Below are 461,373 nucleotides of genomic sequence, written 5' to 3' on the forward strand. Positions count from 1 at the left end.
AGGCCCAGAGCACGGCGTTGACGCTGACCAGCAAGGAGCTGAACAGCTGCTCGCGTTCGCTCAAGCGGGCGACCTCGCCTTGGGCGTGCATCAACGCCATCAGGGTTTGCGCGGCCTCGGGCCACTGCGGGAAGGATGAGTCTTTTTGATTGTTGTTGACCATCGGCACAGATCTCAAAGGACGTGCCGCAATTCGACAACGGCCACAGTACAGCCCGCCGGGATGGCGAAGTGTCTTTGAGATAGGCGATTTTTGGCGAAGTTCCGAAGGGTGCACCCGGGAGCCGGGTGCACCGATCAACGGTCTCAGACCGCTGCAGGACGCAACGAGTAGGTTTTCAACTGATCAGCAAATTCGCGCAGGGACTGGATGCCGCTGGCTTCTGCCTCGTGAATCCACTCTTTGATGGCCGCGAGCATGTCGTGGCCATTTGCGCTGGTCTTGACCCAGATCTGCTGCAGGGCCAGGCGTTTTTCGTAAATTACCTTCAGTGCCTGGCTGTGCTCGAGCATGGTCTGGATGCGCAAGTGATGACGATCTTCCAGCAGGCTGGTTTCCCGCGACAGCAGACGCTTGGCGCGGTGGAACTGGTGACGCACCGAATGATCGACCTTGGCCAACTCTTGCTTGACCAGCGGGCCGATTACCAGCTTGCGGTACTGGGCCATGATCTGGAAGCGGTTGTTGAGGATGGCCATCGCGGTGTCCATGTCCAGATTGCCCTTGCCTTCGACACGGTGGGCAATTGGCGCGACACGCTGGACCTTGGCCAGACGCAGGAAACAGAAGACTTTGATCCATGCCCAGCCGAGGTCGAACTCCCACTTTTTCACCGACAGCTTGGCCGAATTAGGGTAGGTGTGATGGTTGTTGTGCAGTTCTTCGCCGCCGATCAGGATGCCCCAAGGCACCAGATTGGTCGCCGCATCGCGGCATTCGAAGTTGCGATAGCCGACGGCATGGCCCAGGCCATTGATCACGCCAGCGGCCCACACCGGGATCCACATCATCTGGATCGCCCAGATGGTGATACCGATGGTGCCGAACAGCAGGAGGTCGATGACGCCCATGATCGCCACGCCCAGCAGCGGGTAGCGGCTGTAGACGTTGCGTTCGATCCAGTCTTCGGGGCAGTTCTTGCCGTAGATGCGCAGGGTTTCCGGGTTCTGCGCTTCGGCACGATACAGCTCGGCGCCGGTGCGCAGCACGGTGGAAAGGCCTTTGATGACCGGACTGTGCGGGTCATCTTCGGTTTCGCACTTGGCGTGATGCTTACGGTGGATGGCGGTCCACTCGCGGGTGTTCTGCGCCGTGGTCAGCCACAGCCAGAAACGGAAAAAGTGCTTCAGGCCGGCATTCAGCTCCAGCGAGCGATGGGCCGAGTAGCGGTGCAGATAGACCGTGACGGCGACAATCGTCACGTGGGTCATCAGCAGGGTGACTGCGACCAGAGACCAGGCCGACAAGCCAAGAAAACCTTCGTACCACATAGGCTATAGGGCCCTCGATAAAGATAAAAACAGCCGTTGCATTATCACCAAGCACACAGATAAAACCAGTCGCCCTTTCAGATAAGAGTCGCTGGATGTTTCTTGACCTATAATTCCAACCTTTTTGTAGGGACATGGACAGCCGAATGCGTGCCACTTACCGCGATGCTTTGCGTGCAGCGCTGCTCTATCTCGTACTTGCGGTTGTCTGGCTGCAGGGAACTGATCATTTATTAAACAATTTCTTCGATAACTCCGTCGATCTTGCCCGATGGCAACTGATCAACGGTTACGTGTTTGCGGCGCTCAGCGCCGGGCTGATCTTTCTGGCGCGGGCGCGCTTGTGCGAGTTTCTCGGAATCGGTGCGCGGTTGCGCGAGCGCCACGCTGATCGCGAACGCCTGCGTCAAGCGGCGGCCGTTTTCGATTGCACCCGCGAAGGGGTGTTGGTCACCAACCACCAAGGGCTGATCGTGCACGTCAATCGGGCGTTTATCGAGATCACCGGTTATCAGCGTGAAGAAGTCCTCGGGCAGCAGCCGAGCCTGTTCAAGTCCGGTCACCATCCGCCGGGGTTCTACCAAGCGATGTTCGCCACCCTGGAGTCGCAGGGCGAGTGGAGTGGCGAGATCTGGAATCGGCGTAAGAGCGGCGAGATTTATCCACAGTGGCAAACCATCCGGGTCATTCACGATGATCAGGGCCGGCTCAGCCATTACGTTGCGGTGTTTTCCGATATCAGCGCCATCAAGGATTCCGAGCATGAACTCAAACACTTGGCGCACCACGATCCGCTGACCGATCTGCCCAATCGCCTGCTGTTCAGCGACCGCGCCGAACAGGCGCTGGCTTCGGCGCAGATCCACAAGCGCGGCTGCGCGTTACTGATGCTCGATCTCGATCATTTCAAAATGATCAACGACAGCCTTGGCCATAACGTCGGCGATCGCTTGCTCAAGGCAGTCGCGGCGCGCCTGCAAGAACTGTTTGGCCCCGGTATTACCCTGGCACGCCTGGGTGGCGACGAGTTCGCGGTGTTGGCAGAGAGTTGTCCACAGCCGGTGCAGGCAGCGGCGCTGGCGCAACGGATTCTCGATGCGCTGAAGGAGCCGTTCAGCATTGATGGCAATCAGTTGTTCATCAACGCCAGCCTCGGCATCAGCCTGTTCCCCAGCGACGCGCTAAGCGCCGAGCAACTGTTGCGCAATGCCGATGCGGCGCTGTTCAAGGCCAAGAGCAGCGGCCGCAACGGTTATGCCTTGTATACCGAAGAACTCACCGCCCACGCCCAGCAACGTGTGGAGATCGCATTCGAGTTGCGCCGGGCGCTGGAGCAGCAGGAACTGCGGGTTTATTACCAACCGGTGCATGACTTGAAAACCAGTCGCTTGATTGGCGTTGAAGCGTTGGTGCGCTGGCAGCATCCGCAACGCGGTCTGGTCTCGCCTGCGGAGTTCATTCCGATTGCCGAACGCACCGGTTTGATCGCTGAAATCGACGCCTGGGTCATGCAGCAGGCGTGTCGGCAAATGTGCCAATGGCGGCAGGCCGGAGTGGTGTTGTCGTTTGTCGCAGTGAATGTCTCGTCGCGCCTGTTTGCCCGGCGCGAGTTGTACCAGCAGGTGGCGCAGGTGCTGCACGACACCGGACTGGATCCGGCATATCTGGAGCTGGAAGTCACTGAAAGTGCAGTGATGGATGATCCGGAAGTGGCGCTGGAGCAGATGCACCGTTTGCGCGAATTGGGTATTCGCCTGGCCATCGATGATTTCGGCACGGGTTACTCGTCACTGCTGCGGCTCAAGCGCTTGCCGGTGCAGAAGCTGAAGATCGATCAGGGTTTCGTTGCCGGGTTGCCGTGGGATGAGGATGACGTGGCGATTGTCCGGGTGATCATCGCGCTGGCCCGAAGCATGGGCATGCAGGTGCATGCCGAGGGCATCGAGCAGGTTGAGCAGGCGGCGTTTCTGCTTGAGCAGGAATGTGATCTGGGGCAGGGCTACTGGTTTGGGCGACCGGCTCCGGCGCAGGAGATTGATTGGGCGAGAACTCCGGTGGTTAGCTAAGACAGGGGCAAACTTGTTCCTGCGCTCAGCAAAGGGGCGCTCTGCGTCGGCCCAAAATCGCGGCGCAGAGCGCCGCCGGCTGCATTCCTTTGCTGCGCGTGGGAACGATCAGTTTTTCAGTTATATAAACATTCTTAAATAGTCTTTTTAAGAATATCCGCGCCTCTCTTATATTGCTCCCACGCCGAACGCAGTGCCGCCCACTGCCAGGCAAATCCCATTCAAAGGAGCAGCACCATGAGCGCATCCCTTCGCAGCGTTGACGGTCAGGACGAAACCACCATCTTGCGTGAAATCCAGAGCGCTCTGCGCGATCTGCGTTTCGGCGCGGTGGAGATCACTGTGCACAACGCCCAGGTCGTGCAGATCGAACGCAAAGAGAAATTCCGTTTGCAGCAACCGGGCAAACAACCGGGCTAAAAGATCGCAGCCTGCGGCAGCTCCTGCAGGGGGCTGTGCGTAGGAGCTGCCGCAGGCTGCGATCTTTGAACCGACAACACGATTCCCGAAATACATAAGAAAAAGCCACCACCCAGAATTCCAGGAGCTTTCACCATGTCGTCGATTCGCCGTTACGCTTTGGCCGCGCTGGCCAGTGCCGTGTTTGCCGGTTCCGCCGTTGCCAAGGATTACGAGCTGCTCAACGTGTCGTATGACCCGACGCGCGAGCTGTATCAGGACTACAACGCTGAATTCATCAAGTTCTGGCAGAAAGATCACGCCGGCGACACCGTGAAAATCCAGCAATCCCACGGCGGTTCGGGCAAGCAGGGCCGTGCGGTGATCGACGGTCTGCGGGCTGACGTCGTGACTCTGGCGCTGGCTGGCGACATCGACGAAATCGCCAAACTCGGCAAGACCCTGCCCGCCGACTGGCAGAAGCGGCTGCCGGAAGCGAGCACGCCGTACACCTCGACCATCGTCTTTCTGGTGCGCAAGGGCAACCCGAAAGGCATCAAGGACTGGGGCGATCTGGTCAAGAACGATGTTTCGGTGATCACCCCGAACCCGAAAACCTCCGGCGGCGCACGCTGGAACTTCCTCGCCGCATGGGCCTACGGCCTGAAAGCCAACGGCGGTGACGAAGCCAAAGCCAAAGAATATGTACAGACCCTGTTCAAGCACGTGCCGATTCTCGACACCGGTGCACGCGGTTCGACCATTACCTTCGTCAACAACGGTCAGGGTGACGTGTTGCTGGCCTGGGAAAACGAAGCGTTCCTGGCACTGAAAGAAGATGGCGGCGCCGACAAGTTCGACATCGTCGTGCCTTCGCTGTCGATCCTCGCCGAGCCGCCGGTTGCCGTGGTCGACAAGAACGCCGAGAAAAAAGGCAACGAGCAGATCGCCGAAGCCTACCTGAAGCACCTGTACAGCCCGGCCGGTCAGGAAATTGCCGCGAAGAACTTCTACCGTCCGCGTGATAAGGACGTGGCTGCCAAGTACGCTCAGCAGTTCCCGAAACTGGAACTGGTGACCATTGACAAAGACTTCGGCGGCTGGAAAACCGCGCAGCCGAAATTCTTCAACGACGGTGGCGTGTTCGACCAGATTTATCAGGCGCAGTAATCTGACTTCAGCCACACATCAAGCCTGAAGCCAGGCGCAGAAAATGTGGGAGCGAGCTTGCTCGCGAAAGCGCAGTGTCAGACGACGTGGAGTTGGCTGATACTCCTTCTTCGCGAGCAAGCTCGCTCCCACATGGGTGCGTTCAGCGGATCGCTTTTTAACCAAGGACTTTTATGTCGCGTCGTATCTCCCCCGTCATACCCGGCTTCGGGCTGACGCTGGGCTACACCTTGGTGTACCTCAGTCTGATTGTGCTTATCCCGCTGGCGGCGATGTTCGTCCACGCCGCGCAACTCACCTGGGATCAGTTCTGGACGATCATCTCCGCACCGCGCGTGCTGGCCGCCCTGAAGCTGAGCTTCGGCACCGCGCTGTGTGCCGCGATCATCAACGGCATCATTGGCACGCTGCTCGCTTGGGTGCTGGTGCGCTACACCTTCCCGGGGCGCAAGGTGATCGACGCGATGATCGATCTGCCGTTCGCCCTGCCGACAGCGGTGGCCGGTATCGCGCTGACCGCGCTGTATGCGCCGGCCGGTCTGGTCGGGCAATTCGCCGCTGACCTCGGTTTCAAGATTGCCTATACCCCGCTGGGTATCACGTTGGCGCTGACCTTCGTCACTCTGCCGTTTGTGGTGCGTACCGTGCAGCCGGTGCTGGCCGACATTCCCCGTGAAGTCGAGGAAGCCGCCGCGTGCCTAGGTGCTAAACCCTTGCAGGTGTTCCGCCACATCCTCGTTCCCGCATTGTTGCCCGCTTGGCTGACTGGTTTTGCCCTGGCCTTCGCCCGTGGCGTCGGTGAGTACGGTTCGGTGATTTTCATCGCCGGCAACATGCCGATGAAAACGGAGATCCTGCCGCTGCTGATCATGGTCAAGCTCGACCAATACGATTACACCGGCGCCACCGCCATCGGCGTGTTGATGCTGGTGGTTTCCTTCGTTCTGTTGCTGCTGATCAACTTGCTGCAGCGGCGCATCGAAACCCCATAAGGAGGCGCGAACCATGTCCCAATCGTCTATTGCGGCCGCCTCTTCGGCCAATGCGGCACGCCGTGGCAGTGCCACTTCGCGCAGGGTCCTGATCGGCCTCGGCTGGCTGGTTTTTTTCCTGTTTCTGCTGCTGCCGTTGTTTATCGTCGTATCGCAGGGTTTGAAGAATGGCCTCGGTGCATTTTTCACCGCGATCTTTGAACCGGATGCCCTGTCGGCATTGAAACTCACCGTGTTCGCCGTGCTGATTTCGGTGCCGTTGAACCTGGTGTTCGGGGTCAGCGCCGCGTGGTGCGTGAGCAAATACTCATTCCGTGGCAAGAGCATGCTGGTGACGCTGATCGACCTGCCGTTCTCGGTGTCGCCGGTGATCGCCGGTCTGGTCTACGTGTTGATGTTCGGCGCACAGGGCCTGTTCGGCCCGTGGTTGCAGGATCACGACATTCAGATCGTCTTCGCCCTGCCGGGCATTGTGCTGGCGACGATCTTCGTCACCGTGCCGTTCGTGGCCCGTGAGCTGATTCCGTTGATGCAGGAACAAGGCACGCAGGAAGAGGAGGCCGCGCGCCTGCTCGGCGCCAACGGCTGGCAGATGTTCTGGCATGTCACCGTGCCGAACATCAAGTGGGGCCTGATCTATGGCGTGGTGCTGTGTACCGCGCGGGCCATGGGTGAATTCGGTGCGGTGTCGGTGGTCTCCGGGCACATTCGCGGGGTGACCAACACCTTGCCGCTGCACGTCGAGATCCTCTACAACGAATACAACCACGTGGCCGCGTTCGCCGTGGCGAGCCTGTTGCTGATCCTGGCGCTCTTCATCCTGCTGGCCAAGCAGTGGAGCGAAAACCGTATCAACCGCCTGCGCGCCAGCGCCGCGGAGGAATAATTCATGTCGATCGAAGTGCGTAACGTCAGCAAGAATTTCAATGCGTTCAAGGCGCTGGACAACATCAGCCTGGATATCCACAGCGGCGAACTGGTCGCGCTGCTCGGCCCCTCGGGCTGCGGCAAGACCACGCTGCTGCGGATCATCGCCGGTCTGGAAACCCCGGATAACGGCAATATCGTTTTCCACGGTGAAGACGTCTCCGGCCACGACGTGCGTGATCGCAACGTCGGCTTCGTGTTCCAGCACTACGCGTTGTTCCGGCACATGACCGTGTTCGACAACGTCGCGTTCGGCCTGCGCATGAAACCGAAAAACCAGCGTCCGAACGAAAGCCAGATCGCGGTCAAGGTGCATGAGCTGCTGAACATGGTGCAGCTGGACTGGCTGTCGGATCGTTATCCGGAGCAGTTGTCCGGTGGTCAGCGTCAGCGGATTGCTCTGGCACGCGCCTTGGCGGTCGAGCCGAAAGTGCTGCTGCTGGATGAGCCGTTCGGCGCCCTCGATGCCAAGGTGCGTAAAGAGCTGCGCCGCTGGTTGGCTCGGTTGCACGAAGATATCAACCTGACCTCGGTGTTCGTGACCCACGACCAGGAAGAAGCGATGGAAGTCGCCGACCGCATCGTGGTGATGAACAAGGGTGTGATCGAGCAGATCGGCTCACCGGGCGACGTCTACGAAAACCCGGCCAGCGATTTCGTTTATCACTTCCTCGGCGATTCGAACCGCTTGCTGCTGAGCGACGACAACCACGTGCTGTTCCGCCCGCATGAGGTGTCTTTGTCCAAGCATGAGCTGGAAGATCACCATGCGGCTGAGGTGCGTGATATTCGACCGTTGGGCGCGACTACGCGAGTGACGTTGAAGGTCGAAGGGCAGACGGATCTGATCGAGGCCGAAGTGGTGAAAGACCACGACAGCCTGATCGGCTTGGCCAAGGGTGAAACCCTGTTCTTCAAGCCGAAGGTCTGGCAGAAAGTCGCCAGCCTCTAAGGTCAAAAGCTTCGCGAGCAGGCTCGCTCCCACAGGGATTTTGGTTGTTCACAAATTTTGTGTTCAACACCCACCCACTGTGGGAGCGAGCCTGCTCGCGAAAGCGGTCTAAACAGCCGCACGATTCGGATTAACTCGTACCATCCCCGCCCGCGCCTCGATCTGCTCTTTCAATTCATGCCGCATCCCGAGCATGAACGCCAACTCGGCCACGACAAACAACGGCCCGACAATCAGCCCCGAGACATCATCGACAAACGCCGGTTTGCGCCCTTCATAGTGATGCCCGACAAACTGGATCACCCAGCCGACCACAAACATCGCCAGACCACTGCTCAGCCAGACCAGGGTGCTCTGCTGCGCCAGCACATGCCCGGCCCAGACTGACAGCCCCATCAGCAGCGTCATCAGCACCCCGAACTTCACCTCCAGACGCAGATAAAACCACGCCGAGGCCAGCGCCACGACAACGGCTGGAGATATCCACAAGCCGCCCAGCGACCATTCTGGCCGCGACAACAAAACCGCCACCGCCACCACGATCAGCGGAATGCCGATAAAGTGGCTGGCGATGTTGCGCGGGTCACGGTGGTAGGCGGCGTATTGACTGAGATGGTCGACGAGGCTTTTCATTGTTGTTCCTCCGGTAGGGTTGATCGCATCATCCCTCGGGATCAGGGTTCGCTCTGTCAGGCAGGCGACAGTCCAGGAGTGTTTATGCAAATACGTTCACGGTTGATGAGCGGCCAATGGTTCAGTCATCTGCCGGCGTCCTTTCAGGATAGTCTGCTGGCGGCTGTGCGAGAGCGACGGCTAACGGCGGGGCAGCGCTTGTTCCAGCGCGGCGATGCGCCGTGCGGCTTGTACGCGGTGCTCGATGGCGTCGTGCGTATAGGCGCGGTGAGCGAGCAGGGCAAAGAGGCGTTGTTGAGTCTGGTCGAGGCGCCGCACTGGTTCGGCGAAATCTGCCTGTTCGATGGCCAGCCGCGCACTCATGACGCCTATGCAGTCGGGCCGTGCACCTTGCTCAATATCCCTCAGGCGACGTTGCTCAAACTGCTCGACGAACACCCGGTGTACTGGCGGCACCTGGCGCTGCTGATGAGCCATAAACTGCGCCTGACCTTTATCAATCTCGAACAACTGAGCCTGCTGCCAGCCCCGGCACGCTTGGCCCATCGCTTGCTGATGATTGCCGAAGGCTACGGCGAACTCGATGCGCCACGCCGCGTTCTGCAACTGCCGCAGGAGCAGTTGGCATCGATGCTGTCGCTGTCGCGGCAGACCACCAACCAGATCCTCAAGGATTTGCAGGGGCAGGGGATTATCGGACTTGGGTATGGAGAGATCGAAATCCTTGATGCCATGCGATTGCGCGCTCTCGCCACGATCTAGGATCTAACACCGAACCATGTAGGAGTGAGCCTGCTCGCGATAGCGGTCTGTCAGTCACAGATTGATCAACTGACAGATTGCTATCGCGAGCAGGCTCACTCCTACAGGGGCATTTGTGTAGGGCTCAGGAACCGCGATAGGTCGAGAAACCGTACGGGCTGAGCAGCAGCGGGATGTGGTAATGCTGATCGGTCTGCTTCACTTCGAAGATCACCGGAATCTCCGGGAAGAACGTGTCGTGCTTGACCTTCTTGAAGTACTCGCCGGTCTTGAACACCACGCGGTATTCACCCGCTTCAAAAGGCTGTTTGGCCGGGAACAATTCGGCAATTCGCCCCTGTTCATTGGTCGTGCCTTGAGCCAGTGGCTGCCAGTTCTGGCCGACGTGTTTCTCCAGCGTCACGTTGATACCTGGCGAAGGCAGGCCGTTTTCCAGATTGAGCACGTGCACGCTCAGGGGATTGCCGGCAGCCAGAGCCAGACTGGAAAAAGCGCTCAGGCCGAGCGCGGCGAAGGTCATGCGCAAAGTGCTCATGGATGCATCTCCTTATTGGGAACGGGTAGTGGCCAGACCGGTTTTCCCGGCAGCCTTGATCGCACAGTTTTCGTCTTGCTCGCCGCCGCCGGAACCGGCTACACCCATCGCGCCGACCAACTCATTAGCAGCGAACAAAGGGATGCCGCCGCCGAGCAACAGCAACTCGTCGAGGGTGTTGAGGTTGGCGGTTTCCGGGTTGCTGCGAGCGCGTTCGGCGAACAACCGGGTCGCGGTCTTGGTCGACAGCGCGGTGTAAGCCTTGCGCTGGCTGGCAACAGTGTTGTGCGGGCCTACGCCATCGCCGCGCAGGGTCACTAGAAGATTGCCGCCCCGATCGAGCACCGACACCGTGCCGGTGCAGTTGGCCATTGCCGTGTCGGCGAGCAGCCGTGCAGTTTTCAGGTCGAGATCAGCGTGACGCGGCAGCTCAAGACTGGCGGCAGCGACGCCACTGAGGCCGATCATCAGGCTGGCTACAAAGTATTTGACAGTCATGGACAGGCTCCAAAAACGAAGGTCGCCACCTTAATCGCCGGTCTTCGTCAGAACCTCGTCAGTCTGATTACAAGTTTGTAATGGGCAACGCCACCGAAGGCGCCTAGCCTGTACGCCTGATTAATCGAGGTGTGCCATGCGTTTGCTGGTCGTAGAAGATGAAGCCAAAACCGCGAATTTCCTCGCCAAAGGCCTGGGCGAGTCGGGTTTTGCCGTAGACGTGGCGCTCAATGGCCTCGATGGGCGCTATTTTATCGAGCAACAGGCATATGACCTGATCATCCTCGACGTGATGCTCCCCGGCCTCAATGGCTGGCAGCTGCTGCAACTGATCCGTCAGCGCGGCGCCACACCGGTGTTGTTCCTGACCGCCAAGGACGCCATTGAAGATCGCGTGCGCGGCCTCGAGCTGGGCGCCGATGATTACCTGCTCAAACCCTTCGCCTTCGCCGAACTGCTCGCGCGGGTGCGCACGTTGTTGCGGCGCGGGCCGATGCGCGAAGCCGAGTCGTACACCATCGCCGATCTGGAAATCGATGTCCTGCGCCGCCGCGTCAGCCGTGGTGGCCAGCGCATTGCCCTGACCAACAAGGAATTCGCTCTGCTGCAATTGCTCGCCAGTCGCCAGGGCGAAGTGCTGTCGCGCACGCTGATTGCCTCGCAGGTGTGGAACCTGAATTTTGATAGCGACACCAACATGGTCGAAGTCGCGGTGCGGCGTTTGCGTGCGAAAGTCGATGACCCGTACATGCCGAAACTGATTCACACCGTGCGCGGCGTCGGTTATCAGTTGGAAGCTCCTGACGATGCGCTCTAGGTCGATCGCCTGGCGTTTGGCGCTGGCGTTCGCGATGGTTTGCGCTTTGGTGTTGAGTGCGATTGGCGTGTTTCTCTATCGTTCGCTGGCCTCGGAAATCGCCTACCGCGACGACCTCGCGTTACTCGGTCGACTGGAGCAAGTGCGCGCCTTGCTCGCCGACAGCGACAGCCTGGGGGCTTTGCAGGCTCGACCACGTTTGTATCAGAACATGCTCGGTAATCTCGACAGCCTGTTGCTGGTGCGCCGCGCCGATGGTTCCAGTGTGATCGCCATCAATCCACGTCAACGCGATCTGCCAACCCTCAACGCGATCCCGCGCGAGCAAGCGCCGCAGCGCGGTGATGTGTTGACGTGGCAAGCGCCGGACGGTGCCGAACTCGCGTTGTTGTCCGGCGAAGCGCAAGGGCCGAACGGCGAGCCGCTGACGGTCATCGCCGGCAAGGTACTGAGCGAGCGCGAGCAGATGCTCGCCAGTTACCGTTTGCGCTTGTATCTGGCGGTCGGCCTCGGTGCGTTGCTCGCTTTTGCCTTGGGCTTGGTATTGCTACGCCGTGGCCTGCGACCGTTGCGGCAGTTGAGCGAAGCGGTACGCGGTATCGATCTGCGCAGCCTCGATCAACGCTTGCCCGCCACCGGCACGCCCGCCGAACTGCTTGAGCCGGTGCAGGCGCTCAACGGCATGCTGGCGCGGCTGGACGACAGCGTGCAGCGCCTCTCGCAGTTTTCCGCCGATCTCGCCCACGAGATACGTACGCCGCTGCACACCTTGTTGGCGAGCAACGGTCAGGCGCTGAATCATCCACGCAGCACCGAGGAGTATCAGGAAGTTCTCGCCTCGAACATGGAAGAGTTCGAACGGCTCAAGCGCATGGCGGAAAACCTGATGTTCCTTGCCCGCGCCGAGCAGGCCGAGAGGGCGCTAAATCTGCAAATCCTGGATTTGCACGGCGTTGGCGGTGAACTGTGTGATTACTTTGAAGCTTTGGCCGATGACCGCGACCTGCGGCTGGACAATCAACTGCATGGCGAATTGCTCGCCGATCAGCAGTTGCTGCAACGGGCGCTGGGCAATTTGCTGGCGAATGCCGTGCGCCACGCTGATTCCGGAACCGTGATCAGCCTGCGCCGCCGCGACGAATCGGGCTGGTGCTGGTTACAAGTGCACAACCATGGCCCGGCCATTGCGTCGGAGCATCTGGGCAAACTGTTCGACCGTTTCTACCGCGTCGATCCTTCGCGCGCGGAGCCGGGGGATTCGGGTGGGCTGGGGTTGGCGATCGTGCAGTCGATCATGCAGTTGCATGGTGGGCAGGTGCGGGTGAACAGTGATGTTGGCGGCACCATTTTTGAGCTGGGCTTTGCGTTGAATTAAAGGGCGCTATCGCGAGCAGGCTCACTCCTACAATTGGAATGCGTTCCCCTTGTAGGAGTGAGCCTGCTCGCGATGGCGCCAGATCAGACAAACTGATTCTGGATCAGCGCAACCCATCACGAAACTGCCCCGGCGTCAGCCCCGTCCAGCGTTTGAACGCGCGGCTGAAACTGCTGGTGTCGGCGAACCCGAGCAAATAACTCACCTCACTCAGCGAACACTGCGGATCGCGCAGGTGCAGCAGCGCCAGATTCTCGCGGCTCTCGTTGAGCAACGTATCAAAGCGACAACCTTCATCCGCCAGATGCCTTTGCAAACTGCGCAAACTCAGGTGCAACGCCTGAGCAATGCGTTCTGCACTCGGCTCACCTTCCGGCAATTGTTCTTCAATCGCATCGCGCACCTTGCGCTCCCAAGTCAGCGGTTGAAGCTGGGCCATCGTGCGTTTGAGCACCGCTTCATTGTGTTCAGCGAGTTCCGGATTGGCGTCGTCGAGGTGGCTGTCGAAGTCGGCGAGGGCGAATTCCAGACGATCCTCGACACAACCGAAATGCACCGGAGCGCGGAAGACTTTGTGCCACTGGTGCGCATCGCTCGGCTCCGGGCGGCGCAGATAAACCGCCAGCGGTGCGTAATCACGGCCGAGACGATTGCGGCAGGTGCGCACGTAGATCGCGGTGAACGCGTCGATGGCTTCGAAGGCTGGTGCGGGATTGCCTGATGGAATTTTCAGACGAAATTGATAGCGGTCGTCGCCACGACTCAGCTCCAGTTCCAGCGCATCGCTGACCACGGGGTGATAGCGCACGATGCGCTCGAACACCTCGCGCAAACTGCCGCTGGCGACCAGCGCATAACCGAGGGCATGGAACGTGGTCGGGCTGACGAAGCGCGACACGCGCAGACCAATCGCCGGGTCGCCACTGACCTGCACGGCAATTTCCCACAGGCGCGTGGTGCCGGACAGTGGATAGCGCGCGTTGGGGTCGTCCATCAAGCTCGGATCGAGCCCGGCCTGTTGACACAGGGCAATGCTGTCCAGTCCCAGCGCATCGAGTTGCTTGCGCAAGGCACGGGTCCAGCTGGCGAGGGAGGTCGGTTCCTTCATGCTGATTGGCGCTTCCGGTCAACAGGTTGGCGTTCTCGGCTACCGCAATTGAAGCGTTGGCGAGGCACGATGCGAACATCATAAACCCGAGGATGGAAGCATGGACGGTACTTCTGCAAGTCCCCAGCGACACAATGCGGCCCAGCGATCAGCGCATATTCGTGAAGTGGTGCTGGCCAAAGGCGTCGAATTGCGCGAGCGCTACCCGATTCTCCAGCATCAGGATGCGCTGGGCGCGGGGATTCTGGCCTTTGCCCTGATCGGGATGATCGGCTCGGCGACGCTGTACATCACCGGCCATATGGCGTGGTGGGTTTGTCTGGTGCTCAACGCGTTTTTTGCTTCGTTGACCCATGAGCTTGAGCACGACCTGATCCACAGCATGTATTTCCGCAAGCAGCGCGTGCCGCACAACCTGATGATGGGCCTGGTGTGGCTGGCGCGGCCGAGCACGATCAACCCGTGGATCCGTCGGCATCTGCACCTCAATCACCATAAGGTCTCCGGCACTGAAACCGATATGGAAGAGCGCGCGATCACCAACGGCGAGCCGTGGGGTTTTGCACGTTTGCTGATGGTTGGCGACAACGTCATGTCGGCGTTCATCCGCATGCTGCGAGCCAAGACCTGGGCGCACAAGTTCAGCATCATCAAGCGCACGCTGAAGGTCTACGCGCCGCTGGCGCTGGTGCATTGGGGGGCGTGGTATGTGTTTCTCGGCTTTCATGCGGCCAATGGCATTGCTTACCTGCTGGGCGCGCCGATCGACTGGTCAGCAACCACGTTGTCGGTGATGCAGGTGATCGATATCGCCGCCGTGGTGATCATCGGCCCGAACGTGTTGCGCACCTTTTGCCTGCACTTCATCAGTTCGAACATGCATTACTACGGCGATGTCGAGCTGGGCAATGTGCTGCAGCAATGTCAGGTGCTGAACCCTTGGTGGCTGTGGCCCTTGCAGGCGTTCTGCTTCAACTTTGGCAGCAGTCACGGAATTCATCATTTTGTGGTGAAGGAGCCGTTTTATATTCGCCAAATGACGGTGCCGGTGGCGCATAAGGTGATGCGTGAGATGGGTGTGCGGTTCAATGATTTCGGCACGTTTGGGCGGGCGAACCGGTTTGTTCGTCGGGATGAAGTCGCGGTGTCTGGGGAGGCGGTGGAGGCCTGACGAGTTGCCCTCACCCTAGCCCTCTCCCGGAGGGAGAGGGGACCGACCCGGGGATATTGAGGAGTTACACCGAAGTGAAAGAGCTTTGTCGAATCCATAATCGACCCGATTTTTCAGGTCGATGTTTGACGAAAGACACCTCGGTCGGCCCCCTCTCCCTCCGGGAGAGGGCTGGGGTGAGGGTGTTTTTGATCTTGCCCTCAGTCCGGCTGAAACGGCGACTCACTGAGAATCACCCCAGTCTCCTCGACATACTGCTGCCAATGCCCGATCAACGCGCTGAGCTTCTCCGGCCGGCTCACCGCCAGATCATGAATCTCCCCCGGATCACTGCTCAAATCATACAGCTGCCAGGTCGCCGGCCCGACCGGCCCGGGGATCCACACCGCTTTCCACGACCCCTGGCGAATCGCCCGACGCCCGAACAATTCCCACCCTGTCACCGTGTGCTCGTCATGCACCTGCGCAGTCTCACCCGACAAGAACCCCAGCCACGATTTGCCACGTAGCGGCGCCACCGGTTTGCCGTGCCAGAGCTTGCCCGGATGGCGCACACCCGCCAGATCGAGAATCGTCGGTGTGACGTCCATCACCGTGCCGAAACCATGGCTGATCTGCCCTTTGATCGCCAATTGCGGATAGTGCAACAGCGCCGGCACCCGGATCCCGCCTTCAGTGGTAAACGCCTTGAACAACCGTGATGGTGCGGTCGCCACCTGTGCCCAGTTCGGCCCGTACCAGACATAGGAGTTAGCCCGGCCAATGTTGTCGAGGCTGTTGTCGTAATGCTGGCTGAGGTACGTCACCAGTTCCGGGCCGAATTTCGGAAATGCTTCAAGCAGCGCGCCTTCGGCACCGTTGTCGGACATGAACAGGATGAACGTGTTGTCGAGCTGCCCCTGCTGGCGCAGATAATCGACAACCCGACCGATGTTCCAGTCCATGCGCTCGACCATCGCTGCGTAGACCTCCATGGCCCGCGCGGAAATCTGCTTTTGCTCCTCGCTCAACGCGTCCCACTGCTGGGTCAACTGAATCAGTGGATGCGGCTCGACGTCTGGTTCGATCAGGCCGAGGGCTTTGAGTTTTTCCAGGCGTTCCAGGCGCAGCACTTCAGGGCCGGCGTCATAGCGCCCACGGTATTTCTCGACGATGTCGGCGGGCGCCTGCAACGGCCAGTGCGGTGCGGAGAACGGCAGGTAAGCGAAGAACGGCCGGGTCTGGTCACGTTCCTTGAGGTACTGCAGCAACTTGTCGCCGAAGGCATCGGAGGAATAGAAATCCTTCGGCAACTCATCGAGAAACGTATCGTCTTCAATGTACAGCGCCGGCGTGGATTTCAGCAGGCCTGGCGTTTGCTCATCGTAGGTCGGTTCGAAACCGTAATGGTTCGCCGCGCCGGGCAGCAGCGAAAACGAGCGCTCGAAACCTCGTGCATGGGGCGCCAGTTCAGCCTTCAAACCCAAGTGCCATTTGCCACTCATCAAGGTTTGATAACCGGCCTCGCGTAACAGCTCGGGCAGTGCGACGACGCGGTCATTGAGATAACCCTCGTAACCCGGTTTACCGATCAGTTCCGGCGTCAGCGTTTCGGCCATGGTGCCGATCCCTGCGATGTGGTGGTCGGTGCCGGTCAGCAGCATCGAGCGGGTCGGCGAGCAGGTCGGTGCGGTATGAAAATCGGTCAGGCGCAGGCCATTGTTGGCCAGGGCATCAAGGTGCGGCGTGGCGATTTCGCCGCCGAAGGCACCGATGTCGGAAAAGCCGAGATCGTCGGCCAGAATCACCAGAAAATTGGGACGTTGCGGCATCGCAAAACTCCTGTTCAGCAGGCAATGAACGTCAGCGGCAGATCGCGGATCTGCACCGGCACGCTCGCTTGGTAATGGTCGTCACTGGTCAGCTCGTGCAGCAGCTCTTCACGCAACTGATGGAAGTCGAAACTGCTGCGCTGGCGCGGATGGGGCAGGGCGATGTCGACCACCTGCTTGATCCGTCCCGGGCGCGGCTCCATCACCACCACGCGGTCGGCGAGGAAGATCGCTTCTTCGACGTCATGGGTGACGAGGATCGTGGTGATTTTTGCGCGCTCGCGGATCGCCAGCAGCTCGTCCTGCATCTGCTGGCGAGTCAGCGCATCGAGCGCGCCGAAGGGCTCGTCGAGCAGCAGAATGCGCGGACTGGCAACGAGCCCGCGAGCAATCGCCACGCGCTGCGCCATGCCGCCGGAGAGTTGGTGCGGATAGGCGCGAGTGAAGTCGCGCAGGCCGACCAGATCGATGAAATCGTTGATCCGCTGTTGCTTCTGCGCAGCGCTCAGCGGCTCGTTGACCAGGCCCAGGCCGATGTTGTCGGCGACGGTCAGCCACGGAAACAGACGGTGTTCCTGAAAGACGATGCCGCGCTCGCCGCCGATGCCGCTGACGGCTTTGCCATCCACGGTAATCTGCCCGCGAAACTGCGTATCAAGGCCCACCAACAACCGCAGCAACGTCGATTTACCACAGCCGCTGGAACCGACAATCGCGACAAACTCGCCCTCGGCAATGTCCAGGTTGAATTCGCGAATCGCCTCCAGTTCGAAACCGTCGACGTCGAAGGATTTGCCTACGTGATTGAAGCTGACAATCGGTGCGTTCATGCGTGTCTCCAGCGGGTCGCGCGAATTTCCAGGCGTTGGCCAATGAGGTTGAGCAGGGCGCCGGTGATGCCGACGAAAAGCATGCCGGCCATGATCAGGTCCATGCGCAGCAGCTGTTGCGCGCCGATCATCTGGCTGCCGATGCCGCCGTTCGACGGCATGAAGTATTCGGCGCCGATGGTGCCGAGCCAGGCGTAGATCAGGCTCAGTCTGAGCCCGGCGAAAATCCCCGGCGCGGCGCCCGGCAGTACCAGTCGACGCAGACGCTGGCCGAGGCTCAGGCGCAGCACTTGTGCGGCTTCGTTGAGTTGCGGTGAGAGATTGGCGACGCTGCGTTGCGTGGCGATAAACAGCGGGAAGAAGGCGGCGAGGGCGACGAATACCCACTTGGCCAATTCGCCGAGACCGAACCATGCGGTGAGCAGCGGCACCCAGGCGAAAATGGCGATCTGGCGGATGGCCGCGAGGGTCGGGCCGAGCAGGCGTTCGCTGATGTTCGACAGGCCCAGCAGCAGGCCCAACGAAAATCCGAGTCCGCCGCCGAGCAGCAGGCCACCCAGCGTGCGGCCGAGACTGAGGGCCATGCCGCTGATCAACGTGCCGTCGAGCACGCCAGCCCAAGCCGTGCTCAAAACGGCCAATGGGCTGACCAGAATAGTGGCGTCGATCCACTGCTGGTCACTCGCCAATTGCCACAGCGCCAACAAGCCCAGCGGTAGCAGCCACGGTTGCAGCCGCTGCCAGCCGTCATAACGCGGGCCGCGACGAATTTCGGCGGTGGCCGGATGCGGCCAGTGCACCAGTTTTTTGTCCAGCAGACCGATGCCGCGATCCATCGCCACGCCGATCAAACCGATGACCACGATGCAGACGAAAACGATGTCGAGCATGAACAGTTGTCGCGCCCAGACCATCAGATAACCGATGCCTTCGCTCGAGGCCAGTAGTTCGACGGCCAGCAACGAAGTCCATCCAGCGGCCAGCGCCAGACGCACGCCAGCCATGAACGCGGGGAGGGCGGCGGGCAGCACCAGGCGACGGATCAGCAGGTGTGGCGGCAAGCGTAAAACAGCGGCAGCTTCGCGCAGTTTTGGTTGTGCATCTCTTACGCCTACCAAGGTGTGCAGGGTTACCGGCACGACGATGGCTTTGATCAGCACCACCAGTTTCAACACTTCGCCGATGCCGAAAAACACCATGAACAATGGAATCCAAGCCAGCGTCGGTATTTGCGACAGGCCGGCGAAGGTCGGGAAGATCAAACGTTCAAGACGCCGACTGAAGCCCAGTGCTGCGCCGAGCAATGCACCAGCCGAAACCCCGGCAAGCAGGCCCCAGAACAAACGCTGCAGGCTGATCCACAAATGGCTCCATAACTCGCCTTGAGACAGCTCGACAGCGCTGTTCCACACCAGCGACGGCGCCGGCAAGATCTGCTCGCTCATCCATTCATTGCGTGCGGCCAGCCACCATAGGGCGAACAGGCTGAGCGGCAGCAGCCACGGCAACAGGCGCTGGTTCAGGCTGGGCCAGGTACGGCGGCTTTTCAGCGGCGGCGCGGGGAGTGGAAGACTGAGCAAGGATTGGCGGGCCATGGGTGACCTCCGTTGTCGGGTTGGCTCAAGATCTTTAGCGGTATTAGCTAAAAACAAAAAGTTATAAAAACATCGATATAGATTCTTTTAAGGGATAAGCGAGGCCATTTAAGGCTTCCAACCCAAACGCATCCAATGCATTCGAAGAATATTTTCGATGCTGTTAATGCATACGCCGCTACGAGCCCCGGCGCTGCTCGCTTAGCGTTAAAAGCTATAAAAATGTGCATTTATAGTATTTAAGCGTAGGTAGTCATTCGGCCTACTTTCGGCTCCTCAACGCCCGTCGTGATCAAGGAGCAGCACCCATGAACCTCCCCTTCAAACGTGTTTTCAGTCTGTTTGCCATTCCTGCTCTGGTGGGCCTGCTGGCGTTTACCGCGCATGCCGACGAACTCAAGGAAATCAGAATCGCCGTGCCCGACCTGAGCGCGGGGACTCAACACAGCGGCGGCGGTGTGGTCGACGTGCTGCGCGATCAGCAGATCTTCGAAAAGGCCTTTGCCGATCAGGGCATCAAGATTCAGTGGAGTTTCTTCAAAGGTGCGGGACCGGTGATCAATGAAGCGTTTGCCAACGGTCAGGTTGATCTGGCGTATCTCGGCGATCTGGCGGCAATCATCGGCAAGTCCAATGGCCTGGATACTCGCTTGCTCAGCGCCAGTGCGCGTGGGGTGAAGCAGTATCTGGGGGTGGTACCGGGTTCGGGGATCAAGACGTTGCAGGATCTCAAGGGCAAGCGCGTGGCGATCTTCCGTGGCACCGCGACGCAGTTGTCGTTTGATGCGGCGCTGGCAAGCCAGGGCCTGAGCGAGAAGGATCTGAAAGTGATCAATCTGGATTTCAATGCAGCGGTCGCGGCGTTGGCAGCCAAGCAGATCGATGCGTCATGGGGCAGCTTCGGGTTGAGCGCATTGCAGGCCAAGGGGCTGGCCGAGTTGCCGCTGAACACCAAAGATCTCGGTGGCGCAGGCAGCGTGCAGTCGGTATTGGTCGGCACGGGCAAGTTTGTTGACGCGCACCCGGAGGCGGTGGCCAAGTTGCTCAAGGCGCAACAACAGGCCGTGGAGTGGTTGACGCAGGACGGCAACAAGGCCGCATACGTGCAACTGGTCTCGGGTTTGGCCAGCTATCCGCCGGTGATCCTGACCCAGGATCTGCAGGATCAGAAGTTGAGCGAAGTGTTCCCGTCGACGCTGGATCCGGTGTTCCTTGGCAGCTTGCAGGACAAAGTTGATCTGGCGGCGCAGCAGAAGCTGATTCGCAAGCCGTTCAAGGTGAATGATTGGGTGGCGCCTGAGTTGGCAGCGGCCAAGCTCTGAATCTTTAGCGCCTGCTCTGGCCTCTTCGCGAGCAGGCTCGCTCCCAAAGGGTTCTTCGGTGAACACAGATTCTGCATTCACCACCGAACCACTGTGGGAGCGAGCCTGCTCGCGAAAGGGCCCTAAACGGCGACGCTGATCTCCTGTCGATCCACCGCCACCAACGTCTCGATCATCGCCCGTGCCGCCGGCGACAGGCGAAACCCGGTACGACTGACAATCCCGCAACGCGCATTCATGCTCTCCAGGTTCTGCGGCAAATTACGCCAGTGCAGCAACACCAGCGAACCCTTGGCAATGTCCTCGACAAACGCCTCTTCCGTACCGACGCCAATCGCATTCGATTGCAGCACCACCTTCACCAGCGCCGGAAAATGCTCGGTCTCGATGGTCGGGGAAAAATCGATGCGGCCGCTGAGGTTCGCCAATAATTTGCGAATCCCCGGCGGGATCAGCGTGGTCGCCAGCGGATAGTCGAACATGTCGTTGGTCGACAGGCTTTCCTTGGCCAGCAACGGGTGTCCCGGGCGGCAGAAAAATACCCCGCGTTTGGGTGTCAGTGCCTGGGTCTGGAAGTTCGGATCGGACTCGAAATGGGCGGATGTCGGCGATGAAGAATTCGATCTCTTCACGGCTCAACGCGCGGCTGAGTTTTTCCCAGTTATCCACCTGAAAACAGGTGCGCACTTTCGGGTGCGCGTTGATGAATTGCGCCACGGCGTCCGGCACCAGTTTCACTGCTGGCGCCGGGCCGCAACCGAAGTGCACTTCGCCGGCATCGAGCTTGGTCATCTGCGTCACCTCGGCACTGAGCAGCGCGGCACCCTGCACCAGGCTCAGGGCGTGTTGCAGCACCACTTGGCCTTCGGGCGTGGGGCGCAGATCCTTGTTGCCGCGATCCACCAGCACGCAGCCGAACTCCTGCTCGAGCCCTTGAATGCTGCGGCTGAACGCCGGTTGAGTGATGCCCATCGCGTCGGCCGCGCGGACAAAACTGCGGTGTTCGTTGAGGGCGATGAAGTAACGCAACTGGCGAAGATCCATATGCTTTTCCGGCATCCTAAAAATAGCTCGAAGGCATTTGCGACGAGGGTTGCTAGAGGTTTTAAATGCAAGCTCTTATTCCGTCAACGAAGCATGTGAATATCTATTAGATGTAAAAGGAATATAGATAGAGCGTTGTTTCGCTGCCGTCCAACCGTAAGCAGTCGATGAGGGTCTACCCATGAGCAATGCCGCACTCGCAGTAAAACCCGCTGTCCACGCGCTGGAGATTCATCCGGTCGCCGGTCGTATCGGCGCCGAGATCCGTGGCGTGCACCTGTCCGGTGAGCTGGACGCCGCCACCGTCGAAGCCATTCAACAGGCGCTGGTTCAGTACAAAGTCGTGTTCTTCCGTGAGCAGACCCAACTCGACGATCAGCGTCAGGAAGCCTTCGCCCATTTGCTCGGCGAGCCGGTGGCGCACCCGACCGTGCCGTCGCGTGAAGGCACGCGTTATCTGCTGGAGCTGGACGGTGCTGAAGGTCAGCGCGCCAACTCCTGGCACACCGACGTGACTTTCGTCGACGCCTACCCGAAAGCCTCGATCCTGCGCTCGGTCGTCGCGCCGGCATTCGGCGGCGACACCCTGTGGGCCAACACCGCGACGGCGTACAACGGCTTGCCGACCGAGCTGCGTGAACTGGCCGACAAACTGGTCGCCGTGCACAGCAACGAATACGACTACGCCAGCGCCAAGCCGGACGTCTCGGCGGAGAAGCTTGAGCGTTATCGCAAGGTCTTCACGTCGACCGTTTACGAGACTGAGCATCCGGTGGTGCGCGTGCACCCGATCAGCGGCGAGAAGAGCTTGCTGCTGGGGCATTTCGTCAAACGCATCAAGGGTTACTCGCAAGCGGATTCAGCGCATCTGTTCGGGCTGTTGCAGAGCCATGTGATCCGCCAGGAAAACACCGTGCGCTGGCGCTGGAAGGCTGGTGATGTGGCGATCTGGGACAACCGCTCGACGCAGCATTATGCGATTGATGATTACGGCACTCAGGATCGGGTGGTGCGTCGGGTGACGTTGAAGGGTGAAGTGCCGGTGGGCGCGAATGGGCAGCGTAGCCAGACCATCAAAGGTCGTGACTGAAGATCAACAGCCCCTCACCCCAGCCCTCTCCCAAAGGGAGAGGGAGCCGACCGCGTTGTCTCGCGTTATCCATCGACCTGAAAGACCCTATCGATTATGGATTCGATGAAGCTGGATCAGGTCGGTGCACCTCTGACATATCCCCCATTCAGTCCCCTCTCCCTCCGGGAGAGGGTTAGGGTGAGGGGCTCTTCCCGCTACCAAACCCCAATCTGCACAACCTTCTCGGCTTGCGGCTCACCATAGCGAAACCGCTGCCCGCGCAAATCAATCTCCTGATGACTGATCGTCGTACGCCGCTTCAACCCCCGCACCCACTCAAGCAAATACCCCGCATGCTCCTCGCGCACCGCCGCGAATTCCGGGTCATCACCCAAATCCCGCAACTCCTGCGGATCATTCAGCAAATCAAACAGCTGCGGCCGAAAACCGTCGTACGCCAGGTATTTCCAGCGCTCGCTACGCACCATGGTCATCCGGCAACGATCAATCGGCTGGCCCAGACGCTCCCGCGCCGGCGCCTGAAAGGCGTAGTCGTATTCGCTGATTGCATAGTGGCGCCAATCCGGATTTTCGCCGTGCAGAAGCGGGATCAACGAACGCCCTTCAAGCCGATGCTCCGCCCCCGGCAATCCTAGTGCCTCAAGGAATGTCGGCAACGCATCAATGGTTTCCGCGAGTCGATCATCCACCGTGCCGCGCGTGACATCCGCCGTCGCTCGAGGATCACGCACGATCAACGGCACGCCCACCGCCTGCTCCAGCAAAAACTCCTTCTCACCGAGCCAGTGATCGCCCAAAAAGTCGCCGTGATCGCTGGTGAACACGATCAACGTGTCGTCCCAGCGGCCATTGCTCTGCAGAAAATCGAACAGCCGTCCGAGTTGATCATCCACCTGCTTGATCAGACCCATGTACGTAGGGATTACAGTCAATCGTACTGAATCGCGGGAAAAGTTGAGGCTTTCTTCATGCTGGCGAAAGGCAGTGTAGACGGGGTGTTTGCTGGCTTCGGAGGGTGTCGCGCGGATCACTTCGAGAATCGATTTCGTACTGTACAAGGCGTGGTACGGCGCTGGTACGATGTAGGGCCAGTGCGGTTTGATATAGGAAAGGTGTAAACACCACGATTTCTCGCCTTGCTCGGTGATGAAGTCGATGGCTCGATTTGTAGTGTAGACAGTCTCTGAGTGTTGCTCGGGAATTCGTGCTGGCAAATTCGCATGACGCATTTGCCAGCCGCTGAGGATTTCACCGTGCTCGCCTTCGGCGGCGTTGGCCCAGTCGTGCCAGGGGTTTTTGCCGTCGAACCCCTGCTCGCGCAGATAATGGGTGTAGGGCGCGGATTCGCGTTTGTCGTCGAACAGCGGGTCGTCGGGGTAGATGCCGTCGTGGCGCATGTAAGGTTCGAAACCGACTTCGTTGAGGATTTCGGCCTGTTCGCTTTCGGGATTGATTGCCAGGCGTTGCAAGGCATCGACATTCGCCGTCGCGTGGGTCTTGCCGACCAGCGCAGTACGAATGCCGTGCGGGCGCAGGTAATCGCCGATGGTCAGTTCTTCCAGCGGCAACGGCACGGCGTTCCACGCCACTTGATGGCTGCTGACATAGCGTCCGGTGTAGGCCGACATCCGCGACGGGCCACAAATCGTGCCTTGGGTGTAGGCGCGGCTGAAACGCACGCCGGCAGCGGCGAGGCGATCGATATTCGGCGTGTGCAGATGCGGATGGCTGTAGCAGGACAGGTAATCGCGGCGCAGTTGATCGCACATGATGTACAGCACGTTGCGCACGGGGTTTGGCGAGTTGGACATGGTTTCACCGGTCAGAGAGACAGGTGGGGTTTTTCGCTTTCAGTGGGGGTGTTCGGCAAGTGCATTTGGGGAATGGGTTTTATGCAGGAAATGCATCGGTGCCTGTGCCGGCCTCTTCGCGAGCAGGCTCGCGCCCACAGGGTTGGTGGCGATCACACATTCTGTATTCACCACAATCCATTGTGGGAGCGAGCCTGCTCGCGAAAGCGTCAATTCAGACAGCAAAATTCTCCAGTGAACAGACTTCTTCAACCACCGCATCAATCGCCTTGATCTGCTCAATCATCGCCTCCGCCAACGGCGACAACCGATACCCTGCGCGGCTGACAATCCCGTAGCGGGTGTACAGCTCCTCAAGATCATCCGCCAGTCCTTCGATGCGCAAGCACACCAACTCGCCTTTGGCCTGATGCAGCGCGTCGGAATACGCCCCGACAATTCCGATCGCATCCGAACGCAGCACCACGCTGAGCAGGCTCGAGCTGTTTTCACACTCCACATTGGGTGTGAAATCCGGACGCCCGCTGAGGTCGACTATGACTTTGCGCAGGTTCGGCGGACGAATACTTACCGCCAAGGGATAGCTCATCAATTGCTCGGCGGTGACCCGCTCAAACCCGGCCAAAGGGTGGCCGGCACGGCAGCAGAAATGCCATTTGCGCGGTCGCAACCGGTAGGTCAGGTAATCCGGATCTGCCTCGAAGTGCCGAGTGTCCGCGACGAAAAATTCAAACTCTTCGCTGAGTAACCGCTTGCTCAGACTCTGCCAGTCATCGACCTGAAACTGCACCCGCGCTTTCGGATAGCGGCCGATGAAGCTGCCAATCGCCCGAGGGATCAAACCCGCCGCCGGCGCCGGCCCACAACCGAAGCGTAATTCCCCCGCTTCCAGCCCATTGAACTGACTGATCTCGTTGGCCATCTGCTGCGCGCCACTGACCAGTCGCCGCGCGTGCTCAAGCAGGACCTGGCCCTGTTTGGTCGGCGGTAATTCCTTGCGCCCGCGATCAACCAACTGGCAGCCGACGCTGTGCTCGAGCGCCTGAATGCTGCGGCTGAACGCCGACTGCGACAGGTTCACCGCCTGCGCGCCGGCGACGAAGCTGCGTTGTTCAGCCAGGGCGATGAAGTGACGAAGTTGGCGCAAGTCGATATGCATTTTTCACATAAAAAATATCCGGGAAATGCATTGGATATGCATTAGGTCGACTCCTTATAAAGGCAATCTCTTATGCAGTAAATATTTGTAAATCCATAAATAAATAACTTAAAAGAATATGCAGCGCTGATGATGTCTGTGTGTTTTTTGACCAGGAGCCGCGCCATGAGTCCGTTGAACCTTGCGTCACCCCTAACGCCACGACGGCTCAAACGCCTGCCTCTGGCCCTGTTGCTGGCCGGGAGCGCGAGCTGGACTCACGGTTACGCTGCCGACTCCGAAACCCCGGCGCCGGTGCCGGCCGGCAAGCCTGCCGCCAACAGTTCGCAACTGGAAACCGTGACCGTCACTACCCGCCGCCGCGAAGAAAGTTCGCAGGACGTACCGACGCCAATGAGCGTGGTCAGCGGGCAGAATTTGGAGACGCAACGGGTTTACCGGATTCAGGATTTGCAGCAACTGGTGCCCAGCGTCAACGTCGCCTACATGCACGCGCGGCAGTCCAGCGTATCGATCCGCGGTCTCGGTAATAACCCGGCCAGCGATGGCCTGGAAGGCAGCGTTGGCCTGTACATCGACAACGTCTATCTGGGCCGCCCGGGGATGGCGGTGTTTGACCTGATGGATATCGAACAGCTCGAAGTCTTGCGTGGGCCGCAGGGGACGTTGTTCGGCAAAAACACCACTGCCGGGGTGATCAACATCAGCACCCGCGCGCCAACCTTCACCCCTGAGCGCAGCATCGAAACCTCGGTGGGTGAGGACGGTTACTTCCAGACCAAGGGCACCATTTCCGGCCCGCTCAACGATCAACTGGCCGGGCGTTTTTCGGCTTATCGAACCCGTAGCGACGGTGACATCAAAAACGAATACGACGGCCATGATCTCAACGGCGGCTCGCGCGAGGGCTTCCGCGCGCAGCTGCTGTTCAAGCCCAACGAAGATTTCAACCTGCGCTGGATCGGCGACTACAACGAAGAAGATTCCAGCGCCGGCACCCGCGTGTTGTACAACACCGGGCCGACCATCAACGGCGTCAACCTGTACCAGTCGCGCGCCAATGCCGCCGGCGCAACGCTGGTCAATGGCTCGCACCGCAAGGTCAATCTGGACAACGATCAGCATGTCACCGTGCATCAGGGCGGCACCTCGGTGGAGGCTAACTGGGCGCTTCCGAGCGACTTCACGCTGACCTCGATCAGCTCCTATCGCTTCTGGAATTTTACCCCGCGCAACGACGACGGCCTCAACGTGCCGGCGAGCTACAACGCCGGGGTGTCGGTGGAAGACAAACAGTACTCGCAGGAATTTCGCCTGGCCTCGCCCAAGGGCGAGTTCTTCGATTACGTCGTAGGCGCGTACTACTTCGGCTCGGATCTGGACAATAAATCCTTCGCTTATTACGGCCCGCAAGCGGATATCTGGAATGGTACGGCGCCCGGTGCGCTGGCCAACGTCACCAGTGTCGGCAACGGTCATATCAAGACCGACAGTTTTGCATTGTTCGCCCAAGGCACCTGGCACCTCACCGAGCGACTGGACTTCACCGCCGGGGTGCGTGGCACGTATGAAGAGAAATCAGCCTGGGTCACTCGCGATGCGCCGCTCGGTGGCGCCGCCGTTACGGGCGCTGCGGCCACGGCGCGGCGCGGTCGTGCCGGCGCTTACGATTCCGGCGATCTGAATCAGTACAGCTCGAGTCCTTCCGGGCTGCTCAACCTCAGCTATCGCATCACTGATGATGTGCTCGGTTACGCCACGTTATCCCACGGCGAGAAGTCCGGCGGGGTCAACCTCGCCGTCGGTTCCGCACCGGTAGCGGGTTCAGATTCGCTGCTGATCGGCACCGAGCGCGCGAACAACGCCGAACTCGGCTTCAAGAGCACGCTGTGGGATCACCGTCTGCAACTCAACGCCAACGTCTTCTGGACTCAGGTCAACGCTTACCAGACCAACGCCTACGACGCGGAAAACCGTGTGCAGTACCTGACCAACGCCGGTTCCGTACGTTCACGCGGGGTCGAGTTCGAAAGCACGGTGATCCCGCTGCGCGGCCTGACCCTGAACATCAACGGCTCCTACAACGACGTCAGTTACCTCTCGTACAAAGATGCCCCGTGCCCGCCGGAAGTCAGTCAGGCACCAGGTGCTCCAGCGTCCTGCGACCTCAGCGGCCATCAAGTGGTCGGCGCTTCGAAATGGATCGGCAACGCCAACGGTGAATACAAATGGAATCTGGATAACGGTTTCGAACCTTACGTCACTGCCAGCTACGCGTTTCGCTCGAAAGCCGTCGGTACCGTCGAGGATTCCGACTTCGGACAGATCCCGAGTTACGCCGTGGTCAACTTCTCCACCGGCCTGCGCGGCGATTTCAATCAGGGCCAGTGGGACGTGTCGCTGTGGCTGAAAAACGCTTTCGACAAAACCTACTACACGACCCTGTGGACGGGCGGCAATGGCGGCTATGAAGGCTTGCTCGGCACACCTCGCACCCTCGGCGTCACCGGTCGCTACGACTTCTGATTCGTCACTCAAGGAACTGCATCATGTTGCGTATCAAAACCGCTTTGCCGGTGTTGCTGTCCGGCGCAGTGCTCAGTGCCGGCGCCTTCGCCGCACCGAGTGTTTACCCGACCGGCGTGACCCGTTATGACCCGAACAAGGCTTTCAATCAGTACGTGATTTTCAGCGGCGCCGACAAGCAGACGCACCTGATCGACATGAACGGCAACGAGGTGAAAACCTGGCCACAGGCAGGTTTCCCGTCAGCGATCATCGACCCGAAACTGGTCGGCGGCGAGCGCGGCCATGTGCTGTTGCAACTGAGTGAAAAGGATCCCGGTAAACTCGGTTCGGCCGGCAACGGGTTGGGCAATCAGAGCGTCGGCGAGCTGGACTGGAATGGCAAAGTCGTCTGGCAGTGGGGCGACAAGGCGCCCGGTGGCGCAGCGCAACAACACCATGATCAGCGCCGTTTGAGCAACGGCAACACCGTGGTGCTGGCGAACAAGGTGCACAAAGTCAAAGGCTTTAAAGTGCCCGAGGTGATTGACGATGCGATCTATGAAGTCAGCCCCGACGGCGCGCTGAAATGGCAGTGGCTGGCCTCGGAGCATCTGAATGAATTCGGCTTCACCGCCGAGCAGTTGAAGCTGGTGCGCGCCAGTGAAAATCCGGACTACCTGCACATCAACAACCTCAGTCTGGTGGGGCCGAACAAGTGGTTCGATGCCGGTGACAAGCGCTTCAATCCGGACAACCTGCTGATCGATTCACGCAACGCCAACTTCATCGCGATCATCGACAAGAACAGCGGCAAAGTGGTCTGGCGTCTCGGCCCGAACCTGCCGCTGATCAACCCGAAAACTGCGCAAAAATTGCCGCGCCCGGTGGATCAGTTCGTCGGTCAGCATGATGCACACATCATTCCGGCCGGATTGCCAGGTGCCGGCAATTTGCTGGTGTTCGATAACCAGGGATCGGCGGGTTATCCGAACGTTACCCTCGGGCTGATTTCCGGCTCGCGGGTACTGGAAATCGATCCGGTGAAAAGTGAGATCGTCTGGCAGTACAGCGCGGCCAATTCGAAGCAACCGGGGTGGGCGTTCTACAGCTCGTTTATCAGCAGCGCGCGGCGCTTGCCCAACGGCAACACGCTGATCGACGAAGGCATGAACGGACGGTTTTTCCAGGTGACGGCCAGTGGTGAAAATGTCTGGGAATACGTCAGCCCGTATCTCGGCAAGGCGCCGGGCAGCGACGCGATCAGCAATTGGGTCTATCGGGCGTTGCCTGTGAGTTATGACTGGGTGCCAACGGGTACGCCACGCTCCGAGACGGCGGTTAATGCCCCGGTTGTCGGCGCGCAACAAACCAATGCCAGTCGTTAGTCGAATTGGAATTATTGCTCGAACGAACGGCGATAAGTTATGAGCGGGTTGAAGGGTGCTTATTGCAAATTCGTTAGTAAGTCGCGTGGACAATAATTGAATGTGCAACCATCCTGACTGTCGTGAGTTTCCAGGAGGAAACTTGCTCTCATCGGAAGATACTTATCCCAACGATAAAGGAAATCGAATCATGTCGAGCATTAATGGCACTTATGTGAACGCTAACGCTGGCGCCAAACTGACGATTACCGATGGCAACGATTCAAACGGTACATTCAGTGGCACGTTCAGCCAGGGCGGCGTTAACTATGACGTCAGCTACGGGCATTACCATTTCCAGAACAGCACCGGACAACCTACCACCATCACATTTGTCGGTCTGAATGGTAATAGCGGATTTCAAGCGTGGTCATTGTTTTCTCCTGATCACAATTACGCAAAAGTTCGTGCGGCCGGTTCCCGTACTAATTTTGACGGTGAAGTAGTGACCCTGGCAGGGGAATTCGTCAAACAATAATTCGCGCGCAATTGATAAAGGCCGACGCACGAAAGTGCGCCGGCATTTTTTATTGTTCCGGCAAAATAACAATCAACTATTTACTTGGTATTAGTTGTCCCACAAAACCGGGTCAGGCGAATTTGATGCGTTGCGTGAATACTTTCAATGCCTGAAAAGCATGCGAATTTTCCCGCATTGCTACAGCCCACGTGGTACGTGGCTTTGGCGGAATTGATCAATTCATATATTCCATAAAGGCCTATGCATAACGTTAAAGATTACTTTCGGAGATAAGCGCCAAGCCCAATGATTCATCCATCGATTCGCCGTGGGGGATTCAACAAACGGTTGATCGGCAGTTTTTGTAGAGAACGCAAAAAGACCGCAGGGAGTGAATCAATGGGCAATGTCCAGACCGCCGCCAGCGCAGAGGAATTGCTGTGGCGTCAGACGCCGGGTGGCGAGTTGGTCGATCTCGGCCGGCCGCATCGTGTGCCGTTGGGACAGCTGCGTTTGCAGCGTGCGCCCAAAGGAATTTTGAGTCGGCGCGAAACCCTTCTGCTCGGCGTGCTCGCATTGGTGGTGCATGGCGCGGTGATCTACTGGATCAGCCAGAAGCCGACGCCGGTGCTGCCGATCGTGCCGCCGGAAATTCCGCCGATGACTATCGAATTCTCGCGCCCGGCACCACCAGCACCACCGGTTGTCGAGCCGCCACCACCTGCGCCTGTGGTTGAGCCACCGCCGCCGGTAGAAGACGAACTGGCGGTAAAACCACCGCCGCCAAAACCCGTTCCGAAACCCAAACCGGTGGTTAAACAGGCCCCCAAACCAGCGCCGAAAGCCGTCGAGCAACCACCCGCGCCGCCACAACCGGCAGCTCCGGTTGCAGCGCCAGCGCCACCTGCTCCCCCCGCGCCGGCACCGGTAACCCCGGCCTCAGCGAACGCCGCGTACCTGAAAAACCCGGCACCGGAATACCCGTCGCTGGCTCAGCGTCGCGGTTGGGAAGGCACGGTGTTGCTGCGCGTGCATGTGTTGGCCAGCGGCAAACCGGGTGAGATCCAGATAGCCAAAAGCAGCGGCCGGCAACAGCTCGACGACGCGGCGCTGAACGCCGTCAAACGTTGGAGTTTCGTCCCGGCCAAGCAGGGTGATGTCGCCCAGGACGGCTGGGTCAGCGTGCCCATCGATTTCAAGATTCATTAAACCGAAACCAAATTCGCGCGAAACGTTTACACGAGGGAATCATCATGACGTTACTGGCATCTCCACTGGAATCCATCGAAAGCGCGGTGATCTGGCTGCTGGTGGTTTTTTCCGTCGCCACCTGGGGCCTGGCACTGCTCAAGGCTGTGCAGTTCGGGCGGCTGAAGGCGCAGGATCGGCGTTTTCATAAGCGTTTCTGGGCGGCGTCGAGTCTGGATTCAGCCGCTGAATTGAGCGAGACCCAACCCGGCGCCGCAGCGCGGGTGGCACAGGCCGGTTACGCGGCGATTCAGGTGGGTGAGACGCCACAGGCGAATGATTTGAGCCAGGCGATCAACCATCAGGATCGCCTCGAGCGCGCATTGCGTCAGCAGATCGTTCGCGAACGGCGTTCGCTGGAAACGGGCCTTGCAGTGGTCGCAAGTATTGGTAGCACCTCGCCGTTCATTGGTTTGTTCGGCACGGTGTGGGGAATCATGGAGGCGTTGAAAGGCATCAGCGCCGCAGGTTCGGCGAGCCTGGAAACGGTCGCCGGGCCAATCGGTGCGGCACTGGTCGCCACAGGTGTGGGGATCGCCGTCGCGGTGCCGGCAGTGCTGGTTTACAACTACTTTTTGCGTCGGTTGAAACTGACGGCGGCGGATCTGGATGACTTCGCCCACGACTTCTACAGCCTGGCGCAGAAGAGTGCATTCCGCGTGTTGATCCACCCGACGGCGCACAAGGTCGCAACGCCGGGCAACGCAGCAAAAGTGAAGGAGGCGTCCTGATATGGCCTTCTCCACGCAAGACAGTGATGAGGTACTCAGCGAGATCAACGTGACCCCGCTGGTGGACGTGATGCTGGTGCTGCTGGTGGTGTTTATCGTCACCGCGCCGTTGCTGACCAACGCGATCCCGATCAACCTGCCGAAAACCGAAGCGGTGGCGCCGGTCGAGCAGAAGGACCCGCTGGTGGTGAGCATCGATGGTGCCGGCAAGCTGTTTATCAACAAGGACGAGATTCAGCCGGACTTGCTGGAATTCAACCTCAAGTCGGCCAAGGCCAAAGACCCGGAAGTGCGCGTGCAATTGCAGGCCGATGACGGAGTGAACTACGGCGAAGTGGCGCGGGCGATGGCTTCGATTGAACGGGCGGGGATTACCAAGTTATCGGTGATTACCGCGCGGTGACAGATTTTACGTTTTTCCGGGGCCGTCTCCTTGGCAGGGTGCGGCCCTTTTTTTATTTCTGGCATTAGAAGCAGAACCCTCACCCTAGCCCTCCCGAAACGTCGGACCGCCCATAGGGAGAGGGAACTGATCTCGGTTGTTCTCACGAGTTACACCGACCTGAAATACCCAGTCGAACTCAGGATTTGAACGGCATGAAGATCGGCTCCCTTTCCCCCTCGCCCCCATGGGGGAGAGGGCTGGGGTGAGGGGGAAAAGATTTCCAGCCAGGCACACATCTCATATTCAATTCAGGTCTTAATAAATAGCTTCTTATTCCTTAACGAATATAAATCCCCTCCCTATACTCGTTCAGGAACAGACACGACGCAGGAGAGCTCCCCATGCGCAACGAATCAATCCGCTACCTGATTGTGCCGGGCTGGCAAGGATCGCCAGATGATCATTGGCAAAGCCACTGGCAGAACAGCCTGCCAAACAGTACGCGGGTCGAGCAGGCCGATTGGCTGACGCCGCGTCGTGAAGACTGGGTGGCGGCACTGGCCGAGGCGATTGCCGCCGATAGCACGCCTGTCATCCTTATCGCCCACAGCCTCGGCTGCATCACCGTTGCCCATTGGGCAGCCACTGCGCCGCTGCAATACCTGCGTCAGGTGCGTGGTGCCTTGTTGGTCGCGCCGGCAGATGTCGAGCGTCCGGCGTGTGCACCGGCGCTGCGCAATTTCGCGCCGATTCCGACTGATCTGCTGCCGTTTCCGAGCCAGGTCGTCAGTTCCGACAACGACGCCGCCGTGAGTGCGCCGCGCGCACTGGAGCTGGCCCGCAACTGGGGTGCCGAGGCGGGGATTCTCGCCGGTGCCGGACACATCAACGTCAAGTCCGGGCATCAGCGTTGGGAGCAGGGTTTTGCTTATCTCTATCGCCTGCAAAACCGTATGGAACACCACGCCCGCCGCCGCGCCTGATCTTTTTTCTTTCAACGCCCCCGTCTGCCGGCGGTTTTGGGCGGGAGCCTGCCATGAGTTTCGAAACCTTCGGTCAGCCGTTGCTGACCTTTCCCGATGCGGAAAAAAGCCCCCTGAGCATTCGCGCCAAGGCGCTGGTGTTCGTCGATCCGCGCTCGCGTCAACTGCGTGAGGAGCTCGAGCAACTGGCGCCGCGCTCGACTTCGGTATTGATCCGTGGCGAGACCGGTACGGGTAAAGAATTGCTCGCCCGGCACATCCATCGCGCCAGTGACCGCAGCGGTCTGTTTGTTTCGGTCAATTGCGGAGCGATCAGCCCGACCTACGCTGATGCCGAGCTGTTCGGCTACGCTGCCGGCAGTTACAGCGGCTCGGCCAGCAGCCGTGCAGGCTGGTTCGGTTCGGCCAACGGCGGCACCTTGTATCTGGATGAAATCGGCGACTTGCCGCTGCCGATCCAGATCAAATTGCTTGCCGCGTTGGAGAACCACGAAGTCACTCGTGTCGGTGCGCATCAGCCAAGTCCCGTGGATGTGCGCCTGGTCGCGGCCACCAGCATTGATCTGGCGCAAGCGGTGGACGCCGGGAAATTCCACGAGCGCCTTTATCACTACCTCAGCGAGGGCCACCTCGAATTGCCGGCGTTACGTGCGCGTACCGGCGATATCCTGTCGCTGGCTGAATATTTCCTCGGCATCTACAGCCAGCGTCTCGACCTTCCTGTGCCGCTGATCAGCGAAGCGGCGCAGCACGTGCTCGAACAACACAGTTGGCCGGGCAACACCCGCGAGCTGGAAAACGTCATTCACTTTGCCTTGCTGGTGAGTACCGGTGACGAGATTCTGCCGGAGCACCTGAACCTGCCCGAGGCGTCTGGGCCGCAGCTTCAGATCGAACGGCTAGTGACACAAATCAACATCGGCGGCAGCGTCGCCGAGCGTAAGGCATTGAAAGATTTGCTGATTCGTTTGAGTGAGGGTTTGTAACCGTTTCGTTCAACATGAACAAAATGGAATATGAAGCTGAATAAACGTTATTGTCCGGGAATAAAAAATCCCGGTATTGTCCGACCCACGCCAGCGATATCACTTCACTGGCACACGTATTAATGCCGTCGTCGATGACGACCGTGATTTTCGATAAGGACACTGCATGAAAAAGGTTCTGTTGTTTACCGCATTGGCGGCTGCTCTGACTGCTTCCCTGGCCAATGCTGGCGAAAAACTGGTGGTTGCCGCGACCCCGGTTCCGCACGCTGAAATCCTTGAGCTGATCAAACCGACCCTGGCCAAAGAAGGCGTGGATCTGGAAATCAAAGTGTTCACCGACTACGTTCAGCCGAACGTACAGGTTGGCGAGAAGCGTCTGGACGCCAACTACTTCCAGACCCTGCCGTACCTGAACAGCTTTAACCAGGGCAAATACAAGGACGACAAGTCCAAGTATCTGGTGACCGTGCAGGGCGTGCACGTTGAACCGTTCGGTGGTTACTCGAGCAAGTACAAGACCCTCGCTGAACTGCCGGACGGCGCCACTATCGCCATCCCGAACGAAGGCAGCAACAGCGGCCGCGCACTGATCCTGCTGCAGAAGGCTGGCCTGATCGAGCTGAAAGACCCGAAGAACGCTCTGGCAACGCCAAAAGACATCGCCAAGAACCCGCACAACTTCAAGTTCAAGGAACTGGAGTCGGCCCTGCTGCCACGCGTTCTGAAAGAAGTTGATCTGGACATGATCAACACCAACTACGCGCTGGAAGCCAAGTTGAACCCGCAGAAAGATGCGCTGGTGATTGAAGGTGCTGACTCGCCGTACGTGAACTTCCTGGTGGCCCGTGAGGACAACAAGAACAGCGACGCGATCCAGAAACTGGCCAAAGCCCTGACCAGCCCGGAAGTCAAAGCGTTCATCGAGAAGAAGTACAACGGCGCGGTACTGCCGGCGTTCTGATCTGACGCTTGAACCACCCCCTTCAAGGTGTGAAAACGCCGATGGCCAGTGATGGGCATCGGCGTTTTTGTGTGTGCGTTGAAAAGCCCCTCACCCTAGCCCTCCCGAAACGTCGGACCGCCCAGAGGGAGAGGGGACTGATTGGGGGATGCTGTAGAGGTACGCCGACGTGAAAGATCTCTGCTGAATCCATAATCGACTCGATGATTCAGGTCGACGTAATTCGCCAGACACCTCGGTCGGCTCCCTCTCCCCCTGGGAGAGGGCTGGGGTGAGGGTGCTTTTGATCTTGAGCTCAGGCCACTTGGGCCTTCAATGCCCGTCTCAACGCCACCAACAATTTCACAATCTCCTGCGGATCCAGTCGCTGCGGCACTTTTACGTCCATGTTCTCTTCCTTGTTATGAGGTTGGCCGGGGGAGTCTGGCCAAAAGCTGTTCGTCCTTGGAGGGCTTTCATGAAAAAAAGATCCTTCCTACAGCGCAAAGAAAAATAGCCTTCTTATTCCTTCCCGGCAAACCCACAAGATAGTTTTTTGGGTGATATCAATATGCTTTAACGGTATTTAAATTCTTGTTTTTATACCTATAAAGTCGGTGTCTGCCGGACAGCCATCCGCTGCCCATGGACTGCACCACCGTCGCTTACCGAGCGGCGTTCAGGACGTTTCATGACCTTCGATTACGCATTTATCCTCAGCACCCTGCCGGCGTTTCTCAAAGCCGTGGGCGTAACGCTGCAGGTCGGTTTTATCGCCATTGGCACCTCGCTGCTGGTGGCGCTGCTCAACGCGACGATTCTGGTGTTCCGCACGCCGTACCTGCAAAGACTGGTGGGCCTGTATGTGGAACTGGCACGCAACACGCCGTTGCTGATTCAGTTGTTCTTCGTCTACTTCGCCTTGCCGGCGTTGGGGATCAAAGTCTCTGGTTTCACTGCCGCGATCATCACCATGACCTTTCTCGGCGGCGCTTACCTCACCGAAGTGCTGCGCGCCGGCGTCGATGCGGTGCCCCAAGCGCAACTGGAATCAGGGCGCTCAATCGGCCTGTCCCATGGCCAGTTGCTACGCTACGTGATCCTGCCGCAAGCGGGGATTCTCAGCCTGCCGTCGTTGTTCGCCAATTTCATTTTCCTGCTCAAGGAAACCACCGTGGTCTCGGCGGTGGCCGTGCCGGAAATCCTCTACACCACCAAGAGCTACATCGCGCTCTACTACAAAACCTACGAAATGCTCGCCGTGCTGACGCTGATCTGCGTGCTGCTGTTCTTGCCGCTGTCGCTGCTGCTCAGCCGTCTGGAAAGGAGGCTCCAGCATGGCCAGTTCGGGTCTTGAACTGCTCTGGGTGTCGTTGCCGCAATTGGCCAAAGGCGCCGGGCAAACCTTGTCGATCTCGTTCCTGAGCATCGCCATCAGCACTGTCGGCGGCGTGCTCTACGGTGTGTTGCGCACGCTCAACATCACGTGGCTGAACGCGCTCTTACGGGTGTATCTAGAGCTGTTCCGGGCGATTCCGGTGCTGGTCTGGCTGTACCTGTTGTTCTTCGGCTTGCCGATTTTCTTCGGACTGAGCCTGCCGAGTTTCTGGTGCGCGGTGCTGGTGCTGTCGCTGTGGGGCGCCAGTGAAGTCGGCGAAGTCGCGCGCGGTGCGCTGCATTCTTTACCACGTGGACAGCGTGAAGCAGGGCTTTCGATTGGTTTGAACGCCGCGCAACTCTACGGCTACGTGCTGCTTCCGCAAGCGCTGAAGCGCATGACACCACCGACCATCAACGTTTATACGCGGATCATCAAGACCAGCTCATTGGCGGTGCTGATCGGTGTGGTCGATGTGATCAAGGTCGGCCAGCAGATCATCGAGCGCACCTACGAGTCGGTGCTGATCTACGGCGCGCTGTTCCTGTTTTTCTTTTTTATCTGCTACCCGCTTTCGGCCGCTTCGCGCGTGCTGGAGCGGCGCTGGACGCAAGCATGAGCGCATTGATCGAGTTTCACGGTTTCAATAAATTCTACGGCGAGCAGCAGGTGCTCAACGGCATCGACCTGCAAGTGCAGAGTGGCGAAGTGATCGTCATCCTCGGCCCCAGCGGTTGCGGCAAAAGCACGTTGCTGCGTTGCCTCAATGGTCTGGAAGAAGCCCACAGCGGCAGCTTGAAATTTGTCGGCCGCGAACTGCTGGACAAGTCCACCGACTGGCGCGAGATCCGCCAGCAGATCGGCATGGTGTTCCAGAGTTATCACCTGTTCCCGCACATGAGCGTGCTCGACAATTTGCTACTTGGCCCGCTCAAGGTACAGAAGCGTCAGCGCCGCGAAGCGCAACAGCAAGCCGAAGCGCTGCTCGAACGCGTTGGCCTGGAGGACAAGCGCGATGCCTTCCCGCGTCAGCTCTCCGGCGGCCAGCAGCAACGCATCGCCATCGTCCGCTCGCTGTGCATGAACCCACGGGTGATGCTCTTCGACGAAGTCACCGCCGCCCTCGACCCGGAAATGGTCAAGGAAGTTTTGCAGGTCATTCAGGGCCTCGCCCGCGAAGGCATGACCCTGTTGATCGTCACCCATGAAATGGCCTTCGCTCGCGCGGTGGCCGATCGCATCGTGTTCATGGATGCCGGGCGCATCCTTGAACAGAACCCGCCCGAGATTTTCTTTACGAACCCGCAAACCGCACGCGCGCAGCAGTTTCTGGAGAAGTTCTCCTTCGTGGCAACACTGCCAAAAACGAATCCGACAAAGGAACTGGAACTGTTATGAAAACTGCCGCTTTTTTACTGCCCCTACTGACCCTCGCCTTGCTTGCCGGTTGCAGCAAAACCGAAGAACCGCCGAAGCCGAAAGTCGCCAGCGAAAGCACCGCGCCGGCCGGTTATCTGGACAAGATCAAGGCTCGCGACAAGTTGATTGTCGGTGTCTTCACCGATAAACCACCATTCGGTTTTGTCGACGAAGCGGGGCGCTACGTTGGTTTCGATACCGACATCGGCCGCCGTTTCGCCAAGGATTTGCTCGGCGATGAAAACAAGGTCGAGTTCGTTGCCGTCGAGCCGGCAAGCCGTATTCCATTCCTGCAAAGCGACAAGGTCGACCTGATCCTCGCCAACATGACTGTGACCCCAGAGCGCAAGGAAGCGGTGGAGTTCACTAACCCGAACCTCAAGGTTGCGGTGCAGGCGTTGGTGCCGCAAAGCAGCTCGGTGAAAAACCTCGATGATCTGGCAACCCGCACCACCATCGTCACTACGGGCACGACCGCCGATATCTGGCTGACCAAGAATCATCCGGACTGGAAATTGCTCAAGTTCGAGAAAAACTCCGAATCGCTGCAAGCCCTGGCCAATGGTCGTGGCGATGCGTACGCACAGGACAATCTGGTGTTGTTCAGCTGGGCCAAGCAGAACCCGGGCTATCGCGTGCTGGATGAAAAACTGGGGGCTGAAGCGCCGATCGCGCCGGCGGTGAAGAAGGGCAATCTCGAGTTGCGTGACTGGGTGAATACCGAGCTGACCAAGCTGGGAGAGGAGAAGTATCTGCTCAAGCTGTACGACCAGTATGTGCGTAAAGAGCTGAGTGATGACACCAAACCTGAGAGTGTGATTGTCGAGGGTGGCAAGTGGCAGGGGTGATTGCCTGTTGAGTCGGTGGTGAGGCTCAAGGGCAATCCCTCACCCCAGCCCTCTCCCGGAGGGAGAGGGGGCCGACCGAGGTGTCTTGCATCAGACATCGACCTGACAAACCGAGTCGATTATGGATTCACAGACGCATTTCGCGTCGGCGTCACTTCGATTTTGGATTCACAGATGCATTTTCACGTCGGCGCCACTCTTGAGCATCCCTCGGTCAGTCCCCTCTCCCTCTGGGAGAGGGTTAGGGTGAGGGGCTTTTGGCTGGAACGTTCAATCCGGCCAGTTCCACGGCGGCTCATCCAGCACCCGCTGGCCGACAATCCCGGTCTGCCCCAGGGTTTTCTCCAGCACGATGCAATTGCATTCCGGGTCTTCCTGCAACGCCGAAATCAACCGCCGCGCATGCGACACCACCCACACCTGACACTGCTCCGAGGCACGGATAATCAACCGCGCCAACGCTGGCAGCAGATCCGGGTGCAGGCTGGTCTCCGGTTCGTTCAGCACCATCAGCGACGGCGGCCTCGGCGTCAGTAGTGCCGCAACCAACAGCAAATAACGCAACGTGCCGTCCGACAGCTCCGCCGCCGATAACGGCCGCAACAAACCTTCCTGATAAAACTCGATGGCAAAACGTCCACCGGCCTGCGCTTCGATATGCACCCGCGCGCCAGGAAACGCATCGGTAATCGCCGCACGCATCGCATCGCCATCACCAATCTCGATGATGGTCTGCAACGCCGCCGCCAGATCACGGCCGTCGTGATGCAGCACCGGCGTGCGTGTGCCCAATTGCGGCTGGCGCACCGGTGCATCGGCATCGCTGCGAAAGTGATCGTAAAAGCGCCAGCGGCGAATGAACTCGCGCATCTGGAACACTTCCGGCGAGCTGCGCAGGCTGCCGACCTGATCGAACAGGCTGTCGAAGTTCGGCGTGTGTTGCGCCAGCACATCCCATTGGCGCTCGTTGCGTGTGCGGATCATCGGGCCGTCACGATCCACCAGCAGGCTGGCGGGGCGGTAGAGCGGGCCGGCCCAGATGCACTCGCGCTTGATCTGCGGGTCGAGGCTGAAGCGCGAGGGAATCGGGTGCGAATGCTCGGGCAGCATGAAGTGCCCGTTGGAGTCGGGCAGGCCGAGGCTGATCGAATAGCTGAAATCTTCCCCGGCGAACCCCAGGCGTAGACGCTTTACACCTCGGCGTACTGTCGACTGGATCGGCACCTCGCCGTTACGCATGCGCCGGCTGATGGTTTCCGGCCCGGCCCAGAAGGTCGACTCCAGCCCGCCTTCACGGGCCAGCGCATTGACTACGCCACCCTGAGCGGTTTCCGCCAACAGACGCAAGGCCCGGTAGAGATTGGACTTGCCGCTGCCGTTGGGACCGGTGATCAGGTTCAGCCGGCCGAGCGGGATCACCAGTTTGTTGATCGAGCGGTAATTGGCCACCGCGAGAGTATTGAGCATGGAATTCCTTCTCTTGAGGCGCCCATTGCAGGAGCTGCCGCAGGCTGCGATTTTTTGACGTTGTTTTCAGAAGATCGCAGCCTGCGGTAGCTCCTACAGGGAAATATGGGGATCGAACGGGCGAACGTTGAACCCTGTTCTAAGCTCACAGTCGTATCGTCACTTGCACGTTCGTACACAGGAAGGAGTCTGCATGGCGAGTCCCGGTTTGAAAACAGCGGTCATGCTGAGTCTGCTCACGTTGGTGACCGCCTGCGGCGAGAAAAAAGCCCCTGAGGAATACCTTCCAAGGGTCTTTGTACAGGAAGTGAAACCCACGGATTACGCCGCTTCGGTGACGTTGACCGGTGACGTGCAGGCGCGCGTGCAGACCGAATTGTCGTTCCGCGTCGGCGGCAAGATCATCCAGCGTATGGTTGACGTCGGTGACCGGGTCACGGCCAAGCAAGTGCTGGCCAAACTCGACCCCAAGGATTTGCAGACCAACGTCGACTCGGCTCAAGCCCAGGTCGTCGCTGAACAGGCCCGGGTGAAACAAAGTGCGGCCGCCTTCGTGCGCCAGCAAAAACTCCTGCCCAAGGGTTACACCAGCCAAAGCGAATACGATTCCGCCCAAGCTGCGTTGCGCAGCAGCCAGAGCGCCTTGAGCGCGGCGCAGGCGCAACTGGCCAACGCCAAGGATCAACTCAGTTACACCTCACTGATCGCTGACGCGCCGGGTGTCATCACTGAGCGCCAAGCCGAAGTCGGCCAAGTGGTACAGGCCACGGCACCGATTTTTTCGTTGGCCCGCGATGGCGACCGTGACGCGGTGTTCAATGTCTACGAGTCACTGCTGGCCGAGCGTCCTGCGGACCCCTCGATCGTCGTCAGCCTGCTCGATAACCCTGCCATCAAAACCACCGGCACGGTGCGTGAAATCACCCCGGCGGTGTCGGCGCAGTCCGGTACGGTGCAAGTCAAAGTCAGCCTCGACAGCCTGCCACAAGGGATGCAGCTGGGCTCGGTGGTCAGCGCCACCGCCAAGGGCAGCGGCAAGTCGGCAGTCGAATTGCCATGGTCGGCGCTGACCAAAAACATCAGTGATCCGGCGGTGTGGATGGTCGACGATAAAGGTGAAGCGCAGTTGCACAACGTGACCGTCGGCCGCTACCTGATCGGCAAGGTCATCATCAGCGAAGGCCTCAAGGGCGGGGAGAAAGTCATTGTCGCCGGTGGGCAGTTGTTGCATCCCGGCATGAAAGTCGAAATCGCTGAAAACACCTACAAGGATCTGCAACCGGGAGCACAGCCATGAAGCGTCTGGGGCTGTTATCCGTGGGTGTGTTGCTGGCGGCCTGCTCGAAAAGCGAGCCACCTCCGGAGCCGGTACGTCCGGTGCTATCGGTCAAAGTTCAAGCGTTGAGCGAGGAAAGCCTCGGGCGTTTCGCCGGCAGCATCCAGGCGCGTTATGAAAGCAACACCGGTTTCCGCGTCGGTGGTCGCATCGCCAGCCGCAACGTCGATGTCGGAACCGAAGTGCAAAAGGGCACGCTGCTCGCCACCCTCGATCCGTCTGATCAGCAGAACCAATTGCGTTCGGCCCAAGGCGACCTGGCCAGGGTTCAGGCGCAACTGATCAATGCCCAGGCCAATGCCCGCCGTCAGCAGGCGCTGTTCGATCGTGGCGTAGGGGCGCAGGCACAACTGGACATCGCCACCACGGACTTGAAAACCACCCAGGCCTCGCTGGACCAGGCACGGGCGGCGGTCAATCAAAGCAAGGACCAGCTCGGCTATACCGAACTGCGTTCCGACCATAAAGCCGTGGTCACCGCGTGGAACGCCGAAGCCGGGCAAGTGGTGACGGCGGGCCAGCAGGTCGTGACTCTGGCGCAACCGGACATCAAGGAGGCGGTCATCGATCTGCCCGACACCCTGGTCGATCAGATTCCTTCCGACGTGGTGTTTCTGGTGGCCGGGCAACTCGACCCGAGCATCAACACCACGGCAACCCTTCGCGAGATCGAACCGCAGGCGCAAAGCGCCACGCGTACTCGTCGGGCACGCCTGACTCTGGCCGAGACACCGGACGGTTTCCGCCTCGGCACGGCGATCAGCGTGACCCTCAGTTCGGCGATCAAACCGCGCATCGAATTGCCGGCTACCGCTTTGCAGGAGGTCGACGGCAAACCACGGATCTGGGTCATCGACACCCAGAGCAAAACCGTCAGCCCCCGCGACGTCAGCGTGATCAGTCGCAGCGACAGCAGCGTAGTGCTCGCGGGCGGCGTGAAGAACGGCGAGCGCGTGGTCAGCGCCGGCGTCAACAGCCTCAAACCCGGACAATCGGTAAAACTTGACGAGGACAGTCAATGAAAGGCTCTTTCAACCTCTCCGAATGGGCCCTCAAGCATCAGTCATTCGTCTGGTACCTGATGTTCGTCGCGTTGCTGATGGGCGTGTTCTCGTACTTCAATCTGGGCCGCGAAGAAGATCCGTCGTTCACCATCAAGACCATGGTGATCCAGACCAAATGGCCGGGCGCGACCCAGGAAGAAACCCTCGCACAGGTCACCGACCGCATCGAGAAAAAACTCGAGGAACTCGACTCCCTCGACTACGTGAAAAGTTACACGCGCCCCGGCGAATCGACGGTGTACGTGTACCTGCGCGACACCACCAGCGCCAAGGACATCCCGGAAATCTGGTACCAGGTGCGCAAGAAGATCGACGATATTCGCGGGCAGTTCCCCAAAGGTATTCAAGGGCCCGGGTTCAACGACGAGTTCGGTGATGTGTTCGGCTCGGTCTACGCCTTCACCGCCGACGGCCTGACCATGCGCCAGTTGCGCGATTACGTAGAACAGGCGCGGGCCGAGATCCGCAATGTACCGGGGCTGGGCAAGATCGAAATGATCGGCCAGCAGGACGAAGTGATTTATCTGAACTTCTCCACCCGTAAACTGGCGGCGTTGGGTATCGATCAGCGTCAGGTTGTGCAGAGCCTGCAATCGCAGAACGCCGTGACCCCGGCCGGTGTGATCGAGGCCGGCCCTGAGCGGATTTCCGTGCGCACTTCGGGGCAGTTCGCCTCGGAGAAAGATCTGGCCGAGGTCAATCTCAAGCTCAACGACCGTTTCTATCGCTTGGCTGACATCGCCGACATCACTCGCGGTTACACCGATCCGGCTACCCCGGAATTCCGCTTCGACGGCAAACCGGCCATCGGTCTGGCGATTGCCATGCAGAAGGGCGGCAACGTTCAGGAGTTCGGCAAGGCGTTGCACCAACGCATCGATGAACTGACCGCAGACTTGCCGGTTGGCGTGGGTGTGCACACCGTGTCCGATCAGGCGGTGGTGGTGGAAGAAGCGGTCGGTGGCTTTACCAGTGCCCTGTTCGAGGCGGTGATCATCGTGCTGGTGGTCAGCTTCATCAGCCTCGGCGTGCGCGCCGGCCTGGTGGTGGCGTGCTCGATTCCGCTGGTGCTGGCGATGGTGTTCGTATTCATGGAATACAGTGGCATCACCATGCAGCGGATTTCGCTCGGTGCCTTGATCATCGCCCTCGGTCTGTTGGTCGACGATGCGATGATTACCGTGGAGATGATGGTCACGCGCCTGGAAATGGGCGAGACCCGCGAGCAGGCCGCGACGTTCGCCTACACCTCGACGGCGTTCCCGATGCTCACCGGCACGCTGGTGACCGTCGCGGGTTTCGTGCCCATCGGCCTCAATGCCAGCTCCGCCGGTGAGTACACCTTCACCCTGTTCGCGGTGATCGCCGTGGCGATGCTGGTGTCATGGGTGGTGGCGGTGTTCTTCGCTCCGGTGATCGGCGTGCACATTCTCAGCGCCAACGTGAAACCCCATGAAGCCGAGCAGGGCCGCGTCGGGCGTGCGTTCAATGGCGGTCTGCTGTGGGCGATGCGCAATCGCTGGTGGGCCATCGGCATTACCGTGCTGCTGTTCGTGCTGGCAGTGTTTTGCATGCGCTTTGTGCAGAACCAGTTCTTCCCTTCCTCGGACCGGCCGGAAATTCTCGTCGACCTGAACCTGCCGCAAAACGCCTCGATCGACGAAACCCGCAAAGCCGTCGACAAGCTGGAAGAAACCCTCAAAGGCGACGCGGACATTGTGCGTTGGAGCACCTACATCGGTCAGGGCGCGATCCGCTTCTACCTGCCGCTCGACCAGCAATTGCAAAACCCGTACTACGCACAACTGGTGATTGTCAGCAAAGACTTCGAAGCCCGCGAGGCCCTGAGCCAACGCCTGCGTGAGCGCTTGCACAAAGACTTCGTCGGCATTGGCAGTTACGTCCAGGCGCTGGAAATGGGCCCGCCGGTGGGGCGTCCGATCCAGTACCGGGTCAGTGGCAAGGACATCGATCAGGTGCGCAAGCACGCCATCGACCTGGCCACCGAACTGGACAAGAACCCGCACATCGGCGAGATCATTTACGACTGGAACGAGCCGGGCAAAGTCCTGCGCATCGACATCGCCCAGGACAAGGCGCGGCAGCTCGGGTTGTCCTCCGAAGACGTGGCGAACCTGATGAACAGCATCGTCAGCGGCGCGCCGCTGACCCAGGTCAACGACGACATCTACCTGATCAATGTGGTCGGCCGGGCGGTGAATTCGGAGCGCGGTACGCCGGAAACCCTGCAGAATCTGCAGATCGTTACGCCCAACGGCACGTCGATTCCGCTGCTGGCGTTCGCCACCGTGCGTTATGAACTGGAGCAGCCGCTGGTGTGGCGTCGTGACCGCTTGCCGACCATCACCATCAAGGCCTCGGTGCGCGACGAGATCCAGCCGACCGATCTGGTGAAACTGCTCAAGCCGTCGATTGATGCCTTCGCTGACAAACTGCCAGTGGGCTACAAGGTCGCCACCGGCGGTACGGTCGAGGAAAGCGGCAAGGCCCAAGGGCCGATTGCCAAGGTTTTGCCGTTGATGCTGTTTTTGATGGCGACCTTCCTGATGATCCAGTTGCACAGCGTGCAGAAGATGTTCCTCGTCGCCAGTGTCGCGCCGCTGGGGCTGATCGGCGTAGTGCTGGCGCTGGTGCCGACCGGCACGCCGATGGGCTTCGTGGCGATCCTGGGGATTCTCGCGCTGATCGGCATCATCATCCGTAACTCGGTGATCCTCGTGACGCAGATCGATGAGTTCGAGCAGAAAGGCTATGCGCCGTGGGATGCGGTGGTGGAAGCGACCGAGCACCGGCGCCGGCCGATCCTGTTGACCGCGGCAGCGGCGAGCATGGGCATGATCCCGATTGCCCGGGAAGTGTTCTGGGGACCGATGGCTTACGCAATGATTGGCGGGATTGTGGTGGCGACGTTGCTGACGCTGCTGTTCCTGCCGGCGCTGTATGTGGCCTGGTACAAGATTCGCGAGCCGAAGAAGGATCAAGTCAACAACGACCCTCACCCTAACCCTCTCCCGGGGGGAGAGGGGACTGACCGAGGTGTCTGACGCTATCCATCGACCTGAAGGATCGGGTCGATTATGGGTTCAGCGAAGTTCGATCAAGTCGGTGTACTTCTACAATCTCCCCCAATCTGCTCTGGGAGAGGGCTGGGGGTGAGGGACTTGTCTCTGACTCGACTCAAGCCTTACGCCAAACGCTGGCCAACCAAGGCTGCTGCTCACGCGGCAGCCCGGCCGGCCGATAGTAATGCTCAAGCTCGACAAACCCTGCCGCCGTCAGCAACTCCTGCCACGCCTCAAGATCGTGATACGAGCCATAGCGCGGCCCGTTCCAGCCCTCACGGTTATCCCCGCGTGGATTCGAGCTGAAGAGCACACCACCGGGCTTCAGGGCGCCATGCAATTGCTTGAGCACCCGTGGCAATTCCTGCAAAGGCACATGAAACAACACCGCGTTGGCGAAGATGCCGTCGAAGCGTTCGGCCGGCAGATCCAGCTTCAGAAAGTCCTGTTGCAGCACCTCGCAGCCACTGTCTTCACGGGCCATTCGCGCAAACTCTTGAGAGCCGTCGAGCCCTACAGCGACATGCCCCATGCGCGTAAACGTTTGCAGATCCCGCCCTGGGCCGCAGCCAAAATCCAGAATCGTGAATGGCGCCGTGCCCTGAATATGCCGTAGCAACGCATCGATGTTCTGGCTGACATCGTGATCGCGGGTGCCTTCGCGGAAGTCTTCGGCCACTGAGTTGTAATGGCCGAGGGTGGTGGCGGTGATCTGTTCGAGATCGGTGGGGGTCTGCTTCATGGTCGAGGGCTGCACGGGCAAAGGAGATTTGCCGAATATACGCCATCGGGTTCGGGGCTGCTGCGCAGCCATTCGCGAGCAGGCTCGCTCCCACAGTGGAACGCATTCCAAATGTGGGAAGCCTGCTCGCGATAACGGTTGTGAAGGCGCCGCATGAGCTCGGCCAGACTCAGCGCTTGTTCAACCCCCGCGCCAAGCGATCCCCACCCAACTGAATCACCGCGACCAACGCCACCAGCAACACAATCACCGTCAACATGATCTGGCTGTCAAAGCGCTGATAGCCGTAGCGATAAGCGATATCCCCCAAGCCACCGGCACCAATCGCCCCGGCCATGGCCGAGGAGTTGATCATCGTCACCAGCGTAATCGTGAACCCGCCGACAATCCCCGGCAGCGCCTCGGGCAATAGCACATGCCAGACAATGTGCCAACGTCGGCAACCCATCGCCTGCGCGGCTTCGATCAAACCATGATCGACCTCACGCAGGCTCACTTCGGCAATCCGCGCAAAAAACGGCGTCGCCGCAATCGTCAGCGGCACCACGGCCGCCCACACTCCGTACGTGGTGCCGACAATCAACCGGGTAAACGGAATCAGCGCGACCATCAGAATCAGAAACGGGATCGAGCGGAACAGGTTCACGAACGCGCCCAAGGCACGGTTCAACAGCGGCGCTTCATAGATGCCGCCCTTGTCGCTGGTGACCAGAATCACCGCCATGGGAATCCCCACCAGCAGCGCTATCAGCGACGACACGCCGACCATCAAAAACGTGTCGATGAAACCCTGCAGCAAGCGATCAAACCACATAACCCAATACCTCCACGTGTTGCGCCCACGGTGCAGCGCGCTCACGCAATTGCTCGGCGCTGAACGATGAGCCGCTGACGGCCAACAGCAGTTGCCCCAGCGCATGCCCCTGAATCCGTTCGACGCCGCCCTGAAGCAGCTTCACCCGGCCACCCAATGCCGCGAACAGTGCCGCCAGATCCGGCTCGTCACTGGCGCTGCCGGTGAACTGCAAACGCAGCACCACAGCGGCATCGGAGGACGGCGCTTGAGCCTGCAAACGACTCTGCAGTTCTTCCGGCAACGCGTGTTGCAGCGGCGCGAGCATGGTCTGGCTGACCTCGTGCTGCGGATTGCCGAACACTTCCCAGACCGGGCCTTGCTCGACCACCCGCCCGTGCTCAAGCACGACAACGCGGTCGCAGATTTCGCGAATCACAGCCATCTCATGGGTAATCAATACGATGGTCAGGCCCAGGCGTTGGTTGATCTCACGCAGCAAGCCGAGGATCGACTGCGTGGTTTCCGGATCAAGGGCTGAAGTCGCTTCGTCGCAGAGCAAAATATCCGGGTCGTGCACCAGCGCACGGGCGATGCCGACTCGTTGTTTCTGCCCGCCAGAAAGCTGCGCCGGATAAGCCTTGTGCTTGCTTTGCAGACCGACCAGTTCGAGCAATTCGCGGACTTTTTTGTCGCGCTGCTCTTTTGGCACGCCCGCGACTTTCAGCGGCAATTCGACGTTCTGCCAAACGGTCTTGGCCGACATCAGATTGAAGTGCTGGAAGATCATGCCGATGCGCCGGCGCAAAGCAACGAGACGGTCTTCATCGAATTCGCCGATGTCGACCTGATCGATCAGCACGCGCCCGGACGTCGGCTGTTCCAAACGATTGATCGTCCGAATCAGCGACGACTTGCCGGCGCCGCTACGGCCGATGATGCCGAACACTTCACCGCGCTGGATCGCCAGATCAATGCCCTGCAAAGCCGCGACCGGGCCTTGCCGGCCGTTGTAGGTTTTGCCCAGACCGATGAAGCGTACGTGGGCGCGATTCAGCTCAGGGTGCAGCTCGGTTTTTTCAGCATGGTGTGGCTCTGGAATCTCCAGTCGCCGTTGGATCGCGGCCGTCATGCTCAGCTTTCCCAACCGGCTTGATAGAGCTTGCCGTGGGCTTTATCCAGCGCCGCGCGAACAACCGGCGAATGCTGGTAAATGTCGACGAATTTGATCAGGCGCGGGTCGGTTTTGCTTTTCGGCTGGATGACGAACTGGATCACGTATTCCTTGTGGTCGAGGCCGTCGAACAGCAGCGCCGAACCGGCATCGAAAGTCTTCGCCAGACGAATGTAGGCCGGGTAGCCCTGAACCAGATCGGCGTCGTCATAGGCGCGCACCAATTGCACGGCTTCGACCTGGAGGATTTTGATTTTCTTCGGGTTGGTGACGATGTCGTCTTCGGTGGCTTTGTAGCCGACGCCCGGTTTCAGCGTGATCAAACCGGCCTTGGCCAGCAGTTGCAAACCACGGCCGCTGTTGATCGGGTCGTTGGCGATGGCGACGCTGGCGCCTTCGGGCAACTCATCGAAGCTTTTGTATTTTTTCGAGTAGAGACCGACGTTGTTGATGATCCCCGGGGCGAACGGCACCAGATCAAAACCCGAGGCGGCTTTGGCGTTTTCGAGGAACGGAATGTGCTGGAAGTAGTTCACGTCGATGTCGCCGGCGGCGAGGCTGACGTTAGGCGCGATCCAGTCGGTGAACTCCACCAGTTCGACTTTCAGGCCTTGTCTGGAGGCCTCTTCGACGGCGGCTTCCAAAGGAATGGCGAAGGCGGCGGTGGTGCCGATTTTCAGTGGGGCGTCGGCGGCGAAGATGGCCGAGCTGAACAGGCCGAGAGCCAGGGCCAGTGCTTTGACTGGGTGGGACAGGCGTTTTTTGGTCATGATGAGTTTTCCAGTCAGTGCATAAGATTTGTGGTGTCTGGTCGGGCCTCTTCGCGAGCAAGCTCGCTCCCACAGGGAAATGCATTCCAAATGTGGGAGCGAGCTTGCTCGCGAAGCTTTTAATGCCGGTACGAAGAGCCGGTGTGTTGCTCCGGTAGCTGCGCTGCACCGTGAAACAGCTTCTCGCGCAAGCTGCCACTGTCGTACGCAGTCTTGTACGACCCGCGCCGTTGTAACTCCGGAACTACCAGCTCAATGAAATCGACGTAGCTCTCCGGCGTAACAATGCGGGTCAGGTTGAAGCCATCGAGGCCGGTCTCGGCGATCCACGATTCCAGCTCATCCGCCACTTGCTCAGCCGAACCGACCACGGTGATGTAGCGGCCACCGAGGGCGTGCTGGTCGAGTAATTTGCGCCGGGTCCAGTCATTGTTCTGCAGGTTCTTGGTCGCCGATTGAATAGCGTTGCTCTTCACGTACTGGATCGGTTCGTCGATCTCGTACTGGGAAAAGTCGATGCCGGTGGAGGCGGAAAAATGCGCCACGCCGGCTTCGGCGCTGGCGTAGCTCAGATACTCGGCATGCTTGGCCCACGCGGCTTCTTCGGTCTCGCCGACAATCACGTTAAGGCCCATGAACACCTTGATGTCTTCAGGATTACGCCCGGCTTCGACGGCGCTGGCGCGCACCTTGTCGACCTGAACCTTGGTCGATGGCTTGTTCTGACCGCTGATGAACACGCACTCGGCGTGACGCCCGGCGAACAGCAAACCGCGCTCAGAACTGCCGGCCTGGAACAGCACTGGTGTGCGTTGCGGCGAAGGTTCACAGAGGTGATAACCCTCGACCTGATAGAACTCGCCCCTGTGCTCGACCTTGTGCACTTTTTCCGGGTTGGCGTAGATCCGCTGCTCACGGTTATTCAGTACCGCGCCGTTTTCCCAACTGCCTTCCCAGAGTTTGTAGAGCACTTCCAGGTACTCGTCGGCCTGGTCATAACGACGGTCATGTTCGACCTGTTCGCTGAGGCCCATGGCTTTCGCAGCGCTGTCGAGGTAACCGGTAACGATGTTCCAGCCCACCCGACCACGGCTCAAATGATCGAGCGTCGACATGCGTCGGGCGAACAGATACGGCGCTTCGTAGGTGAGGTTGGCGGTCAGGCCGAAGCCGAGGTTCTTGGTCACAGCGGCCATCGCCGAGACCAGTAGCAACGGATCGTTGACCGGCAACTGGATCGACTCTTTCAACGTCACGTCCACCGAGTTCTGATAGACGTCATACACGCCGACGATGTCAGCGATAAACAACCCGTCGAACAGCCCACGCTCCAGCAGTTGCGCCAGTTCGGTCCAGTATTCAATGGTGTTGTAGCGCGTCGAGGTGTCGCGCGGATGCGTCCACAGGCCATGGTTGATGTGGCCGATGCAGTTCATGTTGAACGCGTTGAGCAGGATCTTCTTTTTCACGGCGCTCATCAGATCGTCCCTCGCAATGGAGGGTTTTCATCGTTGAGGTAGTAGTTGCCCACCGCGTGGTATTTCCAGCGCACCGGGTCGTGCAAGGTGTGCACGCGGGCGTTGCGCCAGTGGCGGTCGAGGCCGTGTTCGATCAGGGTCGCCTGGCTGCCGGCCAGTTCGAATAGCGTGCTGCCGGCGGCCAAAGAGATTTCAGTGCTGATCGCCCGTGCTTCGGCGACGGCAATCGAAGCGGCAGCGACGGTTTCTGCACGGGTCTCGGCTTGCGCAGCGTCGAGGAATTCGCCGGCACGTTCGAGCAAGGCTTCGGTAGCGTGCAGGCGAATGCTCAAGTGGCCGAAGCTTTTCAGCGTCAATGGATCTTCAGTGGCTTTGTCGTTGCCGGAGTCGATCCACGGCCGCGTCTTGCTGCGCACAAAGTGCAGGGCGTCTTCGTAAGCGGCGCGGGCGATGCCGGTGTCGATGGCGGCGTGAAGGATCTGCGCCAGCGGGCCGACGGTGGTTGGACGTTCAAAGGCGCTTTGAAATGGCAACACGTCTTCAGCCGCGACGTACACGTCTTCGAACACCACCGAACCGCTGCCGGTGGTGCGCTGGCCGAAGCCGCTCCAGTCGTCGATCACGGTCAGGCCTTTGCTGTCGCGGGGGACGAAGGCCAGTTGCTGTACACCGTTTTCATCCACCACAGAAGTGGGAATGCGCTGTGCGTAAATCGCGCCGGTCGCATAGAACTTGCGGCCGTTGATGCGATAGCCGTCACCGTCGCGTTTGAGACTGGTGACGCGATCGTGGGCCGTTTTGGTGCCCAGTTCTGCCAAGGCATTGCCGAAGCGTTGGCCAGCGAGCACTTCGGCGTACAGCCGTTGTTTTTGCGCGTGGCTGCCGTTTACGCGCAGCACTTCCAGTGCGTAGAAATGGTTCTGCGGAATCTGCCCAAGCGAGGCGTCAGCCTGAGCGATCAGGGCAATGACTTGGGCCAGAGTTACGTTGGACACGCCAGCGCCGCCGTATTCCTTGGGTACGCTGATGCCCCACAGACCCGAGCGGGAAAACACGTCGAGTTCCGGTAATGGCAAGCGACGTTCACGGTCACGCAGGGCGCTGTCGCGTTTGAAATCTTCGGCCAGGTCGCTGGCGACGATCAGGGCTTGCTCATCGCTGGTGATGACCGCGACGTGATGGGAAAAAGTCATAGGTTTCTCCAGATGTCTGGTCGTCTCAGATCCAGGAATGGCGAGCAGGCAAAGTGCCGTTGAGGCGATAGGCGCCGACCACGTGATATTTCCAGCGCACCGGGTCATGCAGGGTGTGCACGCGGGCGTTGCGCCAGTGGCGGTCGAGGTTGAATTCGGCGAGGGTGGCGCGGCTGCCGGCCAGTTCGAAAAGCTTTTCGCTGGCGAGTAAGGAAATCTCGGTGGTCAGCACTTTCGCTTCGGCCACGGCGATAGAAGCGCGTGCGGCAGATTCGGCAGTGAGCGGCGCAGCGTGTACTTGATCGAGAACCTGCCCGGCCTTGCGCAGCAGCGCTTCGGCGGCGTGCAGTTCGATTTTCAGTTTGCCGATATCGGCGATCACATAAAGATCATCGCTGGCGCGATCAACCTTGGCGTCGATCCACGGCCGTGCGCGGGTTTTGATGAACTCAATGGCGTCATCAATGGCGCCACGGGCGATGCCGGCGTCGATCGCGGCTTGAATCAGCTGCGACACCGCGCCTTGGGTGTTCGGGGTTTCGTTGATCTTCCAGTTGTCGACCACCAGGCTCGACTCGACGCGCACGTTGTTCAGCAGAATCGTACCGCTGGCGGTGGTGCGCTGACCGAAGCCCGACCAGTCATCAACGATGCGCAAACCCGGTGTGCCGCGACGAACGAAGGCCAGCACTTGCTTGCCGTCATCGTTGAGCGCCTTGACCGCGACCCAATGCGCAAACAGCGCGCCGGTGGAGTAAAACTTCTGGCCATTGATCACGAAATCATCGCCATCAGCGGTGATCCGCGCTTTCAGTTCCAAGGTGTTTTTGGTGCCGCGCTCAGGACCGGCGTTGCCGATGCGCCAGCCTTCCAGAACGCTCTGGAATAGCTGTTGTTTCTGCGCTTCGGTGGCGCTGCCGAGTACCAGATTGATGATGCCGAACTGGTTCTGCGGGATCTGCCCCAACGCCGGGTCGGCCGCGGAGATGATCGCGAACACTTCGGCCAGAGTGACGAATGAAACCTGCGGGCCACCGTATTCGCGCGGGATGGCGATGCTGCCTAATCCGCTGCGGGTGAACTGTTCGATTTCCGACCACGGCAGCTTGCGCTGACGGTCGCGTTTGGCCGCCTGCACGCGGGCGACTTGCGCCAGTTCATGGGCGGCCTCGATGGCTTGGGCGTCGTTGCGCAAGACCTGCGCAGGCAACAACAACGGGGCGATGTCCAGATCAGACTGGACGTTTGCATTTGCCAGACTGGACATCAGTGCCGCTCCTTGGCTGCACGCAATGCCCTGGCGATCTGCACTGGGGTGATTGTGTTCCGGACCATACTACCTACCTCACATCTCATGAAAAACGCCGCAAAAGTGCGGCGAACGAATGAATGTCCGGTGGTCCGGTTCATATACCCTAAACGTGTATAAATATTAAATAAACTAACTTTTAGGAATATGCATAGAAGAGGTGATGGTCGGGTTGGTTAAGAATTTTTTTGCGGCTGGAATGATCCGGTGGCGAGGGCGCTTGCTCTCTCGCCACAGGGGCATTGTGTTCAGGGCTTGCGGGATTCGGCGGCTTTGAGTTCGGGCCTGAGCGGGACTTTCAGATAAGGATTTGCGCAGCCGATTTTCAAGGTGCGGGGCGGTGCCCAGCGGGAGTTGTTGCCGACCCGATCGAGAATGCAATACGTCACGTCTAGGCGCAGATCCTCGCCTGCTTCGACGATCACCGACGGCGGTACCCAGACTCGAATCGGCAAGCCGATATCTGCGGCGGTGACCGGTGCCAGATCCATGCGCACGTCACCCCAGCGCAAGGTGATCGCGTCATCCTCGGCCATGTTCAGATACGGCTCGATGGTCAGCGGCACACCGCGTTTGATCTGGTTCGGATTGACGCCCTGACGGCGTATGGCGTCGGGGATGGTCACCGGGGCCAGTTGCTGATTTTCGTCTGCGCTCAGCGCCGTGGGTTGCCCGCCGGGGCAGTCCAGTTTGACCTGTACGCGCGTCGCCGCCGAAAACGCCGGCCCCTGACCGACCTGCATCACCCGGTAGTGGATGCGCGCGGTGCCGTTGGCGATGAAACTTTCCGGCACTCGCAGGCTGACGGTTGTGCCGACGTCATCCGCCGTCAGCACTTTGGAAGCGACATAGCATTTGTTCCAGAACAGCTCGATGAGATCGCCGCTGTCCATATCAGGGTAGGGCGACACCTCGATCAAGAGGTGTGCGGCGGCAGCCAGATTGATGCCGGTTTTTTGCGCTGGCGCGAGGGTCGGCGCTGCCAGTTCGGGGGTGTGCGAAGTGCGGGTCATCGATTTCTCTCCTTGAAGCCTTGCAGCGAAGTCCGTTTCTGAAAGAACAAAAAGCGTGAATAAACTGGCAATAAAGCTTTGGGCTTTTATTCAAGTTGAAGACGGGGTGGTTGAACTAGTTGATGCCGGTTGCCGACTAGATAAGAGTCTGCGGGATGGGGTGTCAATAGACGATATTAGTTAATCCGTGAATTACGAATTAATCAGAAGTTTCCTACGCCATTGCGGCCATATGCCTAGGTGGTCAGGCGAAATTAACCACGAGGCACAGGGCTTTCCCGGCGTTTTATGCGCGGATTTATTTGAGCACTATCATTTGATGTGGCATGGAAGGAGGCGGGTGTTATCTGTTGCAGAACATATATATGTACTGTTAGGGATATGTTTTGTTTGAGAGGGACTGAAGCAGCTAGATGTTTTATAAAGGGGACTTCCATCCGTGGAAGTTGTCGGTGATGCAATAAAAGTTCTCAGGCGTGATTCAGAAACTTGCTGAGAAACTGTTTAGTACGTTCTTCTTTCGGGTTGGCAAACAATGCCTTCGCTTCACCTTGTTCGACGATCACACCTTTATCGAAAAACACCACACGGTTGGCCACGTCACGAGCAAAACCCATCTCGTGGGTGACGATCACCATGGTGCGTTTTTCTTCAGCCAGGCCACGAATCGTCGCCAGCACTTCGCCGACCAGTTCCGGATCGAGCGCCGAAGTCGGCTCGTCGAACAGAATCACTTCCGGTTCCATCGCCAGCGCCCGGGCGATCGCTACGCGCTGTTGCTGACCACCCGAAAGACGACGCGGATAAGCGTCTTCCTTACCGGCGAGTCCGACCTTGGCCATCAGCTTTTTGCCCAACGCAATTGCCTCGTCGCGCGGCATCTTCTTGACCACGATCGGGCCTTCGATGACGTTTTCCAGTGCGGTGCGATGGGGGAACAGGTTGAAGTTCTGGAACACGAAGCCCACATGCTGGCGCAGGTTGCGCACCAGACTTTGCTGCTGGTTCAGCGGGCGGCTGGTATCGATTTCGATATCGCCGACCTTGATCCGGCCACTGGTGGGTTGTTCAAGGAAGTTCAGGCAGCGCAGGAACGTCGTTTTCCCCGACCCGCTGGGGCCGATGATCGCGACGACTTCGCCTTCCTTGACCTCGAGGTCGATGCCGTTGAGCACGACCTGACCCTTGAATTGCTTGGTCAGTTTTTCCACGACAATCATGGGGTCAGGACTCCTGGTCGTGCCGATTGACCCGCTCTTCCAGCTTGTTCTGGAAGTGCGAAAGCACCGTGGCCAGAATCCAGTAGATCAGCGCGGCGGCAAGATACATGGTGAAGACTTCGAAAGTCCGGGCGGTAATCAACTGTGCCTGACGGAACAGCTCCGGCACCTGAATGGTGGCGGCCAGTGCCGTGTCCTTGACCAGTGAAATGAAGCTGTTGCCCAGCGGTGGCAACGCCGTGCGCATCGCTTGCGGCAGGATGGCCCGGCGCAGGGTTTGCGCGCGGGTCATGCCGATGCTCGCAGCGGCTTCCCACTGGCCGCGCTCGATCGAACCGATCGCGGCACGGAGGATTTCACAGGCGTACGCGGCCATGTTCAGCGAAAAGCCGATCAGTGCCGCTGGCAGTGGATCAAGCTCTATTCCCAGTTGCGGGAAGCCGTAATAGATCACGAACAGCTGCACCAGTAACGGCGTACCGCGGAAGAACGACACGTAGACGCGGGCCAGCCAGCTGACCGATTTGAAGCGCGACAGGCGCATCAATGCCAGGCCGAAGCCCAGCAGCAGCCCGAAGAACATCCCGCCTAGGCTGAGGATGACCGTGAAATACGCGCCCTTGAACAGGAAGGGCGCGGAGTCCACCAACAGCTGTGTGGTTTCGGCGATTTGCTGGCTCAACTGCGGGAAGTCCAGTCCGAACTGAAAACCTGCTTCCATTATTTAGTGACGTCTGCGTTGAAGTATTTTTTCGACAGCTTCTCAAGGGTGCCGTCGGCACGCAGTTCGTCGAGCGCCTTGTTCAATGCAGCCAGCAACTCAGGCTCGCCTTTACGCAGGGCAATACCGGATTCCTGACGGGAGAAAGCTTCACCGGCAGCGACGGTTTTTGGCGCTTTCTTGGCGTACTCAAGTGCAGCCAGACGATCGATCAGGATGGCGTCGGTGCGGCCGTTGTTCAGGTCGGCGAACTTGGTCGGATCATCGTCGTAAGTACGGACGTCGGCGCCCGGCACGTTGGCGCGGACCCATTGTTCGTAGTTGGTGCCCAGACCTACGCCGACTTTCTTGCCGGACAGGTCATTGGCGGTCTTGATGTTCAACGCGGCTTCATTGCTCTTCAGCACCAGCGCCTGAATGCCGGAAACGGTGTACGGCTCGGAGAAGTCATACTTCTTCTTGCGCTCTTCGGAGATGGTCACCTGATTGACCACAACGTCCAGACGCTTGGATTCCAGCGCGGCGAGAATGCCGTCCCACTTGGTTGGCTGAATCTTGGCTTTGACGCCGAGTTTTTGCGCCAGCGCTTCGGAGAGTTCGACTTCGAAACCGGACAACTTGCCGTCGGCATCAACGAAGCTGAACGGTGGGTAAGTGCCTTCCAGGCCGACGTTGATAACGCCTTTGTCCTTGATCTGTTGCAACTGTTCACCGGCCACTGCCTGGCCGATCAGGCCGGCGCTGAGCGCAAGCCCCAGCGAACCCACCAGCAGATTGCGACGTAGTGCGGAAAAATTCATGACAAGCCCCTGTGTTTTCTTATGGAAGACGCTTAAGGAAAGTTGGCGAATGGGTGATTCGGACGACAGCGCTATCCTGCCTTAAAGCAGCTTATGCGTCTCTCGCGAAATTCGCCTGCGGCGAGACTATAAGATGTCTGCGTTAGACTTGAAAATACTTAATAGCTGAAATGTTATTCTTTATTGGAATATGTATTGTCTATGTAAAAAGATCGCAGCCTGCGGCAGCTCCTGCATGAGATCACTTGTAGAAGCTGCTGTTTTGATCTTCTGTTACAGGAAATCCTTGTAGGCAAACAACGCCGGCGCCCCACCGGTATGCAGGAAGATGATCGGGCCTTCATCAAAGCGCTGACGACCAATCCCGTCGAGTAAACCTGCCATGGCCTTGCCGGTGTACACCGGATCGAGCAACACCGCTTCCTGACTCGCCAGCAACTTTAGCGCCGCCAGCGTCCCGGCATTCGGCTCGCCATAACGCGGGCCGAAATATTCATCCCACAACTCGACCTTGAAACTGGCCGGCAGTTCGACGCCGAGCAGCGCCGCCGTGCGTTCGGCAAGTCCCTGAACCTTCGGCCGCTGATCTTCTTCACTGCGCGAAACCGTCACGCCAATCACCGGCAATTGCGGCAGCACTTCGCTCAACGCCAATGCCAGACCGCTGTGAGTGCCGGCACTGCCCGAGGCCAACACTACAGCGGCGAAATTCAGGCCGGTGTCGTTGATCTGCTCGGCCAGTTCCAGACCGGCGCGCACATAGCCCAACGCACCGAGCGCATTGGAGCCACCGATTGGCACCAGATACGGCTTCTTGCCGTTGCTGCGCAGGCGGGCGGCGAGGGCGGTCAGTTGTTCGTCGGCGTTGTCGAGGTTGTCGACCAGTTCGACTTTGGTGTCGAACAGATCCAGCAGCAGGCGGTTGCCGTTGCCGGTGTAATTGCTGTCGTCAGTGCCCAGCGGATTTTCCAGCAGCGCCACACAGCCAAGACCGAGTTTGGCGGCGATTGCGGCGGTTTGACGAACGTGGTTCGATTGCAGCGCACCGGCGGTAATTAGCGTATCGGCACCTTGCGCCAAGGCATCGGCGGCGAGGTATTCGAGTTTGCGCAATTTGTTGCCGCCCATGGCCAGCGGCGTCAGGTCATCGCGCTTGATATACACCTCGCGGCCGAGCCAGGTGGACAAGCGTTCGAGTTTTTCCAGGGGCGTCGGGTGGCCGAGCAGGTCGAGACGGTTAAAGCGGTCCAGCTGTTGTTTGATCATGGGTCCGTACTGGCGGAGGAAGATGAAAGGACTATAGGCACGCGCTTTTGCAGGGGCAACCGTGAATCGCTTATAGCCAAATGAACTGAGCCCAGCACTATCGGTTCTTAATTCGCCTTCGCGAGCATGCCGTAAAGTAGGCGCCGTTGACGCGGCCAGACAGTCCGGCCGCCCGAGAGGAGTCTTTACCGTGAGCGAGCGTTCCAGCCATTGGCAATTGCAGACCATCGTCAGTCAACTGCGCAGCGCGCGGGATCAGTGGCGGGCACAGAACGGCCGGGCGTCCGGCGAGCAGGGCGGTCGCGAGTTGCCGTCCCGCGCAGCGATGGCGGAGATTCTTGAAGCATTGTGTGGCGCGTTGTTCCCGATGCGTCTGGGCCCGGTGGATCTGCGCGAAGAGAGTGAAGATTTCTACGTCGGCCACACCCTCGATGTCGCGCTGAATGCGTTGCTGGCGCAGACCCGCCTGGAGTTGCGTTACGTCGCCCGCCATAGTGCGCAGGCCGACACCGAAGTCGAAGCCCGCGCGATTCAGATCGTGCAGGATTTCGCCCTCGCACTGCCGGGCCTGCGCACGCTGCTCGACACCGATGTGCTGGCGGCCTATCACGGTGATCCGGCGGCACGCAGTGTCGACGAAGTGCTGCTGTGCTACCCGGGGATTCTTGCGGTGATTCACCATCGCCTCGCGCACCATTTGTATCGCGCCGGTTTGCCGTTGCTGGCGCGTATCAGCGCGGAAATCGCCCATTCGGCGACCGGTATCGATATCCATCCGGGTGCGCAGATCGGCCGTAGTTTCTTTATCGATCACGGCACGGGCGTGGTGATCGGCGAGACCGCGATCATTGGTGAGCGCGTGCGGATTTATCAGGCCGTGACCTTGGGTGCCAAGCGCTTCCCGGCGGATGAGGACGGGCAGTTGCAGAAGGGCCATCCGCGCCATCCGATCGTTGAAGATGACGTGGTGATTTATGCCGGGGCGACGATTCTCGGGCGGATCACCATTGGCAAGGGGTCGACCATTGGCGGCAATGTGTGGCTGACGCGGAGTGTGCCGGCGGGGTGCAATTTGACTCAGGCCAATTTGCAGCATGATGACGGGACGCAGAAGTAGGCTCTGAAATTGCGTTGCGGCATCTGGCCTCTTCGCGAGCAGGCTCGCTCCCACACTGGAATGCGTTTCAAATGTGGGAGCGAGCCTGCTCGCGAATGATTTTCAGACCAAATCAAGATAATGGCAATCAGCCAATTCTCCAGTGAACGAATACCCTCAAACCCGCGTCATACCCATCCTTGAGCTAGCGTAGGAAAACTACCGCCTAGCCGTACGATTAGTCCTTGCCACCCTATCCATGTTTAACTTGAACGTTCATTCAAGTTAAACCGGTGGTTCGCTGCCCGCTCACAACAGGAGGCTTGCCTTTGCTGAGTCCGATCATTTCAGCCACGTTTCAACCTCTCGAGGTGCACGTTTCATGAGTGCATCGTCTACCCCCGCCAGCGGTCTGGTACGCATGAATCCGCCGGTGTTCTACTTCGCCGCGACGGTCATTCTGCTGTTTGGTCTCGTTGTCATCGCCATGCCGGAGCAGGCAGGCGCCTGGCTGCTGGAAGCGCAAAACTGGGCGGCCAACACGGTCGGCTGGTACTACATGCTCGCGATGACCCTGTATCTGGTCTTCGTGGTGGTCACCGCCTTATCCGGCTACGGCAAGATAAAACTCGGTGCCGACCACGACGAGCCCGAATTCAGTTATTTGTCCTGGGCCGGCATGCTGTTCGCCGCCGGGATCAGCATCACGCTGTTCTTCTTCTGCGTCTCTGAACCGCTGACCCACATGCTCCAACCGCCGCAAGGCGAGGCGGGCACGGCAGACGCGGCACGTCAGGCGATGCAGATTCTGTTTCTGCACTGGGGCCTGCATGGCTGGGGCGTGTTTGCCTTCGTCGGCATGGCGCTGGCGTATTTCGCTTACCGCCACAACCTGCCGCTGGCCCTGCGTTCGGCGCTGTATCCGCTGATCGGCAAACGCATCAACGGCCCGATCGGTTACGCAGTGGACGGCTTCGGCATCATCGCCACGGTGTTCGGTCTGGGCGCCGATATGGGTTTTGGGGTGCTGCACCTCAACTCCGGTCTCGACTACCTGTTCGGCATCGCTCACACCCAGTGGATTCAGGTCGGCCTGATCACGCTGATGATGGGCGCGGCGATCATCGTTGCCGTCTCCGGCGTCGATAAAGGCGTGCGGGTGATGTCCGACATCAACATGCTGCTGGCCTGTGCGCTGCTGCTGTTCGTGTTGTTCGCCGGGCCTACCCAGCACCTGCTCAACACCTTGATCCAGAACCTTGGCGACTACCTTGGCGCCTTGCCGATGAAGAGTTTCGACCTCTACGCCTACGACAAACCGAGCGACTGGCTCGGCGGTTGGACAGTGTTTTACTGGGCCTGGTGGATTGCATGGTCGCCGTTCGTGGGCCTGTTCATCGCGCGGATTTCCCGTGGCCGGACCATCCGTGAATTCGTTTTCGGCGTGCTGCTGATTCCGCTCGGTTTCACCCTCGCGTGGATGTCGATTTTCGGCAACAGCGCGTTGGATCAAGTGCTCAACCACGGCATGAGCGCGCTGGGCATGTCGGCCATCGACAATCCGTCGATGAGCATTTACCTGCTGCTGGAAACCTACCCGTGGAGCAAAACCGTCATCGCTGTGACGGTGTTTATCAGCTTCGTGTTCTTCGTGACGTCTGCCGACTCCGGCACCGTGGTGCTCTCGACCTTGTCGGCCAAGGGTGGCAACCCGGACGAAGACGGGCCGAAATGGCTGCGGGTGTTCTGGGGCGCGATGACGGCGCTGATCACCAGTGCGCTGTTGTTCTCCGGCAGTATCGATGCGCTGAAATCAGCGGTAGTGCTGACCTCGTTGCCGTTCTCGTTGATCCTGCTGCTGATGATGTGGGGCCTGCACAAGGCGTTCTATCTGGAGTCGCAGAAGCAGATCGCGCAGTTGCACTCGCTGGCACCGGTCTCCGGTTCACGGCGCGGTACGGGCGGCTGGCGTCAGCGGCTGAGTCAGGCGGTGCACTTCCCGTCGCGTGACGAGGTGTACCGTTTCATGGACACCACGGTGCGCCCGGCGATTGAAGAAGTGACGGCGGTGTTCGTCGAGAAAGGCCTCAACGTGGTCACCCAGCCGGATCCGGCGAATGACAGCGTCAGCCTCGAAATCGGCCATGGTGATGCGCATCCGTTCATCTATCAGGTGCAGATGCGCGGCTACTTTACGCCGTCGTTCGCGCGTGGCGGGATGGGCTCGAAGCAGCTCAACAATCGTCGCTACTACCGCGCCGAAGTGCATTTGAGCGAGGGCAGTCAGGACTACGATCTGGTCGGCTACACCAAAGAACAGATCATCAACGACATCCTCGATCAGTACGAACGGCACATGCAATTCCTGCACTTGGTACGTTGATCGGCGCCTGAGCGCCGGGTCCGTTCAGGACTCGGCGCTCAGCACCATGAACAACACCATCGCCGCCATCGGCACACCGAATACCGCACTGCCAATCGCTATTTCCGAACCCAGCGGCTGGCCGGCGTGCACCACACCCACCGCGCCGTTAATCACCGTCAACGCCAGCCAAAGCGCGGCGAAGCCGTAGGCCATGGTCTGGCGGCTGAAGCCGATGCGCTCGCCGATGTAGAGCATCAGAGCGAGCAGGACCAGGCCGAAGAAAATGATGATGGCGGTGTGCATGGCGGGTTCTGTCTGGTGAAGGTGCATTGCCTGAATAATCGCTTTCGCGAGCAGGCTCGCTCCCACAATGGATCTCGGCTGGACATAAATTTTACGTACACAGGAAATCCCTGTGGGAGCGAGCCTGCTCGCGATAGGGCCACCTCGGTGTTCTTTAGAGCATAGCCAATCCAGCCCCCACCATATTCATCAGGTGCTTTCGCGTTCGATGACTTGGCATTGCAGCAGGTTCAGACGTTGCACTTCGTCGCTCGGCAACACGCCAAGACTTTCCAATACGCGTGTTGCGGCCAGTACGCCGATCTCCAGCGCCGGCGGTTTGATCGTGCTCAGGCTAGGTAGCAGCATCTCGGCGAACGGGTAATCGCCGAAGCCAAGAACGGCACAGTCTTCGGGGATTTTCAAACCGGCGCGTTGCCCGGCAAGCAGGCCGCCGGCGGCGAGGTTGTCGTTGGCGAAAATGATTGCGTCGGGGCGCGGTGAGGCATTCATCAGCGCATCCATCGCCTGTTTGCCGGCCTCGAATGGCGCACGATCGGCGTCAGGGGCGTAGACCCAAGGATCCAGGCCGGATTTACGCAAGGTCGCCGCGTAACCATCGCGGCGTTCCAGGGCGCTGAAGTCACCCGGCGCACTGTTCTGCACGAAGGCGATACGTTGGTAGCCTTTTTCCAGCAGATATCTGGCGGCTGTCACGCCCACCTCGAAATGCGAAAAACCGATCTGCATCGGCTCACGCTCCGGCTGGTAATCCCACGTCTCGATCACCGGAACATCCGCCTCGGCGATCATCTTTTCCGTGCCCGCACTGTGAAAGTGACTGGTCAGCACCAGCGCCGCTGGCGACCAGCCGAGAAACGCACGCACGGCGTTTTCTTCTTGTTCAGTGCTGAAGTAACTCGACGCCAGCAACAGCTGATAGCCATGGCGGCTAAGCATATCGCTGAAGCCTTGAATGGTATTGGCGAAGATCGGCCCGGAGATGTTCGGGATCACCATGCCGACAATTTTCCCCCGCGCCGAGGCCAGCCCGCCGGCCACCAGATTCGGCACGTAACCCAACTCGGCCACCACCGCCGCAATCCGCTCGCGACGCTCGGGCGAAACCTGCTCAGGTTGGTTGAAATAGCGTGACACGGTGATCGCCGAAACCCCGGCCTCACGCGCCACGGCATTCAGCGTTACACGCCCGGCGCCACGACGTTTGCGGGGTTTTTCTTCGCTCAAGGCTCGATCCTTCTAAAAAACCAAATCGCATATAAAAGTAATTTTTCAGTATTGGACGCTCTATGTGCGGCTTGCCAATACTGTCGATGGTAGCGCTAACAAAGCGCGCTGTCTGCTACTCGCTCGAGCGAATGCCCAAGACACCGATTCAGGCGCTGTCGTCGCAGAACGGCAGCGGTTAAGGGCCAATTTCGAGCGGGCAAACATGCATAACATTCCTGGGGCGACACACACACTGGCGCAGTCGATTCGCGCCGCCGGCTGGTTATTCACGGGGTTGGCGGCGCTGCCGTTGCCCAACGCATTCGCTGCCGAGAGCAGTGATCAGGAGCCGACACTCAAATCCGTGACCGTCACTGCCACGCGCCGCGAAGAGTCACTGCAAAAAGTGCCGGTCGCGGTGTCCGTCATCGACGGCGAACAACTTGAGCGCGACAACCGCAACGGTGTGGCGAGCATCGTCCAGCAAGTGCCGTCGCTGAACTTTCGCACTGGCGCTTCGAACAAGGACACCTCGTTGTTCGTGCGCGGTGTCGGCACGATTTCCACCTCGCCGGGTGTCGAGCCGACCGTGGCGACGGTGATCGACGGCGTGGTCTACGCGCGTCCCGGGCAATCCACTCTCGACTTGCTGGATCTGGAGCGCGTCGAAGTGCTGCGCGGCCCGCAAGGTACGCTGTTCGGCAAGAACGCCTCGGCCGGTGTACTCAACATCACCAGCAAGGCGCCAACCGCCGAGACCCACGGTTACATCGATCAGTCGTATTACAGCGGTAACGAAAGCCGCACCCGATTCGGCATTGGCGGCAGCCTGATTCCGGACACGTTGAAAGGCTCGATCAGCACGCTGTTCGGCACCTACGATGGCAACGTCAACAACCAGCACAATGGCCAGGAGGTCAACGGTTACAACCATCGCGGCGTGCGCGGCAAACTCGAATTCACCCCGAATGACGACGTCACCTTCACCTTGATCGCCGACTACATGCAGTCCCACGACGACGGTCCAAACGGTGTGGTCAGCAAGTCGCTGACCCCGGCCTTCGCCAATGCGCTGAGCCCGGTCAATGCGAGCAGCCATAACCGCGACATCAACACCGACACCCGCTCACACGTTGAGGACACCAACAAGGGTCTGTCCGGCCAGCTCGATTGGCAACTGGGCGATTACACCCTGACCTCGATCACTGCATGGCGCGGTTGGGACAACACCCAATATCAGGACGGCGACCGTCTCGGTACGGTGACGGCGGCGTTTCCCGGCACGGCGGACAAGGGCGATCTGGCCTTCGATCAATACTCGCAAGAGCTGCGCCTGGCTTCGCCGAAGGGCGAATTTCTCGAATACGTCGGTGGCCTGTTCTACATGCACGGCAAGGACGACGAGACCTATCAACGCACACTGACAACGACCACGCGCACCGACCAAGGCGTCGCCGATTACAGCACCACCAGCGACAGCTATGCGGTGTTCGGTGAGAGCACGCTGAACTTCACCTCGGACTTTCGCGGCATCGCCGGCCTGCGCTACACCCACGACGATCTCGAATACGATCACCGCCGCGTCTCCACTTCAGCGACCACCGTCAGCGGCATTCAACCGGCGACCAGCAGTTCAGGTTCTGTCGACGAAGATGGCTGGTCCGGCCGCCTCGGTGTGCAGTACGACTTGAGCGATGCCGTCACTACCTATCTGACCTACTCGCGCGGCTACAAAGGCCCGGCCTACAACGTCTTCTTCAACATGCAGCCGCGCGACACCGAAGCGCTGAAACCGGAGACCTCCAACACCTGGGAAGCGGGCATCAAAGCCACTTCCTGGAACAATCGCCTGACCACCAATCTCGCGGTGTTCCACAGCGACTACGACAACTATCAGGCGAACTTCTTCGACACCGTCGCCGGGCAAGTGGTGACGCGCTTGATCAACGCCGGCAGCGTCAGCAGCGAAGGCATCGAACTCGATTACGCCTTGCAGGCGACCCAGCAATTGAAACTGTCCGGCGCACTCGCCTACACCCGTGCGCGCATCGACGAATTCGCCTGCCCGGCAGGCGCAGCGGCGTCGTGCAACGTCAACGGCAAACCGCTGCCGTTCAGTCCGGACTGGAAAAGCTACGTGCGCGCCGACTACAGCATCCCGCTGGATAACGGTCTGGATATCGAACTCGGCACCGACTATAGCTGGCAGAGCGAAGTGCAGTACGACATCAGCCAGAACGTCGACACCAAGCAGGGCGCCTACGGTCTGTGGAACGCCAGTGTCGCGCTGGCTGATTACAGCAATGGCTGGCGCGTGGCACTGCTGGGCAAAAACCTCACCGACAAGTCGTACTCGCCATTGCTCGCCAGCGGCGGCAATTACATCTATCGCGCCGTGCCACGGGACGACGAGCGCTACTTCGGCGTGCAACTGCGCAAGGATTTCTGAGATGAGCAGACAGTTGAAACTCGGCGCGTTCCTCATGGCCACCGGGCACCATGTGGCAGCGTGGCGTCATCCGGATGTGCCGGCCAACGCGGGTCTGGATTTCGCCCATTACAAGCGGCTGGCGCAAATTGCCGAGGCGGCGAAGTTCGATGCGTTGTTTGTCGCTGACAGCGTCGCCGCGCCAACTCAGGACATCGCCAGCCGCATGGCGCGTTCCGATCACTTTGAACCGCTGACCTTGCTCTCGGCCCTGAGTGCGGTGACAGAGCATATCGGCCTGATCGCCACGGCGACCACCAGTTACAACGAGCCGTATCACGTGGCGCGCAAATTTGCTTCGCTCGATCACCTGTCGGGTGGCCGCGCGGGGTGGAATCTGGTGACGTCGGACAATGCTGCCGAAGCGCTGAATTTCGGGCGTGACGAACACATTGGTCACGCCGAACGCTACAGCCGAGCCCGCGAGTTTCATCAGGTGGTGACCGGGCTTTGGGACAGTTGGGAGGACGACGCTTTTGTGCGCGACAAGGCGAGCGGGGCGTATTACGACCCTGCGAAGTTGCACGTTCTGGATCATGTTGGTGAACACTTTCGCGTCAAAGGTCCGCTGAACGTTGCGCGTTCGCCGCAGGGGCAACCGGTGATCGTGCAGGCCGGTTCTTCCGAGACTGGGCGCGAATTGGCGGCGCAGACCGCTGAGGTGGTGTTCACCGCGCAGACCTCTCTGGCCAACGCTCAGGCGTTCTACGCCGACCTCAAAGCACGATTGCCCAAGTACGGTCGCAGCGCCGATGCACTGAAAATCATGCCCGGGGTTTTCGTCGTGGTCGGCGGCACCGAAGTCGAAGCGCGGGAAAAATGTGAAACGTTTCAGCAATTAGTCGAACCCGAGGTTGGCGTTGCCTTGCTTGGGCGTATGCTGGGCAACTTCGATTTGTCGAAGTACCCGCTGGACGGGCCGTTGCCGGACTTGCCGATGACGGAAAGCGGTCAGCAGAGCCGGCAGAAACTGCTCACTGAGCTGGCGGGGCGGGAGAACCTTAGCCTTGCCGAACTGGGTCGCAAGATTGCGGGCGGACGCGGGCATTACAGCCTGGTCGGTACGCCGGAGCAGATTGCCGATCGTTTGCAGGAATGGTTCGAACAGGGTGCAGCGGACGGTTTCAACGTGCTGGTGCCGCACTTGCCCGGCGGGCTCGAAGACTTCGCCAATGGCGTGGTCCCGGAACTGCAACGGCGCGGGCTGTTCAGAACCGAGTATGAAGGCCGGACGTTGCGCCAGAACCTGGGTCTGGCCCGACCCGGCAATCGATTTGTGTAACACCCTTCGCGAGCTTGCTCGCGAAGCAGTCGACACCCTATTCAAGACAGACAAGAGAGGATTCGATGACTTACACCGCTGCCGAAAACCGCTACGACTCCATCCCTTACCGCCGCGTCGGCCGCAGCGGTCTGGTGCTGCCGGCGTTGTCGCTGGGCCTGTGGCATAACTTCGGTGACAGCACGCCGATCGACACCCAGCGTGCCTTGTTACGTACCGCGTTCGACCTGGGCATCAACCACTTCGACCTGGCCAACAATTACGGCCCGCCCTACGGCAGTGCCGAGATCAATTTCGGTCGCCTGCTGCGCGAAGACTTCAAGCAGTACCGCGACGAGCTGATCATCTCCAGCAAGGCCGGTTGGGACATGTGGCCCGGTCCTTACGGTCAGGGCGGCGGTTCGCGCAAATACGTACTGGCCAGCCTCGACCAGAGCCTGCAACGCCTGGGTCTCGATTATGTGGATATCTTCTATTCGCACCGCTTCGACCCGGACACCCCGCTGGAAGAAACCGCCAGCGCCCTCGCGACCGCGGTGCAACAGGGCAAGGCTTTGTACATCGGTATCTCGTCGTATTCCGGGGTAAAAACCCGTGAGATGGCGGCGCTGTTGAAAGAGTGGAAAGTGCCGCTGTTGATTCACCAACCAGCGTACAACCTGCTCAATCGCTGGGTGGAAAAGGATCTGCTGGATACCACCGATGAACTCGGCACGGGCGTGATTGCTTTCACTCCGTTGGCGCAAGGTCTGCTCACCGACAAATACCTCAACGGCGTGCCGGCGGATGCGCGGGTCAATCGTCCGGGCGGCGGTTCGTTGCAGGCTTCGCACTTGTCCGAGGCCAACATCGCTCATGTGCGCGCATTGAACGAGATCGCCAAGCGTCGTGGTCAAAGTCTGGCGCAACTGGCGCTGGCGTGGACGTTGCGGGATCCTCGGGTGACCTCGGCACTGATTGGTGCGAGCCGGCCGGAGCAGATTATCGAGAACGTCGGGGCGTTGAAGAATTTGAGCTTCAGTGCAGAGGAATTGGCGGAGATTGACCGGTTTGCCCAAGAGGGTGGGATCAATCTTTGGGAGAGGCCTTCGACGGCGGAGTGATGAAGATTGGGTTTGGTCAGCAAGATCCATCCCCCTCACCCCAGCCCTCTCCCCCAGGGGGGCGAGGGGGAAAGGGAGCCGATCTTCATGCTTTTCAAAACTTGAATTCAACCCGACATTTCAGGTCGATGTAGCTAGTACAAACACCTCGGTCAGTTCCCTCTCCCTCCGGGAGAGGGTTAGGGTGAGGGGCTTTTGCCTTTAAAAGGGCTCAGCGAAAAAACGGCACATCCCCCAACACCGTCGCCCGCTGCATCACCCGCCGCGCCGGCCGATAATCATCCACCGCGTAATGCTGCGTCACGCGGTTATCCCAGAACGCAATATCGTCCTTTTGCCAACGCCAGCGAATGGTGAATTCCGGCCGCGTCGCATGGGCGAACAGAAACTTCAGAATCGCCTCGCTCTCGGTTTCCGACAGCTCATTGATCTTCGACGTGAAGCCTTCATTGACGAACAACGAACGCCGCCCGCTGACCGGATGCGTACGAATCACCGGGTGCGACAGCGGTGGATTCTTGCGTCGGGCCTCTTCCCACTGCGCCAACGCTTCCGGCGTATTGCCGTAGCGCTCCAGCGGAAACGAGCGAGTGAAATCGTGAGTCGCGGTCAGCCCTTCGAGCAAGGCTTTCATTGGCGCCGACAGCGCTTCGTACGCAGCAATCCCGCTGGCCCACAGCGTGTCGCCACCGAACTCCGGCAGCAACTTGGCGCTGAGCACGGCGCCCATCGCCGGCGTCGGCAGGAAGGTCACGTCGGTGTGCCAGATCGCGTTGTCGCGCACGTCGGTGACGGCGGTGTCGAGGATCAGCACTTCCGGTTGTTCCGGTACGTTCGGGTAGATCGGGTGAATGTGCAGGTCACCAAAGTACGCAGCGAAACGCGCCTGTTGCGGCGGTTCGATTGGCTGGTTGCGGAAGAACAGCACTTGATAATTGAGCAGCGCCTGCTCGATCGCGTCGCGGTGTTCCAGGGTCAACGGCTGGCTGATGTCGACGCCGCTGATCTGCGCGCCGAGGGCTGAGCTTAATGGGGTGATGTTCAGGCTGCTCATGGTCTTTCTCTTCGAATTCGGGGTTCAAGCTTTTGTAGGAGTGAGCCTGCTCGCGATTGCAGACTGGCAGTCAATGCTGTGGTGAATGACACACCGCAATCGCGAGCAGGCTCGCTCCCACAGGGGAAGTTTTACAGGGCGATTTAGTGGGCCTGGCCGTGCCATGGCACCAGTTTGCGCTGCAGGGCGCGCAGGCCCATTTCCATGGCGAAGGCGATCAGGGCTATGACCAAAATCCCCAGCACCACCACATCGGTGACCAGGAACTGCGCAGCCGACTGCACCATAAAGCCCAAACCGCTGGTGGCCGCGATCAGTTCCGCCGCGACCAAGGTCGACCAACCGACGCCCAGGCCAATGCGTACGCCGGTGAGAATGTCCGGCAGCGCGCTCGGCAAAATCACATGACGAATCAGTTGCACGCGAGTCGCGCCCAGCGACTGTGCTGCACGCAATTTCGCCGGATCTACCGTGCGCACGCCGGTCGCCGTGGCAATGGCAATCGGCGCGAAAATCGCCAGATAAATCAGCAGCACTTTCGACAATTCGCCGATGCCGCACCAGATCACGATCAGCGGCAGATAGGCCAGCGGTGGAATAGGGCGGTAGAACTCGATCAGTGGATCGAGCACGCCACGGGCGATGCGATTGGCGCCGATGGCAATGCCCACGGGCACGGCGGTCAGGATCGCAAAACCGAGGCCCAGACCGATGCGGCTCAGACTCGCGCCGAGGTGCTGCCACAACGTCGAATCCATGTACCCCGTGGTCGCCAGCAACCAGCCCTTTTGCAGCACGGCGGACGGTGGCGGCAGGAACAGCGGCTCGATCAAACCGGTGGCCGTCACCGCCCACCAGATCGCCAGCAATACAAACAACGTCAGCAAGCTGATCCAGCGCGTGCTGAGGCTACGGCGCACCGGAATCACCGCAGAAGCGCTGACCGGTTTTACCGCCGCCGAGGAAACGTCGTAACTGCTCATGCGCGCTCCTGCCGTTGCCCGGCGCTGCGTTGCGAGAACACTTTGCTCAGCACGTGTTCACGGGTTTCGATAAAACGCGGATCGGATTTGATCGCACGGGCGGACTCGCCAGCGGCGTAACGCTGACCGAAATCCAGGTGCAGACGCTCAACGATCTGCCCCGGATTCGGCGCGAGCAGAATCAGGTCAGTGGCGAGGAAAACCGCTTCTTCAATATCGTGGGTAATCAGGAAAACCGGCTTGGCCGTGCGCTGCCAGACTTGCAGCAACAGCTCTTGCATCTGTTCGCGGGTGAACGCGTCGAGGGCACCGAAAGGCTCGTCCATCAGCAACACGCGCGGATCAGCGGCGAGGGCGCGGGCGAGGCCAACACGTTGTTTCTGGCCGCCGGAGAGTTGCCAGATGCGGCGACTTTCGAACCCGGAAAGATCAACCAGTGCGAGCATTTCACGGGCGATTTTTTCGCGTTTGTCCCGGGCGATACCGGCCAGTTCGAGACCGAACGCGACGTTCGCCAGCACGTCCTGCCATGGCAGCAACGCATCATCCTGGAACACCACGCCCCGTTCGGCGCTCGGGCCTTTGACCGGCACACCGTCGAGGGTGATGCGCCCGGCGCTCGGCTCGACGAAACCGGCAATCAGGTTCAACAGCGAAGTCTTGCCACTGCCGGACGGGCCGAGGGCCACCAGCAATTGCTGAGGCCCCAGGGTCAGAGAAATATCCGCCAGCACCGGTGTCGGGCTGCCCGGGTACTGTGCGCTGATGCGCTCCAGCTGTAGCAAGGCCATCGCGGTTAACTCCCGATCAGTTGGTGATGTATTTGGCGCTGACGTATGGCGCATAGTCCGGCAGAACCGCTTCGACCTTGCCTTGCTCCTTGAGGAACGCGGCGGTGTCAGTGATGGCTTTGGTGGTCGGCGCGCCGAGGCTGACGACCTGGTCCGCCGCCAGCGGGTAGACGTTGCCTTGCAGCAACAGCGGAATGTCGCTGGCCTTGGCGCCGGAGAGTTTCACCAGTTTGTCGACGTTGGACTGATCGGCGAGCCAGGCTTTCGGGTCTTTGCGGTAGTCGGCGTAGGCGTCGAGGGTGACCTTGGCGAACGCGGTGACGATTTCCGGGTGCTTCTCGGCGAAGTCTTTGCGCACGATCCACGCATCGAAGGTCGGCGCGCCGAACTTGGCCAGCCCGCCGGAAGTGATCAGCACTTTGCCGTTTTCCTTGGCCACGCCGAGGGCCGGATCCCAAACGTAGGTGGCGTCGATATCACCGCGTTTCCACGCGGCAATGATCGCTGGCGGCGCGAGGTTGAGCACGGTGACCTTCGACGGGTCGATGTTCCAGTGCTTCAGCGCGGCGAGCAGGCTGTAGTGACCGGTGGACACGAAGGGCACGGCGATTTTCTTGCCGATCAGGTCTTGCGGGGTCTTGATCCCGGAACCGTCGCGAGCGACCAGTGCTTCGGCGGCGCCGATCTGCGTGGCGATGAGGAACGTTTCGACCGGGACTTTGCGCGTGATCGCCGCGGTCAGCGGGCTCGAACCGAGGTAGCCGATCTGCACGTCACCGGAGGCGATGGCGGCGATGATGTCGGCGCCGTTGTCGAACTTGCGCCAGGCGATGTCGGCTTTGGTGGCTTTTTCGTAGGCGCCGTCGGCCTGGGCGACTTTCGCCGGGTCAACGGTGGTTTGGTAGGCGACGGTAAGGTCGGCGGCCTGGGCCAGAAAACTCGCGGCAGCCAGGGAGGCTACGGCGAGCAGGCGAAGCGGGAAATTCAGTTTCATTGAACAGCTCCATATCAGGCGACCGAACGTCGGCGTGAAAGGAGACTAAATGATCTAAGAATCGGTAAATAAATAACTTTTTAGAATGAGCTTATGGGCGGAAAAATCTAAGGCGCGGGGGGGGTTGTGAATATTTTGGATCTTGCGTTCGACGTTAGATCTTTGCCCCCTCAACCCAGCCCTCTCCCCCAGGGGGGCGAGGGGGAAAGGGGGCCGATCTCTGTGCTTTCAAGGCCTGAGTTCGGCTCGGTATTTCAGGTCGGCGTACTTCGCATCAACAACTCGGTCAGTTCCCTCTCCCTCCGGGAGAGGGTTAGGGTGAGGGGCTCTTCAGTTGCTGATCGCCAAAATACTCGCCTGATACGACCCGACGAATACGTCGAAATCACCGACTTCGTTCTGCTCCAGCTCAGCCTGCGCTGCCAGAGAAGTACGCGCCAACACCTCAAACTTCGCCTGCTCATCCGTCGCCAGTGGCTCGCTGCGGAAAAACTCGGCATGTGCCTGACTCTGACGCAACGAGAACTGCGCAAAGCTTTCCTTGTGCTCAGCCATCGCCGCCAGCACTTGCGCGGATGGCGTCAGGGACGGATCGCTGACCTTGGCCAGTTGCGCATCCAGCGCCTTGCTATGGGCATCGCCGCCATGGCTCTGATCCAGCAGCGCCGCCAGCGGAGCGATCTGCTCCAGCAGTTCGGCCGCCCAGGTCTTCATCTCCACCGATTCACCGTCACGCTGCAATTGCAGGCCTGGACGCCGACCTTCCTTGACCACGCTGAGGAAGTTCGACGTCGCATTGCCGCACGAGGTGTTGGTCAGCAACGGGCTGTCGTTCAGCGCGCAGAACAGCAGGAACGCATCGAGGAAGCGCGACTCGGTCAGGTCAATGCCCATCGGCAAAAACGGGTTGATATCCAGGCAACGCACTTCAACGTACTGAATGCCACGGGCCACCAGCGCCTGAATCGGCCGCTCGCCGGTGTAGGTCACGCGTTTCGGGCGGATGTTGGAGTAGTACTCGTTTTCGATCTGCAGGATGTTGGTGTTGAGCTGAACCCACTCGCCATCCTGGTGCGTGCCGACTTCAACGTACGGTGCGTATGGCGTGGCCACGGCTTTGCGCAGACTGTCGGTGTAGCTTGCCAGATCGTTGTAGCAAGGCGTCAGACCGGCCTGGGCGTTGCTCTGGTAACCAAGGTCGCTCATGCGCAGGCTGGTCGCGTATGGCAGATACAAGGTGTCCGGATCGAGCTGTTCCAACTGATGCGACCGACCGCGCAGGAAACCGGCGTCCAGCGCAGGCGAGGCACCGAACAGGTACATCAGCAGCCAGCTGTAGCGACGGAAATTACGGATCAGCGCGATATAGGACGTTGACTGGAAATCGCGATCCGTGCCGACAAAACCTTCGGTTTCGCGCAGCAGTGGCCAGAGCTTTTCCGGCAGGGAGAAATTGTAGTGAATCCCGGCGATGCACTGCATGGTCTTGCCGTAGCGCAGGGCCAGGCCCTTGCGATAGACGTACTTGAGCTGACCGATGTTGGAGGTGCCGTAATAGGCGATCGGGATGTCTTCCTCGGCCGGCAACGGGCACGGCATCGATGGACTCCACAGGTACTCGTTGCCGAGTTTGCTGTAGGCAAAACGGTGAATCTTGTCCAGGCTCGCCAAGGTATCAGCCGGGTCGGGCAGGGCGGGCGTGATGAATTCCAGCAGCGACTCGGAGTAGTCGGTGGTGATCTGTTCGTTGGTCAGCGCGGAACCCAAGGCTTCGGGGTGCGGCGTTTGCGCCAGGCGACCTTCGCTGGTCACGCGCAGGCATTCACGTTCGATACCGTGCAGGCACTGCTCGAGCAGAGAGAGGTTAGCGCGCTCGCCGAGCAGAGCCAGGCGGCGGTTGAGAAGTTCGCTCAATTTGGATTCCTTCACGCGTCAGTCGCCCCAATATGGGGGTGGGCAAGACGGTCTACAAGGGTGAAGTTGAAACTGGCGTTTTCGCCTGGTTTTATAGCGGCAGGCCATTTGCCGGTCAGTCAAGAACTGCACAATCCCTGTGGGAGCGAGCTTGCTCGCGAAGAGGGTTTATCAGCCAACATTTCGGTTGCCTGACACACCGCCTTCGCGAGCAAGCTCGCTCCCACAAGGTTCGTTGCGCCGAAATTAACTCAAAATGATGACCGGTAGCTACAGGACAGCGAACGTGCCTTGCGCTTTTGCGACCAGTTTGTCGCCCTGCATCACGTCGGCTTCGACCACCAAAGTACGTCGGCCCGGGTGAATCACCCGCGCCGTGCACATGACCTCACCGTCGGAAACGGCGCGGATATAGTTGATCTTGCACTCGATGGTCGCGCTCTGCTGATCGAAGCCATGAGTGCTGGAACAGGCCAGCCCCATGGCGATATCGACCAGACTGAACAGCGCGCCACCGTGCAATTTTCCGCCGCGATTGCGCAGTTCCGGTTCCAGCACCAGGGCGACTTGCGCCACCCCGGTTTCCAGGCTGTGCAGGCGGCAGCCCAACAGCTTGAAAAACGCGCTCTCGACGAGCCCGGCCGGAATCTCCATCAGCGTTTCTTCAACTGCTTGGCATTGGCGAACAGCGAGGCCATCGCGTTGTTCACTGGCGCTGCGGTCGCAGTTTCCTTGCGCGGCGCGTTGTTCGAAGGCTGGCGTTGCGCCGAGCCTGGACGCGAGCCACGGGCGCCGTCGATCTTCTCGCCCGGGGTGTCGCCCATGCGCATCGACAGGCCAACGCGTTTGCGCGGGATGTCGACTTCCATGACCTTCACTTTCACCACATCGCCGGCCTTCACCGCTTCACGCGGATCCTTGATGAACTTCTCCGACAGCGCCGAGATGTGCACCAGACCGTCCTGATGCACGCCGATGTCGACGAAGGCACCGAATGCGGTCACGTTGGTGACGACGCCTTCGAGGATCATCCCCAGTTGCAGGTCTTTGAGGTCTTCAACGCCTTCCTGGAACTCGGCAGTCTTGAACTCCGGACGCGGGTCGCGGCCGGGTTTTTCCAGCTCTTGCAGGATGTCGGTCACGGTCGGCAGGCCGAAGGTTTCGTCGGTGAATTTCTTCGGATCCAGACGCTTGAGGAACGCGGCATCGCCAATCAGCGAGCGAATGTCGCGGTCGGTTTCAGCGGCAATGCGCTGCACTAGCGGGTAGGCTTCCGGGTGCACCGCCGACGAGTCCAGCGGGTTGTCGCCGTTCATCACGCGCAAGAAACCGGCCGCCTGTTCGAAGGTTTTTTCGCCCAGACGCGCGACTTTCTTCAGCGCTGCGCGGGTTTTGAACGCACCGTGTTCGTCGCGGTGCGTGACGATGTTTTGCGCCAGCGTCGCGTTGAGGCCGGAGATCCGCGCCAACAGCGCCACCGAAGCAGTGTTCACATCAACGCCAACGGCGTTCACGCAGTCCTCGACCACAGCGTCCAGACCACGCGCCAGTTTCAACTGCGAAACGTCGTGCTGGTACTGGCCGACACCGATGGATTTCGGATCGATTTTCACCAGCTCGGCCAGCGGATCCTGCAGACGACGGGCGATGGACACCGCGCCACGGATCGACACGTCAAGATCCGGGAATTCCTTGGCCGCCAGTTCCGACGCCGAGTACACCGATGCACCGGCCTCGGAAACCATGACCTTGGTCATTTTCATCGCTGGATATTTTTTGATCAGCTCGATCGCCAGTTTGTCGGTCTCGCGGCTGGCGGTGCCGTTGCCGATGGCGATCAGGTCAACCGAGTGCTTGGCGCACAGGGCAGCCAGAATGGCGATGGTCTGATCCCACTTGTTGTGCGGCACGTGCGGGTAGACCGTGGCGTGATCGAGCAGTTTGCCGGTCGAATCGACCACTGCGACTTTGCAGCCGGTACGCAAACCCGGGTCGAGGCCCAGGGTTGCGCGCGGGCCGGCCGGCGCGGCCAGCAGCAAGTCGTGCAGGTTGTGGGCGAAGACGTTGATCGCTTCGGTTTCGGCGCCGTCACGCAGCTCGCCGAGCAGGTCGGTTTCCAGGTGGGTGTAGAGCTTGACCTTCCAGGTCCAGCGCACCACTTCGCCGAGCCATTTGTCGGCCGGGCGGTTCTGGTTCTGGATGTTGAATTGCTGGCCGATCATGCCCTCGCACGGGTGCATGGTGCCCGGCAGTTCGTCGCCGACTTTCAGCGCGGAGCTGAGGATGCCTTCGTTGCGGCCACGGAAAATGGCGAGCGCACGGTGCGACGGCATGCTTTTCAGCGGTTCGTCGTGTTCGAAGTAATCGCGGAACTTGGCGCCTTCCTCTTCCTTGCCAGCGATGACGCGGGCACTGAGGGTCGCTTCCTGTTTCAGGTAGTTACGCAGTTTCTCCAGCAGGCTGGCGTCTTCTGCGAAGCGTTCCATGAGGATGTATTTGGCGCCTTCGAGCGCAGCCTTCACGTCGGCCACGCCTTTTTCGGCATCGACGAAGCGTGCGGCTTCGGTTTCCGGGGTCAGGTTCGGGTCGTTGAACAGGCCATCGGCCAAGTCGCCGAGGCCGGCTTCCAGGGCCATCTGACCCTTGGTACGGCGCTTCTGCTTGTACGGCAGGTACAAGTCTTCGAGGCGAGTCTTGGTGTCGGCGAGTTTGATGTCGCGCTCGAGGGCAGGAGTGAGTTTGCCTTGCTCTTCGATGCTGGCGAGGATGCTGATGCGCCGTTCGTCGAGTTCTCGCAGGTAGCGCAGGCGCTCTTCCAGATGACGCAACTGGGTGTCATCGAGGCTGCCGGTGACTTCTTTCCGGTAACGGGCGATGAAGGGAACGGTAGAGCCTTCATCGAGTAGCGCGACGGCCGCTTCGACCTGTTGTGGGCGTACGCCGAGTTCCTCGGCAATGCGGCTGTTGATGCTGTCCATAAAACCACCTGACATATTGTGAAATCAGGCTCGCAGGCACGGAAATAAAGGCCCGGAGTCTGGTTGAGCGGCTAGAAAATTGCCGCTGCCTGGGTCAAAAGGCAGCCCATTGACCCGTGAAATCGAACAATTACTGCGCTAGGCAGGAAAAAAAGCCTGCCACCTGCGGTAACGATTCAGACGTTGCCTGGCACAAAACGCCGCGCATTATAACCAGCGTTCTGTCATTCGGGGGCGTCGCAGTCTGTAGGCATAAACCCCGGTTTTCTGGCAGTGAAGGAAAAATCTGCTAACAATGCACACGGTGCGTATAACGGCAGCTACGCCATAATGCGCGCCGAGCTAAAAGGAGCATCCAATGAGCAGCACTGCACAAACTGCTGAAGGCGAAAAAATTCTCATCGTTGACGACGATCCGGGCTTAAGCAGCCTGCTGGAACGTTTTTTCGTCAGCAAGGGCTATCGCGCCCGTACCGTACCGAACACCGAGCAGATGGATCGTCTGCTGTCGCGTGAAGTTTTCAATCTGGTCGTCCTCGACCTGATGCTGCCCGGTGAAGACGGTCTGACCGCGTGCCGGCGTCTGCGGGCCGCGAACAACCAGATCCCGATTATCATGCTCACCGCCAAGGGCGATGAGATGAGCCGTATCAAGGGTCTGGAACTGGGCGCCGACGATTATCTGGCCAAGCCGTTCAACCCGGACGAGCTGATGGCGCGGGTCAAAGCTGTTCTGCGTCGTCAGGCCGCACCGGTACCGGGCGCGCCGGGCAGCGAAGACGAAAACGTCACCTTCGGTGATTACGTGTTGTCGCTGGCCACCCGCGAACTAAAACGCGGCGACGAAGTGCACATGCTCACCACCGGTGAGTTTGCGGTACTCAAGGCCCTGGTGATGAACGCGCGTCAGCCGCTGACCCGCGACAAACTGATGAACCTGGCCCGTGGCCGCGAGTGGGATGCCCTCGAGCGTTCCATCGACGTGCAGATTTCCCGTCTGCGCCGCATGATCGAGCCTGATGCATCGAAGCCGCGCTATATCCAGACTGTCTGGGGTGTGGGCTACGTGTTCGTACCGGATGGCGCCGCCACCAAGTGATCGGCGATTTGTAGGAGCGGGTCTGCAGGTTTTGGTCGAACGGCCAAGCCCGCAGACTCGCAATCCGCAATATGCGAGCATTGCTCGCTCCTGCAAGTGTGTAGCGGTTATAGATGAAAACCCCTGTCTGGTTCCCCCAAAGTTTTTTCTCCCGCACCCTTTGGCTGGTGCTCATCGTCGTGCTGTTTTCCAAGGCGCTGACCCTGGTTTATCTATTGATGAACGAGGACGTGCTGGTGGATCGCCAATACAGCCATGGCGTCGCCCTGACGCTGCGTGCCTATTGGGCCGCGGATGAAGAGAACCGCGCAAAGATTGCTGATGCGGCGACCCTGATCCGGGTGGTCGGCGCCGGTGTGCCGGAAGGCGAACAGCACTGGCCGTACAGCGAAATCTATCAGCGACAAATGCAGGCGGAGCTGGGCGCCGACACTGAAGTGCGTTTGCGCATGCACTCGCCGCCAGCGTTGTGGGTGCGCGCGCCGAGCCTCGGTGATGGCTGGTTGAAGGTGCCGTTGTATCCGCACCCGTTGCGTGGCCAGAAAATCTGGAACGTGCTCGGCTGGTTCCTCGCCATCGGCTTGCTCTCGACAGCCTCTGCATGGATTTTCGTCAGTCAGCTCAACCAGCCGTTGAAACGTCTGGTGTATGCCGCCCGGCAGCTTGGTCAGGGTCGTAGCGTGCGGCTGCCGATCAGCGATACACCGAGCGAGATGACCGAGGTCTATCGCGCTTTCAACCAGATGGCGGAAGACGTCGAACAGGCCGGTCGCGAGCGTGAATTGATGTTGGCCGGCGTGTCCCACGACTTGCGCACACCGTTGACCCGCTTGCGCCTGTCGCTGGAATTGATGGGCGACCGAAATGACCTGACGGACGACATGGTCCGGGACATCGAAGACATGGATGCGATTCTCGACCAGTTTCTCGCGTTTATTCGCGATGGTCGTGACGAGTCGGTGGAAGAGGTGGATCTGACTGATCTGGTGCGCGAGGTGGCGGCGCCATACAATCAGAATGAAGAGAAAGTGCGTTTGCGTCTGGAGCCGATTCAGCCGTTCCCGCTGCGTCGGGTCTCGATGAAGCGCTTGCTCAATAACCTGATCGGCAACGCCTTGAACCATGCCGGTGGCAGCGTTGAGGTAGCCGCTTATGTGTCCGGTGACGTCAGTGCGCCGTATGTGGTGCTGAGCGTGATGGACCGAGGCGCGGGGATTGATCCTTCGGAACTTGAAGCGATTTTCAACCCGTTTACGCGAGGCGATCGTGCCCGGGGCGGTAAGGGCACCGGCTTGGGGTTGGCGATTGTGAAGCGGATTGCTTCGATGCATGGCGGCAATGTTGAGCTGCGCAATCGGTCCGGGGGTGGACTGGAAGCGCGGGTGAGGTTGCCGTTGGGATTGATGCTGCCGCGAGATGCTGTGTAGATCAAAAACCCCTCATCGGAACGCCGCCCGCCCAGCCCTCTCCCCGAGGGAGAGGGAGCTGACCGAGGTGTCTGGCGTTATACATCGACCTGAAAGACTGGGGCGATTGTGGATTCGGCACAGCAGGATCAGGTCGGCGTAGTTCTTCAATATCCCCCAATCAGTCCCCTCTCCCTTCGGGAGAGGGTTAGGCGGGCGGCGTTCCGATGAGGGGCTGTTGCTCTTAGCTCTAGCTCTTCGCTCTAGCCCTTGCCTTTGGTCCGGGTCATATTCGGCCCGCCATTCTTCTCAAGGTGCTCAATGATGATCCCCGCCACATTCTTCCCCGTGGTGGTCTCGATCCCTTCCAGCCCCGGCGACGAGTTCACTTCCATCACCAGCGGCCCGTGATTGGAACGCAGGATATCCACACCCGCCACCGCCAGGCCCATGACCTTGGCCGCGCGCAATGCGGTCATGCGCTCTTCCGGGGTGATCTTGATCAGGCTGGCGCTGCCGCCACGATGCAGGTTGGAGCGGAACTCGCCCGGCTTGGCCTGACGCTTCATCGCTGCGATGACCTTGTCACCGACCACGAAGCAGCGAATATCCGCACCGCCCGCTTCCTTGATGTACTCCTGAACCATGATGTTCTGCTTCAGGCCCATGAACGCCTCGATCACCGATTCGGCGGCGGTCGCGGTTTCGCACAACACCACACCGATGCCCTGCGTGCCTTCCAGCACCTTGATCACCAGTGGCGCGCCGTTGACCATGTCGATCAGGTCGGGAATGTCATCCGGCGAGTGAGCAAAACCGGTCACCGGCAGACCGATGCCGCGCCGCGACAGCAGTTGCAGCGAACGCAACTTGTCCCGTGAACGGGCGATGGCCACCGATTCGTTGAGCGGGAACACCCCCATCATTTCGAACTGACGCAACACCGCGCAGCCATAAAACGTCACCGACGCACCGATCCGCGGAATCACCGCGTCGAAACCCTCCAGCGGTTTGCCGCGATAGTGGATCTGCGGCTTGTGGCTGGCGATGTTCATGTAGGCGCGCAAGGTGTCGATCACTACCATTTCATGCCCGCGCTCGGTTCCGGCTTCGACCAGACGGCGGGTGGAATACAGACGCGGGTTCCGCGACAGCACAGCGATCTTCATGCAACACCTGTGGAAGAGGTTGATACCGGGAACACCGGCTTGTCTTGTACATACTTGATACCCGGATTGACCACCAGATGGCCATCGATCAGGGCTTTGGAACCGAGCAACAGGCGATAGCGCATGGACTTGCGGCAGGCGAGGGTGAACTCGATCGGCCAGACCCGATCACCCAGGGCCAGAGTGGTGCTAATCACATAGCGCTCCTGGGCATGACCGTTGGAGCTTTTGATGGTTTTGCGCGTCACCAGTAGCGCTTCGCAGCGGCGGTGACGCAATTGCACCACCGTGCCCAGGTGCGCGGTGAAACGTACCCACTTCTGGCCGTCGCGTTCGAACGGCTCGATGTCGGTGGCATGCAGGCTGGAGGTGCTGGCGCCGGTGTCGATTTTCGCTCGCAGGCCTGCGACTCCCAAATCCGGGAGCGCCACCCACTCGCGCAGACCGACAACGGTCAAATGGTCAAATGTCTTCAATAGAAAAAACCAACGATTAACGCGTCCAGGCCTCAGGCGAAACCCGGGCCAACGCTTTGAATGCAGGTTTGGCGAACCAGTAGCCCTGCATCAGAAATATTCCACAGCCCGCCAGGAAATCCCGTTCACCGGCGCTCTCAATGCCTTCGGCAATGACTGTAACGTCCAGCTCCGCACAGATTGTGACAATCCCCCGAACGATCACCTGACGAACACGGTCTTGATCGACATCGCGGATCAGCGCCATGTCGAGTTTGATCAGGTCCGGTTGAAAATCAGCCAGCAGATTGAGCCCCGAATGACCGGCACCGAAATCGTCGATGGCGGTCTTGAAGCCGAATTCGCGGTATTCACGCAGAATATTGGTCAAATGGCGATAGTTATCTACGTGCTCGCTTTCCAGGGTTTCAAAAATCAGTCGGTCGAGCGGGAAACAGTGCTTTTTTGCCGCTTCGAGCGTACTGCGAATGCACAGCTCTGGACGATAGACGGCGTTGGGCATGAAGTTGATCGACAAGTGTGTCTGCATATTAAGATCAGCCGCACCTTTGATGGCACGGGTCCGGCAGAGCTGGTCGAAGCGGTAGCGGTTTTCTTCTGTAACCTGATTCAACACAGTGAATGCGCCTTCACCGCTCACCCCACGGACCAACGCTTCATGGGCGAAAACCGACTGATCGCGCAGATCCACGATGGGTTGATAGGCAAAGTCAAAATCGAAGCCTAACGGTTCACTGTGCTGGCAGCCCTGGCAACCGGTGTGAGTCGAAGTCAATGAAGAGGGAAATTTAGTCATTCGAGCACCCCCATGCCGGTGCACCGGCCAAGATCACAGTCTATCTGGAGGGCCGAGTTGTTGCGCCCGACAGAAACGGTAGTACAGTTCCGACTACTGGCTGAACGAGGAATTCAAATGGCGCAAAAAAGCGAAGAGGACGACAAGGTTCGTCTCGACAAGTGGCTATGGGCCGCGCGTTTTTACAAAACCCGTGCCTTGGCCAAAGCGGCGATCGAAAGCGGCAAGGTGCATTGTCGCGGTGAGCGCTGCAAGCCTGGCAAAGAGCCGCGCATTGGCGATGAGTTCGAGATTCGTACCGGGTTCGAGGTGCGTACGGTGAAGGTCGAGGCGTTGTCGATTGTGCGGCGCGGCGCACCGGAGGCGCAGACGTTGTACGCGGAGACCGAGGCGAGTATTGCCAAACGTGAAGCGGCCGCGGCAATGCGCAAGGCGGGGGCGTTGGGTGTGAGTACCGACGGCAAGCCGAGCAAGAAGCAGCGGCGGGATTTGTTCAAGTTTCGGGGTAGCAGCAACGACGAGTAAGCGCGACGTTTCCGGGCTGCTTGTGCTGGCCTCTTCGCGAGCAAGGTTGCTCCCACAGTAGATCCGGTTCCTCCAGTGGATACTTGATCAATTGTGGGAGCGAGCCTGCTTGCGAATCGAGGGCGCAGCCCTCGCCGAAGACAGCTCGGTATCAGGCGCTACGCACCACACTCATTCGCGAAACCAGCGGCAACTTGCTCAGCAGATTGAAAATCGGCGAAGTCACCTTCAGCCAGAAATTCGAGGCGTGATAAGCAAACGGTGTGTAGTAACCCCAGCCCAACGCCCACACCGCCAGCAGCATACCGCCGATGTAATCGTCCTGACCCCAATGCGCACCGGCCACCAGACGCGGCAGCATGAACAACAGTGCCAGACCCCAGATCGCCACAAACTGCCCGACCGTGCGGCTGAACACGCCCATGAACAGCGCCCAGATCAGCAGCACCGAAGCATGGTCACCGGGAAAGCTCTGGCTCGAGCGATCCTTCAGCTCCCAGGTCTTCTCCATGTGCGGGAAGTAATCGCTGATATGCACCGCGCCTTCCAGCACCATCGACGGGCTGCTGTGCTGCCAGTCCATGTGGTCGGCGAATTTGGAAAACAGTGCGCGAATCACCACCATCAATAGCAGGATCGAGAAAAAACCGAAGAACGCACGACGCACATCAATTGCCTTGAAGACCCAGTCGCCCTTGATCAGCAGCGTCAGCAAGATCAGACCGACAACGATGTCGAACGGACGCAGACTTGCAATTGCCCAGATGTGGAGCCATATCGGGTTGCTGGCCAGCGGTGCATTGAGCAAGCGGAACAGCCACTCGTCGAAAATCACACACAGCGAGTTGCCCGTAGGCCATAACCAGAAAGCCAGTAGCGCCAGTGGCACTACGTTGCACAGAACCAGCCGGCCGAGGTTCCACCTAGATTGGAACAAACCCGGATTGTTCATAAAATGCCTCCCATGGCAGAGCAGTCGGCACCAAAAAGAGTGCCAAGAAGCGCAAATTTTCACGCCTTGTAACCATTTTGTCACCACATTCAGATACCCAAAATTATGACCGAGCTAGCGGATACCGATTTCACCCAACGTTTCATCTTCGATGACAGCGACACGCGCGGCGAACTGGTTGCGCTTGAACGCAGCTACGCCGAAGTCCTCGCCAAGCACCCGTACCCGGAGCCGGTGGCGCAATTGTTGGGCGAATTGATGGCGGCCGCCTCGTTGCTGGTGGGCACGCTGAAGTTCGATGGCTTGCTGATTCTGCAGGCGCGTTCCGAAGGGCCGATCCCGCTGCTGATGATCGAATGCTCCAGCGAGCGCGAGATCCGTGGCCTGGCGCGTTACAACAGCGAGCAGATCGCGCCGGACGCGACCCTTGCCGACCTGATGCCGGGCGGCGACCTGACCCTGACCGTCGACCCGACGATCGGCCAGCGTTACCAAGGCATCGTCGATCTTGATGGCGAAACCCTGTCTGAGTGCTTCACCAACTATTTCGTCATGTCGCAACAAGTCGGCACGCGCTTCAAGTTGTTCGCTGACGGCCGCCGCGCCCGCGGGATGCTGCTGCAACAACTGCCGGCCGATCGCCTGAAAGACGAAGAAGAGCGCGCCGCCAGCTGGCAGCACCTCACGGCACTGGCGAGCACGCTGACCGCCGATGAGTTGTTGAGCCTGGACAACGAAACCGTCCTGCATCGCCTCTACCATGAAGAGCAGGTGCGCCTGTTCGATGTGCAGAATCTGCGCTTCCGTTGCACCTGCTCACGCGAGCGTTCGGGCAACGCGCTGGTCAGTCTGGGTCTTGAGGATGCACAGCAATTGGTTCAAGAGAACGGCGGCACTGTCGAGATCGATTGCCAGTTCTGCAACCAGCAGTACCTGTTCGACGCAGCCGATATTGCTCAATTGTTCGCTGGCGCAGGCGTCGACACGCCGTCAGATACCCGGCACTAAAACGGTTCAGCGCAGGTAAATTCACTGCGTAACGACGGAATTTCGCCGTTACGACGGGAGGACCCTACTCTTTTTGGGCTTTTCTGGCATAATCCGGCCCACTTTTTTCGCGGTAGTAGTGCACGACTTTCTACTACAAAACGTTTGGAGCACACTCGGCCACTGGCCGACGGGGAACCTCATGACGCAAGCCAATAACGCCGTGTACACCGATCTGAGTGTTGATGATCTGGTTAAAGAAGCCCTGAACCGCGGTGAGGGCGAGCTTGCCGATACCGGCGCTCTGGTTGTTCGCACTGGTCACCGCACCGGTCGTTCGCCTGTTGACCGTTTCATCGTTGAAGAGCCTTCCACCCAGGCCGCTATCGCCTGGGGCCCGATCAACCGCAAGTTCCCGGCCGACAAGTTCGACGCGCTGTGGGCTCGCGTAGAAGCCTTCAACAACGCGCAAGAGCACTTTGTGTCCCACGTGCATGTAGGCGCGGCGGAAGATCACTACCTGGCCGTGAAAATGACCACCCAGACTGCCTGGCAGAATCTGTTCGGTCGTTGCCTGTTCATCAACCCGGCCCAGTACAACCCGGCCGGTCGTGAAGAGTGGCAAGTGCTCAACGTGGCCAACTTCGAATGCGTGCCTGAGCGTGACGGCACCAACTCCGACGGTTGCGTGATCCTCAACTTCGCACAGAAGAAAGTCCTGATCGCTGGCATGCGTTACGCCGGTGAAATGAAGAAAGCCATGTTCTCCGTGCAGAACTTCCTGCTGCCGGCCGCTGACGTGCTGCCAATGCACTGCGCTGCCAACATCGGCGAAGAAGGCGACGTGACCCTGTTCTTCGGTCTGTCGGGCACCGGTAAAACCACCCTGTCGGCCGACGAAAGCCGTTACCTGATCGGTGACGACGAACACGGTTGGGGCGAAGGCGTGGTGTTCAACATCGAAGGCGGTTGCTATGCCAAGTGCATCGACCTCTCCGAGAAGAACGAGCCGGTGATCTGGAAAGCCATCAAGCACGGCGCAGTGCTGGAAAACGTTGTCATCGACGATGCCAAGCACGCCGACTACGCCGATGTCAGCCTGACCCAGAACAGCCGCGCCGCGTACCCGCTGGAGCACGTTGCCAAGCGTTCCGAGAAGAACCTGGGCGGCGAGCCAAACGCGGTGATCTTCCTGACCTGCGACCTGACCGGCGTGCTGCCGCCAGTGTCGATCCTCAACGAAGAACAAGCGGCCTACCACTTCCTGTCCGGCTACACCGCACTGGTGGGCTCGACTGAAATGGGTTCGGGCAGCGGCATCAAGTCGACCTTCTCCACCTGCTTTGGCGCACCGTTCTTCCCGCGCCCGGCTGGCGAATACGCAGAGCTACTGATCAAGCGCATCCGCGGCTTCGGCTCCAAGGTTTACCTGGTCAACACCGGCTGGACCGGCGGCGGCTACGGCGTCGGCAAACGCTTCAACATCCCGACCACCCGCGCGGTGATCGCGGCGATCCAGAGCGGCGCGCTGATCGGTGCAGCCACCGAACACCTCGACACCATCAACCTCGACGTGCCACTGGCCGTACCGGGCGTTGAAACCAACCTGCTCAACCCACGCAACACCTGGGCTGACAAGGCTGCGTACGACGAGGCTGCGAAAGCGCTGGCCGGTCTGTTCATCGAGAACTTCAAGAAGTTCGAAGTGAGCGACGCGATCAAGGCTGCAGGGCCGAAGTTGTAAGATTGGTTTGTTGTGAATGAAAAAGCCGCCTTTTGAGGCGGCTTTTTTGTGGGTGATTAGAAGGTACGAAAAGCAAGCGCCATCCTTTCCTGCTCACTTCTGGACATCCCAAGCGCATTAGCGATCTCCGGCCAAAGACGGATCACGTCTTGAATGCGCTCAATGATGCCTGCTGAATCCTCACGGCTAACCCGAAAATAACCAGCGACTTCCCTCGCCAGCTCCAAGTCCAGCGCATTGTCAGAATCAGTGATGTTCAGCTTCAACCCATCCGCATGTGCCACCGGATTCATGTCGTAGGCTGCCGACAATCGCCATCCCCGACCAGGATCCAGAATAAAACCATGGTTTCGCAGGTGATCGTCGGTGTTGGAAACCAAGATGTTGAAGACGATTCGTGACCAGAGTTCACGGAGGTCGGTGTTAGGTTCCGAGCCGTGTTCCATGATTACTTCCGCCAACTCTAGATAGCTGGCGCCGGTTGAGGCGTCGTCGCCGTCGACGCGGTTGGTCATGGTCATGGCTGATGCGAAGTGATGTCGGCCGCCGCGCGCGGTTCGGTCGAAACGCTTCACCAGGAAGCAATGGTGATCGCTTGCGTAGCGTCGGGCCATACCGGTCGCAACACGCAGACCACAGTTGACCGCCAAAGCGTTTACTACAAATTCCCAACCACCAACATCGTAGTCATCTCTCGTACTTGGGAATTTGGCGATCCACAGTTGACCGAACTCGTCGACGACGCTGGCTTTCGGTCTGGCGCCGCCCAGTGAGCCGCCCGGTGCGATGAGCATTCTTAGCCATTCGCGGCCCTCGGTGGCTGTGTTGTCCCTGTCGTTTTCCAGGGCGAGACTTGCCTGCTCTAACGCGCGTAGCTCGACAAAGGGTGGGGCGGCAACGCCGTCGCGGTCGTCGAGGAAGTTGCCTTCGTCATTGAGTTTGTAGCGAAGGGCGCCGACACGGAACAGGTCGTGGACGCCAAGCAGGTAATCGGATTCAAACAACTTGCTGTTGCTGGGAAGCAAGCCGTCGCGAATGTCCCTTTCCAAGCGGCGTTTCATCAGCAGTTGGCCCCAACGATCGGGGCTTGAGTCTGCAAAGACGCCAAAGCGGCTCTGATGTTCGCCGGGGAATTGGCGGCCTTCGAAGGGGCCGATGCGCGGGTCTAGAGTTATGGAACTCAACTCGGGATCGGCCAGCGCATTCGGGTCGTACTCAAATTCGAACACGTTGGTGTTGCGTGTTTTCCTTGCGTGTAGAAATCCGAGGCGTCTGGCGCCTTTCAAGGATTCCCAGTCTGCATAAACAGCAATCAGCGTCATTCTTCACCTGTTGGGGGGCTGGCCTTTTTCTTCTTGTTCAAAAGGCTGGAGAGTGAGTGTGTGTTGAATGGGAAGTCAGCCGGAATTTTCGTGGTAGTGGCGGCATCGATAACGTTTGAAGTCTCGACGTGTTCGGATGCGCCCTTTTTTGCCACACTGACTGCTCGTACTCGCTGGGGCTTTTTCGCTGCGGATCGTGTTGCAGGCATTAACTGCGCATCCTGCAATTGGCGACCCATTTCATCGGCTGCAGCCAGTTTGTTCAGATCCTTTTCCAATCCCAACACTTGCATGACCGAAAGGTAGGCGCCGATGGTCACTCCTGATCCTCCCGTCTCCACATTGCGCAAGGTTGTCAGCGACATGCCAGATCGTTCAGCGACTTGCTTGGCCGTCAATTTGCGGCGCAGGCGCGCCAGCTTCAGGCGTTCGCCTAAGTCGACCAGAAGTCGAGCAGTGGAGGGCAAAAGCGGCGCTGTTTTCTTGGCCATGTGGCAGTATTCCTTCATTTTTTAACCTTAACTGCCAGAATAATAGCACTTAAGATGAAGAATGCTGTTTGCCGTAAGACCCGTGAAAAACGAAGTTAAGTGGCATTATTCCATCTGTTTTCGGTTCATATAGCTAGAATACTGCCACTTGAACGTTAGCGCTTCCTCTAGTCAGCCCGGTTTTTGCCGGTACTTTTCGAGAACCTGCATACGTGAGGAAAGTGGCTTTTCAGCATCGGCAGGGGTGGTTTCAAAACCTTCAATGCGTAGGCTGGCCAAATAGTTTGATCGGCGAACCTTGTCGTAATGGGCCTGCTTTTGCTGAAACGTCAAAACGCTCGTATCAGCATTCGAGTCTGAATCGCGATGCTTTTTGCGTAAGATCTCGTCCATCTCGATAACGCTTTCCATCAGCTCATCAAAGAATTTGCTCATGGTTGCTCCCATGTTTGATTACCGTTTTTTTGATCGCTCTCATAGAGTGCATAAGAGAGATACGATCACTCGATTCAGGCTGGAGCCTTCCAGTTGAGCATCTGCTGCTGTGCGACTTGCAGCAGGTCACAGCCATCCTGCGTCAGCAGATAGAGGGCGTGGGTGATGTGGGGGATGTCTTCGACGTCGGCTTGTTTGAAGCTTAGGCAGTAGAGGGTTTTTAGCAGGTCGCTTGAAGCGCGCAGGCGCTGGACGGCGCATTCGAGGATGTCTTGCGGGTTGGCCTGGGTGTCGATGAGCAGAGGCTTGGTGTCGGTGAGATTGGATTCGAGTGGGCGGTAGCGATCGGTGGTGAATTGATTCCATGTTTTCATTTTTTGATCCTCATATGCTTCAGGTGAAGCCACCACATCGTGACCAAGCGACAGGAGGCAACTGTGTTCGGGTTGGTCAACCGGTGAGGATCGTGCACATACCCGGCACACCCGAAGGTGTCCCAAACACAGTCACCATAAACTGCAGGCAAATGAGTGCCGGCAGCATACAGCGCATGCGTATACACGATCCAATCGGGTGACCAAGCCCGAGCCGCTGAATTGACAGCGACAGCCACGACTATAGAGATCAGCTACACGAAGCCGATAGAAGACAAGGAGTCTGTCTTTGTAGGAACGGGACGTAGATTTGATAGGTCATCGCCGCTGATCGACCTTCTGTTTTAAACGCGCGCGTTTATCAGCCATCAATGCTCTGGATACCTCATCGGGAATGCTGGGGCGAGGATCATCAAGGCTGGCTTGAACCTGTCGGATTAACCAAGCCTTGTAGGCATCCTCGTCACTCGGTGGATCGAACTCATCGCTTGTAACATTCATTGTTGGATTCCTGCCCAAGGAGATATAGCGCTGACCTGGAGTGATCTAGTTGTACGCCGGCTGCGCTGGCCTCTGCTTGACCACTTCAAGCAAGTCGCAGCCATCCTGCACCAGCAGATAAAGCGCGTTAACGATGTTTGGAATATCTTTCACGTCAGCCTGTTTGAAACATAAGCAGTAGAGCGTTTCCAGCAAATCCCCGGCCGCGCGCAGGCGTTGATCGGCGGCATTGATCAGGTCAGTCTGGCTGGAGTGGCTGTCGATAAGCAGTACCGGGTTTTCGCTGTAGCAAGTCTTGAGGGGGCGATAGCGGTTGATCATGTGAGGCGTGTCCTGTTCGAAGGCGCTGGGGCGGGCTGGTGCAGTGTTTGCAGCCGCGCCGGCCACTATAGAAGGGCGTTTCTCTGTGGGACAAGACAGCCGCAATGGACAGTATTCGTAGGGGTTTTTCCGTGTTTTGAGGAAATACCCTACGTGTTTTCGCAGCTTTTTCAGGCCAAAACCCTTAGGCGTAATAATTCCTACGTGATTGTCAGGCGATTCGCGGTAAACCGCTGTATCGTGCGCGCCAGAATCTGTAGGGCGTTTCTAAACGTCTGACACGCGCTTAAAGGGAATTAGGTATGCACTGGCTACGAATGGCTGCGATTTTATTGCTCGGGCTGAGTACTTGCCGTTTGACCATGGCCTCTGACATTGGCAATGCGTGGGTGCTGGATCGCCTCGATCGCACCGATTGGCCGGAGGCTATCATCAGCCAGGCGAGCATGGACACGGCGGCGCGCGGTGAAGTGTTGATGTTCGCCAAAGCTCTGTTGGCCAGCGAAGCACTGGATGAGGAAGGGCTTGAGCAGCGACTCGGTGTGCCCCACGTGCAATTGAAGTCGATTCGCCACGTGCGTGATGGCCTCTGGGAGGGGTTGTTGAGCACCTATCGCAACGCCAGTCAGAGCTGTGATGAACAACTGTTCTGCCCGCGTGTGCGCAGCGTCGCTGACCTGCGGCAGTTGGCGGCAGCGTTCACGGGGGACATCAGCCCGGCTCATGCGCTGTGGGCGAGCAAGAGCCAAGGTGTGCATGAGCAGATGCTGAATGAGCAGTTGCGGGTGGCGGTGTTGCGCCCCTGAACCTTCGGTGTGGTGTTGTTCTGACTGGCCTCTTCGCGAGCAGGCTCGCTCCCACAGGGACCGTGGCAATCAAGTAATCGCTGTATCATTCCGAATCGATTTGGCCCCGACCTTTTCTCGACTCGCTGCGATCGCCCGCTAGGCTGTTGGCATGGCAGCAGTCAATGGAGTGACAGCGAATGCACAACACCCTGGAACAGGTTTTTGGTTTCCCACAGTTTCGACCCGGGCAAGAGGCGGCGATCAGCGCGGTGCTGGCCGGGCGCTCGGCAGCGGCGATTTTTCCCACCGGTTCCGGCAAGTCGATTTGCTACCAATTGCCGGCGCTGATGCTGCCGCACCTGACGTTGGTAGTCTCGCCGTTGCTGGCGTTGATGCAGGATCAACTGGCCTTTTTGCAGCGACACGGTATCTCGGCTGGCAGCATCGATTCGGCGCAGAGTCGCGATGATGCCAATGACGTGATGGCCCGCGCCCGCTCGGGTGAATTGAAGATTTTGATGATCTCGGTGGAGCGCTTGAAAAACGAGCGCTTTCGCAACTTTTTGCAGCAGGTACCCATCTCGCTGCTGGTGGTGGACGAGGCGCATTGCATCTCGGAGTGGGGCCATAACTTCCGCCCCGATTATCTCAAGCTGCCGGACTATCAGCGGCAGTTCAACATCCCGCAAACCTTGCTGCTGACCGCTACGGCAACGCCGAAAGTCATCGCCGACATGCAGGCCAAATTCGCTATCGCCGCTGACGATGTGGTGACCACGGGCTTCTACCGGCCCAACCTCAATCTGCTGGTGGAACCGGTACGTGGCCAGGACAAGCGCCGGCGGCTGGTCGAGTGGATGACCGAGCGTGCGGGGCAGCCGAGCATCGTCTACGTGACCTTGCAGAAAACTGCTGAGCACATCGCTGAACACCTTGAGCGCAACGGCATTCAGGCCGAGGCGTATCACGCCGGTTTAGCCCACGACAAACGCGAGGCGATCCAGAAGCGCTTCATGGCCGGGCAATCCAATTGCATCGTCGCGACCATCGCATTCGGCATGGGCATCGACAAGAGTGACATCCGCAATGTCGTGCACTTCGACCTGCCCAAATCCATCGAAAACTACAGTCAGGAAATCGGCCGCGCCGGGCGTGACGGGCAGCCGTCGGATTGTCTGGTATTGGCTAATCGCGACAGCCTCAATGTGCTGGAAAACTTCGTCTACGGCGATACGCCGGAGCGCGACGGCATTCGCTATGTACTCGATGAGCTAAAGGCCTCGGTGCCGGAAGGGCAGTGGGAGTTTCTGCTCGGGCCATTGGCTGATCAAAGCAACATACGTGCACTGCCGCTGAAGACCTTGCTGGTGCAACTGGAACTGCGCGGTTTGATCGCGCCGCGCTACGCCTATTACGCCGAATACCGTTTCAAATACCTGTTGGAACCCGAAGCGCTGCTTGAGCGCTTCGACGGTGAGCGCAGGGATTTTGTCGGCGCAATCATTCAGACCTCGGCGCGCGCGCGCACCTGGGCCACGGTGAATTTCGAGGCGATGTATTCGCAGTATTCCGCCGAGCGCAATCGAGTGGTGAAGGCGCTGGATTACTTCCAGGAGAAGGGTTGGGTCGAGCTGGAAAGCAAGCAGATGACCGAGGTCTACAGCCTGCTGCACAGCGACTTCGACAGCGATGCCCTGAGTGCCGAGCTGCATGAGTATTTCACCCGGCATGAGCAGGCCGAAGTGGCGCGCATCCACGCCATGCTTGAGGTATTCGCCACCGAACGCTGCCTGGGTTATCGCCTGGCGGAGTATTTCGGTGATCACAATGCGCCTGAGCGGTGTGGGCATTGTTCGGTGTGTCATGGTCAAGTGGCGCGGTTGCCGGCACCACCGGAGTTGCCAGCACTTGTGGATAAAAACTTTGCGGCGCTGTGTGGTGATTTTATCCACAGGCATGAGCAGTACACCGGGGTGATTCCAACGGCTGAGCGGTTGACGCGATTTTTGTGTGGGATCAGCGTGCCGTTGTTCACCAAGCTCAAGGCGCGCGCTATTCCCGGGTTTGCTGCGTTGGAGGAATATCCCTACGCCGAAGTCCGCAGCTGGGCTGATGATCATTTGCTCGGTTGAGCAAGAGCCCTTGTGGGAGCGAGCCTGCTCGCGAAAGCGGTACATCAGGCAACACCATTTTGAATGTGATGACCCTTTCGCGAGCAGGCTCGCTCCCACAAAAGCAGGGCTGTATCCATCCGCTGAATGTCGATCATCACGGTAATAAACTTCAAAAAACGTCGATGGCTGACTATGGTTGAGGTCTGTCTTTGGATCGCCAACAAGAGAACAACATGAGCCAGACAACCTTCGATATTCAGCAAGCCGCGGTGATCGGCGCGGGCACCATGGGCCGGGGCATTGTCATGTGTCTGGCCAATGCCGGCGTGACGGTGCATTGGGTGGATAACAATCCACAGATGCTTGAACAGGCACTCGCCACTGTGGCCGAGACTTATGCACACAACGTGCGCCAGGGACGGATTGATCAGGCCGAAGCGGATGCGCGTTTGGCGCGGGTCAGTGCGGCAGCGGATTATGCGGCGATTCGCAATGTCGATCTGGTGATCGAGGCGGTGTACGAAAATCTTGAGCTGAAGCAGAAGATCTTTCGTGAGCTGGATGGTTTGCTCAAGCCTGAGGCACTGTTGGCAAGCAATACGTCGGCGCTGGACATCGATGCGATAGCCGCAGCGACAAAGCGTCCGAATCAGGTGCTGGGCCTGCATTTCTTCAGCCCGGCGCACATCATGAAACTGCTGGAAATCGTTCGCGGCGCACAGACCTCTGCGACGGTGCTGGAGGCGGCACTGGCACTGGGCAAACGCATGGGCAAGGTCAGTGTGGTGTCGGGTAACTGCCATGGTTTTATCGGCAATCGCATGCTGCATCCGTATGTCCTCGAGGCGCGCAAGATGTTGCTTGAGGGCGCTTATCCACAGCAGGTCGACGCAGCGCTGCAAGGTTTCGGTTTTGCCATGGGGCCGTTCCGCATGTACGACGTGGTCGGCATCGATCTGGAATGGCGTGCACGCGAGTTGGCCGGCAAGGGCCAGGATGCGCCAGAGGTGCAGGTGGATAACCGTTTGTGCGAGATGGGCCGGTTCGGGCAGAAGTCTGGCAACGGTTATTACCATTACGAACCGGGCAGTCGTCAGGCTGAGCACGATCCTGAGGTCGATGCGCTGGTATTGCAGGTCAGCGAAGAGTTGGGCTTCCAGCGCCGCGAGATCGGTCCTGAGGAGATCCTGGAGCGCAGTCTTCTGGCATTGGTCAACGAGGGTGCGAAGATTTTGCAGGAGGGCATTGCCGAGTCTGCACACGACATCGATCTGGTGTACCTGAACGGCTACGGCTTCCCGGCGGACAAGGGCGGGCCGATGGCCTGGGCGGATCAGCAAGGGCTCGCGGACATTCATCAGCGCTTGCTGGCGCTGGAGACGCGCCAGGGCGATCAGTGGAAACCGGCGCGGTTGATTGGCGAGTTGGCGGCGCAGGGCGAGGGATTTGCAGATCGTTAAGTCTGGCGGCGGTGCTGACGTCTTCGCGAGCAGGCTCGCTCCCACAGGAGAGCGCATTTCAAATGTGGGAGCGAGCCTGCTCGCGAAGGGTTTTGAATTAGACTCGCCCATTAACTTCAGGGATTGTTGAGCAATGTCCAACCCGATGCCACAACGCACCGACTACCCACACTTCCAGCCCATCACCACACGCTGGCACGACAACGACGCCTACGGTCACGTCAACAACGTCACCTACTACAGCTTCTTCGATACGGCGGTGAACACCTACCTGATACAGGTCGGTGGTCTGGATATTCATGACGGCGAGGTTGTGGGTTTTGTAGTCAGTTCGGCGTGCGATTACTTCGCCTCGATCTCCTTCCCGGATCTGATCGAGATCGGTCTGCGAGTCGGCAAGTTGGGCAACAGTTCAGTGCAATACGAGCTGGCGGTGTTCAAGGTGGGTGAAAGCGAGGCGTGTGCGGCCGGGCGCTTCGTTCACGTATTCGTCGATCGGGCGAGTAATCAGCCGGTGCCGATCCCTGCTGAACTGCGGCATGCACTGGAATACCTGGTGGTGTAAACGGCAAAAAAAAATCGCAGCCCTTGGGCTGCGATTTTGCTTTACCGGCCAGCGAGGTGTTTGAGGCCTCAGTCGCGATAGTACTTGTGATGCTTGCGGTGGCCGTAGGCATGGCCGCGACCACGGTGGTCGTCACGATAGTAGCGACGATCATCATGGCGGCGATCGTAACGACGATCGTCGTCATCGCTCTTGTTGCCCATGTAGTTGCCCAGCGCGCCACCGGCGCCGCCACCTGCTGCGGAGCCGATCAGGCTGCCGGTGGTGCCGCCCATGCTGCGGCCGACCACGTTACCGCCGGCTGCGCCCAGCGCACCACCGATGGCGGCTTCGCCACGGCTGCGTTTGTCGGCGCCAACCGCGCTACCACCCGCGCCGCCCAAGGCTGCGCCGATGGTGGAACCTGTATTGCCGCCTAAGGACTGACCGACGACCGAGCCAAGAACCCCGCCCAATGCGCCGCCCACACCTGCTTCGGTGGTGCCGCCTGCGGAAGCAAAACCACTGACCAGGCCAAGGGACAACAAGAGAATCGAGGAGAACTTCATAGATGAGCCTCAAAGGGATGACGGCGCCGATCCTGAGGCTGTGTAACGAGCGTGACAATCGAAATCCGACGAATAACACGACTTGTATACAATTTTGCAAGTTGCTGTTTTATCAGCGGAACTTAACCGATTTCCGCCGGTCTTTAGCTACTTCGGACAGGCCGCTTTTGTGAAAAAGCGGCCTTTTTTGTGGGCGTTGGAAAAGTGCTAGGGCTTGGAAGCGTATTGCTTGAACCTACGCCTTCGCGAGCAAGCTCGCTCCCACATTTGAAATGCATTCCAATGTGGGAGCGAGCTTGCTCGCGAAGAGGCCGGTTCTGACATCGCGTTACGCGGACTTGGCCATGATCAACCCAGTCTCACTCGCCGCTTCCAGTCGAATCGCAATGAACTTCGACGTCGGTGTATGGCTGCCATCCCCGGTGCTTTCCAGCGGCACCAGCGGATTCACTTCCGGGTAATAAGCTGCGGCTTGTCCCGCCGGAATATCAAATGCCAGCAGCGTGAAGCCCTTTACCCGACGCTCACGACCATCGTCCCATATCGAAACAATGTCAGCCTTCTGTCCCGGACGGAAGCCGAGGCGAATGATGTCCGCCTCATTGGCGAACAGCACATCACGCTGGCCTTTCACTCCGCGATAACGGTCGTCGAGACCATAAATCGTCGTGTTGTACTGATCGTGGGAGCGCATCGATTGCAAGATCAGATCCGGCAGTTGTCCGGTCGCGCGGGTGCGTTCGTGCACGAGATCTTTCGGCAGCATATTGGCGCGGAAATTGGCCCGGCCCGACGGCGTGTTCCACTTGCGTGCGCCAGCGCTGTTACCGAGGTAGAAACCGCCCGGGTTCTTGATCTTCTCGTTGAACGCTTTGAAGTTGGGAATGGTGTCGGCGATCAGTTCGCGGATGCGCCCGTAATCAGCCACCAGCCAGTTCCAGTCCACCGGTTTACTGCCCAATGTGGCGGCAGCGATACCGGCAATGATCGACGGCTCTGAACGCATCTGGTTCGACAGCGGCTGCAACTGACCGTTGGAAGCGTGAACCATGCTGAACGAGTCTTCCACGGTGACCGCTTGCGGGCCTTCGGTCTGGATATCGATGTCGGTACGACCGAGGCACGGCAGGATCAGCGCGTCTTTACCGTGAGCCAGGTGGCTGCGGTTGAGCTTGGTGCTGATCTGCACGGTCAGGTCGCAATTGCTCAGTGCGGCGAAGGTACGCGGGCTATCCGGCGTGGCTTGGGCGAAGTTACCGCCCAGACCGATGAAGACCTTGGCGCGACCCTCAGCCATTGCGTGGATCGCTTCAACCACGTTGTGGCCGTTGTGGCGCGGCACCTTGAACTGGAAGCGTCGCTCCAGCGAATCGAGGAACGCCACCGGCGGACGCTCGTTGATGCCCATTGTGCGGTCGCCTTGCACGTTACTGTGGCCGCGCACCGGGCACAGGCCGGCGCCCGGTTTGCCGATGTTGCCGCGCAGTAGCATCAGGTTGGCGATTTCCTGAATCGTCGGCACCGAGTGGCGATGCTGAGTGATGCCCATCGCCCAGCACATGATTACGTTCTTGCCCTTGGCGTACATACGCGCGGCTTGCTCGATTTCTACGAGGGTCAGGCCGGATTGCTCGACGATCTGTTCCCACGGCGTATCGTCAACGACACCGAGGTACTCCAGCACATTGGCGCTGTGGGCATTGAGGAAGTCATGATCGAACACGGCAGGTTCGCCAGCCTTCTGCGCATCGCGCTCCCACTGCAGGAGGAACTTGGCCATGCCGCGCAGCAGCGCCATGTCACCGCCGAGTGCCGGGCGGAAATAAGCGGTGTTGGTTGGCTTGTCGCCGTTGGTGAGCATTTCGATCGGGTGTTGCGGATGCTGGAAGCGTTCCAGACCACGCTCTTTCAATGGGTTGATGCACACCACTTGCGCGCCGCGTTTCACTGCCTCACGCAAGGGTTCGAGCATGCGCGGGTGGTTGGTGCCCGGGTTCTGGCCCCAAACGAAAATCGCATCGGCGTGTTCGAAGTCATCGAAGGTCACGGTGCCTTTGCCGACGCCGACGCTCTGCGCCAGGGCAACACCGCTGGCCTCGTGGCACATGTTCGAGCAGTCCGGGAAGTTGTTGGTACCGTAGGCGCGCACAAACAGTTGATACAGATACGCCGCTTCGTTGCTGGCGCGACCCGAGGTGTAGAACTCGGCCAGATCGGGGCTCGGCAGACTTTGCAGGTGCTTGGCGATCAGCGTGTAGGCGTCGTCCCAACTGATCGGCTTGTAGCGATCGGTTTCGGCGTCGTAAACCATCGGTTCGGTGAGACGACCCTGATATTCCAGCCAGTAGTCGCTCTGCTCCAGCAGTGAAGTCACGCTGTGCTTGGCGAAGAACTTGGCGTCTACACGACGCTTGGTCGCTTCCCAGTTCACCGCTTTCGCGCCGTTCTCGCAAAACTTGACCATGCCGCTTTCCGGCGAATCGCCCCACGCGCAACCCGGGCAGTCGAAACCGCCGTTCTGGTTGGTCTTGAGCATCATGCGCAGGTTTTTCAGGGCGTTGTCGCTGGTCAACCAGGCCTGAGCCACACTGATCAGGGCACCCCAGCCGCCGGCGGCACCTTTGTAAGGCTTGTAGCGCGGGACAGGTTTCTGGTCGGCTTGATGATGTTGGCTCACGCTTGATTCTCCATCGCGGGGCTATACACCCGCGGCGCACTTTTCTGCGGCAGGTGGATGAGATTGAGGTTATGTCGACGGGCCCACTGCACGGCAAGGCCGGTGGGTGCGGACAGGCTGACCAGGGTCTGGATGCCGGCGCGCAAAACTTTCTGGATCAATTCGAGACTGCAACGGCTGGTGACAATCGCCAGTCCGCCATCTGTGGATATCTTCTGGCGGATCAGTCCGCCGATCAGCTTGTCGAGGGCGTTGTGCCGGCCGATGTCTTCGCGCCCGAGCAACAATTCGCCGCTGGCGTTCATGAACACCGCCGCATGCACCGCGCCGCAGTGCTGACCGAGCGGTTGGAACGCACCGATGCGCTGGCGCAGACCGTCGAGCCATTCGCTCGGTGGCAGCGGCGCGCCGGGCAAGACCTTGAGATCAGGCAGTGCCTGCTCCACCGCTTCAACCCCGCACAAGCCGCAACCGCTGGTGCCCGCCATTTGCCGACGTTGTTGCTTGAGGTTCCAGAACGCGCGATTGGCGATGGTCACTTGCGCATACTGCGCCGAGCCTGCGCCGGTCAGTTGCAGGTCATAGATGTCGCTCGCGTCCTCGATGATGCCGCTGCCGAGGCTAAAGCCGACGATGAAGTCTTCCAGGTCGGTTGGTGTCACCAGCATCACCGCCTGACTGATGCCGTTATAGGCAATCGCCAACGCGACTTCCTCAGCCAGCGCAGTGCTGGCCGATTCCTCACGGGGTAAATCGCTGTAACTGTAGGTCTGGCTGGCGGCAGGCGCGGGCGTTTCAAGTGCAGGCGCCGCGCAGGCAGGGCGCTTGGCGTTCATGGCATCACCGACGGTTTGATCAACGTTAAGACTAGGCGCGGCAAGTTGTCGCGTCTAATCGCTAGTGTCGATCTATCGATAGAGGCCGTCGATCAAGGCGCCGTTGGCGATTTCTGATACAGCGCAAAACACGCCTCGGCGAGCGCCGAGCGTGGCGCCCCGCGCCGCATGATCAAGCCCAGTGGCGCTAGGGTCTGGGCGTTTTCGATGGGCTGCAGACGCAGATGGTCGGTGAGTTTTTCCAGCCCGCCGTCCAACGGCATGATCGCGCAGCAGAAACCGCCGTGTACGGCTTGTAACAATTGATGCACGGCGTCGGTTTGCAGCAACGGTTGCGGAGTCAGGCCACGGCTGTGGAAGTTGTGGTCGATGGACTGACGGAAATGCATGCCGCTGGTGAGCATGCCCAGCGGCAGTTCGATCAGTGATTCCCAGCTCAGCGGAGCTTCACCGAAGGTAAAAGTGCGCTGGTCGTACAGCAGGCCCATGCGGGTTTCGTCGAATGCCAGTGATTCGAAACGTTCGTGATCCAGGCGGTCGAGATAAGAAACACCGATGTCGATTCGGTTGTTCGCCAGATGCTCGAGGATCTGCTCGGAGCTCAGTGCCGACATTTCAAAGCGCAGATTCGGGTGGGCGCTGTGCAGGCGTTGCATCAACGGCAGTGGATCGAAACTCGACAGCGGCACCACGCCCAGCCGCAACGTGCCGATCAGATTGCCGCGACACGCCGCTGCTTCCGCGTGCAAACCGTCATAAGCCGCCATCACCGAGCGCGCCCACGCCAGTACGCGCTCGCCCGGCGCGGTAAAACCTTCAAAGCGTTGGCCACGGTTGACCAGTGGCAGGTCGAGTTCTTCTTCAAGACTGCGCAGGCGCATCGACAGGGTTGGCTGGGTGATATGGCAACGCGCGGCGGCCTGGCCGAAATGGCGGGTTTCGTCGAGGGCGATGAGGAATTTCAGCTGCTTGATGTCCATCTTCGCTCCGGGCGCTGGCAGGGTTGGGCGATTCTACCGCTTGCGCGGTGGCAGGGTCATTGGTCGGCTTGGAACCGGGTTTGTCTGTCGTGGTCTAGGCTTGGACGACTGAACCTTTATTCCATGGAGAGAACACGATGAGCCTTTTTAGTTTTGTTAAAGAAGCCGGTGAGAAGTTGATCGATCTGCTGACCCCGGGCAACGCCAATGCCAGTGAACAGTTGAAGGAACACATCAGCAAGGTCGGCCTGGGCAATCCGAATGTGCAGGCGACGGTGGACGGCGACAAAGTGACCGTCACCGGTGAAGTCGCGAGTCAGGAAGAGAAAGAGAAAATTTTGCTGGCGGTGGGCAATATTGCCGGGGTTGGCAGCGTGGATGATCAGATCACGGTGACTGGTCCGGTGGTGGCGGCAGCAAAGTTTGTCGTGGTGAAAAAAGGCGACACCCTCAGCGCGATTTCCCTCGCTGTGTATGGCAATGCCAACCAGTACAACAAGATCTTTGAGGCCAATAAGCCGATGCTCAAGGATGAGAACAAAATCTATCCGGGTCAGACCCTGCGTATTCCTGAGTAACACAAACCCTCTGAGCTGCCGAAGGCTGCGATCTTTTGATCTTGTTTGTAAAAAATCAAAATCAAAAGATCGCAGCCTGCGGCAGCTCCTACAGAAGATTAGAGTCCGGCAATCAAATCCCGATAATCCTCAACCGCCGCAAACTCAGCCGTGTCCTTCGGCCCCTTGCGACTGTCCGGCTCTTTCACCGCCAACAAATGCGCCACACCAAAATCCCGCGCACTGCGCAGAATCGGCAAGGTGTCGTCGATAAACAGACTGCGCGCCGGATCAAAGCCGATGTCCGCCTGCAAGGCATCCCAGAACTGCGGGTTCTCCTTGGGAAAACCGTAATCGTGGGAGCTGATCAGCCGCTCAAAATACGGCGCCAGTTCGATTCGCTCAAGCTTCAGCGACAGTGAGTCGCGGTGTGCATTGGTGATCATGATCACCCGTTTGCCCGCGCGTTTGATCGCTTCCAGAAAGGTATCGGCATCCGGGCGCAAGGCAATCAGGTGCGCAGTTTCCAGCTTCAGTTCACGCACCGACAACTTCAGTTCGGCACTCCAGAAATCCAGGCAGTACCACTGCAACTGGCCGGCATGGCGTTCGAACAACGGCTGCAATTCCATATCGGCCATGGCCCGGCTGACCCCGTGCAGTTCGGCGTAACGCTGGGGCAGGTGTTCCAGCCAGAAGTGATTGTCGAAGTGCAGATCCAGCAGCGTGCCGTCCATGTCGAGCAGAACGGTATCGATGTCGGACCACGTTAATGAAGGCATGGCAACGTCTCGAACGGTAGAAAGATATCCGACATAAACAATCGGGAAAGCCGCGTTATAGTAGCGCGTTCACGCCAAGGAGCTTTGCATGCGCCAGAAACCCACCGTACTTGCCCGCGAGATCGTCGCCACCAGTCGCCTGTTTTGCGTCGAAGAACTCAAGCTGCGCTTTTCCAACGGCGTGGAACGCACTTACGAACGTCTGGTTGGTAAAGGTGCGGGCTACGGCGCGGTGATGATCGTGGCGATGCTGGATGCCGAGCACGCGGTGTTGGTCGAAGAGTATTGTGGCGGCACCGACGAATACGAATTGTCCTTGCCCAAAGGTCTGATCGAACCGGGCGAGGATGTGTTGGCCGCAGCCGAGCGTGAGCTCAAGGAAGAGGCCGGTTTTGGCGCGCGGCAACTGGAACATCTGACCGAGCTGTCGCTGTCGCCCGGTTACATGAGCCAGAAGATTCAGGTGGTCCTGGCGACTGATTTGTACGAGGAACGTCTCGAAGGCGACGAGCCTGAGCCGATGCGTGTCGACAAAGTGAACCTGCGCGAACTGTCGTCGTTGGCGCTCAACCCTCAGTTTTCCGAAGGCCGTGCGTTGGCTGCACTGTATCTGACCCGCGATCTGCTGACCGAGCGCGGGTTCTTTCCAGCATGAGTGAGATATCGATGACGTTTCCCCACCCGTTGATGGCGCCGGTCGTTGAGCTGGCATTGCACGCCGGCGAGGCGATTTTGCCATTCTGGCGCGCCGGCGTTGAAGTCACGGCCAAGTCCGATGACTCGCCCGTGACGGCGGCGGATCTGGCCGCGCATCACCTGATCCTCGCCGGGCTGACGGCGCTGGACCCGAGCATTCCAGTGTTGTCGGAAGAAGACGCCAACATCCCTCAGAGCGTGCGCGCCGGCTGGCAGCGCTGGTGGTTGGTCGACCCGTTGGACGGCACCAAGGAATTTATCAGCGGCAGCGAAGAGTTCACCGTCAACATTGCGCTGATCGAAAACGGCCGCGTGGTGTTCGGCGTGGTGTCGATGCCGACCAATGGTCGTTTCTACGTTGGCGGCGCAGGCCTCGGTGCCTGGCGTTGCGACAAGGGCGGCACGCCGGTTGCGATTCAGGTGCGCGATGTACCGGGGCCGGGCGAGGCGTTCACCGTGGTCGCCAGCCGTCGCCATTCGAGTCCCGAGCAGGAACGTTTGCTCGCCGGGTTGAGTGCGAGTCTGGGCGAGTTGCAACTGGCCAATATTGGCAGCTCGCTGAAATTCTGCCTGTTGGCTGAAGGCGCGGCGGATTGCTATCCGCGACTGGCGCCGACTTCGCAGTGGGACACGGCGGCGGCGCAAGGTGTGCTGGAAGGTGCGGGCGGTGAGGTGCTGGATCTGCGCGGGGAGGCGTTCTGTTATCCGGCGCGGGAATCGCTACTCAATGAGTTCTTTTTGGCGCTGCCGGCGAAAGCGGCGTGGCGTTCCAGATTGTTGGAGTTGGCTCGCGGTTAAGTGGGCTGATCCGAAATCCCCCTCACCCCAGCCCTCTCCCCCAGGAGAGGGAGCCGACCGAGTTGTCTTGTGTCTCACATCGACCTGAAAGATCAGGTCGATTATGGATTCAGCAAAGCGCTTTCAGGTCGATGCATTTCTGAAGCATCCCCCAATCAGTTCCCTCTCCCTTTGGGAGAGGGTTAGGGTGAGGGGCTTTTGATTGTCAGCGATGCAAAACGTACTGCCCGGTAAATGTCACGGCGTCTTCTTCGCTACCCTGATTGACGATCCGCGTATTCAACGTCAACCGCGCCCGCCCATAACGCCGATACATCGCCAGAAACCTCTTCCACTCCTTCGCATCAGGCGCCGGGCAAATCGCCGTAGCGTCCCCGGTGACCGGAAGCGGATAACTGATCTGCCCTTCCTGAATCACAATGTGCCCGTCGGTGATTCCTTCCTCTTTCAGACGCAAATGCAACCAGCCCCAACCGGCCAGCACCGCGCCGCAGTAAAGACTGCCGCCGAACATCGTGCTCTTGTGGTTGACGTTCGGGTCGAGTGGCAGATGCAGGCTCAGTTGCTGTTCATGCCAGTCGAGCACCTTAAGGCCCATGTCTCGGGTCAGCGGGATATCGTGATGCAGGACCGATTCCAGATAGCGACTGTCTGTACTCATTCGTTCTCGTCCCCATGGCTGCTATCGCCAAAGTTGAGGCCATGCTTGCGCAATTTGTCATGCAGGGTCTTGCGCGGAATGCCCAAGGCTTCGGCGAGGCTGCGCACCGAACTGTGGGAGCGCGCCAGTTCAGCAGCGATCAGCGATTTCTCGAAATTTTCCACCTGCTCGCTGAGCCCCCCATTGATGACTTCGACCGTGGTGCTGCCACCGCCCTCGACGTCAGCGTTATCCAGCGCCAGTTCCAGGCCGAGGGCGAAACGTTCGGCGGCATTCTGCAGTTCGCGTACGTTGCCCGGCCAGGTGTGGCGCAGCAGCAAGGCGCGTTGCGCCGGTTGCAGTTCATGGGGCGGCAAACCGTGGCGGGCGCTGGCTTCATCGGCGTAATGCTGGAACAGCACCAGCGCATCTTCACCGCGCTCACGCAGTGGCGGAATGCGCAGTGGCGCGACGTTGAGGCGGTAATACAAGTCGGCGCGGAAACGGCCCTGGTCAGCGGCCTGACGCAGGTCTTCCTTGGTCGCGGCGATGACGCGGATGTCCAGCGGGATCAGTTGATTGCCACCCAGACGCTCGACCACGCGCTCTTGCAGCATGCGCAGCAACTTCACCTGCACATCCATGCTCATGCTCTCGATTTCATCGAGAAACAATGTGCCGCCATTGGCGAATTCGAATTTGCCGATCCGCCGTTTTTGCGCGCCGGTAAACGCGCCGGGTTCGTGACCGAACAGTTCACTTTCCACCACCGACTCGGCAAGGGCGCCGGCGTTGATCGCGACGAACGGGCCGTTTCGGCGGCTGGATAAATCGTGCAAGGCGCGGGCGACCACTTCTTTACCGGCGCCGGTTTCGCCGAGGATCAGCACGTCAGCCTTGGTCGCGGCCAGCGCGCCGATCTGCTCGCGCAGGCGCAGCATGGGCGTCGAATGGCCGACCAGCCGCGCGCTCAGTTCATTGCGATCGCTGAGGGCCAAGCGCAGGCTGCGGTTGTCCAGCACCAGTCGGCGCAGGGCCAGCGCGCGACGCACGCTGTCGAGCAGCGCATCGCTGGCGAAAGGCTTTTCGAGAAAGTCATAAGCGCCGGCACGCATGGCCTGCACTGCCAGCGGCACATCGCCGTGGCCGGTGATCAGCAATACCGGTAGTTCGGGATCCTGCGCGTGCAGTTCGCTGAGCAATTCGAGACCGTCCATGCCCGGCATGCGGATATCGCTGACCACCACACCCGGCCAGTCACGCTCAAGCTGTGCGGCCAGGCCTTTGGCTTCGGACAGCGGCAGAATTTTCAGGCCGGCCAGATCCAGGGTTTGGCCGAGGGCCTGACGCAGGTGCGGATCGTCGTCGATCAACACCACCTGAATGCGATTGTCGATGGTCATGCACTTCGATCCTCGGACGGTTGCAGGCTGACCCCGGGCGCACCGGCGCGCAGCCGCAGGGTAATCAAGGCGCCACCTTGCTTGTGGTTGGCGAACGACAGTTCACCGCCGAAGGCGCGCATCAGCGTTTCACAAATGGCCAGCCCCAGGCCAAGGCCTTGAGTGCGGGTCTTGGTGGTGTAAAAGGGCTCGCTGGCGCGGCCGAGGGCTTCCATGCAAAAGCCCGGGCCGTTGTCGCGAATGTACAGATTGACGCCTTCGGCGGTGGATTCGGCACTCAGCCAGAGTTTGCGCGGCGGGCCTTTCTCGGTGAGGGCGTCGAGGGCGTTGGCCAGCAGATTGCCGAGCACTTGGCGCAATCGGGTTTCCCCGGCCTCGACCCACAGAGTCGCGGCTGGCAGATCGCGGATCAGTTCGACTTCCATGCTGCGACGCCGTTTGGCCAGCAGCGCCAAGGCATCGTCGAGCGCCGGTTGCAGGGCAACGCTTTCCGGCGCGTGGCGATCGCGGCGGGCAAAGGCGCGCAGGTGGGCGATGATCGAGGCCATGCGCCCGGTCAGTTCGCTGATCAGTTTGAGGTTGCCGCGCGCATCGTCGGTGCGCTGATGATCGAGCAGCACTTCGGCGTTTTCCGCGTAGCTGCGGATCGCTGCCAACGGCTGATTGAGTTCGTGGCTGATGCTCGCGGACATCGTCCCCAGCGCCGACAGCTTGCCGGCCTGGACCAGATCGTCCTGGGCACGCACCAGTTCCTGTTGGGCTTGTTCACGCTCCAGCACTTCCTCCTTCAAGCGCCGGTTGAGGCCTTCGAGGTCGCTGGTACGCTCGGCGACGCGGCCCTCCAGCTCGCGACGTGCTTTGGCCTCGAAGGCGATGCGCTCCAGATAATGGCGGCGGCGCTGCATCATCAGACCGAGCAACAACATCAGCACCAGCAGCGTGGCGCCGCCGATGGCGACCACGGTGCGCACCGGACGGTCGATCAGCGTGCGTGGGGCAAGGATGCTGACGCTCCAGCCGGTTTCGGCGATGTCGTGAGTCTGGATCAGCCACGCAGTCGGGCTGAGGTTCAGGGGGCGCGGCTCGCGGGTCGGGTAAGGCTGGATGGCGGTGATCGCCGAGCGTTCGCTGTCGCTCAAGTTACGGGTCGAACGGAAGCGCCATTCCGGGCGCGAGGTGAGGATGACCACGCCGTTATGGTCGGTCACCAGCAGTTGTTCCGGGGTTTTGCCCCAGAGGCTTTCGGTGTGGTCGAGGTCAACCTTGATCACCAGCACGCCGATGATTTTTTCGCCGTTGCGCACGGCGGCAGCGAAGAAGTAGCCGCGTTTGGCCGAGGTCGTGCCGAGACCGAAAAAGCGTCCGAGCCGCCCGGCCATGGCTTCACTGAAGTACGGACGGAACGAGAAATTGCGGCCGACGAAACTGTCGTGTTTGTCCCAGTTCGACGCCGCCAGCGTCTGCCCGCTGGTGTCCATCAGGTACATGACTTCGGCACCGGTCTGTGCAGCGATGTTCTTCAGCAGGCGATTGGCGTTGCCTTGGCTGACGCCGTCGTCCGGTGCGCCGAGGACCGCACGCAAGGCCGGCAGGTCGCCGAGAATTTGCGGCAACACTTCATAGCGGTGCAGGGTGCCCAGCAGGTTGGCGACGTACAGGTCGAGGGTCTGCCGGTTCTGCCCTGCCAGTTCGCTGCGGTAATAGCGCTCGGCGAGATGTTCCAGCGGCCACAGCAGCGGCGCCAGACACAGGGCCAGCAGCGCGAGGCTGCGCCAGCGGGGTCTGCGGGGGAGGGTTGGTTTCATGAGCCGGATGCGCCTGAGATGTCAGGCGCATTATGCCTAGGCTCAGGCGAAGACGTCAGCGTCCTTGAGCAGGGCTGCAGCCTGATCCTTGGCGGACAGCTTAGGCGCTTCGTCCAGCTGCCAGTCGATGCCCAGCGCGGGATCATCCCAGCGAATGCTGCGCTCGGACGACGGGTCGTAGTAGTTGGTGGTCTTGTAGAGGAATTCAGCGAACTCGCTCAGTACCACGAAACCATGGGCAAAACCTTCCGGCACCCACAGTTGACGATGATTTTCGGCCGACAAGCGCACAGCCACCGATTTGCCGAAGTGCGGCGAGCTGCGCCGAATATCCACGGCCACATCCAGCACTTCACCGACGGTCACACGGACCAGTTTGCCCTGGGTGTTTTGCAACTGGTAATGCAGGCCACGCAACACGCCTTTTTGCGAGCGCGAGTGGTTGTCCTGAACAAATTGCGTGTCCAGACCGGTAGCGTCCTGGAACGCCTTGGCATTGAAACTCTCGTAGAAAAAGCCGCGCTCGTCACCGAACACCTTCGGTTCGATGATCAGGACACCGGGCAGGTCGGTGGTGATTACATTCATGGGGAGTTCCATAGGCAGGTGTGAATGGTCGACATTCTTGCGCAAAGTGCCGGAGGGTGCGAGTGCTGCAAGACAAATAGCCCGTATACCTTTGCGCGGTTGGGGGTTGCGGATCCCGTCCAGCAATGGCGATATAGGCGCCTAATAAAATTACAGGGGTCTTTTCATGCCGCTCGCCACGTTGATTCATCGCGCCAGTTTGCCCAGCCCGCAGGTTTCTGCCGAGCAGGCCCGGCAATGGCTGGCGGAGCATTACGGGCTCAGCGGCACGTTGCAGGCTCTTGGCAGTCAGCAGGATCTCAATTACCGCGTCGACAGCCCGCGTGGACGGTTCGTGCTGAAAATCTGCCGTGGCGATTACGCCCTGGTGGAGCTGCAAGCCCAGCATGCCGGGCTCAAGTATCTGGCCGAGCACTCGGCGGTGACGGTGCCGCGGGTGATCGCGGCCAATAACGGCGAGGATCTGCTGTCGCTCGAGGTCGGCGGCGAAGCCGTCCATGTGCGGCTGCTGGATTACATCGAGGGCCAGCCGCTCACGCATCTCGAACACTTGGGGCGCGACGTGGTGGCGGGGTTTGGCCGGCTCTGCGGTGAGATGGATCTGGCGCTGGCCGGGTTCGATCACCCGGGCCTGGAGCGCACGTTGCAGTGGGATGCCCGTCACGCCAGTGCCCTGATCAGCCATCTGCTGCCGGTGATCAAGGATGAGCAGCAACGCATATTGATTGCCGATGCGGCCGAACAAGCCGAGCGCCGCTTGCAGCCGTTGCAGGGCAAGCTGCCGGTGCAGGCGATCCACATGGACATCACCGACGACAACGCCGTCTGGGCGCGCGATGCCTTGCGTCACTGGCAGTTGCAGGGCGTGATCGACTTTGGCGATCTGGTGCGCACCTGGCGCATCACCGATCTGTCGGTGACCTGTGCGGCGTTGCTGCATCACGCCGGTGGCGATCCGTTTGTCATCCTGCCGGCGGTGCAGGCCTACCACGCGGTCAACCCGCTGCAACATGAAGAGCTGCAGGCGCTGTGGCCATTGATCGTCGCGCGTGCGGCGGTGCTGGTGCTCAGTGGCGAGCAACAGGTCAGCATCGACCCCGCGAATACCTACAGCCGTGACAACCTAAGCCATGAGTGGGAAATCTTCCGCGTAGCGACATCGGTGCCACAGGCACTCATGGAAGCGGCGATCCTTACTGCCGTCGGTCACGCATTGCCGGTGATCGATAGCGAAGGTTTTGCGCCCTTGCTGCCCGGTCTGGTCGGACGTGAATTTGCCCTGATCGATCTCGGTGTCCTCAGCCCGCATTTCGAGGCCGGCAACTGGGAGCAGGCCGGCATCGATCAGCACCTGTTGAACGAAGCGGTGGCGGCCCATGGTTTGGCCGCAAGCCGTTATGGTCAGTACCGTTTGTCGCGCACCCGTCCCGACAGCGCCGTTGAACCGGACACCTTCCCGCTGCACGTGGAATTGCGCGTGCCCGATGGTACCGCTGTGGAAGCGCCGTTCGCTGGCGTCGTGCATCAGCCAGCAGACGGTGTGCTGCAACTGGATGGCCCGCAACTCAGCGTGCGCTTGTGGGGCGTGACACCTTCGCTGCACAGCGGCGCGGCGCTGGTCAAAGGCCAGGTGCTGGGCGCAGTCAGCGGCCCATTACGGGTGCAGTTGTGCCGGGGCGCGCAGATCGATGTGCCGTTGTTTTGCACCCCGGCGCATGCAGCGGCGTGGCAGGCGCTGTGCCCGTCGCCAGCGGCGTTGTTAGGACTGGCCTGCGATGCCGAGCCGGAGCTGGACGCAAAAACCCTGCTCGAACGCCGCGATGCCAGTTTCGCCCGCACGCAGAAACACTACTACGTTGATCCGCCGCGCATTGAACGCGGCTGGCGTAATCACCTGATCGACATGCAGGGCCGCTCCTACCTCGACATGCTCAACAACGTTGCCGTGCTCGGTCACGGCCACCCGCGCATGGCGGCAGTGGCGGCGCGGCAGTGGTCGCTGCTCAACACCAACTCGCGATTCAACTATGCGGCGGTGGCGGAGTTTTCCGAGCGCTTGCTGAAATTGGCGCCGGAAGGCATGGACCGGGTGTTTCTGGTCAACAGCGGCAGCGAGGCCAATGACCTGGCGATTCGTCTGGCCTGGGCCTACAGCGGCGGGCGCGACATGATCAGCGTGCTTGAGGCCTATCACGGCTGGACGGTCGGCGCCGATGCGGTATCGACATCGATCGCCGACAACCCGAAAGCCCTGGAAAGCCGCCCGGACTGGGTGCATCCGGTGCCTGCGCCAAACACTTATCGCGGTGAATTCCGTGGTCTCGCTTCTGCGCCGGATTACGTGCGCAGTGTTGAGCATCACCTGGCAAAACTTGCCGAACAGAAGCGCCAACTGGCCGGGTTTATCTGCGAGCCGGTGTATGGCAATGCCGGCGGTATCTCGCTGCCGCCGGGATATCTCCAGCAGGTATACGCGCTGGTGCGCGCGCAGGGCGGCGTGTGCATCGCCGACGAAGTGCAGGTCGGTTACGGGCGCATGGGCCACTTCTTCTGGGGCTTTGAAGAGCAGGGTGTGGTGCCGGACATCATCTGCATGGCCAAGGGCATGGGCAACGGTCAGCCGCTGGGCGCGGTGATCACGCGACGGGAAATTGCCGAGGCGCTGGAGGCCGAGGGCTATTTCTTCTCGTCGGCGGGCGGCAGTCCGGTCAGTTGCCAGATCGGCATGGCGGTGCTCGATGTCATGGCAGAAGAAAAACTCTGGGAGAACGCGCAGGTGGTCGGTGGCCACTTCAAGGCGCGTCTCGAAGCGTTGATCGATAAACATCCGTTGGTGGGCGCGGTGCACGGTTCCGGGTTCTATCTGGGACTTGAGCTGATTCGCAATCGCGAGACGCTGGAGCCGGCGACCGAGGAGACGGTGTTGCTGTGTGATCGCTTGCGTGAACTGGGGATTTTCATGCAGCCGACCGGGGATGATCTGAACATTCTCAAGATCAAACCGCCGATGGTGACGTCGCGTCAGAGTGTGGATTTCTTTGTCGATATGCTTGATCAAGTCCTTACCGAGGGCCTGTAAGCCCTCACGCTGACCTCCTGTGGGAGCGAGCCTGCTCGCGAAAGCGGTTTCTCATTCAACAACTGTGTTGATTGAACAAACGCCTTCGCGAGCAGGCTCGCTCCCACATTTTTTTGGGGTTTCTAATTCGATTTGTATCGGCTTTTATCGGGATTATTTAGACGAAAGGCATTTTGCAAGCTTCTAAAGCCGATATTTATCGGCTATAAAGTCGCCATTGCTCCGGCATGGTGATCTCATGTCCGGTGCGCGCGTTTTTCTTTTCGGTCGAATTGTCGACCGTCAAAGCACTTGCCCGGAGATGATTCATGAGCCGTATCGTTACCGTTGCCGCCACTCAGATGGCCTGTTCCTGGGATCTGGAAGCCAACCTCGAAATCGCTGAAAGGCTGGTGCGCGAAGCCGCCGCCAAAGGCGCGCAGATCATCTTGATCCAGGAGCTGTTCGAGGCGCCGTACTTCTGCCAGAAGCCGAACCCGGACTATCTGCAACTGGCGACGACGGTGGAAGAAAACGTCGCGATCAAACATTTCCAGAAAATCGCCAAAGAGCTGCAAGTGGTGCTGCCGATCAGCTTCTATGAGCTGGCCGGCCGCGCGCGTTTCAACAGCATCGCGATCATCGATGCCGACGGCAGCAACCTCGGGATTTATCGTAAAAGCCACATCCCGGATGGCCCGGGCTACCACGAGAAGTATTACTTCAACCCGGGCGACACCGGTTTCAAGGTGTGGAACACCCGTTACGCGAAAATCGGTGTGGGCATTTGCTGGGACCAGTGGTTCCCGGAAGCTGCGCGCAGCATGGCGTTGCAAGGCGCTGAAATCCTCTTCTATCCAACCGCAATCGGCAGCGAGCCGCACGACAAGACCATTTCGTCGCGCGATCACTGGCAGCGCGTGCAACAGGGTCATGCCGGCGCCAACCTGATGCCGCTGATCGCCAGCAACCGCATCGGCAACGAAGAACAGGACGGCTACGACATCACGTTCTACGGCTCTTCGTTCATCGCCAACCAGTTCGGCGAAAAAGTGCAGGAGCTGAATAAAACCGAAGAAGGTATTCTTGTGCACACTTTCAACCTCGACGAGCTCGAACACATTCGCAGCGCGTGGGGTTCATTCCGTGACCGCCGTCCGAACCTGTACGGCGCGTTGAAAACCCTCGACGGTTCCCTGGAGTCCTGATCCCGATGACAACTTTGAAAAGTACCCCGCGCGCCGACGGCTTTCACATGCCGGCCGAGTGGGCGCCGCAAACGCAGACCTGGATGATCTGGCCCGAGCGCCCGGACAACTGGCGTCTGGGCGGCAAACCGGCGCAAGCCGCACACGCTGCGGTGGCCAAGGCCATTGCGCGTTTTGAACCGGTCACCGTGGCCGTGTCCGCCGGCCAGTATGAAAACGCCCGCGCGCGCCTCGACGTGCCGAATATCCGCGTGGTCGAGATGTCTAGCGATGACGCTTGGGTACGCGACAGCGGCCCGACTTTCGTCATCAACAACAGCGGCGAAGTGCGCGGTGTGAACTGGGACTTCAACGCCTGGGGAGGTTTTGACGGCGGTTTGTATTCGCCGTGGAATCGCGATTCGCAGGTCGGCGGCAAGATCCTCGAGATCGAGCGCAGCCCGCGTTACCGCACTGAAGGTTTCGTGCTTGAAGGCGGCTCGATTCATGTCGACGGCGAAGGCACGCTGATCACCACCGAAGAATGCCTGCTCAACCGCAATCGCAACCCGCACCTGAGCCGCGAAGAGATTGAAGCGGTACTCAGCGCCAATCTGTCTGTGGATAAAGTCATCTGGCTGCCGGACGGTCTGTTCAACGACGAAACTGACGGCCATGTGGATAACTTCTGCTGCTACGTGCGTCCGGGCGAAGTGTTGCTGGCGTGGACCGACGATCCGCAGGATCCGAACTACCCGCGCTGCCAGGCTGCGTTGAAAGTTCTGCAAAGCAGCACTGACGCCAAGGGTCGCCCGTTCACGGTGCACAAAATGCCGATTCCGGGGCCGCTTTACGCGACTGAAGAAGAGTGCGCCGGTGTCGACCCGGTGGACGGCACGCAGGAACGCAATCCGTCTGTGCGCCTGGCGGGTTCCTACGTGAACTTCCTGATCGTCAACGGCGGCATCATCGCGCCAAGCTTCGACGATCCAATGGACGCGCCGGCCAAGGAAATCCTGCAGAAGCTGTTCCCGCAGCACGAAGTGGTGATGGTGCCGGGTCGCGAACTGTTACTGGGTGGCGGCAATATCCATTGCCTTACCCAACAGCAACCCGCGCCGCACAAAGAGTGAGTTGAGTCGTAACACCTTGAGTTGATTAACAAATCAGCCGGGTAATGATTAGCTCGCTATGCATCAACTGAGGCCCGCAGCCCGACAGGACCGCGGGCTTCTTTGTATCCGCTTGTCGACAACTAAGAAACATTGGCATAGCTCTTGTATTCATCACCCGTGCACTAGGGAGGGGGAGAACTTCAACAGTTCTGTCATAAACCTTGGATAACGTAGCCGCTCACGAACGGGGAGAGAGCGTTGAAATGAACGCCGAAGTGAACGTAGTCAGCGAGCGGACGTTGCATCCCATGGCCGTAAACGGCGAATCGCTCCAGATTGTCGCGCACTGGTTGAAGTCCAATGGAACGCGTCAGATCAGGGAACCTGATCCGCGCCGGATGATGATCGAGCGTTACCCCGCTGGCCTGTTCAGCGAGGCCGAACTGGAAGCATTGTGGGCTGTGATGGAAGGATAAGAAGCACAACAGGGATTGGTGAAAGCGCTGCCGGGATGGCGGCGCTTTTTTTATGCACGACACAAAATCATTGTAGGAGTGAGCCTGCTCGCGATAGCGGTGTGTCAGTTGATATCGATGTTGACTGACACACCGCTATCGCGAGCAGGCTCACTCCTACAGGTTTTGCGTTGAATCAGAAGGAATAAGTGCCGGTCATCACAACGCTACGTGGCGCACCCGGTTGGATTTGATACTGGCTGGTCGCGGACGCGTAGTACTCACGATCGGTGATGTTGTTCAGCGCCGCGCGTAAATCCCAATCCTTGAAGCGGTAACCGACCAGGGCATCCCAGCGGCCGTAACCCGGCAACACGGTGGTGTTGGCGTTATCGGCATAGCGTTGGCCAACCAGGGTCAGGCCGGTTTCGCCGTACCAGCCCATCTCCGGTTTCCAGGTCAGGAACAGGCTGCCGTTATGCTTGGCAACGTTGTTGATGCGTTTGCCTTCCAGGCCGTTGTTGTCCTTCTCGATCTTCGCATCCTGCAGACCGACGCCACCGCGCATGTACCAGTTGCCGACGAGATTGCCGGTGGCCGTCAATTCGATCCCGCGCGAGCGTTGCAAACCTGACATCACCGTCAGGGTCGGATCGTTTGGATCAGTGGTGCGGCGGTTGTAGAGTTCCAGATCGTAGATCGCCAGCGTGGTGCTCAAGCGGTCATCGAGCCAGTCGCTTTTCACGCCGATTTCTTTCTGCTTGGTCAGCTCGGGACTGAGGTCGTTGGTGTTGCCGGCCGCACCCGGAGTGATGCCGATCAAGCCACCGCCCAGCGGCGAAAACGTCTTCGACCACGAGGCGTAGAACGAATGATTTTGTAGCGGCGTCCAGACCAGGCCGACGCGCGGGCTGGTGCTGTGGCTGTCGCGGTCTTCGGAGATGTTGCGCAGCTTGTTGGTCGACTCGATATCGAAAGTGTCGTAACGCAGACCGGCGAGCACTTGCCATTGGTCGTTTAGGCGCAGTTGATCTTGCACATATACCGCACGGCTTTCGACTTCGGTGTGGCTGTTGCTGGAGACCTGCATGCTGCCGGTGTGGCGCAGATCACGGTTCGGGTTGTACAGGTCGAGCGACGGTACGGGCTGCGCGCCCGGGGTTCTGCCAGTGGCCGCGTTGTACAGCGTCGGGTCGCGGCGCTGGCTGCCGATCTCGATGCCAGTGAGCAGGCGATGCTCAAGGCCCAAGGTATCGAATCCGCCCTCAAGTTCAACGTTGTTATAGACGTTGCGAGTGGTCAGATCCTGCTGCCAATGCTGGCGCGTGACCTTGTTGGTCGCCGGCGTGTAACCGGTGAGGTAGGTGTTGTCGAAATCACTGTCGAGCTTGAACACGCCGAGGGTCTGGCGCAGTTGCCAGTTGTCATTGATTTCATAAGTGAGTTTCGAGCGCAGCGATTGCGACTTGTCGTCGATGAAATCGTGATCGTTGCCGTAGGTCGTATCGCGCCCGACATCGGCCGGGCGCCCGTTGATGCCGGGGATGCCGCGATCCGGGGTGCGGTTGTAGCGGCTGTATTCGTACTGCACCAGCCAGTTCAGGTCCGGCGTCAGTTGCCAGCTCATCGACGGCGCGAACAATTGGCGATTGCCACTGACACCGTCGCGGAAGCTGTTTTCATCCATGTTGCCCATGTTCAGGCGCAGGCTGATGTTTTCGCTCGGGTCGCTGCTGAGGTCGGCGTAAAGACTGCGCAAATCTTCGCTGCCAGCCTGGGCTTCGATAGTCGAGCGCCGGCCGAACTCGGGTATTTTGCTCACGCGGTTGACGATCCCGCCCTGACTGCCACGCCCGTACAGCACGGCGGCCGGGCCTTTGAGCACTTCGACGCGTTCAATATTGTGCAAGTCGCGCTTGTATTGGCTGTCGTCGCGGATGCCATCCAGATAGAAATCGTTGCTCGCGTCGAAGCCGCGGATGCGCAGGCTGTCGAAACGGGTGTCGGCGCTGCTGCTGACGTTAGGCATGCCGCTCAACGCGTCGCCGATGTCATTGGTGCCGTAGCTGGCGACGTTCGAGGTCTTGACCGAATCGATCGCCTGCGGCACATAACGTACGGGCGTCGAGGTCCGAGTCGCGGTGCTGCTGAGCTTCACCCGAGGGTCATCGGCTTGCGCTTCGGCGCTGATTGCGGTGGCGGGTAACTCGGTCGCGGAGTAGGCAAAACCGCTGGACAGAAAAGCAGAAAGCCCAAGGGTGGCGGGCGTAAGACGGAACGGGGCAGGCATTGAACAGCGCATCCGAAAGGGTGGAAGAATTCGATCGTGCGAATGGTAATGCTTTGCATTTACTTTCGTTAATTATTCCTTATAAGTTCCCTTGGCTGATTGTTTCAATTTGTGTCCTAACCGACACAATCTGACTGGACGAATCATTCGACCGATTCATGAAACAGACTGAAAGCCATTCCGGCGTTTTTCCGCAAGAGTGCGAGGACTAATCTGCCGCCATCGATTTTCCTGACTTTCTGCCGGAGTTTTTCCCATGATTCTTCACTACATCTACGATCCGCTGTGTGGCTGGTGTTACGGCGCCAAGCCGCTGGTGGAAGCGGCACAGTCAGTGTTGCCGGTGAATGCCCATGCCGGCGGAATGATGAGTGGCGTTAATCGCCAGCGTGTTTCCCCGCAACTGCGCGATTACGTCATGCCCCATGACCGACGCATTGCCGAGTACACCGGCCAGCCGTTTGGCGAGGCCTATTTCGAAGGTTTGCTACGTGATTACTCAGCGGTGTTCGATTCGACGCCAGCGATTGCTGCGGTCATGGCGGCTGAAGCCATCGACGGCGGCGGTTTGCGCCTGCTGGGACGGTTGCAGTCGGCGCACTATGTGGAAGGGCGACGCATTGCCGATTCAGCCGTGCTGTTGGAATTGGCGATGCAGATGGGCTATGCGCAGGAAGATTTCCACCTTGCGTTTGAGTCCGTTGATAGCGAGGGGCATATAAAAGCCAGTCGCCAGTTTTTGGCTCAATTGGGTGGTCAGGGTTTTCCAACGATTGCTCTGGAGCAGAACGGCACGTTCCAATTGATCGACATCAGCCCCTGGCTGGGCAAGCCGCAGGCATTTGCCGATTGGTTGCAACAGGCAATCGTCCTCGATGAAACCGGTAAAACTTCTGCATTTTGTTCTATCGATGGTTGCGCCTGATACGCGCTGGATTCACTGGCTGTTTGCATTTCCCAGCAAGGAGTCAGCGCAAAATTTACGTTTCTTAGACGATTTTTACCTATTTAAAGACGATTCTTGAAATTGACACATTGTTCAGGGCACGGCTACGATTCGGCCCAACGCCTGTGGCCAACCGCCATGACTCAAAATAAGGAGCAGGCCCGCCATGACATCGTCGTGGGCGGGTCTTTTTGTTTCGGGGTGAATAAAAGAGTGCAAAAGCGCCGTTTCCGCCGTTCGACACAGCGCGTTTCAACCCGTAATAAGGAAAACAAAATGTTGAACAAGCGAATCAGTCTGATCGCACTGGGGATGTTGAGTGCCACTCAGGCCATGGCTAACGACCAGGCCGAGTCCAAGGGTTTTGTTGAAGACAGCAGCCTCAAAGTGCTGCTGCGCAATGCCTACATCAATCGTGATTACAAAGACGGCAACAAAGACAAAGCCGAGTGGGGCCAAGCGGCCATCGGTACGTTCTCGTCCGGTTTCACCCAAGGCACCGTGGGTGTCGGTGTCGACGCTTTCGGTCTGTATGCACTGCGTCTGGACGGCGGCAAGGGCCGTAGCGGCGCCGGTGGTATCGATTTCTTCAAGCAGGAAAATGACGGTCGCGCGAACCATGACATAGCGAAGGGCGGTGCAGCGGTGAAGTTCCGCTTCTCCAACACCGTGTTGACCTACGGCGACCAGATGCCGGCCCTGCCGGTGCTGAGCTACGACAATGTGCGTCTGCTGCCGGAAAGCTACACCGGTACCCTGATCACTTCCAAAGAGATCAAAGGCCTGGAACTGAACGCCGGTCGTTTTACTGCCGAATCGCGCAAGAGCGATGAAGGCCGTGACAGCGGTGGTCTGAAGTCGATCAACGTATTGGGCGGTAGCTACCAGTTCACCGAGAACTTCAAAGGTGCGTTGTACGCTTCCGACGTCGAAGACGTATTGAAGAAACAATACGTGAACGCCAACTACGTGTTGCCGTTCAACAAGGATCAGTCACTGACCCTGGACTTCAACGGCTATCGCACCAAGCTCGACAGCTCGTACGTTCGCGAAAACACCGTTCCGGGCGAAAGCATCGTGACCGGTCGCGACAACAAGATCTGGAGCCTGGCCGCGACATTCGCCACTGGCCCGCACTCGTTCACCGTGGCGCACCAGCGCTCCACCGGCGACAGCAACCTGGGCTACGCCTATGGCGGTTACCAGAAAGATCAACACCGCGTCGGTGACGGTGGTAACTCCATCTACCTGGCAAACTCCTACTGGTCCGACTTCAACGCTGAAGACGAGCGCAGCTGGCAGTTGGGCTACGGCCTGGACTTCGGCGCATTCGGCGTACCGGGCCTGAGCTACAACTTCGCTTATGTGCGTGGCGACAACATCACCACGTCCACCAGCGAAGGCGGCACCGAGCGTGAGATCTTCAACCAGTTCAAATACGTCGTGCAGTCTGGCCCGGCCAAAGACCTGAGCGTGAAACTGCGCAGCTCGATCCTGCGTGTTTCGCAGAAATCCAGCGAGTACAACGTCAGCGGTAACGAACTGCGCGTTTTCGTGGATTACCCGATCAACATCTTCTGATGCCTGATCCAGTGTAAGAAACATGAGAAAAACCCCGACTGGTTCGGGGTTTTTTTTCGACGGTTATTCGATGAAAACCGGAAAAAACCCGTGTTTTTGTCATGTAAAAGTTGTTTTTAAGCGCCTGCAAACGCCGTTTCAAACAGTGCTTTAAATGCCTGAAATTCTTTCTCATGGACGCAAATTCTCCACCTAATAGATTAGGCCGCTCAACGCAGCGGAGAATTTGGTAATGATCGTTTTGAACAGAGAAGTGGGCGAATCGCTACGGCGCGACAAATATGTCAACGTCCAGGGTGGTGACTTCAATCTCTACGGTCATTTTGCCGACTTCGTCAGACTGACCAAAAGTTGGGAAAACATGGAGCCTGACAGCTACTACGGTCAGGCCGAAGCCGGCATGCGTTACCGTCGTTACAGCGACTTTGAGTACAACCCGAAAACCCGCGAGCTCAAGCAACTCGAGCATCGCGCCTACGTGCAGTCGAAAGAAAACAACGCCTATGTTGGCGGCCTGGTACGACACTTTCAGGACTTCTCCGATGAAGTAATTACTTCACCGGTGATGCGCAGCCTGATCGACACCGATTTCGAAGTGTACAAAAGCGTACTGCCGGAAGAGCTGCACGATGAAATCTGGCAGTGCCAGATCCATCAGATCCGCATCGAAATCAAACCCGGCAAGCAACTGGAAATCACCCCCGAAGGCATTCACTGCGACGGCTATCCGTTCAGCGGTGTGCACTTCTGGGGTCGCAATAATGTCGAGGGCGCGGAGAGTCGTTTGTACGACATCCACGAGCATCAACTGGCGTCGACCACCTACCAGGAAATTCTCGATACCACCTACTTCCTTGATCGCGACATGCGCCATTACGTGACTCCGGCGCGCAACACGCACACCCATGCAATGGCATACCGGCAGATTCTGGCGATCTCCTTCTCGCGGCCCGGGACCGCTTTCGACATTGTTCGCTAATCAGATCACCCCAATCGACGGCGTCGAGTGCTCGACGCCGGTGGTGCTGCGACGCGCCACGGCCAAGGATGCGCAGCGCATGGAGCGCTTCTTCCGCCAGTTCGACGAAGTGTCCTTCTGCGAGTGGCAGGACGCCAAGTGCCTGCGCGGCGTGCTGATCCAGAAAACCACCACGGCCTATCTCGCCTTCGACGTCGCTGGCGAAATTGTCGGCGCGGTACTCGGTGGCATGCTCGGCAGTCGCGGCACCATCAATCATCTGGCGGTCAGCCCGCGCTATCGCAGCCAGGGCGTCGGTCAACGACTGGTTGAAGCGGCGTCGTCCGATATGAAACGGGTCGGCGTGTTACGGATGTTTCTGTTCGTCGACGATGCTAACCTCGCGGGCAAGCGATTCTGGACTGCCCAGGGTTTTTGCGAGCCCCACGGCGAGCGGACATTTGAGAGGGATCTATGAATGAAACGTCCGGCAGTGCGCCGCTGATGGCTGCCCATCAGCCGTCGCGCACGTTTGCCGAAGCCAGCCCGGTCGTCGCTGGCTACTTCACGGTGTCATTCGTGTTCGGGCTGATGGCCGTCAACGCAGGATTGCCGATGTGGCTGCCGGTGGCGATGTGTCTGTTCGTGTATGCCGGCGCTTCGCAATTCGCCGCGCTGGCGCTGATCTCCAGCGGCGCCTCGCTGACCACCATCGTGCTGACCACGTTCCTGATCAACGCGCGGCACATGTTGATGTCGGTGTACATGGCCAAGGCTCTGCGTGCACTCGGTTTGAGCCGTATGGAGCGCTGGGCTTACGCCGGTGGCCTGACTGACGAATCCTTCGCGTTCCACAGCGTCAAACTCGGCACCGGCGCGCCGGTCAACGTGCGCTATCTGATTGGTTTCAACCTGTTCTGCCACACCTCATGGGTGCTCGGCGGCTTGCTCGGCGCTGTGTGCGCGCAGTACGCGGCGCACCTGATCAAATACCAGCTCGACTACGCTCTGACGGCGATGATGCTCTACGTACTGGTGTCGCTGTGCAACACGCGCAACAAACTCATCGCCGCTGCGGCCGCGGTGTTGTGCATGGGCGCGCTGAGCCTGGTCGGCAGTTCGCCGTTCAATGTGTTTATTGCCACGTTTGTGGGCTGCGGAGTGGGTGTATGCCTGACCAAACGTTCCTGATTCTGGTGGTCGCGCTGATGATGGCCGTGACTTTCCTGCCACGCGCGCTGCCACTGCAAGTCAACACCGAGCACTGGCCGCCGTTTATTGCGCGGGCGCTGGAATACTTGCCGGTGGCGATCGTCGCTGCGATCAGCCTGACACCCTTGTTGATCAAGGATCAGCACATACAGCTCGATCGCCCGGAATTCTATGCCGCGATTCCGACGTTGTTATGTGCGTATTTCAGCAAAAACCTCTTTCTCAGTGTGGCGGTTGGGACGGCTGCGTACATTGCGCTCGGCTCGTTCATGTAGCGGCAAGTCGACGACATCGTTGAGTGCCTGGTTCGACAACTCCGGATTGTTCACCGCTAGGCGCACTTCGAGAAAATCCTCGAACCCGGGGAAAATCGTCAGGCCGTTCTTCTGCGCAGCTTCACGCGAGACCATGCCGACTGCGTCCATCTGCGTGATCAAAGACAGCGTCAACGTTTCACTGCATGAATAGACCATGCGCTGGCCGTTCTCGTGATTGCCCAGCCCGGCGTCGAGAAAACGCAAAAAGCTGTGGGAATAAGGACAATCTTCCGCAGGACGTACCTGAAACTTATTGCCCAGCAATGTCAGCGGATCGTTTTCCTGGCCGCAGTGCGCGCCGACCACTTGCACCTGCACATCGGGCAGGACAATGCTCGGCAGTCCCGGCCGTTGCGGGCCGATCAGCACCGCCAGGTCGAAGTCTTCATTCTTCAGCTTGCTAAGGTTTTCCATCGACTCGGCGTAGCTGAATTCCATCTGATAATCGGGAAATACCTCGATCAGGCGTCCGATCATTCGGCGATTGAAGTCAGCCGCCAAAGTGTTGTTCAACGCAACCTTCAACGTCCGCTGCCCCGGCACTTTCAGCGCCTCGACCTTTTCTTCCATCTGTCGCGTGGCAATCAGCACTTTGTCCATATACGGCGTGAGCTCGGTGCCTTGCGGCGTCAGCGTCAGCCCTTTGTTCGAACGTCGAAACAAGCGGAAACCGAACTGCTCTTCGACCTTGTTCAACTGCGCGGCCAAGGCCTGCACAGTCAGGCACGAATGCTCGGCTGCGGCCGACAACGAGCCGGTCTGCACGATGCGCATGAGGTTGCGTAAGGTTCTGCTATCCATGGGTAATGCCCTCTAAAGTGGGCTGGGTATTGTTGTTTACGAGACTGCCGGTCAGGCGCCATATGCTGGCTATATTCCTGTACCTGAGCATAGTTGTCGCGGGTTTAGTAGCGAATTGATGTCCTCGCCGATGGCTGGAGGCTGACACAGGATCGGGGTTTTTGGTGACGTGGGGGTGATGAGGGTCAAAAAAAATGCGTGGTTTTGGTGCGTGGGGAGATTTTTTCGAAGAGAAACAGCTTACATCTTCCGAGGTTTATGCCTGCGTCATGCGCAGATACGTCTCAGGCAAAGTACCGATTTAGCTGATAGCGCCTACCTGTCAAAGGAGTTGAAATGGATGTCTGGCATGCAAGCCATGGCGGTAGACAACCACCCATCAACTTCGCGTTGACCGACGAAGATCCCTCCGACCACAATGCAGAGGTAGCGCTGATGTAGCTACAAAATCACGATGAGGTAATTGAAATGGCTGCACTACTGAAAACTACCGATGTGCGCTGCCGCATTGATGAGGATTTGAAAGCGCGTGCCACTGAAGTCTTAAACGCTTGCGGGCTGAGCATTAGCGACGCCATGCGACTTTTTCTGCGACAGGTTGTTGCCACTCAAGGGCTTCCCTTCGAGGTGCGAATTCCATCAGAGAAAACGGCCCGCGCGATGATGGAAGCACGAGAAATCCGTCAGCGTTTCGACTCGATAGACGACATGCTGAGGACTGCTGATGGCGAAACCGGAGAAAACGCAAAAACGCGCTGATCGGCCTAAACAGTGTGCACAGACTTCTGAATTCAAGAAGTCTTGGGATCGTTTTAACCGTGCCGGAAGGCGAGACATGAACGACGTCCGGAATGTGATGGCGATGTTGTTCTTGGGGCAGCAATTACCGGCAGAATATCTGGATCATGCGCTGACTGGAGATTGGTCTGGATTCCGCGAGTGTCATATCGGTGGCGATTTTCTGATGATTTACGAGAACACACTCCCAGACCTGATCTCGTTTGTGGATTTAGGGAGCCATTCAGAATTGTTTAAATAGCGCAGAAAGACATAAGCCGGCTCAACTCCGGCTTCTGTGCGTTTGATCATTACGATTGTTCGTTTGTGTATCAAAACTCTAAAAAATTACAGTTATGTACTAGTCTTCAGCTAAGACAAAAAATCAGGAGGCGTCTATGCCTACCTCATCTCCAGCCCTCACCCCACGCGAACAACTCGACGTCCCCGAAGCGGGCCGCGTCGCGCTGAAGTTCTTCTTCAACCTCATGGAACGTTGGGGTTGCAGCGCCGAGCAGCAACGCACGCTGCTGGGCGGCGTCGGCAACACCACTTTCTACAAATACAAACACCTGCCGAACATACGTCTGCCTAACGACACCCTTGAGCGCATCTCCTACCTGATGGGCATTCACAAGGCGTTGAGCATCATCTTCAGCAATAACCGTGAGCGCGCCTATACGTGGGTCAGCAGTCCAAACACAGCGGCGCCGTTCAACGGGCAAACTGCATTGGATTACATGCTGGCGGGGAGAGTGATCGACATCGCCGATGTGCGTCGCTATCTCGATGGGGTACGCGGTTGAAGGCGCCCGATTTGGTTGATGTGGCGTGGACGCGAGCCTATCGGATCGTCAACAGCAGCTTCCCGCCGATTGCGTTGTTCGAAGACGTGCTCGATCCCGAAGATCTGGAAGTTGCCTACGCAATTGAAGCGCTGACCAATGATCGTCTGATCGAGCAGGCCGGGGTACTTGCCCGAGTGCGACCCGAAGACCGACTCTCTGGCCCCGGCTCGACTCCGGTGATGGCTGCGTTTACTCATATTGGCAAACGCAGTCGTTTCTGTGACGGCACCTTCGGCGTTTACTACGCTGCGAGCAGTCAGGCTGCGGCTATCGCCGAGACCTGTTATCACCAGGAGCGATTTCTTGCGGCGACTCGGGAAGCGGATCTCGAGTTGACCATGCGGACTTACGTCAATCGGGTGGTTAAACCGCTACACGATATTCGCCACGTTCACCCCGAGCTGCACAATCCGGATCCGGAGGCTTACGGGCCGTCTCAGCTATTCGCCCGTCAACTGCGCGAAACCGAGTCGTGGGGACTGCTCTACAACAGCGTTCGCCAGCCTGGCCATGAATGCGTTGCCGCGTTTCGGCCGCCAGCGGTATCGATTCCGAAGCAGGGCAAGCATCTGCGTTATGTGTGGAGCGCGAGTCAGCAGAAGATTTCGTTTGTGCTTGAAATCAGTCAGGTCTGAAACGCAAAAGCCCTCGCATCGGCGAGGGCCTTACACCGGTGTTTACATCAACGGTTTGTCCGGCGGCGCATCCATCACTTTCACCACATCATCGATCAGCGCCTTGCTCAATTCCTGCAAATACTGCGAGGCATAAGCGTGAAGATCAGGATCGCGCGAGACTGTGGAATCTGCGGTCAGTAGCTTGGAAATGTGAAGTAAATGTGAGGCGTGCGAGAGAGCGGCGATCACTGGAACGCCACGATTGGTGCGGAACAGCGCTTGATTGGCCTGGAAGGAAAAGTGCGTGAGGCCTGGGGTTTTCAAATGGAGGTAGTCGGTCATTTCGCTTCACCTGCCGTAAGGAAGTGTCGTGAGGTGACCGTTTCTGCAGCTCTGTGAATTGCTGATGGATCAATGGCATTCATTTGTGAACTCCCTGTATCAAATGAGAGCCGCCATTTTCGTTCTCAGGCGAAAGGGTGGCAGCTATGCGCAGGCTGAGAAACCGGAGATACAGGAACCCGGCAGACCCGAAGGTCTCCCACGCACAGCCGCCATTACACGTGGATGCGGGCACAAAAAAGCGCCGGCAATCGTGATTTGGGGCGCTGGTGCGCCTGTATCTTACGCGGGTTCTCAGGCCCGGTCGCTGAATTGGCAGCGACGAACTGAACGGTAGCTTTGCGAGGGGCGAATGAGCAACGGTGGCTAGTAGTGGCTTGTCGTTACAACAGATTTCACAAGGCTTCGCGCCATGCATTTCGTCGATCTGTCCCTATAAACGTTTATGGTATGTTTGTACGGCGTAGCCGTATAGTCAGGTTCATGTATACAATCATCGAAACGGAAATGTTCAAGCGCTATGCAGACGCCATATGGGTCGATGGTGAGCGCCATGAATTCATAAATTGGCTTGCTGCAAATCCTCTGGCTGGTGATGTCGTGCCTGGCAGTGGAGGTTTGCGCAAGGTGCGGTGGACTCGCACCGGCATGGGTAAGCGAGGCGGTACACGTGTCATTTATTACAACACGCTTTCTGAAGGCTCGATTTGGTTGCTCATTGCCTACACCAAGGCAAAGCTCGACAACTTGCCCGTAGCCTTCCTTAAGCAACTGAAGGAGGAAATCAGCGATGGTCGATGAACTGGAGCAATTCCAGCAGGACTTGCTGGAATCTGTACGTCAGATGAAGGCTGGAAAGGCTGCGCGCGTGACTCAAGTGCCGCTCTCTGCGGCAGCAGAAGCGCGTGCCAAAGTGGGCGTTTCTCAAAGTGCGTTTGCCAAACTGATCGGTGTGAGTCTGCGGACTTTGCAGGATTGGGAGCAGGGTCGCCGGCAGCCGACGGGTGCGGCTCAAACTCTCCTTAGGGTCGCCCGCCAGCATCCGGAAGCTTTGCGGGATCTGCATCCTGCTTGATACCACTTAAAACCTTTGGGCAGACTTCTGCTACAGAAAACAACGAAGCCCCTGCATTTCTGCAGAGGCTTCGTTTTGTATGGCGTCGGCACCAAAATCGTAAAAAAGAATTCAGGTTACAACTCTCTATTAATTGAAAAACGTGGTCTGTCTCCAATTCTCCTCAGATGTACCCCATGAGAGGAATCGTGATGTTCGAATATGCGTTGGAAGTTCACGAAGAGCCGGACAGTGTCTGGTTGTCCTGCGCAGAAATTCCAGAGATGCACGCCGTTGGCGACACCCTTGAACAGGCGCTCGACAGTGCTATCGATGCCATCGAGACCGCCCTGTCGATCTACGTCGATGATCGTCGATTGATTCCGACGGGGCAGGCGGGAGAACAGAAAAGTGACGTCGTGTTGCGTCTGCCTGCGCTGACCGCGGCGAAGGTTGCGCTTTGGAATACGCTCTTGGAGTCCGGTGTGAGCAAAGCCGAACTGGCGCGTCGTCTCGGCGTGCAACGGCCGCAGGTAGATCGACTGGTGGATTTTTTGCACCACTCCAAGATCGAGAATGTTGAACGTGCGTTGCAGCAGCTTGGGCGAAGGATTTCGCTTTCGGTTGAAGCAGCGTAGGTTCCGCATTTAACGTTGGGAAACGCCGCAATAGCCTCAGCTTCAGAGAATCTGTTCGGAAAACGAGGTGTCCGGTGTTTTTTACAGCAGACTCATTAATGTTCAATTTGGTAGCTGACCGCTTTTACTTAGGCAAAGTCAGCAACCTGTCCGTAGTCTTCCTTAAGCAATTGAAGGAGGAAATCAGCGATGGTCAATGAAGTCGTCTCGTGTCTCGTCTAGGCTTCGCAGCCCGCTTTCGGCGTCTTCAAAGCTCTTCATGCAGGTTTTGCCATAGGCCGACAAGGCCAATTTGCTGCGTTGGGTGAGTTGAACGTCGGATGTACACAAGTCGATGAATAACGAGAGTGAGTGCCCTGCCTCCTCAAATGCTTCGCGGATTTCCATGGCGTTTTTTCGTTTTGACATCACTTGCTCCGTGGGCGACGTTGTCCGTGGCGAGTTTATGCGTAAATTTCCGCGTCAAAACCAACTTCGCGTATCAACTTGTAACGGATCAGCAAGCTTGAATACTGGCGGTGGGACAGTTCGAGATCTCAACGGCTGACAAGGGACTGAGTGGAGTTTCTTCAGGATTTCGTTGTTGCTCTATGGGCGAGGATTTTTGCAGGATGATGAAGTCAGGCGGTCTTGTGGTGGATTGCCGATCTATTCAAAAGATCTTTTTAGATCTTGAGAGGGGGCACCGCTCACAGGCTGAGGGACAAAGCAGTGACTGCTCGGCTATTGCGCTTCCCTATTCAAACGCCACAAACAACAAAGCCCCTGCATTTCTGCAGGGGCTTCGTTTTGTATGGTGCCGGCACCAGGAGTCGAACCCGGGACCTACTGATTACAAGTCAGTTGCTCTACCAACTGAGCTATACCGGCGTGTGGGCGACGATTATAGCGACTGGATAATTTCTGTAAACCCCTGAATTCAGACTATTTTTGCATCCGCTCGAATCAAGCCCTGCGCAGCACATTTCGCAGCGTTTGCACCGCCTTCAATGTGCGGCTGTTTTGCAGGGCTGCCAGTTGCGCTTCGGCCTGTTCGGCGCGTTGCAGAGCGTTGGCCAGTTGTTGGGCGGTGTCGACTTCGCTGGCGCTGATCGGGTGGGCGAAGGCGTGGCCTTTGCACAGTTGGAAGTTGTCGAGGTTGCACGGTGGAATGTCGAAAGCCGGTTTGAGCTGCATGTATTCGTCGGCGAGGAACCAGGTGTTGAGGCCGTCGAAGAGGATCGCTTGGTAACCGGCGTCGGTGACCAGCGGTTCCCAGGTGTGGTCGCGCTCCCATGGGGTTTCGATGACGATGATCCAGGGGCGGAATCGGCTGAAGTCCATGCCGCGCAGGACGCTTTCTTCGTGGCCTTCGACGTCGATTTTCAGAAAGTGGATCGGCCGATCAGCGGCATATTGTTCGCAGATCGACGTCAGCGTACGGGCCTTCACGGTGAGGCTGCGCACGTCCATGCCTTGATTTTTGTGGTGCTGGGCGATCGTCGGGTCGGCCGTGGACAAACCGGTGTCGGGGATGGCGTAGAAGGTCATTTCGCCGGGCTGGTCGCTGGCGATGCATTGCACGGTGGCGTCGCGCGGGCGTTGCTGGCAGAGGGCGTCGTGGTAGTCCTGCATCGGTTCGACGTTCACGCCTTGCCAGCCGTGGTCATAGAAGGCTTTGGTGACCGAGTCGTGATGTGGGTCGTTGGCACCGACATCGATATAGAAGCCTTGCTCGACTTGCTTGAGGGCACGCCACAAGCGGACGTCTTCAAAATTCTGCGCATAAGAAATGAACGTCACGGTCGCTTCCTGTCGGTCTGATTGTTCTTGTTTGTAGGTGCGCTGGCGGCACGCTGTGGACTTGTATAGCAAGGCTGGCGATGCGCCGCAATTGTTCGCTTCGAACCGGTGAATTTCGGCAGTTATGTCGTTTTGATTGGCGGCTTATGCACAACGGGCTGGCACGAAACCGTGCTTAGGCAGTTATTTGTGGACTCGTTCTCATTTTGTTTGCAAATCCCTGTTTTATTGGTTTTTTATCAATATGAACAAAAAATGACCAGCACTGTTAAAGGCTCGAAACAGGCATGGATATTGGATCCACGAAGAATTCATCAACAGAGTTATCCACAGGTAGTCGATGTTTTATTCGCGTTCGGCTAACAGCAGCAGGTTACGTGGTGTGAGGGCTGTTTCGCAGAAGCTGCCGAGGCGTACGACGTAGCCCTGTTCGACGAGGAAAAGCGCCCGATCCAGATTCAGCCAAAGCTCCAATGGCCGTCGGAACAATCCGCGAAGCAATTCCAGATTGCGAACTTCGGCCAATCGCTGCCAACCGGCTGCTTCGAGTGCGGGCCAATCTGGCGCACCGATTGTGGATAACTCTTTGAGCGCAGCCAGATCTCGACAGTAATCGGCAAACGGTTTTTCCAGCCAGGCACTGGGCAGGGAGGGCGTCGGCAGGTATTCGTCGACGCCGCGCACTTGCCGTTGCAGTAGGTCAAAGGCCAGACGACGGGCCATCGAGGTGTCACGCTGACGTCGGACGCGAGCACCGGCGGTGACGGTTTCGCTCATCGGCAGTGCCAGATCTTCCACCGAGAGTTGTAGGAGCGATCTCGAACCGGCCGAAGACAATGCATGATATTCGCCACGACTGATGCGGTTGTAGCAGCAGGGCGCGATCGCCATTTGTTGGCACCCGGCAGCACTGGCCAGTTGCATCAGGCGCACATGCAAATCACCGCAGGCGTGGAGGGCGACGGGTGTGTGATTCGCGCTCAACACGGCAGAGGCGTTCGCCGCCAGTACGTCCTGTTCCACATGCAAAGCGTGCAACTGATGACGCTGACTCAATGCCTGTCCGCTGGCGACCAATAGCGGATCGTATTCAACGCAAGTCAGTTGCTGACCCGAGCCCAACAAGCGCCGACCCAAGTGCCCCTTACCAGAGCACCAATCCAGCCAGTGCGTCGGCTGCGCGGCAAAGGATAAACGACTGGCAAACGCCTCGATCTGCTGCCACTTGCGTCCCGGCACATCGACATTCAGTCGATGGCCCGCAGCTTCCAATGGATGCCCCGGCAACTCACCAACAGCGCTCAGCTCAGCCGATAACGCCGCCAATGAAGCAAACGGCTCCGGCGCATCAACAAGATCAGCAGGTTGGTTATGAGCGTTTTCCGCCTCTTCCAGCGACCGCCCGCGTAGCCACAAGGCCAGTTCCGGGTAGGACGCTTCCCAAGCAAGCGAAAGATGAGTGAACGGTCGAGGTTTCCACAGCGCCTGATGCTCAATCAAAAAAGCATCCAGCGCTGTGAAGCGGGCGAGTAGGTCCTCGCCCGTCAGCACGTAGGAAGGATCAACGCCCTTGGCAGGCATCGACGCGCAGCCAGCGCTCCAGCAGCTTGAAGCCGCGTACAAGCACGTAAGCCATCAGCAGATAGAACACGCCTGCCGCGAAGAAGATCTCCACCGGCAGATAGGTGCGAGCGATGATCGTGCGCGCCATGCCGGTCAGTTCCAGCAGAGTCACGGTGCTGGCCAGCGCGCTGGCCTTGAGCATCAGGATCACTTCGTTGCTGTAGGCCGGCAGGCCGATGCGCGCCGCACGCGGGAGGATGATGTAGAACATCGCTTTGGGCTTGGACATGCCCAAGGCCCGCGCCGCTTCAATCTCGCCTGGCGGAATCGCCTGGATCGCACCGCGCAGGATCTCGGCGATGTACGCCGCCGTGTGCAACGTCATGGTCACAGTCGCGCACCAGAACGGATCGCGCAGGTACGGCCACAACGCGCTTTCACGCACCGCGTCGAACTGCGCTAGGCCGTAATAAACCAGGAACAGCTGAACCAGCAGCGGCGTACCACGGAAAAAGAAGATGTAAGCGTAAGGCAGCGAACGCACGTACCACAGCTTCGAAGAACGGGCGATGCCCAGCGGAATCGCCAGCAGCAGGCCGGCAATCACGGCGATGGCGACCAGTTCCAGCGTGAGGGTCGCGCCCTGCGCCAGTTTCGGCAGCCATTTGATAATGACTTCCCAGTTCATTAAGCGCTCCTCGCAAAGCCGCGAGCGGCGCGTTTTTCCAGGAAGTGCATGCCGGTCATGGCCAGCACGGTCAGGCCCAGGTACATGATCGCGGCGACCATATAGAAGGTGAACGGTTGTTTCGACACGGTTACGCCGATTTGCGCGTGACGCATGATTTCTTCCAGACCGATCACCGAGACCAGCGCGGTGTCTTTCATCAGGATCATGAACAGATTGCCCAGGCCGGGCAGGGCGATACGCCACATCTGCGGCATGATCAACCGGGTGAAGATCCGCCATTTCGACAGGCCCAGGGCCTGGCCGGCCTCACGGTGGCCTTTGGGAATGGCGAGGATCGCGCCGCGAAACACTTCCGTGGCGTAGGCGCCGAAGCACAGGCCGAGGGCGATCACACCGGCGGCGAAGGCGTTGAGTTGCAGGTCGGGGTTGCCGAAGTACTCACCGAGGGCGCGCATCAGGTTGACCGTACCGAAGTAGATCAACAGTACCCAGAGCAATTCCGGGACGCCACGCACGAGGGTCGAATACGTGCCGCCAAGCCATTGCAGCGGCTTGTACGGGGAAGTCTTGGCCAAGGCGCCGAGCAGGCCGAGCACCAGTCCCAGGCATAGGGCGGTGAGAGCCAGTTGGACGGTCATCAGCGCGCCGGCAGCGAGGGCCGGGCCGAATCCGTAGAGGTCGATAATCATGGAATTCTGTTCAAATTGCGGCAGGCAAAGTCGGGAGCCGGCGCCGTCGAATCACGGCGCCAGTCCCACAGGTCAGGATCAATAGATGCTGAACGGGAAGTACTTGTCGTTGATCTTCTTGTAGGTACCGTCGGCGACGATTTCCTTCAGGGCAGCGTTCAGCTTGTTGCGCAGTTCGTTGTCACCCTTGCGCACAGCGATGCCGATCTTGTCGCTTTCTACAACCGGGTCGCCCTTGAACTCGTAGTTCTTGCCGGCGTCGCTTTTCAGCCAGTCGTAGTTGGCGTACTTGTCGGCGAGGATCGCGTCGACACGACCGGACGTCAGGTCAAGGTAGGCGTTTTCCTGGGTGTCGTAGAGGCTGACCTTGATGTCATCGGCGTAGGTGTCTTCCAGCCAGGTACCGGCCAGAGTGGCACGCTGGGTACCGATGGTCTTGCCTTTCAGCGAGTCCTTGTCGGTTTTGAAGTCGACGTTTTTCGGTGCGATGAACTGCAGCTTGTTCGAGTAGTACGGGTCGGTGAAGTCGACCGCGCCTTTGCGCTCGTCGGTGATCGACAGCGAGGAGATCAGGAAGTCGAACTTCTTCGCGTTCAGGGCCGGGATGATGCCGTCCCAGTCGGAAGTGACCACGGTGCACTCGACTTTCATCTTCGCGCAGAGGGCGTCGCCGATGTCTTTGTCGAAGCCGACCACGTTGCCGCTGGCGTCTTTGTTGTTGAACGGCGGGTAAGCCGCTTCGATGCCCATCTTCAGTGTTTCGGCCATGGCACCGGCGCTGAACGCCAGGGTGACGGCGGCGGCCAGGAAGACCTTTTTAAAATTCTGCATGCATGTTGCTCCGTTAGCGGTTGCTGGACATGAATTGTTTGCAGCGCGCCGAAAGCGGGTTTTCGAACACCTGCTGAGGCGATCCTTGCTCTTCTATAAGGCCCTGATGAAGGAACACCACTTCGCTGGAGACCTGACGGGCGAAACCCATTTCGTGGGTCACGAGCAGCATGGTACGGCCTTCTTCGGCCAATGCGCGGATGACACTAAGTACTTCCTGAACCATTTCCGGGTCAAGCGCCGAGGTGGGTTCATCGAACAGGATCACCTTCGGTTGCATCGCCAGCGTGCGGGCAATCGCCGCGCGTTGTTGCTGGCCACCGGACAGTTGCGCCGGGTAGGCATGGCGCTTGTCGGCGATGCCGACCTTGGCCAGCAGCGCTTCGGCGACTTCGATGGCTTCGGCCTTGCTCTGGCCGAGCACGCGACGCGGTGCCTCGATGATGTTGTCGAGGATGCTCATGTGCGGCCACAGATTAAAGTTTTGAAACACAAAACCAATCTCGGAACGCAGGCGGTTGATCTGTTTGCCGTCGGCGGCAATCAGTTCGCCATTTTTGGCGGATTTGAGCTTGAGTTCTTCGCCGGCCACCAGAATCTGGCCCTGATGTGGATTTTCCAGCAGGTTGATGCAACGGAGGAACGTGGACTTGCCGGAACCGGAGGAACCGAGGATCGAGATCACATCGCCGTCGCGGGCGGTCAGCGAGATACCTTTGAGTACCTCAAGCTGTCCGTAGCGTTTGTGCAAGTTGCGGATTTCAAGCGCGGGCGTGGCCTCAGCCATGTGCGTTCCTCATATATGTTGCGCTCCAGCTGTTGGATGGCCTTCCTGGCGAGGCGGCCAAGCTAGCATAGCGTTTCAATGGCAGCCAACAGCGCTACGAGCGGTTAACGGGTGGCATGTGGCAGGTTGTCGCATCGGCACAGCAGACTGTCGCCCCATCAACAACCGAACGGGTGTTTGATCGTGCAAACCCGTGGGTGTCGCGTAAAAAAAGGCGCGATGTTGCCAGCTTTGGCGGGGTGTTGGAAGCGCTATCCGGCCGAACGTTCCTGAATCGCCCTTTTATTGTGCATCCCACACTTTTTCGGTGTGTTTCTGGTGCGCTGTTTCGTTTGAAAAGTGAGTCGCAGGGTAACGCTCTGGCGGATTGCCATTAAATCCAAGGACTTGCGATTACTGTCCGGTCTCGCGCAAAACCGCAGCCCTGAAGAGTTTGAAACATTTTGGCGCATTTATTGCGTGCAGAATACGGAACGCCCCGTTGGTTTCTTTTTACGAGAAAGAAAATGCCAGACGGGCCGGACGCAATCGCTTTCCTCGCAAAGGTAGTTTCGATGAGCAGTACCCCAAGCTCCAATGGCCTCGAACAGGGGCTCAAACCGCGTCATGTGACCATGTTGTCGATCGCCGGTGTAATCGGCGCCGGTCTGTTCGTTGGCTCCGGCCACGCCATCGCAGCCGCCGGCCCTGCCGTGCTGCTGGCCTACGCCGCCGCCGGTACCCTGGTGGTTTTAGTGATGCGCATGCTCGGCGAAATGGCCGTTGCCTCGCCGGACACGGGCTCCTTCTCGACGTACGCCGACCGTGCCATCGGGCACTGGGCCGGTTTCACCATCGGCTGGCTGTACTGGTGGTTCTGGGTCTTGGTGATTCCACTGGAAGCCAACGCCGCCGCAACCATTCTCCATGCGTGGTTCCCTGATGTCGGCATCTGGGCATTCGCGCTGGTCATCACCTTGTTGTTGACCGTCACCAACCTGTTCAGCGTAAAGAATTACGGCGAGTTCGAATTCTGGTTCGCGCTGATCAAAGTGCTGGCAATCATCGGCTTCATCATCCTCGGCCTTGCGGCGATCTTCGGCTTTCTGCCGAACAGCCAGGTCAGCGGCGTTTCGCACCTGTTCGACAGCGGCGGCTTCCTGCCCAACGGCATGGGCGCGGTACTGGGTGCGATCCTGACCACCATGTTCTCCTTCATGGGTACCGAAATCGTCACCATTGCGGCTGCGGAATCGAAGAACCCGGGCAAGCAAATCTCCAAGGCCACCAACTCGGTGATCTGGCGGATCGGCCTGTTCTATCTCGTGTCGATCTTCATCGTTGTGGCCTTGGTGCCGTGGAACGATCCTACGCTGGCCAATCTCGGTTCCTACCAGACTGTGCTTGAGCGCATGGGCATCCCGAACGCCAAGATGATCGTCGACATCGTGGTACTGGTCGCGGTGACCAGCTGCCTGAACTCGGCGCTGTACACCTCGTCGCGCATGCTCTTCTCCCTCGGCAAGCGTGGCGATGCACCGGCCATGGCGACACGGGTGAACAAAAGCGGCACACCTTACTGGGCGGTCATGCTGTCCACCGGCGCTGCGTTCCTGTGCACCTTCGCCAACTACGTGGCCCCGGCGGCGGTGTTCGAATTCCTGCTGGCCAGCTCCGGTGCGATCGCACTGCTGGTGTACCTGGTGATCGCTTTCTCGCAACTGCGTATGCGTAAACAACGCATGGCGCGCGGCGAGAAAATCGTCTTCAGCATGTGGCTGTTCCCGGGCCTGACCTACGCGGTGATCATCTTCATCGTCGCAGCCCTGACCATCATGCTGTTCCAGGAAGCGCATCGCGTGGAGATCCTCGCGACTGGTTTGCTGAGTCTGATGGTGGTGGCTGCCGGTCTGTTGGTGGCACGCCGTCGCAAGCTGGAAAAACGTGGCGCGGTGGTGTTGAACTGATCCGTTACGCGTAATGCAAAACGGCCGCTGTCAGTGATGACTAGCGGCCGTTTTTGTTTGTGAGCGTTGTTTATTCGCTCTTGTCTTCCTGCGTTTCCACCGACTTGCCATACGCATCCAGCGCAACCCCGAAATCGGTGATGAACTGCGGTTCGCTCAGCCAGGCCTGGGCTTCTTCGATCGTTACGCCTTCGGACCACATGCGGTAGTCGATCAGCATGTCGGCGGCCAGGTGGGTGGCGGCCATGCCTTCGTTGTCGGCGTTTTCCATGTCCAGCAGCTCTGGATGGTCAACGATGACGAACGCCAGTTCGCGCAGCAGGGTCAGCAGCATTTCGTTGCGGCTGACGGCTTCGGCGTCGCGCATTTTGCTGAACATCGCCAGGGTGTATTCCGGGATCGGCTCGGCGAGGTGGTCGAGGTCTTCGTCCTGTTCCAGCGGCTTGCGGCCGACCATACGGATTTGCTTGGCTTTGGCCTTGGCGCGTTTGGCGCGTTTCTGTTGCTTGTTCAGGGATGCCATGGGAACTCAGTTCTTCTGTTGGGTTTGCGCGGCGATCGCGTCGGACGCCGCCACATAGTCGGCCTGGAAGGCCGGGGATTCGATCCACGCCAGCGCGCCGGCCTCGTCGGTTTCCTGCGACCACTGGCGATACTCGATCAGCGCGGCGAGGATGAAATCCATCGCGCCTTCTTCGCCTTCCTGCTCGTAGACCAGTTCCAGCAGCGGGTCTTCGAGGAACGCGGTGCACAGCGCTTGCTGGCTGATCTTCTCGGCGTCGATCATTTTCTTGAACAGTTCGGTCAGGTCCACCGATTCGAAGTCGATGCGATCATCGTTCGGGTCCAGCTCGACCGGCGCTTCGGCGCGTTTGGTGCGGTTCTGTTTGGCCTTGGCTTTGGCCCGGGTGGCGCGTTTTTGCTGCTTGTTGGCGGAGGCCATGATGTGTTCCGTCGTGCGTTGAGAGGGGCTCAGCTGCGCGGCACTTGCCGCCCGGGAGTATCGGGGGCCAGTTCTCCGGTTTGCAGCCAGGTCAGAGCGATGGGCCATAGTGTGGCTTGGTATGCGCTGCGAAAAAAGGCGAAATGTCCGACTTGTTGTTCGTTGATGTCCTGCGGTTCGATGCGCAAGTGGGTTTTCGTAGCGTTACTGAGGTAGTCGAGCAGGCGTTCGATGGCAGGAAGGGTGCCGTAGGGATCGTCGCTGATGCTGATCGCCAGTGTCTGTGCGCGGACGTTGGCGAAGGGCAGGGCGCCGCTCTTTTTCATCAACGCGCGACCACTGGCGCGCTGTTCGTAACGCGCTGCAGGCGTGCTCCAGTCGCGCACTACACCGGCCGGCGTATCTTCCAGCCAGCCAAGACGTTTGCCCGGGAAGTAACCGCAGACCAGCGTCAGCAGTGGCATCAACACATGCCATTTGCCGAACATTCGCCAGCGCTGTTCGGGGGCGTAATCGCGCCAGTAGGCGAACTGCGCACCGACGGTGACCAGCCGTCGGATAACCTTTCCCGACTCACCGAGGCCAGCGGCGCAGCCACCAAAACTGTGGCCGACCACATCGATCGGCTGACCGGGAAATTGCCGTTGTGCGCGTTTGAGCATCGCCTCGAAATCCAGCGCGCCCCAGTCTGTCCACGAGGCCTCAAGGCCTTTCATTGAGTCGGGTCGAGATTCGCCGATGCCACGGTAGTCGAAGATGATCACGTCGAAACCATTGGCGAACAGATAGGCCGCGAAACGCGAGTAATGGCGACAGCGCACTGACGTGGCGGCGTTGATGATCACCACCGGGCGCTGAAGGTCGGGCAGGGCATGGCGCCAGGTGAAACCGCCAAGGACAAAACCGTCGGCGGCTGTTTCCTTGAAGGGTTCACTTTGCAACTCGGCAGCCAATGGCGGCTTGCGCTGCACAGCTGGCAATGGGGGCGTGTCCTGAAAGCTCATGGCGCTCGACCTTCGCGGGTAGCTGCCAACAATAGCCGCAGCACCTTAAAGGGACAATCCGCAGCGCTTACTCGATAGATTCGGTAAGCAAGCGATCCTCGATCAATGCCTGTTCTCGATTCAGCTCTGCGCGAAGTTCTTCCTCACTTGGTAGCACTGTTTTATAGCTGCTGGCGAACAGCTGCTCGTTGCCTTTGAGTATTGAGTAGCGCGCGACAGATTCGCTATTTTCTGCGCACAAGATAATTCCGACCGTCGGTTTGTCGCCTTCACTTCGCTTGAGTTCGTCGTACATGCGTACGTACATGTCCATTTGCCCGACATCGCGTGCGCTGAGCTTGCCGCGCTTAAGGTCAATGATCACAAAGCATTTGAGTAGATAGTTGTAAAACACCAGATCGATGTACAGGTCTACGCCATCGGTACTGATTCGTTGCTGGCGCGCGACAAACGAGAAACCTTTGCCCAGTTCGAGCAAAAAACTTTGCAGGTGATCAATGAGCGCTTGCTCAAGGCCCGTTTCATTGACTTTTCCCGGCGATGGCAGGCCGAGAAACTCGAGAATGACGGGGTCGCGAATGAACTCGCGTGGATTGCAGTTCAGTGCAGCGATGTTGGTGGTAGCTTCCTCGATCACGCCTGCCTTGTCCCGACTCATCAGCAGGCGCTCGTAGTAGAGCGTATTGATCTGGCGGTCGAGGGCTCGGCTTGACCAGTTGAGGGCGGCGCATTCATCCATATACCACTTGCGTGATTTGTCACTATTGACTCTGAGCAACCTGCGATAGTGGGTCCAACTCAATTCGGAACGCACTGCGCTCCAAATTGGGAAAAGCTGATAAAAGCTGCGCATGTAGCGCAGATTTCGCTCATCAAAGCCTTTTCCGAACTGAGCCTTCAGTTCGTGCGCCAACAGGGTCAACAGTCGCTTGCCGTATCCCGCTCGTTTAGTTCCTTCCTGTTCAAACTCAACAATATGCCGGCCAATCTGCCAGCAGGTCTGAACCTGAATCGTATCGACCACTCGCAGCACTTTTTGCCGTGCCTGACGGATCAGTTCGCCAAGATCGCCCAGCAATGAATCGATTTTCGGGTCTTGCAGGTCAGCAGGTTTCAGCTGGCTCATCGAATTTTCCGCATCATTGAAAACAGAAGCGTCAGCATGCCGAGAACCGCTTGCGAAGGATGTCGGCCGAGCCTGCGAAGCCAGCAGGAAGACGGGATGGGTGTCGCAGGAAGTTGCTGGCAGGGACGCTTTTGCTGGTTTTGGTCTGTAGTCCATTTCGTACACACCCCAAGTTCGAATCATTCTGAAACGTCAACCTCCCGCACTGAATCCAATACAGGGTAACGATTGGGTTCTGTCAGAGCCCGGGAGTCGCCATCATGAAACGTGTCCTTTCCTGCCTGCTGCCTGTCGTCGCGGTTGCTGCATTGTTATTTGCCGCGACGGCGCAAGCCGCCAGTCTTGAGCCCGTCGACAGCGCAGGCGTGCAAGTTCAACAGCAGCAACAAAACGGTATCAGCTATCTGGCCGGCGGGGTCGGCGAGGATGAAGCAAAAGCCATCCAGCAAACCGTCGGCTACAACCTGCACATGACCTTTTCGGTGGGCATGCAGAACGAGTACACCTCCGACGTCGATGTGACGATTGTAAATGCTGCAGGACAAAATCTGCTGGTTTTCAATCAGACCGGCCCGTTGCTGTACGTAAAATTGCCGACCGGCAAATACACCGTGGTTGCCACACGCAAGGGAGAGGTGCGGCGCGATGTGGCCGATGTTGCAAACGGTACTGCGCGCAATCTGGTGTTTCACTGGAGCGACAGCGATTAATCACGGGTGCCAGGCGCGGAGGGCGCGGTTGATTGTGCGTACAATCGCGGCCCTCACGCTTTACGGTCAGAAGGATGTTGGAATTGAAAGGGATTTTGCTTTTTGGCTCCGTGGCGAGCCTTGTTGCGCTGTTGGCCGGTTGTGGAACGATGACGGGGCGCTTGAGTGGCGCCTCGCCAGAGCCTTACTACAAGGGTGTCGACGGTAATTTACGCCTGCTCGGCGTGAGGGGTGACGACGGCAAGCCAACAGCGGTGATCTGTTATGTCACGATCGTTTGCCCTTTGATTACTGTTGTATCGCTACCGGTAGATGCCGCCGTGGATACCGTTCTGTTGCCCATCGACTACGTCAACACGCTCTGAAACCGCTCACCCGATTATCGTCGTATGCGCTTGCCTTTGGGCTTCTCCACCGGCTCGTGCACTTTGCGATAAATCCATAGGCCGAACACCCCGGCAGCCAGCAGAAACACGGTTCCTAGGCTTTGTGAGACAAACTCGATCCAGAACCGTCGTGGTTGCACAGCCAGGTGATAAGTGTGCTTGGGGCCGCGGTTGGTGGTGGTGATGGCGCCGCTGATCCAGCTGTCGATCAATATGTAGATCGATGCACAGAGGGCGAAGGCAATCAGTACGCCGACGAGCACGGTCAGCCAGAAGGTTGTCCGGCTCTGGCGATACGGCGGCGGATGGGGCAGGGGAATGCGGGTTCTTTTCTGATTCATGAAGTGTTACTGCAAACGTCCTTTTGCGCTCAGGAAACGGCGGTCTCTTGATGTTGCTCAGTCAGGTTTTGCCGTCCGTCAGAGGGTCGCCCGGCGAGGTGTGCGCATTCGGCAATCACCTTGAGGATCTCGATCACTCCCGGAGTCAACGCAGTGCCAAGGCAGATGCGCACACCCGTGGTTGCATGCCCGTCGGCGAAGAAGATGCCGTTGCCGGCCACGTGGCAGCCGCGTTCGCTGGCTAAATCCTGCAATGCCGACATGTCGGTGTGTAGCGGCAGTTCAATCCAGTGGATGAACCCTCCACGCGGCGGCACGTACACGGTGCCCGCAGGGAAATCCGTACGCACCAACGCTTCGACAAAACTGGCCAGCGAAGACAGTTGCGAGCGGAGTCTGGCGCAGTGCTCTTCCATGTAGCCGCGCCCGATAAATTCGTTGAGGACATTTTGCGCAAGGCTGGAAACCGCCAGATTGCGCGAAAACATTTGCGCCAGAATGGCATTGCGGTACTTGCCAGCCAGACACCAGCCGACGCGATAACCCGGCGCGATGGTCTTGGAGAACGACGAGCAGTAAATCGTCTGCCCGCTGGTGTCGTAGCTCTTGATGGCGCGGGGGCGATCGCCTTCCGGCACCAGGTCGAAGAAGATGTCGTCCTCGATAATCGGCACGTCCGCTTCGCGCGCGATCTGTGACAGCCGTGCGCGAGTCTCGTCGGGCATGATGAAACCTCGCGGGTTCTGCAGGGTTGGGTTGAGAAAGATCACCGCGACCTTTTTCAGCTTCAACGCTTCTTCGAGGTGATCGACATCGAGACCGAGTTTGCCGTGCGTGCGGATGGGCAAGGCGCGCATGCCCAAGCGTTCGATGGTCTGCAGGATGCCGTAATAAGTCGGCGTTTCGATGGCGACCGTAGCGCCTTTCGATGCGACGGCTTCAAGTGCCAGCTCCAGAGCAATGGTGTCGCCCGACGTCACCAGAATATCGTCCGGCCCGCAGACCACGCCGCGGGTCAGCATCAGCCCGGCGATGCGTCGTCGCAGTGCCGGCAGACCGGGCGGTGCGACCAGTCCGGTCAGCGAGTTGTCAGCTTTGCCAGCCAATACCGACAGGCACTTGTTGAGCAGCACGTTGGGTGTGAGGTCGCTGTGCAACACCGCTGAATTCAACGACGCGGTGGTGCGCGAGGCCGCTTGGGAGAGCATCGCGACCACCGCATGATTGACGTTGACGGTGACACTGGAGAAGTCAAAACCCCTGGCGGGTTTTGCTTGTCCGGAGGCTGAGACGAAGTAGCCGATGCGCGGTTTGGTCGAAACGTAAGCATCGGCTTCCAGATCCGCCAACGCGCGCTGAACGGTGGTGATGCTGGTTTCAAACATTCGCGCCAGCGTACGGATCGAGGGCAGTTTCGCTTCGGCTGCCCATTCACCGCTGTCGATCTGACGAATAATCCAGTCCTTGACTATCCGCCAGCGCTTGTCCGGTAGATCAAACCTGTCCATAAGTTCTCTGTGATGTTTCGAAACAATTCAGAGAAAGTAGAGCAAAACGATCCCCGTTGCAGCAACTATGACGATGTTGAGCGCAACCAGGCCGAAGGCGAATCGGATCAGGTTGTTTTCTTCATGCCGATTGGCGCCCGCCAGCCCGGTGATCAGCGACAGGATCGACAGCGACCCCAGCGCGCCATGCCCGGCGGCACTGTTGACCATCGCGGCCAGCCAGGCACCGTGTTCGCTGCTCAGCGCGGCGATGGACGGCATGACGAGGGTGTTGCCGCCGACGTTGGAACCGGTGACGTAACCGGCAAGCCCCGCCAGCACTGCGATGGTTGGCGCCAGGGAAATCCCTGACAACGATTGCAGTGTGCGCTGTGCTTCGACCAGGAAACCGGCGTTGACCATCACCTGCGACAGCAGCAGGAACAGGAAAATCGTCGTGACCGGAAATTTCGCCCGGTTGAACAGCGCTCGCCACGGGAAACCTGCGGCGGCGCTTTGCTTGATTGCCATCAACAGCGTGACGATCAGCAACGCCAGTCCCGGGGAGGCCAATGGCTTCCACGAAACATGCTCGCCTTTGATGATCCACAGCCCATCCCAGCCCGACAGGACGAACAACCCGCGCGACGCAACGATTACCCCCAGCAAGGCCAGATAGGGCCAGGCTACGTTCGGCCAGCGCACCAGTTTCTTCCGTTGTGCATAAGAGATCCCCAGGCCGACGCAAGCCACCGCCAGACCGGCCAGCACACCGGAGACTTCCGGGCCGATCCACAGGTTGATGGAAAACAGCACCGCGACGAACAGCGCCGTCACCACGATCAGTCCAAGCCACGGCGAAACCGTGCGGATGCCACCCTGCCACAGAGCAATCGCCGCCAGGCAGAGGAACACTGGCGCACTGATCAGCGCCGAATGACTGCCAAGGGTTTGTGCCGGCAAGTGCGCCAACAGCGCGCCGATCACGGTGGCCAGACCCAGTGTGCCCCAAGGCATGATGACCATCCCGGCGAGGGCGATTTTCATCCCCGACTGGCGGGTGAACAGCCCCATCAGCAATGGCACGGTTGCGATCAGCGAAACGCCGAAACCGGTCATCGCTTCAAGCAGCGGTGCGAGGCCCAGCACGATGAAGATGACCTGCGCCGGCGGTGTCCAGCCGAGTTCTTTGACCCAGGCGCCGATGGCCTGCGGCGCACCACCGCGCTCGACCAGGATGACGAAGGCCAGCCCCGGGATGATCACGCACGCCGTGCTGAGAAACAGGATGGTGGTGTCCTGAAAGATCGCCGTGCTGATTGCCGCCGACACAGGCCCGGCTGCGCCCAAGGCCCACAGCACGAGCACCAGCACTACGCCGGCCAGTGCCGCTTGCACTGGCGGTCGGCGGACGATCAGGATCAACGCGATCACCAGCGCGATCGGTGACATTTGCAACAAGAGAGAACTCATACCCGGTTTTCCTTAACTTAATCGTGAGTCTGCCCGCTGTACTCAGTCGCCCGCATGGACGCCCGCTCACAAAAAGTCTGATACCACTCGGTCAGGCGTGGTTGAGCGGAAAAGTCCGAGAGTTGGCGAAAGGCGATCCAGTCGAGCGCGGTCGCCAGGGCGATGTGGCCGAGGGTGATCGGGCCATTGAGGTCGACGTGTTCCTCGATGAAGCGGTAAGCCTCCTTGAGTTTGAACGCCTGACCGTCGGCGTAGGCCGGATAGCGCAAGGCCTCGGGGCGGCGCTCGACTTCCCAGCGCAGCTTGATGCCGACATCGCACATGCCCTGCGCCAATGCTTGCAGGCGCAGCGCCTTGTAGCGCTCAGGGCCGTTTACCGGGATGAGTTTTGGCCCGTCACTCAGGTCGTCGAGGTATTCACAGATCACGATGGAATCGAACAGCGCCGTGTCGTCAGGCAGGATCAGCACCGGCACTTTGCCCAGCGGATTGGCCTTATAGATGATCTCGTTTGGCGACGTCGGGCTGGTCTCGTGGTGGATCACTTCCAGGCTCGACGCGATGCCGAGTTCGTGAGCCAGCACCAGCACCTTGCGGGCGTAGGGTGAATGCGTCTGGTAGAAAAGCTTCATGCTGAAGTCCCTGTCTCAAGGATGGCAGTGGCTGCTCGATGGGCGTCCATGAACAGACGCGAAGGCGCGCCCGCCGAGGTGACGTAGTGGTTGTAGTAGCAAGAACCTTCGGCGAGCGGGCCGAGTACCCAAATGTTGCGCACCGGTTCGCCAGCGCTCGATTTCGGGTGGCACGCGGCGTCGACATCGATGCCGTCGATGCCTGGTTCGTCGGTTCTCGGGCGGATCAGGCCCAGCCGCGCCAGATCACGCACCGGCGCGCAGTCGCTGTTGCTTACGCCGCTGCTCTGGACATAACCGGCGACGCGTTTGAAGTCGTTGATCGCAGGGCGCGAGCCGGGCTTGAGAAATGTCAGCAGACCGGCGTCACACAGGGCGAGCAGGTCGGCGTGGCGCTCTTTTTGCGGGCCCGCAACGAGGCGGTTGATTGCCTTGTGCCAACGGCCATAGAACTGCCGATGCGACGCGTCGGTCAGCCCGTCGAAATCGACGGCCTCACGCAGGCGGTCACGCAGATCGCGCCAGACTTCGATGGCGGCTTTGATCGCCGATCCTCCGCGCCCCAGGCGCGACTCGTGCAAATCGGCTTCGAGGGTGTCGTAGATCCAGGCGTGATAGTTGTAGGGCTGCACGTCGTCGGGCAGTGCATGCCAGATCAGCGCCTGCGGATCGATCGCACCACCAGTCGCCTCGTAATCGCGTAGTAACGCTTCACAGGCGACAACACCGGGTTCGCCAGCAACGCTGACGGCCCTGAGTCGCTCCAGCACCTGCTCTGGCGCTGATGGGCTGTGCACGACGGCGACGGCCGCCGCACGCATCTCCAGCAGCATCAGCGGCAGGATGTCCTGTTCGAAGTCCAACTGTCGGTTATTGCTGCTTGCCCGCAGGGATTCGATGCGCGCACTCGTCAGCAGTACGGCGCGATGGCGCGGGCATTCAATCAGGCCGTTGGGTCGGGTGCGAAACGGCAACCCGTCCCGCGACTGGATAAAGATCACCGGTTCCTGGCCCGAAGGCTGATAGGCGTGGCTGCCGTCGGCCATGCGCTTGTAGCGACCGCCCCTGCCGGAGGTCAGCGCCGCCAGGGTGTCCATCGCACCCAGCCCAAGCCCTTCGACCAGCACGGTTTCGCCGGGCTCGATGGTGGCGAGGCTGCCGGGCAGCGGATAGACATCATCAACGCGGTTGCGATCCGCCGAGCGCAGGCGACCGGTATGGCCGACCGTCAGAATCAGCCGATCCACGGTGACCGCAGCCCCCGAAGCGGTCTGCAGCAGGTATTGCTGACCCGCGTTGCGCTCGACCGCGGTGACGGCCTGCTGATGCAGGTTCACGCTCACCCAGTGCGGTGCCGTCGCGAGGATTTGCGCGAAGGCGTCCGCCAGATAGGCGCCGAGCAAATGGCGCGGCAGAAAGTCCTGCGGCTCGACGTCACGGCCGTCGGCGGCGAGCAGTCCGCTGTCCGCGTCGACCTTGATGCGCTGCTCGTGGCACCACGTCAGGAAATCCGCGCCCGGCCGCTCCCGCGCATCCGCCAGGTTTCCGAAGGCTGCTGCGTCGGGGAAAACCCCGAGTTGACCGGCAACGGTGTTGAGCAGCAGATAGTCCGGTTGATCCGGCCAATGCGCGCCGCTTCCGAGCACATTCGGATCGAGAATATCGATGACGACTGGCTGCTCCGGGCGCGTTTCAGCAAGGCTCAGCAGGCGTTCGAAAATCGACAGCCCGCGTGAGCCGCAGCCCACCAGGCCGATGTGCAGAGGCGCCTTCACCATCTGCGCTCCTCCCCGAAGAAGGAGGGGATGGCGACCGCCGAACCGTCCTTGACCGCGATGTCGTGGATCATCCGGCCAATTGCCAGATCGAGGATGCCCATGCCGAACGGCGAATAAATCAGCGGCTTGTCCGTGGCAACCTGCAGGTCGCCGCGAATCAATTGCCCGACGGTGCCGGTAACGAAATCACGATGCCCGTACTTTTGCTCGGCCAGATGCGGCGAGGTATTGGCTTTCAGGCAATGGGTCACGTCGTCGAAGTAGTTGTAACTTTCTTCGATGATCTCTGCGCCGATATCCCGCAGCGAGATGTTCAGCACGATCTGCCCCGGGCGGAAGGTGCCGCTGCCGTTGACGTAGGGTTCGCCGGCACTGGTGGCGAACACCACGATGTCGGCGCTCAGTGCCTCGTCCAGCGACAACAGCTGTACATCCGGCACCCCGAGCTGTTTGCCGAAGGACGATAGCGCTTGCGCTGACTCTGCGTTGAGGTCGTGAATACCCACGCTGTCGAACGACCAGTCATCGGCAATGAACGTCTCAAGGATGTTCCGCGAAATCACCCCGCCGCCAATGATCGAGAGTTTCTGTGCGCTCTTGCTCTGGCCATTCAGCCACCAGGCACCGAGCACCGCCGACGCTGCGGTGCGCACGGCACTGATCAGCGCGCCTTCAAGCAGCGCGTAGGGATAGCCGGTGTCCGGATCGTTGAGGATCAGCACCGCCGAAGCGCGCGGGATGCCCGACTTGATGTTGTCGGGATAGCTGGCAATCCACTTGATCCCGGAGACGGACTGATCGCCCTCGCTGTCGACGATCGCCGCCGGCAAGGCAATGATCCGGTTCGCCGGTTGCGCCGCAAAACGCAGGAAGTAGCTATCCGGGTTAACGGTTTCGCCGCGCTCGTGGGTCAGGTAGGTCTGGGCGACCATGTCGATGGTTGCGTGACGCAGCCCGTTGAGGATGTCCTTGACGACGGCGCCTGGGATGACATGGAACGGTTGAATCGGGTTGTGTGTGGTCATGGGGATTACGCCGAGAGTGCCAGAGCGATTTCTGGGAAGAGTGATTGCAAAGCGCTTGCGCCGATTCGCTGGGTGACCCAGTCATCGGAGTAGATGGTTTCGAGGTAGCGCTCACCCATGTCGGGGGAGATCGCCACAACGACATCGTCAGGACGGATGTGCGGCGCCCATTGCTGGATGCCCGCCAGGACAGTGCCGGTGGAACCACCGAAAAGCAGGCCGTAGCGTTGCGCCAGCCAGCGGCAGACCTTGATCGTCTGTTCCTCGGCGATCGATACGAAGTCGTGAATCCCCGACGGCTCGAAGATCTCCGGCAGACGGCTGGTACCCAGCCCCGGGATATGCCGCGTACCGCCCGGCAGACCGAAGGTCACCGAGCCGACCGTATCGACGGCAATCACTTTGGTGTGCGGATGGTGTTCGGCGAAGTAGTTCTTGCAGCCCATCAAAGTACCGGTGGTACCGGCGCCGACGAACAAGTAGTCCACGTGTGGAAACTTATGGGCGATGGACTTCGCGGTAGCTTGATAGTGAGCGAGGGGGTTAGTCGGGTTTTTGTACTGATTGAGCCAGATGTAGTCGGAGTTCTCTGCGACCAGTTGCTCGATCAAACGGATACGCGAATTCAGGTAGCCGCCGTTTTCGTCACGCTGATCGACCATGATCATTTCGGCACCCAGTGCCTGCATGAGTTTTCTGTTCGGCGCAGAAATGTTCGGGTCGATCACACAGACAAACTTGTAACCCTTGGCGGCGCAAACCATGGCCAGCGCGACCCCCAGATTCCCCGAGGAAGACTCGACCAGGCGAGTCTTATGGTGAATCCGGCCCTGGTTTTCCAGATCCGTGATCAGGGCGTGTGCGGTTTTGAGCTTGATCGATCCGGCAGGATTCAGTCCTTCGATTTTCAGCTGGATCGTTGCGCTGCACAGATCGCCAATCTGCACATAACTGTCTTCATTGATAAGTTGCTTGATCATACGTCGTCCGTTTCGCTCTTTTGCCGGGCGCACAGGGGCGCCAGCATTCATCCTGGAATGTTTGAAAAGCAGTAAATGCAGTTCGCCTGTTGGGTTTGTTTTTAGATTTTTTAGCTGGACAGGAAGTGACCTTGCGGTGGACGCCGATCTATTCAAAAAATCAGGTTTTGCGCTCTGAGGGCTTCAGAGGCCCAGAGTGTTGCGGGGCGCAAAGTAGAGCCAGTCATTGGCTCGCCAAGGCTTGGAGGAATACTGGCGAATTTTCCTACACGGGGAGAGATACAGATTTTGGGTATTTTTCAGTACAGGCGGGTTTGAGGTGTATCGAGAGGAGGGCGTTGCGGGGCGGACAGATAGGCGGGATCAAATCGCAGGCATAAAAAAACCCTGAATCTTGCGATTCAGGGTTTTCGGTATTTGGTGCCCAGAGACGGAATCGAACCGCCGACACGGGGATTTTCAATCCCCTGCTCTACCGACTGAGCTATCTGGGCAACGGGGCGCATTAAAAGGGTTTTTCGGATTTACGTCAACGACTTTTTTAAAATTTCTTAAATTAATTCCGTCGCTTACGATCCGGCCCCCGATTTTGCAGGGTTTACTCAGCAGGCGGAACGTAGCCTTCGGCCTTGGCGTATTCCTCGCCGGAGAAGTACTTGTCCATTTCGCCCTGAAGATATTTGCGGTCTTCGGCGTTCATCATGTTCAGACGCTTTTCGTTGATCAGCAGGGTTTGGTGTTTCTGCCAGTCAGCCCAGGCCTTGGCGGAGACGTGGTCAAAAATATCCTGACCTTTGGCGCCCGGGAAAGGGGCGCGGTCCAGCGCGGGCAATTCTTCTTTGTACTTGCGGCACATTACGGTGCGGGTCATGGCGACTCTCCTGCATTCAAGACGGCGGCCGCGCGTTCGAGCAAGGTTTTGACCGGGGCGGCGAGGCCCAGGCGCGGCGGGGTGGCGAGGTTATACCAGAGCCAGTCGGCCTCGGCCACGTGATGGGCGGCCTCCTGCACCTGAACCAGCCAAGGTTCGATGGACAGCTGGAAATGGCTGAACGTGTGGACGAGGTTCGGCAGCGCCTGCTGCTCCCCCATGGTCAGCGAGTGCTGATCGGCGAGATGTTGCAGGTCATCGAGGTCGTCGAGTTCCGGCAGGCTCCACAGACCGCCCCACAAACCGCTCGAGGGGCGACGGTAAAGCAGAATCGCGCCGTCGCCGTTGGCGAGCATCGGCATCAGCGTGCGCTTCTGCGGAATGGCTTTGCGCGGCTTGGGAATCGGGTAGCGGGTTTCGAGGCCGAGCATGTGCGCTTCGCAGCCACGCTCCAGCGGACACAGCAGGCAGCTCGGTTTGCTACGCGTGCACAGTGTGGCGCCGAGATCCATCATCGCCTGGGTGTAGGCGTTGACCCGATCGTGCGGCGTAAAGCGTTCAGCGGTGGCCCACAGTTGTTTGGCGACCTTCGGTTCGCCGGGGTAGCCCTCTTGCGCGGTAAAGCGTGCCAGCACGCGTTTGACGTTGCCGTCGAGGATCGGCGCGCGCAGGCCCATGCTGATGCTGGCAATCGCGCCGGCAGTGGACAGACCAATGCCTGGTAGATCGGTAAGCTTTTCAACGTCACGCGGAAACTCGCCAGCGTATTGGCTGACGACGATCTTCGCAGTCTTCTGCAAATTGCGCGCGCGGGTGTAGTAACCCAGCCCGGTCCACAGGTGCAGCACTTCGTCTTCGGGGGCTTCTGCCAGCGCTTCGACCGTCGGCAGCGCGGCCATGAAACGGTCGAAGTAATTGAGCACGGTGCTGACTTGGGTCTGCTGCAACATGATCTCCGACACCCACACCCGATACGGGTTGATGTTCTGCTGCCAAGGCAGATCGTGGCGGCCGTGGCGGTCGAACCAATCCAGCACCGCCGTGGAAAATTGCTCCGCTCTCATCGCTTGAACAGCCCCTTCAATGCGTTTTTCAATTCCGGGCTGACCTTGTCACCGAGTTTTTCGTCGATTTTTTCACTGAGCTTGTCGCCGGCCAGTTTGGTCGCGACCTGACCGAGGCGATCGTTGTCGACACGGCAGGCCTTGGCGCCCAATTCCAGCGGGCCACGGCAGCGCAGTGGCCATTCGATGCCGACGAATTTTTCGCCGACCTGACACGCCGGATCCGGCATGGCGCTGGTGTCGCCCTCGACGATGATGCCGACGCGATAGTCCATGCCGAGCACGCGCAAGTCGATGTCGCCGTCACCGTTGACGGTCATGCCGGGGATGCGCACTTTCAGGTCCGGGTTGCTGGCAATGCCATTGCGGAAAGTCAGGTTGCCCTTGAGTTCCTGGAATGGCGTGTCTTTACCGCGAGGTTCGCCGCTGAGGGTTTTGCGGTTAAGCGTGGCGATGCCTTTGCACAGTTGCTGTTCAAGATTGGCGTTGAGCAGCACGCCGTTGTTGATCACGAAGCTGGCGTTGCCGTTAAGCGTATCGATCAGTGCCTGCTGGCTGTTGCCGCTGCCAGTGACATTGCTGGTGAGGGTTACCAGGCCTTTGACGGGCGGGTTCTTGCCTTGGCTTTCGAGGATTTTTTCTACAGGCACGCGATTGAGCTTGGTCTGCAGGTTCAGCACAGGCGCGCTCGGGCGTACATCGAGGGTGCCATTGGCGGCGAAACCGCCGTTGTACAGTTCGCCGCTCAGGTTGGTCAGGGTCAGCAAGCCGCCTTGGCCGGTGGCTTTCAGTGCGGCGTTCTGGATCGGCAGTTTGTCGAGGGTCAGTTGGCCGAAGGTCAGATCGGCATCGACGTCGAGTTTGGCCAGGCGTTCAACCGGCAACAGGCGCTCGGTACTCCAGGCGGTTTTGCTTGGTTTGTCCGGCAGTGGCGTGGAACCGGCACCGGCCATGGCATCGGCTTCGGTGCTGGCGACTTCGGCCTGACGCACTTGCGTGGCGCTGTTGGCTTGTGCCGATTTCGGCGGCAGGTAGCGGTCAGCGTTGAACGTATCGGCCTTGAGAATTGCCCGCAGCGATTGTTTGGCGAAGTCTTCGACGGCGATGCGGCCGCTGAAGCTGCTGTCGTCGAGTTTCAGGTTGATGTTGTCGAAGGCGATGCTGGTTGGCGTGGCGGCAACGCGGCTGACCAATTCGACTTTGCTCAGACTGCCCTCGGCCATGGCCGGCAGTTTCTGACCGATGCTGTCGACGAATTTCGCCAGATCGAACTGGGCGATGGAGAGCCCGCCAGTGATTTGCGGGGTCTTGTCGAGGTCATTGGCTTTCAGCTCACCCAAGGCGCGCAACTGGTTGGCAGAGATCTTGATGCCGGTCCATTCGGCGACGTTCGCCGCTTTATCCAGCGATAACTGGCCCTGAGCTGCGAAGGTCATGGTCTTGCCTTGCAACGGATCGCCGGCCAGTTCGCCGGACAGCTTCATGTCTTCGAATTTGTAGCGCTGCAGTGCGCGCTCGATGCGCAGCTCGCCAGTGAGCTCGGTACGCACGCGCAGGACCGGCTGGTTGGTGCCGAGGAATGCCGTGGCTTTCACCGGAATATTCGTCGAATCGTGTACCGGGCCGGTGCTCAACTGGATGCTCTCGGCGCTGAATTGCTTGCCGGTCAGCTCGTCGTTGTATTCAACGCGGGCGTTGTTGACGGTCAGGCTGTCGATGTCGAGGCGGATCGGCTGTGGCGGTTTTTCCGGTTGGGCAGGGGCTTGTGCAGTGGCTGCGCTGGCCGGTGCCGGGCTGCCGGCAGGTGCGGCGGCTGTCGGCACCTTGCCGATGTCTTCCCAGTTGCCGTGGCCGTTTTTGTCGCGTTTCAGGCGCAGGTTCAGCCCTTCAACGCGGACATCGCTCATTTGCACTTCGCGGCGCAACAGCGGCAGCACGCGCACGGACAGGCCGAGCATCTGCAAATCGGCATACGGTTCAGTCGGATTGATCAGGGTGGCAACGCTGGCCTCGTGCAGTTCCAGGCCGAGCCACGGGAACAGGCTCCAGCCGATGTCGCCATTGAGCGTCAGCTCGATGTGGGCCTTGTCGCGGGCTATCTGGCGAATCTCGTCTTTGTAATCGTTGGGATCGAAGAGGTGGGTCAGGGCAAAACCTGCCGCCACAATGATCAGCAACAATCCGAGAAGTACCAGACCCAGGATTTTGCCGAACGCTTTCATGGGCGAGTCCTTGTAATTAGTCGAATTCGTAATTTAGCCGGGGAGTATAGCGCTGCAATTGCCCGGTTCGGTGTGGCGTCATGTTGCCAGTACCTCCAGCGGGAGGTGTAACTTCGCTGCAATTGCCAAGGCTTCAGGATGCCCGGCAGGCGCCAGCAGACGCAGTTCAGCCCCCGCTTGCGACGCCATTTTCTGCGCTTGGTTCACCAGCCGTTCAGCAACCCCACGGCGACGGGTAACTTTTCGTACGCATAAATGGGACAAGTACCAAACGTCGTGGTGCCTCTGTAGACGAGCGGCACCGAGCAGGCGGTCGTTGAAACGCCCGGCAATAAAACTTCCCTCGGCGAGCGTGCGGTCGATCAGATTGTTTTCACCGGAAAACGGCGCGAACAGCCAGTCCGGCGCGTCGCGATAAATCTTCCGCAAATCCTCCTGGTCCTGATAATTGGCGGCGTTCAGCGCTTGTACGACGATTGGCATGACGTTTTCCTGAGTGATACGAGATCAGACGACAGAAAAAAGGTGATATCAGTTTGGTTTTTCTGTCACGTGCAAATGGTAACCTTCGCCCGTTCGTCCGTCCTTCTGCGACTTAACGTCGCGCCTTCAAGGAGCTTCACCCAAAAAAACGGTCATGCCTGCGTGCATAAAGGCCGGGGGTGAACAGTGGCTGGCGAACCATACTAATAATTGGGGGATACACAATGAGCACGAGCATCACGGCGGACGGCCTCAAAGCCGATCAGCCCGCGTTCCTGTCCAAGGAACGCATCATCGCCAAGCCCGGTTTCAACCGTTGGCTAGTCCCACCGGCCGCTCTGGCCATCCACCTGTGCATCGGCATGGCCTATGGCTTCTCGGTGTTCTGGTTGCCGCTGTCCAAGGCGCTGGGCGTCACCGCTCCGGTGGCTTGCGCACCGGACATGAGCTTCATCGCACAGGTATTTTCGTCGAACTGCGACTGGCCGATCTCGATGCTCGGCTGGATCTACACGCTGTTCTTCATCTTCCTCGGCTGCTCGGCAGCGATCTGGGGTGGCTGGCTGGAACACGCGGGGCCACGCAAGGCCGGTGTCGTATCTGCACTGTGCTGGTGCGGCGGTCTGCTGATCTCCGCGTTGGGTATTTATACCCACCAGATCTGGCTGATGTGGCTCGGTTCGGGCGTGATCGGCGGTATCGGTCTGGGTCTGGGCTATATCTCGCCGGTCTCGACCCTGATCAAGTGGTTCCCGGACAAGCGCGGCATGGCTACCGGCATGGCAATCATGGGCTTCGGTGGCGGCGCGATGGTTGGTGCACCGCTGGCAACCGCGCTGATGAGCCACTTCGCTTCGCCAACCGGTGTCGGCGTCTGGCAGAGCTTCGTCGCCATGGCCGCGATCTACTTCGTGTTCATGATCGGTGGTGCTCTGGCTTACCGCGTTCCGCCAACCGGCTGGAAACCTGAAGGCTGGACCGCTCCGGCGAAGAAAGCCTCGAACTCGATGATCACCCACCGTCACGTGCACGTGAATGTGGCGTGGAAAACCCCGCAATTCCGTCTGGTCTGGCTGGTGCTGTGCCTGAACGTGTCTGCCGGCATCGGCATCCTCGGCATGGCTTCGCCACTGCTGCAGGAAGTGTTCGGCGGCAAACTGCTGGGGGTCGATGTGCCGTTTGGTCAGCTCGACGCCGGGCAACTGGCTTCGATCGCTGCGATTGCTGCCGGTTTCACCGGTCTGCTCAGCCTGTTCAATATCGGTGGCCGCTTCTTCTGGGCTTCGTTCTCGGACTACCTGGGCCGCAAAAACACCTACTTCGTGTTCTTCGCCCTGGGTTTTGCCCTGTACGCGCTGATTCCGAACATGGGCCATTTGGGCAATGTTGCGCTGTTCGTGGCGGCGTTCTGCATCATTCTGTCGATGTACGGCGGCGGTTTTGCCACGGTGCCGGCGTATCTGGCCGACCTGTTCGGTACGCAGATGGTCGGTGCGATCCACGGTCGTCTGCTGACCGCTTGGGCTGCGGCCGGCGTGCTCGGTCCGGTGCTGGTGAACTACCTGCGTGAGTATCAGTTGAGCATCGGCGTTGAACGCGCTGCCGCTTACGACATCACCCTGTACATCCTCGCAGGCCTGCTGGTGCTGGGCTTCCTGTGCAACCTGCTGGTGCGTCCGGTGGCTGACAAATACTTCATGACCGACGCTGAGCTGGCTGCCGAACAGGCGCTGGGTCACGACAAAGGTGCTGATGCCAGCACGGTCCTGGAGTGGAAAGCCGCCCCGGGCAGCAAGCCGCTGGCGATCGCTGCGTGGCTGGTGGTGGGTATTCCATTGGCGTGGGGTGTGTGGGTGACCCTGCAGAAGACGGCGGTACTGTTTCACTAAGGTGTTAGCTGGATAAACACCGAACCTGTGGGAGCGAGCCTGCTCGCGAAGACGGACTGTCAGTCGACATAAGTGTTGGCTGACCCACCGCATTCGCGAGCAAGCTCGCTCCCACATTTGTTTTTGCGCTGCCTGTAATGGCTTGTATGGACATGTCTACCCGCGACAGCCGGGCATTCTATCCGTCAGCCATCTCACCTCTCGTGTTTCTGTTTGCGCCTCGCGTGCCTATAATGGCTGCCTTTTTCGCCCAATGATTTTGCGGAGCTGGTGATGGCCGAACGTAAGGCGTCTGTCGAGCGCGACACTCTGGAAACCCAGATCAAAGCCTCGATCAACCTTGATGGCACCGGAAAGGCCCGATTCGATATCGGTGTTCCTTTTCTTGAGCACATGCTGGATCAGATCGCCCGTCACGGGTTGATCGACCTGGATATTGAATGCAAGGGCGATCTGCATATCGACGACCACCATACGGTGGAAGATGTCGGTATCACCCTCGGCCAGGCGTTTGCCAAAGCCATCGGCGATAAAAAAGGCATCCGTCGCTACGGTCATGCCTACGTGCCGCTCGATGAAGCGCTGTCGCGCGTCGTCATCGACTTCTCCGGTCGTCCAGGCCTGCAGATGCACGTGCCGTACACCCGCGCCACCGTCGGCGGCTTCGACGTTGACCTGTTCCAGGAGTTCTTCCAGGGCTTCGTCAACCATGCGCTGGTCAGTCTGCACATCGACAACCTGCGTGGCACCAACACCCACCACCAGATCGAAACCGTGTTCAAGGCTTTCGGCCGCGCGCTGCGCATGGCTGTCGAGCTGGATGAGCGCATGGCCGGGCAAATGCCATCGACCAAAGGCGTTCTGTAATGCAGACGGTTGCAGTTATCGATTACGGCATGGGCAACCTGCACTCGGTGGCCAAGGCCCTCGAGCACGTCGGCGCCGGTAAAGTGCTGATCACCAGCGATGCCGCCGTGATTCGCGAAGCTGACCGCGTGGTGTTCCCCGGTGTTGGCGCAATTCGCGACTGCATGGCGGAGATCCGTCGCCTCGGCTTCGATTCACTGGTGCGTGAAGTCAGTCAGGATCGTCCATTTCTTGGCATCTGTGTCGGCATGCAGGCCTTGCTCGACACCAGTGAAGAGAACGACGGCGTCGACTGCATCGGCCTGTTCCCGGGCGCGGTGAAGTTCTTCGGCAAAGACCTGCATGAAGACGGCGAGCACCTGAAAGTCCCGCACATGGGCTGGAACGAGGTGAAGCAGAAGGTCAGCCACCCGTTGTGGCACGACATTCCGGACATGGCGCGTTTTTACTTCGTGCACAGCTACTACATCGCCGCCGCCAACGCGCGGCAGGTGGTCGGTGGCGGTCATTACGGTGTCGATTTCGCTGCGGCGCTGGCCGATGGCTCGCGCTTCGCCGTGCAGTTCCACCCGGAGAAGAGCCATACCCATGGCCTGCAATTACTGCAGAACTTCGCCGCGTGGGACGGTCGCTGGTAAATGGCTGCCAAGAAATCCAAACCGCCGATCCTGACCCTTACTCCCGAACAGGAGAACGAGGCCAATCGCAAGATTCAGCGGTTCATGGAAGACCGTTTCGAACTGGATCTCGGTTCGTTCGAAGCGGCGGAAATTCTTGAGTTATTTACCCGCGAAATTGCTCCGCACTATTACAACAGGGCGATTTTCGATGTGCAGACCCACCTCAAAGAGCGGTTTGAAAGCATCGAAAGCGACCTGTGGGCGCTCGAGAAAAACTGATTTCCGAGCCAAGCTGAACATTCAAATTTGAAGGTTTGCCAGATGCTGATTATTCCCGCTATCGATCTTAAAGACGGTGCCTGCGTACGTTTGCGTCAGGGCCGCATGGAAGATTCCACGGTGTTCTCCGATGATCCGGTGAGCATGGCTGCCAAGTGGGTGGAGGGCGGTTGCCGCCGTCTGCATCTGGTCGATCTGAACGGCGCTTTTGAAGGCCAGCCAGTCAACGGCGAAGTGGTTACCGCGATCGCCAAGCGCTACCCGACCCTGCCGATCCAGATCGGTGGCGGCATCCGTTCGCTGGAAACCATCGAGCACTACGTCAAGGCTGGCGTGAGCTACGTGATCATCGGCACCAAAGCCGTGAAAGATCCGGCGTTCGTCGCTGAAGCCTGCCGCGCGTTCCCGGGCAAGATCATCGTCGGTCTGGATGCCAAAGACGGTTTCGTCGCCACCGATGGCTGGGCTGAAATCAGCACCGTGCAGGTCATCGATCTGGCCAAGCAGTTTGAAGCCGACGGCGTCTCCTCGATCGTTTATACCGACATCGCCAAAGACGGCATGATGCAGGGTTGCAACGTGCCGTTCACCGCTGCGCTGGCCGCTGCCACCAAGATCCCGGTGATCGCTTCCGGCGGCATCCACAATCTGGGTGACATCAAGTCGCTGCTCGACGCCAAAGCGCCAGGCATCATCGGCGCCATCACGGGCCGGGCGATTTACGAAGGCACCCTCGACGTCGCCGAAGCGCAAGCTTTCTGCGATTCGTACCAAGGCTGAGGACTGACCATGGCGCTGGCCAAACGCATCATCCCTTGCCTGGACGTGGACAACGGCCGGGTCGTCAAAGGTGTGAAGTTCGAAAACATCCGCGACGCCGGTGACCCGGTGGAAATCGCCCGTCGTTACGACGAGCAGGGCGCCGACGAGATTACTTTTCTCGATATCACCGCCAGCGTCGATGGCCGTGACACCACGCTGCATACCGTCGAGCGCATGGCCAGCCAGGTGTTCATTCCGCTGACCGTTGGCGGCGGCGTGCGCACCGTGCAGGACATTCGCAATCTGCTCAATGCCGGCGCGGACAAGGTATCGATCAACACCGCTGCCGTATTCAACCCGGAGTTCGTCGGTGAAGCGGCGCAGCATTTCGGCTCGCAGTGCATCGTTGTCGCCATCGACGCGAAGAAGGTTTCTGGCCCGGGTGAAACCCCGCGCTGGGAGATCTTCACCCACGGCGGGCGCAAGCCAACCGGCCTCGACGCGGTCGAGTGGGCGAAGAAAATGGAAGGCCTCGGTGCCGGTGAGATCCTGCTGACCAGCATGGATCAGGACGGCATGAAAAACGGTTTCGACCTCGGCGTGACCCGCGCAATCAGTGATGCGCTGGGCATTCCGGTGATCGCTTCCGGCGGCGTCGGCAATCTGCAGCACTTGGCTGACGGCATTCTCGAGGGCCATGCCAGTGCGGTGCTGGCGGCGAGTATTTTCCACTTCGGCGAATACACCGTGCAGGAAGCCAAGGCCTATATGGCCCATCGCGGGATCGTGATGCGTTAAGCGTCAAGATCGATACAGGCCAGTGGACAGCATGGCGCACCCAAGGCACTCTTGGGCACGCCATGGATTCCGGTAGCCCGACATGATCAAACGCCTGCTTCTTGTTCTCGCCAGTGCATCGATGTTGCTCATCAACACCGCCCGCGCCGAAAACAGTCCCGACACCGATCTGGTGCTCCTCACCGAAAATTTCCCGCCGTATAACATGGCGAAAAACGGCAAGAACTTCGCCCAAGGCGAGAACATCAATGGCATCGCCACCGACATCGTGCGCGAAGTGTTCCAGCGTGCTGGCATCACTTACAGCCTGACCCTGCGCTTTCCTTGGGAGCGCGTCTACAAACTGGCTCTGGAAAATCCCGGTTATGGCGCCTTCGTGATGGCGCGTCTGCCGGACCGCGAAAAGCTCTTCAAATGGGTCGGCCCGATCGGTCCGGATGACTGGATCATGCTGGCCAAGGCTGACAGCAAGATCACCCTCGAAACCCTCAATGATGCGCGCAAGTACAAGATCGGTGCCTACAAGGGCGATGCGATTGCCGAGACACTGACCAAACAAGGTCTGAAGCCGATAGTAGTGCTGCGCGATCAGGACAACGCGAAGAAACTGGTCAATGGTCAGATCGACCTGTGGGCCACCGGTGATCCTGCCGGGCGCTATCTGGCGAGGCAGGACGGTGTCACCGGTCTCAAGACCGTGCTGCGCTTCAACAGTGCAGAACTGTATCTGGCGCTGAACAAGGACGTCTCCGACGAAGTGGTCGCCAAGCTTCAGGCTGCGCTGGATCAGTTGCGCAAAGAAGGCGTGGTGGACGAAATCATGGGGCGGTATCTATAACGACATCCAGGCCCGATGATGGCTGCTCTTTAGCGTTAGCGCCATCGGTGCCAGATATTGCCGGGGTGTCTGTCGTCAGCGGCGGACACGCGCTGGCGAGCTCAACGGACTCCGGCGGATATTGCGTCAGCAGAACGCTTGAATCATCGGTATAACCAAAGTCGACCGCCACTTGAGTACCGTCTTCCCGTACCAACTCGTAATGGCTTTGCATCTGATAAACCGCGACGGCTGTTTGCTTCGGCGCCATGGCAACAACCACTTGAGATCGTAGCTCGTTCCAACCGTTGGAAGACGTTTCGGTGCGGGTCAAACTTTTTGGCAGGCAGGCCGAGAATTTTGTCATGCGGATATCGCTGAGAGGCACGGTCGGCCAGGCTTTGACGATTTCCATGGCGGTAAAACTATGGAACATGCGCATTGTCACCGCGTTCTGCAGACGTGGTGCTGTCCATTTAACGGCCCGATGCTTGTCCGATTCATTGCGCTCGTGACCAATGAGCACATATTCGTCAGTTCTCTTCAGTTCGTAGTAAGGCGAATTGCGAAATTGTTCGCCGGGATGAGCATGATCTCGCACTGCGAACCAAGGCAGGCGGGCAATCTGGGTGACGGTGGCGGGTTCGTTCACTACGGGCTTCGTGTATCCGGTGAGGGTCGGAATTTGCGGCGATGCGCTGACTTGCAGCGGAATTTGCATGCGCAAGCCATACGCCGTCGAAGGTGCTGCAGGCTTGCTGTAGCCTTGGATGCCCACGAAGGTGCCGGGTGCAAAATGGATGTCGCCTGCGGCGGCAGTCGACGGTTCGATGCCAAAGGCGCTGAAACTGAGCTTGGCACCGCTGCCCTTGTCATTCCAGATCAGATCACCGACGTTCGCTGCTATGACCAGGTCGAGCCTGACGCAGCGCACCGAGTTCAACGAAGGTTTGCAGTGATCGTTGGAGCACACGAGTCCCAGAGCGACGTAACCGGCGGGTGCCAGAGGTCGCCAGATCGACATGCGAGTAACACCGGGCGCTCCGGTTTCTTTCCAGACCAGTTCAAAATCGGCAGGGCGGGCCAGTGCCTTTCCTTTAGTGCTTAAGGACCCTGCCATATCTTTCTCGCAGACTACGGCTGCGACCATTTCGCCATTGATATTGGCGTCGCCGGGAAAGAGCACGTCGCCCAGCGGAAAGTAGCCCGGCAATGCATCTGGAGCAGGAGTGGGGCGCCAGAATGTGGCGGGTTTGGCTTTTGAGCCGTTAGTGCTCCAGACCCGGTGAAACTCCGTGGTGAAGTTGATCAGCAGATTGTCCTGCATGATCGGTTCCATGGGCATGGGCATGGGCATGGGATGCGCTGCGGTGTTGTCTTCAATAGTCATGATGATTCCTGATAGTTGAAAGCGACGCGAGGGCGTCGCGACCTGTTGCAGGTCGCACTATCGGGAACAGGGACGGTTTCCGGGTGGTAACTATGTATGTGCTAGCGTCACAGGGTATTACCGATAAACCCCGTCTTTACCATGACTGGCCATGGCGCGATTGCTGCGCAGGCTGATCATCTGTTTGATATCGATCCAGTCGATTCCCTGGCCCTTCAACTTCGGCAGTTCGCGCTCCAGCACTGCCAGTGTCTGCGGATAGGGATGGCCGATCATCACCGCCGAACCCTGCTTGCGCGCCAGGCTGATCGCGGTCTGCAACTGCGTGGAGATCGCTGCCTCAGTGCGCTCGTCATCAAGAAACACGTCCCGCGAGACACTGGCCAGATCGATCTTCTGCGCCTGCTGCGCCGCCACGGTCTGGGCGCTGGTGCGGCTGTCGACGAAGAACTTGTGCCGGCGCTGCAGTTCGCCCATCAACCAGGCCATCGCCACCGGTTGCGCAGTCATGCGGCTGCCCATGTGGTTATTGATGCCGGCAGTGTAGGGGACCATTTTGAACGCGGCGTTGAGGCGTTTTTCCAGTTCTTCGATGGGCAGTTCGGGGTGCCAGGCATAGGGACCGGTGGCCGGGTCCATGGGCATGTGCAGGATAACGATCTTGCCGGCGCGATGGGCTTCGCGGGCAAACTCGGTGGCGTGCGGGGTGTCCGGCATGATCGCCGTGGTCACCGGGCCGGGCAGGGCCAGCACGCGGCGATCCCGGGGCAGGTTCTGCCCCAGGTCGTCGATGATCAATGTCAGATAGGCTTTGTGTGGCTTTGGGCTGGCGGGCTCTGCGTGAGCAGCACCCGCCAGACAGCACAACAGAACGAGGACGAAACGCAGCGACATCCTCAACGGCCGGACGTGATGCTCAGCCCTTTGAGCAGGCTCAGGGCCTGGGCCAATTGATAGTCATCATCCTGCGGCATGGCTTTGGGCTTGGCGCCGGAGCCGGTTGGTTTGTCCGCGCCGCCGTTGCCATTGCCCAGGTGACCTTGCAGGTCGGCTTCCTTGAAGTAATCGCCATCGGCCTCGTTGGTGATCTTGGCCTTGCGCACTTCGATGTCCGGAACGATGCCCTGCGCCTGAATCGAACGACCATTCGGCGTGAAGTACAGCGCGGTAGTGATCTTCAATGCACGGTCATTGTTCAGCGGCAGTACGGTTTGTACCGAGCCTTTGCCGAAACTGGTGGTGCCCATGACCACCGCGCGTTTCTGGTCCTGCAGGGCGCCGGCGACGATTTCCGAAGCCGAGGCACTGCCACCGTTGATCAGCACGACCATCGGCACGGCTTCACTTTCGTCTTTGCCGGTGGCCGAGAAACGCAGTTCGGAATTGGCGATGCGGCCTTTGGTGTAAACGATCAGACCTTTGGTGATGAAATGGTCGACCACTTCCACCGCCGCCTGCAACACGCCACCCGGGTTGTTGCGCAGGTCGAGGATGATGCCGTTGAGCTTCTTGCCGTTGTCCTTGCGCAACTTGGCCAGGGCCTTGGAGACCTCTTCGCCGGTCTTGACCTGGAACTGGGTGATGCGGATGTACGCGTAGCCGGTTTCCAGCAGCTGCGCCTTGACGCTCTTCACCTGAATCACCGCGCGCGCCAGGGTCACGTCGAACGGCGTACCGCCGTCGCGTACCAGGGTCAGGGTGATTTTCTGGCCGATCTTGCCGCGCATTTTGTCGACGGCTTCGGTCATGGTCTGGCCGCGCGTCGGCTGGCCGTTGATCTTGACGATGAAGTCGCCGGCCTGAATGCCGGCCTTCGACGCCGGGGTGTCATCGATTGGCGAGACGACTTTGATGAAACCGTCTTCGGCGCCGACTTCGATGCCCAGGCCGCCGAACTCACCGCTGGTGCTTTCCTGCAGCTCGGTGAAGTCTTCCGGGCCAAGATAAGCCGAGTGCGGATCAAGGTTGCTGAGCATGCCCTTGATCGCGTTTTCCAGCAGGGTCTTGTCGTCCACCGGCTCGACGTAAGCGGCTTTGATCCGGTCCATGACCTCGGCAAAGGTGCGCAATTCTTCCAGCGGCAACGGTGCCTTGGAAGTCGCGGCAGTGCCTGCCGGAGCGACGGCCGGGGCCGGTTGAGCGGCGAACGCCAGAGGCGCGCCGATCACCAGGGCGATCGTCAGGGCCAGCGAGGTAAGGCGGGACAAATGCAGCATGTCGAACGAACTCCTGAATTAGGCGGCACGCTTATCCTTGCGCGCGGCACCATTGTGCTGGATCACTCGGGTGACCCTGCTGACGAATTGCGAAATACAGCGCTGATGTGTCCTGGCCGCCACTGTTACCGACAGTGGAGATGGACTCACCGGCTTTAACCACGTCACCGGCCGACTTGAGCAGTGTCTGGTTGTGACCGTAAAGACTCAGAAAACCGTTGCCGTGGTCGAGGATCACCAGCAGCCCGGCGCCGCGCAGCCAGTCGGCGAACACCACGCGACCACCGTGTACGGCATGCACCTGGCTGCCGGCGGAGGCGCTGATCATTACGCCGTCCCACTTGGTGCGGGCGTCGTCGCCACGGGATTCGCCGAAGCGTGCCAACAATCGACCATCAACCGGCCAAGGAAGTTTTCCCCGGGTTGCAGCAAAAGGGCCACCGAAGGTCTCGCCGCTGCTGGAGACCAGCGCGCCGGGAGTGGATCTGGCGGGTTTTCGTGGGGCGTCGCTGTTTTCAGCCTGCGCCTCACGCAAACGCTTTTTTTCCGCTTCCTGCTGGGCGATCAGCGCTTTCTGCCGCGCTTCTTCTGCCTCACGGGCCTGGCGGGCCAGGGTTTCTTCAATGGTTTTAAGGACTTTAGACAGGTCTGCCTGATCCTGCTCGCGGGCGGCGAGTTTCTGGTCGCGGGCCTTCACGTCATCGTTAAGCTTGGCGAGCACTTGCTGGCGTTCCTTGCGGACATTTTCCAGTTCGTCGCGCTGGGTATCGAGGCTGCTTTTCTGTACCAGCAATTGCGCCTGTTGGGCGGCAATGTCTTTTTCGACATTGGCCAGTTGGCGCAGGGTTTCGTTGAAGTTCTTCAGCTGTTCCAGGCGGGCCTGGCTCAGGTAATCGTAATAGGTGAGGGTGCGGGCGAATTTCTCGGGATTCTGCTGGTTGAGCAGCAGCTTGAGGTATTCCTGCCGACCGTTCTGATAGGCCGCGCGGGCCTGAATGGCGATCAGTCGCTGCTGTTCAGTGCGCGCGCTCTGGAGTTTTTTTTTCTCTGCATCGAGCCGCTGCAGCTCGGATTCGCTTTTCTGCAGTTCTTTCTGCAGCGCGTCGACCTGCTTCTGCAGCTTGCCCAGCTCGGTTTCAGTGCCCTTGAGCTCTTTCTGCACGCCGGACTTTTCTTCCTGGACTTTGCTCAGCAGCTTTTTCAGCTCGGCAATGTCCTGACGCGTGGCGTCCAACTGTTGTTGGGTTTGCGCGCGCTCGTCAGCGAAGGCCGGTTGGAGCAGGCAGGTCAGAGCGAGGGCGATCAGGACGCGGAGCATAGAGGCGGGCGGCACCAGGGTAATGGACGGCCTAGTATGCCCGCCCGAGGCTGCAAAAAAAACGCCCAATTGGGGCTGTGTGATAACTGGCCTGAAAAACACCACAAACCAATGTAGGAGTGAGCCTGCTCGCGAAAGCAGTGTGTCAGGCGACATCACTGTCGACTGATCCACCGTATTCGCGAGCAAGCTCGCTCCCACAAGGTTAGGTGTGGTTTACACCAGAATCGAAGTGCCAGTCATTTCCGCCGGTTTTTCCAGGCCCAGCAGCTTCAGCATGGTTGGTGCCACGTCCGCCAGCACGCCGCCTTCACGGACCTTGAGGTCGCGCTTGCCGACGTAAATGAACGGTACCGGCTCGGTGGTGTGTGCGGTGTGCGCCTGGCCGGTGGATTCATCGGCCATTTGCTCGACGTTGCCGTGGTCAGCGGTGATCAGCGCTTCGCCGCCAACCTTCTCCAGCGCTTCGACAATGCGCCCGACGCAGGTATCAAGGCATTCCACAGCCTTCACTGCCGCGTCGAACACGCCGCTATGGCCAACCATGTCGCCGTTGGCGTAGTTGACCACGATCACGTCGTAACGCTGGTTTTCGATGGCTTCGACGATGCGGTCGGTCACCTCAGGCGCGCTCATTTCCGGCTGTAGGTCGTAGGTGGCGACTTTCGGCGACGGGATCAGGATGCGCTCTTCGCCCGGGAACGGTTCTTCACGACCGCCGGAGAAGAAGAAGGTCACGTGGGCGTATTTTTCGGTTTCAGCGATGCGCAGCTGGGTTTTGCCGTTTTTCGCCAGATAGTCGCCGAGGACGTTTTCCAGGCTGCCCGGGGCGAACGCCGAGGGTGCAGGGATGCTCGCTGCGTATTGGGTCAACATCACAAAACCGGCCAGTTTCGGCTGGCGCGCGCGTTCGAAATCCTTGAAGTCGTCTTCGACGAACACGCGAGTCAGCTCGCGGGCGCGGTCGGCGCGGAAGTTCATGAACACCACGGCGTCGCCGTCTTCGACTTTCACCGGCTCACCGATGGTCGTGGCTTTGACGAATTCGTCGCTCTCGCCGCGCGCATAAGCGGCGTCCAGACCTTCCTGCGCAGTGGCGGCGTGGAATTCGCTGTTGCCGTCGACGATCAGGTTGTAGGCCTGAGCCACACGGTCCCAGCGGTTGTCACGGTCCATGGCGAAGTAGCGGCCGATGATGCTGGCGATGCGGCCCTTGCCCAGTGCCTGGAAGGTCGCATCGAGTAGTTCGATGGACGACGCAGCGCTTTTCGGTGGGGTGTCGCGACCGTCAAGGAAAGCGTGCAGGTAGATTTTTTCGGCGCCGCGCTTGAAGGCCAGTTCGGCCATGGCGATCAGGTGATCCTGGTGGCTGTGCACGCCGCCATCGGAGAGCAGGCCCATGAAGTGCACGGCTTTGCCGGCGGCCACGGCTTTGTCCACAGCGGCGCAGATGGTCGGGTTCTCGAAGAACTCGCCGTCGCGGATCGCTTTGGTCACGCGGGTAAAGTCCTGATACACCACGCGGCCGGCGCCAAGGTTCATGTGGCCGACTTCGGAGTTGCCCATCTGGCCGTCCGGCAGGCCGACGTCCATGCCGCTGCCCGAGATCAAGCCGTTGGGCACGGTAGCCCACAGGCGATCCAGAACAGGCTTCTTCGCCGCAAAAACGGCGTTGGATTCGGGGCTGTCGCTGTGACCGAAGCCGTCGAGAATCATCAGGACCAAAGGTTTAGGCGTGGTAGTCATGGAATCCACTCGTGGCTAATAAAGAAGAGGGCGATGGAAAAGGGAGTTGGAGTTTAAAGCTAAGTTCCGACCGCGTCACCGCCGGACGGGGTTTGGCCGACCATAGTGGCTGTGTATACTGGCCGACATTTTAACGCCCTGGAACCTCCTTCGATGGTTGCTCACCTGATTGAATTTGCCACTAACCACTACATTCTTGTCGGTATCTTCGTCGTACTGCTGGCTCTGCTGCTGGCGCACACGATGCAGGGCGGCGGTAAAAGCCTGAGCACCGGCGAGCTGACCGCGTTGGTCAACAAAGACGCAGGCGTGGTGGTGGACATCCGTCCGGCCAAGGATTTTGCTGCCGGCCACATCGTTGGCGCGGTGAACATTCCCCAGGACAAACTGGCTGCGCGTATCGGCGAGCTGGAAAAACACAAGGCCAAGACCATCATTCTGGTCGACGCGTTGGGCCAGACCGCTGGCACCCACGCCCGCGAGCTGATGAAATCCGGCTTCACCGCCGCCAAGCTGTCCGGCGGGATCTCCAGCTGGAAAGGCGACAACCTGCCGTTGGTGAAGTGATATGAGCGAAGTCATCGTCTACTCCAGCGATTACTGCCCTTATTGCTCGCGAGCCAAATACCTGCTCGAGAACAAAGGCGTGGCCTTCAAAGAGATCAAGGTCGATGGCAAGCCGCAAGTGCGCGCTGAAATGACCCAGAAAGCCGGACGTACGTCCGTGCCGCAGATCTGGATCGGCAGCAAGCACATCGGCGGTTGTGACGATTTGTATGCCCTGGAGCGCGCCGGCAAGCTCGACGCGCTGCTCAAGGCCTGAACGGCTGCACCCACGTACAGCACTCCCTAAAAGACCCAAGATCGATAAGGATCTGAGATGACTGACCAACAGAACACTGCAGCCAGCGAAGAAGAAACCGCACCGCAATTCTCCTTGCAGCGCATCTACGTACGCGACCTGTCCTTCGAAGCCCCGAAAAGCCCGGCGATCTTCCGCCAGCAGTGGGATCCGGCGGTCGCTCTGGATCTGAACACTCGTCAGAAAGCACTGGAAGGTGATTTCTACGAAGTCGTGCTGACCCTGTCCGTCACCGTGAAAAACGGTGAAGAAGTCGCCTTCATCGCTGAAGTGCAACAGGCCGGTATCTTCCTGATCAAGAACCTGGACGCGGCTTCGATGAGCCACACCCTGGGTGCGTTCTGCCCGAACATCCTGTTCCCGTACGCGCGCGAAACCCTGGACAGCCTGGTGACCCGTGGTTCGTTCCCGGCCCTGATGCTGGCCCCGGTGAACTTCGACGCCCTGTACGCGCAAGAGCTGCAGCGCATGCAGGAAAGCGGCGAGACGCCAACCGTTCAGTAAGACGGTTCAGCAACACCCCATGTGGGAGCGAGCCTGCTCGCGATAGCGGTCTGTCAGACACATCAATGTTGCCTGACACTCCGTAATCGTGAGCAGGCCCGCTCCCACATTTGTTTTGTGGTGTTACTTGAAGTCGTTCTGGCGCCAGGCTTCGTACACGGCCACCGCTACGGTGTTGGACAGGTTCAGGCTGCGGCAGCCTTCGCGCATCGGCAGGCGCAGGCGCTGTTCCGGCGGCAGCGCGTCGAGCACTTCCGGCGGCAGGCCACGGCTTTCCGGGCCGAAGATGAACGCATCGCCAGGAACGAACGCGGCATCATGAAACGGTCGCGAACCCTTGGTGGTGAACGCAAACAGTCTTGGGTTGCCCAGGCTTTCCAGGCAACTGGCGAGGTCCGCGTGACGTTGCAGCGTGGCATATTCGTGGTAATCGAGACCGGCACGGCGCAGGCGCTTGTCGTCCATCTCGAAGCCCAGCGGTTCGATCAAATGCAGGTGGCAGCCGCTGTTGGCGCACAGCCTGATAACGTTGCCGGTATTCGGCGGAATTTCTGGTTGAAAAAGGATGACGTGAAACATGCACGGCTCCGAAGGTAAAGATGAGCGGCATTCTACGCCGCCTGTGGACAACCGTTCGAAACTATTCCCGCGCGTCATCGGTTCGCTGGCGATTGTCGGCTTGATGATCGGCTTGATGATCGGCCGCCTGACCACGCCGGACCCGAGCATATTGCAGCAGGTTGAAATGACCGATGGCGGTTTGGTGGTGTGGTTCAACAACGAACCCAAACTGCACGGCGAAATCATCGATGGCACCGTGGCGTTGCTGTTTCAGGCCGAAGGCCGGGCGCAGAAGGGCCAGTTCAAACTCAACGGCAGGGATGTGAACTGGCGTACACGCATGAGCGATGGCGGGTTGTTGTTGACCATACTGGCAGCGCGGCCGTTGCAGGGTAATTGGGTCGGCAGTGAGGTCGATGACCGCTGGCGGCTGGAGATCCGTTTGCAAACGAACTGATCGTAATCCCGCCGTCCTTCTCAAGTACTCCTACGCTTCTTGACGTCGTTTCCCACTACGACTGTCTGCCTTTCCACTCTCCTTGAATACTGGCGCACGCTATCGTGCGCTCCTCTTTTAGACCGGCAGGATGCCGAAAGCCTTCGTCCCTGGCACGACAGTCAGGGCGACTTTTTCAAGGATGAAAAACATGCCAGTAAAACCACCTACCGGTGGCAGCACCCACGTCAAAGTAGATGCTTCTACCAGCCCGACTCGACCGGCCGACGTGGACATTCCGCTCCCTGGCTTATTGAGTCGCAGCGGTTTTGATTCAGGCACCTCTCGCGATGATTCGCAGCCGCGAGCCGGGGCGTCCAGGGCCGTTGAGGCAGATGCCACTCGTGCAACGCCGTCGATCATTGTTCACGCGGCCCCTGTTGAAGCTCGTTTGCTTGCGCCTCAACCGACGCTGGACGATTACGTAATCAATGCCCGGTCGTTACTTCCTGAAACCAACGGCGAAGGCTTAAGGGTTTTTAACAATCGTACCTACGCTGAGGTGGCCGATGGCGCTTTCGTTCTTGTCGCCGTAGATCCGGTGACTGGATTGCATCGTGCCCGACGGCCAAGTGAGCTGCTCCCAGGTCCGGTGATGCTGCGTAATGTCGATAACGGTCTTTGGTACCAGCGTACGCTCGTAAAGCCAACCACCCGAGCGCAGGTCCAAAGATACCTTCCGGAAACGACGGACCTGGACGCTGATGCCTTCATCGCCCGGTTTGGCGACAAGGATGTGGCAGAGGTGGAGCTGAAGCGTATCGAGCGTGGGCTCTCTGAGCTGGAGAGGACGAGCTTTAGTGTCAGTGAGGAAATGGCGAGCAAGCTACGCAGACTTTACATGTGGCAGGGCGAACCCAGTGAGCGCGTCTATCACGAAGGCCGACTAGTGGGTTTCAAGATGGATATCGAGCTTGGGGCTCGGCAATACGGTTTTCCTGTCTCAACAAAATTCAACGCTGTTGTCGCCCTTACTCTGAGAGTGGGTGGAGATCTAAACTCGTATCGTTTATCTGCGCAGTTTCCCAACATTGAAAGTCTGACGGTGGTTGGCTGGCCACCCATTCTCCCTAACGGTAATCCTTTTCGGACTGCCTTGAGGCACAACATTGAGCGAGGTTTCGTTGAAGAATTGGCAATGCTTCCCCCTTTACGCGAGCTGCATCTGCAAAACTGCAATTTGCCAGCCGAGTTCTCGCTGACAGGCATGACTGACCTGCGAGCTCTGACACTTGGCAACATTCAGGGGGTGGCGGATCTGAATGCCGTAGTGAATGGCCTGCCAGGGCGGTTGAGCTTGCAGGTTCTCGACCTGCACCAGAATCCGTCCTTGAAAGTGGCACCTGACGTGACGGGGATGACTCAGTTGCGCGTATTGGATCTGACGCAGACCGGTATAGAACAGCTCCCGCTCGGGCTTGATGCTGATAACGGGCCGTTAGGATTGGAAGTATTGAAGCTCGGCAACAATCCGCTTTCTGTCATGCCTTCACTAAAAGTCAGGACTGCGCTGCAGGAGCTGCACCTTCCCAACACCGGTTTAGACCGGTTTCCGGAGGGCGTCACGTCCGAAATTCCCGGAAAAATGCTGAATCTTTCGAACAACCGTATTGCATCGATCCCTGAGTCCGTTGAAATCAGAGCGGGCTTTAATCTCTTTGGCAATCCCATAACAGATCTGGCGACTCTCCGGCGGCTGAGGGACGCGCGGATAAAAACAGGCACTGACGTTTGGCTGGGAGAGCCAAGTACTGATCGCTCGCCAAATGCCTGGTTACGACATTCGCCGCTAGAGGAACTCGCTGAAAATTTGAAGCTCTGGGACAGTGTTGACGTTGACGCATATTGGTTCGTGGCGAGGAGAATCGTCTGGGATCTGGCGCGTGCACCCGAGTTTCACATTGAGCGGCCGCTTTTGCAGCAACGAGTCTGGCGGTTTTTCGAGCACTACCGTAAGGCTGAGCCTGGCGTTCAGGTCAGGCTGAGGGGCATTCAGGATGATGTAATCAGTCCCTTGAACAAGCTGGAAAGGCTGGAGGCAGAAGCAGGGCTGTCAAGCGAATCACTGCCGGCGGGCCTGGTGCTGCGCAGTGATACCGGCAGCGACGTTGGGCCCTTGCTCGATGCCGCTGCGCTTACCACCCGAGCGCAGGTCCGAAAATACTTGCCGCAAGTGTCTGATCAACAAGCAGATCACTTTCGCCTGCACTTCGGTGACAAGGATGCGGCAGAGGTGGAGCTTAAACGACTCCAGCTTGGACTTGCTCAACTGGACCAGGACCTCAGCTCTGGGGTCTACGGAAGTGAGTTGGGTTCCACGTTGCGCCGTCTGTACACGTGGCAAGGGGAGCCTGACGAGCTGGTCTTTCACGATAAGCGGCCGGTGGGTTTCAAGCTGTCTTCGAATCTTTCGATATGGCCAAGCCATCGGCCACTCTCAACACCATTCAACGCCATCGTTTCCCTTGAGCTAAGGGGGACAAGCGTGCCTCTTCCGGAAGGTTTTTTTTCAGCTTTCCCCAATCTTGAAAGTCTGAGGGTGGTTAATGGACGTGCATTGTTTTCTGATAATCGCGGGCTGCGGCTCACCGAGGGTCCAGCCAGTGTTGATGAATTGGCAAGGCGTGCGCGATTACGAGAGTTGACGCTGCAAAGGACCAACCTGTCGCCTGATTTTTCGGTGGCCGGCATGACCGGGTTGCGTGTATTGGAGCTGGAGCAAACGGGAATACATCATCTCTCTGGGCTTAATGCTGACAACGGGCCGTTGCGACTGGAAGTATTGAAACTCGGCGATAATCCGCTCTCTGTTGTGCCTTCAGTCAAGGGAATGGCTGCTCTGCAGGAACTGGATCTTTCCAACACAGGGTTAGACAGATTTCCGGAGGGCATCACGTCCGAGATTCCCGCAAAAGTGTTGAATCTGGCGAACAACCGTATTGCATCGATCCCCGAATCTTGTGAGATCAGAGCGGGCCTCAATCTCATGGGCAATCCCATAACGGATCGGGCGTCCTTTCGGCGGCTGATAGAGGCACGCAAAAAAACAGGCACCGACTTTTGGCTGGGACCAGTCAGCAATGATCGGTCGGAAAACCTTTGGTTGCAAAGCGTGCATGAAGATGTAGGTAAAAAAAGGAAACTGTGGAACACGGTCGGTGAACTCGACCCTGACGTTAGAATCAGGATTCGGAACCTGAGTGCGACACCGGAATTCCACGCCGAGCGTCCGCTTCTGGAGCGTCGCGTCTGGTGGTTTCTCAGGGATTACAGCGATGCCGACATTAGCGGGCGGTTACGGCTCAACGATATTTTGCTCAATGAACGCAGCCCCGGAAAAATGCTGGACAGGCTGGAAGCCGACATACGCGAAAATGATCCAAAGCGGCAAAACCCGCCCCAGCATCATTTGCCCAAGCGTCCGAGGCTTGATTGACTCCGGGATCAGCGCTTCGCTACTTAGTTTAAATCTGGTTCTCCATTAATACCGGCAGGATGCCGATGCTGTTGTCCCTTGCGTGAATGCCAGGGGCGACTTTTTCAAGGATGAAAAACATGCCAGGAAAACCACCTGTTGTTGGCATTACTCGAGTGGATGTTCACGTCAATCCGACTAAAAGGCCGGATGGGGATTCAGCACATGCTGTCAAGCCGGGCCGAAATGGCGTGGATCCGTGGACGCGTGTCGATGATCCGAAGTTGCAAAACAAATCACTTGTCAGTGATGCAGATCTTGATGCAATTTTGCCGGCGCCGACGATCACGGTTCATCAGGCGTCGCTCCGGGCTGAAAACTTTCCCGTCGCATACACATCGCTGGAGAGTTACGGGATAAAGTCATCGGCGGAGCTACCGAGTGCCGACGGCGAAGGCTTCATGCTGTACAAAAAACGCCAATATGTGAGTGTGCACGAGGGCGTCATCGTTCTTGTCGGGGTGGATCCGGACACGGGGCAGTATCGGGCTCGACATTCAAACGAATTAGTACCCTCCGGGCCGTTGCTGCTGCGTGACACCGAGAGTGGCCTCTGGCATCCGCACAACGACTTCAATGCACACACCATTCCTCTGACCGACGCAAGCTTGCATGCCTTTCGCACAGAGCTGGATGTCAGCGGTGTCGAACCCGGTAGCGACGGCGTGTTGCGTCACGATGGCAAGATCTATGTGGTCCTCAACGAAAAGGCGTATCAGGTGATGCAGGATCTTGATGCGTCCCGTCCGGAATACAAAGTGTGGCGTCTGGTCAATCCCAAGGATCCCGTCGCCACCGACAGTGCGAACATCTATCGCGCCAGCCGCAGCGGTGAAACCCGAGCCATTACCCGCAACGCGCAGAACACCTGGGTCTCTATCCTCACGGGTTTGCGGGGTGGCATGGACCGCAATGACCCGGCACACGCCAACCCGTTTAACTTTCATCGCCCCTGGCTCGCCAACCCGGGACCCTCAGGCGTTCAACCGCCGGTCGTTGTCGCGACCACGCGAGCACAGGTCAAACACTACTTTACCGACGCGAAAGATCATCATGCCGATGCCTTCATCGCGCGATTTGGCGAAACGGGTGCGGCAGAGGTGGAACTCAAGCGGCTTCAACTTGAGTTCCCCCAACTGAGCCGTGAGATCGGTGCCTGGGAGACCGCCTATAAGGGCAATGACAGCGCGGAGCGCCGTCGGCGACTCGCTGTAGGTGACAGGATGCGCCGACTGTACAAGTGGCAAGGTGAGGAGGCGGAGAAAGTCTACCGTGATGGTCGAGTGGTCGGCTTCAAGCTGGAACTGGATCTGGGGGAGCGAGGGAACCTGGCGTTGCCGGTGTTTTCGACCCGACTAAGCTCCGTCGTTTCCCTTGGCCTGACAGGAAGCACCTCGAAAAATCTGGGCAGTTTATTCTCGGTGTTTTCCCACATTGAAACCCTCGAAGTACACCGACTCAGGGGCAAGAATAATAGCCTGCTTGGCGAAATCGATAAACTTGCCGCGCTGAAGGTTCTGGAGATACGCGAAACCAGTCTTTGGCTACCGTCAATCGGTCTTGAACATTTCACCCGATTGAACCGTTTGCAGGAGTTGAGCCTGACAAACTGCAGTATCTGGCCTCGTCTTTCGGTGCGCGGTATGAGCGAGTTGCGGGTACTGCACTGTCGCTCCTGTGATTTATACGGTCTGCCGGAAGGGCTGTCTGATCCAGTTTCGATGTCACGTTTGCAAGTGCTCGATCTGCACCATAATCCGGCATTGCAAAGTGCCCCTGATGTCACCAACATGCCCGAGCTGCGAGTATTGGATCTGTCGTACACCGGCATGAAACAGCCGCCTGCCGGGCTTGGTTCGCCGAACGGTCCGACACGGCTTGAGGTATTGAATTTCGTCGAGAGTCCGCTTGCTGTAGCGCCGTCGCTCAGAGGAATGACAGCATTGCTGGAGGTAGATCTTGGTCGGACTCATATCACCAGGTTTCCAGAAGGTGTCACATCCGAGATTCCCAAGACGCGTTTGAGTCTGATCTATACCGGGATCACATCCATCCCCGAAACCATTGAGCTCAGAAAAGGTTTTGAGTTGCAGGGCACACGGATTTCCGACCCGGTCTCCCTTCGACGACTGATTGCTGCACGGCGACAGACAGGCATCGATCTCTGGTTGGGAGGCACCCAGGCTTATTTGGGGATAAACCATTGGCTGCATAATGTTCCGCCGGTGCAACACCCTGAAAAAGTTGACCTTTGGGCCTCATTAACCTATCCGACGAACATTACGATGATGGGCAAAATCAGAGATCTGATTCGCACGCCTGAATTTCTGGTCGAGCGCCCACTTTTGCAGCGTCGGGTCTGGTCGTTTCTTGAGCATTTCCAAAAAACCAGCCTTGGTGAGCGTGAGGTTTTGCGGGATATTGCGGAGACTGAATCCAGTCCGGGAAAAATGCTGGACAGACTGGAAGAGGAAATCAAGAAGTTTGCCCCGGATTGGCAGAACGAGCCTTTGCATCATTTGCCTAAACACCCGAGGCTAGGATGATGCTGTGGTGCGGGGCGCTGTAAAAGCGGGAATCCCTGACCTGCCTGTATCAGGGTTCCCAAAACGGGTGGACTGCGCTGTTGGCGTCAGCCCGGTATAAAGAGGGAACCCCCGGCCTGCCTGTACCAAGGATCCCAAAAGGGTGGGCTCGTCGCGTTGCGGTATGAGCCCGGTGTAAAGAGGGGAATCCCCGGCCTGCCTGTACCAAGGTCCCCGAAACGGGTGGTGAATCGAATCACCTGTAAGGGATATTGCAGGGGGCGTGCCAGGTTTTCATTTGCTGAAACAAAAAAGCTGATCAGAGACATCAAAGCCCCGAAATTCGGGGCTTTGATGTTTATGAAAACGGGTTTATCAGCGTTTTCAGGGTTGAGTTGTGGCGATGCGGCTGTGCGCGATCGCGGGTCATTGTGCATTGATGCGGTGCACGGTGGCCCTCACCCTAACCCTCTCCCAGAGGGAGAGGGGACTGACCAAGTTGTCTGGGAGAGCTACGCCGACGTGAAATACCGAGTCGAATTCAGGTTTCGAAAACATCCGGGATCTGCGCCCTCTCCCTCTGGGAGAGGGCTGGGAAGGATCCTGAGCACGCAGCAATCCTCAAGCGAACAATTCGTTAACCCTCATCCCCCTCATCATCATCCCCGCCATCGACCTTCATCCCCAATTCCTTGATCTTGCGCGTCAGGGTATTGCGCCCCCAGCCCAGCAGTACGGCGGCATCGCGACGACGCCCGGCGGTGTGCTTCAAAGCCGTCTCGATCATGATCCGCTCGAACGCCGGCACCGCGCTGTCGAGCAGGCTCGACTGGCCACGCGCCAAGGCCTGGTCGGCCCACTGACGCAATGCTTGCTCCCAATTGGTCACTGGCGCCGAGTCCTGCGGCAGGTTCAGCAGTTCTGGCGGCAGGTCGCTGATGTGCACTTCGCGCCCGGACGCCATCACGGTGATCCAGCGGCACGTATTCTCCAACTGACGCACGTTGCCGCCCCACGGCAGGTTCTTCAGGTATTCCTCGGTCTCGCTCTTCAGCAGCTTCGGTTCCACCGCCAGTTCTTGCGCAGCGCGGCTGAGGAAGTGCTTGGCCAGGGTCGGGATGTCTTCACGACGATCCGACAGGCGCGGGATGTGGATACGGATTACGTTGAGGCGGTGGAACAAGTCCTCGCGGAACTTGCCGGCGTGCACCAGGGTTTCCAGATTCTGGTGCGTCGCGGCGATGATGCGCACATCGACTTTGACCGGCACGTGGCCGCCCACACGATAGAACTCGCCATCGGCGAGAACCCGGAGCAAACGGGTTTGGGTGTCGGCCGGCATATCACCGATTTCATCGAGGAACAGCGTGCCGCCGTCAGCCTGTTCAAAGCGGCCGCGACGCAGGTTTGCCGCGCCGGTGAACGCACCTTTCTCATGGCCGAACAGCTCGGATTCCATCAGATCCTTGGGGATCGCCGCCATGTTCAGCGCGATGAATGGCGAGGCCGCGCGCGGACTGTGGCGGTGCAGGGCGTGGGCCACCAGTTCTTTACCGGTACCGGATTCGCCGTTGATCAACACGGTAATGTTGGAGTGGCTCAAGCGGCCGATGGCGCGAAACACTTCCTGCATCGCCGGCGCTTCGCCGATGATTTCCGGGGTGCGCGTCAGTGCCGGCACCACTTCCAGGCCTTGCTGCTCTTGCGCATGCTGATTCGCGCGTTTGACCAGCGAGACCGCCTCATCGACGTCGAACGGCTTCGGCAGGTACTCGAACGCGCCGCCCTGATACGAGGCGACAGCGCTGTCCAGATCGGAGTGAGCGGTCATGATGATGACCGGCAACCGTGGGTGCTGCTCGCGAATCCGCGCCAACAAATCCAGACCGCTGGCACCGGGCATGCGAATGTCGGAAATGATCACGTCTGGCTGCTGACGGGCCAGGCGACTCATCACGCCATCGGCGCTGTCGAAACTCTGGGTGGTCATGCCTTCCTGCTGCAAGGCCTTTTCCAGAACCCAACGGATAGAACGGTCGTCATCGACGATCCACACGGTTTCACTACGGCTCATGTCGATGTGGCTCCTTGTTCCAGTGGCAGAAAGATCGAGAAGGTGGTGTGGCCTGGATGGCTGTCACACTCGATCAGGCCCTGGTGCTGGCTGATGATGTTCTGGGTAATGGCCAGGCCGAGTCCGGTACCGTCCGGACGACCGCTGACCATGGGAAAGAAAATGGTTTCCTGAAGTTCCGCCGGGATCCCCGGGCCGTTGTCGATGATTTCGATCTTGGTCACCAGACGATGGCGGACGTGGCCGATGGTGAACTGGCGCATGGTCCGGGTGCGCAGGCTGATGCGGCCCAGGCGCAGTTCGTTCTGGCTGCTGATCGCTTGCATCGCGTTGCGTACGATGTTCAACACGGCCTGAATCATTTGTTCGCGGTCGATCAGTACGTCGGGGATGCTTGGGTCGTAATCACGCACCAAGGTGATGCAGCCCTGGCTTTCCGCTTCGACCAGTTGGCAGACGCGCTCCAGCACTTCATGAACGTTGCACATCGCCAGCGACGGCAGTTTGTTTGAGCCGAGCATGCGGTCGACCAGATTGCGCAGGCGGTCGGCCTCTTCAATGATCACGTTGGTGTAGTCGCGCAGGCTGTCTTCCGGCAGCTCGCGGGCCAGCAGTTGCGCGGCGCCACGGATGCCGCCGAGCGGATTCTTGATCTCGTGAGCGAGGCCGCGTACCAGCATCTTGCTGGTTTCCTGCTTGGACAGCTGCGCCTCCTCCTTGGTGATCCGCAGCAGCCGGTCACGCGGATGGACCTCCAGCAGGAGCATGGTCGCGCCATTGCTGAGGATTGGCGTCACCGCGTAATCCACGGTCAATGTCTGGCCAGTGAGGGCGGTAAGCATCGCCTCGCGCTTGGTGAAGGGATGCGCCTGCTCTACGGCCTGACGCAGTGAATTCAGCGCCTCGGTGGATTCGGTGAACAGCTCGCTGATGAACTGCCCATGGCTGCGCTGCCCGCTGATGGCGAGCAGCATCTCCGCCGCCGGGTTCATGTACTCGAGGCGCAATTCGGCGTCGAGCAGGATGGTGGCGGTGGTCAGGTTGTCGAGCAGCAAACGGTGGATTGCGTCGCTAATAGTCATCGGAGCCTCTTTTGGGGGCGGAGCGTGCGCAACAAGCAAGCGTCGGTGAACGGAAAATGCAAAAACCAAACCAAGGCTCCGAAAAGAAGCGTTCGTCGCCTGAAACAGGCGTTTGACGCTCGTTTGAGTGGCAGGGTGCCAGCTCGAACGGGAAGTTTCGAACCAAAATGGGTTGGAATGTGAGTACGGTGCAGTCCGTTGCACCAATATAGTGCGCAAAGCTGGGCGGAGTTAGAAGAAACGCAGGAAGGGGTTTTTCGGCTCGGGCGGTTTGTCTTTCAGCGGGCATTCCGGGCGCACGCCGTAGTCGTCGGCGACGCAGGGTTTGACTTGGCGTTTCTGCGCTAGGGAAATGCGTAGCATGTGGAAGGGCTGGTTGGCGGTGCGTTCGACGGTGCGTCCTTCCATGTCGAGGATTTCAACCGAGAGATTGTGGCTGCCACGATCGATGTTGCTGAGCGGGAAGACCGGGCTCAGGCCGGGCTCGCCGGTGGCTTGGCCATCCAGCAGCAGTCGATAACGATGACCTTTTTGCAGGCCCGGTTCGCTGGTGACGCTGACGATGATTTCGCCGGCGCTGCTGCGAATCGTTGCATCGGGTTCAGGTACCAGAATGCGCAGCATGTCGTAGTGGAAGGGCGGTTGCTCTGGGGTTTTTTTTGCAGTTGTGACTGGCACGGCGACGGTGGGGTTTGCGGACATGCGATTGCTGTTCGCGATCGGTACGCGCTTGGCATTGCCACGCGGCTGGTCGGTGTAGACGCGATTGCCTTGGGCATCGATATAAGTGAACACCTCAGCCGATGCTTGCAGCGCGAGCAGCGCCAGCACCGCGATCAGCCACGCACGAATCATGGCTTGTGCACCCGCTGTACGCTGAGAGGGACTGGCGCGCTCTGCTGGATGACCGTCTGCCCGTCAATCACCTGCACCGCTAGACGATGTTCGCCGCGATCAACGTTCACCAATTGCAGGATCGGCACGTTGCTCGGCTGGCCGTAAGGCTCATCGTCCAATACCAGCCTTAACTGATGCGGCGGTTGCAGACGCGGCTTGATCAGCACTTGGACGGTGAACGTGCCGTTATTGGCGCGCAGGGCCTCTTCGGTGGGTAGACCAGCGAGTTCAAGAATGTCGTAGGCGTTGCGCGCAGGCTCACGGGTTTCGGTGCTGGATGCAGGCGGTGTGCTCGGTGTTTGCGGCTCGACCCTGTTAAGCGGCGGCAACTCCACTAGCTGTGCTTGCACGCCGTCTGGCGAGTGATCGCTGTACACCGTGTTGCCGTTGGCGTCGGTGTACTTGTAGATCTGCGCGACGGCGGGCAGGGCGATCAGCAGCAGTATGTAGAGAAAGGTGCGACCCATGAAATCGACCGGGATTGAAAGCGATGGGGTGCAGCATAGGCCAGACGCGGCGGTTGGCCCAACCCGGCACACATCCGGAGATCATTCAGGCACCACAATTCCCCTGTAGGAGTGAGCCTGCTCGCGATGGCGTCGTGTCAGTCAGCATTACCTCCAATGATCCACCGCTATCGCGAGCAGGCTCACTCCTACAGGGATCCTGGTCGACCTTAAAATCCGGGCAATAAAAAAGGCCTCCCGAAGGAGGCCTCTTTCACTCACGCCACGTAACGCAGCGCTACCGGATCAGCAGCTGTAGTACAGCTCATATTCCAGTGGGTGTACGAAGGTGCGAACCTTGATTTCTTCTTCCGATTTCAGCGCGATGTAAGCGTCGATGAAGTCGTCGGAGAACACGCCGCCCTTGGTCAGGAACGCGCGGCCCTTGTCCAGCTCTTCCAGGGCTTCTTTCAGGCTGCCGCAAACTTGCGGGATCTCTTTCGCCTCTTCAGGCGGCAGGTCGTACAGGTTTTTGTCAGCTGCGTCGCCTGGGTGGATCTTGTTCTGGATACCGTCCAGACCGGCCATCAGCAGAGCTGCGAAGGCCAGGTACGGGTTGGCAGCCGGATCCGGGAAGCGTGCTTCGATACGGCGGGCTTTCGGGCTCGACACGTAAGGAATACGGATCGAAGCGGAACGGTTGCGGGCCGAGTAGGCCAGCATTACCGGAGCTTCGAAGCCTGGTACCAGACGCTTGTAGGAGTTGGTCGCCGGGTTGGTGAAGCCGTTCAGGGCCTTACCGTGTTTGATGATGCCGCCGATGAAGTACAGAGCGGTATCGGACAGACCGGCATAGCCTTCACCGGCGAAGGTGTTCTTGCCGTCTTTCCAGATCGACATGTGTACGTGCATGCCCGAACCGTTGTCGCCGTACAGTGGCTTCGGCATGAAGGTCGCGGTGCGGCCGTAAGCGTCAGCAACGTTGTGCACAACGTACTTCAGGGTTTGGGTTTCGTCGGCTTTCTTCACCAGGGTGTTGAACTTGACGCCGATTTCGTTCTGGCCGGCAGTCGCCACTTCGTGGTGGTGAACTTCGACGGTCAGGCCCATTTCTTCCAGTGCGTTGCACATGGAGGTACGGATTTCGTGGTCGTGGTCGAACGGCGGAACCGGGAAGTAGCCGCCTTTGACGCCTGGACGGTGACCTTTGTTGCCGCCTTCGATGTCCTGGTCGGACATCCACGAACCTTGCTCGGAGTAGATCTTGAACATCGAGCCGGAGATGTCCGACTTGAATTTCACCGAGTCAAAGATGAAGAACTCAGGCTCAGGACCGGCGAACACAGTGTCACCGATACCGGTGGCTTTCAGGTGTTCTTCGGCGCGCTTGGCGATCGCACGTGGGTCGCGGTCGTAGCCTTGCATGCTCGAAGGTTCGATGATGTCGCACACCAGGATCAGGGTGGCGTCTTCGGTGAACGGGTCGAGAACCGCAGTTTCGTCAACCGGCATCAGGATCATGTCGGAGGCTTCGATGCCTTTCCAGCCAGCAATGGAGGAACCGTCGAACATCTTGCCGACTTCGAAGAAGTCTTCATCCAGCGCATCGCGAGCCGGCATGGTCACGTGGTGCTGAGTGCCTTTGGTGTCCGTGAAGCGCAGATCAATCCACTTGACGTCATGATCTTTGATGAGTTGAACCGTCTTCGACATATGTCCTCCGGGTGGCTTCGGGCTTGGTAGTGGATGCCCTTGAATTTGGGTGATGCCGGCGCGAATACTCTGCCAAGGCAACCTGCCTCACAAGGGAGCAAATTGCATGCCAGTGCCCCAGCATGGGTTTTTTGCCCCAAATTCACGCTTATAAAGGTGCAAAGCACCTGATTGTGAAAATTCTCGCCCTCTAATGTAGCGTCCTGAGTCAGAAATGACCTGTTTTGGTGCGTGCAAAACCTTCTGCACATTAACTGGTTAAACCTTGAGCAATTTCCGCTATAATCCGCGCCCCCCTTTTTCGGCTGGCCGTTCGCGCGCTGTTTTCATGAAACTAATCGTAAAAGTCTTCCCCGAGATCACCATCAAAAGCCGACCTGTCCGGACGAAGTTCATCCGCCAGTTGGCCAAGAACATCCGCACCGTGCTCCGTGACCTGGACCCGGCCGTGGTGGTGAACGGTGTGTGGGACAATCTCGAGCTGGAAACCCGCGTTACCGACCCCAAAGCCTTGAAAGAGATGGGTGAGCGCCTGACCTGCATGCCGGGCATCGCGCACTTTCTGCAGATCGACGAGTACCCGCTGGGCGACTTCGACGACATCACCGAGAAGTGCAAACAGCACTACGGCGATGCACTGGCCGGGAAGATTTTCTCGGTGCGCTGCAAGCGCGCGGGCAAGCACACCTTCAGCTCAATGGACGTCGAAAAATACGTCGGCAGCAAGCTGCGCCGTGAGTGCGGTGCCGCTGGTATCGACCTGAAAGCACCGGAAATCGAAGTCCGCATCGAAGTTCGCGACAAACGGTTGTTTGTCATTCACAGCCAGCACAACGGCATCGGCGGTTACCCGCTCGGTGCGTTGGAGCAGACGCTGGTATTGATGTCCGGCGGCTTTGACTCAACCGTTGCGGCGTACCAGATCATTCGTCGCGGCCTGATGACGCACTTCTGCTTCTTCAATCTGGGCGGTCGTGCCCATGAATTGGGCGTGATGGAAGTCGCGCATTTCATCTGGAAGAAGTACGGCAGCTCGCAACGCGTGCTATTTGTCAGTGTTCCGTTCGAAGAAGTGTTGGGCGAAATTCTCGGCAAAGTCGATAACAGTCATATGGGCGTCGTATTGAAGCGTATGATGTTGCGCGCGGCTTCCAACATCGCCGATCGCCTGCACATCGAAGCGCTGGTCACCGGCGAGGCGATCTCCCAGGTGTCGAGCCAGACCCTGCCGAATCTGTCGGTGATCGACTGCGTGACCGACAAACTGGTCCTGCGTCCGCTGATCGTGGCGCACAAGCAGGACATCATCGACACGGCCAACGAGATCGGCACCGCCGATTTCGCCCGGCACATGCCGGAGTACTGCGGGGTCATTTCGGTCAATCCGAAGACGGCCGCCAAACGCGGTCGCGTTGAGCACGAAGAGAAAGAATTCGACATGGCGGTGCTCGAGCGTGCGCTCGAAAACGCCAAACTGGTGCCGATCGATCGGGTGATCGACGAATTGGGCCAGGACGTACAGATTGAAGAAGTCAGCGAAGCACTGGCCGGTCAGATCGTGATCGACATCCGTCACCCGGATGCCGCCGAGGATGAGCCGCTGGAACTCGCTGGCGTAGAAGTACAGACGATGCCGTTCTACGCAGTGAACGCTCGTTTCAAGGAGCTGGATCCGACTCGCCAGTACCTGCTGTATTGCGACAAAGGCGTGATGAGTCGCCTGCATGCTCACCATTTGCTCAGTGAGGGGCATGCCAATGTGCGCGTTTATCGACCGAGCTAAGTGCCCGGGGCTGTTTGCCTGTGGCCTGCGTCACCGGCCCCCCGACACCGCCGTCAAGCTGTAACGGCCATGCCGGACACTACTGCTAATCGCTGCCAAGACTTGTCAGCAAACCGAATCCTCTGATCGAGATACACAAGTGATCGAAAATCTACGCAACATCGCCATCATTGCCCACGTTGACCATGGTAAGACCACCCTGGTAGACAAACTCCTGCGTCAATCCGGCACCCTGGAGCGCAACGAGCTCAACGACGAGCGCGTGATGGACTCCAACGACCAGGAAAAAGAGCGCGGTATTACCATTCTGGCGAAAAACACCGCCATCAACTGGAACGGCTACCACATCAACATCGTGGACACCCCGGGCCACGCCGACTTCGGCGGCGAAGTTGAACGTGTAATGTCGATGGTTGACTCCGTTCTGCTGCTGGTTGACGCTCAAGACGGCCCTATGCCGCAAACCCGTTTCGTGACCAAGAAGGCTTTCGAAGCCGGCCTGCGTCCAATCGTGGTAATCAACAAGGTTGACCGTCCAGGCGCGCGTCCGGACTGGGTTCTGGACCAGATCTTCGACCTGTTCGACAACCTCGGTGCGACCGAAGAACAACTGGACTTCCAGGTTGTTTACGCTTCGGCCCTGAACGGCATTGCCGGTCTGGATCACACCGCCATGGCGGAAGACATGACCCCGCTGTACCAAGCGGTCGTCGACCACGTTCCGCCTCCGGCCGTTGACCGTGACGGCGCGTTCCAGATGCAGATCTCCGCTCTGGACTACAACAGCTTCCTGGGTGTTATCGGCGTTGGCCGTATCGCTCGTGGCCGCGTCAAGCCGAACACCCCGGTTGTGGCGATCGGTGCCGACGGCAAGCGCCGTAACGGCCGTATCCTGAAACTGATGGGTCACCACGGTCTGCACCGCATCGACGTTGAAGAAGCTGCAGCAGGCGATATCGTTTGCATCAGCGGTATGGACTCGCTGTTCATCTCCGACACCCTGTGCCACCCGGACACTGTCGAGGCGATGAAGCCTCTGACCGTTGACGAGCCAACCGTTTCGATGACCTTCCAGGTAAACGACTCGCCATTCTGCGGTAAAGAAGGCAAGTTCGTGACGTCCCGCAACATCAAGGACCGTCTGGACAAAGAGCTGCTGTACAACGTTGCACTGCGCGTTGAAGAAGGCGACACCGCTGACAAGTTCAAGGTTTCCGGCCGTGGTGAGCTGCACCTCTCGGTACTGATCGAAACCATGCGTCGCGAAGGCTTCGAGCTGGCCCTGGGCCGTCCTGAAGTGATCATTCGTGAAGTGAACGGCGTTAAACAAGAACCGTTCGAAAACGTGACCATCGACATCCCTGAAGAAGCTCAGGGCAAGGTCATGGAAGAGATGGGTCTGCGTAAAGGCGACCTGAGCAACATGGTGCCGGATGGCAAGGGCCGTGTTCGTCTGGAGTACAACATCCCTGCTCGCGGTCTGATCGGTTTCCGTAACCAGTTCCTGACCCTGACCAACGGTGCTGGCATCCTGACCTCGATCTTCGATCGCTACGACACCGTCAAGTCGGGCCATATGTCCGGCCGTCAGAACGGCGTTCTGGTTTCGGTTGAAACCGGCAAGGCACTGACCTACTCGCTGGAAACCCTGCAGGCTCGTGGCAAGCTGTTCGTAGAACACGGCCAGGAGATCTACAACGGTCAAATCGTTGGTCAGAACAGCCGCGACAACGACCTGGGTGTAAACCCGACCAAAGGCAAGAAGCTCGACAACATGCGTGCTTCGGGTAAAGACGAAACCATCGCTCTTGTACCACCTGTTCGCTTCACTCTGGAACAGGCTCTGGAATACATCCAGGAAGACGAGCTGTGCGAAGTTACTCCTAAGTCCATCCGTCTTCGCAAGAAGATCCTGGACGAAAGCGAGCGTACCCGCGCTGCCAAGAAAGCCAAGGCGTAATTTAGCCTGAGCTTAAAAAACGCCCCCGGTCGCGAGACCGGGGGCGTTTTTGTTTGTCTGGGATAAGTGTGTTGAAGCTGAAAAGCCCCTCACCCTAGCCCTCCCGAAACGTCGGACCGCCCGTAGGGAGAGGGGACTGACCGAGTTGTTCTTTGGCTTTGCATCGACCTGAGTAATCGAGTCGACCTCAGGTTTGGAAGCGACAGAGATCGGCTCCCTCTCCCTCGGGAGAGGGCTGGGGTGAGGGGCTGGGGTTTAACGGCTACCGAAGAACTCAGCGTCGTTCAGAAGCGCTCTATCGCGCGGAAATTCTGCACGCGCTCAACTTCCTTCGGCTTATACGCGCAATACCCCGGACGCGGTCCGATCTTCGGGTGATTGCGGCAGGTATCCGGGCGCTTGTCATAAATGGTGCACAAGCGGCTCTTACGATCCAGGTAGTAGCAATCGTTGTTGCTCATGCGCTGCAGGGTAAAGATGCCGGACTTCTGGTTGAAGCGCTCGACCAGGCCTTCCTTTTGCAGACGCTTGGCGATGTTCTTCGGCGGATCGCCCAGTTCGAATTCGTCGACCACGCCGATGCGCACCAGATCCTTGATCTTTACTTCGACCGGCAGCGTGCAGCAGCTGGACATGCAGGAACCGCACATCGGGGCCGAATATTTCGCCCACGTATCGAGACGATCGATCTCGGCGGCGGCAATCAGGTTGGGCTTCATCATCGGGAGTTACCAGGCGTGTGTGCATCAGGGCGCGCGATCATACCGGGACTGGTGGATTTTTGAACAACCTTTCGCCAGATTTTTTCTCCATGCAGGCACATTGCCGGACAATTCGGCACGGCCCCTGCATTCATTAGCCCATCCGCCAGGGTAATGCCGGGCCATCGCACCGTCTCAGGAAAAACTGCCGAACCAGCGCCGCGACCGTCGGTCAGACCGTCTAGGCTCAGACAATTCCCGCTCGCTCGAGGTCCTATTGATGACTCAAGAACCACTAGTTCGCGAAGCAGAGGTGGCCGCATTCCGCGACGCCGTCCTGACCAAGCTCACCTACGCGGTGGGCAAAGACCCCGACCACGCCTTCGACCATGACTGGTTCGAAGCCATCGCTTTGGCGGCGCGTGATCATATGGTCGAGCACTGGATGGACCACACCCGGCAGATCTACCGCAAAGGTCAGAAACGGGTGTATTACCTCTCGCTGGAATTCCTCATCGGCCGCTTGCTCTACGACAGTCTGAGCAATCTTGGCTTGCTCGACGTCGCCCGTGAAGCGCTGACTGAACTCGGTGTCGACCTGGAGCGTATCCGTTTGCTGGAACCTGATGCAGCGCTCGGTAACGGTGGCCTCGGTCGTCTGGCCGCGTGCTTCATGGAAAGCATGTCGACCCTCGGCATCGCCGGCCACGGTTATGGCATTCGGTATGAGCACGGCTTGTTCCGCCAGGCCATCGTCGACGGCTGGCAGCAGGAACAGACCGAGCACTGGCTGGATTTCGGCAACCCGTGGGAGTTCGAGCGGCCAGAGGTCGTCTACTCCATCGGCTTCGGCGGCAGCGTCGAAACCGTCACCGACATCTCCGGCAAGTCCAAACAAGTCTGGTCGCCGGCAGAAACTGTCCGCGCGATCGCTTATGACACGCCGGTTGTTGGCTGGCGCGGGGCGAGCGTCAATACACTGCGCCTCTGGCGTGCGCGCGCCATGGAAGATTTGCACCTGGAGCGTTTCAACGCCGGCGACCACTTGGGCGCTGTCGCCGAAGTGGCCCGGGCCGAAAGTATCTCCCGCGTGCTCTACCCGGCGGACAGCACCGAAGCGGGGCAGGAGCTGCGCCTGCGTCAGGAATACTTTTTTGTCGCCGCTTCGCTTCAGGATCTGCTGCGCCGTCATCGCAACATGCACACCTCGGTGCTGACCCTGGGCGATCACGCGGCGATCCAGCTCAACGACACGCACCCCTCGATTGCTGTCGCCGAATTGATGCGCCAACTGGTCGACGTCTACGACGTGGCTTGGGATGCGGCGTGGCAAGTCACCGTCGACACGCTGTCGTATACCAACCACACGTTGCTGCCGGAAGCGCTGGAAACCTGGCCGGTGGGCTTGATGGAACGCATGCTGCCGCGACATATGCAGATCATTTATCTGATCAATGCTCAGCACATCGACTCGCTGCGCGCCAAAGGCATTCACGATTTCGACGTGCTGCGCGCGGTGTCGCTGATCGAAGAAGACAACGGTCGCCGTGTGCGCATGGGTAACCTCGCGTTCCTCGGTTCGCACAGCGTCAACGGCGTGTCCGGACTGCATACGCAACTGATGCGCAAAACCGTGTTTGCCGAACTGCACAAGCTCTATCCGGAGCGGATCAACAACAAAACCAACGGCATTACCTTCCGCCGTTGGCTGTTCCAGGCCAACTCTGAACTGACCTCGATGCTGGTCGACTCGCTGGGTCCCGAGGTGCTGGATAACCCCGAAGAGCGCCTGCTCGATCTCGAACCGTTCGCCGAGAAAACCGCATTCCGCAAAGCCTTTGCCGAACAACGGCTGCACAGCAAGAAAGCCCTGGCGTATCTGATTCATGAACGCTTGGGCATCGCAGTCAACCCCGCTGCCATGTTCGATGTGCAGGTCAAACGCATCCACGAATACAAACGTCAGTTGCTCAACCTGTTGCACACCGTGGCGCTGTATCAGGCGATCCGCGCCGAGCCGGAAGTCGACTGGGTGCCTAGGGTGAAAATCTTCGCCGGTAAAGCGGCGGCGAGTTATCACCAGGCCAAACTGATCATCAAACTGACCAACGATATCGCTCGGGTGGTGAACAACGACCCGACCGTGCGCGGCCTGCTGAAAGTGGTGTTCCTGCCCAACTACAACGTCAGCCTGGCGGAGAGCATCATTCCGGCGGCGGACTTGTCCGAGCAGATTTCCACTGCCGGCTTCGAAGCATCAGGCACCAGTAACATGAAGTTCGGCCTCAACGGCGCGCTGACCATTGGCACACTGGACGGCGCCAACGTGGAAATGTGCGAACGCATCGGGGCCGAGCACATGTTTATCTTCGGTCTCAGCGCGCAGCAGGTGGAAGCGCGTAAACAGAATCACGAGTTCAGTGCGTTGCCAGACATTGCTGCATCCCATCGCTTGAACGATGTGCTGCAAGCGATTCGCGGCGGGGTGTTTTCGCCGGATGACACCTCGCGCTATACCGGGCTGATCGACTCGCTGGTGGATTACGACCGCTTCCTGGTCTGCGCCGACTTCGACTCCTACTGGGAAGCGCAGAAACGCGTTGAAGCGCATTGGCACGATTCCAATAACTGGTGGCGTTCGGCAGTGCTCAACACGGCGCGGATGGGCTGGTTCTCGTCTGACCGGACGATTCGTGAGTACGCCACGGATATCTGGAAAGCGTTGGAGTAACTTTCCGCAACAAATCTGCGCAAGGCCCAACGTTTGTTGGGCCGGATCGATATACTGAGCGCCGGTTACCGGTAGCTCCAGTCACCACCAATCCAATGTGGGAGCGAGCCTGCTCGCGAAGCGGTTGTCTTGTTAAACAGAAATGTTGGCTGACAAACCGCTTTCGCGAGCAGGCTCGCTCCCACAGGGTTTGTGCCTAGACTGAAGCAATTGCCGGACTCGCCCCGTCTTGGGGCTGCTTAGGGATATCGACCATGCAATGGATGTTCATGTTGATCGGGCTGGTGCTCGGCTGGCTGCTCGACGAGTCGTTCAGTGATGCGCTATTGGGCGCGTTGCTGGGGCTGGTGATCGGGCAGACGATCCGCATCGCGCGGCTAGGCTCGCAGGCGATGGAACAGCAGCGTCAACTTGAGCTGGCGAAGGTCGCTTTGCAGGGCGTCGAACAGCGCCTGTTTCTGCTCGAAGGTGCCCCGGTTCGTGCCACGCCGCCACCGGGTCCCGAACCTGTTGCTGAACCAGTCACAGTCGTAGAAGCAGCTCCAGCACCTGAACTGGTCTGGGAACTGCCGCCCGAACTCGAGCCGATTTCCGCCGTCGCCAGCGAAATCAGTCAACCGCTGCCCGCCGATGTCTGGCGCCTCGACGCCGTTACGTCCGAACCGCAAGAGCCTGCTGAACCCCGTGGCCCGAACCTCATCGAACGCGGCATCAGCGCCGCGCGCAACTGGCTGTTCGGCGGCAACACCGTGCTGCGGGTCGGCGTGGTGTTGCTGTTCTTCGGTCTCGCATTCCTGCTGCGCTACGCCACTGAAGGCATGGTCGTGCCGATCGAGTTGCGTTACGCCGGTGTCGCTGCGGCGGCGTTGGGCCTGCTCGCGCTGGGTTGGTGGCTGCGCCGGCGCAACAGCAATTACGCGTTGATGCTGCAAGGCACCGGGATCGCGGTGCTGTATTTGACGGTGTTTGCGGCGATGCGTCTGCATCCGTTGCTTGATCCATCGGCCGCGCTCGGCCTGCTGGTGGCGGTCACCGTTTTCTCGGCGATTCTCGCCATCACTCAGGATGCTTTAGGGCTGGCGGCTGCGGCGGCATTGGGCGGTTTCGCCGCGCCGATCCTGACCTCGACCGGCGCCGGCAACCACGTCGCGCTGTTCAGCTATTTCGCGCTACTCAATGCTGGCATTCTTGCCATCGCCTGGTTCAAGGCCTGGCGTCTACTCAACCTGATCGGCTTCGTCGGCACCTTTGGCATCGGCTTCGCCTGGGGCCTTCGTTCGTATGCGCCAGAACTGTTGTGGAGTACCGAGCCGTTCCTGATCCTGTTCTTCCTGATGTATCTCGCCATCGGCCTGCTGTTCGCCCGTCGCAAATTGCTCGACATGCCCGATGCGCCGGCGGATAGCGACCGCGAGGCGTTGCTGCACTGGTCGGCGCGCAAGGGCGATTACGTCGACGGCACGATGCTGTTCGGACCGCCGATCATTGGCTTCGGATTACAGTTTGCGTTGGTGCAGCATCTGGAATTTGCCGCAGCGTTCAGTGCGCTGGCGCTAGGCATGATCTACATGGCACTGGCCAAGGTGTTGATGGGTGGCCGGGCGGTTCTGCTGGGCGAAACCTGTCTGGCGCTCGGAGTGATTTTTGCCAGTCTGGCGATCCCGCTGGGACTCGATGCGCGTTGGACCTCGGCGGCGTGGGCGGTGGAAGGCGCGGGGATTTTCTGGCTCGGTCTGCGTCAGCATCGACCGTTCGCCCGGGCCTTTGCCTTGCTGCTGCAACTGGGTTCCGCGTTGGCGTTTCTCAGTCAGTTGCGCGTCGGCGAGAGCAGTCTGCTTGACGGTGCTCCGCTGGGTGCGCTGATGCTCGGCATTGCGTTGCTGTTCAGTTTCTATCAATTGCGCAAGGCCACGCCGGAACAAGCCTCGCCTTGGGAGCGTCAAGGCTTGCCGGTGTTGGCGTGTCTGGGCCTGACCTTCCTCTATCTGCTGGCGCCGCTGTTCTTTTTCGTTCAAGCCACGGCGATCAGTTGGGCGCTGGCCGGGTTGGCAACCCTGTTTGTCGGTCTGCGCATTCAATCGCGCACGTTCCTGTTCAGCGCGTTTGCCGTGCAGTTGCTCGGCGGTGCGTTATTCCTGTTGCGTCTGCAAGGCGCGGGCGAGGATTCGGCGGCGGTGTTCAGCGCCGGCTGGAGCGGATTGCTCAGCGCGTCGTTGATCGGGCTGGCGTTGATCGCCGGCATGCTGTTGGCGGCTCGCGATGAAATGGTGCGTGGCGATGTGCGTCTGTTGCGCGGTTTGTCGGTGGTGCTGCTGGCCGGTCTGGTGCTGATCAATCTGGCAGTGCTGTTCGTGCTGCCATGGCAGACGGCGAGTGCGGTGTGGGCCGCGAGTGGTTTGCTGATCATCTGGCTGAGCCTGTACCTCAAGCAGCGCGTAAGTTTTGTCTTTGGTCTGCTGTTGCAGTTGATTGGTGGTGCGGCGTTTTTGCTGGCCGGCCCCGAGTTGCTTGGGCCACTGTCCAGCGAAGGCCTGAAACCGTTGGCCCATGGCGGATTCTGGACACCGCTGGTACTGGGCTTGGCTGCGATGATCGGTGCCTGGCGCCTGCAACTGGGCAATCACGCCTCGGCATTCGATGCGTTGAGTTTGCAGCGCTTGTCAGAATTGTTGCTGCTGTGGGGGGCCGGTTGGTGGGCGCTGGCGTGGGTCAGTGAAGTGCTGCGGTTTGCTCCGCCGAATCTGCAAGGCCCGTTGTTGCTGCTGGTCGCCGCTTTGAGCGTGGCGCTGTGGACGCTGTTGTCGCTGCGCTTGAAATGGCCGGCGCTGGGCCTGCTCTGCACCTTGCTGATTCCGGCGGCGGGTCTGGTGTTGCTCGCTGCCTGGCATTCGCGTTATCACCCGGCGGCCGATTTCGGTTGGCTGGCGTGGGCAGCAGTGTTCGCCGTGCATTTCTTCAGCTTGCGACGTTTGGCGCCGATGTTGCCGGCGCACGCCTTGAGCGCGGCGCATGTGCTCGGCTGCTGGCTGCTGATTGGTGTTCTGGCGCTGGAGTTGCGCTACGGTCTGCTGCTGTTGTCCGAGCAATACAACGCCTGGCGTTGGCTGGGCTGGGCGATTCTGCCGAGCCTGTATCTGCTGCTGGCGGCGGCACCGCGCAGTTGGCCGTGGCCGGTGGCGGCATTCCCTCGCGAGTACCGTTTGTACGCCGCTGCGCCGTTGGCGGTGTTGATGTTGGCGTGGTTCTGGCTGGCCAATGGCATCAGTGACGGCAACGCCGAACCGCTGCCTTATGCGCCACTGCTCAACCCGTTGGAGTTGGGGCTGCTGTTCGCGCTGTTTGGTGTTTATGTTTGGTCGCGCAGTGCCGTTGCGCAGCTGTCGATTCGCCAGGACTATGCCGAATACGCTACGCAACTGATCGCGGGGGTTTCGCTGTTCGCCTTCTGCACAGCGCTGGTCACCCGCGCGGCGCACCATTGGGCCGGCATCCCGTTCGAGCTGGATAGGTTGCTCGCCTCAATGCTGGTGCAGGCCGGGTTGTCGATCGTCTGGACGCTGATGGCGCTGGGGTTGATGATCGGCGGCCATCTGCGCCATCGCCGCGAAGTGTGGCTGATCGGCGCGGCGCTGATTGCGTTGGTGGTGGCCAAACTGATTTTTGTCGAATTGAGCAACCGTGGCGGTCTCGCCCGGATCGTCTCGTTTATCGGTGTCGGCGTGTTGCTGCTGGTGGTCGGCTATTTCGCGCCACTGCCGCCCAAACGCGTCGACGCTGAACCGGCGGCGGACAAACCGGCCCCGGACACCGAAGGAGTTTCATCTTGAGTCGCATGCGAAATCTGGGTTGGTTGGCGTTGGGCGTGGTGATGGCGGCCGGCGCTCAGGAAAAACCGGCGGACTTCGCCACGCAGGTGCCGCTGGCGGTGAGCGGCAACGGCCCGTGGTATCGCCTCGAATTGCCGTTGAGCGTGCAATTGCAGGCGCGCCAGACTGATCTCAGTGACTTGCGGGTGTTCAACGCTGCCGGCGAAGCGCAGGCCTACGCCTTGGCGCGCGAGTCCGCGCAGACCCGCGACGACGGCCGCTTGCATGAGGTGAAATGGTTCCCGCTGTACAACGCTGCCGACGCCAGCGAACGCGCGCCGAATGTGCGTGTGCAATCGACCACCAACGGCACGCTGGTCGAGGTGCAGCCGTCCAGTCAGTTGGAGGCGGGTGAAGAGGTGCTGCGTGGCTGGCTGCTGGATGTCAGCGCGATCAAGGCGCCGTTGCAGCAGTTGATCCTCGACTGGACCAGCGAGCGCGACGGCTTCCAGCGCTTCAGCATTGAAGCCAGCGACGATCTGCAACACTGGCAAGCGTGGGGCGAGGGGCAGGTCGCGCGGCTGACCTTTTCCGATGAGCGCATCGAGCAGCACGAAGTGACGCTGCCGGGGCAGTCGGCGCGTTATGTGCGGTTGTTATGGGAGTCGCCGAACTCGGCGCCGATCCTGACGTCGGCGCAGCTGAAAAGCAGTGATCCGCGCAACGTTCCGCTGCCTTTGGTCTGGTCGCAGGCGTTGGCCGGCAGCAGCACCAAGGCCGGGGAGTACACCTGGCAGTTGCCGATGGGGCTGAATGTCGAGCGCGTGCAGGTCGAGCTGAAACAGCCGAACAGCCTCGCGCCGGTGACGCTGGCGGGGCGTCGCGAAAGCAGCTTGCCGTGGCAGACGTTGGGCAATGGCTTGCTCTATCGCCTGACCCAGAATGGTCAGGATGTGGTGCAGAACGAATTGCCGCTCTACGGGCAGACCGTGCAGCAGTTGAAACTGAGCGTGGATGAGCGTGGCGGTGGTTTGGGTGAGCAGGCGCCGAGTCTGAAATATGCGGTGCGGGCGACGCAGGTGGTTTTCCTCGCGCGGGGCGAGGGGCCGTACAGTTTGGCGGTGGGCAATGCGACGGTGAAGACGGCGAACTTGCCGTTGGCGACGCTGATTCCGGATTTCAAACCGGAGAAGCTGGCGGGGTTGGGTAAGGCTGTGGTTCAGGGTGAGGTGGTGGCTACGCAGACTTCTACGGCGACTACGGCGGCGGTGGCTGAGACCAATTGGAAGAAGATCGGCTTGTGGGCTGTGTTGTTGTTGAGTGTGGTGTTTTTGGGGGCAATGGCGTTTAGTTTGTTGCGCAAGCCTCCAACCAATTCCTGAGAATGGCTGGCGCTGCGCGCCATTCGCTAGCAGGCTAGCTCCCACAGTGGATCTGCAGTGGACGCCAATTGTGTGTTCACTCAAATCCCCCTGTGGGAGCGAGCCTGCTCGCGAACGCGGTATCTCAATCAATACATATCCCAAACCGATCGGCCTTCGTCGGATTTCGGACTACGCTAAATCCGCTACCTGAACTCTCCACCGACAATCACGTCTCATACAGGCAAATACACCCCAACGCACGTTACCGGGCGTCTTCGCTCGCTACGTTTTCAGACTCCCTGTAAACTGCGCGGGTTTTTAGCCCCCCATTCCACCGGAGCCGTCCATGTCCCGCGTTACCCTGAGTCGCTATTTGATTGAGCAGACCCGCAGCAATAACACTCCTGCCGATCTGCGTTTCCTGATCGAAGTGGTCGCGCGTGCTTGCAAAGAAATCAGCCACGCCGTGTCCAAAGGCGCCCTGGGTGGTGTTCTGGGCAGCATGGGCACTGAAAACGTCCAAGGCGAAGTGCAGAAGAAGCTCGACGTGATCTCCAACGAGATCCTGCTCGAAGCCAACGAATGGGGCGGTCACCTGGCCGGCATGGCGTCCGAAGAAATGGACAACGCCTACCAGATCCCGGGCAAATACCCGAAAGGCGCATACCTGCTGGTATTCGACCCACTGGACGGCTCGTCGAACATCGACATCAACGCCCCGGTCGGCACCATCTTCTCGGTACTGCGTTGCCCGAACGAATACCTGAGCCAGAACGAGCCGCTGAACGAAAAAGCCTTCCTGCAGCCAGGCACCCAGCAGGTTGCTGCCGGTTACGCGATCTACGGCCCGCAAACCATGCTGGTACTGACCTTGGGCGACGGCGTGAAGGGCTTCACCCTCGATCGTGAAATGGGCAGCTTCGTGCTGACCCACGAAGACATCACCATTCCTGAATCGACCCAGGAATTCGCGATCAACATGTCCAACCAGCGTCACTGGGAAGCCCCGGTACAACGTTACGTTGGCGAGTTGCTGGCCGGCGAAGAAGGTCCGCTGAAAAAGAACTACAACATGCGTTGGGTCGCGGCGATGGTGGCCGACGTACACCGCATCCTGACCCGTGGCGGTCTGTTCATGTACCCGCGCGACAGCCGCGAGCCATCCAAACCAGGCAAACTGCGTCTGATGTACGAAGCCAACCCGATGTCGTTCCTGGTGGAACAAGCGGGCGGCGCGTCCACTGACGGTCACCAGCGCATCCTCGACATTCAGCCGGAAGGCCTGCACCAGCGCGTAGCGGTGTTCCTCGGCTCGAAAGAAGAAGTCGCACGCGCTACGGCCTACCACAAGGAATAAACCATGACTGCGCCCTGGCAGCCGTTGCTCGATTGGTGGTTCGGACATGCGGAATCCCCCGACGAGATAGCGGCTGACAAGGGCAAGTTGTGGTTCGGTAAGCGAGACAGCCAAGACCTCGACGCGCGTGAGCGTTTCGGGGTCTTTGTCGATCAGGCCCTGGCCGGCGAATTGACCGCGTGGACGCAACGTCCCGAAGGTTGGCTGGCGGTGGTGTTATTGCTCGATCAACTGCCGCGAATGATCTTTCGCGACACCCCAAAAGCGTTTTCCGGCGATCTGCGCGCGCAGAAACTCGTCGCCCAAGGTATTGCGGCGGATTTCGATCGGCAGTTGAAACCGATCCAGCGTGTGTTTATTTATCTGGTGTTTGAGCACTGCGAGAATCTTGCGGTGCAGAACGAGGCGGTTTCCAGGTTTATCGAACTGGTGGCTGAACAGCCGGAAGCGGAGCGGGCGGTGTTTGCGGATAATCTGGATTATGCCGAGCGGCATCGGAAAGTGATTGCGCGGTTTGGCCGGTTTCCGCATCGCAATGCGGTGTTGGGGCGGGAGTCTACGGCGGAGGAGTTGGTGTTTCTTTCCGAGCCGGGTTCACGGTTTTAAGAGCTTTCCCTCACTGTAGAGACCGGTACATCCTTTACAAATTAGACCGGGGACATCGTTTACACCTTTACAGGCTTGAAACGCGTTTGGCGCCTCTTTCAAGCCTGCCTAAACAGTGGCTGCAAAGGTACAGTTCCCAAGCGTCATCAGCCACTTCCTTCAACGCGATGTCCTCTCCAATTAGAGCCTCTCCTAGAAAAATCAGCTGTCCTTTCCATTTAATTTCCCCATTTGACCGAACCTTACGTACTTCAACATCGGAACCGTATTCAAGCGCAGGCAAGTAACCGGGATAAGCGCGTATCGACGGGCGATAGACAGATGCCGGCGGTTTCATGCCCAGCGCGGTGTGCGGTCGGTGGTGGTTGAAGTCTTGGATGAAATCCTGAAAAGCCAGCTGCTGGCGCACCAGGTTTTCCGCCGGTGGCACTGCTGCCTTTAGCGTTCGATGCATCCGTTCATGTCGACCATTTTGGTCGGGACGGCCAGGTGTAATCGTTTCGACATGGATTCCGAGCCTGATGAACCAAACCGATAACTTCGAAAGTCGCGCCAGACCTGTCGACGCAAAAGGAGCGCCATTATCAGTGCGGATCACATCCGGCAGCCCATATTCTCGAAAAGCCCACTCGAAGCCTTCCCGCGTCGGCGCTCCGTGCGTACTGGGCAAAGCGCGACAGACGAATAAAAAGCGGCTCATCTGATCGGTAATGGTCAGCGGATAGCACCAATTACCGTCCTGCATTTTGAACTGCCCTTTGTAATCAGCACACCAAGTCTGGTTGGGCGCGTCGACCGGACGTAAATGTGTTGGAGCACGGGGACGCGGGGGATAGGGCCGTCGTGCCACCACCAAACCAGCTTTCTTCAACCACTCCCCGGCGGTACTCGCCGCCGGCCATTGGATATGCGGATCGGAATCGCGCAGGCGACCAATGATCTGCTTGGGTCCCCGATCGGGATGTTCGTTTTTCTTGGCCAGCAACTTGGCGATGATTTCATCGGAAGTTTGGTGAGGGCAATTCAGCGGCTTACGCGACTGCTCTTTCAAGCCATCCACGCCCAACGCTGCATACCGTTCCAGCCACTTGTCGATGGTTGGACGACTGACGCCATACCGCCGGCTTAATTGGCTTTTGGTGTAGCTGCCGCTGAGCCAATCGCTAATTAACTTCACTCGTTGATCCATTGGGGACTCTTGTTTCCAGGGCATGGTCAGCACCTCCTGACCATGATTGATACCTGTAAACCATGTCCCCGGTCTCAAACGTAAAGGATGTACCCGGTCTTTACCCACCCTAGCCCTCTCCCGGAGGGAGAGGGGACTGACCGAGTTGTCTGGTCTTGATACATCGACCTGCAATTTCTGAGTCGAACTCAGGTCTGGAAAATCCCCCGATCGGCTCCCTTTCCCCCTCGCCCCCCTGGGGGAGAGGGCTGGGGTGAGGGGGTAAAGCCCTTGATCTTCAGATCCTGAAACTACCCACCAATTGCTTCAACCGCGCCGCCTGCTGCTCCAGATCCGAGCACGCGCGCAACGTCGCCTGCAAGTTCTCCACCCCTTCCTGATTCAGCGTGTTGATCTCGTTGATATCGACATTGATCGACTCGACCACCGCCGTCTGCTCTTCAGTCGCCGTCGCTACCGACTGGTTCATCCCGTCGATCTCACCGATACGCTGAGTCACGCTACCCAATCGCTCACCGGCCTGGTTGGCGATACCGACACTGCTTTCACTCTCACGCTGGCTCTCGGTCATGATGCTTACCGCCTGACGCGCGCCGACCTGCAGCTCTTCGATCATCTTTTGCACTTGCTGCGCCGAATCCTGGGTGCGGTGGGCGAGGTTGCGCACTTCATCTGCGACCACGGCGAAACCACGCCCAGCTTCACCGGCACGCGCTGCTTCGATCGCGGCGTTGAGCGCGAGCAGATTGGTCTGCTGGGAAATGCTGGTGATCACTTCGAGAATCTGGCCGATGTTCACCGTGTTGCTGTTCAGGGTTTCGATGTTGCCGCAGGAATCGCTGATCTTCGCCGACAGCTGTTGCATGGCCGAAATGGTTTTATCCACCACCTGCTGACCGTCGACCGCGAGGCTGCGCGCATCGCTGGAGTGCTGCGAGGCGAGGGCGGCGTTCTGGGCGATTTCCTGGGCGGCGGCGCCGAGTTGGTTGATCGCGGCGGCGACGCTGTTGGTACGGCTGGACTGCTGATCGGAGTTGTACATCGACGAGTTCGACGCCGCGACTACGCGCAGGGCGACTTCGTTGACCTGGCCGGTGGCCGAAGACACTTCACGGATCGAGGTGTGAATGCGCTCGACGAAACGGTTGAACGAGGTGCCTAGCGCGCCGAACTCGTCGTTGCCGTGTATCACCAGACGTTTAGTCAGGTCGCCTTCACCTTCGGCGATGTCGTGCATCGCTCGGCCCATGGTCAGCAACGGTTGCATCAGCACGCGAATGAGCATGCCGAGCAGGGCGATGATGATCACCACGGCAATAACCATGGCGATCAGCGCCGAGGTGCGGAATTCGCTGAGCATTGCGAACGCGGTGTCTTTATCGAGTACCAGCGCCACGTACCAGTCGGCCGACGGCACGCCGTTGATGTGGGTGAAGGAGATCAGTTGGGTTTTGCCGTCGAGCTCGACTTCTTTCAGACCCGGGCTGACTTTCGGCGCACCATTGGGATAGGCCTCGGCAAGGGTCTTGAGTACCAGTTTGCTGTCCGGGTGGATCAGGATCTTGCCGTCGGCACTGACGATGAATGCGTGACCGTGGCCACCGAAGTTCAGCGAGTTGATGATCGCGCTAACGCTGGTCAGGTCGATGTCGGCACCGGCGACGCCGAGCATCTGGCCCTGGCGCTGAACAGGTGTTGCGACAGTGATCACCAGTTTGCCCGAGGACGCGGCGATGTACGGTTCGGTGACGATGGTCTGTTGTGCGCTGTTTGCCGCTTTGTACCAGCCACGTGCACGCGGATCGTAATCCGGCGCGCGATTGCCGGCCGGCACCGAGAACATCACGCCGTCAGCGCCGCCGAAATAGCTGAGCTGGAAATTGCCGGTGTAGGCGGGCAGGTCGATGATGCGTTTCAGGCTGGCGGGAGCGTTACCGTCGACGGCGACTTGCTGCGACAGCGATTGCAGCAATTGAATGCGGCTTTCCAGCCAGGTCTGGATGTTGCTGGTGGTCAGGCTGCCCAGCTCCTGCATCGAGGCTTCGGTGCTGCTGTTCAAGGCTTCGCGCTGTCGATAGTCGTTGAAGAAAATGAAACAGGCGAACGCAATGGCCACCACGAGGGCGGCAGCCAACAAGATCTTGTGGCTGAATTTCATGTTTCTGGTCATCGAATGAACTACCGCGAAGGGGCTGGTCAAGAAAGGGCGGCAATTTGCCACACTCTGGGGCTTTGCGCTGCTTTTATGTCGACCGCGTTGCGCCAAAGATTAGGCGTCTTTGGCGAAATGCGACGAAATGCTCAAGAGCGTTACAAAGTGGCTGATTTATCGGCAAATGCCGGACGAGCGGGCTAATAAATAGCCGTCCAGCCACGGAACCAGATGAGGGTTTTCTCTTCTAAGCTTCTGGTTGGCACCATGCCATCCCCCCTCGTTCCAGGAGTTACACCATGTCGCTGCGATCTCTCGCCCTTCTGTCGTTTTGCGTGCTGTTGGCCGCATGCAGCAAGGTCAATCAGGAAAACTATTCGAAGCTCTCGGCCGGTATGGCCAAGGCCGAAGTCGAGACTCTGCTCGGCAAGCCCACCGATTGCTCGGGCGCGCTCGGCATGTCCAGTTGCACTTGGGGCGACAAGAACAGCTTTATCAGCGTGCAGTACGCCGGTGACAAAGTGCTGATGTTTTCCGGCCAAGGCCTGAAGTAAACCGGGGCTTCGCGCCCACGGAGAAGAAAAATGAAGCGGTTATTGCTGATCCTTTTTGCCGGCCTGGTACTGGCCGGCTGCGCCACTTCCGGCGTCGACCCGTTGGCGCCGAAAACCGTCAACAGCGTCAATCTCAAGCGTTATCAGGGCACCTGGTATGAACTGGCGCGCTTGCCGATGTATTTCCAGCGCAATTGCGCGCAGTCCGAAGCCCATTACACCCTCAAGCCGGACGGCAATGTCGCGGTGCTCAATCGCTGCCTGACTCCGGACTGGCAGTGGGAAGAGGCCAAGGGCACGGCTTATCCACAGGTGCCGGGCAAGACCGACAAGCTGTGGGTCGAATTCGATACCTGGTTCTCACGTCTGATTCCGGGTGTGGCGAAAGGTGAATACTGGGTGTTGTACGTCAGCGATGACTACAAGACCGCCATCGTCGGCGACCCGAGTCGCAAGTACATGTGGTTGCTGTCGCGCACACCGACCGTCAACGGGGTGGTCCGTGAAGAGCTGCTGAGCAAGGCACGTCAGCAGGGTTATGACACCACGCGATTGATCTGGCGAGCGTCGGATCGGCAGATGGCCAAGACCTCGAATTAAGCATCGCCACAGATCAAATGTGGGAGCGAGCCTGCTCGCGAAGAGGGCGTGTCAGTTAACGAAAATGTTGACTGATACACCGCTTTCGCGAGCAGGCTCGCTCCCACATTTTTGTTTTGTGTCAGCCTAAAAGGTCGCGCAAAACCTGGGTGAAGGCGCGTGCACTGTCTTCTTCGCCAGCATGCCGGCCATCGCGCACAACCCACTGACCATTGACCAGCACGTCGCGCACCTGACGATCGCCGCCGGCAAACAACCAGCGATTCAAAATCCCGTCACCCGTGGCCGTCGCCAGATAGGGGTCACTGCCATCCAGCACAATCCAGTCCGCACGTTTGCCAACTTCCAGCGCGCCAATCGGCTGCCCCAACGCTTGCGCGCCGCCATCCAGCGCCGCGTCATACAGCGTGCGCCCGACCATCGGTTGATCCGCGCCATACAAGCGATTGCGCCGCTGATCGCGCAGGCGCTGGCCGTATTCCAGCCAACGCAATTCTTCGACCACGCTCAGTGACACATGGCTGTCGGAACCGATGCCCATGCGTCCGCCCTGCGCGAGGAAGTCCACCGCCGGGAAAATCCCATCGCCCAGATTAGCCTCCGTGGTCAGGCACAGCCCGGCGATGGCGCGACTCTTGGCCATCAGGGTGACTTCTTCCGGATTGGCGTGAGTCGCGTGGACCAGGCACCAGCGTTGATCGACTTGGGTATTTTCGTACAGCCATTGCAAAGGGCGACGACCGCTCCAGCTCAGGCAATCGTCGACTTCTTTTTGCTGCTCGGCGATGTGGATGTGCACCGGGCATTGCTTGTCGCTTGCCGCCAATACTTCACTGATTTGTTGCGGCGTGACCGCACGCAACGAATGGAAGCACAGCCCCAGTGACTGCGCTTTTTGCTGCGCGAGTAAGGGCTGTAAGCGCGATTGCAGGTTCAGGTAATTTTCAGTGCTGTTGATGAAGCGGCGTTGGCCGTCATTCGGCGTCTGACCGCCAAAACCAGAGTGGCTGTAGAGCACCGGCAACAGGGTCAGACCGATGCCGCTTTCACTCGCAGCCTGGCTGATGCGCAAGGCCAGTTCAGCCGGGTCGGCGTAAGGCTGACCATTGCTGTCGTGGTGCACGTAGTGAAATTCAGCGACGGAGGTATAACCGGCCTTGAGCATTTCGATGTACAGCTGACGGGCAATCACGCCGAGTTGATCCGGGCTGATTTTTCCGACGAGCCGATACATCAGATCGCGCCACGTCCAGAAACTGTCGTTCGGATTGCCGGCCACTTCAGCCAGACCCGCCATCGCCCGCTGGAAGGCGTGGGAGTGCAGATTCGGCATGCCCGGCAGCAGCGGGCCGCTCAGCCGTTCGGCGCCGTCTGCGGTGGAATCGGCCTGAATCTGGGTCAGCAGGCCATCGGCGCTGACCTCAAGACGTACATTGTTGGCCCATCCGTTAGGCAGCAGCGCGCGTTCGGCAAAGAAGGCGGACATGGTTCGGCACCCCATCGTGTGTTATTTGTATATACATATACAGACGTTTGCCTGCCCGGTAAACTCCGGCAAGCTAGCCACTTTCACCAATGAACAGGGATCAACCGTGCCGACTCCGCCTCCAGTCTCCCCGTTGGCCGCGAACATGGGCGACAGTCCGGCGCCCTTGTACGCCCGCGTCAAACAGATGATTACCCAGCAGATCGACAGCGGAAACTGGCCGCCGCACTACCGCGTGCCGTCCGAAAGCGAGCTGGTCAATCAACTCGGTTTCAGCCGCATGACCATCAACCGCGCGCTGCGCGAGATGACTGCCGATGGCCTGTTGGTGCGCATGCAAGGCGTCGGCACCTTTGTCGCCGAACCGAAGAGCCAGTCTGCGCTGTTCGAAGTGCACAACATCGCCGACGAAATCGCCTCCCGTGGCCATCGCCACACCTGCCAGGTCATCACTCTTGAAGAAGAGGCTGCCGGTTCCGAGCGCGCGCTGGCGCTGGACATGCGTGAAGGGCAGAAGGTGTTCCACTCGCTGATCGTGCATTACGAAAATGATATTCCGGTGCAAATCGAAGACCGTTTCGTCAACGCACTGGTCGCGCCGGAATACCTCAAGCAGGATTTCACTCTGCAGACGCCTTACGCGTATCTCAATCAGGTGGCGCCGCTGACTGAGGGCGAGCACGTGGTTGAAGCGATTCTGGCCGAGCCCTCCGAGTGCAAGTTGCTGCAGATTGAAAAAGGCGAGCCGTGTTTGCTGATTCGTCGCCGCACCTGGTCAGGGCGCCAGCCGGTTACCGCCGCTCGACTGATTCACCCAGGTTCCCGTCATCGTCTGGAAGGGCGCTTTCATAAATGACTCAAGTGAAGGTTTTACGTGCCGAAGGCTACCCGCGCATGCCGTGGAAAAACGGTGGCGGTAGCACTGAAGAAATCACCCGTGACGCGGGTGCCGGTCTGGACGGTTTTGGCTGGCGCCTGTCGATTGCCGACATCGCTGAGTCGGGTGGTTTTTCGACGTTCGCCGGTTACCAGCGGGTGATCACCGTGTTGCAGGGTGACGGCATGACCTTGTGCGTTGACGGCGACGATACGCGGCCGCTGTTACCGCTCGACCCGTTTGCTTTCAGTGGTGAGAGCCAGGTGTCGTGCACGCTGTTAGGCGGTGCGATTCGCGATTTCAACCTGATCTATGCGCCGCAGCGTTACAGCGCGCGGTTGCAGTGGCTGGACGGTGAGCAGCGGCTCTTCAGTTCGGCGGGAACGGTGCTGGTGTTCAGTGTCAGTGAGCTGCTGCAAGTGCAGGTTGGTGACAGTGTTTCGCAGTTGGGGCGACATGACTGTCTGCAACTGGACGGCAACAGCGGGCTGGTCGAAGTTGCCGTTGATGCGGGTTGCTGTGTCATTGAGCTGACTGCCCGCTGATTGAAAAATCTTAAAAGATCGCAGCCTTCGGCAGCTCCTACAATGGGATTGATGTACGCCCTGTAAGAGCTGCCGAAGGCTGCGATCTTTTGCTTTTGGGGTGTTCCCAACCCACGCACCAACTTGTTACCGAACGCCCCAGCGTGGCGCAAAACCACGCTCACGTAACAAAGTCCCGTCGCCCTGAATCATCCCCACGAAAAATTTCATCCACGCCCGAACCCTTGATTCAGGCGCCCTCCAGCCGTGCCCAGGATTTTTCTTGAACACCCCTCCAACAAGTTGGCCGCTTGATTGCATATGCTTGTATGTACAAGTAAAGACGTATGCGTATGAGTTGTTCGAGACTCTCCGCAGCGTCCACTGATTCGCTTGTCGCGCATTGATGCACGCAGGCTGCTTGCCCACTGCCAGGGTTGGTTTGAATTGATCGCTGAGGAGTCTTTTTCGTGACTGACAATAAGCCTACAAAGTTTCGCAACGTTGAGATCCGCGCTGCCCGCGGCAACAAGCTGACCGCCAAGAGCTGGCTGACCGAAGCGCCGCTGCGCATGCTGATGAACAACCTCGACCCGGAAGTCGCCGAGAACCCCAAAGAGCTGGTGGTTTACGGTGGTATTGGTCGCGCTGCGCGTAACTGGGAGTGCTACGACAAGATCGTCGAAAGCCTGACCAATCTGAACGACGACGAAACCCTGCTGGTGCAATCCGGCAAGCCGGTCGGTGTGTTCAAGACCCACGCTAACGCCCCGCGCGTACTGATCGCCAACTCCAACCTGGTGCCACACTGGGCGAGCTGGGAGCACTTCAACGAACTCGACGCCAAAGGCCTGGCCATGTACGGCCAGATGACCGCCGGCAGCTGGATCTACATCGGCAGCCAGGGCATCGTTCAAGGCACCTACGAAACCTTCGTTGAAGCCGGTCGCCAGCACTACAACGACAACCTCACCGGCAAGTGGGTCCTCACCGCCGGTCTGGGCGGCATGGGTGGTGCGCAACCGCTGGCGGCAACCCTCGCCGGCGCTTGCTCGCTGAACATCGAATGCCAACAAGTCAGCATCGATTTCCGCCTGAAAAGCCGTTACGTCGACGAGCAGGCCAAAGACCTCGACGACGCTCTGGCGCGCATCGACAAATACACCAAAGAAGGTAAAGCGATTTCCATTGCCCTGCTGGGTAACGCCGCAGAAATCCTTCCGGAACTGGTCAAGCGCGGCGTACGCCCGGACATGGTCACCGACCAGACCAGCGCCCACGATCCGCTCAACGGTTACCTGCCGGCGGGCTGGACCTGGGACGAATACCGCGCCCGCGCCAAGACCGAACCGGCCGCTGTGATCAAAGCCGCCAAGCAGTCGATGGCGGTGCACGTCAAAGCGATGCTGGAATTCCAGAAGCAAGGCATTCCGACCTTCGACTACGGCAACAACATCCGTCAGATGGCGCAGGAAGAAGGCGTCGAAAACGCCTTCGACTTTCCGGGTTTCGTACCGGCCTACATCCGTCCGCTGTTCTGCCGTGGCATCGGCCCGTTCCGTTGGGCGGCGCTGTCGGGCGATCCACAAGACATCTACAAAACCGACGCCAAGGTCAAAGAGCTGATCCCCGACGACGCCCATCTGCACAACTGGCTGGACATGGCCCGCGAGCGCATCAGCTTCCAGGGTCTGCCGGCCCGTATCTGCTGGGTCGGTCTGGGTCTGCGCGCCAAGCTTGGTCTGGCCTTTAACGAAATGGTCCGCAGCGGCGAGCTGTCGGCGCCGATCGTGATCGGTCGCGACCACCTCGACTCCGGCTCGGTCGCTAGCCCGAACCGTGAAACCGAATCGATGCAGGACGGTTCCGACGCTGTGTCCGACTGGCCACTGCTCAACGCTCTGTTGAACACCGCGAGCGGCGCGACCTGGGTTTCCCTGCACCACGGCGGCGGCGTCGGCATGGGCTTCTCGCAGCACTCGGGCATGGTGATTGTTTGCGACGGTACGGACGAAGCGGCCGAGCGTATTGCGCGCGTACTGCACAACGACCCGGCCACCGGTGTCATGCGTCACGCCGATGCCGGTTACCAGATCGCCATCGACTGCGCCAAGGAACAGGGGCTGAACCTGCCGATGATTACCGGCGGTAAGTAACACGCTTTGGCTTTATGTGGGAGCGAGCTTGCTCGCGAAAGCAATCTGTCAGCCAGCACAGATGTTGACTGTGCTGGCCTATTCGCGAGCAAGCTCGCTCCCACAGAAAAGCAGCACTACCGAAGCTCAGTGAACTATTAAAACAATCCACAGAGGTTGAATCATGGCTGTTAACACCGATCGTGCAAGCAACAAACCGTTGATCGAGAGGCGTTCGATCGACTACATCCCGGAAGCGGAAAGACACGGTCGTCTGTTTAGCCAGTTCACCCTGTGGATGGGTGCGAATCTGCAAATCACCGCGATTGTCACTGGGGCCCTGGCCGTGGTGCTGGGCGGTGATGTGTTCTGGTCGTTGATTGGTCTGTTGATCGGTCAATTGCTCGGCGGCGGGGTGATGGCGTTGCACGCTGCGCAAGGGCCGAAACTGGGTCTGCCGCAGATGATTTCCAGTCGCGTGCAGTTTGGCGTTTACGGCGCGGCAATCCCGATTGTGCTGGTGTGCCTGATGTACCTGGGTTTCACCGCGACGGGCACCGTGCTTTCCGGTCAGGCGTTGGGCCAGTTGTTTAACGTCAGTGACAGCGTCGGCATCCTGATTTTTGCCAGCGTCATCGTGCTGGTGACGGTGCTCGGTTATCGGGTGATCCACTGGATCGGCCGTGTTGCCAGCGTGATTGGCGTGATCGCTTTCGTCTTCCTGTTCTGGCGCCTGATGAGCCAGACCGACGTCGGCGCACTTCTGCAAATTCGTCATTTCAGCTGGAGCAGCTTCCTGCTCGCGGTGTCGCTCGCGGCCTCCTGGCAGATCGCTTTCGGCCCCTACGTGGCTGACTATTCCCGTTACTTGCCGAGCAACACCTCGGCGGTGAAAACCTTCTTCGCCGCCGGTGCCGGTTCAGTGGTTGGCGCGCAAGTGGCGATGATCCTCGGTGTGTTCGCTGCGGCTTCGGCCAACGGCCAGTTCGCCGGTCATGAAGTTGCTTACATCGTCGGTCTGGGCGGCACCGGTGCCACCGCCGCGCTGCTGTACTTCAGCATCGCGTTCGGCAAGGTGACCATCTCGACGCTGAACTCCTACGGCAGCTTCATGTGCATCGCGACCATCATCAGTGGTTTCAAAGGCCACCTGACCGTTACGCGCATGCAGCGTCTGGTGTTTGTGCTGGTGATTGTCGGCGCAGCGACCCTGATTGCACTGCTTGGTCAGCACTCGTTCCTCGGTGCGTTCAAGTCTTTCATCCTGTTCCTGCTCGCGTTTTTCACCCCGTGGAGCGCGATCAACCTGGTGGATTACTACTGCATCACCCGCGAGCGCTATGACGTGCCGGCGCTGGCCAATCCGAACGGTCGCTACGGGCGCTGGAACCTGCTCGGCATCAGCGTCTATGTGTTCGGCGTGCTGGTGCAGTTACCGTTCATCTCTACCAAGTTCTACACCGGCCCGCTGGTGGCGACCCTCGGTGATGTGGACATTTCCTGGATCATCGGTCTGGTGCTGCCGGCTGCCGTCTACTACGTGTGTGCAAAAAAATGGCACAGCGCGGTACCTGATCAACTGATTCTGCCGGTCGAGCAGAACAGCGTTGTACCACCTGAAAAAAGTGGGGCCGGGCGCGCTGCGGCGCAGGCCTGATTGGACGTGGACAGGGCTGGATGCCTCTTGACTGCCGTAAGCCAATTCATGATTAGGAGCGTCGAAACAATGAAATCGAACAAGACCCTGCTCACCACACTGCTGTCCATGGGCCTGCTGGCCAGTGCCGGTGCGACCCAAGCCGCTGGCTGGTGCGAATCGGGTAAACCGGTGAAATTCGCCGGCCTGAACTGGGAAAGCGGCATGCTGCTGACCGACGTGCTGCAAGTGGTGCTGGAGAAAGGTTACGACTGCAAGACCGACAGCCTGCCGGGCAACTCCATCACCATGGAGAACGCCTTGAGCAGCAACGATATTCAAGTGTTCGCCGAAGAGTGGGTCGGCCGCAGCGAGGTCTGGAACAAGGCCGAGAAGGCCGGCAAGGTCGTCGGTGTCGGTGCGCCGATCGTCGGCGCCGTGGAAGGTTGGTATGTGCCGCGATACGTGATCGAAGGCGACGCCAAACGCAAGCTGGAAGCCAAAGCCCCAGACCTGAAAAACATCGCCGATCTGGGCAAATACGCCGCCGTGTTCAAGGACGCCGAAGAGCCGTCCAAGGGTCGCTTCTACAATTGCCCGGCCGGCTGGACCTGCGAGCTGGACAACAGCGAAATGCTCAAAAGCTACGGTCTGGAAAGCAGCTACACCAACTTCCGCCCGGGCACCGGCCCAGCGCTCGATGCGGCGGTGCTGTCGAGCTACAAGCGCGGCGAGCCGATCCTGTTCTACTACTGGTCGCCAACCCCGCTGATGGGCCAGATCGATGCGGTGAAACTGGAAGAAAAACCCGGCGTCGACAAGACCGTAAGCATCAAGGTCGGTCTGTCGAAAACCTTCCACGACGAGGCCCCGGAACTGGTCGCCGTGCTGGAAAAGGTCAACCTGCCGATCGACCTGCTGAACCAGAACCTGGGCCGCATGGCCAAGGAACGTATCGAGTCGCCAAAACTGGCGAAAATCTTCCTCAAGGAACATCCTGAGGTCTGGCATGCGTGGGTCAGTGCAGACGCAGCCAAGAAAATCGACGCGGCGCTGTAGGTCGATACCTCCCGGTCAACCGTGAGGCTGGCCGGGAGATATGCCGTAATCGCTTGATTGAGATTTCTGATTGAGAGCCGCTTATGTTTCCCGAAAGCTTTACCTTTTCCATCGCCGACTGGGTCAACGGTTGGGTCGATTCGCTGGTCACCAACTACGGTGATGTGTTCCGCCACATCTCCGACACCCTGCTCTGGGCCATCGTCAACCTCGAAGGCCTGCTGCGTGCGGCGCCGTGGTGGTTGATGCTGGCGATCGTCGGTGTCGTCGCCTGGCACGCCACGCGCAAAGTGGTGACCACGGCGGTCATCGTCGGTCTGCTGTTCCTCGTCGGCGCCGTTGGCCTGTGGGACAAGCTGATGCAGACACTGGCGCTGATGATGGTCGCGACGATCATTTCGGTGCTGATCGGCATCCCGCTGGGGATTCTCTCGGCGCGCAGCAATCGCCTGCGTTCGGTGCTGATGCCGCTGCTCGACATCATGCAGACCATGCCCAGCTTCGTGTACCTGATCCCGGTGCTGATGCTGTTCGGTCTGGGCAAGGTCCCGGCGATTTTCGCCACGGTGATCTACGCCGCACCGCCGCTGATTCGCCTGACCGATCTGGGCATTCGCCAGGTCGACGGCGAAGTGATGGAAGCGATCAACGCCTTCGGCGCCAACCGCTGGCAGCAACTGTTCGGCGTGCAATTGCCGCTGGCCCTGCCAAGCATCATGGCCGGGATCAACCAGACCACGATGATGGCCCTGTCGATGGTGGTGATCGCCTCGATGATCGGTGCCCGGGGGCTTGGTGAAGATGTGCTGGTGGGGATTCAGACCCTCAACGTTGGACGCGGCCTCGAAGCCGGTCTGGCGATCGTGATTCTCGCAGTGGTCATCGACCGCATTACTCAGGCGTACGGTCGGCCACGGCATGAGGTGAGCAAATGAGCAACGCAACCGTGAGCAAGATCGAAGTCAAAAACGTCTTCAAGATTTTCGGCAACCGCGCCAAGGACGCACTGGCGATGGTCGGCCAGGGCAAGACCAAGGATCAGGTGCTGAGCGAGACCGGTTGCGTGGTCGGCGTGAACGATCTGTCGCTGAGCATCGGCACCGGCGAGATCTTCGTGATCATGGGCCTGTCCGGCTCGGGCAAGTCGACGCTGGTGCGCCACTTCAACCGGCTGATCGACCCGACCAGCGGCGCGATCCTCGTCGACGGCGTGGACATCCTGCAATACGACATGGACGCCCTGCGCGAATTTCGCCGGCACAAGATCAGCATGGTGTTCCAGAGCTTCGGCCTGCTGCCGCACAAAAGCGTGCTCGACAACGTCGCCTACGGCCTGAAAGTCCGTGGCGAGAGCAAGCAAATGTGCTCGGAACGCGCGCTGCACTGGATCAACACCGTGTGCCTCAAAGGCTACGAAAACAAATACCCGCACCAGCTCTCCGGCGGCATGCGTCAGCGTGTCGGCCTGGCCCGCGCCTTGGCGGCGGACACCGACATCATCCTCATGGACGAAGCGTTCAGTGCGCTGGATCCACTGATCCGCGCGGAGATGCAGGACCAGTTGCTGGAGCTGCAAAAGACTCTGCACAAGACCATCGTGTTTATCACTCACGACCTTGATGAAGCGGTGCGCATCGGTAATCGCATTGCGATTCTCAAGGATGGCCGGCTGATTCAGGTCGGCACGCCGCGCGAGATTCTGCATTCGCCGGCGGATGAGTACGTTGACCGGTTTGTGCAGCGGCGGGCGGCGGTGGTTTAGGTAGATTTGTGCTGGTTGGGCTGGCCTCTTCGCGAGCAGGCTCGCTCCCACAGGAGACTGCATTCCAATGTGGGAGCGAGCCTGCTCGCGAAGGCGGCGGCACAGCTGCATCAATGTTCGGATGAGGTTAATGATGTCCCAGGCTGAAAAAATCGTTATCACCGGCACCCCTCTGCGCTGGCAGGATGTGGTCGCTGTCGCCCGTCACGGCGCGCCTCTGGAACTGTCGAGCGACACCTGGGCGCGCATCGAAAACGCCCAAGGCATCGTCCAGCGCATCGTCGAAAGCGGCGAACGTGCCTATGGCGTCAATACCGGCCTGGGCGGCTTGTCCAACGTCTCGCTCAAAGACGAGCAACTCAGCCAGCTCTCGCGCAACACCTTGCTTAGCCATGCCTGCGGCGTCGGCCCGGTGCTGCCCGACGAGCAGACACGCGCGATCATCTGCGCGGCGATTCACAACTACAGCCACGGCAAATCCGGCATCCATCGCCGGGTCGTCGAAGGCCTGCTGGCGCTGCTCAATCGCGGTATCACCCCGCAAGTGCCGTCGCAAGGTTCGGTGGGTTATCTGACGCACATGGCGCACATCGGCATCGCGTTGCTCGGCGTCGGTAATGTCAGCTATCGCGGCCAGATCACCTCGGCGCAACAGGCATTGGCAGAAGAAGGCTTGAAACCGGTGCAGCTGGGTGCAAAGGACGGTTTGTGCCTGGTCAACGGCACGCCGTGCATGACCGGCCTCAGCTGTCTGGCGATTGCCGACGCAACGCGGTTGGTGCAATGGGCCGACGTCATCGGCGCAATGAGTTTTGAAGCCCAGCGCGGCCAGATCGATGCGTTCGACGCTGAGATCATCGCGCTGAAACCGCACCCGGGCATGCAGCAAGTGGGTATCAATCTGCGCGCCTTGCTCGATGGCAGTGAGGTGATCGCGTCGAGCAAGGGCATCCGTACTCAGGATGCGCTGAGCATCCGTTCGATCCCGCAGGTACACGGTGCTGCGCGTGATCAACTCGACCATGCGATCAAACAGGTCGAGGCCGAACTCAACGGCTGCACTGATAACCCGCTCCTGCTGGGCACGCCGGACAATTTCCGGGTGATGTCGCAAGCCAACCCGCACGGTCAGTCGGTGGCAATGGCAGCCGATCTGCTGGCGATTGCCATGGCCGAAATCGGCTCGATTGCCGAGCGTCGCCTCGACCGTTTGGTGAACCCGCACGTCAGCGGTCTGCCGGCGTTTCTGGTGGCCAATCCGGGGGTGAACTCCGGGATGATGATCGTCCAATACGTGGCCGCATCGCTGTGTGCGGAAAACCGCCAATTGGCGCAACCGGCGGTGCTCGACAACTACATCACCTCGGGCCTGCAGGAAGACCACTTGAGCATGGGCACCAACGCCGCGCTCAAGCTGCATCGCGCGCTGGAAAACTGCACGCAGATTCTCGCCATCGAGTACCTGCTGGCGGCGCAGGCGTTTGAATTCCTCAAGGAACAGCGCTTTGGCGTGGGCACTGACCGCGCATGGCGACTGCTGCGCGAAACGGTCCCGGCCTACGACCAGGATCGCTGGCTGGCGCCGGATATCGCTGCCGCTGCGAGCGTTCTGAAAAACCCGAATTCGCTGCACAACGTATTACCGAATCTGCACTGACAATACCCACGCCAGCGTGCCAAGGCGCGACTCCCCAAAAGGCGAGACGCGACGGACAACGGACATCTCCGGAGCGTCTGGCGAGTTAATAACAAACTCTCAAAAGGAGCACAAAATGACTGCACTGAACCTGATTCCCGGCCAACTGAGCCTGGCCCAATTGCGTGACGTCTACCAGAACCCGGTCAAGCTGACTCTCGATAACAGCGCATCGCAGCAGATCGAAGCCAGCGTTGCCTGCGTCGAGCAGATCCTCGCCGAGAATCGCACCGCCTACGGCATCAACACCGGTTTCGGCCTGCTGGCCTCGACCCGCATTGCCAGCGAAGACCTCGAGAATCTGCAGCGCTCGCTGGTGTTGTCCCACGCTGCGGGTGTCGGTCAGCCGATCTGCGATGAGCTGGTGCGGCTGATCATGGTGCTCAAGGTCAACAGTCTCAGCCGTGGTTTCTCCGGCATTCGCCGAGTGGTGATCGATGCGCTGATCGCGCTGATCAACGCCGAGGTTTATCCGCACATTCCGTTGAAAGGTTCGGTAGGTGCTTCGGGCGATCTGGCGCCGTTGGCGCACATGTCGCTGGTGCTGCTCGGTGAGGGCAAGGCGCGCTATAAGGGCGAGTGGATGGAAGCCACCGAAGCGCTGAAAGTTGCTGGCCTGACCCCGCTGACGCTGGCCGCGAAAGAAGGCCTGGCGCTGCTCAACGGCACTCAGGTCTCCACCGCGTTTGCGTTGCGTGGTCTGTTTGAAGGTGAAGATTTGTTCGCTGGTGCACTGGCGCTGGGCGGTCTGACGGTTGAAGCGGTATTGGGTTCGCGTTCGCCGTTCGATGCACGCATTCACGCGGCTCGTGGCCAGAAAGGTCAGATCGACGCTGCTGCCGCTTACCGCGATCTGCTCGGTGAACGCAGTGAAGTCTCCGACTCGCACCAGAACTGCGAAAAGGTTCAGGATCCGTATTCGTTGCGCTGCCAGCCGCAAGTCATGGGCGCTTGCCTGACCCAGTTCCGTCAGGCCGCAGAGGTTTTGGCTGTTGAAGCCAACGCCGTTTCCGACAACCCGTTGGTGTTTGCCGCTGAAGGCGACGTGATTTCCGGGGGCAACTTCCACGCCGAACCGGTGGCCATGGCCGCTGACAACATGGCGCTGGCTATCGCCGAAATCGGCTCGCTGAGCGAGCGTCGTATTTCGCTGATGATGGATAAACACATGTCGCAACTGCCGCCGTTCCTCGTCGCCAATGGTGGGGTGAACTCCGGCTTCATGATTGCTCAGGTGACCGCTGCGGCGCTGGCCAGCGAGAACAAGGCGTTGTCGCATCCACACTCGGTGGACAGTTTGCCGACTTCGGCCAACCAGGAAGACCATGTATCGATGGCCCCGGCGGCCGGCAAGCGTCTGTGGGAAATGGCTGAAAACACCCGTGGGATTCTCGCGGTGGAATGGCTGGCGGCGGTGCAGGGTCTGGATCTGCGTAACGGTCTGAAGACTTCGGCGAAGCTGGAACAGGCGCGGGCGATTTTGCGCAAGGAAGTGCCGTTTTATGAGAAGGATCGGTTCTTTGCGCCGGACATCAATGCGGCGACTGAACTGCTGGCTTCGCGGTGTTTGACTGAGCTGGTTTCGGCGAAGCTTTTGCCTAGCCTTTAACCCTACACACTGATCGTTCCCACGCTCTGCGTGGGAATGCCTCAAGGGACGCTCCGCGTCCAGTGACGCGGAGCGTCACGGGCTGCATTCCCACGCAGAGCGTGGGAACGATCACCAACCCCAACGGAGGCCAACAGTGAAAACCCTCTGGCAACACTGCCACGTCGCAACCATGGCGCAGGGCGTCTACTCGATCATCGAAGATGCAGCCATCGTGACGTCCGGTGCGCACATCGAGTGGATCGGCCCGCGCAATCAATTGCCGTCCGGCGAATACCCGGCGGTCAACGACTTGCAAGGCGCCTGGGTCACCCCCGGTCTGATCGACTGCCACACCCACACGGTGTTCGGTGGCAACCGCAGCGGTGAATTCGAAAAACGTCTGCAAGGTGTCAGCTACGCGGAAATCGCGGCATCCGGCGGCGGCATTGCCAGCACCGTGCGTGCGACTCGCGAAGCCACTGAAGACGAACTGTTTGCCAGCGCCGCCAAACGCCTGAAAAGCCTGATGCGTGACGGCGTGACCACGGTTGAAATGAAGTCTGGTTACGGTCTCGATCTGGCCAGCGAACGCAAGATTCTTCGGGTCATCCGGCGTCTGGCCAAGGAGTTGCCGATCAGCGTGCGCAGCACCTGCCTGGCGGCCCACGCGTTGCCGCCGGAATACAAGGATCGCGCTGACGATTACATCGATCTGATCTGCACGGAGATGCTTCCGGCGCTGGCTGCCGAAGGGCTGGTCGACGCCGTGGACGCTTTCTGCGAATACCTGGCGTTCTCGCCAGAGCAGGTCGAGCGTGTGTTCATCGCCGCACAAAAACTCGGCCTGCCGGTGAAACTGCACGCCGAGCAACTGTCGTCGCTGCACGGCTCCAGCCTCGCCGCGCGCTATAAGGCGCTGTCCGCCGATCACCTGGAATTCATGGACGAAGCCGACGCCATCGCCATGGCCGAAGCCGACACCGTCGCGGTGCTGCTGCCGGGCGCATTCTACTTCCTGCGTGAAACCCAATTGCCGCCGATGGACGCCCTGCGCAAGCACAAGGTGAAGATCGCCATTGCCAGCGATCTCAACCCCGGCACCTCGCCGGCGCTGTCGCTGCGCCTGATGCTGAACATGGCCTGCACTTGTTTGCGCATGACCCCGGAAGAAGCCCTGGCCGGCGCGACCATTCACGCCGCACAAGCGCTGGGCATGGCCGACACCCACGGTTCGCTGGAAGTCGGCAAGGTCGCGGATTTCGTTGCCTGGCACATTGATCGTCCGGCGGATCTGGCTTATTGGCTGGGTGGCGATCTGGACAAACGCGTCGTCCGTCACGGCGTCGAATCAAGTCTGTAGGAGAGCGGTTGTGGATAAGGTTCTGAATTTCAAACAAGGTCGCGTGCCGCTGCTGATCAGCATGCCGCATGCCGGCGTGCGCCTGACCCCGGCGGTGGCGGCCGGGCTGATCCCGGACGCGAAAAGCCTGCCGGATACCGATTGGCACATCCCGCAGCTTTACGATTTTGCTGAAGAACTGGGCGCCAGCACCTTGGCCGCCGAGTATTCGCGTTTTGTGATTGACCTGAATCGCCCGTCCGACGACAAACCGCTGTACGCCGGTGCCACCACCGGTCTGTACCCTGCGACGCTGTTCGATGGCATCCCGTTGTTCCGCGAAGGGCACGAGCCGTCGAAAGAAGAGCGCGCAACTTACCTGGAACAGATCTGGACGCCGTACCACCGCACGCTTCAGGAAGAACTGGCGCGATTGAAAGCCGAATTCGGCTACGCGCTGCTGTTCGACGCGCACTCGATCCGCTCGATCATCCCGCACCTGTTCGACGGCAAACTACCGGACTTCAACCTCGGCACCTTCAACGGCGCCAGTTGTGATCCGCAATTGGCCACGCAACTTGAAGCGATCTGCGCGCGTCACGACCAATACAGCCACGTGCTCAACGGACGCTTCAAGGGTGGCCACATCACCCGTCATTACGGCAACCCGGCCGAGAACATCCACGCCGTGCAACTGGAGTTGTGCCAGAGCACCTACATGGAAGAGTTCGAACCGTTCCGCTATCGCGCCGATCTGGCCGAGCCGACGCAGGTGGTGCTCAAGGAGTTGCTGCAGGGCTATCTGGCGTGGGCAAAATCTCACTACGCCGCGTAACCCCTGTGGGAGCGAGCCTGCTCGCGAAGGCGTCCGTTCAGCCAACATCTACGTTGAATGACACACCGCATTCGCGAGCAGGCTCGCTCCCACAGGATGGCCGACAGCCTGCGAAGTTTACGGCTGACAAACGGTGACTGCTCTGGAGCATGCTCATTGACGTAAATCGGGTTTATGATGCCCAACGGCAGAATAATAGAAGTCCCCCCAGGGATGACCTCGACCCCTTACGGAGCGCGCAATGCAGACTTTGTTTCCGCAGATCAAACCTCACGCCCGGCACGATCTGGCTGTCGATGACACCCATACGCTGTACGTCGACGAAAGCGGTTCACCGGAGGGTTTGCCGGTTGTGTTCATCCACGGCGGCCCCGGCGCCGGTTGCGACGCGCAGAGCCGTCGCTATTTCGATCCGAACCTCTATCGCATTGTCACCTTCGACCAGCGCGGTTGCGGACGCTCGACGCCGCACGCCAGCCTGGAAAACAACACCACCTGGGATCTGGTCGCCGACCTTGAGCGCATCCGCAAACACCTGGGCATCGATAAATGGGTGCTGTTTGGCGGTTCGTGGGGTTCGACCCTGGCGCTGGCTTACGCACAAACCCACCCGGAGCGTGTGCACGGTCTGATCCTGCGTGGGATCTTTCTCTGCCGCCCGCAGGAAATCGAATGGTTCTATCAGGCGGGGGCCAGCCGTCTGTTCCCTGATTACTGGCAGGACTACATCGCGCCAATTCCGCTGGACGAGCGCGATGACCTGCTCAGTGCATTCCACAAGCGCCTGACCGGCAACGACCAGATCGCCCAGATGCACGCGGCCAAAGCCTGGTCGACCTGGGAAGGTCGTACTGCAACCCTGCGGCCGAACCCGTTGGTGGTCGATCGCTTCTCCGAACCGCAGCGCGCGCTGTCGATTGCGCGGATCGAGTGCCATTACTTCACCAACAATGCCTTCCTTGAGCCGAACCAGCTGATCCGCGACATGGGCAAGATCGCCCATTTGCCGGGTGTGATCATTCACGGCCGTTACGACGTGATTTGCCCGCTCGACAACGCCTGGGAATTGCACCAGGCCTGGCCGAACAGCGAACTGCAGGTGATCCGTGATGCTGGCCACGCGGCCTCTGAACCGGGCATCACCGATGCACTGGTGCGTGCGGCGGGCAATATGGCCCGACGCCTGCTCGACCTGCCGCCTGAAGAAGCATGAAGGGGCTGTTACAGCGCGTACGCGGTGCGCGGGTTGAAGTCGCCGGCGAGGTGGTTGGCGCGGTAGATCACGGTTTGCTGGTGCTGGTGGCGGTCGAACCCGACGACACGCGTACCAGTGCCGACAAACTTCTGCATAAACTGCTTAACTATCGGGTATTCAGTGACGCGGAGGGCAAGATGAACTTGTCCCTCGCCGATGTCGGTGGCGGGTTGCTGCTGGTCTCGCAGTTCACCCTCGCGGCCGACACCAAAAGCGGGTTGCGCCCGAGCTTTTCGACGGCCGCGCCTCCGGCTTTGGGCGAGGAATTGTTCGACTATCTATTGAGCAGTGCGAAACAGGTGCATGGCACTGTGGCATCAGGTAGATTCGGCGCCGATATGCAGGTGCATTTGGTCAACGATGGCCCGGTTACCTTTTTGTTACAGACCTGAAAGCGCTTGAAACACCTTTTTAGGAAATTTCGACTGTTTTTAGGGTGTTTTCGCGATAAATACTTTGTTACCCCTGATGCGTTGTCATGCGGGCTACTAGATAATCGCGCGCACTGGGATCAGCGTTCGCTGATTCATTTTTGACTTAGGTAGAGACTTGTCTGGATCCGATTGGGGAATCATTTTGCCCCAGCGGAGTCGGAACAATGCTCGCCAACTTGGCAAGGGTGCTCTGGAAGGTCGGCTTTTCACTGCCGAAAGCCTCACAGGCACTTCATCTGGCCGTTGGTTTTTTGATCTGTTTTCGGCGAGGGTTGCTCGTGATTGTTAGTCCCTGTAATGCAGCAAAAATGTCTGCCAAACGCATGCGAAGTGCCCTGGTAGCGGGTTCGGCGCTCCTGTGCCTGCTCAGCGCCGGTCAGCTTTGGGCGTTCAATCTTGACGATGTATCGGCCAAGGCCAAAGAGCTGGCCGGGCAGAAGTTCGAGGCCCCGCGCAGCAACCTGCCGAACGAATTCCGCGACATGAAGTTCGCGGACTATCAGAAAATCCGCTTCCTCACCGAAAAGGCTGAGTGGGCTGATCAGAAGACCCCGTTCAAACTGTCCTTCTATCACCAGGGTATGCACTTCGATACACCGGTGAAAATCAACGAAATCACAGCGAACACCGTCGAAGAGATCAAATACGATCCGACACGCTTCGATTTCGGCGACCTGAAATTCGATCCGAAAGCCACTGAACAACTGGGTTATGCCGGTTTCCGTGTGCTGTACCCGATCAACAAGGCCGACAAGCAAGACGAAATCATGACCATGCTCGGCGCGAGTTACTTCCGCGTTGTTGGCAAGGGCCACACCTACGGCCTCTCGGCCCGTGGCCTGGCGATTGATACCGCGCTGCCGTCGGGTGAAGAGTTCCCGCGTTTTCGCGAGTTCTGGATTCAACAGCCGAAGCCGGGCGACAAGCACCTGGTGATCTTCGCCCTGCTGGATTCGCCGCGCGCTACCGGTGCCTACCGTCTGATCCTGCGTCCGGGCAGCGACACCATTGTCGACGTCAAAGCGCAGATGTTCCTGCGTGACAAGGTCGGCAAACTGGGTATCGCACCGCTGACCAGCATGTTCCTGTTCGGCGCCAACCAGCCGTCGAAAGTTCTCAACTACCGTCGTGAACTGCACGACTCCAGCGGTCTGTCGATCCATGCCGGCAACGGCGAGTGGATCTGGCGTCCGTTGAACAACCCGAAACATCTGGCCGTGAGCAACTTCAGCGTCGAGAACCCGCGTGGTTTCGGTCTGCTGCAGCGTGGTCGCGACTTCAGTCACTACGAAGACCTCGACGATCGCTACGACAAGCGCCCAAGCGCCTGGATCGAGCCGAAGGGCGAGTGGGGCAAAGGCACCGTTGATCTGGTAGAAATTCCGACCGCCGACGAAACCAACGACAACATCGTTGCGTTCTGGAGCCCGGAAAAAATGCCGGAGCCGGGTCAGCCGCTGGACTTCGCCTACCGCATGCACTGGACCATGGACGAAGCGGCGATTCATGCGCCGGACAGCGCCTGGGTTTCGCAGACCCTGCGTTCGACCGGTGACGTCAAGCAATCGAACCTGATCCGCCAGCCGGACGGCAGCGTTGCCTACCTGGTCGACTTCGAAGGTCCGTCGCTGGCCGCGCTGACCCCGGATGCCGATGTGCGCAGTCAGGTCAGTGTTGGTGACAACGCCGAGCTGGTTGAAAACAGCGTGCGCTACAACCCGGAAACCAAAGGCTGGCGCTTGACCCTGCGCATGAAGATCAAGGACGCGAGCAAGTCGACCGAGATGCGTGCCGCCCTGGTTCAGCCAGTCGTGACTGCTGATCTGGCGAAATCGGTGCCGGCGTCCAACTCGTCCGTTGCCAAGGCCGACAAGGTTGCCGCCAAGCAACAAGAGAAACTCGACAAGGAAGCCAAGGCCGCCGAGGCCAAACAGGCCGACGCCAAGCCAGCCGCAGATGCCAAGGACAAGGCTAATAAAGACGCCAAGCAGCCAGCCGCTGCGGACGCGGCCCCAGCCACACCGGAATCGGCACCGACTGAAGAAGTCCTGACCGAGACCTGGAGCTATCAGTTGCCTGCCGATGAGTAACTCTCAAGTACAGCCAGAGACTCTGTCCGAGTATCTGGCGCATCTGCCGATGACCGACGAGCAGCGCGCGGAACTCGCGGGCTGCCAGTCGTTCAGCGAGCTGCATGAACGCCTGTCGTCTTCAACGTTCGACGCACCTGCCGAGGCCGCCCAGGCTTCGGTGGGCAAGCGCCTGATCCTCAGCACCGCCGAAGAGCTTGAAGACGCGGAGATGCTGGTGCTCGACGCCAGCGGTCGCGTCAGCATGAAGGCAACGCCGCCGATCCGTCGGACCAAGGTCGTGCCGGAGCCGTGGCGCACCAATATTCTGGTGCGTGGCTGGCGCCGTATGACCGGTCGCACCAATCCGCCGCAGCCGCCAAAGGACGAAAACGTCCTGCCGGCCGCGCGCTGGCGCACCGTCGGTTCGATCCGTCGCTACATTCTGTTGCTGCTGATGCTTGGCCAGACCATCGTCGCCGGCTGGTACATGAAAGGCATCATGCCGTACCAGGGCTGGTCGTTCGTCGACCTCGAAGAAGTCCTGCACCAGCCGCTGCTGCAAACCGCTACGCAAGTGCTGCCGTATGCGCTGCAAACCAGCATCCTGATTCTGTTCGGGATTCTGTTCTGCTGGGTATCGGCGGGTTTCTGGACCGCGTTGATGGGCTTCCTTGAGTTGCTCACCGGTCACGATAAATACCGTATCTCCGGCAAAAGCGCCGGTAACGAGCCGATTGCCAAAGACGCGCGTACCGCGCTGGTCATGCCGATCTGCAACGAAGACGTGCCGCGTGTGTTCGCCGGTTTGCGGGCGACGTTCGAGTCGGTCGCTGCCACCGGTGATCTGGACCGCTTCGACTTCTTCGTTCTCAGCGACAGTAACGACACCGACATCTGTGTCGCCGAGCAACAGGCCTGGCTGGATGTCTGCCGCGAAGCCAAAGGCTTCGGCAAGATCTTCTATCGCCGTCGTCGCCGTCGTGTGAAACGCAAGAGCGGCAACCTTGACGACTTCTGCCGTCGCTGGGGCGGTGACTATAAGTACATGGTCGTGCTCGACGCTGACTCGGTGATGAGCGGCGAGTGCCTGACCAGTCTGGTACGCTTGATGGAAGCCACGCCGGACGCCGGGATCATCCAGACCGCGCCGCGTGCGTCGGGCATGGACACTCTGTATGCGCGCATGCAGCAGTTCGCCACCCGCGTTTACGGCCCGCTGTTTACCGCCGGTCTGCACTTCTGGCAGTTGGGTGAATCCCACTACTGGGGTCACAACGCGATCATCCGCATGAAGCCGTTTATCGACCACTGCGCCCTGGCGCCGTTGCCGGGTAAAGGTGCGTTCTCCGGTGCGATCCTGTCTCACGACTTTGTTGAGGCCGCGCTGATGCGCCGTGCCGGCTGGGGCGTGTGGATTGCCTACGACCTGCCGGGCAGCTACGAAGAACTGCCGCCAAACCTGCTCGACGAACTCAAGCGTGACCGTCGCTGGTGCCACGGTAACCTGATGAACTTCCGTCTGTTCCTGGTTAAAGGCATGCACCCGGTGCACCGTGCGGTGTTCCTGACCGGCGTGATGTCGTATCTGTCGGCGCCGTTGTGGTTCTTCTTTCTGGTGTTGTCGACCGCGCTGCTGGCGGTGAACACGCTGATGGAGCCGCAGTACTTCCTCGAACCGCGTCAGCTCTATCCGCTGTGGCCACAATGGCACCCGGACAAGGCGATCGCGCTGTTCTCGACGACCATCGTGCTGCTGTTCCTGCCGAAACTGTTGAGCATCATCCTGATCTGGGCCAAGGGCGCGAAAGAGTTCGGCGGCAAGTTCAAGGTGACCTTGTCGATGCTGCTGGAGATGCTGTTCTCCATGCTGCTGGCGCCGGTGCGGATGATTTTCCACACCCGTTTCGTCCTCGCCGCGTTCCTCGGCTGGGCCGCGACCTGGAATTCGCCGCAACGTGACGACGACTCGACGCCTTGGAGCGAAGCGGTCAAACGCCACGGTCCGCAGACCCTGCTGGGTTTCTGCTGGGCGCTGCTGGTGATCTGGCTGAACCCGAGCTTCCTCTGGTGGCTGGTGCCGATCGTCGGTTCGCTGATGCTGTCGATCCCGGTGTCGGTGATTTCCAGCCGTGTCGGTCTGGGCCTGAAGTCCCGTGACGAGAGCCTGTTCCTCATCCCTGAGGAATACAACCCGCCACAGGCGCTGCTGGCAACCGACCAGTACACCCACGAAAACCGTTACCACGCCCTCAACGACGGCTTTGTCCGCGCGGTGGTCGATCCACAGCAGAACGCTTTGGCGTGCTCGCTGGCGACCTCCCGTCACGGTCAGGCCGAGCCGATCGAGTGGTTGCGTCAGGAACGTGTGCGGCACGCGATCAAGGTTGGCCCGGCCGGGCTGAACAACCATGATCGTCTGCAACTGCTGAGCGATCCGGTGGCTTTGGCGCGTTTGCATGAGCAGGTCTGGGCCGAAGGTCACGCTGAGTGGCTGGATGCTTGGCGGGCTTCGGTGAAAGCTGATCCGCATGCGCCGTTGCTGCCGCTGCGACCGGTTAGCCTGCAGGCGCAACCGGCCTGATGAAGAAACCCCGCGATGTTGCGGGGTTTTTTTTGACCTGCTGAAAAGCCCCTCATCGGAACGCCGCCCGCCTACCCCTCTCCCAAAGGGAGAGGGGACTGACCGAGTTGGATGTTCGAGTTACGCCGACCTGAAATATCCAGTCGAACTCGGATTTGAACAGCATGAAGATCGGCTCCCTTTCCCCCTCGCCCCTTGGGGGAGAGGGCTGGGGTGAGGGGGTAGCTCTTGATTGTTAAACAAATCGTCCATTAAACCTTGTGCAAAAAAACGAGTGCGTTAGCATCCGTCCCCGAATTGGCGCACCCGGGCTTTTTTGCCCGTCACTGTTGGTTTTCGCGCCGCACACGCAATGGTTTTGGGGACTTGAAGATGAAGAAGTATCTGTCGATGCTGCTGGTCGGCGTCACGGCACTGGTTGCAGTCAATGCGGCGCAGGCTGGCGCAATCGATGACGCGGTCAAGCGCGGCACGTTGAAAGTCGGTATGGATCCGACCTACATGCCGTTCGAAATGACCAACAAGCGCGGCGAAATCATCGGTTTCGAAGTCGATATCCTCAAAGCCATGTCCAAGGCCATGGGCGTCAAGCTGGAACTGGTTTCTACCGGTTACGACGGCATCATCCCGGCGCTGATGACCGACAAGTTCGACATGATCGGCAGCGGCATGACCCTGACTCAGGAACGCAACCTGCGCCTGAACTTCAGCGAACCGTTCATCGTTGTAGGCCAGACCCTGCTGATCCGCAAGGAGCTGGAAGGCACCATCAAGTCGTACAAAGACCTGAACAGCGCCGACTACCGCATCACCTCCAAGCTTGGCACCACCGGTGAAATGGTCGCCAAGAAGCTCATCTCCAAAGCCAAGTACCACGGCTACGACAACGAGCAGGAAGCCGTGCTCGACGTGGTCAACGGCAAGGCTGACGCCTTCATCTACGACGCGCCGTACAACGTCGTTGCGGTGACCAAGGTCGGCGCCGGCAAACTGGTGTTCCTCGACAAGCCATTCACCTACGAGCCTTTGGCCTTCGGTCTGAAGAAGGGCGATTACGACAGCCTCAACTTCATCAACAACTTCCTGCACCAGATCCACGAAGACGGCACCTACGATCGTATCCATGACAAGTGGTTCAAGAGCACCGAGTGGCTCAAGGACATGGAATAAGCCCGGTCAGATAGACCGAGTCGCCCCATTCGCGAGCAAGCTCGCTCCCACAGAGGAATGCATTCCAATGTGGGAGCGAGCTTGCTCGCGAAGGGGCCCTCCAGAGCAACACAAAATCCGGAACCTGCAATGAAACAGAAAAAAGCCCAATGGCCCTGGCACGTCCTCACCGTGCTGGTGCTGGTCGGCCTCGCGGGCGCGTTGTATTACGCGACGTCGCTGATGTCCTACGAATGGCGCTGGAATCGCGTGCCGCAGTACTTCGCCTATCAGGCCGAGGAAACCCAGCGTGCCACCGACATTTCCACCGTCACCGAACTGGTGCGCAAGGGCAGCAGCGCGCAAGTCACCCTGCGCAACGACGCCGGTGATGAGCAGCACCTGACCGTCGACGAGAACAGCCTGCAATTCGCTCAGGGCGACGATGTCGCCGAAGGTGACGTCGTGGGCGTGACTCGGCATTGGGCGGCAGGCCCGCTGTTCTGGGGGCTGTGGACCACGCTTTGGCTGTCAGTGGTTTCCGGTGTCCTGGGTTTGCTGATCGGTCTGGTCACCGGCCTGTGCCGACTGTCGAACAACCCGACCCTGCGCGACCTCTCGACGATCTACGTCGAGTTGGTGCGCGGCACGCCGCTGCTGGTGCAGATCTTCATTTTCTACTTCTTCATCGGCACGGTGATGAACCTGTCCCGCGAGTTCGCCGGGATCGCCGCGCTGTCGCTGTTCACTGGCGCTTACGTAGCCGAGATCATCCGTTCCGGCGTGCAGTCGATTGCCCGTGGCCAGAACGAAGCAGCGCGTTCGCTCGGTCTGAGTGCCGGTCAATCGATGCGTCACGTGGTGTTGCCGCAAGCGTTCAAACGCGTGCTGCCACCGCTGGCCGGGCAATTCATCAGTCTGGTCAAGGACACCTCGCTGGTGTCGGTGATCGCCATCACCGAACTGCTAAAAAGCGGCCGTGAGGTCATCACCACCTCGTTCTCGCCGTTCGAGATTCTATTCTGCGTCGCCGGTCTGTACCTGTTGATCAACCTGCCGCTGTCGAAAATCGCCAGTCGGCTTGAGCGGAGGCTCGCGCAAAGTGATTGAAGTCCGCGATCTGGTAAAAGTCTTCGACACCCGTGGGCAAGTGGTGCGCGCGGTGGATAACGTCAGCACCACGGTCGCCAAAGGCGAAGTGCTGGTGGTGATCGGCCCGTCGGGTTCCGGCAAGTCGACCTTCCTGCGCTGCCTCAATGGCCTGGAAGAATTCGATTCCGGCTCGGTGAGCATCGACGGCCTGCAACTGGCCGATCCGAAAACCGACGTCAACGCCTACCGCCGTGAAGTCGGCATGGTGTTCCAGCATTTCAACCTGTTCCCGCACATGACGGTGCTGGAAAACCTCTGTCTGGCGCAGAAAGTCGTGCGCAAGCGCGGCAAGCAAGAGCGCGAAGCCAAGGCGATGGAGTTGCTGCAAAAGGTCGGGATTGCGCAGAAGGCCAACGAATTTCCGTCACGCCTGTCCGGTGGTCAGCAACAGCGCGTGGCGATTGCCCGGGCGCTGGCGATGGAGCCGAAGGTCATGCTGTTCGATGAGCCGACCTCGGCGCTCGACCCGGAAATGGTCGGCGAGGTGCTGGACGTGATGAAGAACCTGGCCGTGGAAGGCATGACCATGGTCTGCGTGACCCACGAAATGGGCTTTGCCCGGGAAGTGGCGGATCGGGTGTTGTTTTTCGATCACGGCAAGTTGCTGGAAGATGCCGCGCCGGCGGAGTTCTTCGATGCACCGAAGGATCCGCGCGCGCAGGCCTTCTTGCGTCAGGTTCTGTAATTTCAGCGCCAGGCTCGCTCCCACAGTGAATGGGTCGAATACAACCTTTGTGATCGACACAAATCCTGTGGGAGCGAGCTTGCTCGCGAAGGCATCACCTCGATTCTGAATGAATCGAGGTTTTCGGATCACCTCAAACCTTGAACCGCCCCACCAGCATCTGCAGATGCGTCCCCAGCCGCGCCAGCTCAACGCTGGACGCCGCCGTCTCTTCACTCGCCGCCGATGTCTGATCCGACACGTCCCGCACATTCAGCACGCTACGGTTGATCTCTTCCGCCACCGCGCTCTGTTGCTCGGCCGCTGCCGCAATCTGCTGGTTCATCGCCTGAATCGCCGACACGGTACGGGTGATGCTTTCCAGCGAACCGCCCGCGCGACGGGTCAGCTCAACGCTGCTGTCGGTGAGGTTGCGGCTGTTGTCCATGATCGTCGCCACTTGCTGGGTGCCGTTTTGCAGGCCGACGATCAGCTCTTCGATCTCTTCGGTGGATTTTTGCGTGCGCTGGGCGAGGCTGCGCACCTCGTCGGCAACTACCGCGAAACCACGTCCGGCTTCACCGGCACGCGCGGCTTCGATGGCGGCGTTGAGGGCCAGCAGGTTGGTTTGTTGCGCTACCGACTTGATCACGTCGAGGACGCTGCCGATCTTGTCGCTTTCGCGCTTCAGTTCACCCATGGCTTCGGTCGAGTGACCGACTTCAGCGGCCAGCCGCTCGATCTGCGCGATCGCTTCGCCCACCACTTTGTCGCCTTCGCGAGCCTGTTGGTCGGCTGCGACGGCGGCCTCGGAAGCTTCTTCGGCATTACGCGCGACTTCCTGCACGGTGGCGGCCATTTCGTTCATGGCCGTGGCAACCTGATCGGTCTCGATTTTCTGGTTGTTGACCCCGGCGCTGGTCTGCTCGGTCACCGCCGAGAGTTCTTCAGCGGCGCTGGCGATCTGGGTAACGCCATCGCTGATCCCGCCGACCAGTTCACGCAGGCCTTGGGTCATGCTCTGCATCGAACGTTGTAGTTGGCCCAATTCGTCGCGACGCAGGGAAACCAGGTTGTGGGTCAGGTCGCCCGCAGCCACGCGCTCGGCGACTTTCAGGGTCTGGTTCAGCGGGATGATGATCTGGCGGGTGATTGCCCAGGCGGCAAGCAAGCCGAAAGCCACGGCGAGCAAGGTGGCGATGATCAGCATGTTCTTGGCGTGGGCGGCATCGGTATCACGAACGATGGTCTGCGATTCAGTGAGTTTCTTGCTGACGTCGATAAGGATGTCGCCCTGCGTCGACATGCGCGCGGCGGCCTTGGCGTTGTTGACCTGCGAGTCGCGGAACTGCGCAACGGCCGCGCGATAGGCTTTGATCGAGGCGGTAGCCTGTTGCAGGTTGGCGATGTGCTGCTCCGGCAATTTGGCCGGCAGGCTGTCGAGGTTTTTCAGGGCGTTGTCGATGGCGTCGAGCGCCGGTTGCTCGGCTTCGGCCTTGCCGCTGTAGGTGTAGCCGCGTACTTGATAGCGTGCTTGCTGCAGCAGTTTGCTCAGCTCGATCACGCTGTTGAATTGCGCGACGCTGTCACCCGCCAGCATGGATTTTTCCACTTCCGCGACTTTCGCCACGGCATTGTCGGCACTGGCGCCGAGCTTGCTGCGGGCGTCTTCGCGCTGCACGGTGGCTTGGGTCATGTCGGCAAAAGCGCGTTTGTATTCGGCAACGGCGGCCAGTTGTTGATCGACCATCGCCGCGTCGGACGGCTGTTCAATCAGGCTGCGCGCGGTTTGCAGGCCGCTGTCGAGTTTGCCGAGCAGGTCGTTGACCACGCCCGGACCTTGTTCGCCACGGCGCGCTTCGTAGTCCAGACGCGCGAGGCGCAGGTCTTTGGTCAGTTCGTTGAGGCTGGAGATAAAACCGAGCTTGTCACCGCGGCTGATAATACCGCTCATGCCGGTCCAGCCGGTGAAGGTGATCAACAGCGTCAGCAACAGCACCAGGCCGAAACCGATTCCCAGCTTGCGTTTGACGCTGACGTTTCCAAGACTCTCGGCTAACCAACGGTACATGCGACGACTCCCCGACCACTAATTGGACTTATGGAGAGGTTATCGGCCGGGTGATGGCAATCTGTAACACCATTTATCCGATGCGCAGAATCAGAAGAGCCGGGCGAGCAGGGCGGTGACGGCGGTTTCGACGCGCAGGATGCGCTCGCCCAGTTGCACCGGTTGCAGACCGGACTTGGCCAGCAGGTCGATTTCGTAAGGAATCCAGCCACCTTCGGGGCCGATGGCCAACGTCACCGGTTCGCTCAAGGCGCGTGGGCACGGCGGATAGTTGCCGGGGTGGCCGACCAGACCGAGGGTACCGTCGGTGATCGCCGGCAACCGGTCTTCCACGAAAGGCTTGAAGCGTTTTTCGATGATGATTTCCGGCAGCACGGTGTCGCGGGCCTGTTCGAGGCCGAGGATCAGTTGCTCACGAATCGCTTCAGGTTCCAGAAACGGCGTCTGCCAAAAACTCTTCTCGACCCGATAGCTGTTGACCAGGATCACCTTTGACACGCCCATGGTCGCCACGGTCTGAAACACCCGACGGAGCATCTTCGGGCGTGGCAGAGCGAGTACCAAGGTCAGCGGCAGCTTGGCTGGTGGTGGCTGATCGAGGCTGACGCGCAGCTCGGCTTCACCTGCTTCGAGGCGCAGCAGCTCAGCCGAACCCATCAGCCCGTTGATACGGCCAACGCGCAGGCTGTCACCGACTTCCGAGCGGTGGACTTCCTGCATGTGGGTCAAGCGGCGATCACGCAGCACCACGCGGTCGGCCGCAATGAAATCGGCCTCTTCGAGCAACAGCAGGTTCATGCCTGGGTCGCTGGCGGCTGGTCGTTGTGGTCGTCGGCCGGGTTCTCTTCCGGACGTTCGCGCTTGCTGATCAAACCACCGAACAGAATGCCGATTTCAAACAACATCCACATCGGCACGGCCAGCAGAGTCTGCGAGAAGATATCCGGCGGCGTCAGGATCATGCCGACCACGAAGCAGCCGATGATCACGTAAGGGCGGATTTTCTTCAGGTATTTGACGTCGACCACGCCGATCCACACCAGCAGCACCACAGCCACCGGGATCTCGAACGCCACGCCGAAGGCGAAGAACAGCGTCATGACGAAATCGAGGTAACTGGCGATGTCGGTCATCATTTCCACTCCGGCCGGGGTGGCGGCAGCGAAGAACTTGAAGATCAGCGGGAACACGAAGTAATAGGCGAACGCCATGCCGGTGTAGAACAGCAGAATGCTGGAGACCAGCAGCGGCACCGCAATGCGCTTCTCGTGTTTGTACAGGCCCGGCGCGATAAAGCCCCAGATCTGATGCAGGATCACCGGGATCGCGAGGAACAGCGAAACCATCATCGTCAGCTTCAGCGGCGTCAGGAACGGCGACGACACGTCGGTGGCGATCATCGTCGCGCCGACCGGCAGGTACTGGCGCAGCGGGGTCGAGACAAAGGTATAGATCTGCTGGGTGAACGCAAACAGCCCGGCGAAGATGATGAAGATCGCCGCCACACAACGCAGCAGGCGGGTGCGCAACTCGGTGAGGTGCGAAACCAGCGGCATGTGCTGGTCGTTTTCGGGGAGATCGCTCATGGGGCTCGCGGCGGCAATGTTGGGTCGTGAGGCGCTGGTGTGATCGGCGCGGCGGTTGGGGACACGTGTTCAACCGAAGTTTCTGCGGCCACCGGTTCTGTCGGCGCTACAACGGCAGTAGGTGCAGGTGCAGGTGTCGGTGCTGGCGCAACGGGTGCAGCTGGCGCATGAATCGTCTGCTGCCCGACATGTTCAACTTCAACCGGCGCCGGCTCTTGCTGGACCGGATTGAAAATCTTCCGCGCCTCCTGCTCCAGCGACAGAATGTGCTCGTTGTGCAGTTGCCGACGGATTTCGTCGGCACCGATTTCACGTTCAACTTCCTGTTTGATCGCGTTGAAGCTGCGCTTCAGCCGTCCGACCCACAGGCCAGCGGTGCGCGCAGCGCCCGGCAGACGCTCGGGGCCCAGCACCAGCAGGGCGACGAGGCCGACGAGCAGCAGTTCAGAGAAGCTGATACCAAACATTAGTCAGTGCTCACACGTCTTTGCGGATCGGCTCTTCGACTTTTTGCGCCTGCACGTCGATGGTGTGCGGCGGATTGGCCTGAGCGGTGGCTTGCGGCTGCACCGGTGGCACCGGTTGCGCAGGCGTCACGGTTGGATCAGCGGCCGGTTTTTCGTCGTCGTTCATGGCTTTGCGGAAGCCCTTGATCGACTCGCCAACGTCGGTGCCGAGGTTTTTCAGTTTCTTGGTGCCGAACACCAGCACCACGACAACCAGAATGACGATCCAGTGTTTCCAGTCAAAAATGCCCATGTTGCTGTTCCTCTCTAAAAATTGTTCAGGCGGACGGACGCGAGGCTTTCTCGACGTGTCCGGACAGGCCGAAGCGACGATCCAGTTCATCCAGCACGGCCTGCGGATGCTGCCCCAGTTGGGCGAGCATGACCATACTGTGGAACCACAGGTCGGCGGTCTCGTAGATCACGTCGCTGCAGTCGCCGCTGATCGCGGCGTCCTTCGCGGCAATAATGGTTTCGACCGACTCTTCGCCGACTTTCTCCAGAATCTTGTTCAGGCCCTTGTGATACAGACTAGCTACATAGGAGCTGTCGGCAGCGGCGCCCTTGCGCTCTTCAAGCACCTGAGCGAGGCGGGTCAGGGTGTCACTCATGTTTGTGTCCTGCGGAATAGATGGCGTGCGGGTCTTTCAGGACTGGGTCGACTGTCTTCCAGTCGCCGTTTTCGAAGACACGGTAAAAGCAGCTTTGACGGCCGGTATGGCAAGCGATGTCGCCGATCTGTTCAACCATCAGGATGATCACGTCGGCGTCACAGTCCAGACGCATCTCATGCAAGGTCTGTACATGGCCGGACTCTTCGCCCTTGCGCCACAGCTTGCCACGGGAACGTGACCAGTAGATTGCACGGTTTTCCGCGGCGGTCAGTTCGAGCGCTTCGCGGTTCATCCAGGCCATCATCAGCACGCGTCCGGTCTTGTGATCCTGGGCAATCGCCGGCACCAGGCCATCGGCGTCCCATTTGATCTCGTCCAGCCAGTTTTTCATCTTCGACTCCGACAGCGAACCCCACACTTCAATAGTCGGGTTCAGGCATTGAAACAGTGTGCCAGCCGATCACGAAACTGGCTATCGGCGAACGACCAGATACAAGCCGACTGCCACCATGATTCCCGCCGGCCAATGCCCCAACTCGTTAAGCGGGCCACCGATGGCGAGGATCACCCCGCCGGCCAGATGCGCGCAACCGAGCAGGCGCAGGAACCAGTCGTCCCTGCGTTTGTGCCATGGCGGCGGTGGATCGTAGGCGTGCGGCTGCGACATGCGTTCGAGCAGATCACGGGCCATGTTGGCCAGGTGCGGCAGTTGTTCGAACTGGCTCTGCACGTTGCCGAGCAAGGCTTTCGGGCTGACGCGCTCGCGCATCCAGCGCTCGAGGAATGGCTGCGCGGTGTTCCACAGATCCAGATCCGGGTACAGCTGACGGCCGAGGCCTTCGATGTTCAACAGGGTCTTTTGCAGCAGCACCAGTTGCGGCTGCACTTCCATGTTGAAGCGCCGTGCGGTCTGGAACAGGCGCATCAGCACCTGGCCAAATGAAATATCTTTTAACGGTTTTTCGAAGATCGGTTCGCACACCGTACGGATCGCCGCTTCGAATTCGTTGAGTTTGGTTTCCGCCGGCACCCAGCCCGAATCGATGTGCAGTTGCGCCACACGGCGGTAGTCACGCTTGAAGAAGGCGAACAGATTGCGCGCCAGATAATCCTGGTCTTCCGGGGTCAGGCTGCCGACGATGCCGCAGTCGATCGCGATGTACTGCGGACTCCAAGGATTGACGGTGCTGACGAAGATGTTGCCCGGGTGCATGTCGGCGTGAAAGAAACTGTCGCGGAAAACTTGGGTGAAGAAAATCTCCACACCGCGCTCGGCGAGCATTTTCATGTCGGTGCGCTGGTCGGCAAGGGTCGCCAGATCGGTGACCTGAATGCCGTAGATGCGCTCCATCACCAGCACTTTCGGCCGGCACCAGTCCCAATAGACTTGCGGCACATACAGCAGCGGTGAGCCTTCGAAGTTGCGCTTCAACTGGCTGGCGTTGGCCGCTTCGCGCAGCAGATCCAATTCGTCGTAGATGGTTTTTTCGTAGTCCTGGACCACATCGACCGGGTGCAGCAGACGCGCGTCGGCCGAGAGCTTTTCGGCGGCGCGGGCGAGGATGAACAGCCACGCCAGATCCTGCGCAATGATCGGCTTCAGGCCCGGGCGGATCACTTTGACCACGACTTCTTCGCCGGTTTTCAACTGCGCGGCATGCACCTGCGCCACCGAGGCCGAGGCCAGCGGTTCGACGTCGAAACGGCTGAACACGTCGCTGATCTTCTTGCCGAGCTGTTCTTCGATCAGCTTTATCGACAGCTGCGAGTCGAACGGCGGCACGCGGTCCTGCAACAGCATCAGCTCATCGGCGATGTCTTCCGGCAACAGGTCGCGGCGGGTCGAAAGAATCTGCCCGAACTTGATGAAAATCGGCCCGAGATCCTGCAACGCCAAGCGCAGACGCGCGCCCCGGCTCAGGTCCAGCGGCTTGCGCGGGAACCAGCGCCACGGCAGCACATAGCGCAGCGCCAGAAGGAACCACGGCAACGGCAGATCGAACAGCAGGTCATCGAGGCGGTAGCGGATCACGACGCGCTGGATGCGCAACAGACGGCGGACGGCAAGCAGCTTCATGCGTTATCGCTTGGGTCGAGGGATCGGGAAAGGCGCTCGAAACGCGCCTCGAGACGTTCCAGATCAAGTTTGATCCGGTCCAGTTCGCTGAATCGCGCTTCGGCTTCGCGCTGTCCGACGAGGGTGCGCGATTCTTCGGCGAGGTATTCGGCGAGGTTCTGGTTGAGGCTGGCAAATCCTTGTTGATACCAGCGTGCGCGGCTTCGCAGATGGCCACCGACCAGTTGCGTGGCGACCGGGCCGAGCCAGCGCGAGAGTTCGTACTCCCAGTCCAGCTCAAGGTCTTGCAGCACACCGGCCAGCTCCAGCAGCACGCCGCTGTCGCCATCGAGCTCGACTTCCGGGGCATGCAGCACTGCGGTCTTGTCTTTGCTCACGGCCAGTTTGATCAGGCTCGAGGCCGGCGCACGCAAGGTGCAGTCGACACCGGTTCCCCAATGCGAGGCCAGCATCAGACCTTCGTCACTCGGCAGGATGAACAGTTGCAGCGCCGGGCTGCGGCAGTCGACGGCAATCACCTTGCCGGTCAAATGCGCCAGCCGCGGCAGCGCCGTGCTGTCGAGACGCAGCACCCGGTTGAGGCCGAGTTCAACGCTGGCGAGCAGCCCGGTGAGCAACATCAGGGCTTGATGCCACGGTGCAGGGCGACGATGCCTGCGGTCATGTTGTGATAGGTCACGCGGTCGAAACCGGCGTCGACCATCATCGACTTCAGGGTTTCCTGATTCGGATGCATGCGGATCGATTCGGCCAGGTAGCGATAGCTTTCCGAGTCGTTGGTGATCAGCTTGCCCATCAGCGGCATGAAGGCGAACGAATAAGCGTCGTAGGCTTTCGACATCAGCGCGTTGGTCGGTTTGGAGAATTCCAGCACCAGCAGACGACCGCCGGGCTTGAGTACACGCAGCATCGAGCGCAGCGCGTCTTCTTTGTGCGTCACGTTGCGCAGGCCGAAAGCGATGGTCACGCAGTCGAAGTGGTTGTCCGGGAACGGCAGTTTTTCCGCGTCCGCCTGAACGAATTCGACGTTGCCGGCGACACCCAGATCGAGCAGGCGGTCACGGCCGACCTTGAGCATCGATTCGTTGATGTCGGCCAATACCACCTGACCGGTCGGGCCGACCAGGTGCGAGAATTTTTTGGTCAGGTCACCGGTACCGCCGGCGATGTCCAGCACGCGGTTACCGCTGCGTACGCCCGACAGTTCGATCGCGAAACGCTTCCACAGGCGGTGCATGCCGCCCGACAGAAGGTCGTTCATCAAGTCGTATTTCGCGGCTACCGAGTGGAAAACTTCAGCGACTTTTTCCGCTTTCTGGCTTTCCGGAACGTTTTTGAAGCCGAAGTGAGTGGTGGGTTCGGCATCGCTGCCTTTGCGCTGATCAGTCATATCGCTGTCACCAAAAGAGAATGCGCGACATTCTAATCCCCAAGCCATGCTTTGTCTTGGAATGGCTAAAGGTAAGATGGGCAACCCTCGGGACGATTTGCCGCAGCGGCGGTCAAGATTTACCGACACATCTTTTTAAATCAGGAGTCATGCAATGGCCAAAATCACTGTTGAGCGTGCCCACAACCTGGGTAAGGAAGCCGCCCGCGAGAAGGCCGACAAGCTGGCGCAAAAACTCTCCGATCAATATGGCCTGGAGCCGCAATGGTCCGGCGATACCCTGAACCTCAAGCGCTCGGGCGTGAAAGGCGCGGTGCATGTGGCGGACGATTCGATCAAGGTCGATGTGGAGTTGGGCATCATGATGTCGGCCATGAGCGGCATGATCAAAGCCGAGATCGAGAAGGCCCTCGATAAAGCGTTGGTCTGAAACACGGTCCCCTGTAGGAGTGAGCCTGCTCGCGATAGCGGTCTGTCAGTCACCAGGAATTTGATTGAAAGACCGCTATCGCGAGCAGGCTCACTCCTACATTTTTTTGCGCTGCACCCAAGCTTTTATGTCAGTTGTTAGGGTGCCGTTTCTAATTTATCTCCTTACTTTGTGCCTGAGCCCGACACTTTCGCGGGCAGTTCCTCAAACCTTCTGCGCGTGAGGTGCACCATGGCCAAAGTCATTTTGAAGAAAAAAATCGACGCTTCGACTTCTGCTCTGAGCGACGTCAAATCCTATGCCCGCAAGATCTGGCTGGCAGGCCTGGGTGCCTACGCCAAGGTCGGCCAAGAGGGCAGCGACTACTTTCAAGAGCTGATCAAGGCTGGTCAAACTGTTGAAAAGAAAGGCAAAAAAGCCGTCACCGAAAAACTCGAAGCAGCCAACACCGAGATCGATGAAGCCAAGAGCGAAGTCAGCTCGTTCAAAGGTCGTGTCGAAGTTCAGCTCGACAAGGTCGAGAAGGCGTTCGACTCCCGTGTAGCAAGCGCCTTGAATCGTATCGGCATTCCGTCTAAACATGACGTTGAGACACTCTCTGCTAAGCTCGATGAGCTGACGGCATTGCTCGAACGCGTCGCGCGTAAATCTTAAGGAGAACGGGATGGCTGGTAAAAAGAACACCGATAAAGAAGGCAGCTCGTGGATCGGGAAAGTCGAAGACTACTCCCGCAAAATCTGGCTGGCTGGTTTAGGCGTGTACTCGAAGATCGACACTGACGGCAGCAAGCTCTTCGATACATTGGTCAAAGACGGCGAGAAAGCCGAGAAGCTCACCAAATCCGCAGTCGGCAAAAAAGTCGACGCTGCCAAGGATTCCGCTTCTTCGGCCAAGTCGCGCATCAGCGGCGTGAAAGATCGCGCACTGGGCAAATGGGACGAGCTGGAAGGGGCTTTCGACAAGCGCCTGAACAGCGCAATCTCGCGCCTGGGTGTACCGAGCCGCAATGAGGTCAAAGCACTGCATAGCAAGGTGGAAACCTTGACCAAGCAGATCGAAAAACTCACCGGTCTGAAAACCCAACCGGTGGCGGCCAAAACCGCTGCGGCAAAACCGGCCGCGAAAACGGCTGCGGCCAAACCAGCAGCCAAGTCGGCTGCCAAGCCACTGGCCAAAGCGGCAGCTAAACCTGCTGCTAAAGCCGCGGCCAAGCCAGCAGCGAAAACCGCAGCCGCCAAGCCTGCAGCCAAAGCCGCAGCCAAACCGGTTGCCGCCAAAGCCGCTGCCAAGCCGGCAGCTAAATCTGCGGCCAAAACTGCAGCGAAACCCGCCGCCAAGCCAGCAGCGAAAACTGCTGCCGCCAAACCGGCTGCCAAGCCTGCAGCGAAACCAGCTGCGGCGAAAAAACCGGCAGTGAAAAAACCGGCCGCGCCGAAAGCCGCTGCGCCGAAACCGGCCGCACCTGCTGCAGCCAAACCTGCCGCTCCGGTAGCTCCGGTGAGTGCGTCGAATTCCGCCGCAGCACCGACTCCGGCGGCCACCCCGACTGCTGCATCGACCCCGTCGACGCCAACCAGTCAGTCCTGATTCTTCAGGGCAAAATAAAACGCCCGGCCTGTGAAGGTCGGGCGTTTTTGTTTGTGTTTTTTAAAAGCTTACCCTCACCCCAGCCCTCTCCCGGAGGGAGAGGGAGCCGACCGCAATGTCTTGCGTCATGCATCGACCTGAAAAACCGAGTCGATTATGGATTCAACAGAGAAATTTCAGGTCGGCGTAGCTCATCAGCATCCCCGGATCAGTCCCCTCTCCCTCCGGGAGAGGGCTAGGGTGAGGGGCTCTTGATTCACTCATGGTCTTCAAGATACTGAAGAGCCATCCGCTCCGTGGCGACCTTGACCGGCGGCAGCAAGTGCGGCGCTACCAGCATCATGATCTGATAAACCACCAATCTCACCTCACCCTCACGATCCAGAATCCGCTGATAATCCAGCGAAAACAGCAACGTCATGGTGATCTGCTCCACCAACTGCCCCAGCGCCTGCGTATCACTGACCAACTGCCCCGAAGCCTTCAACCGCGCCAGCAACGACGCCAGCGTGCGCTTCAGCGCATTGAGCAGTTGTCGAATGCCCTTGGCCAGCTTCGGCAAGCGTCCGGCGAGGTTCGACAGGTCCTGGAACAGGAAGCGGTACTGCGCCAACCGCTCGACGATCAAATGCAAAAACAGCCAGTAATCTTCCGGCGCCAGTTCCACATCCGAGGGTGGATCGAGCAGTGGCGCCAGTTCATTCTGGAAGCGTTCGAACAAGCCGAGAATCAGCGGTTCCTTGCCATGGAAGTGGTAGTAGAGATTGCCCGGGCTGATCCCCATTTCGTTCGCCACCTCCATGGTGGAGACGTTCGGCTCGCCCTTTTCGTTGAACAGTTGCAAAGCACATTCGAGAATCCGGTCGCGGGTTTTCATCCAGTCTTCTTAGAAAAGTTCGGTTAAGCGTCAGCGCACACGCACGTAAGTACCGGGCGCTGCCTCCATCGGTGGATAGTTCGGGTTGCCCAGGGTGAACGAGGTTTCGTGCTGCGCCCCGGAGCGTTGCTGAATCCATTCCAGCCATTGCGGCCACCAACTGCCATCGACGTGTTTACCATCGTAGTACCAGGCACGCGGGTCGCTGCTCATCTTGCCGTTCTCGATATAGGCAGCTTTCGGGTTGCTCGGCGGGTTGAGAATGCTCTGCACGTGGCCGCTGTTGGACAGCACGAAACGCCGTTCGCCACCGAGCAGCAGGGTCGAGCGATACACCGCATCCCACGGCGTGATGTGGTCGTTCATGCCGGCGACGCTGAAGCTGTCGACGGTGACTTTCTGCAGGTCGATCGGCGTGCCGCACACTTCCAGCCCACCCGGATGGGTCAGCGGGTTGTGCTTGAAGAAGTCCAGCAGGTCGCCGTGAAATGCCGCTGGCAGACGGGTGTTGTCGTTGTTCCAGTAGAGGATGTCGAAGGCCGGCGGCTCTTTGCCCAGCAGGTAATTGTTGACGAAGTAGCTCCAGATCAAATCGTTGGGGCGCATCCAGGCGAAGACCTTGGCCATGTCGCGCCCGTCGAGCACGCCTTTCTGGTACGAGCGGCGTTTGGCGGCTTCGAGAGTTTGTTCATCAGCGAAGAGGGTGGCCGGAGTTTCGATCTGGCTGTCGAGCAGGCTGACCAGGTAGGTCGCACTGGAGACGCGGCGCAGTTGCCGCTTGGCCTGCAAATGCCCTTGCAGGGCGGCGATGGTCAGGCCGCCAGCGCAGGCGCCCATCAGGTTGACTTCGCGGGCGCCGGTGATCGCCCGGCAGATGTTCATCGCCTCTTCCACCGCCTCGACATACGTCGACAGGCCCCATTCGCGATGGCGTACATCCGGGTTGCGCCAACTGATCATGAACGTTTGCAGGCCGTTTTTCAGTGCGTACTGGACGAAGCTGTTGTGTGGGCTGAGGTCGAAAATGTAGTACTTGTTGATTTGCGGCGGCACCACCAGCAGCGGCTTGGCGTACTGCTTTTCGCTCATCGGTCGGTACTGGATCAGCTCAAGCAAATCGTTGCGAAACACCACCGAGCCGGTGGTGGTGGCCACGGTCTTGCCGACCTCGAAAGCCTGTTTGGTCACCTGACGTGGCAGGCCGTCGTTGTGCAGCAAGTCATCGAACAAATGGCTGAGGCCGCGTACCAGACTGTGCCCGCCGGAGTTGAACAGCTCCTTGACCGCCAGCGGGTTGAGCAAGGTGTTCGATGGCGCCACGGCGTCGTTGAGCAAGGTGAAGGCGAAGTGCGCGCGGGCGCGATCGTCATCGTTCATGTTGCTTTCATCGATCCAGCTTTTGACCTGTTTCTGCCAGGCCAGATAGGCCTGCAGGCTGCGCCGGTAGAACGGATTGAGGCTCCACGCCGGATCAGCGAAACGGCTGTCGTTCGGATTGGTCGGGTGCAGGGTTTCGCCGAGCAGCACGCGGCCCAATTGACCGCCGAGTTTCAAGGCATGCTTCGCACTGTGAATCGGATTGCGCAGGCCATGGGCTGCCACGCTGCGCAAGGTCGAGATCAGGTCCCGGCCACGCAGGCCGGTGATCGCACTTTGTGCATTGATGAACACGGCGGGGCTGGGCACTACGCCCGTCGCTGGTTTGTCGCGCATGACTCAACACTCCTTCGTCTTCAGGCCAAAAACAAACTCACCGAACCAGAACACCATAGACGCTGTTACGGGTTGCTGCCTGCGCGGCGTCCTGCCGCGCACTCTTTACTAAAGGCCTGCATAAAGCCTGCCGCCGGGGTTAGCCGCCGAGCGGTGTCGGATGCGGGTGCATCACCGCCCGCTGACGTTCCTCCTGGAGGAACTTCATGATGATCGGCGCCACCGCTTCGGCGCGGGTAATCAGGAACAGGTGGCCGTCGTCGATGATGTGCAGTTGCGCGTTGGGAATGCGCCAGGCGAGCATGCGCATGTTGATCAGCGGGATCAGCGGATCGTCATCACCGGCCAGCACCAGCGTCGGCTGATGGATCTTGTGCAGCCAGTGAATGCTGGTCCAGCCGAGGCCGGCGAACAGTTGCCAGTAATAACCGAGCTTGCCCGCCGAACGCACTTTCGCCGCGTGGCTGGCCGCCAGGGTCGGGTCGCGGCGGAACGAGCCGCCATAGATTAGCGGGGCGATACGGATCACGTGGGACGGCTGAATGTAGCGCCGCGGACTGGCCATCATCCACAGCACTTTCGGTTTGCCCGGCACCATCACGGCACCGGCAGCGGTGGCCGCCAGCACCAGTTTCTTGCAGCGCTCGGGGTAGTCGTAGGCGAACTGCTGCGCCAGTGCGCCGCCCCACGACACGCCGATGACGTTGACCTGCCCGTAGTCGAGATAATCGAGCATGCGCGACGTCAGCTTGGCCAGACCGGGAAAACGATATGGCCGGTTCGGCGTCGAGGAGCCGCCGACACCGGGCACGTCAAAGGCGATCACTTCCAGATCCGGGTCCAGCGCCGCGACAAACGGAAACACCAGCTCCAGGTTGGCGCCGATGCCGTTGAAAATCAGCAAGGGCGTCAAGTGAGGCTTGCCGGGGCGCACCGCCGTGCGGAGGGTTTGACCATCCAGATCGACGGTACGGAATATGAACGGTTGCGGCATGCGTCAGGCCCTGTGGATTTCAAGTACACCCCGCCCCCTGTGGGAGCGAGCCTGCTCGCGAAGGCGTCGTGTCAGCCAACATCGATGTTGATTGAATGAGCGCTTTCGCGAGCAGGCTCGCTCCCACAATGACGGGGTGGTGTCAGTTACCGCTCATGTACATAAGTGCCCGGCGAAGCTTCACCCGCCGGGTACGCTTTGTTGCCCAGTTTCAGCGGGGCCTTTTTCAGGTTGCCCGAGCGCTCGGCCTGCCACGCCTGCCAGTACAGCCACCAGGAATCGGTGTGCTTGGTCGAGTTCTCTTGCCACTCATCGGCATTGGCGGCCATCTCCTCGCCGGTCATGTAGCGCGATTTCGGGTTGCCCGGCGGGTTCAGAATGCTCTGGATATGCCCGCTGCTCGACAACACGAACTCGACCTTGCCGCCAAACAGCTGCGCCGACTTGTAGCAGGACTTCCACGGGGTGATGTGGTCGTTGGTGCCGGCCAGCGAGAAGATATCGGCGGTGACCTGCTTGAGGTCGATCGGCGTGCCGCACACTTCCAGTGCATTCGGGCGAATCAGTGGGTTGTTTTTGAACATCTCGATCAGGTCACCGTGGAACGCGGCGGGCAACCGGGTGGTGTCGTTGTTCCAGAACAGGATGTCGAACACCGGCGGCTCGTTGCCGAGCAGGTAGTTGTTGACCCAGTAGTTCCAGATCAGATCATTGGGGCGCATCCAGGCGAAGACCTTGGCCATGTCTTTGCCTTCAAGCACGCCGGCCTGATACGAGTGGCGCTTGGCGGTCTCCAGGGTCTGCTCGTCGACGAACAGCGCGACGTCGCTGTCCAGCGTCGTGTCGAGCACGCTGACCAGCAGCGTCAGGGCATTGACCTTCTTCTCGCCGATCGCCGCGTAGTGGCCGAGCAGGGCGGTGCAGGTGATGCCACCGGAGCAGGCACCGAGCATGTTCACGTCTTTGCTGCCGGTGATCGCGGTGACCACGTCGACGGCTTCTTTCAGGGCATCGATGTACGTCGACAGGCCCCACTCGCGCTGGGCCTTGGTCGGGTTGCGCCAGCTGACGATGAACGTCTGCACGTTATTGCGCAGGCAGAAGCGCGCCAGACTCTTGTCCGGGCTCAGATCGAAGACATAGAACTTGTTGATCTGCGGTGGCACCACCAGCAATGGGCGCTCGTGGACTTGCTCGGTGATCGGCTTGTACTGGATCAGTTCCAGCACGTCGTTGCGAAACACCACCGCACCTTCGGTCACGCCGAGGCTTTTGCCGACTTCGAACGCGCCCATGTTGACCTGACTCGGCATGCCGCCGTTGTGCACCAGATCCTTGGCCAGATGCGAGAGGCCATCGAGCAGGCTTTTGCCGCCGGTTTCGAAGAAACGTTTGACTGCTGCGGGGTTGGCCGCCGTGTTGGTCGGGGCCATGGCCTCAGTCATCAGGTTGATGACGAAGTGGCCGCGGGCGACGTCTTTGGGTGAGAGGCTGCTGTCATCGATCCAGGCATGAAGTTCCTTGCGCCACGCCAGGTAAGTTTGCAGATAACGTTTGTAGAGCGGGTTCTGGCTCCACGCAGGATCAGCGAAGCGACGGTCATCGCCTGCCGGTTGCAGTTCGGATTTGCCGAACAGCACGTTCTTCAGTTCGAGGCCGAAATGGGTGACGTGCCTGACGCTATGGATCGGTTGTTTGATGGCCTGTTTCAGCACCATTCGAGCAGAGGCCAGCAGATCCTTTCCGCGTAGCCCAACGACGGGATTAAGCCCCAGGGTGTTTTCCGAGGCTTGGTACTTCAGGTCATCGTTATTCTTGTTACTCATCTACGACGCTCCATTGTCCTGAGACGAGTACCCGGTTTTCTGCTGTGCAGTTCCACAGCCAATGCCAGGTACTACTGCTCGGGTGACCGTTAATTCTGCATAGCTGCTTTACAGTCGTAGAGCACTGCAGGGAACTTGCCAGCTCCATTGGTTACCCGAGTTTAATTTTTTTCGCAAGCAGGCCGATCCTCGGCCACACAGCAGAGCATTCAAACAGATGAATTTAGAAAATGCCCTCTAATGAGCGCAACGCACGGGCTAGAGCATCAGCTTGACGACTGACTCGTTCGGATCGCGGGTCTTGCCCGCCGCTTTGAGCTCGGCCAGATAATCGGCCCAGAGTGCGTCATAACGTCGCCCCAGCTCGTAGAGATAATCCCAGGTGAACAAGCCACTGTCGTGACCGTCGTCGAAGGTCAGTTTCAGTGCGTAGTGACCGGCCGGTTCCAGCTTGCTCAGACCAACGTTGAGCTTGCCGAATTGCAGGATCGGTTTGCCGTGGCCCTGGACCTCGGCGGAGGGGGAATGCACGCGCAGGAATTCGGCGGGCAGGGTGTATTCCTCGCCGGACGCGTAGGTGAGCGTCAGGGTCTTCGAGGCTTTGTGCAGTTTGATGTCGGTGGGGATTTGAGTCATGGGCTGGCGTCCGAAGTGTGGGCGACCCTTGAGCAAATGTGGGAGCGAGCTTGCTCGCGAAAGCGGTGTGTCAGACAACATTGATGTCGACTGACACGGCCTCTTCGCGAGCAAGCTCGCTCCCACAGGGTCCGCTACCGCTGTAAGTATGGCTTACAGGATATAACGGGACAGGTCTTCGTTCTGCGCCAATTCACCGAGGTGGCTGTTGACGTATTCGGCGTCGATCAGAATCGGCTTCTCATCGTGGGTGCTGGCCAGATCGCCGGCACTGAACGACACCTCTTCGAGCAGACGCTCAAGCAGCGTGTGCAGACGACGGGCACCGATGTTTTCGGTTTTCTCGTTGACCTGCCAGGCGATCTCCGCCAGACGCTTGATGCCTTCCGGCTGGAACTGGATATTCAGGCCTTCGGTTTTCAACAGCGCGCAATATTGCTCGGTCAGCGAGGCATGCGGTTCGCTGAGGATGCGTTCGAAGTCCGACGGGCTCAGGGCCTTGAGTTCAACGCGGATCGGCAGGCGACCTTGCAACTCAGGCACCAGATCGCTCGGCTTGCTCAGGTGGAACGCACCGGAGGCGATAAACAGGATGTGGTCAGTCTTGACCATGCCCAGTTTGGTGTTGACGGTGCAGCCTTCGATCAGCGGTAGCAGGTCGCGCTGTACGCCTTCACGGGACACATCAGCGCCACCGACGTTACCGCGCTTGGCGACTTTGTCGATTTCGTCGATGAACACGATGCCGTGCTGTTCAACGGCTTCCAGCGCCTTAGCCTTCAGCTCTTCTTCGTTAACCAGACGCCCGGCTTCTTCGTCGCGCACCAGCTTCAGCGCTTCTTTGACCTTGAGCTTGCGCGCTTTCTTTTTGCCCTTGCCCATGTTGGCGAACAGCGACTGCAACTGGTTGGTCATCTCTTCCATGCCAGGCGGCGTGGCGATCTCGATGCCGGCAACTTCGGCGACTTCGATTTCGATTTCCTTGTCATCCAGCTGACCTTCGCGCAGGCGCTTGCGGAACAGCTGACGGGTGTTGGAATCGGAGCTCGGCGCTTCTTCATTGCTGAAGCCCATGCGGGCCGGCGGCAGCAGTGCGTCGAGGATACGATCCTCGGCAGCGTCTTCGGCGCGGTGGCGCACGCGGGTCATTTCCTGCTCACGGAGCATCTTGATCGCGGCGTCGGCCAGATCACGGATGATCGATTCGACGTCACGACCGACGTAGCCGACTTCGGTGAACTTGGTCGCTTCGACCTTGATGAACGGTGCGTTGGCCAGTTTCGCCAGGCGACGGGCGATCTCGGTTTTACCGACACCGGTCGGACCGATCATCAGGATGTTCTTCGGGGTCACTTCAACGCGCAGCTCTTCAGGCAGCTGCATGCGGCGCCAGCGGTTGCGCAGGGCAATCGCGACGGCGCGCTTGGCATCGTCCTGGCCGATGATATGGCGGTTGAGTTCGTGGACGATTTCGCGGGGAGTCATGGACATAATAATTGACGGTCCTCAAGCAGAAAAAAGCCGTGGCACAGGGCCGCGTCAGGCTTATTCAGCGAGATCCTGCTCCTCAATGGTCTGAGTGTGGTTGGTGAATACACAGATGTCGCCGGCGATACCGAGAGCGGTTTCGACGATTTCACGGGCCGACAGATCGGTCTTTTTCAGCAGGGCGCTGGCCGCGGCTTGCGCGTAGCCGCCGCCGGAACCCATGGCGATCAGGCCATCTTCGGGCTCGACCACATCACCGTTGCCGGTAATGATCAGCGAGGCGTCCTTGTTGGCGACCGCGAGCATGGCTTCGAGGCGGCTCAGGGAGCGGTCGGTGCGCCATTCTTTGGCGAGTTCGACAGCGGCGCGCACCAGGTGGCCCTGATGTTTTTCAAGTTGGCCTTCGAAACGTTCGAAGAGGGTAAAGGCGTCGGCGGTGGCACCGGCAAAACCGGCGATGACCTGGCCGTGGTACAGGCGACGAACTTTTTTCGCGTTGCCTTTCATCACGGTATTGCCGAGAGAAACCTGGCCGTCGCCGCCCATGACGACTTTGCCGTGACGGCGGACTGAAACGATGGTGGTCAAGGGAAGAGTCTCCACACAGCGGGGCGAAAGTGCCTTATGCCCATTCATATGGGGGTGCTGGAGAGGATTTCAACCGGGGAGGATGCGGAGGGACGAACGGCGGGTGGTTGATCGGGGGGATCTAGTGCTTGATAAGACGCCTTCGCGAGCAGGCTCGCTCCCACAGGGACTGCGTTATTCCTGTGGGAGCGAGCCTGCTCGCGAATGAACGATGACGCGGTACTACTGGTGGAATCAGCGGCTCTGGCGTTGTTGTAACAACAGGTTGCTGAAGCCGGCGCCGGCCAGTTGTTTCTGCGCGGTGGTCAGTTGTTCACGGTTGCTGAACGGGCCGACCAGTACGCGATACCAGGTTTCATCCTTCACTGTGCCGGACTCAACCGCGACCGCCTGACCGAGCAGAATGATCTGCGCGCGGACCTTGTCGGCATCGGTTTCCTTGCGGAACGATCCGGCCTGCAAGAAGAACTTGGTTACCGGCGCCGCTTTGCTCACTGGCGGTGCTGGCGGCGGGGTGATCCCGGCCAGTGCTGCCTGCGCGCGTGCGGTGTCGATCTTCGCTGCTTCCGCCGGAGTAACTGGCGTGGTCGGGATGGCCGGCACTTGTGGCGTCGGCAAAGTCTTCTCCGGCACGGCGTCTGGCGGCACGATCACTTCCGATTCCGGCAGCAGGGTGTAGAAGTCGTACTTCGGCTTCACCGGTTGCGTCGGGCTCGGCGGGGTCTTGTTGGCCTCGGCGATCTTCGACGCTTTCTGCTGTTGCGCCTGTTCGACTTTCTCGCGCTTGACCGTGTCGCTGCCCTTGCCCGGCTCCAGCTTCATCAGAAACACGATGAACGCGCCGACCGTGAGGCCGATGGCCATCCACAGCCAACCCGGAATCGGTTGCTTCGCAGGAGCTTGGTAACGGCTGGCGCCACGCTTGGGTGCAGGTTTTTTCTTGGCAGCCAACTTACATACGCTCCAGAGTTTCCAGACCCAACAGCTCCAGGCCTTGCTTGAGGGTGCGACCGGTCAGCGCGGCCAGACGCAGACGGCTCTGCATCTGGGCCGGGGTTTCGGCGGCGAGGATCGGGCAGTTCTCGTAGAAGCTGGAGAACAGACCGGCAACGTCGTACAGATAAGTGCAGAGAATGTGCGGCGTGCCTTTGTCGGACACGTTGTTCAGCACTTCGCCGAACTGCGCCAGTTTCGCCGCCAGCTCAAGTTCGTGCTCGGCTTCGAGAACGATCTGACCGTCGACTTCGCTGAAATCCTTGCCCAGCTTGCGGAACACACCGGCCACGCGGGTGTAAGCGTAAAGCAGGTACGGCGCGGTGTTGCCTTCGAAATTCAGCATCAGGTCGAAGTTGAAGCTGTAGTCGCTGGTGCGGTGCTTCGACAGGTCGGCGTATTTCACCGCGCCGATGCCGACGACTTTGGCGATGTTGCGCAGCTCGTCTTCGGCCAGTTGCGGGTTCTTCTCTTTCACCAGGTTGTAGGCGCGTTCCTGCGCTTCGGTGAGCAGATCGATCAGCTTCACGGTGCCGCCGTCACGGGTCTTGAACGGACGGCCATCGGCGCCGTTCATGGTGCCGAAGCCCATGTGCTCCATTTCCATCGGATGGGTGACGAAACCGGCCTTGCGTGCCACGGCGAACACTTGCTGGAAGTGCAGGGCCTGACGCTGGTCGACGAAGTACAGCGCGCGGTCGGCTTTCAGCTTGCCACTGCGGTAGCGCACGGCGGCGAGGTCAGTGGTGGCGTACAGGTAACCGCCGTCAGCCTTGACGATGATTACCGGCAGCGGATCGCCGTCAGCATTCTTGAATTCGTCGAGGAACACGCACTGGGCGCCGTTGCTCTCGACCAGCATGCCAGCGGCTTTCAGATCGTTGACCACGTTGATCAGGTCGTCGTTGTAGGCGCTTTCACCCATCACGTCGGCCATGGTCAGCTTGACGTTGAGCAGTTCGTAGATCTTCTGGCAGTGCGACAGCGAGATGTCCTTGAACCGGGTCCACAGCGCCAGGCACTCGGCATCGCCGGCCTGCAACTTGACCACCAGGCCACGGGCGCGGTCGGCGAATTCTGCGGATTCGTCGAAACGCTGCTTGGCGGCGCGGTAGAAGTTTTCCAGGTCCGACAGCTCATCGCTGGTGATCGGGTTTTCCTGCAGATACGCCATCAGCATGCCGAACTGGGTGCCCCAGTCGCCGACGTGGTTCTGACGGATCACTTCGTCGCCGAGGAATTCAAGAACACGGGCTACGCCGTCACCGATGATGGTCGAGCGCAAGTGGCCGACGTGCATCTCTTTGGCCAGATTCGGTGCCGACAGGTCGACCACGGTGCGCTGCGCCGGGCCAGCCTTGCGCACGCCAATGTGAGCATCAGCCAGTGCGGCATCGAGGCGGTTGGCCAAGGCCTGGGTGTTCTGGAAGAAATTGATGAAGCCCGGGCCGGCGATTTCGGCCTTGGTGACGTTCTCGTCGGCAGGCAGTGCGGCAATGATTTTTTCCGCCAGATCGCGCGGCTTCATGCCCGCAGGCTTGGCCAGCATCATGGCGATGTTGCTGGCGAAGTCGCCGTGGGTCTTGTCACGGGCGTTCTCCACCTGGATCGCCGGCGACAGGCCTTCAGGCAACACACCTTCGTTGACGAGTTGGGTGAGGGCTTGTTGGATCAGCTGGCGAATGGTGTCTTTCATGGTCTTCTCTTTCGACCGCAAGCGCGGCGGGCGCATCGATGCGCGGGTGGAAAAACTGGGCATTATCCGTTGCGAAGACGGGCTTGCCAACCTTAGCAGGCAGCTTATGGATATGTGGTGACATTCAGATCAAAAGATCGCCGCCTGCGGCGGCTCCTACAAGGGGATAGGCGTTTTCCTGCAAGAGTTGCCGCAGGCGGCGATCTTTTGATCTTCAATACAAATCGACGGGATCGACATCCAGCGACCAGCGCACCGCGCGCCCGCTTGGCATCTGCTCCAGCACCAGCAACCAACTGGCCAGCAACCGATGCAGCGGCGCCCGTGCTGTCGCCTGCAACAGCAGCTGCGCGCGATAACGCCCGGCGCGGCGTTCCATCGGTGCTGGCACTGGCCCGAGCAATTCGATCCCGCTCAGGTTCTGCTCAGCCAGCAAACGCTCGGCTTCGCTACACGCCTCATCGAGAAAACCTTCCGCTTGCCCGGGCTTGTGCGCTTCGGCACGCAACAGCGCCAGATGCGCAAAAGGCGGCAACCCGGCGGCGCGGCGCTCGCTCAAGGCCTGTTCGGCAAAGGCGAAATAGCCCTGTTCGGTGAGTTGCACCAATAAAGGATGGTCAGCGAGGTGTGTCTGGATAATCACCTTGCCCGGTTCCTCCGCTCGCCCGGCACGACCTGCGACCTGCACGATCAACTGCGCCATGCGCTCGCTGGCGCGGAAGTCGCCGGAGAACAGACCGCCGTCAGCATCCAGAATCGACACCAGCGTCACCCTTGGAAAATGGTGACCCTTGGCCAACATCTGCGTGCCGACCAGAATGCACGGCTGGCCCTTCTGAATCGTTGCGAACAACTGATTCATCGCGTCCTTGCGCGACGTGCTGTCGCGGTCGACGCGCAGTACCGGGTAGTCGGGAAACAGAATCGCCAGACGTTCCTCGGCGCGCTCAGTACCCGCGCCGACGGGTCGCAGATCGACCTTGTTGCACTTCGGACATTGGCGCGGCGTGCGCTCGACGTAGCCACAGTGGTGGCAGCGCAGTTCGCCGTAACGCTGGTGCACGGTCATCCGCGCATCGCAGCGCGAACACTCGGACATCCAGCCGCAGTCGTGGCAGAGCAATGTCGGTGCGAAGCCGCGCCGGTTGAGGAACACCAGCACCTGTTGGCCATTGGCGAGGGTCTGGCCGATGGCTTGTTGCATCGGCCCGGAAATACCGCTGTCCAGTGGACGGCTTTTCACATCCAGCCGCAGGAAGCGTGGCTGCTTGGCACCGCCAGCACGTTCATTCAGGCGTAGGAGGCCGTAACGGCCGGTGTAGGCGTTGTGCAGGCTTTCCAGTGATGGCGTCGCGGAACCGAGAACGATCGGGATGTTTTCCTGCCGTGCACGCACCAGCGCCAGATCACGGGCGTGGTAGCGCAAACCTTCCTGCTGTTTATAAGAGCCGTCGTGCTCTTCATCGATGATGATCAGTCCGGGATTCTTCATCGGCGTAAACAGCGCCGAGCGGGTGCCGATAATAATGTCGGCCTCGCCATCACGTGCGGCGAGCCAGGCTTCGAGGCGCTCGCGATCATTGACCGCCGAGTGCAGCAGGGCGATGCGCGCATTGAAGCGCTGCTCGAAACGCGCCAGGGTCTGCGGGCCGAGGTTGATCTCCGGGATCAGCACCAGCGCCTGTTTGCCGGCTTCGAGGGTTTCGCGGATCAGTTGCAAATAGACTTCGGTCTTGCCACTGCCGGTGACCCCGGCCAGCAGGAACGCGTGATAACTGTCGAAGCCGGCGCGGATCGCCTCGTAGGCGGCGCGCTGTTCGGCGTTCAGCGGCAATTCCGGCTGCGCCAGCCAATGCTCATGGCGCACGCCGGGTGCATGCCGGCGGATTTCCACTTGCACCAGATTTTTCGCCAGCAGCAGATCAAGGCTGTCCTTGCTCAGCATCAGTTTGCTCAGCAACTGATGGGCGACGCCGTGCGGGTGTTGAGCGAGGGTGGCGAGTGCTTCCCGCTGGCGCGGGGCGCGGGCGATGCGCGGGTCTTCAAGGCTGGCGCCGGGCGTGGCTGACCAGAAACGCTCCTGCCGGGCCTCGGCCAGTTCGCCTTGGCGCAGCAGTACTGGCAGCGCCCAGCTCAGGGTGTCGCCGAGGCTGTGCTGATAATACTGCGACGTCCACAGGCACAACTTGAACAGCGCTGGTGGCAGCGGCGGCGTGGCATCAAGCAGGGCCAGCGCCGGTTTGAGTTTTTCCACCGGCACTTCGCTGGTGTCGGTAACCTCGACCAGAATGCCGATCATCTCGCGTCGGCCAAACGGTACGCGCAAACGCATACCCGGCTGCAATTGCTCACGCAGCACGCCGGCCGGCGCTCGGTAGTCGAACAGGCGGCGCAAGGGTGAAGGCAGGGCTAGGCGCAGAATGGCGTCGGGCACGCGGGGGGATCTCTATAAACAGAACAAGGACATGACACATATCCAATGTAGGAGTGAGCCTGCTCGCGAGAGCGGTGTGTCATTCAGCATTTATTTCTTCTGACACACCGCTATCGCGAGCAGGCTCACTCCTACAAGGGAATCGCGCAATGGGCCGGGAGCCTAGCAGACGGTCGGTCTCGGTGACAGCTTGCGTGTTTGAAAAGGTCTGGTAGAATCCGCGGCCTAATTACGTGCGGTATTCAACAATAGTGTTGGGTGGCGGCACGCTAGCTGAGGAAGACACCATGAAAGCTGATATCCACCCGAATTACCCAGTCATCGCTGTTACCTGCAGCTGTGGCAACAAGTTCGAAACCCGTTCGACTTTCGGCAAAGCTCTGCCAATCGACGTTTGCAACGAATGCCACCCGTTCTACACCGGTAAGCAGAAGACTCTGGACACTGGCGGCCGCGTTCAGCGCTTCGCAGACCGTTTCGGTGCTTTCGGCAAGAAACCTGCTGCTGCAGAGTAAGGTTGAAGGGCCCGGTGGGCTTTTCCTCGTTGCTGAAAAAGGCGTCCCTCGCGGGCGCCTTTTTTGTGTCTGCGATTTGGCTATCCGGCGCGCAGGCCTTCTGTCCGGCGCCTGCGGGACTGGCCAGCGTCACCGTGCAGCGCGTGGTCGATGGCGACACGCTGCGCCTGAGCGACGGTCGCAGCGTACGCATGATCGGCCTCAACACGCCTGAGCTGGGCAGGCAGGGCCGCAGCGACGACCCCTTCGCCGTGGCGGCACGCAAACGCCTGCAAGCGCTGGTCGATGCCAGCGGCGGACGTGTCGGTTTGCGCCCCGGCAAGCAAGCCAAAGACCATTACGGGCGTACACTCGCGCATATTTACAGCACCAGCGGCGCCAATCTCGAAGCGCAAATGCTCGCCGATGGCCTCGGTTTCCAGGTCGCGGTTGCGCCGAATGTTGATCTTGTTGCCTGTCAGCAAGCCGCCGAACGTAGTGCGCGAAAGGCCGGGCTGGGCCTCTGGCGGCAATCACCTGTACTGAAAGCGGAGCAGATCCAGCGCTCGGGTTTCGCCGTGATCAGTGGACGTGTGAGCAAGGTTCAGCGCAATCGAGGCGGAATCTGGATCGAGTTGCAGGACTCGCTTGTATTGCGCGTTGCTCCCAATCTGGTCAGACAATTTGACAATGCCCGGTTGCAGGCGTTGAAAGGCAAGCAGATCGAGGCTCGCGGCTGGATCGTTGATCGTTCCAGGCGCGGTGGATTGCAATCCGGCCAGTCGCGCTGGCTGCTTCCGTTGACGGATCCTTCGATGTTGCAAACGCCGCGTTGAAGAAAAATTGTAGACATTTTTTCTGTCGATTGTGAACAGTCCGGCCCTTGTGCGCCGTGGCTCTTGGCCCAAAGTCGTAGGGCAGGGCGCTTGACAGGGGTGACCGCTCAGTCTTGTGGGGACTTTGCGAGGCGCGTATCCTCGCTGACCAGTCTGTCCAACAGTAAAAAGCGGAATGCCAAAATGTCTGATCTGAAAACTGCCGCTCTCGAATATCATGCCAATCCTCGTCCAGGGAAGCTGAGTGTCGAGCTCACCAAGGCCACTGCTACCGCTCGCGACTTGTCGCTGGCCTACAGCCCCGGCGTAGCTGAACCAGTGCGTGAGATCGCTCGCGATCCTGAACTGGCCTACAAATACACCGGCAAGGGCAACCTGGTTGCAGTCATTTCCGATGGCACCGCGATTCTCGGTCTGGGCAACCTCGGCCCATTGGCTTCCAAGCCAGTGATGGAAGGTAAAGGCGTACTGTTCAAGCGCTTCGCCGGCATCGACGTTTTCGACATCGAAGTCGACTCCGAAAGCCCGCAAGCCTTTATCGATACCGTAAAACGCATCTCCATCACATTCGGTGGTATCAACCTGGAAGACATCAAGGCGCCAGAGTGCTTTGAGATCGAACGTGCTCTGATTGAGCAGTGCGACATTCCGGTGTTCCACGATGACCAGCACGGCACCGCGATCGTGACCGCTGCGGGCATGATCAACGCCCTGGAAATCGCTGGCAAAACCCTGCCAGAAGCGAAAATCGTCTGCCTGGGCGCCGGTGCTGCCGCCATCTCCTGCATGAAACTGCTGGTGAGCATGGGCGCACGCATCGAAAACATCTTCATGGTTGACCGTACCGGTGTGATCCACTCCGGCCGTGACGACCTGAACCAGTACAAAGCGGTATTCGCTCACGCCACCGAGAAGCGCAGCCTGGCTGACGCACTGGCAGGCGCTGACGTGTTCGTCGGTCTGTCCGGCCCGAACCTGCTGAGCGCAGAAGGCCTGCTGTCGATGGCGGCCAACCCGATCGTGTTCGCCTGCTCGAACCCGGATCCGGAAATCTCCCCGGAGCTGGCGCACGCTACCCGTAGCGACGTGATCATGGCCACCGGCCGTTCGGACTACCCGAACCAGGTCAACAACGTGCTGGGCTTCCCGTTCATCTTCCGTGGTGCTCTGGACGTTCGCGCCAAGCGCATCAACGAAGAAATGAAAGTGGCTGCCGCCAACGCCCTGCGTGAACTGGCCAAGCTGCCTGTTCCTCAGGACGTGTGCGATGCCTACGGCGGTGCTCCGCTGGAATTCGGCCGTGAGTACATCATTCCGAAGCCAATGGACAAGCGCCTGATCACCCTGATCTCCGACGCTGTGGCCAAAGCCGCAATCGAGACCGGTGTGGCGACCCTGCCGTATCCGAAGAACTACCCGCTGAAAAGCGTGGATGACGTGTTCAACGGCTAAGCCGTTGTAGCGCTTCAAACGAAAGCCCCGGCTCGTGAGAGTCGGGGCTTTTTTGTTTTCGGGAATTTTCAGGATCGCATTTCATATCGACAAGGGCCCTCACCCTAACCCTCTCCCAGGGGGAGAGGGGACTGATTGGGGGATGTTCGGGAGTTACGCCGACCTGAACGTATTGTTTTGAATCCATAATCGACACAGCTCTCTCAGGTCGATGTAGAGCGCTAGACAACTCGGTCAGTCCCCTCTCCCTCCGGGAGAGGGCTAGGGTGAGGGGCTCTTGATACTCAGGCAATAAAAAAGCCCCGCACATCTCACGAAGGCGGGGCTTTTTGCTGCTTCAGGATCAGAACAGATCGATCGGCGCCTGCTCATCCGCAGGCAGCGGGCTGCCCGGTACGGCGCCATTACCCAGTTCATTCACCGACGGCGGCGTGTCTTCAGACTTGAACAGCTCGAAGTAGGCGCCTGGCGTGCTCGGCGTCGCCGCTCGGCCACTGACCGGATCCACGCGCAGACTCAGCAAGCCTTCCGGCTCAGGCTGCACGTGCGGCGGCTTGTCCTTCAGCGCAGCCGACATGTAGTTCATCCAGATCGGCAGCGCCACAGTACCGCCGAACTCGCGACGACCGAGGCTTTCCGGCTGGTCAAAGCCAGTCCACACGGTGGTCACGTAATCGGCGTTGTAACCAGAGAACCACGCGTCTTTCGATTCGTTGGTGGTACCGGTTTTACCGGCGATATCGCTGCGGCCCATGGCCAACGCGCGACGGCCGGTGCCGAGCTTGATCACGTCCTGCAACATGCTGTTGAGGATGTAGGTGGTGCGGCCATCGACAATTCGCTCGGCCACTGCCGGTGTTTGCGGCACGGCCGCGCTGCCCGGCACTTCGCCCGCAACCGGTGTGGCGTTGACCGTAAACGAATCGGTGTGCGGCGCCGCGATACCGTCCGTCGCCGAACCGCCCTGAGGCACGGTTGGCGGGTTGGCGACGAACAGCGTGTCGCCATTACGGCTTTCGATCTTGTCGATGATGTACGGGGTGATCTTGTAACCGCCGTTGGCGAACGTACTCCAACCGGTCGCAATTTCCATCGGCGTCAGCGTTGCAGTACCCAGCGCCAGCGACAGGTTGGGCGGCAGATCCTGCTTGTTGAAGCCGAAACGGGTGATGTAGTCGATGGTCTTGCCTACGCCCATCGCCTGCAGCAAGCGGATCGACACCAGGTTACGCGACTTGTACAGCGCCTCACGCAGGCGGATCGGGCCGAGGAAGGTGTTGGTGTCGTTCTTCGGGCGCCAGACCTTGTCCAGATATTCGTCGACAAACACGATCGGCGCATCGTTGACCAGCGTGGCAGCGGTGTAGCCGCTATCCAGCGCGGCGCTGTAGACGAACGGCTTGAAGCTCGAGCCCGGCTGACGCTTGGCCTGCATCGCACGGTTGTAGTTGCTCTGTTCGAAGGCGAAACCGCCGACCAGCGAGCGAATCGCGCCGTTCTGCGGATCCAGCGACACCAGCGCACCTTGCGCCTGCGGGATCTGGCTGAACTTCAGTGAATTGTCTTTCTGACGCTGCACGCGAACCAGATCACCGACCGCCGCGACATCCGACGGCTGGCGCGGATTGGCACCCATGCTGTTGGTGTTGAGGAACGGTCGTGCCCATTTCATGGTGTCCCAGGCGACGTGTTCTTCGCCGGTGCGGGTCAGCACTTGCAGGCCGTTCTTATCGACCTGGGTGACGATGGCCGGCTCAAGGCTGCTGATGGTGCGCTGCTTGGTCAGTTCGTTGGCCCAGGCCTCACGGGTCTTGCCCGGCAGACGCGATTCGGGGCCACGGTAGCCGTGACGCTGGTCGTAGGTCATCAAACCTTCGTGCAGTGCGGTGTTGGCCATTTCCTGCAGGTTGCTCGGCACCGTGGTGGTGACGCGGAAACCTTCGGTGTAAGCGTCGCTGCCATAACGGCCGACCATCTCGGCACGGGCCATTTCAGCGATATACGGTGCATTCACTTCCGGGGTCGGCACGTGATAGCTGGCGTTCAGCGGTTCGTTGATCGCAGCGGTGTAGTCCGCTTCGCTGATCTTGCCAAGCTTGTACATGCGCCCGAGGATCCAGTCGCGGCGTTCTTTGCTGCGCGCCGGGTTGGCCAGCGGGTTGAAACGCGACGGGGCTTTCGGCAGGCCGGCGATCATCGCCATCTGCGCCAGGCTGACATCACGGATCGACTTGCCGTAATACACCTGCGCCGCCGCTTCGATGCCATAGGCGCGGTTGCCCAGATAGATCTTGTTCACGTACAGCTCAAGGATTTCATCCTTGGTCAGCTGCCGCTCGATCTGCAGGGCCAGAAGAATTTCGGTGGTTTTGCGCGAGAAGCTGCGTTCGCTGGTCAGGAAGAAGTTCTTCGCTACCTGCATGGTGATGGTGCTGCCGCCGGACTGAATGTGTCCGCTTTTGACCAGTTGGGTCGCGGCGCGCATCAGGCTGCTCGGATCGACGCCATAGTGGTTGGCGAAATTGTCGTCTTCAGCACTTAGTAACGCATTAATGAAATTGGGGGGAATGTCGGCGAAACGGATCGGTGTACGGCGCATTTCGCCAAATTCGGCGATCAACTTGTTGTCGCTGGAGTAGACCCGCAGCGGAATCTGCAACTGAATGCTTCGCAGAGCCTCCACAGAAGGCAAACCCGGACTAAGGTAAAGAAACGCGCCGCTGAGACCTAAAAGCAGTCCGCAGAAAACGGCGACGATGGACCAACCGAAAAATTTCAGCAGACGAATCAAGGCTTTTGGACATCCAGTGCAAAGAATGAATTTGGCGACGGGGCTCCGGCTACACACAGAACCATCCGCGCTTGCAGTAAAAAGCGGAAAAAAACGCTGGGCATTATAAGCACTTTTCTGCTGGGGGCGTCATTTGCGCTTCTGTCAAGACGGGGTGAAGGAACGCAATGCGTATTACAGAGTCCGTAACTCACGGAAAGTCATAGGGAATTGGTAGTGCTGGGACTCTTCAATAAAAAGGCCAATACGTTACTGGGGATCGACATCAGTTCCACGTCAGTGAAGCTGCTGGAACTGAGCCGTCAGGGTGATCGCTACCGGGTCGAGGCGTATGCGGTAGAGCCATTGCCAGTCAACGCCGTGGTCGAAAAGAACATCGCCGAGCTTGAAGGCGTCGGTCAGGCCCTGAGCCGTTTACTGGTCAAGGCGCGCACCGGGCTCAAGAGCGTGGCAGTCGCAGTGGCCGGTTCTGCCGTGATCACCAAGATCATCGAGATGGACGCCGGGCTGTCCGACGACGAGCTGGAAAACCAGCTCAAGATCGAGGCCGATCAGTACATTCCCTACCCGCTGGACGAAGTCGCCATCGATTTCGAAGTCCAGGGCGTGTCACCGCGCAACCCTGAGCGGGTCAACGTGTTGCTCGCTGCCTGTCGCAAGGAAAACGTCGAAGTCCGCGAAGCGGCACTGGCTCTGGCCGGGCTGACCGCACGGGTAGTCGACGTCGAAGCCTATGCGCTGGAGCGCTCGTTCGGCTTGCTGGCCACGCAACTGGCGGCGTCTCAGGAGCGTCTGACTGTCGCTGTGGTCGACATCGGCGCGACCATGACCACGCTCAGCGTCCTGCACAATGGCAAGATCATCTATACCCGCGAGCAATTGTTCGGCGGCCGGCAACTGACCGAGGAAATCCAGCGCCGCTATGGCCTGACCCTCGAACAAGCGGGGCTGGCGAAAAAGCAGGGCGGTCTGCCCGATGATTACATCAGCGAGGTCTTGCAACCGTTTCGCGAGGCGCTGGTGCAGCAAGTGTCGCGCTCGCTGCAGTTCTTCTTCGCCTCCGGGCAATACAACGCGGTCGATCACATTCTGCTGGCCGGCGGCACGGCTTCAGTGCCCGGGCTGGATCGGCTGATCGAGCAGCGCCTGAGCACACCGACACAAGTAGCCAACCCGTTTGCCAACATGGCCCTGAGCAGCAAGGTCAACGCCGGGGCTTTGGCCAGCGACGCGCCGGCGCTGATGATCGCCTGCGGGCTCGCGCTCAGGAGTTTCGACTGATGGCGCGGATCAACCTCCTACCCTGGCGCGAGGAACGTCGCGAAGAGCGGCGCAAGCGCTTTCTGCTGGCCTTGATCGGCGTGTTGGCCGGCTCGATCGGTGCGGTGCTCATCGCCGATCAGATCATCAGTGCGGCGATTGAGCAGCAAGTGGCGCGCAACGACTACATCGCCAAGCAGATCGCCGTGGTCGACGAACGGATCAAACAGATCAGCGATCTCAAGGCGCGTCGTCAGCAACTGGTCGAGCGCATGCGCATCATTCAGGACTTGCAGGGCAACCGGCAGATCAGTGGGCGAATCTTCGATCAACTGGCGCGCACGCTGCCGGACGGTGTGTATTTCACTGACGTGAAAATGGTTGGCAAAACCCTGTCGATCAGCGGTGCAGCCGAATCGAACAACCGGGTCTCCGAGTTGATGCGCAATCTGGACGCCTCCGACTGGTTCGACGCGCCCAGTCTCAACGAGGTGAAGGCGACGACGGCGGGCCAAGTGGATCAGGCCAACACGTTTGAGTTGACCGTACGGCAGACCCAGCCCCGCACCGTGGAGGACGAGCAATGAAGCCGTCCGAATGGCTGGAAAGTCTGCGCGACATCGATTTCAACGACCTCGATACCAGCAACATCGGCTCATGGCCGGCAGCAGTGAAAGCCATCGCCGGGGCGCTGTTGATGGTGTTGGTCCTGGCGCTCGGTTATAACTTTTTCATCAGTGACCTGGAAAACCAACTCGAAGCCAAGCGCGAGGAAGAAGCCACGCTCAAGGAGCAGTTCGCCAGCAAGGCACGTCTTTCGGCCAACCTTGAGCTGTACACCCAACAAATGAAGGAGATGGAAAACACCTTCGGCGTGTTGCTGCGACAATTGCCCAGTGATACCGAAGTGCCGGGCCTGCTCGAAGACATCACCCGCACCGGTCTGGGCAGCGGCCTGGAGTTCGAAGAGATCAAACTGCTGCCGGAGGTCACCCAGCAGTTTTACATCGAGCTGCCGATCCAGATCACCGTCACCGGTGCCTATCACGACCTTGCGACCTTCGTCAGTGGCGTGGCCGGGCTGCCACGCATTGTCACCTTGCACGATTTCGAGCTCGCGCCTGCCGATAAAGAGGGTGGGCCGAAGCTGCGCATGAGCATCCTTGCCAAGACCTATCGCTATAACGACAAGGGGCTGCAGAAATGACCCCGATTCGTTACATCGCGTTGTCGATGACGCTGCTCGCGTTGAACGGTTGTGGTGGCAGCAATGACTTCAGCGATCTTGATGCCTACCTGAATGAAGTACGCCTGCGCCCGGCGGGCAAGATTGAACCAACCCCGACATTCCGGTCTTACCCGACATTCACTTACAGCGCGGCCAACCTGCGCAGTCCGTTCTCGCGCCAGGTGCGGGTTGATCTGGCCGGGCAGAGACATGGCTCACGCAACGTCAAGCCCGATCCCAATCGGGTCAAGCAATACCTCGAAGGTTTCAACATCGAGCAGTTCGAGATGGTCGGCACGATCTCCAATGTTTCCGGCTCCTTTGCGCTGTTGCGCGGGGCGGGCGGGGTGCATCGGCTGAAAGTCGGCGATTACCTGGGGCGCAATGACGGCCGCATCGTCGCCATCAGCGCCACCCAGGTCGATGTCGTCGAAATCGTCCCCGACGGCGAAGGCGCCTGGCTGGAGCGTCCGCGCACCATTCCTTTGAAAGAGCACTCATAGTGGAAGTCGAACAATGAACAGGATTTTCTCCACCCTCGGTTTTTCGCTATGGATAGCGCTGATGTCGCCGATGGTACTCGCGGCCAATCTGAGGACGCTGGACGTGGCGGCGTTGCCGGGTGATCGCGTCGAGTTGAAGTTGTCGTTCGACGGCCCGCCACCACAACCCAAGGGCTACACCACCGAATCGCCGGCGCGGATTGCGCTGGACCTGCCCGGTGTCGCCAGTCAGTTAGCCAGCAAGAACCTCGATCTGGGCAGCGGCAATGCGCGAACCGCTACTGTGGTTGAGGCCAAGGAACGCACGCGGCTGATTGTCAGCCTGACGCAATTGGCGCCGTACACCACGCGGGTTGAGGGCAATAACCTGTTCGTGGTGGTCGGTCAGGGCGCACCGGCCACCGCGCCGCGTCCCGCTGCCGCTGCACCTCGTGCTACCGCTAAAGCTGCTGCGCCCGCCAAGGCTTTTGTGCCGAAAAGCCGGGCGATTCGCGGTGTGGACTTCCAGCGTGGTACGGCGGGGGAAGGCAATGTGGTCATCGACCTGTCCGACCCGACTATTGCTCCGGATATCCAGGAGCATGACGGCAAGATCATCCTCAGCTTCGCCCGTACGCAGTTACCAGACAAGTTGCGGGTACGCCTCGACGTCAAGGATTTCGCCACTCCGGTGCAGTTCGTCAATGCCGGAGTAACCGCTGATCGCACAGTCATTACCGTTGAACCCAGTGGCACCTACGAGTACTCCACCTTCCAGACCGACAACAAACTGACCGTCAGCATCCGCCCGATGACTGTCGATGACCTGCAAAAGCGTAACGCTGACCGCCAGGCGTACGTCGGCGAAAAGCTCTCGCTGAACTTCCAGGACATTGATGTGCGCTCGGTGCTGCAACTGATCGCCGACTTCACCAACCTCAATCTGGTTGCCAGCGACACGGTGCAGGGTGGCATCACCTTGCGCCTGCAAAATGTGCCGTGGGATCAGGCCCTGGATCTGGTGTTGAAAACCAAGGGCCTGGATAAGCGCAAGATCGGCAATGTGTTGCTAGTGGCTCCGGCCGATGAAATCGCTGCCCGCGAGCGTCAGGAACTGGAGTCGCAGAAGCAGATCGCCGAACTGGCGCCGTTGCGTCGTGAGTTGCTGCAAGTGAATTACGCCAAAGCCGCGGACATCGCCAAGCTGTTCCAGTCGGTGACCAGCGCTGAGGCGAAAATCGACGAGCGCGGTTCGATTACTGTCGACGAGCGGACCAACAACATCATTGCCTACCAGACTCAGGATCGCCTCGACGAACTGCGGCGGATCGTGGCGCAACTGGATATTCCGGTGCGTCAGGTGATGATCGAAGCGCGGATTGTCGAGGCCAACGTCGATTACGACAAAAGTCTGGGCGTGCGCTGGGGCGGCTCGATCCAGAACAAGGGCAACTGGAACACCTCGGGCGTGAGCAACGGCACATCGTCGACCATCGGTACGCCGGGCAGCACCAGCACCAACTCGCCGTTCGTCGACATGGGCACGGTGGGCAATACCTCAGGGATCGGCATCGCCTTCATCACCGACAACGTGCTCCTCGATCTCGAGCTGACCGCGATGGAGAAGACCGGTAACGGCGAAATCGTCTCGCAGCCGAAGGTGGTCACCTCCGACAAGGAAACCGCAAAAATCCTCAAAGGCACCGAGATTCCGTATCAGGAAGCCAGTTCCAGCGGCGCGACGTCGGTGTCGTTCAAGGAAGCCTCGCTGTCACTGGAAGTCACCCCGCAGATCACCCCGGACAACCGCATCATCATGGAGGTCAAGGTCACCAAGGACGAACCGGATTACCTGAACAAAGTGCAGGATGTGCCGCCGATCAAGAAAAACGAGGTCAACGCCAAGGTGCTGGTCAATGACGGCGAAACCATCGTGATTGGCGGTGTTTTCTCAAATACTCAAAGCAAGGTCGTAGATAAGGTGCCATTTCTTGGCGATGTGCCGTATCTTGGCCGCCTTTTCCGGCGTGATGTGGTATCGGAGAAAAAATCCGAGCTGCTGGTATTTCTCACACCACGTATCATGAATAACCAGGCGATTGCTGTGAGTCGTTGATTCTGTGCGAAATTTGATTCTTGTAGGACCGATGGGTGCTGGCAAAAGCACCATCGGCCGGTTACTGGCCAAAGAGCTGCGCCTGCCGTTCAAAGATTCCGACAAGGAAATTGAATTGCGCACGGGCGCCAATATCCCGTGGATCTTCGACAAGGAAGGCGAACCCGGCTTTCGTGACCGTGAGCAGGCGATGATCGCCGAGCTGTGCGCGTTCGATGGCGTGGTGTTGGCGACCGGCGGTGGCGCAGTCATGCGCGATGCCAATCGCAAGGCCCTGCATGAGGGTGGGCGAGTGGTGTATCTGCACGCCTCTGTGGAGCAGCAGGTCGGCCGCACGTCGCGCGATCGCAACCGGCCGTTGCTGCGTACCGCCAATCCGGAAAAAACCCTGCGTGATCTGCTGGCGATCCGCGATCCGCTTTATCGGGAAATTGCCGATCTGGTGGTGGAAACCGACGAGCGGCCGCCACGTATGGTGGTGCTCGACATTCTCGATCGTCTGGCGCAGCTTCCTCCCCGTTAAAGCATCGCTCGAAATGCGCTATCCTCGGCGTCCTGTCAAAGTCCGTCGAGGTTGTGGCGGATGGCGTGCGAGCGGCGTCATACGCGCTATAGGCCGCAGACAACCAATAATTCAGGGCAGGACGCCTGCTTCCATCTTCACTGTGGGGACACATGCAGACACTCAAGGTCGATCTAGGCGAGCGCAGCTACCCGATTCATATTGGCGAAGGTTTGTTGGATCAGCCCGAGCTGCTGGCTCCGCATATTCATGGGCGACAGGTGGCAATCATCTCCAACGAGACCGTTGCGCCGCTCTATCTTGAACGTCTGATCCGCAGCCTGGCGCAGTTCTCGGTGATCTCCGTGGTGTTGCCGGACGGCGAAGCCTTCAAGAACTGGGAAACCCTGCAACTGATCTTCGACGGTCTGCTGACCGCCCGTCATGATCGCCGTACCACCGTGATCGCCCTCGGCGGCGGTGTGATTGGCGACATGGCCGGTTTTGCCGCAGCCTGTTACCAGCGCGGCGTCGACTTCATCCAGATTCCTACCACCCTGCTGTCCCAGGTCGATTCTTCGGTGGGCGGCAAGACCGGTATCAACCATCCACTAGGCAAGAACATGGTCGGCGCGTTCTACCAACCGAACGTGGTGCTGATCGATACGGCGTCCCTGAAAACCCTGCCAGAGCGCGAGCTGTCTGCCGGTCTGGCCGAAGTCATCAAGTACGGGTTGATCTGCGACGAGCCATTCCTGACCTGGCTCGAAGAAAACGTCGATGCCCTGCGCGCGCTCGACCAGAAAGCCCTGACTTACGCGATCGAGCGCTCTTGCGCGGCCAAGGCTGCGGTGGTTGGCGCCGATGAGAAAGAAACCGGCGTACGTGCCGCGCTCAACCTCGGCCACACTTTCGGCCACGCCATCGAGACCCACATGGGCTATGGTGTCTGGTTGCACGGGGAAGCGGTCGCGGCTGGCACCGTGATGGCGCTGGAGATGTCCGCGCGTCTGGGCTGGATCAGTGACGAGGAGCGTGATCGCGGTATTCGTCTGTTCCAGCGCGCCGGCTTGCCTGTGGTGCCGCCGACTGAAATGACCGAAGCCGATTTTCTTCAACACATGGCAATCGACAAAAAAGTGATCGACGGTCGTCTGCGCCTGGTGCTGCTGCGCCGGATGGGCGAAGCGGTAGTGACCGACGATTATCCGAAAGAGGTTCTACAGGCCACGCTGGGAGCGGATTACCGCGCCCTGGCTCAGCTTAAAGGTTGAAAAGATTCCAATGACTAGTTTGCATGCCGACGAGGCGTTCCTCGGCCATTTCCAGTTAAGTCACGACCCGTTCGCGCCACGCGTGCCGGGCTTCAAGTTCTTCCCGGCTCAGCGCAAACCGGTGCTGGGTCAACTGCATCATCTGGCGCGTTACAGCCAGTTGCTGCTGGTGGTCACCGGCCCGCAAGGCAGTGGCAAGACCTTGCTGCGTCAGGCGCTGGTCGCCAGCACCAACAAACAGTCGGTGCAGAGCGTGGTGGTTTCCGCCCGCGGTGCCGGTGATGCTGCCGGTGTGTTGCGCCAGGTGGCGCAGGCGCTGAACGTCGCTCAGGCCGAAGTTGGCGCGATTCTCGATCAAGTGGTGCAACTCGCACTGACCGGCCAGGAAGTCTATCTGTTGGTGGACGACGCTGAGCAGCTCGACGAGTCCGCTCTCGAAGCGCTGATGGCGCTGGGTGCCGGCGCACCGGAAGGTCGCCCGCATGTGTTCCTGTTCGGTGAATCGTCGCTGATCGCTCAGCTCGAGGCGTTGCACCTTGAGGAAGAGCGTTTCCACGTCATCGAGCTGCAGCCGTACACCGAAGAAGAGACCCGCGAATATCTCGACCAACGGCTCGAAGGTGCCGGCCGGGGTGTCGAACTTTTCAGCGCGGATCAGATCTCTGATATTCACGAAAGTGCCGAGGGTTGGCCGGGCAATATCAACCAGGTCGCTCGCGATGCTCTGATCGAAGTCATGATTGCCAGCCGCTCTGCGGTCAAGCGTCCAAGTATGGGGTTCAACATGCCGAAGAAACACGTATTGGCGATTTCCGCCGTCGTTGTGGTCGCGGTCGCCGCCGCCTGGTTGATGCCGGGTCGCAACAAGGCGCCAACCACCGGCGCTCCTGCCAATGAACAGGCACAGTTGCCTTTGGGGCAGGGTGCCAATGGCGGCGCACCGAACGTCGAGTTCGCCGGCAATACGCAACCGATGCCGTTGCCGCTGGTCGGTAACTCGCAACCGGTCATGCGCGGCCCGTTGGCCGAGGCGGCTGGCGGTATTACCGAAGGCGACGATGGCGTGCCGCTGGAAGGTTCCAGTGCGACTCCGCCGACCGTGACCACTTCCGCGCCACCGGCGGGCGTTCCTGCCGGTCCCGCGCCGACACCGGTTCCGTTGCCGGCCGCCAAACCGACTCCTGCTCCTACTCAGGTTGCCACCGCCAAGCCTGCTCCGGCCGCGCCAGTCGCCAAACCGGCCCCAGCGCCGGCCAAGCCAGTCGCCGCTGCAAAACCGGCCGAGAAGCCGGTGACCGTTGCCAAAGCCGCCGGTGGCAGCTGGTATGCCGGTCAGCCGACCGGCAACTACGTGGTGCAGATCCTCGGCACCAGCTCTGAAGCGGCAGCGCAAAACTTCGTCAAAGAGCAGGGCGGTGAGTACCGTTATTTCAAGAAAGTCCTCAACGGCAAACCGCTTTACGTGATCACCTACGGCAACTTCGCCAATCGTGATGCAGCCGTTTCTGCCATCAAGGCCTTGCCAGCGAAGGTTCAGGCTGGTAAACCTTGGCCTCGCACTGTCGCCAGCGTCCAACAGGAACTGGCAACAACTCGCTGAAGATTCGGCGGCCTTACCCAGGCCGCCTCTCCAAGCACCTCAAAATTTCTACGAGTGCGCGCCGCCTTCACAGGCCGCGTGCCTTGTGGTGTCTGCGTCACAGTAGTCTTTGAGTCGTTGCGGTCAAAATTAAAAAAGTTTTGACTAGCACAGCAGATCGCTTTAAACCTTTCACAAATGCGACATGAATTTGCGACATTTCGTCGTCAAATTTGTGAGCCTCTGTGTCGCTGTGTACAATGACCACCCTTTTGCCCCCCGCGAAGCCGGCGTACGTTCGGCGCAGGATGCAAGTGGTTGAATTGAAAAGAAATTTGCCTCGAAAAGAGGCAGCCTGGTGAGAAAGTGTCTATGAAAGCAGGTCTGTACCAACCAGATGAATTCAAGGATAACTGTGGTTTCGGCCTGATAGCCCACATGCAGGGCGAGCCCAGTCATACCCTTTTGCAAACGGCCATCGAGGCCCTGACCTGCATGACCCACCGCGGTGGGATTAATGCCGACGGCAAGACCGGTGACGGTTGCGGTCTGCTGATTCAAAAACCTGATGCGTTCCTGCGCGCCATTGCCCAGGAAACCTTCAGCGTCGAGCTGCCCAAGCAATACGCGGTGGGCATGGTCTTCTTCAACCAGGATCCGGCCAAGGCCGAAGCCGCTCGCGAGAACATGAACCGCGAGATCCTCGCTGAAGGCCTGCAACTGATCGGCTGGCGCAAAGTGCCGATCGACACCAGCGTCCTCGGCCGCCTGGCCCTTGAGCGTCTGCCGCAAATCGAGCAGGTGTACATCGGCGGCGAAGGCCTGAGCGATCAGGACATGGCCGTGAAGCTGTTCAGTGCGCGTCGTCGTTCGTCGGTGGCCAACGCCGTCGACTCCGACCACTACATCTGCAGCTTTTCGCACAAGACCATCATCTATAAAGGCCTGATGATGCCGGCCGATCTGGCCGCGTTCTATCCAGACCTGAGCGACGAGCGCCTGCAAACCGCGATCTGCGTGTTCCACCAGCGCTTCTCCACCAACACCCTGCCGAAATGGCCGCTGGCCCAGCCATTCCGCTTCCTCGCCCACAACGGCGAGATCAACACCATCACCGGTAACCGTAACTGGGCACAGGCCCGTCGGACCAAGTTCACCAACGATCTGATGGATCTGGAAGAACTCGGCCCGCTGGTCAACCGTGTCGGTTCCGACTCCTCGAGCATGGACAACATGCTCGAGCTGATGGTCACCGGTGGCATCGACCTGTTCCGTGGTGTGCGGATGATCATTCCGCCAGCGTGGCAGAACGTTGAAACCATGGACCCGGATCTGCGTGCGTTCTACGAGTACAACTCGATGCACATGGAACCGTGGGACGGCCCGGCCGGCGTAGTAATGACCGACGGTCGCTACGCGGTGTGCCTGCTCGACCGTAACGGTCTGCGCCCGGCACGCTGGGTCACCACCACCAACGGTTTCATCACCCTCGCCTCGGAAATCGGCGTGTGGGACTACAAACCGGAAGACGTGATTGCCAAAGGCCGTGTCGGCCCAGGCCAGATCTTCGCCGTGGACACCGAAACCGGGCAGATCCTCGACACCGATGCGATCGACAACCGTCTGAAATCCCGTCATCCGTACAAGCAATGGCTGCGCAAGAATGCCCTGCGCATCCAGGCGACCATGGAAGACAACGACCACGGTTCGGCGTTTTACGACGTTGATCAGCTCAAGCAATACATGAAGATGTATCAGGTCACGTTCGAAGAGCGCGATCAGGTCCTGCGTCCGCTCGGCGAGCAAGGCTACGAAGCCGTTGGCTCGATGGGCGATGACACGCCGATGGCCGTGCTCTCGCAGCGTGTGCGCACGCCGTACGACTATTTCCGCCAGCAGTTCGCGCAGGTCACCAACCCGCCGATCGATCCGCTGCGTGAAGCGATCGTGATGTCGCTGGAAATCTGCCTCGGTGCCGAGCGCAACATTTTCCAGGAGTCGCCGGAACACGCTTCGCGCGTGATCCTCAGCTCGCCGGTGATCTCGCCGGCCAAGTGGCGCTCGCTGATGAACCTCGGCCGCCCGGGTTTCGAGCGGCAGATCATCGACCTCAACTACGACGAAAGCGTTGGCCTCGAAGCGGCGATCCGCAACGTTGCGGATCAGGCTGAGGAAGCCGTGCGCGCCGGGCGGACTCAGATCGTTCTGAGCGACCGCCATATTGCCCCGGGCAAACTGCCAATCCACGCATCCTTGGCGACCGGTGCCGTACACCACCGCCTGACCGAAAAAGGCCTGCGCTGCGATTCCAACATCCTCGTTGAAACCGCAACCGCGCGCGATCCGCATCACTTTGCGGTGCTGATCGGCTTCGGCGCCTCGGCGGTCTATCCGTTCCTCGCGTACGAAGTGCTGGGCGACCTGATCCGTACCGGTGAAGTGCTGGGCGACCTCTATGAGGTGTTCAAGAACTACCGCAAAGGCATCACCAAAGGTCTGCTGAAAATTCTGTCGAAGATGGGCATCTCGACCATCGCGTCGTACCGTGGTGCACAGTTGTTCGAAGCCATCGGCCTGTCCGAAGAAGTGTGCGACCTGAGCTTCCGTGGCGTGCCGAGTCGCATCAAGGGTGCGCGTTTCGTCGACATCGAAGCCGAGCAGAAAGCGCTCGCCACCGAAGCCTGGAGTCCGCGCAAGCCGATCCAGCAGGGCGGTCTGCTGAAGTTCGTCCACGGTGGCGAATACCACGCCTACAACCCGGACGTGGTCAACACCCTGCAAGCTGCCGTGCAGCAGGGCGACTACGCCAAGTTCAAGGAATACACCTCGCTGGTGGACAATCGTCCGGTGTCGATGATTCGCGATCTGTTCAAGGTCAAGACCCTCGACAAGCCGCTGGACATCAGTGAAATCGAACCACTGGAATCGGTGCTCAAGCGCTTCGACTCCGCCGGTATCTCGCTGGGCGCACTGTCGCCGGAAGCGCACGAAGCCCTGGCCGAAGCCATGAACCGCCTCGGTGCGCGTTCCAACTCCGGCGAAGGCGGTGAAGACCCTGCGCGTTACGGCACCATCAAGAGCTCGAAAATCAAGCAAGTCGCGACTGGCCGTTTCGGGGTAACCCCGGAATACCTGGTCAACGCTGAAGTGCTGCAGATCAAGGTCGCGCAAGGCGCCAAGCCGGGCGAGGGCGGGCAACTGCCGGGCGGTAAAGTGAACGGGCTGATCGCCAAACTGCGTTATGCAGTGCCGGGCGTGACCTTGATTTCGCCACCGCCGCACCACGACATCTACTCGATCGAAGACTTGTCGCAGCTGATTTTTGACCTGAAGCAGGTCAACCCGAAGGCACTGGTTTCGGTCAAATTGGTAGCTGAAGCAGGCGTCGGCACCATCGCCGCTGGTGTGGCCAAGGCCTATGCGGACTTGATCACTATTTCCGGCTACGACGGTGGCACCGGTGCTTCGCCGCTGACCTCGATCAAATACGCCGGCGCGCCGTGGGAACTCGGCCTCGCTGAAACCCACCAGACCCTGCGCGGCAACGACCTGCGCGGCAAAGTCCGGGTGCAGACCGACGGCGGCCTGAAAACCGGCCTCGACGTGATCAAGGCAGCGATTCTCGGCGCCGAAAGCTTCGGCTTCGGTACTGCGCCAATGATCGCCCTGGGCTGCAAATACCTGCGTATCTGCCACCTGAACAACTGCGCCACCGGCGTCGCGACGCAGAACGAGAAGCTGCGCAAGGATCACTACATCGGTACCGTCGACATGGTGGTGAACTTCTTCACCTACGTCGCCGAGGAAACCCGTGAGTGGCTGGCCAAGCTCGGCGTACGCTCCCTCGAAGAGCTGATCGGTCGTACCGATCTGCTGGAAATTCTCGAGGGCCAGACCGCCAAGCAGAACCACCTGGATCTGACGCCACTGTTGGGCAGCGATCACATCCCGGCAGACAAACCGCAGTTCTGCGGTGTTGAGCGCAACCCGCCGTTCGACCAAGGTTTGCTGGCCGAGAAAATGGTCGAGATGGCCTCGTCGGCGATCAACGACATGAGCGGCGCCGAGTTCGATCTGGACATCTGCAACTGCGACCGTTCGATCGGCGCGCGGATCTCCGGCGAAATCGCCCGCAAGCATGGCAATCAGGGGATGGCGAAAGCGCCGATCACCTTCCGCTTCAAGGGCACGGCGGGTCAGAGCTTCGGCGTGTGGAACGCCGGCGGTCTGAACATGTACCTCGAAGGCGACGCCAACGACTACGTCGGCAAAGGCATGACCGGTGGCAAGCTGACCATCGTGCCGCCGAAGGGCAGCGTTTACAAAACTCAGGAAAGCGCCATCATCGGCAACACCTGCCTGTATGGCGCCACGGGCGGCAAGCTGTTCGCCGCCGGCACCGCAGGCGAGCGTTTTGCCGTGCGTAACTCCGGTGCCCACACGGTTGTGGAAGGCACTGGCGATCACTGCTGTGAGTACATGACCGGTGGTTTTGTCTGCGTTCTGGGCAAGACCGGTTACAACTTTGGCTCTGGCATGACCGGTGGTTTCGCCTACGTGCTCGATCAGGACAACACCTTCGTTGACCGGGTCAACCACGAACTGGTGGAAATCCAGCGGATCAGCGGCGAGGCGATGGAAGCCTATCGCAGCCACCTGCAAAACGTGCTGAACGAGTACGTCGCGGAAACCGACAGCGAGTGGGGTCGTGAACTCGCCGAAAACCTCGATGACTACCTGCGCCGTTTCTGGCTGGTCAAGCCGAAGGCTGCCAACCTGAAATCGTTGCTTTCCAGCACTCGTGCCAACCCGCAGTGATATGCGCCTGAAGAGTTTGATGAGGTTTTAACAATGGCTGAACGTCTGAATAACGACTTCCAGTTCATCGATGTCGGGCGCAAAGATCCGAAGAAGAAACTGTTGCGTCAACGCAAAAAAGAGTTCGTCGAAATCTACGAACCGTTCAAACCCCAGCAGTCGGCCGATCAGGCCCACCGCTGCCTGGGTTGCGGCAACCCGTATTGCGAATGGAAGTGCCCGGTGCACAACTTCATTCCCAACTGGCTGAAGCTGGTGGCCGAAGGCAACATCCTTCAGGCCGCCGAGCTGTCGCACCAGACCAACACCCTGCCGGAAGTCTGCGGCCGGGTGTGTCCGCAGGATCGTCTGTGCGAGGGTGCCTGCACCCTTAACGACGGTTTCGGCGCGGTGACCATCGGTTCGGTCGAGAAGTACATCACCGACACCGCGTTCGCCATGGGCTGGCGCCCGGACATGTCCAAGGTCAAACCGACCGGCAAACGTGTCGCCATCATCGGCGCGGGCCCGGCGGGTCTGGGTTGTGCCGACGTGCTGGTACGCGGCGGCGTGACCCCGGTGGTGTTCGACAAGAACCCGGAAATCGGCGGTCTGCTGACCTTCGGCATCCCCGAGTTCAAGCTGGAAAAGACCGTGCTGAGCAATCGTCGCGAAGTCTTCACCGGCATGGGCATCGAGTTCCGTCTGAATACCGAAGTCGGCAAAGACGTGACCATGGAACAACTGCTCGCCGAATACGATGCGGTGTTCATGGGCATGGGCACCTACACCTACATGAAGGGCGGTTTTGCCGGTGAGGATCTGCCGGGCGTTTATGACGCGCTGGACTTCCTGATCGCTAACGTCAATCGCAACCTGGGCTTTGAAAAGTCGCCGGAAGATTTCGTCGACATGAAAGGCAAGAAGGTTGTGGTACTCGGCGGCGGCGACACGGCGATGGACTGCAACCGCACGTCGATCCGTCAGGGTGCCAAGTCGGTGACCTGCGCTTATCGTCGTGACGAAGCGAACATGCCCGGCTCGCGCAAAGAGGTGAAGAACGCCAAGGAAGAAGGCGTGAAATTCCTCTACAACCGCCAGCCGATCGCTATCGTCGGCGAAGACAAGGTTGAAGGCGTGAAAGTGGTCGAGACCCGTCTCGGCGAACCGGACGCCCGTGGCCGTCGCAGCCCAGAGCCGATCCCGGGTTCCGAAGAGATCATCCCGGCTGATGCCGTGGTTATCGCGTTCGGTTTCCGCCCGAGCCCGGCGCCGTGGTTCGAACAGTTCGAAATCCAGACCGACAGCCAGGGCCGCGTTGTTGCGCCTGAGCAAGGTCAGTACAAGCACCAGACCAGCAACCCGAAAATCTTTGCCGGTGGCGACATGGTGCGCGGTTCCGACCTGGTGGTGACGGCGATCTTCGAAGGTCGCAACGCCGCCGAAGGGATCCTCGATTACCTGGGCGTCTGATCCCGGCTCCTGAGCCAAAGCAACACCCCTGTGGGAGCGAGCCTGCTCGCGAAAGCGGTCTGTCAGCCAACTGCAATGTTGGATGTGCCGGCCTCTTCGCGAGCAGGCTCGCTCCCACAGTTGTTTCTCGGTGTTGCTGATAACGCGTTTCCAACGCAATAAATTGACCCGATAGACAAAAGGCTGACCTGCATCCGTGCCTTTTGCGCCGCGCTCTGAGAAAATGCCCGCACTTTTTTTCCGGATGCCGACATGACTGCCCTGAAGAACGACCGTTTCCTCCGCGCCCTGCTCAAGCAACCCGTTGACGTCACCCCGGTGTGGATGATGCGCCAGGCCGGCCGCTACCTGCCGGAATACCGCGCCAGCCGTGCCCACGCCGGCGATTTCATGAGCCTGTGCATGAATCCGGAATTCGCCTGCGAAGTCACCATGCAACCGCTCGACCGCTATCCACAACTGGACGCGGCGATCCTGTTTTCCGACATCCTCACCATCCCCGACGCGATGGGCCAAGGCCTGTACTTCGAGACCGGTGAAGGTCCGCGCTTCAAGAAAGTCGTCAGCACCCTCGCTGACATCGAAGCCTTGCCAATCCCTGATCCGCACAAAGACCTCGGCTATGTGATGGACGCAGTCAGCACCATCCGTCGCGAGCTGAACGGCCGTGTGCCGTTGATCGGTTTCTCCGGCAGCCCGTGGACCCTGGCGACCTACATGGTTGAAGGCGGTTCGTCGAAAGACTTCCGCAAGACCAAAGCCATGCTCTACGACAACCCACAAGCCATGCACCTGCTGCTGGATAAACTGGCGCAGTCGGTGACCTCGTACCTCAACGGCCAGATCATGGCTGGCGCGCAAGCGGTGCAGATTTTCGACACCTGGGGCGGCAACCTGTCGGCGGCGGCGTATCAGGAGTTCTCGCTGGCCTACATGAAGAAAATCGTCGGCGGCCTGATCCGCGAACACGACGGTCGCAAGGTGCCGGTGATCCTCTTCACCAAAAACGGCGGCCTGTGGCTGGAAAGCATCGCCGAGGCTGGTGCCGACGCACTGGGCCTGGACTGGACCTGCGACATCGGCAACGCCCGCGCCCGTGTTGGTGACAAGGTTGCCTTGCAAGGCAACATGGACCCGACCGTGCTCTACGCAAAACCGGAAGCGATCCGCACTGAAGTCGGACGCATTCTGGCCAGCTACGGCAAGGGCAGTGGCCATGTGTTCAACCTCGGTCACGGCATCACGCCTGAGGTTGATCCGGAACATGCCGGTGCGTTCCTGCGGGCGGTGCATGAGCTGTCGGCGCAGTATCACGAGTGATCGCCACACCATAAAAAACGCCCGGCTAAATGCCGGGCGTTTTTGCTTCCACGATTCAACGTCGTACGCAGATCAATTGTAGGAGTGAGCCTGCTCGCGATAGCGGTGGATCAGCAAACTTTGCATCAACTGACAAAACGCCTTCGCGAGCAGGCTCGCTCCCACATGGGTTTTGTCTCAGGCCTTAACACCCTGCAACGGCGGCAACTTCGCCAGCTTCAACGCCACCAACAGCGCGATCAGCAACAGCGCACCAATAAACAAACCAATCCCATTCCACCCGCCGAGATGCCAGAACACCCCGCCTGCCGTGCCGGCAATGCTCGACCCGGCGTAATAACTGAACAGGTACAACGACGACGCCTGGCCCTTGGCCTTGGTCGCGCGACGGCCGATCCAGCTACTCGCCACCGAGTGCGCACCAAAGAAACCAAAGGTGAAAATCAACATGCCGACAATCACCAGTAACAGTGGCGTAAACATCGTCAAGGCAAGGCCGGCGAACATCAGCGCAATGGTCGCCCACAACACTTTGCGTCGCCCCAGTTTGTCTGCCAGCGAGCCAATCTTCGCCGAGCTGTAGATCCCCGACAGGTACACCACCGACAGCAAGCCCACGAACACCTGATCAAGGTTGTACGGTGCGGCCAGCAAGCGATAACCGATGTAGTTGAACAGCGTGACAAACGCGCCCATCAACACGAACGCTTCAAGAAACAGCAGCGGCAGACCGGCATCGCGAAAGTGCATGGTGAAGCCGTCGAGCAGACTGCGCGGGTGCAGCGAGCGTGAACGGAAGTTGCGCGACTCCGGAAGGATCTTCCAGAACACCGCTGCGGCAATCATCGCCAGACCGCCGATCACTAGCATTGCCGTATGCCAGCTGACAAAGTCGATCAGTACTCCGGTGATCAAGCGCCCGCTCATCCCGCCAATGGCGTTGCCGCCGATGTACAAACCCATCGCCAGACCGATGTGTTGCGGATGGATCTCTTCACTCAGATAGGTCATTGCCACCGCCGCCAGCCCACTCAACGACAGCCCGATCAGCGCGCGCATGATCAGCACGCCTTCCCAGCTCGGCATCATCGCGCTGGCCATGGTGCACAGCGCCGCTGCGAACAGCGCAGTCACCATCACCGGTTTGCGCCCGACCCGATCAGAGATCGGTCCGGTGATCAGCAGGCCGATGGCGAGCATGCCGGTCGCCACCGAGAGGATCAGGCTGCTCTGCGCCGCGTTGATTCCGTATTCGTGGGACAACAGCGGCATCATCGGCTGCACGCAATACAGCAGGGCAAACGTCGCGAATCCGCCGCTGAACAGCGCCAGCACCGTGCGCATGAACATCGGCGTGCCTTTTTCGATGTAGATCTCTTGCAGCTCGGCGACGACATCGTCCGCAGCGGCGGGCGGGACTTCATGGGCAAGGGGCGCGACAGCAGTTTTCACTTCAGACCTCGGAGGGCACGGCCAGGCAGGCAATGAAAAAATCATATAGCTGGCTAATGTTTCTATCCAATATATTGTTCGACCTGTTTGATAGCTTTAACGACCTAATGGGGTTTCCATGGAATTGCGTCATCTGCGCTACTTCATTGCCGTCGCCGAAGAGCTGCATTTTGGCCGCGCCGCACAAGTGCTGGGGATTTCTCAGCCACCACTGAGCCAGCAGATTCAGGCGCTGGAGCAAGAGGTAGGCGCGCGGTTGTTCGAACGCACCAATCGTCGGGTTGAGCTGAGTGAGGCCGGGCGGTTGTTCCTGGAAGAGGCCCGACTGGTGCTGGCGCAAGTTGATAAAGCGGCGGACGTCGCCCGGCGTGCGCAACTCGGTGAATTGGGCGAGTTGAAGATTGGTTTCACCTCGTCGGCGCCGTTCAACTCGACTATTCCGCAGGCGATCTTTTCCTTTCGCCAGCGTTTTCCGGCGGTACACCTCAATCTGCGGGAGATGAGCAGCACGCAAGTCGCCGAGGGTTTGGTGGATGAGTCGATAGAGGTCGGCATCATGCGCCCGCTGGGTTTGCCCGATTCGCTGAGTGTGGTGGAGTTGATGCGTGAGCCGCTGGTCGCCGTGCTCGGCTCCAAGCATCCACTGGCCCAGGGATCGGAGGAGGGCTTGTTCCTCTCGGCGCTGGCGCTGGAGCCGTTCGTGTTTTTTCCGCGCAGTTACGGCAGCGGGCTGTACGCGCAATTGCTGAGCCTGGCGCGCGATGCCGGGTTCAGTCCGCATTTCGCCCAAGAGGCGGGGGAAGCCATGACCATCATCGGCCTGGTCGCAGCGGGGCTGGGGGTTTCGGTGCTGCCGGCGTCCTATCAGCGGATGCGTATCGACGGCGTGGTCTATCGCCCGTTGCTCGATCCGGAGGCGGTGTCGGCGGTGTGGCTGGTGCAGCGCAAGGATCAGAAGTCGCCGATGGCCAAGGCTTTCGTAGATTTGCTCACGCGCAAAGTCGAACCTTCAAAGGCGTGATTGCTGCGCAATCAAATCGCGAGCAGGCGTTCGCTCAATCAACACAATGTTCAGGGCAACCGCACCAAATCCCCCTTCAACGCCACCCGTGTGACAAAAATCCCCGCCCGGCACTCGTACGTATTCAAATCCTTGCGCACATGCTGGTCGTAGTAACTGACGATATTCACCACTGCATTCGCCCCGACCCGCTTGGCATCGGCCTGCAACTTGATCAGATTCGACTGCAACACCCACTCGCAGGAGTTGTGGTCACTCTTGTTGAAGCCATTGGTCTTCAAATCACTGACCACCCCCCGGCGCAGTAACTGCTGAGTGCCCTGCGGCCCATTGCCGAGCAGATAGAACTTCACACTGCCATCCAGCCGCCCGGCGCGAATCGCGTCCGACAGCACGGTTTCGAAGGGCATATACATCAGATTGGTGGCGTGGCTGGTGCTGGGCAGTAGCGCGAAAAGTGCGACGGCGATCAGGACTTTCACTTGCATGGTCATCTCCTTGACGGTGAAAGAGAACCGCGAGTGCAGGGCTGATAGGCTCGCCGTTCCATCAGGCGCGGTGCGACGGCCTGTCCGGACGAGTGTAGAGCTGAAATGAGCAGGGCGCCGAATGGTGCCCTTGTGGCGAGAAAATTTATCTTCGCTTGATCGCGGATTTGAGGTGATTGCGATCTGGACTACACAAGGTCAGTGCATTCCCTACGAAAACTTCAGAAGTGAGTGCCTTGTGTGAATAACCTAAGGACGTTAATTTTCTTAACGCCAGAAATCATCAAGAAAAAACATGATCGAAAAATTCACGAACTGGGACTCAATCGATTATTTGAAAACTGAAGAGGACTTGGTGACCTATCTTGAGATTTGCCTGGATGAAGCAGGGGGAGATCTTCGGTTCATCGCCAAAGTGCATGGGACGATTGCCCGTGCCCGCCTCAGGATGTTGGGCAACGCCCCAAAATGTTCCCGCAAGGGGCTTGTGAGACTCTGAGGATCCTGGGTGACCAGCCATCGCAGAGCCAGACAGGTAATTGGCGATGACAAGCCAACCTGTTTGTGAAAGGGCGCCGAATGGCGCCCTTTGTCGTTTCTACAATCCCATCAATCCACGTGCGCCAAATCCCCGCGCAGCGCCACGCTCGACACCACCAGCCCGGCACGGCACTGGAATTTTTCGGTGTCTTTGTACAGGTCGCGCTGGTCGACGCTGGCGATGTTGATCACCGCGTTGGCGTCGGCTTTCTTCGCGGCGTTCTGCAAGGTGGCCAGGGCCGATTGCAGAGCCCAGAAGCAGGCGTCTTCGTCGGATTTGTTCGAGCCGTTGGTTTTGCGGCTGCTGCTCACGGTGTCGAGTTTGCGCACTTGCTTGGGCAGGGTTTCGCCGGCCAGGTAGAACTTCACGCTGCCGTCGAGCAGGCCGGCGTCGGTGGCGCGTTTGACGCCTTCGCGGAAGCTCAGGTAAGTCGGCTCGTCGGCGCCCTGTTTGATGATGCCCAAGCTGTTGACGGCTTCGATGTCCGGGTTGATCGACAGCTCTTTGAGCACGTTGTCGCGCAGGCGATTGACCCAGCGGTTGTAGTTGCCGTGGATCTTGCCGTCCTTGGCATCGAGGCCGTAGCTGCTGCGGTAGTCGATTTCGAACGAAGTCGGGGTGAACGGAATATCGACTTCGGCGTGATGGCGACCGCGTACGGTGATCGCCGCTTTGATCATGCCCGGACGTACCGATTGCACGACCCACTGGCGATCGTTCAGCGCAGTGACGATGGCGCGGCTCATCTGTTGCTGGGTGAAACCGAGGTTGGGCGAGAACTCTTCCTTGGCGTTGTAAACCGGTTTGCTGGTGCAACCGCCGAGCACAAAAGCCAGTGCCAACAGAGCGGCGATGCGGTGAAACTGAGTCATTCCCTTCACTCCAAACGTGGTGCGGTCAGTGCCAGCGGCGGAAAATCAACGAGGTGTTGACGCCACCAAAAGCGAAATTGTTGTTCATCACATAGTCGTGATGCATCTGGCGGAATTCGCCGCGCAGGTAATCGAGTTTGCCGCAGTGCGGATCGACCTCGTCGAGGTTGAACGTGTGCACGTACAGGTCGCGGTTCATCATCTCGATGCTGAACCACGACTCCAGCGCACCGCAGGCGCCGAGGGTGTGGCCGAGGAAACTCTTCTGCGAGCTGATCGGCATGCGTTCACCGAACAAACTGCTGGTCGCCAGTGTTTCGGCAATGTCGCCCTGTTCTGTAGCGGTGCCGTGGCCATTTACATAGCCAATGGCATCCGGCGTCAGGCCGGCGTCTTCCAGCGCCAGTTCCATGGCACGGCGCATGGTCACTTGTTCCGGGCGTGTGGTGTGCTGGCCGTCGGCGTTGCTACCGAAACCGACGATCTCGGCGTGGATATGCGCACCGCGCGCCAGAGCATGTTCCAGCTCTTCAAGGACCAGCATGCCGCCGCCTTCACCGATCACCAGGCCATCGCGGCCCTTGTCGTACGGGCGTGGACTGGTCTGCGGCGCATCGTTTTTCAGGCTGGTGGCGTAGAGTGCGTCGAAGACCATGGCTTCGGTCGGGCACAGCTCTTCGGCGCCGCCGGCGAGCATCAACGGCAGGCGGCCGAATTTGATCGCCTCGTAGGCGTAACCGATGCCCTGGCTGCCGCTGGTGCACGCGCTGGACGTCGGGATCAGCCGCCCGGTGAGACCAAAGAAGATGCTGATGTTGGCGGCGGTAGTGTGCGGCATCATCCGCACGTAGGAGTTGGCGTTGAGGCCTTCGGCCACCGAGTTGAGCAGCATGTTGCCGAACGCTTTGATCTCGTCGGTGCTGCCGGTGGACGAACCACAAGCGACGCCCATGCGCCCATCCTTGATCGACTCATCGCCGAGCAGACCAGCGTCAGCCAGGGCGTTTTCTGCCGCACGAACCGCCAGCCGCGACACCCGGCCCATGCTGCGCAATTGCTTGCGCGTCCAGTGCGCAGGCACCGCAAAGTCATCGATCGGCCCGGCCAGGCGCGTGTTGAGTTCGCTGAAACGATCCCACTCGTCCATCCGGCGGATGCCGCTGCGGTTAGCCGCGAAGTTGCCGGCGATGGTCTCCCAGTCGCTGCCCAGCGAGGTGATGCCGGCCATGCCGGTGACGACGACGCGCTTCATCAGCACAAGCCTCCGTTGACCGCCAGCACCTGGCGGGTGATGTACGAGGCTTCCGCCGACATCAGGAAATTCACCGCACTGGCCACCTCTTCCGGGGTGCCCATGCGTTGCGCGGGGATCATCTTCATCAACTCTTCCACCGGCACGTTTTCATCCAGCATCGCCGTGTCGATCAGGCCCGGTGCGACGCAGTTAACGGTGATTTTGCGCTTGCCCAGCTCGATCGCCAACGCCTTTGCCGCGCCAATCACGCCGGCCTTGGAGGCGCTGTAGTTGACCTGGCCACGGTTGCCGATCAGCCCCGACACCGAGGTGATGCAGACAATGCGACCAGCGGCACGGCGGCGGATCATCGGCATCATCACCGGGTGCAGGACGTTGTAGAAACCGTCAAGGTTAGTGCGCAACACCACGTCCCAATCGTCGTCACTCAGAGCTGGAAATGCGCCATCGCGGGTGAGCCCGGCATTCAACACCACGCCGTAATAGGCGCCGTGGCTTTCGACGTCGGCTTCCAGAATGGTTTTGCAGGTTTCGCGATCGGCAACGTCGAATTGCAGGATGCGCGCCTTGCGCCCCAGTGCTTCGATTTCTGCCTGAACGCCTTGCGCTTCGGCTACGCCGCTGCGGCAATGCAGAACGATATCGTGCCCGGCCTGCGCCAGACGCAAGGCAATGGCGCGGCCGATGCCACGGCTGGAGCCGGTGACCAGTACGGATTCAGTCATGGTTCGACTCCTGTGTCTGTTGCAGATATTGATTGACCTGAGGCGGACGGAACACGTTCAGGCGTGCGCTGGCGTGAATGCCGGCGCCGTTGATATGGCATTCGAAGACGCCCATGCCGTTGTCATCTTCCAGCGAACGCAGACCATGGATGGTCAGTTCGCTGCCGGCGGGAAACGCTTCGACGTTGCACTCGAACTTGCGCGTACCGAGCAGAAAGCCCAGCTCCACCGGATTGCCTTTCTGCCGCGCGTGGCAACCGGCAAATGCGGCGACGCTCTGCGCCATCAGTTCGATGCCGACCCAGGCCGGCAGGCTGCCGTCGGGCAGGTTGAACAGGCCATCAGTCTTGACCGTGAGACGGGTGTAGATCTGCTCATCGTCAAAACTTGTGATGCTGTCGATCAGAATCATGTCGCCCGCATGGGGCAGCAGTTCGGCGAGCGGCCAGGGGATCATGGGGCGTCTCCGATAATCAGGCTGACGTTGTTGCCGCCGAAGGCAAACGAGTTGCTCATCAGGTAGCGGGGTGCAATGGACGTCAGGCGCTCGCTCGCGGTCACCCACTTCAGCGGTGGCAGCGCGGGATCGGCCTGAGCGTCCCAGACGTGTGGCGGCAAGGCGTGGTCGGGGTTGTCGGTGCTCAGGCTCAACCAGCAAAACGCTGCTTCCAGTGCGCCGGCCGCACCGAGGGTGTGGCCGGTCATCGGTTTGGTCGACGAGCACGCGACGCCTTCGGGAAACAGCGCGGCAACCGCCAGGCTTTCCATTGCGTCGTTGTGTTGGGTAGCGGTGCCGTGCAGGTTCAGGTAGTTGATCTGCGCTGCTTGCAGATGAGCGCGGCTCAAGGCTTTCTGCATCGCTTGCAGGGCGCCGCGCCCGGTCGGTTCAGGGGCAGAAATATGATGGGCGTCGGAGCTGGCGCCGGCGCCGAGCAAGGCAATGGCCGGGCCTTTGCCCTGTTGTTTGCTCATGACAAACAGCACCGCCGCTTCGCCGATATTGATGCCGCTGCGGTTGGCCGAGAACGGATTGCAGCGCTCGTCGGACATCGCTTCAAGTGACGAGAAACCGTTGAGGGTCAGTTTGCACAGGCTGTCGACGCCGCCACACAGCACCGCGTCGCACAGGCCCAGATCGAGCAAACGCTGAGCGCTCATCAAGGCACGGGCGCTGGAAGTGCAAGCGGTGGAAATCACATAGGCCGGGCCGCTCAGTTGCAGCCAGTCGGCGAGGAAGTTGGCCGGGGCGCCGAGTTCCTGTTGACGATAATCGTATTCCGCCGGGAACTGCTGCTCGCGGATGTAGTGCGCCAGACCTCGACTGGCCTCGTCGATGCCCGAGGTGCTGGTGCCGAGCACGACACCAATGCGGTCGCGGCCGTAGGTCTGGATCGCTTGATCAATGTCATCGCGAATCTGCAACGCCGCTTCCAGCAGCAGCTGATTGTTGCGGCTGCGCTGATCGGCGAGTTCTGCCGGGATCGGCGCCAGTTCGCCCTGGACGGCCGCGACGGGCAACTCACGCTCCGCCACCCAGCCGGACTCGCGGCGCATGCCCGAGCAGTCGCCGGCGAACAGGTTGCGCGCGACGGCTTGTTTGTCGCGGCCCAGCGCGCAGATCACGCCGAGGGCATTCAGGTAAGCGGTCATGGCGTCGGTTCACCCAACGGAGAAACGCGGTAGTGCGGGCCTTGAGGCAGGTTCAATTCGAAGCTCAACGGTTGTGAATAACGGATATCCCAGCGCGCCGGCAGGGCGCGTTGCTGGCCCTGTTGCAGTGCGGCGGGGTAATTGCGCAGCAGCTCGCCCGACGGGGTCAGGGCGAACAACAGCGCGGCAAACAGCTCTCGGGCTTCTGGGTTCGGCGGCAGCAGCCCATCGGCCTGCCAGTGGCCGTCGATCAGTTGCTGCCGCGCTTGGGGAATGCCCAGCGGGTCCATCATCGACCAGCGAATGCCCGGGCCTTCGCGCTGGATCACCAGCAGCCAGTCCTGGCGTTGTTCGGCTTGTTGGCGTTCGATGTGCAGTTGCAGAGGCAGCGGGAGTGTTGGATTGCCCGCAGGCAACGGCGCCTGGCTGGCGCAGGCACTTAACAGAAATATTGCGCCGACCATCACCAGTCGCAACACAGCGGTCACTGTAGGAGTGAGCCTGCTCGCGATAGCGGTCGCACATTCAACATACAGGTTGGCTGACCCACCGCTATCGCGAGCAGGCTCACTCCTACAAGGATTTGTGTACATCAGGAAACCTCTGCCAGAGGCTTGCGCGCAACGACATTCACCAACGTCTCTTCGCGCTGCCCGAACGGCTTGGGTTTGCGCAAGCCAAACCGCTCCAGCAAACCGAAATCCTTCGACCGGCTCCACCACAGATACGGGTACGAGACATTCTTCCCGGCAAACTCGAAACCCTGCCCACGAATCATCTGCAGATACTGCGCCGCACTCTTTTGCACGTGCATCGGATGACGGAACAACCAGCGGATCACCCACGTATCAATGTAAGCCTCGGTGGATTCGGCGAACAGCAGATAGCCACCCGGTTTCAGCACTCGATAAAACTCGGCGAGGGCTTTTTCCTGCTCGACCAGATGATGAAAAGTCTGATGGCAGAACAGCAGATCAACACTGGCGTCCGGCACATTGAGCGTCGCGCAATCACTGCCGATCAGCTCTACATCGAGGCCCAGACGCGTCGCTTCTTCAGCGCTCAACTCCAGGCTGTGCGGATCGGCATCAACACCGATCAAACGCTGTGGCGCAAAGGTCTGGCGCAGATGAGCGAACGACTTGCCCTGGCCACAACCGGCGTCCAGCAGTACCGGGTTCTGCGGCAGTGCTTCACTGAACAAACCGCGCAAATCATTGATCGCCACCCGCAACACATGGTGCTGCCAGGTGTGGCTGCGCAGGAACCAGAAACCGAAGCGGGTTTCCTCGACGTAGCTGTCGCTCAAGTAGTTCATGTGGCGTCCTTTGCACAGAGTTCGGAAATCATCTTCAAGCGGCGGCGGGCTTCGCTGACGAACGGGTTGCGTTCATCCCAGGCGTAGCCGGCGAGGATCGAACAGATCATCCGACGGATTTCCGCCTGGCTGTCTTCATAAAAAATCACGTCCTGAAAGGTGCCGGCGTACCAGCCCTCGACGTAGCAGCGGAAGGTGTCGACGCCGCGCTTGAGCGGCTCAGCGAATTCGCTTTGCCAGTCGACGGTTTCGCCCTGCAACTGACGGTGCAAAACCGCTGCGGCCATGCTCGCCGAGCGCATGGCGATGGTCACGCCGGAGGAGAACACCGGGTCGAGAAATTCTGCCGCGTTGCCGAGCAAGGCAAAGCCCGGCCCGTGCAGGGTTTTCACGTTGGAGGCGTAGCCGCCGAGCGTGCGTGCAGGGGTGTCCCACACAGCATTGTTCAGAACGCCGGCAAGGCTCGGGGTTTCGGCGATGAAGCTGCGCAGACAGGCATCCAGATCGCTGTCGCGACCCTTGAAATGTTCCTCGGCGGCGACCACGCCCACCGAGCAGCGTCCATTACTGAACGGGATCGTCCAGAACCAGACATCGCGATGCTCTGGATGGGTGGTGACGAGGATTTTCTCGCGGTCGAACGCCGGGTTGTCGATGTGATCTTCGACGTGGGTGAACACCGCTTGGCGCACCGGGAAGTTCGACGGCGCTTCCAGATCCAGCAGTCGCGACAGCACACGACCGTAGCCGCTGGCATCGAGGACGAAATCCGCTTCGAGGCGATAGTCGCTGCCGTCCTCGCGACGCACATTCAGCTGCGGTTTCGTCCGCTCGAAATCGACGCTGACGATGGCATCGCCGTAGCGGATTTCCGCGCCTTGCAGCGCCGCTTGATCAGCCAGCAGTTTGTCAAAATCGGCGCGCTGCACCTGAAACGTGGTCGGTTTGCCGCCGGTAAAGGTTTCACCGAAATCGAAGGCGCTGTAACGCTCGCCCCAGGCGAATGCGGCACCGGTCTTGCGCTGGAAGCCCGCAGCGTTGACGGCATCGAGCATGCCGGCTTCTTCAACGAAATCCAGACAATGGCTGAGCAGGCTTTCACCGATCGAAAAGCGCGGAAAGTGCTGGCGCTCGATCACCAGTACATCGTGGCCCTTGCGCTTGAGCAGCGCGGCGGCGATGGCGCCGGACGGACCGGCGCCGATGATCACGACCTGACGGGATTCCATTTCAACGATTGGCACGTGAGCTCCGGGGCAAAGGATGTTGCAGATTCAAAGGTGCGCGATGCAGGCCGATCAGGGCCGGTAGCAGCGTCGCGATCAGGCCCATCAGCATCAGCGCGAAGTACAGCGCCGGGGTGATCAGCTGTTGTTGCAACAACAAATTGAGAAAGACGATTTCGCTCAGGCCGCGAATATTCAGCAGCACACTTTCGCGCCAGCGGCTGGCGCCTTCGAACGAGGCGCCGGCCCAGCCGAGGCCGAGCCAGTTGCCGAGCAGTTTACTGGCAATCGGCAACAGCAACAGCGCCGCCCATTGCAGCGGACCAAGGCTTGCGAGGGCACTGTGCACGTCGATCTGGACGATGCCGAACGTCAGAATCAGCGGGATCGCCAGCCACGTCTGCAAACGGCTCATCCAGCGCGCCGGCAATGGCAGTACCAGCGGCACTTTCAGCGCGGCCATGCATAGCAGGTAGCCGATGCCGAAGATCAGTGCGTTGAGTTTGTAGTGCTCGGCCATTACCAACAGCGCAAAGAAACCGAGGCTATAGGTCAGCGGTCGACGCGCACGCAACAGATGCAACAGTAACGGCACCAGGGCGAGAGCCAGCGGCAGCAGCAGACTGCTCAGATGCAGGCTGCCCTGGGCGAGGCCGAACAGCGTCCAGCAGGTCAGATCGATGAGGATCGCGGTCTGCACCAACCGGCGAGTGGCGGCGGGCGGATAATCGATGTGGCGCAGATACAGGAACAGCACCGGGATCGCGGTAATCGCGAACACCAGACCGATGGCCAGCGAGTTGAGCCACGGTTGCGCCGGCAGCAGCCAATAGGCAGCGGCCAGGCCACAGGCAAACGGCACGAGGAAACTCGGCACGGCGATTTTCACGCTCTGGCGATCGAGTTTCAGATCGATCACATCACTGAGGATATGCCCGAGCAGCAGGGCAAAACTCAGGCTGTAGAGGTTTTTCAGCCAGTCGGGCGCAATCAGTTGCGCGCCGCTGAGCTGCCAGCCCGGCTCGATCCAGAAGTACATCAGCAGCGGCAAGCCGAAGCTCGCCAGCAGCAATTGGCTGACGATCGGGATCAGGCCGAAGTGGCGCCCGATGCGCGTGGCCACAGCGAACAACGCCAGAGCCAGCAGCCAGAAAGCGGCGACCATCATGCCGCTGGCTCCGCGACGGCTGCCGTGTGTTCGTGGCGCCCGGCCCACGGTGCGAGCATGAAACTGAACGCCAGACCGAGGCTCACCGACAGCCCGAAGTTGCTCACCGCCGGGGTGCTGGAAACCGCCAGCAAACCGAACGACAGCCATGTCGTCACAGCCGCGAGCAAGGTACCGAGCAGGCTCACCGCCGCACCGCCGACCTGTTCGCGCATGAGAATCGCGTAATCAACGCTGATCGCCGTCACTAGCAGCAAGCCGAACAGGCTAAACAGGGTCAGCGGCTGACCGAGCCAGCCAAGGCTGGCCAGGCTGCACAGCGCAGCGAGCAGAGGCAGGGCGACAATGCGCAGCGCGCCGCCGAGACCGAACGGCAGCATCAGCACCAGCACGATCAACGCACAGGAAGCGAGTTTCAGTTCAGCGGCGCTGATCTGCGTCGCGGCGAATACCTCGTTCAACTCACCTAGGCGATCAACCAGCGTCACCCCCGGCAAATCCAGCGCCTGCACGCGCAACAATGCCGGGTTGTTCAGGCCTTGCAGGCTGGTCATTGCCGCTACGCCGTCTTCGCTGGGGCCGAGCCAGAGCGTGCGATAAGGCTCACCGAGCGGGCCGGCCAGTGCCGCGTCGATGTCTTCGGCGGGCACGGTCTGCAATTGCTGTAGTTCGGTTTGCAGTGCGGCGAGCGGCACGCCGAGGTCGAGCAGTGGCTGCCAGTATTGCGGCAGTTTGTTCAGCGCCTGACGTGCCTGTTCTTGCTGGTTCGGTGGGCTGAGCAGTCGATCGAGGGCCAGATAGCCTTGCAGCTTGTCGAGGTTGACCAGTTGCTGCAGACGCTCGCTCAGCGCGGCCTGCCGCTCGAGCAATTGCTGCTGATTGTCGGCGCGCACAAGGAAAAACTGGCTGGTCGGCTGATAGCCGGTGATGCGCGCGATGGTCTGCGCTTCATCGGTCAGCTGTTGCGGTGCGCCGACCCATTGGCGAATGTCATTCTTGCTTTGCAGTTGTACTAGACCGCCTACGCAGAAGGCGATCAGCAGCGCCAGCAACACCGGCGTGCGCACGTGCTCGAGCAGTTTTTCACGCAGCGCAACCATGCGCTCGGCCAGCTGCAGCGGCCATTGCGCGGGGCGCAGTTCGACGTTTTTCAGCAACGCCGGCAACAGGCACACCGCCGACAAATAGGCACCGAGCAAGCCAGCGGCGGAGAACACCGCGATTTGCGTCAGCGCCGGGAACGGCGTCCACGCCAGTGCCAGATAACCGATGGCGCTGGTGATCAGGCTCAGGGTCAGCCCGGACAGCGTCAAACGCAACGCCGGCCAACTGCGCCAAGGCTTCAGGCTCCAGCTCTTCGACAAATAGTGCAGTGGGTAATCCACGGCCACGCCGATCAGGCTGGAGCCGAGCACCAGCGTCATCACGTGCATATGGCCGAACAGCGCCACACACGCCACCGCGCCGAACAACATGCCGACCAGCACCGGCACGAACGCCAGCAACACGCGCCAGCGGCGGAAAGCGAGCAACAGCAGCAAGAGAATGCCGACCGTCGCACCACCACCGACCCAGGTCATTTCGCGCGTGGCTTGCTGCTGACCATTGGCCGCGTAGAGCAAGCCGCTGGCGGCCAGCAATTGCACGTCGGATTTCGCCGCCTGCTCGCGGCTGGCTTGCAGCAATGCCGCGACTTGCAGCGGCAGGTCCATGTCGAAAGCATTGCCGGTGGTGCGTGCACGCAGCAGCACCCAGCTCTTGCCGTCCGCATCGGCAATCAACGCGCCGCTGCCGATGTCCAGTTGCACCGAACCGTGCTGCGGCTGGCTGTTCTGAATGCGCCCGGTCAGGCCCAGCCAGTCATCCTGACTCGGCACCAGACTGAAACCGCTGAACGGATCGAACAGGGCCTGCACGCGTTGTTGAATGAATGCGTCGGGGTGTTCGATCAGCAGTTGCCGGTCATCCGCCGAGAGCATCGCCAGTCGCCCTTGCAGCAGTTGCGTGCGCAGCGCTGGCAGATCCGCCTGCAGGTTCCACTGCACTTTCTCGAACAGACCGCTGGCCTGCCATTGCTCGCCCAGCGTCTGCGCCATGGCCACCGCGTGCTGGCGATCGGCGTGGCCGACCAGCACCAGCATTTCGCGGTTGAGCGGTTCCTGCATGCGCTGCTCGGCGCGCTGTTCGAGGGCGTCGGGGTGGGTGCCGGGCACCAGTTCCAGCAGGTTCGCCGACAATGGCGCACCGTCACGCCACTGCCAACCGGCCAGAGCGACGACCGCCAGCAGCAGAATCAGAAACAGCCAGGGCAGCCTGCGTTCACTCGGCAAAGTCATGTTGCTCCGCGTCGTTCAACGGTTGCCCGGCGCTGCTGTCCTGCATGCGCAGCACGGTGCTGTCGCCCTGGGTTTCCAGCAGTTCGATGGTTTGCACCAGCGTGCCGCCGTCGATATTGATCTGGTTGAACACTTGCTTGAGCAGCAGCGAGCGCGGGGTCAGCGTGAGTTTCCACTGCTGTGCATCGCCGCTCAGGGCCAGTTCGAAATCGCGTTGCAGGCCACTGCTGTCGCCTTGCAGCACGGCGAGGAACAAGCGGTTCTGCTCGGCCCCGGCGCTCTTGTTCGGCAGCAGTTGCCAGCCGTTGCCGTCACGCCGGGCGATGCCCTTGGCGGTGATGCGGTAGTCCTGTTGCAGCGGGGTCTTCAGCAGCCAGAGCAGGCCGTGGTTTTTCGCCAGAACAAAACTGCCCTTGCTGATCAGCGGCTGCGGTAATGCACGCAGGTGTTTTTCCTGAATGAACTGACCGTGGATCACGTCCGGTTTCGCCAGTTGCTCGCTCAGTTGTTGCAGGTCGAAGGCGTTGGCCAGAGAGGACATCACCAGTAGCGCCAGTACACTCAAGCCTTTCACAAAAGCATTCATCGCAGCATCCTTTCCACGGCATCGGTGAAGACCTTCGGCGAAGCCAGTTGCATCTCGCGGCTGCTGACTTCCACTGCCACTTGCACCGAGCTGGCACGGGTGAGGCGTTCGCCGCTGTGCAGGTCGGTGATCAGGTAATTGATCTTCAGACGGTTTTCCCATTCGACCAGACTGGCGCGCACATTCAGGCGCTGACCGAACACCGCGCCACGCACGTAGCGCAGTTGCAGGTCGATGATCGGCCAGGCATAACCGGCCTCGACCATGTGCGTGTAGTTGTGGCCGATCTTGTCGAGCAGCGCGCAACGCGCCACTTCGAGGTATTTGACGTAATGGCCGTGCCAGACGACGTGCATGGTGTCGACGTCGAAAAACGGTACGAGGATTTCCGTGTCGGCGTGAAGCACTCCGGCGCTACGCATGCAGCCTCCAGTGTTGAGCGGCGATGCGTTGCAGGCACAGACGCAGCTCGCCTTCCAGGGCGCGGTCTTCGATCACCGGCGGGAAATCCTTGGCCAGTTCTACGTGCATCGCCGCCAGCGATGGCGGCAACGGTCGCGCGTCTTCGGCCTGAGCGCGCAGCCACACGCCTTGGTTGGCGGCGAGCAGGGTGGCGGCGGCGACTTGCTCGGTCAGCTCCAGCACACGGATCGCATCGCGGGCGGCGATGGTGCCCATGCTGACTTTGTCCTGGTTGTGGCACTCGGTGGAGCGCGAGAACACGCTGGCCGGCATGGTGTTTTTCAATGCTTCGGCGGTCCAGGCGCTGGTGCCGATCTGCACGGCTTTGAAGCCATGATTGATCATGGCGCGATCCGCCGGAGCACCGGAGAGGTTGCTCGGCAGACCGTGGTTGTAACGCTCATCCACCAGCAAGGCGAGTTGCCGATCGAGCAGATCGGCGACGTTGGCCACCAGATTTTTCAGGCTGTCCATGGCGAACGCGATATGCCCGCCGTAGAAGTGCCCACCGTGCAGCACGCGCTCGGCTTCGGCGTCGATGATCGGGTTGTCGTTGGCGCTGTTCAGTTCGGTTTCGATGAATGAACGCAGCCAGTTCAGGCTATCGGCCAATACGCCGAGCACGTGCGGGGCGCAGCGCAGCGAGTAGCGATCCTGCAGGCGATGCAGCGGCGCGGTCGGCGCGTCGATCGCCAGATCCTTGCGCAGCCACGCGGCGACCTGCATTTGCCCTGGATGTGGTTTGGCGGCGAACAGACGTTCGTCGAAGTGCTCCGGATTGCCTTGCAGCGCGACCACATTGAGCGCGGTGATGCGCGTGGCCAGTTGCAACAGATAGTCGGCACGGGCGAAAGCGAGGCAGGCGAGACCGGTCATTACGGCGGTGCCGTTCATCAGCGCCAGCGCTTCTTTCGGGCGCAGTACCAGCGGTGTCCAGCCGAGTTCACGATGCACATCGGCAGACTGGCGACGTTCGCTACGGAACATTACTTCACGTTCACCGGACAGCGTTGCGGCGACGTAGGACAGCGGCGTCAGATCACCGCTGGCGCCGACCGAACCCTCTTCAGGGATCAGCGGCAGGATGTCGTATTCGAGGAACGCGTGCAGACGCTCCAGCAATTCCACGCGCACCCCGGAGACGCCGTGACACAACGACTGCAAACGCGCCGCCAACACCGCGCGGGTGGCTTGCGCGTCGAGCAGTTTACCCAGCCCGCAACCGTGGAAGGTGTAGAGGTGACGCGGTAGCGCCTCTACGTGATGCAGCGGCACCGCGACCACGCAGGAGTCGCCGTAACCGGTGGTCACGCCGTAGATCACGCCTTCCTTGTCCAGCAGCGAATCGAGGAACCGCGCGCCCTTGGCGATGCGCTCGCGATAGTCGGCGTCGCTCTGCAATTGCACGGGCGCCTGACGGTTGGCCAGGGCCAGCACGTCTTCGATGCGCAAAGGGCGTTCGCCGAAGGTTACCGGCTCATGGGTTGGCGTCGTCATCGGTCTTCCAGAAAGGGTAAAAGTTGAACCATTGTTGCGGCGCTTCGAGGCAATAGTGACTCAGGCGCTGCGCATAGCGGGTGGCCCACTGATGAATGACCTGCTCGCGCTCGCTGCGCTTCCACACCACAGCGTCGGCGAAGGGTTCGAGAGTCAGGCGATAGTGACCGTCCGGCTGTTTCAGGCACATCAGCAGATTGACCGGGCATTTGAGCAGGCCGGCGAGCAGCCACGGGCCTTGCGGGAACGGCGCCGGATGGCCGAGAAAGTCCACGGTTACGCTGCGCCCGCCATGCAGGGGGACGCGGTCGCCGGCAATCGCCAGCCACTCGCCGCGTTCCAGCCGTTCGTGCAGTTGCAGCATTATCACCGGGTCGAGTTCGCTGACCTGAATCAGGCGCAGATTGGTCGCTCCAGCCTCGCCCAGCAAACGGTTGAATTGCTCGGCGTGCTTGGTGTGTACCAGCACGTTCATGGTGACCTTTTCGCCGATCTCCGCCAGTGCGCGACAGACTTCCAGATTGCCCAGGTGCGCGCCGACCAGCAGTTGTCCGCGACTGCCGCGCAACTGATTGCGCAGCAGGGCCGGGTCGATGATTTCGATCTGTTCGATGCGCAACTTGCCATTCCACACATCGAGCTTGTCGAGCATCGAATCGGCGAACGCCATGAACTGACCGAACACCCGCCAATGCGTCGGGCGCAACACGTCGCGCTGACTCCATGCGGCCAGGCGTTGCTGGTATTGCCAGGCGCTGTGTCGCGCGGTGCGGCCAAACAGGAAAAAGTACAGGACGATGCCGTACAGCAACGGACTGAGCAGGCGTCGGCCCAGGACCTTGGCGGCGAACGCGGTGAACTTCATCAGCAGGAAGCTGCCGCGCTCTTCGCGGTCAGCCCAGTGCTTTTTGTCGGCTTCGCCGGTCATGTTCGCCACCGCCGCCAGAGGATCACCGGGAAGCGCAGCAACATGCCGAGAAACAGCCGCGTGTGCATGCTGGAAATCAGTGCGTTGTCATGGAACAGACGGAAGTGCGACACACCGTCCAGCGGATAATGCACGCTGGTTTGCAGCCAGCGCATCGGCTGATTGCGCCACGACAGGCGCACGAGAATGTCCGAGTCGAAATCCATACGCTTGCCGACTTTCGCCGAATCAATCACCGCCAGCGTCGGGGCCAGCGGATAGACGCGGAAACCACACATTGAATCGCGGATCTGCAGCGACAGCGTGTTGATCCAGACCATCACGTGGGTCAGGTAGCGCGCGTACAAACGACCTTTCGGCACGCTTTCGTCGAACAGCGGATAACCGCAGATCATCGCCTCGGGATGAGCGCGGGACTCGGCGACAAAACGCTCCACATCGTGCAAGTCGTGCTGGCCGTCGGCATCGACCTGCAGCGCATGGCTGAAACCCAATAACGAGGCTTCGCGCAAACCGGTCATCACCGCGCCGCCCTTGCCCTGATTCGCGGTCAGGCGTACCAGATGCACGTTGTCGCGCTCGGCCAGTGCGTCGAGCACTTTCGCGCAGGACGGGCTGCTGGCGTCGTCCACCAGAATGCACGGCAGGCCTCGCGCGAGCAGGGCGTCGACCACGGTGCCGATCGCAGTTTCGTGGTTGTAGACCGGGATCACGGCGCAAGGGTTATGCATACGTTTTCTCCACTGGAAGACCGCGATCCCTGTAGGAGTGAGCCTGCTCGCGATTGAGTGCGCAGCACTCACCAAGGTCAACCATGCTCTACACCCAAAAGAATCCGCCCACTGGAACAGGTCGCCGTGTCATTGCGATAAGCGAAATACAATTTGCCGCGCTCAGGATCAAAGCGCAGGTGCAGCTGAATTTCATCACCAGGCCGCACCAGTTGCTGAAACTTCAGCACTTCCATGCCGGCAAACGGACCGGTCAGGTTGAGCAGTTGGCGACCGAGGTTCAGTGCCCATTCCACCTGCACCACGCCGGGCAGGACCGGGGCTTTGGGGAAGTGGCCGCTGAAATAGGCCAGGTCCGGGGGCACGCTCAGTTGCAGGCTCCACTCGCCAGTGGTCTCGACTTGTTCCAGCACTTCGGGGGCTTTCGCTCGCGGGGCCATCAGCAGCGCTTCGATATCGGCCTGCGGCAGTTTGCCTTGGCTGTTCAACGGTAATTGCCGCACCAGCCGCCAACGTCGCGGTAAAGCCAGGGCTTCACAGTGTTGGCGCAAATGCTGGCGCAGGGTTTCGGTCAGGCTGCGGCGACCGTGCTCACGCAAGGCAAACAGGCCGGCCTCGCTGAGCACCAGTAGAGCACCGAGAGAGGCGCGATTTTCATGGACCACGCCCAAGCGCGCTTCGGCGACCCAGTCGTGGTCAACCAAGGCTTGCTCAAGCATGGGCAGCGAGATGCGTTTTTCTTCCAGTTTGACGATCCGGTCCAGCCGTCCGAGCAGTTCGAAGCGGCCATCGATGCCGATGCGCGCGGCGTCAGCGGTGTGCTCGACGTGTCCGGCAGGCAAGTAAGGTGAGGCGATCAGCAGGGCGCCGTCGCTGTCCTGGCTCAGTTGGACACCGGCGAACGGTTGCCACAGTTGTTCGCCCTGACGCCAAGCGATACCGCCGGTTTCCGAACTGCCGAGGATTTCCGTCGGCCATTGCTGCAAGCGTTGCTGCAGACTTTGCGCAGCGTCGACCGGCAACGCACCGCCGGAGGAAAACACCCGGCGCACGGCACTCAGGGCCGGCCAGTCGAGGTTGTCGCCCATGCGTTTGAGCAACGCCGGGCTGGCCACCCACGCAAAGGCCGGATATTCGCGGCTGGCACGCTGCAAGTCTTCGGGGAACGCCAGTTGCTTGCGCACAAACGGGCGCCCGGCACACAGCGGCCACAGCACGCGAAACAGCAAACCGTAAATATGCTGGGTGGCGACGCTGCCGATGATGCAGGCCTCACCGAGATCCGCGCCCCACAACTGTTCCAGTGCTTCGACCTCGTTGGCCAGTTGGCGCAGGGTTTTGTCGATGCGCTTGGGCTCGCCGCTGGAGCCGGACGTGCACAGGCTCAGACGGCACTGGTCGAGGTCCAGTGCGGCGCCGGCTAGCGGCGGCTGCTGAACGTCGCTCAGTTGCGCGTCATCGGCTTGATCCGTCAGCCACAGATCGACCTCAGCCGACCAGCGCTGGCGGGTTTGCGCTTGCAGGTCCGAGGGCAGCAGAACACTCACGCCTGCACGCCATGCACCCAGCAAGGCGATGGCCAGTTCCGCGGCATCTTCCAGGTGCACAGCCAGACGTTTCACGCCTTGCGCTTGCAGACCGGCGGCAACGCTCAGCGCCTGCTCGCACAGTTGCGCATGTTCGAGGGCTGGTGCGTGGCTGATGGCCCGCGCCGGCACAGGCTTGAGCAACAACTGCTCAAGTTTTATCCAGTTCATGTACGGCCTCTTACCCGTTGTCGTATCAGCCATTCAATGGCAAACATCAGGCCGATCAATCCATAGGAGATCAGGCCGGTGTACAACATCCACCAATTCAGCGGCGCCCACAGGGTCAGCAGGGCGGCGCATAAACCGTTGCAGAAGAAAAACACGCTCCAGGCCACGGTGACCTTGCGTGTATAGCGGATCGCGATGTCCGGCAGCTCTGGCTCACGCAAGCGCGCCAGGCGCTCGACCATCGGCGGGCCGTATTTCAGGCTCAGGCTGAACAGCACCAGCATGAAGCCGCTGATCAGCACCGGGTACCAACGCAGCAACAGCGGACTGTCGAACAGCGCCAGCAGCAGGCAAAAGGCGATCGCCACACAGGCCATCCACAGGCTGCCGGGTTTGCGCTCGCCAGTCAGTGCCCGCGCCAGCCAAAGGCTGCCCAGCAGCAGACCGAACTGCCACGGGGCAAAATGCTCCATGCCGAAATACACCGCAAAGGGGTACAGCAGACCGGCCAGCAGCAGGCCCAGGCCGATCAATCGGCTCATGCGGCCGGTTGAACCAGACGGTAGACCGCCTCGACCACGTCGCCGACGGTGCGCACCGATTTGAATTCTTCGGCGGCGATTTTCTTGCCGGTCTGGCGTTTGATGTGATCGATCAGATCGACCGCGTCGATGCTGTCGATTTCCAGATCCTGATACAGGTTGGAGTCCAGGCTCACACGGGCCGGATCCAGTTCGAACAGCTCGACCAAGGCATCGCGCAGGGTGTTGAAAATATCGTCACGAGTTTGCATGGTCCGGTCTCAAGCTGCCTGTTTTGCCGTGACGAACGCCGCAAGGCTCGCCACGTTGGTGAAATGGTTACGGGTGTCTTTGGCGTCGGCGTCGATCTTGATGCCGTATTTTTTCTGGATTGCCAGACCCAGTTCCAGCGCGTCGACGGAATCCAGGCCCAGGCCTTCGCCGAACAGTGTTTGCTCGTCTTCGATGTCGTCGACGCTGATGTCTTCGAGGCCGAGGGCGTCGATGATCAGCAGTTTGATGTCACGCACCAGGCTAGGGGTGTTCAGATCGCTCATCTTCGGCGAGCTCCTTAATGAAATATGAGTGCAAATAATCGTTGAGCTTGCGCGAGGCTTGCGGTGCAGGGCCTTGCGCGGCGAAGGCTTGTGGGTCTATATCGGCCCCGACGCGAAAACTGAAGTGCACACGGCGGCTGGGGATCCGGTACCACGGTTCGGCTTTGGTCAATGTGGTCGGGCTGACCTTGATAATCACTGGCGTAAGGATTTTCGCACCGCGCAGGGCAATCGCCGCAGCGCCCCGATGAAAGGCCGGCGCCTGGCCCGGCTGGGTGCGCGTGCCTTCGGGAAAGATGATCAGGGTCTGGCCGTTTTGCAGGGATTGGGCGGCGGCATCGAGCATGTCCATGCTGCCGTCATTACTGATGTATTCGGTGCGGCGCAACGGGCCACGGGTGAAGGGGTTTTCCCACAGGCTTTTCTTCACCACGCAATTGGCCTGGCGCACCAGACCGATGAGGAACACCACGTCGATCAGCGACGGGTGATTGGCGATGATCATCTGTCCGGGTCGACCGAGACGTTCGGCGCCCTGAATGTCATAGGTCAGCACACCGGTGCGGGCCATGAACCGGACGAAAAACCAGAACAGCCGGCTGACGGTCTGCCGCGCGCGCTGGCGATGCACAACGGCGTCACCGGGCAGGCAAGCCAATAGCGGAAACACCAGCAAACGCAGGCACAGCCCGCCTAGCCCGAACAGGGTAAAGCTTGCGGCGGTGGCCAGCAGGCGCCAGTAATAGGCATCGCGGTTTTTTTCGGTCACGGGTTGCGTTGCCAGGTCCATACACGATTTTTCCAGGCATGTTGGCAATGGGTTTGCTGGCCGAGCAGGGTTTGCAACAGATTGAGCGCGTGGGGCCAGTGCGCTTTTGACCGTGTTTCTGTGGTGCTGTTCAGGGTCAGCCGCCAGTCGGTACCGGGGGTGAGCAAAAGGCCGAGTGCGTAGGGAAACGGCACGTCATCGATCCACGCTGAATAGGCTTCGGGCGGTTGTTCTTCGGTGATTACCAACAGCACCGCCGGGGCGCCTTCATTGAGTAGCGCCGCTGCTTCGAGCATGCCGTGCTCAAGGCCGTCGCCGGCAGCGGCGAGGGCAGTCATTTCGCTGGTTTCGCCACGCATGATCGACCACAGACCGATGATCGCGTTGTGTACGGACAGGCTGAACTGGGTCGGCGACAGCGGCTGTTCGGTCGCCAGATCACTGAGGATGTCGTAAGTCCGTGGGGTTTCACCGTGGCGCGAGACGAACACCAGCGGCAGGCTGTCCCGCCCGTCGGCCAGGGGCCAGCCAACGCTGAACGCCATGCGTGCCAGACGACTGAGGCGGCGGCGCTGCATGGCCGGCAAAAACGACACATCGGGCGCGGCATCACTGCGCTGGAGTACGACCGGTTGTCGGCTCCAGGCCTGCCAGGCGTCCACGCTGTCGAGGCCAGGGGCCCACGCGCGCCATTGGGCGATGTTGAAGTTGATCACGGACATTCATCCCGCCCCTGCAGGCTTTTGTTGACGCGTTGAATCGCCAAAGCCGCAGCAGGCTTGACGTGGCGCTTGGCGCCGGGTGGCGCGCATTATCCCGGTGCGACGAGTGTGTAGCAAATGCTGGTTACATTTTGCGCAACGAAATGTACCGAACGGTTCGCAAGAGAGCTGTCACTTTGCCATTATCCAGATTCCCAGCGGTTTGTCTGTCGGGGATAGCGGCGATCAATGGCGGTTATTGCGCTATCTGTCCGCGGATATTTGCACCTGACTCTGTAGTCCATGTCCATGAAGGTAGCGAAGCGAGGTCACGCGCATCTACACTCGGTCATTCTTTGATACACGGAGGTTTTGTCATGCGGCGCGTGGTGTTCAATCAGAAAGGTGGGGTAGGCAAGTCCAGCATTGCCTGCAATCTGGCGGCGGTCAGCGCCAGCGAGGGTTATCGCACGCTGTTGGTCGATCTCGATGCCCAGGCCAACTCCACTCAGTATCTGACCGGGCTCACCGGCGACGACATTCCGATGGGTATTGCCGACTTCTTCAAGCAAACCCTGTCTTCCGGGCCGTTCTCGAAGAAGAATCAGGCGGACATCTACGAAACGCCGTTCGACAACCTCCACATTATCACCGCCACGGCGGAGCTGGCTGACCTGCAGCCCAAGCTTGAGGCCAAGCACAAGATCAACAAGCTACGGAAGTTGCTTGATGAGCTGTCTGAAGATTATGACCGCATCTATCTCGATACGCCGCCAGCGCTGAATTTCTACGCGGTATCTGCGTTGATTGCCGCTGATCGGGTGCTGATTCCCTTCGATTGCGATAGTTTCTCGCGTCAGGCCCTGTACGGGCTGATCGCGGAGATCGAAGAGTTGAAGGACGACCACAATGAAGGCCTGGAAGTCGAAGGCATCGTGGTCAACCAGTTCCAGGCCCGGGCGAGCCTGCCGCAGCAGATTCTCGATGAGCTGATTGCCGAAGGTCTACCGGTGCTGCCGGTGTACCTGACCAGTTCGGTGCGTATGCGCGAATCGCATCAGGCCAGCATGCCGCTGATCCACCTCGATCCCCGGCACAAGCTGACCCAGCAATTCGTCGAGCTCCACAATCTGCTCGAAGATCACTGATCTCCCAAATTGCACCCCCACATTGTGGGAGCGAGCCTGCTCGCGAAGAGGCCGGTAGATTCAACATCTGAGTTGACTGACCGGACGCCTTCGCGAGCAGGCTCGCTCCCACAATTGGATTTGCGTTGAGTCAGATCCCCTGGCTACGCAACCACGCCATCAACTGCGGCAATGGCAACGCACCACTTTGCCGCGCCACTTCCCGGCCGTTCTTGAACAGAATCAGACTCGGAATCGAGCGAATCCCCAACTGCGCCGACAACTGCTGATTGGCCTCGCTATCAAGTTTGGCCAAGCGGCACTTGCCCGCCAACTGCGCCGCTGCCTGTTCGAACACCGGCGCAAACGACTTGCACGGCCCACACCATTCCGCCCAGACATCCACCAGCAACGGCAGATCGCCTTTGATCTGACTGGCGTAATCGCCTTGCTTGAGCTCGAACGGTTTGCTCAGCAGCACGGCGGATTTGCAGCGTCCGCACTTGGGCTGGTCCGCTAGGCGCTCGGCGGGGATGCGGTTGAGGCCGTTGCAGGAGGGGCAGGGGATGAGGAGTGGTTCGGACATGGTGGGCTCTCAGGCAGGAAGTCTATGAGACTGATCTGGAGGCAAAGTCGCGATTATCAAGGAATTGATCTGTAGGTCATTACCTTCCTCAGTTGAGGAAAGGGCCTACCCACGTCTGCGCGGAGGCTGACTATCTGTATTTTATCTGATCGGTCATCTTGTGCAGCCCTGAACGAAATACTATTCCTATGACCGCCAAGACAGTTAAACGCCTTCCACTCTTGGAGCTTTTGAAGGGCTCTGAATATCTAAAAACCTTAAATGCCCGGACGAATTGTTCGCTCATCGGGGACTCTGTTGGCTTTGAAAGTGTTTGGCTTGATTCCGGTGCGGACCAAAATCCGGATATCTTTACTCGTTCGCAGCAGTTGCCAGAAAACGAAGACGACTACGATGCTTTGGTATTGGCAGTCGACGAACTGCTGGAAATTACCGGCGATGATGAGTCGCACCCGTTGATGAGCTTGGTCGACATCATCGGTGACTGGATCGAAGAATGGGATCACACCCATCACCCCATGGCCCAGGCAAGTGGCGAAGAGGTTCTCGGTTACATGATGCGTGAGCACGGCCTGACTCAGGGCGACTTGCCGGGTGTTGGTACTCAGTCGGTTGTTTCGGAGATTTTGAACGGCAAGCGCAAGCTTAACTTGCGCCAGATTCGTTGGTTGGCAGAGCGCTTCAATGTGCCAATCGATGTGTTTACCTGATGCTGGTTCAAGACGAACAACTGATCTCCAAATGCTTGCCCCACTCCGGTGGCCGCTCGGCATAAGCCTCCATCCCCGGCTGCTCCTCAAACGGTTTGCTCAGCACCGCGTGCAGCCGGCGTACCTCCGAGTAATCCCCTTGCTCAGCCGCATCGATGGCTTTTTGCGCCAGGTAATTGCGCAGGATGTACAGCGGATTGACCGCGTGCATGCGGGTGCGGCGCTGTTCCTGGTCGGCGACGCCATCGCGGGTAACGCGGGCGATGTAGCGTTCGCCCCAGGCGTCAAAGCCCTTGATGTCGACGAAATCGTCGCGCAAACGGGCAACGGCTTCTAAGGCGGACTCTTCACCGAGTCGGCGGAAGAACAGCGTGTAGTCGACGCCGCTGTTCTGCATCAGTTGCAGCAGGTTTTCCAGCAGCTTCTGGTCATCGTCTTCGGCCGTGGTGAAACCGAGGCGCCGGCGCATCAGGTCGAGGTAATGCGCCTGAAACAGCGGCAGATACAAGCCGAGGGTTTCACGCAGGGCTTCAACACTGATGAACGGCGTCAGTGCCTGAGCCAGCGCGCTGAGGTTCCACTGGCCCACCGGCACCTGATTGCTGAACGAGTAACGGCCCTGATCATCCGAATGGTTGCAGATGAAGTTGGCGTCGAAATCGTCGAGAAAGGCGAACGGGCCGAAGTCGAAGGTTATGCCGAGGATCGACATGTTGTCGGTGTTCATTACGCCGTGGCAGAAGCCGTAGGCCTGCCACTTGGCGATCAGCTCGGCGTTGCGCTCGACGATTTCGCGGAACATCGCCAGATACGGTTCCGGCTGTTCCAGGCACTCAGGGAAATGCATCGCCAGAACGTGTTCGCCTAGCTGCTTCTGCTGCTCGGGGCGCTTGGTGTAATAGAAGTATTCGAAATGCCCGAAGCGGATATGGCTCGGCGCCAGACGCAGGACCATCGCCGCGCGTTCCTGCTTTTCGCGCCAGACCGGGGTGTCGGAGCCAATCACACAAGCCGCGCGCGACGAAGGAATGTTCAACGCGTACAAGGCTTCGGAAGCAAGGAATTCACGGATCGACGAACGGAGTACCGCTCGGCCATCGCCCATGCGCGAAAACGGCGTTTGCCCGGCGCCCTTCAGGTGCAGGTCCCAATGCTCGCCGGCCGCGTTGTACACCTCGCCCAACAACAGACCACGGCCATCGCCCAGTTGCGGCGTGTAGCCGCCGAACTGATGCCCGGAATAGACCATCGCCCGCGGCTCGGCATCGGCCCACAGCTTGTGGCCACCAAACAGTTCGGCAAATTCGTTGGTTTCGGCGGTCGCCGGGTCGAGATCCAGCAAGGCCAGCGCCGCCGGGCTGGCGACGACCAGACGCGGATTATCGATCGGCTCGGGCAGCACGTGGGCGGAGAACGCGTCGCCCAGGCGGGCGAAGCGATTGTCGAAGGTCAGTTCGTCGAGGGCTTTCAAGGGCCGGCTCCAGCAGAATGTCCGAGCATTCTGCTGGGAATAGACCGGTTAGTCGAGTTTGGCCGGCGGCGGCTCTTGCAGTGGTTTCTGATCGTCGGCGACCGGCACGATGGTTTTCGTTTCCGGCTCGATCGGCACCATCTTGTATTCCTGGCCCTGAAGGTTCTTCAGGTACACCTCCATCTGGCGGAACGAGATGTTGATGTGCTGCTTCTTGAACTCGCGGTTGATGAAGCGGTTGACCTCATCAAGCACCGGGTTGCGGTCACCGAGGTCGCGCACGTGCATGCGCAACTCGTGGTCGAGGGTGCTTTCGCCGAAGTTGAGGAAGTACACGTGCGGCTCAGGCTCTTTGAGTACACGCGGGTTTTCGCGGGCAGCCTTGAGCAGCAACTCTCTGACCAGATCCAGATCGGAGCCGTAGTCGACGCCAAGTTTCAGCGTCACGCGGGTGATGGTGTCGGTCAGCGACCAGTTGATCAGTTGCCCGGTAATGAACGTCTTGTTCGGGACAATGATGTCCTTGCGGTCGAAGTCGGTGATGGTCGTGGCGCGGATGCGGATCTTGCTTACCGTGCCCGACAGGTTGCCGATGGTGATGGTGTCACCGATCCGCACCGGGCGTTCGAACAGAATCATGATGCCGGAGATGAAGTTCGCAAAGATCTCCTGCATACCGAAACCGAGGCCGACCGACAGCGCCGCCACCAGCCATTGCAACTTGTCCCAGCTGACGCCGAGGGTCGACAGGGTCGAGACGAAACCGACACCGGCGATCACATACGACAGCAACGTCGTGGTCGCGTAGGCACTGCCCTGGGCCAGATTCAGCTTGGACAGCACAAACACTTCGAGCAGGCCCGGCAAGTTGCGCGCGAGGGCGAAAGTGATGCCGATGATGATCAGCGCGCCGAGCATGTCACCGATGCTGATCGGCACCATGCTCATGTTGGCGCCGGTGCCGCTGGTGTATTCGTAGAGGGTGATGTTGTCGAGGTACGAGAACACCGAAATCAGGTCCGACCAGACCCAGTACAGCGCGGCGATGAAACCGCCGAGCAGGGCCAGACGGATCAGGCGCAGGGATTGTTCGTTGACCTTTTCGATGTCCAGCGTCGGCTCTTCGATCACCGCTTCGCCATCGCCGGCTTCTTTCGCCGCCTGACGTTTGGCCAGGGCGCGCTGGTAGGCCAGACGTCGCGCGGCAACGCTCAGACCGCGCACGAAGGTGGCTTCGATCACCAGCCAGAACATCAGCAGGTACAGGGTGTTGATCAAGCGGTCGCTGAGCTTCAGCGCGGTGTAGTAGTAGCCGAAGCACACCGCCACGAACAACGCGATCGGCAGCAGGGTGAACATCACGCCGACGGCTTTGCGGAACAGCGAAGTGTTCTCGTGGGCCGGGCTGCTGATCAGCAAGCGACTGAGCAGCCAGGCCATCAGGGCATAGCAGGTCAGCACCACCGGCATGCCGAGCACGTCGTCTGCCAGTGCGGCCGGCTGCAATTCGGCGACGGCAACAATGGTCACCAGCGCCATGACCACCAGGCCCAGTCGACGGATCCAGCCTTGCAGGAACTCGACCTGCGGCTTTTCCCAACGGAAGTGCAGTTCTGCCACACCACCCGGCGCGAGAATCCGGTAAGCGGTATAGAACACCAGCCACGCCTGCCCCATTTGCAGCAGTGCTGCGCCCATATTGGCGTTCTGTCCACGGGCATCGATTTGCAACGCCAGACCGCAGAGCGCCAGGCCCAACGCCACCGGCATCGCCAGCAGAATATTGATCAGAATCGCCTGCGGGGTGTGCCATTGACTGTCGCGTTTGAAGTGACCGATGTCCTGGTGAACTTTGTTAAGTCGCGCGTACAGATTCTTGCGCCGCCATAGCAGAGCACCGATCAACAGCGCCAGTGGCAGGAACAGCAACGGACGCTGGATCAGACCGTCTGTCAGCTCACTCAGGCTGGAGGCCCACGGCAGGGTGTCGACCTGACGTTTCAGGCGTTCCGGCACCGCGCGCATCCATTCCAGATCCAGGGGCTTGTTGCTGGGGATCCAGAACATCTGCTCATCCAGCGTCGCGCGCAGGCTCTGTGCGGTGCTCAGCAGTTGTTTCTGGTTGAGCTGCAGGGTGATCGACTCGTTGAGCATGGCGCTCAGTTCGCGGTTCAACCGTTCCAGCAGATCGGCGCGGGTGTTGGCCAGATCCAGCAGGTTTTTGCGCAATTGCGGGGTGACCTGCTCCGGCGGCTGCGTGGATAGCAGGTTGTCGACATAGGCGACGGGATTACTCAGTTGCTCACGCTGCTGGCTGACGTCGAATTGCCACAGACGAATGTCGGCGATCTGATCCGCCAGATCGCGGTCGACCTTGAGGCGCGGCAGGGCTTGTTTCTGCTTATAGAGAATCTTCGACAGCAGCAGGCTGCCCTTGAGCACGCTGATCTGCTCGTCCAGCGCTGAGTCGCTTTGGGTCAGACTGTCGAGCTGTTGTTTGGTCTGCAGGTTCTGCTGGGTGACTTCGTTGAGGCGGTCAGTGCTTTTGAGCAGGTAGTCGGAGAGCTTGAGGTTCGCCGTGCTTTCGATGGCCAGCAGACTGCTGCTCCCTGCCTTCTGCGCTTCGATCGACTGTTGGGTAACGGTTTCCTGCGACTGCGCCAGACGTTTCTGGTTGATCAGGGTTTGCAGTTCCTGAATCTCGCGGTCGAGGCGGTCGGACTTCTCCGATAGCAAGTCATGCTGGGCATTGCCCAAGTCCTGCAACTGGCTGTTGCCGGCCAGCTCCTGACGACGCAGCGGAATCAGCGCATTCAGCGCCGCCAGTTCGGCGTTCAACTGGTCGCGCTGCTCGGCGGTGACGGTTTTACCCGCGTCCTTGCCGGATTTGAGGATGTTGTTGATCTGCTGGATGCGCGTCTGGCTGGCGGATATCTCCGCTTGCGCGCGCTCGGGGCGAGTCTGCGCAGTGATGATCAGGCTGTTAGCGTCGGCGAGGGCTTTTTGCAGGTCACTTTGCTGAGTCGAGCGATCCGTCAGGATCTGCTCCAGCTGTTGGATCGACTCTTTGGGAAAACGCTGTGCCACCGGCACCACGGCCGTAGCCTTGAGGCGTGTCAGTTCGCGGGTGTTTTCAATCGTTTGCTTGGGCGCGGTGGCCAGCTGCTGCTTGAGATCAATCAGCTTCTGCTCGTAATCACGCTGATTGTTCAGCTGATTGAGCGTGTTCTGCAGGACGGTCTGCAGGGTCTTTTTGTCAGCATCCGGCAGTTTGCTGTCGGCGAGCTTGTCGAGGCTGGCCTGCACGGCGTCGCTGGACGGCGGTTCGGCGGCGTAAATCGGGCCGACAGTGAGACTCAGGCCCAGCAGGGCCGCGGCGAAAAAGGAGCGCAGGGTAGGCATAGAGACCGGTCAAGCAAGTGAGAGTGGACGCAGTTTAGAGGAAGAGCCCGGGGCCCGGGCGACTTCCTTCGGGGAATCTGACGCCCACTTTGCCGATCTTGTTCCCGTCCATGACCGCAACCGTCCAGTGAGTGTTGTTCCACTCCACCTGGTCGCCAACGATCGGTGCACCACCGACCTTGTGGGCAATGAACGCGCCCAGGGTCATGTCCGGATCGATGCCCTCGGCCGGCAGGCCATACAGCGCTGCAACCGCTTTAAGCTGGGCGTCTCCTTCGAGTACGAAATCGCCGAAGAAACGCAGATCGAGGCCACGTTGCGGCGCCTGGCTGAACAACTTTCCGAGGGCGCCGAGGTTGTGTTCATGGCCGATAACGCACAGTAAATCATCGACTTCCAGCACCGTACTACCCGACGGATGGAGCAGTTGCTGGCCACGAAACAGTGCCGCGATGCGCGTGCCTTCGGGCATTTTCAGCTCACGCAGGGGCGAACCGATGCACCATTTCTCCGCGCCCAGCTTGTACACGAACAGCTCCCACTCGCTGGTGACGTGTACTTCCAGCGCTGCGCGAGAAATCGGCGCCGGCTCTGGCGGCACGGTCACCTTCAATAGCTTGGCGACCCACGGCAGGCTCGTGCCCTGCACTAGCAGCGACACCAGCACGATGAAGAAGGCGAGGTTGAAGTACAGCTGCGCATTCGGCAGCCCGGCCATCAGCGGGAAAACCGCGAGAATGATCGGCACCGCGCCGCGCAGGCCAACCCAGGAAATAAAGGCTTTCTCGCGGCCATGGAACGCTTTGAACGGCAGCAGGCCGACCATCACCGACAGCGGCCGCGCAAACAGAATCATCCACAGCGCCAGACCGAGAGCGGGCAAGGCGATCGGCAGCAAATCATGCGGCGTCACCAGCAACCCCAGCACCAGGAACATGCCGATCTGCGCCAGCCACGCCATGCCGTCGAGCATGTGCAGAATGCCGTGACGGCTGCGCACCGGGCGGTTGCCGATCACCAGACCGCACAGGTAAACGGCAAGGAAGCCGCTGCCATGCAGGGCGTTGGTCAGGGCGAATACCACCAGACCGCCAGCGATCACCAGAATCGGATACAGACCGGCAGCGAGGTTGATTCGATTGACCAGTTGCAGCATCAACCAGCCACCGCCCAGGCCGATCACGCCACCGATGCCGAACTCGCGGATCAGGTGGGTCAGCAGGTTCCAGTGCAAACCGGTCTGGCCGCTGGCGAGCATGTCGATCAGAGTCACGGTGAGAAACACCGCCATCGGGTCGTTACTGCCGGATTCGATTTCCAGACTGGCGGTCACCCGCTCGTTCAGGCCTTTGCCGCCGAGCAGCGAGAACACCGCTGCGGCGTCGGTCGAGCCAACGATGGCACCGATCAACAAGCCTTGAATCAGATTGAGATCGAACAGCCAGGCAGCGGCCATGCCGGTCAGCCCGGTAGTGATCAACACCCCGACCGTGGCCAGCGACAACGCCGGCCATAACGCCACGCGGAAACTCGACACCCGCGTGCGCAAACCGCCGTCGAGGAGGATCACCGCCAGGGCGAGGTTGCCGACCAGATAGGCCGTCGGGTAGTTATCGAAAATGATCCCGCCGCCATCGACCCCGGCGGCCATGCCGACCGCGAGAATAATGACCAGAATCGGGATGCCGAGACGGGAGGAGAGTGAGCTGACGAGAATGCTTGCACCTACCAGCAACGCGCCGATCAAGAACAGGCTGTTGATGGTCGTCGCATTCAAAGGCAGTACTCCAGAAGCGTAAAGACGGGCACAAACTGACCATGCAGTCTGCGTGCCAGCGATTCTAACCTGTTGAAATGTGATGCTGTCAAAAAGGTTTTTACGTTGGGGGATTCGAGGTTTGGGTTCGGCTGGCGATTGCTGCCCTCACCCTAGCCCTCTCCCGGAGGGAGAGGGGACTGATCGCGGTGTTTGTGCAAGGTACATCGACCTGAAATATCGCGTCGAACTGAAAATCTGAAAGGCCCCCGATCTACCCCCTTTCCCCCTCTCCCTCTGGGAGAGGGCTGGGGTGAGGGGCTTTTGATCTTGATCTCAAAATTTACAGGCTGAACCGCCCAACCATGTTGTTCAGGTCCAGCGCCAACCGCGACAGTTCATTGCTCGCCGCACTCGTCTGATTCGCCCCAGTCGCCGATTGCACCGACAGATCACGAATATTCACCAGATTACGATCCACTTCCCGCGCCACCTGCGCCTGCTCTTCGGCGGCGCTGGCGATCACCAGGTTGCGCTCGTTGATTTCGACGATGGCGGTGTTGATGGTGTCCAGCGACATGCCGGCACCTCGAGCAATGTTCAGCGTCGACTCGGCACGCTCGGTGCTGTTACGCATCGAATCCACGGCGTGTTCGGTGCCGCTCTGAATGCTGCCGATCATCCGCTCGATTTCGCTGGTCGACTGCTGAGTACGGTGCGCCAGGGCACGCACTTCATCCGCCACCACGGCAAAACCACGCCCGGCTTCACCGGCACGCGCCGCTTCAATCGCCGCGTTCAGCGCCAGCAGGTTGGTCTGATCGGCCAGACCCCGGATCACATCCAGCACCTTGCCGATGTCACGGGACTCATTGGCCAGATCGCCGATCAGGCTGGCAGTGCTCTGTACATCGGCGCTCATGCGTTCGATCGCGCTGACCGTTTCCTGGACCAGGTCACGACCGTCGCCAGCCGAAGTGGTGGCGTTCTTCGAGGCTTCGGAGGTGCTCACCGCATTGCGGGCGACTTCTTCTACGGCGCTGGTCATTTCGTTGACCGCAGTGGCCGCTTGTTCGATCTCGTTGTTCTGCTGGGTCAGGCCGCGCGCGCTTTCGTCGGTGACGCTGTTCAACTCTTCAGCCGCTGAAGCCAGCTGAGTGGCCGAGCCGGAAATGCGTTGCAGGGTGTCCCGCAGTTTCGATTGCATCTTCGCCATCGCTGCCAGCAGACGTCCTGCCTCGTCTTCACCATCAACGTGGATCGGCTGGGTCAGGTTGCCTTCGGCGATGGTTTCCGCAGCGTCCAGTGCTTTGGAAATGGGCTTGGTGATGCTGACGGTCAGCAGCCAGGCGAAGAGGAACGTCAGGCCAGTGGCGATCACCAACAACGTGACCACAAGGTTGAAGGACATCGAAAACTGATCGCTCGCGCCTTTATCAGTCTCGGCGATTTGCTGGGTGTTGATCTCCAGCAGGCGCGCCAGGGCTGTGTTCACCGCTTCCGAGTTGCTCAGCAAATCCGAGTTGAGCATCTGCCGCAGTTCATCGATCTGATTGTTGCGCGACAGGGTTTTCATCCGGTCTTCGAGTTGACGGTATTGCCCCAGGAGCTGAACGTACTGATCGTAGGCTGCACGTTCTTGCGGGCCGTCGATCAACGGTTCGTAGGCACGCTGAGCGTCGGCGATCTGCCGATTGCGCAACTCGAACAGCTCGATGGTTTTTTGCTGCACGTCGGGTTCGCGGTTGATCAGCAACCGGTACGACAGCACCCGCAGGCGCAGCGTCAGTTGAGTGAATTCATCGAGGGCCTTGATCGACGGCACGCTTTCAGTAGCGATGTCTTCACCCGCTGCGCGGATTTTGCTCATCTGATTCAACGCAAACACGCCGAGAATCAGCATCAGGCCGCCGATCAGGGCGAAGCCGGTAAACGCCCGTGGGGCGATATTCATATTGCGAAGGGACATGGGGCGGATACCAAGAGAGGGCCGCTTCCATGCGGGCTGAGACTGCGATATGGATGACTTATCGGTCATGCGACTAAAGTCTTGAGGCACTGTGCGTATTTGTCGCATAGGGGCCGGGGCGACGAAGTGCAGGAACCAGATCGGCAGATCACAGTCTTTAAAACTCGCGAGAACGGTCGGCCACCAGGAAAATCAAGGCTTTGCGCCGGTTTAACCCTGGCATCCGTGATGACTTTTCTTTATCGTACGCGCCCTTTGAAAAACGCTTGGAAGATCAAAATGTTGGAAGCATCCCTCAGCCAATTGGAACAGCTCGTCAGCGACCTGGTGCAACAGAACCAGACCCTCGCGCAAACCAACCAGACCCTGTCCACGGAACTGGCTCAGGCCAAGGATGAAAACGAAAGCCTGCAACTGAACCTGATGGAGCAGGAAGAAAAGCACGGCGCCACCGCTGCACGCATTCAAGCCCTGGTTGATCGCGTCAACGCAGGTCCTGTCAGCGCATGAACCACCATACAGCAGGGGTAAAAGTCGTCTCCATTCTCGGGGAGGACTATTCGATCAAGGCACCGGCCGGGGAAGAACAGACCCTGCTGGACGCGGCCATGATGCTCAAGGCAGCGCTGGATGACACCAAGCGCAAATACCCGACACTGATCGGTGACCGCTTGCTGGTGCTGGCGGCGATGAATCTGTGCTCGCAGCAGATTGAAATGAAGAAGCAGCACAAAGAAGAACTCGACCGTTACCAAGAGCAAGTCAGCGCCACGGTCGACACCATCGCCAAGACCATCAATCAGGGTTGATGGAGGTGCGCACAACCAAAGAATAGATTGTCGACTTGGTTGTATACAATCGGCACGGCTGTTGCATTGTTTCGGCCACTTATTCTTTGGGGGTGCTCCATGCAGTTGTGGCGACGCAGTATTCAATGGCAGCTGATTCTCAGCATGGGCACCGCCCTGCTGGTCAGCATCCTGATCGTGGTTGGCATTTATACCCTGGTGGTCAACCGCCTCGCCCAGAGCTATCTGGTCGAACAAGCCCTGCCGTCGAGCATCGAAGCGACGCGCAACGATATCGAACGCATCCTCGTGCAGCCGCTGACGGCGGCCAAGGATATCGCCAGCAACACCATGGTCCGCGACTGGCTCGCCTCGGGTGAGGACAGCAGCAAAACGGCGGGCTTCGCGCAGTATCTGGAAGGCATCCGCGCCGAACACAAGGCATTTACCGCTTTGATCATCGGCACCGAATCCAATCACTACATCACCGAAAAAGGTCTGGATCGCACCCTCAGCCGTTCAAAACCGGCTGACGCGTGGTTCTATTCCTTTCTCGACAGCAATCAGCCGCGAACCCTGAACATCGACAACGACGGGGCGACCGGAGAGTTGGCGCTGTTCATTGATTTGAAGGTGGAGCAGGCCGGCAAAGTGGTCGGTGTGGCCGGGCTTGGTCTGAGCATGAAAGAGCTGTCGGAGCTGATTCACAACTTCAGCTTTGGTGAGCGCGGCAAGGTCTATCTGGTGCGTTCCGACGGTTTGATCCAGGTGCATCCCGAGGCGCAGTTCAGCGGCAAACGCACGCTGACGGAGCAGATTGGCGCCTCCGCTGCTCAAGCCGTCATGGGTCAAAAAAATGCTGTGAGCAGCAGCTTCCAAAGGGAGGGTGAAGACTTCCTCGCCTTCAGCCTGCCTCTGCGTGATCTGGGCTGGACCTTGGTGGCCGAAGTGCCGCAATCGCAGATCTATGCCGAGGCGCGCAAAGCCATGTGGATGAGCGGCGGCATCGGCCTTGCGGTGGCGCTGGTGTGCCTGGCCTTGGTGGTGTGGCTGGCGCAAGGTTTGGTCCGGCCGATTCGCCAGGTAACAGCCGCGCTGGTAGCAATCGGTAGCGGTGGGGGAGATTTGACCCACCGGTTAGATTCCAGCCGCGCTGATGAGCTGGGCGATCTAGCCCGGGGCTTCAACCGTTTCCTTGATAGCCAGCGCGGGATGATCGGCGAGGTGCTGACCACCAGTGAACGTCTGCGCACGGCCGTGGGGCAAGTGGCGAAAGTGGTGGAGAACACCGCCGAACGTTCCGGCCGTCAGCAGGAAATGACTGACATGGTTGCCACCGCCGTTCACGAAATGGGCCTGACCGTGCAAGAAATTGCGCAGAACGCTGGTAACGCGGCACTCGCTTCGCAAACCGCGCGGGATGAAGCAATGCAGGCGCGGGAAGTGGTCGGCGGCTCGATCAAGCATATTGAAAGCATGTCGGATGAGATTGGCGTAGCGGCGGGTGCGGTCGGCGAGCTGGCGCATCAAGTGGCGTCGATTGATTCGGTGCTGGCGGTGATTCGCGGAGTTTCCGAGCAGACCAACCTGCTGGCACTTAATGCCGCCATCGAGGCGGCGCGCGCCGGTGATATGGGTCGCGGCTTTGCAGTTGTCGCCGATGAAGTGCGCACCTTGGCGCGCCGCACTCAGGCATCCACTGACGAAATCCAGCAAATGATCGGCAGCCTCAAGCAAGGCGCGGAAAACGCCGTGTCGTCTATGCGCACCGGTCAGGCGGCGACCGGTACCGGGGTTGAGTCGAGCCAGCGCACCGGGGCATCGTTGACGGCGATTACCGGTCAGGTCGAGCGCATCAGCGATATGAATCATCAGGTGGCGACGGCGACGGAAGAGCAGTCGGCGGTAACTGAAGAGATCAACCGTAATGTGCAGGGGATTTCTGATCTGGCGCGGGCGACGGCGGGGGAGGTTCGGGCGTGTCGTGAGGATTGTCAGATGTTGCAGAGGTTGGCGGACGATCTGGCGCGGCAGATGGGTGGGTTCAAACTCAGCTGAGTGTTAAACCAGAAAAGCCCCTCACCCTAGCCCTCTCCCGGAGGGAGAGGGGACTGAATGTGGGATGCTTGAGAAGTACGCCGACCTGAAAGTGCTTTACCGAATCCATAATCGACGCGGTTTTTCAGGTCGATGTATAGCGCCAGACACCTCGGTCGGCCCCCTCTCCCTCTGGGCGGTCCGACGTTTCGGGAGGGTTGGGGTGAGGGTTGCGCTTCAGAACCACGCATCCTGCATCGCCAGGCACGTATCATCCCGCGCTTCCAGCAACGCCAGCTCATGGTGGCAGCCCGGTACTTCCCACGTCAGGAAATACCGCGCCGCCTGCAACTTGCCCTTATAGAAGTCGGCATCCGCTGTATTCGCTTTGGCCAGCCCTTGCTCGGCTCGAATCGCCTGCTCCAGCCAGCGCCAGCCAATCACCGTGTGGCCGAACACCTTCAGGTACAGCGCCGAATTCGCCAGACTGCTATTTACCTTGCCCTGTGCCAGGTCGGTCAACAAACCGATGGTTACCGTTTGCAGGCGCGCGACCAGCTTTTCCAGTGGTTCACGCAGGGCGGTCAGCGATTCATACGCCGTCGCGCGCTCAGCGGTGTTGGCGATCAGACGAATCAGTTGCTTGAGCCCCGCGCCACCGTTCTGCGCCAATTTACGCCCGAGCAAGTCCAGCGATTGAATGCCATGGGTGCCTTCGTGAATCGGGTTCAAACGGTTGTCGCGGTAATACTGCTCGACCGGGTATTCGCGGGTGTAACCGTGGCCTCCAAGAATCTGGATCGCCAGTTCGTTGGCCTTGAGGCAGAACTCCGATGGCCAGGACTTGACGATCGGCGTCAGCAGATCCAGCAATTCGTGGGCCTGTTTACGCTCGGCTTCGGACTCAAGCGTCGTGGTGTCATCGAACAGGCGCGCTGCATACAAGCCGAGGTCAAATGCACCTTCGACGTAGGACTTTTGCGTCAACAGCATGCGTCGTACATCGGCGTGCTGAATGATCGCCACCGGCGCCGTCGTCGGATCTTTGCTGTCCGGAACGCGACCCTGTGGTCGTTCGCGGGCGTACTCCAGCGAATACAGGTAACCGGCATAACCGAGCATCACCGCCCCCATACCGACGCCGATCCGCGCTTCGTTCATCATCTGGAACATGTAGCTCAGGCCCTGATGCGGCTTACCCACCAGATAACCGACACATTCACCGTTATCGCCGAAGTTCAGTGCTGTGGAGGTGGTGCCGCGCCAGCCCATCTTGTGGAACAGCCCGGCCAGCAGCACGTCATTGCGTGGGCCGAGGCTGCCGTCATCGTTGACCAGAAACTTCGGCACGATGAACAGCGAAATGCCTTTAACGCCCGCAGGTGCGTCCGGCAGTTTGGCCAGGACCATGTGCACGATGTTTTCCGAGAGCGGGTGATCGCCGCCGGAGATGAAGATTTTGTTGCCCTTCAGGCGATAAGTGCCGTCGGACGCCGGCTCGGCGCGTGTACGAATATCCGACAGCGATGAACCTGCATGCGGTTCGGTCAGCGCCATGGTGCCGAAGAAGCGGCCATCGATCATGGGCTGCAGGAAGCGTTGTTTCTGTTCCTCAGTGCCAAAGCTCTCGATCAGGTTCGCCGCGCCCATGGTCAGGAACGGATACGAGGTCGAAGCGGCGTTGGCCGACTGGAAATGCGCGAAGCAAGCTTGGGACAGCAGCGTCGGCAGTTGCATGCCGCCAGCATCGAAGCTGCGCGCAGCGTTGAGGAATCCGGCTTCAAGGAAGGCATCCACCGCCGGTTTCACTTCAGGAATCAGAATCGCCTGACCGTCTTCGTAGCGCGGCTCGTTCTCGTCGCCCTTGCGGTTGTGTGGCGCAAAGTACTTTTCGGCAATGTTGCGCGCGGTGCCGATGGCGGCGTCGAAGGTTTCGCGATTGTGCTCGGCAAAGCGCTCACGCCGGGTCAGGCCCTCGGCATCAAGGACTTCATACAGCTCGAAAGCCAGATTGCGGGAACTGAGCAGCGTCTCGGACATGGCGGCCTACCTGAAATTGGGGTTGGGCCGAGTCTAGGCGTGCTGATAAAGGCTGAACAGGATGATTGATAAGCGTGATGTTGAAGCCGCGCGCAGACTTAACAGGCGCTCGAGAACAACTGTGGGAGCGAGCCTGCTCGCGAAAGCGGTGGGTCAGGCAACATTGATGTCGACTGACACTCCGTCTTCGCGAGCAGGCTCGCTCCCACAGGGGAATTGCAATCCAGGCAACCGTTGCGGTCGCCTGGAGTTACAGCGGTTTAGCCGATAGTCATCAAGCTGGCATTACCCCCCGCCGCAGCGGTGTTAACGCTCAACGCGCGCTCAATCACCAGGCGCTCCAGCGCAATGTTGGTCTCGCCCTGGGACAAGCCCTGAACCCCAACGATCGCACCGGCACGCTTGGCAATCTGCTGGCAAACGCCGCGCAACTGGTCGGAGTGGCCGTGATGCAGAACCGCATCAAACACCGCGTCGTCTTTATTCCAGTCAGCAACCAGCTTGATCCGCGCCTGAATCTCCTTCGGCAGGCGTGCGAACAAGGCCTTGCTGATGTCGGACTCCGGCCATACCGCCGAACCGCCTACCGCCAGCACCGCCGCCAGTTGCGTCAGCAAATCACCTTCAACCTCGGCCAGGCACAGCACGTGCTCGCGCGGCAGGATCGCGTAGCTGTTTTTCTCACCGGTCGGGCCGGCCAGCACGCGGGTGATGCCGCTCTGCGATTGCGCAGCGTACTGCACGCATAGAGTGCTCAGGTCGGCAAACTTGTTGCTGTCAGCCCAGGCTTTCAGCGCGGTCAGCGGTTTACTCATGGCGTCGCGCAGACGAACGTCCGGTGCCACGGCAGCATCACCGCGAGCGAAGGATTGTTCGATGGCATCAGTAGGGCGCGTCGACAGCAAGCGGTACAAGTACAGCGGGCCACCGGCTTTCGGACCGGTACCCGACAAGCCTTCGCCGCCGAATGGCTGCACGCCGACCACAGCGCCAACGATGTTGCGGTTGACGTAGACGTTACCGGCGTTGACGTTGTCGATCACCTTGGCGATGGTCTCGTCGATGCGCGTGTGTACGCCCAGCGTCAGGCCATAACCGGAAGCGTTGATCTGGCCGATCAGTTGATCGATCTCTTTGCGCTTGTAGCGCACCACGTGCAGCACCGGGCCGAAGATCTCGCGTTGCAGTTCGTCGAAGCTTTCCAGTTCGATCAGGGTCGGCATGACGAAGGTGCCGCGTTTGACTTCTTCGGTGTCGGCGATAGCGACCTGATACACGTTGCGACCTTTATCGCGCATGCCCTGGATGTGCTTGTCGATGCCCGCCTTGGCTTCGGCGTCGATCACCGGGCCGATGTCCACGGACAGGCGCTCCGGGTTGCCGAGACGGCTTTCCGCCATGGCACCTTTGAGCATCTCGATGACGCGATCGGCGGAATCTTCCTGCAGGCACAGTACCCGCAGTGCCGAGCAACGCTGACCGGCGCTGTCGAAGGCCGAGGACACCACGTCGATCACCACCTGTTCGGTCAGTGCCGAAGAGTCGACGATCATCGCGTTCTGGCCACCGGTTTCGGCGATCAGCGGAATCGGACGGCCCTGGTTGTCGAGGCGACCGGCAATGTTGCGTTGCAGCAGGCGCGCGACTTCGGTGGAACCGGTGAACATCACGCCTTTGACGCGCTCATCGCCGACCAGACCGGCGCCGACGGTTTCACCACGCCCCGGCAGCAGTTGCAGCACGCCTTCCGGGATGCCGGCCTCAAGCATCAGGCGAACAGCCTGAGCCGCCACCAGTGGGGTTTGTTCGGCCGGTTTGGCCAGTACCGGGTTACCGGCAGCCAGTGCAGCAGCGACCTGGCCGCTGAAGATTGCCAGCGGGAAGTTCCACGGGCTGATGCACACCACCGGACCCAGTGGGCGGTGGGCGTCATTACTGAAATCGTTGCGAGCCTGCACCGCGTAATAACGCAGGAAGTCGACTGCTTCGCGGACTTCGGCGATGGCATTGGCGAATGTCTTGCCGGCTTCGCGAGCCAACAGGCCCATCAGCGGCTGGATCTCACCTTCCATCAAATCAGCGGCACGTTCCAGAATCGCGGCACGTTCGGCCGGCGGGGTGGCCTGCCAGATCGGTGCGGCGTTCAGTGCGCATTGGATGGCGTTGTCGACGTCTTCAACCGTGGCTTCTTGAACATGACCGACCACATCACGGTGATCAGCCGGGTTCAGAACCGCTGCCGGCGTTTCGTTGCTGGAAGTGCAACCGAGCATTGGCGCGGCTTTCCAGTCATTGTGCGCAGTGGCGAGCAAGGCGCAGGACAACGAGGCCAGACGATGTTCGTTGGCCATGTCGATGCCGCTGGAGTTGGCACGCTCGGCACCATACAGATCACGCGGCAGCGGAATGCGCGGGTGCGGCAGGCCGAAACCACCTTCCACGGTGGCCATCTGCTCGATCTGCGCCACCGGATCGGCCACCAGTTCCTGAATCGAAATCGACTGGTCGGCGATGCGGTTGACGAACGAGGTGTTCGCGCCGTTTTCCAGCAAGCGACGTACGAGGTACGCCAGAAGGGTTTCGTGAGTGCCGACCGGAGCGTACACGCGGCACGGACGGTTCAGCTTGCCTTCGGAAACCTTGCCTACAACTTGTTCGTAGAGCGGTTCGCCCATGCCATGCAGGCATTGGAATTCGTACTGGCCCGGGTAATAGTTCTGACCGGCAATGTGGTAAATCGCCGACAGGGTGTGGGCGTTGTGTGTGGCGAACTGCGGGTAGATGACTTCCGGCACCGACAGCAGTTTGCGTGCGCAAGCGATGTAGGAAACGTCGGTGTACACCTTGCGGGTGTAGACCGGATAGCCTTCCAGGCCTTCGACCTGGGCGCGCTTGATTTCGCTGTCCCAGTACGCGCCTTTTACCAGGCGGATCATCAGGCGATGACGGCTGCGACGTGCCAGATCGATCACGTAGTCGATCACGTACGGGCAGCGTTTCTGGTAAGCCTGGATGACGAAACCGATGCCGTTCCAGCCAGTCAGTTGCGGCTCGAAGCACAGGCGCTCCAGCAGATCCAGCGACAGTTCGAGACGGTCGGCTTCTTCGGCGTCGATGTTCAGGCCGATGTCGTATTGCTTGGCCAGCAAGGTCAGCGACAGCAGGCGCGGGTACAGCTCGTCCATCACACGCTCGTACTGTGCACGGCTGTAACGCGGGTGCAGTGCCGACAGTTTGATCGAGATGCCCGGGCCTTCATAAATCCCACGACCGTGGGAGGCTTTGCCGATCGAGTGAATGGCTTGTTCGTACGACGCCAGGTACTTCTGCGCGTCGTGTTCGGTCAGGGCCGCTTCGCCGAGCATGTCGTAGGAATAACGGAAGCCCTTGGCTTCGAACTTGCTCGCGTTGGCCAAGGCTTCGGCGATGGTTTCGCCGGTGACGAACTGCTCGCCCATCAGGCGCATGGCCATGTCGACGCCCTTGCGGATCATCGGCTCGCCGCTCTTGCCGATGATGCGGCTCAGCGACGACGTCAGGCCGGCTTCGTTGTGCGTCGAGACCAGTTTGCCGGTCAACAGCAGGCCCCAAGTGGCGGCGTTGACGAACAGCGACGGGCTGTTGCCCAAATGCGGATGCCAGTTGCCGGTGCTGATCTTGTCGCGGATCAGTGCGTCGCGAGTGCCCTTGTCCGGGATACGCAGCAGCGCTTCGGCCAAGCACATCAGCGCCACGCCTTCCTGGGACGACAGGGAAAATTCCTGCAGCAGACCCTGAACAATGCCTGCACGACCCCCGGCACTTTTCTGGTTACGCAGTTTTTCCGCGATGGAAGCGGCGAGTTTGTTGGTGGCTTCTGCCATCGGCGCTGGCAGGCGAGCCTGCTCGATCAGCATCGGCACCACTTCCGGCTCAGGGCGACGGTAAGCGGCAGTGATCGAAGCACGCAGTACGGATTGCGGCAGGATGCTTTCGGCGAATTCAAGGAAGCACTGGTGGGCGTGATCGGTGTGCACTTCGCCCGCCTCATCGGCGTCCTTGGCGGTCAAACCGTTCAGCTCGGTCAGGGTTGCACCACCCTCGAGTTTTTCCAGGTAATTGAAAATTGCCTGTTTGATCAGCCAGTGCGGCGTGCGATCAATCGAGGTTGCGGCGGCCTTCAGGCGTTCGCGGGTCGGGTCATCGAGTTTGACCCCAAGGGTGGTGGTAGCCATATTTTTATCCTCATGGTTGCCACAGTTGCGTGGCATCAGCTGGCGGCAAGATTAGCCGTGCGCTGAAAGAGGTGCAACCGGGTGCAACCCTTTTTTTGTCGGAATAATAGGCAGCTCGTCAGGAATTATTTTCTGGTACGAAAGTGCTGCTCCTGCTTGGTGCTTTTGCTTCTAGCGAAGGGCCATGACTGCCACAAAAGGGAGCAAAAACGGGGTGATTGTCGATAAATCCGACTAGGTGCAACTAATTCTCACGAAACTGGTTGCACCTTATTTGATTTGTTGCATAGCATTCGCGCCCTAGGTGCAACCGGGAATAACCCGGTGTACCGGCTGATGGCTTTCCTGGGGAAACATCAGTCCTAAATGCGCGGGATCCCGGATCGTCTGCCAAACGTCGTCGTTTGCGTGCGGTTCACCACCGCCGCTACATAAAAACAAAGCCAGGGCGTAACTCAATGAGCGTAAGCAATCCAACCCTGATCACGTTCGTGATCTACATTGCAGCAATGGTGCTGATCGGCTTGATGGCCTATCGCTCCACCAACAACCTTTCTGACTATATCCTCGGCGGTCGAAGCCTCGGCAGCGTCGTCACCGCGCTGTCCGCCGGTGCGTCCGACATGAGCGGCTGGTTGTTGATGGGCCTGCCGGGCGCCATCTATATGTCCGGTCTGTCTGAAAGCTGGATCGCCATCGGTCTGGTCATCGGTGCCTACCTGAACTGGCTGTTCGTTGCCGGCCGTCTGCGCGTGCAGACCGAGCACAACGGCGACGCCCTGACCCTGCCGGACTACTTTGCCAGCCGTTTCGAAGACAAAAGCGGCCTGCTGCGGATCATCTCGGCGATCGTGATTCTGGTGTTCTTCACCATCTACTGCGCTTCCGGCATTGTGGCCGGTGCCCGTCTGTTCGAAAGCACCTTCGGCATGTCCTACGAGACCGCGCTGTGGGCCGGTGCTGCGGCGACAATTGCCTACACCTTTATCGGCGGTTTCCTGGCAGTGAGCTGGACCGACACCGTACAAGCCACTCTGATGATTTTCGCGCTGATCCTTACGCCAATCATCGTGCTGCTGGCCACCGGTGGTGTCGACACCACGTTCCTGGCCATCGAAGCGCAAGATCCAAGCAACTTCGACATGCTCAAAGGCACCACTTTCATTGGCATCATTTCGCTGATGGGCTGGGGTCTGGGCTACTTCGGCCAACCGCATATCCTCGCGCGTTTCATGGCGGCGGATTCGGTGAAATCGATCGCCAAGGCGCGTCGCATTTCCATGACCTGGATGATCCTGTGCCTGGGTGGCACCGTGGCGGTGGGCTTCTTCGGTATCGCGTATTTCTCGGCACACCCGGAAGTGGCCGGTCCTGTGACCGAGAACCCTGAGCGCGTGTTCATCGAACTGGCGAAGATCCTCTTCAATCCGTGGGTGGCCGGTGTCCTGCTGTCGGCGATTCTGGCTGCCGTCATGAGCACCCTGAGCTGCCAGTTACTGGTGTGCTCGAGCGCCCTGACTGAAGATTTCTACAAAGCCTTCCTGCGCAAATCCGCCTCCCAGGTTGAGCTGGTCTGGGTCGGCCGCGCCATGGTGCTGTTGGTGGCACTGATCGCGATCGCTCTGGCCGCCAACCCGGAAAACCGCGTACTGGGCCTGGTGTCCTACGCATGGGCCGGTTTCGGTGCTGCGTTCGGTCCGGTTGTGCTGATCTCGGTTATCTGGAAAGGCATGACTCGCGACGGCGCACTGGCCGGTATTCTGGTCGGCGCGATCACCGTGGTGGTCTGGAAGCATTTCGAACTGCTGGGTCTGTACGAAATCATCCCGGGCTTCATCTTCGCCAGCCTGGCCATCTACATCGTCAGCAAGATGGGCGAGCCGACCAGAGGCATGGTGGAGCGCTTCGACGCGGCGGAAAAAGATTTCCACCTGAACAAGTAATGCCCTGAGCTTCGGCTCACCCGAAAACGGCCCGTTTCCTACAGGAGACGGGCCGTTTTTTTTGTGCCTGTGATTTCTCTGATTCACCGCGATCCCCTGTAGGAGTGAGCCTGCTCGCGATAGCGGTTCATCAGTAACGAAAATGTTGACTGTCACACTGCTATCGCGAGCAGGCTCACTCCTACAAGGTTCGGCGGTGGTTTTGGAGACTTGTCTGTAGTTGAAGGCGCCGCTTTTTGCAGGGTTTTTCGTCAATGAAAGTAGGGTAAATCTGATTTTCCCGTCACCCATTCATCACCCCTTGCCCCTCATGCAGAATCGCCCGCCCTTCATTCTGCAGAGAGACATCGGATGTTCGCGCCTGCCAATCAACCGCGTTTCACGTTGACCCTCGAAGGCGCCCAACATGACCTCAAGGTCCTTGAGTTCACGGGCAAGGAAGCCATCAGCCAACCCTTTCGCTTCGAGCTGGAACTGGTCAGTGAACGGCCCGACCTGGACCTCGAAAGCCTGTTGCACTGTCAGGCGTTTCTGAGCCTGGATGCTCAGGGTTCCGGTATTCACGGTCAGATTTATCAGGTCGGGCAGGGCGATTCCGGGAAACGTCTGACGCGTTATCACTTAAGCCTCGTCCCGCGTTTGACCTACCTCGGCCAGCGGATCAATCAACGGATCTTCCAGCATCTGACGGTGCCGCAAATTGTCGCGCGAGTGCTCAAGGATCATTCGATCCTGCGTGATGCTTTTGAATTTCGCCTCGGCAGCGATTACCCGGTGCGTGAGTATTGCGTGCAGTACGCCGAGAGTGACCTGGCCTTTATCCAGCGCCTGTGTGCCGAGGTCGGCATTCATTACCATTTTCAGCACGGTCCCCACGGTCACCTGTTGGTTTTTGGCGATGACCAGACCGTGTTCCCGCGTCTGGGCGAGTCGACGGTTTATCTGCCGGGCAGTGGCATGTCCGCTGGCGCGCGGGCGATTCAGCGCTTTAACGTTCGCGTCGAAACCCGTACCAGCGTGGTCACCCGACGCGACTACAACTTCGAAAAGCCGCGGCTGCAGTTGCAAAGCCGTGTCGACGGCGAGCAGCGCCCGGTGCTGGAGGACTATCACTTCCCCGGCCAATTCAATGATCGGGAAACCGGCAAGCACCTGGCCCAGCGGGCACTTGAGCGACATGTCGCCGATTACCGTCAGGCTGAGGGCGTCAGCGACGAATCCGCATTGGTTTGCGGACATTTCCTGCAACTGACCGAGCATCCGCGCCACGACTGGAATGACCTGTGGCTGCTGACCGCCATCGAGCATCATGGCCGCCAGCCGCAGGTGCTGGAGGAATCGGTGACCAGCGATGGCGAGGGATTTCAGGGTTACCGTAATAGCTTTCTCGCCGCACCGTGGGACGTGTTCTTCCGCCCGGCGCTGGGGCCGGAAAAACCACGCATGCTCGGCTATCAACCGGCGGTCGTGACCGGGCCGAAAGACACGGAAATCCACTGCGACGAGTACGGCCGGGTCAAGGTGCAACTGGCCTGGGATCGCGACGGCGAATTGAACGAGCACTCCAGTTGCTGGCTACGCGTTGCTACTAACTGGGCGCACGACCGTTACGGCAGCGTGCTGATTCCGCGAGTCGGCATGGAAGTGCTGGTCGGTTTCATCGATGCCGACGCCGACAAGCCTTTGGTCGTGGGCTGCCTGCCCAACGCCGCGACGCCGATTCCGCTGGATCTGCCGGCGGACAAGACTCGTAGCATTTTTCGTAGTCAGAGCAGCCCCGGCGGTGGCGGCTACAACGAACTGCGCATTGAGGATAAGAAAGGCGCTGAGGAAATCTATCTGCGCGCCCAGCGTAACTGGACGCAGCATGTGTTGAACGATCAACAAGTGCAGGTCGATAACCAGCGCAGCATCGTCGTCACCGGCACCGCTCGGCATGAGTTGAAGGCTGATGAGCAGCGCATCACCCACGGGCAGCGCCAGACCGAAGTGAAGCAGGACGATCATCTGAGCGTGACCGGCGACCGTCATGTTCGCGTGAGTAATCAGGCGATCAGCGCCAGTGGGCAATTCCACGTCAGCGCCGGTCAGCAAGTGGTCATCGACGGCGGCGCGAGTGCGACGATTCAGGCGGGCGGGCAGTGGATCAACATCGGCCCGGGCGGGATTTTCAGCAGCGTGCCGATTGTTGTGGGCGGTGCGCCGATGGCGGCGATGAGTGCCGCGCCGGTTGTACCGGGATTGCCGGAGAAACTCGCCGCCGCGCCGGCTGCCATGCTCACCGCTGCACAAATCATGAGTTTTAAAGGTGATGCGCCATTCTGCGAAGAGTGTGAGCGTTGCAAGGACGGTCTCTGTGCAGCCTGATTCCCTTTTGCCTGTTGATTGGCTGGCGCGTGAACCGTTGAGCGCATCCGAGCAATTGTTCGCGGTGTTCAGCAATGCCAGCGAGGCAAAGCCGTTCAAGGCTTGGTCAGAAGCGGCCAGTCCGATCTGGGCCGGGACGATCTATGCCGAGTGGGATGCGGTGATGCCTTACGTGGGAATTGTCGCTGCTGACAGTGAGTTTCTGCATTGGGTCGCCACTACCGAGTCGCGGGACTGGGGATGGTTGGCGGTTTCTTCGGCGAGTCTTGAAGAGCTGGTGGCGCACTTTCGCAGCCTCACCCAAGTGTGGATGCCGGGCGGCAAAACGGTGTTTTTTCGTTTCTGGGACGGGCGGTTTCTCTTGCCGGTTCTGCAGGCCAATGAAGTGGATGCGGTGCAGCTGTTTCCGCTGATCGGGCGTTGTTTGATCAATGGACATGCGCTGGAAATTGGTGGCAGGGCGCAGGTTTCGGCAAGGGCATTCCCGTGGTGGCAGGTGCCGGAGTCAGTGCTGGCGCAGCAGGGTAATGACGTGCAAACGGCCAATGCGTTGCAGTGGTTGAGCGAAGAATATCCGGTTCTTTTCGAGGCCTTTCCCGAGGCGGTTTTGCGTTGCAAGGTGAGGCGGTTTTTTCAGGTTTCAATGTCGGAAGATTCGTCGCAATCGGCGTTACTGGCGTTTTTGCTGGCAGAGTCGGAGTGAGTTTTCGGGGCGAAGGTCTCAGACGATTCCTTCGAGTTGCGGCGGTTTTCATGAACTGGTGGGCGGTGGGTTGCAGGGATAGTCTTTTCGTTGTCACTGCGAGAGTGGTGGCAGGGTGTAGGAGCCCTCTACCTATGGTGCATCAGCGCTGTTGTTTGAATTGCGGCACGTAACTTGTGTGAGCAATGTCGTCAGCGGCGGCTGTGTGCGGGACACGCTTCGGCGTGGCCGAATTCCATGGGTCGGTTTCCTACTCCCGTGCACGGCTGCCACCCAATCCCGTAGGAAGGAATGCGGCAGTTCACTTACACTCTATGGAAGATAGAAATGACGACAATACGAACGGCTCCACCCTACGAAAAGATCATCCCCCATCCTGACAACCGCTTCATGGCCCTGACCGGCAATTGCAGCGACATGCCGACGCTGTTCATCGACACCCACGTGCCCCTCGACATCCTCATGGACGCCGCCAACCATCGTCTGCGCGCCGTGATCCAGGTGCTGGAAAACATGTGCATGCGCGGCTCGGTCGAATGCGACTCCGTCATCCTCAGCGACTTCGCCCAGCTCTGCGTGATTCCTTTGCGCGACGGCTGTGATGTGCTGGATGTCATCGGCAGGCGCCTGCGCGGCATGCCCGCCTGAAAAAGGTCAAAAGATCGCAGCCTGCGGCAGCTCCTACACGGGACTGGCGTTCGCCCTGTAGGAGCTGCCGCAGGCTGCGATCTTCTGACGTTAAAGGAAATCAGTTAGTCAGTCAGGGATGTACGCATCCTGAGAGTTAATAAAGCTGTTGAACGCATCGGAGTTGTAGACCTTCATGCACCCAAAAAACACTACTTTTTCATTCGAGTATTTGCTGTTTGAAGGTGTCTGCTCGTAAGCCGCCAACACGTAGTTTCGGGTTTCTTTGTAGGGATCGTGTAGCACTTGCAGCGTGTCTTCATTTTGCAGGATGGAATGCATGCCTTTGCCCATGAAGGAATAGGCATTGGCGGACAGTGCGATGTCTTTTTCCAGCGCGGAGTGTTCGTTGAATGGCTTCAGAATGCAGTGGCTCAGGCCGTAGTTCTTTAGTGTCTCGCGTGCCTGTTCAATGTGAGTTTCGTCGGCAAGGGCGAGGTATGGGCTAAGCAGGCTGAATAAGCAGATGATCAGATATCGCATGAGTTTTTGACTTCCTGTCGTTCATGGCTAGCCAGTTTAACGCCATAAAAGCAAAGCCCCTCACCCTAACCCTCTCCCAGAGGGAGAGGGGACTGACCGAGTTGTCTGGGTGATGTACGCCGACCTGCGACTTCAGCGGTGAACTTCGCTTGGCCAAGCCTGGAGGGTGGTGTTCTTTCTGGGGACTGACCGAGTTGTCTGGGTGATGTACGCCGACCTGCGACTTCAGTGGTGAACTTCGCTTGGTCAAGCCTGGAGGGTGGTGTTCTTTTTGGGGGGAACTGACCGAGTTGTTTGGGCGATGTGCGCCGACTTCTGCGCTGATCTTCGCTTGGCCAAACCTGAGATCACGCTGATCTTTCAGGTCGATGTAACTCGCAAGATCACTCGGTCAGTCCCCTCTCCCTCCGGGAGAGGGCTAGGGTGAGGGAAAGGCTTTTGTCCGCTCGGCTGCGAACCCCTGACTTGCCACGCGGTAAAAGGTAAACTTTGCGCCCTTCGCAGGAGCAGCCATGAATTATCGTCACGCCTTCCATGCCGGCAATCACGCCGATGTGTTCAAACACCTGACCTTGACCCGCCTCATCGCCTTGATGTCGCGCAAGGAGCAGCCGTTTGCCTATCTCGACACGCACGCCGGCATCGGTCTGTATGACTTGCAGGGCGATCAGGCCAACCGTACCGGTGAGTACCTGGAAGGCATCGCGCGCTTATGGGATCAACCGGATCTGCCGGCGCTGACCGCCGACTACATGAAGGTTCTGCATGATATGAATCCGGACGGCCAGTTGCGCTATTACCCGGGTTCGCCGGAGCTGGCGCGGCGCCTGACCCGCCCGCAGGACCGCGTGATGCTCAACGAGAAGCACCCGGAAGACGGCGTGCTGCTCAAGGACAACATGGCCGGCGATCGTCGGGTCAAGGTTCATCTCGGCGAAGGCTGGCACGTCGCTCGTGCGATGTTGCCGGTGCAGGAAAAGCGCGCGGTGATGCTGATTGACCCGCCGTTCGAACAGCTCGACGAGATGCAACGTTGCGCGGCGTCGTTGAAAGAGGCGATTGGCCGTATGCGCCAAACCGTAGCGGCGATCTGGTATCCGGTGAAGGATCAGCGTGCGTTGCGGCGCTTCTATCAGGATCTGGCCGGCACCGGTGCGCCGAAGTTGTTGCGCGTGGAATTGCTGGTGCATCCGCTGGATACGCCGAACAGCCTGAACGGTTCGGGCATGGCGATTGCCAATCCGCCGTGGGGGCTGGAGGAGGAATTGCGTGAGCTGCTGCCGTGGTTGTCGAAGAAGCTGGGGCAGACTCAGGGTGGGTGGCAGATGGATTGGTTGATTGCCGAGAGCTGATCACTGACTGATCGTTCCCACGCTCCGCGTGGGAATGCAGCCCGGGACGCTCCGCGTCCCAACAGCGGACGCAGAGCGTCCATTGAGGCATTCCCACGCAGAGCGGGGGAACGATCGGCGGCGGGGTCAGTTACCCGCCAGACTCGCTGGCATGCACACGCCGGTGCCGCCGATCCCGCAATAACCCTCAGGATTCTTCGCCAGATACTGCTGGTGATACGCCTCGGCGAAGTACACGGTCGGCGCCTGTTCGATCTCGGTGCTGATTTCGCCCAGACCCGCCTTCGACAGTTCCGCCTGATACACCGCTTTGCTTTTCAGCGCCGCGTCCAGATGCTCAGGCGAGGTTGCGTAGATCACCGAGCGGTACTGCGTGCCGATGTCATTGCCTTGGCGCATGCCCTGCGTCGGGTTGTGCAGTTCCCAGAACATCGCCAGCAGCTCTTCGTAGCTGACCTTGGCCTTGTCATACACCACCAGCACCACTTCAGCGTGGCCGGTCAGGCCCGAGCAGACTTCTTCGTAGGTCGGATTCGGCGTGAAACCGCCGGCATAACCGACGACCGTGCTGACCACGCCTTCACGCTGCCAGAAGCGGCGCTCGGCGCCCCAGAAGCAGCCCAGACCGAAGATCGCAAAGTCGACGTCCTGGAAAAACGGGCCAAGCAGCGGGGTTTCTTCAAACACGAAGTGCTTTTCAGGCAGGGTCATCGCGGTTTCGCGGCCGGGCAGAGCTTGTTCTTTAGTCGGGAGCACGTTCTTGTTCACCAGAATTTCCGAGCGCAGAACCATGATCGTTCCTCTCAGTCAGGTTGGATGTGAAAAGTCAGACCGCCAGTGTGCCGAATGATGCCCGACTTCGCACTCTCCAAATGTGGGGGCGACGGTGCGACGATTCGACTTGCTCGCGAAAGCGGTGGGTCAGGCGATGTTGATGTTGACTGACACTCCGCTTTCGCGAGCAGGCTCGCTCCCACAGGGGAGTGTCTTCTAGAGGAACAGCTTGTGGTGATCAGAGGCAGAGCGGGCCGCGCGGGTAGCGTTTCAGCGCTTGGATGAGTTCTGCGCCCGGAATCGGCCGGTCAAACAGGTAACCCTGTCCGACATCGCAACGGTGGCGGCGCAGGAACGCCAGTTGTTCGGCGGTTTCGATGCCTTCGGCCACAACCTTGAGTTTCAGGTTGTGCGCCATGGCGATCACCGCCGAGGTGATTTCCATGTCGTCCTGGTTGTCGGGAATTTCGTGGATGAAGCTGCGATCAATCTTGATGATGTCGATCGGGAATTTCTTCAAATAACTCAGCGACGAGTAACCGGTGCCAAAGTCGTCCATGGCTAGCGTCAGCCCGAGGCGCTTGAGCTGGTCGAGCTGCAAGTGCGTGTCTTCGGTGGCTTCCAGCAGCAGGCCTTCGGTCAGTTCCAGTTCGAGTAGATTGGCCGGCAGCGCTTCTTCCTTGAGGATGTTGGCGATGGAGGCCACCAGATCCGGGTCGGAGAACTGTTTCGGCGACAGGTTGATCGCCACTTGCAGATTGCCCATGCCGGCGGCAGTCAACGCCTTGCTCATGCGGCAGGCCTGACGCGCGATCCACTTGCCGATCGGAATGATCAGGCCGGTTTCTTCGGCGACGCTGATGAACTGGTCCGGGCGAATCATGCCGCGCTCCGGGTGATTCCAGCGCAGCAGCGCTTCCATCCCCAGCAGGCGACCGCTGCGCAGGCACAGCTTGGGCTGGTAGAACACGTCCAGCTCGTTCTGGGTCAGGGCGCGGCGCAGGTTGTTTTCGACGAACAGTTTGTAGCTGGCCTCGGCGTTCAGTGCTTCGGTGAAGACTTGCACCTGATGTTTACCATTGGCCTTGGCTTTGTGCAGCGCCAGGCCGGCGTTACGCATCAGCGTTTGCGGATCGCGACCGTGTAGCGGCGCGCAGGCCAGGCCGACCGAACCGGTGACGCTGATCAACTGGTTGTCGACGAACATCGGCTTGTCGAGGGTCGCCAGCAATTGGTTGGCGATCTGCTGACCGGTCGCCAGGTCGGTGTCGTCGAGCAGCACGGCAAACTCGTTACTGGCGAACCGCGCGAGGCTGCCACTTGGGCTCAGGCTGTTGCGCAGACGCCGGGCCAGACTGATCAGCAGCTTGTCACCGGTCTGGTGACCGAGGCTGTCGTTGATCCGCTTGAAATTGTCGATGTCGACCAGCAACAGGCTGATCGGCGTATCGCTATCGCGGGCGAAGCGTTCGTCCAGATTGCGGATAAACGCCGGCCGGTTGCCGAGGTTGGTCAGGTTGTCGGTGTAGGCCAGTCGTTCGATGCGCTGCTGCGCCAGTTTGGTCTGGGTGATGTCTTCGTAGATGCCGATGTAATGCGTCAGCTCACGGTTGTCACCGTAGACCTTGGAGATCGACAGCTGACCCCAGTACGGTTCGAGGTTCTTGCGGCGGCTTTTGAATTCGCCCTGCCAGCTGTTGCTCTTGGCCAGCGCCGAGGGCGCGTCGAACAACAGTTCACTGAGGTTTTCCAGCGCCGGCAGCTCGGACAGACGCTGGCCGTGGACTTCTTCGGTGGTGTATTGGGTGATCGCGGTGAAGCTCGGGTTGACGTACTCGACCACGCCGTCGCAATTGACCAGCAAAAACGCGTTGGCGCTTTGCTCGACTGCACGCTGGAACAGGTGCAGGGCGCTGGTGGCTGTGCGGCGGTTGTGGTTGTTGATGACTTGCGCAAACTGGTCAGCCAGCTCACCGGCAAAGGCGATTTCGTCGGACTGCCAGGCGCGGGTGACGCCGGTCTGTTCCAGACACAGCACGCCGACCACTTGCCCGTCGACGCGAATACTGGCGTCGAGCATGGCGTTGACGTCGCGCGGGCGCAGGGCTTCGGCCATCTCCCGGGTACGCGGGTCGCGCATCGCGTTGTGCGCATCGATGGCGCGACTGCCGTGCAGGGCGTCCATGTAATCCGGGAAGCTACTGATGTCGATCACGTCCGGAAGGATGTATTCCTGGGTCGCGCGGTGGTACGCGGAGATCGGCACCAGATGCTGGCCTTCGAGGTTCCACAAGCTGGCGCAGTCGATTTCATAGATATCGCAGGCGCAGCGGGTGATCAGCTCGGCGGCTTCCTGCAACGAGTTGTGCGTGCTGTAGCGCTGGCGCGCGAGCAGCAGAATCAAGTCCTGCTGGGCGCGCACGCGTTCCAGGTGCTGCAGTTGTTCCTGCTGGGCGCGTTGATTGAGTTCAAGGGCGATTTGCAGGCGCGAATTCTGGGTTTCGAGGTCGACGCAGGGCACCTGCGGCACTTCGTAGAACACATCATCGACCGCCAATAGATAGCCGCGCAGCAGATGACGATTGTGCTGTTTATACGCTTCGCCCAATTCGAGGATGTTCAGCTTGCCTGCGGCGGTGTGCAGGGTATAGCGCACCAGATAATGCGGGCTGTCGCGCAGTTGCTGCTGGATCGCGTCGTGCAGTTGATAGCGCGCTTCGGGTTCCATCAGGCTGGCGTAGGGTGAACCGACCAGGGCGCAAAGCTCAACGGCCGGCTGGCCGAACTGGCGTTCACAGTTGGGATCGAGAAACAGCATCGCCCAACTGGCTTCATTCAAGCGCTCGAAACGCAGCATGCCGAGCCGCGAGGGCACAGGCAACTGCGTCACTACCTCGGCCGCCATACGGCTGGCGGCATCGGGTTGGCTCTTCATGAAGGGAACTCGCTTGGAAATATGCTGAACGCGCCGGGCTCTCGCCCTCTTTACTGTTGCCTGCGGCAAGGTTGCATCATTGCGGCACTGACTGACAAGAGACATGAAGGCCAAGTGCTATAAGAATATGTCGGCTGCGTCGGGCATTTCTCCAGCACGTCGTTGAAAAGAGTAAAAGATCGCAGCCTTGGGCAGTGTCTACAGGGGAATGCGCCCTCTGTAGGCGCTGTCGAAGGCTGCGATCTTTAAGGCTTAGCGCAGCTTTATGGCGATCGACTGCAGCCGTTTTCCATCCCGATCATGGTAATTGACCACAAGCTGATCAGCCTCGACCACCAAGTGGGCGAAATTGTCTTCACTCACCACCGTGCTGGTCAGTTCATGCCGATAATCGCCCGCCGCCGTGCGCACCAGCGGCTGATCCAGGATGAACGTGGACGCTTTGGCATATGGCAGCAGTTTGCTGTTGCACAGCGGCGAGGACACCACCGTGTGGATTTCGAAGTCCGGGTCTTCGCTGTGTGTCAAACGAGCCGTCAGCGAGCCATGCACGTCCCCGGAAATGAACACGACATTCTTGATTCGCCGGGTGCGGATGGTTTCCAGCAGGCGCAGACGTTGTTCGGGAAAGGCTTTCCAGGCGTCATCGCCGTGGCGTTTGCGATCGGGATAGAACATCACGCTGGTGACCACGAACTTGACCCGCGCTGTGCTGTGGCTCAGCCATTTGAGCAGGGCCTGTTCCTGTGCCTCGTCGAGGATGCGTCGGTCATCGGCTGACAAGTTGCGGCGGGTGCGACTATCGGTGACAAACCATTCGATATCGCCGTCGCTGAATTGATACCAGTAATGCTCAAGTGTCGAGTGATCTATTTTACCGTTAGTTGTCAGTGGATGTACCGGGCTATGACTGGCCTGATACAACTCATAGGCAGCCATTGCGTTACGGTACAAGTCGCCGTCGGACTTGCTGGCATTGGCAGGCCAGTTATCTTCGATTTCGTGATCATCGAGAATCATGTAAGTCGACGTGCCAGACATCAACCGTTGAATGTTGGGTTGGGAAAACGCGGCGCGGTACTTGTTGAGAATGTCTTTGTATTCGCGATCCGGTGCGACCAGGTTCAAGTCGTCCACATAAATTTGATCGCCTGTCATCAATACCGCGCTGATCGGGGGTTGTATGCCCTCGATGAGCTGATTGATGGATGCAAAGATCCGGTCACCCAGTTGCGGCAGGGAGGCAATGCCAGCAGTCATGCGCAAGTAGCGGCAGGAGCCGACGATGTAGGCTCTGGGGTGCAGGGCTTTGCTGGAGCGGGTGCGCAGGCGATAGATTTCCCGTGGCCATTGCAACGGCAACTCGGCAACGCTGTCTGGCGTATGCACCGGATTCATCGGGCTGAACCAGCCGGTCTGATATTCATATTCGGTGTCGGCACTCAAGTTGTTGAGGGCGAACACATGTGACATGTCGCGTAATTCACTCAGTTGCGCAAAGTTACCTTTGGACCAATGTTGTGTGCTGAAAGCGCGATAACGAATCCCGGCAAATACCGGCGAGTTGTTCTGACGATCGCCACGCATGAAGATGCGCCCATGATCAGTTGTAACGTGGCCGGTAATTGGGCCGATAGTTGGTTTTAACATGTCGATTCCATTCGAATTAACTTGAATTAACAGGGTTCACTAAGTTTTATTAGTTGAATTGGTTGCGCCTAGGTTAGTTGCGTATCGAATAAAAAAGATCGGTGCCAAGTCGACCGGAGTTGTGGCCGATGTCAGCGCGACGTGTGGGAAAAAGACGAGGGAGGTGATTCTTCAGGCAAAAAAAAGCCCCGCCAAACTGACGGGGTTGAGGTACGAGCGTGTGGCGCTCGAAAGGGTGCAGCAATCGGCCCTCCGTTGCCGGAGGGCCGATCGAGTTACAGCAGGATCGTGCGGATGTCCGCCAGCAGGCTGCCCAGACGCTGGGTGAAGCGTGCGGCAGCGGCACCGTTGATCACACGGTGATCGTAGGACAGCGACAGCGGCAGCATCAGTTTCGGCTGGAAGGCTTTGCCGTCCCAGACTGGCTGGATGGTTGCCTTGGAAACACCGAGGATCGCCACTTCCGGCGCGTTGACGATCGGCGTGAAGCCGGTGCCGCCAATGTGGCCAAGACTGGAAATGGTGAAGCAGGCGCCCTGCATGTCGTCAGCAGTCAGCTTCTTGTCGCGGGCCTTGGCGGCCAGCGCAGCGGCTTCGGCTGCCAGTTGCAGCAGGCTCTTCTGGTCGACGTTCTTGATGACCGGTACCAGCAGGCCATCCGGAGTGTCGACGGCGAAGCCGATGTTCACGTATTTCTTGCGGATGATCGCTTTGCCGCTTGGCGCCAGCGAACTGTTGAAGTCCGGCAGCTCCTTGAGCATGTGCGCGCACGACTTGAGCAGCAGCGGCAGGATGGTCAGCTTGACGCCAGCCTTCTCTGCAACGGCTTTCTGTGCAACGCGGAAGGCTTCCAGCTCGGTGATATCAGCCGAATCGAACTGAGTCACGTGCGGGATGTTCAGCCAGCTGCGATGCAGGCTCGACGCGCCGATCTGCATCAGGCGAGTCATCGGCACTTCTTCGATTTCGCCGAAACGGCTGAAGTCGACGACCGGAATCGGCGGGATGCCCGCGCCACCGGTTGCGCCAGCAGCGGCCGGTGCTTCCTTGGCCTTCTGCATCATCGCTTTGACGTAAACCTGCACGTCTTCTTTCAAGATACGACCGTGCGGGCCGCTGGCGCCGACAGCGTTCAGCTCGACGCCGAACTCACGGGCCAGTTGACGCACGGCTGGGCCGGCGTGAACTTTGGCGCCCGGCTTGGCCGGTGCGGCGGCTGGAGCGGCAGCAGCAGGTGCAGCAGCCGGAGCAGCAGCGGCAGGTGCCGGAGCGCTCGGAGCAGCAGCAGCGGCAGCTGGAGCCGGGGCAGCAGCAGGCGCTGCGCCTTTGACTTTCAGCTTCAGAATCAGGTCGCCGGTACCGACTTCGTCATCCAGCTTGATGGAAACGCTTTCCACCACGCCAGCGGCAGGCGATGGGATTTCCATGCTCGCCTTGTCGGATTCCAGGGTGATCAGCGACTGGTCGGCTTCAACGCTGTCGCCAGCCTTGACCAACACTTCGATGATCTTGGCTTTGCCAGCCGAGCCGATGTCCGGAACGTGGATGTCCTGAACGCTGTCAGCCACCGGTGCTGCTGGCGCGGCTGCCGGAGCAAGCGCAGCGGCAGCGGCCGGTGCAGCAGCCTGGGCCGGAGCGGCAGCCGCAGGGGCCGCAGCACCCGCCACTTCCAGATCCAGAATCAGGTCGCCAGTGCCGACTTCGTCGTTGAGCTTGACGCTGATGGCTTTAACCACGCCAGCGGCAGGCGACGGGATTTCCATGCTCGCCTTGTCGGATTCCAGAGTGATCAAAGATTGATCAGCTTCGACGGTGTCGCCGACCTTGACCTGGATCTCGATGATCTGCGCCTTGCCCGAAGAGCCGATGTCCGGCACGTGCACTTGCTGAACCGAAGCGGCAGCAGGGGCAGCGGCTGGTGCAGCGGCAGCAGGCGCGGCAGCCGGTTTGGCCTGCGCTTTTGCAGCCGGCGCAGCGGCAGGAGCAGGGGCCGCTTCAGCGGCGCCCTCGACTTCCAGCTCAAGCAGTTCGTCGCCTTCTTTCAGACGGTCGCCCAGCTTCACTTTCAGGCTCTTGATGACGCCGGCTTTCGGGGCCGGCACTTCCATGCTGGCCTTGTCCGATTCCAGGGTCAGGATGCTCTGGTCGGCTTCGATACGGTCGCCGACCTTCACAAACAGTTCAATTACTTCACCTTCACCGCTGCCGATGTCAGGTACGCGAATGAGTTCGCTCACAAAATGTCTCCTCAGCAGTCCAGTGGGTTGCGTTTTTCCGGGTCGATGCCGAACTTGACGATGGCCTCAGCCACGACTTTAGGTTCGATATCACCACGGTCAGCCAGTGCTTCCAGGGCTGCCAACACCACGAAATGACGGTCAACTTCGAAGAAATGACGCAGTTTCTTGCGGCTGTCGCTGCGGCCGAAACCATCGGTGCCCAGGACTTTGAATTCCTTGGACGGTACCCACTGACGGATCTGCTCGGCGAACAGTTTCATGTAGTCGGTAGAGGCGATGACCGGACCTTTACGGCCGTTCAGGCACTCTTCGACGTAGCTCAGCTTAGGCTTCTGGCCCGGCTTGAGACGGTTGCTGCGCTCGACAGCGAGGCCGTCGCGACGCAGTTCGTTGAAGCTGGTAACGCTCCACACGTCAGCGCCGACGTTGAACTCTTCACGCAGGATCTTCGCCGCTTCACGGACTTCACGCAGGATGGTGCCGGAGCCCATCAGCTGGACGTGGTGCGCCGCATCGCGGGTGTCTTCTTCGAGCAGGTACATGCCTTTCTTGATGCCTTCTTCGGCACCGGCCGGCATGGCTGGCTGCTGGTACGACTCGTTCATCACGGTGATGTAGTAGAAGATGTCCTGTTGCTCTTCGGTCATCTTCTTCATGCCGTCCTGAATGATCACCGCCAGCTCGTAGCCGTAGGTTGGATCGTAGGTGCGGCAGTTCGGGATGGTTGCAGCCAACAGGTGGCTGTGACCATCTTCGTGTTGCAGGCCTTCACCGTTCAGGGTGGTCCGGCCGGCGGTGCCGCCGATCAGGAAGCCACGGGTACGGCTGTCGCCGGCAGCCCAGGCCAGGTCGCCAATACGCTGAAAGCCGAACATCGAGTAGAAGATGTAGAACGGCAGCATCGGCTGGTTGTGGCTGGAGTACGAAGTACCGGCAGCGATGAAGGAACTCATGGCGCCTGCTTCGTTGATGCCTTCTTCAAGGATCTGACCTTTCTGGTCTTCCTTGTAGAACATCACCTGGTCTTTATCGACTGGCTCGTAGAGCTGGCCGACGGACGAGTAGATGCCGAGCTGACGGAACATGCCTTCCATACCGAAGGTACGGGCTTCGTCCGGGATGATCGGAACGATGCGCGGGCCGATTTCCTTGTCCTTGACCAGTTGCGCGAGGATTCGCACGAAAGCCATGGTGGTGGAAATTTCACGGTCGCCGGAACCATCAAGGATGGCCTTGAGGGTGTCCAGGTCAGGCGTCGGTACGCTGAAGCTTTGTGCGCGGCGCTGAGGCACGAAACCGCCCAGTGCAGTGCGACGCTCGCTGAGGTAGCGGGCTTCGGCGCTGTTTGGCTCTGGCTTGAAGAACGGCAGGTTCTCCAGCTCTTCGTCCTTGACCGGGATGTCGAAACGATCGCGGAACAACTTCAGGCTGTCGACATCGACTTTCTTGGTGTTGTGCGCAGTGTTCTTCGCTTCGCCGGCACCGGTGCCATAACCCTTGATGGTCTTGGCGAGGATGACGGTTGGTTGTTCTTTGTGGTTGACCGCTTCGTGGTAAGCCGCATAGACCTTGTACGGGTCGTGGCCGCCACGGTTGAGCTTCCAGATCTCGTCGTCGGACAGATCAGCAACCATCGCCTTGAGTTCTGGCGTGTTGAAGAAGTGTTCACGGACGAACGCGCCGTCTTTGGCTTTGTAGTTCTGGTACTCGCCGTCGATGACTTCGTCCATGCGACGTTGCAGGATGCCGTCGACGTCTTTGGCCAGCAGTGGGTCCCAGAAACGGCCCCAGATGACTTTGGTCACGTTCCACTGAGCACCGCGGAACACGCCTTCGAGTTCCTGGATGATCTTGCCGTTGCCGCGAACCGGGCCGTCGAGGCGCTGCAGGTTGCAGTTGATGACGAAGATCAGGTTGTCCAGCTTCTCGCGGCCGGCCAGGGAGATCGCGCCCAGGGATTCCGGCTCGTCGCACTCGCCGTCGCCCAGGAAGCACCAGACTTTCTGTTTGCCCGGCTGGATGAAACCGCGGTGTTCCAGGTACTTCATGAAGCGTGCCTGGTAGATCGCTTGAATTGGACCCAGACCCATCGATACGGTCGGGAACTGCCAGAAGTCAGGCATCAGCCAAGGGTGCGGGTAGGACGACAGGCCCTGACCGTCGACTTCCTGGCGGAAGTTGTTCATCTGGTCTTCGGTGATGCGGCCTTCCATGAACGCACGGGCGTAAACGCCTGGCGAAGTGTGGCCCTGGAAGTAGATCAGGTCGCCGCCGTGTTCGTCGGTCGGGGCCTGGAAGAAGTAGTTGAAGCCGATGTCATACAGGGTCGCACTGGAAGCGAAGCTGGAGATGTGACCACCCAGGTCAGAATCTTTCAGGTTCGTACGCATTACCATGGCCATCGCGTTCCAGCGTACCAGCGAGCGAATGCGGCGTTCCATGAACAGGTCGCCAGGCATGCGTGCTTCGTGGGTTACCGGGATGGTGTTGCGGTAAGGCGTGGTGATGGCGTAAGGGAGCTGCGAGCCGCTGCGGGTCGCGAGTTCGCCCATACGGGTCATCAGATAGTGAGCACGGTCTTCGCCTTCTTTGTCGAGAACCGATTCCAGGGCGTCCAGCCATTCCTGGGTTTCGACGGGATCGAGGTCTTGCATGGCTTGCTCCAGGGCGGAAAGGCTTCCAGAATCGGTTGCCTGAGTTTGCGACTGGCCTTGTGGGCAGACGATTTAAAATTCTTGGATTGCCGATAGGTTGTTCCGGCGGCGTGTAGTTTTACTACAAATCTTCCGGCATTTCAGCCTTTCGAATGTATAGACGAGTAGTAAAACTACAGAAGAATGGCTTGTGGCCTCCGGCTGCGTTGTGAGAATAATCGTTAAGGTTGGTCTTTTACCATCCGAAAAAGGTGAAACTTTGATGTTCGCTGCCAACGATAAAGAAATTTCAGCTATTTCTAACTTTTGTTCGACAGTCTTTCGGGTAGCGGCTTTTCACCAATCACTACAAGCGGCCATTTACACGCCGATCAAGGATAGACCATGACCCTGCCCGTGCTTGCCGAACTGCCCGCCATTCTCCTGCCGTTGGTCACTCGATCGGAGCAGTCGTTCCGTACGGCCGTCGCCGCGCTGGAAGACGATCACGGCCTGGCGAACTGGACGCCAGAGCGCTGGGCGCAATTCGCCCGCGTCACCGCCGCCAGCGAATTCGTCATTGAACAGAGCGTTCGTGACCCTTTGATGTTGCTCACACTGGTGCAGTCCGGCGAACTCGACCGGGCCTTCGCGCCGGGTGAATTGTGTGCGCAGATTGCCGCTGCGGTGAACGCTGCCCAGAATGAAGATGAACTCGGTCGCGCCCTGCGCCGCCAGCGCGCCCGTCATCAAGTGCGGATCATCTGGCGCGATCTCACCCGCCAGGCCGATCTGGTACAGAGCTGCCGGGATCTCTCGGACATGGCCGACGCCACCATCGACCAGGCCTATCAATGGTTGTACAGCCGCCATTGCGAGCAGTTCGGCACGCCGACCGGCCGCCGCAGCGGTGAGCCGCAGCAAATGGTCATCCTTGGCATGGGCAAGCTCGGCGCCGTTGAGTTGAACCTGTCTTCGGACATCGATCTGATCTTCGCTTACCCCGAGGGCGGCGAGACCGTTGGCGTGAAGCGTTCGCTGGATAATCAGGAATTCTTCATTCGTCTCGGCCAGCGCTTGATCAAGGCGCTGGATCCGATGACCGTCGACGGCTTCGTTTTCCGCGTCGACATGCGCCTGCGCCCTTACGGTTCATCTGGCGCGCTGGTGCTGAGCTTCAATGCGCTGGAGCAGTATTACCAGGATCAGGGCCGGGACTGGGAACGCTACGCGATGATCAAGGCGCGGGTGGTGGCCGGCGATCAGGTGGCGGGTGCGCAGTTGCTCGACATGCTGCGGCCGTTCGTTTACCGCCGTTATCTGGACTTCTCGGCGATCGAAGCGCTGCGCACCATGAAGCAGTTGATCCAGCAGGAAGTACGGCGCAAGGGCATGGCCGACAACATCAAGCTCGGCTCAGGCGGCATCCGCGAGGTCGAGTTCATCGCGCAGGCTTTTCAGTTGATCCATGGTGGCCGCGATCTGAGCCTGCAACAGCGTCCTCTATTAAAGGTGCTGAGCACGCTGGAAGGGCAGGGTTATCTGCCGCCAGCGGTGATCAGCGAATTGCGCGAGGGCTACGAATTTCTGCGTTACACCGAACACGCCATTCAGGCGATCGCCGACCGCCAGACCCAGATGCTGCCGGATGGCGCGCAGGATCAAGCGCGCATCGCCTTCATGCTCGGCTTTGCCGATTGGGATTCTTTCCATGAAAAACTGATGTTCTGGCGCGGTCGCGTCGCTTGGCACTTCGCCCAGGTGATTGCCGATCCCGACGAGGATGAAAACGCCGAAAGTGAAGTGGTGGTCGGCGGTGAATGGCTGCCGCTGTGGGAAGAGGCGCAAGACGAAGAGGCGGCGTGCCGGCAGTTGGAGGAGGGCGGCTTTGCTGATGCCAGCAAAGCTCTGAAAGCGCTGGCCGGATTGCGCAGCAGCCCGCAATTGCGCGCGATGCAGAGGTTGGGGCGTGAGCGTCTGGATGCCTTTATTCCGCGTCTGCTCGCACAGGCTGTGGAACACGCCAACCCGGATCTGGTGCTTGAGCGGGTGTTGCCGCTGGTCGAAGCGGTGGCCCGGCGTTCGGCGTATCTGGTCTTGCTGACGGAAAACCCCGGCGCGTTGCGGCGCTTGCTGACGTTGTGCGCCGCGAGCCCGTGGATCGCTGAGCAAATTACGCGTTTCCCGCTGCTGCTTGATGAATTGCTGAACGAAGGGCGTCTGTTCAAGCCGCCCTTGGCACCGGAACTGGCGGCTGAATTGCGCGAGCGCCTGACGCGGATTCCCGAAGACGACCTCGAACAACAAATGGAAGCCTTGCGCCATTTCAAATTGGCGCACCGCTTGCGCGTGGCAGCGTCGGAAATCGCCGGCAGCCTGCCGCTGATGAAAGTCAGCGATTACCTGACCTGGCTGGCCGAGGCGATTCTCGAGCAAGTGCTGGCCCTGGCCTGGCGCCAGACCGTGGCCAAGTACGGCACGCCGCTGCGCACCGACGGCACCTTGTGCGATCCCGGCTTCATCATTGTCGGTTATGGCAAAGTCGGCGGCCTGGAACTGGGGCATGGTTCGGATCTGGACCTGGTGTTTATCCACGACGGCGATCCGCAGGCGGAAACCGACGGGCCGAAGTCGATTGATGGCGCGCAGTTCTTCACGCGCCTGGGGCAGCGGATCATTCACCTGCTGACGGCGCAGACCAACTCTGGTCAGCTCTATGAAGTGGACATGCGTCTGCGGCCATCCGGTGCTTCGGGGCTGTTGGTCAGTTCGCTGGGGGCGTTTGCCCGCTATCAGGAAAATGAAGCCTGGACCTGGGAACATCAGGCGTTGGTACGGGCGCGGGTGCTGGTCGGCAGTCAGGATGTCGGCCGGGCGTTCGAGAGCGTCCGCGCGCAGGTCTTGGGCAAGGCGCGCGATCTGGCCAAGTTGCAACAGGAGGTCAGTGAGATGCGCGCGAAGATGCGCGATAACCTCGGCACCAAGAGCACCGCGGCCGGTACGGCGGCAAATGCCTTCGACGCCACAGCGCCCTTCGACCTCAAGCAGGACGCCGGAGGTATCGTCGATATTGAATTTATGGTGCAATACGCGGCTCTGGCGTGGTCGCAAAGCCACCCGCCATTGCTGCGCTGGACCGATAACATCCGCATTCTGGAAGAGCTGGAACACGAAGGGCTGATGCCTGCCGAAGATGCCAGCCTGTTGCGCGAGGCCTATAAAGCCTACCGCTCCGCCGCTCACCGGCAGGCGTTGCAGAAGGACGCCGGGGTGATATCGGGCGATCAGTTTGCCGAAGAACGGCGGCAGGTTTTGCGGATATGGAAAGAGATGGGGCTAAGCTGAAACAAGCCAATGAAGGCAATGAGATTCAAAAGGTGGGAGCGAGCCTGCTCGCGAAAGCGGTAGGTCGGTCAGCATAGATGTTGAATGTGCCGACCCCTTCGCGAGCAGGCTCGCTCCCACAGTGATCTGCGCTGAGTCGCAGATAGGTGAACAGATGCAAAACCATGTGGGAGCGAGCCTGCTCGCGATAGCGGAGTGACAGTCGACAGTCATGTTGAAGGTAATGACCCATCGCAAGCAATGCCGCTCCCTCAGTGATTCTCGAGGCGGGGAGGCGTAAATGCCTCCCCGGTTCGTTTTTGGAAACCACATGAATATTCTGATCGTTGGGCCCAGTTGGGTCGGTGACATGGTGATGGCACAGACGCTGTTTCAGTGTCTCAAACAGCGCCATCCGCAATGCGAAATCGACGTCCTGGCCCCTGAGTGGAGCCGGCCGATCCTGGAACGCATGCCCGAAGTGCGCAAGGCTTTGAGCTTCCCGCTCGGCCACGGCGCGCTGGAATTGGCGACGCGTCGGCGCATCGGCAAATCCCTGCGTGGTCAGTACGATCAGGCGATCCTGCTGCCCAACTCGCTGAAGTCGGCGCTGGTGCCGTTTTTCGCCGGCATTCCGAAACGCACCGGCTGGCGCGGCGAATTCCGCTACGGCCTGCTCAACGATGTGCGCACCCTCGACAAACAACGCTATCCGTTGATGATCGAGCGGTTCATGGCTTTGGCCTATGAGCCGAACGCCGAGCTGCCGAAGCCTTATCCGCGCCCAAGCCTGCAAATCGACCCGGTCACTCGCGAAGCAGCGTTGGCCAAGTTCGGCCTGACCCTCGACCGCCCGGTGTTGGCCCTGTGCCCTGGCGCCGAGTTTGGCGAGTCCAAGCGCTGGCCGTCCGAGCACTACGCCAAAGTCGCCGAAGCGCGCATTCGTGAAGGCTGGCAGGTGTGGCTGTTCGGTTCGAAGAACGATCATGCGGTCGGTGAAGATATCCGTGCTCGACTGATTCCTGGCCTGCGTGAAGAATCGGTCAACCTCAGCGGCGGCACTTCGCTGGCCGAGGCCATCGACCTGATGTCCTGCGCCGACGCGGTGGTCTCCAACGACTCCGGCCTGATGCACGTTGCCGCTGCGCTGAACCGTCCACTGGTGGCGGTCTACGGTTCGACTTCGCCGGGTTTTACCCCGCCGCTGGCCGAGCATGTCGAAGTGGTTCGTCTGGGCCTCGATTGCAGCCCCTGCTTCGACCGCACCTGCCGTTTCGGTCATTACAACTGCCTGCGCCAGCTGATGCCGGATGCGGTCAACGATGCCTTGCAGAAGTTGCAGGGCTCTGTGGTCGAGGTTCATTAAGTTGCGGGTACTGCTGATCAAGACTTCATCGCTGGGTGACGTGATTCATGCGTTGCCGGCGCTGACCGACGCCGCCCGGGCCATCCCTGGGATCAAGTTCGACTGGGTGGTGGAAGAAGGCTTTGCCGAGATCCCGACCTGGCACCCGGCCGTTGGCAAAGTGATTCCGGTGGCGATCCGTCGCTGGCGCAAAAACCTCTGGAAAACCATCACCAGCGGCGAGTGGAAACGCTTCAAACAAAGTGTGCGCGCCAATAAATACGACTTGGTGATCGACGCTCAAGGCCTGCTGAAAAGCGCTTGGCTGACCCGTTACGTCAAAGCGCCGGTGGCCGGTCTCGATAAAGGTTCGGCGCGCGAGCCGATGGCTTCGCGTTTCTATGATCGCAAACTGGCTGTGGCCCGCGGTCAGCACGCCGTCGAGCGCGTGCGCCAACTGTTCGCCATCGCTCTCGGCTACGACTTGCCGAAAGGCTTGGGTGATTACGGCCTCAACGTCGAGCGTTTGGTCGAACTGCCGCGCAAAAATGCCTTTGTGGTGTTCCTGCATGGCACCACCTGGGACACCAAACACTGGCCGGAAAGTTACTGGCGTGAACTGACCGAGCGCGTCGGCTACCTCGGCGTCGGTGTCAAACTGCCGTGGGGCAACCCGCAGGAAAAGGCCCGCGCCGAACGCATCGCCGCCGGTTTCAAACACGCCGAAGTGCTGCCGAAGCTCAATCTGGCCGGCGTCGGCAAAGTCCTCGCCGGTGCGCAAGCCTGCGTCGCGGTGGACACCGGTCTCGGCCACTTGGCCGCCGCGCTGGACGTGCCGACCATCTCGCTGTTCGGCCCGACCAACCCAGGCCTGACCGGCGCTTACGGCAAGCTGCAGATTCACCTGGCCAGCGACTTCCCGTGCGCGCCATGCCTGCAAAAGAAATGTACCTATCAACCGACCGCGCAGGATGCCCGTCAGTTTGACCTGAAGCGTGAACAGCCTCTTTGCTTCACGCGTCTGAACCCCGAGCGTGTCGCCAGCCGACTGAGCACGTTGTTAATGGCTGAGGAGCTGCGCTGATGCAATTGGCATTCGTCCTGTACAAATATTTCCCGTTCGGTGGCTTGCAGCGCGACTTCATGCGCATCGCCCTTGAATGCCAGAAGCGCGGGCACCAGATTCGCGTCTACACGCTGATCTGGGAAGGCGACGTGCCGCCCGGTTTCGAAGTGCTGGTGGCGCCGGTCAAGGCATTCTTCAACCATCGTCGCAATGAAAAACTCAGCGCGTGGATGGCAGCCGATCTGGCCAAGCGCCCGGTCGATCGCCTGATCGGGTTCAACAAGATGCCGGGGCTGGACGTCTACTACGCCGCCGACGGCTGCTTCGAAGACAAGGCGCAGAACCTGCGCAACTCTTTGTACCGTCGTTGGGGTCGCTATCGCCACTTCGCCGAGTACGAGCGCGCGGTGTTTGCCAAAGACGCGAAGACCGAAGTGCTGATGATTTCCGAAGTGCAGCAGCCGCTGTTCATCAAGCATTACGACACGCCGCTGGAGCGTTTCCACCTGCTGCCACCGGGCATTGCCCAGGATCGTCGCCGCCCGGCGGATGCCGCTGAAATTCGCGCCGGTTTCCGCTCTGAATTCAATCTCAAAGACGACGAACTGCTGCTGGTGCAGATCGGCTCCGGCTTCAAGACCAAAGGCGTCGATCGCAGCCTGAAAGCGCTGGCTGCATTGCCTGCCGAACTGAAGAAACGCACCCGGCTGTTTGTAATCGGCCAGGATGACCCCAAATTATTCCAGATGCAGAGTGCAACTTTGGGTCTGGGCGACAACGTGACGTTCCTCAAGGGGCGCAGCGATATCCCGCGTTTCCTGCTCGGCGCCGATCTGTTGATCCATCCGGCGTACAACGAAAATACCGGCACGGTGTTGCTGGAAGCGCTGGTCGCCGGATTGCCGGTGCTGGTCAGCGCGGTCTGCGGTTACGCCCATTACATTGCCGAGGCGGATGCCGGGCGAGTGCTGGACGAACCGTTCGATCAGGCGCAACTGACGCAATACTTGACTGAAATGTTGCATGACGACGCTGCACGGGCGGCCTGGAGCCGCAATGGTCTGGCCTTCGCCGAGACGGCCGACCTCTACAGCATGCCGCAGCACGCGGCCGATGTGATTCTGGCGGAGCACGCTTAATGAAGTTGATGCTGGCTGAACCGTTCAAGAGCCTGTGGGCCGGCCGCGACCCGTTCGCTGAAGTCGAAGGCTTGCAGGGCGAGGTATACCGCGAGCTGGAAGCACGCCGGACACTGCGCACGGAAGTCGATGGCAACGGATTTTTCGTCAAGATCCACCGAGGTATCGGCTGGGGCGAGATCTTCAAGAATCTGCTGACCGCCAAGCTGCCGGTTCTCGGCGCGGGCCAGGAGTGGCAAGCCATTCAGCGTCTGCAGGAAGTCGGCGTGCCGACCATGACTGCCGTGGCTTACGGCGAGAAGGGCAGTAACCCGGCAGATCAGCACTCGTTTATCGTCACCGAAGAACTGGCGCCGACCGTCAGCCTCGAAGACTTCAGCATCGACTGGATCAAGCAGCCGCCCGAGCCGAAACTCAAGCGCGCGCTGATCGCCGAAGTCGCGCGCATGACCGGCATGATGCACCGCGCTGGCGTCAACCATCGTGACTGCTATATCTGCCACTTCCTGCTGCACACTGATAAACCGGTGACGCCAGACGACTTCAAACTCTCAGTGATCGACCTGCACCGTGCCCAGACCCGCACGAAAATCACGCAGCGCTGGCGCAATAAAGATCTGGCCGCGTTGTACTTTTCCGCGCTGGACATCGGCCTGACCCGCCGCGACAAACTGCGTTTCCTCAAAGGCTATTTCCAGCAACCGCTGCGCCAGATCCTGGCTGAAGAAGCGCCGTTGCTGAGCTGGCTGGAAGGCAAGGCCAACAAACTCTACGCGCGTAAACAGCGTTACGGGGATGCGCTCTGATGGCGGGTTGGACTCTCGAGCCGCAATACAGCGAGCTCGCCGAAGACTTCGGCAGTCTCGAAGCGGTATTTGCGTTGCAGGGCGAACGCCTGACCCGTGATCCGCTGTCGGAAGTGATTCGCGTGCAGCGCAACGGTGTCAATTATTACGTCAAACGCTATGTCGGCGCTGGTAAAGGCTTGCGCCGTTACCTCGGCAAGCCGCGGGTGAAGATGGAATGGCAGAACCTCAAGCGCTTCGCCAAGTGGGGCATTCCCACCGCTGAAGTGGTGGCCTGGGGCCTGGAACGACGTGGCGCGGCGTATGATCGTGGCGCGATGATCACCCGTGAACTGCCCGACACCGAAGACCTTTCGGCGCTCGCCGAGCGCAAGGATCCGAAACTCAAGGATCGCGCCTGGGTTGACGGCGTCAGTCGGCAATTGGCCGGCTATACCCGGACGATGCATGATCACCGATTTACCCATAACGATCTGAAATGGCGCAACCTGTTGATCGATGATCAGGCGCGGATATTTCTGATCGATTGCCCTAACGGCGAGTTCTGGCGCGGCTTCTGGCTCAAGTATCGGATCACCAAGGATCTGGCCTGTCTCGATAAACTCGCCAAATACCACCTGTCCAATACCCAACGCCTGCGCTTCTATAAGCAGTACCGCCAGTGCGATCGGCTTGATAGCGCCGACAAGAAACGGATTCGGCACGTGGTGAGATTTTTCGAGGGACGCGAATGACTGATTTTCTCGCCGCTGAAGACCGCGCACTGCTTGAGCGCCATGGTCTCGGCACTTTTGACGCGCTTTGGGCGAAGCAGCTTGAGGCCGTGGACGAACCCAATACCGCCCGTGGCGGTTGGAGCAGCGTCTTCCGTTTGGATCTTGAAGGGCAGGGTTATTACCTCAAGCGCCAGAGCAACTACCTGACGCGGACCTTGCACGCGCCTTTCGGCGAGCCAAGCTTTGCCCGCGAGTTTCGCAATATCAGTCGCTATCGCAAGCTCGGTATCCCGGCGCTGCAAGCGGCGTTTTTCGGTGAGCGTAAGGTCAACGGCGAAGTCCGTGCCATTCTGCTGACTCGGGCACTCGATGGCTGGAGTGATCTGGAATCGCTGTTGCAGCGTTGGGCGCAGCTCAGTGCTGCACAGCATTCAGCCATCCTCAAGGCTTGTGGATTGCTGGCTCGGCATCTGCACGGTGTGCGTCAGGTGCACGGCTGCTTCTATCCCAAGCATATTTTTCTGCGGGCAACCGGTGACGGGTATCAGGCGCAATTGATCGACCTGGAAAAGACCCGACCGTTGTTGTTTGGCATGCGCGACCGGATCAAGGATCTGGAGCCGCTGCAACGCCGCGCGCCGGAATGGAACGAGGCACAACTGCGTGAGTTGCTGGCGGCTTATCTCGATCAGTCGACCGATAGCACGCTGCTCGACAGCTGGCTCGCCCGGCTGACTGCGCGCCGCAGTCACAAGGAGACGCGCTGATGCAATTGTCCGAGCTGGCCGCTGTCGGGCGAGCCCCGCAACTGCCTCTGACGGTGACGCTGGCCGATGCCGCCGGCAGTGCTGATCTGCAATTGCTGAGTCTGCTGCGGGTGTTGCCGGGACAGCGTTACGTTGGTGCTGGTGTCTGGCGCGGGCGTCCGGTGCTGGCCAAATTGCTGGTCGGCGGCAAAGCTGCCCGGCATTTTCAGCGCGAGCTGGAAGGCGTGCGCTTGCTGGCTGCGCAAGGCCTGACCACGCCGCTGCTACTGGCCGATGGTTTGCAAAATGACGAAGGTGGCTGGTTGCTGTTCGATTTCCTTGAGGGTGCCGAAAGCCTTGGCGATGCCTGGGCGAAAGTCGAGTCGCTGCCGGTGTTGGCCGATGAGCAATCGGCGGTGCTGGCCGAGGCGCTGGGCGCTATTGGCCAATTGCACGGCAAAGGGCTTTGGCAGGAAGATCTGCACCTGGACAATCTGTTGCGCCACGGCGACCAGTTGTACTTGATTGACGGTGCCGGGATTTGCGCAGAAACCGCCGGCCAGCCGTTATCGCGGCAAAAAGTCCTGGAAAATCTCGGGGTGTTTTTCGCCCAGTTACCCAAGGCGCTGGAACCGTTCACTGAAGAACTGCTGGTGTATTACCTGTTGAGCAACAGCGAGCACGCGTTGCCGCTGGAGGCCTTGCAGAAACAGATCGACAAAGTGCGGCGCTGGCGTTTGAAAGACTTCCTGATCAAGGTCGGTCGCGAGTGCACGCTGTTCAGTGTGCAGCGTGGAGCGTTCGCTCTGCGCGCAATCCGTCGCGAAGAAGAGTCAGCCATGCTGCCGGTGCTGGAGCAGGCCGACGCGTTGCTTGATCAGGGTCACCTGTACAAGACTGGTGGTGCGGCGAGCGTTGGCAAGGTTCAGGCCGGTGCGCGCACGCTGGTGATCAAGCGCTACAACATCAAGGGCTTTGCGCATTGGCTCAAGCGTTTCTGGCGGCCAAGTCGGGCCTGGCATTCGTGGCGCGAAGGCAATCGCCTGGCGTTTCTCGGCATCGCCACACCCAAACCGCTGGCGGTGCTGGAACAGCGCTTTTTGTGGCTGCGCAGCCGTGCGTATCTGGTGACCGAGTTCTTGCCGGGGCCGGATATCATCGAGCGTTTTGCGCCTTACGTTGAAAGCGGTGAAGCGCCGGACGCGGAGTTGCAGGCGCTGGATCAGTTGTTCGCCAGATTGATTGAAGAGCGGATCAGCCATGGCGACTTCAAGGGACACAATCTGTTCTGGCAGCAGGATCGCTGGGCGCTGATCGATCTGGACTCGATGTGCCAGCATGGATCTGTCGGCAGTTTCGCGCCGGCCTATGCCCGTGACCGTGCGCGATTCATGCGCAACTGGCCCGAAAGCAGCGCGCTGTATCAGATTATTGATCTGCGTTTGCCGAAAGACATTTCCAGCGTGGCCTGAGACAAACCAGCAGTAGAGGACAAGATTCAGCGACTTGTCCTACAGCTTCGCCAGAAGCCATGAACTGTGCCCTGTTCAGTCCCGATGCTAATTTGCCCAACGACCTTGGAGGGCGAATTTTGACCATTAAACAGGCTGCAACGCTGAGTGTTTTTTCATGGATTCTGGCTGGCTGTGGCAGCGCCATGACTGTCTTGCAGGACGATGCCGACGTGGCGCGGGACATGCGCAAACAAAAGACCTATTGCCAGTCCATTCCGCGGATTTACAGCGGTCTGGCCTTCGATTTCTGCGTGTTGAACGCGCCGCCGGATCCCAGCGGTTTTCTGGTGCCATTCGTGTTGCTGGATCTGCCATTGTCGGGAGTATTCGATACAGTAGCGTTGCCCTATACGGTTTATCGTCAGCTCACCGACGGCAATCTTGGTATTTACTGGCGCAAGGGCAGTTATTGAGTAGCAGGGTAAGGTTTCTCCAGACCATTCACCCAGAGGGCAATCGCACAGGGTAATTCCCTACTCGTTTACGCTATAATCCCGCCCTTTAGCTGTCACTCGCCCTGTGCGAGGGCACATCAATTTTCAAGGCGCATCGCGCCTGCACGCAGACTAAAGAGGCTAGACCCCTGTGGCATTGACGATTCTTGGCCTGTCCGGCGCCCTTAGCCATGACCCTTCAGCAGCCTTGTACATCGACGGCAAGCTGGTGGCGGCGGCTGAAGAAGAGCGCTTCGTACGCGATAAGCATGCAAAGAACCGCATGCCCTACGAATCGGCGAAGTTCTGTCTTGAGCAGGCCGGCATCAAGCCGTCCGACGTTGACGTAGTTGCGATCCCGTTCGCTCCGATCAGCCTGTTCGGCAAGGCGCGCTGGCACTACGCCAAGCGTTACTGGTATGCACCGGATCGCGCCCTGGATGCGATCCTGATGGGCAACCGCCGCTACAAGCGCTACCGCAACAAGATTGTCTGGTGCCTGGAGCAATTGGGTTTTGATCCGAAGAAGATCAAGATCGAACCAGTCGAGCACCACTTGGCTCACGCCTCCAGCGCCTACCACTGCTCCGGTTTCAAAGAAAAAACCGCGATCCTCGGTATCGACGGCAAGGGCGAGTACGCCACGACCTTCTTTGGCTACGGTGAAAACGGCAAGATCCACAAGATCAAGGAATTCTTCGATCCGGACTCCCTCGGCGGCCTGTATGGCGCGATCACCGAGTTCCTCGGCTTCGAGATGCTCGACGGTGAGTTCAAGGTCATGGGCATGGCGCCGTACGGCGATGCCAGCAAGTACGATTTCTCGCGTCTGGCCTCGTTCGAAAACGGTGAGCTGGTGATCAACACCGACTACGCCAACGTTATCGGCCTGCGCCGCTATAAAGAGAAGGGCAAAGGCTTCTACTTCTCGCCTAAGCTGATCGAGTGGCTGGGGCCGAAGCGCGAAGGCGATATTGCTGACGAACCTTACATTCACTACGCCGCGAGCATGCAAGCGCTGTTCGAGAAGCTGGCGCTGCAGATGATCGATCACTATTTGGGTGACGTGCTCAAGGAAACCGGCAAACTGGCCTTCGCCGGTGGCTGTGCGTTGAACGTCAAACTGAACCAGAAAATCATTGCCCGCGACGACATCAAGGAACTGTTCGTGCAACCGGCGTCCGGCGATGCCGGTACGGCGGTCGGCGCAGCTGCCTATGTGTCCCACGCCCGTGGCGTGCCGGTCGAGAAGATGGAACACGTCTACCTCGGCCCGTCGTACAGCAACGAGGACGTGATCGCCGCTTGCGCCCGTCACGAGAACAAGCCAGCGTGGCGCAAGCTCGATAACATGCCGGAACAGATCGCCAAAATCATGGTCGATGGTAATCCGGTGGCCTGGTTCCAGGGACGTATGGAGTTCGGTCCGCGTGCATTGGGCGGTCGATCGATCATTGGTTGCCCGAGCGTGGCCGGCGTGGCCGACCGCATCAACCATCAGATCAAGTTCCGCGAGCGCTGGAGGCCTTTCTGCCCGTCGATGCTCGACACCGTTGCGCCACAGATGATCAAGATCGATCATCCGGCGCCGTTCATGACTTTCACTTTCGAAGTGGCGGACGAGTGGAAGACCCGTGTGCCGGAAGTCGTTCACGAAGATGGCACTTCTCGTGCCCAGGTCCTCAAGCGTGAATACAACCCGCGCTACTACGACATGATGAAGGCGCTGGAAAACCTGACCGGTAACGGCGTATCGCTGAACACCTCGCTCAACCGTCGTGGCGAACCGATGATTTGCTCGCCGACCGACGCGCTGAACATGTTTTTCGGTTCGGATCTGGAATACCTGATCATGGAAGATATTCTGGTCGTAAAAGAGGGTGTGAAAGGATACGAACTTGACTGAAACACTGATCAGCGTCGTCATTCCGGTTTACAACTATGCGCGAACGCTGCCTCGTGCAGTGGAGTCGGTGTTGGCGCAATTGGATGAAACGACGGCGGATCTGCTGGTCATCGACGACGGGTCGACGGACGATACGCCTGAGGTAGTGGAAAGGCTCCTGCTCAAGCATGGCGGTCGTTTTCGCGCGCTGCGTAAAAGCAACGGCGGATTGTCGTCGGTACGCAATCGGGGGCTGGAAGAGACAACCGGGCAGTATCTGGTGTTTCTCGACTCTGACGATGAAATGGCTCCCGGTGCATTGGCTGCGCTTGCGCAGCACATTGCCAGTCATCCGCAGACCCTTATGGTGATCGGTGCGCACTGGTCAGTGTTCGCTGACGGGCGCCGCAGTTTGCAGGCGGCCAGGCCTTTGCCTGTGACGCCCCGCCAGCGCCTGCAGGGTTACCTGCTGAACAAGACGGTGTCGATTTCCAACGGTGCCTGCGCGATGCACCGCGAAGTGTTCGCTCTGGGCAATTACCCGGAACATTTGCGCAACGTCGAGGACCTGCCAGTGTTTGCCCAAGTGCTGGCGCGCTACCCCTGCACCGTTCTGGACAAGCCTTTGGCGCTGATCCACAAGCACGCCGACAGCATGCGCCATGATTTGCGCCAGAGTCTTGCTGCCGGCACGGAGCAGGTCGTCAGCGAAGTGTTTTCCAGCCGAAGAATGCCCGAAGAAATGTGTGATCTGCGCCAGGCGTTTCTGGCACAACGCTGTTTGTCGCTGTTTCGCGACTGTTATTCCCATGGCGAGTACAAGCTGGCCAGGTCGTTCTATTTCCAGGCTTTGCGTGCAGACTGGCGGACGTTTTCACGCTGGTCATACACTCGCAAGGCTTTGCGGTTGCTGTTTCGGTAAGTGGGTCGCGGTGATGTGCGCGTACCTTGTAACGGATGTCGGTGAGGTGGCTGGGTGAAAGGTACGGGCGGTAGTGTGGCAACTCGAGTCTCCAGAGTCATCGACAAATACCCGGTCTGGCTGGCGTTTGTGGGCAGCGCGCTGTTATCGCTGATAGCCGTCCTGGGCACTGCAACAGTGGGGCGTGATGCCGCGCTGTACATCGATATTGCGCAACAGGTCACCGAGCACGGGCCGAATGTGGCTTGGGCTTCTTTCGACTGGCCCTGGTTTTCCTTTCTGCTGGCCGCTACGCATTCCATCCTGCATTTGCCGCTGGAGCTGAGTGCCTATCTTTGGTGTGCACTCTTTTTTGCCGGCACCAGCGCGTTGATGGTGGACTGCGTGCGTCAGCGGTCTGCGCAGGTCACCGGTTGGGCGTGCCTGGTGGTATTGGCCATGCCGGCGGTGAATGCCTTTCGAAACGACATCATCCGTGAGTGCGGTTTCTGGTTCTTCTGCACGCTGACGCTTTGGCTCGCGCTGCACTGGCAAGCCCGTGGCGGCTGGTTGCGCGCGGCATTCATCCACCTGGCAATCGTCGCAGCAGCCTTGTTTCGGCTGGAGGCCTTGTTGCTGGTGCCGGCGTTGGCTCTGTGGCAGTTGCCCAACCTGTGGTCATCTGGCCGGCGGATGCAGTTTGCCCAGTTTTCGCTGCTGCCGGTTTTGGGGCTGCTGGCCATTTCGGCAACCGGTGTACTCATGTCGGCGCGAGTGATGCTGTATCTGGACATGATTGCCCCGCACAGTGTGTTTGCGTCCTTTCAGATGCTGTGCGATCAGTTTGCCAATTCGCTCATCAACAAGTACTCCCAGGATGAAGCCGGGCGGATCATTTTCTTCGGCATCCTGGCGACCATGACCATCAGTTTCGTGAAGTTGATGGGACCTTTCGCCGTTCCCTTCATTCTGCGGCGTAACTGGGGGGTGCTAGGCGTCTACTGGCGCGACTATCGGCCCTTCGCTTGGGCGGCATTGCTGTATCTGGTCGTGCTGGTGCTGTTTTTCATCAAGCAACAGTTCATGAATACGCGCTACCTGAGCTTTCTCAATCTGTTGTTTGTGCCCGTGCTGGCGATGGGGCTGGCGGCGTTCGTTCGCGAGTTCCCGCGTTGGGGCAGGTGGCTGGTGGTTCTGTGTTTGCTGGTGATGCTGTCGAACGTCATCTCCACCGGGGCCGGCAAAACCCATTACGTCCAGGCCGGGCGCTGGTTGTCGGCCCATGTCGAGCCAGGTGCGAAGGCGTATTTCGAGGATGGGCGGATCAGCTATTACGCCGGTCGTGGCTATGTGATACCGGTATTGACCGCAGAGGAAGCGATGTCGGCAGCGCACGCTGGCGACTATCAATATTTCCTCATCGAGGCCAAGGGTGACGAGCCTTGGCTGAATGAGTGGCTGGTGGCGCACAAGCTGCGCATCCTTGAGCATTTCGCCAATCGCAAAGGTGCCACTGTAGTGGTCATCGGCCGCTAAGGTTTAACCGAGCAGCGGACGCAGGCGCGAGATCAGCGGCGCTTGCCGATTGCTCGGCAGTGCCTGCCGATAGCCCTCGATAAACGTGTCGCCGGCGTCCTGGCCGAGCAGCCATTGGCGGTCTTCCTTGTAGCGCAGCAAATGCGCGAAGTTGCGCAGGCGTTTACTGTCACTGAGCGCGTGCTTCTGGCAGCGCAGGTCGGCAATGTCGATCAGGCCCAAACGCTTGTCGGGGGTCTGCACGACGTTGCCAAAGTGCAGTGATCGAAAGTACACACCTTTTTCGTGCAGCAGGGCGAAGTACCCGCCCAGCTGGAATCTCAGTGTGTCAGCCTCTTCGTCAGTGCCTTGTAGCTGACGCACTGTATTGCCTTCCAGCGGGCTGTAATACACGCAGTCACGTTCGATGCTCGGGATGCGGTAGACCGCGATGACTTTGGGGCAGAGGATGCCGCGTTGTTCGAGGGCCCGGGTATTGTCGGCAAAGCGTTGTGCATAGGGGTAGAACAGTGCCGAACTGAGCAGCCGCTTGCGGCGGAACAGCTTGAGCATGCGTCCATCGGCCAATCTGAGCACCTTGTCGCCGGAACCGTCGGCTTCCAATACGTGTGCACCCTCGCGCAGTGCCTCGTAAGTGCTGTGATCAATCGATTGCATATCCGGCTCCCCATCATTAGCGGGGTATCTTAACCGACTTGGTCGAAAGCTGGTTCGAAGTCATGTTTATCGGGGCAAAAACGCGTGTGATATCATCGGCGCCTCACTGAATTGCGCGGATCACCATGAGCAGTCCTGAACCGAAAGCCCAGTCCACGCTGGCGATCTATTTCCGCCTTTTGGCTTACGTGCGGCCTTATGCCGGCCTTTTCCTTCTCAGCATCGTCGGGTTTCTGATCTTCGCATCGACTCAGCCGATGCTCGCTTACATCCTCAAGTACTTTGTCGACGGTCTGGCCAATCCTGAAGCCAGTCTGTTCCCGGGCAACCCTTATCTGGGCAAGCTGCAGTTGCTCGAAACCGTGCCACTGATGATCGTCTTCATCGCGTTGTGGCAGGGCGTGGGTTCTTACCTGGGCAACTTCTTCCTGGCGCGGGTTTCTCTGGGCCTGGTGCATGACCTGCGGGTGGTGTTGTTCAATAAATTGCTGGAGTTGCCCAATCGCTTCTTCGACAAGAACAATTCCGGCCACCTGATTTCCCGAATCACCTTCAACGTGACCATGGTCACCGGCGCGGCAACGGATGCAATCAAAGTCGTCATCCGTGAAGGCATGACCGTGATTTTCCTGTTCTGCACGCTGTTGTGGATGAACTGGAAGCTCACGCTGGTGATGGTCGCCATCCTGCCGTTGATCGGTTTGATGGTGAACAGCACCAGCAAAAAATTCCGCAAGCAAAGCAAGAAGATCCAGGTCTCGATGGGCAACGTCACGCACGTCGCGTCCGAGACCATTCACGGCTATCGCGTCGTGCGCAGTTTTGGCGGCGAGCAGTACGAAAAGGATCGCTTTCGCGATGCCAGCCAGAGCAACACCGACAAGCAGTTGACGATGACCAAGACCGGCGCGGTTTACACGCCGATGCTGCAACTGGTGACGTACAGCGCCATGGCGGTGGTCATGTTCCTCGTCCTGTACCTTCGCGGCGACGCTTCGCCGGGCGATCTGGTGGCTTACATCACCATGGCTGGCTTGTTGCCCAAGCCGATCCGTCAGTTGTCGGAGGTCAGCTCGACGATTCAGAAAGGTGTCGCCGGTGCCGAAAGTATTTTCGAGCAACTGGATGAGCCGGCGGAAGTGGATCAGGGTACGGTCGAGCAGGATCGTCTCGAAGGCCGTCTGGAAGTGCGCAATCTGAGCTTCCACTATCCTGACACCGACAAAGCGGTGCTCAATGACATCAGTTTCGTCGTCGAACCGGGGCAAATGGTTGCCTTGGTCGGCCGCTCGGGCAGTGGCAAATCGACCCTGGCCAGCCTGATTCCGCGCTTCTATCAGCATGATCATGCGCAGGGCCAGATCCTGCTCGATGGCGTGCAGGTGCAGGACTTCACCTTGCGCAGCCTGCGTCGGCAGATTGCTCTGGTGACCCAACAGGTCACGCTGTTCAACGATACGGTGACCAACAACATCGCCTACGGTGATCTGGCCGGTGCGCCGTTCGATGAGGTCAAGCGCGCGGCCACCGAAGCCTATGCCGATGAGTTCATCATCAAGATGCCGCAAGGCTACGAAACCATGGTCGGCGAAAACGGCGTGCTGCTGTCCGGCGGCCAGCGTCAGCGCATCGCCATTGCCCGGGCGTTGCTCAAGGATGCACCGCTGCTGATTCTCGACGAGGCCACTTCCGCGCTCGATACCGAGTCGGAGCGGCATATTCAGGCCGCCCTGGATCATGTGGTGAAAAACCGCACGACCCTGGTGATCGCCCACCGTTTGAGCACCATCGAGAAAGCCGACCTGATTCTGGTCATGGATGAGGGCCGTATTGTTGAGCGCGGCTCTCACGCGCAACTGCTTGAGCAAAACGGCTACTACGCCCGTCTGCATGCCAAAGAGTTTGAAGAGGGTGACGAGCCTCAGCCGGCACACGCGACCGACGTATGCTGACGATGTTTCGCAGCTTTCGCGAACGTGGCTGGACCGAGATCGACCGGGACAGCTACGCCCGCGCCTGGCAACGTTTCGGTGGCAGCTTTGCTACACACCCCGAAGTCGTCGAGCGCTTGTCGACGTTCCTTGGCATCGAGTTGCGCTACCTGGGCTGGGTCGTTGGCGGTGATGTGCTGGCCGCCATCCCTTGCTGGGGGCGGCATGTTGCCTTGTCCAAGGAAGTGCTCAAGCGCGAGGGCAAGCGTGGCTTGCTGGACATGGGCAATGCGGAAATCATTCTGCCGATCGCGCCAGACGTCATCGTGCCGTTGCGTCAGCGCGTGGCTTATGTGTCCCAGCTCAATGCCGGGCAGATCAGCACGCTGAAGCCACAGCCTGAGGGCCTGGCGCTGGCCCGGTTGCCGGAAGAATATTCGAAGAAGTTCCGCTACAACCAGCGTCGCGAACAGCGCCTGCTGGAAGAGGCGGGCGGATCGCTGGTGCCGATGTCCGACTTTACGCCGCAGGAACAGGCTGCCGCTTACGGCGATCTGTTTCAGCGGCGCTGGGGCTTCGAGGTGCCGGGCAAGGCCGGGCTGGTTGAGGTCTTTACCTTGCTGCGCGAGTTCATGACCGGTTCGGTGGTGATGCTCGAATCGGCACCCGTGGCCATTCAGGTGCTCTATCGCGTCGAGGCCCCGCAATGGGTTTCGCTGGAATACATCAACGGTGGTGTCGACCCGCAGAGCCGCGAGTTCAGCCCCGGCAGTGTGCTGAGTTTCGTCAATACCCAAGAGGCCTGGGCGCACGCGCAAGCGCTGGGCAAACCTCTGCGTTATTCATTCGGTCGTGCCGACCGAGAGTACAAGGATCGCTGGTGCCACACGGTGCCGGTCTACAAGGTCTGAATTCATGAGCGCTCGCAAGCAACAGCTTCTCAAGGCTCATCGGCGCAACAAGCGTCTGTTCCTGATCGCCTTTGTGCTGGCGCTGTTGCTGATCGGCGTGCTGATCGCGTGGTGGCTGGTGCCGTTGTTGCTGGTGCTGGCCTGGGTCGCTCACGAGGCCTGGTTTGCCGACCATTTGTTCTACCGGCCTACCGACGACTATCAATACGACTTTCCGCCGCAAACCGCGCGGCAGGCCGTGAGTCTTGAGGGCGGCGTGGTAGGCCTGAGCGAACCGCTGGCGCAGGGCGAGACATTGGTACTCGAACTCGAAGTGAAGTCCACCTGGCTGGGGCGCTGGCTCGATCCCTATGTTGAGGTGGGCGATGATCGTCAGGATCTGGAGCGGGGCGTCAGAGGGCGGCGTTTCCTCAATCTGTCGGGGCAGGTCGATGCGCTGGCGCAAGGGACTCTGACGCTGCGTGGCCGATATTGCGTACCTGCTGCGACGGGCGTGTTGTGGGTCATGGCCAATCCGGACTACAGCCGCCAGCGGGTCATGGTCATCGCGCCCCATGCCGATGATGCAGAACTCGCCGCCTTCGGTCTGTACAGTCGATGCAAAGACGTCAGCATCGTCACCCTGACCCAGGGTGAGATCGAGGCTGAAGACTTTCAGCGGCTGGGCCTTGATCAAGCCGCAGCAGCACGATTGAAGGGCCGCTTGCGCAGTTGGGACAGCCTGGTGATTCCGCTGTGGGGGGGCGTGCCTGCCGAGCGTTGTGTGCAATTGGGCTATTACTGCCTGCAACTGCCGTCGATGGCCGAAGCGCCGACCCAGGCGTTCGGCTCCCGGGAATCGCAGGAAAACGATATTCGCAGTGTGCGCCAGCATAACCCGTTGACCCTGCCCGCCGACGTTGACGGGCAGCCGACCTGGCAAAACCTGCTGGGTGATCTGACGGCCCTGCTTGAGCACTATCGCCCGGAAGTGGTCGTTACGCCGCATCCTGAACTCGATCCCCACAGTGATCATGTAGCGTCGACCCAAGCGCTGCTTGAGGCTATCGAACGCAGTAGCTGGAAACCGGCGACCCTGCTGCTGTACGCCAATCACCTGCACGACAATGATCGCTGGCCGATGGGGCCTGCCGGTGCGGGTGTTCCGCTGCCTCCCGCCATCGAGCCGCTACCGGCTGATCGCCTGTGGAGTCCGCTGCTGTCGGCTGACGTGCAACTGGACAAAGCCATGGCGCTGGCCATGGAGCACGATCTGCAGGGCGGACAGGCGTTCAAACGGCAATTGCGCCGCTGGATCCAGCAGGCTCTGGCCGGCCGTCGCTGGCCTGAAACGGGCAGTAACGAGTTTTTCCGCAAGGCGGTCCGGCGTCACGAGTTGTTCTGGGTGCGCGACCTTTCAGATTGAGGCGGACGGCGCTTTACCCTGTGTTAATATCGCGCCCCTGTTCATTTTGTATGTGGGTTGCTCCATGAAGTTGTCCATGCCGCGTTTCGATCAAGCCCCGGTCTTGGTAGTCGGCGATGTCATGCTCGACCGTTACTGGCATGGCGGAACCTCACGGATTTCCCCTGAGGCGCCGGTGCCGGTCGTTAAGGTCGAGCAGATCGAAGACCGTCCGGGCGGTGCCGCGAACGTTGCCTTGAACATTGCCGCGCTGGGTGCGCCGGCGTCGCTGGTCGGTGTGACCGGCGATGACGAAGCCGCCGACAGCCTGAGCAACAGTCTCAAAGGCGCGGGCGTACGTGCTCTGTTCCAGCGCATCGCGCACCAGCCAACCATCGTCAAGCTGCGGGTCATGAGCCGGCACCAGCAACTGCTGCGTATCGACTTTGAAGAACCGTTCGCCACCGACGCTCTGGCCCTTGGTTCGCAGGTCGACGACCTGCTCGAAGGCATCAAGGTGCTGGTGCTCTCCGATTACGGCAAAGGCGCCCTGAAAAACCATCAGGCGCTGATCCAGGCCGCTCGCGCGAAGAACATTCCGGTGCTGGCCGATCCAAAGGGCAAGGACTTCTCGATTTATCGCGGCGCCAGCCTGATCACCCCCAATCTCAGCGAATTCGAAGCCATCGTCGGCGGTTGCGTCGATGAGCATGAGCTGGTGAGCAAGGGCGCCGCCCTGATGCACGACCTCGAACTCGGTGCGCTGCTGGTAACGCGCGGCGAACATGGCATGACCCTGTTGCGTCCGGATCAGCCGGCGCTGCACCTGCCGGCCCGTGCCCGTGAAGTGTTTGATGTCACCGGTGCCGGTGACACGGTGATCTCCACCCTGGCGGCAGCGATTGCCGCCGGTGAAGACCTGCCCCACGCCGTTGCGCTGGCCAACCTGGCCGCCGGCATCGTGGTTGGCAAACTCGGTACGGCCGCCATCAGCGCCCCGGAACTGCGTCGCGCCATTCAGCGTGAAGAAGGTTCCGAGCGCGGAGTGTTGGGGCTGGAGCAGTTGCTGCTCGCCGTGGCCGATGCCCGTGCGCACAACGAGAGGATCGTCTTCACCAACGGCTGCTTCGACATCCTCCATGCCGGCCATGTGACCTACCTGGAGCAGGCGCGGGCACAGGGCGACCGGCTGATTGTCGCGGTCAACGATGATGCTTCGGTCAGCCGTCTCAAAGGCCCGGGCCGCCCGATCAACAGTGTTGACCGGCGCATGGCGGTTCTCGCCGGCCTCGGCGCTGTGGACTGGGTGATCAGTTTCCCTGAAGGCACCCCGGAGAACCTGCTGCGCGAGGTCAAACCGGACGTGCTGGTCAAGGGCGGCGATTACGGCATCGATCAGGTAGTCGGCGCTGATATCGTCACTGCTTATGGCGGTACCGTAAAGGTGCTGGGACTGGTGGAAAACAGCTCGACAACTGCGATTGTCGAGAAGATCCGCAGTCGTTGATCAGATGAATTTTTACCGTTGTGTACTGCGTGTGAACGGATTTTGCCTTGGGGATTTTACCGTTTCCGTTGATGTAGGCAGCTTTGAATCCGATGCGCTTGCCTGCCTACGTCGCGTGGTCAATTAACCTATGAAAGTCATGCTCCTGGTGATGGACGAGCAGCGGGTCATTCTCGACCGGCTCTACGACATCGTGCAGCAGAACTGTGATGAGTGTTTCATCTATCGTTTGAGCAAAAAACAGCAGTTGAATCTGGGGTCGTTTCTGGCCTCGGTCGATTACCAGACCTTCGATCGCGTGGTGATTTTCTCCCGGGTCAAACGTCTGGCCACGCAACTGCAGGTGCTTAAATGCATCCCCGGGCTGGTCTTCCTCGAACACGACGCCTACCAGAACTACATGCCAGCGAGTAAATACCGCGGCGTGTATTCACGGCTCTACCGTCGCCTGCCGAGTTGCCGGGCGCTGGTGTCCGGTGCCGTGGTCGCGCGCAAGATGCTTGCTGAAGGCATCGATACGGTGTTCGTCTCCAAAGGTTATGACGAGCAGATGTTGCACAATACCGGCGTCGAGCGGGACATTCCCATCGGTTTTCTTGGCAGCTTGAAAAGCACCGAATATGCCGAGCGCAAAGCCATGCTCGAGTCGCTCTCGCAGCGAACCGGGATGCTGGTGACCCGTACCAAGTCGGGTGCGGAATATCTGCAGACGCTCAATCGCATCAGGATTTTCGTCAGCGCCGACATCGGCATGAACGAGTTCATGATCAAGAACTACGAAGCCATGGCCTGCGGTTGTGTGCTGCTGGCCTGGAGTCAGGGTGAAGAAGACCGTCTGCTCGGCTTTGAAGACATGCACAACACCGTGTTCTACCGCAGCGCAGATGAAGCGGTGGAAAAGATCCAGCTGCTGCAGAGCGACCCGGAACTGGCAGAGCGCATCGCCCGCAATGGCCAGGAGTTCGCGCAAAGCCGTTATTCCTTTGCCCGTGTCGGTCAGGCACTGGCCACGGAAATCCAGCGTGAGATGCGCCCATGGCAGCCGCCCTCGGCGTTTACTCGATTCTGGGTGAAGCTGCGTTACGGGATGAAGGTACTGGTCTGAATGAAAAACGAGCACATGGCGCTTGATGCACTACCCGGCGGTGACCAGTCTATTGTGGACGCGTTGCCTGAACCATTGCGTGAGTGTCTGAGTCGTGCGGGCCGGGTCGTACTGATCGCGAACAATCCAGCGATCACTGCGGCGGATTTTCAGGCGCTGAACATTGGCGCCAATGACGTCGTCGTCAGTTTCAATACCTGCATCAAGGCATCACTGCTCAATTCGCGAAGCGTGAATATTTTCGTGCACGGATGCAATGCGCCGGATGCATACTTTTTCGGGTTGCCCTGCGGACCTGATGTGCAGCGGCTGTTAGATCAGGCGAGCGAGCGTTGTTTCACCCTCTTGCTGGGGTCGATAACTCCGATGTCTGCGCTGCCGGGGGTAGCCATGTACATGGATCGTATTCCCTTGCCGCCGCTGTTGAACTATCCGGTCAATCGCCCCTCAGGTAAGCTCTTCGCTGGACCTTCTACGGGGTTCAGCACGCTGGTGCTGTTTGACTGGTTGCGCGGCCATGCTGGTTTTACCTACCAGCTCATGACCCTGGGTTTTTCCAACGAAGCAGGAAAACTGTGGGGTGGCCATGCCTGGGATTATGAGCGGAACTGGCTTCAGGCTTCAGACGTTATCGTGGTGCCCCTGCAATCTCGTCGTTGGTGGCAAAAGCTGTTTCGCTCGAAGTAAAAGATGTCAGTCGGCTATTTGCTCGCGCGTTTCTTGCCGATACCCACCAGGCGCAATGCCTTCAGACTCAATTGCTTGAGGCCTGCGCGAGGAGGCTTTGCCGGTTGCAGGCCTTGTTGTACGACCCAGTCCTTCCAGCGAATCCGCTCTTCGCGCACAACCCAGCCGGTTTGTGTTGCAAAGCTCTCGGCCAGATAAAGACCCCGGGTGCTCGCCGGTACCAGTTTGTCGCGCTTGAGCGTGTACAACTCTGCCAATGGCGCGCCGTCCTTGAGGGGCATCAAGTACAGGTCGGGCCGTTTGCGGTCGAGTCGGGCCACCAGTTGATCACCCTCCAGGCGTTCGTCGACGTGGAACAGGCTCAGGGACTTGGCTTCCTTGGGCACATCCAGACGCAAGTCGTAGATCAATTGCAGCGATGCGGTCGGCAGATGCACGTAGGCCCGTGGGCGTTCGAGCAATTGCAGATTGGCGCTACGTATCGGTCGCGCTGAGCCGGACAGCGGGGTCAGGCGAAACGGCAGCGCTTCGCGATAATGCAGTGCAGCGGAGTAGGGCGCCGGCAGCCAGGTGTCGTTGAAACGTCCGCCGAGCCAGCCTTCCGGTGTTTCCAGCAAACACTCTTCGGCAATTTCCTGAATGGCCGTGTGTAGCGGAATATTCAGTTCATGCGCCGGCACGTAACCGGAAATCAATTTGAGCACGACATCGCCACGATCCTGACGGCGCTGGCGCACCAGCACCCAGTAGTCGCGATTCTGCCAATGCAGGGTCAGGCGCACGGAAACCCCGAGGTTGGCCAGTTCCAGCGAGAAGCGCTCGGTGTCAGCCACGCTCACCGGTTTACGCCGCTGCAAGGTCTGCGCAAAGTTCAGCGGCATGCCGACGCTCTGGTAGGTCAGACCTTCGGGGGTGGCTTCGACGTACAACGGCAGGGTCTTGAAGTTGCTCGGGTTCTTTCTGATGAGCGTGCGCGGCATATCGGCTCCTGCTTAAGGCCGCGAAGCGGCGTCAGTGACCACGTAGGACCTGGGCAACGGTCGCAACGTTGTGGGCGAGGTGCAGCGGATTGATCGTCCCGACAATAGCACTGGCCACGCCAGGTTGCGCGAACAGCAATTCGAAGCTGGCGCGCACCGGATCCACGCCCGGACTCAAACAGACGTGACCGCTGGCCAGGGCTTTTTTCACCAGAATGGCTTTGCCGTGGGCAGCAGCATAGTCAATGACAGCCTTCTCGTTTTGTTCGTTCAGATTGTAGGTGACCATCGCACAGTCGCCTTGCTCCAGCGCTTTCAAACCGCCCTCGACGGTTTTGCCGGAAAAACCGAAGCCGCGAATCTTGCCCTCGGCCTTGAGCGCGGCGAGTGTCGCGTAGACCTCTTCGTGCTCGAGGATCGCCATGTCGTTGCCGTCGGAATGCACCAGCACCAGGTCGATAAAATCGGTTTCAAGACGTTGCAGGCTACGCTCCACCGACATCCGTGTGTGTGCTGCGCTGAAATCGTGATGCGAGAGGCCATCGGCAAACTCTTCGCCAACCTTGCTGACGATCACCCAGTCTTGTCGTTGGCCGTGTAGCAACGGGCCAAGTCGTTCTTCGCTGCGACCGTAGGCCGGGGCGGTGTCGATCAGGTTGATGCCCAGATCGCGCGCCTGACGCAGCAGCATCCGCGCTTCATCATCGCCGGGGATCTGAAATCCGTTGGGGTATTTCACCCCTTGGTCGCGGCCGAGTTTGACTGTGCCCAGGCCCAGCGGCGAAACCGTCAGGCCGGTGCTGCCCAAGGGACGATGCAGATTGTGCAGGGTGGCAATGGTCATGGCAGCAATTGCTCCCAGGCAGGAACGCCCAGCGGTGGTTTTGGCAGCGCGGGCAATGGTTCTGTGGCTTGTGGCTGGATGCCGTCGCGCTCCAGGGCGGCGATGACCCGGTCAGCGAAGTCCGGCGCCAGCGCCAGTTTGGTCGGCCAGCCGACCAGCAAGCGGCCTTGCTCGGCAAGGAAGGCGTTGTCCGGGCGCGTCAGCCCGGTTTGCAGTGGCTCGGCACGGTCAACCCGCAGGGTCGCCCATTGTGTAGTGCTGAGGTCGATCCACGGTAACAATTGCGCGATCTCTTTCTGCGCGGTGGCAATCTGCTCGGCCGGCTCGCGGTTCACACCTTCGCTTTCGGCGATGTCGCCACCCATGTACCAGACCCACTGGCCGTCAGCGGCCGGATGCGTGGTCACAGTGATGCGCGGTTTGGTGCCGCCGCCCAGGCAGTGGGCGTACAGCGGCTTCAGACCTGGGCCTTTGGCGATGATCATGTGCAGCGGGCGGCGTTGCATGGCCGGCTGGCTCAAGCCGAGGGCTTCGAGTAGTTGAGCCGTGCCGGCACCGGCACTGAGGACAATACGTTGCGCGCGAATCTCGCGACCGTCGACTCTCAAGCCGACCAGCACGCCCGCTTCCAGCAGCGGCTCGATGGTTTGCCCGGCGAGCAGGCCGTCACCGGCCAGATCGGCCAGACGCTGGATCAGGCTCGGCACGTCAACCACCAATTCGGCGAGGCGATAGACCTTGCCCTTGAAGCGTTTGTCTTGCAGGGCCGGCGGCAATTGCTCGCCCTTGACCTGGTCGACCCGGCCGCGCACGGCCTTACTGGCGAAGAAACTGGTGAGGTTGCCCGCCAGAGTACCCGGCGACCACAGGTAATGGGCCTCGGACAGCAGGCGCACGCCGGACAGATCCAGCTCGCCACTGCCGGCCAGCGCTTCACGCCAGCGGCGCGGCATGTCGGCGATGGCTTCCGAGGCGCCAGTCAGCGCGCCGTGCAACGCGTACTTGGCGCCGCCGTGGATAATGCCTTGGGACTTCACACTCTGCCCGCCGCCGAGGCTGGCGCTTTCCACCAGCACGGTCGAAAAACCCTGGCGGCGCAGGCGCGCGTTCAGCCAGAGGCCGGCGACACCAGCGCCGACAATCAGAACGTCGGTGGAAATAACGGATGGCATGCAGCGACCTCAGTGTTCAAGACGAGGGCGCAGTATACAGACTCGGGAAAGCGCGGGATTTGTCGATGATCAACAGGTTGAACATAGGGGCCAATGTGGGAGCGAGCCTGCTCGCGAAGAGGGAATGCCAGTCGACATATGTGTTGACTGATACGCCGCTTTCGCGAGCAGGCTCGCTCCCACAGGGGATTGTGTCTGGCAGTTAATGGCCGGCGGTCTTGGAGAACAACTGGATCACGACGACGCCGAGCACGATCAACGCCATCCCGAGCATCGCCGGGATATCCAGTTTCTGCCCGTAGATAAACAGCGCCGCCACGCTGACCATCACAATGCCCATGCCGGCCCAGACCGCGTAGGCCACGCCAACCGGAACGGTGCGTACCACCAGGGTCAACATCCAGAACGCGATCGCGTAGCCGACGATGACCAGCACCAATGGCAGTGGCGTGCTGAAACCTTTGACCGCTTTCATCGACACGGTGGCGATCACTTCGGCGCAGATGGCAATAGCCAGGTAGGCGTAGGCGTTCATGGTTCAAATCCTCAATGTGAAACGTTGCTTGCTGAGGCGGCATTCTAGTGATTCGCCAGATGGGGTAAAGTCATTACCTATCTGTTATAGAGATGGGTAGGTGAATCAGCATGCAGTGGAATCTGGATCAACTGCGGGTGTTTGTCGACGTCGCCGAACACCGCTCGTTTTCCGCCGTGGCGCGCCAGCAGCGTAAAGCGCAGTCGGCGATCAGCAGCGCGATTGCCATGCTCGAAGATGACCTGGGCGTCAGCCTGTTCGAGCGTAGCAGCGGCCGTCAGCCAACGCTCACCGAGGCGGGCGAAGCGCTGTTGGAAGAGGCACGTGAAGTCCTGCGTCAATGCGAGCGCCTAAACGGTCGGGCGATGGCGATGCTGCGCGGCCAGGAAGCACAACTGCGCGTGGCGCAGGATGAGGCGATGCCCTATCAGGCACTGGTGGAAAGTTTCGGTGAACTGGCCGAGCAGTTTCCCAGCCTGGAAGTGCAATTGACCAGCGCCGCGCAAGGCGAAGTCGCGCGCAAGCTGGTCGAGCGTCGTGCCGACCTCGGCCTGTTGTTCTATCACGATGAAATCCCCGAAGCGCTGGAGCGCCGGGTGCTCGGCAGCGTCGAAATGGTCACGGTCTGCGGCATCAATCATCCGCTGGCGAAGCAGTCTTACGTGACCTGCCAGCAACTGGCGCAGCACCGGCAATTGTTGATGTCGACGCAAACCAGTGTCTATCCCGGCAACGAGCCGGCCAGCCCGCAGGTATGGCGCGCCGACAGTTTTTACGTGATGTCCGAATGGCTGGTGCGCGACCTCGGCTGGGCCTGGTTGCCCCGGCATGTGGTGCAATACTCCGCGTATCAGGGCTTGATGGTCGAACTCGACAGCGAATGGACCCCGCCGGCACTGGTGGTGGAACTGGTCTGGCGCCGCGACGAACCGCTCGGCCCGGCCGCGCGCTGGCTGGCCGAACGTTTTGCCGTGCACTTGCGGGCGATCGGCGACAAAAGTCGATAAACTCCGCCGCCATGAATAGAACTCTCTACACCGCGCTGTTTTACCTGGGGCTGCCATTGGTGGCGATTCGGCTATGGCTGCGTGCGCGCAAGGCGCCGGCGTATGCCAGACGGATTGGCGAACGTTTCTCCTACGGCATGCCGACGCTGCAACCCGGCGGCATCTGGGTGCACGCAGTGTCGGTGGGCGAAAGCATTGCCGCCGCGCCGATGATTCGCGCTTTGCTGCAACGTTATCCACAACTGCCGATCACCGTGACCTGCATGACCCCGACCGGTTCGGAGCGGATTCAGGCGCTGTTCGCTAACGAGCCGCGCATCCAGCATTGTTATCTGCCGTATGACTTGCCGTGTGCGGCGGCGCGTTTTCTTGATCGCGTTCAGCCCAAGCTCGCAGTGATCATGGAAACCGAGCTGTGGCCCAATCACATTCATCAGTGCGCCAAGCGCGGAATTGCGGTGGCATTGGCCAATGGACGCTTGTCCGAGCGTTCCGCCAAAGGCTATGGCCGCTTCGACAAACTGACCGCGCCGATGCTCGCCGAAATGAGTTTGTTCGCCGTGCAGACCGAAGCCGAAGCCCAGCGCTTCCGCGATCTCGGTGCGCGCCCGGAAACCGTCGAGGTCACCGGCTCGATCAAGTTCGACCTGACCATCGATCCGCAACTGCTGCAACGTGCAGCTGACTTGCGTGGCCAGTGGCAGGCGCTGGAGCGTCCGGTGTGGATTGCCGCCAGCACCCATGAAGGCGAGGACGAAGTGATCCTCGACGCCCATCGCCGCTTGCTGGCCAATCACCCGGATGCGTTGCTGATTCTGGTGCCGCGTCACCCGGAGCGTTTCAACTCGGTGTTCGAACTGTGCCAGCGCGAAGGCTTTGCCACGGTGCGGCGTTCGACCGGCTTAAATCTCGATGCGCAGACGAGCGTGCTGCTCGGCGACACCATGGGCGAGTTGCTGTTTCTCTATGCCTTGGCGGACAGCGCGTTTGTCGGTGGCAGCCTGGTAGCCAACGGCGGGCACAATCTGCTGGAGCCGGCAGCCTTGGCCAAACCGGTGATCAGCGGCCCGCACCTGTTCAACTTCCTCGACATCGCCGCGCAATTGCGCGAAGCCGGAGCGTTGGCCGAGGTCGATGATGCCGAAGGGCTGGCCGTGGAAGTGCAGCGCCTGTTTGAGCTGCCGCGCGATGCGCAGCGTATGGCCGACGCCGGGCTGGCGGTGATGCGCCGCAATCAGGGCGCGTTGCAGCGTTTGCTGGATGGTTTGGGCCGACTGATCAAGTAAAGCAAAAAAGATCGCAGCCTTCGGCTGCTCCTACATTGGAATACGTTTCCTGTAGGAGCTGCCGAAGGCTGCGATCTTTTGTTTTTAAGGCTTAAGGCCGGGCCTTGAGCTGCGCCTCGGCCGCTTTGGCCAGATCCGGCGGCAAGAAATCCTTGTCCGGGTTGTAGTCAGCCTTCAGATACCGCCGCAGATCTTCCAGATCCCCCGGGTTCAACGTTCCCGCCGCCTGCTTCAAGCGCAGGTTGTCGAGGATGTAGTCATAACGCGTGTTGTTGTAGTTGCGCACCGAGGTGTACAGCTGGCGCTGCGCATCGAGCACGTCGACGATGTTGCGCGTACCGACCTGATAACCGATTTCCGTGGCTTCCACTGCGCTCTGGTTGGAGATGATCGACTGGCGACGCGCCTGCACCTGCTCGACGTCGGTGTTCACCGCGCGGTGCAGGTTGCGGGTGTTCTCGACGATCTGCCGGCGCAGGGATTCGCGCTGTTGTTCGCTCTGATTCAGTTGCTCATACGACTGGCGCACTTGCGAGCTGGTCAGTCCGCCGCTGTAGATCGGGATGTTCAATTGCAGGCCGACCGTGCTCTGTTCGACATTGTCACGGTACGGCACGCCAAAGGCGTTCGGGTTGGAAAAGCCGAGGGCGTCGTTGTCACCCTTTTCGTATTTGGCTACGGCATCGAGGGTCGGCAAGTGGCCGGCCTTGCGCTGCTTGAGGGTCTGCTCGGCGGAGCTGACGGCGAAGTTGCTCGCCAGCAGATTGAGGTTCTGTTTCGCCGCAGTATCGACCCACGCCTTGGCGTCGTTCGGCGCCGGCGGCAGGATCGGCAACGTGTGGACGATGCCCTGAATCGAGTTGTACTGGCGGTTGGTCAGGGTAATCAGCGCTTCGAAGGCATCATCGACCTGACGCTGGGCAACGATGCGGTTGGCCCGTGCGGTGTCGTAGCTGGCTTGCGATTGCAGCACGTCGGTCTTGTCCGACAGGCCGACATCGAAGCGTTCGTTGGACTGGTCAAGCTGGCGCTTGAACGCGGCCTCTTCAGCTTTGGTCGAGGCGAGGTTGTCCTGGCTGCGCAGCACGTTGAAATAGCTTTCGGCCGATTGCAGGATCAGGTTCTGTTCGGTCGCCGACAGTTGCAGCGCTGCTTGCTCGTTGACGTCCTTGGCCGCCTGGTACTGGAACCAGCGATCGGCGCGGAACAACGGCTGGGCCAGAGTCGCCTGGTAGGAGTGAGCGCTGCGGTTGGCAGTGGCCGAGGGCTGATCGATCGACGTCCGCACATTGGCCACCTCAGCGCCGCCTGACAGGTTCGGCAGCAGACCGGCGCGGGCCTGTGGCACCACTTCTTTCTGTGCGCCGTACTGCGCGCGGGCTGCGGCGAGGTCGGCGTTGTTGTCGACCGCCTCCTGATAGACGCTGACCAGATCGGTTTTGGTCGACAAGGGCGCTTCTGCTGCCCAGGCCATTGCGTTGGACGCACAAGACACGGCAAGAGCCAGTGAGAGTTTGCGCAGCATGAGGCGATCCCTAGCATTAATATTATGGAAGTAATCCGGGCGCCAAAGGTAAGGCGCAGGCCCCACAGCGTCAAGGCGTGGCGGGGCAAAGCGAGTGTAGTTGCGCATTTGCCTCACAACAATCGGCCAAGCCCCTGTATTTATGCCATTCATCATGGTGTTTGCTGCGGTGTTGGCGTTCTATGCCGGTTGTGTCTAGACTGGCCGGGTTCTTGTCGGGGTGCCTTGCTATGAGGCTGAGATCGAATAATTTCGGATCCCGTTGAACCTGATCAGGTTAGCGCCTGCGTAGGGAACAAGATTTCTCGTCACCCGGCGAGTCCTCTTGTGCTTCGTCCGGGGAATTGTTCGACAATCGAACGCTCGACGACGAGGCACAGCACCGGTCCTGGTGCGTCCGTGCCTTTCAGGTTCTGCTCCGACAATCCACTGCCTGGATGCTGTCTGGAGAGCCCGTGATGACGACAAAATCAAAAAACGCGATCAACCTGAGTGACTCGGCCAAGGTCGATGAACAATCGGTCAAACCGTTCACCCGTTCGCAAAAAGTCTACGTTCAGGGCTCTCGCCCGGACATCCGCGTGCCGATGCGCGAAATCACCCTCGACGTGACGCCGACCGATTTCGGCGGCGAAATCAACGCGCCGGTGACCGTTTACGATACCTCGGGCCCCTACACCGATCCGAACGTGGTGATCGACGTGCGCAAAGGCCTGGCCGATGTGCGTTCGGCGTGGATCGATGACCGTGGCGACACCGAGCGCCTGGCGGGCCTGAGTTCCAACTTCGGTCGCGAGCGCCTCGCTGATCCGGAATTGACCAAACTGCGTTTTGCCCACGTCAATAACCCGCGCCGCGCCAAGGCCGGTGGCAATGTCACGCAGATGCACTACGCGCGTCAGGGCATCATCACGCCCGAGATGGAATTCGTCGCCATCCGCGAAAACATGAAACTTGAAGTGGCCCGCGCCGCCGGCCTGCTGGACCAACAACACCCGGGTCACAGCTTCGGCGCCAGCGTGCCGAAAATCATCACCCCGGAATTTGTCCGTGAAGAGATCGCCCGTGGCCGTGCAATCATTCCGGCCAACATCAACCACACCGAACTGGAACCGATGATCATCGGCCGTAACTTCCTGGTGAAGATCAACGGCAACATCGGCAACAGTGCCTTGGGTTCGTCCATCGAAGAGGAAGTGGCGAAACTGACCTGGGGTATTCGCTGGGGCGCGGACAACATCATGGACTTGTCCACCGGTAAGCACATTCATGAAACCCGCGAGTGGATCATCCGCAATTCGCCGGTGCCGATCGGCACGGTGCCGATCTATCAGGCACTGGAAAAAGTCGGTGGCGCGGCCGAAGACCTGACCTGGGAGCTGTTCCGCGACACGCTGATCGAGCAGGCCGAGCAGGGCGTCGACTACTTCACCATTCACGCCGGCGTGTTGCTGCGCTACGTGCCGCTGACCGCCAAACGCGTGACCGGTATCGTTTCCCGTGGTGGTTCGATCATGGCCAAGTGGTGCCTGGCGCATCACAAGGAAAACTTCGCCTACACGCATTTCGAAGAAATCTGCGAAATCATGAAAGCCTATGACGTCAGCTTCTCGCTGGGTGATGGCTTGCGTCCGGGTTCGATTGCCGACGCCAACGATGCCGCGCAATTCGGCGAACTGGAAACCCTCGGCGAACTGACCAAGATCGCCTGGAAGCACGACGTGCAAACCATGATCGAAGGCCCGGGCCACGTGCCGATGCAGTTGATCAAGGAGAACATGGACAAGCAGCTGGAGTGCTGCGACGAGGCGCCGTTCTACACCCTCGGCCCTCTGACCACCGACATCGCGCCGGGCTACGACCACATCACCTCGGGTATCGGTGCGGCAATGATCGGCTGGTTCGGTTGCGCCATGCTCTGCTACGTGACGCCTAAGGAACACCTGGGCCTGCCGAACAAGGATGACGTGAAGACCGGGATCATCACCTACAAGATCGCCGCGCACGCAGCGGACTTGGCCAAAGGGCATCCGGGTGCACAGATTCGCGACAACGCCTTGAGCAAGGCGCGCTTTGAGTTCCGTTGGGAAGACCAGTTCAACCTCGGTCTGGATCCGGACACCGCGCGTTCGTATCACGATGAAACCCTGCCGAAGGATTCGGCGAAGGTCGCGCACTTCTGTTCGATGTGCGGGCCGAAATTCTGCTCGATGAAGATCACTCAGGAAGTCCGCGAATACGCGGCCAACCAGCGGATCGACGCGGTCGACGTGGACGTCGCCAAAGGCCTGGCGGAACAGGCCGAGCGGTTCAAGAAGGAAGGCAGTCAGCTGTACAAAAAGGTTTGATCTGACCCGAGAAGGTGGGGCCTGCAAGGGCCCCTTCGCGAGCAGGCTCGCTCCCACTTTGGAATGCATTCAAGTGTGGGAGCGAGCCTGCTCGCGAATGCGATCAACACAACAACAAATGTCCCTCTGAGATAACACCCTTGAGCATTCAACCCAGCACCTATTCCCCAGATCTCGCCGTGCCCGCTGACAAGCGAGTATTCGGCGGTCGCGATCTGTTTTCCCTGTGGTTCTCCCTCGGCATCGGCCTGATGGTTTTGCAGACCGGCGCATTGCTCGCGCCAGGTCTGGGCCTGTCCGGTTCGCTGCTGGCAATTTTCCTCGGCACGCTGGTTGGCGTTTTGCTGCTGGCCGCCGTCGGCGTGATCGGCAGCGACACCGGCCTGTCGTCGATGGCCGCGCTGAAACTCAGCCTCGGCAGCAAGGGCGCGAGCCTGCCGGCGCTGCTGAATCTGCTGCAACTGATCGGTTGGGGCTCGTTCGAAATCATCGTCATGCGCGACGCCGCCAGCCTGCTCGGTACCCGCGCGTTCAGCGAAGGTTCGTTGTGGTCGAACCCGCTGTTGTGGACACTGTTTTTCGGTGCGTTGGCGACGTTGCTCGCGGTCAGCGGCCCGCTGACTTTCGTCCGGCAGATTCTGCGCAAGTGGGGCATCTGGCTGTTGCTGGCGGCGTGCCTCTGGCTGACCTGGAACCTGTTCGCCAAAGCCGATCTGGCCGATCTCTGGTCGCGTGCCGGTGACGGTTCGATGCCGTTCGCCGTGGGCTTCGACATTGCTATCGCGATGCCGCTGTCGTGGCTGCCGCTGATCGCCGATTACTCGCGTTTCGGCAAGCGCGCGAAGAATGTGTTCGGTGGCACTGCGGTCGGTTTCTTTATCGGCAACTTCTGGCTGATGAGCCTTGGCGTCGCCTACACCCTGGCCTTTGCGCCGAGCGGTGAAGTTAATGCGCTGTTACTGGCACTGGCCGGTGCCGGTCTGGGCATTCCGCTGCTGCTGATTCTGCTCGATGAGTCGGAAAATGCCTTCGCCGACATTCATTCGGCAGCGGTATCGAGCGGGATTCTGTTGCGCCTGAAAGTCGAGCATCTGGCTTTGGCCATCGGCGTGATCTGCACGCTGATCGCATTGCTGGCGCCGTTGGCGCAGTACCAGAATTTCCTGCTGTTGATCGGTTCGGTGTTTGCGCCGCTGTTCGGCGTGGTGCTGGTCGATCACTTCATCCTGCGCAAGCGCAGTGCTCAGGTCGCGTCAGCCGCGTTGCGCTGGCCGGCGTTGTTTGCGTGGCTGGGTGGCGTGAGCACCTACCACTTGCTGGCGAATCTGTATCCGGATGTCGGTGCAACCCTGCCGGCGCTGGTGCTGGCAGGGCTGTTGCAGCTAGTGCTGGGCCGGGCCTTCAGTTACGGCCGGGATACAGCTCGGGCTTGAGAATGCCGTTCAGACGCGGGTAGGGAATCTTCAGTTCGACGTGGCCCAGTGCGTAAGGCGCAATGGTGCTCACGTCGTACTTGAGGATCACACCGCCATAGGTCAGCGCCACGTTCGGGGTTTTCACGAACGGCCAGCTCTTCACAAAGTCCGCTTCCTGGTCGAGCTTGGTGCTGATCAACCAGCTGTTGTGCGCGACTTGCGCCGCTTTCCAGAATGCCTCTTCCTGACCCGGCATCAACATGTCGGACAGGTTCAGCACCTTGTGCTGCTGACGCGAATAGTTGATGAAACCGCGACCCGGGGTGCCATGCGCACCGCCGGTGTCGAGGTAGCTCGATAGTTCGATGATCACCAAGCCGTCATGCTGCTCGCGTACTTTCGCTTGCAGGTAGCTGCTGTTGCGCGGCCCTGCACTGGCCAGAAACTGCTCGCGATAGGCCGCCAGGGTTGGCGCCACCGGGGCGTTTTTCTCGGTGCGGGTCATTTGCAGCAGGCGTTTTTCGATAATGCCGTCCAGCGCAGGTTCGGCCGGGAAGCGCAGGGTGTCGATGTTCACCAGCGGGCAATCAGGGTTGGAACATCCAGGCTTAAGTTGTTCCGACGCATCGCGGGTGGTTTCCAGCGGTGTGCGGTAGTTGGGCTGGAACAGGCTTGCGCACGCGCCGAGGGTCAGGGCGATGGCGGCCACGGAGGCAATTTTGAAAAGCGACATGGGCGTCCTTTCGAAAGCAGGGGAAGGCAAAAAGATATCCGCTTCGACTCTCGCAGAAGCAGTCAGTTCGCCACTAAGCTAATTAGAGTGGGTTTCGCCTCCACCGTCCATCCCGCTGACGGTAAAGGGGCTGCATCAAACCGTTCGGGCGCGTTAGGATGGCGCGAAGTCGAGGTTGCTAGTCACCAACAGCAACCTCGTAATGGATCTGCAGTAAAGAGGATGCTCATGACTGATTTTGCCAACGCCATTCCGACCACCGTCGACGTCGTGCGACGCGAGCGCTGCTACGAGGGTTTTTACAAACTCGATCGTTTGCACCTGCGCCATGAATTGTTCGCCGGTGGCATGAGCCGCGAGATCAACCGTGAAGTGTTTGTGCGTCACGATGCCGTGTGCATGTTGCCCTACGATCCACAGCGCGACGAAGTGGTGTTGATCGAGCAGTTCCGCGTCGGCGCCATGGGCAAGACCGACAATCCGTGGCTGGTCGAACTGGTCGCTGGTCTGATCGACAAGGATGAGCAACCGGAAGAAGTTGCTCACCGCGAGGCGCAGGAGGAAGCTGGGCTGGACATCAAGGCCCTGTGGCCGATGACCAAATATTTCCCGTCGCCGGGCGGCAGTAACGAGTTTGTGCATTTGTATCTGGGGCGTTGCAGCACCGAAGGCGTTGGCGGCCTGCATGGCCTGGAAGAAGAGGCAGAAGATATCCGCGTCACGGTCTGGGCCTTTGAAGATGCCTTGCAGGCCGTTCGTGACGGTCGCATTGCCAACGCGGCGAGCATCATCGCCTTGCAGTGGCTGGCGCTGAACCGCGCCGAAGTGAGGGGGTTATGGTCGTAAACAAGCTGCGCGATCGTTATCGAGTCGACCTCGTGGGGCTGCAAGCCGCCTGCGAGGCCAACTACGCGCGCCTGATGCGACTGGTCCCGGACATGCGCAACGAACCCGAGGCGCGGCGCATCGCCGTCACTCAGGGCGAGCAGATGCTCGGCGTGCTGGCCCTCGAAGTGCTGCAAACCTGCCCGTACACCACCACTTTGCAAGTGCGCCAGGAACACAGCCTGCCATGGCTGCCGGTGCCGCAACTGGAAGTCCAGGTCTACCACGATGCGCGCATGGCCGAAGTGATCAGCGCCGAACACGCACGACGCTTTCGCGGCATCTATCCTTACCCGAACGCGGCGATGCATCAGCCGGATGAAAAGGCTCAGCTCAATCTGTTCCTGGGGGAATGGCTGAGTCACTGTCTGGCGTTGGGGCATGAGTACGAAGTCGTACGCTAGTTGTGAACTGCGTCCGGTTCGGCGGTTTCCTCTTTCACTGATCCCCCAGCATAATTGCGGCACTTGATCGATTCCGTGCTTTTGCCTTGGGAGAGCGCCTTGCCGAGCGTATCCACGTTGACCTCCGCCGATACGGCGCTGCTGGTGCAGTTGTCCGACAGCCATCTGTTTGCTGAAACGGACGGCACGCTGCTGGGCATGAACACCCGTGAAAGCCTGCAAAAGGTCATCGAATTGGTGCTGGAACAACAGCCGCAGATCGATCTGATTCTGGCCACTGGCGATATTTCGCAGGACGGCACGCTGGAGTCGTACCAGCAGTTTCGCCAGATGAGCGCGCAGATCGCTGCCCCGGCGCGCTGGATTCCCGGCAACCACGACGAACCGATGATCATGGCCCAGGCCGCTGTGCAGAGTGCCTTGCTGGAATCGGTGGTCGATATCGGTAACTGGCGGGTGACTTTGCTGGATTCGGCGGTGCCGGGTTCGGTGCCGGGGTTTCTGCAGGACGATCAATTGCAACTGCTGGCCCGCTCGCTGAGCGAAGCGCCGGAGCGCCATCATCTGGTGTGCTTTCACCATCATCCGGTGTCGATTGGTTGTGCGTGGATGGAGCCGATCGGTTTGCGCAATCCCGAGGCATTTTTCGAAGTGCTGGATCGTTTTCCGCAGGCCCGGGCGGTGTTGTGGGGGCATGTGCATCAGGAGATTGACCGTGAGCGCAATGGCGTGCGGTTGATGGCTTCGCCTTCGACGTGCATTCAGTTTGAGCCGGGGAGTGTGGACTTTAAGGTGGGTGAACAGGCGCCGGGGTATCGCTGGTTGCGGTTGTTGCCGGATGGGCGGTTGGAGACCGGGGTTGAACGCGTCAGCGATTTTGCCTTCACGGTTGATTACGGCTCCAACGGCTATTGAGCGACAAATCATAGCCCTCATCGGAACGCCGCCCGCCCAGCCCTCTCCCGGAGGGAGAGGGAGCCGACCGAGGTGTCTGACGTTATCCATCGACCTGAAAGAATGTGTCGATTATGGATTCGCTGAAGCTCGCTCAAGTCGGTGTAGCTCTTGAATACCCCCCATTCAGTCCCCTCTCCCTTTGGGAGAGAGCTAGGGTGAGGGCCGCCCCTGCTGAATGACCAATTTCTCGAAACCACCCCCAATCCGCGCTTCTCTCCCTGTAAACTCCGCAAACCCAAACCGACACCCAGGGAGCTCAAATGTCCGGTTCGATCCTCTATATCCACGGTTTCAACAGCGCTCCGGCCTCGAAAAAGGCCTGTCAGCTGGTCTCCGTGATGGAGCAGCTGGGTTTGAGCGACAAATTGCGTGTCCCGGCCCTGCATCATCACCCGCGCGAAGCCATCGGTCAGTTGGAACAAGCGATTGCCGAACTGGGCAGCCCGCTGCTGGTGGGAAGCTCACTCGGCGGCTACTATGCGACTCACCTGGCCGAGCGCCATGGCCTGAAAGCCCTGCTGGTCAACCCGGCGGTCAGCCCGCACCGGATGTTCGACGGCTATCTGGGCCCACAGAAAAACCTGTATACCGATGAAACCTGGGAATTGACCCACGACCACGTCACGGCCCTGGCCGAACTGGAAGTGCCGGCGCCTCAGGATGCGCAGCGCTATCAGGTGTGGTTGCAGACCGGCGATGAAACACTGGACTATCGCCTCGCCCAGCAGTATTACCGCGCCTGCGCCTTGCGTATTCAGGCCGGCGGCGACCACAGTTTTCAGGGTTTCGCCGGGCAATTGCCGGCGTTGCTGAGTTTTGCCGGCATTGGCGCCGATTTGTATCAGGCCATCGATTTCTCCGCATTGTGAGCTGTGGCCCCATGAATTCTTTTTTCACCGAACATTGACGACGAGACCCTATGGCCACTCCCAGCGCTAGCTCTTATAACGCCGACGCCATCGAAGTCCTCTCGGGCCTCGACCCGGTGCGCAAACGCCCCGGCATGTACACCGACACCAGTCGGCCGAACCACCTCGCCCAGGAAGTGATCGACAACAGTGTCGACGAAGCCCTGGCGGGTCACGCCAAATCGGTACAGGTCATCCTCCATGCCGACCACTCGCTGGAAGTCAGCGACGACGGTCGCGGCATGCCGGTCGACATTCACCCGGAAGAGGGCGTGTCGGGTGTCGAGCTGATCCTCACCAAGCTCCACGCGGGCGGCAAGTTTTCCAACAAGAACTACCAGTTCTCCGGCGGTCTGCACGGCGTGGGTATTTCCGTGGTCAACGCCTTGTCGACCGAAGTCCGTGTGCGCGTAAAACGTGACGGCAACGAATACCAGATGACCTTCAACGACGGTTTCAAAGCCTCGGAACTGGAAATCGTCGGCACCGTCGGCAAGCGCAACACCGGCACCAGCGTCTATTTCGCGCCGGACCCGAAATACTTCGATTCACCGAAATTCTCCATCAGCCGCCTCAAGCACGTGCTCAAGGCCAAGGCTGTGCTGTGCCCGGGGCTGCTGGTCAGCTTCGAAGACAAAGGCACCGGCGAGAAAGTCGAGTGGCATTACGAAGATGGCCTGCGCTCGTATCTGGTCGACGCCGTCAGCGAATTCGAACGCCTGCCGGACGAGCCGTTCTGCGGCGCTTTCGCCGGTAATAAAGAAGCCGTCGACTGGGCCCTGCTGTGGCTGCCGGAAGGTGGCGACGCGGTGCAGGAAAGCTACGTCAACCTGATCCCGACGGCGCAGGGCGGTACTCACGTCAACGGTCTGCGTCAGGGCCTGCTTGATGCGATGCGCGAGTTCTGCGAATTCCGCAGCCTGCTGCCACGCGGCGTCAAGCTGGCGCCGGAAGACGTCTGGGAGCGCATCGCGTTCGTCCTGTCGATGAAGATGCAGGAGCCGCAATTCTCCGGCCAGACCAAAGAGCGTCTGTCATCGCGTGAAGCGGCGGCGTTCGTCTCCGGTGTGGTCAAGGATGCGTTCAGCCTGTGGCTCAACGCCAACCCGGAAACCGGTCTGGCCCTGGCGGAACTGGCGATCAACAACGCCGGTCGTCGTCTTAAGGCCAGCAAGAAAGTCGAGCGTAAACGTGTGACTCAGGGGCCAGCATTGCCGGGCAAACTGGCGGACTGCGCCGGGCAGGACCCGATGCGTTCAGAGCTGTTCCTCGTCGAAGGTGATTCCGCTGGTGGTTCCGCCAAGCAAGCGCGGGACAAAGAGTTCCAGGCGATCCTGCCGTTGCGCGGCAAGATCCTCAACACCTGGGAAGTCGACGGCAGCGAAGTACTCGCCAGCCAGGAAGTGCACAACATCGCCGTGGCCATCGGTGTCGATCCGGGTGCGGCGGACATGAGCCAGCTGCGCTACGGCAAGATCTGCATCCTTGCCGACGCCGACTCCGACGGTCTGCACATCGCAACGCTGCTCTGCGCCTTGTTCGTCCAGCATTTCCGCCCGCTGGTGGATGCCGGTCACGTCTACGTGGCGATGCCGCCGCTGTACCGCATCGACCTGGGCAAAGAAATCTACTACGCCCTCGACGAAGCCGAGCGCGACGGCATTCTCGACCGTCTGGTCGCCGAGAAGAAACGCGGCAAACCCCAGGTCACCCGATTCAAAGGTCTGGGTGAAATGAACCCGCCGCAGCTGCGTGAGACCACCATGGACCCGAACACTCGGCGCCTGGTGCAACTGACACTGGGCGAAGACTTCGCTGAAACCTCGGAAATGATGGACATGCTGCTGGCGAAGAAACGCGCCGGTGACCGCAAGACCTGGCTCGAATCCAAAGGCAACCTCGCCGAGGTGCTGGCCTGATGCGGTTTGGCTGGGCCTTGGCGGGTGCGTTGCTGCTGAGTGCGATGAGCGTGTCGGCCGAGCCGTTGCAGGAATTGCGCGTGCTCTCCGAACACCCGGTCGACGGCATGCGTGGCGGTAACCTGTCGGGGCTGGCCATGTGTGGCAGCGAGTTGTGGACGGTGTCGGACCGCGATGACGATCAGATCTATCGGCTCAATACCGCCGATCAGGTCTGGCAGGCCGAAGCCTTGCACATCGACGTGCCCCTGGTGCCGGAGACCGGTCTGCCGTGGGGGTTGCGCTCGCGCAACTGGGCCGCATCGTTCGTGCGCGGTGGCGACCTGGATTTCGAAGGCATCAGTTGCGACAGTGCCGGCAATCGCTACATTGTCAGCGAGGGCCATGCGGCAGTCTTGCAGGTGCCCGTCAGCGGCCCGGTCAACTGGCTGAAGATCTCGCCGATGATGGTTCGCGAAGCACGGGCCAGCGGCATGCTCCTGCATTTCAATGCGATCTTCGAGGGCTTGGCGATCAATCCGGCGGGCGATCAGATGTGGCTGGCTGCCGAACGGCAAAGCCGTGGCTTGCTGCTGATCAAGCGCCAGCAGACGGTGTGGGATTGCGACGGTCGTTGCGTGCTGCTCAGCGAGGGCGGTAAGGAAATGCAGCCGCCGCAGTTCCCGAAGGCCAGAGCGGTCGACCGGGACTTTTCCGACCTTTCATTGTTTAACGGCAAATTGTTTACCCTTGAGCGCAACGCCTTTCAGATTTGTCGGCGCGATGCGCAGACCGCCAAGGTGGAACGTTGCTGGTCTTACGCCGCTGAATTGTTGCAGGCCAACCGCCGTTATTCGCAGAACTTCGGGCTGGAAGAGGCGCTGATCGTCGACGCTGATGGTGCGTGGGTCGGCGTCGACAATAATTTCGGCCCGCGGGCCGACGGTGAGGTTCGACCGATCGTCTGGCGCTTCGCCGCGCCTGACGGTGGCTGGAGCGCCAAGCCTTGAGCCAGCAACCCCCGGGCAAGCGCGCCGGTCGGGTGCTGATGATTCTGGCATGGTGCGCGGCGCTGTTTCTGGCGACGCGGTTTTTTGGCCAGTGGGAGCAACGCCAGCAGAATCCGAACGTCGTGGTCAGTTCGGAGCAGGGCGAAGGGTTTATCGAGGTGAAGCTGGCCGGCAATGCCCAAGGGCATTTTGTCGCCAGCGGTCAGATCAACGGCGAACCGGTCGAGTTCATGCTCGACACCGGCGCAACCGATGTGGCGATCCCGGCGGATCTTGCCAAGCGTTTGAAGCTGGAGGAAGGTTTCGGTGTGACCCTGAGCACGGCCAATGGCCTGAGCCAGGGCTATCGAACCAAAATCGACCGCCTGCAACTCGGTGACATCGTGCTGCGCGACGTCCGCGCACTGGTGGCGCCGGGGCTGCATGGCGATCAGGTGCTGCTCGGCATGAGCGCCCTGAACAAACTTGAATTTACTCAGCGCGGTGGCACCATGCTGCTGCGCCAGACAACGAACCGATGAGGCCTGCATGAGCAACCCCCTTGATCTCAGCCTGGACGGTGTAGAACGCCGCTCGTTGGCCGACTTCACCGAAAGTGCCTACCTCAACTACTCCATGTACGTGATCATGGACCGTGCTCTGCCGCATATCGGCGACGGCCTGAAACCGGTACAGCGGCGTATCGTCTACGCCATGAGCGAGCTGGGGCTGGACGCCGACTCCAAGCACAAGAAATCGGCGCGTACCGTCGGTGACGTGCTCGGTAAATTCCACCCGCACGGTGACTCGGCGTGCTACGAAGCGATGGTGCTGATGGCGCAGCCTTTCAGCTATCGCTACACGCTGGTCGACGGTCAGGGTAACTGGGGTGCGCCGGACGATCCGAAGTCCTTCGCCGCCATGCGTTACACCGAAGCACGTCTGTCGCGGTATTCCGAAGTGCTGCTCAGCGAGCTCGGCCAGGGCACTGCCGACTGGGGCCCGAACTTCGACGGCACCTTACAAGAGCCGTTGGTGCTGCCGGCGCGTCTGCCGAACATCCTGCTCAACGGCACCACCGGCATTGCCGTGGGCATGGCCACCGACGTGCCGCCGCACAACCTGCGTGAAGTCGCCACCGCTTGCGTGCGTCTGCTCGATGAGCCGAAAGCCACGGTCGAGCAGCTCTGCGAACACATTCAGGGTCCGGACTATCCGACCGAAGCGGAAATCATCACGCCGCGCGCCGACTTGCTGAAGATGTACGAAACCGGCAAGGGCTCGGTGCGCATGCGCGCCGTGTACCACGTCGAGGACGGCGACATCATCGTCACCGCGCTGCCGCATCAGGTGTCCGGCGCCAAGGTGCTGGAGCAGATCGCCGCGCTGATGCAGGCCAAGCCGTCGAAAGCCCCGCAGATCGCTGACCTGCGCGACGAATCCGACCACGAAAATCCGTGCCGCATCGTGATCATTCCGGTCAACAGCCGCGTCGATCATGAAGCGCTGATGCAGCACTTGTTCGCCAGCACCGAGCTGGAGTCGACCTACCGGGTCAACGTCAACATCATCGGTCTGGACGGCAAGCCGCAGCTGAAAAACCTGCGAGCGCTGCTGGTCGAGTGGCTGGAATTCCGCGTGCTGACCGTACGTCGCCGCCTGCAATTCCGCCTCGACAAGGTCGAGCGTCGTCTGCACCTGTTGGACGGTTTGCTGATCGCCTACCTCAACCTGGATGAAGTGATTCACATCATCCGTACCGAGGAGCATCCGAAGGCCAAGCTGATCGAGCGTTTCGCCCTCAGTGAGATTCAGGCCGACTACATCCTCGACACCCGTCTGCGTCAGTTGGCGCGACTGGAAGAGATGAAGCTGCGCGACGAGCAGGACGAACTGCTCAAGGAGCAAGCCAAGCTGCAAGCCCTGCTGGGCAGTGAAGCCAAGCTGAAGAAGCTGGTGCGCACCGAACTGTTGAAAGACGCCGAAACCTACGGCGATGACCGTCGGTCGCCAATCGTCGAGCGCGCTGAAGCCAAGGCGCTGACCGAACACGATCTGCTGCCGAACGAAAAAGTCACCGTGGTGCTGTCTGAAAAAGGCTGGATCCGTTCGGCCAAAGGTCATGACATCGACGCCACCGGCCTGTCGTACAAGGCCGGCGACGGCTTCAAGACCTCGGCAGCGGGGCGCTCCAACCAGTTTGCGGTGTTTATCGACTCGACTGGCCGCAGCTACTCGGTGGCCGCGCACACCCTGCCATCGGCTCGGGGCCAGGGCGAGCCGTTGACCGGTCGTCTGACGCCACCGCCCGGCGCGAGCTTCGAATGCGTGCTGATGCCGGAAGACGACGCGTTGTACGTGATCGCTTCCGACGCCGGTTACGGTTTTGTGGTCAAGGGCGAAGACCTGCAAGCCAAGAACAAGGCCGGTAAAGCCCTGTTGAGTCTGCCGAACAACGCCAAAGTCATCGCGCCGCGTCCGGTGGCCGATCGTGAGCACAACTGGCTGGCTTCGGTCACGACCGAAGGTCGCCTGCTGATCTTCAAAATCAGCGATCTGCCACAATTAGGTAAGGGCAAAGGTAACAAGATCATCGGTATTTCCGGTGAGCGTGTGGCCAGTCGCGAAGAATATGTCACGGACATCGCCGTCCTTCCGGAAGGCGCCACCTTGGTGCTGCAGGCCGGAAAACGCACCCTGTCGCTGAAGGCCGATGACCTCGAACACTACAAAGGTGAGCGTGGGCGTCGTGGCAATAAGCTGCCAAGGGGCTTCCAGAGAGTGGATGCGCTGCTCGTCGAAAACCTCAATTAGGCGCCCTAGAGCGTTGGATCTACGATTTAACGCGTAGATCGACGCTTTGGCGCTGGAGTCGGAACGCATATTCACGGATGATATGGCCTTTCCAAGCGCCGGCGTGGCCGAGCGTTCTTCATATTTATTGAGTATTTTCACTGTGGTCAGCCTTGTGGCGGCCACCTGGACGGGATGATGACTGCTCTGCGCCCCCTTATTTTCCTGCTCGCCGGCGTTTTGGGCCTGGCGGGTTGCAGCGTTCACCAGCCGGTGTCGCTGTATCAACTGGACAGCGGAAGTCCGGTTCAGCCTGCGCAAAGCGCGGGCATGGCGGTTCTTTTGGGTCCGGTAGTCGTAGCCGATTACCTGCAACGTGAGACATTGCTGCAACGTCAACCCGATGGCAGCCTGCAAGCAGCGACAGACGGTCGTTGGGCTGGCAGCCTTTCGTCGGATATCGATCAGTTGCTGATGCGTCAGGTTGCTGGCCATCTGGACAGCCAGCGTGTAGTGCTGGCACCGGCCACTACGGGGTTCACTCCGGATGTGCAGGTGTTGCTGACCATCACGCGTCTGGACTCTGGCCAGAAACAACCGGCGATTCTCGATGCTCAATGGCGTCTGATTGATCGTCGTGGTCAGGTGCGCGATAACCGCATCGTTCATCTGCAAGAGCTGCATGCCGGCAGTACCGCTTCGCAGGTTCAGGCCCAGGGCATTTTGCTGCAGCGTCTGGCCGAGCAATTGTCGGTAGCGCTCAAGCCGTTGGCCAATCAGCCACCGGTGGCCGAGGCACCGCGTAAAGCGGCACCGAAACCGGCAGCGCCGGCGGCGGAAGCCGAGAAGCAGCCGAAGATTCCGATGGCATCGCCGATTCGGACAGATATGGAAGTGTTCCGCTTCTAAGCTGGATCGAGTCAGAACAGAGCCCGCCTTGTGCGGGCTTTGTTGTGTCTGGGGTTCTGCGCGAAAGATCAAAAGCCCCTCACCCCAGCCCTCTCCCTGAGGGAGAGGGGGCCGACCGAGATGTCTGGCGCCATGCATCGACCTGAACGATCCTGGCGGTTATGGATTCAAAGCAGGACGTGCAGGTCGGTGTATTCCGGCAATAATCCCGGATCGGTCCCCTCTCCCTGTGGGAGAGGGCTAGGGTGAGGGGCTTTTCAGGGTGCTTGCAATCTCGATAACACCGGCCACAAAAAAGCCCGCAGACAATCACTCGTCTGCGGGCTTCTGTGTTTCTGACTTAAGGCCTAAGGCTTACGCCCGACGCTCATGCATCCGCGCCAGTTGCCGTTCCAGCATCGACGGATATGGCTCCATCAACCGCTCCACGCAGCAAGCGCCTTCAGGGCTGGCGATCGGCCGGATCCGCGCACGCTGACGAATCAGTGCATCGTCACTGATCTTGCGTTCGACCAGCAACAGGTTGCGGCTGTGCTGCGACAAGGCCAGCGCATCCTGCGCCGAATCGGTCAGCAGCAGATCAATCTGACTCAAGCCGAACAACTCATCGCCCAGGGTCAGGCCCAGCTGCAGTTGCAGGGTGATGCCGCTGTCTGCGACTTCAATCTGCAACTGATGACCCAAGGCCCGCAGCAACTCGCCGCAGCAGATTGCGTTGGTCAGGTAATCGTCACCGCTGTCTTCGGTGTGGAAGAGCATCAGCGTGCTGCCGTCGTTGAGGGTTTCGATTTCACCCTGATACAGCGAAGCAGCCTGATCGAGGCAGTCACGATAACGCTCCTGCAATTCTTCCAGACGTGCCCGCGGCAAGCGGCGCAGTTGTTCCTGTGAGCCCAGTTGTACCGCCAGCACAGCGCTGTGTTGTGGCACGCTCGGAGTAGCCTTGCGGGCGACCGGTTGTGGGGCAACGTCCAGCGATTCATCGCGCAGATCAGCGAACGCGTCATCGTCATCATCGTCTTCGACGGTGCTGACCAGATGTCGCGGTGCAGGCTTCTGCGCGGCCATCGGACGGGTTTCGTCGAAACTCGGATCACGCAAGTTGCGCACCTCGAATTCCGGCTCGTCCTCTTCGTCCTCGAACTCAGGCTCCGGTTCCGGTGCAGGCTCTGGCGCGTAGTTGGCGTGCAGCTGACGCGCCAGATCGCCGATTTCATCCTGACGATCAATGCCCGGCGTGTGTTCGTCGATGCGTCGCAACCAGACACGCAATTGCAGCAACGGCGTCGACAGATAGCGGCCCATGCGCAGGCTCAGGGCCAGCGACAGCGCCAACAGGATCCCGCTGAGAATGCCCATGCTTTGCAGGCTGATGGTCATCGGCTGCTGGAACTGATCCATGTCCAGGCTGATGCGCAGTTGCCCGGCAGTCACGTCCTGGAACGTGATCTTGCTCTCGTACATGCCCTCGGCTTCGCCCAGCAGGCTGTGCTTGGGCCGCTGACCGGACTCGGCGAGGATGCGGTTATCCACGCTGTAGATCGCCGCGTGGGCCACCAGTTTGTTCTTGGTCAGATTGTTGAGCAGCACGTTGAGGCTGAGGATGTCGTTGGACACCAACAGCTCGGTGGCCGAGGTCGCGGTCTGCGTGGTCAGGCTTTCGCCCAGCGCATCGGCCTGCTGGTGCATGGCCTGCTTGAATTGCAAACCCATCACGCCGGCATAGATCACCAGGGCCAGAGCGACCAGGATCACGTTATGGCTGGCAATGCGCAATGCAATCGGTACACGGCGGTGGCGCAGTGCACGGAAGATCAGCAGGAAGAAGTTATCGGTTTTAACTGGCGTGGGCCGGTTCACTGAGCTCGGCTCTTTTGTCCGTGAAGTTGACGCGCAGTATAGCGACAGGCCCTAGACCGGCAAAGCGCTCGCGGTGCCCGATGGTCACTGAAAGTGGGTAGAATGCGGTTTTTTTCCAGTTGCGGGGGTGCGCGTTGCGCGAAATCGTCCTGATTAACATCACGGGAGTCGACCGTCCGGGTCTGACTGCGGCCATTACCGGCGTTCTGGCACAAGGTGGTGTGAACATTCTCGACATCGGTCAGGCGGTGATCCACGACACCCTGTCGTTCGGCATCCTGGTTGAAATCCCCGATTCCGAGCAAGGCAAGTCGGTGCTCAAGGACATCCTGTTCAAGGGCTACGAGCTCGACCAGCAGGTACGCTTTACGCCGGTGTCCGAAGAGGATTACCAACAATGGGTGGGTAATCAGGGCAAGAAGCGTCACATCGTCACCCTGTTGACCCGCAAAGTGACCGCTGGCCAATTGCAGGCTGTCAGCTCGATCACCGCCAAATATGGCCTGAATATCGATCACATCGACCGTCTGTCGGGTCGCATGCCACTGGACACGCCAGCGGACAAGGGCAAGGGCTGCATCGAGTTCTCCGTGCGTGGCGAAGCCGCCGATCCACAGGCGCTGCGTGCCGAATTCCTCAGCGTTGCCCAAGCGCTGAACGTCGACATCGCCTTCCAGGAAGATTCGCTGTTCCGGCGCAACCGTCGTCTGGCGGTGTTCGACATGGACTCGACGCTGATCGAGGCCGAGGTCATTGACGAGCTGGCCAAGGCTGCCGGCGTGGGCGAGCAGGTGTCCGAAATCACTGAGCGGGCCATGGCCGGCGAGCTGGATTTCCGCGCCAGTTTCAAAGAGCGTCTGGCCTTGCTCAAAGGTCTGGATGTCAGCGTGCTGGACTCGATCGGCGCTTCGCTGCGTCTGACCGAAGGCGCCGAAACGCTGTTCGCTGAACTCAAGCGTCTGGGCTACAAGACCGCGATCCTGTCCGGTGGCTTCACCTATTTCGCCAAGCAATTGCAGGCCAAACTCGGCATCGACTATGTGTTTGCCAACGAACTGGAAGTGGTCGATGGCAAGTGTACCGGCGTGGCGATCGAGCCGATCGTCGACGCGCAGCGCAAGGCTGATTTGCTCAAAGAGCTGGCACACAAGGAAGGTTTGCGTCTGGAGCAGACCATCGCGGTCGGCGACGGTGCGAATGACCTGCCGATGCTGGCGATTGCCGGTTTGGGCGTAGCGTTCCGTGCCAAGCCGTTGGTTAAGCAGTCGGCGAAGCAGGCGATTTCGACGTTGGGGCTGGATGGCGTGTTGTATCTGCTGGGTTTCCGTGATCGCGACGGGCAGCTCTGAGATCTCTATCGCCTGACTTGGCCTCTTCGCGAGCAGGCTCGCTCCCACAGTTGAAATGTATTCCAATGTGGGAGCGAGCCTGCTCGCGAAGGTTGCGCCGCCGATCCATCGGCGGGCACTTAAAGCGACTTCCACAACGAATCAAAATCCTCTTCGCTCCCGGCATTGCGCGCGGTTTCCAGCGAACGATAGGCGAACTGATTGAAACTGTGCGTACTCGCCACCCGTCGATCCAGCCCGGCGCGGTGTTCTTCGCCTTGGGTGTTGATCAGCACTTTACTGCCTTCCTGAAACGGCAAGCGCGGCGCCAGCAAGGTTGCCGGCAAATCTATCGCACTGATCTCCGGTAACAATAATCCGCGCAGATACTGACTGTGATCGTCCCGTGAGCGCACCAGTTGCAGGCCGCAAGGCTGGGCATGTGGCGCCACCAGCTCAATGCCCATTTGCGTGCCGCCGCCGCGCACCTGGCGGATCCAGCGAATGACCGCAATGCTCCAGCCCAGACTGACACTGTCCTGAATGCCGAGCATTTCCCCGGCCTGCAGCTCGGCGGGCACTTCATTTGGCCACGCCAGGCAATATCCACCGGGGCTGTGATTGATCACCGGCAGGGCATGGGTCGGGTAATGGGGCGTACTGTCCGTGCCGCTTTCATCCTCGAGCAAATGGTCGTACTGGATTTCCTCGTAAGGCAAAAATTCATCAGTTTTGCTTTGCGGTGCGGCGTCGAAAGCCTGGCTCCAACTGTCCTTTTCACCTTTGGCGACGGCACTGCTGAAATTCGCCGAGCGCGTTCCGGGGTGTTTGAGCAGCTCGCTGAAACTGCGCTCGCCACCCAGATAAAAGTGCAGGGCGCTCATGCCCACGCACACGGTCAGATGGCCTTGGCCGACGGTGCGCTGAAAGCTGCGCTCGGCGGCTTGTCCCCAGGTGGCATGCAGGTGTTGCAGGGTGTCGAAGCTGAGCCCGGGCGGAACGGGCAGCGGCGTCGATGCGGGCTGATGCTGCAAATGCGCTTCGATGGCGTTCACCAGCGGCTGCGGATCGAAGCCGAGCAATCCGGCCTGTTCTTCGCTGCGAAACATGTTGCGGTAGCGCGGGCCGGCATCGATCGCCGGGCTGATCGCAAACAGGCCTTCGCTTGAACGACCGGGATGCAATTTGAGCAGGGTGCTCCACGGTTCGAGTACTTCAGCCAATCGGGCGATCTGGTTCTGCCGCAATTGATTGCAGCGGGCACTGCCCAGGAGCAGGGCGGCGATGTAAGTCTGTTCAAGCGTGAGTTCGGTGGTGAGGCTGGCGAGATCGTCGTGGACCCGGCGCTGTTGCAGTTGCAGTTCGCAGGCGATGCGATACAACTGATGCAGTTCGAACCACACCTGCTCCGGTGCCGCGCTGTACAGTTGCGTCGCACGCAGCAGTTGACCCTTGAGAGCATGGGCCGCCCGTTGCAGGGCCGTGCTGACCAATATCGCGCGATCCTTGCTGTACTTCGGCGCAATCCGCAACACGATCTGTTTGTAGCCGACGGCCAGATGGCTTTGCAGCGCCTGGCACAAATTGCTGATCTTGCGTGAACGCTCGTCGAGCATGATCGCCTGATGCAGGAAGTGCCGTTCCAGATGCTGGCAGACGAAATACACTTCGGGTCGCAGCAGCTCCAGCAGGTTGAGGCGATTGTCACTGGGGGTGAGCAATTGATTGAGTTCGCCCAGGCCTTGATACAGCAGGCGGGCGGTTTCACCGATGTTGGCCTTGGGCAGGCCGGCGATCCAGCGCTTGAGGTCGCGCGGCGTTGCTTCGCAAAACGACAGACGCGTTTGCGTCGGGGTCGGGGCGCTCAGGGAGGGTTGGGGACGAGACTCACTCATGCCTTGACGGGCTCCGGCGGCGGAAGGGGCAATGCCCAAAACTCTAGCAGCTGTGGTCTGTTTCGCTGGGTAGCGTCAGACTTTTTGACCGCTGGTCTGCTGGCCGGATGCCATTCCCCAAGCCCTACTAGTCTCTCAGACGTGCGATCGGAAACGCACGGTTGCACGGCCTGCCGTCAACCTCGGGCAGGTCTCCCGAAACTTCAAGGAGATGAGGTTCATGTCTAAATATGCAGTGGCAAATCAATGGGGTGGCAGTTCGGCGCCGTGGCATCCGGGTGGAACCTGGGTACTCGGCGGGCGGGACAACCAGAATGTCGTCGCGATCGAGATCAAGTCGCGCGATGACGGTAAAACGTTCACCGGCACCATGACCTATGCCGGGGAAGGTCCCATTGGCTTCAAAGCGCAACGCACCGGTCAGAACCAGTACAACGTCGAGAATCAGTGGGGTGGCAATGATGCCCCATGGCATCCGGGCGGCAAGTGGGTGATTGGCGGCCGGGACAATCAGAACGTTATCGCGTTGAGCGTCACGTCCAGTGATGGAGGGAAAAACCTCAGTGGCACCAATACCTATGCCAACGAAGGCCCGATCGGCTTCCGTGGGCAAATAGAGTAACGGCACCACCGAGTTGTCTCCGCCCATTCGCAGACGTGCGAACGGGCGGATCAGTGGCTCACATCATGTTCAGGCTTTTGGCAGTGCCAGGCCTTGGCCCATCTGCACTGGCGAACCCGCCACCAGTTCTTCAGCCCATTTCACCTGATCCGGCCCGAACAGTACGATCGCGGTCGAACCCAGCTTGAAGCGCCCAAGTTCAGCACCTTTTTCCAGATGGATCGGCGCACGGGCGGCTTCGTCGTAGCGGAAGGTTTTCAGCTCGCGCTTCGGTGGGGTGACCAGGCCGGCCCACACGGTTTCGATCGAAGCGACGATCATCGCACCCACCAGCACCACGGCCATCGGCCCACGCTCGGTGTCGAAAATGCACGCCACGCGCTCGTTGCGGGCGAACAGTTCCGGAACGTTTTCTGCGGTGGTCTGGTTGACCGAGAAGATCCGGCCCGGGATGTAGACCATTTCGCGCAGGGTGCCGGCCAGCGGCATGTGCACGCGGTGGTAGTCCTTAGGCGACAGGTAAATGGTGGCGAAGTCGCCGCCCATGAACGGTGCAGCGTTAGCCGCATCACCGCCGAGCAGTTCCAGCACGCTGAAGCTGTGGCCCTTGGCCTGGAACACGCGACCGTGTTCGATCGGGCCAAGCTGGCTGACCGCACCGTCGGCCGGGCTGAGGATCGCGCCCGGGGTTTCGTCCAGTGGACGCGCACCTTCTTTCAAGGCCCGGGTGAAGAAGGCGTTGAAGTGCTCGTAGGCAGTGAGGTCTTCGACCAGCGCTTGCGACATGTCCACCTGGTAGCGCTTGGCGAACCATTGGGTGAAGGCATTCTTGAACCAGCGCACGCGGCATTCGGCAATGCAGCCGGCCAGACGCGATAGCAGGTGATGAGGCAGCAGGTACTGGCTGAGGATAAACAGACGCTCTTTCATTAGTTGTCCTTAAAAACCTTAAATCTCGACTGGCGTGTCAGGGTGGTTGCCCCATTCGCCCCAGGAACCGGCGTAGCCCTTGACCCGCGGATAACCGAGGGATTTGGCCACCAGATAAGTGAAGCCCGACCGGTGATGGGTCTGGCAGTGGGTAATGATTTCTTTGTCCTTGGTGATCCCGAGGTTTTCGAGGATCTGCGGCATGTCTGTGCGAATGCGCAACTGGCGGGCCTTGTCCATGCCGGCCGTCCATTCGAAATTGACCGCGCCGGGGATGTGCCCAGCCTTGGCGGCCAGCACTTTCTCACCGGAATACTCCAGCGGCCCGCGCGCATCCCAGATCGCCAGATCGGCAGCACCGAGGCGGCTTTGCAGGTATTCACGGGTCGCGGTCGGTTCTTCATGCAGGGTCAATGGCACAGGGCGGCCCACTGCAGGCGGAACCTGGATCGACATCGGCATGCCGGCCGCCAGCCACGCCGGCAGACCGCCGTCAACGTAGTGATATTTGTCGTGACCGATCACGTCGAGCAGCCAGATGAAACGCCCGGCCCAACCGCCGCCTTCGTCGTCATAGACCACGTAGACCGCATCTTTGCGATGGCCCAGTTCACCGAACAACGCTTCCAGGTCGCCTTTGGCCGGCAACAAGCCCGGCGCCGGTGGCTGGCCAAGCTGGGTGCGTTTCGGGTCGACAAAGCGTGCGCCGGGAAAGTGACCTTCGGCATAACGGGCAGGGCTGGTCAGGTCCACCAGAATCAGTTCAGGGGAATCGAGACGCGGGAGCAGGTCGCTCGCCTCGATGACGAGCGGCAAGCCAGAGAAGTCAGACATGTGAGGTCTCCAGAGCACAAAGGGGAGGATTGTAGCGCAGCCTCATCGGCCGCGGCTGCTAAAGCTGTGCAGGGCTTTTTCGATGCACTGTGCGGTTTTGCCAAAGGCTTGCACGGTGATATCGGCGAACGGCCCGCCGCCCTGGTCGGCGACGACAATCATGATCACCCGGCCGTTATTGACCAGGGAACGCAGGAGCAGATGCTCGCCACGAAACAGGGTGCGCAGGCTCGCTGGCAGCAGAGCGGAGAACTGAGCGTTGTTCTCGGGATTGATCCGCACCTGCGCCTGTTGCGCGAGCAGCCGTTGCAAGACCTTGCTCTGGCTGACGACGAAATTCAGCGCCGCCGCTTCTTTCGGCAGCCCGGTGGTTTGATTCACGCGCAGATTGGACTGTGTGCGATCGGCCATCAGGATCATCACCCGGCGCATGCCGCTGGCAACCAGCGCATCGCGAGCGGCGACGGTCAGGCTCATGGCATTGGTGAAGCGGCTTGGCTCGGCCAATAGCTCGGCGCATTGCTGGCGCCATTGCGTCAGATCTTCCGAGGTTGGCGCAGCTGCGGGCAGCATGCCGGCTGGCAAACGATGGGTGCCCCATGGCCACAGCAACGAAACCGCCGGATGCCACAGGTCGGGCATCGCATGATGGCGCGCGCTGTTGGCGGCTTGCTGGTGCAACTGTTGTTGCACTTCATCCATGGAAATCTGCAGATAAAGGCTGGTCAGGTACTGCCAGCGTTCGCTGTGCGGACTGTCCCACGCCTGTTGCGCCGACAGTGCCAGGCCGTTGGCCAGCAGCACGGTGTTGGCCGGCTGGTTGAGCCAGCGGCGCAGGGTCGGGTCGTCATCGAGGCGGTTTTGCTGGCGCAACGGATGTTCGCTGTCGCGGGCGATGCGCAGCACTTTGACCAGTTCGCGCTGTTCACTCAGCAGCAGCTTATAACCCTGCTGCACCCAGATCGGCAGGTGCCAGACTTGCACCAGCGCCTCGGCGATTTTCAGCAGGCGTGCGCCGAACAATTGCTTTTCAACCACGCGCGCCGATTCGCCCTTGTGGATAACCCGCAGTTCCCATTCTTCGAGCAATTGCGGATAAGTCAGCGCCAATGGCCACAGCGGCGACAAAAACAACAGGCTGCCCCAATGAATGTCCTGCCACAGCCGCGCCAGGCGACTGGCGAAAAAACCGTTGGCCTGTTGCGTCGCGTGCTGGCTGATCATCTGCAATTGGCGCAGGGCTTTGGGGATTTGCATCTGCGGTTCAGCCGGCAGGCGCGCGAGCAATTCTTCAGTCCGCGCCAGGCCGAGACGGTTGATCGCCACCTCGAGATTTTCCGCCGGTGCGGCCATGGTGCCGTGGGTGTGACGATTCGCCTCACGGATGATGCTCAAGGCCAGTGCCGGGCTGTCCTGCATCAGGTCGGCGATGTCGCGCAGCGAGCTGCGATTGTCGCGGATCGCCCGACAGACTTTGTCGTGAGCCTCTTGCGGCACGGGCAGCCGGACGCTGTCGAGCAGCTTGACCCAGCCGTCGAGCGTGGTCGGTTTTGCGTGTGGGACGTTCGTTTCATTAGCCATGTCTGGACGGGATCTTCACTGACTGTAGACGCGCCCGGCATGGGCTAAATTGGCTTTTCGCCTGAACTGGCTATAGTCTGGCGCAGTTTTGCCGATAAGTAGAAGAAGAGATTTTTTAACTTCCGAATATGACCTTGAACCCGACTTAAATAAGTACTTTCTACCTATGGCTAAAATTATCGGCATCATCGTCGTATTCGCGAGCGTGCTCGGCGGATACGTGCTCTCCCACGGCAAGATTGCCGCCCTGATCCAGCCCTTCGAGGTGATGATCATCGGTGGTGCGGCACTGGGTGCATTCCTCCAGGCCAACCCCGGTTACATGACGATGCACGTGCTCAAGAAATCCTTGAGCATGTTCAGTTCGCGCTTCAGCCACACGTTCTATCTGGAAGTGCTCGGGCTGATCTACGAGATCCTCAACAAGAGCCGCCGCGAAGGCATGATGGCCATCGAAGGCGACATCGAAGATGCCGCCGCGAGCCCGATCTTCGCCAAGTACCCGGCGGTGCTCAAAGACGAGCGCATGACCGCGTTCATCTGCGATTACCTGCGCATCATGTCGTCCGGCAACATGGCGCCGCACGAGCTGGAAGGCTTGTTCGACATGGAACTGTACAGCCTGAAAGAAGACCTCGAACATCCGTCTCATGCGGTGAACGGCATCGCCGATGCCATGCCGGGTTTCGGTATCGTCGCGGCGGTACTCGGTATCGTGGTGACCATGGCCTCGCTGGGTGAAGGCGATCAGAAGTCCATCGGCCTGCACGTCGGTGCGGCACTGGTCGGTACCTTCTTCGGTATTCTCGCAGCGTACGGTTTCTTCGGCCCATTGGCGCATTCCCTGGCCCACGATGCCAAGGAAGAGCTGAACGTCTACGAAGCCATCAAGGCCTCGCTGGTGGCTTCGGCTTCCGGCATGCCGCCGTCGCTGGCGGTCGAGTTCGGTCGCAAGGTGCTGTACCCGGCCCACCGTCCAAGCTTTGCCGAGCTGGAACAAGCCGTTCGCGGTCGCTAAGTCATGGAAAATAATCAGCCGATTATCATCAAGCGCGTCAAGCGCATAGCCGGCGGGCATCACGGCGGGGCGTGGAAAATCGCCTTCGCCGACTTCGCCACGGCGATGATGGCGTTCTTCCTGGTGTTGTGGCTGCTGTCCACCGCCACGCCCGAGCAGAAGATCGCCATCGCCGGTTACTTCAAAGACCCGGTCGGCTTTTCCGAAAGCGGCACGCCGTACATCATCGACCTGGGCGGCACGCCGACCCTGGCGCCGGAAAACACCCTCAACCCGGAAGTGAAGTCGCAGCCGCAACCGGACAAGGTCACGGTCGACACCGAGCAGGTTGAAGGCATGGCCGAACAGGTCGAGAAGGAACGCCTCGAACTGCTCCTGCAAGAACTGCAGAACAAGGTCGACGAGAACCCGCAACTGCAGAAGTTCAAGGACCAGATTCTCTTCGAAATCACGCCGAACGGCTTGCGCATCCAGATCATGGACGCCGAGAACCGGCCGATGTTCGACTCCGGTTCTGCACGCCTGAAGCCGTACTTCGAAGACATCCTGCTGGCCATGGCCGACACCATCAAAGCGGTGCCGAACAAGATCAGCATCAGCGGCCACACTGATGCCAAGCCTTATATCGGTACCGGTGATTACGGTAACTGGGAGCTATCGGCCAACCGTGCCAACGCTGCCCGGCGTGCCTTGGTTGCCGGTAGCTATCCGGATGCGCAAGTGGCGCGGGTAGTGGGTTACGCCTCGTCGGCATTGTTCGACAAGGAAAACCCGTTCAACCCGGTCAACCGCCGCATCGATATTGTCGTACTGACCAAGAAGGCCCAGGCGGCCATCGAAGGTGCGCAAGGTGCCGACGCGGCTAAACCGGCGGATCAGAGTCAGAACGGCAACGCGCCGGCGACACCGGTTGATCCGAACGCGCTGCCGGCGGATCAGCAACCGGTGCCGGCGCACGAGCTTCGCGAGCGGTTGAATCTGTTCGACGACGCCGCACCGAAACCGGCCGAGCCGGGGAGTGCGCCGCCTGCTCCAGCTGCTCCGCCAGTCACTGCACCGGCTCCCACGCCCAAGCAGTGATTCACAAAAAGCCACGGTCACCGTGGCTTTTTTGTTTCTGCCTGCGTCGCAATGAGCAGTCGCAGTATTCGCAATCACGGAAGATCAGTTATGGAAAGACTCAAAGCCTATTTTCAGCGGCACGGCAACGCACCCTTCAAGTTTGGTGAGGGGCGGGTCAGTGGCTATATATCAGCCACCCTTGGGCTGTTGAGCCTGTTGGCGGTACTCTGCTTTCTCTTCCCGGAATGGCTGACCACGGCTGAACTGCGCAAGGTCTATGACGAGCAATTTGCGCGCACCACGCTGTTGCTCGGTCTGGTGCTGTCGTTCAGCCTCGGCACCCTGAATATCCTGCTCAACACGCGCAAACGTCTGGGGATTACCGGATTGGTGGCGTCGGGGCTGGCAGTGTTTCTGGGCGGTACCAATGTCCAGGTCAGCGCGATCGGGCAGACGCCGTACTCGCTCGGCCTGGACTGGTTTGTGCTGGCGCTGCTGGTGTCGGCCATCGTGTTCATTCCTCTGGAAAAGCTCTACTCCAAGGACCCCGAGCAAAACATCCTGCGCCCGCACTGGCGCACCGACCTGACCTACTTTTTCGTCAGCCACATGCTGGTGCAGTTCATCCTGATCTTCATCACCGCCTCGTCGAGTTACATCGCCGGCTGGGCGGTGTCGCCGGGCTTGCAAGCGAGCGTGCAAAGCCTGCCGCTCGTTGTGCAGTTTCTGCTGGCGATACTGGTCGCCGATCTCGGTCAGTACTGGCTGCACCGGCTCTACCATGTAGTGCCATGGCTGTGGCGCATTCACGCGGTGCATCACTCCAGTACGCACATGGACTGGCTCGCCGGCTCCCGCGTGCACTTCATTGAAATCCTGCTGACCCGCACTGGCGTGCTGGTGCCATTGATGCTGCTGGGCTTCGCGCCGCAAGCGTTGAATGCCTATGTAATCCTGGTCGGTGTTCAAGCGGTACTGGCCCACGCCAACGTGCGAATCAACGGCGGCTGGCTGAACTACCTGATCGTGCTGCCGCGCTATCACCATTGGCACCACGCCCGGCACAAGGACTACATCTACAAAAACTACGCGATCCACACGCCGCTGGTGGATATGCTCTTCGGTACGTTCAAGCTGCCGCCAAAGGAATGGCCGGTGCGTTATGGCGTGTTTGGCAAGGAGCTGCCAGGCGGGATTGTGCGTCAGCACCTGTATGCGTTTCGCAAGCCTGAGCCAAAGGTAGTTGTGCCAAAACCGCCGGCCAGCGTGTGAGGCAAAAAAAAGCCGCGAGATGATCGCGGCTTTTTTACGTCTGTCAGAACCCGCGCCGAATCCGGTTCTTCAGTTGTTCGTGGAAAATCTCGGCGTTGCGCTTATAGGCGCCGCTAAAGGATTCATTGCTCGAATCCAGCGTCATCGAGCGTTTATTCGACACTTCCTCGCGATACGCGTCGATAAAAAAATTCAGATCACTGTCCGTGCTCAGCTTCGGCCACTTATCCAGATACAGCGGCAGCTCCGTCGGCCCGGTCTTGAACGAGCAGATCCGCCGGTTGCTGATGGTCGCTTCGCCAATTTCGAACGGCACCCACCACGATAACGCAGTCTTTTCCGAGACCACTGCCAGCAGGTGCGTGCATTCGGTGATGTTGCGGGTGATGACCCCAGTGATGTCGTCGGTGGTCTGCGACTCGGGGTCGAGCACGTCGAGGTAGGTTTTGATGTTGGCCTGGATCAGGCGGCTATTGATGGCGATGGCGTGGGCGCGATCCATGTGGCGGTAGCTGATGAATACGGGCATCAGAAGTGTCCTTTTATGGCGAGTTCGCGGTAGTAGGCGCCGAGGGCGGTGAGGCGGCAGCCGGTGGAGTTGATGGCGGCGTAGTACATGTGTTCGGCGTCCACGGGCTCGATCAGGCTGTGGCGATTGCACATTTGCAGTTGCTTGAAGATGTCGCCGTGCTCGGGGTTGAACAGCGCTTCGGTGGGCTCGTAGCTGGGGTCGAGTCTGAAAACGAAGCTCGGTTCCGGGAACCAGTCCTTGAGTTTGCGCAGGGTTTCTTCGGCGATCAGCGGCGCGACCTCGCGTAGCGGCACAAACTGCGAGACATTGGTCTTGAATACCGGACGCTGTTCCCAGGCTCCCAGCGCATTGTCGACAAACGAATAGACGCTACCGGGGGTGACCTTGCCGAGTACGTTGGCAGCGCCACCATGCAGCGCTTGCAGCAACAGATCCGTAAATACCCCGTGACCGCGGCTTTCCAGGGCGTACTGTTCTTTTTTGCAGGCGGTGAGAATGGTCACGCCTTCGCCGATCACACTGCTGCCGCCGCGCAGGTTGCGCAGGGCGCCTGCTGCACCGGCCTGGCAGCAATCGAGAATGATGATTTTATTCTTGATGTGCGGGGCCTTGTCCGCCCATTCCAGAATGTCGCTGATGCGGATACCGTCTCCGCCAGGCTGATAGTCCTGGGGAATCAGTAGTCCTTCGTCGATGCTGGTGTCGAACTGCCCATGACCGGCGAAGTACAGCAGTGCCACGTCACAGTCGCCTGAGAACAGGCTCTGGATCTGCTGTTTCATGAGTTTGAGCGTTAGTTGTTCTTCGGCCGACGTCAGCACTTTGCTGCTGAAGTTCGGGCGCCCGTTGGCGTGACGCTCCAATACCGAAGCCATGGCCATTGCGTCGTTGTTACAACCGCTCAACGGTGAGACGTAGTCGTAGTGGTTGATGCCGATAAACAGTCCCTTGCGCATGATCACACCGCCGTATGCAGGCGAATCGCGCTGACGATGCTATTGGTGTTCCACGCGCATTCGGCGTGTGCCGCGTCACGTACCACGGCGGAAATGCGCTCGGCGCCGAATGGCTTGATCGCGATGATCACCTTGCCCATGCGTTTGGCGATCTCGATTTCCTTGTTGATCCACTTGCTGTAGGTCGAATACATCCCGGCCATGATTAGTACCGCCGAGCAGGGGCGAATCTTGTTTTCGATGGCTTCTTCGAGCTGCTTGTCGGTCTGCGCGCCCATGATCGGGTTATGTGGCGGCACGGAAAAATTCTTGAAACTGAAATCCGGCCTGGCGCCGAGCAGGCGTACCAGATTGTCGTGAGCGTGGGCGTAGTTCCACGAATGGCTGATGAACAGGTGATAGGTCTGCATGGGGTTCCTCGAAGGTCGCGAAGGTGCGAAGGAGGACCCCAATCTAGGCATCTGGAGCTTGCCTACAAGGGCTGGGCGGTGAAAGAGAAATGTCCTGCAAGCAGGCGTGTGCGGGCCTGTAAGAAAAGTCTGGCGTTTAACGGAATCGGGGGGTTGTCAGGCGCAGTCCGACATCCGGCAGCCCTCGGGCGAGGTACTGCCGGTGCAGATGTTTAGTAGCCGTTTTCCGGCAGGCTGGCGATGATCGAGCGGTAGCTGTTCATCCGCTGCTGCTGCACGCGGCCATCTTCCAGCGCCTTGAGCAGTGCACAACCGGGTTCGCGGTCGTGTTTGCAGTCGCGAAAGCGGCAGGTGCCGAGCAGGTCATTGAACTCGATGAAACCGGCTTCAACATCGGCGCGGCTGACGTGACCCAAGCCGAATTCGCGGATACCCGGGGAGTCGATCAACTCACCGCCGCCAGGGAAGTGGAACAGGCGCGCAGTGGTCGTCGTGTGCGTACCCTGACCGGACAACTCGGACAACGGCCCGACACGGGTTTCCACTTCAGGCAGCAAGCTGTTGACCAGCGATGACTTGCCGACACCGGACTGGCCGACGAACACGCTGATGCGGCCGTCGAGCTGCTGTTGCAGTTGTTCCATGCCGTTGCCGTGGTGCGCCGACACTTCCAGCACCGGATAACCGAGAGTGCGGTACACCGCCAGCAGCGCATTCAGTGCTGGGGCGTTCTGCTCGTCGATCAAGTCGAATTTGTTCAACAGCAGCAGCGGCCGGATGCCAGCGTGTTCGGCGGCAACCAGATAGCGGTCGATCAGGTTGGCATGCGGCTCGGGCAGCGGCGCGAAGACGATGACGATCATGTCGACGTTGGCGGCTACCGGTTTGAGCTGGCCACGGCTGTCCGGGCGGCACAGTTCGGTGGTGCGCGGCAGTTGCGCAACAATCACCCCGATGCCCTGATTGCCGGCACGCCAGACGACTGTGTCGCCGGTTACCAGCGCAGGCAGGTTGGCGCGCAAGTGGCAGCGGAACACCTGGCCGGCCTGATCACCGTCAACGGCCTCGACCTCGACCTGTACACCGAAGTGGGCAATCACCAGGCCGGTCTGTTCCGGGCCCAGGTCGCCGCCCTCAAGGGCTTCGACAGCCGAGGACTCGCGTTTGGCGGCGCGTGCAGCGCGCTCGCCCTGAATCTTTTCGATGCGCCAGTTTTGACGACGATTGAGTTGGCGTTTGGCCATGGGTGTTCCGTCTGAAGAATGCAGCGATTAGGTAAAACGGCCGCGAGTTTAGCACGCCCGGCCACCGGCCTAGGCTAAACTGCGCAGCATTGCCTAGGAGCCGACATATGCAAAACCCGCAGAACCTGATCTGGATCGACCTGGAAATGACCGGTCTGGATCCGGAAAACGACGTCATCATCGAGATGGCCACCATCGTCACCGACAGTGATCTGAACACCTTGGCCGAAGGCCCGGTGATCGCTATCCACCACAGTGACGAAGTGCTCGCGCGTATGGACGAGTGGAACACCCGCACCCACGGCAACTCCGGCCTGACCCAGCGCGTGCGTGACAGCCGAATCAGCATGGCCGAAGCCGAAGCTGAAACCATCGCCTTCCTGGAAAAATGGGTACCGAAGGGCAAGTCGCCGATCTGTGGCAACAGCATCTGTCAGGATCGCCGCTTCCTTTATACCCACATGAAAGCGCTGGAAAGCTATTTCCACTATCGCAACCTCGACGTCTCCACGCTCAAGGAACTGGCCGCGCGCTGGGCACCGGACGTACGTGACAGCTTCAAGAAGGGCAGCACGCACCTCGCGCTGGACGATATCCGTGAGTCGATCGCCGAGTTGCAGCACTACCGCAAGCATTTCATCAAGTTCTGATGCCTGGCGATGGGGGCGGGCATTGCGATTGCCCCCTTTTGGTGCCGCACTGAAATGGCTAGACTGCGCGCCTTCCTGCCTGGATCGCCACCATGTTGCTGATGCTCTATCTGATCGCCATCACCGCTGAAGCCATGACTGGCGCCCTGTCTGCCGGGCGGCGCGGCATGGACTGGTTTGGCGTGGTACTGATCGCCTGCGTAACAGCCTTGGGCGGTGGCTCGGTGCGCGATGTGCTGCTCGGGCATTATCCGCTGACCTGGGTTAAACACCCGGAATACCTGGTGCTGACTTCGGTAGCAGCAATGTTCACCGTGTTCACCGCGCGCTGGATGCGCCACTTGCGTTCGCTGTTCCTGGTACTCGACGCCGTCGGTCTGGTGGCGTTCACCCTGATTGGCTGCATGACCGCACTGGAAATGGGCCACGGCATGCTGGTGGCGTCGGTCAGCGGCGTGATCACGGGGGTGTTCGGTGGCATCTTGCGCGATATTTTCTGCAACGACATTCCGCTGATCTTTCGCCGCGAACTGTATGCGAGCGTCTCCTTCGCCGCAGCATGGTGCTACATGCTGTGTCTTTATCTGAATGTGCCCGGTGAACAAGCCATTCTGATTACGCTGTTCGGCGGGTTCTTGTTACGTCTGCTGGCCATCCGTTTTCATTGGGAAATGCCCAAGTTTGTTTATAACGACGAGCCTTGAAGCTTGTCGCCGGAAAACAGTTGTTTGCCAGATAAAAGTCTGTAAGCCGCTAGAGGTTTGCAAGTGTATGTTTCTTACATTTTTCGCTTTGCTGTTTATTTGAAAGGTCTGTAATTTTTTTGTTGGCATATTTTCGATGTCGACATTTAAATATCACTCTTCGAAGGAACACGTCATGAGCGAAAGCATGGATGCTACACACGATCAGCAAACTACTGCGCCTATTCTTGCAGGACTTGCCATTATGAAGGTCAAGTTTGATGCGAGCGACAATACTCGCAGCAAGTCGCTGTTTGGTAATGGCCGGATGCAGGTGAAAGTACAAGTTCTGGTTTCCGGGGTAGACGCCAACGGCAATGCCATGCATGTGCCTGCAGATGTAATGGAAAGCATCGAACTGATTCACTACAGCACTGGCAAGACGTTGCGCGACGGCTGGGCCGCAAGCACCGATCAAGGGCGGTTTACGATTGAGGCACGACCTTCAAACACCGCCGGAGACGCTCCCGACAACGATCCGGAAAATGACAGTGTCCATCCGCAGGTCCGAACGTTTTGGGTATCCTCATCGAGCGCCGGGACGACCCAGATTGGTGCGCGCCTGTCGCTGAACGGTGAGAGGATTCTCAGTAATGGAACGACACTTTCCAGTGTTCATGACAGTAGTGTAACCATCGAAGCACAACCTCCATCGGCGTATTCCATCGAAGAATTTCGCTGGTATCAAACCCGGCGCGGCGATGAATTGCCCGGCAATCGAATCTGGAGCCATCGTCTTGGGCTCTATCCGCGAGGGCAGCAGATCAAGCTGGTCGATTGGGTTGTAGACGGAGTAGGAGAAGGCGTTGACCATAAGTTTGCGGGGGGTAACAGACTTAATGAAATAAAAACCAATTATATGGAGGTCATTCTTGTTCGCCCTGAAAAACAAAGTGTGACTGTGATCTTGCCGGCTAACGGAGATCCTTTTGTATACACCTTTTTTCCGGACGCCCATACATGGGGTCGAGAACATTATGATGTGAAGATTCAGAGCGATGGCGAGCTAACTGTCGTGCAAGCCCTGTCCGAATACTCGGAAGCCGGTAAAGGTTCCAAGTACGGAAACAAGCTTCACTTTCTTGCCATTGATGAACACGGTACGGAGCATAGGCTGGCGATTCGCGTAAACTTTTACGAGCGAAATTTATATCTGGAACGAGGCTAAGACTCACCTTCGCTGATGCAATGCCAGTGGATGTAGTAGATAGATATGCTTTTTGGCATGGTAACTACCGATAAGCTGTGGTGTTCAATTATCAGGTAATTGCATTCAAAGTGCTTTTGCTTATATCGAGTGTTGGCCCCTTCTGTAATGCGGGGCCAACGCAGCCATATCTCAAGGATGAGCAGCCATGACTGGCAAACCGCCAAAGGTCAAACCTGTACCTGCCCCAATCAAAATCCCCGAATTCAGCGTAGACGGTGCTCGCCGGCCACCGTCCGGCTCTTCAGCAATGCCGCACCTGCCTATACCCCGTCACCTCGAAGCGTTGCCCGTTTCCTACGGGCCTGACTCGATCGCAGTGACGCCAGCGATCAGAGTGAGCGTGAACCCGAGGTCATCTGCGATCGATGAGTTCGCGATGCGTGCCGCGAAGTACTCACTGGCAGATTACTGGATACCCGCACCCAAAATCTTCGGTGAAGCCGATGCGCAAGGCATCAGGCTTGTGAAGCAGCGCCAGTACGTGGCCGTGGCCGATGACCATGTCGTGCAAGTGGTGCTGGACGCTGAGAGCGGGCTGTTTCGCGCCACTCTGGCCAGTGAACTCGACCCCTCCGGCCCGCTATTGAAGCCGGACAGCGAAGGCCGGTTCTGGGGGCCGCTGGACAGCGATATCACCCCCTTCACTGACTCAATCTCAGTACAAACCGCAGAACTTTTTCGGCGGATGGGCCGTTCCGTGGCGCAATTTTCCGCCGCCATGGTTGCACGTGTGCTGGCAGTGAGCGGGGTCAATGAACCAGTGCTGCGCGATGTGCTCATGAATGATCGCCCTGCGCCTTTTTTACTGGAGGACACCATCAGGCGATTCGAACTTGATCAGACGATTCAGGCACAGGGACGCGGGGCCGCCCCTGAGCGATTCAGGCGGTTCAAGGATCTGGAAGATGCCTTTGAATCCGATTGCGACGAAAACACTTTTCGGATGCGCCGGGTGTTTCCACATCTACCGAAAACCGCTGCGCAGGCGATATGGCGCAATATGAGCGCTGCCGAGCGTTTACATATGCACAACCGGCCAGGCATGCCTCAGCGAGTGGCGAAAGAGGCACTGGTGGCGCTGCGAGACATTCGCCTGGCAAGGGCCGTGGAAGGCATTCACTTAGAGGCCGTAGCCAACCCGGACAGTGATCGGTTAGTGCTGCATATGCTCGGAAATCTGGCGAATTGGCCGCGGCAGACGCGTGTCGAGATTCGCCAAAGTACGATGGACGGGCATGTCCTGAGCGCTATCGGCGATGCCCGATCACCGTTTCGTCACATACTGATCCGTCAGGATGATGGCTATGTCCTCCAGAGCAGCGACGCCCAATCACCCCGGAAATCGAAGGACCTGTACTCAACCATCTGGTTTCTGTTGTCGCCCGGGCATCGTCAGTTGCTGGGTGTGACAGAAGATGGTGGTGCGGCGTTGCAACAGTGGGTCCGCGCGCAGCCGTTGCCATCACGCCAAACTGTGAGTGAGTTGTTGGGGATGGCGCCGCTTGCGGTCACCGTTGATCCTGCCACTGCACAACACCGGCAAAAGGGGCAGTTGCGTGGCGGCGGCGACAACAACCCGACATCGACCAGGTCCGTTGCCGACCGTGTGCGTGATCTTTATCCGCATCTTCCAGATGAGGAGGTGACGGCATTTATCACCGAGCGTTTGAAGAGTGATCCATCCGGCGTATTGCTGCGCCTGGAAAAAGAATTTGCGACATTGCGTAATGAACTGGCGATATGGAATGCCGATGGGGCGTCATCTCATACGCAGACGTCGGAACCAGAGGGAGCGTCGACGCTTGCCGAACGACGCCAGGCTCGCGAGAAGTTCAGCGCAAAGCTGCAAGATATCTGGCAGCGCAAGTCGGTTTCGAGGTGGGGCGAGGGGGATTATTATTTTTCTCACTATGTTGATTTTTCGGGTGAGTTACCAAGGTTGTCCGCCCGATTTGAATATGTAGCAGAGTTGATATTGACCGCAAATGAACCGGGTGCACGGATAGGTGCGTTTCTCGACAGCTTTCCGAATATTCAATATTTGGGAGTCGTTGGCATAAAAATGGAGGGATTCCCGTCAGGAATATTTCAAATGCGCCAGTTAAGCGAGCTTACGCTGGACGGGTGCTCGCTAAAACTATCCGAGGTCACAGCTGAAGGATTGTCCAGAATCGAAACGCTGACCCGATTGAATCTGGCAAACAATCCTCTGACAGTTGCTCCGCATGTAGGCTACATGGCCGGTTTAACCGGATTGATGCTGAGCAACGCACATCTTTCCAGCGTTCCTTCAGGCATAGATTCGCTCAGGAAGCTGGGGGTCGCGGCATTGCATGATAATAATATTTCTGACGTGGGATATGAATTGTTCGAGATTCCCGATACGCAGGATCTATTCATTGGTTTATTGAATAATCCGCTGAGTGACGCGTCAAGGCAACGGATTAGTCAGTATCTTGAAAACTCCAGTATGGATCGGAAGGTGGAAATCCAGACGGAGGAGGTGGTTTTCGAATCTGACTCCGATAGCGAGTCCTCGGAAAGCGGATTCTCGACAGGCTCAGACAGTGACTGAATATTGGTGGAAGTAACCGCTCCTTTGTTTTTCTAACATAACCTGACAAGAATAAACTGCCCGTTGGCTCCTCTTTTGATTCTGTGCAGTTGAGATCAGGAGGGGAGCAAATTGTTGAGTGCTGAAATCAAAGGGGCAGGCGGAGTGTGGTTGAAGTTTGCTTGATGTGGTCTGCGATTGTTGAATGTATTAGCATTTGTGAGGGTTGTTGGGGTTGATGTTGAAATATTACTTTCTCATAATTTGTCGAATGTCGCGGCTGTTCTTATTTAAATCGATCGTCAATAGTTTGCTGAGTCCTTAGAGGGCGAAGTGTATTAATCAGCAAGGTATTGATAAATGTTTGATGAGCAAATTGGTATTTCCCGTATCGAAGTTAAACTCGATGCCACAAGGTCGGGCCAGCATAAAGTGCTTTATGCCAACGGGCGCATGCAGGTGCGTGTTTTGGTGCTTCTGCACGGGATCGATAACAATGGTGATGGCGCATCTCTGTATGGGCATCCCGCCCTGCAATCACTGCGGTTGATCGCCTATAACGGCGCGCGGCCTCTGGAGGGAGACTGGAGCGTATCGCAGCAGGAAAATCGTTATGCTCACGAAATGTCGGGTGGTGCGCCGCGAGTTACCGAAGTTCCACGTGCCACGCACAATCGGATAAGTGACGAGTCTGATCCCGTGCAGATTTTCCAGTTTTGGGTTTCGGCCACCAGGCCCGGAATCATGGAAGTGGCCGCCGAAATTCTCGTGGATGGCGTGTTATTGCGAAGTAACGGAATCGGCTTTGACAGCAGTGTTACGCTGGAGGCAATTCCGCCGAAAGAATATTCGCTGAAGAGCTTTACATTCAATGAATATGGTATCAAACAGCAGAAAGCACAATATGACTGGGTTCAAAGTCATCACATTGGGCTGCACGCGGACGGCAGGCAGATTCACCTGCTTGACTGGTACAGCAGTGAGGTAAAACTTGATCCTTATGATTCCGAAGATGCGGTGCAAGTCTATGCCTCCGGAAACATTCCTGGTACTCGCGATGGGCGCAGAAATTTTTACGGTTACATGGCGCCCATCTACGGCCTGAAAGCAAATTTTCGCAGTCCCCTCGGTATTATGAACGTGCCGATCAACAATGTGCCTGGGCAACTGACGCTTGTTCAATATATTTCCGCTGACCTGCAAGTGGGGCGGGAAAGCGAGGGTTCATTCGAGTTTGCAGTGATCGATGAGTTTGGCTCGGAACACAGGCTGTGTATCGAAGGTAATAAAGAGCAGCGCACTTTTATTCTGGGTGAGTCCAAGCGATCAATGAAACAGCTTGTCTGATTTCATAATGTGGTCAGCGATGTTTGCTGGCCAAGTTTGCGAGTCAATATCTGGATCTTGAAATAAAAGGACGTTTTTCAATGGAAAGTAATTTATCTGCCGCTGTTCATTCAAATGCTTTCAACTTCGGTGAATTTGTCTCCGGAGGTGTTGATCCCCGCACCGGCATGTATACGTGCTCGTTTTCGTTAGGAAAGTTGCACTCGTCGGATCTTAACGGCCCTGAGTTCGCACTTTCACTGAGCTTCAATCCGCTTAATCAGACGGACTTTGGTTTTGGCATTGGTTGGTCTTTGACCCTGACCAATTACGACTTGCGCAGCAAAGTCATGACGCTGTCCAACGGTGAGCGCTACAAGGCTGTAGAAACGTCCACCGGTCTGAAGTTCAAGGAAATGAAGTTGCAAACGGCAAAGGTGCTGGTGACCGGAGCAGGGCGCTATGAAGTTCGCTACAAGGATGGTCGACGTGAACTGCTCAAGGTCCTGGCTGGCACTCAGGTCGCTGTAGCAGAAAAAATAATCGCGGCGAACGGTGTGAGCATCGCTTTGAAGCACGAGTTGTTCAACCAGTTTCCCAGGTTGAGCGAAGTCCGTGACAGCAAACGATGCCTGCTGAAAATCACACGCAGTGCAGGTCAGGTAACGTTGACCCGATATCCCGACACCTCGTCCGGGTCCGAATCCAGGTTGATCTTGAAAAACAGTCGGGTAACGGCAATCGAGCTTCCGGTCGGTAAAGGTTGGGAGCTGGAATATGAAGTGATTGATGACGCCAGCTATTTGCACCGCGTCGTCAATCCATTACGCGGCGTCGAGATCATTCGATACAAGCGGCAGGGTCATGGCTTCGAAAGTGGTGTGGAACGAACACTGCCGTTTGTTATCGCTCACGATACCTACCCTGGGCGCGGCCAGCCCAGACTCTGCAAGACATACACTTACTCCGACCGCAACTTCCTTGGGCAAGGCCTTCTCCCGGCCACGGACAATGACCTGGATCCTCTTTATCTGGCGCCCGGCGATTATGTCTACACCTCGGACGAACAGTTGTTGGTAAGCGGCAGAGTACATACCCGTATTAAACGCACCTACAACAAGTTCCATCTGTTGGTGGCTGAGGTTACAACCTGTGGCGACGCCCAGATCGCCACCGCCACGGAGTATCACTGTTCCGTCATCAAACCCTTCAATGAGCAGGTGGCTCAGTTCCGCATGCCGAAGGTCCAGACGGTGACTCACCTTGATCGGCGCACCCGACAGCAGCGTGTGGAAACCACAACCACCGAATTCGATCACGAAGGCAACTTGCTCAAGCACGTCGAGCCAAGTGGGGTGACGACTGAGACGGAGTTTTATCCGGCAAGTGGTGGAGATAATTGCCCGGAGGATCCGCTGGGTTTCTCCAGGTTCGCGAAAAAGAGGACGGTCACCGCTGCCGCGGCGGATGGTGCTTCGACTGTCACGTATTACGACTATGCGCTACATGCCGCACTGGAAGGTACGGAACTGGCATTTGTGTTACCGGTTGAGGAGCGTTTTTACGAAGTTCTGGAAGGTGTTGAGGTCTTGCGCTCGAAAACCGAGCGCAGTTACCTGAATACGCCCAAGGACCCGCTCAAACACGGGGCCACACAGCAGCAAAGTATCATTCTCAATGATAAAAAAACCTCTACTGAGTTTTCCTATGAACTTGCGGGTGACCGGTTGCGGGTCAAGTCCAGCACACGGGGATTTGACGGCGCGTTGCAGAGCAGTGAGAAGGTGCTTTCGACACTGACCGGATTACCGATGTCGGAGGTCGGTGTCGATGGCGAACACATCGAACATGAATACGACGCAATCGGCCGGGCAGTGTGCAAAACGGTTGCGGCCGGCACCCCTTATGCGGCTGCTACCCGGTGGGTCTATCTGGCCGCCAGCAAACAGCAGCCGGCCACAATGGTGACCACCGATCACGCCGGAGGCGAGCAACGAGTGACCTATGACGGTCTCGAACGTGTGATCACCGTTCAGGAAAAGGACTGCGACCATCCCGACAAGGACGGGCTCATCCCGACTCGCATGCTTTATTCCGCCCTGCATGATTCGGTCGGTCACAAGGTGAAAGTGACGCTGACCGATTGGCGTGATGGCAAGCCCTATCCGCTCAGCACCCGCTACGAATTCGATTCCTGGGGTCAGGTCAACAAGACGCTGCATGCCGATGGGCGTATCGAACACAGCGAGACGGATCCTGTCCTTCGCCAGCAAACCCATTGGCTCCAGGGGATGGGCAAGACACTCACCCTCATCAATGATTTCGGTAAACCGCTCAGTGTCGAGAGCTTCAATCTGAAGAACAAGAGTCTCGGCAAAATCGTTTACACCTATGACGGGTTAGGGCGCACAACCAGCGAGACAGATCCTGTCGGCAATATCACTCGATATGAATACGACGTTTTTGACCGGATAATCCGCAGTGTCCTGCCTGATGCGAGTGCGGTAGTGACCGACTACGCCGAACATAGCGATGCCGGGTTACCGATCGGCATCAAGGTCGGTGACACGGTATTGGGGCAGCAAACTTATGATGGTTTGGATCGTTTGATACACAGTACCGTAGGCGGACGAAAGTCCGAGGCGGGTTATGAAGCGGGCTTCACTCAGCCGCAGTGGTACAAGAGTGCTGATGGCACAAAAACCGAATTCACTTATTTGCGCGATCTGGGCGGTTTACTGACGGAGCGCAAGTCAGGTGCATTGCTCACGACCCTGACTTACGACCCCGCCAGTGGCAATCCCTTGGCCTGTACCGAAAACGGCAGGGAGCGCAGCTTCACCTATTACCCTTCCGGACGCCTCAAATCCGAAACGACGACCTTCGGCGCTATCACAAAATCAACGTCCAGTACCTGGTCCCTGCAGGGACGACCGATCACCCATGTCGACGTACTCGGAGCCGAAAGCAGATCCGAATACGATAAGCACGGCCGCCTGTTATCCACCTCTCAGGGTTCGTTGAAAACCGAATTCCACTACGCCATCCAGACGGGGATGCTGGACTGGACGAAAACCGAAGAAACGTCGATCAAGCGGCAGATGATCACCCGGTTTGCCTATGACGATATCGGTCGTGAAACCCGCCGTACGTTCGAGATTCAGGGCCAGCCCGACCAGACGCTGGAATCGACTTACACGCTTGCCGGCAAACTGGCGCAGAAAGTCTCCAGGCGCGGCACGCAACTATTGCGCGACGAACAATTCACCTACGATGTGCGCGGGCGACTGATCCAGTACGACTGTGCTGGCACCCAAAAGCCCCGCGATCCGTATGGCAAGGAAATTGTCCAGCAGACGTTCACCTTCGATGCGCTGGATAACATTCTGACCGTGCAGACGAAGTTCCCGCTGGGCATGAATCTGACCACCTTCAGTTATGACAATCCTGATCCTGTACAGCTCAGTGCAGTCAAACATTCCCATGCCGACTATCCACCGGCAGTGACACTGGAATACGACGCCAACGGCAGGATGATCAAGGACGACCAGGCGCGAACCCTGGCCTATGACGCATTCGGACGTCTTGAGCAGTTGTCCAGCGCAGGGGGATCAGTCATTCGTGGCTACCATTACGACGGCTTCGACGATCTGGTCGAACTGTCGCAACCCGACAAGGTGATTACGCAGCGTTACTACCATGCGGGCCGGGTCGCCAATGAGGTGAGTGGTGAAAATTCGTCCAGTGTTGTGCGTCACGGTGGAGCGCTTGTGGGGCAACAGCAGCTCGGTTCGAACGCCGGCGCGCAGCTGTTTGGTACCGATCAGCAGCAAAGCGTGCTGGCAACGCTGGACAAGGAACAGCTCACCGATTGCGCTTACAGCCCTTACGGGCACCGCCCTGCCGAAGGTGGATTGTTCAGCCTGGCAGGGTTCAACGGCGAGCAACTGGATCCGGTGACCGGGTTGTATGTGCTGGGTAACGGTTACAGAGCCTATAGTCCGACACTGATGCGTTTTCTCGCCCCCGACAGCATGAGTCCGTTCGGCGCGGGCGGATTGAATGCCTACAGTTATTGCCTGGGCGACCCTGTCAATCGTGTTGACCCTACCGGACATATATCCTGGCAAACGATCCTGGGCATCGGCCTCAGTATTCTCGGGGTTGTGGCCAGCGTACTGACGATGGGCGCGGCGACGCCATGGGCAGTGGCGGCATTGGGGCTGGCGGTTGCTTCAGGTTTGGCGGGTATCGCCAGCGAGCTGGCCAATGAGCTGGCACCGGGTTCTCAAGCAGGCGAGATATTGGGCTGGATCAGTTTTGGTCTTGGGCTGGCTTCGCTGGGTGCAGGTATGGCAGCGGGTGCAAAAGCTGCAGTGAATGCAGGCAGGAAGATGGCTTCAGCCTTTAGCAAAGGGCTCAGTCCCGATGGCAAGCAAACAGCCAAAGCGGCAAAACATTTCAAGAAGCCTGGAAAAGGCGCCAAGGCTGCGAGCAAAAAAACCAAGGCACCCGTGGAAACAGTGCCGGATGAACCTTGGCAATTGCACAGGGCCACCGGGACGGATGACGTGCTCAGCGCCACCGGTTATAAAAATTATCAGGATAAGGCTGACGATTTCTACAAACTCATTGAAAGCAATAAGTCCCCCCGCGAAGCAGCTAGGGAGATGACTCTGGCGTACTCGGAATTAGCCAAATACAGCCAAACAAGAAAGTTAACGCATGTTTATATGACGAAGACCACTGGAGGCACGGATCGTATTTACCTTCTAGAGGACAGTGCAACGAGAGTTTGCAAAGTCATTCAGTCGGGCGGCCATTGGTCTAACGGGCAAACCTCCGGAAGAATAAGAGCGGCTGAAAAGATAGATACAAGTCGCATGTGAGCAGCCTGATTACGTTACTTGCCCATTATGAGTTTGAAGGTCTGGAGTGCCGTCCCAGTGCCCACTCCACATGTTCCCTGACCAACTCTGACGGATAATCCCGTCGCGCCTTCAACGCTTCCAGCACCGGAATCGTTGAAGGCGCATTGCCCAGACCGACCGCCAGATTCCGCAACCAGCGCTCATACCCGGCACGCCGCAACGGCGAACCTTCAGTGCTGCTCAAGAACTTCTCCTCATCCCACAAAAACAACTCGGCCAACTCGGCGTTATCGAGATTGTGCCGTGGCTTGAAATCGCTTTCCCCGGAAGGCTTGGCGAAACGGTTCCACGGGCAGCAAATCTGACAGTCATCACAGCCGAACACGCGATTGCCGATCAGCGGTCGCAGATCCTCGGGGATTGCGGTTTTCAGCTCGATGGTCAGATAGGAAATGCAGCGCCGCGCGTCCAGCACGTAGGGACCGACGAAAGCATTGGTCGGGCAAATGTCGAGGCACGCAGTGCAGCGGCCGCAGTGTTCGCTGCTGTGCGGTTCGTCCACCGGCAACGGCAGATCGACGAACAGTTCGCTCAGGAAGAAATAACTGCCGGCCTTGCGATTCAGTACCAGAGTGTTTTTGCCGATCCAGCCCAGCCCGGCCTGTTCGGCGATGGCTTTTTCCAGCACCGGGGCGCTGTCGACAAACGCGCGGAAACCGAACGGGCCGATCTGCGCTTGAATCTTGTCGGCCAATTGCTGCACACGTTTACGGATCAATTTGTGGTAATCGCGGCCCAAGGCATAACGCGACACGTAGGCTTTTTCCGGTTGCGCGAGCATTTGCGCCATTTGCGTGTCGCCGGGCAGGTAGTCCATGCGCAGCGAGACCACGCGCAACGTGCCCGGCACCAGTTCTTCGGGGTGCGAGCGTTTGCTGCCATGGGCGCCCATGTAGTCCATTTCGCCGTGGTAGCCGGCCTCGAGCCAGCGCGCGAGGTGCTGCTCATGCTCGGCCAGATCCAGGCCGCTGATGCCGACTTGCTGGAAGCCCAGCTCGCGGCCCCAATCCTTGATCGATTGGGCGAGGGCGGGCAGGTCTGTGGTGATGGCGGACATGAGGCGAGAGAAACCGGAGCTGAGGTGCGTATAATTCTGCCAGACATCGGAGCCCGAAGACGCATGCCGCACACGAAAGATGAATTACCCGACGCGCTGTATGGCGCCGCACAGGTGCGCGAACTCGATGCACGGCTGATTGCTGCCGGTACACCGGGCTTCGAATTGATGCAGCGCGCGGCCCATGCGACGTGGCGCGCATTGGTGCGGCAGTGGCCTTTGGCGACTGAACTGACGGTGCTGGCCGGGCATGGCAACAATGCGGGAGACGGTTATCTGGTCGCGGCCATGGCCCAGCGAGCCGGGTTGCTCGTGCGGGTGTTGGCGGTCGGTGATCCCCGGCAATTGCAGGGCGACGCAGCGTCAGCCCATGCCGAGGCCTCGACGCACGGTGTGGCGATTCAGGGCTGGAGCGCTCACAGCGAGTTGCGCGGGGTCATCCTCGATGCCCTGCTCGGCACCGGTCTGAGCGGCGACGTGCGTGAGCCGTATGCCACTGCGATCAATGCGATCAACGTCAGTGGTTTGCCGGTTGCTGCGGTCGATATCCCTTCCGGATTGTGTGCCGACACTGGGCGAGCGCTGGGTGTCGCGGTCTGTGCCGATCTCACGGTGACCTTTATTGGTCTGAAGCTTGGGCTTTTCACCGGTGACGCGGCGGATCATGTCGGCGCGCTGCTGTTCAACGATTTGCAGGCGCCAGCGGAAACTTACCGTGACATTCCTGTCCGCGCCCAGCGACTCAATGCCGCTAATCTTCCTCGATTGGCGCCGCGCGCACCGGCGTCGCACAAGGGCCGTTTTGGCCATGTGCTGCTGATCGGTGGCGATCACGGATTTGGCGGGGCAATTCTGCTCAGCACCGAAACGGCTCTGCGCAGCGGCGCGGGCATGGTTTCGCTGGCGACCCGTCCCGAGCATGTGCCAGCAGCCCTTACCCGTGTGCCGGAAGCTATGGTTCTTGGCACCTCTTCGGCCAATCAGTTGATGGGTTTGCTGGAAAAAGTCTCGACGCTGGTCGTCGGTCCTGGCCTCGGCCAGGCCAGTTGGGGCCGCGCATTACTGTCGGCGGCGGCCAACGCGGCATTGCCGCAAGTGTGGGATGCTGACGCACTGAACTTGCTGGCCAGCGGTTTCGTTCAATTGCCCAAGGATTGCGTGATCACCCCGCATCCAGGCGAAGCGGCGCGCTTGCTGGGCATCAGCACCGCCGACGTGCAGGCGGATCGTCCCGCGGCAGCGTTGGCGCTGAGCAAAAAATATACAGCAGTGGTGGTGTTGAAAGGCGCAGGCAGCCTGATTGCGCATCCCGATGGCCGTTTGGCGCTTTGTCACCAAGGTCATCCGGCCATGGCCACCGCCGGCCTTGGCGACGTGCTCGCCGGTTTGACCGGGGCACTGCTGGCGCAAGGCCTGGACGGTTTTGATGCGGCATGTCTGGCGGTCTGGCTGCACGCCAATGCCGGTCAGCACCAAGGTAAATTCGGCCGTGGGCTGGCGGCCAGTGATCTGATTCCAGCCATTCGTCAGTTGTTGGAGGAGCAAGCACCGTGTCTGAAGTAACCCTGTACCTGGCCGATGAACAGGCCATGAGCGACTTTGGCGCACGGATCGCCCGCGTGACCCAGGGCCATGGCCTGATTTTTCTCGAAGGCAACCTGGGCATGGGCAAAACCACCCTGTCGCGGGGCATCATTCGCGGCTTGGGCCATGTCGGCGCGGTGAAAAGTCCGACCTTCACCTTGGTCGAACCCTACGAAATCGGTGACATCCGCGCCTTCCACTTCGACCTGTATCGCCTGGTCGATCCAGAAGAACTGGAGTTTCTCGGCATCCGCGACTACTTCGAAGATGACGCGATGTGTCTGATCGAATGGCCCGATAAAGGTGCAGGCTTTTTGCCAAAGCCTGACCTGACCATTACCATTAGCCCGCAAGACAGCGGGCGTTCGCTGAAAATTTTATCCCAGGGCTCGCGTGGCGAGGCCTGGTGTGCCGCTTTGGCGTTGGAATCCAATTAAATGATGGGGTTAGGTATGCGCTTTCGCGCGTTGGTGGCTGCCGCTGGACTGTTGTTGATGGCAGTGACTGTCAACGCCGTGGCCGATTCAAAGGTCAACAGCGTGCGCCTGTGGCGGGCGCCGGACAACACGCGACTGGTCTTCGACCTGAGCGGCCCGGTGCAGCACAGCGTGTTTACCCTGACCGCGCCGGATCGTCTGGTGATCGACATCAATGGCGCCACCCTCGGTGCACCGCTGAATGTGCAGACCGCGAACACGCCGATCACCGCAATGCGTTCGGCCCAGCGTACGCCGACTGATCTGCGCGTGGTCATCGACCTGAAAAAAGCCGTCACCCCGAAAAGCTTCTCGCTGGCGCCGAACGCGCAGTACGGCAACCGCCTGGTGGTCGACCTGTTCGATAACCCGGCCGACGCCGCACCGCCGCCTGCGCCGACGCCGCAGGTCGCGACTGTGCCAGCGGTGCCGGTAACCCCGACCGAACCGGCAATCAAGTTGCCGCCAGCCCCGGCCGGCAAGCGCGACATTATTGTGGTGATCGACGCCGGCCACGGTGGCGAAGACCCGGGCGCATCCGGTTCGCGCGGTCAGCGTGAGAAAGACGTAGTGCTGCAGATCGCTCGCGAACTGCAGCGTCAGGTCAACGGCATGAAAGGCTTCCGTGCCGAATTGACCCGTACCGGCGACTACTTCATCCCGTTGCGCGGCCGTACCGAAATCGCTCGCAAGAAAGGCGCCGACCTGTTCGTCTCGATTCATGCTGACGCCGCGCCGTCTGCGGCCGCCTTCGGCGCTTCGGTGTTTGCCCTGTCTGATCGCGGCGCAACTTCCGAGACCGCGCGTTGGCTGGCCGACAGCGAAAACCGTTCCGACTTGATCGGTGGTGCCGGCAACGTCAGCCTCGACGACAAGGACCGCATGCTCGCCGGCGTATTGCTCGACCTGTCGATGACCGCCTCGCTGACTTCCAGCCTCAACGTCGGCCAGAAAGTCCTGACCAACATCGGCCGCGTCACGCCGCTGCACAAACAGCGTGTGGAACAGGCCGGGTTCATGGTGTTGAAGTCGCCGGACATCCCGTCGATTCTGGTCGAAACCGGGTTTATCTCCAACGCCAACGAAGCCAGCAAGCTCTCGGCATCGAGCCACCAGCAAGCGTTGGCCCGTTCGATCAGCAGCGGCGTGCGCCAGTTCTTCCAGCAGAACCCGCCACCGGGCACTTACATCGCCTGGCTGCGTGATTCCGGCAAGATCGCTCAAGGCCCGCGCGATCATCGCGTCGGTCCGGGTGAAACGCTGGCGATGATCGGCGTGCGCTATCAGGTGTCGCCGGCCACGCTGCGCGCTGCCAACAATCTGAAAAGCGATGAACTGAAAGTCGGTCAGCACTTGACCATTCCTGGCACCGAACTGGCGTCCAAAGAATGAACGAAGTGCTGAACGCTGCTGCCCGCATCGAACTGCTCAGCCCACGGCTGGCGAACCAGATCGCCGCCGGTGAGGTGGTTGAACGTCCGGCCTCGGTGATCAAGGAACTGCTGGAAAACAGCCTCGATTCCGGCGCCAAGCGTATTGATGTCGATGTCGAGCAGGGCGGGGTCAAGTTGCTGCGGGTGCGTGACGATGGCAGCGGCATCTCTGCCGATGACCTGCCGCTGGCCCTGGCCCGTCACGCCACCAGCAAGATTCGCAACCTGGAAGACCTTGAGCAGGTGATGAGCCTCGGTTTCCGGGGTGAGGCGCTGGCCTCGATCAGCTCCGTGGCGCGCCTGACGCTGACCTCGCGTACTCGCGATGCCGATCAAGCCTGGCAAGTCGAAACCGAAGGCCGCGACATGGCACCTCGGGTGCAACCGGCAGCGCATCCGGTCGGCACTTCCGTGGAAGTTCGCGACCTGTTCTTCAACACCCCGGCGCGACGCAAATTCCTCAAGACCGAAAAAACCGAGTTCGATCACCTGCAAGAAGTGATCAAGCGTCTGGCGCTGGCGCGTTTCGACGTGGCTTTCCATCTGCGGCATAACGGCAAGACCATTCTCAGCCTGCACGAAGCCCACGATGACGCGGCCCGCGCCCGGCGTGTGGCGGCGATCTGCGGTTCGGGTTTCCTCGAGCAGGCGCTGCCGATCGAGATCGAGCGCAACGGCTTGCACCTGTGGGGCTGGGTTGGTTTGCCGACCTTCAACCGCAGTCAGGCGGATCTGCAGTATTTCTTTGTGAATGGCCGGGCGGTGCGCGACAAACTTGTGGCTCACGCCGTGCGTCAGGCCTATCGCGACGTGCTGTTCAACGGCCGTCACCCGACGTTTGCGCTGTTTTTTGAAGTCGATCCGGCGGCGGTCGACGTCAACGTGCACCCGACCAAACACGAAGTGCGCTTCCGTGACGGGCGCATGGTGCATGACTTCCTTTATGGCACGTTGCACCGTGCTTTGGGCGACGTGCGTCCGGAAGATCAGCTTGCCGGTTCCGTGACCACAGCTGTCGTGCGGCCGACGGGCCTCGATGCCGGTGAGTTCGGTCCGCAGGGTGAAATGCGTCTGGCGGCCAATGCGCTGCTGGAGCAACCGCAGGCACAACCGGCGTTCAATACCTCGTCCGGCGCCAGCGCTGGCGGGGCTTACCAGTATCAATACACGCCACGCCCACAATCAGCGGTACCGCCGGCTGCCGAGGCTCAGGCTGCGTATCGCGAGTTTTTCGCGCCGCTGCCTGAGGCTAATGCCAACGCGCTGCCGGCCGGGCAGGAAGATATTCCTCCGCTGGGTTATGCCTTGGCGCAGTTGAAAGGTATCTACATTCTTTCCGAAAACGCCCAAGGGCTGGTGCTGGTGGACATGCACGCTGCTCACGAGCGGATCATGTACGAACGCCTGAAAATCGCCATGGCCAGCGAGGGGCTGAGCGGTCAGCCGTTATTGGTGCCGGAATCCTTGGCCGTTAGCCAGCGCGAGGCCGATTGCGCTGAAGAGCACGCGGCATGGTTCCAGCGTCTGGGGTTCGAGCTGCAGCGTCTGGGCCCGGAAACCCTGGCGATCCGCCAAATCCCGGCGTTGTTGAAACAGGCCGAAGCCAACCGTCTGGTCGGCGATGTCCTGTCGGACTTGATGGAGTACGGCACCAGCGACCGGATTCAGGCACACCTCAACGAATTGCTCGGCACCATGGCCTGCCACGGCGCGATCCGCGCCAACCGGCGTTTGGCCCTGCCGGAAATGAACGGCCTGCTACGCGACATGGAAAACACCGAGCGCAGCGGTCAATGCAACCATGGCCGACCGACCTGGACCCAATTGGGCCTGGACGATCTGGACAAACTGTTTCTGCGCGGTCGTTGATGAGCCAGCTTCCTCCAGCGATTTTCCTGATGGGCCCGACCGCTGCGGGCAAGACCGATCTGGCCATTGAGCTGACCAAGGTGCTGCCGTGCGAGTTGATCAGTGTCGATTCAGCGCTGGTCTATCGCGGCATGGACATCGGCACCGCCAAGCCTTCGAAAGAACTGCTGGCCGAATATCCGCACCGCTTGATCGATATTCTCGACCCGGCTGAGGCTTATTCGGCTGCGGATTTCCGGCGCGATGCCCTGCAAGCCATGGCCGAGATCACCGCGCGCGGAAAAATTCCGCTGCTGGTCGGCGGTACGATGCTCTATTACAAGGCTTTGGTCGAAGGTCTGGCGGATATGCCAGCGGCCGATGCCGATGTTCGCGCGCAGATCGAAGAAGAGGCTGCACGCCTCGGTTGGCAAGCCTTGCACGATCAATTGGCGAGCATTGACCCGGTGTCAGCGGCGCGGATTCACCCGAACGATCCGCAGCGCTTGAGTCGCGCGCTGGAAGTTTATCGAGTCAGCGGTCAGAGCATGACCGAGCTACGTCAGCAACAATCTTCGCAAAGTACTGAAGCAGCCGCTTCGGGACTGCAACAATTGCCCTATACTGTCGCGAACTTGGCCATTGCCCCGGCGAATCGTCAGGTACTGCACGAGCGCATTAAACAAAGATTCACAAATATGTTGGAACAGGGGTTCCTCGACGAGGTCGTAGCCCTGCGTAAAAGAAGTGACCTGCATTCGGGGTTGCCGTCTATACGTGCGGTAGGCTACCGCCAAGTCTGGGACTACCTGGATGGCAAGCTGACGTTGGCCGAAATGCAGGAGCGCGGCATCATCGCCACGCGCCAATTGGCCAAACGCCAGTTCACCTGGCTGCGCAGCTGGGAAGATATACACTGGCTGGACAGTCTTGATTGCGACAATCTGCCACGCGCCTTGAAATACCTTGGGACCATCTCCATATTGAGCTGAGTCCTTGCAATTGCCGTCTATCCTTGGGGGTGTGGCGGCCAAAGCCATCTGAATTACCTATTTTTTATTATTGAATCCTTAAAGGAGTGCGGCACATGTCAAAAGGGCATTCGCTACAAGACCCTTACTTGAATACTTTACGTAAAGAGAAAGTTGGGGTTTCCATCTACCTGGTCAACGGTATCAAACTGCAAGGCACGATCGAGTCGTTCGACCAGTTCGTGATCCTGCTGAAAAACACCGTAAGCCAGATGGTTTACAAACACGCTATCTCGACAGTAGTGCCGGTTCGTCCAATTCGTCTGCCTAGCGCAACCGAATCCGAAGCAGGTGACGCTGAGCCAGGTAACGCCTGATAGGAGTCTCCTTTGTTCTTTGAGCGCCACGGTGGTGGTGAACGAGTGATCCTCGTTCACTTGGATGGACAGGACCCTGAGGCGCGCGAAGATCCGCAGGAGTTTCAGGAATTGGCTAATTCGGCCGGCGCCGAGACCGTTGCGTTTTTTAACGTACCGCGTCATCGGCCAACCGCCAAATTTCTGATCGGCAGCGGCAAGGTCGAGGAACTGCGCGACCTGGTCAAGGCTGAAGAAGCCGATCTGGTGATTTTCAATCACATCCTCACGCCCAGTCAGGAACGTAACCTCGAACGTGTTTTCGAGTGTCGCGTGATCGACCGTACCGGTCTGATTCTCGATATTTTCGCCCAACGCGCCCGTACCCATGAAGGCAAGCTCCAGGTCGAACTGGCCCAGCTTGACCACATGAGCACCCGCCTGGTTCGCGGCTGGACTCACCTTGAGCGTCAGGGTGGCGGCATCGGCATGCGCGGCCCGGGTGAGACTCAGCTGGAAACCGACCGCCGTTTGCTGCGGGTCCGCCTGCGCCAGATCAAGGGGCGGCTGGAGAAGGTGCGCAGCCAGCGCGAGCAATCGCGACGTGGCCGCTCCCGTGCGGATATCCCTACCGTGTCTTTGGTGGGATATACCAACGCCGGCAAATCGACACTCTTCAACAATGTGACGAAATCCGATGTTTACGCGGCCGACCAGTTGTTCGCCACACTGGACCCGACCCTGCGCCGTCTGGATCTGGACGACCTGGGGCCGATTGTTCTGGCGGATACGGTAGGCTTCATTCGTCACCTGCCGCACAAGCTGGTCGAAGCATTTCGGTCTACCCTCGAAGAGTCGGCCAACTCCGACCTGTTGTTGCACGTGATCGATGCGGCCGAACCGGATCGCATGTTGCAGATCGAGCAGGTGATGGTGGTGCTGGGCGAGATTGGTGCCCAGGACTTGCCGATACTCGAGGTCTATAACAAACTCGATTTGCTTGAAGGCGTTGAGCCACAAATCCAGCGCGACGAAAACGGCAAGCCCCAGCGGGTCTGGCTTTCGGCACGTGATGGCAGTGGTCTGGAATTGCTTGAACAAGCCATTGCCGAATTGCTCGGCAGTGATTTGTTCATCGGCACACTGCGTTTGCCGCAACGATTCGCCCGACTGCGTGCGCAGTTTTTCGAACTCGGTGCGGTGCAGAAAGAAGAGCATGACGAAGAAGGCATCAGCCTGCTGGCCGTTCGTTTGCCCCGGGTCGAGCTGAATCGACTGGTAAGCCGCGAAGGATTGCAGCCGATGGAGTTCATCGAGCAACACACTTTGCAATAAAAGCCTGAAGAAGCGGTTGTGCCGTAACGGCAGGCATTCTGTAGCATTGGTCGGCGCGCCGTGGGTGCGTCTTTGCTTTATCAGATGGAGAGCGCTATGGCTTGGAATGAGCCGGGTGGCAACTCGAATAATCAGGATCCTTGGGGTGGCAAACGCCGCAATAACGGCGACCGCAAGGGGCCACCGGATCTCGACGAGGCCTTCCGAAAGCTGCAGGAAAGCCTGAACGGGTTGTTCGGTGGTGGTAAGAAACGCGGTGGTGATGACGGCGGTGGTTCGGGCAGGAGCGGTGGCGGCTTCGGCGGTCTGCTCGGCATCGGCCTCGTCGTGCTGGCGGCTGTCTGGCTGTACAGCGCGGTCTATGTGGTGGACGAGCAGGAGCAAGCCGTGGTGCTGCGCTTCGGCAAGTACTACGAGACCGTTGGCCCGGGCCTGAATATCTACTTCCCGCCGATCGATAAAAAGTACATGGAAAACGTCACGCGTGAGCGTGCGTACACCAAGCAGGGCCAGATGCTGACCGAAGACGAGAACATCGTCGAAGTGCCGCTGACCGTGCAGTACAAGATCAGCAACCTGCAGGACTTCGTGCTGAACGTCGATCAGCCGGAAATCAGTCTGCAGCATGCGACTGACAGTGCCCTGCGCCACGTGGTGGGTTCCACCGCCATGGACCAGGTGCTGACCGAAGGTCGTGAATTGATGGCCAGCGAAATCAAGGAGCGTCTGCAACGCTTCCTCGATACCTATCGCACCGGTATCACCGTCACTCAGGTCAACGTACAGAGCGCAGCGGCACCGCGTGAAGTGCAGGAAGCCTTCGATGACGTGATCCGCGCCCGTGAAGACGAGCAGCGTTCGCGCAACCAGGCTGAAACCTACGCCAACGGCGTCGTGCCGGAAGCCCGTGGTCAGGCCCAGCGCATCCTCGAGGATGCCAACGGTTATCGCGACGAAACGGTCTCGCGCGCCAAGGGTGAGGCCGATCGCTTTACCAAGCTGGTCGCCGAGTACCGCAAGGCACCTGAGGTTACCCGCCAGCGTCTGTACCTGGACACCATGCAGGAAGTCTTCAGCAATACCAGCAAGGTACTCGTGACCGGCAACAAGAACGGCCAGAGCAATCTGCTTTACCTGCCGTTGGACAAAATGATTCAGAACAGTTCGGGCAGCAATGCACCGGTCACCGGTTCGGCTGCCGCCAACAACACGGACGTCACGCCGCATGTCACTGACCTGCCGCAGTCGCGCACAAGGGAGACCCGCTGATGAGCAATAAATCGCTGATCGCCCTGATCGTTGGCGTTGTTGTGGTACTGGTGGGCTGGAACTGCTTCTACATCGTGGCTCAGACCGAGCGTGCGGTGCTGCTGCAATTCGGTCGCGTGGTTCAGGCCGATGTTCAGCCAGGCCTGCATGTGAAAGTGCCTTACGTTAACCAGGTGCGTAAATTCGACGCACGTCTGATGACGCTGGATGCACCGACACAGCGTTTCCTGACCCTGGAAAAGAAAGCCGTGATGGTCGATGCCTATGCCAAGTGGCGCGTGAAGGATGCCGAGCGCTTCTACACCGCAACTTCCGGCCTCAAGCAGATCGCCGACGAGCGTCTGTCCCGTCGTCTGGAATCCGGTCTGCGTGACCAGTTCGGTAAGCGCACCCTGCACGAGGTGGTGTCGGGTGAGCGTGACGCACTGATGGCTGACATCACTGCTTCGCTGAACAAAATGGCGGAAAAAGAGCTGGGTATCGAAGTTGTCGATGTCCGGGTCAAGGCCATCGATCTGCCGAAAGAAGTAAACCGCAGTGTGTTCGAGCGTATGAGCACCGAGCGTGAGCGTGAAGCTCGCGAGCACCGCGCCAAGGGTAACGAGCTGGCTGAAGGCATCCGTGCCGACGCCGATCGTCAACGCCGCGTGCTGCTGGCTGAAGCCTATCGTGAGTCCGAAGAGGTTCGCGGTGATGGTGATGCCCAGGCCGCTGCGATCTACTCCAAGGCCTACGGTCAGGATCAGGAGTTCTACAGTTTCTATCGTAGCCTGCGCGCCTACCGTGAAAGCTTCGCGAACAAATCCGACGTATTGGTCCTCGACCCAAGCAGCGACTTTTTCCACTACCTGGAAAAGGCCAAGCCTTGATACGCCGTTGACCTGAATCATTCCGCCCGGCGGCTAAAACCTCGGGCGGGGTGATCCTTTGGGAAAACGTGTGTATGATGCGGCAGCCGGGAAATTCCCGGCTTTTTTGCGTCTGCACGTTTGATTGCTGTTTTTTGTTGCAGGCATCGGGTTGAATGGCCCGAGAGTATTTCGAGGAAAGTGATGGGCGAAGCCGGTAACAGGCCTTTCGCCGCGTCGTTCATGCGCGTGCGTTTTGAACGGTTCGGTCATTTTCTGCTTCACTCAAGGCTCGCCCGCAGGCTGGCCGCCCGGATCAAAGGGGAATGGCGTAATGGCAACGGTAGACCGCTGGCTGCTGCCAGATGGCATCGAAGAAGTACTGCCACCGGAAGCGGCGCGCATTGAAGTCGCGCGTCGTCAGGTGTTGGATCTGTTCCAGAGCTGGGGTTACGAGTTTGTCGTGACTCCCCATATCGAGTACCTGGAATCCCTGCTGACCGGCGCGGGCCAGGACCTGGATCTGCGTACCTTCAAGGTCATCGACCCGCAATCGGGCCGGCAGATGGGTTTCCGTGCCGACATCACGCCGCAAGTGGCGCGTATCGATGCGCACACCCTGCGTCGCGAAGGTCCGAGCCGTCTGTGCTACGCCGGCAGTGTGCTGCATGCTCAGCCGCGTGCACTGTCGTCCTCGCGCAGCCCGATCCAGTTGGGCGCCGAGTTGTACGGCGACGCCAGCCCGAGCAGCGACGTTGAAGTGATCAGCCTGATGCTGGCCATGCTGCAACTGGCCGATGTGCCGGATGTGCACATGGACCTTGGTCATGTTGGCATCTATCGTGGTCTGGCGCGTGCCGCCGGTCTGTCCGGTGAAGTCGAACAGCAGTTGTTCGATGCGCTGCAACGCAAGGCCATCGACGAGGTCATTACCTTGACCGAAGGCTTGCCGGCCGACTTGTCCGGCATGCTGCGGGCGCTGGTCGACCTGTGTGGCGGGCGTGAAGTGTTGAGCGCTGCCCGCGAACGACTGGCCAATGCGCCGGCGCCGGTTCTGGCGGCACTGGAGGATTTGCTGGCGATCGCCGAGCGCCTCTCGGCGCGTTTCCCGGACCTGCCGTTGTACTTCGACCTGGGCGAGCTGCGTGGCTACCACTACCACACCGGTGTGGTGTTCGCGGTGTTCGTGCCGGGCGTTGGCCAGTCCATCGCTCAGGGCGGTCGCTACGACGACATCGGCGCGGATTTTGGCCGCGCCCGTCCAGCGACAGGCTTCTCCACCGATTTGAAAACCCTGGTGACCCTGGGGCGTGCTGAGATCGAGCTACCGTCTGGCGGTATCTGGATGCCTGACAGTACGGATGCGGCACTCTGGCAGCAGGTTTGCCAGTTGCGCAGTGAGGGTCAGCGTGTCGTTCAGGCTTTGCCTGGGCAACCTTTGGCCGCCGCCCGTGATGCGGACTGCGACCGGCAATTGATTCAGCAGAACGGGCTTTGGCAAGTATCGCCACTGGCTTCTTGAGTTTTCCTGCCGGCCATCGCCGGCACCAAGTTTGCGCGAATGAGGACAAGTGTTATGGGTAAGAATGTCGTAGTCCTGGGCACCCAATGGGGTGATGAGGGCAAAGGCAAGATCGTTGATCTGCTGACCGAACATGCTGCCGCCGTAGTGCGCTACCAAGGTGGCCACAACGCTGGCCACACACTGGTGATCGACGGCGAGAAAACCGTCCTGCACCTGATCCCGTCGGGCGTGCTGCGCGAAGGCGTGCAGTGCCTGATCGGCAACGGCGTGGTGGTTGCACCTGACGCCCTGCTGCGCGAGATCACCAAGCTGGAAGAGAAAGGCGTACCGGTGCGTGAGCGTCTGCGTATCAGCCCGTCCTGCCCGCTGATCCTGTCCTTCCATGTGGCGCTGGACCAGGCCCGTGAAAAGGCCCGTGGCGAGCTGAAGATCGGTACCACCGGTCGCGGCATCGGCCCGGCTTACGAAGACAAGGTTGCTCGTCGTGGCCTGCGTGTTGGCGACCTGCTGAACATGCCGCGCTTCGAAGACAAGCTGCGTGAACTGGTGGATTACCACAACTTCATGCTGGTCGGTTACTACAAAGAGCCAGCCATCGAGTTCGAGAAGACCCTGGCCGAGTGCAAGGAATACGCTGAGCTGCTCAAGCCGCTGATGCTCGACGTCACCGCTGAGCTGCACGACCTGCGTCGCGCCGGCAAAGACATCATGTTCGAAGGTGCCCAGGGTTCGTTGCTCGACATCGACCACGGTACCTACCCGTACGTGACCAGTTCCAACACCACTGCCGGTGGCGTAGCGACTGGTTCCGGCGTTGGCCCGATGTTCCTGGACTACATCCTGGGCATCACCAAGGCCTACACCACTCGCGTCGGTTCGGGTCCATTCCCGACTGAGCTGTTCGACGACGTCGGCGCGCACCTGGCCAAACAAGGTCACGAGTTCGGTGCGACCACCGGCCGTGCCCGTCGTTGTGGCTGGTTCGACGCCGTTATCCTGCGTCGCGCTATCGATGTGAACAGCATTTCGGGTATCTGCCTGACCAAGCTGGACGTACTCGACGGTCTGGAAACCATCAACATCTGCGTTGGCTATAAAGACGCCGAAGGCAATGCCGTTGCTCCGACCGACGCTGACAGCTACGTAGGCCTGCAGCCTGTGTACGAAGAAGTGCCGGGCTGGACCGAATCGACCGTGGGCGCCAAGACCCTGGAAGAGCTGCCAGCTAACGCTCGCGCCTACATCAAACGCGTTGAAGAGCTGATCGGCGCGCCGATCGACATTATTTCGACGGGCCCGGACCGCAACGAAACCATCGTTCTGCGTCATCCGTTTGCTTGATAAGTCGTTGATGTAAAAACACAAAGGCCCCTTCATCGGGGCCTTTGTCGTTTATGCCTGTTGGACGGCATGACCTTTGCTGTGAATCTGTCTACAAGAGTGCCATCAAATTAATGGCGTCAGAAGTAGAGGTATTCACAGTGTCGGCCGTTCTCTCACTGTTACAAAGCCGTTTGTTGCGCCCCGTGTTCGTTACCCTTGGTATCGCCCTTTTGGTGCAAGTGTTGGTGGCCGTTGCCCTGACGCGGAGCACCGTCACGGCGCTGGAAGCTGACTTGGCGGTGCGCCTCGGCGCCGACAGCCAGAAGCTCTCCGGTGAACTGGAGCAGGCCGGGCGTGAAGTCACCTCGAGCCTCGATGCCTTGTCCGCCAGTACTCGTCAGCGGCTTACCGCCGGCCTGTCTTCGCGCCTGAAAGAAGAGCAGGCGCAACTGCGTGCGACGCTGGAAAAAGATCTGAAAGATTCGGCCAATGACATGGCGCAGTTACTGGCCTCCGTAGCCCCGCGAGCCATGTGGGACAGCGACGTACCGACCCTGTCCGAGTTCGCTCGCCGTGCCCAGCGTAATCCCAATGTGTTGTTCGTGGTCTACGACGACGCCACCGGCCAGCACCTGACTCGCTATCTCAATCGCGAAAACCCGATCAACAAGGCCTTGCTGGAAAAGGGTCAGGGCGAGCGTGCACTGGATAAAGTGCTGGATGCGGCGAAAAACGATCCATCGGTTTACTACCTTGAAGCCTCGATCAATCCCAATGGTGTGGAAATCGGCAAGGTGTTGATGGGCGTTTCCACGGCGTCGGTGGAAACCGATCTGGCGGCACTGGACAAGCGCTTCTCAGCGCTGATCGCGAGCAGTGATCAACTGGTCGGCGACAGCCTCAAGGGCGCTGCAGCGGACAGTGCCAATGCCATGCAGGCGCGCCTGCAATCGGCGCAGTCAACCGCCGTCGAGATGAAAGCCAATACCGCCAATACTGTTCAAGAAGCGGCAGCCACCCTGCGTTGGCGGATCGGCATGGGCCTGGCGTTGGTCGGTTTTGGCGTGCTGCTGTTACTGGCCGTCGTGCTCGGCCATCGCGTGGTCAATCGCCTGAAAATGCTCAACGCTGCGATGGATGACTTGGCGGCGGGCGAGGGCGACCTGACCAAGCGTGTGCAGATCAACAGCAAAGACGAAATCGGCGACATGGCCTCGGCGGTCAACCGCTTTGTGGATAAGTTGCAGCCAATCGTGCGCGAAGCGGGCGATGTCGCGCAGCGTACCGGCGTGGAAATCGGCGCAATGACGCTGCGCAATGCCGGTGCCGATGCGGCGGCGGGCATGCAGCGTGATGAAGTGGCGGAGAGTCTGCGCGCGCTGTCGCAAATGGCTGATGAGGCGCAGTCAGAAAGCCATGCGATGCAAGCGGCTTTGAAACAGGTTGTGGATATTCGCCAGGCCACCGACGAAAACACCCGGACGTCCGCCAAGGTCGGCAGCCTGATCGAGGCGCTGGCGGGGCAGGTCGATACCGGAGCGAAAGTCATCGAGCGGCTGGCTCAGCAGAGTGAGCAGATTGAGGTGGTGCTGACGGTGATTCACGGGATTGCCGAGCAGACCAATCTGCTGGCGCTCAACGCGGCGATTGAAGCGGCACGTGCTGGCGAGACCGGGCGTGGATTCGCCGTTGTTGCCGACGAGGTGCGTGCGTTGGCGAGCAAGACGCAAAGCTCCACCGGCGATATTCAGGCGCACATCGTGGCATTGCAGCAGGGCGCTCGTGAGGCGGTCGAAGCGATCGGCCAGGCCGGGCGTCAGGCCAGCGAAGGTTTACTGGTGCTGCGTGACAGTGCGCGCTTGCAGCAGTCGGTACAGGTCTCGGTTGAGCAGGTGCATGCGGCGATTGGCTTGGCAACGCAGGCTGCTGCGCATCAGGCGCAGGGTGCGCAGGCTGTGCGTGGGCGCGTCGAGACAATTCATGCGCAGGCCGAGAAAGCGGCGCAGGCGGTGGTGGAGACCACTGCGAGTGGCAAGGTGCTGGATGGTTTGGCAGCGCAGCTCAAGGCTAGTCTGGGGCAGTTCAGGGCTTGAGGTTGTCTGGGCGGGCCTCTTCGCGAGCAGGCTCGCTCCCACATTAGATCGCGTTCCTCTGATGGAACTCGGTCAACATGTGGGAGCGAGCCTGCTCGCGAAAGCGGTATCAGCGACTCAGATACATCCGGGTCGTCAGTAAATAAACCGGCAGCCCCGACACCAAAATCAACAACGCCGCATAAGGCGCCGCCGCCGCAAATTCGACATTTGCAGTATGCGCCCACACTTCCGTTGCCAGCGTATTGAGCCCGGTCGGACTCAGTAGCAACGTCGCCGTCAATTCCTTCATCGCATCCAGAAACACCAGCGCAAACGCCGCGCCCAATGCCGGGAAGATGATCGGCAACGTCACTCGGCAAAACGCCGTGAACGACGAGGCGCCCAGCGTTCGCGCAGCCTCTTCGAGTTGCGGTGCCGCCTTGTTCAGTGCCGTGCGAATCGGCGCCTGCGCCAATGGCAGAAACAGCAGCGCATAAGCGATCAGCAGCAACGCCGAAGTCTGGTACAGCGCCGGCACGTAGTGCAGGGCGAAATACACCAGCGTCAACGCAATGACCAGGCCTGGTAGCGCATGCAGCAGATATGGCAAGCGCTCGGCCCAGATTGCCAATTGGCCTTTGTAACGCACCACCAACAAACCGACCGGCACGGCCAGCACCAGGCACAACGCAGCTCCGCCAAGAGAAAGTGCCAGAGAAGAAAGCAGGGCTTCAGTGATCGCTGCCACCGGGAATGCTGCGGATGAACCGACCGCCAGCCAATACGCCAACATCCCCAGCGGAATCCCGCTGCCGACAATTGCCAGCATCAGGCAATACAGCTGACCGACCGTGGCCCATGGCCCTAGCCGAACCTGTTCAGCTTGGCGCGCGGCACCTTGTCCGATGCGCACATGCCGAGCTTTGCCGCGTACGCGCAGCTCCAGCCACAACAACACCAGACACAGCGCCAGCAACACGGCGGAAAGCATCGCCGCGTTGGCGTTACTGAACTCCAGTTCGAATTGCTGATAGATCGCCGTGGTGAAGGTTTGCAGGCCGATGATCGACAGTGCGCCGAACTCCACCAGCATGTGCAAGGCAATCAGCAGCGAGCCGGCCAGTAGCGAAGGCCAGAGCAGCGGCAGGGTCACGCGGAAAAACACGCCCCAGCGATTCTGCCCAAGGGTGCGCGCCGACTCTTCAAGGGAGGGGTCGAGATTGCGCAGAGTTGCCGCCACCGGCAGGAAGATCAACGGATACTTCGACAGGCTCATCACCAGAATCGCCCCGCCAAGCCCTTCGAACTGCGCGCTCAGCGAAACCCAGGTGAAGCTGCTGACAAATGCCGGCACCGCGAACGGCAGGCACAGGATCACGCCCCATAGGCGACGCCCTGGCAAATTGCTGCGTTCCAGCAGCCAGGCCAGCGACAGACCAATCACGCCGCAGGTGAGGGTTACACCAACCATCAGCGCCAACGTGTTGCGCAACAGGCCGAACACATACGGGCGCCACAACAAGTGCAACGCCTCGGCCCAGCCGGCCTGCCAGGCCTTGAGCCCGACATAGGCCAGCGGCAACAGGCTCAGCACCACCAGTAACAACACCGGCAGCACCAGCCAGATTGATGGCCGCTTGCGTTTTGGCACGTAACCCCCGCGCATGGCGGGGGCGGATAACGATGCGGTCATCAGTTCAAGCCAACTTCGCGTTCCAGCTCCAGCGCTTCTTCGGCATTGCCCAGATCGGCTGGGGTCACGTTCGGCGCTTCCAGTTCGCTGAACGGCTTGAGCCCGCGATCCGATTCCATACCTTTGTGCAGCGGGTATTCGGCGGTGGTCTGGGTGATCACGCGCTGGCCTTCTTCGCTGGCCATATAGGCAAGGAATTGCTGGGCTTCTTTTGGATGTTTGCTGGATTTCAGCACGGCAGCGCTCGACACGGTGATCAGGCCGCCGACGTCACCGCCGGTGAAGTAATGCAGTTTCGAGTCGAGTTTGCCTTTCTCGCGCTGCAGGGCGAACCAGTAGTAGTTGTTCACCAGCACGGTGGCGACTTCACCGTTTTCCACGGCTTTGAGCGCAACCATGTTGTTGCTGTAGGTCTTGCCGAAGGCGCGCAGGCCGGTCAGCCACTCTTCGGCGGCCTCGCGACCGTGCATTTTGATGATGGCCACGGCTTGTTCCTGAAACGCGCCGCTGGTTGGCACGAAGCCGACTTTGCCTTGCCACTGTGGATCGGCAAAATCCAGGACTGATTTTGGCAGGTCTTTTTCGTCGACCAGTTTCGGGTTGTAAGCGACCACGCGAACGCGTGCCGTCACGCCAATCCAGGTGCCGTTAGCTGCGACGTATTTTTCCGGCAGCACGGCCAAAGTGGCGTCATCGGCCTTGGCCAGCAGGCCTTGTTCGCCGAGATTGTTCAACGGTGGCGATTCTTCGGTGTAGATCACGTCGGCAGGGGAGCGGTCGCCTTCTTCGATGATCTGGCTGGCGAGCTGATTGCTGCTGCCTTTGCGCACGTTGACGTGAATGCCGGTCTTGGCTTCGAAGGCTTTGGCGATCGCGTCGCCGACTTCCTTGTGCTGGCCGTTATAGAGAGTCAGGGAAACCGCATCGGCAGCCTGGGTGAGGGGAGTGGCGAGCGCCAGGCCGAGGAAGGTGAAGGTCAGGCCTCGGCGCAGGGTATTTCGAAACGTCATTCGCGGGGTTCCTCACTGTCGCATTGCAAAAACTTGCAACAATGATAAACGATATTGTTTCTCAAGTGCGCCTTGCGGTGGGGCTGGCGTTTTGATAGGTGCGATGGTGATGGGGTTTCGGGAAGCCAGAAATGCAAAAACCCGCTTTCGCGGGTTTTTGTGAAATCCAAGGTCGTAACCTTGAATTTGAATTGGTGCCCAGAAGAAGACTCGAACTTCCACGACCGTAAGGTCACCAGCACCTGAAGCTGGCGTGTCTACCAATTTCACCATCTGGGCAATCATCGCTAGCGTTGCCGCTGTTGATGTGGCGCACTATACGGAGCGCGTTTTGATCTGTAAACCCCTGATTTAATTTTAATAAATCAGTTTTAAGAAAAGCCGGGCTTAGAATGCAAAAAACCCGCTTTCGCGGGTTTTGTGTGAGCCTTGAAACTGATCTAGTCTCAAACTCGAAATTGGTGCCCAGAAGAAGACTCGAACTTCCACGACCGTAAGGTCACCAGCACCTGAAGCTGGCGTGTCTACCAATTTCACCATCTGGGCAGTATCGTTAACGCTTGTGCGTCGTCGATGGCGCGCACTATACGGAGCGTCTTTTTAACTGTAAACCCCTGTCAGCAAAAAATATGATTTTTTTTACCGGCGGTGTTCAAAACGGCTTTCAAGCGACGATACAGACCCTCATAAGGGCCTTATATAGTCGGAAATTTCCCGTTTCATGGCGCCTATGCCAAACTAACCCGCATATAGACAAGGTGAAAACTCTCTAATGGCCGATTGGCAGTCCCTCGATCCCGAGGCCGCTCGTGAAGCGGAAAAATATGAAAACCCTATTCCTAGCCGCGAACTGATCCTGGCGCATCTCGCCGATCGGGGCTCGCCGGCTGCCCGCGAGCAACTGGTGGAAGAGTTTGGTCTGACCACAGAAGACCAGATCGAAGCCCTGCGCCGCCGCCTTCGCGCCATGGAGCGCGACGCTCAACTGATCTACACCCGCCGCGGCACTTACGCGCCGGTCGACAAGCTCGACCTGATCCTCGGCCGCATCAGTGGTCACCGTGACGGTTTCGGCTTCCTGGTGCCGGACGACGGCAGCGACGACCTGTTCATGAGCCCCGCGCAAATGCGTCTGGTGTTCGATGGCGACCGTGCGCTGGCGCGTGTGTCCGGTCTTGACCGTCGCGGTCGCCGCGAAGGCGTGATCGTTGAAGTGGTCTCGCGTGCTCACGAAACCATCGTCGGCCGCTACTTTGAAGAGGGCGGCATCGGCTTCGTCGTCGCGGACAACCCGAAGATCCAGCAGGAAGTGCTGGTCACGCCGGGCCGCAACGCCAACGCGCAGATCGGTCAGTTCGTCGAGGTGAAAATCACCCACTGGCCGACGCCGCGCTTCCAGCCGCAAGGCGACGTGGTTGAAGTGGTCGGCAACTATATGGCGCCGGGCATGGAAATCGATGTCGCTCTGCGCACCTACGACATTCCGCACGTCTGGCCCGAAGCCGTTCTGAAAGAAGCGGCCAAGCTCAAGCCGGAAGTCGAAGAAAAAGACAAAGAGAAGCGCGTCGACCTGCGCCATTTGCCGTTCGTCACCATTGACGGTGAAGATGCCCGCGACTTCGACGATGCTGTTTATTGCGAAGCCAAGCCGGGCAAGCTGCGCCTGTTCTCCGGCGGCTGGAAGTTGTACGTGGCGATTGCTGACGTTTCCAGCTACGTGAAGATCGGCTCGGCGCTGGACAACGAAGCGCAGGTGCGCGGCAACTCGGTGTACTTCCCTGAGCGCGTGGTGCCAATGCTGCCTGAGCAGCTGTCCAACGGCCTGTGCTCGCTGAATCCGCACGTCGATCGTCTGGCCATGGTTTGCGAGATGACCATCTCCAAGTCCGGCGAAATGACCGACTACTGCTTCTACGAAGCGGTGATCCATTCCCACGCGCGTCTGACCTACAACAAAGTCAGCGCGATGCTGGAAACGCCGAAAGTGGCCGAAGCACGCAAACTGCGTGGTGAGTACACCGACGTCGTGCCGCACCTCAAGCAGCTTTATTCGCTGTACAAAGTGTTGCTGGCTGCCCGTCACGTGCGCGGCGCGATCGATTTCGAGACCCAGGAAACCCGGATCATCTTCGGTTCCGAGCGCAAGATTGCCGAAATCCGTCCGACCACCCGTAACGACGCGCACAAGCTGATCGAGGAATGCATGCTGGCGGCCAACGTGGCCACCGCCGAATTCCTCAAGAAGCACGAAATCCCTGCGTTGTACCGTGTCCACGACGGCCCGCCACCGGAGCGTCTGGAAAAACTGCGCGCCTTCCTTGGCGAGCTCGGCCTGTCCCTGCACAAAGGCAAGGACGGTCCATCGCCGAAGGATTATCAGGCGTTGCTGGCAAGCATCAAGGATCGTCCGGATTTCCACCTGATCCAGACCGTGATGCTGCGCTCGCTCAGTCAAGCGGTGTACAGCGCTGACAATCAGGGCCACTTCGGCCTGAATTACGAAGCCTATACCCACTTCACTTCGCCGATCCGTCGTTACCCGGACCTGCTGACGCACCGCGCGATCCGCAGCGTGATCCATTCGAAACAGGACACTCCGCACGTTCGCCGTGCCGGGGCGATGACCATTCCGAAGGCGCGCATCTATCCGTACGACGAGGCGGCGCTGGAGCAGCTCGGCGAGCAGTGCTCGATGAGCGAACGCCGTGCCGACGAAGCGACCCGCGACGTGGTCAACTGGCTCAAGTGCGAGTTCATGAAGGATCGCGTGGGCGAGTCGTTCCCGGGTGTGATCACAGCGGTAACCGGTTTTGGCCTGTTCGTTGAGCTGACCGATATTTACGTGGAAGGTCTGGTCCACGTCACGGCGCTGCCGGGCGATTACTACCACTTCGATCCTGTGCATCACCGCCTGGCGGGCGAGCGCACCGGTCGCAGCTTCCGTCTTGGCGATACCGTTGAAGTGCGCGTCATGCGCGTTGACCTCGACGAGCGCAAGATCGACTTCGAGATGGCCGAAAAAACCATCAGCGCACCGATCGGTCGCAAAAAACGTGGCGCTGAAACCGCTGCTCCGGCGGCCAAGGTTGCGGAAGAAAAGGCTCCGGCTAAATCCGCCAGCCGTCGTCCGGCCAAGGAAAAAGCGGTTGAAGCCTATCGTCCAAGCGACGCCGTGGCGAAGAATGCCGAGCTGCGCAAAAGCCGTGAAATGAAGAAGGCTCTGCTTTCCGACGCTAAAAACGGTGGTAAAGCGGCGTCCGGGGGAAAGACCGGACGGTCGGCGCCTGAAAAGGCCTCCGGCGGCAAGCCAGCGAAACCGAGCAAACACCGTAAGGGGCCGCCAAAAGCGGGCTCCGCTCCAGCCAAAAGTGGCGGGGCACGTAAACCGAAGGCGAAGTCATGAGTCAGTTGGAAAAAATCTACGGCGTTCACGCGGTAGAAGCGTTGCTGCGTCACCACCCGAAACGCGTCAAGCAGATCTGGCTGGCGGAAAGCCGCAACGATCCGCGCGTGCAGACCCTGGTTGAGCTGGCCAACGAAAACCGTGTTCAGGTCGGCCAGGCCGAGCGACGCGAAATGGACGCCTGGGTTGAAGGCGTGCACCAGGGCGTGGTCGCGGAAGTGAGCCCGAGCCAGGTCTGGGGCGAAGCCATGCTCGACGAGCTGCTCGATCGCACTGAAGGTGCGCCGCTGTTGCTGGTGCTTGACGGTGTGACCGACCCGCACAACCTCGGCGCCTGCCTGCGTTCGGCGGATGCGGCCGGTGCGCTGGCGGTGATCGTGCCGAAAGACAAGTCGGCGACCCTGACGCCGGTCGTGCGTAAAGTCGCTTGCGGCGCGGCGGAAGTGATTCCATTGGTTGCCGTGACTAACCTCGCTCGCACCCTGGAAAAACTTCAGCAGCGCGGTCTGTGGATTGTCGGTACTGCGGGGGAGGCTGAGGTCAGCATCTACGACCAGGATCTGACTGGCCCGACCATCCTGATCATGGGCGCTGAAGGCAAAGGCATGCGTCGCCTGACCCGCGAGCACTGCGACTATCTGGTGAAGCTGCCGATGGCCGGTAGCGTCAGCAGCCTCAACGTCTCGGTTGCGACGGGCGTGTGCCTGTTCGAAGCGCAGCGTCAGCGCGGTGCAAAAGCCAAGGCTACTGCCAAGAAATCCTGAGTCGTACACGATTCAAATGTGGGAGCGAGCTTGCTCGCGAAGAGGGCGTGTCAGTCGACGTAAATGTTGCCTGACAAACCGCATTCGCGAGCAAGCTCGCTCCCACAGTGTTTTGTGGTGTGGCATAACTGAGTGATTGTTCAAATAATCACCAATTGCCTTGCGCCTCCTCTGTCCCTTCTCTACAATTGCGCCCCTTGCTGTGACGGCAGGCACGTATGTGCCCCGCGCCAGCAAGTCCATAAGTGTCATTCACTCCTTGTCTGACCGTTTTTGAGCGGCAGGCTACAACCCGTAAGGAGCATTCATGCGTCATTACGAAATCATCTTTTTGGTCCACCCGGATCAAAGCGAGCAAGTCGGCGGCATGGTTGAGCGTTACACCAAGCTGATCGAAGAAGACGGCGGCAAAATCCACCGTCTGGAAGATTGGGGCCGTCGTCAACTGGCCTACGCAATCAACAATGTTCACAAGGCTCACTACGTGATGCTGAACGTTGAGTGCACTGGCAAGGCCCTGGCCGAGCTGGAAGACAACTTCCGCTACAACGATGCAGTGATCCGTAACCTGGTCATCCGTCGCGACGAAGCCGTAACTGGCCAGTCCGAGATGCTCAAGGCTGAAGAAAACCGCAGTGAGCGCCGTGAGCGTCGCGACCGTCCTGAGCACGAAGGCGCCGAAGGCACCGATAGTGATGACAGCGACAACAGCGATAACGCTGACGAGTAATCCACGGACCTTATTAAGGAGCCTATCAAATGGCACGTTTCTTCCGTCGTCGTAAATTCTGCCGCTTCACCGCTGAAGACGTGAAAGAGATCGATTACAAAGATCTCAACACTCTGAAAGCCTACGTATCCGAGACCGGCAAAATCGTTCCAAGCCGCATCACCGGTACCAAAGCTCGTTATCAGCGTCAGCTGGCCACCGCTATCAAGCGCGCCCGCTTCCTGGCCCTGCTGGCCTACACCGACAGCCACGGCCGCTGAGACCGGGCAGTCGACAAGTAGCAAAGGATTGAATGCATGCGTGCCTTAGCTGAGTTCATCATGCGAGGCCGTATGCAGGCCACTCTCGTGGTGGCCGGATGTGCAACATTGCCGTTGTTGTATTGGTTGGGTGCTGCCGCGGGGAGCCTTGTGCTGCTGCGGCGCGGACTGACGGACGCCCTGGGTGTTCTGTCTCTGGGGCTGCTGCCGGCGTTGATCTGGTGGCTGTATGCCGATGACCCACGGGCACTTCTGGTGCTGCTGGGGTCTTCGGGGCTTGCGTTGGTTTTGCGCGCAAGTGAATCCTGGGTCCGCACGCTGCTGGTCAGCGTAGTGATTGGAGTGGTGTTTTCGGTGGTGCTCGGGGCGGCGTTTGCGGCCCAGATCGAGATGCTCGCGCAGGCCTTGATAAAGGTCATGCCGGCGCTTCTTGGTGAAACCTACAAGCAATTGTCGGTCGATGAGCAAGCGCGTTTCGCGTCCCTGATTGCACCGGTCCTGACCGGACTGATTGCGGCGCTGTTGCAGATCGTCAGCGTGCTGAGCCTGATTGTCGGGCGGCATTGGCAGGCGTTGTTGTACAACCCGGGTGGTTTTGGTCGCGAGTTTCGCGCCATCCGGATCCCGCTGGGGCCGGCGATGTTGCTGCTGGCGTTGATGCTTCTGGGCCCGAATCTCGGTGCACAGATGGCCATGTTGACGCCGTTGTGCAGTGTACCGCTGGTGTTCGCCGGACTTGCCCTGATTCACGGGCTGGTCGGGCAGAAGCGACTGGCCGGTTTCTGGCTGGTGGGGTTGTACGTCACGCTGCTGTTGTTCATGCAGCTGATCTATCCGTTGCTCGTGGTCCTGGCCATTGTCGACAGCCTGATTGATTTTCGCGGTCGTCACGTGTCGAAAGACACCGATAACGCGAACGGTGAAGGTTAAAAGTTAAGAGGATTTCCACATGCAACTGATCCTTCTGGAAAAAATCGCCAACCTGGGCAACCTGGGCGACAAAGTAAACGTTAAGGCCGGTTACGGCCGTAACTACCTGCTGCCTTTCGGCAAAGCTACCGCTGCAACTGCTGCCAACCTGGCTGCGTTTGAAGAGCGTCGTGCTGAGCTGGAAAAAGCTGCCGCAGACCGTAAAGCATCGGCTGAAAGCCGTGCTGCCCAACTGGCCGAGCTGGAAGTGACCATCACTGCCACCGCTGGCGACGAAGGCAAGCTGTTCGGTTCGATCGGTACTCACGACATCGCTGACGCACTGACCGCCTCCGGCGTTGAAGTTGCGAAAAGCGAAGTTCGTCTGCCGAACGGCACCATCCGCAACGTGGGTGAATTCGACGTGGCTGTGCACCTGCACGCCGAAGTTGAAGCCACCGTACGCGTTGTCGTGGTAGCAGCTTAAGTAACACCTGATCGGCTGGCGGCTTGTCCGTCAGACGGTTAACATCGGGCACGATCCTGTTTACAGGTCGTGCCCTTTGTCTTTCTGAATTCCCTGTTTTTCCAAATTACACAAGTGGCCATGAACGATATCTCCGCTCCCGAGCAATACGATCTGCAAACCGCCGCCCTGAAGGTGCCGCCGCATTCCATCGAGGCCGAACAGGCTGTACTCGGTGGTCTGATGCTGGACAACAACGCCTGGGAACGCGTGCTCGATCAAGTCTCCGACGGCGATTTCTATCGACATGACCACCGTCTGATTTTCCGTGCGATCGCCAAACTGGCCGATCAGAACATGCCGATCGACGTCGTGACCCTGTCTGAACAACTGGACAAGGAAGGCCAGACCTCGCAGGTCGGTGGCCTCGGTTACCTCGGTGAACTGGCGAAAAACACGCCGTCCGTCGCCAACATCAAGGCCTATGCGCAGATCGTTCGTGAGCGAGCGACATTGCGCCAGTTGATCGGCATCAGCACCGAAATCGCCGACAGCGCCTTCAACCCCGAAGGCCGCACCGCCGCCGAGATTCTCGACGAAGCCGAACGCCAGATCTTCCAGATTGCCGAGGCCCGGCCAAAAACCGGCGGCCCGGTAGGTGTGAATGACTTGCTGACCAAGGCCATTGATCGCATCGACACTCTGTTCAACACCGACAACGCCATTACCGGCCTGTCCACCGGGTACACCGACCTCGACGAGAAGACCAGCGGCCTGCAGCCGTCCGACTTGATCATCGTCGCCGGCCGTCCGTCGATGGGTAAAACCACCTTCGCAATGAACCTGGTGGAAAACGCCGTGTTGCGCAGCGAGAAAGCGGTTCTGGTGTACTCCCTCGAGATGCCAGGCGAATCGCTGATCATGCGTATGCTCTCCTCGCTGGGCCGCATCGACCAGACCAAGGTGCGTTCTGGCCAACTGGAAGACGATGACTGGCCGCGCCTGACTTCGGCGGTCAACCTGCTCAACGACCGCAAGCTGTTCATCGATGACACTGCCGGCATCAGTCCGTCGGAAATGCGTGCGCGGACCCGACGTCTGGTGCGTGAACACGGTGACGTCGGCCTGATCATGATCGACTACCTGCAATTGATGCAGATCCCCGGTTCCAGCGGTGACAACCGCACCAACGAAATTTCCGAAATCTCGCGATCCCTGAAAGCGCTGGCCAAGGAATTCAACTGCCCGGTGGTGGCGCTGTCGCAGCTCAACCGTTCCCTCGAACAGCGTCCCAACAAGCGCCCGGTGAACTCCGACTTGCGCGAATCCGGAGCGATCGAGCAGGACGCCGACGTGATCATGTTCGTGTACCGCGACGAGGTCTATCACCCGGAAACCGAACACAAAGGCATCGCCGAAATCATCATCGGCAAGCAGCGTAACGGCCCGATCGGTTTTATCCGTCTGGCCTTTATCGGCAAATACACGCGCTTCGAAAACCTCGCGCCGGGCAGTTACAACTTCGACGACGACGAGTGACAGCAGGCCGAAGTTCATCGGCCTGCTGCGACGCTGTATCGATTACAACGTCGCGCCACTCGATCCCGGAGTTTCCTGCGCAGGCGTGACGTTGGCAGGAGGCGCCTCGATCGTTGTTCGAGGCTGCAATTCCTGTCGCGTCAGCGTCTGGATCAATGTCGCTTCGACAATCGCCAATTGCGCCGTTACATCATCGGTTTGCGATTTGTATTGAGCTTCGCTCAGCAGTCTTTGTGATGACTGGCTGTCGAGAATTTCCTGGCGATCCTGGAACGGCTGGCGACTCGCATCGAATTGCGCCTGGTATTTGTGAATGATGAAGTCCTGCCAGAAATTCATCGACACCAATGCCTGAAACTCTTCAGGCGAACCATTCAGCGTCGAGACTTTGCGATATGCCGCATCCAGCATTGCCGGGGTAACGCCGGCCATGCCGATAAACGAGAGTGTCTGTGGCTGAAACGGCAATTGCAGCCGATCCCTGAGACCAAAGCGGTAGGCCATGGTCATTTCATGGGGATCGCGTATGCGCAGGTTGTGGCTGTTTCGCAGCTCCCGGGAGGTTGCCGGATCGTCAATGATTGCCCTGCTTGAAGCGATCTCTGCCGCCGCGATGTCGTCGACCTGTTTTAGCCGGAACAATCCTTTGGACAGCGCCACCAAGGGGGCGCCGTTCATATCCAGCCTGGCCTGTATGCGCGCCTTGTGAGTCATGGCCAGGACCTGCAGATCGGTGAAGGTGGCTGCGGCAAGGTCAGTGCAGCCGGCTTCGCACGCGCGATCGAACAGTTCTCGACGCAAGGTTCGCGACTGTGGATTGTCCTGGCTGATGACATCGATCACGTCCCAGACCTGGCGCCGGAAGTCGGCATGGTGCGCACGGCTCGCGAGGATGTTGAAGAAGCCGTCCGAGCCTTGCTGCTCGCGCAACGTGCGCCATTGAGTGTTTCTGGCGATCGCTTGATCAGCGGGTAGTCCGGTGGTCCAGATCGGAGCAGGGTCCGCGGCTGCCCTTGCACTGGGACGTTGTGCCAAGGGGAATGACGTTGTGAACAGGTTGGATCTGTTGTGAAGCCCGGTTTGGGCTTCGTCCAGTTGCCTGCGATAGACGCCCATTTGTATCCGCGTCTCATCGGTAATCGGATTATTCGTCAGTAACGTGCCACTGTTCACCTGGACCGAATGCGCCAGGCGCTCCGGGGACGGAGCAGTGACAAAGTCAGGAATCGTGGTGATCTGATTGTTGCTCAGATCGATCCGGGTCAGCAGGGGTTGATCAAACAGCCCGGTTGGCCACTGCGTGATGCCGGTGTTCGCCAAGGTGACCTCGCGCATATCGGTGATCAGACTGAAATCCGGGATCACACCGAGCTGGGGATTGTTGTCGATCCAGAGTGCTCTGAGCGTTGTGCGTCCGGCCAGTATCCGCGCCGTTTCTGCATTGAGTTCAAGTTGGTTGTGCTGCAGGAAGAGGCGCGTCATCCCGTGCATTTCTCCTACAGCCGGGGGCAAGTCCCTGAGGCGATTGTTCGACATGTCCAGCCAGCGCACATGACGAAAACGGGTGAGGAAGCCTTCCGGTGACTCCGTCAGGTTCATGCCGCTCAATCTGAGTGAACCCACATGGCTGAAGTCGATGCTCAGATCCGGCAGGGTCGGCAAGGTCAGGCCGCTCAAGTCCAGTTCCAGACCGATCGGTGTGCCGTCGAAAGCATGTTTTTGCGCCGTCTCGCGGCGCCAGCAACTGATGATCCGATCCCGCGCTGCAGTGCGGTCATTACGGGTGGTGGCGTTGATTTGCAGCTGATTGGCACGCACGTAACGCAGGCGGTTGCCGCCCCCGGAAAAGACCCAGTCGTCGAGCTGGGTTTTCAGAAGATCGAATTCTTGTTCCAGTGCGAGCAAGCGTGGTGCCACGGTGCCTTTGTCATGATTCCAGATGAACTCCCTGCACTCCTTGATGGTTTTGCTCGGGAACAGGTTTCGATAACGCTGCGCCCTGGAGTCTTCGCTATCGAATACGGCGGGATGGGCCGGCTCCATCAGCTCGGGGTGAGACTGTTTAAGGCGTCGCCAGTAGCCGTCGAATTTTCGCCAGTACGCGGAGGGGAAGTCGTTGCCTTCAAGGCGCGTGACATTGTTGATCCGCGCGACGACAGCCAGTGTCTCGGGTGTCGGGTTGAGATTGGCCTGGGGAACCTCGCTCAAGCGATTGTCGCGCAGGTCCAGGTGGTTTAAAGCGGTTTTGTCGAGCAGCCCGGCAGGCCACTGACTGAGGCCCGTGTTTTTCAGGTTCAATGCCTGCAACCCGGACATGGCGCTGAAGTCGGGCACTGCCCGCAGTTGATTGTTGGACAGATCGATCTGTTTCAACTGGTGCAATGCACCGAGTGCCAAAGCGCTTTGTTCATCCAGTTTTATCTGGTTTGAACTCAGATCCAGATAGTTGAGTTTGTCCATCTCGGCGATTTTTTGCGGCAGTTTATCGATGCCAGAGTTAACGATGGTCAGGCTTTCCAGATTGGGGCAATTGGACAGAAGCGTATTGGCGGTGTCCGACCAGATTACCGAGTCGAGACTGAGGGATTTGATGTGACTGAAATCCACGGTCAGCAGGGGTAATGGACCGTACAGCGCTGGCAGTTTCAGTTCGCCGTCCGAATCGCCCAGCCAGCAGCCTCTGATGATTCTTGCCAGGCGGGTAGCGTTGACTCTTTCCGGGCCCACGGCGTGGGCCGGTCCGGGTTGGCTGTCGGCGATGTAGGCCTGCAGTTGTGTTTCCAGTAGCTCGAAGCCGGCAATGCGTCGCGCGATCTGTTCTTCGGCGCCATCCCCCAGGGCGAGCAAATATTCCCTGGCGGCTTGCGGATTCTTGTCTGGATACATACGCCGCACCATCGCCACTTCGGGAATGTCGCCATCCAGTCTGAAGGCGTCTGCGCGGGAGCCCGTGCGCATCGCCGGATAGTCGGCCACTACGCGGCGCCAATAAACCTCAAGCGTTCGCCAGTAACCGGTCGGGAAGGGGTTGCCTTCAATCAGGGTGACTGAGTTGATACGGGCAATCGCCAGTAGTTCATTGTTTGACGGGTGAAGGATCGGCTGTGGAATTTCGCGCAGTTGGTTATGGCGCAAGTCGACCACGTCCAGTGCCACCTGATCGCGTAAACCGCTGGGCCAGTGATCCAGTCCGGTGTTGCTCAGGTTCAATGACCGAAGTTGCGACATGCCGCGAAAGTCCGGGATTCTGCCAAGCGGGTTGCTCGACAGGTCGAGGTGTTCAAGCTGCTTGAGTGCGCCCAGTTTTACTGCTGCCTGCTCATTGAGCTGGATTCGGTTCGAGCTCAGCTCCAGAGCCTTGAGAACGGTCATCGGCGCGATATCGGGCGGCAGCTTATCCAGGGTGGAGTGAGTCACCGACAGTTTCTCAAGGTTGGGAAAACTGCCAAGGAAGGTATCGGCGGTGTCCGACCAGGCGACCGCTTTCAGCTCCAGAGTTCTTACATGGCTGAAATCAGCCGTCAGCGGCGCAAGGATTGCCTCTCCCAAATCAAGTTTTAGCGTCGTTCCCGTCTGCCGTTTCCAGCAACGTTTTATTTCTTCGACAGCACGCTCCACCGCGGGATGCGCAGCTTCGTTGGGGGCCTGCGAGGATGTCTTCCTGATCCAGGAAGCGAGATCCGCCTTGAGCGCCCTGTAACTGGCCTCGCGTTGGGTCAGATAGCCGCGGACGTCATCCCCGTGCGAATGCAGAAGCCGGGTGATCTCCTCGCTGTCGAGGGCCGGGAAGAGCTTTCGAGCGCGGGACTCTGGCGTGCGCAAATGATTGATCGCGCTGGCAAACCGTTGCAGCAGGCCAGGATGCGCGGGGCTGCCTGGCTCGTTGCGGAGCATCCCGCCGGCACCGCCGACCGCCGTTCCCAGCCAGCCTTCGCGAGCATCGTAAATGATCGGCTCCGAGCGCCCGGGGCGTGTAGCGATGTAGGTATTGGTGCTGTCGCTGGCCACCGGATCTTGCGCACGGACGATACGCATCACCGTTGTCGACGGGGTCGAGGCGTCGGTGTCGTGCAGAACCTGATAACTGTGGTTGTCGATCACCGCATAGAGTTTACCGTTGAGCCGGTGAAGGCCATCGCTGCCCCTTTGAATGTCACTGAAATCCAGTGGCGTGCGGAAAGCTTCCAGGCGGCTGCTCGACAATGGCACACCGATCGGCTCGAAGTGTTCCAGCTCATGCCAGAGTCCCGCGCTGGAGTCACGCAGCAACACGGGCCCCGAGGGACTGGATTCGCTGGGCAGTCTGGCCCGATACAGTCCTGTTTGCGCATCTTTGCCGACCAGCACGATGCCGCCGGGTACATCGGCATACTGGCGGCCTTTGTGGGTTCTCAAGCCGTCAGCGTTGCGATCCGACAAACCGCTGGCCGCAGGCACCCAGTAATGTTCCAGGGACTGGCTAGCCGCACGCGGATTTTCAATCGGCAACACGGGTCGATGAATGGTGATGCTCGGAGCCGGCTCGATCGCGTCGATATCGGCTGGCGTTGGTAAGCGGCCCGGTCGTGGTGGTTGCCCACCGGGTATCGAGACCTCTAAATGTGTGCGCGGTGGCAGGTCGAGGCGCGGGGTGTCCACGTCTGGCACAGTGTTTTGGCGAACCGGGGGATTGCCGGAATTGTTGCCTCTGGGGGGCGATTTAACGGGCATGTCTTTCTATCCTTGCGGGTTTGCGCATCAGTTCGCCTGAACGGGAGCTGATGGCAGGGGCGGCGTCATTGCCTGATTGATCGTATGGCCCTGAGTCCTTTACTCAGGCCTGGAAGGCACGCCAGCCTCGCTGGCCAGTGCAAAAATCTTGCTCGCGGTCTTGCCATCGAAGGTCTGGCGCCAGATGGCCACGTGCGGCAAGCCTGCCTGTTCATCGCGGCGCTGAGACTCGATACCGCGTCGGCTCTGTTCGAGGGTTTTGAGGTGGCCGCCTCTTGTGGTGAAACTCAGTGGCGCGGCGTTGTGCTGGTCATAGTGGAAGTGTGCCTCCCATAACGGTGCGTCATCGGCGCGATCAGTGATCGAATAAACGTCGAGAAACGACTTGCCCTTGCCTTTGCCCGATGGCTTGCGATCAACGGTTTTGCTCACGCTGACTTCGTCGGCATCCATCAGATAGTTCAAGCGCATGATGTCGAGCACCTCCCTGTTCTTGTACATGCGCACCAGAACACTTTGGCCATGCGCGTCCAGTGACCCGCCAGCGCTTCGCAAGCGCGCAGCCAGGTCGAGGATTTCGGTGTCCGCGTCTTCATGGCTTTCCAGGCGCCTTGCCTGCTCGTTCAGTCGTTCAGTCTCTTTACTCAGGTCTTCGACAATATCGGTCGGATTGGTTTTTCTCGCCTCGTCCACCCTGGCCTTGGCAACGTGTTGTTCGACGTCGGCCAGTAACCGGTTGGCCTCGGCGACCAGCTGTGGTCTGGGTGTACTGGTGATGGGCGGGCGCACTGGCAGCCATTCACCTTGTCTTTTTTCGTAGCGGGATGGCGAATCGGGACGCAACGGGTCCTGGACCTTGACGATGATGTTGCCATCCTGGGTCGTTTCCATGTCCCCGACCATTACCCGATAAGTTCCGTGTTGACGGATCCGGAAAATTTTTCTGGGCGGCACGGGGCGTGCATTTTCGGAGGTGTCTGGTTGCGGCGGAAGGAAATCGAAATCGATATCGTGGTCAATGTTTGGCAGTTCGCGGTCGCGACCAATCGATTCCAGAATTTCGCTCAGTCTGTTTTCGATTCGCTGTTCGAGTGGGTCGATCAAGGTGAGGGCTTCCCTCAGGTACTCGGCCCTGGCAGTGTCGATGTCAGTGGTCAGTAGCGCTTCAAATCGAGACTTGTCCGACCTTATCTGATCAAGGCTCAAGAGCAGTGCCATCGGCTGGTGGTGCTGCGGAATCTTGTTCAGGTCGCTGGTGACCAGATCAACCGAGGAAAGCGAGGGCATCGTGGCGTTGGGCGAATGGTCGGGCGCGCCCGCAAACAGGTGTATATAGAGCGTCAGTTTGTTGAAGTCGATACGCTCGGCCGACGGCACTTGCTGTCTGATTTTTTCAAGTATCGGTTCCGCTCCTGGATCGGCTTTTTTGATTTCTGCCAACAGCACTTCCCGCTCTTGGATAAACCTCAGCTTCTTGTTCAGGTGGGGGATCATCTTCCTGCAACTGTCGGCGTCGACTTTGGCGCTCGTAGGCTTGAACCTCAGGTCCATGGTCGCCATGAGTCGATTCAGAAACTCCGCACGTTCTATCCGGAAGGTGCGCAATTCTTGTTTGAACAGCCCTTTTGCTTTTGCGCGGATCAGCCAGTTCTTGTTGAGAAGAAGTGACTCCACGAAATCTGCTTGCTTGTGAACATGCTTGAGCAGATTCACCTCAAGGTTGAGCAGTTTCAGGTTTTTCTCTGCACTGCCCTCCGGCAATTTTTTGATATCAGCCCAGAGATCGTTATGAAGCGCAGTCGAGTTCTCCAACTCTGCGTGTGCCTTCTGAAAAGGCAGATACATCAGCCTCAAAGTGTCGATGCTTAACCCGGCCGCCTCTGCATCCGTGATGCCGCTCTTCAGCTCTGGCAAATGATAAACCCAGCGATTGCCCTCATCGCGCCGCACAGTCCGCGTTTCGCCGCTGCGGCTGGCGCGGTAGATATTGGCGATATCGGTTGCCACGGGGTCTTTCGGGTTGACGATACGCCACGCTTTTTGTGTCGCCGTGGAGGCACTCACATCGTGCATGACCTGATAAACGTGGGTGTGCAGGGACAGGTACAATCGGCCCTCGTGGCGCAATAACCCGTCGCTGTCGGCCTTGGCGCGTGTGATTTCGAGATCCGTGCGCAACGTCTGCTGGTGAGTGTCAATCAAGGTCACGGCGTCACCGTCCTTGAGCGAATGCCACAGACCACTGTCGGCGTCGCGCAGCAGTAGCGGACCACTGGCAACCCGCTCGGCTGCGAGTTGGGCGCGGTAGAGGCCGGTCTGCGGATCGACCCCGACCATCACGATGCTGCCGTGCGCGACATCGACGTATTCGCGGCCCTTGTACAGCCTCAAGCCCTCGGTATTGGCCTGGGGCAAACGGTCAGGTGCGGGGATACGGTAACTCTCCAGCGATTTTGCTCCCGTTGCGCCCGTTTTCACCGAGGCGGTTGCTGTGTGCGTGATGACGACGGGAGACGGTCTTGTTACCTCAGGGCTGGCAGTGCCGTGAGTGCCGCCCGGACGCGTTGCAGAGGGGCCAGGCAGGGACGGTTCAGGCCCCGTCCGTGGCGCTCGCCCGGTATTGCCTTGCTGCGGCGCATCCGGGCTGGTGGGGGGCTTGACTTTGATGCTGCCCTTGGCGGGCTGTTTGGGTGACATTGCTTCATCCTTGAAGGGTTGCCACATCAGTCGGCGCAGGCACCGGACTGATGAACGTTAAGTTTGAACGATGATTTTTTTGCCTGTTACGGGGTATCGGGCAGGCTCGACGCGGGTTGTAAGAGAAACCGACCATTGCCGTCGGAATTGGTTATTTTTTGTGCTATATTCCGCGCCCGCGAATTTTCACTTCAACACCGGTCGTCGACATGCAAGCAGCCAAGCCGTTATTTGACTATCCAAAATATTGGGCCGAATGTTTCGGGCCAGCGCCATTCCTGCCGATGAGCAGGGAGGAGATGGATCAGCTTGGCTGGGATTCGTGCGACATCATCATTGTTACCGGTGATGCCTACGTCGATCACCCGTCGTTTGGCATGGCGATCATTGGCCGGCTGCTGGAGTCCCAGGGCTTCCGTGTCGGGATCATTGCCCAGCCGAACTGGCAGTCCAAAGACGACTTCATGAAGCTCGGCGAGCCGAACCTGTTCTTCGGGGTTGCGGCGGGCAACATGGACTCGATGATCAATCGCTACACCGCGGACAAGAAAATCCGTTCCGACGACGCCTATACGCCCGGCGGCATGGCCGGCAAGCGTCCGGACCGCGCGAGCCTGGTCTACAGCCAGCGCTGCAAAGAAGCCTACAAGCACGTGCCGATCGTGCTCGGCGGCATCGAAGCGTCCCTGCGCCGCATTGCCCACTACGACTACTGGCAGGATCGCGTGCGTAACTCGATCCTGATCGACGCCAGCGCCGACATTCTGCTGTACGGCAACGCCGAGCGCGCGATCGTCGAAGTCGCCCAGCGCCTGTCCTACGGGCACAAGATCGAAGACATCACCGACGTGCGCGGCACCGCGTTCATCCGTCGCGATACGCCGAAAGACTGGTACGAAGTCGACTCGACGCGTATCGACCGTCCGGGCAAGGTCGACAAGATCATCAACCCGTACGTGAACACTCAGGACACCCAGGCCTGCGCCATCGAGCAGGAAAAAGGTCCGGTCGACGATCCGCAGGAAGCCAAAGTCGTACAGATCCTGGCCAGCCCGCGCATGACCCGTGACAAGACCGTGATTCGCCTGCCATCGGTAGAAAAGGTGCGCGGCGACGCCGTTCTGTATGCCCACGCCAACCGCGTGCTGCACCTCGAAACCAACCCGGGCAACGCCCGTGCGCTGGTGCAGAAGCACGGTGAAGTCGACGTCTGGTTCAACCCGCCGCCGATTCCGATGACCACTGAAGAAATGGACTACGTGTTCGGCATGCCTTACGCCCGTGTCCCGCACCCGGCGTACGGCAAGGAGAAGATCCCGGCCTACGACATGATCCGTTTCTCGGTGAACATCATGCGTGGCTGCTTCGGTGGCTGCACCTTCTGCTCGATCACCGAACACGAAGGCCGGATCATCCAGAACCGTTCCGAAGAGTCGATCATTCGCGAAATCGAAGAAATCCGCGACAAGGTGCCAGGTTTCACCGGGGTCATTTCCGACCTCGGCGGCCCGACCGCGAACATGTACCGCATCGCCTGCAAAACGCCGGAAATCGAATCCGCGTGCCGCAAGCCGTCCTGCGTGTTCCCGGGCATCTGCCCGAACCTGAACACCGACCACTCGTCGCTGATTCAGCTGTACCGCAGCGCTCGTGCTTTGCCGGGTGTGAAGAAGATTCTGATTGCTTCCGGCTTGCGCTACGACCTCGCGGTCGAGTCACCGGAGTACGTCAAAGAGCTGGTGACCCACCACGTCGGTGGTTACCTGAAGATCGCCCCGGAACACACCGAGGAAGGTCCGCTCAACCAGATGATGAAGCCGGGCATTGGCAGCTATGACAAGTTCAAGCGCATGTTCGAGAAGTACACCAAGGAAGCGGGCAAAGAGCAGTACCTGATTCCGTACTTCATCGCCGCCCACCCGGGCACCACCGACGAAGACATGATGAACCTGGCCCTGTGGCTCAAGGGCAACGGCTTCCGCGCCGACCAGGTGCAGGCGTTCTACCCGTCGCCGATGGCCACCGCCACCGCGATGTACCACTCGGGCAAGAACCCGCTGCGCAAGGTCACCTACAAGAGCGACGGCGTGACCATCGTCAAGAGCGAAGAGCAGCGTCGTCTGCACAAGGCGTTCTTGCGTTATCACGACCCGAAAGGCTGGCCGATGCTGCGTGAAGCGCTGATCCGCATGGGCCGCGCTGATCTGATCGGTTCGGGCAAGGATCAGTTGATCCCTACCCATCAACCGGCTACCGACAGCTACCAGAGCGCCCGTCGCAAGAACTCGACGCCAGCCGGCAGCCATAAAGTGGCGAAGGACGGTAAAGAGAAGACCACCAAGATTCTCACCCAGCACACTGGCTTGCCGCCGCGTGCCAGTGATGGTGGTAACCCTTGGGACAAGCGGGAGCAGGCCAAGGCGGCGGCGTTTGCCCGTAACCAGCAGGCTGCGAAAGAGCGCAAAGACGCCGCGAAAGGCAAAGGGCCGAAGCCGACCCGCAAGCCGGTCGTACCGCGCTAAAGAAAACGCCAACCTTCGGGTTGGCGTTTTGCGTTTCTGCCATTGGATTTATGCAGGCCGCAAGATCCATCCCCCTCACCCCAACCCTCCCGAAACGTCGGACCGCCCCCAAGGGGGCGAGGGGGAAGGGAGCAGATCTCCATGCTTTTCAAAACTTGAGTTCGACTCAGGACTTTCAGGTCGGCGTATCTCCAACAGCCACCCCTCCCTACCCCCCCGGGAGAGGGGTAGGGAGGGGAGCAGATCGCTGTGCTTTTCAAAATCGAAGTTCGACTCGAAGTTTCAGGTCGGTGTAGCTCGCTTAGTCAACTCGGTCAGTCCCCTCTCCCTCTGGGAGAGGGTTAGGGTGAGGGGCTCTTCGCAACATTTACGTGCAATCAGCCCAAACCATTTCCCCGCATCGCCCGATTTTGGTGCTGTACTGCCCTAAGCATTCCGGGAAAGCGCCCAAGCCTCTGCATGGCATAAGTCTTGCGCGCTTTCGAATACGCTTAGGCTCGCAGGAGGCACGCCGTGTCGATTCATGTCGCATTGCATCACGTCACGCATTACCGCTATGACCGCGCTGTCGAACTCGGCCCGCAGATCGTACGTCTGCGCCCGGCTGCCCACAGCCGCACGCGGATTCTGTCGTATGCCCTGAAAGTCTCGCCCGAGCAGCATTTCATCAACTGGCAGCAAGACCCGCAGGGCAACTACCTCGCGCGATTGGTGTTTCCCGAGAAAACCAATGAGTTGCGCATCGAGGTCGATCTGCTCGCCGAAATGGCGGTGTTCAACCCGTTCGACTTCTTCCTCGAACCCTACGCCGAGAAAATCCCTTTCTCCTACGCCGCCGATGAGCGCAAGGAACTGGCGCCGTACCTCGAAACCCTGCCGCTGACGCCGAAATTCAAAGCCTATCTGGACGCCATCGACCGCACGCCGCTGCCGGCGGTGGACTTCCTTGTGGCGCTCAACCAGCGCTTGAGCGAAGACATCGGCTACCTGATTCGCATGGAACCGGGCGTGCAGACCCCGGAACACACCCTTGAGCACGCCTCCGGTTCATGCCGCGATTCGGCGTGGTTGCTGGTGCAACTGCTGCGCAACCTCGGGTTGGCCGCGCGGTTTGTCTCCGGTTATCTGATTCAACTGACCGCCGACGTGAAAAGCCTCGATGGCCCGTCCGGCACTGAAGTCGATTTCACTGACCTGCACGCCTGGTGCGAGGTGTATTTGCCTGGCGCTGGCTGGATCGGCCTGGACGCCACGTCCGGGCTGTTCGCCGGCGAAGGGCATATCCCGTTGGCGTGTAGTCCCGATCCGTCCTCGGCGGCACCGATCAGTGGCTTGGTCGAGCCATGCGAATGTGAGTTCAGCCATGAAATGTCGGTGGAGCGGATCTGGGAGGCGCCGCGCGTCACCAAGCCCTACACCGATGAGCAATGGCTGGCGATTCAGGCGCTGGGACGTCAGATCGATGCCGATCTGCTGGTGGATGATGTGCGCCTGACCATGGGCGGCGAGCCGACCTTCGTTTCCATCGATGACCCGGATGGCGCCGAGTGGAACACCGCCGCGCTGGGGCCGGCCAAGCGGCGACTTTCCGCTGAACTGTTCCAGCGCATGCGCACGCATTACGCGCCGCAAGGTCTGGTGCATTTCGGCCAGGGCAAGTGGTATCCCGGCGAGCAACTGCCGCGCTGGTCGCTCAATTGCTATTGGCGTCGCGACGGTGTGCCGATCTGGCACAACAACGCACTGATTGCCGATGAGCAGCAGGACTACGGAGCGGATGGCGAGCTGGCCGGACGCTTCCTCGCCAGTGTCGCCGAGCGCCTGAAATTGCCTACACGTTTTGTCTTCCCGGCCTACGAAGACAATTTCTACTACCTCTGGCGCGAGGGCACGTTGCCGAGCAATGTCAGCGCCGAAGATTCACGTCTTGAGGAACCGCTGGAGCGCGCACGCCTGCGCAAGGTCTTCAGTCAGGGCCTGAACAAGGTGATCGGCCAGGTATTGCCGCTGGCGCGCACCGCTAAGGGTGATCAATGGCAGAGCGGGCGCTGGTACCTGCGTGACGAGCATTGCCGACTGGTGCCGGGGGATTCGCCGTTGGGCTATCGCCTGCCGTTGGGGTCGCAGCCGTGGGTGAAGGCCGCCGAGTATCCGTTCATTCATCCTCAGGATCCGAATCAGGACTTCCCTGAGCTGCCGGAAACCGCGCAGCTCAACAGTCATGGCGAACCTGCCACGACTGACGAACGCGTGCCGAAAATCGACGAATCCGCCGACTGGCTGACCCGCACTGCATTCTGCGCCGAGGCGCGCGAGGGGCGTTTGTACCTGTTCATGCCGCCGCTGGAGCGGGTTGAGGATTATCTGGAACTGGTGGCCGCCATCGAAGCCACCGCCGAAGAGCTGCATTGCCCGGTGCTGCTGGAAGGCTATGAGCCGCCGAGCGATCCGCGTCTGAGCAATTTCCGCATCACCCCCGACCCGGGTGTGATCGAGGTCAATGTGCAGCCGTCGGCGACTTGGGACGAGTTGGTCGAACGCACCGAATTTCTCTATGAAGAGGCGCGCCAGACCCGCCTGACCACCGAGAAATTCATGATCGACGGTCGTCACACCGGCACCGGCGGCGGCAACCATTTCGTTCTCGGTGGTGCGACGCCGGCGGACTCACCGTTTCTGCGCCGCCCGGATCTGCTGCGCAGCCTGATCGGTTACTGGCACAACCATCCATCGTTGTCGTATCTGTTTTCCGGCTTGTTCATTGGCCCGACGTCTCAGGCGCCGCGTGTCGATGAGGCGCGTAATGATGCTTTATATGAACTGGAAATCGCTTTTGCGCAGATGCCCGAGCCGGGCGAGGAATGCGCGCCGTGGCTGGTTGATCGACTGCTGCGCAACCTGCTGATCGACGTCACCGGCAATACGCACCGTGCCGAGTTCTGCATCGACAAACTGTATTCACCGGACGGCGCCACCGGGCGTCTCGGCTTGCTTGAGTTGCGTGCCTTTGAAATGCCGCCCCATGCGCGCATGAGCCTGGCCCAGCAGTTGTTGCTGCGGGCGCTGGTCGCGCGGTTTTGGCGCGAACCTTATGCGCCGCCGAAACTGGCGCGCTGGGGCACTGAACTGCACGACCGCTTCCTGCTGCCGCACTTTATCGAACAGGATTTCGCCGATGTCATCGTCGAACTGAACAACGCCGGTTATCCGCTGCGGGCCGAATGGTTCGCAGCGCATCTGGAGTTTCGTTTTCCCAAGGTCGGCGATTACGCCGTCAACGGCATCGAACTGGAGCTGCGTCAGGCGCTGGAGCCTTGGCATGTCCTGGGCGAGGAGGGCACGGCAGGCGGCACGGTGCGTTACGTCGACTCATCTCTGGAGCGTTTGCAGGTCAAGCTCAAAGGGCTGCCGCCGCAGCGTTATTTGCTGACCTGTAATGGCATCGCGGTGCCGTTGCACCCGACCGGGCGCGTGGGCGAGTTCGTCGCGGGTGTGCGTTACCGTGCGTGGCAACCGGCCAACTGTCTGCAACCGACAATACCCGTGCACGCACCGCTGGTATTCGACCTGCTCGATACCTGGATGGGGCGTTCGCTGGGCGGTTGCCAGTACCATGTTGCCCATCCGGGCGGGCGCAATTACGAGACGTTGCCGGTCAATGCCAACGAAGCCGAGAGCCGGCGGATGGCGCGATTCTTCCGCGTCGGACACACGCCGGGGAAACTTCCTATACCCAACGTGGAAATCAGTGACGAGCTACCGATGACAATCGATTTGCGACGTTTCTAAGGCCTACGCGACACGCGGATTTTTCGTATATCCGCGCGTCATGTGCCTGCGTTAGTCTGACCGTTCCTTGCTGTCTGCCGAGCTTTCCATGCCTGACCTGCTAGACCGCTACCCGCTTACGGCGGGCACTTATCACGAACTGCTCGACGGCAGTGGCGCGGTGCGCCCGCACTGGCGGCGATTGGTCGATCAGTTGCAGCGCAGCACGCCGGCGCAACTGCTGCAGCGTCAGGCACTGCTGGCGCGGCAGATTCAGGAAAACGGCGTCACTTATAACGTCTATGCCGATCCCAAGGGCGCTGATCGGCCATGGGAGCTGGATCTGTTGCCCCACGTGATTGCTGCGGATGAATGGCAGCAACTGTCGGCAGGTATCGCCCAGCGTGCGCGACTGCTCAATGCGGTGCTGGCCGATTTGTATGGGCCGCAGCGGCTGATCAGCGAAGGCTTGTTGCCGGCAGAGCTGGTGTTCGGCCACAACAATTTTCTCTGGCCGTGTCAGCATGTCGCGCTGCCGGAAGCGACGTTTCTGCACCTGTACGCCGTGGATCTGGCGCGTACACCGGACGGGCGCTGGTGGGTGACTGCCGATCGCACACAAGCGCCATCCGGCGCCGGTTATGCCCTGGAAAGCCGCACCATCGTGTCGCGCGCCTTTCCCGAGTTGTACCGGGATCTGAAGGTGCAGCATCTGGCGGGATTTTTCCGCACATTGCAGGAAACCCTCGCGCGACAAGCGCCCAGTGACGATGACGCGCCGCTGGTGGTGTTGCTCACGCCGGGGCGCTTCAATGAAAGCTATTTCGAACATTTGTATCTGGCTCGGCAGCTCGGTTATCCGCTGGTCGAGGGCGGTGACCTGACGGTGCGCGACGCCACGGTCTACCTGAAAACCCTCAGTGGTTTGCGTCGGGTGCATGCGATCATGCGCCGGCTCGATGATGATTTCTGCGATCCGCTGGAGTTGCGCACGGACTCGGCACTCGGCGTTCCCGGGTTGCTTGAGGCAGTACGCCAAGGGCGGGTTCTGGTCGCCAATGCGCTGGGTAGCGGCGTGCTGGAGTCGCCGGGATTGCTGGGCTTTCTGCCGAAGATCAACCAATACCTGTTTGGCGAAGAACTGATTTTGCCGTCGATCGCGACGTGGTGGTGCGGTGAGGCGCCGGTGTTGGCCCAAGCCCTGGAAAAACTGCCCGAACTGCTGATCAAACCAGCATTTCCTTCGCAGAGCTTCGCGCCGGTCTTTGGCCGTGATCTGAGTGAAAAAAAGCGTCAGGAGCTTGCCGAGCGCATGCAGGCGCGTCCTTATGCTTATGTGGCGCAAGAATTGGCTCAATTGTCCCACGCGCCGATCTGGCAGGCGGAAAACGGTCAACTGCAACCACGGGCGATCGGCATGCGCATGTACGCCGTGGCCAGTGGTGAGGGTTATCGCGTGCTTCCCGGTGGTTTGACCCGGGTGGCCGCCGAAGCTGATGCCGAAGTGGTATCAATGCAGCGCGGTGGCGCCAGCAAGGACACTTGGGTGCTCGGTGATCGCCCGCCAAGCGGCGAACAATGGAAAACCCAGCGCAATGTCGGTGTACATGACCTCGTCCGGCGCGATCCGTATCTGCCTTCGCGAGTGGTGGAAAACCTGTTCTGGTTCGGCCGTTACTGTGAACGCTGTGACGACAGTGCGCGACTGCTGCGGATCATGCTCGCGCGCTATGTCGATGGTGATGACCCGCAAGCGTTGCAGGCGGCGGTCGACCTCGGTGAGCGGCTGACGCTGCTGCCGGATGAAGGTGAACTCCCTGAGCGCCTGTTGGCGGCGCTGCTCGGTGAGGACTGGTCGTTCAGCCTGCGTTCCAACCTGCAGCGTTTGCAGTGGGCGGCCTCGCAGGTGCGCGGCAAGCTTTCGCGGGAGAACTGGCAAGCGCTGGTGGAGTTGCAGCGCGAAGCGATGGAACTGGACACCGACGAGCCTGATTTCGGCGAACTGCTGGACTTCCTCAACCGGCTGGTGATGTCGCTGGCGGCGCTTTCCGGGTTTGCTCTCGACGACATGACCCGCGACGAAGGCTGGCGCTTTCTGATGATTGGCCGGCGCATCGAGCGACTGCAGTTTCTCAGCAGCAGCCTTGCGGCGTTTCTGCGTGGCGCCGGTGCTTTCGATCAGGCAGGCCTGGAGTGGTTGCTGGAGTTGGGCAACAGCAGCATCACCTACCGCTCACGTTATCTGGCCGTGGCGCAATTGATTCCGGTGCTCGACCTGTTGCTGCTCGACGAGCAGAACCCGCACGCGGTGTTGTTCCAGTTGAAACTGGTGACCCGCACCTTGAAACGTTTGAACGATGATTTTGGCGCGCCGCGGGAAGCGGGATTGCCGCGACTGGTCGAGCGGCTGGCACGGTTCGATCTGGGTTGTCTGGAGAATCCATTGTTCGGTGAGTCCAGTGTACGAGCGGCGCTGAACGGTCTGGCGGATCTGCTGCAAGAGATTGCCGAGGCCAGTGGGCACGTGTCGGATCGCTTGGCCCTGCGCCATTTCGCCCATGTCGATGATGTCAGCCAGCGCACGGTGTCCGTCTGATGAATGCTCGCTACCAGATCCTCCACGACACCTGTTACCACTACGACAGCCCGGTTTCCCTGGCGCAGCAACTGGCGCACTTGTGGCCGCGAAAATGCGATTGGCAGCGTTGTACCGAACAGCAATTGCTGATCAGTCCGGACCCGACAGCCCGCCGTGATGAGCTCGACGTGTTTGGCAATCCGCTGACCCGGCTGGCCTTCGAACGGCCTCACGATGAATTGCAGGTCAATGCTCGGCTCACTGTTGAGGTGCTGGTGCGGCCGGTGCTGGACTTCAGTCAGTCGCCCGCCTGGGAGCTGACCCGCGATGCGCTGACCTACAGCAGTCAACCGCTGTCCGCTGAGTTGCTCGAAGCTTGTCGCTACCGGTTCCAGTCCCCTTACGTGCATTTGAAAAGCAGCTTCGTCGAGTTTTCGCAAAGTTGTTTTCCGCCGGGCAGGCCGTTGCTGCTGGGTGTGCAGGACTTGATGCAGAAGATCTTCAGTGAATTCACCTTTGATGCCGAGGCGACCCAGGTGGCGACACCGCTGGTGGAAGTGCTGGAACGGCGGCGTGGGGTCTGTCAGGACTTCGCTCACCTGATGCTGGCGTGCGTGCGCTCGCGAGGGCTGGCAGCGCGTTATATCAGCGGCTATCTGCTGACCCAGCCACCGCCGGGGCAACCACGCCTGATCGGCGCTGATGCGTCGCATGCCTGGGTGTCGGTGTTTTGTCCGGTGCTGGGCTGGGTGGATTTCGATCCGACCAACAATGTGCAGCCGGCGCTGGAGCACATCACGCTGGCGTGGGGGCGGGATTTTTCCGATGTGTCACCGTTGCGCGGGGTGATTCTGGGCGGCGGCAATCATGACCCGGAAGTGCGCGTCACCGTAATGCCCCTGGATTAACGCCGATCAAACTGTAGGAGTGAGCCTGCTCGCGATAGCGGTGTGTCAGCAGCAAATATTTACACTGATACACCGCTTTCGCGAGCAGGCTCGCTCCCACAGGGGATTTTGGTGTATTGGGGAGGGGAAGGGCTGTGAGGGCCGGCAGTGGAACCGCCAGCCCCGTCACAAATCCGCAGGGTCTGATTCGATGATCAAACCCGGTGGGGTTCAGGCGTCGGGCGCCTGATCTTTCGGTGTTTCAGTCGCTTCGGTTGCATCAACATCATCTTGCGTCGCCACTTCACCGTCAGGGTTCAGTGCCGCTTCCTCAGCGGTTTGTTTCTTGCGCTGAAGCTTTTCCTCTTTCTTCTGTTCCTTTGCCAGGTCTCGTTGACGTTTGGCGAAGGAGTAATTGGGTTTGGCCATGGGCGATCCTCTTGGGTCGAAGGTGAGGTTGAGCGGCGCATATTCTGCCTTGTATCGGTGCCTCGTGGTTAGCCGGGTTTTTGGTCGACCCATTTTGGCGTGACGGTCGGCTTCCAGTTATCCAGGGCATCGAGCAGCGTTTGCGCTGATTCGCTCACTTGCAGCATGTCACGGTGTGGCGCGCGAACGAAGCCTTCGCCGACGATATGGTCAAGAAAAGCGGTGAGTTTGCTGTAAAAGCCGTTCACTTCCAGCAGGCCCAGCGGCTTGCAGTGGTAGCCGAGCTGACCCCAGGTCCAGACTTCGAACAGCTCTTCCAGCGTGCCTAGGCCGCCGGGCAGGGCGATGAAGGCGTCGCTCAGCTCGGCCATGCGTGCCTTGCGCGCGTGCATGCCGTCGACCACTTCCTGGCGCGTCAGGCTTTTGTGGCCGATTTCCTTGTCCATCAGGCTTTGCGGGATGATCCCGATGACTTCGCCGCCGGCAGCCAGCGCCGCGTCAGCAACAATGCCCATCAAACCCACGGCGCCACCGCCGTAGACCAGGGTCAACTTGCGTTCAGCCAAGGCCCGGCCAAGGGCGACGGCGGCTTCGGTGTAGGCCGGAACAGTGCCGGCGTTGGCACCGCAAAATACACAAACGGATTTCAGAGACATGCCTTTCTCCTGGGTCAATCCGTCACAGGGTAATGGCTGGCAAGCCTCGATCCAAGGCCTAAACTTCGCGTTCAGGCGATTCAAAGGTACCGCTGGCGCCACAGGCGTAGGCGGCGAGCAAACTGCACAACAGACCGTTAAAGAACATGACAGGCACTCCGTCTCAGTAGATGCGCCGATCATACGGCCGGCCGTTGCATCTGGCCGTTAGATTGTTTCGATGAGTGTCATAGCCTGAAAGTTGTATACAATTTTTGACTCAAGTCATAGGAACTTGCGAAGATTTCAGGCAGTCTTTCCATCATTCGTGTTTTTGTTAACCCTGCCTTGGAGATTCACCATGTTTTCCAAAGTTGTTGCGGTATCCCTGCTGGCGCTGGCCAGCAGCCAATTGATGGCTGCCGAGTGCAAAACCACCGTTGACTCCACCGATCAGATGTCCTTCAGCACCAAAGCCATCGAAATCGACAAGAGCTGCAAGACTTTCACTATCGAACTGACTCACTCCGGCAACCTGCCGAAGAATGTCATGGGCCATAACCTGGTGATCAGCAAAGAAGCTGACATGCAGCCGATCGCCACCGCTGGCCTGGCCGCCGGTATCGACAAGAACTACCTGCCGGAAGGTGACGCACGCATCATCGCTCATACCAAGATCATCGGCGCCAAGGAAACCGATTCGCTGACCTTTGACGTAGCGAAGATTGCTGATGGCGGCTACGGCTTCTTCTGCTCGTTCCCTGGCCACATCTCGATGATGAAAGGCACGATTACTGTCAAGTAATCAGGACCACCGCGTTATCGTTCTTCGCGAGCAGGCTCGCTCCCACAGGTTTGCGCCGTCAATGTGGGAGCGAGCCTGCTCGCGAAGGGGCCATCTGCATCAACTGATGTCTGGGCCAAAGAAAAGCCCGCTGAGGATCACTCCTCAGCGGGCTTTTTCATTCCATCAGCGCTTACGGCGCAAACGGCATCACGCGTTTGTGATGAGTCTTGTTGTAGGTCGCGACGATGATGTCGAACGCTTCCTGACGCACCGGTTCACCGTGCAGGAACGCATCGATCTCGGCATACGTCACGCCATGCGAAGCCTCATCAGGTTTGCCCGGCGACAAATCCTCAAGGTCCGCCGTGGGCACTTTCTCGACCAGCGACTCCGGCGCACCAAAGCTGCGCGCAATCGCCCGCACCTGATTTTTCACCAGACCACTGAGCGGTGCCAGGTCGCAGGCACCGTCACCGAACTTGGTGAAGAAACCCATCACCTTCCTGCCCCCCAAATAGTGCCCAATGCACTGTGGATCCGGGGTCGATCACTAACTTCCCCATTGTGCACATTCTGCATCTGCCCAATATGGAAGCTGGTCGATTTTCATGACTCCCAACTCCGCCCAAATTCGGTCGAGGGAGCGCAGCTTGGATAGGGCATAATGTCCTATTAGCAAGATGCTCGCGACCCTCCGGGCAGCCCTGACCCATGTTCAATGAGCCGCAATGGCTAGCAGTAGTCCGATAGCCCATCGCTCAGCATGGGGCTTCCGATGATGCTTCCCTTGATCGCAGATGTCAGGACAGCGCTGCATCTTGCAGATCTCGATCTAGGCATTTCTGGAGGAACCATGGAGCAACGTTTGAGAGTGGTAATGGCCCAGCTGAACATCCGCGTAGGGGATGTGTACGGCAACGTCGAGAAGGTCATTGAAGCAGCCCATAAGGCTCGCGACGACCTCAACGCCCAAGTCATCGTTTTCCCTGAACTGACCCTTTGTGGTTATCCACCAGAGGATTTGCTCCTTCGCTCCAGCATGCAGAGCCGCATCGAGAAGGCGCTGCAGCAAGTTAAGAATGCAGTTAAAGGCATCGTTACAGTAATCGGCTTCCCATGGGTCGAGGATGGGGCACGCTATAACAGCTGCGCCGTAATCTCGGACGGCGAAGAACTCGCCCGCTACAACAAACAGCGTCTGCCCAACTATCGTGTGTTCGACGAGAAGCGGTACTTTGAGTCAGGCAGCGGCCCTTGTGTGGTCGAGCTCTTCGGCGTACCGGTCGGTATAACCATCTGTGAGGACATTTGGTTCTCCGAGCCTCTTAAGCAGGCATGTGATGCCGGTGCTCAAATTATGCTCACCCTCAATGCGTCTCCGTTTCACCGTGGGAAGCAGGCTGAGCGGGAAGAGCTCTTAGCCAAACGCGCCAGTGAATGCTCAATTCCGATGATCTACGTAAACCAGGTAGGTGGTCAGGACGAGCTCGTCTTTGACGGCAATAGCTTTGTGGTGGATGGCGGCGGAAAGGTCACTCAGCGCGCCCCTGCTTTCGAAGAGGGACTCTTCGTAACGGAGTTTGAGATCAAGGAGGGTGCCTTGGTGCCGGTTCCGGCTCAGACCACCGAACTTCTGAGCCTTGAGGCCAGCGTTTACCAGGCACTGGTAGCCGGAGTTAAGGACTACGTGCAGCGTAATGGCTTCAAAGGCGTTGTGCTGGGCCTTTCGGGTGGTATCGACTCGGCGCTGGTGCTTGCTGTTGCTGTTGATGCGCTGGACGCAGAAAACGTCGAAGCCGTGATGATGCCGTACCACTACACTGCCCAAATGAGCCAGGACGATGCGAAAGAAGAAGCCGACATTCTGGGCGTGAAGTACAGCGTACTGCCCATCGCACCCATGGTAGAAGCATTTCTATCTACGCTTGCGCCAATGTTCGAAGGTCTGGGCAAGGACACCACCGAGGAAAACCTTCAGGCGCGGTGTCGCGGCACGATGCTGATGGCGATCTCCAACAAGAAGCGGTATCTCGTCCTGACCACCGGTAATAAGAGTGAGATGGCTGTGGGGTATGCGACCTTGTACGGAGACATGGCTGGTGGCTACGACGTCCTGAAGGATGTGCCGAAGACTTTAGTATTCCGCCTCTGTGAATACCGCAACACCCTGGGCTACGTCATTCCGCAACGCGTCATTGACCGTCCACCGTCTGCTGAGCTTGCTCCTGATCAGAAGGACGAAGATTCCCTGCCTCCATACCCAGTCCTTGATGAAATCCTTCGCCTGTACATCGAGCAGGATTTGTCTGCCGATGCGATCACCGAGAAGGGCTTCGACAAGGAGGTGGTGAGGAAGGTAATTCGTTTGGTCGACCTGAACGAGTACAAGCGGCGCCAGGCTGCAGTTGGCCCGCGTGTGACCGAGCGTGGCTTTGGCCGTGACCGCCGATATCCAATTACTTCTGGCTGGAGCATTGGAGATTAATAGCTTCGGCAGATGATTGAATATGCTAGGGGCGCCGTTGCGCCCCTTTTTTCTTTGCCTGGTGCGGTTTCGCTAAAGTTTGAAAAACTTTTCTTCCTTCGTCAGTTCTAGGATAGTGTTTTCTTTAATAAAATTTTTGTCAAAGCTACCCAGTTTGTCATTCAATATGGCTACCACAGTTTGAATTTTCTTCTCGTTCGCGAAGTTGAATAGCTTGATTAGCTTGTCTTCATCGACGACTTCTAGATAGTCTTGGACGGTAAATGCTGGAAGCTTTGATTTAAACTTATTTAAGAAATAGACATAGGACATGTCGAATGCCATAGCTGCAGCCCGAGGAACGCCGTCGCCAGTATTGCGTTCTTCGTTGACGATTGTAAAATCTGCCTTGCCATTCTGCCCAGGGGAAACTAGAAGTTCGTTATGGTGGGTAATGAACAATCTTTTGGTAATGTCGGCATATGCCTCATTGAAAACATCAAGCTTCGAGTTTAGGTCTGAGTAGTGGACTGCAATACTACGCTTCACGTCTTCGGATGTAGTTTCCAAATCCGCAATCCTGTTGCGAGAGACCTCTACCTCGCTTATGACATAAGCAAGCCTGCCTCGAGCTTCTCGCAAGTCTTGCATCTGTTTTTCAACCAGCATCAAACCACTGAAGTGACTATCTCTGGAAAGATCTTTAACCTTGCTTTTTTCCTCAGTCAGCAGTCGTCCTAGGCTCAATCTTAAGCTATCGAGCTCATCTGCCGTCTCGATGGACATTTCTTCGACATAAGCAGCTTTACGGCTCATGATCGAGTTATGAAAATCGATTGTTTCTTCTAGGGTTTTGCTTAGGTCTGGGACTAATGATTTAGCTTCATTGTAAAGGGAGGTGATCTCATCTACGTTGACCTCCACTAAACTGTTCTTGTAGCGATCAATTGTTTTTTTATTGTAGTAAAGCTTTGTTTCCAAATTAACAATGCGTGATGTTAAAACGGCTACGCTTCTTCGAGATTCACGGAGTTGTGAGATCGCATAGCTTTGAGATTCAAAGATGTCATATTCATCCTCTTTTACTTGAAGGTCAGATATTTTTGAGTCGATCTCATAAAGATGTTCCTGGCGGCCTTCCAAAGAAATACCCCCAAGCAATGTCCTGATGCGAGTGTCTTCTAGGAGTATTTGGTGCTCAATTAGATTAATCTGGCGAACGGAATCAATAAACTCAAAATCAAAAAGGTAGGCGTAGATCAGGTCGTAATCATTGTCGCTTGTATATGTGTGCAGGTATTTAAGTGTGTTGTTGCTCGTGGCTCTATTGGTTCTGAAGAACTTGCTTCTTATTGAGTTAAACTTTGGATGTTCTCTAGTGTATCCAAAAAGGCGTGGCAGTTCGCGAGTGAAAGCTGCGCGGCTTTTATATGTGACACCATCGATGGTGCTGATGGCTGTGATGCTCTCGCGTCGGGCGCCTATTTTTATTGAGAGCACTCGAGTGATGGTGTGAGTAATAGAAGCAATCTTCACTATTAGCTCAAATTTTACATCGCCTTTAGTCAGAAAGCCTTTAACTTCTTCGTTTACCTTTTCGTTGTCCGGGTCTTTCCATAGTGGTTCGGAGTTCCCGCCCAAACAAAATGCCAAGGCTCGAAGCGATGTACTTTTGCCAATCTGGTTACCAGTCTCGCCAAGGTTGGTAATTATGTTCAGTCCTTCTTTGAAGTTGATGGTGCGTATCTCTTTGCTTCCATCAAATACAGATAGCTTAATTAGTTGCATAAAGAAATATCACCTTGCTTCGTGAGCTCTACACATCCAGTGATGTAAAGCCAGTCGAGCGCATACAGAATGTAAGCAAAAGAAACGCGATCAAATTTTTCTTGATATTTTTCAAGAAGCGCAAGTGGGCTCATGGCGCCAAGATCACTAGATTTTAAGACTATTAGTATCCGCCCACCAATGATGTAGAGGCTTTTAAGAGGGGAGCTGGTATTTTGAATGATCATTTAGGCGGCTCCAATATCTTGCAGTGGATGAAGCCATAGCAAACTATAAGCTGTCTGGCCCAATCAACTAGCTCAGATGGGGCGCCATGGAAACCGGTTTTGATGTCAACGATAAGTTCGGAGACTTTCAGTATGAGTTCATCCGAGCCTATCCGAGTTATATTGAGTTTTTGCTCAGGCGTAACTGGGCGCTCAGTCTGGTTCAAGAATAATTCGCGCCTTGCAGATTTGTACTTCTGGTTAATGGCGAAAAGGAATCTTTTTTGTGCGCCAGGTTCCTCGTCATCGATAGTCGAAATAAGATTTTCAATGAGCTCCATGTAGCCCACATTATCAACGATGACTTCTGAATACACCGAGACCCTATTGTACTCGATTTTTTCATCGACCCCAGGGTAGTCCAGTTCCACGTCTGGGATCTCATCATACGGGGTGTGAGTTGACACAATTTTAATCAGTAGTGGATTGAGCAAGGATGAGATTGCAGCGGTGGTTGCTGCAATCGTGACAGGCCCGCTTCCGTTGTTGACTACTGCTATGCCACCGTGTGTTGCCTCAGCTTCAAGCTTAGGTGGGAAGAAGCTCATGGCTTATGTACAGTGACGCTACCGCTACCCGTGGAGGTGACCGCAGTGCCCCCGTTATCCGCCTTCGTAATGATTGAAGGCTTTCTGCTACACGCTTGCAAAATTATTAATAATACAAAGCAGAAGACACCGCTTCCAATGGAATACAGAAACAGCTTATAGATTGATTCGCTTGGCAAGCTTTTGAGCAAGTCTGACTTGAACCAACCGGCGTACAGTGAGTAGAGCATCGCAGCTCCCAGAGCTGCGAAGATTCCACCTGCGCCTACGACAATCTTCAAGAAGCTGAACATTCCTTTCTCCATGGTAGTTGTTCACCCGGCACCGAGTGCCATCAGTGTGATGTTACAGATTTCACGTATTGCTCCACAAGGGCGCTCTAACTGCACAGCAGCTTTGGGTGTAGTAACTGCAGCCCAGAGGCCCAAGGTTTGCCAGATCCTCTGTAGGAGGCTGAGTCCCCCGGTGTGGATGACCTCCCGCAGGGTTGAGTCCGAGGCTCTGCAAGGACAAGGTTTCTCGTGCCGATGTCTCTTGATAGCTGCGCCTGGGCTAATGTCTCCGGGTCGAGATAGGACTCGCCAGAACGCTCTGCCTTGATTCTGGTGTGCCTAGGTCATGCGAGGGGGACGAGATCACTCGAGGCCGAGCAAAAGCGTTCATCGCGGCTATACTGCAATCGATGAATCCATGTCACACGGCAACGTAGTGACGTCAACCCATGTTCTATTAAGGGATTTAGTATGCGTGAGCGTCTTGTCAATAAAATGATTACTCATCTAAAGTGCGAAATAGACTATTTGCAAGCTGAAGCTTTGTCTGCAAGTTCCGCTCGTGATGAAGCACGATGCCGTAAGGCTCTCCGGTTACAAACGAATGCCATTGAGTATCTGTTAAAAGCAGTTGACGCTAAGCGCAGGATTTTAACGTAACGTTGAGTTAGTCAGTAACTAGCAGTTGGCGACCGGCTTTACTCAGGTGTAGGATATTATTGGCTACAAAGAAGTTTAGGATTACCCCTGATATGAGCTTCCAGTTTTCATATGCGTCCCCACGGAAGTAGCCTGCATTGTGCATTTGCCATTCAGCATGGATGCGAGCACCTGAAATGAAGCTCGTTGATTTAGCCAGCGAGAGGCTGATATCGCCAAAGTCGAGGCTAGGGTTTTGATGCAGCAGGCCTTGCGTTAATGCGATGATGAGACCTGCATCAGTTTCAGCATGCGCAATGTTAAGTGAAGCAAAGTATTTTGAAAGCAAACCACTCAGAAATTGTAATGATGATTCGTTGAGTGCGGAGCCAAGGGAGGCGAAATCCACGTATACGACGCCGCCCGGTTCCATGGTTGGGAACAGAGATTTATAAATCAACAGCTGTGATTTAGACGGTTGACGTGCTGCATATTTTTCGTTGCATTCAAGTGCTGGCTTTTTGAGGGCCAATGAAATTTTTTCTTTACTCAAAACATCGATGGCGATAATCAGTTCGCATAGCTGCGATGTAATACCTTTAGAAGCTTTTTCGGAAAACCCCATCTCTGTGCTCAGAAAACCTCTTAGGCCAGCAAAATCGTCCGAGCATAGAGTGGTCGGATTAAATTCGGTAATGGTGAGATATGCATCGAATATCGCAAGAACTTCAAGCATGCTCCATTGAGTAGTTTTTTCACAGGTGGCACAATGTTTTAGCCAATCTTTGACCCCTTTGGGGGAGAGTGTGGAGAATCCTCGCATTTGAATTTGGCCCAAAGTTAACATGGCTGCTACCTGTCGTTCAACAAAGCCTCTAGTATAGGTTGCAGGTGGTCTTACGCCAGTAGCTTAGTTGAGGCTACGCAAGTCGGCGCCACTCCTAATGTACCCTTTCGGGATCATTAAGTACCATAAGCCGCTTTAATGTACCTTTTCGGGATCATTATATAAAAAGCTTTGGTTTGATTCAGTCTCGTGCGGCTGTTGTGAGACGAATACTGGCTGGGCAAGGTTTCGGCCCAAGGGTTCCTTCCTCATCGTACTGCCGGCGCAGCTTGGAAAGCGTTGCTTGCACCATTTTTTGCCTTTCCGGTTACATCCTGCAATCAGCTCAATGGAAAAATAATAGCAATAAGCCACTTTGTGCCTACGCTCATGGATTCCCTCTTGAGGTAGGTTTGCCATGTCGAAGATTGAGATAGCACCAGTAGTAGCTGATGATTTCGAGGCATGGCTGAATTCGCGCCCCAAGTGGCTGCAGACAGCAGCTCGAATGATCATCGACCTGAAGCGGCAGCTGAACCAGGATGAAGTTAAATCGCTAGCTAGGCTTTGCAAGCTCGAAGCTAAGGATGAAGCTGATCCAGGATTTCTGACGGTAACCCCTGGCACTTTATCGCAGGTCGCCAATAGACCTTTGCTTCGAATCGAAGAAATCCTTGATGTTCATGGATTGAACGCGATCAAGGCCGGCGCCAATCTCCCATTCGGCAAAAGCAATCTCTCGGTGATCTACGGGCAGAATGGAACCGGCAAGAGCGGTTTTGCACGGCTACTAAAGGAAATCTGCGGATCACGATCCAAGGACGATATACGCGGTAATGTCTTTGATCCAACGCCTACGCCCTGCCGTGCTCACTTCAAGGTGTCCATTGACGGTAAGCCTGCGGATGTTCACTGGGACATCCCAAGCGGGCCTCACAAAGCTCTACGACATGCACAGGTGTTCGATAGCAAGGCTGCCCAGCAATACATGGGCAGGACTGAGGCATGCTATGAGCCCAGCCGGATGAAGTTTGTATCCGCGCTGATCGTCACAGCGGACGCTGTTAGCGCAGAGCTTGCAAGAGAGAAATCACTGCTCAGCAAAGCGTTACCCGCCATCCCAGAAACGCTAAATCACACCGCCGAAGCAAAATGGCTTCAGGGCCTGAAGAGTTCAACCACGGCCGCGATTATTGATAAGGAATGTCTGTACACAGATCTGCTTGATCGGGAGCGCATAGAGAAGGAGGCCCTACTCGCAGAGAAGGACATTGCAGGCCGGCTACTGAGCATTAACAAAGAAAAAACTGCGCTGAAGAGTATTGAAACAGCAATGTCCACTCTTCAACAGGGATTGAGCGTTGCGACGGCAGGTACGCTAGAGACCCTGAAAAACGCCGCTGTTAAGGCCAGGAATTCGAGCCAAGAAGCGGCGGCAGCGATTTTCGGTAAAGCCGAGCTCGACGGTGTTGGCGCTGCAACCTGGCAGGATATGTGGGAATACGCACGCGCATACTCCAACGGCACGGCCTACACAGAATCTCAGTTTCCCAACATTGCAGCTGACTCACGCTGCGTGCTTTGCCATCAAAGCCTTGATGAGGATGCCAAAGCCCGCTTAGCTGGTTTTGAGAAGTTCGTCACTGACGGCCTCGAGACAGCCGCCAAGAAGGCTGAAAAGAGTTTTACTGATCAAAAAAACCTGTTGCCAACTCTTCCAGGGCAAGCCGACTGGATCGTTCACATGTCCACTCTGGGCTTCGAGGAAGCCGATGCGATCATTTGGCTTGGCATGCTCAAAGCGAGGCGCGATCAAATCGTGCTGGGAAGCCCTGTCGGCACCTTGCCAGCTTTCGACTGGAAGAGCATTAGCGAGGCGGTTACAACCAAGTCAGCAGACTTGATTGCAGAAGAAGGGAGCCTTTCGTCCCTGCTGAAGGATGAGCATCGTCAAGCAATGCATGACAGAGTTCAGCACCTTCAAGCCAAGCAGTGGCTCTCACAAAACAAGACCTCTATTAGCGCTGAAAGGGCTAGGTTGATAGCAGTCGCAGCGATAGACAAAGCCTCACGCTCAGCGGCCACCAACGCTCTGACCACCAAAAAAAATGACTTGGCCAAAACTGAACTGGATGCTGGTTACCAAGCTCGATTCATCGAAGAATTGAAGCTACTCGGTGGCCACCGAATTCCAATAGCTCCACTAAGCAAATCGGGCGGCAAAGGCAAGATCACCTTTGGTTTAAATCTCGTGGGTGCGCACGGCTCCCATGGCTTGGAATATATCTTGAGCGAGGGTGAAACCAGGATCGCCGCACTCGCAGCGTTCCTTGCGGACACGACAGGATCAAACCAGTTGGCTCCGTTCATTTTCGATGACCCGATATCCTCACTCGACCAAGACTTTGAAGAGAAGGTTGTCGAACGTCTCGTGTCTTTGTCACAGACCAGGCAGGTCATCATATTCACCCACCGACTGTCTCTTGTAGCCCAAGTAGAAGCTGTTACCAAGAAATGGGAGCAGACTCCAGGGATGTCTTCAATCAAGCCGACACTCACGTCACTGCAGAGGATGGCGAAGACTGCAGGCATCGTCGCTACTGCAAGCGCTCGAGACCTGAGACCTGAAAGTGCTGTCAGAGGGTTGATCGACAATACGATTACGCGCTTGAAAAAACACCAGGAGAAGGCCGAAGTCGAGGCTTATGAGTCGCTCGCCAAGAGCGCTTGCAGTGACTTCAGGATCATCGTCGAGAAGACGATTGAGTACATTTTGCTGGCAGACGTCGTAGGCCGCTTCAGACGTGCAATCAACACTCAAGGCAAGCTACACAAGGTCGCCAAGGTAACAAATGACGACTGCGTATTTATTGATGACTTGATGACACGCTACTCGGTGTATGAGCATGCTCAGTCTGAGGAGATGCCCAGCAGCGCTCTTGAGCTGGATGTCTTTGAAGCCGACGTAACAGCCCTGCAGAAATGGATTGCCGAGTTTGGATCGAGAGCGAGCTAGCACGACTCATTGAGCGAGGGTCAGAATCATGATGAAACTCCTGATTCTGGCCTGATGCTGGACAGCAAAAGCCATCAAAGCAAGCTCGGCATTACCAATGCAAAAGCTGGTTCGGGAGCTGTCACTCTTCCTCCTGATTACTCAGGAAATCAAAGGTGGTAAGCGTGTCGCAGTTTAGGCAGTGGTACATACTCGACGCGTCTTGAAAGTGCATGCCGCAGAAGCTTCCGCAGAAAGGGCAGCACTCGTTCCATTCCAGGTTGCCCCAACTCCAGACGCCGAGATACTCGGGCACGCCATCCCGATCATTGCCGATGACTTCGAAAGAATCGTCGGTCGTACCGACAAAGCCATCGATGCCGAAATGCTCGAGGATCGGCAAGATGTCCGCAGGATCCAGATCGAACCATTCGCCAGTACCACGAAGGTGAGAGAAGTTCTGATGGATCTCCTTCTCCAGTCGCACGTCATCATCTGTACGAATCCAACCCAGAAGTAAAAGCTTCCTCGGATTCCCGGTTTGAAGGCCCTTTCTGCGGCGCTCGATGTCCTTGGCCCGACCTATCTTCACCTTCTCATTACTATCTTCAATGAAAAAATAGATCATTTCCGCTCCTTTCTTATGCCTGCGATTCCCTGTCTTTCAGCATCGGCAAAGAGATCTTCTGCCCTGGTGATGTATTAGTGCACGCAGCAGGGGCCAACGTCATTATTGGTCGCGTTATTCGCTCAGTTTAATGTCCCCAAATAGGGCCATTAAGCCTAAAAATGATGGTTAATGTGCCTTATTGGGGACATTAAATATGTATCTCAGAGCAACATACCACTAGCGCTCGATTCTAGGAGGGAAGTAGATTCTCTGATTCGCTGGCCTCATGGCGAGCCCAGCGCAAGGTAGCTATCGACATGAATTGCCTAATCGCCAGCGCTCCCCGTTCATTTCTGGCTTTCGAGCCAGGCAGGGTCAGTGCTGACTCTACCTTGGCACGACTCGCTTCGTACATTGCAAATGCGTTGAACTCAGAATCAAGCAGCACCAAGAGCACAGTATCGAAGGGTTGTCGTAGATCAATTGCCCCCATTCGGCCCGTAATCTTTAGTGGGTTCAGGATGCAGCGGCCCTTTATCTGGATTCTCGCGACGCCATCTTCCAGCGTCTCTGTAGCGTCGTAACCTGCCTGCCTTGCAGGATGTAGTAACAGGCCGAGCCTAGTAGCAGCTTCGTACTCTGCGACCTCGCCGGTCACGCCCAGCGGCTTGCCGGTCAGGCGATAGAATCTACGCGCAAGCACCTTGGCTTCTTTCAAGATCTCTAGGATTTCATCCTGGATCAATGCAGCCCGCTGAGGTTCGTCGTAATTACCGAGCTCAGTCATCCGCAAATGCCTCAAGTGCGGCGAGCAGCCTGGCTAGCTCAGCAAGGTCGGAAGTGACGATGTCATATTCTCCTCGACTACTCAGCCGATACACATCGCGCGCTTTTTTAACGCGTTCGAGAAGAGGGACGACGATGCCGGATGCGCGCTCTAGGAAGTCGTTGATATCCGCACGTGTCTGGGGAATTTTGTAACCCTTCGCCGCACTTGTGATGATGACGTCCGCATCGCGGAGTTTGGCAATGCCACTGGAGCGGATTCTCTGGCCATTGACCTCTCCCAGTCCGCTATCTTTTAGATGGGCCATGATTTCCGTAGTCAGCACGTAATCCTTGGTGACGAATTCGCTCTGGAATCTCAAGAACCTCAAGATGCTTAGCTGCAGTCGCTCATCTTCATTGGGGTACTTACCAACGCGCTCGCTAAAGCCGTCGGCCTGGCGGAGAGCTTCTTGGTGTACCTGGTAGTCTGCGTAACCAGATTCATCCGTCGGCGGTGGCAGAAGAGACTGGTACTTGGATGGCCACACAAGCATTCCAAGAGTCAGGCTGCGCAGGATCTTTTTGTAGGCAATAACTGCTTCTTCCGATGCTTTCTCTTCGTAGATCTGAGCGACTGAGCCAGCAAAAAAATCTGCAACCTGAACCAAAACGTTGTCCTTACTGGCCATCGTCTGGAAGGCATCCTTATCGCCAAAGAGGTCGTCCACGAATCGTTCTGCAACGTAGCTTTTGAGGCTCTCCTGAAATTCCTGGCCACCATGCTCGTCTACGATCATCTGGAGGTCAGGATATGCGCGGAACAAACGTTCATAGAGCAACCCGTTCACGTATTTTATGAACGAGGTTTTGATACGGAGGCCGCCGTCTTTGTGAATTCGGGACTTATCAACGACGGTGAAATAGAGCTTGAAAGGCAGCTCAGCTAGCTCGTTGAGGATTCGGGCACGGCGATCTGAATCCTTCGGCTTTAGATTGCTGGATTTGATCTCACCTGTTTGAAAGTGACGCATGCGGAGTGCTTCAGCTTGGGCATAAGCAGCTTCCAGGTCTTTCTCTGCCACCAGAATGGAGCACACGATGAAGAAGCCCGAGCTTCCTCCCTTTGACGTATCAAGGTCGGAATTCCCAGACTCATCCACGAAGGCATATGTTCTGTCCATGAGCTTGCTCCATCAACAACGTACTGAGCGCGGTGGGTCGCCCAATGGCAAGGTGGCGAACTTAGTTCGTCGCAGTGGTAGTGCCTGGAGCGGGGCCTTCGCTGAACGTGTAGTTGATGACCACGTCATTTCGAATCAAGACGTCGAGGGTCTTCTGAGTGCCAGTAGTCGTCACCTTCATAGTGACCACGTAGCTTTGGGCATGGGCTGAGCCATTGGTGTAGGTGTAGATCCACTTTTCGTCAGTCTCGCTGACAGCACTCTTGGCGTAGGGCTCACCAAACAACGACTTCAACTCAGCAGTCGTGGTTTTACCCTTGGTGATGCTCGCCACACTGGCCGAAGGGAAGTCTCGGCCTGCGGTGTAGTGCGAAGTAGCGCAACCGCCAAGTGCGGCACATATCCCCATAACTGCGATGAGCTTCTTCATATCCATCCTTGATCGTAGAAATCAGCAAATCTAGCTGGCATCGCAGCTAAATGCCATCACAAGGTAAAGCATCTGCTTTCGCACTCTCATAAGAATCAGAGCATCTTAGGAATAGCCATCTAGCCTCTGCTTACCGACCTTGATTAGGTCTTCCTTCACGATGTGCTCCTGTTCAGAAAAGACACCTTTCAGCCGCTCAAGGTTGAGACGTTGACACTCATTCTCAGCCTCTACTCTGGTCTGATAGGTGGCCTTCAGTCGCAATTTTTCCTCGTTGTCATAAATGTTGAAGCCTATAGGTGCGGTTTCGCAGTAAAAGCGCGTTCCGTTGCGCATGCATCCCGTTTCAGTGGGTACTGCAGGAACGACAACAAATCTCGAAATCATCTCCATGCCCTCTTCAAGCTCCCTTTCACTAATAGCGGCTGGAAGCCACCACAGCAAACAATCCACCTCAGTTTCCGATGAGAAGCAGGGGCTCATTGTTGATGTTCTGATGCTTGGTTGTCGTGAGCTTCCATTCTGAAAAAATGATTTATGCTCGGTACTTGAGGACTGGCGCTGATACCTCCAAGCAGCTTCTTCAAGCGCTGGAAAATCATGACTGCTTGATCCTTTTTCGCCAGATGTCGCAAGGTAAGTTGAACGTGAGCGATATAAAGAGTTTGCTAGCAGTTCAACGACCCATACTTTTTAAGCAGCTTGTGATTTTACGTCGGAAAGATCGGTGGAAACGCCACGTTAAGAAAAGCACGTCTGTTACCGGTTACGCAGCCCTGCCGCGCTTGCGGCGCTCGATGTCCTTTATCAGCACTTCTGTGCAGGAACGCAAAATGAGCATTGACTGGATCAATTTTACGCCTTGGACTTCATTAGGCGGAGGCGCCTTGATAGGCCTGGCGGCTAGCTTGTTCGTTCTCGCAAATGGTCGCATCGCAGGGATCAGTGGGTTGATTGGTAGCGTGATGCAATTTGGCAGTGAGGGCTGGAGCGAGAAGGCGCTGTTTCTTCTTGGTCTGCTGCTTGCGCCTTTATTGTGGGGAGTATTTAGCGTGCTGCCGGAGATCGAGATTAGGGCAGGGTGGCCGACCCTGGTTATTGCGGGGCTGCTCGTCGGCGTGGGAACCCGTTACGGTTCCGGCTGTACTAGCGGTCATGGCGTTTGCGGGATCTCTCGACTGTCAGCCCGCTCCATCACTGCAACGATGTGCTTTATGTTCGCCGGTTTTGCAACGGTGTACGTCATTCGTCATGTGGTGGGATCATGAAAATGATCAAACTGTGCGCATTTTTTGCAGGACTGATCTTCGGCCTTGGGCTTCTTCTGGCAGGCATGGCGAACCCCGCCAAGGTATTGGCTTTTCTTGATGTGGCCGGGGCCTGGGATCCGTCACTCGCACTGGTGATGGGAGGTGCCATCGCAGTAGCGGTTATTCCCCTGAATTGGGCGCTTAAGAACAAACAATCCTTGTTGGGTGCTCCCATGCAGTTACCAATGAAAAGGGAGTTGGATGCCCGCTTGATTGGCGGCAGCCTGGTGTTCGGCATAGGTTGGGGAATTGCGGGGATCTGCCCTGGGCCAGCTGTCGCTATTCTGCTTACGGGGCACGGGCAGATCATCGTATTCGTATTGGCCATGTTGGCCGGTATGTACTTGTTCTCTCTATTAGAACGTCGGCGCACGACCTGATTAGGCTAAAGCGCTGAAAGCGAATGACGGAAAAACTGTCGACCTGCTCCATGACCAAAGCTGTTTCAATTACTGGGCTCAGGGGAATTGAATGTCTGACTTGAACGATCCACGAGTCTTCTTTGCTGCTGAGCGAACCTTACTGGCCTGGAACCGAACCAGCCTTTCGCTGATGGCGTTTGGCTTTGTGATTGAACGATCCGGACTACTGCTGCAAATGTTAAAGCCAGGTGTTTTGGGGCCTCCAGGGAAACACTTTTCTTTCTGGATCGGACTTGCTTTTCTGATGCTGGGCTCATGGGTTGCCTGTTGGTCATCTTGGCAATACAAAAAGGTAGTCAAGACCCTCAAGCCCGTTGAGATTCCCTTTGGCTACAGCGTCAATGCTGGCCCTAGCATCAATCTCATCGCGGCAATCTTGGGCGTTTTGCTCATGTCCTACTTGTCCATTATGTGAGCAAGACAGTTCCTCATTCGCTTCCCTACATCGCTTCCGCATACGAGGGGCAAACGGCAGCGCATTGGGCTGTAAACCGGTGCTGTTGAGCATTTTCGACGAGAAAGCCAGTGAAGATTTTCGATTCACACATATTTCAAAATATTTCTGAAAATGCCAAAACTGTCATCGGATAGAAATATTTAAAGAATTAAATCGTCACTTCTCCGATAGGTGGATACCTCCACTTAACTCCTTTCATTGAGGTGTTGTCGTGATGTTGCTGACTAAAAAAAGCCTGTCTGTTTTGCTGGCTTCCCTCTGCATGAGTGGCCTTGCTCATGCGACCGATGTTACCGGTGCGGGCTCCAGCTTTGTCTATCCGGTTTTGTCCAAGTGGTCGCAGGACTACAGCAAAAGCTCCAGCAACCGTATCAATTACCAGTCGATTGGCTCGGGTGGCGGTATCGCTCAGATCAAAGCGGCAACAGTGGATTTTGGTGCGTCTGACGCACCGTTGTCTGCCGATGATCTCAAGGCCGGTGGCCTGGGCCAATTTCCCAGTGTGATTGGCGGCATCGTGCCTGTGATGAACATTGAGGGTGTAGCGCCGGGCCAATTGAAGCTCGATGGTGAGACCCTTGCGAAAATCTTCTTGGGTGAGATTACAGTCTGGAACGATCCAGCCATCGTCGCCCTGAACCAGGGCATGAAACTGCCAGACAGTAAAATCACCGTTGTCCACCGTTCTGACGGCTCTGGCACCTCATACAATTTCACCAACTACCTCTCCAAAGTGAGCGATGGCTGGAAATCGAAAATCGGTTTCGGCACAACTGTGCCTTGGCCGGTTGGTGTGGGTGGTAAAGGCAACGAAGGTGTCTCGGCCTACGTAAAGCAGATCAAGAACTCAATCGGTTATGTTGAGTACGCCTATGCCCTGCAAAACAAGATGACGCACGCACAGCTGAAGAACGCCTCCGGGAAATTCATTCAGCCCAATGCCAAAGCCTTCCAAGCGGCTGCCGACACTGCGGACTGGGCTAACGCCAAAGACTTCAACCTAATCATGACCAACGCGCCTGGCGATAGCGCTTGGCCGATCACGGCGACCACCTGGATCATTATGTACAAACAGCCGAAGAATGCCGAACAAAGCCAGGCGGCCTTCAACTTCTTCAAATGGTCGTTGGAGAAAGGCCAGCAACAGGCCTCGGCGCTGGACTATGTAGCCCTGCCTGACTCTCTGGTGAAGCGTATCGAAGGTTACTGGAAGTCTGACTTCGCCCATTGATTCAGCAACACTTAAACCCCTTCCTCGAGCAAGTTTTGCCTGACGAAGGGGTTTGTTTGTGAGTAGACGTATGATGAACGACACAGTCCAACCTTTGACCATGACCCTCCACACTGGCGACGTTACGAGTGATAAGCGTGCGGCTCGCGATCAGCGTCATGATCTCTGGTTCAAGCGTTCAATGCTGGGCGCCGCAATGCTGGTTCTGTTGCTACTGGTTAGCATCGCCGCCTCGACACTTTGGGGCGGTAGTCTTGCATTCAAGACTTTCGGTCTCGACTTTCTGACAAGCACTGAGTGGGATGCCGTTAACAATCACTTCGGTGCTTTAGTACCGATTTACGGCACCTTGGTGACCTCTTTACTGGCGCTGCTGATTGCGGTTCCTGTCAGCTTTGGCATCGCGATTTTTCTCACTGAAGTAGCTCCGCCCTGGTTACGGATGCCCGTCGCCTCGGCGGTTGAATTGCTCGCGGGAATTCCATCGATTATCTATGGCATGTGGGGGCTGTTTGTTTTCGGCCCGTTCATGGCAGAGCATATATCGCCTTGGATCAATGACTATCTGGGTGAGCTTCCTTTGGTAGGTTCGCTGTTTCAGGGCCCCCCCTTGGGGATTGGCATGCTGACAGCGGGTATTGTGCTGGCAATCATGATCATGCCCTTCATCACCTCTGTCATGCATGAGGTGTTCCGTAGTGTTCCCACAACCCTCAAGGAGTCTGCTTACGCGCTAGGTAGCACTACTTGGGAAGTTGTCTGGGACATTGTTCTGCCTTACACGCGTTCAGCGGTTGTCGGAGGAATTTTTCTCGGACTCGGACGGGCATTGGGCGAGACCATGGCGGTGACTTTCGTGCTGGGTAATGCTCAACAATTCTCCGCCTCATTGTTGATGCCAAGCAGTTCCATTGCGTCAGTCATCGCCAACGAGTTCAGCGAAGCCTATACCGACCTGCATCGCTCGGCGCTGATTGCACTGGGCTTCCTGCTATTTGTCGTCACCTTTATCGTACTGGCGCTAGCACGACTCCTGCTCATGCGGCTTTCACGCAAGGAGGGTCTATGACCGGCAACGAACGTCTCTACCAAATTCGGGCTTTCAAGAATCGACTTGCATTGGTACTCAGTTGCGGTGCCACTGCGTTCGGTCTCATCTGGCTGGTCTGGATTCTGCTGACCACAGTGATCAACGGATTTCAGGCGCTCAATCTTCGCCTCTTTACGCAGATGACGCCGCCGCCCGGTACGGAAGGTGGGCTGGCAAACGCGTTCTATGGCAGTGCCCTGATGTCCGCTATCGCCCTGCTTATCGGTACGCCAATTGGCTTGATGGCGGGAATCTGGCTAGCGGAATTCGCACGACACTCGCGTCTGGGCACCACAGTCCGTTTTATTAACGACATTCTACTTTCGGCACCGTCCATTGTGCTGGGTCTGTTCATCTACACCGGCGTCATCCTGCCGTTGAACATACTGACTAACCACCAAGTCGGCTTCTCCGC

The 461,373-nt window shown here is 59.2% G+C and carries 389 protein-coding genes, 4 tRNA genes, 6 pseudogenes and 1 riboswitch (2 of these 400 only partly in view); of the genes and pseudogenes, 210 read left to right on the forward strand and 189 right to left on the reverse strand.

Annotated elements, in window-relative coordinates; all coding sequences use genetic code 11:
• A protein-coding gene (locus HU754_RS02005) for a GGDEF domain-containing protein (RefSeq protein WP_093440388.1) crosses the window boundary here: on the reverse strand, positions 1–163 show its beginning. It extends 827 nt beyond the left edge of the window; only the first 163 of its 990 coding nucleotides appear in the window; it begins with the start codon at positions 161–163; its stop codon lies beyond the left edge, outside the window.
• A gap of 143 nt (positions 164–306) precedes the next feature.
• Positions 307–1,491: a delta-9 fatty acid desaturase DesA gene (desA, locus tag HU754_RS02010; protein WP_034151820.1), complete on the reverse strand. Its 1,185-nt coding sequence runs from the start codon at positions 1,489–1,491 to the stop codon at positions 307–309.
• A 146-nt stretch (positions 1,492–1,637) separates the two neighbouring features.
• Here desA and dibA point away from each other — a divergent pair, with 146 nt between their 5' ends.
• The 6 genes from dibA to HU754_RS02040 all read left to right on the forward strand — a co-directional run bounded on the left by dibA (position 1,638) and on the right by HU754_RS02040 (position 7,997).
• Complete coding sequence (gene dibA / locus HU754_RS02015; protein ID WP_093440397.1) at positions 1,638–3,557, forward strand: phosphodiesterase DibA; 1,920 nt, start codon at positions 1,638–1,640, stop codon at positions 3,555–3,557.
• A 237-nt stretch (positions 3,558–3,794) separates the two neighbouring features.
• Entirely contained in the window at positions 3,795–3,977 is a 183-nt protein-coding gene (gene oscA, locus HU754_RS02020; protein WP_034151822.1) for a sulfur starvation response protein OscA, read from the forward strand.
• 135 nt (positions 3,978–4,112) lie between these two features.
• Positions 4,113–5,126, forward strand: coding sequence for a sulfate ABC transporter substrate-binding protein (locus HU754_RS02025; protein ID WP_034151823.1), 1,014 nt, complete (start codon positions 4,113–4,115; stop codon positions 5,124–5,126).
• A 173-nt stretch (positions 5,127–5,299) separates the two neighbouring features.
• Positions 5,300–6,118: a sulfate ABC transporter permease subunit CysT gene (gene cysT, locus HU754_RS02030; protein WP_038367238.1), complete on the forward strand. Its 819-nt coding sequence runs from the start codon at positions 5,300–5,302 to the stop codon at positions 6,116–6,118.
• A 13-nt stretch (positions 6,119–6,131) separates the two neighbouring features.
• Positions 6,132–7,004, forward strand: a complete 873-nt coding sequence (cysW, locus tag HU754_RS02035) for a sulfate ABC transporter permease subunit CysW (protein ID WP_034151824.1) — start codon at positions 6,132–6,134, stop codon at positions 7,002–7,004.
• A 3-nt stretch (positions 7,005–7,007) separates the two neighbouring features.
• Positions 7,008–7,997, forward strand: a complete 990-nt coding sequence (locus HU754_RS02040) for a sulfate/molybdate ABC transporter ATP-binding protein (protein ID WP_034151825.1) — start codon at positions 7,008–7,010, stop codon at positions 7,995–7,997.
• A gap of 108 nt (positions 7,998–8,105) precedes the next feature.
• Here the strand turns inward: HU754_RS02040 and HU754_RS02045 are convergent, their stop codons facing one another.
• Positions 8,106–8,630 (reverse strand): Mpo1 family 2-hydroxy fatty acid dioxygenase, encoded by a 525-nt coding sequence (locus HU754_RS02045; protein WP_186620812.1) that lies wholly within the window; start codon positions 8,628–8,630, stop codon positions 8,106–8,108.
• A gap of 84 nt (positions 8,631–8,714) precedes the next feature.
• Here HU754_RS02045 and HU754_RS02050 point away from each other — a divergent pair, with 84 nt between their 5' ends.
• The gene (locus tag HU754_RS02050; RefSeq protein ID WP_186620810.1) at positions 8,715–9,392 is read left to right on the forward strand and encodes a Crp/Fnr family transcriptional regulator; all 678 of its coding nucleotides are present in this window, start codon (positions 8,715–8,717) and stop codon (positions 9,390–9,392) included.
• Positions 9,393–9,516: 124 nt separating this feature from the next.
• Here the strand turns inward: HU754_RS02050 and uraH are convergent, their stop codons facing one another.
• On the reverse strand, positions 9,517–9,927 hold the full coding sequence (gene uraH / locus HU754_RS02055; RefSeq protein ID WP_093440416.1) for a hydroxyisourate hydrolase: 411 nt from the start codon (positions 9,925–9,927) through the stop codon (positions 9,517–9,519).
• 12 nt (positions 9,928–9,939) lie between these two features.
• A complete protein-coding gene (locus tag HU754_RS02060; RefSeq protein WP_186620808.1) occupies positions 9,940–10,425 on the reverse strand; it encodes a GlcG/HbpS family heme-binding protein in 486 nt (161 codons plus the stop codon).
• A gap of 136 nt (positions 10,426–10,561) precedes the next feature.
• On the opposite strand from HU754_RS02060, the gene HU754_RS02065 reads away from it, so the two are divergent.
• Positions 10,562–11,242, forward strand: coding sequence for a heavy metal response regulator transcription factor (locus tag HU754_RS02065; protein ID WP_064117464.1), 681 nt, complete (start codon positions 10,562–10,564; stop codon positions 11,240–11,242).
• Complete coding sequence (locus tag HU754_RS02070; protein ID WP_186620806.1) at positions 11,232–12,617, forward strand: heavy metal sensor histidine kinase; 1,386 nt, start codon at positions 11,232–11,234, stop codon at positions 12,615–12,617. Before HU754_RS02065 ends, HU754_RS02070 begins: the two co-directional genes overlap by 11 nt.
• A 103-nt stretch (positions 12,618–12,720) precedes the next feature.
• Here the strand turns inward: HU754_RS02070 and HU754_RS02075 are convergent, their stop codons facing one another.
• Positions 12,721–13,725, reverse strand: a complete 1,005-nt coding sequence (locus HU754_RS02075; protein ID WP_093440427.1) for an AraC family transcriptional regulator — start codon at positions 13,723–13,725, stop codon at positions 12,721–12,723.
• 100 nt (positions 13,726–13,825) lie between these two features.
• Here HU754_RS02075 and HU754_RS02080 point away from each other — a divergent pair, with 100 nt between their 5' ends.
• A complete protein-coding gene (locus HU754_RS02080) occupies positions 13,826–14,896 on the forward strand; it encodes a fatty acid desaturase (protein WP_093440431.1) in 1,071 nt (356 codons plus the stop codon).
• A 200-nt stretch (positions 14,897–15,096) separates the two neighbouring features.
• Here the strand turns inward: HU754_RS02080 and HU754_RS02085 are convergent, their stop codons facing one another.
• The 3 genes from HU754_RS02085 to HU754_RS02095 are packed head-to-tail and all read right to left on the reverse strand — an operon-like array spanning position 15,097 to position 19,132.
• The gene (locus tag HU754_RS02085; RefSeq protein ID WP_186620804.1) at positions 15,097–16,707 is read right to left on the reverse strand and encodes an arylsulfatase; all 1,611 of its coding nucleotides are present in this window, start codon (positions 16,705–16,707) and stop codon (positions 15,097–15,099) included.
• A gap of 14 nt (positions 16,708–16,721) precedes the next feature.
• Positions 16,722–17,537, reverse strand: coding sequence for an ABC transporter ATP-binding protein (locus HU754_RS02090; protein WP_186620802.1), 816 nt, complete (start codon positions 17,535–17,537; stop codon positions 16,722–16,724).
• Positions 17,534–19,132 carry an ABC transporter permease gene (locus HU754_RS02095; protein WP_186620800.1) on the reverse strand — a complete coding sequence of 533 codons (1,599 nt, stop codon included), beginning with the start codon at positions 19,130–19,132 and terminating at the stop codon, positions 17,534–17,536. Before HU754_RS02095 ends, HU754_RS02090 begins: the two co-directional genes overlap by 4 nt.
• A gap of 308 nt (positions 19,133–19,440) precedes the next feature.
• Here HU754_RS02095 and HU754_RS02100 point away from each other — a divergent pair, with 308 nt between their 5' ends.
• Entirely contained in the window at positions 19,441–20,454 is a 1,014-nt protein-coding gene (locus HU754_RS02100; protein WP_186620798.1) for an ABC transporter substrate-binding protein, read from the forward strand.
• Positions 20,455–20,576: 122 nt separating this feature from the next.
• Here HU754_RS02100 and HU754_RS02105 read toward each other — a convergent pair.
• A pseudogene (locus HU754_RS02105) lies at positions 20,577–21,513 on the reverse strand (LysR family transcriptional regulator).
• A gap of 166 nt (positions 21,514–21,679) precedes the next feature.
• Between HU754_RS02105 and HU754_RS02110 the strand changes: the two are divergent.
• Complete coding sequence (locus tag HU754_RS02110; protein WP_095113908.1) at positions 21,680–22,588, forward strand: TauD/TfdA dioxygenase family protein; 909 nt, start codon at positions 21,680–21,682, stop codon at positions 22,586–22,588.
• A gap of 197 nt (positions 22,589–22,785) precedes the next feature.
• Here HU754_RS02110 and HU754_RS02115 read toward each other — a convergent pair whose 3' ends face one another.
• Positions 22,786–24,402, reverse strand: coding sequence for an alkaline phosphatase family protein (locus tag HU754_RS02115; protein WP_186620796.1), 1,617 nt, complete (start codon positions 24,400–24,402; stop codon positions 22,786–22,788).
• Positions 24,403–24,616: 214 nt separating this feature from the next.
• Positions 24,617–25,561, reverse strand: coding sequence for a LysR family transcriptional regulator (locus HU754_RS02120; RefSeq protein WP_186620794.1), 945 nt, complete (start codon positions 25,559–25,561; stop codon positions 24,617–24,619).
• Positions 25,562–25,726: 165 nt separating this feature from the next.
• Between HU754_RS02120 and HU754_RS02125 the strand changes: the two genes are divergently transcribed.
• The 13 genes from HU754_RS02125 (at position 25,727) to HU754_RS02185 (ending at position 38,874) form a co-directional block, all read left to right on the forward strand.
• On the forward strand, positions 25,727–28,087 hold the full coding sequence (locus HU754_RS02125) for a TonB-dependent receptor (protein ID WP_186620792.1): 2,361 nt from the start codon (positions 25,727–25,729) through the stop codon (positions 28,085–28,087).
• A 23-nt stretch (positions 28,088–28,110) separates the two neighbouring features.
• Positions 28,111–29,454 (forward strand): aryl-sulfate sulfotransferase, encoded by a 1,344-nt coding sequence (locus tag HU754_RS02130; RefSeq protein ID WP_180699383.1) that lies wholly within the window; start codon positions 28,111–28,113, stop codon positions 29,452–29,454.
• A 190-nt stretch (positions 29,455–29,644) separates the two neighbouring features.
• Complete coding sequence (locus HU754_RS02135; protein WP_038359731.1) at positions 29,645–29,971, forward strand: hypothetical protein; 327 nt, start codon at positions 29,645–29,647, stop codon at positions 29,969–29,971.
• A gap of 381 nt (positions 29,972–30,352) precedes the next feature.
• Entirely contained in the window at positions 30,353–31,162 is an 810-nt protein-coding gene (locus tag HU754_RS02140) for an energy transducer TonB (protein WP_093440478.1), read from the forward strand.
• A 44-nt stretch (positions 31,163–31,206) separates the two neighbouring features.
• A complete protein-coding gene (locus HU754_RS02145; protein WP_093440486.1) occupies positions 31,207–31,932 on the forward strand; it encodes a MotA/TolQ/ExbB proton channel family protein in 726 nt (241 codons plus the stop codon).
• Position 31,933: 1 nt separating this feature from the next.
• The gene (locus HU754_RS02150; RefSeq protein ID WP_003220570.1) at positions 31,934–32,335 is read left to right on the forward strand and encodes an ExbD/TolR family protein; all 402 of its coding nucleotides are present in this window, start codon (positions 31,934–31,936) and stop codon (positions 32,333–32,335) included.
• A gap of 383 nt (positions 32,336–32,718) precedes the next feature.
• Complete coding sequence (locus HU754_RS02155) at positions 32,719–33,300, forward strand: alpha/beta hydrolase (protein WP_186620790.1); 582 nt, start codon at positions 32,719–32,721, stop codon at positions 33,298–33,300.
• Positions 33,301–33,353: 53 nt separating this feature from the next.
• Complete coding sequence (locus HU754_RS02160; RefSeq protein WP_186620788.1) at positions 33,354–34,286, forward strand: sigma 54-interacting transcriptional regulator; 933 nt, start codon at positions 33,354–33,356, stop codon at positions 34,284–34,286.
• 166 nt (positions 34,287–34,452) lie between these two features.
• Positions 34,453–35,250 carry a MetQ/NlpA family ABC transporter substrate-binding protein gene (locus HU754_RS02165; RefSeq protein ID WP_007918708.1) on the forward strand — a complete coding sequence of 266 codons (798 nt, stop codon included), beginning with the start codon at positions 34,453–34,455 and terminating at the stop codon, positions 35,248–35,250.
• A 670-nt stretch (positions 35,251–35,920) separates the two neighbouring features.
• Positions 35,921–36,586, forward strand: a complete 666-nt coding sequence (locus HU754_RS02170; protein WP_038359751.1) for an amino acid ABC transporter permease — start codon at positions 35,921–35,923, stop codon at positions 36,584–36,586.
• The gene (locus HU754_RS02175) at positions 36,567–37,226 is read left to right on the forward strand and encodes an amino acid ABC transporter permease (protein WP_186620787.1); all 660 of its coding nucleotides are present in this window, start codon (positions 36,567–36,569) and stop codon (positions 37,224–37,226) included. Before HU754_RS02170 ends, HU754_RS02175 begins: the two co-directional genes overlap by 20 nt.
• Positions 37,223–38,005 carry an amino acid ABC transporter ATP-binding protein gene (locus HU754_RS02180; RefSeq protein ID WP_186620786.1) on the forward strand — a complete coding sequence of 261 codons (783 nt, stop codon included), beginning with the start codon at positions 37,223–37,225 and terminating at the stop codon, positions 38,003–38,005. The genes HU754_RS02175 and HU754_RS02180 overlap by 4 nt, the downstream gene beginning before the upstream one ends.
• Positions 38,002–38,874, forward strand: a complete 873-nt coding sequence (locus HU754_RS02185; protein ID WP_186620783.1) for a transporter substrate-binding domain-containing protein — start codon at positions 38,002–38,004, stop codon at positions 38,872–38,874. Before HU754_RS02180 ends, HU754_RS02185 begins: the two co-directional genes overlap by 4 nt.
• 270 nt (positions 38,875–39,144) lie before the next feature.
• Here the strand turns inward: HU754_RS02185 and HU754_RS02190 are convergent, their stop codons facing one another.
• A complete protein-coding gene (locus HU754_RS02190) occupies positions 39,145–40,341 on the reverse strand; it encodes an AAA family ATPase (RefSeq protein WP_186620782.1) in 1,197 nt (398 codons plus the stop codon).
• 193 nt (positions 40,342–40,534) lie between these two features.
• Between HU754_RS02190 and HU754_RS02195 the strand changes: the two genes are divergently transcribed.
• Genes HU754_RS02195 through HU754_RS02205 form a run of 3 tightly spaced genes read left to right on the forward strand, consistent with a single transcriptional unit; the run spans position 40,535 to position 45,806 of the window.
• Entirely contained in the window at positions 40,535–41,638 is a 1,104-nt protein-coding gene (locus HU754_RS02195) for an efflux RND transporter periplasmic adaptor subunit (RefSeq protein ID WP_150649910.1), read from the forward strand.
• Entirely contained in the window at positions 41,635–42,699 is a 1,065-nt protein-coding gene (locus tag HU754_RS02200; protein ID WP_141126910.1) for an efflux RND transporter periplasmic adaptor subunit, read from the forward strand. Before HU754_RS02195 ends, HU754_RS02200 begins: the two co-directional genes overlap by 4 nt.
• Positions 42,696–45,806 (forward strand): efflux RND transporter permease subunit, encoded by a 3,111-nt coding sequence (locus HU754_RS02205; RefSeq protein ID WP_186620779.1) that lies wholly within the window; start codon positions 42,696–42,698, stop codon positions 45,804–45,806. The genes HU754_RS02200 and HU754_RS02205 overlap by 4 nt, the downstream gene beginning before the upstream one ends.
• 133 nt (positions 45,807–45,939) lie before the next feature.
• Here HU754_RS02205 and HU754_RS02210 read toward each other — a convergent pair whose 3' ends face one another.
• The 12 genes from HU754_RS02210 to HU754_RS02265 form a co-directional block, all read right to left on the reverse strand.
• Positions 45,940–46,566, reverse strand: a complete 627-nt coding sequence (locus HU754_RS02210; RefSeq protein ID WP_099757702.1) for a class I SAM-dependent methyltransferase — start codon at positions 46,564–46,566, stop codon at positions 45,940–45,942.
• Positions 46,567–46,735: 169 nt separating this feature from the next.
• Positions 46,736–47,380, reverse strand: a complete 645-nt coding sequence (locus tag HU754_RS02215; RefSeq protein ID WP_039756400.1) for a methionine ABC transporter permease — start codon at positions 47,378–47,380, stop codon at positions 46,736–46,738.
• Positions 47,370–48,491, reverse strand: a complete 1,122-nt coding sequence (locus HU754_RS02220; RefSeq protein WP_186620777.1) for a methionine ABC transporter ATP-binding protein — start codon at positions 48,489–48,491, stop codon at positions 47,370–47,372. Before HU754_RS02220 ends, HU754_RS02215 begins: the two co-directional genes overlap by 11 nt.
• A gap of 2 nt (positions 48,492–48,493) precedes the next feature.
• Positions 48,494–49,303 (reverse strand): MetQ/NlpA family ABC transporter substrate-binding protein, encoded by an 810-nt coding sequence (locus tag HU754_RS02225; protein WP_186620774.1) that lies wholly within the window; start codon positions 49,301–49,303, stop codon positions 48,494–48,496.
• A 119-nt stretch (positions 49,304–49,422) separates the two neighbouring features.
• Positions 49,423–50,781, reverse strand: coding sequence for an LLM class flavin-dependent oxidoreductase (locus HU754_RS02230; protein ID WP_186620772.1), 1,359 nt, complete (start codon positions 50,779–50,781; stop codon positions 49,423–49,425).
• Entirely contained in the window at positions 50,781–51,974 is a 1,194-nt protein-coding gene (locus HU754_RS02235) for an SfnB family sulfur acquisition oxidoreductase (RefSeq protein WP_186620770.1), read from the reverse strand. Before HU754_RS02235 ends, HU754_RS02230 begins: the two co-directional genes overlap by 1 nt.
• Positions 51,975–51,999: 25 nt before the next feature.
• On the reverse strand, positions 52,000–53,241 hold the full coding sequence (locus tag HU754_RS02240; RefSeq protein ID WP_186620769.1) for an SfnB family sulfur acquisition oxidoreductase: 1,242 nt from the start codon (positions 53,239–53,241) through the stop codon (positions 52,000–52,002).
• A gap of 290 nt (positions 53,242–53,531) precedes the next feature.
• On the reverse strand, positions 53,532–54,296 hold the full coding sequence (locus HU754_RS02245) for a hypothetical protein (RefSeq protein ID WP_186620768.1): 765 nt from the start codon (positions 54,294–54,296) through the stop codon (positions 53,532–53,534).
• A 470-nt stretch (positions 54,297–54,766) separates the two neighbouring features.
• A complete protein-coding gene (tcyN, locus tag HU754_RS02250; protein WP_093440573.1) occupies positions 54,767–55,516 on the reverse strand; it encodes an L-cystine ABC transporter ATP-binding protein TcyN in 750 nt (249 codons plus the stop codon).
• 4 nt (positions 55,517–55,520) lie between these two features.
• Positions 55,521–56,186, reverse strand: coding sequence for a cystine ABC transporter permease (tcyL, locus tag HU754_RS02255; RefSeq protein ID WP_175559671.1), 666 nt, complete (start codon positions 56,184–56,186; stop codon positions 55,521–55,523).
• Positions 56,187–56,236: 50 nt separating this feature from the next.
• Positions 56,237–57,037 (reverse strand): cystine ABC transporter substrate-binding protein, encoded by an 801-nt coding sequence (tcyJ, locus tag HU754_RS02260; RefSeq protein ID WP_186620767.1) that lies wholly within the window; start codon positions 57,035–57,037, stop codon positions 56,237–56,239.
• A 273-nt stretch (positions 57,038–57,310) separates the two neighbouring features.
• A complete protein-coding gene (locus tag HU754_RS02265) occupies positions 57,311–58,303 on the reverse strand; it encodes a D-cysteine desulfhydrase (protein ID WP_186620766.1) in 993 nt (330 codons plus the stop codon).
• A 190-nt stretch (positions 58,304–58,493) separates the two neighbouring features.
• Here HU754_RS02265 and epsC point away from each other — a divergent pair, with 190 nt between their 5' ends.
• Entirely contained in the window at positions 58,494–59,420 is a 927-nt protein-coding gene (gene epsC, locus HU754_RS02270) for a serine O-acetyltransferase EpsC (RefSeq protein ID WP_016983653.1), read from the forward strand.
• A 400-nt stretch (positions 59,421–59,820) separates the two neighbouring features.
• Positions 59,821–61,782 carry a choline transporter BetT gene (gene betT / locus HU754_RS02275; RefSeq protein ID WP_163030199.1) on the forward strand — a complete coding sequence of 654 codons (1,962 nt, stop codon included), beginning with the start codon at positions 59,821–59,823 and terminating at the stop codon, positions 61,780–61,782.
• A gap of 24 nt (positions 61,783–61,806) precedes the next feature.
• Here betT and HU754_RS02280 read toward each other — a convergent pair whose 3' ends face one another.
• Entirely contained in the window at positions 61,807–62,067 is a 261-nt protein-coding gene (locus HU754_RS02280) for a hypothetical protein (RefSeq protein ID WP_034151866.1), read from the reverse strand.
• Positions 62,068–62,256: 189 nt separating this feature from the next.
• Positions 62,257–63,294, reverse strand: a complete 1,038-nt coding sequence (locus HU754_RS02285; protein ID WP_186620765.1) for a LacI family DNA-binding transcriptional regulator — start codon at positions 63,292–63,294, stop codon at positions 62,257–62,259.
• A 205-nt stretch (positions 63,295–63,499) separates the two neighbouring features.
• Between HU754_RS02285 and HU754_RS02290 the strand changes: the two genes are divergently transcribed.
• The 3 genes from HU754_RS02290 to mgrA all read left to right on the forward strand — a co-directional run bounded on the left by HU754_RS02290 (position 63,500) and on the right by mgrA (position 68,149).
• A complete protein-coding gene (locus tag HU754_RS02290; RefSeq protein WP_186620764.1) occupies positions 63,500–65,725 on the forward strand; it encodes a TonB-dependent receptor in 2,226 nt (741 codons plus the stop codon).
• 1 nt (position 65,726) lies between these two features.
• Entirely contained in the window at positions 65,727–67,046 is a 1,320-nt protein-coding gene (locus HU754_RS02295; protein WP_186620763.1) for an LLM class flavin-dependent oxidoreductase, read from the forward strand.
• 65 nt (positions 67,047–67,111) lie between these two features.
• Entirely contained in the window at positions 67,112–68,149 is a 1,038-nt protein-coding gene (gene mgrA, locus HU754_RS02300; protein ID WP_150649927.1) for an L-glyceraldehyde 3-phosphate reductase, read from the forward strand.
• Between the two features lie 211 nt (positions 68,150–68,360).
• Here the strand turns inward: mgrA and tauD are convergent, their stop codons facing one another.
• From tauD to HU754_RS02335, 7 genes are all read right to left on the reverse strand, one after another.
• On the reverse strand, positions 68,361–69,203 hold the full coding sequence (tauD, locus tag HU754_RS02305; protein WP_186620761.1) for a taurine dioxygenase: 843 nt from the start codon (positions 69,201–69,203) through the stop codon (positions 68,361–68,363).
• A gap of 143 nt (positions 69,204–69,346) precedes the next feature.
• A complete protein-coding gene (gene tauC, locus HU754_RS02310; protein ID WP_186620760.1) occupies positions 69,347–70,186 on the reverse strand; it encodes a taurine ABC transporter permease TauC in 840 nt (279 codons plus the stop codon).
• Entirely contained in the window at positions 70,183–70,977 is a 795-nt protein-coding gene (tauB, locus tag HU754_RS02315; RefSeq protein ID WP_186620759.1) for a taurine ABC transporter ATP-binding subunit, read from the reverse strand. Before tauB ends, tauC begins: the two co-directional genes overlap by 4 nt.
• A 16-nt stretch (positions 70,978–70,993) precedes the next feature.
• The gene (gene tauA / locus HU754_RS02320) at positions 70,994–71,971 is read right to left on the reverse strand and encodes a taurine ABC transporter substrate-binding protein (protein WP_186620758.1); all 978 of its coding nucleotides are present in this window, start codon (positions 71,969–71,971) and stop codon (positions 70,994–70,996) included.
• Between the two features lie 330 nt (positions 71,972–72,301).
• Positions 72,302–73,885 (reverse strand): glutamate--cysteine ligase, encoded by a 1,584-nt coding sequence (gshA, locus tag HU754_RS02325; protein ID WP_186620757.1) that lies wholly within the window; start codon positions 73,883–73,885, stop codon positions 72,302–72,304.
• A gap of 270 nt (positions 73,886–74,155) precedes the next feature.
• Positions 74,156–74,539, reverse strand: a complete 384-nt coding sequence (locus HU754_RS02330) for a PaaI family thioesterase (protein ID WP_053116527.1) — start codon at positions 74,537–74,539, stop codon at positions 74,156–74,158.
• Positions 74,539–76,863 carry a Tex family protein gene (locus HU754_RS02335; protein WP_186620756.1) on the reverse strand — a complete coding sequence of 775 codons (2,325 nt, stop codon included), beginning with the start codon at positions 76,861–76,863 and terminating at the stop codon, positions 74,539–74,541. Before HU754_RS02335 ends, HU754_RS02330 begins: the two co-directional genes overlap by 1 nt.
• A 358-nt stretch (positions 76,864–77,221) precedes the next feature.
• Here HU754_RS02335 and ompR point away from each other — a divergent pair, with 358 nt between their 5' ends.
• Positions 77,222–77,962: an osmolarity response regulator transcription factor OmpR gene (gene ompR, locus HU754_RS02340; protein ID WP_095123420.1), complete on the forward strand. Its 741-nt coding sequence runs from the start codon at positions 77,222–77,224 to the stop codon at positions 77,960–77,962.
• 113 nt (positions 77,963–78,075) lie between these two features.
• A complete protein-coding gene (locus HU754_RS02345) occupies positions 78,076–79,389 on the forward strand; it encodes an ATP-binding protein (RefSeq protein ID WP_016986270.1) in 1,314 nt (437 codons plus the stop codon).
• Positions 79,390–79,631: 242 nt separating this feature from the next.
• Here the strand turns inward: HU754_RS02345 and rimK are convergent, their stop codons facing one another.
• From rimK to rimA, 3 genes are read right to left on the reverse strand one after another with little or no spacing between them, the layout of a single operon-like run.
• The gene (gene rimK / locus HU754_RS02350; protein WP_007949201.1) at positions 79,632–80,537 is read right to left on the reverse strand and encodes a 30S ribosomal protein S6--L-glutamate ligase; all 906 of its coding nucleotides are present in this window, start codon (positions 80,535–80,537) and stop codon (positions 79,632–79,634) included.
• On the reverse strand, positions 80,534–81,013 hold the full coding sequence (gene rimB / locus HU754_RS02355; protein ID WP_456107225.1) for a retropepsin-like aspartic endopeptidase RimB: 480 nt from the start codon (positions 81,011–81,013) through the stop codon (positions 80,534–80,536). Before rimB ends, rimK begins: the two co-directional genes overlap by 4 nt.
• A 16-nt stretch (positions 81,014–81,029) precedes the next feature.
• Positions 81,030–81,809, reverse strand: coding sequence for a S6 modification regulatory phosphodiesterase RimA (rimA, locus tag HU754_RS02360; protein ID WP_186620755.1), 780 nt, complete (start codon positions 81,807–81,809; stop codon positions 81,030–81,032).
• Positions 81,810–81,926: 117 nt separating this feature from the next.
• Here rimA and HU754_RS02365 point away from each other — a divergent pair, with 117 nt between their 5' ends.
• Positions 81,927–82,334, forward strand: coding sequence for an RNA-binding S4 domain-containing protein (locus HU754_RS02365; RefSeq protein ID WP_007917939.1), 408 nt, complete (start codon positions 81,927–81,929; stop codon positions 82,332–82,334).
• Positions 82,335–82,485: 151 nt separating this feature from the next.
• On the opposite strand, the gene HU754_RS02370 is transcribed toward HU754_RS02365, so the two are convergent.
• On the reverse strand, positions 82,486–83,286 hold the full coding sequence (locus HU754_RS02370) for a phosphatase PAP2 family protein (RefSeq protein ID WP_093429983.1): 801 nt from the start codon (positions 83,284–83,286) through the stop codon (positions 82,486–82,488).
• 105 nt (positions 83,287–83,391) lie between these two features.
• Here HU754_RS02370 and hslO point away from each other — a divergent pair, with 105 nt between their 5' ends.
• Together hslO and HU754_RS02380 are read left to right on the forward strand one after the other, a co-directional pair.
• Positions 83,392–84,294: an Hsp33 family molecular chaperone HslO gene (gene hslO / locus HU754_RS02375; protein WP_186620754.1), complete on the forward strand. Its 903-nt coding sequence runs from the start codon at positions 83,392–83,394 to the stop codon at positions 84,292–84,294.
• Between the two features lie 181 nt (positions 84,295–84,475).
• Positions 84,476–86,017, forward strand: a complete 1,542-nt coding sequence (locus tag HU754_RS02380) for a phosphoenolpyruvate carboxykinase (RefSeq protein ID WP_025110978.1) — start codon at positions 84,476–84,478, stop codon at positions 86,015–86,017.
• A 56-nt stretch (positions 86,018–86,073) separates the two neighbouring features.
• Here the strand turns inward: HU754_RS02380 and HU754_RS02385 are convergent, their stop codons facing one another.
• The 6 genes from HU754_RS02385 to HU754_RS02410 form a co-directional block, all read right to left on the reverse strand.
• Complete coding sequence (locus HU754_RS02385) at positions 86,074–87,339, reverse strand: type II toxin-antitoxin system HipA family toxin (protein ID WP_186620752.1); 1,266 nt, start codon at positions 87,337–87,339, stop codon at positions 86,074–86,076.
• Positions 87,336–87,830, reverse strand: a complete 495-nt coding sequence (locus HU754_RS02390; RefSeq protein WP_186620751.1) for a helix-turn-helix domain-containing protein — start codon at positions 87,828–87,830, stop codon at positions 87,336–87,338. The genes HU754_RS02385 and HU754_RS02390 overlap by 4 nt, the downstream gene beginning before the upstream one ends.
• A 171-nt stretch (positions 87,831–88,001) precedes the next feature.
• On the reverse strand, positions 88,002–88,163 hold the full coding sequence (locus HU754_RS02395; RefSeq protein WP_225919987.1) for a YhfG family protein: 162 nt from the start codon (positions 88,161–88,163) through the stop codon (positions 88,002–88,004).
• 176 nt (positions 88,164–88,339) lie between these two features.
• Entirely contained in the window at positions 88,340–88,639 is a 300-nt protein-coding gene (locus HU754_RS02400) for a hypothetical protein (protein WP_186620750.1), read from the reverse strand.
• A 318-nt stretch (positions 88,640–88,957) separates the two neighbouring features.
• Entirely contained in the window at positions 88,958–89,140 is a 183-nt protein-coding gene (locus tag HU754_RS02405) for an antitoxin PaaA2 family protein (RefSeq protein WP_186620749.1), read from the reverse strand.
• Positions 89,141–89,185: 45 nt separating this feature from the next.
• The gene (locus tag HU754_RS02410) at positions 89,186–89,461 is read right to left on the reverse strand and encodes a hypothetical protein (RefSeq protein ID WP_186620748.1); all 276 of its coding nucleotides are present in this window, start codon (positions 89,459–89,461) and stop codon (positions 89,186–89,188) included.
• 302 nt (positions 89,462–89,763) lie between these two features.
• Here HU754_RS02410 and HU754_RS02415 point away from each other — a divergent pair, with 302 nt between their 5' ends.
• From HU754_RS02415 to HU754_RS02430, 4 genes are all read left to right on the forward strand, one after another.
• Positions 89,764–90,267, forward strand: coding sequence for a polysaccharide deacetylase (locus HU754_RS02415; RefSeq protein WP_186620747.1), 504 nt, complete (start codon positions 89,764–89,766; stop codon positions 90,265–90,267).
• Positions 90,268–90,446: 179 nt separating this feature from the next.
• On the forward strand, positions 90,447–92,381 hold the full coding sequence (locus tag HU754_RS02420) for a RecQ family ATP-dependent DNA helicase (protein WP_186620746.1): 1,935 nt from the start codon (positions 90,447–90,449) through the stop codon (positions 92,379–92,381).
• Between the two features lie 215 nt (positions 92,382–92,596).
• Positions 92,597–93,823, forward strand: coding sequence for a 3-hydroxyacyl-CoA dehydrogenase (locus tag HU754_RS02425; RefSeq protein WP_186620745.1), 1,227 nt, complete (start codon positions 92,597–92,599; stop codon positions 93,821–93,823).
• A gap of 133 nt (positions 93,824–93,956) precedes the next feature.
• On the forward strand, positions 93,957–94,388 hold the full coding sequence (locus HU754_RS02430; protein WP_186620744.1) for an acyl-CoA thioesterase: 432 nt from the start codon (positions 93,957–93,959) through the stop codon (positions 94,386–94,388).
• Positions 94,389–94,456: 68 nt separating this feature from the next.
• On the opposite strand, the gene HU754_RS02435 is transcribed toward HU754_RS02430, so the two are convergent.
• The 4 genes from HU754_RS02435 to HU754_RS02450 form a co-directional block, all read right to left on the reverse strand.
• Positions 94,457–94,936 carry a glycine zipper domain-containing protein gene (locus tag HU754_RS02435; RefSeq protein ID WP_093429994.1) on the reverse strand — a complete coding sequence of 160 codons (480 nt, stop codon included), beginning with the start codon at positions 94,934–94,936 and terminating at the stop codon, positions 94,457–94,459.
• Between the two features lie 328 nt (positions 94,937–95,264).
• A complete protein-coding gene (locus HU754_RS02440; protein WP_186620742.1) occupies positions 95,265–97,613 on the reverse strand; it encodes an FdhF/YdeP family oxidoreductase in 2,349 nt (782 codons plus the stop codon).
• Positions 97,610–98,449 carry a formate dehydrogenase accessory sulfurtransferase FdhD gene (fdhD, locus tag HU754_RS02445; RefSeq protein ID WP_186620740.1) on the reverse strand — a complete coding sequence of 280 codons (840 nt, stop codon included), beginning with the start codon at positions 98,447–98,449 and terminating at the stop codon, positions 97,610–97,612. Before fdhD ends, HU754_RS02440 begins: the two co-directional genes overlap by 4 nt.
• Positions 98,450–98,541: 92 nt before the next feature.
• On the reverse strand, positions 98,542–99,429 hold the full coding sequence (locus HU754_RS02450; protein WP_093429997.1) for a LysR family transcriptional regulator: 888 nt from the start codon (positions 99,427–99,429) through the stop codon (positions 98,542–98,544).
• A gap of 137 nt (positions 99,430–99,566) precedes the next feature.
• On the opposite strand from HU754_RS02450, the gene lysM reads away from it, so the two are divergent.
• A complete protein-coding gene (gene lysM / locus HU754_RS02455; RefSeq protein WP_186620738.1) occupies positions 99,567–100,007 on the forward strand; it encodes a peptidoglycan-binding protein LysM in 441 nt (146 codons plus the stop codon).
• Positions 100,008–100,105: 98 nt separating this feature from the next.
• Here lysM and yrfG read toward each other — a convergent pair whose 3' ends face one another.
• The gene (gene yrfG, locus HU754_RS02460; protein WP_186620736.1) at positions 100,106–100,768 is read right to left on the reverse strand and encodes a GMP/IMP nucleotidase; all 663 of its coding nucleotides are present in this window, start codon (positions 100,766–100,768) and stop codon (positions 100,106–100,108) included.
• 88 nt (positions 100,769–100,856) lie between these two features.
• On the opposite strand from yrfG, the gene nudE reads away from it, so the two are divergent.
• Both nudE and cysQ read left to right on the forward strand, forming a co-directional pair.
• The gene (gene nudE / locus HU754_RS02465) at positions 100,857–101,423 is read left to right on the forward strand and encodes an ADP compounds hydrolase NudE (RefSeq protein WP_034151897.1); all 567 of its coding nucleotides are present in this window, start codon (positions 100,857–100,859) and stop codon (positions 101,421–101,423) included.
• 11 nt (positions 101,424–101,434) lie between these two features.
• Positions 101,435–102,262: a 3'(2'),5'-bisphosphate nucleotidase CysQ gene (cysQ, locus tag HU754_RS02470; protein ID WP_186620735.1), complete on the forward strand. Its 828-nt coding sequence runs from the start codon at positions 101,435–101,437 to the stop codon at positions 102,260–102,262.
• Between the two features lie 205 nt (positions 102,263–102,467).
• Here the strand turns inward: cysQ and HU754_RS02475 are convergent, their stop codons facing one another.
• Genes HU754_RS02475 through rfbC form a run of 4 tightly spaced genes read right to left on the reverse strand, consistent with a single transcriptional unit; the run spans position 102,468 to position 106,698 of the window.
• A complete protein-coding gene (locus HU754_RS02475) occupies positions 102,468–102,923 on the reverse strand; it encodes a YiiD C-terminal domain-containing protein (RefSeq protein ID WP_186620734.1) in 456 nt (151 codons plus the stop codon).
• Complete coding sequence (locus HU754_RS02480) at positions 102,920–104,305, reverse strand: sigma-54-dependent transcriptional regulator (protein ID WP_095047126.1); 1,386 nt, start codon at positions 104,303–104,305, stop codon at positions 102,920–102,922. The genes HU754_RS02475 and HU754_RS02480 overlap by 4 nt, the downstream gene beginning before the upstream one ends.
• Entirely contained in the window at positions 104,302–106,110 is a 1,809-nt protein-coding gene (locus HU754_RS02485; RefSeq protein WP_095047127.1) for a sensor histidine kinase, read from the reverse strand. Before HU754_RS02485 ends, HU754_RS02480 begins: the two co-directional genes overlap by 4 nt.
• 42 nt (positions 106,111–106,152) lie before the next feature.
• Positions 106,153–106,698: a dTDP-4-dehydrorhamnose 3,5-epimerase gene (gene rfbC / locus HU754_RS02490; RefSeq protein WP_034151902.1), complete on the reverse strand. Its 546-nt coding sequence runs from the start codon at positions 106,696–106,698 to the stop codon at positions 106,153–106,155.
• Between the two features lie 166 nt (positions 106,699–106,864).
• On the opposite strand from rfbC, the gene HU754_RS02495 reads away from it, so the two are divergent.
• From HU754_RS02495 to HU754_RS02510, 4 genes are all read left to right on the forward strand, one after another.
• Positions 106,865–109,777 carry an aminotransferase gene (locus tag HU754_RS02495; RefSeq protein ID WP_186620733.1) on the forward strand — a complete coding sequence of 971 codons (2,913 nt, stop codon included), beginning with the start codon at positions 106,865–106,867 and terminating at the stop codon, positions 109,775–109,777.
• A 308-nt stretch (positions 109,778–110,085) separates the two neighbouring features.
• Entirely contained in the window at positions 110,086–110,964 is an 879-nt protein-coding gene (gene aguB / locus HU754_RS02500) for an N-carbamoylputrescine amidase (RefSeq protein ID WP_034151905.1), read from the forward strand.
• Positions 110,965–110,969: 5 nt separating this feature from the next.
• A complete protein-coding gene (gene aguA / locus HU754_RS02505; protein ID WP_186620732.1) occupies positions 110,970–112,076 on the forward strand; it encodes an agmatine deiminase in 1,107 nt (368 codons plus the stop codon).
• 245 nt (positions 112,077–112,321) lie between these two features.
• Positions 112,322–112,534, forward strand: coding sequence for a hypothetical protein (locus HU754_RS02510; protein ID WP_008080512.1), 213 nt, complete (start codon positions 112,322–112,324; stop codon positions 112,532–112,534).
• Between the two features lie 175 nt (positions 112,535–112,709).
• Here the strand turns inward: HU754_RS02510 and HU754_RS02515 are convergent, their stop codons facing one another.
• Positions 112,710–114,803: a TonB-dependent receptor gene (locus HU754_RS02515; protein ID WP_186620731.1), complete on the reverse strand. Its 2,094-nt coding sequence runs from the start codon at positions 114,801–114,803 to the stop codon at positions 112,710–112,712.
• 256 nt (positions 114,804–115,059) lie between these two features.
• On the opposite strand from HU754_RS02515, the gene HU754_RS02520 reads away from it, so the two are divergent.
• The 6 genes from HU754_RS02520 (at position 115,060) to HU754_RS02545 (ending at position 119,775) form a co-directional block, all read left to right on the forward strand.
• Entirely contained in the window at positions 115,060–115,728 is a 669-nt protein-coding gene (locus HU754_RS02520; RefSeq protein WP_186620730.1) for a DsbA family protein, read from the forward strand.
• A 297-nt stretch (positions 115,729–116,025) separates the two neighbouring features.
• On the forward strand, positions 116,026–117,330 hold the full coding sequence (locus HU754_RS02525) for an OprD family porin (protein ID WP_093430007.1): 1,305 nt from the start codon (positions 116,026–116,028) through the stop codon (positions 117,328–117,330).
• 232 nt (positions 117,331–117,562) lie between these two features.
• On the forward strand, positions 117,563–118,309 hold the full coding sequence (locus tag HU754_RS02530; RefSeq protein ID WP_034151909.1) for a 2OG-Fe dioxygenase family protein: 747 nt from the start codon (positions 117,563–117,565) through the stop codon (positions 118,307–118,309).
• A gap of 79 nt (positions 118,310–118,388) precedes the next feature.
• On the forward strand, positions 118,389–118,766 hold the full coding sequence (locus HU754_RS02535; protein ID WP_008080517.1) for a GNAT family N-acetyltransferase: 378 nt from the start codon (positions 118,389–118,391) through the stop codon (positions 118,764–118,766).
• Positions 118,763–119,479, forward strand: coding sequence for an AzlC family ABC transporter permease (locus HU754_RS02540; RefSeq protein ID WP_007909125.1), 717 nt, complete (start codon positions 118,763–118,765; stop codon positions 119,477–119,479). Before HU754_RS02535 ends, HU754_RS02540 begins: the two co-directional genes overlap by 4 nt.
• Positions 119,458–119,775, forward strand: coding sequence for an AzlD domain-containing protein (locus HU754_RS02545; protein ID WP_007909127.1), 318 nt, complete (start codon positions 119,458–119,460; stop codon positions 119,773–119,775). The genes HU754_RS02540 and HU754_RS02545 overlap by 22 nt, the downstream gene beginning before the upstream one ends.
• On the opposite strand, the gene HU754_RS02550 is transcribed toward HU754_RS02545, so the two are convergent.
• The gene (locus HU754_RS02550) at positions 119,692–120,618 is read right to left on the reverse strand and encodes a LysR family transcriptional regulator (RefSeq protein ID WP_093430009.1); all 927 of its coding nucleotides are present in this window, start codon (positions 120,616–120,618) and stop codon (positions 119,692–119,694) included. The two genes, HU754_RS02545 and HU754_RS02550, sit on opposite strands and share 84 nt — an antisense overlap.
• A 468-nt stretch (positions 120,619–121,086) precedes the next feature.
• On the opposite strand from HU754_RS02550, the gene HU754_RS02555 reads away from it, so the two are divergent.
• The 4 genes from HU754_RS02555 to HU754_RS02570 all read left to right on the forward strand — a co-directional run bounded on the left by HU754_RS02555 (position 121,087) and on the right by HU754_RS02570 (position 122,878).
• Entirely contained in the window at positions 121,087–121,377 is a 291-nt protein-coding gene (locus HU754_RS02555) for a type II toxin-antitoxin system RelB/DinJ family antitoxin (RefSeq protein WP_100846572.1), read from the forward strand.
• Positions 121,343–121,657, forward strand: a complete 315-nt coding sequence (locus tag HU754_RS02560) for a type II toxin-antitoxin system YafQ family toxin (RefSeq protein ID WP_186620727.1) — start codon at positions 121,343–121,345, stop codon at positions 121,655–121,657. The genes HU754_RS02555 and HU754_RS02560 overlap by 35 nt, the downstream gene beginning before the upstream one ends.
• Before the next feature lie 136 nt (positions 121,658–121,793).
• Positions 121,794–122,201, forward strand: a complete 408-nt coding sequence (locus HU754_RS02565) for an MbcA/ParS/Xre antitoxin family protein (protein WP_186620726.1) — start codon at positions 121,794–121,796, stop codon at positions 122,199–122,201.
• Positions 122,202–122,212: 11 nt separating this feature from the next.
• Positions 122,213–122,878: an RES family NAD+ phosphorylase gene (locus HU754_RS02570; RefSeq protein ID WP_186620867.1), complete on the forward strand. Its 666-nt coding sequence runs from the start codon at positions 122,213–122,215 to the stop codon at positions 122,876–122,878.
• A 42-nt stretch (positions 122,879–122,920) separates the two neighbouring features.
• Here the strand turns inward: HU754_RS02570 and HU754_RS02575 are convergent, their stop codons facing one another.
• Entirely contained in the window at positions 122,921–123,202 is a 282-nt protein-coding gene (locus tag HU754_RS02575) for a DUF3077 domain-containing protein (RefSeq protein ID WP_007909136.1), read from the reverse strand.
• A gap of 483 nt (positions 123,203–123,685) precedes the next feature.
• On the opposite strand from HU754_RS02575, the gene HU754_RS02580 reads away from it, so the two are divergent.
• The 3 genes from HU754_RS02580 (at position 123,686) to HU754_RS02590 (ending at position 124,894) form a co-directional block, all read left to right on the forward strand.
• The gene (locus HU754_RS02580) at positions 123,686–124,003 is read left to right on the forward strand and encodes a hypothetical protein (RefSeq protein WP_007909143.1); all 318 of its coding nucleotides are present in this window, start codon (positions 123,686–123,688) and stop codon (positions 124,001–124,003) included.
• Positions 123,993–124,277 (forward strand): helix-turn-helix domain-containing protein, encoded by a 285-nt coding sequence (locus HU754_RS02585; protein ID WP_186620725.1) that lies wholly within the window; start codon positions 123,993–123,995, stop codon positions 124,275–124,277. The genes HU754_RS02580 and HU754_RS02585 overlap by 11 nt, the downstream gene beginning before the upstream one ends.
• Positions 124,278–124,468: 191 nt before the next feature.
• Complete coding sequence (locus HU754_RS02590) at positions 124,469–124,894, forward strand: type II toxin-antitoxin system HicB family antitoxin (protein ID WP_186620723.1); 426 nt, start codon at positions 124,469–124,471, stop codon at positions 124,892–124,894.
• 183 nt (positions 124,895–125,077) lie between these two features.
• On the opposite strand, the gene HU754_RS02595 is transcribed toward HU754_RS02590, so the two are convergent.
• The 8 genes from HU754_RS02595 to HU754_RS02630 all read right to left on the reverse strand — a co-directional run bounded on the left by HU754_RS02595 (position 125,078) and on the right by HU754_RS02630 (position 131,237).
• The gene (locus tag HU754_RS02595; RefSeq protein ID WP_095113953.1) at positions 125,078–125,302 is read right to left on the reverse strand and encodes a hypothetical protein; all 225 of its coding nucleotides are present in this window, start codon (positions 125,300–125,302) and stop codon (positions 125,078–125,080) included.
• Between the two features lie 386 nt (positions 125,303–125,688).
• A tRNA-Thr gene (locus HU754_RS02600) sits at positions 125,689–125,764 on the reverse strand.
• A 75-nt stretch (positions 125,765–125,839) separates the two neighbouring features.
• Positions 125,840–126,676, reverse strand: a complete 837-nt coding sequence (locus HU754_RS02605; protein ID WP_186620721.1) for an FkbM family methyltransferase — start codon at positions 126,674–126,676, stop codon at positions 125,840–125,842.
• Between the two features lie 345 nt (positions 126,677–127,021).
• Positions 127,022–128,257 carry a methyltransferase gene (locus HU754_RS02610; protein ID WP_186620720.1) on the reverse strand — a complete coding sequence of 412 codons (1,236 nt, stop codon included), beginning with the start codon at positions 128,255–128,257 and terminating at the stop codon, positions 127,022–127,024.
• A complete protein-coding gene (locus HU754_RS02615; RefSeq protein WP_007909164.1) occupies positions 128,238–128,927 on the reverse strand; it encodes an ABC transporter permease in 690 nt (229 codons plus the stop codon). The genes HU754_RS02610 and HU754_RS02615 overlap by 20 nt, the downstream gene beginning before the upstream one ends.
• On the reverse strand, positions 128,927–129,619 hold the full coding sequence (locus HU754_RS02620) for an ABC transporter permease (RefSeq protein ID WP_034153034.1): 693 nt from the start codon (positions 129,617–129,619) through the stop codon (positions 128,927–128,929). Before HU754_RS02620 ends, HU754_RS02615 begins: the two co-directional genes overlap by 1 nt.
• A gap of 78 nt (positions 129,620–129,697) precedes the next feature.
• A complete protein-coding gene (locus HU754_RS02625; RefSeq protein ID WP_186620718.1) occupies positions 129,698–130,450 on the reverse strand; it encodes an ABC transporter substrate-binding protein in 753 nt (250 codons plus the stop codon).
• A gap of 13 nt (positions 130,451–130,463) precedes the next feature.
• Positions 130,464–131,237 carry an ABC transporter ATP-binding protein gene (locus HU754_RS02630; protein ID WP_093430016.1) on the reverse strand — a complete coding sequence of 258 codons (774 nt, stop codon included), beginning with the start codon at positions 131,235–131,237 and terminating at the stop codon, positions 130,464–130,466.
• Between the two features lie 554 nt (positions 131,238–131,791).
• On the opposite strand from HU754_RS02630, the gene gabP reads away from it, so the two are divergent.
• Positions 131,792–133,183 carry a GABA permease gene (gene gabP, locus HU754_RS02635; protein WP_007909168.1) on the forward strand — a complete coding sequence of 464 codons (1,392 nt, stop codon included), beginning with the start codon at positions 131,792–131,794 and terminating at the stop codon, positions 133,181–133,183.
• 70 nt (positions 133,184–133,253) lie between these two features.
• On the opposite strand, the gene HU754_RS02640 is transcribed toward gabP, so the two are convergent.
• The 4 genes from HU754_RS02640 to HU754_RS02655 form a co-directional block, all read right to left on the reverse strand.
• Positions 133,254–133,706: a hypothetical protein gene (locus HU754_RS02640; RefSeq protein ID WP_186620716.1), complete on the reverse strand. Its 453-nt coding sequence runs from the start codon at positions 133,704–133,706 to the stop codon at positions 133,254–133,256.
• 6 nt (positions 133,707–133,712) lie between these two features.
• Positions 133,713–134,126, reverse strand: a complete 414-nt coding sequence (locus HU754_RS02645) for a hypothetical protein (RefSeq protein WP_008080543.1) — start codon at positions 134,124–134,126, stop codon at positions 133,713–133,715.
• A gap of 29 nt (positions 134,127–134,155) precedes the next feature.
• Positions 134,156–135,130, reverse strand: a complete 975-nt coding sequence (locus tag HU754_RS02650) for an alpha/beta hydrolase family protein (protein ID WP_186620714.1) — start codon at positions 135,128–135,130, stop codon at positions 134,156–134,158.
• A 67-nt stretch (positions 135,131–135,197) separates the two neighbouring features.
• The gene (locus HU754_RS02655) at positions 135,198–136,256 is read right to left on the reverse strand and encodes a PDDEXK nuclease domain-containing protein (protein WP_186620865.1); all 1,059 of its coding nucleotides are present in this window, start codon (positions 136,254–136,256) and stop codon (positions 135,198–135,200) included.
• Between the two features lie 260 nt (positions 136,257–136,516).
• On the opposite strand from HU754_RS02655, the gene HU754_RS02660 reads away from it, so the two are divergent.
• Together HU754_RS02660 and HU754_RS02665 are read left to right on the forward strand one after the other, a co-directional pair.
• Positions 136,517–136,966 (forward strand): carboxypeptidase regulatory-like domain-containing protein, encoded by a 450-nt coding sequence (locus HU754_RS02660; protein WP_186620713.1) that lies wholly within the window; start codon positions 136,517–136,519, stop codon positions 136,964–136,966.
• Between the two features lie 74 nt (positions 136,967–137,040).
• The gene (locus HU754_RS02665; RefSeq protein ID WP_186620712.1) at positions 137,041–137,331 is read left to right on the forward strand and encodes a YceK/YidQ family lipoprotein; all 291 of its coding nucleotides are present in this window, start codon (positions 137,041–137,043) and stop codon (positions 137,329–137,331) included.
• Between the two features lie 14 nt (positions 137,332–137,345).
• Here HU754_RS02665 and HU754_RS02670 read toward each other — a convergent pair whose 3' ends face one another.
• From HU754_RS02670 to HU754_RS02720, 12 genes are all read right to left on the reverse strand, one after another.
• On the reverse strand, positions 137,346–137,693 hold the full coding sequence (locus HU754_RS02670) for a hypothetical protein (protein ID WP_186620711.1): 348 nt from the start codon (positions 137,691–137,693) through the stop codon (positions 137,346–137,348).
• 29 nt (positions 137,694–137,722) lie between these two features.
• Entirely contained in the window at positions 137,723–139,201 is a 1,479-nt protein-coding gene (locus HU754_RS02675) for an aminotransferase-like domain-containing protein (RefSeq protein WP_186620710.1), read from the reverse strand.
• Between the two features lie 27 nt (positions 139,202–139,228).
• Positions 139,229–140,653 (reverse strand): L-lactate permease, encoded by a 1,425-nt coding sequence (locus HU754_RS02680; RefSeq protein WP_186620709.1) that lies wholly within the window; start codon positions 140,651–140,653, stop codon positions 139,229–139,231.
• Between the two features lie 17 nt (positions 140,654–140,670).
• Entirely contained in the window at positions 140,671–141,285 is a 615-nt protein-coding gene (locus tag HU754_RS02685) for a glutathione S-transferase family protein (RefSeq protein WP_186620708.1), read from the reverse strand.
• Positions 141,282–143,063 carry an FAD/NAD(P)-binding protein gene (locus tag HU754_RS02690; protein WP_095047157.1) on the reverse strand — a complete coding sequence of 594 codons (1,782 nt, stop codon included), beginning with the start codon at positions 143,061–143,063 and terminating at the stop codon, positions 141,282–141,284. Before HU754_RS02690 ends, HU754_RS02685 begins: the two co-directional genes overlap by 4 nt.
• A complete protein-coding gene (sbnB, locus tag HU754_RS29650; protein ID WP_367617438.1) occupies positions 143,057–144,088 on the reverse strand; it encodes a 2,3-diaminopropionate biosynthesis protein SbnB in 1,032 nt (343 codons plus the stop codon). Before sbnB ends, HU754_RS02690 begins: the two co-directional genes overlap by 7 nt.
• A gap of 5 nt (positions 144,089–144,093) precedes the next feature.
• Positions 144,094–145,068: a 2,3-diaminopropionate biosynthesis protein SbnA gene (sbnA, locus tag HU754_RS29655; protein ID WP_367617439.1), complete on the reverse strand. Its 975-nt coding sequence runs from the start codon at positions 145,066–145,068 to the stop codon at positions 144,094–144,096.
• Positions 145,069–145,486: 418 nt separating this feature from the next.
• Positions 145,487–145,562: transfer RNA gene (locus HU754_RS02700), tRNA-Phe, on the reverse strand.
• Positions 145,563–145,666: 104 nt separating this feature from the next.
• Positions 145,667–145,939, reverse strand: coding sequence for an oxidative damage protection protein (locus HU754_RS02705; protein WP_016986336.1), 273 nt, complete (start codon positions 145,937–145,939; stop codon positions 145,667–145,669).
• A complete protein-coding gene (gene mutY / locus HU754_RS02710) occupies positions 145,936–147,003 on the reverse strand; it encodes an A/G-specific adenine glycosylase (protein ID WP_186620707.1) in 1,068 nt (355 codons plus the stop codon). Before mutY ends, HU754_RS02705 begins: the two co-directional genes overlap by 4 nt.
• A complete protein-coding gene (locus tag HU754_RS02715) occupies positions 147,000–149,225 on the reverse strand; it encodes an AsmA family protein (protein ID WP_099757745.1) in 2,226 nt (741 codons plus the stop codon). The genes mutY and HU754_RS02715 overlap by 4 nt, the downstream gene beginning before the upstream one ends.
• A 78-nt stretch (positions 149,226–149,303) precedes the next feature.
• Positions 149,304–149,708: an acetyl-CoA sensor PanZ family protein gene (locus HU754_RS02720; RefSeq protein ID WP_093430030.1), complete on the reverse strand. Its 405-nt coding sequence runs from the start codon at positions 149,706–149,708 to the stop codon at positions 149,304–149,306.
• Between the two features lie 224 nt (positions 149,709–149,932).
• Here HU754_RS02720 and HU754_RS02725 point away from each other — a divergent pair, with 224 nt between their 5' ends.
• The 7 genes from HU754_RS02725 (at position 149,933) to HU754_RS02755 (ending at position 155,761) form a co-directional block, all read left to right on the forward strand.
• Positions 149,933–151,597 (forward strand): OFA family MFS transporter, encoded by a 1,665-nt coding sequence (locus HU754_RS02725; protein WP_099757746.1) that lies wholly within the window; start codon positions 149,933–149,935, stop codon positions 151,595–151,597.
• A 273-nt stretch (positions 151,598–151,870) separates the two neighbouring features.
• Entirely contained in the window at positions 151,871–152,464 is a 594-nt protein-coding gene (gene hisB / locus HU754_RS02730; protein WP_007909204.1) for an imidazoleglycerol-phosphate dehydratase HisB, read from the forward strand.
• Positions 152,464–153,102: an imidazole glycerol phosphate synthase subunit HisH gene (gene hisH / locus HU754_RS02735; RefSeq protein ID WP_007909206.1), complete on the forward strand. Its 639-nt coding sequence runs from the start codon at positions 152,464–152,466 to the stop codon at positions 153,100–153,102. Before hisB ends, hisH begins: the two co-directional genes overlap by 1 nt.
• Positions 153,103–153,363: a DUF2164 domain-containing protein gene (locus HU754_RS02740; RefSeq protein ID WP_003220751.1), complete on the forward strand. Its 261-nt coding sequence runs from the start codon at positions 153,103–153,105 to the stop codon at positions 153,361–153,363.
• Positions 153,364–153,405: 42 nt separating this feature from the next.
• On the forward strand, positions 153,406–154,143 hold the full coding sequence (gene hisA, locus HU754_RS02745; RefSeq protein WP_003220753.1) for a 1-(5-phosphoribosyl)-5-[(5-phosphoribosylamino)methylideneamino]imidazole-4-carboxamide isomerase: 738 nt from the start codon (positions 153,406–153,408) through the stop codon (positions 154,141–154,143).
• A 9-nt stretch (positions 154,144–154,152) separates the two neighbouring features.
• On the forward strand, positions 154,153–154,923 hold the full coding sequence (hisF, locus tag HU754_RS02750; RefSeq protein WP_007897430.1) for an imidazole glycerol phosphate synthase subunit HisF: 771 nt from the start codon (positions 154,153–154,155) through the stop codon (positions 154,921–154,923).
• 82 nt (positions 154,924–155,005) lie between these two features.
• Complete coding sequence (locus HU754_RS02755; RefSeq protein WP_093430032.1) at positions 155,006–155,761, forward strand: substrate-binding periplasmic protein; 756 nt, start codon at positions 155,006–155,008, stop codon at positions 155,759–155,761.
• On the opposite strand, the gene HU754_RS02760 is transcribed toward HU754_RS02755, so the two are convergent.
• From HU754_RS02760 to gpmI, 5 genes are all read right to left on the reverse strand, one after another.
• Positions 155,742–157,130: a Vps62-related protein gene (locus HU754_RS02760; RefSeq protein WP_186620706.1), complete on the reverse strand. Its 1,389-nt coding sequence runs from the start codon at positions 157,128–157,130 to the stop codon at positions 155,742–155,744. The genes HU754_RS02755 and HU754_RS02760 overlap by 20 nt on opposite strands.
• 117 nt (positions 157,131–157,247) lie before the next feature.
• Positions 157,248–158,024 (reverse strand): divergent polysaccharide deacetylase family protein, encoded by a 777-nt coding sequence (locus tag HU754_RS02765; protein ID WP_186620705.1) that lies wholly within the window; start codon positions 158,022–158,024, stop codon positions 157,248–157,250.
• A 2-nt stretch (positions 158,025–158,026) separates the two neighbouring features.
• Positions 158,027–159,346 (reverse strand): S41 family peptidase, encoded by a 1,320-nt coding sequence (locus HU754_RS02770; RefSeq protein ID WP_053116593.1) that lies wholly within the window; start codon positions 159,344–159,346, stop codon positions 158,027–158,029.
• Positions 159,347–159,377: 31 nt separating this feature from the next.
• The gene (locus HU754_RS02775; protein ID WP_038359965.1) at positions 159,378–160,664 is read right to left on the reverse strand and encodes a murein hydrolase activator EnvC family protein; all 1,287 of its coding nucleotides are present in this window, start codon (positions 160,662–160,664) and stop codon (positions 159,378–159,380) included.
• Between the two features lie 216 nt (positions 160,665–160,880).
• Positions 160,881–162,410, reverse strand: coding sequence for a 2,3-bisphosphoglycerate-independent phosphoglycerate mutase (gpmI, locus tag HU754_RS02780; RefSeq protein WP_186620704.1), 1,530 nt, complete (start codon positions 162,408–162,410; stop codon positions 160,881–160,883).
• 153 nt (positions 162,411–162,563) lie between these two features.
• On the opposite strand from gpmI, the gene HU754_RS02785 reads away from it, so the two are divergent.
• Genes HU754_RS02785 through secB form a run of 3 tightly spaced genes read left to right on the forward strand, consistent with a single transcriptional unit; the run spans position 162,564 to position 163,776 of the window.
• Positions 162,564–162,977, forward strand: a complete 414-nt coding sequence (locus tag HU754_RS02785; RefSeq protein WP_083367280.1) for a rhodanese-like domain-containing protein — start codon at positions 162,564–162,566, stop codon at positions 162,975–162,977.
• Position 162,978: 1 nt separating this feature from the next.
• Positions 162,979–163,233: a glutaredoxin 3 gene (grxC, locus tag HU754_RS02790; protein WP_038359971.1), complete on the forward strand. Its 255-nt coding sequence runs from the start codon at positions 162,979–162,981 to the stop codon at positions 163,231–163,233.
• 57 nt (positions 163,234–163,290) lie between these two features.
• Complete coding sequence (gene secB, locus HU754_RS02795) at positions 163,291–163,776, forward strand: protein-export chaperone SecB (protein ID WP_007909233.1); 486 nt, start codon at positions 163,291–163,293, stop codon at positions 163,774–163,776.
• A 123-nt stretch (positions 163,777–163,899) separates the two neighbouring features.
• On the opposite strand, the gene HU754_RS02800 is transcribed toward secB, so the two are convergent.
• Positions 163,900–164,355, reverse strand: a complete 456-nt coding sequence (locus HU754_RS02800; RefSeq protein WP_007909235.1) for a tRNA (cytidine(34)-2'-O)-methyltransferase — start codon at positions 164,353–164,355, stop codon at positions 163,900–163,902.
• Between HU754_RS02800 and HU754_RS02805 the strand changes: the two genes are divergently transcribed.
• The 3 genes from HU754_RS02805 (at position 164,354) to HU754_RS02815 (ending at position 170,854) form a co-directional block, all read left to right on the forward strand.
• A complete protein-coding gene (locus HU754_RS02805; RefSeq protein WP_093430037.1) occupies positions 164,354–164,794 on the forward strand; it encodes a hypothetical protein in 441 nt (146 codons plus the stop codon). The genes HU754_RS02800 and HU754_RS02805 overlap by 2 nt on opposite strands.
• Before the next feature lie 190 nt (positions 164,795–164,984).
• Entirely contained in the window at positions 164,985–168,269 is a 3,285-nt protein-coding gene (locus HU754_RS02810) for a leucine-rich repeat domain-containing protein (protein WP_186620703.1), read from the forward strand.
• A 119-nt stretch (positions 168,270–168,388) separates the two neighbouring features.
• Positions 168,389–170,854 (forward strand): leucine-rich repeat domain-containing protein, encoded by a 2,466-nt coding sequence (locus HU754_RS02815; protein ID WP_186620701.1) that lies wholly within the window; start codon positions 168,389–168,391, stop codon positions 170,852–170,854.
• Between the two features lie 616 nt (positions 170,855–171,470).
• On the opposite strand, the gene ntrC is transcribed toward HU754_RS02815, so the two are convergent.
• From ntrC to glnA, 5 genes are all read right to left on the reverse strand, one after another.
• The gene (gene ntrC / locus HU754_RS02820) at positions 171,471–172,907 is read right to left on the reverse strand and encodes a nitrogen regulation protein NR(I) (protein ID WP_007909238.1); all 1,437 of its coding nucleotides are present in this window, start codon (positions 172,905–172,907) and stop codon (positions 171,471–171,473) included.
• Positions 172,904–173,989, reverse strand: a complete 1,086-nt coding sequence (glnL, locus tag HU754_RS02825; RefSeq protein WP_007909240.1) for a nitrogen regulation protein NR(II) — start codon at positions 173,987–173,989, stop codon at positions 172,904–172,906. Before glnL ends, ntrC begins: the two co-directional genes overlap by 4 nt.
• Positions 173,990–174,220: 231 nt before the next feature.
• A complete protein-coding gene (locus HU754_RS02830) occupies positions 174,221–174,844 on the reverse strand; it encodes a DUF4124 domain-containing protein (protein WP_186620700.1) in 624 nt (207 codons plus the stop codon).
• A complete protein-coding gene (locus tag HU754_RS02835; protein ID WP_186620699.1) occupies positions 174,841–175,353 on the reverse strand; it encodes a DUF4124 domain-containing protein in 513 nt (170 codons plus the stop codon). Before HU754_RS02835 ends, HU754_RS02830 begins: the two co-directional genes overlap by 4 nt.
• 285 nt (positions 175,354–175,638) lie before the next feature.
• The gene (glnA, locus tag HU754_RS02840) at positions 175,639–177,045 is read right to left on the reverse strand and encodes a type I glutamate--ammonia ligase (protein ID WP_007909254.1); all 1,407 of its coding nucleotides are present in this window, start codon (positions 177,043–177,045) and stop codon (positions 175,639–175,641) included.
• 328 nt (positions 177,046–177,373) lie between these two features.
• Between glnA and thiI the strand changes: the two genes are divergently transcribed.
• Together thiI and typA are read left to right on the forward strand one after the other, a co-directional pair.
• On the forward strand, positions 177,374–178,828 hold the full coding sequence (gene thiI, locus HU754_RS02845; RefSeq protein WP_095047172.1) for a tRNA uracil 4-sulfurtransferase ThiI: 1,455 nt from the start codon (positions 177,374–177,376) through the stop codon (positions 178,826–178,828).
• A 139-nt stretch (positions 178,829–178,967) separates the two neighbouring features.
• Positions 178,968–180,788 (forward strand): translational GTPase TypA, encoded by a 1,821-nt coding sequence (typA, locus tag HU754_RS02850; protein ID WP_034153003.1) that lies wholly within the window; start codon positions 178,968–178,970, stop codon positions 180,786–180,788.
• 284 nt (positions 180,789–181,072) lie between these two features.
• On the opposite strand, the gene HU754_RS02855 is transcribed toward typA, so the two are convergent.
• Positions 181,073–181,510: a YkgJ family cysteine cluster protein gene (locus tag HU754_RS02855; RefSeq protein ID WP_093430042.1), complete on the reverse strand. Its 438-nt coding sequence runs from the start codon at positions 181,508–181,510 to the stop codon at positions 181,073–181,075.
• 259 nt (positions 181,511–181,769) lie between these two features.
• On the opposite strand from HU754_RS02855, the gene HU754_RS02860 reads away from it, so the two are divergent.
• The 5 genes from HU754_RS02860 (at position 181,770) to HU754_RS02880 (ending at position 191,353) form a co-directional block, all read left to right on the forward strand.
• Positions 181,770–184,220, forward strand: a complete 2,451-nt coding sequence (locus tag HU754_RS02860; RefSeq protein WP_186620698.1) for a glycogen/starch/alpha-glucan phosphorylase — start codon at positions 181,770–181,772, stop codon at positions 184,218–184,220.
• A gap of 254 nt (positions 184,221–184,474) precedes the next feature.
• Positions 184,475–188,047: a DUF2339 domain-containing protein gene (locus HU754_RS02865; protein ID WP_186620697.1), complete on the forward strand. Its 3,573-nt coding sequence runs from the start codon at positions 184,475–184,477 to the stop codon at positions 188,045–188,047.
• Positions 188,044–189,408 (forward strand): DUF3999 domain-containing protein, encoded by a 1,365-nt coding sequence (locus HU754_RS02870; protein WP_186620696.1) that lies wholly within the window; start codon positions 188,044–188,046, stop codon positions 189,406–189,408. Before HU754_RS02865 ends, HU754_RS02870 begins: the two co-directional genes overlap by 4 nt.
• A gap of 328 nt (positions 189,409–189,736) precedes the next feature.
• Positions 189,737–190,747: a class 1 fructose-bisphosphatase gene (locus HU754_RS02875; RefSeq protein WP_007909265.1), complete on the forward strand. Its 1,011-nt coding sequence runs from the start codon at positions 189,737–189,739 to the stop codon at positions 190,745–190,747.
• Between the two features lie 3 nt (positions 190,748–190,750).
• Positions 190,751–191,353: a DUF924 family protein gene (locus HU754_RS02880; protein ID WP_186620695.1), complete on the forward strand. Its 603-nt coding sequence runs from the start codon at positions 190,751–190,753 to the stop codon at positions 191,351–191,353.
• 67 nt (positions 191,354–191,420) lie between these two features.
• Here the strand turns inward: HU754_RS02880 and HU754_RS02885 are convergent, their stop codons facing one another.
• From HU754_RS02885 to HU754_RS29730, 3 genes and pseudogenes are all read right to left on the reverse strand, one after another.
• Positions 191,421–192,566, reverse strand: coding sequence for an integrase core domain-containing protein (locus HU754_RS02885; protein WP_116256756.1), 1,146 nt, complete (start codon positions 192,564–192,566; stop codon positions 191,421–191,423).
• 253 nt (positions 192,567–192,819) lie between these two features.
• On the reverse strand, positions 192,820–193,584 hold the full coding sequence (locus HU754_RS29725; RefSeq protein WP_437182481.1) for a methyl-accepting chemotaxis protein: 765 nt from the start codon (positions 193,582–193,584) through the stop codon (positions 192,820–192,822).
• 93 nt (positions 193,585–193,677) lie between these two features.
• Positions 193,678–194,712: pseudogene (locus tag HU754_RS29730) on the reverse strand (HAMP domain-containing protein); the annotation flags it as partial.
• Between the two features lie 281 nt (positions 194,713–194,993).
• On the opposite strand from HU754_RS29730, the gene HU754_RS02895 reads away from it, so the two are divergent.
• Positions 194,994–195,248 carry a lipoprotein gene (locus tag HU754_RS02895; RefSeq protein ID WP_034152995.1) on the forward strand — a complete coding sequence of 85 codons (255 nt, stop codon included), beginning with the start codon at positions 194,994–194,996 and terminating at the stop codon, positions 195,246–195,248.
• A gap of 30 nt (positions 195,249–195,278) precedes the next feature.
• Positions 195,279–195,848, forward strand: coding sequence for a lipocalin family protein (locus tag HU754_RS02900; RefSeq protein ID WP_093430049.1), 570 nt, complete (start codon positions 195,279–195,281; stop codon positions 195,846–195,848).
• Positions 195,849–195,969: 121 nt separating this feature from the next.
• Here HU754_RS02900 and HU754_RS02905 read toward each other — a convergent pair whose 3' ends face one another.
• Positions 195,970–197,334: a formimidoylglutamate deiminase gene (locus HU754_RS02905; RefSeq protein ID WP_186621353.1), complete on the reverse strand. Its 1,365-nt coding sequence runs from the start codon at positions 197,332–197,334 to the stop codon at positions 195,970–195,972.
• Positions 197,335–197,479: 145 nt separating this feature from the next.
• On the opposite strand from HU754_RS02905, the gene hutC reads away from it, so the two are divergent.
• From hutC to HU754_RS02995, 18 genes are all read left to right on the forward strand, one after another.
• Entirely contained in the window at positions 197,480–198,190 is a 711-nt protein-coding gene (gene hutC, locus HU754_RS02910) for a histidine utilization transcriptional repressor HutC (protein ID WP_163013658.1), read from the forward strand.
• Entirely contained in the window at positions 198,187–198,756 is a 570-nt protein-coding gene (locus HU754_RS02915; protein WP_099757758.1) for a HutD/Ves family protein, read from the forward strand. Before hutC ends, HU754_RS02915 begins: the two co-directional genes overlap by 4 nt.
• 449 nt (positions 198,757–199,205) lie before the next feature.
• The gene (gene hutU / locus HU754_RS02920; RefSeq protein ID WP_180698694.1) at positions 199,206–200,891 is read left to right on the forward strand and encodes a urocanate hydratase; all 1,686 of its coding nucleotides are present in this window, start codon (positions 199,206–199,208) and stop codon (positions 200,889–200,891) included.
• Positions 200,892–201,054: 163 nt separating this feature from the next.
• Positions 201,055–202,527 (forward strand): purine-cytosine permease family protein, encoded by a 1,473-nt coding sequence (locus HU754_RS02925; RefSeq protein ID WP_186621351.1) that lies wholly within the window; start codon positions 201,055–201,057, stop codon positions 202,525–202,527.
• A 69-nt stretch (positions 202,528–202,596) separates the two neighbouring features.
• A complete protein-coding gene (locus HU754_RS02930) occupies positions 202,597–203,565 on the forward strand; it encodes an ABC transporter substrate-binding protein (RefSeq protein ID WP_093430054.1) in 969 nt (322 codons plus the stop codon).
• Between the two features lie 83 nt (positions 203,566–203,648).
• A complete protein-coding gene (locus tag HU754_RS02935; RefSeq protein ID WP_007949591.1) occupies positions 203,649–204,500 on the forward strand; it encodes an ABC transporter permease in 852 nt (283 codons plus the stop codon).
• On the forward strand, positions 204,497–205,327 hold the full coding sequence (locus tag HU754_RS02940) for a quaternary amine ABC transporter ATP-binding protein (protein WP_186621349.1): 831 nt from the start codon (positions 204,497–204,499) through the stop codon (positions 205,325–205,327). Before HU754_RS02935 ends, HU754_RS02940 begins: the two co-directional genes overlap by 4 nt.
• Before the next feature lie 133 nt (positions 205,328–205,460).
• Positions 205,461–206,984, forward strand: a complete 1,524-nt coding sequence (hutH, locus tag HU754_RS02945; protein ID WP_186621346.1) for a histidine ammonia-lyase — start codon at positions 205,461–205,463, stop codon at positions 206,982–206,984.
• A gap of 115 nt (positions 206,985–207,099) precedes the next feature.
• A complete protein-coding gene (gene hutH, locus HU754_RS02950; RefSeq protein WP_186621344.1) occupies positions 207,100–208,632 on the forward strand; it encodes a histidine ammonia-lyase in 1,533 nt (510 codons plus the stop codon).
• A gap of 136 nt (positions 208,633–208,768) precedes the next feature.
• Positions 208,769–209,974, forward strand: a complete 1,206-nt coding sequence (gene hutI, locus HU754_RS02955; RefSeq protein ID WP_186621342.1) for an imidazolonepropionase — start codon at positions 208,769–208,771, stop codon at positions 209,972–209,974.
• 10 nt (positions 209,975–209,984) lie between these two features.
• Positions 209,985–210,788 (forward strand): N-formylglutamate deformylase, encoded by an 804-nt coding sequence (gene hutG, locus HU754_RS02960; RefSeq protein ID WP_093430059.1) that lies wholly within the window; start codon positions 209,985–209,987, stop codon positions 210,786–210,788.
• 241 nt (positions 210,789–211,029) lie between these two features.
• A complete protein-coding gene (gene pip / locus HU754_RS02965; RefSeq protein ID WP_008080611.1) occupies positions 211,030–212,001 on the forward strand; it encodes a prolyl aminopeptidase in 972 nt (323 codons plus the stop codon).
• A complete protein-coding gene (dtd, locus tag HU754_RS02970) occupies positions 211,998–212,435 on the forward strand; it encodes a D-aminoacyl-tRNA deacylase (RefSeq protein ID WP_007909321.1) in 438 nt (145 codons plus the stop codon). The genes pip and dtd overlap by 4 nt, the downstream gene beginning before the upstream one ends.
• A 350-nt stretch (positions 212,436–212,785) precedes the next feature.
• Positions 212,786–214,567, forward strand: coding sequence for a glucan biosynthesis protein G (locus HU754_RS02975; RefSeq protein ID WP_175559550.1), 1,782 nt, complete (start codon positions 212,786–212,788; stop codon positions 214,565–214,567).
• The gene (mdoH, locus tag HU754_RS02980; RefSeq protein ID WP_016984611.1) at positions 214,560–217,130 is read left to right on the forward strand and encodes a glucans biosynthesis glucosyltransferase MdoH; all 2,571 of its coding nucleotides are present in this window, start codon (positions 214,560–214,562) and stop codon (positions 217,128–217,130) included. Before HU754_RS02975 ends, mdoH begins: the two co-directional genes overlap by 8 nt.
• A gap of 372 nt (positions 217,131–217,502) precedes the next feature.
• A complete protein-coding gene (locus tag HU754_RS02985) occupies positions 217,503–218,300 on the forward strand; it encodes a transporter substrate-binding domain-containing protein (protein WP_093430341.1) in 798 nt (265 codons plus the stop codon).
• A 129-nt stretch (positions 218,301–218,429) separates the two neighbouring features.
• Complete coding sequence (locus HU754_RS02990) at positions 218,430–219,389, forward strand: amino acid ABC transporter permease (RefSeq protein WP_186621340.1); 960 nt, start codon at positions 218,430–218,432, stop codon at positions 219,387–219,389.
• On the forward strand, positions 219,382–220,116 hold the full coding sequence (locus tag HU754_RS02995; RefSeq protein ID WP_093430062.1) for an amino acid ABC transporter ATP-binding protein: 735 nt from the start codon (positions 219,382–219,384) through the stop codon (positions 220,114–220,116). The genes HU754_RS02990 and HU754_RS02995 overlap by 8 nt, the downstream gene beginning before the upstream one ends.
• 133 nt (positions 220,117–220,249) lie before the next feature.
• On the opposite strand, the gene HU754_RS29735 is transcribed toward HU754_RS02995, so the two are convergent.
• The 11 genes and pseudogenes from HU754_RS29735 to ubiE all read right to left on the reverse strand — a co-directional run bounded on the left by HU754_RS29735 (position 220,250) and on the right by ubiE (position 228,339).
• Positions 220,250–221,122 carry a methyl-accepting chemotaxis protein gene (locus tag HU754_RS29735; protein ID WP_437182482.1) on the reverse strand — a complete coding sequence of 291 codons (873 nt, stop codon included), beginning with the start codon at positions 221,120–221,122 and terminating at the stop codon, positions 220,250–220,252.
• Positions 221,105–222,166: pseudogene (locus HU754_RS29740) on the reverse strand (methyl-accepting chemotaxis protein); the annotation flags it as partial. The pseudogene HU754_RS29740 and the gene HU754_RS29735, both read right to left, overlap by 18 nt.
• 90 nt (positions 222,167–222,256) lie before the next feature.
• Positions 222,257–222,964: a 16S rRNA (uracil(1498)-N(3))-methyltransferase gene (locus HU754_RS03005; protein ID WP_099757766.1), complete on the reverse strand. Its 708-nt coding sequence runs from the start codon at positions 222,962–222,964 to the stop codon at positions 222,257–222,259.
• Entirely contained in the window at positions 222,961–223,752 is a 792-nt protein-coding gene (gene tatC / locus HU754_RS03010; protein WP_093430065.1) for a twin-arginine translocase subunit TatC, read from the reverse strand. Before tatC ends, HU754_RS03005 begins: the two co-directional genes overlap by 4 nt.
• Positions 223,749–224,219 carry a Sec-independent protein translocase protein TatB gene (gene tatB / locus HU754_RS03015; protein WP_116255728.1) on the reverse strand — a complete coding sequence of 157 codons (471 nt, stop codon included), beginning with the start codon at positions 224,217–224,219 and terminating at the stop codon, positions 223,749–223,751. The genes tatC and tatB overlap by 4 nt, the downstream gene beginning before the upstream one ends.
• Positions 224,220–224,229: 10 nt before the next feature.
• Positions 224,230–224,511: a twin-arginine translocase TatA/TatE family subunit gene (locus HU754_RS03020; protein WP_003220847.1), complete on the reverse strand. Its 282-nt coding sequence runs from the start codon at positions 224,509–224,511 to the stop codon at positions 224,230–224,232.
• Between the two features lie 25 nt (positions 224,512–224,536).
• A complete protein-coding gene (locus HU754_RS03025; RefSeq protein WP_003220849.1) occupies positions 224,537–224,869 on the reverse strand; it encodes a phosphoribosyl-ATP diphosphatase in 333 nt (110 codons plus the stop codon).
• Entirely contained in the window at positions 224,862–225,263 is a 402-nt protein-coding gene (gene hisI / locus HU754_RS03030; protein WP_007909357.1) for a phosphoribosyl-AMP cyclohydrolase, read from the reverse strand. Before hisI ends, HU754_RS03025 begins: the two co-directional genes overlap by 8 nt.
• Positions 225,264–225,344: 81 nt before the next feature.
• Entirely contained in the window at positions 225,345–226,949 is a 1,605-nt protein-coding gene (gene ubiB / locus HU754_RS03035) for a ubiquinone biosynthesis regulatory protein kinase UbiB (protein WP_186621329.1), read from the reverse strand.
• A complete protein-coding gene (locus HU754_RS03040; protein WP_186621320.1) occupies positions 226,946–227,569 on the reverse strand; it encodes a ubiquinone biosynthesis accessory factor UbiJ in 624 nt (207 codons plus the stop codon). Before HU754_RS03040 ends, ubiB begins: the two co-directional genes overlap by 4 nt.
• The gene (gene ubiE, locus HU754_RS03045; RefSeq protein WP_008080626.1) at positions 227,569–228,339 is read right to left on the reverse strand and encodes a bifunctional demethylmenaquinone methyltransferase/2-methoxy-6-polyprenyl-1,4-benzoquinol methylase UbiE; all 771 of its coding nucleotides are present in this window, start codon (positions 228,337–228,339) and stop codon (positions 227,569–227,571) included. Before ubiE ends, HU754_RS03040 begins: the two co-directional genes overlap by 1 nt.
• A gap of 154 nt (positions 228,340–228,493) precedes the next feature.
• Here ubiE and HU754_RS03050 point away from each other — a divergent pair, with 154 nt between their 5' ends.
• The 3 genes from HU754_RS03050 (at position 228,494) to HU754_RS03060 (ending at position 230,357) form a co-directional block, all read left to right on the forward strand.
• A complete protein-coding gene (locus HU754_RS03050) occupies positions 228,494–228,769 on the forward strand; it encodes a polyhydroxyalkanoic acid system family protein (RefSeq protein WP_093430067.1) in 276 nt (91 codons plus the stop codon).
• 231 nt (positions 228,770–229,000) lie between these two features.
• Positions 229,001–229,423, forward strand: coding sequence for a phasin family protein (locus HU754_RS03055; protein WP_186621318.1), 423 nt, complete (start codon positions 229,001–229,003; stop codon positions 229,421–229,423).
• A gap of 10 nt (positions 229,424–229,433) precedes the next feature.
• Entirely contained in the window at positions 229,434–230,357 is a 924-nt protein-coding gene (locus HU754_RS03060) for a phasin family protein (RefSeq protein ID WP_186621316.1), read from the forward strand.
• Positions 230,358–230,613: 256 nt separating this feature from the next.
• Here the strand turns inward: HU754_RS03060 and HU754_RS03065 are convergent, their stop codons facing one another.
• The 9 genes from HU754_RS03065 to argS form a co-directional block, all read right to left on the reverse strand.
• Positions 230,614–231,234, reverse strand: coding sequence for a TetR/AcrR family transcriptional regulator (locus HU754_RS03065; RefSeq protein ID WP_186621307.1), 621 nt, complete (start codon positions 231,232–231,234; stop codon positions 230,614–230,616).
• A gap of 30 nt (positions 231,235–231,264) precedes the next feature.
• Positions 231,265–232,947 (reverse strand): class II poly(R)-hydroxyalkanoic acid synthase, encoded by a 1,683-nt coding sequence (gene phaC / locus HU754_RS03070; RefSeq protein ID WP_186621306.1) that lies wholly within the window; start codon positions 232,945–232,947, stop codon positions 231,265–231,267.
• A 139-nt stretch (positions 232,948–233,086) separates the two neighbouring features.
• Positions 233,087–233,941 (reverse strand): poly(3-hydroxyalkanoate) depolymerase, encoded by an 855-nt coding sequence (phaZ, locus tag HU754_RS03075; RefSeq protein WP_034152967.1) that lies wholly within the window; start codon positions 233,939–233,941, stop codon positions 233,087–233,089.
• Positions 233,942–234,087: 146 nt separating this feature from the next.
• Entirely contained in the window at positions 234,088–235,767 is a 1,680-nt protein-coding gene (phaC, locus tag HU754_RS03080) for a class II poly(R)-hydroxyalkanoic acid synthase (RefSeq protein ID WP_186621304.1), read from the reverse strand.
• Between the two features lie 258 nt (positions 235,768–236,025).
• Positions 236,026–236,403 (reverse strand): gamma-butyrobetaine hydroxylase family protein, encoded by a 378-nt coding sequence (locus HU754_RS03085; RefSeq protein WP_186621302.1) that lies wholly within the window; start codon positions 236,401–236,403, stop codon positions 236,026–236,028.
• 153 nt (positions 236,404–236,556) lie between these two features.
• Positions 236,557–237,894: an ATP-dependent protease ATPase subunit HslU gene (gene hslU / locus HU754_RS03090; protein WP_064388878.1), complete on the reverse strand. Its 1,338-nt coding sequence runs from the start codon at positions 237,892–237,894 to the stop codon at positions 236,557–236,559.
• Positions 237,895–237,948: 54 nt separating this feature from the next.
• On the reverse strand, positions 237,949–238,479 hold the full coding sequence (gene hslV / locus HU754_RS03095; protein ID WP_016984593.1) for an ATP-dependent protease subunit HslV: 531 nt from the start codon (positions 238,477–238,479) through the stop codon (positions 237,949–237,951).
• 234 nt (positions 238,480–238,713) lie between these two features.
• The gene (locus HU754_RS03100) at positions 238,714–239,430 is read right to left on the reverse strand and encodes an SPOR domain-containing protein (protein WP_007909385.1); all 717 of its coding nucleotides are present in this window, start codon (positions 239,428–239,430) and stop codon (positions 238,714–238,716) included.
• A gap of 1 nt (position 239,431) precedes the next feature.
• A complete protein-coding gene (gene argS / locus HU754_RS03105) occupies positions 239,432–241,168 on the reverse strand; it encodes an arginine--tRNA ligase (RefSeq protein ID WP_093430073.1) in 1,737 nt (578 codons plus the stop codon).
• Here argS and HU754_RS29575 point away from each other — a divergent pair.
• Complete coding sequence (locus HU754_RS29575; RefSeq protein WP_256579857.1) at positions 241,167–241,289, forward strand: hypothetical protein; 123 nt, start codon at positions 241,167–241,169, stop codon at positions 241,287–241,289. The genes argS and HU754_RS29575 overlap by 2 nt on opposite strands.
• 93 nt (positions 241,290–241,382) lie before the next feature.
• On the opposite strand, the gene HU754_RS03110 is transcribed toward HU754_RS29575, so the two are convergent.
• Positions 241,383–243,602, reverse strand: coding sequence for a primosomal protein N' (locus tag HU754_RS03110; protein WP_186621300.1), 2,220 nt, complete (start codon positions 243,600–243,602; stop codon positions 241,383–241,385).
• A gap of 287 nt (positions 243,603–243,889) precedes the next feature.
• On the opposite strand from HU754_RS03110, the gene rpmE reads away from it, so the two are divergent.
• The 3 genes from rpmE to HU754_RS03125 all read left to right on the forward strand — a co-directional run bounded on the left by rpmE (position 243,890) and on the right by HU754_RS03125 (position 246,384).
• A complete protein-coding gene (gene rpmE, locus HU754_RS03115) occupies positions 243,890–244,117 on the forward strand; it encodes a 50S ribosomal protein L31 (protein WP_016984589.1) in 228 nt (75 codons plus the stop codon).
• Positions 244,118–244,131: 14 nt separating this feature from the next.
• The gene (locus HU754_RS03120) at positions 244,132–244,932 is read left to right on the forward strand and encodes a thermonuclease family protein (protein ID WP_186621298.1); all 801 of its coding nucleotides are present in this window, start codon (positions 244,132–244,134) and stop codon (positions 244,930–244,932) included.
• Between the two features lie 183 nt (positions 244,933–245,115).
• A complete protein-coding gene (locus HU754_RS03125; protein WP_090280412.1) occupies positions 245,116–246,384 on the forward strand; it encodes a malic enzyme-like NAD(P)-binding protein in 1,269 nt (422 codons plus the stop codon).
• 343 nt (positions 246,385–246,727) lie between these two features.
• Here the strand turns inward: HU754_RS03125 and HU754_RS03130 are convergent, their stop codons facing one another.
• Entirely contained in the window at positions 246,728–249,172 is a 2,445-nt protein-coding gene (locus HU754_RS03130) for a penicillin-binding protein 1A (protein ID WP_371748300.1), read from the reverse strand.
• 219 nt (positions 249,173–249,391) lie between these two features.
• On the opposite strand from HU754_RS03130, the gene HU754_RS03135 reads away from it, so the two are divergent.
• The 11 genes from HU754_RS03135 to hemE all read left to right on the forward strand — a co-directional run bounded on the left by HU754_RS03135 (position 249,392) and on the right by hemE (position 265,206).
• Positions 249,392–250,456: a pilus assembly protein PilM gene (locus HU754_RS03135; protein WP_093430076.1), complete on the forward strand. Its 1,065-nt coding sequence runs from the start codon at positions 249,392–249,394 to the stop codon at positions 250,454–250,456.
• A complete protein-coding gene (locus HU754_RS03140) occupies positions 250,456–251,022 on the forward strand; it encodes a PilN domain-containing protein (protein WP_186621295.1) in 567 nt (188 codons plus the stop codon). The genes HU754_RS03135 and HU754_RS03140 overlap by 1 nt, the downstream gene beginning before the upstream one ends.
• On the forward strand, positions 251,019–251,642 hold the full coding sequence (pilO, locus tag HU754_RS03145; protein WP_099757776.1) for a type 4a pilus biogenesis protein PilO: 624 nt from the start codon (positions 251,019–251,021) through the stop codon (positions 251,640–251,642). The genes HU754_RS03140 and pilO overlap by 4 nt, the downstream gene beginning before the upstream one ends.
• Entirely contained in the window at positions 251,639–252,166 is a 528-nt protein-coding gene (locus HU754_RS03150) for a pilus assembly protein PilP (RefSeq protein WP_186621293.1), read from the forward strand. The genes pilO and HU754_RS03150 overlap by 4 nt, the downstream gene beginning before the upstream one ends.
• A gap of 13 nt (positions 252,167–252,179) precedes the next feature.
• Positions 252,180–254,261 (forward strand): type IV pilus secretin PilQ, encoded by a 2,082-nt coding sequence (locus HU754_RS03155; protein WP_186621291.1) that lies wholly within the window; start codon positions 252,180–252,182, stop codon positions 254,259–254,261.
• A 4-nt stretch (positions 254,262–254,265) separates the two neighbouring features.
• Positions 254,266–254,784 carry a shikimate kinase AroK gene (gene aroK, locus HU754_RS03160; RefSeq protein WP_011332081.1) on the forward strand — a complete coding sequence of 173 codons (519 nt, stop codon included), beginning with the start codon at positions 254,266–254,268 and terminating at the stop codon, positions 254,782–254,784.
• Between the two features lie 152 nt (positions 254,785–254,936).
• Positions 254,937–256,037, forward strand: a complete 1,101-nt coding sequence (aroB, locus tag HU754_RS03165) for a 3-dehydroquinate synthase (RefSeq protein WP_186621289.1) — start codon at positions 254,937–254,939, stop codon at positions 256,035–256,037.
• Between the two features lie 10 nt (positions 256,038–256,047).
• Complete coding sequence (locus HU754_RS03170; RefSeq protein WP_186621287.1) at positions 256,048–257,637, forward strand: AAA family ATPase; 1,590 nt, start codon at positions 256,048–256,050, stop codon at positions 257,635–257,637.
• A 351-nt stretch (positions 257,638–257,988) separates the two neighbouring features.
• The gene (gene gltB, locus HU754_RS03175) at positions 257,989–262,434 is read left to right on the forward strand and encodes a glutamate synthase large subunit (RefSeq protein WP_186621285.1); all 4,446 of its coding nucleotides are present in this window, start codon (positions 257,989–257,991) and stop codon (positions 262,432–262,434) included.
• 33 nt (positions 262,435–262,467) lie between these two features.
• Entirely contained in the window at positions 262,468–263,886 is a 1,419-nt protein-coding gene (locus HU754_RS03180; protein ID WP_007909438.1) for an FAD-dependent oxidoreductase, read from the forward strand.
• Between the two features lie 252 nt (positions 263,887–264,138).
• Positions 264,139–265,206, forward strand: a complete 1,068-nt coding sequence (gene hemE / locus HU754_RS03185) for a uroporphyrinogen decarboxylase (RefSeq protein ID WP_186621283.1) — start codon at positions 264,139–264,141, stop codon at positions 265,204–265,206.
• A gap of 177 nt (positions 265,207–265,383) precedes the next feature.
• On the opposite strand, the gene HU754_RS03190 is transcribed toward hemE, so the two are convergent.
• Entirely contained in the window at positions 265,384–266,658 is a 1,275-nt protein-coding gene (locus HU754_RS03190; protein ID WP_077570434.1) for an MFS transporter, read from the reverse strand.
• 118 nt (positions 266,659–266,776) lie between these two features.
• Here HU754_RS03190 and HU754_RS03195 point away from each other — a divergent pair, with 118 nt between their 5' ends.
• Positions 266,777–267,679, forward strand: a complete 903-nt coding sequence (locus HU754_RS03195) for a LysR family transcriptional regulator (protein ID WP_016983863.1) — start codon at positions 266,777–266,779, stop codon at positions 267,677–267,679.
• A 50-nt stretch (positions 267,680–267,729) separates the two neighbouring features.
• Here HU754_RS03195 and HU754_RS03200 read toward each other — a convergent pair whose 3' ends face one another.
• On the reverse strand, positions 267,730–268,167 hold the full coding sequence (locus tag HU754_RS03200; RefSeq protein ID WP_186621281.1) for an excinuclease: 438 nt from the start codon (positions 268,165–268,167) through the stop codon (positions 267,730–267,732).
• A gap of 295 nt (positions 268,168–268,462) precedes the next feature.
• On the opposite strand from HU754_RS03200, the gene HU754_RS03205 reads away from it, so the two are divergent.
• The gene (locus tag HU754_RS03205; RefSeq protein WP_093430087.1) at positions 268,463–268,666 is read left to right on the forward strand and encodes a helix-turn-helix domain-containing transcriptional regulator; all 204 of its coding nucleotides are present in this window, start codon (positions 268,463–268,465) and stop codon (positions 268,664–268,666) included.
• 110 nt (positions 268,667–268,776) lie between these two features.
• Here the strand turns inward: HU754_RS03205 and HU754_RS03210 are convergent, their stop codons facing one another.
• The 21 genes from HU754_RS03210 to HU754_RS03310 form a co-directional block, all read right to left on the reverse strand.
• Positions 268,777–269,580: a hypothetical protein gene (locus HU754_RS03210; RefSeq protein ID WP_093430088.1), complete on the reverse strand. Its 804-nt coding sequence runs from the start codon at positions 269,578–269,580 to the stop codon at positions 268,777–268,779.
• A gap of 25 nt (positions 269,581–269,605) precedes the next feature.
• Positions 269,606–270,832, reverse strand: a complete 1,227-nt coding sequence (locus tag HU754_RS03215; RefSeq protein ID WP_016983866.1) for a beta-ketoacyl-ACP synthase — start codon at positions 270,830–270,832, stop codon at positions 269,606–269,608.
• Entirely contained in the window at positions 270,832–271,560 is a 729-nt protein-coding gene (gene fabG, locus HU754_RS03220) for a 3-oxoacyl-ACP reductase FabG (protein ID WP_186621279.1), read from the reverse strand. Before fabG ends, HU754_RS03215 begins: the two co-directional genes overlap by 1 nt.
• A complete protein-coding gene (locus tag HU754_RS03225; RefSeq protein ID WP_186621277.1) occupies positions 271,553–272,017 on the reverse strand; it encodes a hotdog family protein in 465 nt (154 codons plus the stop codon). Before HU754_RS03225 ends, fabG begins: the two co-directional genes overlap by 8 nt.
• Positions 272,014–273,210, reverse strand: coding sequence for a beta-ketoacyl-[acyl-carrier-protein] synthase family protein (locus tag HU754_RS03230; RefSeq protein ID WP_186621275.1), 1,197 nt, complete (start codon positions 273,208–273,210; stop codon positions 272,014–272,016). The genes HU754_RS03225 and HU754_RS03230 overlap by 4 nt, the downstream gene beginning before the upstream one ends.
• Entirely contained in the window at positions 273,207–273,674 is a 468-nt protein-coding gene (locus HU754_RS03235) for a hypothetical protein (RefSeq protein WP_437182483.1), read from the reverse strand. The genes HU754_RS03230 and HU754_RS03235 overlap by 4 nt, the downstream gene beginning before the upstream one ends.
• A 128-nt stretch (positions 273,675–273,802) precedes the next feature.
• Positions 273,803–274,528, reverse strand: coding sequence for a class I SAM-dependent methyltransferase (locus HU754_RS03240; RefSeq protein ID WP_186621273.1), 726 nt, complete (start codon positions 274,526–274,528; stop codon positions 273,803–273,805).
• Entirely contained in the window at positions 274,525–275,772 is a 1,248-nt protein-coding gene (locus tag HU754_RS03245) for an NAD(P)/FAD-dependent oxidoreductase (protein WP_186621271.1), read from the reverse strand. Before HU754_RS03245 ends, HU754_RS03240 begins: the two co-directional genes overlap by 4 nt.
• Positions 275,759–276,922 carry a cation:proton antiporter gene (locus tag HU754_RS03250; RefSeq protein WP_186621269.1) on the reverse strand — a complete coding sequence of 388 codons (1,164 nt, stop codon included), beginning with the start codon at positions 276,920–276,922 and terminating at the stop codon, positions 275,759–275,761. The genes HU754_RS03245 and HU754_RS03250 overlap by 14 nt, the downstream gene beginning before the upstream one ends.
• Positions 276,919–279,258, reverse strand: coding sequence for an MMPL family transporter (locus HU754_RS03255; RefSeq protein ID WP_186621267.1), 2,340 nt, complete (start codon positions 279,256–279,258; stop codon positions 276,919–276,921). The genes HU754_RS03250 and HU754_RS03255 overlap by 4 nt, the downstream gene beginning before the upstream one ends.
• Positions 279,242–279,844 carry an outer membrane lipoprotein carrier protein LolA gene (locus HU754_RS03260; protein ID WP_186621265.1) on the reverse strand — a complete coding sequence of 201 codons (603 nt, stop codon included), beginning with the start codon at positions 279,842–279,844 and terminating at the stop codon, positions 279,242–279,244. The genes HU754_RS03255 and HU754_RS03260 overlap by 17 nt, the downstream gene beginning before the upstream one ends.
• Positions 279,841–280,266, reverse strand: a complete 426-nt coding sequence (locus HU754_RS03265; RefSeq protein ID WP_095047227.1) for an acyl-CoA thioesterase — start codon at positions 280,264–280,266, stop codon at positions 279,841–279,843. The genes HU754_RS03260 and HU754_RS03265 overlap by 4 nt, the downstream gene beginning before the upstream one ends.
• Positions 280,259–281,803, reverse strand: a complete 1,545-nt coding sequence (locus HU754_RS03270; RefSeq protein ID WP_186621263.1) for an HAL/PAL/TAL family ammonia-lyase — start codon at positions 281,801–281,803, stop codon at positions 280,259–280,261. Before HU754_RS03270 ends, HU754_RS03265 begins: the two co-directional genes overlap by 8 nt.
• Complete coding sequence (locus HU754_RS03275) at positions 281,784–282,731, reverse strand: lysophospholipid acyltransferase family protein (protein ID WP_095047229.1); 948 nt, start codon at positions 282,729–282,731, stop codon at positions 281,784–281,786. The genes HU754_RS03270 and HU754_RS03275 overlap by 20 nt, the downstream gene beginning before the upstream one ends.
• Complete coding sequence (locus HU754_RS03280) at positions 282,728–283,462, reverse strand: glycosyltransferase family 2 protein (RefSeq protein ID WP_186621261.1); 735 nt, start codon at positions 283,460–283,462, stop codon at positions 282,728–282,730. Before HU754_RS03280 ends, HU754_RS03275 begins: the two co-directional genes overlap by 4 nt.
• Before the next feature lie 77 nt (positions 283,463–283,539).
• Positions 283,540–285,219, reverse strand: coding sequence for an acyl-CoA synthetase family protein (locus tag HU754_RS03285; RefSeq protein WP_186621260.1), 1,680 nt, complete (start codon positions 285,217–285,219; stop codon positions 283,540–283,542).
• The gene (locus HU754_RS03290; RefSeq protein ID WP_093430103.1) at positions 285,216–285,761 is read right to left on the reverse strand and encodes a COG4648 family protein; all 546 of its coding nucleotides are present in this window, start codon (positions 285,759–285,761) and stop codon (positions 285,216–285,218) included. The genes HU754_RS03285 and HU754_RS03290 overlap by 4 nt, the downstream gene beginning before the upstream one ends.
• Complete coding sequence (locus HU754_RS03295; protein WP_064388843.1) at positions 285,758–286,012, reverse strand: acyl carrier protein; 255 nt, start codon at positions 286,010–286,012, stop codon at positions 285,758–285,760. The genes HU754_RS03290 and HU754_RS03295 overlap by 4 nt, the downstream gene beginning before the upstream one ends.
• A 9-nt stretch (positions 286,013–286,021) precedes the next feature.
• Positions 286,022–286,297, reverse strand: a complete 276-nt coding sequence (locus HU754_RS03300) for a phosphopantetheine-binding protein (RefSeq protein ID WP_093430104.1) — start codon at positions 286,295–286,297, stop codon at positions 286,022–286,024.
• Complete coding sequence (locus HU754_RS03305) at positions 286,275–287,087, reverse strand: lysophospholipid acyltransferase family protein (protein WP_093430105.1); 813 nt, start codon at positions 287,085–287,087, stop codon at positions 286,275–286,277. Before HU754_RS03305 ends, HU754_RS03300 begins: the two co-directional genes overlap by 23 nt.
• Positions 287,063–287,788: a beta-ketoacyl synthase chain length factor gene (locus HU754_RS03310; RefSeq protein WP_095047233.1), complete on the reverse strand. Its 726-nt coding sequence runs from the start codon at positions 287,786–287,788 to the stop codon at positions 287,063–287,065. The genes HU754_RS03305 and HU754_RS03310 overlap by 25 nt, the downstream gene beginning before the upstream one ends.
• Before the next feature lie 356 nt (positions 287,789–288,144).
• Between HU754_RS03310 and HU754_RS03315 the strand changes: the two genes are divergently transcribed.
• Positions 288,145–288,915, forward strand: coding sequence for a ParA family protein (locus HU754_RS03315; RefSeq protein WP_034152927.1), 771 nt, complete (start codon positions 288,145–288,147; stop codon positions 288,913–288,915).
• A 130-nt stretch (positions 288,916–289,045) separates the two neighbouring features.
• Here the strand turns inward: HU754_RS03315 and trxC are convergent, their stop codons facing one another.
• A complete protein-coding gene (gene trxC, locus HU754_RS03320) occupies positions 289,046–289,480 on the reverse strand; it encodes a thioredoxin TrxC (RefSeq protein WP_108224356.1) in 435 nt (144 codons plus the stop codon).
• Positions 289,481–289,851: 371 nt separating this feature from the next.
• Here trxC and HU754_RS03325 point away from each other — a divergent pair.
• Positions 289,852–290,190 (forward strand): annotated as a pseudogene (locus HU754_RS03325) (helix-turn-helix domain-containing protein); the annotation flags it as partial.
• Positions 290,191–290,197: 7 nt separating this feature from the next.
• Here the strand turns inward: HU754_RS03325 and selO are convergent.
• The 4 genes from selO to HU754_RS03345 all read right to left on the reverse strand — a co-directional run bounded on the left by selO (position 290,198) and on the right by HU754_RS03345 (position 298,788).
• Complete coding sequence (selO, locus tag HU754_RS03330; RefSeq protein WP_186621259.1) at positions 290,198–291,661, reverse strand: protein adenylyltransferase SelO; 1,464 nt, start codon at positions 291,659–291,661, stop codon at positions 290,198–290,200.
• A gap of 48 nt (positions 291,662–291,709) precedes the next feature.
• Positions 291,710–295,063 (reverse strand): mechanosensitive channel MscK, encoded by a 3,354-nt coding sequence (gene mscK, locus HU754_RS03335; protein WP_186621258.1) that lies wholly within the window; start codon positions 295,061–295,063, stop codon positions 291,710–291,712.
• A 34-nt stretch (positions 295,064–295,097) separates the two neighbouring features.
• On the reverse strand, positions 295,098–296,840 hold the full coding sequence (locus HU754_RS03340) for a potassium/proton antiporter (RefSeq protein ID WP_186621257.1): 1,743 nt from the start codon (positions 296,838–296,840) through the stop codon (positions 295,098–295,100).
• A 322-nt stretch (positions 296,841–297,162) separates the two neighbouring features.
• Positions 297,163–298,788 (reverse strand): methyl-accepting chemotaxis protein, encoded by a 1,626-nt coding sequence (locus HU754_RS03345; protein WP_186621255.1) that lies wholly within the window; start codon positions 298,786–298,788, stop codon positions 297,163–297,165.
• A gap of 279 nt (positions 298,789–299,067) precedes the next feature.
• Here HU754_RS03345 and HU754_RS03350 point away from each other — a divergent pair, with 279 nt between their 5' ends.
• The 4 genes and pseudogenes from HU754_RS03350 (at position 299,068) to HU754_RS29750 (ending at position 301,634) form a co-directional block, all read left to right on the forward strand.
• Positions 299,068–299,298 (forward strand): hypothetical protein, encoded by a 231-nt coding sequence (locus HU754_RS03350; protein WP_007909525.1) that lies wholly within the window; start codon positions 299,068–299,070, stop codon positions 299,296–299,298.
• Positions 299,295–299,597 carry a cell division protein ZapA gene (locus tag HU754_RS03355; protein ID WP_064117128.1) on the forward strand — a complete coding sequence of 101 codons (303 nt, stop codon included), beginning with the start codon at positions 299,295–299,297 and terminating at the stop codon, positions 299,595–299,597. Before HU754_RS03350 ends, HU754_RS03355 begins: the two co-directional genes overlap by 4 nt.
• 144 nt (positions 299,598–299,741) lie before the next feature.
• Positions 299,742–300,767, forward strand: a pseudogene (locus tag HU754_RS29745) (cache domain-containing protein); the annotation flags it as partial.
• A 135-nt stretch (positions 300,768–300,902) separates the two neighbouring features.
• A complete protein-coding gene (locus tag HU754_RS29750; protein WP_371042269.1) occupies positions 300,903–301,634 on the forward strand; it encodes a methyl-accepting chemotaxis protein in 732 nt (243 codons plus the stop codon).
• A 216-nt stretch (positions 301,635–301,850) separates the two neighbouring features.
• Here HU754_RS29750 and HU754_RS03365 read toward each other — a convergent pair whose 3' ends face one another.
• Together HU754_RS03365 and putA are read right to left on the reverse strand one after the other, a co-directional pair.
• Positions 301,851–303,653, reverse strand: a complete 1,803-nt coding sequence (locus tag HU754_RS03365) for an acyl-CoA dehydrogenase (protein WP_186621253.1) — start codon at positions 303,651–303,653, stop codon at positions 301,851–301,853.
• Between the two features lie 260 nt (positions 303,654–303,913).
• Positions 303,914–307,867, reverse strand: a complete 3,954-nt coding sequence (gene putA, locus HU754_RS03370; protein WP_186621251.1) for a trifunctional transcriptional regulator/proline dehydrogenase/L-glutamate gamma-semialdehyde dehydrogenase — start codon at positions 307,865–307,867, stop codon at positions 303,914–303,916.
• A gap of 458 nt (positions 307,868–308,325) precedes the next feature.
• Between putA and putP the strand changes: the two genes are divergently transcribed.
• The 4 genes from putP (at position 308,326) to HU754_RS03390 (ending at position 313,528) form a co-directional block, all read left to right on the forward strand.
• Positions 308,326–309,810, forward strand: a complete 1,485-nt coding sequence (gene putP, locus HU754_RS03375; protein ID WP_186621243.1) for a sodium/proline symporter PutP — start codon at positions 308,326–308,328, stop codon at positions 309,808–309,810.
• 351 nt (positions 309,811–310,161) lie between these two features.
• A complete protein-coding gene (locus HU754_RS03380; RefSeq protein WP_186621241.1) occupies positions 310,162–312,177 on the forward strand; it encodes a type VI secretion system Vgr family protein in 2,016 nt (671 codons plus the stop codon).
• The gene (locus HU754_RS03385) at positions 312,167–312,880 is read left to right on the forward strand and encodes a DUF4123 domain-containing protein (RefSeq protein WP_186621239.1); all 714 of its coding nucleotides are present in this window, start codon (positions 312,167–312,169) and stop codon (positions 312,878–312,880) included. The genes HU754_RS03380 and HU754_RS03385 overlap by 11 nt, the downstream gene beginning before the upstream one ends.
• Before the next feature lie 327 nt (positions 312,881–313,207).
• Complete coding sequence (locus HU754_RS03390) at positions 313,208–313,528, forward strand: hypothetical protein (RefSeq protein ID WP_186621237.1); 321 nt, start codon at positions 313,208–313,210, stop codon at positions 313,526–313,528.
• Between the two features lie 108 nt (positions 313,529–313,636).
• Here HU754_RS03390 and HU754_RS03395 read toward each other — a convergent pair whose 3' ends face one another.
• Positions 313,637–314,050, reverse strand: a complete 414-nt coding sequence (locus HU754_RS03395) for a T6SS amidase immunity protein Tai4 family protein (protein ID WP_186621235.1) — start codon at positions 314,048–314,050, stop codon at positions 313,637–313,639.
• 512 nt (positions 314,051–314,562) lie between these two features.
• Here HU754_RS03395 and HU754_RS03400 point away from each other — a divergent pair.
• The gene (locus HU754_RS03400) at positions 314,563–315,402 is read left to right on the forward strand and encodes a 23S rRNA (adenine(2030)-N(6))-methyltransferase RlmJ (RefSeq protein ID WP_093430119.1); all 840 of its coding nucleotides are present in this window, start codon (positions 314,563–314,565) and stop codon (positions 315,400–315,402) included.
• Positions 315,403–315,528: 126 nt separating this feature from the next.
• Here HU754_RS03400 and msrA read toward each other — a convergent pair whose 3' ends face one another.
• The 5 genes from msrA to aceE all read right to left on the reverse strand — a co-directional run bounded on the left by msrA (position 315,529) and on the right by aceE (position 325,655).
• On the reverse strand, positions 315,529–316,194 hold the full coding sequence (gene msrA, locus HU754_RS03405; RefSeq protein WP_095047250.1) for a peptide-methionine (S)-S-oxide reductase MsrA: 666 nt from the start codon (positions 316,192–316,194) through the stop codon (positions 315,529–315,531).
• A gap of 220 nt (positions 316,195–316,414) precedes the next feature.
• On the reverse strand, positions 316,415–319,111 hold the full coding sequence (locus HU754_RS03410; RefSeq protein WP_186621233.1) for a putative bifunctional diguanylate cyclase/phosphodiesterase: 2,697 nt from the start codon (positions 319,109–319,111) through the stop codon (positions 316,415–316,417).
• Between the two features lie 252 nt (positions 319,112–319,363).
• Positions 319,364–320,761, reverse strand: coding sequence for an alkaline phosphatase D family protein (locus HU754_RS03415; RefSeq protein WP_186621231.1), 1,398 nt, complete (start codon positions 320,759–320,761; stop codon positions 319,364–319,366).
• Between the two features lie 275 nt (positions 320,762–321,036).
• The gene (aceF, locus tag HU754_RS03420) at positions 321,037–322,998 is read right to left on the reverse strand and encodes a dihydrolipoyllysine-residue acetyltransferase (RefSeq protein WP_186621229.1); all 1,962 of its coding nucleotides are present in this window, start codon (positions 322,996–322,998) and stop codon (positions 321,037–321,039) included.
• An 11-nt stretch (positions 322,999–323,009) separates the two neighbouring features.
• The gene (gene aceE / locus HU754_RS03425; protein WP_007915682.1) at positions 323,010–325,655 is read right to left on the reverse strand and encodes a pyruvate dehydrogenase (acetyl-transferring), homodimeric type; all 2,646 of its coding nucleotides are present in this window, start codon (positions 325,653–325,655) and stop codon (positions 323,010–323,012) included.
• Positions 325,656–326,039: 384 nt separating this feature from the next.
• Here aceE and glnE point away from each other — a divergent pair, with 384 nt between their 5' ends.
• The 12 genes from glnE (at position 326,040) to HU754_RS03485 (ending at position 341,046) form a co-directional block, all read left to right on the forward strand.
• Entirely contained in the window at positions 326,040–328,979 is a 2,940-nt protein-coding gene (glnE, locus tag HU754_RS03430; protein WP_186621227.1) for a bifunctional [glutamate--ammonia ligase]-adenylyl-L-tyrosine phosphorylase/[glutamate--ammonia-ligase] adenylyltransferase, read from the forward strand.
• Positions 328,980–329,289: 310 nt separating this feature from the next.
• Positions 329,290–330,324 carry a lipopolysaccharide heptosyltransferase II gene (gene waaF / locus HU754_RS03435; RefSeq protein ID WP_093430125.1) on the forward strand — a complete coding sequence of 345 codons (1,035 nt, stop codon included), beginning with the start codon at positions 329,290–329,292 and terminating at the stop codon, positions 330,322–330,324.
• Between the two features lies 1 nt (position 330,325).
• Positions 330,326–331,387, forward strand: a complete 1,062-nt coding sequence (gene waaC, locus HU754_RS03440; protein WP_077570514.1) for a lipopolysaccharide heptosyltransferase I — start codon at positions 330,326–330,328, stop codon at positions 331,385–331,387.
• Positions 331,387–332,508, forward strand: coding sequence for a glycosyltransferase family 4 protein (locus HU754_RS03445; protein WP_186621225.1), 1,122 nt, complete (start codon positions 331,387–331,389; stop codon positions 332,506–332,508). The genes waaC and HU754_RS03445 overlap by 1 nt, the downstream gene beginning before the upstream one ends.
• The gene (gene rfaP, locus HU754_RS03450; protein ID WP_186621223.1) at positions 332,508–333,314 is read left to right on the forward strand and encodes a lipopolysaccharide core heptose(I) kinase RfaP; all 807 of its coding nucleotides are present in this window, start codon (positions 332,508–332,510) and stop codon (positions 333,312–333,314) included. The genes HU754_RS03445 and rfaP overlap by 1 nt, the downstream gene beginning before the upstream one ends.
• Entirely contained in the window at positions 333,314–334,048 is a 735-nt protein-coding gene (locus HU754_RS03455; RefSeq protein WP_093430128.1) for a lipopolysaccharide kinase InaA family protein, read from the forward strand. The genes rfaP and HU754_RS03455 overlap by 1 nt, the downstream gene beginning before the upstream one ends.
• Positions 334,045–334,797, forward strand: coding sequence for a lipopolysaccharide kinase InaA family protein (locus HU754_RS03460; protein WP_186621221.1), 753 nt, complete (start codon positions 334,045–334,047; stop codon positions 334,795–334,797). Before HU754_RS03455 ends, HU754_RS03460 begins: the two co-directional genes overlap by 4 nt.
• The gene (locus tag HU754_RS03465) at positions 334,797–336,248 is read left to right on the forward strand and encodes a lipopolysaccharide kinase InaA family protein (protein WP_186621219.1); all 1,452 of its coding nucleotides are present in this window, start codon (positions 334,797–334,799) and stop codon (positions 336,246–336,248) included. The genes HU754_RS03460 and HU754_RS03465 overlap by 1 nt, the downstream gene beginning before the upstream one ends.
• Positions 336,249–336,367: 119 nt before the next feature.
• Positions 336,368–336,703, forward strand: coding sequence for a YceK/YidQ family lipoprotein (locus tag HU754_RS03470; protein ID WP_186621217.1), 336 nt, complete (start codon positions 336,368–336,370; stop codon positions 336,701–336,703).
• Positions 336,704–336,875: 172 nt separating this feature from the next.
• Positions 336,876–338,630, forward strand: coding sequence for a carbamoyltransferase family protein (locus HU754_RS03475; RefSeq protein ID WP_093430132.1), 1,755 nt, complete (start codon positions 336,876–336,878; stop codon positions 338,628–338,630).
• Positions 338,623–339,531 carry a glycosyltransferase family 2 protein gene (locus HU754_RS03480; protein WP_095047259.1) on the forward strand — a complete coding sequence of 303 codons (909 nt, stop codon included), beginning with the start codon at positions 338,623–338,625 and terminating at the stop codon, positions 339,529–339,531. Before HU754_RS03475 ends, HU754_RS03480 begins: the two co-directional genes overlap by 8 nt.
• Positions 339,532–339,606: 75 nt before the next feature.
• Complete coding sequence (locus tag HU754_RS03485) at positions 339,607–341,046, forward strand: glycosyltransferase family protein (protein WP_225919957.1); 1,440 nt, start codon at positions 339,607–339,609, stop codon at positions 341,044–341,046.
• 3 nt (positions 341,047–341,049) lie between these two features.
• Here the strand turns inward: HU754_RS03485 and HU754_RS03490 are convergent, their stop codons facing one another.
• Positions 341,050–341,703 carry a toluene tolerance protein gene (locus HU754_RS03490; RefSeq protein ID WP_186621213.1) on the reverse strand — a complete coding sequence of 218 codons (654 nt, stop codon included), beginning with the start codon at positions 341,701–341,703 and terminating at the stop codon, positions 341,050–341,052.
• A gap of 125 nt (positions 341,704–341,828) precedes the next feature.
• Here HU754_RS03490 and msbA point away from each other — a divergent pair, with 125 nt between their 5' ends.
• From msbA to HU754_RS03520, 6 genes are all read left to right on the forward strand, one after another.
• Complete coding sequence (gene msbA, locus HU754_RS03495; RefSeq protein ID WP_093430136.1) at positions 341,829–343,655, forward strand: lipid A export permease/ATP-binding protein MsbA; 1,827 nt, start codon at positions 341,829–341,831, stop codon at positions 343,653–343,655.
• The gene (locus HU754_RS03500; RefSeq protein ID WP_186621211.1) at positions 343,649–344,545 is read left to right on the forward strand and encodes a GNAT family N-acetyltransferase; all 897 of its coding nucleotides are present in this window, start codon (positions 343,649–343,651) and stop codon (positions 344,543–344,545) included. Before msbA ends, HU754_RS03500 begins: the two co-directional genes overlap by 7 nt.
• A gap of 4 nt (positions 344,546–344,549) precedes the next feature.
• Positions 344,550–345,950, forward strand: coding sequence for a PIG-L deacetylase family protein (locus HU754_RS03505; protein WP_186621209.1), 1,401 nt, complete (start codon positions 344,550–344,552; stop codon positions 345,948–345,950).
• Between the two features lie 64 nt (positions 345,951–346,014).
• Positions 346,015–347,436, forward strand: a complete 1,422-nt coding sequence (gene hldE, locus HU754_RS03510) for a bifunctional D-glycero-beta-D-manno-heptose-7-phosphate kinase/D-glycero-beta-D-manno-heptose 1-phosphate adenylyltransferase HldE (protein ID WP_034151682.1) — start codon at positions 346,015–346,017, stop codon at positions 347,434–347,436.
• A 130-nt stretch (positions 347,437–347,566) separates the two neighbouring features.
• On the forward strand, positions 347,567–348,541 hold the full coding sequence (locus tag HU754_RS03515; RefSeq protein WP_186621201.1) for a glycosyltransferase family protein: 975 nt from the start codon (positions 347,567–347,569) through the stop codon (positions 348,539–348,541).
• Entirely contained in the window at positions 348,542–349,228 is a 687-nt protein-coding gene (locus tag HU754_RS03520; RefSeq protein ID WP_186621199.1) for a hypothetical protein, read from the forward strand. It begins immediately after the preceding gene.
• A 14-nt stretch (positions 349,229–349,242) separates the two neighbouring features.
• Here HU754_RS03520 and HU754_RS03525 read toward each other — a convergent pair whose 3' ends face one another.
• The 4 genes from HU754_RS03525 to HU754_RS03540 all read right to left on the reverse strand — a co-directional run bounded on the left by HU754_RS03525 (position 349,243) and on the right by HU754_RS03540 (position 352,759).
• Complete coding sequence (locus tag HU754_RS03525; protein WP_186621192.1) at positions 349,243–350,208, reverse strand: metal ABC transporter ATPase; 966 nt, start codon at positions 350,206–350,208, stop codon at positions 349,243–349,245.
• A gap of 31 nt (positions 350,209–350,239) precedes the next feature.
• A complete protein-coding gene (locus tag HU754_RS03530; RefSeq protein WP_186621190.1) occupies positions 350,240–351,052 on the reverse strand; it encodes an aldo/keto reductase in 813 nt (270 codons plus the stop codon).
• Positions 351,049–352,224 carry an NAD(P)/FAD-dependent oxidoreductase gene (locus tag HU754_RS03535; protein ID WP_186621188.1) on the reverse strand — a complete coding sequence of 392 codons (1,176 nt, stop codon included), beginning with the start codon at positions 352,222–352,224 and terminating at the stop codon, positions 351,049–351,051. The genes HU754_RS03530 and HU754_RS03535 overlap by 4 nt, the downstream gene beginning before the upstream one ends.
• Before the next feature lie 202 nt (positions 352,225–352,426).
• Entirely contained in the window at positions 352,427–352,759 is a 333-nt protein-coding gene (locus HU754_RS03540) for a DMT family transporter (RefSeq protein WP_016985677.1), read from the reverse strand.
• Between the two features lie 110 nt (positions 352,760–352,869).
• Between HU754_RS03540 and HU754_RS03545 the strand changes: the two genes are divergently transcribed.
• Complete coding sequence (locus HU754_RS03545) at positions 352,870–353,766, forward strand: LysR family transcriptional regulator (RefSeq protein WP_093430146.1); 897 nt, start codon at positions 352,870–352,872, stop codon at positions 353,764–353,766.
• An 11-nt stretch (positions 353,767–353,777) separates the two neighbouring features.
• Positions 353,778–355,052, forward strand: a complete 1,275-nt coding sequence (waaA, locus tag HU754_RS03550; RefSeq protein ID WP_186621182.1) for a lipid IV(A) 3-deoxy-D-manno-octulosonic acid transferase — start codon at positions 353,778–353,780, stop codon at positions 355,050–355,052.
• A 91-nt stretch (positions 355,053–355,143) separates the two neighbouring features.
• Here waaA and HU754_RS03555 read toward each other — a convergent pair whose 3' ends face one another.
• Positions 355,144–356,577 carry a TolC family outer membrane protein gene (locus tag HU754_RS03555; RefSeq protein ID WP_093430148.1) on the reverse strand — a complete coding sequence of 478 codons (1,434 nt, stop codon included), beginning with the start codon at positions 356,575–356,577 and terminating at the stop codon, positions 355,144–355,146.
• A 206-nt stretch (positions 356,578–356,783) separates the two neighbouring features.
• Positions 356,784–356,889, forward strand: a riboswitch (TPP riboswitch).
• Positions 356,890–357,035: 146 nt separating this feature from the next.
• Between HU754_RS03555 and thiC the strand changes: the two genes are divergently transcribed.
• Together thiC and cytX are read left to right on the forward strand one after the other, a co-directional pair.
• On the forward strand, positions 357,036–358,925 hold the full coding sequence (thiC, locus tag HU754_RS03560; protein ID WP_186621179.1) for a phosphomethylpyrimidine synthase ThiC: 1,890 nt from the start codon (positions 357,036–357,038) through the stop codon (positions 358,923–358,925).
• Positions 358,926–359,065: 140 nt separating this feature from the next.
• The gene (gene cytX / locus HU754_RS03565; RefSeq protein WP_186621177.1) at positions 359,066–360,358 is read left to right on the forward strand and encodes a putative hydroxymethylpyrimidine transporter CytX; all 1,293 of its coding nucleotides are present in this window, start codon (positions 359,066–359,068) and stop codon (positions 360,356–360,358) included.
• On the opposite strand, the gene HU754_RS03570 is transcribed toward cytX, so the two are convergent.
• Positions 360,327–361,073, reverse strand: a complete 747-nt coding sequence (locus HU754_RS03570; protein WP_186621175.1) for an RsiV family protein — start codon at positions 361,071–361,073, stop codon at positions 360,327–360,329. The genes cytX and HU754_RS03570 overlap by 32 nt on opposite strands.
• A 228-nt stretch (positions 361,074–361,301) precedes the next feature.
• Between HU754_RS03570 and HU754_RS03575 the strand changes: the two genes are divergently transcribed.
• From HU754_RS03575 to HU754_RS03615, 9 genes are all read left to right on the forward strand, one after another.
• Positions 361,302–361,919 (forward strand): NUDIX domain-containing protein, encoded by a 618-nt coding sequence (locus HU754_RS03575; RefSeq protein WP_093430152.1) that lies wholly within the window; start codon positions 361,302–361,304, stop codon positions 361,917–361,919.
• A complete protein-coding gene (locus HU754_RS03580; RefSeq protein WP_042557354.1) occupies positions 361,910–362,362 on the forward strand; it encodes a DUF1249 domain-containing protein in 453 nt (150 codons plus the stop codon). The genes HU754_RS03575 and HU754_RS03580 overlap by 10 nt, the downstream gene beginning before the upstream one ends.
• Positions 362,363–362,461: 99 nt before the next feature.
• Positions 362,462–363,277, forward strand: a complete 816-nt coding sequence (gene cpdA / locus HU754_RS03585) for a 3',5'-cyclic-AMP phosphodiesterase (RefSeq protein ID WP_186621173.1) — start codon at positions 362,462–362,464, stop codon at positions 363,275–363,277.
• 302 nt (positions 363,278–363,579) lie between these two features.
• The gene (locus HU754_RS03590; protein ID WP_116255780.1) at positions 363,580–364,188 is read left to right on the forward strand and encodes a YqiA/YcfP family alpha/beta fold hydrolase; all 609 of its coding nucleotides are present in this window, start codon (positions 363,580–363,582) and stop codon (positions 364,186–364,188) included.
• A 50-nt stretch (positions 364,189–364,238) separates the two neighbouring features.
• Complete coding sequence (gene parE, locus HU754_RS03595; protein WP_095047278.1) at positions 364,239–366,146, forward strand: DNA topoisomerase IV subunit B; 1,908 nt, start codon at positions 364,239–364,241, stop codon at positions 366,144–366,146.
• Positions 366,146–367,135: an esterase-like activity of phytase family protein gene (locus HU754_RS03600; protein WP_099757828.1), complete on the forward strand. Its 990-nt coding sequence runs from the start codon at positions 366,146–366,148 to the stop codon at positions 367,133–367,135. Before parE ends, HU754_RS03600 begins: the two co-directional genes overlap by 1 nt.
• On the forward strand, positions 367,132–367,656 hold the full coding sequence (locus HU754_RS03605) for a retropepsin-like aspartic protease family protein (RefSeq protein ID WP_007915776.1): 525 nt from the start codon (positions 367,132–367,134) through the stop codon (positions 367,654–367,656). The genes HU754_RS03600 and HU754_RS03605 overlap by 4 nt, the downstream gene beginning before the upstream one ends.
• A gap of 7 nt (positions 367,657–367,663) precedes the next feature.
• On the forward strand, positions 367,664–369,928 hold the full coding sequence (parC, locus tag HU754_RS03610) for a DNA topoisomerase IV subunit A (RefSeq protein ID WP_093430157.1): 2,265 nt from the start codon (positions 367,664–367,666) through the stop codon (positions 369,926–369,928).
• Between the two features lie 177 nt (positions 369,929–370,105).
• Positions 370,106–370,816: a PqiC family protein gene (locus HU754_RS03615; protein WP_186621171.1), complete on the forward strand. Its 711-nt coding sequence runs from the start codon at positions 370,106–370,108 to the stop codon at positions 370,814–370,816.
• Positions 370,817–371,170: 354 nt separating this feature from the next.
• Here the strand turns inward: HU754_RS03615 and HU754_RS03620 are convergent, their stop codons facing one another.
• A complete protein-coding gene (locus tag HU754_RS03620) occupies positions 371,171–372,676 on the reverse strand; it encodes an AhpA/YtjB family protein (RefSeq protein WP_186621169.1) in 1,506 nt (501 codons plus the stop codon).
• A gap of 134 nt (positions 372,677–372,810) precedes the next feature.
• Here HU754_RS03620 and serB point away from each other — a divergent pair, with 134 nt between their 5' ends.
• Positions 372,811–374,025 (forward strand): phosphoserine phosphatase SerB, encoded by a 1,215-nt coding sequence (serB, locus tag HU754_RS03625; RefSeq protein WP_093430160.1) that lies wholly within the window; start codon positions 372,811–372,813, stop codon positions 374,023–374,025.
• Positions 374,026–374,144: 119 nt separating this feature from the next.
• Here serB and HU754_RS03630 read toward each other — a convergent pair whose 3' ends face one another.
• On the reverse strand, positions 374,145–375,899 hold the full coding sequence (locus HU754_RS03630; RefSeq protein ID WP_186621167.1) for a cyclic-di-GMP receptor FimW-related protein: 1,755 nt from the start codon (positions 375,897–375,899) through the stop codon (positions 374,145–374,147).
• A 220-nt stretch (positions 375,900–376,119) separates the two neighbouring features.
• Here HU754_RS03630 and HU754_RS03635 point away from each other — a divergent pair, with 220 nt between their 5' ends.
• On the forward strand, positions 376,120–376,521 hold the full coding sequence (locus tag HU754_RS03635; protein ID WP_093430162.1) for a lectin OAA family protein: 402 nt from the start codon (positions 376,120–376,122) through the stop codon (positions 376,519–376,521).
• Positions 376,522–376,590: 69 nt separating this feature from the next.
• Here the strand turns inward: HU754_RS03635 and asd are convergent, their stop codons facing one another.
• From asd to HU754_RS03650, 3 genes are read right to left on the reverse strand one after another with little or no spacing between them, the layout of a single operon-like run.
• Positions 376,591–377,451 (reverse strand): archaetidylserine decarboxylase, encoded by an 861-nt coding sequence (gene asd / locus HU754_RS03640; RefSeq protein WP_186621165.1) that lies wholly within the window; start codon positions 377,449–377,451, stop codon positions 376,591–376,593.
• Between the two features lie 18 nt (positions 377,452–377,469).
• Positions 377,470–378,285 (reverse strand): thiosulfate sulfurtransferase, encoded by an 816-nt coding sequence (gene rhdA / locus HU754_RS03645; RefSeq protein WP_186621164.1) that lies wholly within the window; start codon positions 378,283–378,285, stop codon positions 377,470–377,472.
• Between the two features lie 42 nt (positions 378,286–378,327).
• Positions 378,328–379,866 carry an HDOD domain-containing protein gene (locus HU754_RS03650; RefSeq protein ID WP_186621162.1) on the reverse strand — a complete coding sequence of 513 codons (1,539 nt, stop codon included), beginning with the start codon at positions 379,864–379,866 and terminating at the stop codon, positions 378,328–378,330.
• 166 nt (positions 379,867–380,032) lie between these two features.
• On the opposite strand from HU754_RS03650, the gene motA reads away from it, so the two are divergent.
• The 3 genes from motA to HU754_RS03665 all read left to right on the forward strand — a co-directional run bounded on the left by motA (position 380,033) and on the right by HU754_RS03665 (position 383,218).
• Complete coding sequence (motA, locus tag HU754_RS03655; protein ID WP_007952169.1) at positions 380,033–380,884, forward strand: flagellar motor stator protein MotA; 852 nt, start codon at positions 380,033–380,035, stop codon at positions 380,882–380,884.
• A 3-nt stretch (positions 380,885–380,887) separates the two neighbouring features.
• Positions 380,888–381,964 (forward strand): flagellar motor protein MotB, encoded by a 1,077-nt coding sequence (gene motB / locus HU754_RS03660; RefSeq protein WP_186621160.1) that lies wholly within the window; start codon positions 380,888–380,890, stop codon positions 381,962–381,964.
• A gap of 90 nt (positions 381,965–382,054) precedes the next feature.
• On the forward strand, positions 382,055–383,218 hold the full coding sequence (locus tag HU754_RS03665; protein ID WP_099757833.1) for a sterol desaturase family protein: 1,164 nt from the start codon (positions 382,055–382,057) through the stop codon (positions 383,216–383,218).
• Between the two features lie 43 nt (positions 383,219–383,261).
• On the opposite strand, the gene HU754_RS03670 is transcribed toward HU754_RS03665, so the two are convergent.
• From HU754_RS03670 to rsgA, 4 genes are all read right to left on the reverse strand, one after another.
• On the reverse strand, positions 383,262–383,747 hold the full coding sequence (locus HU754_RS03670) for a toll/interleukin-1 receptor domain-containing protein (RefSeq protein ID WP_099757834.1): 486 nt from the start codon (positions 383,745–383,747) through the stop codon (positions 383,262–383,264).
• On the reverse strand, positions 383,747–384,706 hold the full coding sequence (locus tag HU754_RS03675; RefSeq protein WP_099757835.1) for a caspase family protein: 960 nt from the start codon (positions 384,704–384,706) through the stop codon (positions 383,747–383,749). Before HU754_RS03675 ends, HU754_RS03670 begins: the two co-directional genes overlap by 1 nt.
• 2 nt (positions 384,707–384,708) lie before the next feature.
• Complete coding sequence (locus HU754_RS03680) at positions 384,709–385,116, reverse strand: TIR domain-containing protein (protein WP_093430170.1); 408 nt, start codon at positions 385,114–385,116, stop codon at positions 384,709–384,711.
• A 212-nt stretch (positions 385,117–385,328) separates the two neighbouring features.
• On the reverse strand, positions 385,329–386,360 hold the full coding sequence (gene rsgA / locus HU754_RS03685) for a small ribosomal subunit biogenesis GTPase RsgA (protein WP_016985702.1): 1,032 nt from the start codon (positions 386,358–386,360) through the stop codon (positions 385,329–385,331).
• A 107-nt stretch (positions 386,361–386,467) separates the two neighbouring features.
• On the opposite strand from rsgA, the gene orn reads away from it, so the two are divergent.
• From orn to HU754_RS03715, 6 genes are all read left to right on the forward strand, one after another.
• Entirely contained in the window at positions 386,468–387,010 is a 543-nt protein-coding gene (gene orn, locus HU754_RS03690) for an oligoribonuclease (protein WP_003221098.1), read from the forward strand.
• Positions 387,011–387,102: 92 nt separating this feature from the next.
• Positions 387,103–387,714, forward strand: a complete 612-nt coding sequence (locus tag HU754_RS03695; protein ID WP_093430171.1) for a trimeric intracellular cation channel family protein — start codon at positions 387,103–387,105, stop codon at positions 387,712–387,714.
• Positions 387,715–387,889: 175 nt separating this feature from the next.
• Positions 387,890–388,921, forward strand: coding sequence for a hypothetical protein (locus tag HU754_RS03700; protein WP_186621158.1), 1,032 nt, complete (start codon positions 387,890–387,892; stop codon positions 388,919–388,921).
• Positions 388,922–389,108: 187 nt separating this feature from the next.
• A complete protein-coding gene (locus HU754_RS03705; RefSeq protein WP_186621156.1) occupies positions 389,109–391,538 on the forward strand; it encodes a leucine-rich repeat domain-containing protein in 2,430 nt (809 codons plus the stop codon).
• A gap of 339 nt (positions 391,539–391,877) precedes the next feature.
• The gene (locus tag HU754_RS03710) at positions 391,878–392,864 is read left to right on the forward strand and encodes a hypothetical protein (RefSeq protein ID WP_186621154.1); all 987 of its coding nucleotides are present in this window, start codon (positions 391,878–391,880) and stop codon (positions 392,862–392,864) included.
• 80 nt (positions 392,865–392,944) lie between these two features.
• Positions 392,945–397,732, forward strand: coding sequence for an RHS repeat domain-containing protein (locus HU754_RS03715; protein WP_186621152.1), 4,788 nt, complete (start codon positions 392,945–392,947; stop codon positions 397,730–397,732).
• Positions 397,733–397,757: 25 nt separating this feature from the next.
• Here HU754_RS03715 and queG read toward each other — a convergent pair whose 3' ends face one another.
• Positions 397,758–398,831: a tRNA epoxyqueuosine(34) reductase QueG gene (gene queG, locus HU754_RS03720; protein WP_186621150.1), complete on the reverse strand. Its 1,074-nt coding sequence runs from the start codon at positions 398,829–398,831 to the stop codon at positions 397,758–397,760.
• Between the two features lie 63 nt (positions 398,832–398,894).
• On the opposite strand from queG, the gene HU754_RS03725 reads away from it, so the two are divergent.
• The 12 genes from HU754_RS03725 to HU754_RS03780 all read left to right on the forward strand — a co-directional run bounded on the left by HU754_RS03725 (position 398,895) and on the right by HU754_RS03780 (position 413,892).
• Positions 398,895–400,394 carry an NAD(P)H-hydrate dehydratase gene (locus HU754_RS03725; RefSeq protein ID WP_186621148.1) on the forward strand — a complete coding sequence of 500 codons (1,500 nt, stop codon included), beginning with the start codon at positions 398,895–398,897 and terminating at the stop codon, positions 400,392–400,394.
• On the forward strand, positions 400,382–400,852 hold the full coding sequence (gene tsaE, locus HU754_RS03730) for a tRNA (adenosine(37)-N6)-threonylcarbamoyltransferase complex ATPase subunit type 1 TsaE (protein ID WP_007915806.1): 471 nt from the start codon (positions 400,382–400,384) through the stop codon (positions 400,850–400,852). The genes HU754_RS03725 and tsaE overlap by 13 nt, the downstream gene beginning before the upstream one ends.
• 57 nt (positions 400,853–400,909) lie before the next feature.
• On the forward strand, positions 400,910–402,283 hold the full coding sequence (locus HU754_RS03735) for an N-acetylmuramoyl-L-alanine amidase (protein ID WP_437182484.1): 1,374 nt from the start codon (positions 400,910–400,912) through the stop codon (positions 402,281–402,283).
• Between the two features lie 8 nt (positions 402,284–402,291).
• Complete coding sequence (gene mutL / locus HU754_RS03740; RefSeq protein ID WP_175559558.1) at positions 402,292–404,193, forward strand: DNA mismatch repair endonuclease MutL; 1,902 nt, start codon at positions 402,292–402,294, stop codon at positions 404,191–404,193.
• Positions 404,193–405,164 carry a tRNA (adenosine(37)-N6)-dimethylallyltransferase MiaA gene (gene miaA, locus HU754_RS03745; protein WP_186621144.1) on the forward strand — a complete coding sequence of 324 codons (972 nt, stop codon included), beginning with the start codon at positions 404,193–404,195 and terminating at the stop codon, positions 405,162–405,164. The genes mutL and miaA overlap by 1 nt, the downstream gene beginning before the upstream one ends.
• Positions 405,165–405,259: 95 nt before the next feature.
• Positions 405,260–405,520, forward strand: coding sequence for an RNA chaperone Hfq (hfq, locus tag HU754_RS03750; protein ID WP_007902656.1), 261 nt, complete (start codon positions 405,260–405,262; stop codon positions 405,518–405,520).
• A gap of 12 nt (positions 405,521–405,532) precedes the next feature.
• Positions 405,533–406,834, forward strand: a complete 1,302-nt coding sequence (gene hflX / locus HU754_RS03755; RefSeq protein ID WP_093430181.1) for a ribosome rescue GTPase HflX — start codon at positions 405,533–405,535, stop codon at positions 406,832–406,834.
• 96 nt (positions 406,835–406,930) lie between these two features.
• Positions 406,931–408,103, forward strand: a complete 1,173-nt coding sequence (hflK, locus tag HU754_RS03760; RefSeq protein WP_186621142.1) for an FtsH protease activity modulator HflK — start codon at positions 406,931–406,933, stop codon at positions 408,101–408,103.
• Positions 408,103–408,972, forward strand: a complete 870-nt coding sequence (gene hflC / locus HU754_RS03765) for a protease modulator HflC (RefSeq protein WP_016984784.1) — start codon at positions 408,103–408,105, stop codon at positions 408,970–408,972. Before hflK ends, hflC begins: the two co-directional genes overlap by 1 nt.
• A gap of 313 nt (positions 408,973–409,285) precedes the next feature.
• On the forward strand, positions 409,286–410,473 hold the full coding sequence (locus tag HU754_RS03770) for an ATP phosphoribosyltransferase regulatory subunit (protein ID WP_038360371.1): 1,188 nt from the start codon (positions 409,286–409,288) through the stop codon (positions 410,471–410,473).
• Between the two features lie 54 nt (positions 410,474–410,527).
• On the forward strand, positions 410,528–411,817 hold the full coding sequence (locus HU754_RS03775; protein WP_007915835.1) for an adenylosuccinate synthase: 1,290 nt from the start codon (positions 410,528–410,530) through the stop codon (positions 411,815–411,817).
• A 140-nt stretch (positions 411,818–411,957) separates the two neighbouring features.
• Entirely contained in the window at positions 411,958–413,892 is a 1,935-nt protein-coding gene (locus HU754_RS03780) for a methyl-accepting chemotaxis protein (protein ID WP_116255840.1), read from the forward strand.
• Positions 413,893–414,001: 109 nt separating this feature from the next.
• On the opposite strand, the gene HU754_RS03785 is transcribed toward HU754_RS03780, so the two are convergent.
• The 4 genes from HU754_RS03785 to HU754_RS03800 all read right to left on the reverse strand — a co-directional run bounded on the left by HU754_RS03785 (position 414,002) and on the right by HU754_RS03800 (position 417,123).
• On the reverse strand, positions 414,002–415,567 hold the full coding sequence (locus tag HU754_RS03785; RefSeq protein ID WP_186621140.1) for an ABC transporter permease: 1,566 nt from the start codon (positions 415,565–415,567) through the stop codon (positions 414,002–414,004).
• On the reverse strand, positions 415,567–416,577 hold the full coding sequence (locus HU754_RS03790) for an extracellular solute-binding protein (protein WP_116255796.1): 1,011 nt from the start codon (positions 416,575–416,577) through the stop codon (positions 415,567–415,569). The genes HU754_RS03785 and HU754_RS03790 overlap by 1 nt, the downstream gene beginning before the upstream one ends.
• A gap of 192 nt (positions 416,578–416,769) precedes the next feature.
• A tRNA-Leu gene (locus tag HU754_RS03795) sits at positions 416,770–416,856 on the reverse strand.
• A gap of 180 nt (positions 416,857–417,036) precedes the next feature.
• A tRNA-Leu gene (locus tag HU754_RS03800) sits at positions 417,037–417,123 on the reverse strand.
• Between the two features lie 226 nt (positions 417,124–417,349).
• Between HU754_RS03800 and rnr the strand changes: the two genes are divergently transcribed.
• The 7 genes from rnr (at position 417,350) to dnaB (ending at position 424,648) form a co-directional block, all read left to right on the forward strand.
• The gene (gene rnr, locus HU754_RS03805) at positions 417,350–419,980 is read left to right on the forward strand and encodes a ribonuclease R (protein ID WP_186621113.1); all 2,631 of its coding nucleotides are present in this window, start codon (positions 417,350–417,352) and stop codon (positions 419,978–419,980) included.
• Positions 419,977–420,744, forward strand: coding sequence for a 23S rRNA (guanosine(2251)-2'-O)-methyltransferase RlmB (rlmB, locus tag HU754_RS03810; protein WP_095047304.1), 768 nt, complete (start codon positions 419,977–419,979; stop codon positions 420,742–420,744). Before rnr ends, rlmB begins: the two co-directional genes overlap by 4 nt.
• 307 nt (positions 420,745–421,051) lie before the next feature.
• Positions 421,052–421,474 (forward strand): 30S ribosomal protein S6, encoded by a 423-nt coding sequence (gene rpsF, locus HU754_RS03815; RefSeq protein ID WP_016771938.1) that lies wholly within the window; start codon positions 421,052–421,054, stop codon positions 421,472–421,474.
• Between the two features lie 29 nt (positions 421,475–421,503).
• A complete protein-coding gene (gene rpsR / locus HU754_RS03820) occupies positions 421,504–421,734 on the forward strand; it encodes a 30S ribosomal protein S18 (RefSeq protein WP_002551829.1) in 231 nt (76 codons plus the stop codon).
• A 36-nt stretch (positions 421,735–421,770) separates the two neighbouring features.
• The gene (locus HU754_RS03825) at positions 421,771–422,664 is read left to right on the forward strand and encodes a hypothetical protein (protein ID WP_016983782.1); all 894 of its coding nucleotides are present in this window, start codon (positions 421,771–421,773) and stop codon (positions 422,662–422,664) included.
• Positions 422,665–422,683: 19 nt separating this feature from the next.
• Positions 422,684–423,130, forward strand: a complete 447-nt coding sequence (rplI, locus tag HU754_RS03830; RefSeq protein ID WP_003186385.1) for a 50S ribosomal protein L9 — start codon at positions 422,684–422,686, stop codon at positions 423,128–423,130.
• 120 nt (positions 423,131–423,250) lie between these two features.
• Positions 423,251–424,648: a replicative DNA helicase gene (gene dnaB / locus HU754_RS03835; RefSeq protein WP_007915846.1), complete on the forward strand. Its 1,398-nt coding sequence runs from the start codon at positions 423,251–423,253 to the stop codon at positions 424,646–424,648.
• Between the two features lie 42 nt (positions 424,649–424,690).
• Here the strand turns inward: dnaB and HU754_RS03840 are convergent, their stop codons facing one another.
• Both HU754_RS03840 and HU754_RS03845 read right to left on the reverse strand, forming a co-directional pair.
• Positions 424,691–429,358 (reverse strand): NEL-type E3 ubiquitin ligase domain-containing protein, encoded by a 4,668-nt coding sequence (locus HU754_RS03840; RefSeq protein ID WP_189661383.1) that lies wholly within the window; start codon positions 429,356–429,358, stop codon positions 424,691–424,693.
• 99 nt (positions 429,359–429,457) lie between these two features.
• Positions 429,458–432,055, reverse strand: coding sequence for a hypothetical protein (locus tag HU754_RS03845; protein ID WP_225919958.1), 2,598 nt, complete (start codon positions 432,053–432,055; stop codon positions 429,458–429,460).
• A gap of 209 nt (positions 432,056–432,264) precedes the next feature.
• Here HU754_RS03845 and HU754_RS03850 point away from each other — a divergent pair, with 209 nt between their 5' ends.
• The 4 genes from HU754_RS03850 (at position 432,265) to HU754_RS03865 (ending at position 441,831) form a co-directional block, all read left to right on the forward strand.
• The gene (locus HU754_RS03850; RefSeq protein WP_093430185.1) at positions 432,265–434,577 is read left to right on the forward strand and encodes a YgiQ family radical SAM protein; all 2,313 of its coding nucleotides are present in this window, start codon (positions 432,265–432,267) and stop codon (positions 434,575–434,577) included.
• A gap of 513 nt (positions 434,578–435,090) precedes the next feature.
• Positions 435,091–438,366: a transglutaminase family protein gene (locus tag HU754_RS03855; protein ID WP_186621111.1), complete on the forward strand. Its 3,276-nt coding sequence runs from the start codon at positions 435,091–435,093 to the stop codon at positions 438,364–438,366.
• Positions 438,367–438,454: 88 nt separating this feature from the next.
• Complete coding sequence (locus HU754_RS03860; RefSeq protein WP_186621109.1) at positions 438,455–440,941, forward strand: circularly permuted type 2 ATP-grasp protein; 2,487 nt, start codon at positions 438,455–438,457, stop codon at positions 440,939–440,941.
• Positions 440,941–441,831 carry a transglutaminase family protein gene (locus tag HU754_RS03865; RefSeq protein WP_186621107.1) on the forward strand — a complete coding sequence of 297 codons (891 nt, stop codon included), beginning with the start codon at positions 440,941–440,943 and terminating at the stop codon, positions 441,829–441,831. Before HU754_RS03860 ends, HU754_RS03865 begins: the two co-directional genes overlap by 1 nt.
• 210 nt (positions 441,832–442,041) lie before the next feature.
• Here the strand turns inward: HU754_RS03865 and HU754_RS03870 are convergent, their stop codons facing one another.
• Positions 442,042–442,239, reverse strand: coding sequence for a hypothetical protein (locus HU754_RS03870; protein ID WP_095047310.1), 198 nt, complete (start codon positions 442,237–442,239; stop codon positions 442,042–442,044).
• A gap of 68 nt (positions 442,240–442,307) precedes the next feature.
• A complete protein-coding gene (locus HU754_RS03875) occupies positions 442,308–442,895 on the reverse strand; it encodes a cytokinin riboside 5'-monophosphate phosphoribohydrolase (protein WP_186621105.1) in 588 nt (195 codons plus the stop codon).
• 340 nt (positions 442,896–443,235) lie between these two features.
• Here HU754_RS03875 and azu point away from each other — a divergent pair, with 340 nt between their 5' ends.
• A complete protein-coding gene (azu, locus tag HU754_RS03880; protein WP_095047311.1) occupies positions 443,236–443,679 on the forward strand; it encodes an azurin in 444 nt (147 codons plus the stop codon).
• Between the two features lie 172 nt (positions 443,680–443,851).
• Here azu and nadE read toward each other — a convergent pair.
• Positions 443,852–444,163, reverse strand: a pseudogene (gene nadE / locus HU754_RS03885) (NAD(+) synthase); the annotation flags it as partial.
• Between the two features lie 351 nt (positions 444,164–444,514).
• Between nadE and HU754_RS03890 the strand changes: the two are divergent.
• The gene (locus HU754_RS03890) at positions 444,515–446,146 is read left to right on the forward strand and encodes an NAD+ synthase (RefSeq protein WP_186621134.1); all 1,632 of its coding nucleotides are present in this window, start codon (positions 444,515–444,517) and stop codon (positions 446,144–446,146) included.
• 72 nt (positions 446,147–446,218) lie between these two features.
• Here the strand turns inward: HU754_RS03890 and HU754_RS03895 are convergent, their stop codons facing one another.
• From HU754_RS03895 to HU754_RS03910, 4 genes are all read right to left on the reverse strand, one after another.
• Positions 446,219–447,913, reverse strand: coding sequence for a DUF2326 domain-containing protein (locus HU754_RS03895; RefSeq protein WP_186621103.1), 1,695 nt, complete (start codon positions 447,911–447,913; stop codon positions 446,219–446,221).
• A complete protein-coding gene (locus HU754_RS03900; protein WP_186621101.1) occupies positions 447,904–448,140 on the reverse strand; it encodes an ABC-three component system middle component 6 in 237 nt (78 codons plus the stop codon). The genes HU754_RS03895 and HU754_RS03900 overlap by 10 nt, the downstream gene beginning before the upstream one ends.
• Positions 448,137–448,727 (reverse strand): hypothetical protein, encoded by a 591-nt coding sequence (locus HU754_RS03905; protein ID WP_060765755.1) that lies wholly within the window; start codon positions 448,725–448,727, stop codon positions 448,137–448,139. Before HU754_RS03905 ends, HU754_RS03900 begins: the two co-directional genes overlap by 4 nt.
• Before the next feature lie 939 nt (positions 448,728–449,666).
• A complete protein-coding gene (locus HU754_RS03910; RefSeq protein ID WP_186621099.1) occupies positions 449,667–450,485 on the reverse strand; it encodes a hypothetical protein in 819 nt (272 codons plus the stop codon).
• A gap of 397 nt (positions 450,486–450,882) precedes the next feature.
• On the opposite strand from HU754_RS03910, the gene HU754_RS03915 reads away from it, so the two are divergent.
• On the forward strand, positions 450,883–453,480 hold the full coding sequence (locus HU754_RS03915; RefSeq protein WP_186621097.1) for an AAA family ATPase: 2,598 nt from the start codon (positions 450,883–450,885) through the stop codon (positions 453,478–453,480).
• Positions 453,481–453,601: 121 nt separating this feature from the next.
• On the opposite strand, the gene HU754_RS03920 is transcribed toward HU754_RS03915, so the two are convergent.
• The 5 genes from HU754_RS03920 to HU754_RS29345 all read right to left on the reverse strand — a co-directional run bounded on the left by HU754_RS03920 (position 453,602) and on the right by HU754_RS29345 (position 456,931).
• Positions 453,602–454,087, reverse strand: a complete 486-nt coding sequence (locus HU754_RS03920; protein WP_186621095.1) for a GIY-YIG nuclease family protein — start codon at positions 454,085–454,087, stop codon at positions 453,602–453,604.
• 232 nt (positions 454,088–454,319) lie between these two features.
• Entirely contained in the window at positions 454,320–454,856 is a 537-nt protein-coding gene (locus HU754_RS03925; RefSeq protein ID WP_186621093.1) for a hypothetical protein, read from the reverse strand.
• Positions 454,849–456,018 (reverse strand): DUF3800 domain-containing protein, encoded by a 1,170-nt coding sequence (locus HU754_RS03930; RefSeq protein ID WP_186621091.1) that lies wholly within the window; start codon positions 456,016–456,018, stop codon positions 454,849–454,851. The genes HU754_RS03925 and HU754_RS03930 overlap by 8 nt, the downstream gene beginning before the upstream one ends.
• 61 nt (positions 456,019–456,079) lie before the next feature.
• A complete protein-coding gene (locus HU754_RS03935; RefSeq protein WP_053123229.1) occupies positions 456,080–456,448 on the reverse strand; it encodes a hypothetical protein in 369 nt (122 codons plus the stop codon).
• A 105-nt stretch (positions 456,449–456,553) separates the two neighbouring features.
• Positions 456,554–456,931: a hypothetical protein gene (locus tag HU754_RS29345; protein WP_225919959.1), complete on the reverse strand. Its 378-nt coding sequence runs from the start codon at positions 456,929–456,931 to the stop codon at positions 456,554–456,556.
• Between the two features lie 350 nt (positions 456,932–457,281).
• Between HU754_RS29345 and HU754_RS03950 the strand changes: the two genes are divergently transcribed.
• The 6 genes from HU754_RS03950 to pstA form a co-directional block, all read left to right on the forward strand.
• Positions 457,282–457,716 (forward strand): YeeE/YedE family protein, encoded by a 435-nt coding sequence (locus HU754_RS03950; protein ID WP_099759473.1) that lies wholly within the window; start codon positions 457,282–457,284, stop codon positions 457,714–457,716.
• A gap of 2 nt (positions 457,717–457,718) precedes the next feature.
• Complete coding sequence (locus HU754_RS03955; RefSeq protein ID WP_186621127.1) at positions 457,719–458,138, forward strand: DUF6691 family protein; 420 nt, start codon at positions 457,719–457,721, stop codon at positions 458,136–458,138.
• A gap of 91 nt (positions 458,139–458,229) precedes the next feature.
• The gene (locus HU754_RS03960) at positions 458,230–458,595 is read left to right on the forward strand and encodes a YidH family protein (protein ID WP_186621089.1); all 366 of its coding nucleotides are present in this window, start codon (positions 458,230–458,232) and stop codon (positions 458,593–458,595) included.
• Positions 458,596–458,851: 256 nt separating this feature from the next.
• Entirely contained in the window at positions 458,852–459,868 is a 1,017-nt protein-coding gene (pstS, locus tag HU754_RS03965; RefSeq protein WP_186621087.1) for a phosphate ABC transporter substrate-binding protein PstS, read from the forward strand.
• 73 nt (positions 459,869–459,941) lie between these two features.
• Positions 459,942–460,937 carry a phosphate ABC transporter permease subunit PstC gene (gene pstC / locus HU754_RS03970; protein WP_186621119.1) on the forward strand — a complete coding sequence of 332 codons (996 nt, stop codon included), beginning with the start codon at positions 459,942–459,944 and terminating at the stop codon, positions 460,935–460,937.
• On the forward strand, positions 460,934–461,373 hold the 5' portion of the coding sequence (pstA, locus tag HU754_RS03975; RefSeq protein ID WP_046482241.1) for a phosphate ABC transporter permease PstA. 433 nt of this gene lie beyond the right edge of the window; the window shows 440 of its 873 coding nt (coding positions 1–440); its start codon is at positions 460,934–460,936; the stop codon falls past the right edge of the window. Before pstC ends, pstA begins: the two co-directional genes overlap by 4 nt.

Origin of the sequence: Pseudomonas zeae (assembly GCF_014268485.2) — a bacterium.
Taxonomy (GTDB): Bacteria; Pseudomonadota; Gammaproteobacteria; order Pseudomonadales; family Pseudomonadaceae; genus Aquipseudomonas; species Aquipseudomonas neuropathica.

Coding starts and splice junctions, on each gene's coding strand:
- desA (WP_034151820.1), bottom strand. CDS start 1,491: ATGTGGTACGAAGGTTTTCTTGGCTTGTCGGCCTGGTCTCTGGTCGCA.
- dibA (WP_093440397.1), top strand. CDS start 1,638: ATGCGTGCCACTTACCGCGATGCTTTGCGTGCAGCGCTGCTCTATCTC.
- oscA (WP_034151822.1), top strand. CDS start 3,795: ATGAGCGCATCCCTTCGCAGCGTTGACGGTCAGGACGAAACCACCATC.
- HU754_RS02025 (WP_034151823.1), top strand. CDS start 4,113: ATGTCGTCGATTCGCCGTTACGCTTTGGCCGCGCTGGCCAGTGCCGTG.
- cysT (WP_038367238.1), top strand. CDS start 5,300: ATGTCGCGTCGTATCTCCCCCGTCATACCCGGCTTCGGGCTGACGCTG.
- cysW (WP_034151824.1), top strand. CDS start 6,132: ATGTCCCAATCGTCTATTGCGGCCGCCTCTTCGGCCAATGCGGCACGC.
- HU754_RS02040 (WP_034151825.1), top strand. CDS start 7,008: ATGTCGATCGAAGTGCGTAACGTCAGCAAGAATTTCAATGCGTTCAAG.
- HU754_RS02045 (WP_186620812.1), bottom strand. CDS start 8,630: ATGAAAAGCCTCGTCGACCATCTCAGTCAATACGCCGCCTACCACCGT.
- HU754_RS02050 (WP_186620810.1), top strand. CDS start 8,715: ATGCAAATACGTTCACGGTTGATGAGCGGCCAATGGTTCAGTCATCTG.
- uraH (WP_093440416.1), bottom strand. CDS start 9,927: ATGAGCACTTTGCGCATGACCTTCGCCGCGCTCGGCCTGAGCGCTTTT.
- HU754_RS02060 (WP_186620808.1), bottom strand. CDS start 10,425: ATGACTGTCAAATACTTTGTAGCCAGCCTGATGATCGGCCTCAGTGGC.
- HU754_RS02065 (WP_064117464.1), top strand. CDS start 10,562: ATGCGTTTGCTGGTCGTAGAAGATGAAGCCAAAACCGCGAATTTCCTC.
- HU754_RS02070 (WP_186620806.1), top strand. CDS start 11,232: ATGCGCTCTAGGTCGATCGCCTGGCGTTTGGCGCTGGCGTTCGCGATG.
- HU754_RS02075 (WP_093440427.1), bottom strand. CDS start 13,725: ATGAAGGAACCGACCTCCCTCGCCAGCTGGACCCGTGCCTTGCGCAAG.
- HU754_RS02080 (WP_093440431.1), top strand. CDS start 13,826: ATGGACGGTACTTCTGCAAGTCCCCAGCGACACAATGCGGCCCAGCGA.
- HU754_RS02085 (WP_186620804.1), bottom strand. CDS start 16,707: ATGCCGCAACGTCCCAATTTTCTGGTGATTCTGGCCGACGATCTCGGC.
- HU754_RS02090 (WP_186620802.1), bottom strand. CDS start 17,537: ATGAACGCACCGATTGTCAGCTTCAATCACGTAGGCAAATCCTTCGAC.
- HU754_RS02095 (WP_186620800.1), bottom strand. CDS start 19,132: ATGGCCCGCCAATCCTTGCTCAGTCTTCCACTCCCCGCGCCGCCGCTG.
- HU754_RS02100 (WP_186620798.1), top strand. CDS start 19,441: ATGAACCTCCCCTTCAAACGTGTTTTCAGTCTGTTTGCCATTCCTGCT.
- HU754_RS02110 (WP_095113908.1), top strand. CDS start 21,680: ATGAGCAATGCCGCACTCGCAGTAAAACCCGCTGTCCACGCGCTGGAG.
- HU754_RS02115 (WP_186620796.1), bottom strand. CDS start 24,402: ATGTCCAACTCGCCAAACCCCGTGCGCAACGTGCTGTACATCATGTGC.
- HU754_RS02120 (WP_186620794.1), bottom strand. CDS start 25,561: ATGCATATCGACTTGCGCCAACTTCGTCACTTCATCGCCCTGGCTGAA.
- HU754_RS02125 (WP_186620792.1), top strand. CDS start 25,727: ATGAGTCCGTTGAACCTTGCGTCACCCCTAACGCCACGACGGCTCAAA.
- HU754_RS02130 (WP_180699383.1), top strand. CDS start 28,111: ATGTTGCGTATCAAAACCGCTTTGCCGGTGTTGCTGTCCGGCGCAGTG.
- HU754_RS02135 (WP_038359731.1), top strand. CDS start 29,645: ATGTCGAGCATTAATGGCACTTATGTGAACGCTAACGCTGGCGCCAAA.
- HU754_RS02140 (WP_093440478.1), top strand. CDS start 30,353: ATGGGCAATGTCCAGACCGCCGCCAGCGCAGAGGAATTGCTGTGGCGT.
- HU754_RS02145 (WP_093440486.1), top strand. CDS start 31,207: ATGACGTTACTGGCATCTCCACTGGAATCCATCGAAAGCGCGGTGATC.
- HU754_RS02150 (WP_003220570.1), top strand. CDS start 31,934: ATGGCCTTCTCCACGCAAGACAGTGATGAGGTACTCAGCGAGATCAAC.
- HU754_RS02155 (WP_186620790.1), top strand. CDS start 32,719: ATGCGCAACGAATCAATCCGCTACCTGATTGTGCCGGGCTGGCAAGGA.
- HU754_RS02160 (WP_186620788.1), top strand. CDS start 33,354: ATGAGTTTCGAAACCTTCGGTCAGCCGTTGCTGACCTTTCCCGATGCG.
- HU754_RS02165 (WP_007918708.1), top strand. CDS start 34,453: ATGAAAAAGGTTCTGTTGTTTACCGCATTGGCGGCTGCTCTGACTGCT.
- HU754_RS02170 (WP_038359751.1), top strand. CDS start 35,921: ATGACCTTCGATTACGCATTTATCCTCAGCACCCTGCCGGCGTTTCTC.
- HU754_RS02175 (WP_186620787.1), top strand. CDS start 36,567: ATGGCCAGTTCGGGTCTTGAACTGCTCTGGGTGTCGTTGCCGCAATTG.
- HU754_RS02180 (WP_186620786.1), top strand. CDS start 37,223: ATGAGCGCATTGATCGAGTTTCACGGTTTCAATAAATTCTACGGCGAG.
- HU754_RS02185 (WP_186620783.1), top strand. CDS start 38,002: ATGAAAACTGCCGCTTTTTTACTGCCCCTACTGACCCTCGCCTTGCTT.
- HU754_RS02190 (WP_186620782.1), bottom strand. CDS start 40,341: ATGCTCAATACTCTCGCGGTGGCCAATTACCGCTCGATCAACAAACTG.
- HU754_RS02195 (WP_150649910.1), top strand. CDS start 40,535: ATGGCGAGTCCCGGTTTGAAAACAGCGGTCATGCTGAGTCTGCTCACG.
- HU754_RS02200 (WP_141126910.1), top strand. CDS start 41,635: ATGAAGCGTCTGGGGCTGTTATCCGTGGGTGTGTTGCTGGCGGCCTGC.
- HU754_RS02205 (WP_186620779.1), top strand. CDS start 42,696: ATGAAAGGCTCTTTCAACCTCTCCGAATGGGCCCTCAAGCATCAGTCA.
- HU754_RS02210 (WP_099757702.1), bottom strand. CDS start 46,566: ATGAAGCAGACCCCCACCGATCTCGAACAGATCACCGCCACCACCCTC.
- HU754_RS02215 (WP_039756400.1), bottom strand. CDS start 47,380: ATGTGGTTTGATCGCTTGCTGCAGGGTTTCATCGACACGTTTTTGATG.
- HU754_RS02220 (WP_186620777.1), bottom strand. CDS start 48,491: ATGACGGCCGCGATCCAACGGCGACTGGAGATTCCAGAGCCACACCAT.
- HU754_RS02225 (WP_186620774.1), bottom strand. CDS start 49,303: ATGACCAAAAAACGCCTGTCCCACCCAGTCAAAGCACTGGCCCTGGCT.
- HU754_RS02230 (WP_186620772.1), bottom strand. CDS start 50,781: ATGAGCGCCGTGAAAAAGAAGATCCTGCTCAACGCGTTCAACATGAAC.
- HU754_RS02235 (WP_186620770.1), bottom strand. CDS start 51,974: ATGACTTTTTCCCATCACGTCGCGGTCATCACCAGCGATGAGCAAGCC.
- HU754_RS02240 (WP_186620769.1), bottom strand. CDS start 53,241: ATGTCCAGTCTGGCAAATGCAAACGTCCAGTCTGATCTGGACATCGCC.
- HU754_RS02245 (WP_186620768.1), bottom strand. CDS start 54,296: ATGACCCGCACTTCGCACACCCCCGAACTGGCAGCGCCGACCCTCGCG.
- tcyN (WP_093440573.1), bottom strand. CDS start 55,516: ATGATTGTCGTGGAAAAACTGACCAAGCAATTCAAGGGTCAGGTCGTG.
- tcyJ (WP_186620767.1), bottom strand. CDS start 57,037: ATGAATTTTTCCGCACTACGTCGCAATCTGCTGGTGGGTTCGCTGGGG.
- HU754_RS02265 (WP_186620766.1), bottom strand. CDS start 58,303: ATGATCAAACAACAGCTGGACCGCTTTAACCGTCTCGACCTGCTCGGC.
- betT (WP_163030199.1), top strand. CDS start 59,821: ATGAATCCGCCGGTGTTCTACTTCGCCGCGACGGTCATTCTGCTGTTT.
- HU754_RS02280 (WP_034151866.1), bottom strand. CDS start 62,067: ATGCACACCGCCATCATCATTTTCTTCGGCCTGGTCCTGCTCGCTCTG.
- HU754_RS02290 (WP_186620764.1), top strand. CDS start 63,500: ATGCATAACATTCCTGGGGCGACACACACACTGGCGCAGTCGATTCGC.
- HU754_RS02295 (WP_186620763.1), top strand. CDS start 65,727: ATGAGCAGACAGTTGAAACTCGGCGCGTTCCTCATGGCCACCGGGCAC.
- mgrA (WP_150649927.1), top strand. CDS start 67,112: ATGACTTACACCGCTGCCGAAAACCGCTACGACTCCATCCCTTACCGC.
- tauD (WP_186620761.1), bottom strand. CDS start 69,203: ATGAGCAGCCTGAACATCACCCCATTAAGCTCAGCCCTCGGCGCGCAG.
- tauC (WP_186620760.1), bottom strand. CDS start 70,186: ATGAGCAGTTACGACGTTTCCTCGGCGGCGGTAAAACCGGTCAGCGCT.
- tauB (WP_186620759.1), bottom strand. CDS start 70,977: ATGGCCTTGCTACAGCTGGAGCGCATCAGCGCACAGTACCCGGGCAGC.
- tauA (WP_186620758.1), bottom strand. CDS start 71,971: ATGAAACTGAATTTCCCGCTTCGCCTGCTCGCCGTAGCCTCCCTGGCT.
- HU754_RS02330 (WP_053116527.1), bottom strand. CDS start 74,539: ATGGAGATTCCGGCCGGGCTCGTCGAGAGCGCGTTTTTCAAGCTGTTG.
- HU754_RS02335 (WP_186620756.1), bottom strand. CDS start 76,863: ATGGACAGCATCAACAGCCGCATTGCCGAGGAACTCGGCGTACGCCCA.
- ompR (WP_095123420.1), top strand. CDS start 77,222: ATGAGCAGCACTGCACAAACTGCTGAAGGCGAAAAAATTCTCATCGTT.
- HU754_RS02345 (WP_016986270.1), top strand. CDS start 78,076: ATGAAAACCCCTGTCTGGTTCCCCCAAAGTTTTTTCTCCCGCACCCTT.
- rimK (WP_007949201.1), bottom strand. CDS start 80,537: ATGAAGATCGCTGTGCTGTCGCGGAACCCGCGTCTGTATTCCACCCGC.
- rimA (WP_186620755.1), bottom strand. CDS start 81,809: ATGACTAAATTTCCCTCTTCATTGACTTCGACTCACACCGGTTGCCAG.
- HU754_RS02365 (WP_007917939.1), top strand. CDS start 81,927: ATGGCGCAAAAAAGCGAAGAGGACGACAAGGTTCGTCTCGACAAGTGG.
- HU754_RS02370 (WP_093429983.1), bottom strand. CDS start 83,286: ATGAACAATCCGGGTTTGTTCCAATCTAGGTGGAACCTCGGCCGGCTG.
- hslO (WP_186620754.1), top strand. CDS start 83,392: ATGACCGAGCTAGCGGATACCGATTTCACCCAACGTTTCATCTTCGAT.
- HU754_RS02380 (WP_025110978.1), top strand. CDS start 84,476: ATGACGCAAGCCAATAACGCCGTGTACACCGATCTGAGTGTTGATGAT.
- HU754_RS02385 (WP_186620752.1), bottom strand. CDS start 87,339: ATGACGCTGATTGCTGTTTATGCAGACTGGGAATCCTTGAAAGGCGCC.
- HU754_RS02390 (WP_186620751.1), bottom strand. CDS start 87,830: ATGGCCAAGAAAACAGCGCCGCTTTTGCCCTCCACTGCTCGACTTCTG.
- HU754_RS02400 (WP_186620750.1), bottom strand. CDS start 88,639: ATGAAAACATGGAATCAATTCACCACCGATCGCTACCGCCCACTCGAA.
- HU754_RS02405 (WP_186620749.1), bottom strand. CDS start 89,140: ATGAATGTTACAAGCGATGAGTTCGATCCACCGAGTGACGAGGATGCC.
- HU754_RS02410 (WP_186620748.1), bottom strand. CDS start 89,461: ATGATCAACCGCTATCGCCCCCTCAAGACTTGCTACAGCGAAAACCCG.
- HU754_RS02415 (WP_186620747.1), top strand. CDS start 89,764: ATGCACTGGCTACGAATGGCTGCGATTTTATTGCTCGGGCTGAGTACT.
- HU754_RS02420 (WP_186620746.1), top strand. CDS start 90,447: ATGCACAACACCCTGGAACAGGTTTTTGGTTTCCCACAGTTTCGACCC.
- HU754_RS02425 (WP_186620745.1), top strand. CDS start 92,597: ATGAGCCAGACAACCTTCGATATTCAGCAAGCCGCGGTGATCGGCGCG.
- HU754_RS02430 (WP_186620744.1), top strand. CDS start 93,957: ATGTCCAACCCGATGCCACAACGCACCGACTACCCACACTTCCAGCCC.
- HU754_RS02435 (WP_093429994.1), bottom strand. CDS start 94,936: ATGAAGTTCTCCTCGATTCTCTTGTTGTCCCTTGGCCTGGTCAGTGGT.
- fdhD (WP_186620740.1), bottom strand. CDS start 98,449: ATGAACGCCAAGCGCCCTGCCTGCGCGGCGCCTGCACTTGAAACGCCC.
- HU754_RS02450 (WP_093429997.1), bottom strand. CDS start 99,429: ATGGACATCAAGCAGCTGAAATTCCTCATCGCCCTCGACGAAACCCGC.
- lysM (WP_186620738.1), top strand. CDS start 99,567: ATGAGCCTTTTTAGTTTTGTTAAAGAAGCCGGTGAGAAGTTGATCGAT.
- yrfG (WP_186620736.1), bottom strand. CDS start 100,768: ATGCCTTCATTAACGTGGTCCGACATCGATACCGTTCTGCTCGACATG.
- nudE (WP_034151897.1), top strand. CDS start 100,857: ATGCGCCAGAAACCCACCGTACTTGCCCGCGAGATCGTCGCCACCAGT.
- cysQ (WP_186620735.1), top strand. CDS start 101,435: ATGACGTTTCCCCACCCGTTGATGGCGCCGGTCGTTGAGCTGGCATTG.
- HU754_RS02475 (WP_186620734.1), bottom strand. CDS start 102,923: ATGAGTACAGACAGTCGCTATCTGGAATCGGTCCTGCATCACGATATC.
- HU754_RS02480 (WP_095047126.1), bottom strand. CDS start 104,305: ATGACCATCGACAATCGCATTCAGGTGGTGTTGATCGACGACGATCCG.
- HU754_RS02485 (WP_095047127.1), bottom strand. CDS start 106,110: ATGAAACCAACCCTCCCCCGCAGACCCCGCTGGCGCAGCCTCGCGCTG.
- rfbC (WP_034151902.1), bottom strand. CDS start 106,698: ATGAATGTAATCACCACCGACCTGCCCGGTGTCCTGATCATCGAACCG.
- HU754_RS02495 (WP_186620733.1), top strand. CDS start 106,865: ATGCCGCTCGCCACGTTGATTCATCGCGCCAGTTTGCCCAGCCCGCAG.
- aguB (WP_034151905.1), top strand. CDS start 110,086: ATGAGCCGTATCGTTACCGTTGCCGCCACTCAGATGGCCTGTTCCTGG.
- aguA (WP_186620732.1), top strand. CDS start 110,970: ATGACAACTTTGAAAAGTACCCCGCGCGCCGACGGCTTTCACATGCCG.
- HU754_RS02510 (WP_008080512.1), top strand. CDS start 112,322: ATGAACGCCGAAGTGAACGTAGTCAGCGAGCGGACGTTGCATCCCATG.
- HU754_RS02515 (WP_186620731.1), bottom strand. CDS start 114,803: ATGCCTGCCCCGTTCCGTCTTACGCCCGCCACCCTTGGGCTTTCTGCT.
- HU754_RS02520 (WP_186620730.1), top strand. CDS start 115,060: ATGATTCTTCACTACATCTACGATCCGCTGTGTGGCTGGTGTTACGGC.
- HU754_RS02525 (WP_093430007.1), top strand. CDS start 116,026: ATGTTGAACAAGCGAATCAGTCTGATCGCACTGGGGATGTTGAGTGCC.
- HU754_RS02530 (WP_034151909.1), top strand. CDS start 117,563: ATGATCGTTTTGAACAGAGAAGTGGGCGAATCGCTACGGCGCGACAAA.
- HU754_RS02535 (WP_008080517.1), top strand. CDS start 118,389: ATGGAGCGCTTCTTCCGCCAGTTCGACGAAGTGTCCTTCTGCGAGTGG.
- HU754_RS02540 (WP_007909125.1), top strand. CDS start 118,763: ATGAATGAAACGTCCGGCAGTGCGCCGCTGATGGCTGCCCATCAGCCG.
- HU754_RS02545 (WP_007909127.1), top strand. CDS start 119,458: ATGCCTGACCAAACGTTCCTGATTCTGGTGGTCGCGCTGATGATGGCC.
- HU754_RS02550 (WP_093430009.1), bottom strand. CDS start 120,618: ATGGATAGCAGAACCTTACGCAACCTCATGCGCATCGTGCAGACCGGC.
- HU754_RS02555 (WP_100846572.1), top strand. CDS start 121,087: ATGGCTGCACTACTGAAAACTACCGATGTGCGCTGCCGCATTGATGAG.
- HU754_RS02560 (WP_186620727.1), top strand. CDS start 121,343: ATGGCGAAACCGGAGAAAACGCAAAAACGCGCTGATCGGCCTAAACAG.
- HU754_RS02565 (WP_186620726.1), top strand. CDS start 121,794: ATGCCTACCTCATCTCCAGCCCTCACCCCACGCGAACAACTCGACGTC.
- HU754_RS02575 (WP_007909136.1), bottom strand. CDS start 123,202: ATGACCGACTACCTCCATTTGAAAACCCCAGGCCTCACGCACTTTTCC.
- HU754_RS02580 (WP_007909143.1), top strand. CDS start 123,686: ATGTATACAATCATCGAAACGGAAATGTTCAAGCGCTATGCAGACGCC.
- HU754_RS02585 (WP_186620725.1), top strand. CDS start 123,993: ATGGTCGATGAACTGGAGCAATTCCAGCAGGACTTGCTGGAATCTGTA.
- HU754_RS02590 (WP_186620723.1), top strand. CDS start 124,469: ATGTTCGAATATGCGTTGGAAGTTCACGAAGAGCCGGACAGTGTCTGG.
- HU754_RS02595 (WP_095113953.1), bottom strand. CDS start 125,302: ATGTCAAAACGAAAAAACGCCATGGAAATCCGCGAAGCATTTGAGGAG.
- HU754_RS02610 (WP_186620720.1), bottom strand. CDS start 128,257: ATGCCTGCCAAGGGCGTTGATCCTTCCTACGTGCTGACGGGCGAGGAC.
- HU754_RS02615 (WP_007909164.1), bottom strand. CDS start 128,927: ATGAACTGGGAAGTCATTATCAAATGGCTGCCGAAACTGGCGCAGGGC.
- HU754_RS02620 (WP_034153034.1), bottom strand. CDS start 129,619: ATGATTATCGACCTCTACGGATTCGGCCCGGCCCTCGCTGCCGGCGCG.
- HU754_RS02625 (WP_186620718.1), bottom strand. CDS start 130,450: ATGCAGAATTTTAAAAAGGTCTTCCTGGCCGCCGCCGTCACCCTGGCG.
- HU754_RS02630 (WP_093430016.1), bottom strand. CDS start 131,237: ATGGCTGAGGCCACGCCCGCGCTTGAAATCCGCAACTTGCACAAACGC.
- gabP (WP_007909168.1), top strand. CDS start 131,792: ATGAGCAGTACCCCAAGCTCCAATGGCCTCGAACAGGGGCTCAAACCG.
- HU754_RS02640 (WP_186620716.1), bottom strand. CDS start 133,706: ATGGCATCCCTGAACAAGCAACAGAAACGCGCCAAACGCGCCAAGGCC.
- HU754_RS02645 (WP_008080543.1), bottom strand. CDS start 134,126: ATGGCCTCCGCCAACAAGCAGCAAAAACGCGCCACCCGGGCCAAAGCC.
- HU754_RS02650 (WP_186620714.1), bottom strand. CDS start 135,130: ATGAGCTTTCAGGACACGCCCCCATTGCCAGCTGTGCAGCGCAAGCCG.
- HU754_RS02655 (WP_186620865.1), bottom strand. CDS start 136,256: ATGAGCCAGCTGAAACCTGCTGACCTGCAAGACCCGAAAATCGATTCA.
- HU754_RS02660 (WP_186620713.1), top strand. CDS start 136,517: ATGAAACGTGTCCTTTCCTGCCTGCTGCCTGTCGTCGCGGTTGCTGCA.
- HU754_RS02665 (WP_186620712.1), top strand. CDS start 137,041: ATGTTGGAATTGAAAGGGATTTTGCTTTTTGGCTCCGTGGCGAGCCTT.
- HU754_RS02670 (WP_186620711.1), bottom strand. CDS start 137,693: ATGAATCAGAAAAGAACCCGCATTCCCCTGCCCCATCCGCCGCCGTAT.
- HU754_RS02675 (WP_186620710.1), bottom strand. CDS start 139,201: ATGGACAGGTTTGATCTACCGGACAAGCGCTGGCGGATAGTCAAGGAC.
- HU754_RS02680 (WP_186620709.1), bottom strand. CDS start 140,653: ATGAGTTCTCTCTTGTTGCAAATGTCACCGATCGCGCTGGTGATCGCG.
- HU754_RS02685 (WP_186620708.1), bottom strand. CDS start 141,285: ATGAAGCTTTTCTACCAGACGCATTCACCCTACGCCCGCAAGGTGCTG.
- HU754_RS02690 (WP_095047157.1), bottom strand. CDS start 143,063: ATGGTGAAGGCGCCTCTGCACATCGGCCTGGTGGGCTGCGGCTCACGC.
- sbnB (WP_367617438.1), bottom strand. CDS start 144,088: ATGACCACACACAACCCGATTCAACCGTTCCATGTCATCCCAGGCGCC.
- sbnA (WP_367617439.1), bottom strand. CDS start 145,068: ATGATCAAGCAACTTATCAATGAAGACAGTTATGTGCAGATTGGCGAT.
- HU754_RS02705 (WP_016986336.1), bottom strand. CDS start 145,939: ATGACCCGCACCGTAATGTGCCGCAAGTACAAAGAAGAATTGCCCGCG.
- mutY (WP_186620707.1), bottom strand. CDS start 147,003: ATGAGAGCGGAGCAATTTTCCACGGCGGTGCTGGATTGGTTCGACCGC.
- HU754_RS02715 (WP_099757745.1), bottom strand. CDS start 149,225: ATGAAAGCGTTCGGCAAAATCCTGGGTCTGGTACTTCTCGGATTGTTG.
- HU754_RS02720 (WP_093430030.1), bottom strand. CDS start 149,708: ATGCCAATCGTCGTACAAGCGCTGAACGCCGCCAATTATCAGGACCAG.
- HU754_RS02725 (WP_099757746.1), top strand. CDS start 149,933: ATGAGCACGAGCATCACGGCGGACGGCCTCAAAGCCGATCAGCCCGCG.
- hisB (WP_007909204.1), top strand. CDS start 151,871: ATGGCCGAACGTAAGGCGTCTGTCGAGCGCGACACTCTGGAAACCCAG.
- hisH (WP_007909206.1), top strand. CDS start 152,464: ATGCAGACGGTTGCAGTTATCGATTACGGCATGGGCAACCTGCACTCG.
- HU754_RS02740 (WP_003220751.1), top strand. CDS start 153,103: ATGGCTGCCAAGAAATCCAAACCGCCGATCCTGACCCTTACTCCCGAA.
- hisA (WP_003220753.1), top strand. CDS start 153,406: ATGCTGATTATTCCCGCTATCGATCTTAAAGACGGTGCCTGCGTACGT.
- hisF (WP_007897430.1), top strand. CDS start 154,153: ATGGCGCTGGCCAAACGCATCATCCCTTGCCTGGACGTGGACAACGGC.
- HU754_RS02755 (WP_093430032.1), top strand. CDS start 155,006: ATGATCAAACGCCTGCTTCTTGTTCTCGCCAGTGCATCGATGTTGCTC.
- HU754_RS02760 (WP_186620706.1), bottom strand. CDS start 157,130: ATGACTATTGAAGACAACACCGCAGCGCATCCCATGCCCATGCCCATG.
- HU754_RS02765 (WP_186620705.1), bottom strand. CDS start 158,024: ATGTCGCTGCGTTTCGTCCTCGTTCTGTTGTGCTGTCTGGCGGGTGCT.
- HU754_RS02770 (WP_053116593.1), bottom strand. CDS start 159,346: ATGCTGCATTTGTCCCGCCTTACCTCGCTGGCCCTGACGATCGCCCTG.
- HU754_RS02775 (WP_038359965.1), bottom strand. CDS start 160,664: ATGCTCCGCGTCCTGATCGCCCTCGCTCTGACCTGCCTGCTCCAACCG.
- gpmI (WP_186620704.1), bottom strand. CDS start 162,410: ATGACTACCACGCCTAAACCTTTGGTCCTGATGATTCTCGACGGCTTC.
- HU754_RS02785 (WP_083367280.1), top strand. CDS start 162,564: ATGGTTGCTCACCTGATTGAATTTGCCACTAACCACTACATTCTTGTC.
- grxC (WP_038359971.1), top strand. CDS start 162,979: ATGAGCGAAGTCATCGTCTACTCCAGCGATTACTGCCCTTATTGCTCG.
- secB (WP_007909233.1), top strand. CDS start 163,291: ATGACTGACCAACAGAACACTGCAGCCAGCGAAGAAGAAACCGCACCG.
- HU754_RS02805 (WP_093430037.1), top strand. CDS start 164,354: ATGCACGGCTCCGAAGGTAAAGATGAGCGGCATTCTACGCCGCCTGTG.
- HU754_RS02800 (WP_007909235.1), bottom strand. CDS start 164,355: ATGTTTCACGTCATCCTTTTTCAACCAGAAATTCCGCCGAATACCGGC.
- HU754_RS02810 (WP_186620703.1), top strand. CDS start 164,985: ATGCCAGTAAAACCACCTACCGGTGGCAGCACCCACGTCAAAGTAGAT.
- HU754_RS02815 (WP_186620701.1), top strand. CDS start 168,389: ATGCCAGGAAAACCACCTGTTGTTGGCATTACTCGAGTGGATGTTCAC.
- ntrC (WP_007909238.1), bottom strand. CDS start 172,907: ATGAGCCGTAGTGAAACCGTGTGGATCGTCGATGACGACCGTTCTATC.
- glnL (WP_007909240.1), bottom strand. CDS start 173,989: ATGACTATTAGCGACGCAATCCACCGTTTGCTGCTCGACAACCTGACC.
- HU754_RS02830 (WP_186620700.1), bottom strand. CDS start 174,844: ATGATTCGTGCGTGGCTGATCGCGGTGCTGGCGCTGCTCGCGCTGCAA.
- HU754_RS02835 (WP_186620699.1), bottom strand. CDS start 175,353: ATGGGTCGCACCTTTCTCTACATACTGCTGCTGATCGCCCTGCCCGCC.
- glnA (WP_007909254.1), bottom strand. CDS start 177,045: ATGTCGAAGACGGTTCAACTCATCAAAGATCATGACGTCAAGTGGATT.
- thiI (WP_095047172.1), top strand. CDS start 177,374: ATGAAACTAATCGTAAAAGTCTTCCCCGAGATCACCATCAAAAGCCGA.
- HU754_RS02855 (WP_093430042.1), bottom strand. CDS start 181,510: ATGATGAAGCCCAACCTGATTGCCGCCGCCGAGATCGATCGTCTCGAT.
- HU754_RS02860 (WP_186620698.1), top strand. CDS start 181,770: ATGACTCAAGAACCACTAGTTCGCGAAGCAGAGGTGGCCGCATTCCGC.
- HU754_RS02865 (WP_186620697.1), top strand. CDS start 184,475: ATGCAATGGATGTTCATGTTGATCGGGCTGGTGCTCGGCTGGCTGCTC.
- HU754_RS02875 (WP_007909265.1), top strand. CDS start 189,737: ATGTCCCGCGTTACCCTGAGTCGCTATTTGATTGAGCAGACCCGCAGC.
- HU754_RS02880 (WP_186620695.1), top strand. CDS start 190,751: ATGACTGCGCCCTGGCAGCCGTTGCTCGATTGGTGGTTCGGACATGCG.
- HU754_RS02885 (WP_116256756.1), bottom strand. CDS start 192,566: ATGCCCTGGAAACAAGAGTCCCCAATGGATCAACGAGTGAAGTTAATT.
- HU754_RS29725 (WP_437182481.1), bottom strand. CDS start 193,584: ATGTACAACTCCGATCAGCAGTCCAGCCGTACCAACAGCGTCGCCGCC.
- HU754_RS02895 (WP_034152995.1), top strand. CDS start 194,994: ATGTCGCTGCGATCTCTCGCCCTTCTGTCGTTTTGCGTGCTGTTGGCC.
- HU754_RS02900 (WP_093430049.1), top strand. CDS start 195,279: ATGAAGCGGTTATTGCTGATCCTTTTTGCCGGCCTGGTACTGGCCGGC.
- HU754_RS02905 (WP_186621353.1), bottom strand. CDS start 197,334: ATGTCCGCCTTCTTTGCCGAACGCGCGCTGCTGCCTAACGGATGGGCC.
- hutC (WP_163013658.1), top strand. CDS start 197,480: ATGGGCGACAGTCCGGCGCCCTTGTACGCCCGCGTCAAACAGATGATT.
- HU754_RS02915 (WP_099757758.1), top strand. CDS start 198,187: ATGACTCAAGTGAAGGTTTTACGTGCCGAAGGCTACCCGCGCATGCCG.
- HU754_RS02925 (WP_186621351.1), top strand. CDS start 201,055: ATGGCTGTTAACACCGATCGTGCAAGCAACAAACCGTTGATCGAGAGG.
- HU754_RS02930 (WP_093430054.1), top strand. CDS start 202,597: ATGAAATCGAACAAGACCCTGCTCACCACACTGCTGTCCATGGGCCTG.
- HU754_RS02935 (WP_007949591.1), top strand. CDS start 203,649: ATGTTTCCCGAAAGCTTTACCTTTTCCATCGCCGACTGGGTCAACGGT.
- HU754_RS02940 (WP_186621349.1), top strand. CDS start 204,497: ATGAGCAACGCAACCGTGAGCAAGATCGAAGTCAAAAACGTCTTCAAG.
- hutH (WP_186621346.1), top strand. CDS start 205,461: ATGTCCCAGGCTGAAAAAATCGTTATCACCGGCACCCCTCTGCGCTGG.
- hutH (WP_186621344.1), top strand. CDS start 207,100: ATGACTGCACTGAACCTGATTCCCGGCCAACTGAGCCTGGCCCAATTG.
- pip (WP_008080611.1), top strand. CDS start 211,030: ATGCAGACTTTGTTTCCGCAGATCAAACCTCACGCCCGGCACGATCTG.
- dtd (WP_007909321.1), top strand. CDS start 211,998: ATGAAGGGGCTGTTACAGCGCGTACGCGGTGCGCGGGTTGAAGTCGCC.
- HU754_RS02975 (WP_175559550.1), top strand. CDS start 212,786: ATGTCTGCCAAACGCATGCGAAGTGCCCTGGTAGCGGGTTCGGCGCTC.
- mdoH (WP_016984611.1), top strand. CDS start 214,560: ATGAGTAACTCTCAAGTACAGCCAGAGACTCTGTCCGAGTATCTGGCG.
- HU754_RS02985 (WP_093430341.1), top strand. CDS start 217,503: ATGAAGAAGTATCTGTCGATGCTGCTGGTCGGCGTCACGGCACTGGTT.
- HU754_RS02990 (WP_186621340.1), top strand. CDS start 218,430: ATGAAACAGAAAAAAGCCCAATGGCCCTGGCACGTCCTCACCGTGCTG.
- HU754_RS29735 (WP_437182482.1), bottom strand. CDS start 221,122: ATGCAGAGCATGACCCAAGGCCTGCGTGAACTGGTCGGCGGGATCAGC.
- HU754_RS03005 (WP_099757766.1), bottom strand. CDS start 222,964: ATGAACCTGCTGTTGCTCGAAGAGGCCGATTTCATTGCGGCCGACCGC.
- tatC (WP_093430065.1), bottom strand. CDS start 223,752: ATGAGCGATCTCCCCGAAAACGACCAGCACATGCCGCTGGTTTCGCAC.
- tatB (WP_116255728.1), bottom strand. CDS start 224,219: ATGTTTGGTATCAGCTTCTCTGAACTGCTGCTCGTCGGCCTCGTCGCC.
- HU754_RS03020 (WP_003220847.1), bottom strand. CDS start 224,511: ATGGGCATTTTTGACTGGAAACACTGGATCGTCATTCTGGTTGTCGTG.
- HU754_RS03025 (WP_003220849.1), bottom strand. CDS start 224,869: ATGAGTGACACCCTGACCCGCCTCGCTCAGGTGCTTGAAGAGCGCAAG.
- hisI (WP_007909357.1), bottom strand. CDS start 225,263: ATGAAAAACTGGCTGGACGAGATCAAATGGGACGCCGATGGCCTGGTG.
- ubiB (WP_186621329.1), bottom strand. CDS start 226,949: ATGAAGCTGCTTGCCGTCCGCCGTCTGTTGCGCATCCAGCGCGTCGTG.
- HU754_RS03040 (WP_186621320.1), bottom strand. CDS start 227,569: ATGTTGCTCACCGGGCTGCTCGCCAGCGTTGAACTCGGCCTCAACCGG.
- ubiE (WP_008080626.1), bottom strand. CDS start 228,339: ATGACTGATCAGCGCAAAGGCAGCGATGCCGAACCCACCACTCACTTC.
- HU754_RS03050 (WP_093430067.1), top strand. CDS start 228,494: ATGGCCAAAATCACTGTTGAGCGTGCCCACAACCTGGGTAAGGAAGCC.
- HU754_RS03055 (WP_186621318.1), top strand. CDS start 229,001: ATGGCCAAAGTCATTTTGAAGAAAAAAATCGACGCTTCGACTTCTGCT.
- HU754_RS03060 (WP_186621316.1), top strand. CDS start 229,434: ATGGCTGGTAAAAAGAACACCGATAAAGAAGGCAGCTCGTGGATCGGG.
- HU754_RS03065 (WP_186621307.1), bottom strand. CDS start 231,234: ATGAAAACCCGCGACCGGATTCTCGAATGTGCTTTGCAACTGTTCAAC.
- phaC (WP_186621306.1), bottom strand. CDS start 232,947: ATGCGCGACAAACCAGCGACGGGCGTAGTGCCCAGCCCCGCCGTGTTC.
- phaZ (WP_034152967.1), bottom strand. CDS start 233,941: ATGCCGCAACCGTTCATATTCCGTACCGTCGATCTGGATGGTCAAACC.
- phaC (WP_186621304.1), bottom strand. CDS start 235,767: ATGAGTAACAAGAATAACGATGACCTGAAGTACCAAGCCTCGGAAAAC.
- HU754_RS03085 (WP_186621302.1), bottom strand. CDS start 236,403: ATGACTCAAATCCCCACCGACATCAAACTGCACAAAGCCTCGAAGACC.
- hslU (WP_064388878.1), bottom strand. CDS start 237,894: ATGTCCATGACTCCCCGCGAAATCGTCCACGAACTCAACCGCCATATC.
- HU754_RS29575 (WP_256579857.1), top strand. CDS start 241,167: ATGGTCTTCTCTTTCGACCGCAAGCGCGGCGGGCGCATCGATGCGCGG.
- argS (WP_093430073.1), bottom strand. CDS start 241,168: ATGAAAGACACCATTCGCCAGCTGATCCAACAAGCCCTCACCCAACTC.
- rpmE (WP_016984589.1), top strand. CDS start 243,890: ATGAAAGCTGATATCCACCCGAATTACCCAGTCATCGCTGTTACCTGC.
- HU754_RS03125 (WP_090280412.1), top strand. CDS start 245,116: ATGTCTGATCTGAAAACTGCCGCTCTCGAATATCATGCCAATCCTCGT.
- HU754_RS03140 (WP_186621295.1), top strand. CDS start 250,456: ATGGCGCGGATCAACCTCCTACCCTGGCGCGAGGAACGTCGCGAAGAG.
- pilO (WP_099757776.1), top strand. CDS start 251,019: ATGAAGCCGTCCGAATGGCTGGAAAGTCTGCGCGACATCGATTTCAAC.
- HU754_RS03150 (WP_186621293.1), top strand. CDS start 251,639: ATGACCCCGATTCGTTACATCGCGTTGTCGATGACGCTGCTCGCGTTG.
- HU754_RS03155 (WP_186621291.1), top strand. CDS start 252,180: ATGAACAGGATTTTCTCCACCCTCGGTTTTTCGCTATGGATAGCGCTG.
- aroB (WP_186621289.1), top strand. CDS start 254,937: ATGCAGACACTCAAGGTCGATCTAGGCGAGCGCAGCTACCCGATTCAT.
- HU754_RS03170 (WP_186621287.1), top strand. CDS start 256,048: ATGACTAGTTTGCATGCCGACGAGGCGTTCCTCGGCCATTTCCAGTTA.
- gltB (WP_186621285.1), top strand. CDS start 257,989: ATGAAAGCAGGTCTGTACCAACCAGATGAATTCAAGGATAACTGTGGT.
- HU754_RS03180 (WP_007909438.1), top strand. CDS start 262,468: ATGGCTGAACGTCTGAATAACGACTTCCAGTTCATCGATGTCGGGCGC.
- hemE (WP_186621283.1), top strand. CDS start 264,139: ATGACTGCCCTGAAGAACGACCGTTTCCTCCGCGCCCTGCTCAAGCAA.
- HU754_RS03195 (WP_016983863.1), top strand. CDS start 266,777: ATGGAATTGCGTCATCTGCGCTACTTCATTGCCGTCGCCGAAGAGCTG.
- HU754_RS03200 (WP_186621281.1), bottom strand. CDS start 268,167: ATGCAAGTGAAAGTCCTGATCGCCGTCGCACTTTTCGCGCTACTGCCC.
- HU754_RS03205 (WP_093430087.1), top strand. CDS start 268,463: ATGATCGAAAAATTCACGAACTGGGACTCAATCGATTATTTGAAAACT.
- HU754_RS03210 (WP_093430088.1), bottom strand. CDS start 269,580: ATGACTCAGTTTCACCGCATCGCCGCTCTGTTGGCACTGGCTTTTGTG.
- HU754_RS03215 (WP_016983866.1), bottom strand. CDS start 270,832: ATGAAGCGCGTCGTCGTCACCGGCATGGCCGGCATCACCTCGCTGGGC.
- fabG (WP_186621279.1), bottom strand. CDS start 271,560: ATGACTGAATCCGTACTGGTCACCGGCTCCAGCCGTGGCATCGGCCGC.
- HU754_RS03225 (WP_186621277.1), bottom strand. CDS start 272,017: ATGATCCCCTGGCCGCTCGCCGAACTGCTGCCCCATGCGGGCGACATG.
- HU754_RS03230 (WP_186621275.1), bottom strand. CDS start 273,210: ATGACCGCTTACCTGAATGCCCTCGGCGTGATCTGCGCGCTGGGCCGC.
- HU754_RS03235 (WP_437182483.1), bottom strand. CDS start 273,674: ATGGTCGGCGCAATATTTCTGTTAAGTGCCTGCGCCAGCCAGGCGCCG.
- HU754_RS03240 (WP_186621273.1), bottom strand. CDS start 274,528: ATGAACTACTTGAGCGACAGCTACGTCGAGGAAACCCGCTTCGGTTTC.
- HU754_RS03250 (WP_186621269.1), bottom strand. CDS start 276,922: ATGATGGTCGCCGCTTTCTGGCTGCTGGCTCTGGCGTTGTTCGCTGTG.
- HU754_RS03255 (WP_186621267.1), bottom strand. CDS start 279,258: ATGACTTTGCCGAGTGAACGCAGGCTGCCCTGGCTGTTTCTGATTCTG.
- HU754_RS03260 (WP_186621265.1), bottom strand. CDS start 279,844: ATGAATGCTTTTGTGAAAGGCTTGAGTGTACTGGCGCTACTGGTGATG.
- HU754_RS03265 (WP_095047227.1), bottom strand. CDS start 280,266: ATGCGTAGCGCCGGAGTGCTTCACGCCGACACGGAAATCCTCGTACCG.
- HU754_RS03270 (WP_186621263.1), bottom strand. CDS start 281,803: ATGACGACGCCAACCCATGAGCCGGTAACCTTCGGCGAACGCCCTTTG.
- HU754_RS03275 (WP_095047229.1), bottom strand. CDS start 282,731: ATGACCGGCGAAGCCGACAAAAAGCACTGGGCTGACCGCGAAGAGCGC.
- HU754_RS03280 (WP_186621261.1), bottom strand. CDS start 283,462: ATGCATAACCCTTGCGCCGTGATCCCGGTCTACAACCACGAAACTGCG.
- HU754_RS03285 (WP_186621260.1), bottom strand. CDS start 285,219: ATGAACTGGATAAAACTTGAGCAGTTGTTGCTCAAGCCTGTGCCGGCG.
- HU754_RS03290 (WP_093430103.1), bottom strand. CDS start 285,761: ATGAGCCGATTGATCGGCCTGGGCCTGCTGCTGGCCGGTCTGCTGTAC.
- HU754_RS03295 (WP_064388843.1), bottom strand. CDS start 286,012: ATGCAAACTCGTGACGATATTTTCAACACCCTGCGCGATGCCTTGGTC.
- HU754_RS03300 (WP_093430104.1), bottom strand. CDS start 286,297: ATGAGCGATCTGAACACCCCTAGCCTGGTGCGTGACATCAAACTGCTG.
- HU754_RS03305 (WP_093430105.1), bottom strand. CDS start 287,087: ATGGACCTGGCAACGCAACCCGTGACCGAAAAAAACCGCGATGCCTAT.
- HU754_RS03310 (WP_095047233.1), bottom strand. CDS start 287,788: ATGTCCGTGATCAACTTCAACATCGCCCAATGGCGCGCGTGGGCCCCT.
- HU754_RS03315 (WP_034152927.1), top strand. CDS start 288,145: ATGCGGCGCGTGGTGTTCAATCAGAAAGGTGGGGTAGGCAAGTCCAGC.
- trxC (WP_108224356.1), bottom strand. CDS start 289,480: ATGTCCGAACCACTCCTCATCCCCTGCCCCTCCTGCAACGGCCTCAAC.
- mscK (WP_186621258.1), bottom strand. CDS start 295,063: ATGCCTACCCTGCGCTCCTTTTTCGCCGCGGCCCTGCTGGGCCTGAGT.
- HU754_RS03345 (WP_186621255.1), bottom strand. CDS start 298,788: ATGTCCCTTCGCAATATGAATATCGCCCCACGGGCGTTTACCGGCTTC.
- HU754_RS03350 (WP_007909525.1), top strand. CDS start 299,068: ATGTTGGAAGCATCCCTCAGCCAATTGGAACAGCTCGTCAGCGACCTG.
- HU754_RS03355 (WP_064117128.1), top strand. CDS start 299,295: ATGAACCACCATACAGCAGGGGTAAAAGTCGTCTCCATTCTCGGGGAG.
- HU754_RS29750 (WP_371042269.1), top strand. CDS start 300,903: ATGGTTGCCACCGCCGTTCACGAAATGGGCCTGACCGTGCAAGAAATT.
- HU754_RS03365 (WP_186621253.1), bottom strand. CDS start 303,653: ATGTCCGAGACGCTGCTCAGTTCCCGCAATCTGGCTTTCGAGCTGTAT.
- putA (WP_186621251.1), bottom strand. CDS start 307,867: ATGGCTACCACCACCCTTGGGGTCAAACTCGATGACCCGACCCGCGAA.
- putP (WP_186621243.1), top strand. CDS start 308,326: ATGAGCGTAAGCAATCCAACCCTGATCACGTTCGTGATCTACATTGCA.
- HU754_RS03380 (WP_186621241.1), top strand. CDS start 310,162: ATGTTCGCGCCTGCCAATCAACCGCGTTTCACGTTGACCCTCGAAGGC.
- HU754_RS03390 (WP_186621237.1), top strand. CDS start 313,208: ATGACGACAATACGAACGGCTCCACCCTACGAAAAGATCATCCCCCAT.
- HU754_RS03395 (WP_186621235.1), bottom strand. CDS start 314,050: ATGCGATATCTGATCATCTGCTTATTCAGCCTGCTTAGCCCATACCTC.
- HU754_RS03400 (WP_093430119.1), top strand. CDS start 314,563: ATGAATTATCGTCACGCCTTCCATGCCGGCAATCACGCCGATGTGTTC.
- msrA (WP_095047250.1), bottom strand. CDS start 316,194: ATGGTTCTGCGCTCGGAAATTCTGGTGAACAAGAACGTGCTCCCGACT.
- HU754_RS03410 (WP_186621233.1), bottom strand. CDS start 319,111: ATGAAGAGCCAACCCGATGCCGCCAGCCGTATGGCGGCCGAGGTAGTG.
- HU754_RS03415 (WP_186621231.1), bottom strand. CDS start 320,761: ATGTTAAAACCAACTATCGGCCCAATTACCGGCCACGTTACAACTGAT.
- aceE (WP_007915682.1), bottom strand. CDS start 325,655: ATGCAAGACCTCGATCCCGTCGAAACCCAGGAATGGCTGGACGCCCTG.
- glnE (WP_186621227.1), top strand. CDS start 326,040: ATGACCCTGCCCGTGCTTGCCGAACTGCCCGCCATTCTCCTGCCGTTG.
- waaF (WP_093430125.1), top strand. CDS start 329,290: ATGAATATTCTGATCGTTGGGCCCAGTTGGGTCGGTGACATGGTGATG.
- HU754_RS03445 (WP_186621225.1), top strand. CDS start 331,387: ATGCAATTGGCATTCGTCCTGTACAAATATTTCCCGTTCGGTGGCTTG.
- rfaP (WP_186621223.1), top strand. CDS start 332,508: ATGAAGTTGATGCTGGCTGAACCGTTCAAGAGCCTGTGGGCCGGCCGC.
- HU754_RS03455 (WP_093430128.1), top strand. CDS start 333,314: ATGGCGGGTTGGACTCTCGAGCCGCAATACAGCGAGCTCGCCGAAGAC.
- HU754_RS03460 (WP_186621221.1), top strand. CDS start 334,045: ATGACTGATTTTCTCGCCGCTGAAGACCGCGCACTGCTTGAGCGCCAT.
- HU754_RS03465 (WP_186621219.1), top strand. CDS start 334,797: ATGCAATTGTCCGAGCTGGCCGCTGTCGGGCGAGCCCCGCAACTGCCT.
- HU754_RS03490 (WP_186621213.1), bottom strand. CDS start 341,703: ATGCAATCGATTGATCACAGCACTTACGAGGCACTGCGCGAGGGTGCA.
- msbA (WP_093430136.1), top strand. CDS start 341,829: ATGAGCAGTCCTGAACCGAAAGCCCAGTCCACGCTGGCGATCTATTTC.
- HU754_RS03500 (WP_186621211.1), top strand. CDS start 343,649: ATGCTGACGATGTTTCGCAGCTTTCGCGAACGTGGCTGGACCGAGATC.
- HU754_RS03505 (WP_186621209.1), top strand. CDS start 344,550: ATGAGCGCTCGCAAGCAACAGCTTCTCAAGGCTCATCGGCGCAACAAG.
- hldE (WP_034151682.1), top strand. CDS start 346,015: ATGAAGTTGTCCATGCCGCGTTTCGATCAAGCCCCGGTCTTGGTAGTC.
- HU754_RS03515 (WP_186621201.1), top strand. CDS start 347,567: ATGAAAGTCATGCTCCTGGTGATGGACGAGCAGCGGGTCATTCTCGAC.
- HU754_RS03520 (WP_186621199.1), top strand. CDS start 348,542: ATGAAAAACGAGCACATGGCGCTTGATGCACTACCCGGCGGTGACCAG.
- HU754_RS03525 (WP_186621192.1), bottom strand. CDS start 350,208: ATGCCGCGCACGCTCATCAGAAAGAACCCGAGCAACTTCAAGACCCTG.
- HU754_RS03530 (WP_186621190.1), bottom strand. CDS start 351,052: ATGACCATTGCCACCCTGCACAATCTGCATCGTCCCTTGGGCAGCACC.
- HU754_RS03535 (WP_186621188.1), bottom strand. CDS start 352,224: ATGCCATCCGTTATTTCCACCGACGTTCTGATTGTCGGCGCTGGTGTC.
- HU754_RS03540 (WP_016985677.1), bottom strand. CDS start 352,759: ATGAACGCCTACGCCTACCTGGCTATTGCCATCTGCGCCGAAGTGATC.
- HU754_RS03545 (WP_093430146.1), top strand. CDS start 352,870: ATGCAGTGGAATCTGGATCAACTGCGGGTGTTTGTCGACGTCGCCGAA.
- waaA (WP_186621182.1), top strand. CDS start 353,778: ATGAATAGAACTCTCTACACCGCGCTGTTTTACCTGGGGCTGCCATTG.
- HU754_RS03555 (WP_093430148.1), bottom strand. CDS start 356,577: ATGCTGCGCAAACTCTCACTGGCTCTTGCCGTGTCTTGTGCGTCCAAC.
- thiC (WP_186621179.1), top strand. CDS start 357,036: ATGACGACAAAATCAAAAAACGCGATCAACCTGAGTGACTCGGCCAAG.
- HU754_RS03570 (WP_186621175.1), bottom strand. CDS start 361,073: ATGTCGCTTTTCAAAATTGCCTCCGTGGCCGCCATCGCCCTGACCCTC.
- HU754_RS03575 (WP_093430152.1), top strand. CDS start 361,302: ATGACTGATTTTGCCAACGCCATTCCGACCACCGTCGACGTCGTGCGA.
- HU754_RS03580 (WP_042557354.1), top strand. CDS start 361,910: ATGGTCGTAAACAAGCTGCGCGATCGTTATCGAGTCGACCTCGTGGGG.
- HU754_RS03590 (WP_116255780.1), top strand. CDS start 363,580: ATGTCCGGTTCGATCCTCTATATCCACGGTTTCAACAGCGCTCCGGCC.
- parE (WP_095047278.1), top strand. CDS start 364,239: ATGGCCACTCCCAGCGCTAGCTCTTATAACGCCGACGCCATCGAAGTC.
- HU754_RS03600 (WP_099757828.1), top strand. CDS start 366,146: ATGCGGTTTGGCTGGGCCTTGGCGGGTGCGTTGCTGCTGAGTGCGATG.
- parC (WP_093430157.1), top strand. CDS start 367,664: ATGAGCAACCCCCTTGATCTCAGCCTGGACGGTGTAGAACGCCGCTCG.
- HU754_RS03615 (WP_186621171.1), top strand. CDS start 370,106: ATGACTGCTCTGCGCCCCCTTATTTTCCTGCTCGCCGGCGTTTTGGGC.
- HU754_RS03630 (WP_186621167.1), bottom strand. CDS start 375,899: ATGAGTGAGTCTCGTCCCCAACCCTCCCTGAGCGCCCCGACCCCGACG.
- HU754_RS03635 (WP_093430162.1), top strand. CDS start 376,120: ATGTCTAAATATGCAGTGGCAAATCAATGGGGTGGCAGTTCGGCGCCG.
- asd (WP_186621165.1), bottom strand. CDS start 377,451: ATGAAAGAGCGTCTGTTTATCCTCAGCCAGTACCTGCTGCCTCATCAC.
- rhdA (WP_186621164.1), bottom strand. CDS start 378,285: ATGTCTGACTTCTCTGGCTTGCCGCTCGTCATCGAGGCGAGCGACCTG.
- HU754_RS03650 (WP_186621162.1), bottom strand. CDS start 379,866: ATGGCTAATGAAACGAACGTCCCACACGCAAAACCGACCACGCTCGAC.
- motA (WP_007952169.1), top strand. CDS start 380,033: ATGGCTAAAATTATCGGCATCATCGTCGTATTCGCGAGCGTGCTCGGC.
- motB (WP_186621160.1), top strand. CDS start 380,888: ATGGAAAATAATCAGCCGATTATCATCAAGCGCGTCAAGCGCATAGCC.
- HU754_RS03665 (WP_099757833.1), top strand. CDS start 382,055: ATGGAAAGACTCAAAGCCTATTTTCAGCGGCACGGCAACGCACCCTTC.
- HU754_RS03670 (WP_099757834.1), bottom strand. CDS start 383,747: ATGCCCGTATTCATCAGCTACCGCCACATGGATCGCGCCCACGCCATC.
- HU754_RS03675 (WP_099757835.1), bottom strand. CDS start 384,706: ATGCGCAAGGGACTGTTTATCGGCATCAACCACTACGACTACGTCTCA.
- HU754_RS03680 (WP_093430170.1), bottom strand. CDS start 385,116: ATGCAGACCTATCACCTGTTCATCAGCCATTCGTGGAACTACGCCCAC.
- rsgA (WP_016985702.1), bottom strand. CDS start 386,360: ATGGCCAAACGCCAACTCAATCGTCGTCAAAACTGGCGCATCGAAAAG.
- orn (WP_003221098.1), top strand. CDS start 386,468: ATGCAAAACCCGCAGAACCTGATCTGGATCGACCTGGAAATGACCGGT.
- HU754_RS03695 (WP_093430171.1), top strand. CDS start 387,103: ATGTTGCTGATGCTCTATCTGATCGCCATCACCGCTGAAGCCATGACT.
- HU754_RS03700 (WP_186621158.1), top strand. CDS start 387,890: ATGAGCGAAAGCATGGATGCTACACACGATCAGCAAACTACTGCGCCT.
- HU754_RS03705 (WP_186621156.1), top strand. CDS start 389,109: ATGACTGGCAAACCGCCAAAGGTCAAACCTGTACCTGCCCCAATCAAA.
- HU754_RS03710 (WP_186621154.1), top strand. CDS start 391,878: ATGTTTGATGAGCAAATTGGTATTTCCCGTATCGAAGTTAAACTCGAT.
- HU754_RS03715 (WP_186621152.1), top strand. CDS start 392,945: ATGGAAAGTAATTTATCTGCCGCTGTTCATTCAAATGCTTTCAACTTC.
- queG (WP_186621150.1), bottom strand. CDS start 398,831: ATGTCCGCCATCACCACAGACCTGCCCGCCCTCGCCCAATCGATCAAG.
- HU754_RS03725 (WP_186621148.1), top strand. CDS start 398,895: ATGCCGCACACGAAAGATGAATTACCCGACGCGCTGTATGGCGCCGCA.
- HU754_RS03735 (WP_437182484.1), top strand. CDS start 400,910: ATGGCAGTGACTGTCAACGCCGTGGCCGATTCAAAGGTCAACAGCGTG.
- miaA (WP_186621144.1), top strand. CDS start 404,193: ATGAGCCAGCTTCCTCCAGCGATTTTCCTGATGGGCCCGACCGCTGCG.
- hfq (WP_007902656.1), top strand. CDS start 405,260: ATGTCAAAAGGGCATTCGCTACAAGACCCTTACTTGAATACTTTACGT.
- hflK (WP_186621142.1), top strand. CDS start 406,931: ATGGCTTGGAATGAGCCGGGTGGCAACTCGAATAATCAGGATCCTTGG.
- hflC (WP_016984784.1), top strand. CDS start 408,103: ATGAGCAATAAATCGCTGATCGCCCTGATCGTTGGCGTTGTTGTGGTA.
- HU754_RS03770 (WP_038360371.1), top strand. CDS start 409,286: ATGGCAACGGTAGACCGCTGGCTGCTGCCAGATGGCATCGAAGAAGTA.
- HU754_RS03775 (WP_007915835.1), top strand. CDS start 410,528: ATGGGTAAGAATGTCGTAGTCCTGGGCACCCAATGGGGTGATGAGGGC.
- HU754_RS03785 (WP_186621140.1), bottom strand. CDS start 415,567: ATGACCGCATCGTTATCCGCCCCCGCCATGCGCGGGGGTTACGTGCCA.
- HU754_RS03790 (WP_116255796.1), bottom strand. CDS start 416,577: ATGACGTTTCGAAATACCCTGCGCCGAGGCCTGACCTTCACCTTCCTC.
- rnr (WP_186621113.1), top strand. CDS start 417,350: ATGGCCGATTGGCAGTCCCTCGATCCCGAGGCCGCTCGTGAAGCGGAA.
- rlmB (WP_095047304.1), top strand. CDS start 419,977: ATGAGTCAGTTGGAAAAAATCTACGGCGTTCACGCGGTAGAAGCGTTG.
- rpsF (WP_016771938.1), top strand. CDS start 421,052: ATGCGTCATTACGAAATCATCTTTTTGGTCCACCCGGATCAAAGCGAG.
- rpsR (WP_002551829.1), top strand. CDS start 421,504: ATGGCACGTTTCTTCCGTCGTCGTAAATTCTGCCGCTTCACCGCTGAA.
- HU754_RS03825 (WP_016983782.1), top strand. CDS start 421,771: ATGCGTGCCTTAGCTGAGTTCATCATGCGAGGCCGTATGCAGGCCACT.
- rplI (WP_003186385.1), top strand. CDS start 422,684: ATGCAACTGATCCTTCTGGAAAAAATCGCCAACCTGGGCAACCTGGGC.
- dnaB (WP_007915846.1), top strand. CDS start 423,251: ATGAACGATATCTCCGCTCCCGAGCAATACGATCTGCAAACCGCCGCC.
- HU754_RS03840 (WP_189661383.1), bottom strand. CDS start 429,358: ATGCCCGTTAAATCGCCCCCCAGAGGCAACAATTCCGGCAATCCCCCG.
- HU754_RS03845 (WP_225919958.1), bottom strand. CDS start 432,055: ATGTCACCCAAACAGCCCGCCAAGGGCAGCATCAAAGTCAAGCCCCCC.
- HU754_RS03850 (WP_093430185.1), top strand. CDS start 432,265: ATGCAAGCAGCCAAGCCGTTATTTGACTATCCAAAATATTGGGCCGAA.
- HU754_RS03860 (WP_186621109.1), top strand. CDS start 438,455: ATGCCTGACCTGCTAGACCGCTACCCGCTTACGGCGGGCACTTATCAC.
- HU754_RS03865 (WP_186621107.1), top strand. CDS start 440,941: ATGAATGCTCGCTACCAGATCCTCCACGACACCTGTTACCACTACGAC.
- HU754_RS03870 (WP_095047310.1), bottom strand. CDS start 442,239: ATGGCCAAACCCAATTACTCCTTCGCCAAACGTCAACGAGACCTGGCA.
- HU754_RS03875 (WP_186621105.1), bottom strand. CDS start 442,895: ATGTCTCTGAAATCCGTTTGTGTATTTTGCGGTGCCAACGCCGGCACT.
- azu (WP_095047311.1), top strand. CDS start 443,236: ATGTTTTCCAAAGTTGTTGCGGTATCCCTGCTGGCGCTGGCCAGCAGC.
- HU754_RS03890 (WP_186621134.1), top strand. CDS start 444,515: ATGGAGCAACGTTTGAGAGTGGTAATGGCCCAGCTGAACATCCGCGTA.
- HU754_RS03895 (WP_186621103.1), bottom strand. CDS start 447,913: ATGCAACTAATTAAGCTATCTGTATTTGATGGAAGCAAAGAGATACGC.
- HU754_RS03900 (WP_186621101.1), bottom strand. CDS start 448,140: ATGATCATTCAAAATACCAGCTCCCCTCTTAAAAGCCTCTACATCATT.
- HU754_RS03905 (WP_060765755.1), bottom strand. CDS start 448,727: ATGAGCTTCTTCCCACCTAAGCTTGAAGCTGAGGCAACACACGGTGGC.
- HU754_RS03910 (WP_186621099.1), bottom strand. CDS start 450,485: ATGTTAACTTTGGGCCAAATTCAAATGCGAGGATTCTCCACACTCTCC.
- HU754_RS03915 (WP_186621097.1), top strand. CDS start 450,883: ATGTCGAAGATTGAGATAGCACCAGTAGTAGCTGATGATTTCGAGGCA.
- HU754_RS03920 (WP_186621095.1), bottom strand. CDS start 454,087: ATGATCTATTTTTTCATTGAAGATAGTAATGAGAAGGTGAAGATAGGT.
- HU754_RS03925 (WP_186621093.1), bottom strand. CDS start 454,856: ATGACTGAGCTCGGTAATTACGACGAACCTCAGCGGGCTGCATTGATC.
- HU754_RS03930 (WP_186621091.1), bottom strand. CDS start 456,018: ATGGACAGAACATATGCCTTCGTGGATGAGTCTGGGAATTCCGACCTT.
- HU754_RS03935 (WP_053123229.1), bottom strand. CDS start 456,448: ATGAAGAAGCTCATCGCAGTTATGGGGATATGTGCCGCACTTGGCGGT.
- HU754_RS29345 (WP_225919959.1), bottom strand. CDS start 456,931: ATGAGCCCCTGCTTCTCATCGGAAACTGAGGTGGATTGTTTGCTGTGG.
- HU754_RS03950 (WP_099759473.1), top strand. CDS start 457,282: ATGAGCATTGACTGGATCAATTTTACGCCTTGGACTTCATTAGGCGGA.
- HU754_RS03955 (WP_186621127.1), top strand. CDS start 457,719: ATGATCAAACTGTGCGCATTTTTTGCAGGACTGATCTTCGGCCTTGGG.
- HU754_RS03960 (WP_186621089.1), top strand. CDS start 458,230: ATGTCTGACTTGAACGATCCACGAGTCTTCTTTGCTGCTGAGCGAACC.
- pstS (WP_186621087.1), top strand. CDS start 458,852: ATGTTGCTGACTAAAAAAAGCCTGTCTGTTTTGCTGGCTTCCCTCTGC.
- pstC (WP_186621119.1), top strand. CDS start 459,942: ATGAACGACACAGTCCAACCTTTGACCATGACCCTCCACACTGGCGAC.